The sequence below is a fragment of the Ureibacillus sp. FSL K6-0165 genome (assembly GCF_038004285.1).
GTDB classification, from domain to species: domain Bacteria; phylum Bacillota; class Bacilli; order Bacillales_A; family Planococcaceae; genus Ureibacillus; species Ureibacillus thermosphaericus.
Genome location: NZ_JBBOQS010000001.1, coordinates 1 through 461,373, shown reverse-complemented (window position 1 = coordinate 461,373; position 461,373 = coordinate 1). Strand labels below are relative to the sequence as shown.

Annotated in this window: 456 protein-coding genes, 1 tRNA gene, 1 other RNA gene, 2 pseudogenes, 1 CRISPR repeat array, 6 riboswitches and 1 other annotated feature (1 of these 468 only partly in view); of the genes and pseudogenes, 335 read left to right on the top strand and 125 right to left on the bottom strand. The window is 36.4% G+C overall.

Annotated features, from left to right (window positions below):
• From NST00_RS02285 to NST00_RS02245, 9 genes are all read left to right on the top strand, one after another.
• Positions 1-198 carry the final stretch of a Na(+)/H(+) antiporter subunit B gene (locus NST00_RS02285; protein WP_016837585.1) on the top strand. Its footprint begins 225 nt before the window's first position, so the window shows 198 of its 423 coding nt (coding positions 226-423); its start codon lies off the left edge, out of view; its stop codon occupies positions 196-198.
• A gap of 3 nt (positions 199-201) precedes the next feature.
• Positions 202-540 (top strand): Na(+)/H(+) antiporter subunit C, encoded by a 339-nt coding sequence (locus NST00_RS02280; RefSeq protein WP_016837586.1) that lies wholly within the window; start codon positions 202-204, stop codon positions 538-540.
• Positions 533-2,014: a Na+/H+ antiporter subunit D gene (locus tag NST00_RS02275; RefSeq protein ID WP_339289465.1), complete on the top strand. Its 1,482-nt coding sequence runs from the start codon at positions 533-535 to the stop codon at positions 2,012-2,014. The genes NST00_RS02280 and NST00_RS02275 overlap by 8 nt, the downstream gene beginning before the upstream one ends.
• 11 nt (positions 2,015-2,025) lie before the next feature.
• Positions 2,026-2,508 carry a Na+/H+ antiporter subunit E gene (locus NST00_RS02270; RefSeq protein WP_016837588.1) on the top strand — a complete coding sequence of 161 codons (483 nt, stop codon included), beginning with the start codon at positions 2,026-2,028 and terminating at the stop codon, positions 2,506-2,508.
• Positions 2,508-2,792 carry a Na(+)/H(+) antiporter subunit F1 gene (locus tag NST00_RS02265; RefSeq protein ID WP_016837589.1) on the top strand — a complete coding sequence of 95 codons (285 nt, stop codon included), beginning with the start codon at positions 2,508-2,510 and terminating at the stop codon, positions 2,790-2,792. The genes NST00_RS02270 and NST00_RS02265 overlap by 1 nt, the downstream gene beginning before the upstream one ends.
• Positions 2,770-3,153 (top strand): Na+/H+ antiporter subunit G, encoded by a 384-nt coding sequence (locus NST00_RS02260; RefSeq protein ID WP_016837590.1) that lies wholly within the window; start codon positions 2,770-2,772, stop codon positions 3,151-3,153. Before NST00_RS02265 ends, NST00_RS02260 begins: the two co-directional genes overlap by 23 nt.
• 84 nt (positions 3,154-3,237) lie before the next feature.
• Positions 3,238-4,053 carry a metallophosphoesterase gene (locus NST00_RS02255; protein ID WP_026019012.1) on the top strand — a complete coding sequence of 272 codons (816 nt, stop codon included), beginning with the start codon at positions 3,238-3,240 and terminating at the stop codon, positions 4,051-4,053.
• A 150-nt stretch (positions 4,054-4,203) separates the two neighbouring features.
• A complete protein-coding gene (locus tag NST00_RS02250; RefSeq protein ID WP_016837592.1) occupies positions 4,204-4,497 on the top strand; it encodes a DUF6509 family protein in 294 nt (97 codons plus the stop codon).
• 407 nt (positions 4,498-4,904) lie between these two features.
• Positions 4,905-6,089, top strand: a complete 1,185-nt coding sequence (locus NST00_RS02245; protein WP_168412480.1) for a CaiB/BaiF CoA transferase family protein — start codon at positions 4,905-4,907, stop codon at positions 6,087-6,089.
• 39 nt (positions 6,090-6,128) lie between these two features.
• Here NST00_RS02245 and NST00_RS02240 read toward each other — a convergent pair whose 3' ends face one another.
• Entirely contained in the window at positions 6,129-7,580 is a 1,452-nt protein-coding gene (locus NST00_RS02240) for a hypothetical protein (protein ID WP_340709605.1), read from the bottom strand.
• Between the two features lie 254 nt (positions 7,581-7,834).
• Between NST00_RS02240 and NST00_RS02235 the strand changes: the two genes are divergently transcribed.
• Entirely contained in the window at positions 7,835-8,764 is a 930-nt protein-coding gene (locus NST00_RS02235) for an AEC family transporter (RefSeq protein WP_096549898.1), read from the top strand.
• 190 nt (positions 8,765-8,954) lie between these two features.
• Here NST00_RS02235 and NST00_RS02230 read toward each other — a convergent pair whose 3' ends face one another.
• Complete coding sequence (locus NST00_RS02230) at positions 8,955-10,457, bottom strand: catalase (protein ID WP_016837596.1); 1,503 nt, start codon at positions 10,455-10,457, stop codon at positions 8,955-8,957.
• A gap of 362 nt (positions 10,458-10,819) precedes the next feature.
• Between NST00_RS02230 and NST00_RS02225 the strand changes: the two genes are divergently transcribed.
• Positions 10,820-12,664, top strand: a complete 1,845-nt coding sequence (locus NST00_RS02225) for an SLC13 family permease (protein ID WP_016837597.1) — start codon at positions 10,820-10,822, stop codon at positions 12,662-12,664.
• A gap of 38 nt (positions 12,665-12,702) precedes the next feature.
• Here the strand turns inward: NST00_RS02225 and NST00_RS02220 are convergent, their stop codons facing one another.
• Together NST00_RS02220 and NST00_RS02215 are read right to left on the bottom strand one after the other, a co-directional pair.
• Entirely contained in the window at positions 12,703-13,257 is a 555-nt protein-coding gene (locus NST00_RS02220; protein WP_016837598.1) for a restriction endonuclease, read from the bottom strand.
• A gap of 71 nt (positions 13,258-13,328) precedes the next feature.
• Positions 13,329-14,528, bottom strand: coding sequence for a CynX/NimT family MFS transporter (locus tag NST00_RS02215; RefSeq protein WP_016837599.1), 1,200 nt, complete (start codon positions 14,526-14,528; stop codon positions 13,329-13,331).
• A gap of 198 nt (positions 14,529-14,726) precedes the next feature.
• Here NST00_RS02215 and NST00_RS02210 point away from each other — a divergent pair, with 198 nt between their 5' ends.
• The 5 genes from NST00_RS02210 (at position 14,727) to ltrA (NST00_RS02190) (ending at position 21,126) form a co-directional block, all read left to right on the top strand.
• Positions 14,727-16,172, top strand: a complete 1,446-nt coding sequence (locus tag NST00_RS02210) for an amino acid permease (protein ID WP_016837600.1) — start codon at positions 14,727-14,729, stop codon at positions 16,170-16,172.
• 124 nt (positions 16,173-16,296) lie between these two features.
• Complete coding sequence (locus NST00_RS02205; RefSeq protein WP_016837601.1) at positions 16,297-16,989, top strand: hypothetical protein; 693 nt, start codon at positions 16,297-16,299, stop codon at positions 16,987-16,989.
• Between the two features lie 145 nt (positions 16,990-17,134).
• A riboswitch (purine riboswitch) is annotated at positions 17,135-17,236 on the top strand.
• A gap of 121 nt (positions 17,237-17,357) precedes the next feature.
• The gene (locus NST00_RS02200; protein ID WP_016837602.1) at positions 17,358-17,930 is read left to right on the top strand and encodes a xanthine phosphoribosyltransferase; all 573 of its coding nucleotides are present in this window, start codon (positions 17,358-17,360) and stop codon (positions 17,928-17,930) included.
• Between the two features lie 37 nt (positions 17,931-17,967).
• Positions 17,968-19,266, top strand: a complete 1,299-nt coding sequence (locus NST00_RS02195; protein WP_016837603.1) for a nucleobase:cation symporter-2 family protein — start codon at positions 17,968-17,970, stop codon at positions 19,264-19,266.
• 597 nt (positions 19,267-19,863) lie between these two features.
• Positions 19,864-21,126 (top strand): group II intron reverse transcriptase/maturase, encoded by a 1,263-nt coding sequence (ltrA, locus tag NST00_RS02190; RefSeq protein WP_340710146.1) that lies wholly within the window; start codon positions 19,864-19,866, stop codon positions 21,124-21,126.
• A 113-nt stretch (positions 21,127-21,239) separates the two neighbouring features.
• Here ltrA (NST00_RS02190) and fumC read toward each other — a convergent pair whose 3' ends face one another.
• The 4 genes from fumC to NST00_RS02170 all read right to left on the bottom strand — a co-directional run bounded on the left by fumC (position 21,240) and on the right by NST00_RS02170 (position 26,239).
• The gene (gene fumC, locus NST00_RS02185) at positions 21,240-22,628 is read right to left on the bottom strand and encodes a class II fumarate hydratase (RefSeq protein ID WP_016837604.1); all 1,389 of its coding nucleotides are present in this window, start codon (positions 22,626-22,628) and stop codon (positions 21,240-21,242) included.
• Between the two features lie 260 nt (positions 22,629-22,888).
• On the bottom strand, positions 22,889-23,443 hold the full coding sequence (locus tag NST00_RS02180; protein ID WP_168412474.1) for a DUF1273 domain-containing protein: 555 nt from the start codon (positions 23,441-23,443) through the stop codon (positions 22,889-22,891).
• Between the two features lie 168 nt (positions 23,444-23,611).
• Positions 23,612-24,823 carry an ornithine--oxo-acid transaminase gene (locus NST00_RS02175; protein WP_016837606.1) on the bottom strand — a complete coding sequence of 404 codons (1,212 nt, stop codon included), beginning with the start codon at positions 24,821-24,823 and terminating at the stop codon, positions 23,612-23,614.
• A 246-nt stretch (positions 24,824-25,069) separates the two neighbouring features.
• Complete coding sequence (locus NST00_RS02170; protein ID WP_016837607.1) at positions 25,070-26,239, bottom strand: MFS transporter; 1,170 nt, start codon at positions 26,237-26,239, stop codon at positions 25,070-25,072.
• A 991-nt stretch (positions 26,240-27,230) separates the two neighbouring features.
• Here NST00_RS02170 and menC point away from each other — a divergent pair.
• The 3 genes from menC to NST00_RS02155 all read left to right on the top strand — a co-directional run bounded on the left by menC (position 27,231) and on the right by NST00_RS02155 (position 30,292).
• Complete coding sequence (menC, locus tag NST00_RS02165; RefSeq protein ID WP_168412473.1) at positions 27,231-28,337, top strand: o-succinylbenzoate synthase; 1,107 nt, start codon at positions 27,231-27,233, stop codon at positions 28,335-28,337.
• A gap of 47 nt (positions 28,338-28,384) precedes the next feature.
• Positions 28,385-29,431 carry a YkvI family membrane protein gene (locus NST00_RS02160; protein WP_168412472.1) on the top strand — a complete coding sequence of 349 codons (1,047 nt, stop codon included), beginning with the start codon at positions 28,385-28,387 and terminating at the stop codon, positions 29,429-29,431.
• A gap of 96 nt (positions 29,432-29,527) precedes the next feature.
• Entirely contained in the window at positions 29,528-30,292 is a 765-nt protein-coding gene (locus NST00_RS02155; protein WP_340709604.1) for a VCBS repeat-containing protein, read from the top strand.
• A 158-nt stretch (positions 30,293-30,450) separates the two neighbouring features.
• Here the strand turns inward: NST00_RS02155 and NST00_RS02150 are convergent, their stop codons facing one another.
• A complete protein-coding gene (locus tag NST00_RS02150; RefSeq protein WP_016837611.1) occupies positions 30,451-31,221 on the bottom strand; it encodes a serine/threonine protein kinase in 771 nt (256 codons plus the stop codon).
• A gap of 465 nt (positions 31,222-31,686) precedes the next feature.
• On the opposite strand from NST00_RS02150, the gene NST00_RS02145 reads away from it, so the two are divergent.
• From NST00_RS02145 to NST00_RS02125, 5 genes are all read left to right on the top strand, one after another.
• Entirely contained in the window at positions 31,687-33,279 is a 1,593-nt protein-coding gene (locus NST00_RS02145) for an S-layer homology domain-containing protein (protein WP_340709603.1), read from the top strand.
• Between the two features lie 369 nt (positions 33,280-33,648).
• A complete protein-coding gene (locus tag NST00_RS02140) occupies positions 33,649-34,281 on the top strand; it encodes a hypothetical protein (protein ID WP_340709602.1) in 633 nt (210 codons plus the stop codon).
• A gap of 191 nt (positions 34,282-34,472) precedes the next feature.
• On the top strand, positions 34,473-34,970 hold the full coding sequence (locus tag NST00_RS02135) for a DinB family protein (protein WP_016837614.1): 498 nt from the start codon (positions 34,473-34,475) through the stop codon (positions 34,968-34,970).
• 344 nt (positions 34,971-35,314) lie between these two features.
• On the top strand, positions 35,315-36,064 hold the full coding sequence (locus NST00_RS02130; protein ID WP_016837615.1) for a hypothetical protein: 750 nt from the start codon (positions 35,315-35,317) through the stop codon (positions 36,062-36,064).
• A gap of 142 nt (positions 36,065-36,206) precedes the next feature.
• Positions 36,207-37,562 carry an IS1096 element passenger TnpR family protein gene (locus tag NST00_RS02125; RefSeq protein ID WP_168412467.1) on the top strand — a complete coding sequence of 452 codons (1,356 nt, stop codon included), beginning with the start codon at positions 36,207-36,209 and terminating at the stop codon, positions 37,560-37,562.
• A 62-nt stretch (positions 37,563-37,624) separates the two neighbouring features.
• Here the strand turns inward: NST00_RS02125 and NST00_RS02120 are convergent, their stop codons facing one another.
• The 4 genes from NST00_RS02120 to NST00_RS02105 all read right to left on the bottom strand — a co-directional run bounded on the left by NST00_RS02120 (position 37,625) and on the right by NST00_RS02105 (position 42,316).
• Positions 37,625-38,404 (bottom strand): DUF4097 family beta strand repeat-containing protein, encoded by a 780-nt coding sequence (locus NST00_RS02120; RefSeq protein ID WP_168412466.1) that lies wholly within the window; start codon positions 38,402-38,404, stop codon positions 37,625-37,627.
• A 282-nt stretch (positions 38,405-38,686) separates the two neighbouring features.
• Positions 38,687-40,282 carry a multicopper oxidase family protein gene (locus NST00_RS02115; protein WP_016837618.1) on the bottom strand — a complete coding sequence of 532 codons (1,596 nt, stop codon included), beginning with the start codon at positions 40,280-40,282 and terminating at the stop codon, positions 38,687-38,689.
• 460 nt (positions 40,283-40,742) lie between these two features.
• Positions 40,743-41,060 (bottom strand): thioredoxin family protein, encoded by a 318-nt coding sequence (locus tag NST00_RS02110; RefSeq protein WP_016837619.1) that lies wholly within the window; start codon positions 41,058-41,060, stop codon positions 40,743-40,745.
• A gap of 77 nt (positions 41,061-41,137) precedes the next feature.
• Positions 41,138-42,316 carry a PucR family transcriptional regulator gene (locus tag NST00_RS02105; RefSeq protein ID WP_016837620.1) on the bottom strand — a complete coding sequence of 393 codons (1,179 nt, stop codon included), beginning with the start codon at positions 42,314-42,316 and terminating at the stop codon, positions 41,138-41,140.
• Between the two features lie 184 nt (positions 42,317-42,500).
• Here NST00_RS02105 and NST00_RS02100 point away from each other — a divergent pair, with 184 nt between their 5' ends.
• From NST00_RS02100 to NST00_RS02045, 12 genes are all read left to right on the top strand, one after another.
• The gene (locus NST00_RS02100) at positions 42,501-43,748 is read left to right on the top strand and encodes a Zn-dependent hydrolase (RefSeq protein ID WP_016837621.1); all 1,248 of its coding nucleotides are present in this window, start codon (positions 42,501-42,503) and stop codon (positions 43,746-43,748) included.
• Between the two features lie 18 nt (positions 43,749-43,766).
• Positions 43,767-45,179: a dihydropyrimidinase gene (gene hydA / locus NST00_RS02095; RefSeq protein WP_340709601.1), complete on the top strand. Its 1,413-nt coding sequence runs from the start codon at positions 43,767-43,769 to the stop codon at positions 45,177-45,179.
• A 19-nt stretch (positions 45,180-45,198) separates the two neighbouring features.
• Positions 45,199-46,560 (top strand): NAD(P)-dependent oxidoreductase, encoded by a 1,362-nt coding sequence (locus NST00_RS02090; protein WP_340709600.1) that lies wholly within the window; start codon positions 45,199-45,201, stop codon positions 46,558-46,560.
• A gap of 17 nt (positions 46,561-46,577) precedes the next feature.
• Positions 46,578-47,861, top strand: a complete 1,284-nt coding sequence (preA, locus tag NST00_RS02085) for an NAD-dependent dihydropyrimidine dehydrogenase subunit PreA (protein WP_016837624.1) — start codon at positions 46,578-46,580, stop codon at positions 47,859-47,861.
• Between the two features lie 28 nt (positions 47,862-47,889).
• Positions 47,890-49,398 (top strand): NCS1 family transporter, encoded by a 1,509-nt coding sequence (locus tag NST00_RS02080; RefSeq protein WP_340709599.1) that lies wholly within the window; start codon positions 47,890-47,892, stop codon positions 49,396-49,398.
• A 9-nt stretch (positions 49,399-49,407) separates the two neighbouring features.
• Positions 49,408-49,602: a hypothetical protein gene (locus NST00_RS02075; protein WP_016837626.1), complete on the top strand. Its 195-nt coding sequence runs from the start codon at positions 49,408-49,410 to the stop codon at positions 49,600-49,602.
• Positions 49,603-49,764: 162 nt separating this feature from the next.
• Entirely contained in the window at positions 49,765-50,757 is a 993-nt protein-coding gene (locus tag NST00_RS02070; RefSeq protein ID WP_096549874.1) for a M23 family metallopeptidase, read from the top strand.
• Between the two features lie 243 nt (positions 50,758-51,000).
• Positions 51,001-51,106: riboswitch (TPP riboswitch) on the top strand.
• A 102-nt stretch (positions 51,107-51,208) separates the two neighbouring features.
• On the top strand, positions 51,209-51,895 hold the full coding sequence (tenA, locus tag NST00_RS02065; RefSeq protein WP_096549872.1) for a thiaminase II: 687 nt from the start codon (positions 51,209-51,211) through the stop codon (positions 51,893-51,895).
• Positions 51,896-51,910: 15 nt separating this feature from the next.
• Positions 51,911-52,513: a thiazole tautomerase TenI gene (gene tenI / locus NST00_RS02060; RefSeq protein WP_096549871.1), complete on the top strand. Its 603-nt coding sequence runs from the start codon at positions 51,911-51,913 to the stop codon at positions 52,511-52,513.
• Entirely contained in the window at positions 52,510-52,719 is a 210-nt protein-coding gene (thiS, locus tag NST00_RS02055) for a sulfur carrier protein ThiS (RefSeq protein WP_238536181.1), read from the top strand. The genes tenI and thiS overlap by 4 nt, the downstream gene beginning before the upstream one ends.
• A gap of 2 nt (positions 52,720-52,721) precedes the next feature.
• Complete coding sequence (locus NST00_RS02050) at positions 52,722-53,486, top strand: thiazole synthase (protein WP_016837637.1); 765 nt, start codon at positions 52,722-52,724, stop codon at positions 53,484-53,486.
• Positions 53,483-54,496, top strand: a complete 1,014-nt coding sequence (locus tag NST00_RS02045) for a ThiF family adenylyltransferase (protein ID WP_026019016.1) — start codon at positions 53,483-53,485, stop codon at positions 54,494-54,496. Before NST00_RS02050 ends, NST00_RS02045 begins: the two co-directional genes overlap by 4 nt.
• 371 nt (positions 54,497-54,867) lie before the next feature.
• Here the strand turns inward: NST00_RS02045 and NST00_RS02040 are convergent, their stop codons facing one another.
• Together NST00_RS02040 and NST00_RS02035 are read right to left on the bottom strand one after the other, a co-directional pair.
• Entirely contained in the window at positions 54,868-56,058 is a 1,191-nt protein-coding gene (locus NST00_RS02040; protein ID WP_340709598.1) for a tyrosine-type recombinase/integrase, read from the bottom strand.
• 91 nt (positions 56,059-56,149) lie between these two features.
• Positions 56,150-56,800, bottom strand: a complete 651-nt coding sequence (locus tag NST00_RS02035) for a LexA family protein (protein ID WP_340709597.1) — start codon at positions 56,798-56,800, stop codon at positions 56,150-56,152.
• A gap of 217 nt (positions 56,801-57,017) precedes the next feature.
• Here NST00_RS02035 and NST00_RS02030 point away from each other — a divergent pair, with 217 nt between their 5' ends.
• The 43 genes from NST00_RS02030 to NST00_RS01820 all read left to right on the top strand — a co-directional run bounded on the left by NST00_RS02030 (position 57,018) and on the right by NST00_RS01820 (position 87,596).
• Positions 57,018-57,239 carry a helix-turn-helix domain-containing protein gene (locus NST00_RS02030; protein ID WP_340709596.1) on the top strand — a complete coding sequence of 74 codons (222 nt, stop codon included), beginning with the start codon at positions 57,018-57,020 and terminating at the stop codon, positions 57,237-57,239.
• 82 nt (positions 57,240-57,321) lie between these two features.
• On the top strand, positions 57,322-57,510 hold the full coding sequence (locus NST00_RS02025) for a helix-turn-helix domain-containing protein (RefSeq protein ID WP_340709595.1): 189 nt from the start codon (positions 57,322-57,324) through the stop codon (positions 57,508-57,510).
• Positions 57,511-57,619: 109 nt separating this feature from the next.
• Positions 57,620-57,775, top strand: coding sequence for a hypothetical protein (locus tag NST00_RS02020; RefSeq protein WP_340709594.1), 156 nt, complete (start codon positions 57,620-57,622; stop codon positions 57,773-57,775).
• A 14-nt stretch (positions 57,776-57,789) separates the two neighbouring features.
• Positions 57,790-58,068 (top strand): AbrB/MazE/SpoVT family DNA-binding domain-containing protein, encoded by a 279-nt coding sequence (locus NST00_RS02015; protein WP_340709593.1) that lies wholly within the window; start codon positions 57,790-57,792, stop codon positions 58,066-58,068.
• On the top strand, positions 58,065-58,466 hold the full coding sequence (locus NST00_RS02010; RefSeq protein WP_340709592.1) for a YopX family protein: 402 nt from the start codon (positions 58,065-58,067) through the stop codon (positions 58,464-58,466). The genes NST00_RS02015 and NST00_RS02010 overlap by 4 nt, the downstream gene beginning before the upstream one ends.
• A gap of 193 nt (positions 58,467-58,659) precedes the next feature.
• The gene (locus NST00_RS02005; RefSeq protein WP_340709591.1) at positions 58,660-58,833 is read left to right on the top strand and encodes a hypothetical protein; all 174 of its coding nucleotides are present in this window, start codon (positions 58,660-58,662) and stop codon (positions 58,831-58,833) included.
• The gene (locus NST00_RS02000) at positions 58,826-59,248 is read left to right on the top strand and encodes a replication terminator protein (RefSeq protein WP_340709590.1); all 423 of its coding nucleotides are present in this window, start codon (positions 58,826-58,828) and stop codon (positions 59,246-59,248) included. Before NST00_RS02005 ends, NST00_RS02000 begins: the two co-directional genes overlap by 8 nt.
• Positions 59,249-59,253: 5 nt before the next feature.
• A complete protein-coding gene (locus NST00_RS01995; RefSeq protein ID WP_340709589.1) occupies positions 59,254-60,564 on the top strand; it encodes an AAA family ATPase in 1,311 nt (436 codons plus the stop codon).
• A complete protein-coding gene (locus NST00_RS01990) occupies positions 60,564-61,724 on the top strand; it encodes an ATP-binding protein (protein ID WP_340709588.1) in 1,161 nt (386 codons plus the stop codon). The genes NST00_RS01995 and NST00_RS01990 overlap by 1 nt, the downstream gene beginning before the upstream one ends.
• Before the next feature lie 24 nt (positions 61,725-61,748).
• Positions 61,749-62,315 (top strand): DUF669 domain-containing protein, encoded by a 567-nt coding sequence (locus NST00_RS01985; protein ID WP_340709587.1) that lies wholly within the window; start codon positions 61,749-61,751, stop codon positions 62,313-62,315.
• A gap of 10 nt (positions 62,316-62,325) precedes the next feature.
• Complete coding sequence (locus NST00_RS01980) at positions 62,326-63,909, top strand: DEAD/DEAH box helicase (RefSeq protein ID WP_340709586.1); 1,584 nt, start codon at positions 62,326-62,328, stop codon at positions 63,907-63,909.
• 20 nt (positions 63,910-63,929) lie between these two features.
• Positions 63,930-64,484, top strand: coding sequence for a hypothetical protein (locus NST00_RS01975; protein ID WP_340709585.1), 555 nt, complete (start codon positions 63,930-63,932; stop codon positions 64,482-64,484).
• A gap of 50 nt (positions 64,485-64,534) precedes the next feature.
• A complete protein-coding gene (locus NST00_RS01970; RefSeq protein ID WP_340709584.1) occupies positions 64,535-64,765 on the top strand; it encodes a hypothetical protein in 231 nt (76 codons plus the stop codon).
• A gap of 80 nt (positions 64,766-64,845) precedes the next feature.
• Positions 64,846-65,337, top strand: coding sequence for a dUTP diphosphatase (locus NST00_RS01965; protein WP_340709583.1), 492 nt, complete (start codon positions 64,846-64,848; stop codon positions 65,335-65,337).
• A 27-nt stretch (positions 65,338-65,364) separates the two neighbouring features.
• Positions 65,365-67,599, top strand: a complete 2,235-nt coding sequence (locus tag NST00_RS01960; RefSeq protein WP_340709582.1) for an AAA family ATPase — start codon at positions 65,365-65,367, stop codon at positions 67,597-67,599.
• A 370-nt stretch (positions 67,600-67,969) separates the two neighbouring features.
• Complete coding sequence (locus NST00_RS01955; protein WP_340709581.1) at positions 67,970-68,365, top strand: RusA family crossover junction endodeoxyribonuclease; 396 nt, start codon at positions 67,970-67,972, stop codon at positions 68,363-68,365.
• Positions 68,365-68,595, top strand: a complete 231-nt coding sequence (locus NST00_RS01950; RefSeq protein ID WP_340709580.1) for a hypothetical protein — start codon at positions 68,365-68,367, stop codon at positions 68,593-68,595. The genes NST00_RS01955 and NST00_RS01950 overlap by 1 nt, the downstream gene beginning before the upstream one ends.
• Positions 68,596-68,600: 5 nt before the next feature.
• On the top strand, positions 68,601-69,119 hold the full coding sequence (locus NST00_RS01945) for a hypothetical protein (protein WP_340709579.1): 519 nt from the start codon (positions 68,601-68,603) through the stop codon (positions 69,117-69,119).
• A gap of 180 nt (positions 69,120-69,299) precedes the next feature.
• Positions 69,300-69,479: a hypothetical protein gene (locus NST00_RS01940; protein WP_340709578.1), complete on the top strand. Its 180-nt coding sequence runs from the start codon at positions 69,300-69,302 to the stop codon at positions 69,477-69,479.
• A 240-nt stretch (positions 69,480-69,719) separates the two neighbouring features.
• Positions 69,720-70,031, top strand: coding sequence for an HNH endonuclease (locus tag NST00_RS01935; protein WP_340709577.1), 312 nt, complete (start codon positions 69,720-69,722; stop codon positions 70,029-70,031).
• A gap of 74 nt (positions 70,032-70,105) precedes the next feature.
• Positions 70,106-70,462 carry a P27 family phage terminase small subunit gene (locus tag NST00_RS01930; protein WP_340709576.1) on the top strand — a complete coding sequence of 119 codons (357 nt, stop codon included), beginning with the start codon at positions 70,106-70,108 and terminating at the stop codon, positions 70,460-70,462.
• Between the two features lie 25 nt (positions 70,463-70,487).
• The gene (locus NST00_RS01925; RefSeq protein WP_340710144.1) at positions 70,488-72,188 is read left to right on the top strand and encodes a terminase large subunit; all 1,701 of its coding nucleotides are present in this window, start codon (positions 70,488-70,490) and stop codon (positions 72,186-72,188) included.
• A 16-nt stretch (positions 72,189-72,204) separates the two neighbouring features.
• Positions 72,205-73,425, top strand: coding sequence for a phage portal protein (locus NST00_RS01920; protein WP_340709575.1), 1,221 nt, complete (start codon positions 72,205-72,207; stop codon positions 73,423-73,425).
• Positions 73,418-73,993 carry an HK97 family phage prohead protease gene (locus NST00_RS01915; protein WP_340709574.1) on the top strand — a complete coding sequence of 192 codons (576 nt, stop codon included), beginning with the start codon at positions 73,418-73,420 and terminating at the stop codon, positions 73,991-73,993. Before NST00_RS01920 ends, NST00_RS01915 begins: the two co-directional genes overlap by 8 nt.
• On the top strand, positions 73,986-75,182 hold the full coding sequence (locus NST00_RS01910) for a phage major capsid protein (protein WP_340709573.1): 1,197 nt from the start codon (positions 73,986-73,988) through the stop codon (positions 75,180-75,182). The genes NST00_RS01915 and NST00_RS01910 overlap by 8 nt, the downstream gene beginning before the upstream one ends.
• Positions 75,183-75,195: 13 nt before the next feature.
• A complete protein-coding gene (locus NST00_RS01905) occupies positions 75,196-75,378 on the top strand; it encodes a hypothetical protein (protein WP_445329556.1) in 183 nt (60 codons plus the stop codon).
• Positions 75,378-75,686, top strand: coding sequence for a hypothetical protein (locus NST00_RS01900; RefSeq protein ID WP_340709571.1), 309 nt, complete (start codon positions 75,378-75,380; stop codon positions 75,684-75,686). The genes NST00_RS01905 and NST00_RS01900 overlap by 1 nt, the downstream gene beginning before the upstream one ends.
• On the top strand, positions 75,658-75,996 hold the full coding sequence (locus NST00_RS01895; RefSeq protein WP_340709570.1) for a hypothetical protein: 339 nt from the start codon (positions 75,658-75,660) through the stop codon (positions 75,994-75,996). The genes NST00_RS01900 and NST00_RS01895 overlap by 29 nt, the downstream gene beginning before the upstream one ends.
• Entirely contained in the window at positions 75,997-76,353 is a 357-nt protein-coding gene (locus tag NST00_RS01890; protein ID WP_340709569.1) for an HK97 gp10 family phage protein, read from the top strand.
• Positions 76,350-76,670, top strand: coding sequence for a hypothetical protein (locus NST00_RS01885; protein ID WP_340709568.1), 321 nt, complete (start codon positions 76,350-76,352; stop codon positions 76,668-76,670). Before NST00_RS01890 ends, NST00_RS01885 begins: the two co-directional genes overlap by 4 nt.
• A gap of 13 nt (positions 76,671-76,683) precedes the next feature.
• A complete protein-coding gene (locus NST00_RS01880) occupies positions 76,684-77,250 on the top strand; it encodes a major tail protein (RefSeq protein ID WP_340709567.1) in 567 nt (188 codons plus the stop codon).
• Positions 77,251-77,302: 52 nt separating this feature from the next.
• Positions 77,303-77,635, top strand: coding sequence for a hypothetical protein (locus NST00_RS01875; RefSeq protein ID WP_340709566.1), 333 nt, complete (start codon positions 77,303-77,305; stop codon positions 77,633-77,635).
• A 234-nt stretch (positions 77,636-77,869) separates the two neighbouring features.
• On the top strand, positions 77,870-80,764 hold the full coding sequence (locus NST00_RS01870; protein ID WP_340709565.1) for a phage tail tape measure protein: 2,895 nt from the start codon (positions 77,870-77,872) through the stop codon (positions 80,762-80,764).
• A 12-nt stretch (positions 80,765-80,776) separates the two neighbouring features.
• On the top strand, positions 80,777-81,670 hold the full coding sequence (locus NST00_RS01865; protein WP_340709564.1) for a phage distal tail protein: 894 nt from the start codon (positions 80,777-80,779) through the stop codon (positions 81,668-81,670).
• Between the two features lie 3 nt (positions 81,671-81,673).
• Positions 81,674-82,786 (top strand): siphovirus ReqiPepy6 Gp37-like family protein, encoded by a 1,113-nt coding sequence (locus NST00_RS01860; RefSeq protein WP_340709563.1) that lies wholly within the window; start codon positions 81,674-81,676, stop codon positions 82,784-82,786.
• Positions 82,783-84,531: a hypothetical protein gene (locus NST00_RS01855; protein WP_340709562.1), complete on the top strand. Its 1,749-nt coding sequence runs from the start codon at positions 82,783-82,785 to the stop codon at positions 84,529-84,531. Before NST00_RS01860 ends, NST00_RS01855 begins: the two co-directional genes overlap by 4 nt.
• Before the next feature lie 7 nt (positions 84,532-84,538).
• Positions 84,539-84,808 carry a hypothetical protein gene (locus NST00_RS01850; RefSeq protein ID WP_340709561.1) on the top strand — a complete coding sequence of 90 codons (270 nt, stop codon included), beginning with the start codon at positions 84,539-84,541 and terminating at the stop codon, positions 84,806-84,808.
• A complete protein-coding gene (locus NST00_RS01845; protein ID WP_340709560.1) occupies positions 84,808-84,951 on the top strand; it encodes a hypothetical protein in 144 nt (47 codons plus the stop codon). The genes NST00_RS01850 and NST00_RS01845 overlap by 1 nt, the downstream gene beginning before the upstream one ends.
• A 287-nt stretch (positions 84,952-85,238) precedes the next feature.
• Entirely contained in the window at positions 85,239-85,913 is a 675-nt protein-coding gene (locus NST00_RS01840) for a hypothetical protein (RefSeq protein WP_340709559.1), read from the top strand.
• Positions 85,910-86,251, top strand: coding sequence for a hypothetical protein (locus NST00_RS01835; RefSeq protein WP_340709558.1), 342 nt, complete (start codon positions 85,910-85,912; stop codon positions 86,249-86,251). Before NST00_RS01840 ends, NST00_RS01835 begins: the two co-directional genes overlap by 4 nt.
• 91 nt (positions 86,252-86,342) lie before the next feature.
• Positions 86,343-86,588 carry a hemolysin XhlA family protein gene (locus NST00_RS01830; protein WP_168412178.1) on the top strand — a complete coding sequence of 82 codons (246 nt, stop codon included), beginning with the start codon at positions 86,343-86,345 and terminating at the stop codon, positions 86,586-86,588.
• Between the two features lie 14 nt (positions 86,589-86,602).
• Entirely contained in the window at positions 86,603-86,854 is a 252-nt protein-coding gene (locus NST00_RS01825; RefSeq protein WP_168412179.1) for a phage holin, read from the top strand.
• A gap of 1 nt (position 86,855) precedes the next feature.
• On the top strand, positions 86,856-87,596 hold the full coding sequence (locus tag NST00_RS01820) for an N-acetylmuramoyl-L-alanine amidase (protein WP_340709557.1): 741 nt from the start codon (positions 86,856-86,858) through the stop codon (positions 87,594-87,596).
• Positions 87,597-87,692: 96 nt separating this feature from the next.
• Here the strand turns inward: NST00_RS01820 and NST00_RS01815 are convergent, their stop codons facing one another.
• The 4 genes from NST00_RS01815 to NST00_RS01800 form a co-directional block, all read right to left on the bottom strand.
• On the bottom strand, positions 87,693-87,950 hold the full coding sequence (locus NST00_RS01815; RefSeq protein ID WP_340709556.1) for a helix-turn-helix domain-containing protein: 258 nt from the start codon (positions 87,948-87,950) through the stop codon (positions 87,693-87,695).
• Positions 87,931-88,122 carry a hypothetical protein gene (locus NST00_RS01810; RefSeq protein WP_340709555.1) on the bottom strand — a complete coding sequence of 64 codons (192 nt, stop codon included), beginning with the start codon at positions 88,120-88,122 and terminating at the stop codon, positions 87,931-87,933. Before NST00_RS01810 ends, NST00_RS01815 begins: the two co-directional genes overlap by 20 nt.
• A 253-nt stretch (positions 88,123-88,375) precedes the next feature.
• Positions 88,376-89,359 carry a 3'-5' exonuclease gene (locus NST00_RS01805; protein WP_340709554.1) on the bottom strand — a complete coding sequence of 328 codons (984 nt, stop codon included), beginning with the start codon at positions 89,357-89,359 and terminating at the stop codon, positions 88,376-88,378.
• A gap of 98 nt (positions 89,360-89,457) precedes the next feature.
• A complete protein-coding gene (locus NST00_RS01800) occupies positions 89,458-89,685 on the bottom strand; it encodes a helix-turn-helix domain-containing protein (protein ID WP_340709553.1) in 228 nt (75 codons plus the stop codon).
• Between the two features lie 208 nt (positions 89,686-89,893).
• Between NST00_RS01800 and NST00_RS01795 the strand changes: the two genes are divergently transcribed.
• The 4 genes from NST00_RS01795 to NST00_RS14935 are packed head-to-tail and all read left to right on the top strand — an operon-like array spanning position 89,894 to position 91,633.
• On the top strand, positions 89,894-90,100 hold the full coding sequence (locus NST00_RS01795) for a hypothetical protein (protein WP_340709552.1): 207 nt from the start codon (positions 89,894-89,896) through the stop codon (positions 90,098-90,100).
• Between the two features lie 40 nt (positions 90,101-90,140).
• Positions 90,141-90,974 (top strand): helix-turn-helix domain-containing protein, encoded by an 834-nt coding sequence (locus NST00_RS01790; RefSeq protein WP_340709551.1) that lies wholly within the window; start codon positions 90,141-90,143, stop codon positions 90,972-90,974.
• Between the two features lie 12 nt (positions 90,975-90,986).
• Positions 90,987-91,469, top strand: a complete 483-nt coding sequence (locus tag NST00_RS01785; protein WP_340709550.1) for a hypothetical protein — start codon at positions 90,987-90,989, stop codon at positions 91,467-91,469.
• Between the two features lie 26 nt (positions 91,470-91,495).
• Positions 91,496-91,633, top strand: coding sequence for a hypothetical protein (locus NST00_RS14935; RefSeq protein ID WP_445329566.1), 138 nt, complete (start codon positions 91,496-91,498; stop codon positions 91,631-91,633).
• Between the two features lie 157 nt (positions 91,634-91,790).
• On the opposite strand, the gene ssrS is transcribed toward NST00_RS14935, so the two are convergent.
• Together ssrS and NST00_RS01775 are read right to left on the bottom strand one after the other, a co-directional pair.
• Positions 91,791-91,981, bottom strand: a non-coding RNA gene (ssrS, locus tag NST00_RS01780) — 6S RNA.
• A 136-nt stretch (positions 91,982-92,117) separates the two neighbouring features.
• Entirely contained in the window at positions 92,118-92,759 is a 642-nt protein-coding gene (locus tag NST00_RS01775) for a YfbR-like 5'-deoxynucleotidase (protein WP_096552362.1), read from the bottom strand.
• Positions 92,760-92,969: 210 nt separating this feature from the next.
• On the opposite strand from NST00_RS01775, the gene NST00_RS01770 reads away from it, so the two are divergent.
• Entirely contained in the window at positions 92,970-93,404 is a 435-nt protein-coding gene (locus NST00_RS01770) for a hypothetical protein (protein WP_339289434.1), read from the top strand.
• A gap of 285 nt (positions 93,405-93,689) precedes the next feature.
• Here the strand turns inward: NST00_RS01770 and NST00_RS01765 are convergent, their stop codons facing one another.
• Positions 93,690-93,875, bottom strand: coding sequence for a polyribonucleotide nucleotidyltransferase (locus tag NST00_RS01765; RefSeq protein ID WP_340709549.1), 186 nt, complete (start codon positions 93,873-93,875; stop codon positions 93,690-93,692).
• 106 nt (positions 93,876-93,981) lie between these two features.
• On the opposite strand from NST00_RS01765, the gene NST00_RS01760 reads away from it, so the two are divergent.
• The 8 genes from NST00_RS01760 (at position 93,982) to NST00_RS01725 (ending at position 102,453) form a co-directional block, all read left to right on the top strand.
• Positions 93,982-94,554, top strand: coding sequence for a superoxide dismutase family protein (locus NST00_RS01760; RefSeq protein WP_016837642.1), 573 nt, complete (start codon positions 93,982-93,984; stop codon positions 94,552-94,554).
• A gap of 297 nt (positions 94,555-94,851) precedes the next feature.
• Positions 94,852-95,847 (top strand): TAXI family TRAP transporter solute-binding subunit, encoded by a 996-nt coding sequence (locus tag NST00_RS01755; protein WP_340709548.1) that lies wholly within the window; start codon positions 94,852-94,854, stop codon positions 95,845-95,847.
• 72 nt (positions 95,848-95,919) lie between these two features.
• Positions 95,920-96,432 carry a DUF1850 domain-containing protein gene (locus NST00_RS01750; protein WP_096549864.1) on the top strand — a complete coding sequence of 171 codons (513 nt, stop codon included), beginning with the start codon at positions 95,920-95,922 and terminating at the stop codon, positions 96,430-96,432.
• Positions 96,422-98,422: a TRAP transporter permease gene (locus NST00_RS01745; RefSeq protein WP_168412691.1), complete on the top strand. Its 2,001-nt coding sequence runs from the start codon at positions 96,422-96,424 to the stop codon at positions 98,420-98,422. The genes NST00_RS01750 and NST00_RS01745 overlap by 11 nt, the downstream gene beginning before the upstream one ends.
• Positions 98,423-98,655: 233 nt before the next feature.
• Positions 98,656-99,771, top strand: coding sequence for an amidohydrolase (locus NST00_RS01740; protein ID WP_096549862.1), 1,116 nt, complete (start codon positions 98,656-98,658; stop codon positions 99,769-99,771).
• Between the two features lie 26 nt (positions 99,772-99,797).
• The gene (locus NST00_RS01735) at positions 99,798-100,913 is read left to right on the top strand and encodes a mandelate racemase/muconate lactonizing enzyme family protein (protein WP_096549861.1); all 1,116 of its coding nucleotides are present in this window, start codon (positions 99,798-99,800) and stop codon (positions 100,911-100,913) included.
• An 11-nt stretch (positions 100,914-100,924) separates the two neighbouring features.
• Entirely contained in the window at positions 100,925-101,632 is a 708-nt protein-coding gene (locus NST00_RS01730) for a GNAT family N-acetyltransferase (protein WP_184656249.1), read from the top strand.
• Between the two features lie 80 nt (positions 101,633-101,712).
• Positions 101,713-102,453, top strand: coding sequence for an alpha/beta fold hydrolase (locus NST00_RS01725; RefSeq protein ID WP_168412690.1), 741 nt, complete (start codon positions 101,713-101,715; stop codon positions 102,451-102,453).
• A 77-nt stretch (positions 102,454-102,530) separates the two neighbouring features.
• On the opposite strand, the gene NST00_RS01720 is transcribed toward NST00_RS01725, so the two are convergent.
• From NST00_RS01720 to pepT, 4 genes are all read right to left on the bottom strand, one after another.
• Complete coding sequence (locus NST00_RS01720; protein WP_340710143.1) at positions 102,531-103,400, bottom strand: YitT family protein; 870 nt, start codon at positions 103,398-103,400, stop codon at positions 102,531-102,533.
• Positions 103,401-103,585: 185 nt separating this feature from the next.
• Positions 103,586-104,293, bottom strand: a complete 708-nt coding sequence (locus NST00_RS01715) for a Fe-S oxidoreductase (RefSeq protein WP_096549858.1) — start codon at positions 104,291-104,293, stop codon at positions 103,586-103,588.
• 90 nt (positions 104,294-104,383) lie between these two features.
• Positions 104,384-105,352, bottom strand: coding sequence for a DMT family transporter (locus tag NST00_RS01710; protein WP_096549857.1), 969 nt, complete (start codon positions 105,350-105,352; stop codon positions 104,384-104,386).
• 116 nt (positions 105,353-105,468) lie between these two features.
• On the bottom strand, positions 105,469-106,698 hold the full coding sequence (gene pepT / locus NST00_RS01705) for a peptidase T (RefSeq protein ID WP_016837653.1): 1,230 nt from the start codon (positions 106,696-106,698) through the stop codon (positions 105,469-105,471).
• Between the two features lie 146 nt (positions 106,699-106,844).
• Between pepT and NST00_RS01700 the strand changes: the two genes are divergently transcribed.
• Positions 106,845-108,539 carry a hypothetical protein gene (locus NST00_RS01700; protein WP_339289419.1) on the top strand — a complete coding sequence of 565 codons (1,695 nt, stop codon included), beginning with the start codon at positions 106,845-106,847 and terminating at the stop codon, positions 108,537-108,539.
• 32 nt (positions 108,540-108,571) lie between these two features.
• Here the strand turns inward: NST00_RS01700 and NST00_RS01695 are convergent, their stop codons facing one another.
• Positions 108,572-109,027, bottom strand: a complete 456-nt coding sequence (locus NST00_RS01695) for a hypothetical protein (protein WP_016837655.1) — start codon at positions 109,025-109,027, stop codon at positions 108,572-108,574.
• Between the two features lie 103 nt (positions 109,028-109,130).
• A complete protein-coding gene (nfsA, locus tag NST00_RS01690) occupies positions 109,131-109,865 on the bottom strand; it encodes an oxygen-insensitive NADPH nitroreductase (RefSeq protein ID WP_016837656.1) in 735 nt (244 codons plus the stop codon).
• A gap of 405 nt (positions 109,866-110,270) precedes the next feature.
• Between nfsA and NST00_RS01685 the strand changes: the two genes are divergently transcribed.
• Positions 110,271-111,935 carry an amidohydrolase gene (locus tag NST00_RS01685; protein ID WP_340709547.1) on the top strand — a complete coding sequence of 555 codons (1,665 nt, stop codon included), beginning with the start codon at positions 110,271-110,273 and terminating at the stop codon, positions 111,933-111,935.
• A gap of 55 nt (positions 111,936-111,990) precedes the next feature.
• Here NST00_RS01685 and NST00_RS01680 read toward each other — a convergent pair whose 3' ends face one another.
• Positions 111,991-112,635: a glycerol-3-phosphate acyltransferase gene (locus NST00_RS01680; RefSeq protein ID WP_016837658.1), complete on the bottom strand. Its 645-nt coding sequence runs from the start codon at positions 112,633-112,635 to the stop codon at positions 111,991-111,993.
• Between the two features lie 145 nt (positions 112,636-112,780).
• Positions 112,781-112,888, top strand: a riboswitch (SAM riboswitch).
• A 112-nt stretch (positions 112,889-113,000) separates the two neighbouring features.
• Here NST00_RS01680 and NST00_RS01675 point away from each other — a divergent pair.
• The 3 genes from NST00_RS01675 to NST00_RS01665 all read left to right on the top strand — a co-directional run bounded on the left by NST00_RS01675 (position 113,001) and on the right by NST00_RS01665 (position 116,590).
• Positions 113,001-114,302, top strand: coding sequence for an O-acetylhomoserine aminocarboxypropyltransferase/cysteine synthase family protein (locus NST00_RS01675; RefSeq protein ID WP_340709546.1), 1,302 nt, complete (start codon positions 113,001-113,003; stop codon positions 114,300-114,302).
• A gap of 622 nt (positions 114,303-114,924) precedes the next feature.
• A complete protein-coding gene (locus NST00_RS01670) occupies positions 114,925-115,314 on the top strand; it encodes a hypothetical protein (protein WP_016837660.1) in 390 nt (129 codons plus the stop codon).
• Positions 115,315-115,603: 289 nt separating this feature from the next.
• Positions 115,604-116,590, top strand: a complete 987-nt coding sequence (locus NST00_RS01665; RefSeq protein WP_016837661.1) for a homoserine dehydrogenase — start codon at positions 115,604-115,606, stop codon at positions 116,588-116,590.
• Between the two features lie 283 nt (positions 116,591-116,873).
• On the opposite strand, the gene NST00_RS01660 is transcribed toward NST00_RS01665, so the two are convergent.
• On the bottom strand, positions 116,874-117,104 hold the full coding sequence (locus NST00_RS01660; RefSeq protein WP_016837662.1) for a hypothetical protein: 231 nt from the start codon (positions 117,102-117,104) through the stop codon (positions 116,874-116,876).
• Between the two features lie 177 nt (positions 117,105-117,281).
• Here NST00_RS01660 and NST00_RS01655 point away from each other — a divergent pair, with 177 nt between their 5' ends.
• The 8 genes from NST00_RS01655 to NST00_RS01620 all read left to right on the top strand — a co-directional run bounded on the left by NST00_RS01655 (position 117,282) and on the right by NST00_RS01620 (position 125,948).
• Complete coding sequence (locus NST00_RS01655; RefSeq protein ID WP_016837663.1) at positions 117,282-118,202, top strand: DMT family transporter; 921 nt, start codon at positions 117,282-117,284, stop codon at positions 118,200-118,202.
• Positions 118,203-118,329: 127 nt separating this feature from the next.
• Positions 118,330-119,022, top strand: coding sequence for a response regulator transcription factor (locus NST00_RS01650; protein ID WP_016837664.1), 693 nt, complete (start codon positions 118,330-118,332; stop codon positions 119,020-119,022).
• A complete protein-coding gene (locus NST00_RS01645) occupies positions 119,000-119,155 on the top strand; it encodes a hypothetical protein (RefSeq protein ID WP_016837665.1) in 156 nt (51 codons plus the stop codon). Before NST00_RS01650 ends, NST00_RS01645 begins: the two co-directional genes overlap by 23 nt.
• Before the next feature lie 12 nt (positions 119,156-119,167).
• Positions 119,168-121,363: a sensor histidine kinase gene (locus NST00_RS01640; RefSeq protein WP_340709545.1), complete on the top strand. Its 2,196-nt coding sequence runs from the start codon at positions 119,168-119,170 to the stop codon at positions 121,361-121,363.
• A 172-nt stretch (positions 121,364-121,535) separates the two neighbouring features.
• Positions 121,536-122,021 carry an IS200/IS605 family transposase gene (gene tnpA / locus NST00_RS01635; protein WP_168412743.1) on the top strand — a complete coding sequence of 162 codons (486 nt, stop codon included), beginning with the start codon at positions 121,536-121,538 and terminating at the stop codon, positions 122,019-122,021.
• Between the two features lie 681 nt (positions 122,022-122,702).
• Positions 122,703-123,959, top strand: a complete 1,257-nt coding sequence (gene ltrA, locus NST00_RS01630) for a group II intron reverse transcriptase/maturase (protein ID WP_340710142.1) — start codon at positions 122,703-122,705, stop codon at positions 123,957-123,959.
• 253 nt (positions 123,960-124,212) lie between these two features.
• The gene (locus tag NST00_RS01625; protein ID WP_016837667.1) at positions 124,213-125,043 is read left to right on the top strand and encodes an undecaprenyl-diphosphate phosphatase; all 831 of its coding nucleotides are present in this window, start codon (positions 124,213-124,215) and stop codon (positions 125,041-125,043) included.
• Between the two features lie 566 nt (positions 125,044-125,609).
• Positions 125,610-125,948, top strand: coding sequence for a hypothetical protein (locus tag NST00_RS01620; RefSeq protein ID WP_339289414.1), 339 nt, complete (start codon positions 125,610-125,612; stop codon positions 125,946-125,948).
• 650 nt (positions 125,949-126,598) lie between these two features.
• On the opposite strand, the gene NST00_RS01615 is transcribed toward NST00_RS01620, so the two are convergent.
• Complete coding sequence (locus NST00_RS01615; protein ID WP_016837669.1) at positions 126,599-127,396, bottom strand: TIGR00266 family protein; 798 nt, start codon at positions 127,394-127,396, stop codon at positions 126,599-126,601.
• 173 nt (positions 127,397-127,569) lie between these two features.
• Here NST00_RS01615 and NST00_RS01610 point away from each other — a divergent pair, with 173 nt between their 5' ends.
• The 3 genes from NST00_RS01610 (at position 127,570) to NST00_RS01600 (ending at position 132,673) form a co-directional block, all read left to right on the top strand.
• Complete coding sequence (locus NST00_RS01610; protein WP_016837670.1) at positions 127,570-129,048, top strand: aldehyde dehydrogenase family protein; 1,479 nt, start codon at positions 127,570-127,572, stop codon at positions 129,046-129,048.
• A 21-nt stretch (positions 129,049-129,069) separates the two neighbouring features.
• Positions 129,070-130,239, top strand: a complete 1,170-nt coding sequence (locus NST00_RS01605; RefSeq protein WP_340709544.1) for a saccharopine dehydrogenase family protein — start codon at positions 129,070-129,072, stop codon at positions 130,237-130,239.
• Between the two features lie 265 nt (positions 130,240-130,504).
• Complete coding sequence (locus NST00_RS01600) at positions 130,505-132,673, top strand: beta-propeller domain-containing protein (protein WP_340709543.1); 2,169 nt, start codon at positions 130,505-130,507, stop codon at positions 132,671-132,673.
• A gap of 388 nt (positions 132,674-133,061) precedes the next feature.
• Here NST00_RS01600 and NST00_RS01595 read toward each other — a convergent pair whose 3' ends face one another.
• Positions 133,062-134,462: a polysaccharide deacetylase family protein gene (locus tag NST00_RS01595; protein WP_210730730.1), complete on the bottom strand. Its 1,401-nt coding sequence runs from the start codon at positions 134,460-134,462 to the stop codon at positions 133,062-133,064.
• A 118-nt stretch (positions 134,463-134,580) separates the two neighbouring features.
• Here NST00_RS01595 and NST00_RS01590 point away from each other — a divergent pair, with 118 nt between their 5' ends.
• Both NST00_RS01590 and NST00_RS01585 read left to right on the top strand, forming a co-directional pair.
• Positions 134,581-135,330 (top strand): threonine/serine exporter family protein, encoded by a 750-nt coding sequence (locus tag NST00_RS01590; protein WP_016837674.1) that lies wholly within the window; start codon positions 134,581-134,583, stop codon positions 135,328-135,330.
• 12 nt (positions 135,331-135,342) lie between these two features.
• Entirely contained in the window at positions 135,343-135,822 is a 480-nt protein-coding gene (locus tag NST00_RS01585; protein ID WP_016837675.1) for a threonine/serine exporter family protein, read from the top strand.
• Positions 135,823-135,873: 51 nt separating this feature from the next.
• On the opposite strand, the gene NST00_RS01580 is transcribed toward NST00_RS01585, so the two are convergent.
• Complete coding sequence (locus tag NST00_RS01580; RefSeq protein ID WP_340709542.1) at positions 135,874-137,886, bottom strand: EAL domain-containing protein; 2,013 nt, start codon at positions 137,884-137,886, stop codon at positions 135,874-135,876.
• 184 nt (positions 137,887-138,070) lie between these two features.
• Between NST00_RS01580 and NST00_RS01575 the strand changes: the two genes are divergently transcribed.
• The 3 genes from NST00_RS01575 to NST00_RS01565 all read left to right on the top strand — a co-directional run bounded on the left by NST00_RS01575 (position 138,071) and on the right by NST00_RS01565 (position 142,649).
• Complete coding sequence (locus NST00_RS01575; protein ID WP_016837677.1) at positions 138,071-138,982, top strand: DMT family transporter; 912 nt, start codon at positions 138,071-138,073, stop codon at positions 138,980-138,982.
• A 110-nt stretch (positions 138,983-139,092) separates the two neighbouring features.
• Positions 139,093-140,817 carry an ABC transporter ATP-binding protein gene (locus NST00_RS01570; protein ID WP_016837678.1) on the top strand — a complete coding sequence of 575 codons (1,725 nt, stop codon included), beginning with the start codon at positions 139,093-139,095 and terminating at the stop codon, positions 140,815-140,817.
• Positions 140,817-142,649, top strand: a complete 1,833-nt coding sequence (locus tag NST00_RS01565; RefSeq protein WP_340710141.1) for an ABC transporter ATP-binding protein — start codon at positions 140,817-140,819, stop codon at positions 142,647-142,649. Before NST00_RS01570 ends, NST00_RS01565 begins: the two co-directional genes overlap by 1 nt.
• Positions 142,650-143,468: 819 nt before the next feature.
• Here NST00_RS01565 and NST00_RS01560 read toward each other — a convergent pair.
• The 3 genes from NST00_RS01560 to NST00_RS01550 are packed head-to-tail and all read right to left on the bottom strand — an operon-like array spanning position 143,469 to position 145,313.
• Positions 143,469-144,074 (bottom strand): ABC-2 transporter permease, encoded by a 606-nt coding sequence (locus tag NST00_RS01560; RefSeq protein ID WP_339289408.1) that lies wholly within the window; start codon positions 144,072-144,074, stop codon positions 143,469-143,471.
• Positions 144,055-144,936, bottom strand: a complete 882-nt coding sequence (locus NST00_RS01555) for an ABC transporter ATP-binding protein (RefSeq protein ID WP_016837681.1) — start codon at positions 144,934-144,936, stop codon at positions 144,055-144,057. The genes NST00_RS01560 and NST00_RS01555 overlap by 20 nt, the downstream gene beginning before the upstream one ends.
• Positions 144,936-145,313 carry a GntR family transcriptional regulator gene (locus NST00_RS01550; RefSeq protein ID WP_016837682.1) on the bottom strand — a complete coding sequence of 126 codons (378 nt, stop codon included), beginning with the start codon at positions 145,311-145,313 and terminating at the stop codon, positions 144,936-144,938. Before NST00_RS01550 ends, NST00_RS01555 begins: the two co-directional genes overlap by 1 nt.
• 391 nt (positions 145,314-145,704) lie before the next feature.
• Between NST00_RS01550 and NST00_RS01545 the strand changes: the two genes are divergently transcribed.
• Together NST00_RS01545 and NST00_RS01540 are read left to right on the top strand one after the other, a co-directional pair.
• The gene (locus tag NST00_RS01545; protein WP_016837683.1) at positions 145,705-146,583 is read left to right on the top strand and encodes a GNAT family N-acetyltransferase; all 879 of its coding nucleotides are present in this window, start codon (positions 145,705-145,707) and stop codon (positions 146,581-146,583) included.
• Positions 146,584-146,699: 116 nt separating this feature from the next.
• Positions 146,700-147,623, top strand: a complete 924-nt coding sequence (locus NST00_RS01540) for a 1,4-dihydroxy-2-naphthoate polyprenyltransferase (RefSeq protein ID WP_408056482.1) — start codon at positions 146,700-146,702, stop codon at positions 147,621-147,623.
• Between the two features lie 639 nt (positions 147,624-148,262).
• On the opposite strand, the gene NST00_RS01535 is transcribed toward NST00_RS01540, so the two are convergent.
• Together NST00_RS01535 and NST00_RS14930 are read right to left on the bottom strand one after the other, a co-directional pair.
• Positions 148,263-149,195, bottom strand: a complete 933-nt coding sequence (locus NST00_RS01535; protein WP_016837685.1) for an aldo/keto reductase — start codon at positions 149,193-149,195, stop codon at positions 148,263-148,265.
• A gap of 777 nt (positions 149,196-149,972) precedes the next feature.
• Complete coding sequence (locus NST00_RS14930) at positions 149,973-150,191, bottom strand: hypothetical protein (RefSeq protein ID WP_168411909.1); 219 nt, start codon at positions 150,189-150,191, stop codon at positions 149,973-149,975.
• Between the two features lie 380 nt (positions 150,192-150,571).
• Here NST00_RS14930 and NST00_RS01530 point away from each other — a divergent pair, with 380 nt between their 5' ends.
• The 17 genes from NST00_RS01530 to NST00_RS01450 all read left to right on the top strand — a co-directional run bounded on the left by NST00_RS01530 (position 150,572) and on the right by NST00_RS01450 (position 162,546).
• A complete protein-coding gene (locus NST00_RS01530) occupies positions 150,572-152,263 on the top strand; it encodes an FAD-dependent oxidoreductase (protein ID WP_340709541.1) in 1,692 nt (563 codons plus the stop codon).
• 59 nt (positions 152,264-152,322) lie between these two features.
• Positions 152,323-152,413, top strand: a riboswitch (guanidine-I (ykkC/yxkD leader).
• Between the two features lie 40 nt (positions 152,414-152,453).
• Positions 152,454-152,810, top strand: coding sequence for a DMT family transporter (locus NST00_RS01525; protein ID WP_016837688.1), 357 nt, complete (start codon positions 152,454-152,456; stop codon positions 152,808-152,810).
• Positions 152,792-153,109, top strand: a complete 318-nt coding sequence (locus tag NST00_RS01520) for a DMT family transporter (RefSeq protein WP_016837689.1) — start codon at positions 152,792-152,794, stop codon at positions 153,107-153,109. The genes NST00_RS01525 and NST00_RS01520 overlap by 19 nt, the downstream gene beginning before the upstream one ends.
• A gap of 39 nt (positions 153,110-153,148) precedes the next feature.
• Entirely contained in the window at positions 153,149-153,724 is a 576-nt protein-coding gene (gene thpR / locus NST00_RS01515; protein ID WP_016837690.1) for an RNA 2',3'-cyclic phosphodiesterase, read from the top strand.
• A 70-nt stretch (positions 153,725-153,794) separates the two neighbouring features.
• Positions 153,795-153,932 (top strand): hypothetical protein, encoded by a 138-nt coding sequence (locus NST00_RS01510; protein WP_016837691.1) that lies wholly within the window; start codon positions 153,795-153,797, stop codon positions 153,930-153,932.
• Positions 153,933-154,037: 105 nt separating this feature from the next.
• Positions 154,038-154,295: a metal-sensitive transcriptional regulator gene (locus tag NST00_RS01505; protein ID WP_016837692.1), complete on the top strand. Its 258-nt coding sequence runs from the start codon at positions 154,038-154,040 to the stop codon at positions 154,293-154,295.
• Between the two features lie 70 nt (positions 154,296-154,365).
• Positions 154,366-154,707, top strand: a complete 342-nt coding sequence (locus NST00_RS01500; RefSeq protein WP_016837693.1) for a rhodanese-like domain-containing protein — start codon at positions 154,366-154,368, stop codon at positions 154,705-154,707.
• A 15-nt stretch (positions 154,708-154,722) separates the two neighbouring features.
• Positions 154,723-155,019: a rhodanese-like domain-containing protein gene (locus NST00_RS01495; protein ID WP_340709540.1), complete on the top strand. Its 297-nt coding sequence runs from the start codon at positions 154,723-154,725 to the stop codon at positions 155,017-155,019.
• A gap of 106 nt (positions 155,020-155,125) precedes the next feature.
• Complete coding sequence (locus tag NST00_RS01490; RefSeq protein WP_016837695.1) at positions 155,126-155,254, top strand: hypothetical protein; 129 nt, start codon at positions 155,126-155,128, stop codon at positions 155,252-155,254.
• 93 nt (positions 155,255-155,347) lie between these two features.
• Entirely contained in the window at positions 155,348-155,545 is a 198-nt protein-coding gene (locus NST00_RS01485; RefSeq protein ID WP_339289397.1) for a hypothetical protein, read from the top strand.
• Positions 155,546-155,699: 154 nt separating this feature from the next.
• The gene (locus NST00_RS01480) at positions 155,700-156,077 is read left to right on the top strand and encodes an ArsR/SmtB family transcription factor (protein ID WP_096550173.1); all 378 of its coding nucleotides are present in this window, start codon (positions 155,700-155,702) and stop codon (positions 156,075-156,077) included.
• Complete coding sequence (locus NST00_RS01475; RefSeq protein ID WP_340709539.1) at positions 156,064-158,211, top strand: heavy metal translocating P-type ATPase; 2,148 nt, start codon at positions 156,064-156,066, stop codon at positions 158,209-158,211. Before NST00_RS01480 ends, NST00_RS01475 begins: the two co-directional genes overlap by 14 nt.
• Before the next feature lie 97 nt (positions 158,212-158,308).
• Positions 158,309-158,614 (top strand): hypothetical protein, encoded by a 306-nt coding sequence (locus tag NST00_RS01470; RefSeq protein ID WP_016838776.1) that lies wholly within the window; start codon positions 158,309-158,311, stop codon positions 158,612-158,614.
• A gap of 15 nt (positions 158,615-158,629) precedes the next feature.
• Positions 158,630-159,079 carry a hypothetical protein gene (locus NST00_RS01465; protein ID WP_016838777.1) on the top strand — a complete coding sequence of 150 codons (450 nt, stop codon included), beginning with the start codon at positions 158,630-158,632 and terminating at the stop codon, positions 159,077-159,079.
• A gap of 84 nt (positions 159,080-159,163) precedes the next feature.
• Entirely contained in the window at positions 159,164-160,516 is a 1,353-nt protein-coding gene (locus NST00_RS01460; protein WP_340709538.1) for an S-layer homology domain-containing protein, read from the top strand.
• Positions 160,517-160,548: 32 nt separating this feature from the next.
• The gene (locus tag NST00_RS01455) at positions 160,549-161,316 is read left to right on the top strand and encodes a hypothetical protein (protein ID WP_340709537.1); all 768 of its coding nucleotides are present in this window, start codon (positions 160,549-160,551) and stop codon (positions 161,314-161,316) included.
• 42 nt (positions 161,317-161,358) lie between these two features.
• A complete protein-coding gene (locus tag NST00_RS01450; RefSeq protein ID WP_340709536.1) occupies positions 161,359-162,546 on the top strand; it encodes a hypothetical protein in 1,188 nt (395 codons plus the stop codon).
• Between the two features lie 53 nt (positions 162,547-162,599).
• On the opposite strand, the gene NST00_RS01445 is transcribed toward NST00_RS01450, so the two are convergent.
• Positions 162,600-163,124, bottom strand: a complete 525-nt coding sequence (locus NST00_RS01445) for a hypothetical protein (RefSeq protein WP_340709535.1) — start codon at positions 163,122-163,124, stop codon at positions 162,600-162,602.
• A 99-nt stretch (positions 163,125-163,223) separates the two neighbouring features.
• On the opposite strand from NST00_RS01445, the gene NST00_RS01440 reads away from it, so the two are divergent.
• The 3 genes from NST00_RS01440 (at position 163,224) to NST00_RS01430 (ending at position 165,621) form a co-directional block, all read left to right on the top strand.
• Positions 163,224-163,799 (top strand): TetR/AcrR family transcriptional regulator, encoded by a 576-nt coding sequence (locus NST00_RS01440; protein WP_168411888.1) that lies wholly within the window; start codon positions 163,224-163,226, stop codon positions 163,797-163,799.
• Positions 163,800-163,867: 68 nt separating this feature from the next.
• A complete protein-coding gene (locus NST00_RS01435) occupies positions 163,868-164,587 on the top strand; it encodes a glycerophosphodiester phosphodiesterase (protein WP_340709534.1) in 720 nt (239 codons plus the stop codon).
• A gap of 143 nt (positions 164,588-164,730) precedes the next feature.
• Complete coding sequence (locus tag NST00_RS01430) at positions 164,731-165,621, top strand: DMT family transporter (protein ID WP_340709533.1); 891 nt, start codon at positions 164,731-164,733, stop codon at positions 165,619-165,621.
• A gap of 209 nt (positions 165,622-165,830) precedes the next feature.
• Here NST00_RS01430 and NST00_RS01425 read toward each other — a convergent pair whose 3' ends face one another.
• Positions 165,831-166,859: a DUF2804 domain-containing protein gene (locus NST00_RS01425; protein ID WP_340710140.1), complete on the bottom strand. Its 1,029-nt coding sequence runs from the start codon at positions 166,857-166,859 to the stop codon at positions 165,831-165,833.
• A gap of 214 nt (positions 166,860-167,073) precedes the next feature.
• Here NST00_RS01425 and NST00_RS01420 point away from each other — a divergent pair, with 214 nt between their 5' ends.
• Both NST00_RS01420 and NST00_RS01415 read left to right on the top strand, forming a co-directional pair.
• Positions 167,074-167,607 (top strand): amidase domain-containing protein, encoded by a 534-nt coding sequence (locus NST00_RS01420; RefSeq protein ID WP_096550180.1) that lies wholly within the window; start codon positions 167,074-167,076, stop codon positions 167,605-167,607.
• A 148-nt stretch (positions 167,608-167,755) separates the two neighbouring features.
• Positions 167,756-168,352, top strand: coding sequence for a nitroreductase family protein (locus tag NST00_RS01415; protein ID WP_016838786.1), 597 nt, complete (start codon positions 167,756-167,758; stop codon positions 168,350-168,352).
• Positions 168,353-168,462: 110 nt separating this feature from the next.
• Here NST00_RS01415 and NST00_RS01410 read toward each other — a convergent pair whose 3' ends face one another.
• Together NST00_RS01410 and NST00_RS01405 are read right to left on the bottom strand one after the other, a co-directional pair.
• Positions 168,463-169,236, bottom strand: coding sequence for a LytR/AlgR family response regulator transcription factor (locus tag NST00_RS01410; RefSeq protein WP_168411885.1), 774 nt, complete (start codon positions 169,234-169,236; stop codon positions 168,463-168,465).
• A gap of 15 nt (positions 169,237-169,251) precedes the next feature.
• The gene (locus tag NST00_RS01405) at positions 169,252-169,878 is read right to left on the bottom strand and encodes a GHKL domain-containing protein (protein ID WP_168411884.1); all 627 of its coding nucleotides are present in this window, start codon (positions 169,876-169,878) and stop codon (positions 169,252-169,254) included.
• Between the two features lie 1,101 nt (positions 169,879-170,979).
• Between NST00_RS01405 and NST00_RS01400 the strand changes: the two genes are divergently transcribed.
• Positions 170,980-171,834 carry a fructosamine kinase family protein gene (locus NST00_RS01400; RefSeq protein ID WP_083839537.1) on the top strand — a complete coding sequence of 285 codons (855 nt, stop codon included), beginning with the start codon at positions 170,980-170,982 and terminating at the stop codon, positions 171,832-171,834.
• A 134-nt stretch (positions 171,835-171,968) separates the two neighbouring features.
• Here the strand turns inward: NST00_RS01400 and NST00_RS01395 are convergent, their stop codons facing one another.
• Positions 171,969-172,496: a DUF2179 domain-containing protein gene (locus NST00_RS01395; RefSeq protein ID WP_016838790.1), complete on the bottom strand. Its 528-nt coding sequence runs from the start codon at positions 172,494-172,496 to the stop codon at positions 171,969-171,971.
• 233 nt (positions 172,497-172,729) lie between these two features.
• On the opposite strand from NST00_RS01395, the gene NST00_RS01390 reads away from it, so the two are divergent.
• Positions 172,730-173,359, top strand: a complete 630-nt coding sequence (locus NST00_RS01390; RefSeq protein ID WP_016838791.1) for a GyrI-like domain-containing protein — start codon at positions 172,730-172,732, stop codon at positions 173,357-173,359.
• A gap of 163 nt (positions 173,360-173,522) precedes the next feature.
• Here NST00_RS01390 and NST00_RS01385 read toward each other — a convergent pair whose 3' ends face one another.
• From NST00_RS01385 to NST00_RS01375, 3 genes are all read right to left on the bottom strand, one after another.
• Positions 173,523-174,419 (bottom strand): DMT family transporter, encoded by an 897-nt coding sequence (locus NST00_RS01385; protein WP_016838792.1) that lies wholly within the window; start codon positions 174,417-174,419, stop codon positions 173,523-173,525.
• 350 nt (positions 174,420-174,769) lie between these two features.
• Positions 174,770-175,666 (bottom strand): Rpn family recombination-promoting nuclease/putative transposase, encoded by an 897-nt coding sequence (locus tag NST00_RS01380; protein ID WP_016838793.1) that lies wholly within the window; start codon positions 175,664-175,666, stop codon positions 174,770-174,772.
• A gap of 343 nt (positions 175,667-176,009) precedes the next feature.
• The gene (locus tag NST00_RS01375) at positions 176,010-176,522 is read right to left on the bottom strand and encodes a DUF2269 family protein (protein ID WP_016838795.1); all 513 of its coding nucleotides are present in this window, start codon (positions 176,520-176,522) and stop codon (positions 176,010-176,012) included.
• A gap of 312 nt (positions 176,523-176,834) precedes the next feature.
• Here NST00_RS01375 and NST00_RS01370 point away from each other — a divergent pair, with 312 nt between their 5' ends.
• A complete protein-coding gene (locus tag NST00_RS01370) occupies positions 176,835-178,361 on the top strand; it encodes a CoA-acylating methylmalonate-semialdehyde dehydrogenase (RefSeq protein ID WP_016838796.1) in 1,527 nt (508 codons plus the stop codon).
• Positions 178,362-178,710: 349 nt separating this feature from the next.
• Positions 178,711-179,334 carry an ECF transporter S component gene (locus NST00_RS01365; protein WP_016838797.1) on the top strand — a complete coding sequence of 208 codons (624 nt, stop codon included), beginning with the start codon at positions 178,711-178,713 and terminating at the stop codon, positions 179,332-179,334.
• A gap of 245 nt (positions 179,335-179,579) precedes the next feature.
• Here the strand turns inward: NST00_RS01365 and NST00_RS01360 are convergent, their stop codons facing one another.
• The 5 genes from NST00_RS01360 to NST00_RS01340 all read right to left on the bottom strand — a co-directional run bounded on the left by NST00_RS01360 (position 179,580) and on the right by NST00_RS01340 (position 184,704).
• Positions 179,580-180,011: a hypothetical protein gene (locus tag NST00_RS01360; protein ID WP_340709532.1), complete on the bottom strand. Its 432-nt coding sequence runs from the start codon at positions 180,009-180,011 to the stop codon at positions 179,580-179,582.
• A gap of 83 nt (positions 180,012-180,094) precedes the next feature.
• A complete protein-coding gene (locus NST00_RS01355) occupies positions 180,095-181,345 on the bottom strand; it encodes a Zn-dependent hydrolase (RefSeq protein WP_016838799.1) in 1,251 nt (416 codons plus the stop codon).
• Positions 181,346-181,365: 20 nt separating this feature from the next.
• Positions 181,366-182,880 (bottom strand): sodium:solute symporter family protein, encoded by a 1,515-nt coding sequence (locus tag NST00_RS01350; protein WP_016838800.1) that lies wholly within the window; start codon positions 182,878-182,880, stop codon positions 181,366-181,368.
• On the bottom strand, positions 182,877-183,077 hold the full coding sequence (locus NST00_RS01345) for a DUF3311 domain-containing protein (RefSeq protein WP_016838801.1): 201 nt from the start codon (positions 183,075-183,077) through the stop codon (positions 182,877-182,879). The genes NST00_RS01350 and NST00_RS01345 overlap by 4 nt, the downstream gene beginning before the upstream one ends.
• Complete coding sequence (locus NST00_RS01340; RefSeq protein ID WP_016838802.1) at positions 183,064-184,704, bottom strand: amidohydrolase; 1,641 nt, start codon at positions 184,702-184,704, stop codon at positions 183,064-183,066. Before NST00_RS01340 ends, NST00_RS01345 begins: the two co-directional genes overlap by 14 nt.
• Before the next feature lie 241 nt (positions 184,705-184,945).
• Between NST00_RS01340 and NST00_RS01335 the strand changes: the two genes are divergently transcribed.
• Positions 184,946-186,532 (top strand): PucR family transcriptional regulator, encoded by a 1,587-nt coding sequence (locus tag NST00_RS01335; RefSeq protein ID WP_168411881.1) that lies wholly within the window; start codon positions 184,946-184,948, stop codon positions 186,530-186,532.
• Between the two features lie 378 nt (positions 186,533-186,910).
• Entirely contained in the window at positions 186,911-188,266 is a 1,356-nt protein-coding gene (locus NST00_RS01330) for an aspartate aminotransferase family protein (RefSeq protein ID WP_340709531.1), read from the top strand.
• A gap of 862 nt (positions 188,267-189,128) precedes the next feature.
• Here NST00_RS01330 and NST00_RS01325 read toward each other — a convergent pair.
• On the bottom strand, positions 189,129-189,482 hold the full coding sequence (locus NST00_RS01325; protein WP_016838805.1) for a hypothetical protein: 354 nt from the start codon (positions 189,480-189,482) through the stop codon (positions 189,129-189,131).
• Positions 189,483-189,739: 257 nt separating this feature from the next.
• On the opposite strand from NST00_RS01325, the gene ggt reads away from it, so the two are divergent.
• The 5 genes from ggt to NST00_RS01300 all read left to right on the top strand — a co-directional run bounded on the left by ggt (position 189,740) and on the right by NST00_RS01300 (position 194,861).
• Complete coding sequence (gene ggt / locus NST00_RS01320) at positions 189,740-191,374, top strand: gamma-glutamyltransferase (RefSeq protein ID WP_016838806.1); 1,635 nt, start codon at positions 189,740-189,742, stop codon at positions 191,372-191,374.
• Positions 191,375-191,531: 157 nt separating this feature from the next.
• Entirely contained in the window at positions 191,532-192,086 is a 555-nt protein-coding gene (locus tag NST00_RS01315; protein WP_016838807.1) for a chromate transporter, read from the top strand.
• Complete coding sequence (locus tag NST00_RS01310) at positions 192,083-192,610, top strand: chromate transporter (RefSeq protein ID WP_016838808.1); 528 nt, start codon at positions 192,083-192,085, stop codon at positions 192,608-192,610. Before NST00_RS01315 ends, NST00_RS01310 begins: the two co-directional genes overlap by 4 nt.
• 109 nt (positions 192,611-192,719) lie before the next feature.
• Entirely contained in the window at positions 192,720-194,186 is a 1,467-nt protein-coding gene (locus tag NST00_RS01305; protein WP_016838809.1) for a GGDEF domain-containing protein, read from the top strand.
• A gap of 108 nt (positions 194,187-194,294) precedes the next feature.
• Positions 194,295-194,861: an NUDIX hydrolase gene (locus tag NST00_RS01300; protein WP_016838810.1), complete on the top strand. Its 567-nt coding sequence runs from the start codon at positions 194,295-194,297 to the stop codon at positions 194,859-194,861.
• A 312-nt stretch (positions 194,862-195,173) separates the two neighbouring features.
• Here NST00_RS01300 and NST00_RS01295 read toward each other — a convergent pair.
• Positions 195,174-195,246 (bottom strand) — tRNA-Ala (locus tag NST00_RS01295).
• Positions 195,247-195,519: 273 nt separating this feature from the next.
• On the opposite strand from NST00_RS01295, the gene NST00_RS01290 reads away from it, so the two are divergent.
• Positions 195,520-197,037 carry a succinate CoA transferase gene (locus NST00_RS01290; protein ID WP_340709530.1) on the top strand — a complete coding sequence of 506 codons (1,518 nt, stop codon included), beginning with the start codon at positions 195,520-195,522 and terminating at the stop codon, positions 197,035-197,037.
• A 72-nt stretch (positions 197,038-197,109) separates the two neighbouring features.
• On the top strand, positions 197,110-197,619 hold the full coding sequence (locus NST00_RS01285; protein WP_016838812.1) for a YfiT family bacillithiol transferase: 510 nt from the start codon (positions 197,110-197,112) through the stop codon (positions 197,617-197,619).
• Positions 197,620-197,779: 160 nt separating this feature from the next.
• Here NST00_RS01285 and madM read toward each other — a convergent pair whose 3' ends face one another.
• The gene (madM, locus tag NST00_RS01280; RefSeq protein ID WP_016838813.1) at positions 197,780-198,541 is read right to left on the bottom strand and encodes a malonate transporter subunit MadM; all 762 of its coding nucleotides are present in this window, start codon (positions 198,539-198,541) and stop codon (positions 197,780-197,782) included.
• Positions 198,534-198,935, bottom strand: coding sequence for a malonate transporter subunit MadL (gene madL, locus NST00_RS01275; RefSeq protein ID WP_096552413.1), 402 nt, complete (start codon positions 198,933-198,935; stop codon positions 198,534-198,536). The genes madM and madL overlap by 8 nt, the downstream gene beginning before the upstream one ends.
• A 236-nt stretch (positions 198,936-199,171) precedes the next feature.
• Here madL and NST00_RS01270 point away from each other — a divergent pair, with 236 nt between their 5' ends.
• The 18 genes and pseudogenes from NST00_RS01270 (at position 199,172) to NST00_RS01180 (ending at position 217,268) form a co-directional block, all read left to right on the top strand.
• Positions 199,172-199,825 carry a GntR family transcriptional regulator gene (locus tag NST00_RS01270; protein WP_016838815.1) on the top strand — a complete coding sequence of 218 codons (654 nt, stop codon included), beginning with the start codon at positions 199,172-199,174 and terminating at the stop codon, positions 199,823-199,825.
• 14 nt (positions 199,826-199,839) lie between these two features.
• On the top strand, positions 199,840-200,760 hold the full coding sequence (gene mdcH / locus NST00_RS01265) for a malonate decarboxylase subunit epsilon (RefSeq protein ID WP_016838816.1): 921 nt from the start codon (positions 199,840-199,842) through the stop codon (positions 200,758-200,760).
• Positions 200,761-200,773: 13 nt separating this feature from the next.
• Positions 200,774-202,432 (top strand): malonate decarboxylase subunit alpha, encoded by a 1,659-nt coding sequence (gene mdcA, locus NST00_RS01260; RefSeq protein ID WP_096550209.1) that lies wholly within the window; start codon positions 200,774-200,776, stop codon positions 202,430-202,432.
• 16 nt (positions 202,433-202,448) lie between these two features.
• Complete coding sequence (locus tag NST00_RS01255) at positions 202,449-203,294, top strand: triphosphoribosyl-dephospho-CoA synthase (protein WP_340709529.1); 846 nt, start codon at positions 202,449-202,451, stop codon at positions 203,292-203,294.
• A 17-nt stretch (positions 203,295-203,311) separates the two neighbouring features.
• Positions 203,312-203,623 carry a malonate decarboxylase subunit delta gene (locus NST00_RS01250; RefSeq protein ID WP_016838819.1) on the top strand — a complete coding sequence of 104 codons (312 nt, stop codon included), beginning with the start codon at positions 203,312-203,314 and terminating at the stop codon, positions 203,621-203,623.
• On the top strand, positions 203,601-205,286 hold the full coding sequence (gene mdcD / locus NST00_RS01245) for a biotin-independent malonate decarboxylase subunit beta (protein WP_096550211.1): 1,686 nt from the start codon (positions 203,601-203,603) through the stop codon (positions 205,284-205,286). Before NST00_RS01250 ends, mdcD begins: the two co-directional genes overlap by 23 nt.
• Positions 205,277-205,909, top strand: coding sequence for a malonate decarboxylase holo-ACP synthase (locus NST00_RS01240; protein WP_340709528.1), 633 nt, complete (start codon positions 205,277-205,279; stop codon positions 205,907-205,909). The genes mdcD and NST00_RS01240 overlap by 10 nt, the downstream gene beginning before the upstream one ends.
• A 149-nt stretch (positions 205,910-206,058) precedes the next feature.
• A complete protein-coding gene (locus tag NST00_RS01235) occupies positions 206,059-206,499 on the top strand; it encodes an NUDIX hydrolase (protein ID WP_339289354.1) in 441 nt (146 codons plus the stop codon).
• 257 nt (positions 206,500-206,756) lie between these two features.
• Positions 206,757-207,173: a hypothetical protein gene (locus NST00_RS01230; RefSeq protein ID WP_340709527.1), complete on the top strand. Its 417-nt coding sequence runs from the start codon at positions 206,757-206,759 to the stop codon at positions 207,171-207,173.
• A gap of 73 nt (positions 207,174-207,246) precedes the next feature.
• A protein-coding gene (locus tag NST00_RS01225) for an IS3 family transposase (protein WP_445329555.1) occupies positions 207,247-208,382 on the top strand; the annotation gives its coding sequence in 2 pieces (ribosomal slippage) (positions 207,247-207,481 and positions 207,481-208,382; 1,137 coding nt in all).
• Between the two features lie 206 nt (positions 208,383-208,588).
• A complete protein-coding gene (locus NST00_RS01220) occupies positions 208,589-210,130 on the top strand; it encodes an McrB family protein (RefSeq protein WP_340710139.1) in 1,542 nt (513 codons plus the stop codon).
• Positions 210,102-212,499 (top strand): annotated as a pseudogene (locus NST00_RS14925) (DUF2357 domain-containing protein). The gene NST00_RS01220 and the pseudogene NST00_RS14925 overlap by 29 nt, the downstream one beginning before the upstream one ends.
• A 354-nt stretch (positions 212,500-212,853) precedes the next feature.
• Positions 212,854-213,297 carry an SgcJ/EcaC family oxidoreductase gene (locus NST00_RS01205; RefSeq protein ID WP_340709524.1) on the top strand — a complete coding sequence of 148 codons (444 nt, stop codon included), beginning with the start codon at positions 212,854-212,856 and terminating at the stop codon, positions 213,295-213,297.
• Between the two features lie 565 nt (positions 213,298-213,862).
• Positions 213,863-214,099 carry a hypothetical protein gene (locus tag NST00_RS01200; RefSeq protein WP_016837414.1) on the top strand — a complete coding sequence of 79 codons (237 nt, stop codon included), beginning with the start codon at positions 213,863-213,865 and terminating at the stop codon, positions 214,097-214,099.
• Between the two features lie 437 nt (positions 214,100-214,536).
• The gene (locus tag NST00_RS01195) at positions 214,537-215,151 is read left to right on the top strand and encodes a flavin reductase family protein (RefSeq protein WP_016837412.1); all 615 of its coding nucleotides are present in this window, start codon (positions 214,537-214,539) and stop codon (positions 215,149-215,151) included.
• A 102-nt stretch (positions 215,152-215,253) separates the two neighbouring features.
• Positions 215,254-216,498 (top strand): sensor domain-containing diguanylate cyclase, encoded by a 1,245-nt coding sequence (locus NST00_RS01190; RefSeq protein ID WP_340704569.1) that lies wholly within the window; start codon positions 215,254-215,256, stop codon positions 216,496-216,498.
• 107 nt (positions 216,499-216,605) lie between these two features.
• Complete coding sequence (locus NST00_RS01185) at positions 216,606-216,743, top strand: hypothetical protein (RefSeq protein ID WP_016837410.1); 138 nt, start codon at positions 216,606-216,608, stop codon at positions 216,741-216,743.
• A 249-nt stretch (positions 216,744-216,992) separates the two neighbouring features.
• Positions 216,993-217,268 carry a CC/Se motif family (seleno)protein gene (locus NST00_RS01180; RefSeq protein WP_016837409.1) on the top strand — a complete coding sequence of 92 codons (276 nt, stop codon included), beginning with the start codon at positions 216,993-216,995 and terminating at the stop codon, positions 217,266-217,268.
• A 131-nt stretch (positions 217,269-217,399) separates the two neighbouring features.
• Here the strand turns inward: NST00_RS01180 and NST00_RS01175 are convergent, their stop codons facing one another.
• Complete coding sequence (locus NST00_RS01175; protein WP_016837408.1) at positions 217,400-217,582, bottom strand: hypothetical protein; 183 nt, start codon at positions 217,580-217,582, stop codon at positions 217,400-217,402.
• A gap of 145 nt (positions 217,583-217,727) precedes the next feature.
• Between NST00_RS01175 and NST00_RS01170 the strand changes: the two genes are divergently transcribed.
• On the top strand, positions 217,728-218,306 hold the full coding sequence (locus tag NST00_RS01170) for a YdhK family protein (RefSeq protein ID WP_016837407.1): 579 nt from the start codon (positions 217,728-217,730) through the stop codon (positions 218,304-218,306).
• Between the two features lie 137 nt (positions 218,307-218,443).
• On the opposite strand, the gene NST00_RS01165 is transcribed toward NST00_RS01170, so the two are convergent.
• The 4 genes from NST00_RS01165 to NST00_RS01150 form a co-directional block, all read right to left on the bottom strand.
• Positions 218,444-218,641, bottom strand: a complete 198-nt coding sequence (locus NST00_RS01165) for a hypothetical protein (protein WP_247595793.1) — start codon at positions 218,639-218,641, stop codon at positions 218,444-218,446.
• 22 nt (positions 218,642-218,663) lie between these two features.
• Positions 218,664-219,263: a hypothetical protein gene (locus NST00_RS01160; RefSeq protein ID WP_340709523.1), complete on the bottom strand. Its 600-nt coding sequence runs from the start codon at positions 219,261-219,263 to the stop codon at positions 218,664-218,666.
• A gap of 226 nt (positions 219,264-219,489) precedes the next feature.
• A complete protein-coding gene (locus tag NST00_RS01155; RefSeq protein WP_340709522.1) occupies positions 219,490-220,656 on the bottom strand; it encodes an aminotransferase in 1,167 nt (388 codons plus the stop codon).
• Positions 220,657-221,154: an Lrp/AsnC family transcriptional regulator gene (locus tag NST00_RS01150; protein WP_016837404.1), complete on the bottom strand. Its 498-nt coding sequence runs from the start codon at positions 221,152-221,154 to the stop codon at positions 220,657-220,659.
• Positions 221,155-221,322: 168 nt separating this feature from the next.
• On the opposite strand from NST00_RS01150, the gene NST00_RS01145 reads away from it, so the two are divergent.
• Entirely contained in the window at positions 221,323-221,619 is a 297-nt protein-coding gene (locus NST00_RS01145) for a hypothetical protein (RefSeq protein ID WP_340709521.1), read from the top strand.
• Positions 221,620-221,717: 98 nt separating this feature from the next.
• Here NST00_RS01145 and NST00_RS01140 read toward each other — a convergent pair whose 3' ends face one another.
• Together NST00_RS01140 and NST00_RS01135 are read right to left on the bottom strand one after the other, a co-directional pair.
• Positions 221,718-222,929, bottom strand: coding sequence for a DUF5068 domain-containing protein (locus NST00_RS01140; protein WP_232019906.1), 1,212 nt, complete (start codon positions 222,927-222,929; stop codon positions 221,718-221,720).
• Between the two features lie 281 nt (positions 222,930-223,210).
• Positions 223,211-223,822 carry a LysE/ArgO family amino acid transporter gene (locus NST00_RS01135; RefSeq protein WP_016837400.1) on the bottom strand — a complete coding sequence of 204 codons (612 nt, stop codon included), beginning with the start codon at positions 223,820-223,822 and terminating at the stop codon, positions 223,211-223,213.
• 102 nt (positions 223,823-223,924) lie between these two features.
• Here NST00_RS01135 and NST00_RS01130 point away from each other — a divergent pair, with 102 nt between their 5' ends.
• Complete coding sequence (locus NST00_RS01130) at positions 223,925-225,376, top strand: aminotransferase-like domain-containing protein (RefSeq protein ID WP_016837399.1); 1,452 nt, start codon at positions 223,925-223,927, stop codon at positions 225,374-225,376.
• Between the two features lie 143 nt (positions 225,377-225,519).
• Here the strand turns inward: NST00_RS01130 and NST00_RS01125 are convergent, their stop codons facing one another.
• Positions 225,520-225,663, bottom strand: coding sequence for a hypothetical protein (locus tag NST00_RS01125; protein ID WP_016837398.1), 144 nt, complete (start codon positions 225,661-225,663; stop codon positions 225,520-225,522).
• A 128-nt stretch (positions 225,664-225,791) separates the two neighbouring features.
• Here NST00_RS01125 and NST00_RS01120 point away from each other — a divergent pair, with 128 nt between their 5' ends.
• Positions 225,792-226,175, top strand: coding sequence for a hypothetical protein (locus NST00_RS01120; RefSeq protein ID WP_340709520.1), 384 nt, complete (start codon positions 225,792-225,794; stop codon positions 226,173-226,175).
• Positions 226,176-226,253: 78 nt separating this feature from the next.
• Here the strand turns inward: NST00_RS01120 and NST00_RS01115 are convergent, their stop codons facing one another.
• Positions 226,254-226,406 (bottom strand): hypothetical protein, encoded by a 153-nt coding sequence (locus NST00_RS01115; protein ID WP_168411853.1) that lies wholly within the window; start codon positions 226,404-226,406, stop codon positions 226,254-226,256.
• A gap of 197 nt (positions 226,407-226,603) precedes the next feature.
• Between NST00_RS01115 and NST00_RS01110 the strand changes: the two genes are divergently transcribed.
• The 10 genes from NST00_RS01110 (at position 226,604) to NST00_RS01065 (ending at position 234,341) form a co-directional block, all read left to right on the top strand.
• The gene (locus NST00_RS01110; protein ID WP_016837395.1) at positions 226,604-227,023 is read left to right on the top strand and encodes a hypothetical protein; all 420 of its coding nucleotides are present in this window, start codon (positions 226,604-226,606) and stop codon (positions 227,021-227,023) included.
• A 124-nt stretch (positions 227,024-227,147) separates the two neighbouring features.
• The gene (locus NST00_RS01105) at positions 227,148-227,708 is read left to right on the top strand and encodes an NADPH-dependent FMN reductase (protein WP_016837394.1); all 561 of its coding nucleotides are present in this window, start codon (positions 227,148-227,150) and stop codon (positions 227,706-227,708) included.
• Positions 227,709-227,981: 273 nt separating this feature from the next.
• Positions 227,982-229,232 (top strand): threonine synthase, encoded by a 1,251-nt coding sequence (locus NST00_RS01100; RefSeq protein ID WP_340709519.1) that lies wholly within the window; start codon positions 227,982-227,984, stop codon positions 229,230-229,232.
• A gap of 2 nt (positions 229,233-229,234) precedes the next feature.
• Complete coding sequence (locus NST00_RS01095; protein ID WP_340709518.1) at positions 229,235-229,894, top strand: amino acid ABC transporter permease; 660 nt, start codon at positions 229,235-229,237, stop codon at positions 229,892-229,894.
• Positions 229,875-230,552, top strand: coding sequence for an amino acid ABC transporter permease (locus NST00_RS01090; RefSeq protein WP_096550228.1), 678 nt, complete (start codon positions 229,875-229,877; stop codon positions 230,550-230,552). Before NST00_RS01095 ends, NST00_RS01090 begins: the two co-directional genes overlap by 20 nt.
• 15 nt (positions 230,553-230,567) lie before the next feature.
• A complete protein-coding gene (locus NST00_RS01085; RefSeq protein ID WP_340709517.1) occupies positions 230,568-231,308 on the top strand; it encodes an amino acid ABC transporter ATP-binding protein in 741 nt (246 codons plus the stop codon).
• 11 nt (positions 231,309-231,319) lie between these two features.
• A complete protein-coding gene (locus NST00_RS01080) occupies positions 231,320-232,192 on the top strand; it encodes a cysteine ABC transporter substrate-binding protein (RefSeq protein ID WP_096550230.1) in 873 nt (290 codons plus the stop codon).
• A 212-nt stretch (positions 232,193-232,404) separates the two neighbouring features.
• A complete protein-coding gene (gene epsC / locus NST00_RS01075) occupies positions 232,405-233,298 on the top strand; it encodes a serine O-acetyltransferase EpsC (protein ID WP_016837392.1) in 894 nt (297 codons plus the stop codon).
• A 180-nt stretch (positions 233,299-233,478) separates the two neighbouring features.
• Positions 233,479-233,982, top strand: a complete 504-nt coding sequence (locus NST00_RS01070) for a DinB family protein (RefSeq protein WP_016837391.1) — start codon at positions 233,479-233,481, stop codon at positions 233,980-233,982.
• Between the two features lie 20 nt (positions 233,983-234,002).
• Positions 234,003-234,341: a rhodanese-like domain-containing protein gene (locus tag NST00_RS01065; protein ID WP_016837390.1), complete on the top strand. Its 339-nt coding sequence runs from the start codon at positions 234,003-234,005 to the stop codon at positions 234,339-234,341.
• Between the two features lie 621 nt (positions 234,342-234,962).
• On the opposite strand, the gene NST00_RS01060 is transcribed toward NST00_RS01065, so the two are convergent.
• Together NST00_RS01060 and NST00_RS01055 are read right to left on the bottom strand one after the other, a co-directional pair.
• Positions 234,963-236,324, bottom strand: a complete 1,362-nt coding sequence (locus NST00_RS01060) for a PFL family protein (protein ID WP_016837388.1) — start codon at positions 236,322-236,324, stop codon at positions 234,963-234,965.
• Between the two features lie 14 nt (positions 236,325-236,338).
• Entirely contained in the window at positions 236,339-236,617 is a 279-nt protein-coding gene (locus NST00_RS01055; RefSeq protein WP_026018995.1) for an ACT domain-containing protein, read from the bottom strand.
• 74 nt (positions 236,618-236,691) lie between these two features.
• A riboswitch (glycine riboswitch) is annotated at positions 236,692-236,768 on the bottom strand.
• 330 nt (positions 236,769-237,098) lie between these two features.
• Here NST00_RS01055 and NST00_RS01050 point away from each other — a divergent pair.
• Positions 237,099-237,629: a YceI family protein gene (locus NST00_RS01050; protein WP_016837386.1), complete on the top strand. Its 531-nt coding sequence runs from the start codon at positions 237,099-237,101 to the stop codon at positions 237,627-237,629.
• A 238-nt stretch (positions 237,630-237,867) separates the two neighbouring features.
• Here NST00_RS01050 and NST00_RS01045 read toward each other — a convergent pair whose 3' ends face one another.
• Entirely contained in the window at positions 237,868-239,262 is a 1,395-nt protein-coding gene (locus NST00_RS01045; protein WP_016837385.1) for an amino acid permease, read from the bottom strand.
• A 332-nt stretch (positions 239,263-239,594) separates the two neighbouring features.
• Between NST00_RS01045 and NST00_RS01040 the strand changes: the two genes are divergently transcribed.
• On the top strand, positions 239,595-239,756 hold the full coding sequence (locus NST00_RS01040) for a hypothetical protein (protein WP_157782643.1): 162 nt from the start codon (positions 239,595-239,597) through the stop codon (positions 239,754-239,756).
• 11 nt (positions 239,757-239,767) lie between these two features.
• Here NST00_RS01040 and NST00_RS01035 read toward each other — a convergent pair whose 3' ends face one another.
• Positions 239,768-240,373 (bottom strand): class I SAM-dependent methyltransferase, encoded by a 606-nt coding sequence (locus NST00_RS01035; RefSeq protein WP_340710137.1) that lies wholly within the window; start codon positions 240,371-240,373, stop codon positions 239,768-239,770.
• 159 nt (positions 240,374-240,532) lie between these two features.
• Here NST00_RS01035 and NST00_RS01030 point away from each other — a divergent pair, with 159 nt between their 5' ends.
• The 7 genes from NST00_RS01030 to NST00_RS01000 all read left to right on the top strand — a co-directional run bounded on the left by NST00_RS01030 (position 240,533) and on the right by NST00_RS01000 (position 247,057).
• Positions 240,533-240,805, top strand: a complete 273-nt coding sequence (locus tag NST00_RS01030; RefSeq protein WP_016837382.1) for a DUF1450 domain-containing protein — start codon at positions 240,533-240,535, stop codon at positions 240,803-240,805.
• A 135-nt stretch (positions 240,806-240,940) separates the two neighbouring features.
• The gene (locus tag NST00_RS01025; RefSeq protein WP_016837381.1) at positions 240,941-241,084 is read left to right on the top strand and encodes a hypothetical protein; all 144 of its coding nucleotides are present in this window, start codon (positions 240,941-240,943) and stop codon (positions 241,082-241,084) included.
• Between the two features lie 152 nt (positions 241,085-241,236).
• A complete protein-coding gene (locus NST00_RS01020) occupies positions 241,237-241,389 on the top strand; it encodes a hypothetical protein (RefSeq protein ID WP_016837380.1) in 153 nt (50 codons plus the stop codon).
• Between the two features lie 597 nt (positions 241,390-241,986).
• Positions 241,987-244,122, top strand: a complete 2,136-nt coding sequence (locus NST00_RS01015; RefSeq protein WP_016837379.1) for a bifunctional diguanylate cyclase/phosphodiesterase — start codon at positions 241,987-241,989, stop codon at positions 244,120-244,122.
• Positions 244,123-244,436: 314 nt separating this feature from the next.
• Positions 244,437-245,501 (top strand): branched-chain amino acid aminotransferase, encoded by a 1,065-nt coding sequence (locus NST00_RS01010; protein WP_168411850.1) that lies wholly within the window; start codon positions 244,437-244,439, stop codon positions 245,499-245,501.
• Between the two features lie 609 nt (positions 245,502-246,110).
• A complete protein-coding gene (locus NST00_RS01005) occupies positions 246,111-246,230 on the top strand; it encodes a PhzF family phenazine biosynthesis protein (protein ID WP_340709516.1) in 120 nt (39 codons plus the stop codon).
• A gap of 41 nt (positions 246,231-246,271) precedes the next feature.
• On the top strand, positions 246,272-247,057 hold the full coding sequence (locus NST00_RS01000; protein WP_339289322.1) for a PhzF family phenazine biosynthesis protein: 786 nt from the start codon (positions 246,272-246,274) through the stop codon (positions 247,055-247,057).
• A 101-nt stretch (positions 247,058-247,158) separates the two neighbouring features.
• On the opposite strand, the gene NST00_RS00995 is transcribed toward NST00_RS01000, so the two are convergent.
• Together NST00_RS00995 and NST00_RS00990 are read right to left on the bottom strand one after the other, a co-directional pair.
• Complete coding sequence (locus NST00_RS00995; protein WP_340710136.1) at positions 247,159-247,548, bottom strand: DUF5367 family protein; 390 nt, start codon at positions 247,546-247,548, stop codon at positions 247,159-247,161.
• A gap of 23 nt (positions 247,549-247,571) precedes the next feature.
• Positions 247,572-248,156, bottom strand: a complete 585-nt coding sequence (locus NST00_RS00990; RefSeq protein ID WP_016837375.1) for a TetR/AcrR family transcriptional regulator — start codon at positions 248,154-248,156, stop codon at positions 247,572-247,574.
• Between the two features lie 552 nt (positions 248,157-248,708).
• Between NST00_RS00990 and NST00_RS00985 the strand changes: the two genes are divergently transcribed.
• The 8 genes from NST00_RS00985 (at position 248,709) to cyoE (ending at position 255,655) form a co-directional block, all read left to right on the top strand.
• Positions 248,709-249,200 (top strand): hypothetical protein, encoded by a 492-nt coding sequence (locus tag NST00_RS00985; RefSeq protein ID WP_016837373.1) that lies wholly within the window; start codon positions 248,709-248,711, stop codon positions 249,198-249,200.
• 15 nt (positions 249,201-249,215) lie between these two features.
• Entirely contained in the window at positions 249,216-249,512 is a 297-nt protein-coding gene (locus NST00_RS00980; protein ID WP_340709515.1) for an RNA polymerase alpha subunit C-terminal domain-containing protein, read from the top strand.
• 195 nt (positions 249,513-249,707) lie between these two features.
• On the top strand, positions 249,708-250,718 hold the full coding sequence (locus tag NST00_RS00975; protein ID WP_340709514.1) for a DUF1835 domain-containing protein: 1,011 nt from the start codon (positions 249,708-249,710) through the stop codon (positions 250,716-250,718).
• Between the two features lie 203 nt (positions 250,719-250,921).
• Positions 250,922-251,452 carry a D-glycero-alpha-D-manno-heptose-1,7-bisphosphate 7-phosphatase gene (locus NST00_RS00970; protein ID WP_340709513.1) on the top strand — a complete coding sequence of 177 codons (531 nt, stop codon included), beginning with the start codon at positions 250,922-250,924 and terminating at the stop codon, positions 251,450-251,452.
• A gap of 182 nt (positions 251,453-251,634) precedes the next feature.
• A complete protein-coding gene (locus NST00_RS00965; RefSeq protein ID WP_340710135.1) occupies positions 251,635-253,086 on the top strand; it encodes a protein adenylyltransferase SelO in 1,452 nt (483 codons plus the stop codon).
• A 26-nt stretch (positions 253,087-253,112) separates the two neighbouring features.
• Positions 253,113-253,385, top strand: coding sequence for a DUF1292 domain-containing protein (locus NST00_RS00960; protein WP_016837368.1), 273 nt, complete (start codon positions 253,113-253,115; stop codon positions 253,383-253,385).
• A 163-nt stretch (positions 253,386-253,548) separates the two neighbouring features.
• Entirely contained in the window at positions 253,549-254,598 is a 1,050-nt protein-coding gene (locus NST00_RS00955; RefSeq protein WP_340709512.1) for an AbrB family transcriptional regulator, read from the top strand.
• A gap of 169 nt (positions 254,599-254,767) precedes the next feature.
• Positions 254,768-255,655 (top strand): heme o synthase, encoded by an 888-nt coding sequence (gene cyoE / locus NST00_RS00950; RefSeq protein ID WP_096550244.1) that lies wholly within the window; start codon positions 254,768-254,770, stop codon positions 255,653-255,655.
• 447 nt (positions 255,656-256,102) lie between these two features.
• Here the strand turns inward: cyoE and NST00_RS00945 are convergent, their stop codons facing one another.
• Both NST00_RS00945 and NST00_RS00940 read right to left on the bottom strand, forming a co-directional pair.
• Positions 256,103-257,542, bottom strand: coding sequence for a tetratricopeptide repeat-containing diguanylate cyclase (locus NST00_RS00945; protein WP_340709511.1), 1,440 nt, complete (start codon positions 257,540-257,542; stop codon positions 256,103-256,105).
• Positions 257,543-257,785: 243 nt separating this feature from the next.
• Positions 257,786-259,165, bottom strand: coding sequence for a dipeptidase (locus NST00_RS00940; protein WP_340709510.1), 1,380 nt, complete (start codon positions 259,163-259,165; stop codon positions 257,786-257,788).
• A gap of 222 nt (positions 259,166-259,387) precedes the next feature.
• On the opposite strand from NST00_RS00940, the gene NST00_RS00935 reads away from it, so the two are divergent.
• On the top strand, positions 259,388-259,933 hold the full coding sequence (locus NST00_RS00935; RefSeq protein ID WP_016837363.1) for an RNA polymerase sigma factor: 546 nt from the start codon (positions 259,388-259,390) through the stop codon (positions 259,931-259,933).
• 131 nt (positions 259,934-260,064) lie between these two features.
• On the opposite strand, the gene NST00_RS00930 is transcribed toward NST00_RS00935, so the two are convergent.
• The 6 genes from NST00_RS00930 to NST00_RS00905 all read right to left on the bottom strand — a co-directional run bounded on the left by NST00_RS00930 (position 260,065) and on the right by NST00_RS00905 (position 264,118).
• Positions 260,065-260,502: a MarR family winged helix-turn-helix transcriptional regulator gene (locus NST00_RS00930; protein WP_016837362.1), complete on the bottom strand. Its 438-nt coding sequence runs from the start codon at positions 260,500-260,502 to the stop codon at positions 260,065-260,067.
• Between the two features lie 49 nt (positions 260,503-260,551).
• Positions 260,552-260,962 carry a transcriptional regulator Spx gene (gene spx / locus NST00_RS00925; protein ID WP_016837361.1) on the bottom strand — a complete coding sequence of 137 codons (411 nt, stop codon included), beginning with the start codon at positions 260,960-260,962 and terminating at the stop codon, positions 260,552-260,554.
• A 347-nt stretch (positions 260,963-261,309) separates the two neighbouring features.
• Positions 261,310-261,495, bottom strand: a complete 186-nt coding sequence (locus NST00_RS00920; RefSeq protein WP_016837360.1) for an SE1832 family protein — start codon at positions 261,493-261,495, stop codon at positions 261,310-261,312.
• A 113-nt stretch (positions 261,496-261,608) separates the two neighbouring features.
• The gene (locus tag NST00_RS00915; protein WP_096550248.1) at positions 261,609-262,502 is read right to left on the bottom strand and encodes a hypothetical protein; all 894 of its coding nucleotides are present in this window, start codon (positions 262,500-262,502) and stop codon (positions 261,609-261,611) included.
• A 3-nt stretch (positions 262,503-262,505) separates the two neighbouring features.
• A complete protein-coding gene (locus NST00_RS00910; protein WP_026018993.1) occupies positions 262,506-262,883 on the bottom strand; it encodes a response regulator in 378 nt (125 codons plus the stop codon).
• 188 nt (positions 262,884-263,071) lie between these two features.
• Positions 263,072-264,118: a PseG/SpsG family protein gene (locus NST00_RS00905; protein ID WP_016837357.1), complete on the bottom strand. Its 1,047-nt coding sequence runs from the start codon at positions 264,116-264,118 to the stop codon at positions 263,072-263,074.
• A gap of 519 nt (positions 264,119-264,637) precedes the next feature.
• Here NST00_RS00905 and NST00_RS00900 point away from each other — a divergent pair.
• From NST00_RS00900 to NST00_RS00845, 12 genes are all read left to right on the top strand, one after another.
• Positions 264,638-265,192 carry an NADPH-dependent FMN reductase gene (locus tag NST00_RS00900; RefSeq protein WP_016837356.1) on the top strand — a complete coding sequence of 185 codons (555 nt, stop codon included), beginning with the start codon at positions 264,638-264,640 and terminating at the stop codon, positions 265,190-265,192.
• A 249-nt stretch (positions 265,193-265,441) separates the two neighbouring features.
• Positions 265,442-266,785 carry a spore germination protein gene (locus NST00_RS00895; protein ID WP_340709509.1) on the top strand — a complete coding sequence of 448 codons (1,344 nt, stop codon included), beginning with the start codon at positions 265,442-265,444 and terminating at the stop codon, positions 266,783-266,785.
• Entirely contained in the window at positions 266,782-267,900 is a 1,119-nt protein-coding gene (locus NST00_RS00890; RefSeq protein ID WP_340709508.1) for a GerAB/ArcD/ProY family transporter, read from the top strand. Before NST00_RS00895 ends, NST00_RS00890 begins: the two co-directional genes overlap by 4 nt.
• The gene (locus tag NST00_RS00885) at positions 267,872-268,999 is read left to right on the top strand and encodes a Ger(x)C family spore germination protein (protein ID WP_340709507.1); all 1,128 of its coding nucleotides are present in this window, start codon (positions 267,872-267,874) and stop codon (positions 268,997-268,999) included. The genes NST00_RS00890 and NST00_RS00885 overlap by 29 nt, the downstream gene beginning before the upstream one ends.
• Before the next feature lie 138 nt (positions 269,000-269,137).
• Positions 269,138-269,455: a metal-sensitive transcriptional regulator gene (locus tag NST00_RS00880; RefSeq protein ID WP_016837352.1), complete on the top strand. Its 318-nt coding sequence runs from the start codon at positions 269,138-269,140 to the stop codon at positions 269,453-269,455.
• 19 nt (positions 269,456-269,474) lie between these two features.
• Positions 269,475-269,681 carry a copper chaperone CopZ gene (gene copZ / locus NST00_RS00875; protein ID WP_016837351.1) on the top strand — a complete coding sequence of 69 codons (207 nt, stop codon included), beginning with the start codon at positions 269,475-269,477 and terminating at the stop codon, positions 269,679-269,681.
• A 95-nt stretch (positions 269,682-269,776) separates the two neighbouring features.
• On the top strand, positions 269,777-272,206 hold the full coding sequence (locus NST00_RS00870) for a heavy metal translocating P-type ATPase (protein WP_340709506.1): 2,430 nt from the start codon (positions 269,777-269,779) through the stop codon (positions 272,204-272,206).
• A gap of 342 nt (positions 272,207-272,548) precedes the next feature.
• On the top strand, positions 272,549-273,196 hold the full coding sequence (locus tag NST00_RS00865; protein WP_016837349.1) for a YdhK family protein: 648 nt from the start codon (positions 272,549-272,551) through the stop codon (positions 273,194-273,196).
• A 175-nt stretch (positions 273,197-273,371) separates the two neighbouring features.
• Positions 273,372-274,238, top strand: a complete 867-nt coding sequence (locus NST00_RS00860; protein ID WP_016837348.1) for a glycosyltransferase family 8 protein — start codon at positions 273,372-273,374, stop codon at positions 274,236-274,238.
• Positions 274,239-274,366: 128 nt separating this feature from the next.
• Positions 274,367-276,550: a DNA topoisomerase III gene (locus tag NST00_RS00855; protein WP_016837347.1), complete on the top strand. Its 2,184-nt coding sequence runs from the start codon at positions 274,367-274,369 to the stop codon at positions 276,548-276,550.
• A gap of 344 nt (positions 276,551-276,894) precedes the next feature.
• Positions 276,895-277,380 (top strand): Cys-tRNA(Pro) deacylase, encoded by a 486-nt coding sequence (gene ybaK, locus NST00_RS00850; protein WP_168411827.1) that lies wholly within the window; start codon positions 276,895-276,897, stop codon positions 277,378-277,380.
• 67 nt (positions 277,381-277,447) lie between these two features.
• Positions 277,448-278,095 carry a YczE/YyaS/YitT family protein gene (locus NST00_RS00845; RefSeq protein ID WP_016837345.1) on the top strand — a complete coding sequence of 216 codons (648 nt, stop codon included), beginning with the start codon at positions 277,448-277,450 and terminating at the stop codon, positions 278,093-278,095.
• A 105-nt stretch (positions 278,096-278,200) separates the two neighbouring features.
• Here the strand turns inward: NST00_RS00845 and NST00_RS00840 are convergent, their stop codons facing one another.
• Positions 278,201-278,698 carry a GNAT family N-acetyltransferase gene (locus NST00_RS00840; protein WP_016837344.1) on the bottom strand — a complete coding sequence of 166 codons (498 nt, stop codon included), beginning with the start codon at positions 278,696-278,698 and terminating at the stop codon, positions 278,201-278,203.
• Positions 278,699-278,946: 248 nt separating this feature from the next.
• Here NST00_RS00840 and NST00_RS00835 point away from each other — a divergent pair, with 248 nt between their 5' ends.
• Positions 278,947-280,134 carry a glycine C-acetyltransferase gene (locus NST00_RS00835; protein WP_340709505.1) on the top strand — a complete coding sequence of 396 codons (1,188 nt, stop codon included), beginning with the start codon at positions 278,947-278,949 and terminating at the stop codon, positions 280,132-280,134.
• Between the two features lie 68 nt (positions 280,135-280,202).
• Positions 280,203-281,264, top strand: coding sequence for a hypothetical protein (locus NST00_RS00830; protein ID WP_016837342.1), 1,062 nt, complete (start codon positions 280,203-280,205; stop codon positions 281,262-281,264).
• A gap of 133 nt (positions 281,265-281,397) precedes the next feature.
• On the opposite strand, the gene NST00_RS00825 is transcribed toward NST00_RS00830, so the two are convergent.
• The 6 genes from NST00_RS00825 to NST00_RS00800 all read right to left on the bottom strand — a co-directional run bounded on the left by NST00_RS00825 (position 281,398) and on the right by NST00_RS00800 (position 290,329).
• A complete protein-coding gene (locus NST00_RS00825) occupies positions 281,398-282,618 on the bottom strand; it encodes a dihydrolipoamide acetyltransferase family protein (RefSeq protein WP_340709504.1) in 1,221 nt (406 codons plus the stop codon).
• 16 nt (positions 282,619-282,634) lie between these two features.
• Positions 282,635-283,669 carry an alpha-ketoacid dehydrogenase subunit beta gene (locus tag NST00_RS00820; RefSeq protein ID WP_340709503.1) on the bottom strand — a complete coding sequence of 345 codons (1,035 nt, stop codon included), beginning with the start codon at positions 283,667-283,669 and terminating at the stop codon, positions 282,635-282,637.
• Between the two features lie 30 nt (positions 283,670-283,699).
• On the bottom strand, positions 283,700-284,635 hold the full coding sequence (locus tag NST00_RS00815) for a thiamine pyrophosphate-dependent dehydrogenase E1 component subunit alpha (RefSeq protein ID WP_197722759.1): 936 nt from the start codon (positions 284,633-284,635) through the stop codon (positions 283,700-283,702).
• Positions 284,636-284,760: 125 nt separating this feature from the next.
• On the bottom strand, positions 284,761-286,128 hold the full coding sequence (lpdA, locus tag NST00_RS00810; RefSeq protein WP_168411815.1) for a dihydrolipoyl dehydrogenase: 1,368 nt from the start codon (positions 286,126-286,128) through the stop codon (positions 284,761-284,763).
• Positions 286,129-286,351: 223 nt separating this feature from the next.
• On the bottom strand, positions 286,352-288,946 hold the full coding sequence (locus NST00_RS00805) for an ATP-dependent Clp protease ATP-binding subunit (protein WP_340709502.1): 2,595 nt from the start codon (positions 288,944-288,946) through the stop codon (positions 286,352-286,354).
• 192 nt (positions 288,947-289,138) lie between these two features.
• Positions 289,139-290,329 carry a pyridoxal phosphate-dependent aminotransferase gene (locus tag NST00_RS00800; protein ID WP_340709501.1) on the bottom strand — a complete coding sequence of 397 codons (1,191 nt, stop codon included), beginning with the start codon at positions 290,327-290,329 and terminating at the stop codon, positions 289,139-289,141.
• A 159-nt stretch (positions 290,330-290,488) separates the two neighbouring features.
• Between NST00_RS00800 and NST00_RS00795 the strand changes: the two genes are divergently transcribed.
• From NST00_RS00795 to NST00_RS00785, 3 genes are all read left to right on the top strand, one after another.
• On the top strand, positions 290,489-291,283 hold the full coding sequence (locus tag NST00_RS00795) for a carbon-nitrogen family hydrolase (protein ID WP_340709500.1): 795 nt from the start codon (positions 290,489-290,491) through the stop codon (positions 291,281-291,283).
• Between the two features lie 218 nt (positions 291,284-291,501).
• A complete protein-coding gene (locus tag NST00_RS00790) occupies positions 291,502-292,044 on the top strand; it encodes a sigma-70 family RNA polymerase sigma factor (RefSeq protein ID WP_339289288.1) in 543 nt (180 codons plus the stop codon).
• Positions 292,028-293,080 carry a DUF4179 domain-containing protein gene (locus NST00_RS00785; RefSeq protein ID WP_340709499.1) on the top strand — a complete coding sequence of 351 codons (1,053 nt, stop codon included), beginning with the start codon at positions 292,028-292,030 and terminating at the stop codon, positions 293,078-293,080. The genes NST00_RS00790 and NST00_RS00785 overlap by 17 nt, the downstream gene beginning before the upstream one ends.
• A 344-nt stretch (positions 293,081-293,424) precedes the next feature.
• Here NST00_RS00785 and NST00_RS00780 read toward each other — a convergent pair whose 3' ends face one another.
• The 4 genes from NST00_RS00780 to NST00_RS00765 form a co-directional block, all read right to left on the bottom strand.
• Positions 293,425-294,135, bottom strand: a complete 711-nt coding sequence (locus NST00_RS00780; RefSeq protein ID WP_340709498.1) for an alanyl-tRNA editing protein — start codon at positions 294,133-294,135, stop codon at positions 293,425-293,427.
• A 15-nt stretch (positions 294,136-294,150) separates the two neighbouring features.
• Entirely contained in the window at positions 294,151-294,777 is a 627-nt protein-coding gene (locus NST00_RS00775) for a LysE family transporter (RefSeq protein WP_340709497.1), read from the bottom strand.
• 182 nt (positions 294,778-294,959) lie between these two features.
• Complete coding sequence (locus NST00_RS00770) at positions 294,960-296,180, bottom strand: IS110 family transposase (RefSeq protein ID WP_340709496.1); 1,221 nt, start codon at positions 296,178-296,180, stop codon at positions 294,960-294,962.
• A gap of 237 nt (positions 296,181-296,417) precedes the next feature.
• Positions 296,418-297,242, bottom strand: a complete 825-nt coding sequence (locus tag NST00_RS00765) for a TrmB family transcriptional regulator (RefSeq protein WP_340709495.1) — start codon at positions 297,240-297,242, stop codon at positions 296,418-296,420.
• A gap of 310 nt (positions 297,243-297,552) precedes the next feature.
• Here NST00_RS00765 and NST00_RS00760 point away from each other — a divergent pair, with 310 nt between their 5' ends.
• From NST00_RS00760 to NST00_RS00735, 6 genes are all read left to right on the top strand, one after another.
• Positions 297,553-298,923 (top strand): RsmB/NOP family class I SAM-dependent RNA methyltransferase, encoded by a 1,371-nt coding sequence (locus NST00_RS00760; RefSeq protein ID WP_340709494.1) that lies wholly within the window; start codon positions 297,553-297,555, stop codon positions 298,921-298,923.
• 233 nt (positions 298,924-299,156) lie between these two features.
• Entirely contained in the window at positions 299,157-302,351 is a 3,195-nt protein-coding gene (gene cas9, locus NST00_RS00755; protein ID WP_340709493.1) for a type II CRISPR RNA-guided endonuclease Cas9, read from the top strand.
• A gap of 174 nt (positions 302,352-302,525) precedes the next feature.
• Positions 302,526-302,840 carry a CRISPR-associated endonuclease Cas1 gene (locus NST00_RS00750; RefSeq protein WP_168411802.1) on the top strand — a complete coding sequence of 105 codons (315 nt, stop codon included), beginning with the start codon at positions 302,526-302,528 and terminating at the stop codon, positions 302,838-302,840.
• Positions 302,806-303,396 carry a type II CRISPR-associated endonuclease Cas1 gene (gene cas1 / locus NST00_RS00745; protein WP_168411801.1) on the top strand — a complete coding sequence of 197 codons (591 nt, stop codon included), beginning with the start codon at positions 302,806-302,808 and terminating at the stop codon, positions 303,394-303,396. Before NST00_RS00750 ends, cas1 begins: the two co-directional genes overlap by 35 nt.
• Positions 303,397-303,412: 16 nt before the next feature.
• Entirely contained in the window at positions 303,413-303,709 is a 297-nt protein-coding gene (cas2, locus tag NST00_RS00740; protein ID WP_016837329.1) for a CRISPR-associated endonuclease Cas2, read from the top strand.
• The gene (locus NST00_RS00735) at positions 303,706-304,665 is read left to right on the top strand and encodes a hypothetical protein (protein WP_168411800.1); all 960 of its coding nucleotides are present in this window, start codon (positions 303,706-303,708) and stop codon (positions 304,663-304,665) included. Before cas2 ends, NST00_RS00735 begins: the two co-directional genes overlap by 4 nt.
• A 36-nt stretch (positions 304,666-304,701) precedes the next feature.
• Positions 304,702-306,916: direct repeats of the CRISPR family, unit length 36 nt; unit sequence GTTTCGGTACTCTCCAGTTTTTCGGTATAGTTGAAT.
• A gap of 55 nt (positions 306,917-306,971) precedes the next feature.
• Here NST00_RS00735 and NST00_RS14920 read toward each other — a convergent pair.
• Positions 306,972-307,889 carry a hypothetical protein gene (locus tag NST00_RS14920; RefSeq protein ID WP_445329554.1) on the bottom strand — a complete coding sequence of 306 codons (918 nt, stop codon included), beginning with the start codon at positions 307,887-307,889 and terminating at the stop codon, positions 306,972-306,974.
• 611 nt (positions 307,890-308,500) lie between these two features.
• Here NST00_RS14920 and NST00_RS00730 point away from each other — a divergent pair.
• The 3 genes from NST00_RS00730 to NST00_RS00720 all read left to right on the top strand — a co-directional run bounded on the left by NST00_RS00730 (position 308,501) and on the right by NST00_RS00720 (position 311,410).
• Entirely contained in the window at positions 308,501-309,799 is a 1,299-nt protein-coding gene (locus NST00_RS00730; protein WP_340709492.1) for a Y-family DNA polymerase, read from the top strand.
• A 196-nt stretch (positions 309,800-309,995) separates the two neighbouring features.
• Positions 309,996-310,313 (top strand): YolD-like family protein, encoded by a 318-nt coding sequence (locus tag NST00_RS00725; RefSeq protein ID WP_016837326.1) that lies wholly within the window; start codon positions 309,996-309,998, stop codon positions 310,311-310,313.
• Between the two features lie 143 nt (positions 310,314-310,456).
• Positions 310,457-311,410 (top strand): NAD-dependent epimerase/dehydratase family protein, encoded by a 954-nt coding sequence (locus tag NST00_RS00720; RefSeq protein WP_340709491.1) that lies wholly within the window; start codon positions 310,457-310,459, stop codon positions 311,408-311,410.
• A 128-nt stretch (positions 311,411-311,538) separates the two neighbouring features.
• Here the strand turns inward: NST00_RS00720 and trpB (NST00_RS00715) are convergent, their stop codons facing one another.
• The 7 genes from trpB (NST00_RS00715) to NST00_RS00685 form a co-directional block, all read right to left on the bottom strand.
• Positions 311,539-312,702 carry a tryptophan synthase subunit beta gene (gene trpB / locus NST00_RS00715; RefSeq protein ID WP_340709490.1) on the bottom strand — a complete coding sequence of 388 codons (1,164 nt, stop codon included), beginning with the start codon at positions 312,700-312,702 and terminating at the stop codon, positions 311,539-311,541.
• Between the two features lie 55 nt (positions 312,703-312,757).
• Positions 312,758-313,537: a tryptophan synthase subunit alpha gene (gene trpA, locus NST00_RS00710; protein WP_016837323.1), complete on the bottom strand. Its 780-nt coding sequence runs from the start codon at positions 313,535-313,537 to the stop codon at positions 312,758-312,760.
• Positions 313,534-314,721: a tryptophan synthase subunit beta gene (trpB, locus tag NST00_RS00705; RefSeq protein WP_340709489.1), complete on the bottom strand. Its 1,188-nt coding sequence runs from the start codon at positions 314,719-314,721 to the stop codon at positions 313,534-313,536. Before trpB (NST00_RS00705) ends, trpA begins: the two co-directional genes overlap by 4 nt.
• A gap of 22 nt (positions 314,722-314,743) precedes the next feature.
• Positions 314,744-315,355, bottom strand: a complete 612-nt coding sequence (locus NST00_RS00700) for a phosphoribosylanthranilate isomerase (RefSeq protein ID WP_016837321.1) — start codon at positions 315,353-315,355, stop codon at positions 314,744-314,746.
• A 4-nt stretch (positions 315,356-315,359) separates the two neighbouring features.
• Positions 315,360-316,148, bottom strand: a complete 789-nt coding sequence (trpC, locus tag NST00_RS00695) for an indole-3-glycerol phosphate synthase TrpC (RefSeq protein ID WP_340709488.1) — start codon at positions 316,146-316,148, stop codon at positions 315,360-315,362.
• The gene (gene trpD / locus NST00_RS00690) at positions 316,148-317,182 is read right to left on the bottom strand and encodes an anthranilate phosphoribosyltransferase (protein WP_340709487.1); all 1,035 of its coding nucleotides are present in this window, start codon (positions 317,180-317,182) and stop codon (positions 316,148-316,150) included. The genes trpC and trpD overlap by 1 nt, the downstream gene beginning before the upstream one ends.
• A gap of 94 nt (positions 317,183-317,276) precedes the next feature.
• Positions 317,277-317,507: a binding site (T-box leader), on the bottom strand.
• A 319-nt stretch (positions 317,508-317,826) separates the two neighbouring features.
• Positions 317,827-318,315: a QueT transporter family protein gene (locus tag NST00_RS00685; protein ID WP_016837317.1), complete on the bottom strand. Its 489-nt coding sequence runs from the start codon at positions 318,313-318,315 to the stop codon at positions 317,827-317,829.
• An 8-nt stretch (positions 318,316-318,323) separates the two neighbouring features.
• Positions 318,324-318,367, bottom strand: a riboswitch (PreQ1 riboswitch).
• A gap of 372 nt (positions 318,368-318,739) precedes the next feature.
• On the opposite strand from NST00_RS00685, the gene NST00_RS00680 reads away from it, so the two are divergent.
• From NST00_RS00680 to NST00_RS00670, 3 genes are read left to right on the top strand one after another with little or no spacing between them, the layout of a single operon-like run.
• The gene (locus NST00_RS00680; RefSeq protein WP_340709486.1) at positions 318,740-319,762 is read left to right on the top strand and encodes an ABC transporter substrate-binding protein; all 1,023 of its coding nucleotides are present in this window, start codon (positions 318,740-318,742) and stop codon (positions 319,760-319,762) included.
• Between the two features lie 34 nt (positions 319,763-319,796).
• Positions 319,797-320,828, top strand: a complete 1,032-nt coding sequence (locus NST00_RS00675; RefSeq protein ID WP_016837315.1) for an ABC transporter permease — start codon at positions 319,797-319,799, stop codon at positions 320,826-320,828.
• On the top strand, positions 320,821-321,615 hold the full coding sequence (locus tag NST00_RS00670; RefSeq protein ID WP_339289264.1) for an ABC transporter ATP-binding protein: 795 nt from the start codon (positions 320,821-320,823) through the stop codon (positions 321,613-321,615). The genes NST00_RS00675 and NST00_RS00670 overlap by 8 nt, the downstream gene beginning before the upstream one ends.
• A gap of 170 nt (positions 321,616-321,785) precedes the next feature.
• On the opposite strand, the gene ilvA is transcribed toward NST00_RS00670, so the two are convergent.
• From ilvA to thiD, 5 genes are all read right to left on the bottom strand, one after another.
• Positions 321,786-323,045, bottom strand: a complete 1,260-nt coding sequence (gene ilvA, locus NST00_RS00665; protein WP_339289263.1) for a threonine ammonia-lyase IlvA — start codon at positions 323,043-323,045, stop codon at positions 321,786-321,788.
• A 325-nt stretch (positions 323,046-323,370) separates the two neighbouring features.
• Positions 323,371-324,723: a YjiH family protein gene (locus NST00_RS00660; RefSeq protein WP_340709485.1), complete on the bottom strand. Its 1,353-nt coding sequence runs from the start codon at positions 324,721-324,723 to the stop codon at positions 323,371-323,373.
• Positions 324,724-324,953: 230 nt separating this feature from the next.
• Positions 324,954-325,631 carry a bacillithiol biosynthesis deacetylase BshB2 gene (gene bshB2 / locus NST00_RS00655; protein ID WP_339289255.1) on the bottom strand — a complete coding sequence of 226 codons (678 nt, stop codon included), beginning with the start codon at positions 325,629-325,631 and terminating at the stop codon, positions 324,954-324,956.
• Positions 325,632-325,644: 13 nt separating this feature from the next.
• Positions 325,645-325,992 carry a YojF family protein gene (locus NST00_RS00650; protein WP_016837310.1) on the bottom strand — a complete coding sequence of 116 codons (348 nt, stop codon included), beginning with the start codon at positions 325,990-325,992 and terminating at the stop codon, positions 325,645-325,647.
• A 214-nt stretch (positions 325,993-326,206) separates the two neighbouring features.
• Positions 326,207-327,040 (bottom strand): bifunctional hydroxymethylpyrimidine kinase/phosphomethylpyrimidine kinase, encoded by an 834-nt coding sequence (gene thiD, locus NST00_RS00645; protein WP_340709484.1) that lies wholly within the window; start codon positions 327,038-327,040, stop codon positions 326,207-326,209.
• Between the two features lie 218 nt (positions 327,041-327,258).
• Here thiD and NST00_RS00640 point away from each other — a divergent pair, with 218 nt between their 5' ends.
• The 6 genes from NST00_RS00640 (at position 327,259) to NST00_RS00615 (ending at position 332,049) form a co-directional block, all read left to right on the top strand.
• Positions 327,259-327,936: a uracil-DNA glycosylase gene (locus tag NST00_RS00640; protein ID WP_016837308.1), complete on the top strand. Its 678-nt coding sequence runs from the start codon at positions 327,259-327,261 to the stop codon at positions 327,934-327,936.
• Positions 327,937-328,033: 97 nt separating this feature from the next.
• Positions 328,034-328,213 (top strand): hypothetical protein, encoded by a 180-nt coding sequence (locus NST00_RS00635; RefSeq protein ID WP_016837307.1) that lies wholly within the window; start codon positions 328,034-328,036, stop codon positions 328,211-328,213.
• Positions 328,210-328,500 carry a YwdI family protein gene (locus NST00_RS00630; RefSeq protein WP_016837305.1) on the top strand — a complete coding sequence of 97 codons (291 nt, stop codon included), beginning with the start codon at positions 328,210-328,212 and terminating at the stop codon, positions 328,498-328,500. The genes NST00_RS00635 and NST00_RS00630 overlap by 4 nt, the downstream gene beginning before the upstream one ends.
• 29 nt (positions 328,501-328,529) lie before the next feature.
• Entirely contained in the window at positions 328,530-328,913 is a 384-nt protein-coding gene (locus NST00_RS00625) for a DUF423 domain-containing protein (protein ID WP_016837303.1), read from the top strand.
• Positions 328,914-329,100: 187 nt separating this feature from the next.
• The gene (locus NST00_RS00620) at positions 329,101-330,279 is read left to right on the top strand and encodes a M20 family metallopeptidase (RefSeq protein ID WP_016837302.1); all 1,179 of its coding nucleotides are present in this window, start codon (positions 329,101-329,103) and stop codon (positions 330,277-330,279) included.
• Between the two features lie 99 nt (positions 330,280-330,378).
• Complete coding sequence (locus tag NST00_RS00615; RefSeq protein WP_016837301.1) at positions 330,379-332,049, top strand: methyl-accepting chemotaxis protein; 1,671 nt, start codon at positions 330,379-330,381, stop codon at positions 332,047-332,049.
• A gap of 179 nt (positions 332,050-332,228) precedes the next feature.
• Here NST00_RS00615 and NST00_RS00610 read toward each other — a convergent pair whose 3' ends face one another.
• Both NST00_RS00610 and NST00_RS00605 read right to left on the bottom strand, forming a co-directional pair.
• On the bottom strand, positions 332,229-332,660 hold the full coding sequence (locus NST00_RS00610) for a spore coat protein GerQ (RefSeq protein ID WP_016837300.1): 432 nt from the start codon (positions 332,658-332,660) through the stop codon (positions 332,229-332,231).
• Between the two features lie 30 nt (positions 332,661-332,690).
• Positions 332,691-333,059, bottom strand: coding sequence for a cell wall hydrolase (locus tag NST00_RS00605; RefSeq protein WP_210730808.1), 369 nt, complete (start codon positions 333,057-333,059; stop codon positions 332,691-332,693).
• A gap of 335 nt (positions 333,060-333,394) precedes the next feature.
• On the opposite strand from NST00_RS00605, the gene NST00_RS00600 reads away from it, so the two are divergent.
• The gene (locus tag NST00_RS00600) at positions 333,395-333,565 is read left to right on the top strand and encodes a hypothetical protein (RefSeq protein WP_016837298.1); all 171 of its coding nucleotides are present in this window, start codon (positions 333,395-333,397) and stop codon (positions 333,563-333,565) included.
• A gap of 32 nt (positions 333,566-333,597) precedes the next feature.
• Here the strand turns inward: NST00_RS00600 and hemQ are convergent, their stop codons facing one another.
• Positions 333,598-334,350: a hydrogen peroxide-dependent heme synthase gene (hemQ, locus tag NST00_RS00595; RefSeq protein WP_096550296.1), complete on the bottom strand. Its 753-nt coding sequence runs from the start codon at positions 334,348-334,350 to the stop codon at positions 333,598-333,600.
• A 181-nt stretch (positions 334,351-334,531) separates the two neighbouring features.
• On the opposite strand from hemQ, the gene NST00_RS00590 reads away from it, so the two are divergent.
• Positions 334,532-335,365 carry a lipoate--protein ligase family protein gene (locus tag NST00_RS00590; RefSeq protein WP_016837296.1) on the top strand — a complete coding sequence of 278 codons (834 nt, stop codon included), beginning with the start codon at positions 334,532-334,534 and terminating at the stop codon, positions 335,363-335,365.
• Positions 335,366-335,372: 7 nt separating this feature from the next.
• On the opposite strand, the gene NST00_RS00585 is transcribed toward NST00_RS00590, so the two are convergent.
• Positions 335,373-336,032: an RsfA family transcriptional regulator gene (locus tag NST00_RS00585; protein WP_016837295.1), complete on the bottom strand. Its 660-nt coding sequence runs from the start codon at positions 336,030-336,032 to the stop codon at positions 335,373-335,375.
• A gap of 250 nt (positions 336,033-336,282) precedes the next feature.
• Between NST00_RS00585 and NST00_RS00580 the strand changes: the two genes are divergently transcribed.
• From NST00_RS00580 to NST00_RS00570, 3 genes are all read left to right on the top strand, one after another.
• Entirely contained in the window at positions 336,283-336,513 is a 231-nt protein-coding gene (locus NST00_RS00580) for a DUF1450 domain-containing protein (protein WP_016837294.1), read from the top strand.
• Between the two features lie 253 nt (positions 336,514-336,766).
• On the top strand, positions 336,767-338,071 hold the full coding sequence (locus NST00_RS00575) for an HD domain-containing protein (protein ID WP_026018988.1): 1,305 nt from the start codon (positions 336,767-336,769) through the stop codon (positions 338,069-338,071).
• Between the two features lie 146 nt (positions 338,072-338,217).
• Positions 338,218-339,417 carry a polysaccharide deacetylase family protein gene (locus tag NST00_RS00570; RefSeq protein ID WP_340709483.1) on the top strand — a complete coding sequence of 400 codons (1,200 nt, stop codon included), beginning with the start codon at positions 338,218-338,220 and terminating at the stop codon, positions 339,415-339,417.
• Between the two features lie 44 nt (positions 339,418-339,461).
• Here NST00_RS00570 and NST00_RS00565 read toward each other — a convergent pair whose 3' ends face one another.
• On the bottom strand, positions 339,462-339,647 hold the full coding sequence (locus NST00_RS00565; protein WP_016837291.1) for a 2-hydroxymuconate tautomerase: 186 nt from the start codon (positions 339,645-339,647) through the stop codon (positions 339,462-339,464).
• 70 nt (positions 339,648-339,717) lie between these two features.
• Between NST00_RS00565 and NST00_RS00560 the strand changes: the two genes are divergently transcribed.
• Positions 339,718-340,239 carry a YwhD family protein gene (locus NST00_RS00560; protein WP_016837290.1) on the top strand — a complete coding sequence of 174 codons (522 nt, stop codon included), beginning with the start codon at positions 339,718-339,720 and terminating at the stop codon, positions 340,237-340,239.
• Positions 340,240-340,542: 303 nt separating this feature from the next.
• Here NST00_RS00560 and NST00_RS00555 read toward each other — a convergent pair whose 3' ends face one another.
• Positions 340,543-342,600, bottom strand: a complete 2,058-nt coding sequence (locus NST00_RS00555; protein WP_016837289.1) for a transglycosylase domain-containing protein — start codon at positions 342,598-342,600, stop codon at positions 340,543-340,545.
• A gap of 285 nt (positions 342,601-342,885) precedes the next feature.
• Here NST00_RS00555 and speB point away from each other — a divergent pair, with 285 nt between their 5' ends.
• The 21 genes from speB (at position 342,886) to NST00_RS00450 (ending at position 368,866) form a co-directional block, all read left to right on the top strand.
• Entirely contained in the window at positions 342,886-343,758 is an 873-nt protein-coding gene (speB, locus tag NST00_RS00550) for an agmatinase (RefSeq protein WP_096550302.1), read from the top strand.
• A 184-nt stretch (positions 343,759-343,942) separates the two neighbouring features.
• A complete protein-coding gene (locus NST00_RS00545) occupies positions 343,943-344,380 on the top strand; it encodes a DUF1934 domain-containing protein (protein WP_016837287.1) in 438 nt (145 codons plus the stop codon).
• A complete protein-coding gene (gene argS, locus NST00_RS00540; protein ID WP_016837286.1) occupies positions 344,377-346,044 on the top strand; it encodes an arginine--tRNA ligase in 1,668 nt (555 codons plus the stop codon). Before NST00_RS00545 ends, argS begins: the two co-directional genes overlap by 4 nt.
• A gap of 318 nt (positions 346,045-346,362) precedes the next feature.
• Entirely contained in the window at positions 346,363-347,535 is a 1,173-nt protein-coding gene (locus NST00_RS00535; RefSeq protein ID WP_016837285.1) for an acyl-CoA dehydrogenase family protein, read from the top strand.
• Positions 347,536-347,553: 18 nt separating this feature from the next.
• Positions 347,554-348,435: a transporter substrate-binding domain-containing protein gene (locus NST00_RS00530; protein WP_168412648.1), complete on the top strand. Its 882-nt coding sequence runs from the start codon at positions 347,554-347,556 to the stop codon at positions 348,433-348,435.
• 73 nt (positions 348,436-348,508) lie between these two features.
• Complete coding sequence (locus NST00_RS00525) at positions 348,509-349,222, top strand: amino acid ABC transporter permease (RefSeq protein ID WP_339289242.1); 714 nt, start codon at positions 348,509-348,511, stop codon at positions 349,220-349,222.
• Positions 349,223-349,237: 15 nt separating this feature from the next.
• Positions 349,238-349,942 (top strand): amino acid ABC transporter permease, encoded by a 705-nt coding sequence (locus NST00_RS00520; RefSeq protein WP_168412646.1) that lies wholly within the window; start codon positions 349,238-349,240, stop codon positions 349,940-349,942.
• A gap of 15 nt (positions 349,943-349,957) precedes the next feature.
• Complete coding sequence (locus NST00_RS00515; RefSeq protein ID WP_016837281.1) at positions 349,958-350,713, top strand: amino acid ABC transporter ATP-binding protein; 756 nt, start codon at positions 349,958-349,960, stop codon at positions 350,711-350,713.
• Positions 350,714-351,005: 292 nt separating this feature from the next.
• Entirely contained in the window at positions 351,006-351,998 is a 993-nt protein-coding gene (locus NST00_RS00510) for a FecCD family ABC transporter permease (RefSeq protein WP_016837280.1), read from the top strand.
• Between the two features lie 13 nt (positions 351,999-352,011).
• A complete protein-coding gene (locus NST00_RS00505; protein WP_168412644.1) occupies positions 352,012-353,478 on the top strand; it encodes an adenosylcobinamide amidohydrolase in 1,467 nt (488 codons plus the stop codon).
• On the top strand, positions 353,475-354,035 hold the full coding sequence (locus NST00_RS00500) for a cob(I)yrinic acid a,c-diamide adenosyltransferase (RefSeq protein ID WP_016837278.1): 561 nt from the start codon (positions 353,475-353,477) through the stop codon (positions 354,033-354,035). The genes NST00_RS00505 and NST00_RS00500 overlap by 4 nt, the downstream gene beginning before the upstream one ends.
• A 280-nt stretch (positions 354,036-354,315) precedes the next feature.
• On the top strand, positions 354,316-356,466 hold the full coding sequence (locus NST00_RS00495) for a (Fe-S)-binding protein (protein ID WP_340709482.1): 2,151 nt from the start codon (positions 354,316-354,318) through the stop codon (positions 356,464-356,466).
• A gap of 821 nt (positions 356,467-357,287) precedes the next feature.
• On the top strand, positions 357,288-358,475 hold the full coding sequence (locus NST00_RS00490; RefSeq protein WP_168412682.1) for an acetyl-CoA C-acetyltransferase: 1,188 nt from the start codon (positions 357,288-357,290) through the stop codon (positions 358,473-358,475).
• A gap of 23 nt (positions 358,476-358,498) precedes the next feature.
• On the top strand, positions 358,499-359,350 hold the full coding sequence (locus NST00_RS00485) for a 3-hydroxybutyryl-CoA dehydrogenase (RefSeq protein ID WP_096550313.1): 852 nt from the start codon (positions 358,499-358,501) through the stop codon (positions 359,348-359,350).
• A 15-nt stretch (positions 359,351-359,365) separates the two neighbouring features.
• Positions 359,366-360,496, top strand: a complete 1,131-nt coding sequence (locus NST00_RS00480; protein ID WP_340709481.1) for an acyl-CoA dehydrogenase — start codon at positions 359,366-359,368, stop codon at positions 360,494-360,496.
• 63 nt (positions 360,497-360,559) lie between these two features.
• Positions 360,560-361,699: an acyl-CoA dehydrogenase gene (locus NST00_RS00475; RefSeq protein WP_016837273.1), complete on the top strand. Its 1,140-nt coding sequence runs from the start codon at positions 360,560-360,562 to the stop codon at positions 361,697-361,699.
• Between the two features lie 5 nt (positions 361,700-361,704).
• Positions 361,705-362,340 carry a TetR/AcrR family transcriptional regulator gene (locus tag NST00_RS00470; RefSeq protein ID WP_096550314.1) on the top strand — a complete coding sequence of 212 codons (636 nt, stop codon included), beginning with the start codon at positions 361,705-361,707 and terminating at the stop codon, positions 362,338-362,340.
• Between the two features lie 158 nt (positions 362,341-362,498).
• Entirely contained in the window at positions 362,499-365,792 is a 3,294-nt protein-coding gene (gene icmF / locus NST00_RS00465) for a fused isobutyryl-CoA mutase/GTPase IcmF (protein WP_016837271.1), read from the top strand.
• A gap of 251 nt (positions 365,793-366,043) precedes the next feature.
• Positions 366,044-366,202, top strand: a complete 159-nt coding sequence (locus tag NST00_RS00460) for a hypothetical protein (protein WP_016837270.1) — start codon at positions 366,044-366,046, stop codon at positions 366,200-366,202.
• A 69-nt stretch (positions 366,203-366,271) separates the two neighbouring features.
• On the top strand, positions 366,272-366,856 hold the full coding sequence (rpoE, locus tag NST00_RS00455) for a DNA-directed RNA polymerase subunit delta (RefSeq protein WP_026018985.1): 585 nt from the start codon (positions 366,272-366,274) through the stop codon (positions 366,854-366,856).
• A gap of 402 nt (positions 366,857-367,258) precedes the next feature.
• Positions 367,259-368,866 (top strand): CTP synthase, encoded by a 1,608-nt coding sequence (locus NST00_RS00450; RefSeq protein ID WP_016837268.1) that lies wholly within the window; start codon positions 367,259-367,261, stop codon positions 368,864-368,866.
• A gap of 148 nt (positions 368,867-369,014) precedes the next feature.
• On the opposite strand, the gene NST00_RS00445 is transcribed toward NST00_RS00450, so the two are convergent.
• The gene (locus NST00_RS00445; RefSeq protein ID WP_340709480.1) at positions 369,015-369,545 is read right to left on the bottom strand and encodes a DUF2529 family protein; all 531 of its coding nucleotides are present in this window, start codon (positions 369,543-369,545) and stop codon (positions 369,015-369,017) included.
• A gap of 168 nt (positions 369,546-369,713) precedes the next feature.
• On the opposite strand from NST00_RS00445, the gene NST00_RS00440 reads away from it, so the two are divergent.
• The 16 genes from NST00_RS00440 to NST00_RS00365 all read left to right on the top strand — a co-directional run bounded on the left by NST00_RS00440 (position 369,714) and on the right by NST00_RS00365 (position 384,431).
• Positions 369,714-370,091: a response regulator gene (locus NST00_RS00440; RefSeq protein WP_168412684.1), complete on the top strand. Its 378-nt coding sequence runs from the start codon at positions 369,714-369,716 to the stop codon at positions 370,089-370,091.
• 589 nt (positions 370,092-370,680) lie between these two features.
• On the top strand, positions 370,681-371,538 hold the full coding sequence (locus NST00_RS00435) for a class II fructose-bisphosphate aldolase (protein ID WP_016837264.1): 858 nt from the start codon (positions 370,681-370,683) through the stop codon (positions 371,536-371,538).
• A gap of 146 nt (positions 371,539-371,684) precedes the next feature.
• Complete coding sequence (gene fsa / locus NST00_RS00430) at positions 371,685-372,335, top strand: fructose-6-phosphate aldolase (protein ID WP_339289225.1); 651 nt, start codon at positions 371,685-371,687, stop codon at positions 372,333-372,335.
• Positions 372,336-372,526: 191 nt separating this feature from the next.
• Positions 372,527-373,813 carry a UDP-N-acetylglucosamine 1-carboxyvinyltransferase gene (locus tag NST00_RS00425; RefSeq protein ID WP_016837262.1) on the top strand — a complete coding sequence of 429 codons (1,287 nt, stop codon included), beginning with the start codon at positions 372,527-372,529 and terminating at the stop codon, positions 373,811-373,813.
• Between the two features lie 190 nt (positions 373,814-374,003).
• Positions 374,004-374,966 carry a class II fructose-bisphosphatase gene (glpX, locus tag NST00_RS00420; RefSeq protein ID WP_016837261.1) on the top strand — a complete coding sequence of 321 codons (963 nt, stop codon included), beginning with the start codon at positions 374,004-374,006 and terminating at the stop codon, positions 374,964-374,966.
• Positions 374,967-375,092: 126 nt separating this feature from the next.
• Positions 375,093-376,370 carry a transcription termination factor Rho gene (gene rho, locus NST00_RS00415; RefSeq protein WP_016837260.1) on the top strand — a complete coding sequence of 426 codons (1,278 nt, stop codon included), beginning with the start codon at positions 375,093-375,095 and terminating at the stop codon, positions 376,368-376,370.
• A gap of 186 nt (positions 376,371-376,556) precedes the next feature.
• A complete protein-coding gene (gene rpmE, locus NST00_RS00410; RefSeq protein WP_016837259.1) occupies positions 376,557-376,757 on the top strand; it encodes a 50S ribosomal protein L31 in 201 nt (66 codons plus the stop codon).
• Positions 376,758-376,845: 88 nt separating this feature from the next.
• Positions 376,846-377,418 (top strand): thymidine kinase, encoded by a 573-nt coding sequence (locus tag NST00_RS00405; protein WP_168412685.1) that lies wholly within the window; start codon positions 376,846-376,848, stop codon positions 377,416-377,418.
• 473 nt (positions 377,419-377,891) lie between these two features.
• Complete coding sequence (prfA, locus tag NST00_RS00400) at positions 377,892-378,968, top strand: peptide chain release factor 1 (protein WP_016837257.1); 1,077 nt, start codon at positions 377,892-377,894, stop codon at positions 378,966-378,968.
• Entirely contained in the window at positions 378,955-379,818 is an 864-nt protein-coding gene (gene prmC / locus NST00_RS00395) for a peptide chain release factor N(5)-glutamine methyltransferase (protein WP_026018984.1), read from the top strand. Before prfA ends, prmC begins: the two co-directional genes overlap by 14 nt.
• A gap of 45 nt (positions 379,819-379,863) precedes the next feature.
• Positions 379,864-380,457: a stage II sporulation protein R gene (locus tag NST00_RS00390; RefSeq protein WP_016837255.1), complete on the top strand. Its 594-nt coding sequence runs from the start codon at positions 379,864-379,866 to the stop codon at positions 380,455-380,457.
• Between the two features lie 156 nt (positions 380,458-380,613).
• Complete coding sequence (locus tag NST00_RS00385; RefSeq protein WP_016837254.1) at positions 380,614-381,663, top strand: L-threonylcarbamoyladenylate synthase; 1,050 nt, start codon at positions 380,614-380,616, stop codon at positions 381,661-381,663.
• 119 nt (positions 381,664-381,782) lie between these two features.
• Positions 381,783-382,280: a manganese efflux pump MntP gene (locus tag NST00_RS00380; protein WP_016837253.1), complete on the top strand. Its 498-nt coding sequence runs from the start codon at positions 381,783-381,785 to the stop codon at positions 382,278-382,280.
• Positions 382,281-382,302: 22 nt separating this feature from the next.
• Positions 382,303-382,767 (top strand): low molecular weight protein arginine phosphatase, encoded by a 465-nt coding sequence (locus tag NST00_RS00375; RefSeq protein ID WP_016837252.1) that lies wholly within the window; start codon positions 382,303-382,305, stop codon positions 382,765-382,767.
• Positions 382,751-384,046 carry a methyl-accepting chemotaxis protein gene (locus tag NST00_RS00370; protein WP_340709479.1) on the top strand — a complete coding sequence of 432 codons (1,296 nt, stop codon included), beginning with the start codon at positions 382,751-382,753 and terminating at the stop codon, positions 384,044-384,046. Before NST00_RS00375 ends, NST00_RS00370 begins: the two co-directional genes overlap by 17 nt.
• Before the next feature lie 52 nt (positions 384,047-384,098).
• Positions 384,099-384,431 (top strand): c-type cytochrome, encoded by a 333-nt coding sequence (locus tag NST00_RS00365; RefSeq protein ID WP_016837250.1) that lies wholly within the window; start codon positions 384,099-384,101, stop codon positions 384,429-384,431.
• A gap of 263 nt (positions 384,432-384,694) precedes the next feature.
• On the opposite strand, the gene NST00_RS00360 is transcribed toward NST00_RS00365, so the two are convergent.
• Together NST00_RS00360 and NST00_RS00355 are read right to left on the bottom strand one after the other, a co-directional pair.
• Complete coding sequence (locus tag NST00_RS00360; RefSeq protein WP_340709478.1) at positions 384,695-386,191, bottom strand: IPT/TIG domain-containing protein; 1,497 nt, start codon at positions 386,189-386,191, stop codon at positions 384,695-384,697.
• The gene (locus NST00_RS00355) at positions 386,188-386,778 is read right to left on the bottom strand and encodes a hypothetical protein (RefSeq protein ID WP_340709477.1); all 591 of its coding nucleotides are present in this window, start codon (positions 386,776-386,778) and stop codon (positions 386,188-386,190) included. Before NST00_RS00355 ends, NST00_RS00360 begins: the two co-directional genes overlap by 4 nt.
• A 344-nt stretch (positions 386,779-387,122) precedes the next feature.
• Between NST00_RS00355 and rpiB the strand changes: the two genes are divergently transcribed.
• The 26 genes from rpiB (at position 387,123) to NST00_RS00225 (ending at position 410,132) form a co-directional block, all read left to right on the top strand.
• On the top strand, positions 387,123-387,560 hold the full coding sequence (gene rpiB / locus NST00_RS00350) for a ribose 5-phosphate isomerase B (protein WP_096550329.1): 438 nt from the start codon (positions 387,123-387,125) through the stop codon (positions 387,558-387,560).
• Positions 387,561-387,568: 8 nt separating this feature from the next.
• Positions 387,569-388,135 (top strand): TIGR01440 family protein, encoded by a 567-nt coding sequence (locus NST00_RS00345; RefSeq protein ID WP_168412687.1) that lies wholly within the window; start codon positions 387,569-387,571, stop codon positions 388,133-388,135.
• Positions 388,136-388,352: 217 nt separating this feature from the next.
• Positions 388,353-389,615, top strand: coding sequence for a serine hydroxymethyltransferase (gene glyA / locus NST00_RS00340; protein WP_016837245.1), 1,263 nt, complete (start codon positions 388,353-388,355; stop codon positions 389,613-389,615).
• A gap of 744 nt (positions 389,616-390,359) precedes the next feature.
• Positions 390,360-390,989: a uracil phosphoribosyltransferase gene (gene upp / locus NST00_RS00335; protein WP_016837243.1), complete on the top strand. Its 630-nt coding sequence runs from the start codon at positions 390,360-390,362 to the stop codon at positions 390,987-390,989.
• A gap of 76 nt (positions 390,990-391,065) precedes the next feature.
• Complete coding sequence (gene wecB, locus NST00_RS00330; protein WP_340709476.1) at positions 391,066-392,190, top strand: non-hydrolyzing UDP-N-acetylglucosamine 2-epimerase; 1,125 nt, start codon at positions 391,066-391,068, stop codon at positions 392,188-392,190.
• Positions 392,191-392,645: 455 nt separating this feature from the next.
• Entirely contained in the window at positions 392,646-393,020 is a 375-nt protein-coding gene (locus tag NST00_RS00325) for an ATP synthase subunit I (RefSeq protein WP_016837241.1), read from the top strand.
• A gap of 29 nt (positions 393,021-393,049) precedes the next feature.
• Complete coding sequence (atpB, locus tag NST00_RS00320) at positions 393,050-393,775, top strand: F0F1 ATP synthase subunit A (protein ID WP_016837240.1); 726 nt, start codon at positions 393,050-393,052, stop codon at positions 393,773-393,775.
• 84 nt (positions 393,776-393,859) lie between these two features.
• On the top strand, positions 393,860-394,072 hold the full coding sequence (gene atpE / locus NST00_RS00315; RefSeq protein ID WP_016837239.1) for a F0F1 ATP synthase subunit C: 213 nt from the start codon (positions 393,860-393,862) through the stop codon (positions 394,070-394,072).
• Positions 394,073-394,261: 189 nt separating this feature from the next.
• Entirely contained in the window at positions 394,262-394,822 is a 561-nt protein-coding gene (gene atpF, locus NST00_RS00310) for a F0F1 ATP synthase subunit B (protein ID WP_016837238.1), read from the top strand.
• On the top strand, positions 394,819-395,361 hold the full coding sequence (locus NST00_RS00305; RefSeq protein WP_016837237.1) for a F0F1 ATP synthase subunit delta: 543 nt from the start codon (positions 394,819-394,821) through the stop codon (positions 395,359-395,361). Before atpF ends, NST00_RS00305 begins: the two co-directional genes overlap by 4 nt.
• Positions 395,362-395,381: 20 nt before the next feature.
• The gene (gene atpA / locus NST00_RS00300; protein ID WP_016837236.1) at positions 395,382-396,893 is read left to right on the top strand and encodes a F0F1 ATP synthase subunit alpha; all 1,512 of its coding nucleotides are present in this window, start codon (positions 395,382-395,384) and stop codon (positions 396,891-396,893) included.
• A gap of 79 nt (positions 396,894-396,972) precedes the next feature.
• On the top strand, positions 396,973-397,839 hold the full coding sequence (gene atpG, locus NST00_RS00295; RefSeq protein ID WP_016837235.1) for an ATP synthase F1 subunit gamma: 867 nt from the start codon (positions 396,973-396,975) through the stop codon (positions 397,837-397,839).
• A 47-nt stretch (positions 397,840-397,886) separates the two neighbouring features.
• The gene (atpD, locus tag NST00_RS00290) at positions 397,887-399,302 is read left to right on the top strand and encodes a F0F1 ATP synthase subunit beta (RefSeq protein WP_096550335.1); all 1,416 of its coding nucleotides are present in this window, start codon (positions 397,887-397,889) and stop codon (positions 399,300-399,302) included.
• 25 nt (positions 399,303-399,327) lie between these two features.
• Positions 399,328-399,735: a F0F1 ATP synthase subunit epsilon gene (locus tag NST00_RS00285; RefSeq protein ID WP_016837233.1), complete on the top strand. Its 408-nt coding sequence runs from the start codon at positions 399,328-399,330 to the stop codon at positions 399,733-399,735.
• 100 nt (positions 399,736-399,835) lie between these two features.
• Positions 399,836-400,081, top strand: a complete 246-nt coding sequence (locus NST00_RS00280) for a DUF1146 family protein (RefSeq protein WP_016837232.1) — start codon at positions 399,836-399,838, stop codon at positions 400,079-400,081.
• A gap of 371 nt (positions 400,082-400,452) precedes the next feature.
• On the top strand, positions 400,453-401,769 hold the full coding sequence (murA, locus tag NST00_RS00275) for a UDP-N-acetylglucosamine 1-carboxyvinyltransferase (RefSeq protein ID WP_168412838.1): 1,317 nt from the start codon (positions 400,453-400,455) through the stop codon (positions 401,767-401,769).
• 699 nt (positions 401,770-402,468) lie between these two features.
• The gene (gene spoIID / locus NST00_RS00270) at positions 402,469-403,422 is read left to right on the top strand and encodes a stage II sporulation protein D (RefSeq protein WP_340709475.1); all 954 of its coding nucleotides are present in this window, start codon (positions 402,469-402,471) and stop codon (positions 403,420-403,422) included.
• Between the two features lie 192 nt (positions 403,423-403,614).
• Positions 403,615-404,274, top strand: coding sequence for a M23 family metallopeptidase (locus tag NST00_RS00265; RefSeq protein ID WP_016839305.1), 660 nt, complete (start codon positions 403,615-403,617; stop codon positions 404,272-404,274).
• 226 nt (positions 404,275-404,500) lie between these two features.
• Positions 404,501-404,758, top strand: a complete 258-nt coding sequence (locus tag NST00_RS00260) for a sporulation transcriptional regulator SpoIIID (RefSeq protein WP_340709474.1) — start codon at positions 404,501-404,503, stop codon at positions 404,756-404,758.
• Between the two features lie 257 nt (positions 404,759-405,015).
• Positions 405,016-406,014: a rod shape-determining protein gene (locus NST00_RS00255; RefSeq protein WP_016839307.1), complete on the top strand. Its 999-nt coding sequence runs from the start codon at positions 405,016-405,018 to the stop codon at positions 406,012-406,014.
• A 257-nt stretch (positions 406,015-406,271) separates the two neighbouring features.
• Positions 406,272-407,090: a flagellar hook-basal body protein gene (locus tag NST00_RS00250; RefSeq protein ID WP_016839308.1), complete on the top strand. Its 819-nt coding sequence runs from the start codon at positions 406,272-406,274 to the stop codon at positions 407,088-407,090.
• A 14-nt stretch (positions 407,091-407,104) separates the two neighbouring features.
• Entirely contained in the window at positions 407,105-407,944 is an 840-nt protein-coding gene (locus NST00_RS00245) for a flagellar hook-basal body protein (RefSeq protein ID WP_168412729.1), read from the top strand.
• A 37-nt stretch (positions 407,945-407,981) separates the two neighbouring features.
• Complete coding sequence (locus NST00_RS00240; RefSeq protein ID WP_339289198.1) at positions 407,982-408,266, top strand: DNA-directed RNA polymerase subunit beta; 285 nt, start codon at positions 407,982-407,984, stop codon at positions 408,264-408,266.
• A gap of 321 nt (positions 408,267-408,587) precedes the next feature.
• Complete coding sequence (gene fabZ / locus NST00_RS00235; RefSeq protein WP_016839311.1) at positions 408,588-409,031, top strand: 3-hydroxyacyl-ACP dehydratase FabZ; 444 nt, start codon at positions 408,588-408,590, stop codon at positions 409,029-409,031.
• A 202-nt stretch (positions 409,032-409,233) separates the two neighbouring features.
• Positions 409,234-409,623 carry a hypothetical protein gene (locus tag NST00_RS00230; protein ID WP_016839312.1) on the top strand — a complete coding sequence of 130 codons (390 nt, stop codon included), beginning with the start codon at positions 409,234-409,236 and terminating at the stop codon, positions 409,621-409,623.
• Between the two features lie 128 nt (positions 409,624-409,751).
• On the top strand, positions 409,752-410,132 hold the full coding sequence (locus tag NST00_RS00225; protein WP_016839313.1) for a hypothetical protein: 381 nt from the start codon (positions 409,752-409,754) through the stop codon (positions 410,130-410,132).
• Positions 410,133-410,297: 165 nt separating this feature from the next.
• Here NST00_RS00225 and NST00_RS00220 read toward each other — a convergent pair whose 3' ends face one another.
• On the bottom strand, positions 410,298-410,714 hold the full coding sequence (locus NST00_RS00220; RefSeq protein WP_096550345.1) for a YwpF family protein: 417 nt from the start codon (positions 410,712-410,714) through the stop codon (positions 410,298-410,300).
• Positions 410,715-410,976: 262 nt separating this feature from the next.
• Between NST00_RS00220 and NST00_RS00215 the strand changes: the two genes are divergently transcribed.
• Positions 410,977-411,369 (top strand): single-stranded DNA-binding protein, encoded by a 393-nt coding sequence (locus NST00_RS00215; RefSeq protein ID WP_168412732.1) that lies wholly within the window; start codon positions 410,977-410,979, stop codon positions 411,367-411,369.
• Positions 411,370-411,816: 447 nt separating this feature from the next.
• On the opposite strand, the gene NST00_RS00210 is transcribed toward NST00_RS00215, so the two are convergent.
• Positions 411,817-414,591, bottom strand: coding sequence for a DEAD/DEAH box helicase (locus NST00_RS00210; protein ID WP_340709473.1), 2,775 nt, complete (start codon positions 414,589-414,591; stop codon positions 411,817-411,819).
• Positions 414,588-416,147 (bottom strand): SWIM zinc finger family protein, encoded by a 1,560-nt coding sequence (locus NST00_RS00205; protein ID WP_340709472.1) that lies wholly within the window; start codon positions 416,145-416,147, stop codon positions 414,588-414,590. Before NST00_RS00205 ends, NST00_RS00210 begins: the two co-directional genes overlap by 4 nt.
• 595 nt (positions 416,148-416,742) lie before the next feature.
• Between NST00_RS00205 and NST00_RS00200 the strand changes: the two genes are divergently transcribed.
• The 11 genes from NST00_RS00200 (at position 416,743) to ltrA (NST00_RS00150) (ending at position 430,457) form a co-directional block, all read left to right on the top strand.
• Positions 416,743-417,210, top strand: coding sequence for an IDEAL domain-containing protein (locus NST00_RS00200; protein WP_016839320.1), 468 nt, complete (start codon positions 416,743-416,745; stop codon positions 417,208-417,210).
• Between the two features lie 1,331 nt (positions 417,211-418,541).
• The gene (locus tag NST00_RS00195) at positions 418,542-418,757 is read left to right on the top strand and encodes a hypothetical protein (RefSeq protein WP_340709471.1); all 216 of its coding nucleotides are present in this window, start codon (positions 418,542-418,544) and stop codon (positions 418,755-418,757) included.
• A 354-nt stretch (positions 418,758-419,111) separates the two neighbouring features.
• Positions 419,112-419,942 (top strand): flagellin N-terminal helical domain-containing protein, encoded by an 831-nt coding sequence (locus tag NST00_RS00190; RefSeq protein ID WP_340709470.1) that lies wholly within the window; start codon positions 419,112-419,114, stop codon positions 419,940-419,942.
• A gap of 168 nt (positions 419,943-420,110) precedes the next feature.
• Complete coding sequence (locus NST00_RS00185; RefSeq protein WP_340709469.1) at positions 420,111-421,055, top strand: nuclease-related domain-containing protein; 945 nt, start codon at positions 420,111-420,113, stop codon at positions 421,053-421,055.
• 275 nt (positions 421,056-421,330) lie between these two features.
• Positions 421,331-421,525 carry a hypothetical protein gene (locus NST00_RS00180; protein WP_340709467.1) on the top strand — a complete coding sequence of 65 codons (195 nt, stop codon included), beginning with the start codon at positions 421,331-421,333 and terminating at the stop codon, positions 421,523-421,525.
• Positions 421,522-421,755, top strand: coding sequence for a PspA/IM30 family protein (locus tag NST00_RS00175; protein WP_340709466.1), 234 nt, complete (start codon positions 421,522-421,524; stop codon positions 421,753-421,755). Before NST00_RS00180 ends, NST00_RS00175 begins: the two co-directional genes overlap by 4 nt.
• A gap of 139 nt (positions 421,756-421,894) precedes the next feature.
• Positions 421,895-422,170 (top strand): hypothetical protein, encoded by a 276-nt coding sequence (locus tag NST00_RS00170; RefSeq protein ID WP_340709465.1) that lies wholly within the window; start codon positions 421,895-421,897, stop codon positions 422,168-422,170.
• A gap of 275 nt (positions 422,171-422,445) precedes the next feature.
• Positions 422,446-423,717, top strand: a complete 1,272-nt coding sequence (locus tag NST00_RS00165) for a nucleotide sugar dehydrogenase (protein WP_340709464.1) — start codon at positions 422,446-422,448, stop codon at positions 423,715-423,717.
• 235 nt (positions 423,718-423,952) lie between these two features.
• Positions 423,953-424,672 carry a WecB/TagA/CpsF family glycosyltransferase gene (locus NST00_RS00160; protein ID WP_339289176.1) on the top strand — a complete coding sequence of 240 codons (720 nt, stop codon included), beginning with the start codon at positions 423,953-423,955 and terminating at the stop codon, positions 424,670-424,672.
• 713 nt (positions 424,673-425,385) lie between these two features.
• Positions 425,386-428,601, top strand: coding sequence for an S-layer homology domain-containing protein (locus NST00_RS00155; protein ID WP_340709463.1), 3,216 nt, complete (start codon positions 425,386-425,388; stop codon positions 428,599-428,601).
• A 593-nt stretch (positions 428,602-429,194) separates the two neighbouring features.
• Positions 429,195-430,457: a group II intron reverse transcriptase/maturase gene (ltrA, locus tag NST00_RS00150; protein WP_339289584.1), complete on the top strand. Its 1,263-nt coding sequence runs from the start codon at positions 429,195-429,197 to the stop codon at positions 430,455-430,457.
• 227 nt (positions 430,458-430,684) lie between these two features.
• Here the strand turns inward: ltrA (NST00_RS00150) and tnpC are convergent, their stop codons facing one another.
• The 3 genes from tnpC to NST00_RS00135 are packed head-to-tail and all read right to left on the bottom strand — an operon-like array spanning position 430,685 to position 432,848.
• Complete coding sequence (tnpC, locus tag NST00_RS00145) at positions 430,685-432,259, bottom strand: IS66 family transposase (protein WP_445329553.1); 1,575 nt, start codon at positions 432,257-432,259, stop codon at positions 430,685-430,687.
• A 48-nt stretch (positions 432,260-432,307) separates the two neighbouring features.
• Complete coding sequence (tnpB, locus tag NST00_RS00140) at positions 432,308-432,661, bottom strand: IS66 family insertion sequence element accessory protein TnpB (protein WP_339289170.1); 354 nt, start codon at positions 432,659-432,661, stop codon at positions 432,308-432,310.
• Complete coding sequence (locus NST00_RS00135; RefSeq protein WP_339289168.1) at positions 432,651-432,848, bottom strand: hypothetical protein; 198 nt, start codon at positions 432,846-432,848, stop codon at positions 432,651-432,653. The genes tnpB and NST00_RS00135 overlap by 11 nt, the downstream gene beginning before the upstream one ends.
• A gap of 948 nt (positions 432,849-433,796) precedes the next feature.
• Here NST00_RS00135 and NST00_RS00130 point away from each other — a divergent pair.
• The 10 genes from NST00_RS00130 (at position 433,797) to tagD (ending at position 443,886) form a co-directional block, all read left to right on the top strand.
• Positions 433,797-434,294 (top strand): tetratricopeptide repeat protein, encoded by a 498-nt coding sequence (locus tag NST00_RS00130; protein ID WP_339289166.1) that lies wholly within the window; start codon positions 433,797-433,799, stop codon positions 434,292-434,294.
• A 15-nt stretch (positions 434,295-434,309) separates the two neighbouring features.
• On the top strand, positions 434,310-435,872 hold the full coding sequence (locus tag NST00_RS00125; protein WP_339289164.1) for an O-antigen ligase family protein: 1,563 nt from the start codon (positions 434,310-434,312) through the stop codon (positions 435,870-435,872).
• A complete protein-coding gene (locus NST00_RS00120) occupies positions 435,872-436,783 on the top strand; it encodes a Wzz/FepE/Etk N-terminal domain-containing protein (RefSeq protein WP_339289162.1) in 912 nt (303 codons plus the stop codon). The genes NST00_RS00125 and NST00_RS00120 overlap by 1 nt, the downstream gene beginning before the upstream one ends.
• Positions 436,784-436,844: 61 nt before the next feature.
• A complete protein-coding gene (locus NST00_RS00115) occupies positions 436,845-437,975 on the top strand; it encodes a glycosyltransferase family 4 protein (protein WP_339289160.1) in 1,131 nt (376 codons plus the stop codon).
• A gap of 162 nt (positions 437,976-438,137) precedes the next feature.
• Entirely contained in the window at positions 438,138-439,196 is a 1,059-nt protein-coding gene (locus NST00_RS00110; protein WP_340709461.1) for an EpsG family protein, read from the top strand.
• Between the two features lie 80 nt (positions 439,197-439,276).
• Positions 439,277-440,194, top strand: coding sequence for a glycosyltransferase (locus NST00_RS00105; RefSeq protein WP_339289156.1), 918 nt, complete (start codon positions 439,277-439,279; stop codon positions 440,192-440,194).
• A gap of 55 nt (positions 440,195-440,249) precedes the next feature.
• Positions 440,250-441,191 (top strand): glycosyltransferase, encoded by a 942-nt coding sequence (locus NST00_RS00100; protein ID WP_339289154.1) that lies wholly within the window; start codon positions 440,250-440,252, stop codon positions 441,189-441,191.
• A gap of 93 nt (positions 441,192-441,284) precedes the next feature.
• Positions 441,285-442,109 carry a LicD family protein gene (locus NST00_RS00095; protein ID WP_340709460.1) on the top strand — a complete coding sequence of 275 codons (825 nt, stop codon included), beginning with the start codon at positions 441,285-441,287 and terminating at the stop codon, positions 442,107-442,109.
• 56 nt (positions 442,110-442,165) lie between these two features.
• Complete coding sequence (locus NST00_RS00090; RefSeq protein WP_340709459.1) at positions 442,166-443,410, top strand: flippase; 1,245 nt, start codon at positions 442,166-442,168, stop codon at positions 443,408-443,410.
• A 77-nt stretch (positions 443,411-443,487) separates the two neighbouring features.
• Complete coding sequence (gene tagD / locus NST00_RS00085) at positions 443,488-443,886, top strand: glycerol-3-phosphate cytidylyltransferase (RefSeq protein ID WP_339289148.1); 399 nt, start codon at positions 443,488-443,490, stop codon at positions 443,884-443,886.
• Between the two features lie 91 nt (positions 443,887-443,977).
• Here the strand turns inward: tagD and NST00_RS00080 are convergent, their stop codons facing one another.
• On the bottom strand, positions 443,978-445,258 hold the full coding sequence (locus tag NST00_RS00080; RefSeq protein ID WP_340709458.1) for a glucose-6-phosphate isomerase: 1,281 nt from the start codon (positions 445,256-445,258) through the stop codon (positions 443,978-443,980).
• A gap of 99 nt (positions 445,259-445,357) precedes the next feature.
• Positions 445,358-446,236, bottom strand: coding sequence for a UTP--glucose-1-phosphate uridylyltransferase GalU (gene galU, locus NST00_RS00075; protein ID WP_339289144.1), 879 nt, complete (start codon positions 446,234-446,236; stop codon positions 445,358-445,360).
• A 263-nt stretch (positions 446,237-446,499) separates the two neighbouring features.
• Between galU and galE the strand changes: the two genes are divergently transcribed.
• Positions 446,500-447,492 (top strand): UDP-glucose 4-epimerase GalE, encoded by a 993-nt coding sequence (gene galE / locus NST00_RS00070; protein WP_339289601.1) that lies wholly within the window; start codon positions 446,500-446,502, stop codon positions 447,490-447,492.
• Between the two features lie 115 nt (positions 447,493-447,607).
• A complete protein-coding gene (locus NST00_RS00065) occupies positions 447,608-448,975 on the top strand; it encodes a sugar transferase (RefSeq protein WP_340709457.1) in 1,368 nt (455 codons plus the stop codon).
• A 168-nt stretch (positions 448,976-449,143) separates the two neighbouring features.
• On the opposite strand, the gene NST00_RS00060 is transcribed toward NST00_RS00065, so the two are convergent.
• Entirely contained in the window at positions 449,144-449,635 is a 492-nt protein-coding gene (locus NST00_RS00060) for a sigma-70 family RNA polymerase sigma factor (protein WP_340709456.1), read from the bottom strand.
• A gap of 324 nt (positions 449,636-449,959) precedes the next feature.
• Between NST00_RS00060 and NST00_RS00055 the strand changes: the two genes are divergently transcribed.
• The 5 genes from NST00_RS00055 (at position 449,960) to NST00_RS00035 (ending at position 456,660) form a co-directional block, all read left to right on the top strand.
• Positions 449,960-450,448 (top strand): competence protein ComK, encoded by a 489-nt coding sequence (locus NST00_RS00055; protein ID WP_016839611.1) that lies wholly within the window; start codon positions 449,960-449,962, stop codon positions 450,446-450,448.
• Between the two features lie 248 nt (positions 450,449-450,696).
• Complete coding sequence (locus NST00_RS00050; protein ID WP_340709455.1) at positions 450,697-452,406, top strand: phospho-sugar mutase; 1,710 nt, start codon at positions 450,697-450,699, stop codon at positions 452,404-452,406.
• A gap of 212 nt (positions 452,407-452,618) precedes the next feature.
• On the top strand, positions 452,619-454,100 hold the full coding sequence (locus NST00_RS00045) for a serine/threonine-protein kinase (RefSeq protein ID WP_340709454.1): 1,482 nt from the start codon (positions 452,619-452,621) through the stop codon (positions 454,098-454,100).
• A gap of 265 nt (positions 454,101-454,365) precedes the next feature.
• On the top strand, positions 454,366-456,018 hold the full coding sequence (locus NST00_RS00040; protein WP_340709453.1) for an S-layer homology domain-containing protein: 1,653 nt from the start codon (positions 454,366-454,368) through the stop codon (positions 456,016-456,018).
• A 444-nt stretch (positions 456,019-456,462) separates the two neighbouring features.
• Positions 456,463-456,660, top strand: coding sequence for a hypothetical protein (locus NST00_RS00035; protein ID WP_016839607.1), 198 nt, complete (start codon positions 456,463-456,465; stop codon positions 456,658-456,660).
• 362 nt (positions 456,661-457,022) lie between these two features.
• On the opposite strand, the gene NST00_RS00030 is transcribed toward NST00_RS00035, so the two are convergent.
• From NST00_RS00030 to NST00_RS00020, 3 genes and pseudogenes are all read right to left on the bottom strand, one after another.
• The gene (locus tag NST00_RS00030; RefSeq protein ID WP_340709452.1) at positions 457,023-457,367 is read right to left on the bottom strand and encodes an S-layer homology domain-containing protein; all 345 of its coding nucleotides are present in this window, start codon (positions 457,365-457,367) and stop codon (positions 457,023-457,025) included.
• Positions 457,368-457,405: 38 nt separating this feature from the next.
• Positions 457,406-457,966: a hypothetical protein gene (locus NST00_RS00025; RefSeq protein WP_340709451.1), complete on the bottom strand. Its 561-nt coding sequence runs from the start codon at positions 457,964-457,966 to the stop codon at positions 457,406-457,408.
• A gap of 233 nt (positions 457,967-458,199) precedes the next feature.
• Positions 458,200-458,672, bottom strand: a pseudogene (locus tag NST00_RS00020) (hypothetical protein).
• 231 nt (positions 458,673-458,903) lie between these two features.
• On the opposite strand from NST00_RS00020, the gene NST00_RS14915 reads away from it, so the two are divergent.
• A complete protein-coding gene (locus NST00_RS14915) occupies positions 458,904-459,017 on the top strand; it encodes a hypothetical protein (protein WP_445329565.1) in 114 nt (37 codons plus the stop codon).
• A 350-nt stretch (positions 459,018-459,367) separates the two neighbouring features.
• On the opposite strand, the gene NST00_RS00015 is transcribed toward NST00_RS14915, so the two are convergent.
• Both NST00_RS00015 and NST00_RS00010 read right to left on the bottom strand, forming a co-directional pair.
• Complete coding sequence (locus NST00_RS00015) at positions 459,368-459,652, bottom strand: amphi-Trp domain-containing protein (protein WP_340709450.1); 285 nt, start codon at positions 459,650-459,652, stop codon at positions 459,368-459,370.
• Positions 459,653-459,769: 117 nt separating this feature from the next.
• Positions 459,770-460,243 carry a hypothetical protein gene (locus tag NST00_RS00010; protein WP_340709449.1) on the bottom strand — a complete coding sequence of 158 codons (474 nt, stop codon included), beginning with the start codon at positions 460,241-460,243 and terminating at the stop codon, positions 459,770-459,772.
• Positions 460,244-460,661: 418 nt separating this feature from the next.
• Here NST00_RS00010 and NST00_RS00005 point away from each other — a divergent pair, with 418 nt between their 5' ends.
• Positions 460,662-461,108 (top strand): Hsp20/alpha crystallin family protein, encoded by a 447-nt coding sequence (locus NST00_RS00005; protein WP_016839601.1) that lies wholly within the window; start codon positions 460,662-460,664, stop codon positions 461,106-461,108.
• The last annotated feature ends 265 nt before the right edge of the window (positions 461,109-461,373 follow it).

The window sequence follows — 461,373 nt, the reverse complement described above, 5'->3', positions numbered from 1 at the left end:
GTGTTGATTGCAACGGGAACAGGTCTTGGAGCAATTTATTTAGACGTACCTTTTTTATCTCAAACAGACGGGCATTTTCAATTTCCGTTTATAGGTGATAAACACTTAACAACCGTAACGTTGTTTGAGGCTGGGGTTGCATTAACCGTAATTGGTACGCTCGTTACGATGATTTTAAGTATAAGTGAGGATGAGTAGTGAATGGAGCAAGTAATGATTATACTTATTGGAATTCTCGTTTCTGTGGCAACCTATTTAATCCTCTCTCGAAATATGATTCGTATCATTATCGGCACTGCGGTGCTATCCCATGCAGTTAATTTGCTCATTATGACGTCAGGGGGATTAAAAACAGGCAACGTGCCACTGCTTGGACATGGAGATGGTCCATTTACTGATGCATTGCCTCAAGCGTTGATTTTAACTGCCATTGTTATTAGCTTTGCTACGACTGCATTTTTACTTGTTTTAGCTTATCGAACATATAAAACGAATGGCTCAGATGATTTTAACGAATTGAGAGGAATGTCAGATGAATAACATCATAGTATTGCCACTGATTATTCCAATATTTACTGCAGTTATTTTGGTATTTTTGAGAAATTATATAGTAGTACAAAGAATGATCACGATTGCCACGATGATTGCAGTTAGTATCATATCATTCTTTTTGTTAGAGCTTGTACAAAGAGAAGGAATTATAAAATTGGACTTTAGTGGCTGGAAACCACCTTTTGGAATTTTGTTTGTCGCCGATACTTTTTCAGTGTTAATGGTATTAACCTCAAGCATTGTCACGGTGTTCTGTTTACTTTACGCTTTTTCAACGATAGGCGAACGGCATGAAAATATGTTCATCTATTCGTTTGTTTTATTGTTAGTTGGCGGAGTAAATGGATCCTTCTTAACAGGGGATATCTTTAATCTATTCGTTTGTTTTGAAGTCATGTTAATGGCGTCGTACGTGCTGGTGGCATTGGGAGGGGAAAAGGTACAACTTCGAGAGTCATTAAAATATGTATTAATAAACGTTATTGGATCTTCTATTTTCCTAATTGCTCTCGCTTATTTATACAGTACAGTGAAAACGCTGAATATGGCGCATATAGCCGAGCGAGTTGCTGAAGCCGGCCAAGATCCAATGCTAACAACTGTGGCGCTTGTATTGTTTATTGTTTTCAGTTTAAAGGCTGGTTTAGTGCTATTTTTCTGGTTGCCAGGTTCTTATGTTGTGCCGCCTACTGCTGTACAAGCATTATTTGCAGCGCTGCTAACAAAAGTTGGCGTGTATGCATTGATTCGAACTTTTACATTAATGTTTCCGCATCAACCAGAAGTGACTCATACAATTATCGGAATTTTTGCAGGAGCAACTATTATTTTAGGATGTATGGGTGCGCTTGCTTCACGAAATGTATTAACAATTGCAGCCTACAATATTGTAATTGCTGTAGGTTTCATTTTAATTGGTTTAGCAGTTGGCACGGAATCAGCAATTGCAGGTTCTGTATATTACTTAATACATGACATGGTAGCAAAAGCGTTATTGTTTTTATTGGTAGGGATGATGGTTTACTTAACGGGTGAAAAGTTAATAGATCATATGAGTGGACTCATTCGAAATTATCCATTATTTGGCTGGATTTATTTTTTAACGATGTTAGCTTTAGTAGGAATCCCACCGCTTAGCGGGTTTGTAGGGAAAGTGTTGATTGGTAAAGGGTCGATTGAAGCTGGATCCTATGTATTATTATTTCTTGGATTTGCATCAAGTCTTGTCGTGTTATTTTCATTATTAAAAATCTTCTTAAGTTCGTTCTTTGGAGAAACGATTATAACAAATGAAGATAAAAAACCGCTTCCGATTGCTTCAATGGCTTCCTTTATTGCTTTAGCCCTTTGCATGATTGCAATTGGTCTAGGTGCAGAACAGCTATTAGTTTATGTACAAGATGCGACAAATATCCTTGTTAATCCATCTATCTATATTGATGCTATTTTAAGTGAAAGTTAGGGGGTGGGAAGGTGTTTTTTGCCCAATTTATTTTAAATTTGTTTATAGCGCTTCTTTGGCTATTGTTCAAAGACGAGCCTACACCGACACTTTCGACTTTTAATACCGGTTTTATCGTTGGGATAGGAATTCTTTATGTAATGCATCGATTTTTTGGCACACAATTTTATTTAGTTCGAGCAATGAAAATTATGAAACTTGTGGTGATTTTCTTTAGAGAACTTATTGTTTCAGGTTTTGTTGTAATGAAGCAAGTTTTAACCCCCAATTTAAAAATTACACCGGGTATATTTAAGTACAAGACAATATTGAAAAATGATTGGGAAGTAACGGCTCTTTCGTTGTTGTTAACATTAACTCCTGGTTCCGTAGTAATGGAGATATCAGAATCTGGTGATGAATTGTATATTCATGCGATGGATATTGGACAGAAGGAAGACTTAATTCGTTCATTAGGAAGATTTGAGACCGTAATATTGGAGGTGTCCCGTTAATGATCGATATGATATTGCTAATTTCTCTAGCCCTGTTTATGGTTGCTATTACACTGCATTTAATTCGAATTATTAAAGGCCCAACAATGCCCGACCGAGCAATTGCTCTTGATACAATTGGTGTTAATTTGATTTCATCAATGGCCATACTTTCAATCTTATTAAAAACGACAGCCTTTTTAGAAGCGATATTAATATTAGGGATTTTAGCATTTATTGGGACAATTGCTTTTTCTAAATATATAGAGAGAGGTGTCATTATTGATCGTAAGTCAGATCATTGAGTGGTTCAGTGTTATCATTATTTTTATTGGCTCAATCATTAGTGTGATTAGCGCATTTGGAATGCTTCGTTTTCCTGATGTATATACTCGTGCTCACGCTGTAGCAAAAAGCGCTACACTAGCTGTTCTATCGTGTTTAGTGGGTTCATTCTTTTACATTTGGGTTCAAGATGGATATATAAGTGTTCGATTGTTGTTAGGAATTCTATTTGTATTTATCACTTCCCCCGTATCCACTCATCTTGTGATACGAGCAGCCTATCGCTCTGGGGTGCCACTAGCTGAGGGTTCAGGTGAAGACGAATTAAAGCCAGTATTATTTGGAGAGAAAGAACCTTTACCAACTAAACAATCAGAGTAAGTTCATACTTGATTGTCTAATTGTATAGCAATATTATAATGAATGGACATTTGGAAAACTAAGAATAGAATTGAGCGAATGGTTTTGAAAAAGTTACTAACACTGATATTGTTAATTGTCGGTTTATATTTGTTTTTGTACGTAAATAATCATTGGATTGTCATAACGGAACAAATATATGAATCTGATGAAATTCCTGATTCATTTAACGGTTTTCGAATTACTCAAGTATCTGACTTGCATGATGCTTTATTTGGTGAAAATCAAGAAAAATTAGTTGAAAAAGTACGGGAAACAAATCCAGATGTCATTTTTATTACGGGAGATCTTATTGACAGCAATCGTTATAATTTACAACAGAGTTTATTAGCTGTCCGTGAATTTGTAAAAATCGCGGATGTGTACTATGTAATTGGTAATCATGAAGTAGCAATTAATCAAGTAACGGAAATTTATAATGCCCTTGAGGAAATAGGAGTACATATTTTACCGAACGCTGCGACATGGGTTGAACGGGGAGGAGAAAGAATTGCTATAGCGGGCATTGAAGATCCTCTCAATGGGACTGATACGCAAACTATGTTAAATACTGCATTATCAACTGTTCCGAAAGATATGTTTACAATGCTACTTGCCCATCGTCCGGAAAAGTTTGATATTTATGTAAAAAATGAATTAGACTTGATATTTACAGGACATGCCCATGGAGGTCAAATTAGAATTCCTTTTGTTGGAGGCTTAGTAGCGCCTGGACAAGGGTTTTTCCCTGTATACACTGCGGGATTTTATGAAGAGAATGGGACGACGATGAATGTGAATAGAGGATTAGGCAATAGTGGAGTACCTTATCGAATTTTTAATTTGCCTGAGATTGTCGTTGTAGAGTTAAAGACGAAATAAGCTGTTATGCTCAAAATATAACCGTCTCAAATTGAGGCGGTTTTTTGTTGTAAATTGTTTTATGAATATGAGAAGATATTTGACCATTATCCATTTTTGATTATGATTGTAATTAGAATTTTTAGGAATAATTTAAAGGAGAAAATGTATATGAATATCATTGATTTTACAATGGAAGAATTAATTGATCCGACTGGTATAATTGAGGGAAGACGCTACGAATTTTTGTTGGACATAGAAGTGGATGAGGAAGACGAACTATATTCTAGTGCAGGAACACAAATCCGCCTTCTTGTAGGCGATAATGGGGAAGGGCCATTTATTATCAATTATTTTATTATGGATAAGCAAGATGAAAAATATATTGAATTAGCATTAGAGGAAGACGAAGAGCAGTACCTATTAGATTTCTGTAAAGAGCGATTAGCACAACAAGGTGAATAGTATATCATAAGAGAAAAAGACCCTATCATTCATAGAGATGACGGGGTCTTTTATGTATAAATAGGAGTTCGCTTAATATAGATGGTTATGTTGACGAACAAACTAGCATACTAGGAAAATATTTTATAAAAATACATTTTTTTATAGAATCAAATTCCCTATCATTCAAGAGGAATCTAATAATTACTATTAATGGATTTTACTATTTCCATTCCGTTTTCATAGATTTAATAATATCTATGAATGAATTATCATATATTGAATAAGAGGTTCACAAAATTTTCAGATTATTTTAAAATATTACTATAATTATTGAGATATAACTGTTATAAAGCTCGTAATGATAGCAGTTTGTTTCTTCAAAAATTATATGAATAGTTGGCTTGTTCATAGAGGGGATGGGAAAAGTGACTATATTAAAAGATTTAAAAATTCTCGATTTTTCATCAATGCTTCCTGGGGTTTTTACGACGATGATGTTTGCAGATTTTGGGGCAGACGTCATTCACGTTGAGTCCACACGTAGAGTGGATTTAATGCGCATTATGCCGCCATATGATGATAATAAAGAGTCGTACATTCATCAGCATTTAAATCGCTCCAAAAAATCACTCAAACTAAATTTAAAAACACAAGAAGCAGTGGAAATCGTAAAAAAATTAATCCAAGAATATGACATTGTCATTGAAGGATTTCGGCCTGGTGTAATGGAACGTTTAGGCTTAGATTATGAGTCATTAAAACAAGTAAATCCAAAGCTGATTTATTGTTCTGTCACGGGTTATGGCCAAACAGGACCATATCGCAATCGTCCAGGTCATGATAATAATTATTTATCGATTGCAGGTATACTTGATTATTCACGACACAAAGGGAAAAAACCTGTTTCGATGGGGATACAAATTGCAGATATAGCTGGGGGAACATTACATGCAGCGATAGGTGTGCTTGCATGTGCACTACATCGTGAAAAAACGGGAGAAGGAAAATACATTGATATATCCATGACAGATGCTGTCTTCACAATGAATGCATTATATGGAACAGCCTTTTTAGGAAGCGGTGAGTTACCAAAGGCTGAAGAAGAAATATTAAACGGTGGAACGTTTTATGATTATTATGAAACAAAGGATGGCCGTTATTTTTCAGTAGGTAGCTTAGAGCCGCACTTCCGCAAGTTATTGTGTGAAGCATTAGATATTCCTGAATTAATTCAAAGCACGTTTAATGACTCTACTTATACACAAAAGAGATTTAAAGAGGCAGTAAAAGATGCTTTCTTAACGAAAACTTTTGATGAGTGGTTGGAAGTGTTCAATGAAGATTTTCACGGTTGTGTTGAACCAGTTCTAACCTTTGAAGAGGCTTGCAATCACCCGCAAATTCAAGCTCGAAATATGATTGTCGATGTTCCAAAAGAAGACGGTACAACACAAAAGCAGATTGGAACTGCAATAAAATTTGACGGTGTCGAACCAACCTATAAATTTGTTGGTGCAAAAGTCGGTGAACATACAGTAGAAATTTTAAAATCGCTTGGTTATTCGGATGAGGAGATTGAAACATTCCATCAAAAGGGCGTGCTGCAATAAAAATCGTCCCAAAGGTAATGGCTATTACTTTTGGGACGTTTATTTTTGTACAAAACCGGAAACGAAATTACGCAAATCCTCAAAATCTTCTTGTAGTATTAAGTATTTTATATAGATGTTGATTAATTGTTCAAACAGTTCAAATTGTTCTGTGGCGAAAAGAGCTTTCAACAAATTGCAAACATGTTGGGATGTCATTTTAGCAATAGGATAGAAAGGACTTTCAATCTCTTTATATTGTTTTAGCCATTTTTCGATAGATTGTAATACGTGCTGAGGCGAATGATCAACGATGTAAGCAATATCCCGTTGCACAGTTGCTTCAATTTTAAGCAATAAATCTTTATCGAAGACTTTTGCATTTAAAAAATCATAGATGCTTGTACATGAAGCGATTTCATACTCTTTCATCAATTGTAGCACATCGAAATATTGTTCGTTTTTTACAAGAGCATCAATGACAATAAAAAATACTTGTTCTAGGTAATTTTTATCGTATCGTTTTACTAACGATTGTGGCTCCGGTTTTAAGTTAGGTAATATTTCTCCATATTCTATTAATAATTCGATGGAATGATTAATTAAACGATCATTCATGATTAAATATTTTCCATGAGCAATGGTTTTTTCCGTATCAAAATGCTTTGCTCCATCAATTGCTAAAATATACGATAGTAAAGTTTGTTCTTTCTCGGTCAGTGCCCATTCTCCAGATTTCCACGTTCTAATTACATCCGATATCAATTTATTAATTTTTTTATAGTGTCGCTTTCCGCCCATAAAATGAAGGGAGATATTTAATAAATGAAACTCTTTTAACAAATAGGAACGTGGATTTTTATAATCAATATTTTGAATGAATTTATTCATTGTTGTGACCACTTGATTTTTCGTTTGAAAAGATTGAATTAATTGCTTAAATTGATTCATTAAATCAAGGGGATTTTGAATCGTATGTAATGGTGTTTGTAAGAAAATTGAATAAATTTTTTTGGCATACAAATAACGCCAAAAGTCAGGTTTCTGATTATATAGTATATATATGAAATATTTTCTCCCTATTTTATATAAATGAATTTCATTCAATTTAGTAATTGATTTTGAATAATTCGACTTTTTCCCAAAAACTAATTCAATAAAATGTGAAAAGTTAAAAACATTTTTCATGAGTGCATGCTCGAATATTAATTTTTTGCTAGTTGGAGATGAGAAAAATGCGTCGAGTTTCTTTTCAACGTTTTGCAGTTCTATATTCGATAAACGAAACATTTCTTGTGTAAATAAGTCCATTTTTCCCCAGCTGTTTTTAACGGTACTATAAATAACGTTTGTTGCTTCTGTTTTATTGAAAAGAATTTGTTCAAGAGGAATTACGTTGCCAAATATTTTTTCGTCTACTTTATAACTACTGAATTGTTCAATTATTTCTTCAAAAGGCTTGCCTATCTGACCTTTCGTTTTCTGAAAGAGCAGTTCGTCAAATTTGAGCATGCTGCCTCTCCTCCTAAATCACTTAAGATGAATATACCAAAGATTAGAAATAAAAAAAATGCAAAAAAGATTTACCTTTTAGCTAGTTTTGTTTGCTATTCATATTGAAATATCCATCAGATTGCGGGCATCACTGAAAACCAATTGGTGAAGAATCGATCTCTTAGTAAGACTAGCAACTCGAAGAATATGATACATTTAGTATAATGTAATATTGAATGAAGCTACCTATCTAAACTAAGCGAGGTCGCAAAATGTACTACTTATCAATGATTTTTTTCCAAATTGTTGCACCAATTCTTGTATTGCTTGTAGTAGGTGCATTGTTACAAAAGAAATTTCAATTTAACTTAAAAGCATTGTCTCAGCTCGTTACATACTGTTTTATGCCAGCTGCAGTCTTTGTCAATATATACGAAACGACAATTGACATGTCGGTACTTGCACAAGTAGCAATATTTATTGTTTTGTTTATTGGAAGTCAAATGCTGATTAGCCATTACATAGCCAAACTATTAGGTCTTAATCGTTTAGAATCGGCTGTCTTCAAAAATAGTGTTGTGCTCATCAACTCTGGGAACTATGGTATACCTGTTGCACAAATGGTTTTTGCTACTCAACCGATTGGGGTTGCCATTCAAGTAATTCTCGTTATTTTCCAAAATATGACCACGTATACTTACGGCTTGTACAATTTAATTTCTGCGACAAAATCAGGGTTGGAAATTTTAAAGGGCTTTTTGAAAATGCCGATTGTTCATGCATTAATCATTGGGATTATTTTAAATATCGCAGATTTTGAAATTCCCCAAACTTTTCGCATTCCATTGGATCATGTTGCAGAAGGATTTATTGCAGTTGCTTTAATTACGTTAGGGGCTCAATTATCCCAGATTGAAATACGTACAATTATTAACAAAACGATTATTACAAGCTGCTTTACGCGACTAATACTAGGCCCAGCAATTGCACTACTAATCATTTATCTACTTGGAATCGATGGGGTCGTTGCAAAATCTCTATTTATTGCAAGCGCATTTCCTACATCCCGCAACAGCTCAAGTCTAGCTTTAGAATATGATGTGGAATCCAATACTGCCGCACAAACGGTTTTATTCTCTACGATTGTAAGTTGCTTTACGGTAACAATCGTGATATATCTATCCAACATTCTTTTTGGATAAAAAGAAAGCTTAATAAAAGGTCTTAACTACCCCAAAGTGTTAAATCAATTTCAGGATTTCAGGATAGTGATGACAAAAATAAATCCTACCTTGCCGATGATGGTAAGGTAGGATTTTTTATCAATGATTAGTAGATTGATAGATTCATTTGTAAGCGATTTGAAATAGGTTATTTGAACAGTATAATTAATTATTTTTTGACAGAATCTTTATATGGATTTGTTAAATCCATTCCATCTAATGATAAACCAAGTGCTTTTGCAACGCCTTCACCATAGGCAGGGTCTGCTAAGTAGCAGTGTAAAATATGGCGGCGTTTAATATGTTCTTCTACTCCTTCCATAGCGCGAGCCGTATTTTCAAAGAGTCGTTGTTGTTCTTCTGCAGTCATGATGCGGAACAGTTTTCCAGGTTGTTCGAAATAGTTATTGTCATCTTCGCGGAAATCATAAATATCCGCATCTCCCTCAAGAGCTAAAGGTGGCTCTTTCAATTCAGGATGATGTTGCCATTCGCCGTAGCTGTTTGGTTCGTAGCTCAGCGTGCTTCCTAAGTTGCCATCAAAGCGCATTGCACCATCGCGGTGGAATGTGCGGAATGGACATTTTGGAGCGTTAATAGGAAGTAAATAATGGTTTACTCCTAAACGGTAACGTTGTGCATCCGCGTATGCAAAAATACGAGCTTGTAACATGCGGTCTGGTGAATAACCGATACCAGGTACGATGTTTGATGGTGAGAATGCAGCTTGTTCTACATCTGCAAAGTAGTTATCTGGATTTCGATTTAATTCGATTTCACCAACTGGAATGAGAGGGAAATCTTTTTTGTACCATACTTTTGTTAAGTCGAATGGATTGTAAGGCATTTCTTTTGCTTGTTCTTCAGTCATTACTTGGATGTACATTTTCCATTTTGGATAGTCACCATTTTCAATTGCATTGTAAAGGTCGCGTTGATGAGATTCACGGTCTTTACCGATTAATTCAGCTGCTTCTTGATCTGTTAAGTTTTTAATCCCTTGTTGTGTTATGAAGTGGAATTTAACCCAAACACGTTCGTTATCTTCATTAATAAAGCTGTAAGTATGAGAACCGAATCCATGCATGTTGCGGTAGCTTGCAGGGATTCCGCGGTCGGACATTGTAATTGTCACTTGGTGTAATGATTCAGGAAGAAGTGTCCAGAAATCCCAATTGCTATTAGCATTGTGCATATTTGTACGAGGATCGCGTTTTACTACGTGGTTTAAATCGATGAAGTGCAATGGATCGCGGAAGAAGAATACAGGTGTGTTATTACCAACTAAGTCCCAGTTTCCTTCTTCAGTATAGAATTTGATTGCGAAACCGCGGATATCGCGCTCTGCATCAGCTGCACCACGTTCACCAGCAACTGTAGAGAAGCGAATGAATAATGGGGTTTTTTTCCCAACTTGAGAGAACATTTTTGCTTTCGTGTATTTTGTAATGTCATGCGTTACTGTAAATGTACCATGTGCCCCTGAACCTTTTGCGTGCATACGGCGTTCTGGAATTACTTCACGGTTGAAGTTCGCAAGTTTTTCAATTAACCAAACATCTTGTAATAAGACAGGTCCACGTTTGCCTGCTGTCATAGAATCGTGGTTGTTCACAACGGGTGCACCATTTGCTTTTGTAAAGAGTTGGCGTTTATCGTTAATATTAGTCATATCATTGTACCTCCTAAATTGTTCTTCGCTTATGTATTAACTATAACAAATCTAAATAAAAATTTCTACTAAATTAGAATAATTATTTTTAGAAATAATTTATAAAGAGGTAAATATTCTAATCTGAATTGAATTCCTTCAATTACTTGAATGTAATAAAACATAGTAAAAAAGTGAAAGAGAAAAAATGAAGCTAAAAATGGTTGTATTGATTCTATACATGACAAAATAATTGATAATGAATAAATCTAAATGAAAAATTATTGTATTCCAGTGAAAAAAGATATTTATTGCAGTACAATGAACTATTGTGTGGTTGATTCAATATAAAAATGTACGGTATGTGATTAAGGAGTATTCTTATGCAATTGATAATTACCTTTACCCTTTTAGTAGTAACAATATTCCTGTTTATATTAAATCGTTTTCGGGGAGATTTAATTGCTATCATGGCGCTACTTGCGTTTGTCACTTTGGGAATCCTTACACCACAAGAGGCGTTGGAAGGGTTTTCTAATTCAGTTGTCATCATGATTGCGGGGTTATTTATAATCGGAACAGGATTAATGCGAACTGGATTAAGTGGTATGGCAGGAAGATTGTTATTGAAGTGGTCTGGAAATAGTGAATTAAAATTGTTTGTATTACTTCTTCTCATTGTTGCGGTTGTCGGTGCTTTTATGAGTAATACAGGTACGGTGGCATTAATGATGCCGATTGTAGTAAGTATTGCATTAAGTATTCAAGTAAGTCCATCTAAGTATTTATTGCCACTATCTTATATGGCCAGCATGTCCGGCCTAATGACGCTCATTGCATCACCTCCAAACTTGATTGTTAGCCAGACTCTTGTGGATTATGGATTTGACAAGTTGGGTTTTTTCGCCATTACACCAATTGGGATGATTGCAGCGGTAGTGGTGATCCTTTATTTAGTATTCGTGCGAAATAAGCTGCTACCAAATAAAAACAAAGGAATTAGTTCAAATAACGCTTATCAGTTGTCTCCGGAGAAGATTGTAGAAGAGTATCATCTAAACGATAAATTATTTAAAGTTTACGTTCCAATGAATTCAAAAATTGTAGGGAAGAGCCTTGCTGAATTGAAATTGCCTTCGACATTCAATGTATATGTGATGAAAATACTGAAACATACAGAAGGACCAAAAGTATTTTCCTATCCTCATCAAATGGTAGCAGGGCCTAGATCTATTATCCATGCTCGAGATGTATTATATGTTCAAGGGGAGCAAGAAGATGTATATCACTTTGTAAAAGATTGTGGTTTGGTAGTTCGTGAATTTGATCGAGAGGAATCGAATGAATTAGTTTCAAAAGATATTGGTGTAGGGGAAGTATTATTAACTCCTCATTCAAGACTGATTGGAAAAAAAGTTGGTGAAATTGGATTTAGGGAAAAATACGATGTAAATATAATTGGAATTAATCGAAAAGGAGAATATTTCACAGAGAACATTGCTTCTCAAAGGCTTCGTTTTGGTGATGCAATTTTAGTTCAAGGAACTTGGGATGCGATTGAATTTTTATCCAAGGAAACGCAAGATGTAGTAGTAGTTGGACAACCAAAAGAAATGGCTGGACACATTGCAGCAACAGGAAAAGCCAAAATAGCAGCTGCCATTTTACTCTTTATGGTTGCATTAATGGTTTTTGAAGTGTTCGATGCGGTAATTTGTGTATTAATTGGAGCAGTGTTAATGATTATTACTGGTTGTTTACGGAATGTAGATGATGCTTATGATCAAATGAATTTTGAGAGTATCGTATTAGTAGCGGCAATGTTACCGATGGCGACAGCGTTAGAAAAAACCGGTGGAATGACGCTGTTAGCAGATGGCATTATACATGTATTAGGTGGTTTTGGCTCTTTTGGTGTATTAGTAGGGGTTTATCTACTGACCATTGTATTCGGACAATTTATTAGTAATACTGCTACTGCTGTTTTGTTTGCTCCAATTGCAATGAATGCCGCTTTGACGATGGATGCAAACCCATATACATTTATGATTGCAGTTGCCGCTGCAAGTGGAATGGCTTTTGCGACACCAATTGCTTCACCAACGAATTCATTAGTGTTAACTGTGGGAGGCTATACATTTACGGATTTTTTAAAAATCGGAATACCGTTACAATTGATTATGCTTATTGTGATGATGTTTGTTATTCCTTTTATATTTCCATTATAAGAAAAGGAGTGCGTCATCAAGAAGATGATGCACTCTCTTTATTTTGAATCTAAAATGATTTCAATCAATTCATCGCGATCGATTAAATATACATCGTTTGATTCTGCTAATTTTTGTGCTTGTTTTGTATAATAACTGTTTGTAATAACCCAAGCTTCTGTTGCATCGTACATTTTTAAAGCACCGATTACTTCTTGGACTGCTTTTACACCTACACTTCCGGAATATCTTTTTGCCTGAACGGCAATCGTATTTTCTCGGTCCTGTAAAATGAGGTCAGCGCCATAATCACCAGAGGTCTTTGTATACGTTACCTTAAAGCCACGTTTTTTAAAAAGCATGCCTAAAAACTCTTCAAATTCTTCGCCTGTCATTTCATCTATTTGCTTAATACCGGCTTTTCGAAGGCGAAAAAAGCCTCTTGTTTTCCACCATAATTTTATAAGGAAAGCAGTGAATAAAAAAATTCCTAATGAAATCAGTGTACCTTTCCAAGTTCTTGTAAAGTACCACCCGATGCAACCTACGAATATAAGCAGAAGCCTAAACAATACACGAGTAAATCGATTTTTCTTTTTAGTTCTCTTTGCCAACAGTCTTAACCCCTTACTGCAATTCTCAACCTATATAGTATCATAAAAAAGGGTACGTATGTTTGTGTTTGTTAAATATAACGTTTTTTTGAACTGATGAAGGAAAATATAAATAAAATTATAGAAGTTGCAATAAACAGAATATTCGGCACTGTCCAGCTACCTGTTATTTCTTGAATGAATCCGAACAAAACGGGGCCAACTGCAGCAATTAAATAACCAAAAGACTGAGCAAATCCAGAAATTTCAGATGCTTCATAAGCGTTTCTGGTACGCAATGTAAAAAGCATTAAAACAAGCCCAAAGGAAGCACCTGCCGCAAGTCCTAAAAGCATCATCCAGATGAGTATGGCATCTGTCCATTGGAATAATAGACCACTAAAACCGATGAGATAGCATAGAGTAAAGAAATAGACAATTGGCTGCTGAGATGATAATTTTTCAGCTAGTATTGGAACAAAAAATGTCATGGGCATTTGTGAGAGCTGAAAAACAGATGCCATTAAACCAGCTTTATCTAAACTGAAACCTTGTGATACTAAGATTTCTGGTATCCAAGCAGTGGAGCAGTAAAACAATAAAGACTGCATTCCCATCGCAATTGCAATTGCCCATGCGAGAGGGGATTTCCAAATTCTGTTCCCCAATTTGGCCTCTTTTTCTGTTTTGCCTTGTTCAACGTGCTCACTGCGCAGAATGGGAATCCAAGCAATCATTGTAAGCAAACCGAAAATAACAGTACATCCAAGAGCACCTTGCCACCCAGCATGTTCCGCAATAGGTTGGCTAAAAGCGAGAGATGCTGCGGCTGAGATGTTCATCGATACAGTATATATTCCCATTAACAATCCGACATGATATGGATATTTTGCTTTAAAAAAACTCGGGAACAATACATTTGCAAAAGAAATAGCAACACCTATTAATATCGTACCGATAATAAGTAAGGGGATATTTCCGGCTGATCTCAAAATAATTCCGATTGTTAAAAGAATCAATGAGTAGAACAAGGTATATTCCATGCTTAATTTACGTGAAATCTTTGGTGCGAAGGGAGAAACAATAGCAAAAGCAAGAAGCGGAATCGTCGTTAAAAATCCTGCTAAAGTATTGGAAATGCGTAAATCCTCTCGAATATAGGAGATGATAGACCCAACTCCCGTTATCGGAGTTCTTACGGTCGTAGCAAAAAAGATGATGGCTATGAAAAAAATAAAGGTTGCAAAAGTAAAATGGAGTTTATTAACAGAACTTTCTTGTTCTATCTTCATAAAAAAGACCTCCAATAATTCAAAATAACCAAAATAGTGTTATATTAATAAAGTGCCTTCTTGAACGGATACAAGAATAATAATACCTTTCAATTGTAAATTTTGGTAGGAGAATGCTTTTTCAATAATAACTAAAAAATTTTTTTCAAAAGGAAATAATGTAAGAATAGAGGAAATGGAGTTAAAAGGAGATATATCATGGGAAAAGAGATTGAAAATGATAGACAACTGAGACGAGGATTGAAAAGTAGGCATATTACAATGATTAGTTTAGGAGGAACCATTGGAACAGGGTTGTTTCTAGCCAGTGGAGCATCCGTTGCCCAAGCAGGGCCAGGGGGAGCTTTAGTAGCGTATGCCTTAATCGGGTTCATGGTTTATTTTTTAATGACAAGTTTAGGGGAAATGGCTGCCTACATGCCTTCTTCAGGTTCATTTAGTACATATGCAACAAAATTTGTGGATCCTGCCTTTGGATTTGCAATGGGGTGGAACTACTGGTACAACTGGGCAATTACAATTGCTGCAGAAATTTCAGCTGTAAATTTAATTATGAAATTCTGGTTCCCTAATAGTTCATCAGCTTTGTGGACAATCCTTTTCATTGTAGTCGTATTAACTTTTAACATATTATCAGTCAATATGTATGGCGAAAGTGAATATTGGTTTGCCATGATTAAAGTAGCCACAGTGATCATCTTTATTATTACTTCCTTCTTAATGATTTTTGGCATTATTGGTGGAGAGCCAGTCGGTTTAACAAATTTCTTTATAGATGAGGCTCCGTTTAATGGTGGTTTTCTAGCGATATTCGGAATCTTTTTAGCTGCGGGATTTTCTTTCCAAGGAACAGAATTGTTAGGAATTACAGCTGGAGAGACTGAAGATCCTGGGAAAAATATACCGAAAGCTGTACGTTCGGTATTTTGGCGTATATTACTATTCTATATATTAGCCATTCTTGCAATTGGATTATTAATTCCTTATACAGACCCACGACTATTATCAGAAGATGTAGCGGTATCACCATTTACTTTAGTATTCGATAAATTAGGGATTGCCTTTGCTGCTTCTGTGATGAATGCCATCATTTTAACTGCTATGCTTTCAGCTGGGAATTCAGGTTTATATGCTTCTTCACGTATGTTATGGCAATTGGCTGTAGACGGAAAAGCTCCGAAGATTTTTGCCAAACTAAATCGTCGAGGTGTACCAATTTATGCCTTACTTGCAACTCTTGCAGTAGGTTGTTTAGCCTTTCTATCTTCCTTCTTTGGGGATGGAATAGTTTATATGTGGCTATTAAATGCATCTGGGTTATCAGGTTTTATTGCTTGGGTTGGTATTGCCATTAGCCATTATCGATTCCGAAAAGCATATATTAAACAAGGAAGAGACTTAAATGATTTACCTTACAAATCACCTTTATATCCATTTGGGTCACTGTTTGCATTAACTTTATGTTTAATCGTCATCATTGGGCAAAATTATACGGCTTTTATCGGAACAATCGATTGGTATGGAATTGCGGTTTCGTACATCGGAATTCCTTTGTTTATCATCTTTTGGTTAGGGTATAAGATTAAACACAAAACAAAATTGATTCCGCTTGAGGAATGTAATTTAGATGTAGAGAAAAAGTAAGCCAACAACAAAAGGATATATAAGAGGCTAAATCTGTTGTTATAATGGGAAAAATGGAAAGTTTTAAGGGTTTTTCTGTCTAATCAAGTGAAAAAGATCAAAAGACTGGTAAAGGATGAGTAAAATGACGGTCTCCGTGGGTTTTTTCAGAAAAATATACGAATGGATTGTGGATGGGCATTCTGACGATATTCAATATCGGCCATTTCAAGTGGATGGGAACCCTTATAAATCGAGAGTATTTTTAGTCGGTTTATATCCGGAATCACTAGCTTATTTTGATTTAAATGATATAAAAATGTATGCTGATTCACTCGTTGATGGAGAATTGTTTGAACAATTAAACGGACTTGAAATCATTGCAGCTTCTCGGGAATATAAAGGTAGCTTGAATTTTGCACAATGGATGAAAAAAGAATTTAATGAAAACGTTGTTTTGACGAATGTAAATTGTCTTCTTGCAAAGGATTATAAACAGTTTAAGCAAATGAAAAAAGAAAATCATTTACTATATCTCTCGGGAAAACAGTTGTTTGAAAAAGTGCTGAATGAATTTTCACCAGAAATTATCATCATTCAAGGTTCTAAAGCGTTTGATGAATTTCGAGAAATTTATCAAGAACGTTTGATTCATAAAGTAGAAACGTTTGAGACAGGTACTGTACAAGAACTTGAAAAATTAGGAGTTATTGCAGAATATCCCCTCGAAAACGGTGAGAATGTCAAAGTTATTGCATGCCGTAATATGTCTTACTTTGGCAAAGAAGGAGCAGCGTTTGGAACTGTAAAAGAAGTAATTGGCCGCCTATTGAAATAGTTTTTTGTGATAGTTTAGAAAAAACAGAAAATGCGAACAATTCATCTGCTCATTAGTTGAAATTTCACCGATTTCCGAATAATACATGTGTTTTTTTAAAGAAATATCTTGCATTCGACATATGACGTGTTTATAATAATAAACATTCAAAAATAAATACCACACTCATATAATCGCGGGAATATGGCTCGCAAGTTTCTACCGACTTACCGTAAATAAGTCGACTATGAGGGGATTGTCTAGATTTGTCGGATGTTAGTACATATGCACAAGTCTATGTGCTTTCGATATACTCGAAAGGCTTATTCCTCATAGGAAAGGTCTTTCGAGTTTTTTTATTAAAGGAATGATGAAAGGGCGAATTTTTAATGGATCTGTTAAAAGAAAAAATAGCTCAAGAAGGGAAAGTGCTTTCGGACACTGTGCTAAAAGTGGATTCTTTTTTGAATCATCAAATTGATCCGCTTTTAATGAGAGAAATTGGCGAAGAATTTGCGAATCGATTTAAGGATGAAGTGATTACAAAAATTTTAACAATTGAATCTTCCGGTATCGCACCTGCGACGATGTTAGGTTTGACTATTGGTGCAGAGGTAGTATTTGCACGCAAGAAAAAATCATTAACTTTATCTGGAAATTTATATACTTCGCAAGTTTACTCATTTACAAAACAAGAAACAAACGAAATATCCGTTTCAAAAGACTTTTTATCCCCAGACGATAATGTGTTAATCATCGATGATTTTTTAGCAAATGGTGAGGCGGTAAAAGGATTATTGGATATAGCTAAACAAGCAGGGTGTAAGATCGTTGGAGTTGGCATTGTGATTGAAAAAGGATTCCAAAATGGTGGGAAAGTGTTGCGAGAACAAGGTATTCGTGTAGAGTCTTTAGCCATTATCAAATCTTTAAAAAATAACACAATCGAGTTTGCTGAATAATTGATTGTTTAATTATTTCGAGGAGGAACATGATTTCATGACGAATGGAAAAGCAATTACCCTAGGTATACAGCATTTATTAGCGATGTATGCTGGAGCTATTTTAGTACCGTTAATTATTGGGAGTTCATTAGGGTTTGATGAGCAGCAGCTAACGTATTTAGTGGCAATTGATATTATGATGTGTGGCGTCGCTACCTTGTTACAGGTAATGAGGGGGAAAGCTTTCGGAATTGGTTTGCCTGTCGTATTAGGATGTACATTTACTGCGGTATTTCCGATTATTTCAATTGGCCAGAGTAAAGGTATCGGTGCGATTTATGGAGCTATTATTGCTTCTGGATTTATTATTATTCTCATATCAGGAGTATTCGGAAAGTTAGTAAAATTTTTCCCTCCTGTTGTGACAGGTTCTGTTGTTACAATTATCGCAATTTCATTAGTTCCAGTTGCCATGAATAACATGGGCGGAGGACAGGGAGCACCAGATTTTGCTTCGGCTTCCAACCTCACATTAGCGTTAGTTACTCTCATAATGATCTTATTGATTTATAGATTTACAACAGGCTTTATTCGTTCCATCTCCATATTATTAGGCTTAGTGTTCGGAACAATTATAGGTATTTTTATGGGGAAAGTTGATTTTTCGCCTGTATTAGAAGCAGGATGGTTCCATATGGTACAACCATTTTATTTTGGAACGCCAACCTTCGACTTGGCTTCAATCCTTACAATGACGCTTGTTGCGATGGTTTCGTTAGTAGAATCGAGTGGTGTCTATTTTGCATTAGGTGATATTGAGAAAAAGTCAATTTCAGCAAGTGATTTGGCACGCGGCTATCGATCAGAAGGATTGGCTTCAATCATTGGTGGAATCTTTAATGCATTTCCATATACAACGTTTTCACAAAATGTTGGATTAATTAAAATGACAGGGGTAAAAGATCGAAAAGTCATCATTATTACTGGGGTAATGCTCGTTGCTTTAGGCTTTTTACCAAAAATCGCAGCACTAACAACAATTATTCCAACAGCTGTACTAGGTGGAGCTATGCTTGCAATGTTTGGAATGGTATTGACGCAAGGTATTACAATGCTTGCACCTGAAATTTTGAAATCACCAGAAAACACGATGATTGTCGCAATTTCTGTAGCCCTTGGTGCAGGTGTTGCATTTGTACCAAATATTTTTGAAGTATTGCCAGGTAGTCTATCCATTTTAACGTCTAATGGAATTGTTTGCGGTTCATTATCAGCGATTATGTTAAACATCATATTTAATATGATTGGTCCAAAAAAAGTAGATTCCATGTATGCAACAACAGCAGAAGAGTAATATAAAAGAAATAACCGACGAGCCAATTGCTCGTCGGTTATTTCTTTTTGTGCGCCCGGCATGTACATGAACTATAGGGTGTAAGTCCCGAACCCCGAAGACAGAAGTAGAGGTTAGCCAAGAGCAAGGGTGTCCGTGGTGACGCGGAATCTGAAGGAAGCTGGAGGCAAAACACCGGTCCGAGGAACACGAACCTCATATAAGGCTAGGTATGATTGAGTGAGTTTGCAAAACAAAACAAAGCTCTTTCTGTCGAAGGTCATATCGAGTAGATGAGGCGGATAGATGGTGTGAAAGTGCATGTACTTACCCGGGGAGGTCTGGCGGATAGGTGAAGTACGCTTCATAACCTACTTAGTGATAAGTAGCTGAACCGTCAGAAGTCAGCAGAGGTCATAGTATTAGTTGGTCTAGAACAACTAAGAAGGACCGAACAATTAAGAGAGAATAGCCCTTGGCATTCAGTGAGTCATGATGAAAACAGAAAACGTAGTACCTCACTTGAGGAAGGAAGCGGTGAATCCCGTGGGGGACCTCTTGGAGGGTGGAGTGACCACTGGCATAAAGAGAACAGCTATTCACGGAAGGAGAATAACGATGCTTTTGAATCAAATCCTGTCACGGGAGAACATGCTTCAAGCACTAAAACGTGTAGAACAGAATAAAGGAAGCCACGGAGTAGATATGATGCCCGTACAAAACCTACGACAGCACATAGTCGAAAACTGGCTATCTATTAAGGAGGCAATTCTCAAGGGAACTTATGAACCAATGCCAGTCCGCAGAGTCGAAATCCCGAAACCTGACGGCGGTGTTCGTTTACTAGGAATCCCTACCGTAACAGACCGTTTGATTCAACAAGCAATCGCCCAAGTACTTTCAAAAGTGTATGACCCTACATTCTCTGAAAACAGCTACGGATTTAGACCAAACCGAAGTGCCCATGATGCGGTGAGGAAAGCGAAAGAATATATAAGAGATGGACATCGATGGGTTGTAGATATGGACTTGGAGAAATTCTTTGATAAGGTCAACCATGACAGATTAATGGGTACACTCGCGAAGAGAATCCAAGATAAACCATTACTGAAATTGATTCGTAAGTATTTACAATCGGGAGTCATGATTAATGGTGTGGTGTCAAGCACATTAGAAGGAACTCCACAAGGAGGACCATTAAGTCCGCTACTATCTAACATTGTACTAGATGAACTAGATAAAGAATTGGAAAGAAGAGGACACAAATTCGTTCGATATGCGGATGACTGTAACATTTACGTGAAAAGTAAACGAGCAGGACTTCGCACAATGGCAAGCATTCAACGATTCATTGAAGGAAAACTACGACTGAAAGTAAATGAAAAGAAATCAGCGGTCGACCGTCCATGGAAACGTAAGTTTCTAGGATTTAGCTTTACCTATCATAAAGAGCCAAAGGTTCGTATCGCAAAAGAAAGCCTTAAACGAATGAAGAATAAAGTTCGTGAAATCACATCACGCAAGATGCCCTACCCGATGGAATACCGCATTCAGAAACTGAATCAATATCTAGTGGGATGGAGTGGATATTTTGCGTTAGCAGACACCAAATCTATATTCCTTGAATTAGATAAATGGATTCGTAGAAGACTTCGAATGTGTCTATGGAAGAACTGGAAGAAACCGAAAACAAAGATACGCAACCTTATTCAGCTTGGCGTACCACAATGGCAAGCGTATGAATGGGGAAATACTCGGAAGAGTTATTGGCGTATTTCAAATAGTCCAATATTACACAGAACCCTTGGTAACTCCTATTGGAGAAACCAAGGGTTGGAAAGTCTTGAAGCTCGTTATGAAAACTTGCGTCAATTATCTTAATTGAACCGCCGTATACGGAACCGTACGTACGGTGGTGTGAGAGGACGGGAGTTAATCGCTCCCTCCTACTCGATTAGGGGTATGTTAAGGGATGAAAACACAAATTTAGAAATTTAAGCATTTGGATAAATCATCTTTTTCGGATCTACATATTCATCGAATTGTTCTTCTGTTAGTAAGCCAAGAGAAAGTGCAGCTTCTTTTAAAGTAGTGCCTTCCGCATGAGCTTTTTTCGCTATTTTTGCTGCATTTTCATAACCGATGTAAGGATTTAATGCAGTAACAAGCATTAAAGAATTTTCTAAGTTGCGCTCAAGTACTTCATGGTTCGGTTCAATGCCTATAGCACATTTGTCGTTGAAGGATTTCATTGCATCAGCTAAAAGTCGGGCTGATTGAAGGAAGTTATAAATAATGACAGGTTTAAATACGTTCAATTCAAAGTTTCCTTGACTAGCAGCAAAAGCAATTGTTGCATCGTTACCGATTACCTGAGTAACAACCATCGTCATAGCTTCAGATTGAGTAGGATTTACTTTACCAGGCATAATCGAACTTCCTGGCTCATTTGCTGGAATAATAATTTCACCAATACCGCTACGAGGACCACTAGCAAGCCATCTAACATCGTTCGCAATTTTCATTAAGTCTACAGCTAAGGCTTTTAAAGCACCATGTGCAGCAACAATTTCATCGTGGCTTGTTAATGCATGGAATTTATTTTCAGATGAAACAAATTGTTTGCCGGTAATATTACTAATTTCTTCTGCCACCATGTCTCCGAATTTTGGATGAGCATTGATGCCAGTACCAACTGCAGTACCTCCGATGGCTAAGCTCTTTAAATACTCGGTATTATGTTTAATCATTTGTTCTGAGCGTTCTAGCATATAATACCAGCCGCTAATTTCTTGTCCAAGTGTTAAAGGTGTTGCATCTTGTAAGTGGGTACGACCGATTTTAATGATATCTTTGAAAGCTTCTGATTTTTCTTTTAATGTATTTTTCAAAAGTTGTAATCGAGGCAACAAATAGTCTTCTACCATTTCAACAGCAGCGATATGTAATGCTGTTGGGAATGTATCGTTCGAACTTTGACTCATGTTGACATCATCATTTGGATGAACTTTCTCCGATGATCCTTGTTCTATTAATAATTGATTTGCACGGTAAGCAATAACTTCATTCACGTTCATGTTAGATTGAGTACCGCTACCTGTTTGCCAAACAACTAGTGGGAATTGGTCATCCCATTTACCTTCTAGAATTTCATCTGCTGCTGAAATTATGGCATCTGCTTTTGCTGGTGATAATTTATTTAATTTTTTATTGGCGATCGCTGCAGATTTTTTTAGTATTGCAAATGCTCGAATGACTTCTATTGGCATTTTTTCATCGCCAATTTGGAAGTTTTCTTTACTACGTTGTGTTTGGGCGCCCCAAATTTTATCAGCAGGTACACGTACTTCACCTAACGTATCTTTTTCTATACGATATTCCATTTTGTACAACTCCTTCGTATTAGTATATGTATTTCAAATAAAAAATAGTATTGATTATAGAATTTTGGCTGCAACATAATAGTTGCAGCCTAGAAATGTCTATATATAGGGGGATATAGACATAATTTGGAGAAAATAAAATGGAAAATATTGTTCCCGAGATATATTTTGGGGGGTTCAGCTCGGAAATTTCTATTTACGATAATGATAATCATTATCAATTAAATTGTCAACAGGAAATTCATCATAATTTGAAAAAATCACCATTCAGCTCTTTCTAATTCTTCTGCAATGATTTGCAAATCGTAAGACGTAATCACAAATAGCTCATATGGATTGCGTTCCATGTATTTCTCAACCAGTCGCTTTAAATATTTTGGAGATCCTTCATGTTCTTCATCATAGACAAGTAATAGGGCATCGGTATTTTGAATAATAAATTTATCTTTTTCAACAAATTGCCAAGGTGCTTCATATGGTCTTTTTGTTATACTTGTCACAAAATCTGCTTGACTAATAATGTAAGCGTATTGTTGTTGTCTTTGTTCATTCCAATTTTTCTCGATATCTAAAAAAGGTGTAATAACGGAATATTTCAATTGAGGAAATTCATTTTTTAGTTCAATGACAACTTCTGCAGTCCATATTTCAACACCGAGTTGTCCACTGACGATGACCCATTCTAATCCATCCTCAATCAAACTTCTCAATTCATTCTCAATGGCTTTTTTTATGATTTGGATGCCAGGATGTTTTTCGTTAAATATACCTAATTCATGGGGTCTGTATCCTGACACATAAAGCGATTGAATCATTCTAATCCCTCTCTTAATATAAGGAATAGTTTTGCTATATATTAATTGAATATCATAATGTAATGAGAATAAAAAAATCAATAAATAAGGCTGTTTAGAAATTTTAACTTTCTAAACAGCCATAAATGAATTGCATTTAGTGCATGTTAGTGAATATTATATATTCTCTTAATTTGCACTTTCTGCATTCTCAAGAACTTCTTTAATTCGTTCAAGTGCCCAATCAATTTGTTCTTTCGTAATGATTAATGGTGGGGCAAAGCGAATTACATATTCATGAGTTTCTTTACATAATAGACCTTTTTCCTTTAATTGTTCGCAATATTTGCGAGCAGGTTCATGAAGTTCAACCCCTATGAATAAACCTCTTCCTCGCACTTCCTTAATAATAGGTGATGAAATTTTTAAAAGTTCTTCTTTAAAGTATTGTCCTAGCTCAAGTGAACGTTCCACTAATTTTTCTTCTTCGATGACTTCAAGGGAAGCGATTGAAACAGCACAAGCTAGTGGGTTACCACCAAAAGTAGAACCATGAGAACCAGGATTTAATACCCCTAAAATATCATCGTTTGCCACCACAGCAGAAATTGGCATTACGCCTCCGCCGAGTGCTTTTCCAAGAATATAAACATCCGGCTCAATATTCTCCCACTCGCAAGCGAACATTTTTCCTGTACGGCCAAGTCCAGTTTGTATTTCGTCCGCAATAAACAATACATTATGTTCTTTACAAAGTTTTGCTGCTTCTTTTAAGAATCCTTCAGGAGGTACAATGATCCCTGCTTCTCCTTGAATAGGTTCAAAAATAAAAGCTGCAGTGTTTGGTGTAATAGCGTTTTTTAATGCCTCAATATCACCGTATGGAATTAATTTAATTCCTGGAATTAACGGTCCAAAACCGCGTTGATATTCTTTCTCAGATGAAAGAGAGACAGGAATCATAGTGCGGCCATGGAAGTTTCCATTGCAACCGATGATTTCAGCTTTATTTTCTTCAACGCCTTTCACATCATAAGCCCAACGGCGAGCAACTTTAATCGCTGATTCCACAGCTTCTGCACCAGTATTCATTGGTAAAACCATGTTTTTTCCGGTGATTTTACATACTTTTTCATACCATGGACCAAGTTGGTCGTTATGGAATGCACGAGAAGTTAAAGTTACTCGATCTGCTTGATTCTTTAATGCTTGAATGATTTTTGGATGTCGGTGACCTTGGTTTAGAGCAGAATAAGCAGATAGCATATCCATATATTCTTTACCTTCTGGATCTTTTACCCATACTCCTTCTGCTTCACTAATCACAATTGGTAGTGGGTGGTAGTTATGAGCACCAAGCTTTTCTGTAATTTCTATAATTTCTTTTGTTGTTTTAACCATTGAAAAATCCCCCTTAATGTACTGAAGCATAAAAAAATTGTGTTTTTTAGCAAAATTGCTTATAAATTCATTATATATGATAGATGTGATTTTTTAATCGAAAGAATTTAAATTATCAATAATATTATAATAATTTGCTCTTTTTATTAGGCATTAGAGTTCAATTGAAACTTTTTTCCAAAGACTTATGAAGGATAAAAATAGAAGGTTATCCAGAAACTGTGTTAAACTGGATAACCATTTTGATTAATGATAAGAATTCAGTTGGTTTTTCCAAAACATTGCAATGATAATACTTAAAATTAATATGATTGTTGCAAAGTAGTATGGATAATTATAATTCATATCAAATAAGATACCACCAATGATAGGGCCAAAGATATTTCCGATGCTTGTAAACATGGAATTCATGCCCCCTACAAAACCTTGTTCATTTCCTGCAATTTTTGAAAGATAGGATGTAATTCCTGGACGAATTAAATCAAAGCCAACAAAGACAATCCAACAAGTTAACATGATTGTCCAGTAAGAATTTACAATTGTCATAACGAACACTAATAGGCCTGACATAATTAAACTAATTCGAACAACGTTAATTTCTCCGAACCGCTTTGTTAATGCATCAAATAATAAAATTTGCACAACTGCTCCAACAATACCACCGCCTGTAACGATTATGGCGATATCTTTTGGTGTAAATCCAAATTTATGATCAATAAATAGGCTAAATAATGACTCGAAGGAAGCTAAACTGAATGTCGATAGGAAAATAATAATAAACGAAATAAGATACATTGGAATAAAAATTCGTTTCCAACCAATTTTTTCATCTTTGAACACTTTCGGATGCTCTCTACGTTCAGGCTCCTTCAAAATAAAAATGGAGGCAATGGCTACTAATGCTCCCAAAACACTGGCAGCAAAGAATGGCACACGAATTCCAAATTCCGCTAAAAATCCGCCTATACCAGGCCCTACAATAAATCCGGTATTAATCGCGGCAGACATAAATCCAAGGGCTTTCGGACGTTCGCTTTCAGATGTGATATCCGCAATATATGCAGTAATCGCAGGCATGATGCATGCGCCACTAATTCCACCTAAAATTCTTGATAGGAAAAGAATCTCAAGGCTCTTAGCAATACCAAATAACAACTCTGAAAAACTAAATAAAAAAAGACCGATGATAATCATTATTTTCCGGCCGTATTGATCCGTCCATTTTCCTGTAATGGGAGAAGCGATTAGTTGAGCTAATGCAAAAGCAGCTACCATGTTTCCTACTACGGTGCCGCTTAAGGATAATTCATTCATTAATGAAGGCAAGACAGGGATAACTAGGCTAATACCAACAAAGGTAATAAAAATATTTCCAAGTAATAGAGCTAAGGCAACTTTTTGAGATTTTGATTGCATAAATATCCCCTTTGAATTTTTTATCTATAAAATTATTTTTAAATAGCAGTAGTGATATTGTAACGGTACATTTACAGAAATTGAAAGTGCAAAAAGGTCTATTCCTATTTAAACCTTTACGAAAGACTGAGTCAAGGAAACACAAATGTTTCAGAATACTTACATAAAATAGTAAAAGGGGAAAAGACATAACAAAAAAAGGATGGCTACTTGCCATCCATGAATGATAATGGGATTTGTGGAAGAAATGTGTGCTCACTCACCACTCGCCGTCGAATAAGGGGTGTACAATGGTTACTGGGAATGCAAATTCGGAGAGACGTTCCCAACTAAATAAATGGAGGTAACAATGATCAAACTATAAACTCCACCCTCATGCCAACCTAAGAAGTTAGAAGTCAAGGATACAATATGCGCCCAAACCATTCCTGTTGTGAAGGGATCTATTCACCGTGGACTTAACTTTACAGATCCTTTTCAATGAAACAAATACAGGCTCTTATTTTTACATCGTTATATAGGGAGTTCAAATTGATTTAATGTAGAAGGCTGTATTTGTTCATTATCACAATACAGGAAATGGGTATCCTCGATTTATGCCAATTAAAAGTTTGTTACATCAAATTGAAAGGAATAATTGTTTCCGTTCATATATATCCCTAGGATAACGTAATTCCCGTTACAATAATTAAATTTCTCACCTCCTTTTGTTTTCATCATATTCATTTAATAGTTTATATGAAGGGACAATTAGCCAACATTTTGATAATAATAAACAATCATAACGAGAAAAATTAGAGATAAAAGTCTATTATTGAACTAAACTGTTTTCTTTACTTCACTCTTAAGAAAAACTACAACTATTTTCGGTTTTTCAAGTAATAAAGAATTAATTATTACTAATTCAGAGATCATTTGATGAGAAAATACTTTTCAATGAAAATGATTTTGTATAAACGAAATACATATGTATAAAAAGGGAGAATTATTGATGAGAATTCATAAAGTCATTGTTCGTCATGTAAAAATGCCAATGAAAAATCCATTTACAACAAGCTTTGGCACGTTACATGATAAATCTTTTTTATTGTTGGAAGTTCACACGGATGAAGGAATTGTTGGATTTGGTGAATGCGTTGCTTTCGAAGCGCCGTGGTATAGTGAAGAAACCGTAAAAACTTGTTGGCATATGCTAGAAGATTTTTTGATTCCAATGATTTTACAGAAGAACATTCATCATCCAGATGATGTAAGTAAAATGTTTGCAGGTATACGGAAAAACAAAATGGCCATTGCATCGATTGAAGGGGCAATTTGGGATCTTTACGCACAACAGTCTAATCAACCTTTAGCAAAAGTCCTTGGAGGAAATAAAGAAAAAATAGATGTAGGAGTGAGTCTCGGTATTCAATCGACAATCGAAAAGCAGATTGAAGTGGTCGGGAAGTACATTGCAGAAGGATATAAAAGAATTAAAGTCAAAATAAAGCCTGGATGGGATGTGGAAGTCATCAAAAAGCTGAGGGAAGCATTCCCAAATGTTCCAATGATGGCAGATGCGAATTCAGCATATACTTTAAGAGATATCGACTTATTAAAACAGTTGGATGAGTATAATTTGATGATGATTGAACAACCGTTAGCTTATGACGATATTGTGGATCATGCGACACTTCAAAAGCATTTGAAGACCCCTATTTGTTTAGATGAAAGTATTATATCTCTTGAAGATGCGCGAAAGGCGATTGAATTGGGTAGTTGTGGTGTTATAAATATCAAAATTGGACGAGTTGGAGGTTTGTCTGAAGCAATCAAAATTCATGATTATTGCCAATCAAAGGGCATACCGGTTTGGTGTGGTGGAATGCTCGAGGCAGGAATTGGCCGAGCGCATAATATCGCTTTAACATCACTATCAAATTTCGTTTTACCTGGAGATACTGCAGGGTCAAGCCATTATTTTGAGGAAGATATCATAAATCCCGAAGTTGTTGTGAAAGATGGAACCATTCAAGTGCCACAAACTGTAGGAATAGGGTACGAGCCTAATAGAAAGATAATTGAAAAATATACAGTTTCCTCGAAAGTTTACAATTGAATAAGAGCATTCCAAACGATTATTGAATTAGAGAAATGGGGGAAATGGTGAGGAATAGTTTAAAAATTGGGGGAGCATTTGTCGGGTTAATGATCGGGGGAGGCTTTGCATCTGGACAAGAGATATTACAATTTTTTATTTCCCATGGCTGGTATGGACTGTTTGGGGTTATCGCTGCTAGTGTACTATTTTCTTTTTTAGGAATGAATATAGCAACATTAGGATATTCTTTGAAAACAACATCCCATAAAGAAGTCGTACTTTATATTGCAGGTTCAACATTCGGCTCGATCATCGATTGTCTCATAACGGTGTTTTCTTTTTGTATTACGGTTGCTATGTTTGCAGGGGCAGCGAGTGCTTTTGAAGTGCTATTTGGAATAAATGGTTTTATTGGTAGTTTCTTTATGATGATATTCACAATTTTCACACTGATGCTCAATGTAGAAAAAATTATAAGTGTACTTGCCCTAGCAATCCCCTATTTAATCATCGTGATTTTCATACTAGTGATAGCTTCAATTTTAACGATGGATGGTAGTTTCAATGAACATATAGAAATGGCGAATCAATTATCAACAGGGCATTGGCTATTAGCAGCACTTTTATATGTTTCGTATAATTTAGCGGTAGGGTTGCCAATGCTTGCGGTAATGGGGAGTACTGTGAACAGTAGAAGAGAGGCAGGAATGGGTGGAATTATTGGTGGATTATTAATGGGCATGTTGATCCTATTAGTTTATGTGGCGCTAATGGCAAAAATGGATGTGATTTTTGGGAAGCCGATGCCTACATTAGTAATTGCCTTACATATACATCCCATTATTGGTGTGCTGATGGCTATTACTTTAATTATAATGATTTATAGTACAGCAGTCGGTGTACTTTATTCTTTTGTCATTCGATTTGTATCACCAAAGTCCAAAACGTATAAATATTTTCTCATTGTTTCTGCCCTCATTGCATTTTTTGCAAGCTTTATCGGGTTTACTACCATTGTGAAAACTGTGTATTCCATTATGGGATATTTTGGGTTTGTCGTAATAATCATCACTTGTTGGATGTGGCTAAAAAGAAAAGGGAGCTTAACCTGAGGCAATTCTCAGGTTTTTTTATTTATGAAAGAACCAATCAGTCATGATTCACATATACAATGGGGTAACGGTATTTTACTCGTTAGGAGGAACAACATGTATCCATATTGGCAACCACATCAGTTTGACATCTTGCCTAGCTTAATGCCCCCCTTTGACCAATCAAAAGGCCCCTCTGTAGTAGCTTATCAATTGAGTGACGTTACCGGTGATGGAGTGCTTGATGGAATTTTTCTGATAGCCTCAAAACTCGACGATAGTCCTTATTTAAGCAATATGAGTCTAGTTGTTCAAAATGGTTTCACCCATGAAATATCCGTATATCATTTAAGAGATGTAGCAGGATATAATCCAACGATTTGGACGGGAGATTTAACTGGTGATCAGGTAAATGATATTCTAGTAACTGTTCAATCCGGTGGAAGCGGAGCGATAGTCTTTGCTTATGTATTTTCGTTTTTACATGGCAAGTTAGGGAAAATTTTTGATTCTATTAAGTTTAATGAAGAACGGCAGTATGAAGTAAACTATAAAGACAATGCAGAAGTAATGGTAACGAGCAGGAATCCTAACATACGTTATCTATTAAATATTCGTTATAAAGGAAAAGAGTATTTAAATGAAATATATGATTCCAATGGAAAGCTAAAGGAACCTATTCAAGGTTGGGTAGATCCTGCTAGTGGGATATATCCAATTGATCTAACGGGAGATGGGAAGTATTCATTATTAACGATGGAAAAAATCGCCGGGAGATATCATGCAGATGGTTTAGGATACGTTGAGAACGTTTTAAATTGGAATGGACGAGAATTTGAAGCGGTGAGTCAACATGTTGCAATTAATGGAGCAAGTTTCTAATATATTTTCTGCAAATAAGTTAAAATGGTTTTGAATATAGTCAACGATTAATAAGTCGCTTCTTCAATGAAGCGACTTGATTTTTTTTGATTTCTCTTAAAAAAATAATAGTCTACTGTTGAAATAAATACTTGTCAAAATTGGCTATTATTATATGGTTAGACTTTAGGGATGCAATGTAATGCTTCCTCTGTGCTTGAGAAAGGTGGCCGGATTAATAGTAAACGTTCAATATAGTTTTTTACTTCTTCAGGTAATTGTAATTCTTCTTGCCAACTTCTCTCTTTACTTTCTGTAGGAGTATAGGATGAGTAAAGTAAAAAGAGTAGAAAATGACCGAGAAAATAAAGATCACTACAATGATTTGCAGCCTTTTTTGGATTTTTAACTTCCTCAATCTTTTGCTTCGGGTTTAAATAAGTAGCTAATCCAAAATCAATAATAGAGAGCTTTCCTTGATGGACTAATACGTTAGGGATTCTTAAGTCGCGGTGCACAATACCTTTATGATGAATTTGGACGACCATTTCTAGAAGTATTTTTAAAATATGAAGGGATTCAGGTAAAGAATAAACATGACCTTCTTCAAAGATTGTTTGCTCAAAAGTGCGGCCTTCCATATAATCCATCACGAAAAAAGGGATATTTTCAACTTCATTTTCAACAATGACGGAAGGGACAAAGGGAAAATTTAATTCTTTAAGAATTTGGATTTCCTTTTGAAATCTTTGACGTAATTTCTTAGAATGTCGATATTTCGTTTTTAGACGTTTCAGGACATATTTTTTTCCGGTCTGCTTGTCTGTTAGTAAATAAACAATACCATAAGCACCAATACCAAGTACCTTTGAAAAAGAATAGTTTGTATTTTCATTTATATATGTTTCAAATAGGCGGTGGTACTTGTTTTCAAGAAAATACCGAATCATCGTTTAACTGCTGAAGAAACTTCTTGAACTGAAGAAGCTACCGGAACGAAAAATACCACTGCTTTTATGTCCACGTTTGTAATAATGATGTCCGTAAAAGTTATGCCTTTTTGTGAATCTTCTATAGTTGGAAGAAGAATGACGTTTTCCCCCCATGATGGACTTGAAAAATTTATCGATCATGCTAAACTTCCTCCTTTTCAAAAAGCCATTTTTGAATATGTACGAATTATCAATAAAGAAGTTTCATAAAAAACGATTCGACGACAGGAGTCAACATATTATTTATCACCCATTAGGTAGAATTAAAAAAAACTTAAAAAATTTTGAAACCATTTTGATAGAATCTTCGTATCTATAAACGGGTCACATAAATTGGTAACAAAGTATAAGAGTTTCCAGTAAAGGGATATGTTACAATTATTGTAAATGTGGCTAACTATTATGTGTCGGAGGAGGAGAAAAATGAAGAAAACAAGATTCTTTTCTATTTTACTAGCAATTGTTTTATTGTTAGCGGTCCCGTTTGGGAGTGCAGGTGCAGCTGGCTTTACAGATGTAAGTGGTAAACATTGGGCTTCATACGAAATCAACCGCTTAGTAAGCAAAGGGGTTATTAAAGGGTATGAAGACAATTCGTTCAAGCCAAATCAAACTATAACACGTGCTCAAGCTGCAGTTATATTATCAAGAGTATTAAAACTTGATACAAGCAAAGATCCAAAGATTGTATATAAGGATGTTTCAAAAGATTATTATGCATATGACGCTATTGCTGCTGTAACAAACGCTGATATTATGAAAGGGTCTAATGGTGAATTCAGACCGAATGATGATGTTACTCGTGCACAGATGGCGATTATTTTAACAAATGCCTTCAAATTAAAAGGTAATGGAACAACATCTTTTAAAGATGTAGCGAAAGATTTCTATGCATATGAAGCAATTGATGCTCTGTATGCAAATGAAATTACAACGGGTAATGAACAAAATGCCTTCAATCCAAATCAACCTACGACACGTGCTCACTTTGCAGTATTCTTATCAAGAGTATTGGATAAACAATATGCAAATGATCCAATTGTACAAGAACTAAAAGAAATTTATCAAAAAGAATTTGAATTGAATTCTTATGAATTTGAAGGAACAATGAATTACGGTTTTGAATTCCCTACAATTGAGGGAGCAACTGAAGAAGCAACTGCAATCTTTGATATGTTTAAAGATATTCATGTCGATTTCAAAGGGGTTTATCAAAAAGACCCATTACAACTTGAAATGGATATGACATTTAAACTAAACGGACCGTTCCCAATTGGTGATATTAAACTGCCAGTTGTGATGACTGCTGATAAAATGTGGATTCAAATTCCTGAACTGCCATTTGCCCCAACTCCAGAAGAGTTTAAAGGTAAATTTATTGAAATGGATTTTGCTGAGCTTTCAGAAGTAACTGGACAGCCTGCTCCTGTATTGGATATAGAATTACAGCAAAAATTTAATGAAGAATTGTTCGATCTCTTCTTTGATCACTTCGGTGGGGAGTATTATGAAGAAGTATCTAAAGATGCAATTCAAGTACCAGAAGGTATTGAAGTAGACAAAGTAATTAAATTTGAAATGACGAATGATGAATTAACGCCTTTCATTCAAAAACTATTTAATAAAATTTTACCTGAATTCGTTGCATTATTGGAAAACCCAGAATACGCCAAAGCACTTGGTGTTACTTCCGAAGATATCGAGATGTTAAAACAATCGCTGGAAGCTGCAGAATTAGATATTAAAGATTTTGTTGGTGAAATTAATAATTATGTGACATTAAATGAATTGAAAGAATATATTGCTGTACATCCAGAAAAATATATTGGCTATGATGTGTTAAATTTTGATATAGACTTTACAATGGAAGGCGAAACATTCGGATTAAAAATAAACTATAAAATGGGTAAATCGAATGTAAATGAAAAACCAAACTTTGTGATTGGTATACCAGATGCGACAAAGATTATTAAGTTTGAAGATTTAATTAACTTCGAAGGGGTCATTGAAGATTAATTTCTAATAATTTAGTACGAGTCTTTTAGTGTCCATTTTGCCGCACAGTGCATGTTAAGTGTCCTGTGCGGTTTTTATTCAGAATGAGAAGTGATGAAATAGAAACATTTAAGTTAATTCGAAACAGAAAAATAAAATAAATGTGAAAAGTAGCTAAGTAATACTTTAATAAAAATGATTTTTTTGTTATTATACCAATAAAACATATAAAACAACTTGGTATACTTTGGTTGTTAATATTCAACAAAAGGTGTTTTTAGGATACAAACACATCTTTTTCTCCTCTTTCAATGAAGATGAATATATGCCTATGTAGCGTTGAAATAGCTACATACATTGAAATTAGCTTGAAGAAAAGGGGGAAAAAGCGTGTATCCTTTTTTTAACGACAATGATAATAATAATCAATTTGATTTTGATGATGATGTAACGCGTAGAGGGTTTCAAGGCCAGCCATCAAGGTTCCCAGGTATGCCAGGAGGATTCCCTGGTGCACCAGGGGGAGGCCAAGGCGCACCGGGAGGATTCCCAGGTACACCAGGAGGATTCCCAGGTACACCAGGAGGATTCCCAGGTACACCAGGAGGATTCCCAGGTACACCAGGAGGATTCCCAGGTACACCAGGTGGATTCCCAGGCGCACCGGGAGGATTCCCAGGTACACCAGGAGGATTCCCGGGTGCACCAGGGGGATTCCCAGGTACACCAGGAAGACCACCTGGAGGACAAATGACTCCACCTGCAGCTCCGCCTCCAAGTTTCACACCTCAACTTAGCTCATTCCAAGGAACAGCTGAATTTGGTCGTCGCAGTGGAGGACGAGGAATTGGGAGATGTTTGTTCCGCAATACTTTTATTTGGTTAACGAATGGTAATAGCTTCTGGTTCTATCCGATGTTTGCTTTCGGTAACTCAATTATTGGTTTCCGTTGGAGAGGAAATCGAGGTTGGGTTTACGATGTATTAAATCGTCAACGTATTGCATTCTTCCAATGCTATTAATTTAATGATATACAATATTGAATTTCAATGGATATGCCTATGTTTGAAGTGAGCGATTTTCCGCGTCACTTTTAAACATAGGCCGTTAACTCTAAAAATAGTTCTACTCCGTTCATTATAAAAAGAATAAGTAGTTCTTTTTTTTATTTTGAAAGAATAATAATTAGAAAGAATGAAGGAGGGTAGCAAGAGTGGAAAAAATACAGAAAACCCGTGAAAAGCTTTTGCAAAGTGTTCGTTCCTTGTCTAATGAACAATTAAATGCAGTACCTGAAGAAGGGAAATGGTCAATCGCTCAAGTGTTAGAGCATTTATATTTAATGGAAATGAATACGGTAGATGGAATATTGGAAACGCTATCAAAAGATGAATACAATCCAACTGAAGAAAAACCCCTTTACCATATATTAGATCGTACGGTGAAACGAGTAGCGCCAGATGATTTAACACCTTCAGAGAAATTTCAAACATTAGAAGAGCTTATACAAAAATTAGAAAAATCTAGAGAAGCATTGTTGCAAAGTATTGAAGGTGTTAGTGAAGAAGATTTAGAGCAAAAATCTTTTATTCATAGAAGGTACGGGCTATTATCAATACGACAGTGGGTATCATTAATTGGCTATCATGAAGAGCGTCATTTGCAACAGATTGAAGAAATAAAAGGGACGTTATTAAAGAAGGTTAATTAATGAAACACCTTCGATTATCGTAGGTATAATCGAAGGTGTTTTTAGATTTTAGGAAGAAGTAATATGCTTGTTGTCGAAACTGAAATGTTAACTTGAAAAAACTGTTTCTCCTCTACTGCTTATGTTTCTTCCACTATTTCTCGTTTTATCCTCGTTTAAATTTGCATGATTACCACAACAATAAACTAGTAACATCTTATTAATGTGATTCTCAATTCTAGAGTAAATATCCCAAACATAGAATAATTTTTTTCTAAATGAATATATATACTATAAAGTTGTGTCCATTTTATTACGAAAAAGGAAATTTTTATAACAACATATAAAAGGGGGGAGGGCTTGAGTTGCCTATGGTGGAAATGGGATTTTCCATACTTATTTTGTTCATCCTTTCACAAGCTTTTATATATATACAAACAAAACGTAGAGAAAAATCAAGAGAATATAAAGAAATTGCTCAACATTTCGTCCTGCCATATTTAAATGAAGTGTTATTATTTATCGAGTTAAAAACTGATCATCGCAAAGAAACAGGGGTACCGATGATTGAAATTAGTTCAGATGAAGTCGTAGGTAAAATACAGGAAAAGATTAGTTATGGAAATGCGAAGTTAATGAATGCGCTTTATCGTTACTTTAATTCGGCAGCGTATTTTGAAGGTCGAGGAGAGGCAAAAAATCTAGCGACTTATGAGGTGTTCTATCATTATTTAGATCATGCTTATAATTCGATTGAAAAAAGCGAATTCAAAGACGAGCAATTATTAAATAACATATTAAAATGCCAAAAAATTTATGGAATTGCTTTCGTTTTGACTTCCATTTTAGGCAATGATGAATCGTTAAAAATTCTTTCGTATAAATGGCTTTGGAGTCATCACTTTTTAAATAAAATTCCACTGCATTTATTAGAAGATTTAATTCATAACTATAATAATTCAAAAACAGAAGAGCATAAGTTGTTAAAGTTTTTAAGCATTATAAAGCAAGATTTCCATGAGTCACCAGAGATCGATCGATTCCATGAATTAAAAAATTATTTGGAAGAAGCTTTCATAATTGTAGAAAAGCGCTGGTTAAATTATAGTAGCTAGTATTGGCTACTTTTTTTATTCATATTTTACTTTTAGTTTCATATAAAAAATGATAACTTCTATTTTTGTGAAGTTATTTATATATAATTATAAAGGGTTTAAGCGAGTCAGCACTAATTTATTTAGAAAGTAAGGTGAAACAATGAGAGCTTATATTTTAAAATTGACATTCGAAGGAATTAAACCAGAAGTTTGGCGAAAGGTGATTATACCGGTTGGAGCAACCTTTAATCGACTGCACGAAACGATACAGTACGTAACAAATTTTAAAAGCTATATGGAACCCTATCATCATTTTTGCTTCCCTTTGGAAGATGTTATGATTACAAATAATGAAGAATTAATTGAACAGAAAGAATTGAACGGAAAAAAGGTAAAGCAACCTAGCCGCATTAAAATTGATCAATATATTGAGAAGAACGGTAAAATTCTTTATCAATATGATTTCGGGGATAATTGGGAAATCACCATAACGTTAGAAGATACCGTAGATGATTATTATTTTGGCTATCCGACTTTGCTAGACGGCGGAGGTATGGCACCGCCAGAAGATGTTGGGGGACCAGTTGGATATATGAATTTTTTAGAAATTATTCATGACCCAACTCATCCACAATATACTTCAACTCGAGAATGGGCTGAATCGGTCGGATATAAACCGTTAAATATAGACCATATTAATTCTCTTTTAAAACATGTAAAATTCAAAAAGACAGAATGGGAACATATTCATCATGAAAATTATTTAATTATATCTGACAAATATAGGGGTTCTGAAGTTATCGATCCAGAAAAAGTAGCGAATAAAGAATTAATATATGACTATATTGTAAGTTGTACGAACTTATATGGAATTGTTCCAAATTATAAAGTAATACACATTTACAATTTGCAAAACAAGCCAAAAATTACGAGTAAAGAATTACAAGCAATTACAACGGATTCAAAATATAAAAAACTACTTGAAGAAGCTAATGTCGTTGTAAAATTAGATCGTTTTATTCATAAAACTCTTGAAGAGAACAATATTACGGAAAAATTGGAACAACTTGTGGTTGGGAAGCCATTTTACATTCCTGAAAAAGAAGAATTACTGCGTTATAAAGATGAGTTCTATTATGAAGAAACGAAGTATCATCGAGAACTTATTAAAATACTAGAAAGAGTTGAAGGGCTAGAAAGTAGATTGATTCAAGAGTTAGTGGATGATTTTGTATGGAAAATCAAGGTGATGAATTATAAATTTAATATCATCATGAGGGAATTTTTAAATCAATTTGTGTTTGAAAATGTCAATCAGGTTAACGAAATAACAAGGGTGATTTTTTCCATTGCAAATACTACAAGACTTTGGGACAATCGTGGGTATACTCCAAAGGAATTAACAGATCTTTCAAAACCAAAACAAACGAAAGTAGTAGTTGGTGCTAAAATTGGCCGCAACGATCCATGCCATTGCGGAAGCGGGAAAAAATATAAAAAATGTTGTGGTAGGTAATTAAAAAAACCAAGGTGATCAGCCAAGATCTCTTAGAGATTTATTTCACCTTGGTTTTTATTTTATTTAATTTCAATGCTACCGCTAGATACTTCTAAATCGATATTGTATTGTCCAGTTCCATGAGTGCCTCGTAAACGATTTTTTTCTCTCACTTCATTATTTAAAGGAAAACGATTATGAATGTTTCCGCTTGAAATTTCGCCAGATAATGTAAAGTCACTATCATCTGGTAAATCGAGTGCAATATGGCCAGAACTTACTTCTGCATCTATATCACCTATTAAATCATCTACTTGAATGGAAATATTTCCGGATGAAACATCAATCTCCAATTGGCCTGTCACATGTTTAATATTCACATTTCCAGAATTAACATCCAATTCAGCTTTATTTGCTTGTAACGAATCGATGCGAATGTTTCCTGATCTTACATCCATTTTGAATTCATGGAGTTCCATGTCTTTTGATAATTCAAAGTTAATGTTTCCAGAACGAACATCAAATTCTAAATCACGATTATAGTTTTCAGGGATTGTAATAATAAGCTCTGTTCGATCCCCGAAATTGAAAAATTCATACCATCTGCGATCATATTCTATTTCAATCGTATCGTCTTTTTTAGAAAGGGATACTTTGCCTTTACCTTTTAATTTCGCTTCAACATAATCTTGATTTTTAGTAAGTATTGTTGCATTTGCTCCTGCAAGATCTAACTCGATTGTATCAATTTCATTTGTAACTTCCGCTCTATAATCTTTTGAAAAGAATGAAAAGTGACCAATACTAATTAAACTAAAAAGCAATAACATAACGACGATGGCTAAAAGTATTTTCTTCACAGAAAACCTCCTAAATATTTTTGTTTATATCAACATATTAGATAAAAAGGGGATGGCCAACAACAAACCGGGGGTTTATTTCTTTATAGGTCTCGAGGTGTAGAAGAAATAGAAGCATTGAGTAAGTATTAAAGGGGAAAAATGTAAAAAGTCGAATGGATAAAAAATGGATATATACATATTGCAAAAAAAAAAACGCCTGTTAAAAGGCGGGATAATAGTGAAATTTATTGAACTATTTCAAGTGATAGGAAATTGGCGATATTTGTAAAATAATTATCTTTAATCATGTTGTACGACAGGATGGGCGTCATCAATGACTCTGATAGGGCGCATCATATCGTGATCTTCATGTTCGAGCAAGTGACAATGCCAAATATAGTTCCCCGTATGTTCTTTCCAATGCATGATGACTCTTGTGACCATTCCGCTAGGAGCGCTCACCGTATCTTTCCATCCTCTTTCGTAGTCGAGAGGCGGTTCTGGATCACCTATAAACTCAAGAATTTCCCCGTTGGAATTTTGGTATAATTCAAGATCAAACGGTCTTCGATCAAGAATTTTGAATTGTACTAAATGAATATGCATAGGATGGGCAATTGGTGTGGCATTGATAAATTCCCAAATTTCAACACTATCTAAAGAAGGTTTTTCTGAGCATGGATCGTGATACATTTTATTATCTAGCATCATCATAATTCTACCGTATTGATCTTCTCCGACAGATAAAGGTAGCTTACGAATGACATGAGCGTGGTGTTCATGTAAATCCATTGATTCAGCAAGTTTAGTTGGAATCTCACTTGTATCTTTTCCTTTTAACGGGCGAGTTACACGAAACTCCATAATGTCCCTTTTGGGCTCATCTTCATCAAATAAAGTATTAATTAATTTGATTTTTTGCCCTTTGAACGAGGAGAAGTCAACGATTACATCTACTCGTTCCGCTGGCATAAGCTGTATAGAAGTAACTTTAACAGGTGCAGTTAAAAAACCGCCATCCGTACCAATGAGATAAAATGGTTCCCCATTTTCAAGTTGGATATTGTAAGTAGAGCTGTTCGCACCATTTAAAATGCGGAATCGATATTTTCTTGGTTCTACCTCTAAATACGGCCAAGCTTTTCCGTTAACAACCATCACATCTCCGTTGAAAAATGGAACAATGGTAGGAATAAATGGTGCTGGAATTGGGAATGGTGCATCTTCCGGTGGACGATCTGGATAAAATAATGATCCATCTTCGTTAAATGACTTATCTTGGAGGAGAAGAGGATATTCATAATCTCCTTTTGGCAAATTTAATCGATCTTCTAATGCATCTCGGATGATATAAAAACCTGTCAGACCTGCATAAACATTTAATCTTGTCATCGCCATTGTGTGATCATGATACCAAAGGGTCGCTGCTGGCTGATGATTTGTGTATTCATGAACCTTTCGTTTAAATTTTGGTCCCGTATATTCATAGTTTTGTGTATACCAAGCTTCTGGATGACCATCGCTTTCCCAAAATACATTAGCACCGTGTACATGAACAACTGAACGAACTTCTGGTGAGTCACCTACACTGTGCAATGTGCGATCAATAGGTAAGAAATGCTTTTTTGGAAGTTTGTTTAAATATTTCACATAAATTTTTTTGTCTTTTCTTGCCTCAATTGTTGGCCCCGGATAAATTCCATCATATCCCCACACTTTTGTTAATGGAAAGTCTCGGTGAAATCGATGAAACGCTTCTTTCATCGTAATTTCAAAATATGAATTGGTTGGATAGTTAGGGTTGGGTTTCGGTTTCACTACAGGGGGTTTTTGTAAAGGCGTTACAAACTTTGGTATTGAAGCAGGATCTTTCGGGTTTACTTTCGTTTTAGGCAATTTTTCACTTCCTTTGTCATACTTTCATATCTATCCTATTCATCAGCATCATCTTATGTTTCTAATAGTGGGACAGATAGAACGTATGATGACAGACCATTAAAGTCAAATTTGAAGCTGATTGATGGTAATGATGTCTAACTATGCTGTAAAAACACATGGCGAAATGTAAATTAGTGGGTTTGCCTAATTGGAAGATTGTTGGTGGAAAAATTTATGAGAGTTTTGCATATTCGTTAGTGAATATTAGGCTATTGGAGTCGCATCTGATTCTTTCGGTACCTTATTCGCAACAGTAATTAACTCGAATAGAAGCATATGTTTAATTTATTCCTTAGTTCACAAGTTGGAAAATAGAATAAAAGACCCCTATCTAATGCGGGGTCCTTTATGTTAAAAAAGTTTTTATATTACCTTAAAGGGCACAATGAGAAGATTATCCAAGCTATTTAATATTATGTTAAATGTTTAAGCTATCAATAAAGTTTTCAATTTCTTCTTGTGTTTTGCGGTCGCGGCTAACGAAACGTCCAATCTCTTTTCCATTGTTGTAAGCGATAAAACTTGGAATTCCAAAAACATCAAGTTCGCCGCACAAATCTAGAAAGTCGTCACGATCTACTAATACAAACGTATATTGAGCATATTTTTCTTCGATTGCCGGAAGGAATGGTTTAATGAATATGCAGTCTTTGCACCAATCTGCTGAAAACACAAAGATTACACGTTCGTCGTTTTTTAGTTCATGAAACTGTTCAATGGATTGTAGTGATTGCATTGTTTCTCCTCCAAGTGAATGTATTGTAAGTTAAAAGGTATCATACCATATTATTTAAACCAAAACAAACTAAACCACTATGTTTTATTTAATACATCTTCTATCATCAGAGCGATGCTTAAATTGGTTTTTGTAAAATTATCGTTTAAATCAACATCTAACAAAGATTCGAGTTTTCGAATTTTATAATTGACGGTATTTCGATGAAGGAAAAGTTTTTTGCTAATCCGATTTACACTTCCGTTTTCTTCTAAAAAAATTTTCAAAAATTGCACATAGTCCGATCCATTCATTTGGTCGTATACATATAGGGGGCCTAGCATTTCTTGATGAAAGGATTTGATGACAGGATCGTCGTATAATGCCAAAAGAATACGATATGCACCGATATCTTTATATTTAAAAAAAGAAGATTTTTGTTGCAATTGGGTTAAATGGATCACAGTGAGCGATTCGTTATAACTTTTTTTCACTTGTTGGATTGAGTGATATTTATTTCCCATACCAATGGTTAATTGTCTTGTCCCCAGTTCTTCGTATTCCTTTTTATAAATGTTTTGAAAGATGGATTCTATTGGAATTTTCTTAGCGTGTTCATCATAGGAAAAGATGACATATATCAATTGATTATTATGTTCCAAACAAAAGAAGTGTTTGAAATATTGTTGAAACTCATAATCAATCAATTTTCGGTATTGAAAATATTTATTATTTGGTTGATCCAATAAACAAGTAATCACGCAAAAAGATTCTTCTTTTGAAATACCACGTTGCTTCAATAATTCTTTTAATTCTTCGAGAGGGGAATCGATATCAAACAGTAATTGCTGCAAAATTCTTTTTTCATTGTTTTGTTGATAGTGCATATTTTGTTTTTTCGAAATAAACTCAAAAGTCATTTTTAATAAATCCGCGATTCGATATTTCCATTCAAACTGGAAAAGAGGTAATTGCTTTTCATTCGCAAATTGAATGATTGCATTGGGGACACGAGGAATGTAGGGTCCGATATTGATAATAAAACCTGCTATTTTTTTTGCATGTGAGGACTTAATTAATCTTTCCAGTTGCCTTTCATCATTATTCATTTGAATACCAGTCGTTACAATTAATTCATTTGGTCGACAAAATGGAACTAAGTCAGCCGATTCGATTACATTAATTCCAGAAAAACTTTTATGGATTCCAGCCTGTCCACCAATTAACTGCAGATGTTGGAAATTTGGATCAGATAATAGCTCCGAAATTTTTACCATAGAATCCCCCCAAAATAAATTGATACGCGTAAATCCCCTATTGGCTTATATGAAAAAAAATTATCAAATAGAACTGTGCAACTGCACAATAATTTTCGTCAGAATGACCATTAATTGAGGATTAAGTTTCTAATAAAATTATCGTAATAAGTCACAGTTTAGTTGGTATAAAGGGGGGGAGTTAATGTATAAGTGCAATGAGGCGAGGCTGAAAGAATCCATCATTCAGTTTAGTCAATTCGGTGCTACAAGTAACGGCGGTGTTACAAGGCTCGCCTTATCAAAAGAAGATCTTCAAGCAAGGGACTATTTCGTTCAATGTTGTGAACAACTAGGGATGGAAATAAAAACAGATGATATGGCCAATATTTATGCGACTTTGCCGGGAAAAAGGAATTTACCACCAATCGTGATGGGGTCGCATCTTGATTCCGTCGTGCGAGGCGGTCGGTTTGATGGAGTGCTTGGCGTATTAACTGCGCTAGAGGCGGTAAGAACAATCAAAGAAAATGGACTAGAATTAGAGATTCCGTTAACGATTGTGAATTTTACCAATGAAGAAGGTGCTCGTTTTGAACCGTCAATGATGAGTTCCGGGGTACTTTCTGGAAAATTCGATAAAGAACGAGTGTTAAAATCAACAGACGTAAGTGGCATCACGTTTGAACAAGCATTGAAAGAAAGCAATTATCAAGGAAGCGAAGAAAATCGGCTAAAAGAAGCCAGTGCTTTTATTGAATTGCACATTGAACAAGGTCCTGTACTAGAAGCGGAAAATGTTGAAATAGGTATTGTTGAAGGTGTAGTGGGAATGGTTTGCTATGAAATTCGCATTACAGGTGAATCAAACCATGCCGGCACAACACCGATGAAAATGCGTAAAGATCCTTTATTTTTAGCTAACAAATATATATCACTCCTCATAGAAAAACTAGGTCAAATCGATGAAGAATTAGTTTATACAATCGGTCGAATGAATGTCTCTCCAAATATTCACACAGTCATTCCTAACAAAGTTGTCTTCACGTTAGAGTCACGTCATAAAGATCCAGCAAAAATTAAACAAGTAGAAGAAGTAATCCATTCCTTACCAGAAGAAGAAGCAGGATGCAAAGTGGAAATTGAAAGGCTTTGGAATCGTGATACAGTCGTTTTTGACGAAACAATTTGCAATCAAATCGAAGAGGCTTGTAAAAGCTTTGGTTATTCATCAAAAAGGCTATATAGCGGTGCAGGCCACGATGCACAATTTATTGCAAGCTACATTCCTACAGCGATGATATTTGTGCCAAGCATCAATGGAAAAAGTCATTGCGAAGAAGAAGAAACCCCTTACGAAGATTGTGCAAAAGGTGCAGATGTATTGCTGGAAACAGTGCTGAATCTTCAAACAAAATTTTCACTAAAAGTGCAAGAAAAGCAAACTAATTAAAGGAGGAAAGGTGCTTATATGTCAAAAAAAATCATTAAAGGCGGCTGGATTGCAACTGCCTCAGATTTTTTCCAAGGTGACATTTTAATTGAAGGAGAGAAAATTGTTCAAATCGGTGGAAACATTGTTGATCCGGATGCTGAAATCATCGACGCAAGTGGAAAGTACGTGTTTCCAGGGGGAATCGATCCGCATACGCATCTAGATATGCCTTTCAATAATACTGTGACTGATGATGATTGGGAAACAGGGACAATTGCTGCAGCCTTTGGTGGAACAACAACAATAATCGACTTTGCATTAACTGCGGGGGAATCGAAGCTAGCAAATGCTGTGGAGAAATGGCACAAAAAGGCGGAAGGAAAAGCAGTTGTTGATTATGGGTTCCACTTAATGATTCATGACTTAAATGAAGAAACGGAAAAAGAATTGCCTATTTTATTAGAAAAAGAAGGAATTTCATCCATTAAGGTATTTATGGCTTATGCGAAAGAATTCCAAGCATCTGATCGAACATTGTTTAAAGCTTTCAAGATAGGAAAAGAAACTGATGCTGTTGTGATGGTTCACTGTGAAAACGGTTCCGTAATCGATGAACTGGTGGAAGAAGCACGAAGAAAAGGCCATACAGCACCAATTTATCACGCTTTGACGAGACCGCCAGAAGTGGAAGGAGAAGCGACGAAGCGAGCAATTGAACTCGCTCATATTGCGGGAGCAAAGCTTTATGTTGTTCACGTGACATGTAAAGAAGCAGTTGAAGAAATTATTAGAGCCCGAGAAAAAGGATACGAAGTTTACGGAGAGACTTGTCCACCATATTTGGTGCTAGACCAAACAGCCCTAGAGAAACCAGGATTCGAAGGAGCAAAATATGTCTGGTCGCCTCCTTTAAGACCGAAATCTCATCAGGAGCCATTGTGGAACGCATTAAAGGCAAAACAATTACAAACGATTGGTTCGGACATGTGCTCATTTAACTACAACGGTAAGAAGCGTTTAGGGTTAAATGATTTCTCTAAAATTCCAAATGGCGGACCATTTATTGAAGACCGCTTCAGTGTATTATTCTCAGAAGGTGTTGCAAAAGGGCGCATTTCCATTACAGACTTTGTTGACATGATTGCAACGAGCGCGGCAAAAATCTTTAATTTATATCCGCAAAAAGGAACAATTGCGGTTGGCAGCGATGCAGATATTGTCATCTTTGACCCGACTGTAAAACGGACTATTTCCGCTGAAACACATCACATGAATGTCGATTATAATCCGTTCGAAGGAATGGAAGTGACTGGTGAACCGGTAAGTGTGTTGTTGCGCGGAGAGTTCATTATTAAAGACAAAGAATTCGTAGGTAAAATCGGAGGCGGTAAATATATTCATCGCAGCTTAGCTAAGGAACCAAAAAAAGAAACTCAAATCATCAATTGATAGTTTAGGAGGGGGATGTATGACAAGCCTTTTGGGGGGTCGCATTTCATCTAATTTGACTGAAAATTTTGAAGAAATTTATAAAGGAATGACACCAAGCGAAGCTATCGAAGAAGCGAATCGTTGTTTGTATTGTTATGATGCACCTTGTATTAAAGCTTGTCCAACGGCGATTCCAATTCCTAATTTTATTAAGAAAATTGCATCCGGTAATTTAAAAGGGTCAGCAAAATTGATACTTGAGGCAAATCCTATTGGAGCCAGCTGTGCAAGAGTTTGCCCAACTGAGGAGTTATGTGAAGGCGCTTGCGTTTTAGGTTCTGTTTCAAAACCGATACAAATAGGCAACTTGCAGCGATATGCAACAGATTGGGCAAGAGAACAAGAAAAACCTTTATTTGAAGCAAAACTATCTAACGGCAAAACGGTAGCCATTATCGGAAGCGGTCCGGCAGGGTTATCTGCAGCAAGAGATTTAGCTCGTTTAGGCTACGAAGTAACGATTTTCGAAGCGGAAAAGGAAGCAGGGGGGTTAAATTATTTCGGAATTGTTCCTTTCCGCTTACCGAAAGATGTTGTGGAATGGGAAGTACAACAAGTTGAGCAATTAGGTGTTGAAATAAAAACGAATACTCGTGTTGGTGTAGATGTTTCCGTTGATGAAATAAAAAACAATTATGATCGAGTTGTGTTGGCAATCGGAATGGGTGATGTTCCGAATTTAGGAATTGAAGGGGAAGAATTAGAAGGCGTTTATGATGCAATTCAATTTGTAAAAAATACAAAATTAGGATCTATTACAGAATCTTTCAGAGGGAAAAAAGTTGTTGTCATTGGGGCAGGAAATACAGCGATTGATGCTGCAACATGCGCAATTCGTTTAGGTGCAGAAAACGTTCAAATTTTATATAGAAGAACTAAAAATGAAATGACAGCTTATGAGTTTGAATATGATTTTGCAAAAATGGACGGCGTTGAATTTAGATGGTTAACAACGCCTGTGAAGATTATTGGAAAAGACAATAAAGTCGTAGGCATTGAGTGCATCAAAATGGAACTTGGCGAACCGGGTGAAGACGGTAGACAAAAGCCGGTACCAGTAGAAGGTTCTAATTTTGTATTAAATGTAGATGCAGTAATTAAAGCCATTGGGCAAACGCGTCACATAGATTTATTAGAAGCCTTTGGTGTGAAACATTCAGGCGGAGTTGTTCAAGTCAATGAGTGTTTAGAAACGTCTGTGAAGAATGTCTATGCATGTGGAGATGTTATCTTTGGGAAAGGTCAAGGAGAGGCAATGGTTGTAACGGCTGCACAACAAGGGAAAGAAGTAGCAAAAGCTATACACGAATCGTTTGAATTACAAAAGGAAAAAGCCTAAATAGGGGGGATTGAAACATGGCGGATTTAAGCATAAATTTAGCGGGAATTAAATCACCCAATCCATTTTGGCTTGCTTCAGCACCACCGACAAACTCTGGCTATCAAGTTCAAAGAGCTTTTGAAGCAGGTTGGGGTGGAGCGGTATGGAAAACCCTTGGTGAGCCTATTTTAAATGTCTCTTCACGATTCTCTGCATTATCATATAACGGTCAAAGAGTGGCAGGATTTAATAATATTGAGCTCATTACAGATCGGCCTATCGAAGTGAATTTGAAAGAAATCTATGAAACGAAAAAGAAGTTTCCTAATCATGCTGTTATTGCATCCTTAATGATGGAACCAAAACGAGAGAAATGGCATGAGATTGTGAAACGGGTTGAAGATGTGGGCGTAGACGGGCTAGAGTTGAATTTCGGATGTCCACACGGTATGGCAGAGCGAGGAATGGGAAGCGCCTCTGGTCAAGTTCCAGAGCTTGTTGAAAAACAAACTTATTGGGTTAAAGAAGTTGCAAAAACACCTGTTATTGTAAAGCTGACGCCAAACATTACAGATATTACAGCAACAGCAGAAGCTGCGACTAGAGGCGGTGCAGATGCAATTAGTATGATCAACACAATTAATAGTTTAATGGGTGTTGATTTAGATACATGGAACACGATACCTCATGTTGCAGGAAAAGGAACGCATGGAGGATATTGTGGTCCAGCTGTCAAACCAATAGCGCTCAATATGGTGGCAGAATGTGCAAGAAGTCCTTATATCAATGTTCCGATTTCTGGAATTGGAGGCATTTCCAATTGGCGTGATGCAGTGGAGTTTATGCTGATGGGGGCTACAGGTGTTCAAGTATGTACAGCGGCGATGCATCATGGATTTAGTATCGTAGAAGATATGATTGATGGTCTTAATAACTATCTCGATGAAAAAGGAATTTCTTCTGTGATGGATATTGTCGGAAAAGCAGTTCCGAAATATTCCAATTGGGGAGATTTGGATCTTAACTATAAAGTAGTTGCAAAAATTAACAACGATGTGTGCATTAACTGTAACAAGTGTTACATCGCTTGTGAAGACACTTCTCATCAATGTATTGAAAGATTGAATGATGAGAATGGTAATCCGATTTTAAAAGTACGAGAAGAAGATTGTGTAGGATGTAATTTATGTTCGATTGTTTGTCCGGTGGATGGCGCAATTGAAATGGTTGAAGTGAAAGACCGATTACCGAAGATGACTTGGAACGAGCGTCAAGCGGCAATTGCAAAATACTCTATGGCCAATGTATCTAGTGAATAATTCATTCTGAAAACAGGGAGAGGAAATTTTGCATAAAAAGAGTAATTACTTAAAGTCTCCTGATTTGCTTCCGATAACGCATGCAAAGAGGAACATTAGTCCGTTCGGATTCGCTGTTATTTGGGTAGGTATGGCCATTGTACTTGCGGCATTTGCCATTGGAGCGGCAGGGATTGTTAATTTGCCGCTTCCAATGGTCATTCTCGCAACGATTATTGGTTCTGTTGCGATCGGAATTTTAATGACGATTATTGGGGATATTGGCGTTGAACATGGGCTTTCTTTCCCCGTTTATATGCGGGCTCCATTTGGAACAATTGGTACTCATATCCCTTCAGCAGTTCGTGGGATTACCGCTTCATGTTGGTTTGGAATTAACACATACTTTGGTGCTTCGGCAATAAACGGGATTTTAAACATATTATTTGGATTTGATCAATGGTTTATTTGCTTTATTCTATTTGCTACATTCCAATTAATCAATGTGTCTTTAGGAATTAAATCCATTGAACGATTTGCGGATTTTGCTGCACCAATCATCATACTCATTTCCATTTGGATGTATATTTCCTTAGCAGATAAAGCAAGCGTGCAAGGAAAAGATATTTGGACTTGGGTTGAATCACCTGCAACAGGTGTTGCTGCTTTTACTGCCTTCATGGTTATTGTAATGGCCAATATGGGATTCTGGGCAACGCTCGCAGCAGATATGCCTTCATTATCCAGATTCTTTAAAGCTCCAAAAAATGAGCGAAATTGGTTTAAGCGCAATAAAACGCAATTAGTAGGTTCCATCATTGTGATGCCGATTTTTAACACATTAATGATTATGATAGGTGCAGTTTGTTATGCCGCGGTTGGTACGGGTGATCCAATTGTGGCTTTACAAGAAGCAGCAAGTGGATTCATCTTAGTTATCTTGCTACTGATGATTATTCTCGCCCAATGGTCAACGAATACGTCAGCAAATGTTATTCCGGCAGCAACGATATTTTCAAATATTGGTGGACCAAAAGTGCCTTTCTGGGTTGGAGTAATCATTGCCGGCATCATCGGTATATTAGCCCAACCATGGAATCTGTTTGATATTCTTACTCAGGTATTGCTTATCATTGGCGGTATTTTAACATCGATTGTTGGTGTATTGTTTGCAGATTATTATATCCTTCGTAAAAGAAGAGTGAATGTTAAAGATTTATATGAAGTAGATGGTCAATATCGTTATGCTAACGGAATTAACTGGGCAGGAATGCTTGCATGGATTATTGGGGGAATTATTGCCAATTTATTACCGACCTATTCTTCAATTGTAGGATTGGTAGCAGGTGCGGTTATTTATTATATTCTTGCAAAATATTGGTGGTTTAAAAAATATCCTCAAGCTGAAATAGTAGATCCAGATGATTCCAAATATTTAGGAATTACAGCTGGTAGGGACTGGATGATTGATGGTACAGAGACGGATGTAGAAGTGATCTTTGGAGAGCTAGAGGTGGAGGCAACCGAGCAAGTCATCCCATCGAAAAACATAGAATGAGGTGATTTGATGTCTGAAGAATATAAGGAGTTTCTTAAAGAAAAAGAAATTATTGAAAAGTATTTAGAAAAGGGATTAAAAATAGAAAAAATTTACGAAAACTTAGATGGTACAGTTGTAAAATTTTCAAATAGTGATGAAGAAATAATACTTACAACTCCAAATGCTAGAAAATTAATAGTTACAAAGTTGATACATGCTTGATTCTTTCGTGCTTAACATGTGTTGTTAAGCACTTTTTTATTTGCATAAAACTCTCCTACATAAAGGAAATTGGTATGTAAAATAATGGACTTTATTGTCATAGGAAAATCACTCATGGTTTAAAAAATTCGGGATATTCTAATGAAGAAAGGAGGATTCGTTTTGGTTCGAAAAATATTTCTCCCCTTATGTTTGGCGATTGTATGCTTTTATATATTTCCGACTTACGTAAATGCAAAAGAAACGAAGGAAAATGTTTATCAGGAAAGAATGAATTTGTACAAAAGCTACGAAACGCCATTTGTCCCATGGTATCGTTTGGCGGCGGTCGATCAATATGAAAGAAATATCCAAGAAGTACGGAAGGATATTCCGAAGCGTGAGAGTATCATCGCGATTCAGTTTTCTCCTGAATTTTGGGTTGGAGAATTGAATCCAAATGAGGAAGATACTTCACCTTTTTCAATTGGATATTTTGGGGGGAAAGGTCTTGATGGAAACGGAGATGGCAAGGCAGATCGAAATCATGACCAAGATATTCTTTATACAATGGCAACGTATTTAAGCGAATTTGGCCCGTCAGAAGAGGATTTTAAAACTGCCTTATGGGAGTATTACAAAGATGAAAAAATTATCAATCAAATTATAACCATTCAAATACTTTATAAACATTTCAATTCTATTGAGTTAGACAAGCATATTTTTCCCCTCCCAGTTCGAGGCTATAATTACAGCTATAAAGGAACTTGGGGTGCTAGCAGGGGATGGGGCGGAAGACGTATACATGAAGGAACGGATATTTTTGCAGGCTATGGCACGCCTGTTCTGTCAACTTCTTATGGTGTTGTAGAAGTGATGGGATGGAATCAATTTGGCGGTTGGCGAGTTGGCATTCGGGATAATCATAATACGTATCATTATTACGCACATTTAGCATATTTCAATAAAGATTTGAAAGTTGGAGATATTGTAGAACCGGGAACAATTCTTGGCGCCGTAGGAAGTTCTGGATATGGTAAAGAAGGAACGAGTGGAAAATTCCCTCCACATTTACATTACGGAATGTATAAATTTAATGGCCGTACAGAATGGGCATTTGACCCATATCCACACCTTTTGCAATGGGAAAAACAAACAAAGAAGGGACAAAAATAACAAGAGTTGCTTTAGCGAAAAATCGCTAGAGCAACTTTATTTTATGGTAGAAGCCGCAAACATTTTTAGCTAAAAGTATTTGAAGAATATCCAGTCTGCTAAAAAAGATTATGCTTTTCAATGAGACACTGGGAAGTAGAAAGTTATATATAGTTGGAATAAAATACCAAAATTTATATTCATTTTAACTTATTGAAAATTTTATGAGTTCATGTAACAATGATTGTAATTTAATAAAGCATTATAAATCACTAGGGGTGCTAATTCATTTTAGCTGAGAGAGGCATTGCCTCAACCCTTTGAACCTGCACTAGGTAATGCTAGCGAAGGGAAGTGGTTGTTGGGACTCGTATTATCTATTTTTATATCTTTTTGCATTCATTTCGAGTTTTAAGCCACTTCAATTTGAAGTGGCTTTTTTTAATGGTGAATTGAAAGGGAGGGAGAAATGATGAAATTTACTGACCGACTCTTTGAAAAGTATTGGTCAACTTGGAGAAAAAACCATGAACATCCGTTTGTGAAAGAGTTAGGTGCAGGCACATTGGACCCTGACAAATTCCGTTTTTATATGATTCAAGACTATTTATACTTAATCGATTATTCCAAATTGTTTGCTTTAGGTGCGGTGAAAGCGCCAAATCTTGAAGTGATGACGGTGTTTGCCAACCTGCTTTATTACACAATGAATGGAGAAATGGCGTTGCACAGAAAATATGCGAGTCGTTTTGGCATAACGGAAAAAGAGCTGGAAGAGGCAAAACCGTCTCCGGTAACGCTTGCATATACGCACTATATGTTAGCTGTTGCACAAAATGGTTCTATCGCTGAACTTGCAGCTGCTCATTTAGCTTGTGCATGGAGCTACTGGGAAATTGGATGTGAACTTGCTGAAATCGAGGGTGCTAAAGAACACGGATTATATGGAGACTGGGTAAAAATGTACAGTTCCGAAGAGTTTGGCCAATCAGCGCAATGGAATCTCGATTTGCTTAATCAATTGGCAGAAGGAAAACCGGAATCTGAACTTTTACGACTAGAAGAAATCTTCTTAAATACAACACGATTTGAATACATGTTTTGGGACATGGCATACAACAGGCAAATGTGGCCGACTGATGAAAAAGTCAATGCATGAAAGGAAGTCAATGTATTGGAACTGCATGCCATAACTGATGGAAAAAAATCAATTAAAGAGCTGAAAGAGATTATTACATCCATTGCCGATGTTGTTGATTACATTCATATACGCGAGAAAAGTAAAGTGCCCGCAGAAATCGTTGCGCTAGTAGAAGAACTTATTTATGCAGGGGTGGAGAAAGAAAGGCTTGTTATTAACGACAGGCTTGATATAGCCCTACTTACGGGTATACGGAACGTACATCTTCCAGCAAACAGTCTTCCGGCAGCAAAAGTAAAAACGGCGTACCCATATATGAGAGTTGGGGTTAGTGTGCATTCCGTTGAGGAAGCAAAAACTGCTGAAGAAGCGAGGGCAGATTATTGTCTTTTCGGTCATGTATTTGAAACGGACAGCAAAAAAGGATTGGCAGGTAGAGGAACGAATGCCCTAGGTAAAATCGTTGAACAATTGCAGATTCCCGTGATAGCGATTGGTGGAATTACGCCAGACAACGTTGAACAAGTGCTGGAGAAAAAAGTGCATGGCATTGCGGTGATGTCTACCATTTTCTCATCGAGTCAACCAAAGGAAGCCGCAATCCATTTAAAAAATATTGTTCAAAAAGGGGGATGAAGTTGCATCTTTACATTAATGGCCGAAAAACAGAAGTGCAAAGTAGTATTCAAAGTGTTGAAGATTTGTTGAAGTTTTATAAATTACAAGATCGCATAGTCGTGGTTGAACAGAATGGCGAAATTGTATTGAAAGAACAGTACAGCAAGCAGCTAGTGAATGATGGCGACAAAATTGAAATTGTTCATTTTGTTGGAGGGGGATAAACATGTTAAAAATTGCAGATAAAGTTTTTCAATCAAGATTGTTGTTAGGTACAGGGAAATTTCCGAATTTTGAGATTCAAAAGGAAGCGGTAGAAGCATCTGGAGCAGAGATTTTAACTTTTGCGGTCAGAAGAATGAATATTTATGAACCATCCCAACCGAACTTTTTAGAAATGTTGGATCTTTCCAAATACACGCTTTTACCGAATACGGCAGGAGCCAAAACAGCGGAAGAAGCAGTGAGAATTGCGAAACTCGCAAAAGCTTCAGGGTTATGTGACATGGTGAAAGTCGAAGTCATTGGGGATGATAAAACTCTTCTCCCTGATCCTATTGAAACATTAAGAGCATCAGAAATGTTATTAGAAGAAGGATTTATTGTCCTTCCTTACACTTCTGATGATGTAGTGTTAGCGAAGAAGCTGGAGGAATTGGGAGTTCATGCTATCATGCCAGGAGCTTCTCCTATTGGTTCTGGACAGGGTATTATCAATCCATTAAATCTTTCATTAATCATTGAACAGGCAAATATTCCTGTCATTGTCGATGCAGGAATTGGTTCCCCAGCAGATTGTGCGATTGCAATGGAGTTAGGTGCAGATGGCATTTTATTAAATTCAGCGGTGTCAGGTGCAAAAGATCCAGTTAAAATGGCAAAAGCAATGAAACTCGCTATTGAAGCTGGAAGACTTGGATATGAAGCAGGAAGAATTCCGAAAAAGCGCTATGCTGTTGCCTCCAGTCCAACAGAAGGGATTCTTTCATAATGGAGCGATATTCGCGACAAATTTTGTTTTCTCCGATTGGTGAGGAGGGACAGAAAAAATTACTGAAAGGCCATGTACTCATTGTTGGTGCAGGGGCACTAGGTTGCGCGAATGCTGAGATGTTAGCTCGAGCTGGCATCGGTAAAATCACTATCATTGACCGGGATTACGTCGACTTGACGAATCTCGGTCGTCAACAACTTTATACGGAAGAAGATGCAAAAAATAAAATTCCGAAAGCTGTTGCTGCACAAAAACATCTACAAACAATCAATTCAACCATTCAAATTGAAGGGATTGTTGGGGATTTTTCAATTGAATTAGAAGAGATGGTAAAAGATGTGGACCTCATCATTGATGGAACAGATAATTTTGAAACGAGATTTTTCATCAATGATGTTGCCATGAAACACGGCATACCATGGATTCACGGTGCGGTTGTAAGAAGTTATGGTATGAGCGTTTCGATCGTGCCAAAACAAACACCGTGTTATAATTGTTTGCTTCAAGTGATTCCATCCGATGGTATGACTTGTGATACCGTTGGAGTCATTAGTCCAGCGGTGCAAATCGTTGCATCTTATCAAACAGCGGAAAGCCTGAAATACTTAGTGAGTGGAGAGGTGTCTAAACAACTGGTTTCCTTTGATGTTTGGAAAAGGGAGCATTCAATTATTGACGTTTCTTCTTTAAAAAGAGAGGATTGTCCTTCATGTGGGAATAATCCCACACATCCTTACTTAACATTAGAAACAGGTTTGAAAACAGCAGTGTTGTGTGGCAGAAATACGGTGCAAATCAGACCGCACCAAAAACAACAAATTTCATTGGATCATATCTCAAAAAGACTCCAACCGCTTGTTCAAAATTTAAAAGCGAATCCTTACTTAATTTCGTTCCAAGCAGAAGATGTTCAAATCGTTCTCTTTCAAGATGGCCGGGCATTAATTCATGGAACGAGAGAAGAAGAAAAGGCTAAAAGAATTTATCATCGATATGTGGGAGCATAAAAGTGCTGAAAGTTGCTTGTCATTGGGAAAAACACGGACACCTGTTAACTATGAGCGAAGTAGAAGTGGTATCAAAATATATTATTATAGAAGAAAGCGGGGAAGGTTCTCCGCTTATTTTTTTCAATAAATTAAAAAGCCCTCCTGATCGGAGAGCTCTTTTACAAACATTGTTAAGGTAATGTTTGTAGTGCAAGCCGCCTTGCCGTAATATTATAGAAAGTTTTAAAACCACGACTCCACCAATGTGGTAGTATAGAGGGGAATGTGCACGAAATCAACGTTTCTTCTTAACGTTAATCACTATATTTACGTTATTTTATGTTTGTTATCACGAATTTTACCCCCAATTTACCCCCAATACCCTAAACTTATTTTGTTTGGGATTTGGGCTGAAATAAATTTTCAAAAGTATTTGCTGCAGCTTGATCAGCTGCTCTAATAACATGACCGTAAATGTCCATTGTTGTTTTTATAGTAGAATGACCAAGTCTTTCTGATATAATTTTTTCATGAATGCCTTGCGCGATTAATAAAGAAGCTGACGTATGTCGTAAATCATGAAGTCTTATATGTCTTATTCCATTATTAGCTGTGAATTTTCTCCACCAAGATGAAGGGGAAGTAGGATACATGAATGTACCATCAAATTTATGAAATAGCCATTGACGTTCATGTTCTATCCATTTTTCTCCACGTTTTAATTTGGTTTCAATCCAATATTTTCGATACTCTTTTAACTCTTCCATTACTGATGGGGGCAATGATATTATTCGTTTCGACTTTTTTGTTTTTGGACTTTTAACAACAGGTCCGCTATCTTCGATAACTATGGATTTGTTAATTGAGATTGTATTATTTTCAAAATCTATATCTGACCATTCTAAACCTAAATTTTCCCCACGTCGTGTTCCAGCTGTGATGGCAAGCGTCATGAAAGCTCTCCAATGAATTGGTTCATTTTGTAATAATTGAAGGATATCGTATACTTCATATTCATCATAAACTTGTGGATTATGTTTTTCATCATCTTTTAATTTAGGCTTTTTAATACCTTCGGTTGGATCGTCTGTAATAACCTTCCACTCTTTTGCCCACTTAAAAATACTTCTAAGTGTTCGATATACATCTATTACACGATAAGTCGATAATTTACCATCTTTTCTATCATGTCTTTTTAAATTATCTAATAAATCAAGTAACATCATTGTATTAATATCACTTATATACATATGGCCTATAACAGGTAGAATGTGACGTTCCAGTACGAACCTATGATTTCTTACTGTTGTTCCTGATAACTCTTTTTCTGCATATTTTTTCTTCCATTCTTGGACAAAGTCTGTAAACTTCATCTTTTTAATTTCAACGTAATTTCCTGAAAGAACTTCATTTTTAAATTTTAAATATTCTCCTTCTAAATATTCTTTCAATTGTTTAGGTGTATATTTACCTTCAACTTTAATGGTTTTATATTTTTTAGGATACTTACCATTTGCATCTCTTGGTAAATATACGGTGAAACGATATGAATTTTCTCCACGCTTTTCAATCGTTGCCACGAATATTACTCCTTTCTTGTTTATTGTTTATATAAGAAAAGACTAAGCGAATGAGCCTAGTCTTTTTTATTAATTTCAAAACGTTTTGGAATTAATCTAAATTAACAATGTAAGCTATAACTTTTCCGTGTAATCTTAATTCTTCACTATCAACTTTCTCTATAATGTAGTCTGTAAACACTGGGTCGTACGATTCTGGACGAAAAATGAATTTATCTTCTGTTTGATAAAACCTCTTAACAGCATAATCATGACCGTTTGAATATACAACTATATCTCCGTTTTTAAGATTTTCCACTTCAATTTGTTTAACTGCAATTAAAGATCCATGTGGAATAACCTTGTTCATTGACTCGCCATTTACACGAGTGAAATAAATATCTTTATTTCCAGCCCATTTCCCGAGCAGTTCATCTGGTATTGTAATTGTTTCTGCTGTTCCTATTGGTTCAACATTTATTGGTAAACCTGCTGAAACACCAATTGGGAAGTAATGATAATCCCTACTTGGAATTGATACATAATTAACCTGTTTTGAAAAATTTTCATCTTCTAGTAAATCTTCAACTTTAATTTCCAAAGCACTACATAACTTTATCACGTTATCTATGGAAGAATTTTTTAAATTATTCTCCAGCATAGAACGAATTGTAGTATATGCTACTCCAGATTCTCTTGATAAAGACCTCGGAGTAAGTCCTTTTTTATTCATATAAAATTCCAACTTTTCTCCTCTTTCCATCTCTCTCACCCCCATTTTCTGATATAAAATTACGATAAATCGTAATTTATGATTAAATAATAACACTATAGCCTATTAATTGCAATAATAAAGTTACGATGTATAGTAATTTTTTTATAATTTATTGTTGACTCATTACGACATGTCGTAATATACTTACGTTACAAGTTACGACACGTCGTAACATCTCTATTAATAAAAAAAGGAGGCGAATATTATGTGTTGTCAATATCCAAACTTAAAAGCTGAAATGGCTAGGTACGGTGTTAGACAAGTGGACATAGCTAACTTGTTAGGAGTTCGTGAAGGGACAGTTTCAGACAAGATGAACGGCAAATCTGTATTTGATATAGATGAAGCATTCAAAATTAAGATGAAATTTTTCCCTCATTTGTTATTAGATTATTTATTTTCTAAAAGTAAATCTGATGTAGCTTAAACGACGGTGGCTACGTCGAGTTGGTCCTGATAGCCGAAATATCCGGTGGCAACGGAAATAAATGAAAGCGAGGTGATGTAATATGGAAAAACTTACTTACTCTGTTAATGAATTGGCACAGTTGTTTGGAGTAGGAACAACAACTATTTATACGATGGTGCGGTCGAATGAGATTCCATATAAAAAAATTCGTGGGAGAATCGTTTTTCATCGGGAAACGATTGAAAAATGGTTGATGGAAGGTGAAAAGTGTGAGAAACATGATCATTAAAGCAGGTGAATGGAAACGTCTAACTGCTGATGAAAAGTACACTCGGTTGGTACAAGCTAGAGCTTTGAATTTTTATAAGTTTGGTCGTTAATTTTAAGGAGGTGAGAGAATGAAAGATTTCGATAAAGACTTCAACAAGTCATTCAAACGTATTGGTGTCGCTTTTTGGCTAGTGTTTATTTTTAATACATTACTTACTATCGGAATTGTTGGTGCAATTTTGTTTGGCGCATATAAAATGCTTCAACATTTCGGGATTTTGTAAGGAGGTGAAATGAGATGAAATCTACAGGTATCGTTCGTAAAGTTGATGAGTTAGGCCGTGTGGTAATTCCAAAAGAGTTGCGTCGCACAATGGGGATTGAAGAAAAAGATCCGTTAGAAATTTTTGTTGATGGTGACAAAATCATCTTACGGAAATATGAGCCAAATAACACTTGCATGGTAACCGGCATGGTAATGGACAAGCCGTTTTATTCGAAAGATGGGATTGTTTTAAGTGAAGAAGGTGCTAACACTTTATACAGACTGTTAGAAATGGAGTTGAGAAGTAAATGATGCCACCAAAAGCATGGGATAAAACTTTAAAGCAAATCATCCCGGTTCATAACATCGACTTCCAAAAGCGAATGATTAATACGGACAGTGCTTGGAGAACATTCGATGAAGTTGAACTTTTGTGGCCAACAGGATTAAAGGACAAGCATGGTCAGATGATTTATGAAAGACATATTGTTCAGATTAAAGGTCATGCTTTTCAACGTGATAAAAGCGGGATTGGAATTGATATTGACGGAAATTACGTTGTGAAACGGACGAAAAAGATGGAGTTAATTTTAGTACCAGTTTTCGATTTAGATGTAGGGTGGATATTATCTGAAAATATACACTATGTAGAAATCATCGGCAACATCTATGAACATCCTCACTTGTTAGGTGGTGAAATAAATGAATGACGAACTACTGGACAAGCTAGGAACTTACTTTGTTTACCACAATATCCAAGAACGTCACGACATTACATTTGAGCAATTTGTTAAGCAGTATATGCGTGGTGAATGGAATTAAAAAAGCCCTTTATCAGCGGCAACTGATAAAAGGCCATAAAGAAAGTTGATCAAATTAAGTATAGCACAGGAGGTTGATCCATTGGAAAAAGAAACTGTAACCATACCTAAACAACGTCTTGTGGACATGCTCGATGCGCTGAAAGAAATTCATAAAATCACAAAAGGTTTAACTACATTTAACCCAACTTACAACACGATCCATCAACTTACACGTAAAGGGTTAAACATTCAGGAGGATGATGCTGATGAGTAAACAAATTGATTTACCACTTTCTGAATTGTCTAATGGTGCTATTCAAGAAAAGTTAGATTATGAGCTTAAGAAAGTATTCGACAACATCCATGATAAAAACACCAACGCAACAGCTAAACGTACAATCACAATTAAACTCACATTTACACCAGACGAAAATCGTCAAACAGTAACTGTGACTAGTGATTTTACTACAAAATTAGCTGATGTTACATCGGTTTCTACAACGGTGCTTACTGGACGAGATATAACAAGCGGAATTGTGGAAGCAAAAGAACTGAAATCTAAAGTACCAGGACAAACATACTTTGATGACAACATGGTCCAAAGAACCGATGTTGGTGAACCAGTCGATGTAATCGAACAAGAATTAAATCGTAAAAAAGTCATTAATCTTCAAACTGAAAGGAGTTAACTGAAATGGCAATTAAGATTAATAAACTCGAAATTGAAAATGTCAAACGTGTCAAAGCTGTCAAAATAGAGCCATCTCCAACTGGATTAACAATTGTTGGCGGTAATAACGGACAAGGAAAGACAAGTGTACTAGATGCAATCGCGTGGGCGTTGGGCGGTAATTCTTATCGTCCTTCCCAACCAAATCGTGAAGGTAGTATGTCTAATCCGTACTTAAAAGTTCAATTATCAAACGGCTTAATTGTTGAACGAAAAGGAAAAAATTCAGATTTAAAAGTCATTGATCCAAACGGTCAAAAAGCTGGCCAACAATTACTAAATAGCTTTGTAGAAGAATTGGCTATTAATTTACCAAAGTTTATGAATTCCACAAGTAAAGAAAAAGCGAATATTTTACTTCAAATAATCGGAGTTGGTGATAAATTATATGAACTTGAAAAAAAAGAAAAAGAAATTTATAACCAACGTCATGCGATTGGTCAAATTGCAGACCAAAAAATGAAATTCGCGAAAGAAATGCCTGAATATCCAAATGTCCCAAAAGAGCCAATATCAATTTCAGATTTAATTCAGCAACAACAAGCGATTTTAGCACGTAATGGTGAAAATCAACGGAAACGTGAACAACTATCATATTTAGAACGACAATATCAATTGCAAGCACAAGAAGTTGAACGTTTAAAACAATTATTAACAGAAGCAGAGATGAAACTTGGACAACTAGCAAACGATGTAGAAATAGCTAAAAAATCCGCAATTGATTTACATGATGAATCAACAGAAGAACTTGAACGCAATATTCAAGAAATTGAAGAAATCAATCGGAAAGTACGTGCTAACTTAGACAAAGAAAAAGCAGAAGAAGATGCGCGAAATTATCAAGCTCAATATGATGAGCTTACGAAACAAATTGAAGAAGTACGTAAGCAGAAAACAGACTTACTGCAAAATGCAAACTTACCACTTTCTGGACTATCTGTGCAAGATGGTGAGCTTGTCTACAACGGTCAAAAATGGGATAACATGTCGGGCGCTGAACAATTAAAAGTAGCAACAGCGATTGTACGTAAATTGAAACCAGATTGTGGTTTTGTTTTAATCGACAAATTAGAGCAAATGGATCTAGCAACACTAAAAGAATTTGGCGAATGGTTAGAACGTGAAAACTTACAAGCTATTGCCACTCGAGTGAGTACTGGTGATGAATGTAGCATCATCATTGAAGATGGCTACGTCGTTGGTCAATCGTTAATACAAGAAGCACCACAACAAGAAGTAGCTCCGCAAAAACAATGGAAGCCAGGTGAATTCTAATGTTTGAAGTGATTACTGGGAAAATGAATAAAGCGAAAAAAGCAGTATTTTATGGTCCAGAGGGAATAGGAAAATCTTCTTTAGCTGCTCAACTTCCTAATCCAATTTTTATTGATACGGAAGGATCTACGACAGAATTAGATGTTAATCGTTTAAAACGTCCTTCGAGTTGGATGGAATTGTATCAACAAATTGATTGGGTAAAAACACAAAATTATAAAACGCTTGTCATTGATACAGTTGACTGGGCAGAACGATTAGCAATTGAATTTATCACAAATCGAGCAAATAAAAAAAGTATTACTAATTTTGGTTATGGTGAAGGTTTTATTCAATTAGAAGAGGAATTTGGGAAATTCCTAAACAAGTTATCGGATTTAATCGAAATTGGTATACATGTTGTTTTAACAGCTCATGCAAAAATCGTGAAATTTGAGCAACCAGACGAAATGGGTGCTTATGATAGATGGGAACTGAAGTTAGGAAATAAGACAACTGCAAAAACAGCTGCATTAGTAAAAGAATGGGCCGACATGGTGTTATTCCTAAACTATAAAACTTTTAGTATTGCAGCAGATGAAAAAGGTAAAAAATTCAAAGGTCAAGGTGGAGCAAGGGTAATTTACACGACGCATAATCCAGCATGGGACGCAAAAAACCGACAAGGTTTACCTGATGAGATTCCTTTAGATTACTCATATATAGCTCATATATTTGCAGGTACAACACAAATACAACAACCAATACAACAACAAAACTATGGACAACCTATGCCACAAGTACCTCAACAATCAATGCAAGATCCAACACAAGTAAATACTAGGTCAACGATGCCACCTGAACAAGCACAGCAACCAATACAAGAACCAGTACAACCACCAATTCAACAAGAACCGGTACAACCTATTCAAAACGAACCAGTTGCACAAAATACAACAATTCAATTAGATCCATCCATTCCACCAGCATTAAGAGATTTAATGCTACAAAACGGTGTAACTGAAGAAGATATTCAAATGGTGGTTAGTGCTAAAGGTTATTACCCAGTTGGTACACCAATTTCGAATTATGACCCAGGATTCATCGATGGTGTATTAGTAGCTGCATGGCCACAAGTATTAAGTCAAATCCAAGAAATGAAGAACAGTTTACCATTTTAATAATATTATCCAGGAGTGATGAAAGTGAATCAAAACATCGAAAGAGAATTAGGTTGGGATGACACAATTGAAAAAGATGATGGTGGTTTTATCCTGCTACCAGAAGGAGATTACGATTTTACGGTAACTAAATTTGAACGTGCTAGATTTCAAGGTTCGGCGAAAATGCCGCCTTGTAATCAAGCTAAGCTAGAACTAACAGTTCATTCACAAGAGTACGGCGATGTAAAGGTGTTTCATAATCTATTTTTACACACAAAAACAGAATGGCAATTGTCTCAATTCTTTATGGCTATTGGTCAAAAGAAAAAAGGTGAACCATTACGTATGAACTGGGGAACAGTACCAGGTTCAAAAGGAAGATTAAAATTAAAAATTGATGAATACGAAAAAGACGGCAAAAAATATCAAAATAACAAAGTCGAAAAATTTTATCCTTACGAAGAAGTGTTTGGTGCTGCACCACAACAACAAACTTATCAAGCACCGCCACAACAAACTTATCAACAACCAGTACAGCAACCTCAACAGCCATTCCCTACAACACCATTTCCAACTAACTCAGGTGGATTCACACCAGGGCAATTCTAGGGGTGATTGAATGAAATTAAGACCATATCAACAAGAAGCAAGAGAAGCAATTCAAAGAGAGTGGAAAAACGGGAATAAACGAACATTATTAGTCCTTCCTACTGGTTGTGGTAAAACGGTAGTTTTCTCGAAAGTAACTGAAGATCGTGTAAGAATGGGCGAGCGAGTACTAATACTCGCTCACCGTTCAGAATTATTGGAACAAGCTTCCGATAAGTTAGAAAAAGCGACTGGGCTAAAAACAGCAATGGAAAAAGCTGAACACACTTCGCTGGGTAGTTGGTATCGAGTAGTCGTTGGAAGTGTCCAGACATTAATGCGAGAAAAACGATTGAAACAATTTGATAAAAATTTCTTTGACACCATTATCGTTGATGAAGCACATCATACAATCGCTGATAGTTATCTAAGAATTTTAAATCATTTTGAAAATGCTAACGTGTTAGGAGTTACAGCTACTCCTGACCGTGGCGATATGAAAAATCTTGGTCAATTTTATCAATCACTAGCTTATGAATATACGTTACCAAGAGCTATCAAAGAAGGTTATTTATCACCAATCAAAGCATTAACCATTCCACTGGAATTGGATATTTCAAAAGTTTCTCAACAAGCAGGAGATTTTAAAGCGAGTGAAATTAGTACCGCATTAGATCCGTACCTGGAACAAATTGCGGATGAAATGTGGAAAGTAGCTAAAGAAAGAAAAATCGTAGTATTTTTACCACTTGTGAAAACAAGCCAGAAATTCACAGAAATCTTAAATCGAAAAGGATTTCATGCTGCAGAGGTCAATGGAGAATCAAAAGACCGTGAACAAATTTTAAAAGATTTTGAGAATGACAAATACAACGTGCTTTGCAACTCAATGCTCTTAACGGAAGGTTGGGACTGCCCGTCAGTCGATTGCGTCGTTGTCTTAAGACCGACAAAAGTACGAGCGTTATATTCACAGATGGTTGGGCGTGGTACTCGGCTACATCCTGGGAAAACGGAATTACTGTTATTAGATTTTCTTTGGCATACAGAGCGACATGAATTATGTCGCCCAGCACATTTAATCGCACAAAGTGACGAAGTAGCTAAAGCTATGACAAAACAAATTGAAGAAGCTGCAGTTCCACTTGATTTAGAAGAAGTTGAACAGAAAGCCCAGGAAGATGTTATCGCAGAACGTGAAGAAGCATTAGCCAAACAATTAGCCGAAATGCGTAAACGGAAACGGAAATTAGTAGATCCGTTGCAATTTGAAATGAGTATCCAAGCCGAAGATTTGGCAAATTATGTGCCGGCATTTGGTTGGGAAATGGGTCCACCAAGCGAAAAACAGATTAAAACTCTTGAAAAACTAGGTATATTTCCAGATGAAATTGAGAATGCAGGAAAGGCTGCAAAACTACTAGACAGATTAGAAAAACGACGCGAACAAGGATTAACAACACCGAAACAAATTCGATTTTTAGAAAGTCGAGGATTCCAGCACGTTGGTACATGGTCATTTGAAGCAGCTAAAAAAATGATTGATCGAATTGCTGCTAATGGATGGCGAATTCCACAAGGAATAGTACCAGCTGAATATATACCAGAAAATTAAAACAAAGGGGAGTTGTTAAAATGAAAATCAATGTGGATATACAAAATGGTCAATTAATTGCTGAGAACGTTCAAGCAGAACAAGTGAATAAAGTGATTGATGGATTCTTCAATGTATTAGGGTTCGATACAAAAAGAGAGCCAGTAGCAAAAAAAATAACTCCTGTAGTAACGAAAAATGAAGAAAAAAATACGGAATCAGAACCAAAAACTACACCGAAAGCGCAAACAGTACAAAATCCACCGAAGATTCTTCCTAAAGTGAATGGGGATTGGACATTAAATGTACCAATTAGCGAGATTCTCGAATCAAAACAGCAAATACCTGAACATTGGAAAACGGGCGTTATAAATCGAGACGACAAATTACATTATCGAACTAAATATTGGTGTGATTGCGGTAATGAAGGGAAACGATATATTCCGAAAGATACTAAATTCGTTTATTGCCATGAATGTAACCAGAAACTATTAGTTGAACCAGCAACACTAGAATTTAATGATAACGGGCTTCCTGAACGTGATCAATGGGGCAATTTCTACATTGCACGCGAGGCATATGAAGAGGGAGAGTAATCTCCCTTGAGTCTTATTAGAAACATTTTGTAATGAAAGGGTGGAGAATAATGAATGTAAAAGTTAAAAAAGTATCTTTCGATGAATCTGTTTTAGAAATTTATACGAAAAGCGGTATTAAAACACTGAAGATTACTAAAACACAATATGGGCATTCTTATGAGGATTTTGCTAAATGGGATATTACTGACGAGCAATATTACGCTCTTGAAGAATTAGTGAACAATATAATCGAACGAATGAAAAATAATAGTGTGCTGAACGTATCTTGGGAATGTTAATGTCACACTTCGAAGAAATTATGACGTATTTGAAACATATTGCGAAATGAAGTACTGGACGAAAGAACGGAGGAATCTGAATGAATTATCCAAAATTGTTCGAAGCTCAACGAAAATTAGATGACCACATCATTACTGAAAAGAATTTACAAGGACAAGATTTATTCCACAACAAAATTGAAGCATTACTATGCGAAATTCAAGAATGCGCGAATGAAACACGTTGCTTTAAACACTGGAGTAATAAAGAAGCGAATATGGAAAATGCACTTGAAGAAGCTGCAGATAGTTTTCACTTTATATTATCGATTGGGAACGATTTAAATATAAAACCAGAAGATGTTGAAAAACAAAAAGCCCGAATTTATGAAGATTTAACATTACAGTTCATTATTTTAACTTATACAGTCACTTGCATGGCAATATTCAATGATAAGATACGTTATTACTTTGAAGCTATCAGCATATTTAAAGGTTTGATGTGTTCGCTTAAATTCACGGAAAACCAATTGGAAGAAGCTTATTATAAGAAAAATAAAGTGAATTACGAACGACAAGCATCAAATTATTAACGTCGAAGTGGGTTGGAAAGTAGGTGTGTGACCTTGGAAAATAAATTAGACTTACGTGAATTACTACAATACATTGATCCAGCAGTATTAACTTATCAGGAATGGCTAAACGTCGGTATGGCTTTGAAATACGAAGGCTATACAGCAAGCGATTGGGATTCTTGGAGTGCTAGCGATACAGCACGATATAAGCCTGGCGAATGCTTTAAAAAGTGGACAACATTCGAAGGAACTGGAATTACAGGAGCTACAATTACTCAAATGGCCAAGGATTATGGCGGGTGGCAGCCAAAATCACAAATCGAAAGCCGTGAATTGGATTGGAATGATGAGATTAATGCAGATGATGATTATAAAATAATCGATAAAAACTGGATTGAAGGAAAAGAAATTCATGAACCTATCAATTGGAATCCAGTAAGAGAGATTACAAGATATTTAGAAACGCTTTTCCAATCAACGGAGTATGTTGGATATGTTACATCAACTTATGAAATCACAGATGAAAAAACAGGAGAAAAAATCTATAAACCGACAGCTGGGAACTATGACAGAACTGCTGGACAATTAATTGAAGCTTTAAATAAATGTAATGGCGACATTGGAAGTGTTTTAGGTGATTATAACGAGCTAGCAGGAGCATGGATCCGTTTCAATCCATTAGATGGGAAAGGCGTTAAAAATGATAACGTAACCGATTATCGATATGCATTAGTCGAATCAGATAACACAGATATTGAAAAGCAAAATGCCATTATACGCGAACTAGAATTACCAATAGCCGTGTTAGTCCATAGCGGTAAGAAAAGTCTTCATGCTATCGTGAAAATCGACGCACCGAATTATGACGAATATCGAAAACGTGTTGATTATCTGTATAACGTTTGTAAAAAGAACGGATTAAAAGTTGATAACCAGAATCGAAATCCATCACGATTAAGTCGCCTTCCTGGTGTCACACGAAATGGTAAAAAGCAATTCATTGTTGATACAAACATTGGAAAGGCAGATTGGAATGAATGGTACGAATGGATTGAGGATTTAAACGACGATTTACCAGATATGGAGAACCTGGAAGATTTTTTTTATAATCCACCGGATCTTGCTCCACCATTAATTGAAGGGGTACTAAGACAAGGGCATAAAATGCTAATTGCCGGTCCATCAAAGGCTGGTAAATCATTTGCATTAATTGAATTATCAATTGCTATAGCAGAAGGCATTAAATGGTTAGGTTGGCAATGTGCACAAGGACATGTATTATACGTCAACCTAGAACTAGATAGACCTAGTGCGTTACATCGATTTAAAGATGCATACAAGGCATTAGGGCTGCAACCAAAGAACATTCGAAATATCGATATTTGGAACTTACGTGGTAAGTCGGTTCCAATGGACAAATTAGCACCAAAATTAATCCGTAGGGCGCAGAAAAAAGGCTATATAGCCGTTATTATTGACCCGATTTATAAAGTTTTAACAGGTGACGAGAATAGCGCAGACCAAATGGCACACTTCACGAATCAATTTGATAAAGTAGCGACGGAATTAGGTTGTAGCGTGATTTATTGTCATCACCATTCAAAAGGAACGCAAGGTAATAAAAAATCAATGGACCGTGCTAGTGGTTCTGGTGTATTTGCACGTGACCCAGATGCTTTGCTCGATTTAATCGAATTAGAGTTAACAGATGATTTAATTAAGCAACAAGAAAATGCAGCGATTTGTAAGATTTACGATGATATTATCAAACGTGTGAACTTTGATTATTATGACCAACATGTCGGATTAGATGATCAATTGAGTGCTTACCAGATGGAAGAGCATGCTAAACGAGTGTTAAATCAAGAACAGTTGCAGCAAGCCAAAAACGAAATATCCAAAGCTGTGAATGTTATTCACTTACGCACGGCATGGCGAATTGAAGGAACGTTACGCGAGTTCCCGAAATTCAAACCGTTTAATATATGGTTCCAGTATCCTGTACACACAGTCGATGAAAGCGGAATTTTAAATGATGTTGAACCAGAAGGAAATTCACCTACTTGGAAAAAGAATTTTACTAAAAAGAAAAGTGCTAAAGAGCGTAAAGAAGAACAGAAACAATCGTTAGAAATAGCTTATGAAGCATGCAGTATTGATGAAAAAGTAACTGTAAAAGCGCTAGCAGAATACATGGGGATTTCAGAAAAAACTGTAAGAAGACGTATTAATGAACATGGCGGATTTGCAGTCATTGAAGGTGAAGTTACTCGAAAGTGACATCAAATGGACAAAGGACAAACTCGAATTTTGTCCTTTGTCCATAACGAAGGATAACAAGGACATTTTCGAGATTTGTCCTTGTCCCTTTAAGGGACAATATCAAAGTTGTCCCTGTCCCTTAAACGGACAAACTCGAATTTTGTCCCTGTCCCTACCAGAGGGACAAATTCGGGAAATTTTCGACTTTGTCCTTAGGACAGACAAACCTATATTACTACGTAATATAGGGTGTTGTCCCTGACCTTAAGGTCAAGGGGGAAAAGAAGGTGTGGGCGTTAAGACTGCGCCCACAACCTTCCTTCCCCTTACCTTGACTAAAAGATTTTGTCCCTAAAAATAATGAAAGTAAGAAAATGGAAGTGGTAAAATGACAGTTGAATTTTTTATCCCGATTGTTCCACCAACAACAACTCACCAACAGAAAAAAACTACCTTTCGAAATGGTAAGCCTATATTTTATGAACCTGCAGAATTAAAATCTGCTCGAGCAAAATTAATGGCACATCTTGGTCAACATGTACCAGAGAAAAAATATACCGGTCCAATTCGTTTGATGACAAAATGGTGCTTTCCCGTAACAGGAAAACATAAAAACGGTGAATATAAATACACAAAACCAGATACCGATAATCTTCAAAAATTATTAAAAGATTGCATGACTGATTGTGGCTATTGGAAAGACGATGCGTTAGTAGCTTCAGAGATTGTTGAAAAGTTTTGGGCAGATGTTCCAGGGATCTATATTCGAATCGAGGCGATTTGATGGATTATAAAAAATTTTATGCTGAAATTGCAGATTGGATTTTGCATGTAAATTATATGGCAATGCAACACGGCATGGAAAGTTATTTGTTCTGGAACTGGGTATCGCATTCAATTGGTGAACTTGCAAACAAATATCAAAATAATCAATTAGTCATTCGACAATTAGCCATGTTGTACATGTGGCTAGAAGATGTGTACTTAGAACAACAAAGTAAAGAAGGTGCATAATGATTATGGCTAAACTGAACAAAGAACAACTAGAAATCATTTCAAGAACAGCAGCGGCTGTTGCGATTGAAAAATATATAGCAGAACAAGAAACAAGAGAGCGAAAACTTTATGATCGTCGATTACATAATGTGAAATTACTTCTCAGAAATTATCGTTCTCTAGCAAATCATGTTGCAGAAATTAAGCTTGATATAGTTGAACTGGATGAAAAACTAGAATTATCGTATTTAGAATCCGATGAATTTGCTATCAATGCAATTAAACGTTCTAAAAACAGAACATTAGCAATGATTAAGTTTATCAATAAGACATTAGAAATATATAAAATCATTTGTGAGCAATCTAACGAGATTCGCAAGTATGAAACAATATACTACTTGTATATTGCAAAAGAGAAAATGACTATCAAAGAGTTAAGTGAAGTTCAATTTCTGTCAGAACGGATGATTTATAAAAATCGAAATAAAGCTTTCGAAGACTTGACAGTACTGTTTTTTGGTATTGACGGGTTACGTTTTTAAAGAGTGCAAAAAGAGTTCATTTTCAGCACAATATGAAAATTGTAAAATGATAGTGTGGTAAAATAGCAAACTACTAGATATCGGTATTGTTTAAGTGTTACTTCAAAACAAAAGGCTTCGCGGTAAAGTCACAATCGTTATTGATTGTGGCTTTTTATTTTATGAAAGAAGGTGAGGCGTATGAGAATTGAACAAATGGTACCAGCAGAAATCAAACGGAAGTTAGGTTATAACAATGATTCAAATCGCAAGCGTAAGAAAAAACATCATGAACAATTAACAAGTTGGGATATCGAAGAATTGATGGGTGTACGTAAACCAACGTACAAACGGGTGAGGGGAGCTTGGAGAAGTATGTAAATTCATTTGATTGAATTATGTATTATTTACTATTCATCCCGACCGGCAACCTTGTTAGGATTGCCTTTCTCCTTTCTTAAAACTTAGATTTTAGTATTGGTTATTTAATTAAATAAACAGTAGGCAGAGAAGTTTCAATACCGAAATATCGATTGATATCGATATCTTTATCTTCACATTAATCACCTACCTTTCAGTATTAATTTATGTAATCAGAACATTTATATTCATCAACATAATATGAAAGTAGTGAATAAAATGGAATTCTACAAAACACAATCCTGGAAACGTAAACGAGCAAAGATTTTACGACGAGATGGCTATGAATGTTTGAACTGCAAGCGGTACGGTAAGAATCGAACTGCAACAACAGTACATCATTGCCATCCGTTAAAAGAAAGACCAGACTTGCGGTTAGCATCATGGAATCTTATTTCTTTATGTGCCGAATGCCACGGGAAGATGCATGACCGAGAAACAGATAAGCTAACCAAGCTTGGTGAGTTTTGGCGAGAGAAAGTAACCCCCCACCCTTCTTCAACTGTGGAATGACCAACAGGGACCGGCGGGGGGAACTTTTTCCAATAGAGCGACTTTCAGAAAAATTTTTTTGGGAGGTGAAGACGGTGTCAAAAATTCCAACGAAGGAAACAATTAAACGGCGAACAATAGCAGACATGAAAGAGTTGGGAGTTTATAAAAAGCAGTACGGACGCATGATTGACATATATGCAGGGCTAGTTCATCAATTTATGGTGCTGAACAAAAAATTTGAAGAAGGTGAATATGAGGTTCAAGTTCACTCGGCTAAAGGAGGACCAAAAAAAGCGCCGATTGTTGCAACCCTGGAAAGTTTAAGAAAAGATATTTTGGCATACTCCGACCGTCTTTGCTTAAACCCGAAAGCGCGGGAAACGGTGACGGTTGAATCAAATCAAAAATCAGCACTTGCAAGTGTGTTGAGTAGTCTTGAAAAAGGCTAAGAAGTTTAAAAATTATGACATAGTAATGGAGTATGCTAAAAACATTGTGGAAGGCAGGAAAGTCGCTTGTAAAGAAACCGTACAAATGTGCGAGCGATTCTTAAAAGATTTAGAGAATCCAGCTTATGATTTCAATCCAACAGATGCCGAATTTGTTATTCAAATTATTGAAAAGACATTTGTTCATCAGAAAGGCGAAGATATGGAAGGGCGGCCGTTAAGAGGTACGCCTTTTTTATTACAGCCGTGGCAAAAGTTTGTAGTTTACAACTTGCTAGGGTTCTTTCATAAAGGAACGAAACTAAGAAGGTTTAAAGAAGCTTTTATTATGCTTGCCAGAAAAAACGGGAAAACACCTTTTATGAGTGCTTTGGCGTGGGGGATTGGATTGTTGGAAAGAAAATCGGGCGCGGAAATCGTAATCGTTGGCGAGAAACTTAAGCAAGCGTTGCAATCTTTTAATTTTTTACTTTTTAATCTTCGACATATGGGCGAAGAGAAAAATTTCCGCATACTCGACAACAACCAGGAACATTCCATCAGCGGAGAACTAGGAGATGGATATATTCGGATTGAAACCATAGCTGGAAACAGTGACCGGATGGACTCTTTGAACACGCTTATCCAAATTCTCGACGAACTGCATTTGTATAAATCTGCCAGTCACTATAACACAATCAAAGAATCTGGTAAGGCTTATCGAAACAGCATGTGCATTGGAATCACAACTGCTGGGGATAATCCCAACAGCTTCTGCTACAACCGCATGAAGTACTGTCAAAAAATCCTGGACGGCACGGTTAAAGATGAACAGTATTTTGTGTTTATCGCCAAAGCAGATGAGGACCCAGAAACCGGAGAAGTGGATTATACGAATCCAATCGAACATGAAAAAGCGAATCCAAATTACAATATTTCTGTATCTGCACATGAATTAATGAATGATGCTTTGCAGGCCCAAAACGATCCACAACAAAGAAAATCATTTTTAGCAAAATCTTTGAACATCTATACTTCTGCTTTAAAAGCATATTTCAATATCGATGAATTCCGTTCAAGCGACAGAAAATACAACTGGACAATCGAGGAATTAGTTAAACTTCCAATCAAGTGGTATGGAGGGGCCGATTTATCAAGGATGCACGATTTAACTGCGGCCGCATTGTACGGAACATATCGAGATATTGATATTGCAATAACACATGCATTCTTCCCAATTGTTGCAGCACACCAAAAAGCAGAAGAGGATAATATACCACTTTTTGGTTGGAAAGATGATGGTTGGCTGACAATGACGAATACACCGACAACGAACCATACAGACATTATTAATTGGTTCATTAATATGCGAAAAATTGGTTTTAAAATCAAAATTGTTGGTTTTGACAGGAGATTTGGTCGCGAATTTTTCTTAGGAATGAAAAAAGCTGGATTTAAAATTGTGGACCAACCGCAATATTACTATAAGAAAAGCGAAGGATTTAGACGAATTGAGAAAAAAGCAAAAGATGGGAAATTTTATTATTTGCATTCAGAAGCATACGAATATTGCGTTCAAAATGTACACGCCGTTGAAAAAACAGATGACATGGTTATGTATGAGAAAATAGATGGCGATGACGGGGTAATGCGTATTGACTTATTTGATGCATCTGTTTTTGCTTCGGTTCAAATGTTAGAAGATATGACGCGGAAACAAGGTGCATCAGAATGGTTAAACAATTAAGAAAGGTGGTGGAAACTTGGCTTTTTGGAATAGAAGAAAACGACAACGATCTTCAATAGCAATTCCTATTGCATTAGGTAGCGCCGATGCAGTCGGTTATGTAAAATTGTCTGAACATCCAGATGTACTAACGGCAGTAGATAAAATTGCTGATTTAGTTTCGAATATGACTATTCATTTGGTTGAAAAAACCGAAAAAGGCGACAAGCGAATAGTAAACGAACTATCCCGAAAAGTTGATATAGAGCCATGCAAGAATATGACACGCAAAACATGGCTTTATAAAATCGTTCGGGATTTATTATTGGATGGCGACGGGAATTCGATTGTTCATATTTCGGTGGATAAGGAAACTGGATTAATTGATAATCTGGTTCCTTTACAAATGCCTTTGGTCAGTTATAACGATGGGAGCAATTTGATTGATTACACGATTGATTACAGCGGAGTTACTTATTCGCCAGATGAAGTAATTCATTTTGTGTTGAATCCACATCCGTTATATCCGTATCGAGGTATTGGTTATCGAGTAGCATTGAAGGACTTAGTAAGAAATCTTGCACAAGCGAATAAAACAAAGAGCAATTTTATGTCTGGTAAATATATGCCATCAATTATCATTGCAGTCGATGCATTAACTGAAGAATTATCGAGTAAAGAGGGCCGAGAAGAAATACTTAACAAATATATTGATGATACTGAAGGTGGGAAACCGTGGGTAATTCCTGCTGATTTAGTAAAAGTGGAGCAAGTTAGACCTCTTTCTTTAAAAGATATTGCTATCATCGAGGGCATGGAAATTGATAAAAAATCATTAGCAGGACTTTTAGGAGTGCCTGCTTTTTTCTTGGGTGTTGGTGAATTTGATAAAGATGAATATAACAACTTTGTAAACACTCGCATCATGTCAATTGGTCAGCGAATTGCGCAAACATTAACAAGGGACATATTATTCAGCCCGAATTGGTACTTTCGCTTAAATCCTCGAAGCTTGTATGCTTATGATTTATCAGAACTTGTGAATGCCGGAAAAGAATTAGTGGACCGAACAGCCATGCGGCGTAATGAATGGCGTGATTGGGTTGGTTTAGATCCAGATGAGGAAATGAATGAACTAATCATATTAGAAAACTATATTCCAGCGGACAAAATTGGAAATCAGAGCAAATTATTATCAGATGAAGAAAGGATGGCGTTGGCACTGAAAATATTGAAAGGTGGTGAGAAGGGTGAATAAACGGCACATTCAATTCACTTCTGCGCTTCAAACGCGTTCAACAGAAAATGAAAATGAGGGAATTATTGAGGGGTATTTTGCGGTTTATAACTCTGAAACTGAATTATGGCCAGGCGCTTTTGAAGAAATTGCTCCTGGAGCTTTTGAAAATAGTTTAAGAACAAAAGACATATTTTGCTTGGACAACCATGACAGCCGGGTAGTACTTGCTTCGACAGGTAGTAAAACACTCGAACTGAAATCGGATGAAAAAGGTTTATGGGGCCGAGTGGTTCTTGATTTAGAAGATCCATTTGCAAAATCTGCATTCCGTAAAGTACAGACCGGAAAAGTGCGCGGCTGTTCATTCGGTTTCTATCCGGTCCGGGAAGAAACCATTAACAAAGAAGATGGCTCCATCAAATGGCGCATTTTAGAAGCAGAATTGTTGGAAGTGTCAATTACTGCTTTTCCTGCTTATCCGCAAACGGATATTTCTGCACGGCAAAAAGATGCAGAGAGAATCAAAAAAGAAAAATTAGAAGAGAGAAAAAAACAAATTTTAGAAAGGATGAAGAAAAATGCCTAATCCAATTTTAATTGGTGCGAAATTGAATTTAAAACGCAGCGCATTAAAAGCTGTGGAAGGTGAACTTCAAACTTTATTAAATAAACGCAACGAATTAGAAGCTGCAGTTAATGAAGCACAAACAGAAGAAGAATTGGCTACTTTAGAAAATGAAGTCAATGAAAACGAAAGTGCTATCGAAGCAAAAGAAAATGAAAAATCACAACTTGAAGAAGAAATTCAACAACTTGAAAACGAATTGGAACGTTCAAACGCGAAAGTTCCGACGAATCGTTCAAAAGAAAATGGAGGTAAAGGAAATATGGATAAAGAACAATTAAAAGAATTACGTTCAGCGATTAACGCTTACATTCGCACAAAAGGCGCGGAAGTACGTGCAGTAGAAGGTTTTAAATTAGTGGACGGCGGCGCTTTGGTGCCGGAAGAATTATTGACACCAGAAAAGGCTCCCGAAGATGTAGTTGACTTGTTGCAATATGTGAAACGTGTGCCTGTTAACAGCGCAAGTGGTAAATATCCGGTCATTTCAAAATCTGGTTCTAAAATGAGTACAGTTGCAGAATTAGAAGCTAACCCAGAATTAGCAAAACCAACTATTTCAGAGATTCCATATTCTATCAATACTTACCGCGGTTACATTCCAGTATCACAAGAAGTTATCGATGATGCGGATTATGATATTGTTGGTTTAATTGATGAAGAAATTCGCGATCAAGAGTTAAATACTCGTAACGCTGCTATTGCCGCTGTATTGAAAACAGCGAAGCCGAAAACAGTTTCTTCTCTTGATGAATTAATTACATTGCTAAATACTGGATTTAAAACAGCATACCAAGTAAAACTTTATGTATCTCAATCTTTATTTAACGTACTTGATTTGATGAAAGACAATAATGGCCGTTATTTATTGCAAGATGATGTGACTGTTGCATCTGGCAAACGTTTGAAAGGCAAGGAAATTGTTGTGTTAGATGATGAAATTATTGGTGATGCAGCAGGTGATTTAAAAGCGTTTATTGGTGACGCAAAAGCTTTCTGCAAATTCTTTGACCGTAAGCAAGTATCTGTGAAATGGGTAGATAATAACATTTATGGTCAATTACTTGCCGGATTCGTTCGTTTTGATGCGCAAAAGGCAGATGAAAATGCTGGTTATTATGTAACATATGAAGATGCTCCTGGTGCATAAGGAGTGATTGCGAGTGAAATATAAAGTGATTCGCAAATTTAAAGATTTGCAGGATAGCAATTACATTTATAATGTCGGCGACACATATCCACGAAAAGGAAAGCGTCCAAAAAAAGAACGCATTGAAGAATTACTTTCTAGTAACAACAAAGCAGGGAAGTCATTGATTGTGGAAGTCGAAGAAGGTGATAAGTAATGTCTGAACAATTTTTACAGACATGCTTATCACTTTTTAAATTGGATTTGGGTATCACTCACAATTTACGCGATGTCCTTTTTTTAAATCTATTAAATTCTTCTTCTATCGAATTAACTAAAATAGGCGTGGATTTATCCAAAGAAACCGCAGAAGACATACAGCTTGTCGTAGATTATTCTTTGTGGATGTACCGCAAGCGCCAGGAAGATGTTGGACTTCCACGGAATTTACAATTTAAAATTCATAATCGTGTAATCCAGAAAGTTGGTGAAACAAATGCCAAGCCTGAAACCGAGAGTGAATAAAAAAGATAGCATATCCAAAGACGATGTTTGCTATCTCATTTCAAAGACTATTGCAAAAGACGAGTTGGAACAAGAAATCGAGGTAGAAGAAGAGCGACAAGTGTTTTGTGCGCCGATTAGCATTGGGCAGCGTGAATTTAGCGCGGCATTTGTAAATGGGTTGAAACCGGAAATGGTTCTTGTTATTGATCACGATGAGTACGATGGCGAAGAAAAAGTGGTGTATCACGATAAGCAATACACAATTTATCGCACTTTCACTCATGATGGAGATATTGAATTGTATTGTACTTTAAAGGTTGGTGGTTAAATGGCCATCGATATTAATGATTTAGCAAAAGAAATCACGAAAACAGTTAAGCAATACACAGGTGAAGTGGTAGAAAAAGTGGAAATGTCTGCTGACGAATTATCACAAAAAGGTGTAAAACTGCTGAAAGAGAGAAGTCCTAAGAAAAGCGGAGAATATGCAAGAGGTTGGGGCCGAGTTAAAACAAAAGGCGGTTATATCATCAAAAATAAAAAATATCAGTTAACCCATCTGCTTGAAAAAGGTCATGCCAAAGTCGGTGGTGGGCGTGTCCCAGCTAAAATCCATATTACACCTGTTGAAGAACAACTGATTAAAGAATTTGTTGAAGCGGTTGAAAAGGCGGTGAAAGGATGATTCATTCACTCGCAGAATTAGCACAAGGTTTAAAATCACTAGGTTATCCAGTCGCTTACTCGCACTTTTCAAGTGCACAAACACCGCCGTTTATTTGTTATCGTGTCATTGATTCTGAAACATTGACTGGTGATAATACCGTTGTGGATGAAGCGATAAATGTGGACATTGAATTATATACCGAAACGAAAAATTTAACTGCTGAAAATAAAATTAAACAGTTTTTGAAAGATAACGAACTCATTTGGGATTACAATGAGATTTTTATTGAATCCGAGGGAGTTTTTCAGTGTGTTTTTTCAATTCAATTAATCTAAGGAGGAAATAAGAATGGCAAAAGTCGGTTTAAAAAACATTTATGTAGCAAAAGTTTTGTCAGATGATGAGAACGGAACAACGTATGATACTCCACGTAAATTGAAACCAGCGATGACAGTTAACGTTACCCCAAACTTTGAACAAGCTGAACTTTACGGAGACGACCAATTGCAAGAAGTAGAAGAAGCACTTTCTGGTGTTGATGTTGAATTTGGCGTAAATGAATTAGATAACGAAGATTATGCTTATATTTTCGGTAAAACATTAGATGCTAACGGTGGTATTGTTGATAAAGCTACTGATTCAGCACCATATGTAGCGTTTGGATATGAACTTCCATTTTCGGGAGGTCGCGGCAGTAAATTTGTTTGGCTATACAAGGGAAAATTTACACTGCCATCAGAAGAAAATCAAACAAAACAAGGCTCAACTAACTTCCAAACGCCAACGATTAGCGGTAAATTCATGCCACGTGCTTCTGATGGCGTATGGCGTTATTTTGTTGAATCAAAATCAACAAATAGTGAAGTAACATCCACATGGTTTGATGAAGTGAAAGAACCACCAACTACAAATTAAAGGAGCGGCGTAATGCCGTTCTTTTTCATTTTTAACTGTGGAGGGAAAATAAATGGAAAAGGTTGTTATTATTGAAGGTCGTGAAATTCGTTTAAAAGTACACGGAAATATCCCGAACATGTACCATGCGCAATTTAACGAAGATTTATTTATGCAAATTGAAAAAATGCACAAAACAAAAAACATTAATCTTACTTTATTCAATAATTTTTTATGGACATGTGCCAAAGCGGCAGACAAAGATATTCTGCCGCCAGATGAATGGTTTGCGTCCTTTGAATCCATGCCTATTTTGCACTGCTTAGAAGAAGTAAAAGAATTATTTGAAAAACTGTTCCCAAAGGGAAAGTTGACGACGAAAGTACAAAAAGCGGCAAAACGCTGACAACAGCCCGTTATTATGCAATGTGCAAAATATGCGAATTAACTAAAGAAGATTTAGAAAATATGACTGTCGATATGGTTTTCAATTACATTGATGAATATGCGGAGTATAAAAATCCAGAAGCAGCTAAACAAAATAAAGTTATTCAATATGCTGATGAAGCGCCAAGTTATGTATAGCCTTCCACAGTTGATTGTGGAGGGCTTTTATTTTGGTTAAAAGGCAGGTGAAAGTATGGTGAACGGGAAAATTAAAGGGATTACAATAGAACTTTCCGGGGACGCTGCTCCACTTGAGAAGGCACTTAAAGAAGTAGACAAAGCATCTCGGAATACCAGTAAAGAACTAAATCAAATTAATCGCGCTTTGAAGTTTGACCCGGAAAATACAACACTGCTCAAACAAAAATTTGATGTACTCCAGGATGCAATCAAGAATACAGAAACAAAATTAAATGCACTCAAACAAGCACAAGCGGAAGTAGATCGTCAGTTTCAATCCGGAGAAATCGATGCACAAACATATCGTCAATTCCAGCGCGAAATCGAAATAACGGAAGGTAAATTAAAGGCTTTTCGGCAACAAGCAGAAGATATAAAAGTCAAAATCGATTCCCAAGCTGATACAAGTGCATTAGATAAAGTTAAACAAAAACTTGATGAAGTCGCTATAAAATCAAAAGAAGTCGGCGACAAAATGTCATCGATTGGAACGGAAATGTCAACAAAAATCTCTGCTCCGTTGGCTGCAGCAGGAGCAGGGGCAGCGATGGCGGCAACTCAATTTGATAATGCTGCAGGACAAATACAAGCGGCTTTAGGATTAACGGCAGAAGAAGCTGCAAAACTCGAAGAAAAAGCTAAAAACGTGTGGAAGGCTGGATTCGGTGAATCACTCGATGAAGTTACAAATGCGCTTGTTCGAGTGAAGCAGAATATGCACAATTTGGACGATGGCGAAGTCGAAAAAGTAACACAAAATGCATTGTTATTGGCTAAAACGTTTGATTCAGACGTAAATGAAGTGACTCGCGCAGCAAACAATCTGATGGAAGGTTTCGGACTTTCTGCAGATGAAGCGTTTGACTTGATGACTGCCGGCGCACAGCGTGGATTAAACTTTTCGAACGAATTGTTTGATAACTTATCAGAATATGTTCCACTTTGGAGCCAAATGGGATTTAGCGCGGAAGAAATGTTTGGTGTTTTGGAACGTGGTGTTAAGTCCGGTGTTTATAATCTCGATTACATGAATGACGTTATGAAAGAATTCCAAATTCGAGTGAAAGACGGCTCCAAAACGACTAGCGATGCATTTGCAGAATTGAGTTCCCAAACACAAAAAGTATGGAAAGATTTTCTTGATGGAAAAGCGACAGTGGCCGATGTTGCTTATGCAGTAGTCGGAGAACTCAAAAGCATGGATGACCAAGTTTTAGCCAACCAAATAGGCGTTGGTTTGTTTGGTACAAAGTGGGAAGATCTCGAATCCAAAGCCATGTACGCCATGCTTGGTAGCAAAGAAGCAATGGAAGGCTTTGAGGGAGCAACACAAAAAGCCAGTGACGCGGTCGAACAAACATTTGGACAACGTTGGGAATCATTCACTCGAACTGCTGCTTCTTCATTAGAACCGCTCGGTAACACTTTGCTTGATTTAGCTGAACAATGGCTGCCAAAAATAGCAGGTGCGCTTGAATCAGTTTCTAATTGGTTTGCGGAATTAAGTCCATTTGTCCAACAAATGATACTTATTTTTGGCGCACTAGTTGTTGCAATAGGTCCGGCACTTGTTATTTTCGGACAAATCGTATCGGCGCTCGGAGCACTGATACAACTGTTTACAAGTGGTGGCGCCGCGGCCCCGGTATTTGGAGCAGTTATATCAGCATTGAGCGGGCCGATTGGAATTGTAGTGGCCGCCATTGCTGGACTTATTGCAATCGGCGTAGCTCTGTATCAAAATTGGGACGAAGTATCGGCGTTTTTAAAAGGTATATGGGAAGGTATTAAGGAAGCTGCCACAATCGTTTTTAGCGCTATATCAGATTACCTAATAACTAAATGGGAAGAAGTTAAAACAATAACAGAAGTTGTATGGAACGGAATCAGTACATTCTTCTCCACAGTTTGGGAAGGTATCAAAAATATTTTTAATACAGTCGTAGAAATCATTAAACAAACTATGGAAATATATTGGAATTCGATGGGTGAAGGCATCAGGCTAGTTTGGGAAGGTATTAAACAATACTTTGAAGGCGTTTGGGAATTAATTAAAAATGTGTTCTTGGGTGCTTTATTAATTATCATAGATTTATTAACTGGGAATTGGGAAGATGCTAAAAAACATACAGAACAGATCTGGGAAAACATCAAGAATGCTCTTTTAAGTATTTGGGAAGCAATTCAAAATATTTTTTCAGGAGTTTTGGAAGCTATTTCAGGATATATCACGACTACTTGGGATAATATCAAAAATACAACTTCAACAGTATTTACTACAGTAAAAAATTCGATTAGTACGATTTGGAATAACATAAAAACTTTTGTAAGAGATACTGTAGCGAATATTGTCACTACGGTTACAAATAAATTCGCTGAACTTAAAAATGCAGTAACCGAAAAGATGCAATTAGTAAAAACTACTATTGAGGATTTATGGAATGAAGCACAAAGGTTTTTTGAAAACATCGATTTATTCCAGATTGGTAAGGACATTATCCAAGGACTAATTGATGGTATTGGATCGATGGCTGAGGCGGTTTGGAGAAAAGTGAAAGAAATTGCGGAAGGCATAAAAGAAACAATTATGAAGGCATTGGATATTCACAGTCCATCTCGTGTCACAATGAGTTACGGTGTGAATATTGGTGAAGGTCTCGTTATCGGTATGGAAAAAATGATTGAAAAAGTATATTCTATGTCTGCAAAGCTTGCAGATTCAGTTATTAACGCTCAAGAAATGTTAAATTATAACGCTAATCGCTTAGCGCAAGGGAATGTATCGTATGTTAATAATTCTGTGAATAACAGTCGTACATTTGCTCCAGTTATCAACAATTATGGAGTATCGAATAATGATATTGCTATCGAAAGAACTTTAAGACGTTTAGCGCTTAAATACAACTAAGGAGGTGGCGACTTGATAACTGATAAAAACAAAGTAAAAATTACAAATGCAAACGGCGAGTTTATCGAGTTTGGTCGCTACTTTAAGCTGTTAAGTGGCATTAATTTATCTGGGTTAAAAGCAAATGTAAGTTATAGTGGCAGTAATAATGACGGTTCGACATATCAACGCACAATCTTAAATAATCGTGATGTTGATATGTCTTTTTATATAGATAAAAAAGGTCGAGATGATAATTGGACAGAACAAAAGCGAAAAGAAATTATTCGAGTACTTAATCCAAAGTATAATCCTATGAAAATGGAATTCAGTACAAAAGGCGGTTCGTCATACTACATCAATCTGAACTTAGAAGCCGTTCCTGACATGCCGGAAGGTTTCGAAAATTGTAACAAAAGTTGGCAAAAAGTTATTGCACTATTTAGTTGTAATGATCCGAACATTTATGAAGCGAATGGACAGAGTGTTGATATTGCTTTATGGATTGGTGCATTCGAATTTCCACTTGAAATTGTAGAAGGCGGTATTGAAATGGGTTATCGTTCACCTTCATTGATTGCTAATGTCTATAACAGTGGCGATAGTGACACAGGTATGATTGTTCGTTTTAAAGCGATTGCTAGTGTAAGTAAACCAAAGTTAATAAATATTAACACTTACGACGAAATGCAAATTAATTTTGAAATGCAAGGTGGAGATGTAATTGAAGTCAATACAAATCGTGGTAAAAAGTCGGTAACACTTATTCGGAACAATATACGAACAAATATTTTCAATGCGTTCGATTTATATTCCACATGGTTGCAGTTAGAGCCAGGAGATAATTTATTCCGTTATGATGCAGAGAGCGGATTGGACAACTTAGAAGTATCAATGAATTTCACTAACAAATTTGTGGGGGTATAACGTATGCAAAAGGAAATTGAATTATATGTGTACGACCTTCACTTCAATAAGCTTGGTGTTATTGATATTTATGAACAAATTCAATGCATAACTCAATACTATGACCATAGTCCACTAATCATTGATGTGGAAGGTAACGAAAAAATTGCTGGTTTATTATTAGCTGATGAAGATCGAATCATTGTAAAATCAAACGATATCCATCGTGGTTATTATGTAGAATTAGCTGAATATACAGATGAAACAAAAACATCAATTCACGTTGAAGCTCGTTCCTTATCGGTGATGACAAATTGGCGTATTGTGGACGGTCAAATGCGGTTCAAAGGAAATATTGAATATGTAATGCAGCAATTTGTTAAATATAATTGCATTACTCCTTCAAATCCAAATAGGATTATCCCAAATTTAGTGTTGGGTGTAGATACCGGCATTAACATAAATGCAGATGAAACATTTGTTAATTATCCTTTAGATCAAGCTTTATGGGAAATATGCAAAAAATATGAAGTTTCATTTGAAATACTATTAAATCATGAATTAAAGAAATATGTATTTAGCGTTTTTCAGGGTGAAGATAGAAGTGCCGAACAGACAATTCTTCCACAAGTGATTTTTGCGAAGTCATTTGACAACGTAGACAAACAGTCATATACAGATGAAAAAGCGGACTTTAAAAATACAGCAATTATCGAAGGTGCTGAAAAAACACTAACAGTAAACAATTCGAACAGCGGTTTTAATCGTCGAGAATTGTTTGTGGATGGTACAAGTTTAAGTAAGACTTATACAGATGAAAATGGAAATGAAATAACATTGACGGATGAAGAATACACTAACGTTTTGACATATACAGCTTTTACAAATTTATCTGAATATCCAAGGGTAAGAAGTTTTGAAAGTAAAATCAATGTCGACTCACAAAATGTGTACGGTGTTGATTTTTTTATTGGCGATAAAATCACGAATCGAAATGATGAGTTAGGAATTGTTACACATTCGAGAGTGGTTAAAGCAACAGAAATATGGAATAAAAGCGGCTATTCATTGGAATTAGAGTTTGGTACTGCTATTCCAAACTTTTTACAAAAAATAAAGAGAGGAGCGAAACGATGACCATAAGAAGCGGTTTTTTCAACTCGGTCAATGGAGATAGGAGACACAACGCTGCATTTTTCGCAGAATACTTTGCTAGTTTCATTGCAAACGGCGTATTTCCTAATCCAGCCACGGGATTACAAGTTATTGAAGGTATCAATATGACAACCATAGTAAAACCAGGAAAAGGCTGGATTAACGGTTACTACATTAATAATGACAGTGATTATGTGTTGCAACACGACATAGCAGATGGTGTATTAAAGCGAATTGACCGTGTGGTAATGCGATTAAACCATCAATCTCGACAAATTGAGATAGCCATAAAAAAAGGCACATTTTCAAGCAATCCGGCTCCACCAGCACTACAACGTGATGCAGATGCATACGAATTAGCATTGGCAGACGTATTCATTAATAACGGTGCCACTCAAATAACTCAAGCGAACATAACTGATTTAAGACTAAACAATGAGCTATGTGGTATCGTACACGGTACTGTTGACCAAGTAGATACGACAACATTATTTAACCAATACCAATCATGGATATCTCAACAAAAAGAACATTATGAAAATGATTTTGAAACATGGTCGGATGCCAAGCGAGCAGAATTTGACCAATGGATGAACTTAGAACAAAGTGATTTTGAAGCATGGCTCGAATCTATTAAAGATTTACTAGATACGAATATTGCGGCAAATCTACAAAATCAAATCGATAGACACACAGCTGACTATGTAGCACACCCTGGATATGCAGAAACGACTAATAACGGCAATGTATATTCAGTAACATTAAACCCTGCACCAAACGAATACAAAGAAGGTATGGGTTTAGTCGTTAAAATCAACGCAGACAGCCTACCTGAACCGACTTATATTAACGTGAATGGTTTAGGTGCTATCCCAATCAAAAAAGCTAACGGAGGAGAGGTAAAAATATTAAACGCTGGCGTTATTTATTCATTAAGGTACAGCGATGGAAATTTTATCTTACAGGGTGAGGGAGGGGGTGGAACAGCAACCGAAGCAGACTTGTTGGAAGGGAAAACAGCAGTATCAGATGCAGGGGATTTAATTGGTACCATGAAAAATAATGGTGCGGTGACGATTAATCCTGGACAATCAGATATCATAATCCCTCAAGGCTACCATAACGGGCAAGGTGTTGTGAAAAAGGTTGAGTTTGATGCTTCAAAGGTGTTATCGGGTTACTCAATAGCGGGTAAATCCGGTACAATGACAAATCAAGGAACTAAAATTATAACTCCAACAACTAGCAATCAAGCAATCCCTGCAGGTTATCACAACGGTAGCGGGTATGTAAAAGGAGATAGTAACTTAATTTCCGCTAATATCGTTAGTGGAAAATCAATTTTCGGGGTGGCAGGAGCAGCTACTCCTGAAAGTATGGGTGGAGTAAAGTATGCAACTGGTACGGTAACTTCTAGCAGTCAACAATACTATTTTAATGGGTACTACTCATCAGAGGATAACTGGTATCCTATTGTTGAAGTTAATGGATTAACTTTTGCTCCAAAAATGTTATTAATAAAATCATTGGACAGATATACACTATATTCAACTTTGCTTAATACTAACTATTGCCTTGTATTTTATTTCCCAAGCTTTAATAATAGACCTGCTCTATCATTACGAAAGAGTGGAGCTAATGGTATAGATTGTTACGTCAATTCAACTGGATTTAGATTACCAGTATTAATAACAAACTTATCTTATACTTGGGAAGCGTGGGGGTAGTTATTATATGAAAACTCTAGTTATTTACGATAGTGAAGGTTCTATTATTCAACAAATCACAGGCTCATATCGAGTTCCTGTTGGAATACCGTATTTAGAAATAGAGGTTCCGCCAGGAAAAATCGTTGTAGCTGTAAATGTAGAAACAAAAGAACCAATTTTTGAAGATATACCAAAAAGCGATATTGAAATTTTAAGAAATAAAATTGCAGAACAAGAACAAGCAATTTTAGAATTAACAACAACACTAGCAATTCTTCAAGGAGGGTATAATTAATGCTTTATAGTAAAGAATCAGCACTTGCGAGAATATGGGCTAGAAACGTAAGAGAAGGCAAATATACTCGTAATCAAGTTCCGAATTTGTTTAATTTAAGAGAAGTAGTAAATCAAATATTAGATGAAGAAAACGCACAGTAATGTGGCGTTTATTTTTATGTCAAAATTGTCTCAAAGTGTGACGTAGTGAAGAGTATAACTGAATATCATAATTTTATTCAATGCACCTTAATGGTGCATTTTTTAATCCTCCAAAAAATAACATGTATAAAAAAAGTAAGGTGATTTTTTGATTAAAAAATATCTACTGGGGACTTTTATTCCTCCAATACTAGTAATATCTATCTACTTTTTTTTAAAAGCAATTTTCAAAGTATCTTAAACAATGTATGATAGGTATTAGTATGTATTTTTGGAGGATTTTGTATATGGAAAAACTAAAACTGTTGCAATTACAATTTGCGCTATTCTTTGAAAAAGTAGAAGACAGACCTGATAGGTTAGGTCACAAATTAGAAAGTTTTCTTGGTAATATTTTTGATAAAATGCCGACGGTGCTTCCAATTCCACCGAATGCCCCTCCCGATATACCGAATGTTATAATGGAAAGTTCGAATGGGGTTTATGTTTGTAACATTTCTAAGACAAGAATAGATTTTATTGTAAATTGCCTAAGCATAAACAAAGATAGCGATGACATACTTCTTGATTTTATAATGAAAGTTCGCGAGTTTACAAAGGTAGTAACATCTAGCAATAAAGTTATACGATTTGGTTTGGTCGGAAAGTACTTTAAAAAAGAAGCTAATGCTGTAAAGATTGTTCAAAGCAATTACTTCATTAAAAATTTGGGTGATCTGGAAGAACTCAGTATACGATACAATAAGAGAACTGATTGGAAAGAAAGAACTTTAAATGACATTATTGAAATAAATGTTGGTGTTTTCGATATCAACGGCAGTCAAGAAAAAGGTATTATTTTGATGAGGGATATAAATAATGTACCGGATGGTAGTGAGTTAGATTATTTTAATGTAAATCAGTTGCTTGAATTTATAAGTCCAAGATTCAAAGAACTTGGTATTACGGAGTTGATTAAATGACTAATAATACAACTAGTAGCTCTACTACCACTACTAACAATTATAATCAGTCATCAACTAACACGCCGGAATACAATCAATTACTAAAAATGTATTTAGATACTCAAAAACCAATGACACCAACACAAATTAAAGCACACGGGGAAGTAAAAACCAGAATAGGTATACTTTGGTTTGTTGGTATTGTATGTGCTTTGTTAATAATAATTGGCGGAATATCGATATTTAAAGATCCAAATTCAGCAAAGGATGTATGGGTAATTATCGGACCTATACTAAGCAGTGCTGTCACTGGAACAGTAGCTTACTTCACGATTGATAAAGGGAAAAATAGTTAATTAATCCAGCACTCTCATTAGAGGGTGCTTTTTTATTGCATCACAATGTACCGTGCCAAGCGGTGTTATTTTTGTTTTGCGAGGTGTAGTTATGGGTGAGGAATTAGTAAGAGACGTTTATGAACGTCTTGGAAGAATAGAAGCGAAAGTCGATGATGTGAAAGGGATTCGAATGACGGCAGAAAATGCCGAGGATCTCGCAACAAAGGCTTATGAAAGTTCAAAGAGCGCTCACCATCGAATTGATAAAATAGACAAAATTATTTACTGGGCATCCACGACAATTATTGGTGCAATAATTTTAGCTTTATTAGGATTAGTGCTAAAAACGAATTAGGAGGAATGATAAAAATGTCAGCAGACAAATTAAAACAATATATAGCTTTATTCGGAGGGTTGCTATCTGCAATCCTTTTATTTTTGCAAGCATTAGGAATTGAATTGTCTTGGTTTAACGATGCTACGATTGACGCTTTTGTGAATGTGTTAATGGCAGCAGTGCCTTTTATTTTAGTACTTTATGGTGTATGGAAAAACACTTATGTAGTAACGAAAAAAGCACGAGTACAAGAAGCTGAATTAAAGAAGAAAGGGTTGAAATAAAATGATTACAATCAGTCCCGGACATTGGGCGGTTGGCACTGGTGCACGAGATTTAATCGACGAAGTTACAGAAGCTCGAAAGGTTGTAAAAAGAGTAATAGAAATATTAAGAAGCAGTGGAATCACAGTGAATCATGTTGAGGATAACACTAGCAAAAATCAACAGCAAAATCTGAATTATTTAGTGACACAGCATAATAAAACAAACCGAAAACTTGATGTATCAGTGCACTTTAACTCAGCGACCAGAACAGATAAGGGGCTTGGGGTTGAAGTGCTTTATTATGACCAAAAAGAACTTGCAGCAAAAGTGAGTAAAGCAATATCGGATGTGAGTGGTTTAATTAATCGCGGGGCGAAAGAGAGAAAAGAATTGGCTTTTCTTCGAAATACGAATAAACCGTCAATTTTAATCGAAGTCTGCTTTGTGAATAGCACTGTTGACGTAGCAATCTACAAGAGAGATTTCGAAAAAATCTGCCAAGCGATTGCTAAGTGTTTAGCAGAATATGTGGGGAAATCTTTGAATTTACATTCCAAAACTTCAACTGCGGAAGAGAAAAAGGGGGAAAAAATCGTGTTAACAGACACAGCTCGTAATGAAGCAAGGGAGCTTATCCGAAAAGCGTGCAAGCAAGGAGTATTCAACGCTCAATACCATACTGAAGAAAAAATCAAAAATTATACCGATTCCGAATTGGTGAGCTATGCGATTGTTTATTTAAATCGGACAGCAAAATGATTATAATTAACTTAGCTGAATTATTTATTGAGTATCATTAAAACCGCCTTCCGTGTGGAGGCGGTGTTTTTTATAGAGGGGACAATGCCCCCTTTTTTATTCATCATAAGGCCGATATTTTTTTCTTAATTCTTCTAGTTCCTCTTTTTTCTCCATAATTACACTTTTTAAAAACATTTTCGGCTGTTGTTTGGCTACTGGTAATTTTCCATCTTTGACTAGTTGCCCAATTCTTGCTTTGGAGATACCTAATATTTCGATAGCTTCAGCAGCTGATAATAATTCTTTATTTAAAAATGCGAGTAGTTCTTCAGTTGATTGAAAGTGATATTCTTTATTTCTTTGCATGTTCATCACGTTCCTTCGTAAGTATTTGACGTAATATAAATAATACTAGCCACAACATACATGCAATAAATGTTACCCATTCAGTAGCACGCATATTTTGGAAATCCAAATCCACTAAAAACATTGCAACAACTATAAACATTAGCCAATCTAAAGAAGAAATTCTTTTCTTTTTCATAAATTTCATGGAGGATGTTATAATTAGGGTGAAGGAGCCGAAGCCCCTTCGGTTTGTGTTAGTTCTTGTCATCGCCTTTTTTGAATCTATCGATAATATCAATCGTGCCTTTGATACTAGCGATTACACCGGCGATGATGAGAACTATATTTCTTAAATCCTCCACTTGTTCACCTCCTTTCTGATTTTATTATATCAAATCTATTCAAAAAAGTAAATAGGTTTTGAATATTTTTATAAAAAACCCCACTCTTTATACATGAGTGGGGTTACTTTTTATTAAACTTTTTTCATAACAATATTTATATAATTCAGCAGTTACATAACAATCATGTAATGCATCATGAGAAGAGAGATGATTTAATCTTAAAAAACTTTTCAAAGTTTCAAGTTTATGATTTTTTGTACAATCAATATATTTTCGTGCTAACGAAAGTGTATCTATTACTTTGTATTTTTTATATTCCACCCCATTAAGCATCATGTTTGTTAATAAGAATTTCATATCAAATGGAGCGTTGTGTGCTACAATGACATCATCTTTTAAGAAATTTATTAAATCATGAATGACAATGTCAATTGTTGGAGCTCCTTTTACCATATCATTTGTTATACCATTTATTTGAGTAATATGTTTTGGTATTTCAATTAATGGATCAACATAAGTTAAAAATTCTTCAACTTTTTCAAAATTGCGGTAGCGTACTGCTCCGATTTGAATAATTTTGCTATCATCCGGGGAAAGACCAGTGGTTTCAAAATCAAGAACAATAAAGTCAGGAGTCAATTTTCTTATTTTTGAGTAAGATAAATAGTCAATTTTTGATTGACTTTCTTTTGGAGTAGATTTACCATAATTAATTTCGATTTTTATATTTTTAAGAATTTCAGATGCTATTTTTTCTTTTTCCTCTTTGACAATTTTCTCTTTTAATTCTTCTTCTGTAATATTTGGATTAGCTATAATTTCAGCTTGAATACGCTTTTCTAAATCAGTCTGTTCTTTATTTTTTTGATTAACATTAATGAAAGTTTTAGTATTTGCAGTTGCATATTTATATTTTGATTTTTGATTTGCTTTTTTATAAGACTTATGTGCCGATATCGTTAATATTGCAATGATTAAGAGAAAAATAAAAGTGAAAGTACTAGGTACAACTAAAAAGAAGAGGATAGAAAATAAAAATAAAAAATACCAAGCAATTACAACCCATCTTCGATTTTTCCATTTCTCCATTGTCATCATCTCCTTTTTTATGATTATAATGGAAAAATGGTCGATAAACATAAAAAATACAAAAAAATAAGCCGAGTAGATTCGTTCTACTTGGCTTTTTATTTTTCTTCATTATTGTCATCTTCAAACTGGATAATCAAATTGATATCTTTTATATCCAAAGCTTCTGCAATTTTCTCTAATGCATTTTTATTAATTCGTATAGTTTTATTATTTACCAATTCACTGATTGTACGAGGATTTAGACCCGTTTCTTCCACAAGTCTTTTTTGGTCCCATCCTCTTTGTTTTAATAAATTTCCTAAATTTGAAACTAATTTAACCATACGTCACCTACTTTCTAAAAAACACTGTGGAAAAAGTAAATAATGAATAAATTTCTAATTAAATAATAATACATATTTTACTTAAAAGAAATATTTGTTGACAATTTACTTAAAAGAAATTATGATTTACTTAAAAGAAAATTTACTTAAAAGAAATTTTTTTGAAAGCTCATTTCGATTAAGTAAATCAAAAAAGGAGGAAATCATTATGAAAATGAAAGTCTGGGGAGCGGTATTGCATATTGGTGATGAATGTCTTGGTGCTTATGACAAAGTAAGAAAAGACCTTCCAACACTATTAAATGAGTTGGAGAAAGAAGGATACAAAGAAAATCGTCTTGGTTTTTACGAAAAAGTGAATGAGGAAAATGAAACAGTTATTGCTTCATTCGTTGAATTGGATTTAGAACTTTAAATTTTAAATTTTAATTTCATGTGAAAGCGAGGTGAGAACGATGGCATTTGAATATTTAAAAGAATACACAACGTTTAATTCGGTCGAAGAAATGGATCAGCACGTAGAAAAACATATCCAAGCACATTACTACAATCTAACAAAATCAGAACGTGCCATCGTTTTCAAAATCGCTGCACATGCTTTACAACATCCTGGTGCGTGCCATTTGAAAGTACAAACAATTGCAGATAGTTTGGAGATAAGCGAAAGAACAGTTTATCGTGCCATTAAGAAATTAGAAAAGCTTGGAATCATCCGAAAAGAAAATACTATTCGTTCCCAAAATGGTGGCCAAGGCGCGAATATTTATGTAATTTTACCTTTCGAATTAAATGTCAGTCCGGAAATGTCAGTCCGTGAAAATGCTGATAAAGCTAACGATGACAACGTTTCAGAGCAAAAATCCGAAAACCAACCATTAAACTCTTTTAATCTATTAAATAATTCTAAAGATACGTATGCTGCGCAGTCGTTAACTGATGTGGATAACTTGTTGACAACTAAAGAGCAAACACCATACCAAAGATTAAAGCAATTTGTAAGCTATTTTGTTAAAGACAATAAGCTAGCTTCAAAGTGCTACGGTATCTTCTTGGCTCAAACTGCTAAGCAGATTAATAAACCGTCAATTGAGATTGCAATAGAAGCATTAAAATATACGTTTAGAGCGGTTAAACGTAAAAAGGTATATTCGATTACTGGATACTTTAACAACACATTGCGTAATCTACTGGACAAATATTACGAGGATCTTGCAAGCAAGTATTTAGGTGGAGAAGTGGAGTTTGTTAACGGTAAAAATATGCGTGGTCCTGAGTGGTTGTATTGGTAAAGGAGGATAAAAGTGGAGCAATTGTCTTTTGATGAATTGTTAAAAACGGAAATGCAAGAATCAGAAAAAAATAAACCATGGTTTTTACAAATTAGTTCGGCTTCTTTGGTTAGATTTAATGGTGATAAAGCAGAAGGCGGAAGTCTATCAAAAGGTACTCTAGGTAAAGTAGTCGGTACTTTATCAGGAGAATTTGATACGGCTTTTTCATCTGGCCATGCGTCAAGAAATGTAAAATACATCGATTTAGAACCAATGAAGGTAACAGAATTTACTGATATGGAAAAACAAATGAAATGGCCAAAACTTTTTGAATATGTGCAAATTGTTTCCAATGCAACTATGCAAATTATCGATGAAGGGTATTTAATTTCACTTTATCCAGATAAGTGCTGCCTAACTGATAAATCAGATAATGGGGATTTTTCTAAAGAGAAAAGATGGCACGACCTGATTGTGCATCATTTTAAAAATTATGAACCGAAACGAATGTAAGTTTGGAAGGATGAAGTAACAGGAAAATCCGTCTGCACGGAACCAAAGACGAAATCGAAAAAGCTATAGAACGTATCGAAAAAATGTTTAATGTCGTATCAATATCTAACTTTTATGCGGATCGGGGCAAAAGTAAATTGTTCCTGGTGTATTGTGGAAGTTAGGATGTAATTTGTTGTTAATTACTTTATGTCATAATATTAAACAACAATTATCGTCAATTTTACCCCCAATTTACCCCCATGAGTTGTTTTTAGAAATAAAAAAGGTTCCCTTTAGAGGGAACCAATTGCTACAAATACCGTCATTACAGCATTTGTAGTGCAAGCCGCCTTGCCGTAATATTATAGAAAGTTTTAAAACCACGACTCCACCAAGTGGGTGTTCGCAGAAGATTTCCTGTATATCGTCATTCACCGTAGTGTGACGCTCGCCATTCCACCTTCGATCTAAAACTCCCTTTTTCAGTTCAAAGGTTAAAACTTAATATTCAACGTACAACGCAGCTTTAATGTAATAGTAATTGAATATGTAGCCTCGTGCAAGTAAGTATCTTTTAATAAAAAAGTCAAATATTTAATATAAAAAAGTAACGGATATTAGAGATAGAATTGGATACAAAATAAAAGCCTCACTATAGCAGAATCCTTACTCTTGAGGCTTTATTTTGTTCAATATTTCATTTGTTAAATCGGCGATATTAATTTGCGTATCTTCTTTCATGACATCCTTTAAAATTTCATTTCGGAAATAATTGACACTTACTTTTAAAGGCATTTGAAGAAGATTTGTTAATGCTTGTTGATACATAATAATAAATTCTTTATCCGTATTACCTCGCTTCAGTTCAGCGAATGATTCATAAAATTGATCAAGCTTATCCGCAAATTCAAGAAGTCTGCCTTCTAACGTACCATCTTTTCCCTCTTTCATTCGCTCGAAGAAAACTTCTTGAAATTCAGGTGGAATCTCTTCTTTGATGAATTTTTCCATCATTTTTTCTTCCACGTGAGCAAGCATTTGTTTTAACTCTTCGCTTGCATGTTTTACCGGTGTTTTAATGTCACCAATAAATACTTCTGCAAAGTCGTGGTTGATTGTTTTTTCGTAAAGGGATTTCCAATTGACTTTTGCCCCATTCATTTCTTCAAGCGTTCCGAAAAACAATGCGTATTGAGCTACTTTCCAAGAATGGGCAGCAACATTATGTTCTTCAAATTTAAAGCGCCCTGGAGCTCGAAAAATACGTTCTAGATCATTTAAACTAGTAAAAAATTTATGGATACCGATTGTAAACACTCCTAACAACCATGATTATGAAAATCCTGTGTGTTAATCATACATCAAAGTTTATCCAATGAGAGGCGATAATTAAACATTTAACATAAAAGTAAAATAGTTTAATAAAATGCTAAAATGATTTGTCATTGAATTTATAAATTAAGTATTTGAAATACATGTTATAGTAGAAGTAGGTATTATAGATTGGATGTGAAAGAAATGATGCATACTATTTTTTTATTCATTCATATTTTAAGTGCAGTCGTTTCAATAGGTCCGTTAGTTACATTGATTCCTTTAACAAAGAAAATGGAAGCTGCGGATGAGATAGAAATGATAGGATTTGTACAGTCTTTTCGACTAGCTATTACCGTTGTCAAGCATGCCGGTCATGTTCTTGTACTTTCTGGTGCGATCCTTATTATTGTTAGCGGATGGAAATGGACTGATTCGTGGATTGTTTTAACGGTTGCCATTATGTTAATATCCATTGTTTTCCTAGCAAGTGCTTTCAAGCCCACATTAAAAACCTTTGGGACGAGTCGTTATAAGAAAGAAGAATTTATCAAGAAATTACGAAAAGCAACATGGAAATATATCATATTATTGCTGATTATGTTGTGGTTGATGGTTGATAAACCAATGCTATGGTGAATCTTATGTTGTTAGAAAGGTTGTAATATTATTCATATGATAAATGGTTCGAAATGCTACTTTTTGTTTTTTTAAAGATTCCAAGGAGTTTGTAAATAAAATACGAAGGGCCTGACCAAAGTGCAAACTTTTTGGTCAGGCTCAAATACTTATGATAAATAATTTTATTTGCTCCTAAATAGTCACATCAAACACGCCTCTTCGCCGCAATTTATTTGAGATGAAAGTGTCATCGTTAATAGAAAATTGTCGCCTTAAATGACTTATCAGGCGCCTGCTTTTCCATTATATTGACACGTCAATAACATTTCCTTTATACGGATGGTTTATTTGATGCTGTTCTTGATTTGATTTTTCCAACATCTCAATGACACCGGATGATCCTAAATTTAAGGATTTGTCTAGAATGCTTAATTGTAGAGTATGTTGGAGTGAGGCTAGTTGACTAGATATAATTGAATTGATATCCACGGAAATCCCTCCTTTCCATTAATATCGGAAAGTTTTTCGCCATTCCCATCTTTTTTGAATATTTATCCACTCCTTTGTCGAAACTTTTTTCGAGGGAGGGATGAGCATGAAAAACATCTTATTAAACAGTTTACCACTTAGCATATTACTTTTAGGCGGTTGCAGTTTTTTTGGAGCTGCGAATGAAGAGAATAACGAAACAATCCCCACGAATGCAAGAGAAGCTTTAGCTGCAACAGCAACCATGATTGATACAGAGGGTAATGAAATGGGGGTTGTTGAATTGACCGAATCATCAGAAGGTGTGAGAATCCATGTAAAATTGGAAAATGTACCGGAAGGAGAGCATGGTTTCCACATTCATGAAGTAGGAAAGTGTGAAAAACCGACTTTTGAATCTGCAGGAGCGCATTTCAATCCTAAAGGAAAAGAACATGGTTTTGACAATCCGAAGGGCTTCCATGCAGGAGATTTACCGAACATATCACCAGATGAAAATGGCTCTGTTGATATAGAATTTATTGCAAAAAATATTACCTTAGAAAAAGGAAAGGAAAATTCCTTATTTGATGAAGACGGAAGCTCTGTTATTTTACATGAAGCTCCTGACGATTATAAAACGGATCCATCCGGAAATTCTGGTTCGCGAATTGCTTGTGGTGTAGTAGAGTCAAATTAACCAAAAAATCAGGATGTTTGCTCATTTTTAAGCGACATCCTAAATTTTTTTATTATTATATTTATTTTGTTAAATATAATAAATCAGATATTAGAAAATTTGAAAAAAGCTTTGTAATATAACACTTTTGTAATGTAAAACCCTATTTTTTGATATAAAAAATTCTATTATAATAAAATTATTATCTACTTAATGCGCTATTATTCTATAAAAATATTTGACATAAGTAATTTGCAATAGTTACAATTGTACTGTGTTAAAACACCTATTATGCACTACAAAGAGGAGGGAATTGATTTGAAAAACAAAAAGTTTCTATTTCTAACAGTAATTAGCATCATGTTACTCATGTTGCTAGCTGCATGTGGTGGCAAAGAAGACACTTCTAACACAAATGAAGGTTCATCTGAAGGGGATAACAAAGAAACAACATCTGATATTAAATTCTTAAGCATGGTAACTGGTGGTACACAAGGTACTTACTATGCTTTAGGTGGTACATTTGCTGAATTAATCTCAAATGAAACGGGTATTAAAACAACTGCTGAAGTTTCACAAGCATCTGCTGCAAACGTAAATGCTTTAAAAGCAGGCGATGCTGAAATCGCTTTCGTACAAACAGATATTGCATATTATGCTAAAAATGGTCTATTAATGTTTGAAGGCGAGCCAATGGAAGATTTAGTAGCTATCGGTGCTCTATATCCTGAAACTGTTCACCTAGTAACAACAGCGAAATCAGGTATTAAATCTTTTGAAGATTTAAAAGGTAAAAAAGTTTCTGTCGGTGCTCCAGGTTCTGGTACTTACGCAAACGCTGAACAATTATTAGAAATTCATGGTTTAACAATGAAAGACATCCAAGCGCAAAACTTAGACTTTGGTGAATCAACTGATGGTTTACAAACAGGCCAAATTGATGCAGCGTTCATTACTGCTGGATATCCAACAGCTGCTGTAGAAGCTTTAAGTGCACAAGCTGACGTAGTGGTTGTTCCAGTAGATTCTGAAAAAGCAAAAGCATTAATTGAAAAATATCCATATTACACAGAAGATGTAATCCCAGCAGGAAATTATGGTTTAGCTGAAGATGTTCCTACTGTATCTGTACTTGCAATGCTTGCTGTGAAGAAAGATTTACCAGAAAATGTAGCGTACGGAATTGCAAAAGCAATCTATGGCAATACTGATAAAATTGGACATGCTAAAGGTGCATTCATTAAGAAAGAAACTGCTCTAAATGGTATTGGAATTGAAGTGCACCCAGGTGCTCAAAAATACTTTGACGAATAATTATTGATCGTTGCAAAGTGAAGGGCTTGAAGGCTAGTGCTTCTTCAGGCCCTTTGTATATGGAGAGATAATATGAAAAAATTTGCAATTATCATAATCGTCATCATCGCAATTTTCGCAGTTCTTTTTTTCCTTCCTTTTTTTTCTGTTATTTCCTTCACGGAAACAAAAACGAATGAACCGCAAATGTATTACATAGATGTAGGTAAAGATACATTATTTCAAATTCGTTTTACCCATTCCATTCACCTTACGGATGTACTAGAAACATATGAAATAATAGACAATAAAATCAAAATGATACTGATGGAGTATGAAGATGTGGCAATTGGTATGCCAGCTTCTGCAGAAGAAGGGCAAACATTAATATATGAAGATGGGAAGTATAAACTTTATTCAAATAATTTTATAGAAAACTTTGTCCTTTATGTCGGAGATGTCAATAGGGATTTATTTTTTTATTACGAGGATAAGGAATATGATTTAAAAAAATTTCTTCAGCGGGGAAGTTCCTATATCGTTGAAGTGAAAAAAATCTCTCTTTATGACAAGATGAAAGGAGTGCGAATAGCTCATGGCTACTGATAAACAACTAGAAGTTCTAACAGAAGAACAGCAACAAGAAATTTTAGAGAAGTATGACACCGAATCTAATGTTCGACGTTTAGGTGGAGTAATGAAATGGATTGTGTTTGGTCTACTACTTGCCTTTTCATTATTCCAATTGTATACGGCTATATTTGGTCAATTTACAGCTTATATACAACGTAGCATTCACTTAGGATTCGGGTTAACAGTTATTTTTCTTTTATTCCCTGCACGAAAAAAGGCATCTAAAACGAAAATTCCATTTTACGACTATTTATTAGCGATCATTGCAGCAATTTCAGGGATGTATTGGACGCTTAACTATCAACGACTTGTAACAAGCTTAGGGAAAATCGACCAAATGGATTTTATCGTTGGTACGATAGTTATTCTATTAGTGCTAGAGGCTGCGAGAAGAGCGGTTGGTTTACCGATTACAATTATAGCGTCACTATTCTTGGTATATGCGTTCTTTGGCCCTTACATGCCAGACTTCTTGGCTCACCGTGGTCAATCGCTTGAACAAATCGTAAACTTAATGTATTTCTCAACAGACGGTATTTTAGGTACTCCTATTAGTGTATCTGCCACTTATATTTTTGCCTTTCTATTATTTGGTGCTTTTTTAGTAAAAACAGGAGTTGGATCTTACTTCAACGATTTAGCTATTACAATTGCAGGGAAATTGATTGGTGGACCTGCAAAAGTAGCTGTCTTCTCCTCTGCATTACAAGGAACAATTTCAGGAAGTTCCGTTGCCAATGTTGTAACATCAGGTTCATATACAATACCATTGATGAAAAAATTGGGATATAAAAAGGAATTTGCAGGTGCGGTAGAGGCAGCAGCCTCAACAGGTGGTCAATTAATGCCGCCGATTATGGGGGCAGCAGCATTCTTAATGGTTGAATTTATTGGACGCGGTATCACTTACTGGGAAATTGCGAAAGCGGCCATTATTCCAGCCATTTTATACTTCTCAGGAATTTGGATTATGACTCACTTTGAGGCGAAAAAAATGGGGCTTCGTGGGTTGACGGATGAAGAAATTCCTAATCGAAAAGAAATTTTCAAAAAACTATATTTATTAATTCCGATTCTATTAATTATCGTATTAATGATGACTGGAATTCCTGTAATTCATGCAGCGTTATACGGTATTCTATCTTGTATTATTATTGGGTTTATTAACAAAGAAGTTGAATTTGGTGTGAAAGATATTATTGAAGCGCTTGTTGATGGAGCTAGAACAGCATTAGCCGTAGTTGCGGCAACTGCTTGTGCGGGTATTATTGTAGGAGTCGTTGTAAAAACGGGTCTTGGTTTAAGTTTAGCAAACAGCTTAGTAAAACTAGCTGGTGGAAGCATTTTATTAACATTGTTCTTTGTTATGATTGCTTCATTAATTTTAGGTATGGGTGCCCCTACAACAGCCAACTACGTTATTACTTCAACGATTGCGGCACCAGCGATTGTAGCATTACTTGCACCAGACGTTCCACAAGCTGCAGTACCTCTTGTTGTGATGTTATCTGCACACTTCTTCGTATTCTACTTCGGTATTATTGCGGATATTACGCCTCCGGTTGCTCTAGCAGCATTTGCGGCATCGGGTATATCGGGTGGAGACCCAATTAAAACGGGTGTGAATTCGGCAAAACTAGCTATTGCAGCCTTTATTATTCCGTATATGATTGTTTTCTCTCCAGCATTATTAATGATTGATGTAACATTTTTAGAGGTTATTTGGGTTGTATTCACAGCTATGATGGGTATGATAGCAATTGGTGCAGGAGTAATTGGATATTGGTATCGTAAGATTAATTGGATAGAACGAATCATTGTGATTTTAGCGGGTCTTGCGATGATTTATCCAGAATCTATGTCAGATTTAATTGGATTAATCGTATTCGGCATCATGTTTGCGATTCAACTATTCACAAAAAATAAAGGTAATAACACTAAATTAGATGCATCGATCAACTAATGATTTTAATCCGTCTCGATAAGAGACGGATATTTTTTTGTAAAAAATCTAATCTATTAATAGAAAATGATAGATTGAACCGAATTCATGGGATACATGGAATAATTTTCGCACGAAAAACTCTAATGATTATTTTATGATGGAAGTAATTGTTTTTGTGTAGGCAAAAGCAATTAATAAATATTACTACATTATGTATAATAGAGTAAGCAATAAAATAGAGGTGCGAAAATATGGGTCAAGTGAAAACATATGAAGAAGTCGTCTTTAGTTGGTTTGAGCTTTTTCATAACTGTCCAGAAGTCAGTTGGAAAGAGTATCAAACTACTAATAAAATCGCATCAATTTTGGATGAATTAAAGGTACCATATAAACGGTTTAACGATATGACTGGACTTGTTGCTGAAATTGGTCAAGGGGATGAAGTAATCGCAGTAAGAGCTGATATTGACGCCCTTTGGCAAGAAGTAGATGGTGTCATGAAAGCCAATCATTCTTGTGGACATGATGCGAATATATCAATGGTATTAGGTGCATTGCTAAGAATTAAAGACCTTCCTTTAAAGAAGCGAGTGCGGTTTATTTTCCAACCAGCTGAAGAAGTAGGCGGTGGAGCGATTGAAATGGTGAAGAGGGGAATAATCGATGATGTATCCTATCTATTTGGTATTCATTTAAGACCTATCGATGAGTTGCCTTTTGGTAAAGTATCTCCTGCGATTCACCATGGTGCCGCACTATTTTTACAAGGTGAGATCAGAGGTGTGGATGCACACGGTGCAAGGCCATATCAAGGGAAAAATGCTATCGATATCATTGTAGCGATTCAACAAATGTTGAAAAATATTTATTTAAACCCTTTTGAAGTGCATAGTGTGAAGTTAACGAAAGTGGTGGCTGATGGTGGAAGCGTTAATATCATTCCAGGGAACGCTACCTTCTCTATCGATATTCGAGCTCAAAAAAATAGAGTGTTAGATGCATTGCAATTACATGTAGAAAACGGACTTCGAAATATTAGCAAAATGTTTGATACAGAAATTGTTTGGGATTGGTATGATAAAACGCCTGGTGCTGAAGTATCCGAAGAAGCGAAGAAAATTGCGGAAAAAGCGATTATGGATACTGTTGGAGAGGGCTTCTTAGCAGAGCCGGTGCACACGCCAGGTAGTGACGATTTTCATTTTTACACTGTGTCGAAACCGGAGTTGAAAGCGACAATGATTGGTATCGGTGCAGATTTACAGCCAGGCCTTCATCATCCGCACATGACTTTCAATAAAGATGCGTTAATTATCGGAGCAAAAGTGTTGGCTAAAACTTTGTTTAATGCAACACAATATAAATAAATGTTGTTAGAAGGAAGTTGACTTTGATGAATATTAAGAGCATAGAAATTTTTGCAGTGGAATTCCCACTGATAAAACCCTTTATTGTTAGTTACGGTACGTATCCAACGATGCCATCGATTATCGTAAAACTTACAACGGATGAGGGATTCGTTGGATGGGGAGAAAGTGTACCGGATGAACACGTAACAGGTGAGACGTTTGAATCCACGTTTCATGTGTTAAAACATTCGTTAGCACCTGCGATGATTAATGAAACGCCTTTTCATTTTGAAAAAATTCATGACAAAATGAATCGCATATTAAAAGGCGCACCGAGTGCAAAGGCGGCAATCGATATTGCATGTTTTGACGTTGTGGGAAGAAAACTTGGAGTACCTATCTATCAACTCATTGGAGGAAGATTTCATAAAAAATTTCCAATTACTCACGTATTAAGCATTGATGAGCCTGATAAAATGGCAGATGAGGCAGAAGAGAAAGTAAAAGAAGGCTATCGATCTTTTAAGATGAAAGTTGGCAGAGATGTAGAAAGTGATGTAGAAAGAATTAAAGCTGTAAGACAACGGGTTGGAGAACAAATTGCCATTCGCATTGATGTAAACCAAGGATGGGTGAATAGCGCAAATACTTTAAAAGCATTGCGATATTTGGAATCCATGGGCATCGATTGGATTGAACAGCCAGTGGTTGCAGATGATATTGAGGCAATGGTTGAAATTAAATCAAAATCCAACATACCTCTTATGATTGATGAAGGCCTTTGCAATGTTCGTGATATGAGGGAAATTATTGCAAAAAAAGCTGCAGATAAAGTGAACATTAAGCTAATGAAATGCGGAGGAATTTATCCTGCGGTGAAACTAGCGACAATGGCGGAAATGGCCGGAATTGAATGTCAAATTGGTTCGATGGTGGAGTCATCCATTGGATCGGCTGCTGGTTTTCATGTAGCCTTTTCGAAAAAAATTATTACGAGTGTGGAATTAACGGGGCCACTTAAATTTAAAACGGATATTGGGGATTTAAAGGAAAGTTATAAAATTCCATTTATTGAGTTGAATGAAAAAGCAGGTTTAGGTGTAAAAATTGATGAAGAGGTTTTATCTCAATTAACAACAGATTCTTGCATTATTGAATAAAGGTGGAAGACATGTCTGAAGTGTTAGAACAAGGTGTTTTAGGGGATATTCCCTATTATGTCAGAAGATTAACGGTAGAGGATTTACAACGGATTTTAGATCTCCAACAAGAAGTTGTTAAAGCACTGCCAAATCAAGAAACGTTAGAGCCTCTTTCTGCGGAGGAATTTTTATTTATTCTAAAGGGCAATGGATTGATGATTGGAATTTTTAATCATGATCGTCTCATTGCTTTTCGTGCGCTCTTAATCCCAATTGTAGATGATCAGAGTCTGGGAAGAGATATTGGATTGACGGATGAAGCAGATTTGAAAAGAATATTATATCAAGAAATTTCAAATGTGCATCCTGATTTCCGTGGATATGGATTACAAAAAAAGATGGCAACGATTATCATGAACCAAATTGATACATCGAAATTCGATTATGTGCTAGCGACAGTCATGCCTTATAATATCCCAAGCATAAAAGATAAATTTCATCAAGGAATGCATATTGCTGCATTGAAGGAAAAGTACGGCCGGAAATTGCGATACATTTTCGTGAAATATTTGCACAAACACTTGCAATTGAGAGATGAATCGGTGTTTATTTCAATGGGAGATATTGAAGGTCAACAGAACCTATTACATAATGGATATGTTGGAGTTGCATACAAAAAACAAGACGATGATTGGTTTATTGAATATAAGAAAGTTTCAAACGAGGGCTTGGAATAGACCAAGCCTTTTTAATTTTCATCATTTCTAGTATAAGGGTGAAAAGGATATCCAAACTAAGTGAAAAAAGGAAGATGGATATGGAATTTCACGAGTTTGGGAATCTCCGAAACCCGAAGTTACTATTAATCCACGGAATGGCCGTTACTTGGGAAAGTTTTCATCCACTCATTGATGAATTATCAAAGCATTATTATTTAATTATTCCTTCTCTGGATGGACATAATGGAGATTCGTCATCTCATTTTGAATGTATTGATCAAGAAACAGAACAAATTGAAAATTATATATTAAGTCGATATACGGATTATGTACATGGGGCATACGGTTTTTCGATGGGTGGAACCATTTTATTAAAGTTGTTAGCGAATCAAAAAATACAAATATCAAAAGTAATTTTAGATGCAGCCTACTATCTTCCTTTAGGGATTTATTCGAAAACGGCAGCGATGATTTTATCAAAAATCCTTTTAGACTTACGAAATAATCAATTACATCCTAAAATGCGCTCGTTATTAAGTTATTACGATGTGGATGTTGAAAGCTTAAAGAAGGCTTTATATCCTCAAATTTCTCTCAAAAGTATTGAAAATTGCTTTCTAGAGTTATTCAAATTTTCATTACAACAATCCCTTCGGAACTCAACAGAAATGTATTATTGGTACGGCAGTAATGAAATCATCCCTGCAAAATCCATTAAATACTTAAAACAAGTTATACCTAACATAAAAGAAAAGGTTTTGAAGGATTTAGGGCATGGGGAATTTATTACAAAGTATTCAACTGAAGCGGTGAAAGAGATGAGAACAATATATGGGTGAGTATTTATAAAAAGGAAAAAACAACAAAGTGTTGAAACTTGTTGTTTTTTCTTTGGAATCTATTTTTTTGGTGTAGATTAATGGATATTTTTTTTCTTGAAATTGCCGCCACGAACTTCTGCAATATCATTGAAAGTAATAAATGCATTTGGATCTTTCTGTCTGACGATGGTTCTTAATTTACTTTCTTCCATTCGGTTGATGACGCAATAAACAATTTCAACTGGCTCGTTGGCATATCCACCAATCCCATTTAAATAAGTAACGCTACGACCTAATCGATTGATAATCGCTTCTCCGATTTCTCGGGAATTTTTGCTTATAATTGTAACGGATTTCGCATCTTCAAGACCATTTTCGATGATGCTAATAACTTTTGAAGCGATATAATAGGCGATTGCTGAAGAAAGAGCTCCTTCAACGCCAAATACAAAACCGACGAAAATGAAAATAAATACATTGATAACTAAAATGATTTCACCAGTTGAAAAAGGTACTTTTCTACTAATTAATACAGCAAGCATATCCGTACCGTCTAAGGCACCGCCGTTACGTAATGCTAGACCCATACCAATCCCGAGTAATATACCACCTGAAATCGTGACTAATAAAGAATCCTGATTAATAATAGTTGGGATATGATGCATAATCGAAGTAGCAAATGATAATGTACCGATACCAATAACGGAATTAATCGCAAATGTTTTTCCGATTAATTTATAACCTAAATAAATAAATGGGATGTTTAAAATTGCTAAGAAAAGACCTAACGGAAGTGGGGTAAGCGTCGAGAGAATAATGGATATTCCGGTAATTCCACCATCAGATACGCTGTTTGGAATTAATACAGCTTCAAGACCATAGGCAGCAATAAATGCACCGATAACAATAAAGGCAATACTTACAATTCTATTCAATAAGGTAGGTTCATGACTTTCTTCATGCATATGTATAGGTTCCAATCCTTTCTCCTAAGAGTGCTTTTTAATTTTATCAAAATTTTGAAAGTCTTGCATCTACTAGCTCTAATAAATTTTTGATTAATTGAGAAGAAAATGTTATAAAAAAGAAAAAGATTTCCTATTTACTCTATCAAAGTAACTACCTTTGATAAGCAGGAAATCTCTTAACATTATTTTATTGGACAATAAGTGCAAGCGTTTAATCCAGGAATATCCTTTGTAAAGCAGCAACTTTTTCGCACTGGCGAATTGACGAGTTCCATCGGATTTTTTCCTTTTGTATATTCATAAAACCAAGATTTATTTGAAAAACGTTGCCATACTTTTGTATCCTCAAGTATTTCGATATCTTCAAAAGCTCGGTCTGCCAGCAGAGGATTTTGTAGCAATACATTATAATTCCACAACATATACCCGAAGATGTTCTCCCAAAGAGTAAGAGGAGAGATGGTTGTTGTTTGGCGAAGTTGTACAATAATTTGATGGGCTTGATACAGGATTTTTGAAATGACATATTCCCTTTCATTTTCTTCTACATAGCGGAAGTCTGTAGGAGTAATGTATGTTCCGAGCGTATCCATACCATATTCATGTACATGGAAGTAACGAACATCTTCTAATTTTCCGTCCCAAATTTCATCATAAGCAGTGAGAAAATAAAATTGGGTAGCAACGAATAATCCATAGCGACAGCTGAAATGGGATATAGCTGCAGCCTCTGTACTTGCTTGAGTAATTTCCATCATGAGCTTCAGAAAATCTTTTAGAAAAAATTCTTTATGTATATTTTCCAATGTAAATAAAGGATTTTTCGGCTCTTCTGTAACAATACTATAGGAATTTAGGAAAGTAAGTTGTTCATATGTTAAAACGGGCATCGTATCACCTCTATGTTATTTCACTGTGTTTAACATAACATGTTTTTGCTGATTTTGTTTGGAGATGATATAGAAGGGGAAAGCCAAACGTCATTGGAGAAGTTTGGCTTTTTCTGATAGGTCTGATTTTTTTCCTATAATCGCTGTGTGATAGCTATGAAGTAGCATGCCTACGATAATAACCGCAAGACCGAAAAGTGCAATTGGATCTGGTAGAGGAACTCCAAGTATTATCATTTCTCCGATAATGACAAATACGACTTCCATCGATTGAGTGGCTTCAACTGCAGCAAGTTTTCCTTGATGATTTCGCACACGGTCTGTGGCAATAAAGAACAACGTCGTGGCGATTACACCGGAACTAACAGCGACAATTAAGGATTGTATGACTTGGTTCATGGAAGGGAGCCCCACTGTACAAATCGCAATAACAGCTAAAATAAACCAAGCTGGCAGCGATGCAATGGTCATACCAAGCACACGTTCAAACGTATCGATTCGACTGCCGCATAACTCCATCATTTTTCGATTACCAAGCGGATAACTAAAGGCAGCGATGACTACCGGAATCATTCCAAGCAGTAAGTGATTGAAAGTTACCTCTTTTCCTTGTGGTATTTGAATAAGCATAATACCGACTAGAATAATGCATGAAATGAATAAGGAAGTGAGCGGTATTTTTTGACGTATGATTTTGTTATCTACGACGGTTACAAATAACGGTGCAAGAATTACACCGGCAACAATCGTAAACTGCCACGTTCCCGACACAAGCCAACCAGGTCCATAAGCTGCTGCAAAGGTGAGTGGTGCGTAAAAAAGAACAAAGCCCACGAAACTCCAGAGCAACCATTTTGAAGTATTTTCTCTCATTTCTCTACGTAAATTTTCAAAACCAGTTCGGTAAGAAACAATGGCAATAAGGAAGGGAAGCATAAAGAAAAATCTTAGTGAAGAACTCCACAGCCAACTTCCTCCACTTAACTCCATGGACCGATTTAAAATAAAAGTAACCGCAAAAAATAAGGCTGCAAATATGCCAAGAGTGATTTCTTTCATTTTATTAATACCTACTTTCTTAGAGAAAATATCGAAAAATTCTATACTACAAATATATTAACAGAATATTCAAACATGAAAATAAAAAACTTACGAAGCAAAATGCTTCGTAAGTTTTATTTTGTTTCTTCTTCAAAGAGTTTGACGATTTCGATGATGACTTTTGCAGCGAGTTCCATAGTTTCGGCAGATACAAATTCGTATTTACCGTGCATGTATTCTCCGCCAGCAAAAATATTTGGAGTAGGCAGACCCATATAGGACAACTGAGAGCCGTCAGTTCCTCCGCGGATCGGTTCGACGATTGGTTGAATATTTAAATTTTCCATTGCTCGTTTTGCAATGTCTACGATTTCTTTTACAGGCTCGATTTTTTCTTTCATGTTGTAATACTGGTCTTCTAATTCGACAGTGATGGCATTGTCACCGTATTCTTCTTTTATTCGCTGTTCAACCATTCGGAAGTATTCTTTTTTCGCTTCAAATTTGTTGCGGTCGTGGTCGCGAATAATATAAGAAAGAGTTGCTTCCTCAATAGTTCCATTAAAATTCATCAAGTGAATAAATCCTTCATAGCCTTCTGTTTTTTCAGGAACTGCTTCTTGAGGCATGAAATTATGGAATTTTATCGCCATCGTGATAGCATTGACCATTTTTCCTTTTGCAGTACCAGGATGTACGCTGATTCCGCGAGTTGTTACTTTTGCAGCTGCTGCATTAAAGCTTTCGTACTGTAATTCTCCTAGTGGGCCGCCATCCATCGTGTAAGCAAAATCCGCACCGAAAGCTTTGACATCAAATTTATGTGGCCCACGACCAATTTCTTCATCAGGAGTAAAGGCAACTCGAATTTTTCCGTGTTTAATTTCAGGGTGATTTACTAAATATTCCATTGCCGTCATAATCTCTGCTATTCCAGCTTTATCATCTGCTCCGAGTAACGTCGTGCCATCTGTTGTAATCAATGTTTGTCCAACATAATTTTTTAAATTTGGGAATTGGTTAGGGGATAGAGTGCATTCATCGTTTAATTGAATATCTCCGCCGTCATAATTGTCAATTCGTTTCGGTTGGACATTTGTTCCAGAAAAATCTGGTGATGTATCAACATGAGCTAAAAAACCAATAGTTGGTACAGGCTTGTCTGTATTGGATGGTAATGTGGCAAATAAGTAGCCATTCTCGTCCAATGTGATGTCTGTAAGTCCAATTTCGGCTAGTTCATCTTTTAGTACATTTAATAAGTCCCATTGTTTTTTCGTAGAAGGGGTTGTAGAGCTTTCCGGATCAGATTGTGTGTCGATTTTAGCGTATCGAATCAATCGTTCAATAACCTTTTCTTTCATGACGCTGCCTCCTTATTAATACTGCCACTATTGTATCATTTTTCCTTTTTTATGATGAGAAAAATGCTGTGTCAAAAATTACTATTGAAATTATTGAAACTATTTATAGCTACCCACCGTAGAATAGAAGAAGGATGGTGAATAGGATGACACAATTACTCATCACGACTCTAATATTTTCTATTATTACAACGATTCTTATCGTTCCAATTACTAGAAGATTGCCGAAAGAAGCTACATTATCATTTAAACAATTCTTGCAATCATTATTATTTGTATTCATCGGTAGTTGGATTATTTATTTTCTATTCGTATATTTGACGAAAATTGATGTGCATTGGACAATTTTCATTTATGCATTACCTGTTATATTGTTAATGGGTATATTGGCATCTGGTGGAGCAGAACGAAATATCAAAGGGATTCTGTTTTTAGCTAGTTTAATTGGATTAATATATATGCTTACAGCACCCATTTTTAATGCGGATGAAAAGTATGAGTCTGCAAAAATGGAGCAAAAAGTCGAAATTGAACCTTTTGATGAAACAAAAACACCTGCCAGCGTACCGCCGCATTTTGCGGAAAATAAAATGAAAAAAGCATTCGGACAGGTGCCTAATACAAGTTACTATGAGCTTGGGAACTTGCAAATTCAAAAAGTAAACGGTGAATTTGTTTATATTGCTCCCGTTGAGTTTTCAGGATTTTTCAAATGGTTAAATGGGGATACAACGCCCGGCTATTTTAAAATGAGTGCAACGGATTCCAATGATAATCCAGTATTTGTTGCGAAAGAAATGGTCTATGTACCGTCTGCCTTTTTCAATAAAAATTTAGAGCGCCATATACGTTTACAATATCCAACACTTATTTTCTACGGTGAGCCTCAGCTTGAGGTGGATGATGATGGTACACCTTATTATATCCGTTCCTATGGTGAATTCATTTCTGCCCGAAATGGATTTGATGTAAAAGGGATCGTCATGGTTGATGCTTATTCAGGAGAGACGAAAAAAATTCCTTTAGAAGAAGTGCCGAAATTTATTGATGGTGCTGTATCGCCTGAAGCAGTGAGCCTTCAAAATAGTTATTTCGGAAAATATGTGCATGGATTTTGGAATAGTCTCTTTGGAAAAAAAGATGTGAAATTGCCTTCTGATGAAGGAACAGAAGCGAATGTGAGTCCAGTCTTTAATCAAGATGGAGAAATGTATTATTTTACTGATTTTACAAGTCCGAAAGAAGGCGTTGATTCGATGCTCGGTTATTCATTGACTCACGCGCGAACAGGTGAAGCGGTGTATTATACAGGGAATTTAGAAGAATCATACATGGATTCTCAAGGGGCATTAGCTATTATAGAGAAGAAGTTTATTGAAAAAGAGTGGCAAGGAGTAATGCCTATTCTTTATAACTTCTACGGTGAAGCGAGTTGGCTAGCTCCTGTGCTTGATTCAAACGGCTTCTTACAAAATTACTTTATTGTATCTGCAGCGAATCCGGAAATATCCGTTTATGGGTCAACACCAAGTGAAGCACTAAGACAATACAAAACTGCTTTAACAAGAGGAGCAAGTACGGTGGAAGGATCAAGTGATGCAGAACAAAAAACGATTAAAGGGAATGTTCTCCGCGTCTATAAAGAGCGGGTAGGGGATTACACAATTGTGTCCTTCTTACTGCATAATGGCCAAAACTTTATTGTTAGTTCTCAAAATGAACCGCTTGCCATTTACTTGCAAGAAGGGGATGAAGTGGTCATTCGATATTTTGAAACTGGAGAAATGTTTTTACCGGTGAAAGAGTTGAAAATTGAAGGTGTAGTCAATATTGGCCAATAATAAAAATCCCGAGGCATATGCTTCGGGATTTTTTATTTTTGTTCAAGTTTTTCGCTTTTAGTTGATTTTTTTGAACGCTCCTTTATAAAATGGAGCATTTGTTGTTTTCTTAATTGTATTTGTTCTTCTTTAAATGGGTTCACTGTTGAAAAGAGCTTTCTTTGTTCTTCGAGCTGAAGGCGTTCTGATTTAAAACGATTTTTTGGTTCATGCTCAAAAATGTAGTCTAAATGAAAAAACTGCAGTAGTGCCACTTCTGGATTCTCTAAATTATATACGAATTTGATATTCCAGACGTTTGTGTAGGAAATATATTGATTTACATATTCCGTTGCATAGCGATATTTTTGCTTCTGGATTCTTCGTTCGATATTACGATGAATATTCCCTAAGCATAAGTTAATTTCTGCTAATGTACGATAGTAACTTTTAACATGTTTGAAATGCTGTTGTTCAAGGGATAAAGTGACTTGTTTATCTTGTTTCATGTTCATCTTTCCTTTGTAATTACCTTAATCCTTTATGGAAAGAATTTTTATAACTTATTAATTATACCGTTAAATTGTTTGGATAGCTCTACTATTCAATAGATTATTTCCAAGTAAAACCTTTAGAAGCTAAAAATTCTTTAATATGAGGACGTCGTTGTTCGATTAAGAAATCTGCCATTTGTTTCGTCCAGTTTGCCAATTTTTGATTCGAGCTTCTAGAAGCATAATATTTTTCCATGATTGCATCGTATTCATCTAACAGTTCATCATATTTTTCAACATTATATTCATTTTCGTGTAACACAGCTTCTACTGGTAATCTCGGTTTCGTTTCATTAACTTTCGTTGGTTTACCAATCGTCATCGCAAAGAGAGGGAAGACGTAATCAGGCAAGTTAAATAATTCGCTGATTTCTTTCGGATTGTTTCGTGCTCCTCCGATATAACAAATTCCATAACCTTCTGCTTCTGCGGCGATGACAAAGTTTTGAGCAAAAATTGATACATCGGCCACTCCAACTAATACATTTTCCGCTGTGTCCACAGTGATATCAACACCATGTTTTTTTCCAGCCGCTTCTAAACGTTTAAAATCTACGCAGAATAGAAAAGCGGCGCCTGCTGTTTGAAATTGAAATTCATTGTTTGATAGTTTCGCAAGCTTTTGCTTCTTTTCTTCATCTGTTACCCAAATTACGCTGTAAGCCTGTACAAAATGAGAAGATGCAGCCATTTGAGCAGTTTGAATTAAGTCAATAACCGTCTCTCTTGGAATTTCTTCTCCTGTATATTTACGAACAGAAGTATGGCTGCGTAATAACTCTTTTACACTCATGTTTTACACCCCTTATGTATTCATCAATAATAGCGTGAATTTCATCCTTTAAGGCTATATTAGTACACTTTCTTCTAGATGACAAAAATTTGAATTATAGAAGCCCCAATCGATTTACAGTACGTTGTTGAAAAAGAGTACTAGAAGATAAGCTCATTCATTAAGGTATTCCCAATTTTAAAGAAAAAGCACCTGTACCGTAAGCCGACGTGTTTTGTGGGGCACTTAATGATAGTAAGAAATAGATCGATTATTCATTCCTTTATTTTACCAGTTAATATATGGTTAAAACTTTACAGTAATTGAACAATTATTGAACTTGTATCAATACATAAAATGTATTCATTATTGAAAAATGAATATCCTATATTGAAATAACGTTCCTAAAGAAGCGAGGTGGTATACATGAAAAGACGTATTTTCATCGTACTTCTCGTGTTATTTTTGGTAGCTTTCCATTTCAAACCAATTGTTGCAGAAGAAGAAATTGTTCAAGCGGATTTAGTAATTGAAAATGTTGAAGTATTTACTGTCGACAAAGTAAACGAGAAAGCAGAAGCCATTGCGGTGAAAAATGGAAAGTTTGTTTATGTAGGAGATCGGGAGGGCGTACAAGCCTATAAAGGTCCAAAAACGAAAGTAATGCATTTAGATAATCAGCTGTTATTGCCAGGATTTGTTGACGGTCATAATTATGCATATTTAAAAGCCGAGAAACTGTATTTATTGGACTTAACCCCTTACTCAAATTTTGAACAATATAAAAGAGCGATTTTAACGTATCGTTCACAAAATCCACAATTAAGGCAGCTTCGTGCTGTTGGATGGAATCAAAATGTGACGGAAGAAGCGAGTCAAAAGAGTGGACAAACTCCGAGAGAATTAATTGATCAACTTGTTTCAGATATCCCGTTTGTAGCTTTTTCAAATCATCGAGACGAGCTTTGGGTTAACTCAAAAGCAATCGAAATTTCAGGATTGGATGTAGAAACAGAAAAACAGGAACAAGGACAAATTGACCTTTTAGAAAAAGGCGAGTTGGGAGTAGTTCAAGGACAGTTCATTAAAGTAGTTATCCAATCTTTGCCTCAACCGGATTTTACAGTAGAACAATATAAGATAGCATTGTTGGAATTTCAAAAAGAAGCGGCAACATATGGAATTACGGCAGTATTTATTCCGTTCCGATACCATTCGGAAAATTTATTAAAAGCTATTGATGAACTTGATCAACAAGGTAAGCTGACGCTTTCCTATGAGTTAGGGTTATACGTAGATCCTTTTAAAGGATTAGAACAAATTGATTCGTTAAAGGAATGGAGAGATAAGTATCAGGGAGAGAATTATAGTTACCAAACGGTGAAATTGTATGGTGCAGAAGTTTTATCAAAAGATGGTTCATGGAATAGGGACAAGTTTTATCAACTGTTGGAATTGTTAGATCGGGAAGGTTTTCGAATACATGTGCAAGCAGATGGGGAATTAGATGAAATTGTAAAGGTGTTTGAATATGTTCGAGAGCATAATGGAAAACAGAATTTCAAGCATACTATTTCCAATATCCCTTTTATGACGAGGGAAAATTTAACCCAATTTCGAAAGTTTGGTCTGATTCCATCTGTTCAGCCATCTCTCTTTTATCACACAATGGGAGTTAAAGAAAAGGTGGAAGAATTAAAAGATTTGCATCGAATGAAAAGCTATTTTGAGCGGGGATTACCAGTTGCATCTTCGAGTAATTATCCTTTTGGCGAGTTGAATCCACTATACGGAATTGAAACGGGAATGACTAGACTTCATGCAAAAGAAGAAAAAAATCTTAAACCATTATGGCCAAAAGAAAGTGCTACGTTGAAACAAATGCTTCGTAGTTACACCATCTATGCGGCAAGACAAATAGGAAAAGAAGAATGGATTGGGAAGATTCGTGTGGGGAAACAAGCAGACTTTATCATATTAGATAAAAATATCTTTAAAATACCTCCTAGTGAGATAAGTGAAGCGAAAGTCGTGTTAACTTATTTTAAGGGAAAAGAAATATATCGTGATAATTCTCATATCGATGAATGAAATAAAAAGAACCTCCCGTAGTTGTTAGGTGTATTACCTTTACGGGAGATTTTTTTTATGCGGTTTCATCTTTCTCTCTTTTAAAAGCTGCGTTGATGGTTGGTTCTGTCCCGAGTTTAATGCGTTTAATGTTTTCTAAATGTAAAATCGTTGCAACCAATAACAGCAATATTACGATGATAAATGGCCAAATAGTTGGTTCAAACAGCAAAGAGTTTATAGCAAAAACGATATACAAAAAGAATACACCGATAATTAAATAGTTGGATAATAAGGAAACTATGACAAGAGCTATCATAGAAAGTAGACCAAATTTCCAATTGATTGCAAGGAAAATTCCGATGAGGGAAGCAGTTCCTTTACCGCCTCTGAAATGCATATGAATGGGAAAATTATGACCTAGAATTACTGCGGCACCTGTCAAATAGAGCAATATTGAGATTTGTTCAGTTTCAAATAGTGTATAGTGATCTAAAAAATATCTTGTTAAGATAATCGCAAAAACTCCTTTTCCGATATCAATGAATCCAACAAGTATGCCGTATTTCCAGCCCAGCGTAAGAGTAGCGTTGGAAGCTCCTGCATTGCCGAGTCCAGCTTCTTTTAAATTCACACCGGAAAGTAATTGTGCTGCATTTGACCCATGAATACATCCAATAAAATAGCCGACAATAAGAAATGTAATCACTGCAGTTATCATTCTATTGGACTCCTTTATAGAAAAGTGCATTTTAATATATTATACTCAATAAAATAAAAAATAGTTTCAAATTTTTTAAAAAATTAGTTGACAGAGTGGCATACTATGTTTTATAGTTAATCCAACGATGGAAATCAAATCAATACTCTTATCAAGAGAGGCGGAGGGACTAGGCCCTATGATGCCCGGCAACCGGCAAGAAAATTGCAAAGGTGCTAAATCCTACAGATCATATTGATCTGAAAGATAAGAGGAGGAAATGTACGTGCATACAACACCCTCTTCTTATATAAGAAGAGGGTTTTTGTTTTACTTCAATGCCTCCTCAAGAAATCCATCAATTATTTATTTAGGAGGAGAAAACGATGTCCGAATTCAAGCCAGAAACGTTATTACTTCACGGTGGCCAACAACCTGACCCTACTACAGGTGCTATTGCTGTTCCTATTTATCGCACAACAGCATATGCATTCAAAGACACAGAACATGCGCGCAAATTATTCGCTCTTGAAGAAGTTGGTAATATTTATTCTCGCATTATGAATCCAACTGTAGATGTATTTGAAAAGCGTGTTGCTTTACTAGAAGGTGGTACTGCAGCTGTTGCTTTATCTTCCGGTCAGGCGGCGATTGCATTCTCCATTTTAAACATCGCTAATGCAGGAGATGAAATTGTTTCAGCTGGTTCCTTATATGGTGGAACATACAACTTATTTGCAAACACATTGCCGCGCTGGGGAATTACTACAAAATTTGTAGATGAAAGAGATCCAGAAAACTTCCGCAAAGCGATTACGGACAAAACAAAAGCGATTTATGCTGAAACGGTAGGAAACCCTAGTTTAAATATTTTAGATATTGAAGCGGTGGCAAAAATTGCTCACGAAAATGGCATACCATTAATTATCGACAATACGTTCCCATCTCCATATGGATGCAACCCAATTGAATTTGGAGCAGACGTCGTAATACACTCTGCGACAAAATGGATTGGGGGACACGGTACAACAATCGGAGGAATTGTTGTAGATGGGGGTAAATTTGACTGGACACAAGGTCGATTCCCAGGATTCACTGAGCCCGATCACACATATCACGGAATTCGTTATGGTATTGATACAGCCGAAGCTGCTTTTGCAACAAAATTACGTGTACAATTATTACGTGACTTTGGTCCAACTTTAGGGCCAGATGCAGCGTTTAGCTTCTTACAAGGTTTAGAAACCCTTCATCTTCGTTATGTAAGACATGGTGAAAACGCAGAAAGAATTGTGGAATTCTTGAAAAACCACCCATACGTAGAATATGTGAATTATCCAGGGGATGAAAACTTCCCATCTCACCACCTTGCGAAGAAATATTTAAAAAACGGTTACGGATCAATGGTAACATTCGGAATTAAAGGTGGTCGTGAAGCAGGTCGAGTGGTAATTGACAACGTGAAATTATTCTCTCACGTAGCGAATGTTGGAGATGCAAGATCGCTCATTATTCATCCTGCATCAACAACTCACCAACAATTATCTGCTGAGGAATTAAAAATTGCTGGAGTAGGGGAAGAACTCATTCGCTTATCCATCGGCTTAGAAAATGTAGATGACATTATTGCAGATTTAGATCAAGCTTTAGCAAAAGCTGAGGCAGAATTTAGTGTAAATAAGGCTTAATCATTCGTTCAAGCCCTCTAAGAACCGCTATTGAATCGCTAATAATAGCTGCTCATTTGCCGCTGTTAAAAAATAAAGCATTAAATGCTCCCCATAATAGTCGTTAAGAGAAGAGGTTGCTCATGTGCAACATTAAAATCCTCTATGGTCCAAAAGATAAAATGCTCATTTGCAGTGAAAATTTAATAGGAAAGTGCTGCTCATTCGCAGCTGATCCAATTATCCAAAGTTTCTTAAAATGATTGATTGAGTAAGGCTGCTCATTTGCAGTAGATAATTCAAATTTTCCTCAAAGGCGCTTAATCGAAAGGCTACTCATTTGTAGCAAAAATAATTTAATACGATGTGAGTTGTATTCCCATTCGAATACAATTCACATTAATAAATAGGCTGATCTGTCATTTTGGTAGAACCAATCGTTCTCAATTCTAGACACCCCATTTTCGATATATAAAATTAATTCCTAGTAAAATAATTAGGTTACTTGAATTTTATCGTTTAATCATTTATAGTGTATATAAGAGTTGATTGAATGCTATTGTATTTGGTATTTTCAATAATCCCCCCTAAATGTTTAAGGAAAGCCTTTAATGGCTTTCCCCTTTAAAAGGAGTTGAATCCTATGAAAAAGATTTATAGTGCCCAAAATTTTGCGGCTTATATCATATACGAATTAAATGACATGAATACTTTTGTAAATGCAAAATCATTGCAACATTTGCTTGAAATAGTAAAAAAACAGTGGGAAAGTGTTTTTGGATACAGCCCGTATAAAGAGCAAACCTATACGCTTTTAACACACGGGTATATAGTAAAAGAAGTATACGATGCATATAAAGAATTGGGTGAACAACCAATTTTAGAACCTGCAAAAGAATGGTTTTTAACATATGGGGATTTCCAATTGATAAGAAGACCTTTTGCTGTTCCTGCCTTTTCAGCGGAAGAAGAACGATTGATGAGAAAGATTTTACGTAACTATCAAACTGCATTATTAGTGCATGCATCATGATAAGATGAATGACTGGTCAGTACAATAATATAGTACTGGCTTTTTTATTTTAACGAAAAATGAATCAGTTATGCATTTATCTGCCCTTCTGAAGAAAACAATTGTCCTTCTTGGGTAGAATTCCCTTGAGTTCCTTTGAAATATACGTTAAAATTTCTGTATGTTTCAAAAAATATTGAATTTTTTATTATTTTCATCCGCTGAAGAAAGTGTTTGTGTAGTACGAATTCGCTGCACTCACTATTCAACAATGTAATTTCATGGAAAGAAAGATGGAGGCGAAAAGGAAATGGCAACAATCAAGGCGGCCATCTTAGGATTTGGCACAGTAGGTCAAGGCATTTATCATATATTGAATGAAAAGCGAGAAGATTTACGTAATAAATTAGGTGTCGAACTAGAAGTGGCAAAAATTTTAGTGCGTGACACTACAAAGGAGCGAGTTCCAGGAACGCGACATCTATTGACGGATAGTATTGATGATTGCTTATCTGTTAAAGGGTTGCAAGTTGTTTTTGAAGCCATTGTAGGAGAAGAACCCGCATACACATATTTGAAAAAAGCGGTTATGAATAAATGTCATGTTATAACAGCGAATAAAGTCATGTTTGCAAAATACGGACTTGAATTGCAGGAGCTTGCGAAACAAAATGGCGTTTTTGTTGGATTTGAAGCAACAGTGGCAGGCGGAGTACCTGTGATTAAAACTATGAAAAATATTTTGCTTGTGAATGATGTTTCAAAAATACAGGGCATTTTAAACGGTACTTCCAATTACATTTTAACAAAAATGCGTGCGGAAGGATGGTCTTTCGAAGAAGCGTTGAAAGAAGCACAAGCACTTGGATATGCAGAGGCGGATCCATTTATGGATATTTCGGGTCAAGATGCTTTTAAAAAGCTCATGGTTTTATCTGCCCTAGCTTTTGGTGAGCAGCCGAACTGGAATGATGTAAAAGTAATAGGAATCGATGACATTACGCCGGAACAAGTGAAAGAGGCAACTGAAAAAGGACTAAGGTATCGTCACGTCGCAGAAGTGGAAAAGTTAGCAGACGGTACAATTTTTGCCCAAGTTGGACCAATGCTAGTTGATAAAGAACACCCACTTTATCCAATTGACGATGTATTTAATGCGGTTACGATGGAAACAAACTATATCGGAACGCTGACTCTTGTTGGCCCAGGTGCTGGAATGTATCCAACTGCAAGTGTGATGGTAGAAGATTACGCTGAAATTATCGGAAAACGTGCTGGTTTTGTGGTAACAATATAAAATAGTTGCTTCTGGAAATGCTTCTGAAAAACTTTCGGTTTAAGAGGCATTTTATTTTCTATAAATCTTAAAGATTATATTCAAACATTCATATGATGAACTTCATCGTAAGAATCAACATTTATATTTTATTTTAAGCATTGAGAATTGTGCTATCTGAAATGATGTCTTAATTTTATGGTAGGGGGATGAAGCCATTGAAAGGAAATATAATTGGAGAAAAAATGATCATCCATGTGGGGTTGGATGATCATTTTTTAATATGCTGCATTGACAACCCTTGTTAATCTTCATCTTTGACGTCAATATCTTCTGGTATCGGCGTGTTCCGCCAAAGTTCAATCTCTTCCTTTATTTGCTTTAATTGTTCGTGGTATGTTTCAAATTGAGCGCTATTGATGAGAAATTGTTCTCCATCATGAACTGCTTTAATACGCCCTTCATAAATGTAACGCAGGACCATTTCTTCAGGCATTGAAATATCTTTTGCCGTCTCGCTCACTGTTTTGTACACAACATGACCCGCCTTTCATTTATGATTTCCCTTAAAGAAAATTTCTGACTAATGGTAAGTTTATTTTACAATATTATTATGGGAATCGGAGAGTTTTTTAAATCAAAATTCCGATGTTGCCAATTAAAAATTATGATAGCATTACAGTAAATTGTATTTTGAGTGGGAGGATATGCAATGAACATATTGCCATATATCTTTGTATTGCTTGCAGCGATGTTTTGGGGAACCGTTGGGACAACCCAAACTTTTTTACAGGAAGGCATTTCACCGATTGCTGTTGCTGGAGTACGATCAGCGATTGGAGGAGGGGTATTACTCATTGCAGTCCTCGGGATGCGAAAAATCAACTTAAAAAAATGGTCTTGGAAATGGACGATTTTAGCTGCACTGACAATTGCTTTATTCCAAAGTTTATTTTTTACGTCTGTTCGTTACACAGGAGTTGCTGTTGGGACGGTCGTTACGATTGGAAGTTCGCCGGTGTTTGCAGGAATTATTGAATGGTTGATTTTTAAACGTCGCCCAAGTCGAGTTTGGGGAATTGCCACGTTGCTGGCGATTATCGGTTGCATCTTGTTATTTGTTAATCGTGGAGAAACGACGATTCATCCTCTAGGAATCTTACTTGCCCTATGTGCTGGTTCGATGTTTGCTCTTTACACGAATAGCAGCAAGCAATTAACTGAAAGGGAAGAGACGTTACCAAGTGTTGCGATAACCTTTACGTTATCCGCTATATTTTTACTGCCTTTTTCTCAAAATGGTGTTTCGTGGGTGTTAAATACGCAAAATCTTTGGCCTATGCTCTTTATGGGGCTCTTTGCCACGAGTTTAGCTTACATATTGTATTTAGCGGGTCTTGAGAAAATCAGTTCTTCTTCTGCGGTGACGTTATCGTTAGCGGAGCCTTTAACGGCAGCGTTACTCGGCGTGTTTCTAGTTGGAGAATATTTAAGCCCTACTAGTTGGATTGGCGTAATGTTACTGCTTGGAGGCATATTGGTGCTGACTCTTGGTAGTAGAAAATCGGTTAAACAGACGAAAGAAGTAAATTTACAACAGCAAAATGATGTTGTATCTAAAGAGACTACTTAAGGGGAACCTTGAGTAGTTTTTCTTTTCTTTTTGTTGTTCTTCAGAAATTCTTAAGATTTTCCCTAGCAATTTTGTAAGAAACATACTTTATGATAAAACTATAAGAAAAAGAGATGAGGAGATGCGAATGCAACTTACTGTACTTGTAACAGACGATGATCAGGACATTCGTGACGGCATCGAAATTTATTTAAAAAACGAAGGATACAATGTGTTGAAGGCAAAAGACGGAAAAGAGGCTCTCGAAATTCTTTCCAAAAATGAAGTGCATCTGATTATCCTTGATATCATGATGCCGAATTTAGATGGCATTCAAGCAACGTTTAGGATTCGGGAGGAACGAAATATCCCAATTATTATGCTCAGTGCGAAAGCGGAAGATACAGATAAAATACACGGACTTTCAATTGGTGCAGATGACTACATTACAAAACCTTTTCATCCGTTAGAGCTGATAGCTAGAGTAAAATCCCAATTAAGACGATATACCCAACTTGGTACGTACAATGGAACAACCAATTCGAAAATCGAAGTAAATGGTTTATCAATCGATCGTGAAGCAAAAGAAGTTCGACTCAATGGAGAAATTGTCAAGCTCACCCCGATTGAATATAAAATTACCGAGCTATTGCTCACGAATGCTGGTCGCGTCTTTTCGATACAAGAAATATATGAACGGGTTTGGAACGAAGAGGCGTACAATGCAGAAAATGTCGTTGCTGTACACATTCGAAAAATACGGGAAAAAATTGAGGCAGATCCAAAAAATCCGAGATATTTAAAGGTTGTGTGGGGCATTGGTTACAAAATTGAAAAATAAGTTAGAAGCCGGTTTGATGGGAGCAAGTCTCATTGCATCGATTATCGGCATTATATTGATTATTAGCTTTACGATTCGTTTTTTAACAAAAGAATGGAACAACATTATCACGTTCTTTGTCAAGATCTTTTGAGGAGGAAATGATATGAAAGAAAAAAGTAAAATACTCCTCTCTCTTTTTCTTATATCTTGGACTCTTTTTTCAGTTTTCTTATTAATTACTTATGGCTCACAATATATCGGAAAATCTTACTTTGATTCGAATTCCTTTAAAGGAAATTTAGAAAATTTTAAAAGTGAAATAGGGCGATATGTATTAGAACCGTTTGATGTGGAAGAGGCAAAAAAGCAAATTACTGTAACAAAAGAGGAAATTGAATATCACCGAAATTATTATGGGTCGCTAACCGATCAAGTGGAAAATATTAAATATCAATATCAAGAACGAATTGAACAAGCTGCTGACGATCCGGAATTGAAAGAATTGCTTCTACAAGAACGGGATCAAAAAATTGAAGATATTAAGAAAAACTTTCAGGATGATAGTCACGTAGAAGAAAAAATTCGAAAGCAAAAAGAGGCAATTATTCACCGGTACGCTGTTTTAGAGAATGAAAATAAAAAGGCGTTTTTAGATGAGTATAATTACTTTGCTTACAGTTTACGAAATATTGAAACGGGAGAAACCTTTCAATCTGGCGATGTGAATGCGGAAGCGGTGTTTAAAGAGAATTTTGGAGATAAAAATTCGTATTTAGTCGTAAACAGTTCAAGAACGATTTCCCCAAATGAATATGACTACACAATTATGAAACCAGAGATGACGATTGAAGGAAAAGTATCTCGTTATGAAGGTACTATCATCATTCCAAAATCGATGATGCAGAATACTCAATTTAAAGAAGATTATCAAGTGTTTATGACTGTAAAAATAATACTTTATAGCATTTGGGCTACTTCTTTATTGGCGATTGTTGGGTTGATGACGGTAGCGAAGCCGTCCTTTAGAGACTTTTTATTTGAAAACCGCTTAAAAGAATACTTTTTAAAAATGCCGATTGACTTACGTATTGCAGCAACGTTATTTGCAATACTGATTACGTCTTTAATATTTGACATTACAGGTAATTTCATCCGATTCAATTATTATTACATGAATCATGAATGGATTCAAATCGGCATTCATTTAGCAATCGACATAGTATTAATTTATATTTTTACAAGCATTAGTATTTTGGGAGCACTATGGACTTGGGAATCCGTGAACAATGAAGAAAATATTAAATATGAGTGGAAAAGATCATTAGCTTATCGTTTATCTGACGGCATCCAAGATTTATTTTTATCTCGGTCAATCGGAATACAAGCTTTGGCAATTTTAACGGTTGCATTTTTGGCAGGATTCGGGCTTGCGATTGTTTTCATAGAGCCAATTTTTCTATTAGTTTATGCAATACTGTTTATCTTCATTGCATTACCAGCCTTGATTCTCTTTTTACGAAATGCAGGGTATTTGAATCGAATTATGAAGCAAACGAAAGATATGGCAGAAGGACGTTTGACGAGAGAAGTACAGGTAAAAGGGAAATCACCTCTTGCACAACATGCACAGAATTTAAACGAGTTGCAAGAAGGGGTTCGGAAATCTTTAAGCGAACAGGCGAAAAGTGAACGATTAAAAACGGAATTAATTACAAATGTGAGCCATGATTTGAGAACACCACTCACATCAATTATTACTTATACAGATTTATTAAAAAATCCCAATATTACAGAGGATGAGCGGAAAAGATATATCGAAATATTAGAGAATAAATCCCACCGTTTAAAAACGCTTATTGAAGATTTGTTTGAAGTGTCAAAAATGTCTAGCGGGAACGTGGAATTAAAAAAGGAACGAATTGATTTAACACAGTTATTGCAGCAGGCGATTGGCGAACATAAAGAAGCTTTTGAAAAAGCGAATTTAGATCTTCGCGTTATGTTACCAAATGAGCCCCTTTATGCCTATGTAGACGGACAAAAATGGTGGCGAGTGATTGATAATTTAATTGTAAATGCATTGAAATATTCATTAGAAGGTACTAGGGTATATATTACATTGAAAAAGGTAGATTCAGTTGCTGAATTAGCTGTGAAAAATATCGCAAATTATGAATTAGGTGATAACGTAGAGGAATTAACAGAACGTTTTAAACGAGCTGATGAGTCGCGGCATACGGAAGGTTCAGGCCTAGGACTTGCCATCGCTCAATCGATTGTGGATATGCATAATGGAAAATTGAGAATTAGCGTCGATGGTGATTTATTTAAAGTTGTTGTGACGGTGACTGCGGAATGATGGAGAGGTTGCGATATGAAATTCGCAACCTTTTTCTTGTGTAAAAAAGAAAACCCCCTGCTAGGCAGGGGGTTCCGTATAGCTTACAGCGAGGTATTAAAAAAGATCCCACTTGATGCTAAAATAAATTTCGGTTCGCCAACCAAATTTTAGTACCAAGGAGGGACCTATTATGTCTTCTGACACAAATAGTTTAGCACATACCAAGTGGAATTGTAAGTATCACATTGTATTTGCACCAAAATATAGAAGACAGATAATTTATGGAAAGATAAAGAAAGATATTGGACAAATATTAAGACAACTATGTGAAAGAAAAGGCGTAGAAATAATTGAAGCTACCGCATGCAAAGACCACATACATATGTTGGTCAGTATCCCACCAAAATTAAGTGTTTCATCATTCGTGGGATATTTAAAAGGAAAAAGTAGTTTGATGATATTCGATCGACATGCCCATTTAAAGTATCGATATGGAAACAGAAAATTTTGGTGTAGAGGATTTTATGTGGATACGGTAGGTAGAAATAAAAAGGTAATTGAAGAATATATTCGAAATCAAATACAAGATGATATCATTGCAGATCAACTCAGTATGGAAGAATTCATCGATCCATTTACAGGTGAAGAGATAAAGCGAAAACCTAGGAAAAAATAAAAGAGACCCTTTAAGGGTCAGCTGGAAAAGTAGTGCAGTTGGCGAACCATTCGATGCCCCTTTAGGGGTTGGCCAGTAATAAAGGCTTCTAGCCGCAGAACAAACCACCCGTTCACACGGGTGGTTTTGATTTGTGCGCCCGGCATGTACATGAACTATAGGGTGTAAGTCCCGAACCCCGAAGACAGAAGTAGAGGTTAGCCAAGAGCAAGGGTGTCCGTGGTGACGCGGAATCTGAAGGAAGCTGGAGGCAAAACACCGGTCCGAGGAACACGAACCTCATATAAGGCTAGGTATGATTGAGTGAGTTTGCAAAACAAAACAAAGCTCTTTCTGTCGAAGGTCATATCGAGTAAATGAGGCGGATAGATGGTGTGAAAGTGCATGTACTTACCCGGGGAGGTCTGGCGGATATGTGAAGTACTCTTCATAACCTACTTAGTGATAAGTAGCTGAACCGTCAGAAGTCAGCAGAGGTCATAGTATTAGTTGGTCTAGAACAACTAAGAAGGACCGAACAATTAAGAGAGAATAGCCCTTGGCATTCAGTGAGTCATGATGAAAACAGAAAACGTAGTACCTCACTTGAGGAAGGAAGCGGTGAATCCCGTGGGGGACCTCTTGGAGGGTGGAGTGACCACTGGCATAAAGAGAACAGCTATTCACGGAAGGAGAATAACGATGCTTTTGAATCAAATCCTGTCACGGGAGAACATGCTTCAAGCACTAAAACGTGTAGAACAGAATAAAGGAAGCCACGGAGTAGATATGATGCCCGTACAAAACCTACGACAGCACATAGTCGAAAACTGGCTATCTATTAAGGAGGCAATTCTCAAGGGAACTTATGAACCAATGCCAGTCCGCAGAGTCGAAATCCCGAAACCTGACGGCGGTGTTCGTTTACTAGGAATCCCTACCGTAACAGACCGTTTGATTCAACAAGCAATCGCCCAAGTACTTTCAAAAGTGTATGACCCTACATTCTCTGAAAACAGCTACGGATTTAGACCAAACCGAAGTGCCCATGATGCGGTGAGGAAAGCGAAAGAATATATAAGAGATGGACATCGATGGGTTGTAGATATGGACTTGGAGAAATTCTTTGATAAGGTCAACCATGACAGATTAATGGGTACACTCGCGAAGAGAATCCAAGATAAACCATTACTGAAATTGATTCGTAAGTATTTACAATCGGGAGTCATGATTAATGGTGTGGTGTCAAGCACATTAGAAGGAACTCCACAAGGAGGACCATTAAGTCCGCTACTATCTAACATTGTACTAGATGAACTAGATAAAGAATTGGAAAGAAGAGGACACAAATTCGTTCGATATGCGGATGACTGTAACATTTACGTGAAAAGTAAACGAGCAGGACTTCGCACAATGGCAAGCATTCAACGATTCATTGAAGGAAAACTACGACTGAAAGTAAATGAAAAGAAATCAGCGGTCGACCGTCCATGGAAACGTAAGTTTCTAGGATTTAGCTTTACCTATCATAAAGAGCCAAAGGTTCGTATCGCAAAAGAAAGCCTTAAACGAATGAAGAATAAAGTTCGTGAAATCACATCACGCAAGATGCCCTACCCGATGGAATACCGCATTCAGAAACTGAATCAATATCTAATGGGATGGTGTGGATATTTTGCGTTAGCAGACACCAAATCTATATTCCTTGAATTAGATAAATGGATTCGTAGAAGACTTCGAATGTGTCTATGGAAGAACTGGAAGAAACCGAAAACAAAGATACGCAACCTTATTCAACTTGGCGTACCACAATGGCAAGCGTATGAATGGGGAAATACTCGGAAGAGTTATTGGCGTATTTCAAATAGTCCAATATTACACAGAACCCTTGGTAACTCCTATTGGAGAAACCAAGGGCTGAAAAGTCTTGAAGCTCGTTATGAAAACTTGCGTCAATGATCTTAATTGAACCGCCGTATACGGAACCGTACGTACGGTGGTGTGAGAGGACGGGAGTTAATCGCTCCCTCCTACTCGATTATTTCGTTCGTCAATTCAGTTGGAATACTTTAGCGGAAGAATAAATAATGTAGTAAGGGTTATTAAAGATGGAAACCAAAATGGAATTATTACGTTTTTTAAGTGATGGACATTTTAGAAAGTATCGTGTATTGTAAATTGAGTGAAAAGAGAGTAAGGGGAATTACGTCTTATGGAATTCATTGAATTATTAAAAGCACTCATCCTCGGGTTTGTAGAAGGGATGACGGAATTTGCTCCTGTCTCATCTACAGGTCATATGATTATTGTGGATGACCTATGGTTAAAGACGACGGAATTTTTAGGACAGGGGTCCGCAAATACATTTAAAATTGTTGTTCAGCTTGGTTCCATTTTGGCGGTCGTTGTCGTCATGTGGAAACGTATGTTAAGTCTTGTTGGTTTATACAAAATCGATGGACAAGAATATTCGAAACGTTTTAATTTAATGCACGTAATTGTGGGAATTATTCCAGCTGGCGTGTTTGGCGTATTGTTTGAAGATTTTATCGACGAACATTTATTCACAACCGAAACGGTCATTGTCGGGTTAGTTTTAGGTGCTTTCTGGATGATTATTGCTGATAAATTTGGACCAAAACGACCAGCAGTTACTTCATTAGACAAATTATCTTATGGTAAAGCATTTAAAATTGGATTAATTCAATGTCTTTCTTTATGGCCAGGCTTTTCCCGCTCTGGTGCGACGATTGCCGGTGGGGTGATGATGGGGCTTGACCATAAAACGGCATCGGACTTTACGTTTATTATGGCTGTTCCAATTATGGCAGGAGCTAGTGGATTATCTTTAGTAAAAAACTGGGATCAAATTAATCCTGATCATTTTTGGTTTTATGCTGTCGGATTTATTAGTGCATTTATCTTTGCGTTAATTGCTATTAAATTTTTCTTAAAATTAATTTCTCGTATTCGATTAGTACCTTTTGCTATTTACCGTTTAGTGTTGGCAGCGGTATTGATTGCGGTATTATTCGTAATGTAATGAAAAAAATCCTTTCTCAAAACGGGAAAGGATTTTTTTCATTACATTTATAAATAAAGGGAGGATGTACATTTTTGTCGTGTATCGACATATCCACACAAGATTAGTTTATATCCACAGAAATAGGGAAACCAACTGCGCAAGTGAGAGCAATATCTACACGGGTAGGGGAACTATCCGCACAAGATTAGGATAAATCTACACGAGTAGGGTTGCCATCTGCATAAGGTTATGTCATATCCACCTAAGTTGAGGAACGAATAAATGTTTAGTATTTACATATTTATTAAAATAATGAAATAATGTTTTATGGATGTTAAATTTTAGATTTTAAATATATCTTTCATTCGTTTGGCTTCGTAATAGTAACCAACATTTTTTATTTGTAGTTTTATTTTGAAACTATTTCAATCATTTTAGAATCTACTTTTGATTTATAAAAAACAATGTCGTTTTATATATAATCTTGGTCTTTATTTGATTCAACATTAACACTAGCTATTTTTGTGAGTTCCTTCATATGCACGTCTCCTTTCTTAAGAATCATATAAGGAGTTGGTTTACAAATGAAATACGTTAAGTATTTTACTTTTATTGTCTTCCTTATTGTTGTTTATCAAACCGGATTACCGGAAAATAACAGTTTGCTTTACTGGGGATTAATCAGCTTTTTTATATACGAAATAATTCATTTCATTTTTGTTGATTTTGTAAAAATAAGTGATAAGTCAGATAACATTTGGCGTCTATTCAGTCTCTTTTTTATAGTTACACTTTTAGTTTTATCAATTTACTTAAAGGAAATATTTTTAATTTTCTTTACTTCTATTTTTGGATTAGCGTTGATAATAAGAATTTATTTAGGATTTAAGAAAACAAAGCCAAAGCATCATCAAAACATCTAGGCATCCCACATTTGGTATAGAAAGCGAAAGAATACTGTGTACAGTTTTCATTGTTTGCCGCAATCTCTTCTATTAATCTGCTCTACGATAATACATTTCAAAATATGTAGAAGATGATATCTGGTAAAAACCTGTTAATTGAAAAAACGACTTTCAGCTATCTAGAGTTTTCCTTGATTAAGGGGGGCCTTTTTGCATTTAAGGGTATTTTGTGGGACTCAAAGAAATAGGAGAAAAGATAAGGCTGGGCTTTTTCTTTATTCGAATATAGGGCACTTTCCTTAAATAAGGAGAGGCCCTTTTATTATTAGGTCATATCCACACGAGTAGAGATATCATCCGTACAAGATACGAGTGTATCCACACGAGTAGGGGAGTCATCCACACAAGATTAGCTCCTATCCACACAAGTAAAGAACGATCCGCACAAGATGAAGATGTATCCACACAAGTAGGGGAGCAATCCACACAAGAGTGAGCATTATTCACACGAGATGAGTAACCATCTACACAAGTAGAAATATCATCCGCACAAGTGTAAGTCATATCCACACGAGTTGAGTAACCATTCACACGAGTAGTGGAGTCATCCACACAAGAGTGAGCAATATCCACACAACCAACATTAAAAATATTGGAAATTGCATCTTTTAATCATTAAATAAGTTAAATAAACCGCCGATACCGCCTTCACCTTTATCTTTTCCTCCTCCGCCTTGGGAAACAGGAGCTGCTGCGAATACGCGGCTTGCAAGTCTCGAGAATGGTAATGATTGAATCCAAACAGTACCAGGGCCTCGTAAAGTTGCGAAGAAGATACCTTCCCCACCGAACAGAGCGGTTTTAATGCCACCAACAGCTTCAATGCTATAATCCACTTCTGAAGTCATTGCGACAAAGCAGCCTGTATCGATTCGAAGAACTTCACCTGGCTGTAATTCTTTTTGATGAATGGCACCGCCTGCATGAATAAACGCCATGCCATCCCCTTCAAGTTTTTGCATGATGAATCCTTCTCCACCGAAGAACCCAGCAGAGATTTTCCGTTGAAATTCGATGCCGACGGAAACCCCTTTTGCCGCAGCTAAAAAAGCATCCTTTTGACAAATTACTTTACCATTTAATTTACTTAAATCCATTGGGATGATTTTACCTGGATAAGGAGCTGCAAAATATACCTTTTTTTTCCCCATGCCAACGTTTGTGAAGGTCGTCATAAATAAACTTTCACCCGTTAGAAGCCTTTTCCCAGCTCCCATTAATTTCCCCATGAATCCTCCACCGCTTTTAGAAGATCCATCACCGAAAATTGTTTCCATTTTTATGCCATCATCCATCATCATTAAGTTCCCGGCTTCAGCAATAACTGTTTCATTCGGATCTAGTTCCACTTCAACGTATTGCATATCATCGCCATATAATTTGTAATCAATTTCATGATTATTCATGTCCTTGCCTCCTTTAGCATTTACTTAATATATACGATATTTTCATACGTTTCCCTTTGGATAAAGTTTCAACTAGTTCAAGACATTTTATGAATTGTTGAGAAAAAAAAGGGATTATCGAGAAAATGTTGAATAATAGTACAATAAGTAATTAAAAATATAAGGAGGGTGTTATGGACTTAAAAAACTATATAAATGGCCGTTGGATTGAACAAGATTTAGAAAAAGTTGCAGTCATTAACCCAGCAACAGGTGAGGAATTAGCGAAAGTCCCTCTTTCAACGAAGAATGAAGTGGAAGAAGCTGTTCGTTCAGCAAAACAAGCTCAAAAAGAATGGGCTCTCATTCCAGCTCCTAAACGAGCTGAATATTTATATGAAATTGGTTATAAATTAAAGGAAAAGAAAGAGTATCTAGCTCAAATCCTCACAAAAGAAATGGGGAAAGTGATTGAAGAAGCCCGTGGCGAAGTGCAAGAGGGCATTGATATGGCTTTTTATATGGCGGGTGAAGGCAGACGATTATTTGGTGAGACGACTCCCTCCGAATTACCAAATAAATTTGCAATGAGTGTAAGAAGTCCCGTCGGCGTTGTTGGCATTATAACACCTTGGAATTTCCCCATTGCCATTGCTACGTGGAAGTCATTTCCTGCGATTGTTGCTGGTAATACAGTTGTTTGGAAACCTTCTACCGAAACCCCTCTCATGGCGTATGAATTAGGAAAAATTTTTGAAGAAGTTGGCCTGCCTGAAGGAGTTGTGAATATTGTATTTGGGTCAGGTTCTACGGTTGGTACGGCACTTATAGAACATCCAGATGTAAAAGTGATTTCTTTTACAGGTTCAAACGAAACAGGACGCAAAGTCGCAGAATTAGGTGGCCGACATTTGAAGAAAGTCTCCCTTGAGATGGGTGGTAAAAATGCCATTATCGTAATGGATGATGCAGATTTAAATTTAGCTGTGGAAGGAATTCTATGGAGCGCCTTCGGTACAACAGGACAAAGATGTACCGCTTGCAGCCGAGTCATTGTTCACAAAAATGTGAAAAATGAATTAGAAGAAAGGTTAGTCGCAGCACTTAGTAATTTAACGATTGGCAATGGTCTTGATCCGGATGTGAAAGTCGGACCAGTTATAAATCGGGCAGCTTTAGAAAAAATTTATCATTATGTGCAAATCGGCAAAAATGAAGGCGCAAGATTATTAACTGGTGGAGAAATTATTACAACACCACCATATAACCAAGGATTTTTCTTTGAACCAACCATATTTACAGATGTGAAACCTGATATGACCATTGCTCAAGAAGAAATTTTTGGACCGGTATTAAGCATTATTGAGGTAAATAGCTTGGATGAGGCTATTGAAGTCAATAATAGTGTGAAGTTTGGTTTATCCAGTTCCATTTACTCTCAAGATGTAAATCGAATTTTTAAAGCGCAACGAGATTTAGATACGGGGATTGTGTATGTGAATGCAGGTACAATAGGAGCTGAAATTCATTTACCATTTGGGGGAACAAAAGGAACGGGGAATGGCCATCGAGATTCCGGTCAAGCCGCTTTAGACGTATTTACAGAATGGAAAAGTATCTATGTAGACTATAGTGGCAAGCTTCAGCGTGCACAAATTGATACAGATAAATAAAAAGAAAAGGGGATGTTTGGAATGAAAGTAGTAGTGTTAGGTGCAGGACTTATGGGGAGAGAAGTTGCGCGAGATTTAAGTGCAAGCGACAAAGTAGAAAAAGTTTATTTAGCAGATTTAGATATTGAAATGGTAAATGATTTTATCAATGAAGCAAATTTACAAAAAATCGAAGCAGTGTATTGTAATGCAGAAGACGAACAACAATTGCGTGATATTATTTCAAAAGGAGACGTGTGTGTTAACGCATTGTTCTATGAGTTTAATGAACGTGTAGCAAATGCTGCAATTGATGTTGGCGTACATTCTGTTGATTTAGGGGGACATATAGGGGAAGTAACAGAAAATGTACTGAAATTAGATGAACAAGCAAAAGAAAAAAATGTAACGATTATTCCAGATTTAGGTTTAGCACCGGGAATGATTAATATTTTAGTTGGATACGGGGCATCGAAATTGGATAGGGTAGAGTCCATTCAACTATATGTTGGGGGAATTCCAGTAAAACCTGAACCTCCATTAAACTATACTCGTGTCTTCTCCCTTGAAGGTGTCATCGACCACTATACGGAGCCAGCCAAGATTATCCGTGATGGACAATTGGTGAAAGTGGAGTCACTCTCAGGAGTAGAACCTATTTACTTCGATCAATTTGGAACATTAGAGGCATTCTATACTTCTGGAGGAACTTCAACATTATATAAAACATTCCCGAATGTGAAAACTCTTGAGTATAAAACAGTTCGCTATAAAGGGCATGCTGAAAAGTTCCAGTTATTGAGAGAATTAGGATTCTTCGATCGAGATAATATTGTCAATGTAGATGGTGTCGAAGTGAAAGTACGCAGCGTTGTTCGAGAAGCGCTAAAGAAAAAATTGTACTTAGGTAAAAAACAAGATGCGGTAGTGCTACGAGCAATTATCGTTGGTGAAAAATCTGGTGAGCAAGTCACATACGAATATGAAACGATTTTAAAACGCGACGAAAATTCAGAAGTGACGGCAATGGCACAGGCAACAGCTGGTACGATTGCTTCCGTAGCGATTATGATTGGTGAAGGAACAATTTCACAACGTGGTGTGTTCCCACCAGAAACGATTGTACCAGGTAAAGAGTTTATTGAAAAAATGAATAAACGCGGCGTTATAATTAAAGAAACGTCTCATCGTTCATCGATTGTAAAATGGTAAAAACGTGTTCTAAAATTATTTGTCTGAATGTTCTGTATAAAGAGCGAATGGAGAAAAGAACGAGTTTTCCCATTCGTTCTTTTGCTTTTTTAACAAGACTTGGATGTCCACTAGAACGTGAAGTATAATGCTTCACGTTTTTTCTTTTTCTTCTTTAATAGCATAAAAATAAAAGTGTCAAAATCGGAAATTCATTTTAAATGATGTAACTATATAGAATTTTGGCAGTCTAATTGATAAAAGGAAGAAAAAGGAGTGAAATGGGATGAATAATAAAACCAAGATCTTGGCAAGTGGATTCATTCTACTCGTTTTTGGGGTGTTTCTGAGCTTCATATTGCTCGGAAAAAAGGTTGAAGTAAATGCAGCTTCCGTCGTTTTTTATGGGCAGCCTTATGATGTTCATCTTTCCCATGCATTAGATGAACAGGCAATTCAACGCGGCAAAGTGTACGTTACTGATGAAGATGGAAACAAAGTGGACGCAACGGTTACATTAAGCAAAAACCAACGCACATTAACGGTTGAAAATTTAAAAATAGGCAAATACATTCTTCATATTGAAGATAAATCCTTCCGAAAATCTTCGGTAAATTTAAAGAATCAAAAAATTGAATTTGAAGTGATTGAAAAGTTGGAATCCATAAAGTCCGTTAAAGAATTAGAGGAATATTTCCAAGCATTGCTTAATAAGCATAATCAAAACGGAGTTAAATGGAAATTTTTTGAAGAAGAGCGTGTTGAGATGAAACAATCAACTGAAGCAGATACTGCTTCAAGTGGAGGAAACCATTCGACAACGAATAATCAAGTCGAAGGAATTGATGAGGGCGATGTCGTTATTACTGATGGCAAATATATTTATGCAACTGTAGAACAGCAAATTAAAATTGTTGATGCACAAAATCCGAAAAACTTAAAACAGGTTGCAACGATTCAACTAAAAGGCAACGGCTATCCTCATCAGTTAATGAAAGAAGGAAATTATTTAATCATCTTATTGGATGAGTTTGTAGAAGATCCACGAAATAGCCATAAAGAGTATTATGGCGGAAAAACGTTTACAAAAGCAGCGATTTATGATGTCAGTGACGCTTCCAAGCCAAAACTGGTAAAGGAATTTGGTCAAGAAGGTTACATGAATGGTGTTCGTAAATATAGCGGTGTACTTTACATTGTTTCAAACTATACACCAAATTATTGGATAATGAAAGATGCAGAGGTCGAGCTAAGACCATACATTGTTGAAGATGATGAATCCAATCCTTTGGAAATTGAGAAAATCTCGATTATTCCAAGCTCTACAGAACCATCTTATACTATAATTTCAGCGATTGATTTGAACAATTTAACATCTAAAGAAGTAAATACTAAAGGATATTTAGGTAGTAGTTCTACTCTATACATGTCTAAAAATGCATTATATTTAACAGCTTTTGATTATGGAATGGCAGTGCCTTTGCCAATCGATTTAAGAGTGACGACTTCTGATTCTGAAGCAGAAAAGTCAATAGCTCCTATACAATCAGGTGAGCCAAAAACGAACATTTATAAATTTGCAATTGATGGAACAAATATTGAATTTACTGGGACAGGTACAGTGAAAGGGAATGTATTAAATCAATTCTCTATGGATGAACATAACGGATATTTCCGCATTGCAACAACGGAAGGAGTTGCTTGGGGTAGTCAAGCGAATTCCAAAAACCATCTATTCATTTTAGATGAGAACTTGAAGAAAGTAGGAGAAGTTACAGGGTTAGCGAAAGGCGAACGCATTTATTCCGTTCGTTTTATGGGCGATAAGGCGTATATTGTGACATTTAAAGAGACAGATCCACTCTTTGTAATTGATACGGCAGAACCGAGCAATCCAAAAGTATTAGGTGAATTAAAAATTCCGGGCTTCAGCAACTATTTACATCCGCTTGATGAAAACCATTTAGTCGGAATCGGCTATGATACAGAACAACGGATGGATTCATGGTCGAAGGAACCGTTTACTGTAACAAAGGGAATGAAAATTTCTTTATTTGATGTATCTGATTTCGCGAATCCAAAAGAACAAGATATGGTTATTATTGGAGGACGCGGAACTTATTCGGAAGTGCAATATAATCACAAAGCACTTTTTAGAAATGAAGCTTTAAATTATTATGGATTCCCAGTGATATTGTATGAAGAAGGAAAGAATGAGGATGTGAAATATAAAGGATTGGGTGCGTTAGTGTATGAAATTACAACAGAGAAGGGGATTCAGTTAAAAGGAAACTTAATTACACCTGCGAAAGCCAATGAATTGTATGAAGATTGGGAATCAAGCATATCTCGTTTAGTGTATATTGATGATGCCTTGTATACAATATCACCGAAAGAAATTAAAAGCTATGATTTGAAAACTTTTGAATCAATTGGACAAATGAAAATCAAATAAGTTCAAAAAATCTGCTCTGGTTGAAGAGCAGATTTTTTATTAAGAAGGGAATATTACAAGTAAATCAACTTGAGTAGATAAGTGATCAGAACAAGCAGAGGAAATATCCACATGATAGAATAGACAATCTGCACGAGAGGGGAAAGTATCCACACAAGTAGAGGGATATCCACACAAGCGAAGTATAAATCCATAAATCCGTACCAGTGCGAGTCCTATCCACACGAGGGAGGTAAACATCCGCACCAGTGCAGTTCTATCTACATGTGTGGGAGATGCATCTGCACAAGTAGATAGTACATCACACATGGACACAATCTACCAAGTTGTTTCTACATAAATACAAAAAATCCCCAAGCTTCATCATTGCTAAGGGGATTTTTCATATTCAATGAATGTTTAATATTTCGCTTACCGTCACACATTCATAGCCTTCTTGTTGCAAATATGCTAATACGCTTTCAAGCCCGTCTGCTGTTGACTGATGAATATCGTGCATTAATATGATTGCTCCATCGTGCAAGTTTGCTTTTATGATTGGCAATAATTTATTTGAATCGCGGTATTTCCAGTCGTAAGTATCAATTGTCCATAAAATAACAGGTACATCAATTAAACTTTCAACGTATGAATTAGTAGCACCATAAGGAGGTCTAAATAGAGTAGGATATTCTCCAATCACATCATATATCACTTGACTTGTATAATCGACTTGCCAAGAAACTTGAGAGGTGCTTTGTTTCGTTAATACTGGATGGTTATATGTATGGTTACCAATTTCATGACCGCGATTTAACACTTCATGTACGATATCTTTATGGTTTTCCACTTGTTTTCCAAGCATGAAAAACGTTGCCTTTGCACCGTACTTTTCAAGGGTGTTTAAGATTTGCATCGTCACTTGTGGATGTGGTCCGTCATCAAAAGTTAAAGCTACTTTTTTGCGGTCTGTTTTAGGAGTCACAATAGTTACATTGCTTTTCACTTCGCTTTGGAATGCGGATGCTAAAATAGGATTCAAGTAATAGATTGGGATATTAATCGTTGCAGGACCTGCATGTTCTTCAGCAAGTTCTCCTTGGTTAAAGTAAAATATAACCGATTCGCTCGTTATGGCAAAGCGATTGAAATTATTCCAATTAGGTACTGTTGTTTGCACTAGTTTTTCATCGATTATTTCTTTACCATAATATTCCTTTAGTTCAGCTTGAATGAATTCAGCTAACAAACCTAAATGCCCGATATCTTTGTTTAATAATGTACTAGAATCGATTAACTCTCCGGTTTCTTTATTAAATACAATGGTTTTATAGGTTTCTTTATAAGAAACTCGGTTCAGCGATAGCCGTTTCTTTAATACGATTGAGTAAAACTGATTGTTAAATAGGTGAATTTCTGTGGAGATGTCTAAGTCACCAATCGTTTTTACTTTATTTACATGATTTTTCTCGTTTAGTGAAGTGATATAATCTCGCTTCGAATCTTTTATGTATTTAGTAATCTGTTCATTCACCAGATCAAAAGGTGTTTTTGGGTAATCTATCGAATATGGTATTAAGCTATTCATTGACGATTCGGAAACGATTCGGATTTCCGGAAATTTTGAATCTGTTTCATCAATTAGAGAGGGAATCTCCGGATATTTTGTTGTAGCAGAAACGGTTGGTTTTTGGAATTTAAACTGTCCCGTTATGGAAATTGTAATAACAATAATCGTAGTTAACGCAATGATGGAACCAATCAATATTAAGTCAATCCATGCGCGGCGTTTTGACTTCCGCTGTCTCATCTATGGCTCTCCTCTCTATAGTTATCAAAAGGTGGTTTTATTTAAGTTGAAAAAGATATGTACTTGAGATTTGCCTTTCCGTTCGGTATGATGCAAAGAAGAAAGGGAGAATAAAGCAATGGTAAATGAAAAGAATGATGAATTGGCGTTAGATTGCTTATTGTTAGCGGGACAAATTATGATGGAAAGCGGTGCTGAGACTTATCGAGTAGAGGATACGATGCTCAGAATGGCTCGCTCCCAAAATTTAGACGCCCAAAGTTATGTAACACCTACGGGGATTATTCTTTCCCTTGGTAAACAACAAAAAACAAAAATTATATCCATTTCAAGCCGTATTACAGACTTGCATAAAATTGCGAAAGTAAATAATGTTTCTAGGAAGCTTACACTTAAAATAATAACATTAGATGAAGCGTATGACGAGCTAAGAATGATACAAAAAACAAATTATTTTTTGCCAATTTGGTTGCAAATTTTAATGGCTGCCGTATCAAGTGCTTGCTTTTTAATTTTATTTAAAGGGACTTGGTTTGATATGCCAGCAGCTTTTATAGCAGGGGGCACAGGTTACCTTGCATTATTGGCCATTCAACATTTAACGAAAGTGAAATTTTTCTCTGAATTCTTCGCTTCTTTTGTCATTGCGCTCGTGGCATTTTCTACTGTTAAACTCGGTTATGGAAATGAAATCGATAAAATTATCATTAGTGGCGTAATGCCACTCGTTCCTGGGGTATTAATTACAAATGCTGTTCGAGATATGATGGCGGGTCATTTAACCGCTGGCATTGCGAAAGGGACAGAAGCGTTTTTAACGGCTTTTGCTATCGGTTCGGGTGTTGCAGTGGTTGTGGCATTTTATTAAGGAGTAATGGATATGGAATATGTAATTCAGTTGATTTTTAGTTTCCTTGCAACAGCGAGTCTTTGTGTGATTTTTAACGCTCCGATTAAAGCGATTCCTTATTGCGGATTAGTCGGGGCTGTTGGATGGATGATTTTTTATAGTGCCTTGCAATTACAATTAACAGAAGTATTCGCTTCTTTTTTAGGGGCTTTCGTTGTCGCAATCTGTGCACAAGGATTTGCAAGAAGATTAAAATCTCCGATGATTGTTTTTATTGTCTCAGGGATTATTCCTTTAGTACCTGGTGGGCTTGCATATAATACATTGCGTTATTTTGTGGAGCAAAATTATACTTTAGGATTGGAAACCGGAATTCGTGCGTTTTTAATTTCAGGGGCAATTGCTATGGGGATTGTTTTTTCTGAAGTTATATTTCAATTGTTCGTTCAATTTATGAGGAATAGTCTGACTTCTATGCAATCTTTTAGTCGAAATAAAAGACGACAATAAATGCATTATTTAAAAAGGCTACTCAAAACACTAAGGAGTAGCCTTTTTTATTTAAGAAGATAAAAGCTGAGGTATATTGTCTGCTGTAACAGGTTTACTGATTAAAAATCCTTGTATAGCATCGCATTCATATTGTTCTAACAGTTCTTTTTGTTCATTTGTTTCTACACCTTCAGCTAACACTGTCAAGTTCATGGATTTTCCGAAATGAACAATGCCCTTAATTAAGCGTTGCGTTTTTTCGGATTGCGTAAGTGAATGAACAAAAGTTTGGTCGATTTTTAATGTATTAATCGGTAAAAGTTGCATGTATCGGAATGAAGCATAACCTGTTCCAAAGTCGTCCAATACAAAGGTAATGCCTTCCTCTTCTAATTTACGCATTTGTTGAATGATGGATGTTTCCGCTTCAGCTTCTAATGCAAACTTTTCTGTAATTTCGATTTGTATGAGATGAGCAGGACAACCTGTTTTCGTCAATGTATCTAATATGAATTTTGCCATGTTTTTATCCCTAAATTCTCGAACAGATAAGTTAATCCCTACTTTTAATTCGAGGCCTTGTTTTTTCCATTTAGCTGCTTGTTGACATGCTTCTTCAATCACAAAAGAACCGATATCGTTAATTAAACCAGTTTCTTCAGCAATTGGGATTAATTCGTCGGGACTAACTACGCCAATTTCTTCGTCATCCCATCTCACAAGAGCTTCGACCGCATAAATTTGTCCTGTTTTTAAATCTACTTGCGGCTGATACAATACCTTTAAATTATGCTGATCGAGCGCCATTAACAAACGTTTTTCAATGATGGATTTCCGATTTAATTTTTTATGGGCAGCTTCAGAAAGAGATAATATATTATCTCCACCAGCTTCGCGAACATTAGCAATCGTTGCAAGAGAAGCGTTCATTAATTGAGTAAAGTTCGATTGATCTTGCGGAGAACGAGTAATTCCACCGCTGATTGTAATCGGCATTGCACGATTGCCAAGGTAAATTGGATTTTGTTTTAAATAGGATAAAAATCCTTGGATAAACCATTCGCCAAGGGGAGTAATCACAACAAAATCACTTTCGTTTATGCGAGCGAGTAAACTATCCTGGAAGTAAATTTTTAAGCGTTTCGTGAACTCTAAAATAAAGTTGTTGTCCAGCTCAACATGATGAAGTTCCTTCAACGTGTAGAATTTATCGATACTCAAATAAACGAAGTAAAATTGTTGTTGCTCTGCAATCATTTCTTTTACAACGTTTTCTAAGCGATGGACATTCATTAAACCAGTTTCTGCATCAACGTAAGCAATTTTTTCGAGTTTATGTTGCAATTCTTTTTCATTTGTAATATCTTGCTCTATTAATATGTAGCGATATTTTTGTTCACTATGAGAATAAGTGGGAATGGCAGTTAAATGTACCCAATAAGTTTCACCGGTTTTTTTCATTTTTTGTACATCGCCTTGCCAAATTTTCCCTTGAGATATAGTATTCCATATAGTATCAGCTATTTCATGGCTTTCTTCTGTATCAGGGAATAGTTGCCAAAAGGTTTTTCTTAACACTCGTTTTGGCGTCCATTTACTTGTTTTTAAGAATAAAGGATTACAGCTAACAATAAATCCTTCATGATCTAACGTAACCATCATAAAGGATGAGAGAAGCCCACTCTTTAAATCAGATAGTTCTTGGTCAGATTCTCCTAACTGAGAAAATTGGTGTTCTGGTAAGCAATAAAAAACAATGCAACGATTGTTGTTAATCGTGCATGGGAAAACGATTACGTCTGCTTTGATAAGCGTTTCATTTTTATGAATCAGTTGTATATGATTTAATCGAATGTATTCTTGAGCATTCAGTATGCGCTGCCAAGTATTTTCAGATAAAGTAGAAAATAATTGTTCTTTTAATGAATCAACACTCTGAAAGTCCTGTTTTGTGTAACCAAAATATTGTTCACATATGGTGTTCCAAGTGATTGTATCTGCATTTACATTTAATGCAAAAGATGGGAAGGGAGCTTTCAGTAGCAAGTTTTCATCATAGCTTTGCGTTATATTAAGGTTCATCCTAATTCCGTCTCCTTGCATACCGTAATTTTATACCATATTTATTATAAATTATTTTGAAGTCAATAGTCACTATTGTAGGACTATCAATTTTTTGACATTAAACAATGATACTAAAATGGGCCTATAAAAATAGTAAATTGTTACAATAATAATTCTATATTATAAAAAGGAAGTTCATGCTATGCAACATTTAAAAGGAATTATATTAATCATCATAGGAGCAATGCTGTGGGGGGCAACAGGGCCACTAACAGAGTGGATTTTAAAAGATTCAGGTATGACGGTGAATTTTTTTCTTACTGTTCGATTGCTTGTTGCTGGAGTAGCGATTTTATCATTTTTACAATTTACCAATAATTCAGTTATGGCTGTTTGGAAAACAATATATTGGAGTCGCCAACTTGTTATATATAGCGTAGCCGGTATGCTTGGGCTACAATTTTCTTTCACAATGACCATTCAAAGTAGCAATGCGGTTTTTGCAACACTATTGCAGTTTCTAGGGCCACTTTTTATTCTTGCTTATACATCTATTAAAGTTCGAACATGGCCCCCTAAATACCAAATATTAGGTGTCCTTGGTACGCTGCTTGGGTTATTTTTATTACTAACAAACGCGAAAATTGATCAGTTATTGGTTAGTCGTGAAGCGCTTTTTTGGGGTCTTGTACTAGGAATTACTTTCGCTATTTATACGTTATATCCTGCACGTTTAATGGCAGAGTGGGGGGTTTTACTTGTAGTTGGTTGGGGAATGTTGATTGGTGGAGTCGTGTTAGGAATGGGATCGTTTATTTGGCAAAGCGATGAATGGGGGTTGCTCTTCGATATTAAATTATTGATTTCTATGTTTAGTATCATTTTCTTTAGTACCGCAGCTTTTGTTATGTTTTTAAGCAGCATGAATTATATTAGCCCGGTATTAACGAGTATATTATCCACAATGGAGCCGCTCACTACAATGGTTATTTCGATGATTGTATTTTCAACAAGATTTGGTCTATGGCAAGCAATTGGAATACTTCTTATGTTAGCATGCGTAACGTGGATTTCAGTAGCGAGTGAAAAAGCGGAAAAATACAATAAAAATTAGCGCTGAATAAATGGTACGATTTAGCGAGATAAATGTTCCCAAATGTTTGGGAGCAATGCACTTTGATTTAAAAATGAATTTGGCGTTGTTTTATAGATTGGGGTGGGTTTGTGAAAGTTGTTTTGAGTTATTTAAAGCCATATAAATGGTTTGCGCTAATTGCCTTAGGATTAATGTTGTTAGAACTTGTAGCTGAATTGGCACAACCGATCATCATCGCCAAAATTATTGATGAAGGTATTGTCTTAAAGGATTTTCATGTGATTTTCTTATGGGGATGCATGTTGATAGGAATTGCATCTTTAGCCTTTTTATGCGGAATTGTAAATACATATTTCGCTGCACATGCGGCACAAAGTTTTGCTTTGGATTTACGAAATGCTTTATTTAGAAAAATTCAATCATTCTCCATGACAACTTTTTTGAAATATCCAACATCCAGTTTGATTACAAGGCTCACCAACGATGTTCAACAAGTACAAAGCATTTTATTTATGAGTCTGCGCATTATGATTCGTGCTCCTTTAGCGGTTGTACTGAGCCTTGTAATGGTGTTTTTCGTTAATGCCAAGATGGCGATGATATTAATGATTGGTACACCGATTCTCACTATTTTTTTATATATAATTGTAAAAAACGGGAGTCTTTTATTTGGACAAGTACAACGTCGAATGGATCGAGTGAATCGTGCGCTTCAAGAAAGTTTACAAGCGATTTATTTAGTGAAAGCTTATATGCGAAATGCCTACGAAACGGAAAAATTTAACCGGATAGCCGAAGATTTAAAACTGGATACGATGAAAGCTCTCCGAATGATGGAGTTAATGATGCCCATCATGAGTTTTGTGCTGAATGTGAGTTTACTGCTTGCTATTTGGTATGGTGCACGTGAAGTAAGCATGAACGAGGCGCAAGTGGGGGAATTAGTGGCAGTTGTCAACTACGCTTTACGTATTACAGGATACTTCGGAATGTTTGCCTTTATTTTAAACGGGTTTACTCGAGCTAAAGCTTCCAGTGAACGAATGGCGGAAATATTAGTCATGGAAGAGGGGCTGGAAGAAGAAAAAAGCGGGACGGAAACACCGAAAGAGGAATTCGGAACGGTTCGTTTTAAAGGCGTTTCCTTTAAGTATCCAAATACAAAAAAATTAGTCCTTCAAGATATTTCTTTCGAAGTAAAGCAAGGAGAAAAATTGGCGATAATGGGGACGACTGGCTCTGGCAAAACCACGTTACTTAGTTTAATTCCCCGTTTTTATGAACCCAGTAAAGGAGAAATTGTAGTTAACGGAAGAAATATTTCCGATTGGTCATTGAAGGATTTACGTAACATGATTGGTTATGTTCCCCAAAAGGCATTGTTATTTACAGGTTCGATTGAAAACAATGTAAAGTGGGGGAAAAGAATGGCAGAACATCGTGAAGTTGTGGCTGCTACGACAAAGGCACAAATCCACGATACGATACTCAATTTTCCTGAACAGTATAAAACAAGGGTTGGCCAAAAGGGCGTCAATTTATCCGGTGGCCAGAAACAGAGATTATCGATTGCAAGGGCGATTATTCGAAAGCCTCAAATTTTAATACTAGATGATAGTACAAGCGCTCTCGATGTAAAGACGGAAGCTGCTTTATGGGATGCCTTAAAAGATACAGAGGCGACGATGCTCGTTGTGACTCAAAAAATCCATACAGCAAAAGGGGCAGATCGCATTGTATTGTTAGATGAAGGAAAGATTGTTGCTATCGGTACACATGACGAATTGATGAAAAGTAGCAAGCTTTATCAACAAATCGCCAGCACCCAAGAGGAACAGGTAGGTGATGAATGATGGAAATGTTCAAAAAACCTTTTGGGTACGAACCGATTTTGACGAAAGAAGATTTACGCAACGCGGAGAAAAAACACAAAGGTCCTAGAGCAAGCGATTGGAAAAGAACGCTCCTTCGTATTTGGAAATTAGTGGATGAACAAAGAGGGTTGTTGATTGCAGTTTTCATCATGGTCATCATCAGTTCGATTGCCGGGTTATTAGGACCTTTTTTGATGGGATATATCATTGACCATTTTGTTATTCCGAAAGAATTTCAACGTATGGTTCCGATGATTGGTGTGCTAATTGGTGTGTACATTGTTTATGCAGTGACATTGTTTATGCAAAACTATTGGATGGTAGGCATTGCACAAACAACGGTATACAGAATGAGGACTGGTGCTTTTAAACATTTGTTAAAGCTCCCAATCTCTTATTTTGATAAAAGGCAGCATGGAGAAATTATGAGCCGTTTGACAAATGATATTGAAACGGTGAGTGCTACGCTAAATACGTCTTTTATTCAAGTGTTTTCGAGCCTTTTAACCCTTGCCGGCACAATCATCGTGATGCTCTATTTAAGCCCGTCTTTAACACTCATTACAATGATCGTCATCCCGCTTATGTTTATAGCAATGAGATGGATTACGAAAAGAACGAGCAAGTTGTTTAAAGCGCAGCAAGAAGCTCTTGGAGATTTAAACGGGATGATTGAAGAAACGATTTCTGGTCAAAGTATTGTGAAGGCTTTTTCTCAAGAGGACCACGTGAAACAGGATTTTTATATGAAAAGTAAACGTCTAAAGAACGTTGGATTTTGGGCGCTTGTATATTCAGGTTATATTCCAAAAGTCTTTAATTTTCTAAACAATATGAGTTTTGCTATTATCGCCGGAATCGGAGGAATTTTTGCGTATTACGGGTGGGTAACAATCGGAACTATTGTGATTTTTACAGAATACGCTCGGCAATTTACCCGACCATTAAATGATTTAGCGAACCAAATCAATACCGTATTATCAGCAATTGCAGGGGCAGAGCGAGTTTTTTCAATTATGGATGAGGAGATGGAAGAGGACCGAGGAAACCTACCTGATGATTACCTAATTCGAGGTGAAGTAGAGTTTCGAAATGTGTCTTTTAAATACGAGTCAAAAAACAAATCTGATACATTGCATAATTTGAATTTCCGTGTTCAACCAGGTCAAACGGTGGCGCTTGTTGGGCCTACTGGAGCCGGGAAGACGACAACGATGTTATTGATTGCCCGCTTTTACGACGCAAATAGCGGTGAAATTCTCATTGATGGAAAGAATATTCGCGATTATAAGCGGCAAACGTTGCGACGACAAATGGCTTTTGTGTTGCAAGATCCCTTTTTATTCGAAGCGTCTGTTCGAGAAAATATCCGTTATGGAAGGCTTGATGCAACCGATGAAGAAGTGGTGGATGCAGCAAAAAAAGCCAATGCTCATGATTTCATTATGAAGTTGCCAAAAGGCTATGACACGGTGTTAAAAGCGGATGGTAGTGAAATTTCGCAAGGTCAAAAACAATTGTTATCGATTGCAAGAGCATTTTTAGCGAATCCTGCAATTTTGTTATTGGATGAAGCGACAAGTAGCATCGATACTGTAACGGAAAAGAAAATTCAAGAGGCATTAGAGGAGTTAATGAAAGGACGAACTAGCTTTGTCATCGCCCATCGATTAAATACCGTTCGTCATGCAGATATCGTGTTTGTGATGAAAGACGGAAGAATTGCAGAATCGGGGTCTCAGCAAGAATTAATCGAAAAAGATGGAATTTATGCAAATATGTTAAAACAATCAAAAGGAGGGGGTGTTTAGAAAGGTGTAACTTTCTAAACACCCTCACATCATTATCATAATCTTTTATCAATTTTTGATTCTGCGGTGTGTGAAATCAGTTTCCACCATGCTTGTCAGAATTTGTATAACCAGTTTTGGGTTAATTACAATTTAAAATCACACCCTAAACATGCTATATATGAACTTTTACTCAATTAAAATATTTCTCCCAAATCAATCGTAATTTGGTTAAGATAGATTACTTAAAGCTATATACAAATCCTACCTCACTCTTAGAATCTAAGGATAGTAAATTAATATGAAAGGGGATTATTGACATCAACTCTGCTCTAGCCTATGTTGATGAAAAAACGGCAATTGAAAATATGAAAGTGGCTATTAATACTATTCGTGAGGCTTATGATAACAGAGTTTCAACAATTGACAAAGCTTATTTAGAAAAATAGAAAGAGGTGAACGATATGGATAAGGAAATATATCCAAGATATGAACTGGGTAAATTACTAAATATTACGTACCAAACTAAAATCCCCCAAAATTCCATCAATCTTTCTATAATTTGGTATCCACCTTGTTGTTTCAGATATAATACAAAATATCTATGACAATAAAAATACTCCAATAGCAGATACTCAATATTTTTAAAAAACGGAACCGATTTTTGATTATCAGCCTATCAATATCCCTCTCTGTATTAAATAACATTTAGGTTAATAAAACATAACTAACAATATCCTTATATAAGGATGTAACCTGATTTCAAACATTTCCATAATTTTATTTTCAGGACTTTTTAGATGTTACGTCAAATTTTAAAAATCCTTTTAACAATCGTCTTTAAAAAACTTTTCTACTATATATTCGAATCGAGAGTATCCACGAAAGAACATAAAGAAGTGCAGCCGATAATATTATGGCAAGATAAAACAGGGAATTATCCAAAGATAGTACCGTTTGGACTACCTCTCTTACTCTATCATTCAAATTAGGTATAAAACTTAGGGTAACCATATAAATAACAAACACACCACCAAATCCAATCAATAAATATTTACTGTTAAATAGATAAGAAAATGGGAAAGCAAATGAAATTAAACCCATTACAATGCTCGTAATGAACAATAATACTTCCCATTGCATGATTTCTCTATGAATCATCCAATTTCCTATAAAAATAGTCAGCAGAGTAAGAAAAATAAAAATTAGCGCACCAATATACTTTGAACTGACAATTTCCTTTCGTGTATATGGTAAAGAATTTAAAAGCAGATTGGCTGACGATGTTTCATCCGTTTGAAAAGCATTCATGATGATTACAATACAAAAAACGATAGCCACCCAAGAAGTAGAAACATTTACAAATAAATAGATAAACAAAAATAACAACATGAATGGCAATGTTTTCTTCTGTAATATCATATCTTTACGAATAAGATTTAGCATCTATCTCTTCCCCTTTCTTTGTATATAGCATAATATCCTCAAGTGTCGGTTTCTCTATAATGACCGTATCACCAAAAATATTTTTTGTACGTTGTTTATTCGCTGTCAATGCTCGGAATCCGTGATTAGTTTTATGAATTCCGATAAATTCTTGTTCTGTATCACGATCTAATAGATTCGTTCCTCCTTTTACTATTGCGAATTCCTCTTCGATTTTATAATACTCTTTTGTAAAGATATGTTGCCCATTATGAATAAAGGTTATATAATCTGCTATTCGATCTAAATCTGTCGTAATGTGCGTTGAAAAAAGGATTGTTCTTTCTCCATTCTGCATAAGGTTGTGTAGGATATTTAATAATTCACTGCGAATGATTGGATCTAATCCCGATGTAGGTTCATCCATGATAATTAACTCAGCATGGTGGGATAATGCGATGGTTAATGAGGCTTTCATCTTCATCCCTTTTGAAAAGGTTTTTAAATTTTTCTTTAAAGGCAGTTCAAACATATCTACATATTGATTAAATAAGGTATCATCCCATTTACGATAGGCAGGTTTAATAATTTTCTTCATTTCAGCCAATGTAATATTTTCATAAAAAATGTTACTATCGAACACAAAGCCGATTCGTTGTTTTATTTCTTTTTCATTTTTTTTATAATCCATACCAAAAATAGAAATTGTTCCACTATCCGGTTTTAACAAATTCATTATCAGCTTGATGGTTGTGGATTTTCCTGCCCCATTACCACCAATAAACCCTGTAACAAAGCCTTTCTTAACTGAGATAGATAAGTCTTTCAATTCAAATCCTTTAAAAGCCTTATATACATGCTGTAATTCAATTACATTTTCCATCATGTATCCTCCTTATATAACAATGTAAGAAGTTCTTTTAATTCTTCTAATTCTATCCCTACTTCTTTACTATTTTGAATTGCAGACAAAAGTTGTTCTTCAATGACTTTCATTTTCCTTTCCAGAATCATTTCATTATTTTGTTCACATACAAACGATCCTTTTCCAACTATTGAGTAAATAAAGCCATCATTTTCAAGTTCTTCATATGCTCGCTTTGTTGTAATGACACTTATATTTAAATCCTTCGCTAATTGACGCATGGAAGGCAGGGACTCGCCAGGTTTTAGTTCATTCGTTAAAATTTGTTTCTTTATTTGAGCATAAATTTGCCTATAAATCGGTTCTTTAGATTGGTTCGAAATTATAACTTGCATGCAAAAACCTCTCTCGAAAAAAAAATGTATATATTATATATATACATTTTACACATTATTGAATTGGCAAACAATACCTTTTTAGGGTATTTCCTTATGATAAAAATGGGTGAAATTCGTCCAAGCTATATATCTCAAGGGGAGTTGAAAAAAGCCCGAAACTTTAACGGATACAACTGCACTCGGCTGTCTCAACATGACTTTTCAAACGGTTACTTTTAGAAATATTTGACGTTTTATTAACGAAGAATGGATGAAGCGATGAAACTTGAGAGAAAAGGTGAAAAAGAGCGAATGACGTAATTTATGGGAATGTGATGCAGCTTGTTGCAGTGGGCGAATGCTTTGTCTAAAATGTTAAAAGTAAAAGAAATAGATCGGAGTATTAAAGATGAACATTGCCTTTATGACCACATCGTTACCTATAGATGAAGAAACATATCAAGAAATTCAAAATTTATCTCGATTTGCAACAGAAGTGGACCAATGCCCTTATTCCTATGCTTTAAATCTACCTTTATTAAATAAAACATATAGCAGGGGATTTTGCATCCTTGCTTACGATGAAGAAACAAATGAGTTAGTTGGTCTTATTACGGCGGTAGATCGAATTGGTTTGGATACATATGAATGGACCATGCTAGTTGATCCTATGTACAGACAAACAGGCATAGATGATGCATTACTTAGTTTATTATCAAAAGCTTTTAAAGATCGACACGCTGTTGGAGAATTAGTAGTTGTCCTAGAAAATGACCTATACGGAAGAAAAATCATTGAAAAATACGGATATACATATAGCTTTTCGGAAGCGACTTTTGAAGCGGAAGCGGAAATGGTTGAAATGAATGATTCTATATATATAAGACCGTATAACGAATCTACGGATTTGGAACCCCTTGTTGAAATATTTAGAGAAACATTTGGCGACCTCAGGGAAGAAACAATCGAACTCATTGAATTGAATACAAAAGTTCCAGGAAGAGTGATTTGGGTTGCAGAAAAGGATGGAGAAGTTGTCGGAACTGTAACTACTTCAAAGGAAGAAATGAACCAGTGGATTACTTCCTTAGCAGTACATCCCCTCCATCAACGAAAAGGGATTGCGACAGCTTTATTGAACTGGGTGAAAGACTTTGCTTATCGAAGCGGAGCAAAACAAATTTTCCTTGAAGTAGAGATGGAAAATGAACAAGCTTTATCAGTTTATCAAAAGGCTGGATTCCAGAAGACAATTCAAATAGATTTTTATGCGTATGGGGAATCTTGATTGCCTAATGAATATAAGTCCACAACAAAATTGTGGGCTTCTTTTCATGTCATTTCATAAGTACCTGTGAATCATTGGAATTTGTTATAATTGTTTTCATGAATGATAGAAAGAGGATGAAACCAGTTATGGAAAAGAATCACGAAATTTCATCATTAAAGCTTATGTGGCAGATGACTCGTCCACATACGTTAACGGCAACTTTTGCGCCGGTCATTTTAGGGACGGTAATGGCACTGTATGATACAAAGATCGATTGGTTGCTATTTCTGACGATGATGATTGCGTGTTTGGCACTTCAAATTGCGACAAATTTATTTAATGAATATTACGATTTCAAGCGAGGGCTGGATACGGAAGAATCGGTTGGCATTGGCGGAGGAATCGTTCGCCACGGCTTGAAGCCAAAAAATGTATTGGCGGTAGCGATTCTTTTATATGTTTTTGCTGGGATTGTTGGTGTTTATATTTGCTCGAATTCTAGTTGGTGGTTAGTAGTCATCGGATTGTTTGGAATGGCGGTAGGTTATTTATATACTGGTGGTCCGCTGCCGATTGCCTATACCCCTTTTGGTGAGTTATTTGCAGGAGCTTTAATGGGAACTGCTTTCGTGTTAATTGCCTATTTTATTCAAACAGGTGATGTCACGCTGCTTTCAGTACTCCTCTCCATTCCATCAGGGATATTAGTAGGCGGAATCAACATGGCTAACAATATTCGAGATATTGAGGAAGATAAAAGAGGCGGAAGAAAGACGCTTGCCATATTAATCGGTAGAACCAATGCAGTGAGATTACTAGCAATCGGTTTTATTATCTCCTATTTTTGGATTGTCGGATTAGTGGTGACGGGAAGCATCAGTCCTTGGGCGCTAGTAGTGCTGTTAAGCGTAAAAAAACCTATAGACGCTATTCGAGGCTTCCAAAAGGGCGAAAGCGAAATGCAGTTTATGCCTATTGCCATGAAATCAACAGCCATGACGAACACAATTTTCTGCTTTTTATTATCAGCTGGGTTGTTACTAGGATATATATTTTAGTAGGATAAATGAAGGTTTATGTTAAAATCTTGCCCATTCGAACGAATCGCTTCCTTTTGGAGGCGATATTTTATTTTAGTAAAACAATACTGTTAAGTTAATTTACAAAAATTATAACTGTTTGTTGGATAAAAAGATGATTAAATAGAAGTGAATAGGAGATGTAGGAAAGTAGTATTTTTTATTGCAATAAAGAAATGCTGAAATTTATTTGGTGTCGCTTGAATTAGATGGATTGTTCTTTAGTTTGAGGAAATACTGAATGTGAATGATGTGAAATGCTCGTTATTCTCGTGGGGGAATAATAGCCAAATCCATGACAATAATAGTCATTCTATAAAGCATAATAGTCAAATTTGTGAACATAATAGTCAATCAAACAAAAATTGCTCTTGAAATTTATGATAATAGTCAAAATCGAGTCAGTTATAGCCAAACTACAGAAGATAATAGTCACACTCTTCAACTTATTAGTCAATCATCTAAAATCGCCTCTTGGAGAATACGATAATAGTCAAAATTTAACCAATAATAGTCAAGCTACTAAGGATAATAGTCAAATCTAACAAAATAATAGCCAACAAAGAGTGAGTTAGAAAATTAACTTATCCGCTCTTTGTTGGCGTGCATATCCTCATATTATTTAAATAATTCATCAATTTCTTCAATTTCTTCTTTACTTAATGATACTTTGGCTGTTTTTAAATTGTTCAATACTTGCGCAGCACATTTTGCTCCTGGAATGATGGCAGTTACGGCTTCTCGTGTCAAATACCAAGCAAGAACAACATTTGCAACCTCTACATCCTTCGATTGGGCGATTGTGCGTAATCGTTCCACTTTTTCTACGATTTTCTCATACGTTTCTTTTTGGAAGAACTGAGATTTTTGACGATATTCAGGTATTTCGGTATCCTTTGTATATTTTCCTGTAAGCAAACCAGAAGCCAAAGGAAAATATGGGATAAAAGCAATCTGGTTTTTTAGTGTGTATGGAAACATCTCTTTTTCAGCATCTCTATAAATTAAGTTATAGTGTTCTTGAACCACATCCACATAGCCATCTTTATTTGCTTCCTGTAATTGTTCTAATGAGAAGTTAGAAACACCGATTGCTCGAATTTTTCCTTCATCCTTCAATTCTTTCAATGCTCCAATCGCTTCATCCTTTGGTGTTTGCTCATCGGGAAAATGAATGTAAAGTAAATCAATATAGTCTGTTTTTAAGCGTTGCAAACTTTTTTCCACTTCTTCTTTTAAAAATAAAGGTGAGTTGTCCATTACTCTTTGGCCATCAACTATTTTAGCTCCGACTTTTGTTGCAATGATCAGTTCATCTCGGTTGCCCATTTCTTTTAAGACTTCTCCAATGAGTTCTTCTGAACGCCCTAATCCATACAAATATGCAGTATCAATGAAGTTGATTCCGTTTTTGATGGCAACACGAACAAGCTCTTTTCCTTCTGTTTCACTTAGATGAGGGTGAATATTGTGTCCACCGACTGCATTCGCTCCTAATCCAATAGGGTTCACATAAAAATCTGATTTTCCTAATCGCACATATTTCTCCACAAAAATCATGCCCCCTTATTACTTATTAATTTACTGGGAGCTGATATTAATTACAAGAAATTTACAAAACTAAGAGAAAATGAGTTGTAACACAAGGGACATTGGCTGCTGAACTAATGTGGATTTTGTCGATATAAGAATATACAATTTTTGGTTGTCGAATTACTGAGCGTCAGTAGATATTTAAATTAGTAGAAATAGGTATATTGAGAATTCGATTTAAATTTATTGTAAACAAGGTTGTCAAAAGAGGTGGCAAGTTTGACGTTTCTTGTGAAAATTTGCGCATAATTTCTTATTGTGTAATAGATAAAGTCAAAATCGTGATAAAAAAACGAATTAGGCATACTATCAACTGATTTTTTGTGAACTAATGTTTACAAAAAGGAATAGTGCTGTCGAAAACGATAGAATGGGTATGTTTCAATACAAAAATAATAATCTTACAATCGTGATATTTAAATAAAATAGAAGGTAACATTAACAATAACCAAAATGAAATGAATATTGATGTCAACTAAGTTAACGATATATCTTTATTGAGATAAGGGGATGTCGAAATTTAAATGTTATTTCAAGAAAACATCTAAAATGAAAAGATATGTAAAAATCAATTAATTTTTATATATTAATAAAATAATGTGTCGTATTATTTCGAGTAATCATTAGTACAAAATGTATGTGAATTAAATTGTCGAATATTAATTAATAAAATTATCAGCAAGGCTGTCAAAATTTAGAAGATAAGAAGGGAATGCGTGCTCTTTAATTGGCATTTCAAGAAGTTCGCCCTTCAACAACATGAAGAGTAGCCCAGTGAGGAGGGAGCCAATTGTCTATTCTTTCTTGTAAGTATTCGATCGGGACAAACAGCCAACTCTCATGTCTTACTGCTGCGTAGATAATTCCAATTACATTTCCATCTTCATTCATGATAGGGCTTCCACTGTTACCCGATATACAGGTGCATTTATCATGTATACATCCTCTTCCCATTCAGAAAGTAAAATGGGTTTCATTGACAATACCAGTGAAAAAAAGCGGATTTCCAATAAAGCACAAAGTCCGTTAATTAACGCTTTATTGATTTCCGTATATATATGTTTCTAAAGCTTCCTTTTGTGCTTCTAATACGAGGTCCACTAATAGCACTCATCCTTTTCCTCTTTTTACATTTTGCCGCTCCTTTAAGGAATTCTGTTTATGTTAATAATGCTGCGTCTTACATTCATTCTTTAAGAAAAGCTTCGTTGACAAAATACCTATGGGGGTATATATTGTAATTAAATTAGTTCTTCTTTGAAAAATTACTGTTGATGCACAGAGGTTTTGGGGATGAAACAAAATACCATTCAGGGTATAAAGGAGTGCTTGATATGAAGAAAGTATTGGTAGTGGGAGGCGTAGCTGGTGGTGCAACAGCTGCTGTGAGAGTGCGCCGTTTGGATGAGAAAGCAGAAATTATTATGTTTGAGAAGGGGCCGCACGTGTCCTTTTCCAATTGTTCATTGCCGTATTATTTAGGGAGAGTTGTTGAGTCAAAAGAAAAATTAGTGTTGATGACGCCTGAGAGCTTTAAAACGAAATACAATATTGAAGCCCGTGTAAATCAAGAAGTAATTCGAATTCATCGGGAAGAAAAGACAGTAGAAATAAAAAATTTAGAAACAAATGAAGTGTATAAGGAAAGCTATGATGTTCTCATTCTTTCACCGGGGGCAAATCCTGTTGTGCCTCCTTTTGAAGGGGTGAACCTGCCTCATGTATTTACTGTAAGAAATGTAGCCGATATTGATCGATTACATCAATATGTGAATCAGTCGAATGTAGAAAGAATTGCTGTCATTGGCGGTGGATTCATCGGAGTAGAAGTGGCAGAAAACTTGAGAGAAGCTGGAAAAGTAGTCACATTGGTTGAGTACTCCCCGCAAATTATGGCACCGTTTGATGAAGATATGGTGCAGATTCTGCATAAAGAAATGCTTGACCATGGTATTCAATTAATTGTGGGAGATGGGCTGAAGAAAATAACAGAAAATGCAATTGAACTTAATTCAGGAAAACAAGTGGAAGCCCAAGCGGTTGTGCTGGCAATTGGGGTAAAGCCTGAAATCACTCTTGCGAAAGAAGCAGGACTTGAAATTGGCGAGTTGGGCGGCATTAAAGTCAATGCCAACTATCAAACGTCTGATCCATCCATTTATGCGGTAGGAGATGCCATCGAAGTGTACCACCGCTTAACGCACAAACCAACAAGACTTGCTTTAGCAGGACCAGCTGTGCGACAGGCAAGAGCGGCAGCAGACCATATATATGGTCAAAAAACAAATAATAAAGGAGTTATTGGTTCATCAAGCGTCAAAATTTTCGACTTAAATTGTGCCGTGACGGGATTAAATGAAAGAGCAGCAAAAGAGGCTAACATCAGATATGATAGTGTTTATGTGATTGCACCGGATAAAGTGGGACTCATGCCAAACAGCAATCCGCTTCATTTTAAACTCATTTTTGAAGTACCCACAGGTAGAATCCTTGGTGCTCAAGCCATTGGAAAAGGAAATGCAGATAAACGAATTGATGTGATTGCCGCTTTAATTACGATGGGGGGTACCCTTGAAGATTTAAAAGAGCTCGAATTAACCTATTCTCCAATGTATAGCACCGCTAGGGATGTTGTGAATATCGCTGCTCTTGTCGGATTAAATATTTTACATGCAGATTATAAGCAAGTTCACGTTTCCAAAGTGCGAAACTTAGTTGAACAAGGAGCAACATTTATTGATGTTCGGGAAAACCATGAATTTGAAAGTGGCCATTTAGTAAATGCTATTAACATTCCGTTGAGCGAATTGCGCGAGCGGGTAGATGAAATTCCTCGTGATAAACCGGTTTATATCCATTGCCGCTCAGGACAACGGAGCTACAATGCAGTAAAAATCTTACAACACTTAGGCTTTAAAAATGTTTATAACGTTTCCGGTTCATTTTTAGGGATTTGTTTATATGAATACTTTACAGATGTGACAACGAGCAGAGAAAAAATCGTAACAGATTACAATTTCAAATAAACAGTTCGAATTTGCAACTTTCTTGCCAATATGGCACAATAATTATCAAATTAAACAAGAAAACAGTTTTCTAGGGTTCCGCTATTTGTAGGTCTGGTCCGAGAGAAAACGACGCATTTGCGTACACGGAAGGATAAAAGCCTGGGAGATAAATCTATCTCTTTAGGCTTTTTTTGTTGGAGGAGTGAATATGAACAAACAGTGGATGAAAGTCTATATCGCAGCTTTATTTGAAGTGCTTTGGGTTATTGGTCTTGCTCATGCAGGTACTTTCCTTGAATGGTTAGGAACGATCATCGCCATCATCTTAAGCAATTATTTATTAATCAATGCATCTCAATATTTGCCTGCAGGTACAGTATATTCGGTATTTGTTGGATTAGGGAGTATAGGGGCTGTCATCAGTGAAATTGTATTTTTTGGCGAGCCTTTTCATCTTTTAAAAATTTTATTCATATTGCTCATTTTAGCAGGTGTGATTGGATTGAAACTTGTGACTGATGAAGAGAAAAAGGATGTGAATAAGGAATGGCATGGGGAGCGTTAATTATAGCTGGATTATTGGAAACGTTAGTTGTTGCGGCGATGAATCAATATGCAGCTCGTAGCAGTTGGAGACCGATTGTGATATTTAGTGCAAGTTTTGTTGGAAGTTTGTTTCTATTGCAATTTGCGATGCAAACAATTCCAATGGGAACAGCTTATGCAGTTTGGACAGGAATAGGTGTTGTCGGTGGTACCCTAGTTGGTATGCTCTTTTACAAAGAATCACGTAATTGGAAAAGAATCGTGTGTATTTTTACCATTCTATTAGCGGTGATTGGTTTAAAATTATTAGAGGGGTAAATACTATAATGAATTGTTAATTAGGAACGGGGGATTTTATTGGCAAAGCATCATTATTTTTTTGCAGTAAAATTACCGAAAGAAGCAAAAGATTTCTTATATGAATGGATTCAAGCGAGAAAAGGAGATTTCCCTTTTGCCCGGTGGGTCCATCCGGAAGATTACCACATCACCTTAGCTTTTTTAGGGTTTGCTGAAAAATCGATGCTAAATGAAGTCGTGGAAAAGGTAAAACCAATCTTAGAAAAAGAATCTTCTTTCACCTTGACGTTGAATTCCTTAGGGATTTTCGGTCCGAAAAAGGCTCCCAGAATTTTTTGGGCAGATGTGGAATCATCAGAACAGCTCGATTCCATCCAAAAAAAGGTATATAGGGAATGTGAAAAAACGGGTTTTCAATTGGATAAAAAACCTTTCCGTCCGCATATCACGTTAGCGAGAAAATGGAAGAGTGAGGATGCTTTTGAAGAAGGAACGTTATTACAAATTCGAGAGAAAGATGGAAAAACCTTTTCTTTCAATGTAACGGAAATTGTTCTTTACGAAACACATTTAGATCGAACGCCGAAATATCATGAGTATGTAAGCTTTCCTTTAGCAATTCCAGGCGGTTAAATTAAAATCCGTATCATAAGCTTACCCCTTCCTTAATAGGATAGTAGTAAGACAGATGAAGGGGTTGCTTATGAAATTAAGACAAGCTTTCGTATACTTAATACTTTTATTTGCTATTGCTTACTTTTTTATTTATGACCGTGAACCGCTGCAATCCGTTCAGTTTTCCATTATAATGTCTGGATTATTAATCATGATTCGTAGATGAAATAAAGCGATTCGTTCCTTGAATCGCTTTTATTATAGTTGACTTTATACCTATGAGGGTATAAACTGAAATTAGAATAAGCGTCAAGAAAGAAGGGATACATAATTGAAAAAATATGATGCGAAAACAAAAAATCGCATTAAACGTATTGAGGGGCAAATACGCGGAATACTGCGCATGATGGAAGAAGGAAAAGATTGTAAAGATGTTGTAACTCAACTTAGCGCTGTGCGTTCTGCAGTCGATCGAACAATTGGCGTTATTGTAAGCGAAAATTTAATTGAATGTATGAATAATAGTAAATCAGAAGATGTAGATGAATTAGTACAAGAAGCCATTAATTTAATCGTAAAGAGCCGATAAAAGATAGCTGTATAAACAGCTATTTATTTAGCATAAAAATTATACCTATAAGGGTATAGGGGGTGAAAATATGGAATGGATAGTGTTAGCAGTCATCACTGTGTTCATTGCATGGCGCTTAAAGCCGGTAAATGTGAATACTATTTCAACAAACGAATTGAAGAATATGTTAAATGACAAGGACAAAGTATTGATTGATGTACGAACTCCTGCAGAATATAAAGCCAATCATATTCGACAATTTCAAAACTTGCCATTAGGTTCAGATTTTACAAAGCTTCCAAAAGATAAAGAAATCATTGTCATTTGTCAAAGCGGGATGAGAAGTAGCCAAGCTTGCAAACAATTAAAAAAGCTAGGTTATGAACGTGTCACAAATGTTCGTGGAGGCATGAATGCTTGGAAAAATTAAAAGGAGGATTTATGCATGAAAGAAATTAGTGCGAAAGAAGTGCAACAACGTTTAGAAGGTGGAGAGCGTCTAAATATACTGGATGTTCGTGAAATAGAGGAATACCACGGAGGGCATATTCAGGGAGCAATCAATATTCCTTTAGGGTTACTTCCTATTCGCATGAATGAATTATCAAAAGATAAACCGTATATTGTCGTTTGTTTAGCAGGTGGTCGCAGTGCCCTAGCAACAACGATTTTAGAAAATAATGGGTTTAATGCTACAAATATGATTGGTGGCATGAGTGCTTGGGAAGGGGAAGTTGAGTAGTCGTTTTGTTTAATAAATTATAGGGATTTCACGTTTAAAACAAGTTTTCTTGTGAAGAATACTTTTGTTCATCTCTAAATAAGATATACAAAAGGAGTTGTTTATTGTGAGAATCCCTGGATTACCAAAGCCTAGTGCACCAAAGAGAGAACGAGGACTATTTAAAGCATTTACGGAAGCTGCCTTGAAAAGAGTGAAGAAGAGAGGGTATGTTCGAGTACCTCCGAGAAAATAAAGCTGTTCTACTATTTAGGAACAGCTTTATTTTATAGTAAAATTTAACTAATTGTTTTGTGCATTTAGCTTTGTTTGAATGGGGGATGGAGAAATGTTGATAGAAGTCTTAAATGGCATAGCTATATTATTTTATTGGACCTGGTTTGTTTGGCCGTTTGTTTTTGTGTTTTCCCTCGTTTATTCGATTGCTTCATTTATAAAGTATGAACGAGCATCTACAAAGCCTATTTTTATTGCAGGTTTTGCATTACTAATCATGATTTCACCTATGGTCGCTGTATGGAATTAAGCAAGTGTTGTCAGGAAATACGATTCAAACCGTGCATCTTCTACTAGATGTACGGATTTTTTTATTTATTACATTCAAATAAATATTTGAATATTAACCTTTTACATCATATACTAATATTCAAATAAGTATTTGAATGATAGTGGGGAACGATATGCCAAAAGAACACGATGTTTGTGAAGTTACCTGTATCGATGAGGTAAAAGTAAAGAGAGTTCAGGAGCAACTTGCTCAACAAAAAACGCTGGAAGTGGCCAAGATTTTTAAAGCCCTTGCTGATGAAACACGCATAAAAATTGCATATGCATTAGCCGTGGAAGAAGAGTTATGCGTGTGTGATGTAGCTAATATTATCAATGCTTCAACTGCAACTGCTTCCCATCATTTAAGGCTGTTACGCAATTTGGGGCTAGCAAAATATAGGAAAGAGGGAAAACTTGTTTATTATTCTCTCGATGATGATTGCGTGAAGCAGCTCATAGAGATTGCTTTCAAGCACCAACAAGAGGTGACGAAAGTTGAAAGAAGTTGAGAAACAAATTTATCGTGTAGAAGGCTTTTCATGCGCAAATTGTGCGGGGAAATTTGAACGGAATGTGAAGGCATTGCCGGGAGTGGAGGATGCAAAAGTCAATTTTGGCGCATCTAAAATCACCGTATTTGGGCATGCGACAGTAGAAGAATTGGAACGAGCAGGAGCCTTTGAAAATTTAAAAGTATATCCGGATAAAGTGATTCGAAAATCCTCGACAAAAAAAGAGAATCAGCAAGAATCGACAGTTCCCTTTTATGAAAAATATCAAACGTTATTATTCTCTGGGTTACTGATTGTTCTCGGGTATATTTCAACCTTTGTAAATGGGGAAGATAATCTCATTACTGTGTTGCTCTTTATTTCTTCTATCATCATAGGAGGATATTCGCTGTTTAAAGTAGGGTTAAATAATTTAATCCATCTCGACTTTGATATGCGAACGCTCATGACAGTTGCAATTATTGGTGCGGCTATTATCGGTGAATGGGCGGAAGGTGCCATCGTCGTCATTTTGTTTGCCATTAGTGAAGCTTTAGAGCGATATTCAATGGATCAAGCGAGAAAATCCATTCGTTCGTTAATGGAACTTGCTCCGAATGAAGCATTGATTCGACGAGGCGGTGAAGAATTAATCCTTCCAGTTGAAGAGATAAAGATTGGGGATATGATGATTGTAAAACCTGGCCAGAAGATTGCAATGGATGGCGTTGTGGTGAAGGGGACATCAACTGTAAACGAAGCAGCAATTACCGGTGAATCGATTCCTGTTGAGAAAAAGGAGAAAGATGAAGTCTACGCTGGGACGCTCAATGAAGAAGGAATATTGGAAATTCGAATTACAAAATATGTAGAAGATACAACCTTATCGAAAATCATTGAATTAGTTGAAGAAGCGCAAGCAGAAAGGGCTCCTGCACAAGCCTTCATCGACCGATTTGCAAAATACTATACGCCTATTATTATGATCATTGCTTTGCATGTAGCGATTGTTCCACCATTATTTTTCGGTGGAGTTTGGCTAGAGTGGATTTATCAGGGGTTAGCAGTATTAGTTGTTGGTTGTCCGTGCGCTCTTGTAATTTCAACGCCAATTTCGATAGTTTCGGCTATTGGTTCTGCTGCGAAAAAGGGCGTGCTCATCAAAGGCGGTATTTATCTTGAAGAAATGGGTTCATTGAAAGCTGTCGCCTTTGATAAAACTGGTACGTTGACGAAAGGATTACCTGTGGTGACAGATGTGAAGGTAATGGATGATGCGTCAAATGAAAAAGAAGTACTGGAGATCGCTTATACATTAGAAAAAAGCTCCAATCATCCGCTGGCATCGGCCATTGTGAGAAAGGCGGAAGAGGCAGGAGTGAATCATTCTGAATTGGTGGTGGAGCAACTCAAATCCATCACAGGCAAGGGAATTCAAGCGACCATTGAAGGAGAGTCGTATTATATTGGAAGTCCAAATTTATTTTTAGAGATTTTCCAAAGTGGCTTGACGGAAGTTATCCAGAAGGAAACGGCGATACTCCAGAACGAGGGCAAAACGGTGATGTATTTAGGGACAAAAGAAAAAATTCTCGCAATCTTTGCCGTTAGAGATGAACTTCGCGAATCTAGCAAAGAAATGTTGGAAAAATTGCATGAGTTCGGCATTGAAAAAACGGTGTTATTGACAGGCGATAATGAAGCAACCGCAAAAGCCATAGGGAGTGAAGCAGGAATTTTAGAAGTAAAAGCGGATTTAATGCCTGAAGACAAGTTAGAGTTTGTGAAAACGTTGCGAAAACAATATGGTAAAGTAGCGATGGTAGGGGATGGTGTAAACGATGCTCCCGCTTTAGCGGCCGCCACAGTTGGCATTGCTATGGGTGGTGCAGGAACAGATACAGCCCTTGAAACTGCTGATGTTGCGTTTATGTCCGATGACTTAAACAAACTACCCTTTACGATCAAATTAAGTCGCAAAGCATTAGCCGTTATTAAAACAAACATCGCCTTTGCTTTAGGGGTAAAACTTCTTGCGTTGCTACTTGTCGTTCCAGGATGGTTAACTCTCTGGATTGCCATTTTCTCAGATATGGGCGCAACATTATTAGTTACCTTAAATAGTATGAGGTTATTGAGAGTTAGAGAATGAAGTCATTCCATCAGCAATAATTTGATTTTTGCTGATGGAATTTTTTATTGGGGATAGGTAAATATTTGGGAAGAGGTTTTCAAAGTTACGACTAGACGTGACTTATAAGTTTGTTATGCCGCTCATACCAAAAGAAGATTGGTATAACACCGTCGATGATATTTCGATACTTGCCTTTTTCCAAGGCTATCCTTCCCAACTGGATACAGTGTTTTATCATAAGTATGCCTTTGTTGGTTCTCGCTTGAATTTTAAAGACCGTATTTTAGCAGGAGAAGTTGATGGATATAAGCGATTTTGGTATGAGTCATGCGAATTCCCTTATCAAGCAGATGAAATCTATTCATCTAAAAGGGATGCTGCCAAAAATGGATATAGCGAAATGGATTGTCTAAATAATTAGAAGGGGTGTTGCTTTATGGTGTCCTTATTAAAGGAAGAAACTCATTCACAACCGATTGGAAGTATCACTTGTACATTAGTCACTCCTTTATATCGAAAAGAGGGTGATAGATTAATTGAAAGCAAAGAATACTTAGATAAAGGAACCACGAAGTATTTATACCATGTTGAAGGTAATATCGGCGAAATTGAAGGTGGTTTATACATTAAAGATATAGATAGGAAGCAATTCATTATTAGTCTCGGAGAACTTGAAGTATTAGGCGATCATGTTCGGACATGTTCAAGAAATGGCATCATCCTACGCAAGCTCAAAAAAGGAATGAAATACAGAGTTGTATCCATTCATCAAAAAGAAAACGGCGTTATGATATACGGAATAAATGACAAAGAATTTATTAGTAGCGACGAAGAAATTACTTTTCAGAAGTTTATTCCACAACTCCCTTTGACGAAGCATGTTTAAAAGCGTAACAACCGAGCGAAATTTGCGACTATCGGCATATAAGGTAAAATAAAGGTATAGAAAGAAGTTTCTAGGGAGGGAGTCATGTATATGAAACTATGTAAGAAAAAGTCATTTATCGCAGCATCCACATTAGCATTGGCTTTAACAGTACCAACTGTTTTCAATCCAATGGTGAATGAAGTAAATGCTGAAACATTACAACAAGAATTACGCACACCGGTTTATACGGTTGCGGCGGTAAAAACATTCAAAGACGTACCGACAACACATACGTATTTTGAAATTATTAACGAGATGGTAAACAAAGGCATTATTACAGGCTATGAAGATGGCACATTCAAGCCGAATCAAATGATTAGCCGTCAACATGCAGCGGTCTTAGTTAGCCGCGCAACAGACCTAAAACCAACTGTACCATATCAACAATATCGTGATATTCCACCAACACATGTTTACCATGACCAAATTAAAGAACTTCAAATGGCGGGTATTTTTGAAGTGGATAGTAGAAGATTCTTTAATCCAACTCAAAATATGACGCGCGGAGAAATGGCGAAAGCGTTAGCCATTGCTTTCAATTTGGATATTCCAGAAAAGGTAACGGAACAAACATTTAAAGATATTCCAAAATTACATCAGTATGCTCCGTATATTGAAGCGATTTACAAAGCTGGAATCACAACAGGATTCGAAGATGGCACGTTCCGCTCAGCAGAACCGTTATCTCGTATGCATTATGCGGTATTCATGTATAGAGCCATGAATAATATTGGACTGCCGACTGAGGAAGATAAAAAAATTGAAGACGATTCAGATCTTATTATGTTAAATACTTCTGATGAAATCGCAAAACAATTAATCACTATCTATAAAGAAAATGAAGATGTTTTCCTAGAAAGAAAACCATTTAATGTAAACTCATTCAAAAATCACCCAATTAGTTTAAAAATCTATGAAGAAGGTTTGAATGAATTACGTCCTTTGGGCCTTAAAATTCAGCCGATGGGTGGGCTTGCATATACTTCACAACTTCAAGTGACACGAGAAGGATATAAAAATCCATCACCAAGATTAATGAATGTAATGTTATTTTTCATCGGTGATGGAGAGGACATGGGGAAAATTAATTTCGACTATCGAGAAAAAGATGCGGAACAACTAGCTCAAGCATGGTTAAGAATTGCTTATCCAGAAAAATTTGTACAGATTTTAAGTCCGATGATTTCGGAGAAAGCAGAAGAAGCGAGAAGAAATGTAAATAACGTAGGATTCAGTAATATTGAATTAATTTATATTGATGGATATGAAATACAAATTGGAGTAAATGCTGCAAGAGAGGAATTTATCCTTCATGTGAGAAAACCACAATATCAGTGTCTACAATTTAACGGTATTCGATGTGAAAAGTATGATTTTGCAAATCCATTATATTAAACTACTGCCCTTTGGAAAGGAGGTGAGTATGGTTGAAAAAGGGCCGAAATCATAAAATCAAAACTTTATTCATGATAAGTATCATTTTCTTATCAACATTTTTACCTTATTTACCAACATTACCGACTATTATTGCGAATGCAGCGATGATTATCCCTCCCGATTCAACGGTTGATGAAGATATAGTGCTTACCATTACTCCATCTTTAGATGGAAAAACATATTGGCACTATGATGGATTGACGACCGTTGTAAATCAAGATACAGGGAAAACATTAGGGCAAGTGAGACGTTATCGTTCGTCAGATGGCTCTTTGACTAGATTGATGGTAAGTGGAGAACTTGCGGCGGATGAATGGGTTGATGTACTTACTGAAAATCCGAATAAGGTCTACAGAGAGCTGGAGGATCATTACATATATTATTGGTTTCAACCTCCAGCTCCAAAACAAGGCTTTGGCCAATTTAAATTTTCCGATTTGCTGGATGTAGCAGGTTATGAATATTCAACATCCGGTAATACGCTCTATATATTGAATACTTCTTCACCGCAAGTCACAAAGTTTGAAATTGTAGAACAACCATCTATTAATGGTTGCTACAAAACTGAATCAACCATTACGATTCAGTTTGAAATTGAAGAATATATGCCAAAATCGAATAAGTTATACAATATCGAGATTTATGGATGGTTGGAAGGAGAATCAAATCCTTTCCTGATTTACGAAAAAGAAGAAGTAAATTCAAGTGGCGGTAAATTCAGTAGTTCTGCGACACTGAAATTACGTGAAAATGCTTGAACACTTCAATTTTTTATGAGAGCTTATGACGGGGCTTATCGAGTGGATCAGTCGAGTAAAGAACAAAACATTACGCTTCCGGTCGCAAAACCCATTGCTCAATATGACTCAATCTGTACTCAGTATCAAATGAGAGAAGATGATGAAAGTATACCAATGTTTGATTATAGTCAAGAAACTTGGTTGTTTACAAATGGTCTAACAAATGGATATGCGGGTCGTCAAAATAAAATGATGGGGAACACCCCTGATGGCAAAATTTCATGGTTTGGACCATTACGTTATCCAACCATTTATCATGGTCACGTTGATGATGGTGGACAATTGGCTCCGGGAGTAAACGAAGAATTTATGACTGAAGGACGATATAGAGAAGAATTGATTACGGCGTATAAAATGCCTTTCATGTATATTTTAAGCCCTGTAGATATTAATTATGCGAAGCCTTACGGACAAGTACATCCTAGCGAACCGACTCAAACCTTCAACGTGCAACAAGTGTCATTCTTTGATGAGTCGGATATTGAGCAAATGTATAATGGAAATCCGACTTATGTATTAAATCAAACTCCTAAACATACAATCGAAACTTACACAAAGAAAGTATTAGGAGAGTATTATTATATTCGAGATTTAGCGGATTATTCAGGGGCTGATGTATCAAACAGTTGTGAATTAAACGAAACATGTTTGCACATTTATCGGACAGATTACCCTGATATTACGACTTTTACTTTACGTAATACAAACGATTATTCCGCACCGAATAAACCGATCTTCATGGATTTTTCCGGATTTGAGTATGTCGCAGATAATCGATTTGGAGAAGTCCGAAATTTTGTAGATTACACGTTAGAGGTTGTAGAAGGACCTTCAATTGTTGGACAAAAGGTTGAAGGGCGACTCATAACGAATAAAGCGATTGACAATGCAGAAAAACCGCACATGAATCGCTATGATGGAAGTTACATCAGTCCAAGTGCCTTAACGAAAGTAACACCAACTGCGGAAGGAACATATAAGGTACAATTAACGATTACTGATGCGGTTATGCGTACAACAACTGCGACAATTACCTTCACGATTGGTCCGAATGGCGGTCCTGGCGCCCCAGATGGTGGTGGAGAATATGGTTCGTGTGCAGTCAACATTACGACAAATGCAACTCAAACTATACAAAGCTCCCCAGCGGATATATCACCAGTATTTGAAATCTCTAGTATTATCTAGTAACAATCAATAAAAATACGCACCTTGTCTAACAAAGTACGCAAAAATTATCCTCATTTCTTCTCTTTTTTTGGAAAGATCACGTATGATAGACAGATGATGAAGTCTATAACCAATACAATAGTCCACAAATTTAAAACGCGCATAAGTGGATCAATTTCTTCCCCAATATACCATATCATAAGTCCAAGGAGGCTTCCTCCAATGATAAATGCTATAAGATGGCGGCCCCACATTTTCATTTCATAAATAGCTTTAGCCTTGCCATACAAGATTTGTTTCTGAGAAGACTTCTTTAATATCCAACTTTGGAATTTGCTGTCCGCCCAGGCAATCATAGATTTTCCGTAAGCAATAGAAACTCCAATGTAAATAGCAGCAAGACCATGGGCAAAGCTTGCTGTGGCTCCGTTTTTCAAATCGATTGCAGTAAGTACTAGCAAAGCAAAATCTATAACGGGTGTAAGTAAGAAAAAGAAGATGCTGAGTCTATTTCGTTTCCATATATATCGTGTGAAAAGCCCTGCAATAATCACAATCCAGAAAGCAATTTCAGCGGCAATGATCCAAAAAAGCATTCAATAGCTCACCTCACATTTTTTTAATACATCTGTATTAAAATATTACTACGTTTTATTGTTTAATACAACTGTATTAAAAAATGTTATAATAAAATCATGCCAAAAATTGTTGACCATGAAGAAAGAAGAAAAATCATCGCGAAAGCAACTTGGAATGTAATTGCACGGGAGGGGTTAGGAGGTGCTTCAGTTCGTTCTATTGCAAAGGAGGCGAATCTTTCATTAGGAGCTGTTCGTCATTATTTTCAAACGCAAGAAGAACTGTTGGAGTTTGCGATGCAGCTCGTTCAAGAACAAGTAACAGAACGAATAATGGAGCACATCCAAAGCCATCTTCCTCCTAAAGACCAAGTGCTCAATATATTAATGGAGTTGATTCCTCCTGAAGAAAAGAAAATAGAAATGCAAGTATGGCTAGAGTATATCTCCTATAAAATTCGCAAAAAGGAGTTACAAAAAGAATCAGTGCATGAAGTTATTGTGGAGATTTTACACCGCTTGCAAAAAGCGGGTTTATTAAAAGAGGATATCCTTTTGGAAGAAGAGATTGTTTTGTTGCATGCGTTAATTGACGGAATTGCTTTACATATTTTAATGGGGCTGGTTCCAATTGAAAGAGGCCGCATACGCTATTTATTGGAGAAAGAGTTGAATCGAATTTTTGTGGAATAGTTGAACGAAGAGTGCAAGACAGCCTACATGAACAGAGTGAATCACATCTATGTGAAGGGAGTTACTTCATGCACATTTTTGCCCATAGAGGCTATTCATCAAAGTATCCTGAGAATACACTCGCAGCTTTTAAAGCGGCGGCAAAGCTAAATATTACCGGTGTCGAGTTGGATGTTCATCTTACAAAGGACAGGAAGATTGTTGTCATTCACGATGAAAAAATTAATCGAACGTCCAATGGAAAAGGTTATGTCAAAGATATGACGTTGAAAGAATTACGTAAGTTTGATTTTGGATCTTGGTTTCATCCAAAATTTCAGGGCGAAAAAATCCCTACATTAGCGGAAGTGCTTGATTTACTCAAAGATACTCATCATAAGATAAATATTGAATTGAAATCAGATAAATTTGTCTATCCAGGGCTGGAAGAACTTGTCTTACAAGAAGTAGACCAATTTCAATTAAGAGATCGGGTCATTATTTCTTCCTTCGATCACGAAGCTGTTAAGCGAATGGGAGAGCTAGCACCAGATGTCGAAACTGCTCCGTTGTTTTCTTATAGCATTTTAAACATGAAGTGGTACCGAACTTTATTTCCAGCAAATGCGCTACATGTAGCATACAGGGCAGTGAGGCGACGTCCTGTATTGGAGGCTTTGAAAGTTGGGATACCTATTAGGGTATATACAATCAATGATAAAGAACAAGCGAAAATGTTACTGCATTTAGGAGTGGCAGGAATCATTACGGATTGTCCTGAAGAACTGTACGAAGTGCTAAATAAATAATAAAGCAAACCTCTTTGAACGAACGAGATTCAAAGAGGTTTTTTCTATTTTCAAGATTAAAAAAGTAACTGTTTCTAGTTATATGACTTTTATTTATAATTACATATAAAACTCTTTTTGTTGATTAAAATAGGGGGAAAAACATGAAATCGGCCTCATACATTAAATATATTTTTGCTTTGCTGCTCTTTGGGTCGAATGGAATTGTCGCAAGTTACATTTTATTGAGCAGTGTTGAAATCGTTTATTTGCGAACGCTCATCGGAAGTTTATTGCTTATATTGATTTTTGTGCTGACGAAACAGAAAGTACAGTTTTGGAAAAATAAATTGCACTTTTTGTATTTAGTGATTTCCGGTGTGGCGATGGGGGCAAGTTGGTTGTTTTTATTTGAAGCATATAAACAAATAGGTGTAAGCATTGCGACCCTTGCTTACTATTGCGGTCCAATTATGGTCATGATTCTATCGCCACTACTTTTTAAAGAAAAAATGACGATGGCGAAAATGCTTGGATTTATAGCTGTGATTTTAGGGATGCTTTTTGTAAACAAGGAAGCTTTTTTGCAAGGTGAAATCTCTAGGGGGCTGATTTTCGGGCTGCTTTCAGCCATCATGTATGCAATGATAGTGATTTTTAATAAAAAGGCTGTAACGATAAAAGGTTTGGAAAACGCTACTTGCCAATTAGTCGTTAGCTTTATAACGGTTGCTATTTTTATGATGTTTAAACAAGGATTAGTTGTAAATGTAGTTGAAGGAAATTGGCTGCCAATCCTTATATTAGGTATTGTTAACACGGGAATTGGTTGTTATTTCTACTTTTCTTCCATCGGTCATTTGCCCGTTCAATCCGTGTCAATTCTCGGTTATTTAGATCCACTTTCAGCATTAGTTTTTTCAGCTTTGTTTTTAGCTGAGCAGTTAAGCTTCCACCAAATGATTGGCGCAGCGTTAATTTTAGGTGGAGCTGCGTTGGGGGAATTGTTTCAACCGAAAAAAGTTACTAGTAGGGGAAAATTGGTGAAATTGTAAGAGAGCATTAAAGAGGGAATGGGGGTAAACGAAAAGTTTTCCTATTCCTTTAACGGAAGAAGAGCTTAACAATCTCGAAGTAAATACCATTCATGTTTATAAGAATTATGAATTAATTATTCAAAAGAAACTATTCATCATTTATGATAAATGTCCTGTAACTACGCAAAAAAGCTCTGTAATTACAGAGCTTTTTCTACTAACAGGAGTTACCATTTAGCAACATGTTCCTCAATACAGCCTAACATTTGTTGAATAATGAGAGTGCTTCCATCTTCCAATTTAACTTTGCCGTTATAATAGCCAACTAGCTGATGTACTTCCGATTGCACAAGCTTTAAATCCGTTTTTGCTACTCTTTCAAAAAATGGATGGAATGTGAGCATAATGGAGTCGGTAAACTTTGTCGTAATGTACCAAGGTTTTTTGAAGTTAGAGCGATCATATTCAAAAATGACGTCTTCGTGGATTTTTGTCATTTTTCCATCCACGAATACGGCGTTTTCCGTCATGCCAGTACCGTCCGTCCACTTGCCTCCAAAATTTAACCCCACTCGCTTATTGCGTAGACGCTGGGAAGCATTTGCCCAATTCCATATCACTTCCCGTGGCCATACACCCCTTCCGAAGTCCAATACGCTAAAGCTCTCTTCCTCATAAAATTCATATCGCTTATTTCCAAGTTTGATAAATCCTTTCGTAGGCAGTATGTGATGCTTGGCGGTAAATTGAAAAGTGTGGCGGTTCCATGGCACGACGACATTCAACGATTCGTCGCCAACAGGATGCAATATCTTCAAATTAACATTTAGGGGCTCGTTATCAAAGTTATCGCAACTGACCGCTAGCAATGTTTGATTTTGAAAATAAGAGATATTGACATTGATTTCGCTGTTTGTAAATCGAATTGGTTCAAGTACACGAGTTGGCATTTTTAATTTTTTTACAACGCCTAATGGAATAGTAACGGTTTTTTCAAAGAAACGTTGAGTTTCATATTCTAGAAAGTAAATAAAGCAAGAAACAGCGTAATCAAAATGACAGATCGTAACAGAAAATAATACATCTTCTCCGTAACAACACCAATAATTCCATTTCTTCTTTCGCATAAAATGTCCAGATAAATTACATTCGATAATTGGTTTTCTAGCATAACCAATAGCAGCAGGATTTAAATTTCCCTTTTTATCGCATAAACTAGTCCACTCAAAAATTTCTCTTTCAGCATGCTGCACCAATGTCAACATCCTCTCAATCCATAATTCAAAAGAATTCCCTAATAAATATATGATGAAATTTCAAAAATTTACCATGAAAATAATGTGGATACATAGATATTCATAAATAATATTGTATCAGAATTTTACAATTTTTTCTTGATTAGAACAATATGTAGGAAGTTCAGAAAACAGCGATTTATTCATAAGATGATGGAAAAAAGGAGGTAAGCAAATAGCAATTTATTACAATCGGCAAGCAGCTGTCGATTATGCAAGAACTTGGTGGGATTCGTTTAATCCAAATTATCCTATTTTTACAGTGGATTGTACAAATTTTGTATCACAAGCGCTGCGTGCAGGAGGAGCTCCGATGTCAGGTTATCCGAATCGAAACAAGGGTTGGTGGATTACGGATGGCTGGAAAGTTGGAGCGAGAGAATACTATTATCCAAATGAAACATGGAGTTATAGTTGGGCGGTTGCTCATAGTTTAAGATGGTATTTGGAGAGTTCTAAAGCAGGGTTAACGGCTAAGCGTGTTTATACTCCTTCCGAATTAGAACCTGGAGATGTAATTTTTTATGACTTTCAAGGGAATGGAGTCATCGATCATAGCACTATTGTGACAAGCGTGATTGATGGTGTTCCTTACGTTCATGCCCATACAGGACCTAGTGCGGACCGACACTATGATTATTCCAATTCATATGCCTATACGCCAAATATACAATATTATTTCTTTAAAATAGATGATATATTCTATTAACGTTTTCGACCGAATAGGAAGTGTGTTATATAATAAAGAATAGAGGCTCTAATAATGGATATTTAAATTCAACAAGTTTTGTGATAAGGTTGTTTGGTGATAAACGTAATAAAGTTCAACCTATATTTTTAAGGAGAGTAATGAACGAATGAATGAACAAGCGTTAACGGTAAGAGAAGCCATTATCGGAAGACGATCGATTAAAAAATTCAACGGACAGCCTGTAGATCGAGCGGATTTATTGCAAATTATAGATGATGCCGTTTGGGCGCCAAATCATCAAAACCGTGAACCTTGGCGACTTGTCGTGGCATGTGGTAAAGAACTGTTCCAACTTCATGATTTACTGCGCAATACAACGATTCCGGATTGGAGAACGCTTTCGGAGGAAGAAGTAGAAAAACGCATGCAAAAATTCACAACACCAGGTGGTTATGTGTTTGTGATTGTTCCAGAAGACCCTCGCCAAAAGGAACGATTAGAAGACTTTGCAGCAGCATGTGCACTCATTCAAAATATGATGCTTCTAGCATGGGATTACGGCATTGGATCTTGTTGGAAAACTCCGGAATTTTTAGATAAACCAGATTTTCGTAAAGCACTAGGAGTAAAGCCTGGAGAACGAATTGTAGGCATGGTGCAATTTGGTTATTTTGATGAACTGCCAAAAGGAAAAGATCGTAAAAAATCTGACGAGATTGTGACAATTTTTGGTGAGAACGAAGAAGAGCATAAAGAAGAATAGATGCAATGATTAAAATACGAAAAAAATGCGCCTCCGATTTGGTTAATGCAAGCAAAACAATTCGGAGGCGCTGATTTTTTAATCAACCTGACGACTTAAGGTTAAGTGGGTCAAGCTTCGATTTTCTGTTTTTCTAAACAATTGCATAAAAATTCATCTAACCGTCTTTGCATAAGACGCAAATTGCGATGAGAAACTTGGCATATACCGCCATTTGTCATAATGACAATGCGATCTTTTTTATTTATTTCTTTTACATGCTGTAAATTGATGACGTAACTTTTGTGGCATCGGAAAAAGCGGTCATCAATTTTCTCAATTTCTTTTAGTTTCCCATAATACTCATAACAGCCATTTTTTTCATAGAGCATGATTTTATGAATGATATGGGATGTTTCAAAATAGTAAATATCGTCCAATAAAATATTTTTAATTTTTTCTCCTATTTTAATTTGGAAAATGGGTTCTTCCTTCGATTCACCCAGTTGTTTATAACGCTCGAAGGCCACTTTTAAAGCATCGATAATTTGTTTTGATAGTAGAGTGGGGCTATCTTTTACGATAAAGTCCAATGCAGCGATTTTATACGAAAAAGTAAGTTGAAGTTGATCTGCGTGTTGTGTAATAAAAATAATGTTGGTCAATGGATCTTTTTTGCGTATTGCAGCAGCTAACTCCAAACCCCTCATCTTTTCATTATTTAGCTCAATGTCGAGAAAATAACAATCCCCTCGTTGCTCTTCAATAAAACTTAACACATCCTCGGCATGCCCTGTAGATAATACAATTTCTATACTAGGTTCATGAAAAGTTGAATATTTTAAAATTTGAGATTGAATAAATTGTCGATGTTCATAGTTATCTTCACAAATTACAATATTCACACTCGGCACCTCCGTCTAGCGAAATTCTAATTCTTGGATAAACCATCCATTTTCGATGCGAGTATTCATAGTTGCATTCGGGTATTTATGCAATAGTTTTCTTACATTGACAAGTCCGATTCCGCGTCCTTCCCCTTTTGTAGAATAATATCCTTTAAATAATAGATTCATATCCGGCATTTCATCAAAAGTATTTTTTATGACAATTAACATTGATGAAGGAGTTTGAATGAATCCAATTTGAATTTGTTTAGTAGATGCTTTTTCACTTGCTTCAATTGCGTTATCAATTAAGATTCCAATGATTCGTGATAAGTCAATCATATCAGCGGGAGCTGTATGGACCTCTTCCGGAATTTCTAGATGAACATTTATCCCTAATTGTTCAGCAATGAGCAGTTTTGAAGCGATTAACCCCTTTAACTCCATGAGTTTTAAGTTTTTAATTTGGCAAAATGCTTTGTTGGTTAGGAGTGTTTGCTGTTCTACTTTTAAGATTCGAGATTGGAAATAATGTTTTAATCCTTGTATGTCTTCTGTTTCGATAAATGTTTGCAGTGTAAAGAGGATATTAGCATAATCATGGCGAAAATGCTTCATATCTTCATTAATTGTTTCAAGCGCAACAATATAATTTGACAACTGATTCTGTTTCACCATTTCCATCTTTAAATGCTGATTTTTGTGGAATTGACGTTGCAACAAATACAGCACTGTCAATAGAATAACGAGATACAGAAATTGTGTAAAAAAATAAACATATATCCAAAAACTATCTACCATTAATGTGCTAAAAAAAATGTTTATCAGAAACACCATGAATGAGGAACATAAAATAAAAAAAATAAATAATTGCATATTCATAGTGAAATTAGTAAATTCAATTCCTTTATTTAATCGCTTGAAGAAAATATATACAAAGATTACATTTAATAGAATCATAAAAACATGCTCTAGCCAAGCGAAAGCGTTTAACTCAATTGGCAACATGAAAATTTTCGTTAGAGAGTATGAAATCATTTGTCCAATAATTAGTAATAACACATGATAGAGAGCTTTAGTTGTTCTCGTAATATAGAAAAATACAACACAAATCGTAATGAATGATATAAAAATCCCAACCCAAACAGGAAAAAAATAATATGAGATGAGGGAGGGAAGCACAATCAAAAGCATGATATAAAATACATTTTTTAATGAAAAACTAATGTTTAACGTGTAATGAAGGGCAATAATCGTGTATAGAGTCCCAATCAGCCCTAAACTATATTGGATAATATGAATCTTCCTCTCTAAAGGAAAAAGTAAATTTCCTAGAGTATCTATCAAAATATCTATTTTTCGGAATTTTATAATTTCATAATTTTGCAATTTTTATGGGATAAATATACTATCAAAATAATGATAACAAATATAAAAAGATATTCATAAGAAAACTCATAATCGTTCTATTTAACCTCATTAACGTTATTGATAATCAGTTGAAAATCAACGAGATTAGAGAGTTTATCTATATTGGAATAATAATGAAGGAAAATATAAACGATCCAAAAAAGTAGTGAAAAAGAACTATGATTATTATTTCGGAAAAGATAATTTTATATGGATGAAAGACTTGACTATATTGTTTGTATCTTAAAAAAGAACATTAGAAAAGAAACCATAGTAATTTTGATTTATTATTTTTATTTGAGGATAGTATTAATCGATAGAACAATGATAAGGGTGGTCAAATTGATTACGATGATAAAAAAAGGATTACAAACGATTTCACCCCACGAAAAAATTCAAGAAATTCATCCAGTATCCGGCGGCGATATTAATAAAGCATATTATGTGCTAACAAATCAACATGAATATTTTGTAAAGCTGAATCAACAAATGAATATCGGCTTTTTCCAATTTGAAGAGCGCGGGCTGAAAATGATTCAGGGGACCGGTACAATCAATGTACCAAATGTATTAAGTTGCTTAGAAATAGAAGGCATTCCCATGCTTTGGCTAGAGTGGATTGAAGGGAAAAAGACTTATGAAACGGATGCGCTATTAGGAGAACGTCTAGCAGCACTTCACCTTGCCGATGCAAAAGGATATGGTTTAGAAGGGGAAAGTTATATTGGAAAGTTGCCGCAACAAAATCGATTGATGGATGATTGGGTAGAATATTATCGGGACGTGCGTTTAGTTGGCCAATGGAAGCGGGGAAAAGCTTCAGGTACAATGGGACAGACACGCGAAAAAAGGCTTGTAAAACTGATGGAGAGATTAGATGAGTGGATTCCGAGAACACCAAAGTCTTGCTTATTGCATGGGGATTTGTGGGGAGGTAATTGGATGACGGGTCCGGAAGGGGTTCCGTATTTAATTGACCCTGCAATCCTATTCGGAGATCATGAAATGGAACTTGCTTTTACGGAATTATTCGGTGGTTTTTCTCGACGATTTTACGAGGCATATCAATCGGTATTCCCGCTTTCACCAGAATATGAAGAGCGCAAAGAATTGTATCAACTCTATTATTTATTAGTACATTTAAATATATTTGGGGAATCATATGGTCCATCGGTGGATCGCATATTACGCCGATATGTAGGATAAAAGCATATTATAGGGGTGTCTAGAAAGTCGTATAACTTTCCAGACACCCCCACTTGTCCAATAATCTTTTACTCTTTGCTTCTGCGGTTGTCGAGACAAGATTCCGCAATCTTCGCTGTCTCAAAATGAATTTGTTATGAATGATTTTTATGTTTTTTCATTCGATCAACAAGGAAACCGCCTTTAAAGGATTTCGGTTCATAGGAAATAATGAATGCTTTTGGCTCGATGGAGTTAACGAGTTCAAAGAGCTCTTTCTCACGATTTCGTTTTGCTAAAATCTCATATTTGTAACGTTCGCTGTCTCGTCCTTCACCAACGTAGGTTGTAACAGCAAAACCGTTGGAGCGGAGTGTATTAATTAATTCATGGTTTTTCGTTTGAGTATTGATGGTTACATACACGTAACCAATCGCTAATTTATTTTCAATTTTCGTTCCTAAAAAGATACCTAATCCAAAGCCGACTGCATATACAATCATTGCAAGAAAACTTTGATCCCCGCTGAATACGAGGGAAAGCCCAAAGACGTAAATGAGCATTTCTAACGTTCCAATCATTGCTGCTAGGAACGTTAAGTTTTTGACTAAAAAGATTGTGCGCAATGTAAGCAATGGAACATAAATCAACTGTAAAACTAAGATGAGGAGAATATTTGTCATCCTTAATCCCTTTCTTTAGCGATTGTCGCTTTTAGTATTGTACTCATAACTAGGCATTGTCTAAGATACTTATATCCATTGTAGCTAAAATGCAAAGAATTTCCTGATTGTGTCAATAATTTGAGTGAAAGTGTTTCTTCAGTGAATGATTTTAATCCGTTTCCGGTAATGCTATGCAATAATATTGATATTAACAGAAGATAAAATGTTTTGTAAGAAAAGAGTGATAATAAATGAGTAAATTTGAATGGAGAAAACATTTAAAAGAACTTTACTTGCCCGGTACACAACCAACCACTATTCATGTGCCATCGATGAAATTTTTTACGATTGATGGCAAGGGAAATCCGAACGAGAAACCATTTCAAGAGCATATCGAAATTCTTTATGCTTTATCCTATGCGATTCGAATGATGCCGAAAAAGGGGATTACGCCGGAAGGGTATTATGAATATACCGTGTTTCCATTGGAAGGGCATTGGGATTTGGATGAAGAGGGGAGAACGAAAGATTATTTGGATAAAAATCATCTCGTGTATAAATTAATGATTCGGCAACCGGATTTTGTAACGGAAGAATTGTTTCAATATGCACGGGATACGGTGAAGAAGAAAAAGCCGGATTTGGATGTCAACCAAGTTCAATTTGAAACGATTTCGGAAGGGTTATGTGTACAAGCGATGCATATCGGCAGTTTCGATGATGAATGGGAAACTTTCGAACGGATGGAACAGTATTGTGCAGAAAATAACTTAAAGCGGGCAGAAAAAACCCATAAAGAAATCTATATTTCAGATCCGAGAAAAACGGCACCGGAAAAATTAAAAACAGTGTTAAGGTTTAAAGTGGAAGAAATGAAATAGGGGTTTATCAGTTATTGTAGCTTAGGATAAAATGGTGGGTCTCCGTACAAGGATATTTTGATTACTTTCACTGGCTGATTAGCAGAATGTTAGAGGGGCATAGCAGAAAGTAAATGAAATTGCTATGCCCATTGATTTTATTTGGCATGAAAAAGAAATATTTTTATTTATTTAATGAAGTTTCCAAGGAGCCAGCCTCCATCTTCCTGCTGCTAGTCCAGTTTACTAAGAAGATTCCAGTAAATATGCAAAGACCTCCGATGGTCACATACCAATTAATCGTTTCATCTAATATTAACCATCCAGAAAGAACCCCGAAAAATGGTGCCAAGAACAAAAAGGCGCTTGTTTTGCCGGGATCGCCTTTTTGAAGCAAATAAAACCAGCCTGCAAATTGGACGATGGATGCCATAATGGCGAGCCACAATACGATAGAAATGGATGTGCCGGTTATTCGGAAGTAGGGATTTTCTAAAATCAGACTTCCAATTAACAATATGATGCCGCCAAATAACATTTGGTAGGCCGTCAATACCCATGTATTAAATTCATTTCCCCATTTTTTTATGAGCAATGTGCCAATTGCCCATGAAACTGCAGATAGAAATGCGAGGATCGACCCGATTTCAAAACTTAACTTCGCCCCAAGGGTTATGAATACTCCAATAAAACCTAATATCACACCTGTCCATTGGCGTAGGTTATACGATAATTTCATAAAAATCGTTCCAAAGATAACGACTAAAAGTGGGTTCATAAATGTTAATATGGAAGATTGCCCCGCTGAAATTGTCCTTAAGCTGAGAAAGATACATGACATAACGCCAGCTGTTTGAAAGGAACCGATGACAGCGATTTTGATCCATTGGAAAAAGGCTTTAGGATGAGGGATTCTTAATAATCGAACAGCGATGGCCATAATCACTCCTGCTAAAGAAAAACGTATGCCGACTAATAAAAGCGGTGTTGTATATGAAAGGCCAATCTTACCGATAGCAAAAGATGAACCCATTAAAAAGGTTGTTAAGATGACTAACATGCTAAAAAGCCATTTGTTCATTTTAAATCCCTCCCCATAGAGATTGATTCATCATTAAGCGATAACAGGATATAAATTTAGAAGATTATTAATATTCGATAAATTAAAATCAAGAGATAGACTATCATTACATATTCGTATTAGTCAACTAGTAGACATTGAGAAATATGAACAGAGGGGGATAAAATAGTATGGTTTCTACGTTTCTATAGATATTTGGTGAATTGTAGAGGGCAGATTAGCGAACGAAAGCAAAAATAAAAAGCGTTGCAAAAAAGAACGCCTTTAGAACACATCAGTCCAAATAAATAACCCCATCATCGACAATAGTTTATTTCAACAGAACAACACGCATGCTTTGAAGAATATAACTACCTTAATTCTTGAATCTCCTTCAGAGATAGCCCAGTGATTTTTGAAATGGATTGGATATCCATTTGTTCAGCAAGCATTTTTTTTGCAATTTCCATTTGCAGCTTTTTTGCTCCTTTTTCAAAGGCTTCATCTTCACGACGTTTTGCTTCCCGCACTTCCACCTCCTCTTCAAGTGTTTGCTTCAAGCGTTCCTCATAGACTTCCATTTCATCTTTTGACTGGCTTAACTCTTTCCAACGATTCAACGCTGCTCGAATGTGGTCATCCCTTAAAGAGATTAGATCTAACTCTTTATAAATGTCGTTATATACATTTCCATTGCGATGGTCAACGATTGCGAGCAGTAAAAGCCATCTTGCCTTTGCGTCGTTCCAAGGATCGATTTTTTTCGCTTCAAAATCCCGTATTATTTTTGGATATTCGATGAAATGCAATTCGAATACATCGGGGAGGGGAGTGCCAGTATGTTGCTCTTGCAAAAGATAAACCGCATGAAAGTTTTCGGTTTGATTGAATAATTCATAGCTTAAAAGGTTGATGAAAATAACAGGTTGCAAGTCGTTTTCACTTTGTTCTGCATAGGCTTTCGTTGCGTAATAAAGAGAGCGTTTTACAATATCGAAACGATTAAAAAAGTTAATTAATATATGCAGTTTTTTGCTGTCTTTTGTAATACCGATAAAATGGACGGGTGCTAGTATATTTTCTTCATAAAAGTAATTGGATGGAACGGTGATGCGTTGAATCTTTTGTCTCGGCTCTCGGTTCAGGATCTCATTTAAAAAAGTGAGCGTCACGTTATGATGCTGTTCCCAGCCAATCACCTTTTGGAAGGCAACATCAATTTTCAAATCCATCAATTTTTGAAGAGCTGCTTTTTTATAGTTGCTCAAACTCATCACCTCGTAGGAATCAGGAATTCTCTTACACTACTTTATCGTTTAATGATTGGTGCTATGACAGCGGTCGGCGGCAGATATAAATAAATCCAGATGTCCTTTGGTAGTTGTGTTTATCAAGGTTTACAGGATGAAACCGTAATTGGATATAAGTCGAAATGGGAATGTGAATTTCAAGCTTTCTTTGAGAGGTTTGATGTACTTTGGTGCAGTCGTTACGAAAGAACAAGTGAGGGGGTTACTTTTATTTTAATGCTACATCCATTGTAATGATATGGATGTTTCCACAGTATAAAATAAAAAAGCGTGGTTTCAACGGCCACGCTTTTTTGTAGTATTAACTTTGTTTCGCTTGAACTTTTTTCTTCCGCCAAGGTTTTAAGTACGAAATAACGAAGATGAAAATGGTTACGGTGATTTGGAAGAACACTGCAGATTGCATGACCTTATGGTTTTGAACGAAAGTTGGATTGCTGATTGCCATTTCTCTTTGCGCTTCCAACATTTCCATATTTCTCACCATTAATTCGTCAACAATAAAAATACCGACGATTGTTTGGAGGATATATAGAACAAATTTAACGCCAACCCATCGATGCTTAAAAAATCCCCAATTGGTGAAAAAACCGTAAACAAATCCGATTAATAAAGTCCCTACAGCACCCAATCGAACGATATAATCGCTAAGGATAATCATATTTTTATAGCCGAGATAGGATTCATCATATTTTGTGAAATCAATATGTAAATTTAATACAATCGAACTTAAAATGCCTCCGAAAAAGACTACTACTAGAAACACATGGATGATTTTTAACCACTTCATGCCTTTTGGGCCGATTTTTTTCATATTATTAAACCTCCGAGTTGCTTAATGGATGGATGATTATTAACACAAGAATGATTATAGTAGGAACATAATAAGCTTTTAATGAGCGGCAGGTGTATTTTTCTCTACATCTATGGTCTTACGCAAGAGTGGAGTCATGACTATATCAATCAATGAACTTATACATTCTGTTAAATAAATTCATTTTGTTGTTTACTATCTGTCCATTACATTTTCATTCCGTTTCCATTACAGTTATGGATAACAGGACAACAGCTGGACATATTTGGAGGAAGAGAATATTTAAATTAAACAATACAAGGGGTGTATAATATGGCAGTTGAACAAAAAATTCGTGAGTTACAACATTTTATAAATGGTTCGTTAGTGCCTGGAACAAGTGGTCGTTTTTCGAATGTGTACAATCCGTGCACAGGAGAAGTTATTGCACGCGTACCACTTGCGACTCGAGAAGAAGTTCGACATGCGATTGAAGTGGCGAAAAATGCTTTTCCAAAATGGAAGGCGATGTCTGGCGGAAAAAGATCTGAGATTGTGCAAAGATTCCGCCAACTGATTGCAGAAAACCAAGAAGAATTAATCGAAATTATTTGTGAGGAAAGCGGTAAGACGAAAGAAGACGCTCGTGGAGAAATTCAGCGCGGTTTAGAATCAGTAGATTTAGCGATTAATGCTCCACACATGGTAAAAGGGGAGTATTCCGTAAATGTAGGTGGCGATATTAATGCATTCTCCCGCAAAGATCCTCTTGGAGTTGTGGCAGCTATTTCACCGTTTAACTTCCCAGTTATGGTGCCGCTTGCTCAAACAAGTATGGCGGTTGCCGTAGGAAATGCCGTTATTTTAAAACCATCAGAAAAAGTGCCGATTTCTGCGCTATATATTTCAAACCTTTGGAAAGAAGCAGGATTACCAGATGGTGTATGGACGGTTATTAATGGAGATAAAGAGGCGGTAAATGAATTGCTAGAAAACGATACAGTACAAGCGATTCACTTTGTAGGTTCAACACCAATTGCAGAGTATATTTATCACACTGGAACGAAATATAATAAGCGGGTAGCGGCGCTTGGTGGCGGTAAAAACTTTATGATTGTCATGCCAGATGCGGATTTAGAAAAGGCGGCAAATGCATTTATTGGAGCGGCTTATGGTGCAGCTTCCCAGCGTTGTATGGCATTATCAGGAGTAATTCCGGTAGGGAAAGAAACGGCAGATAAACTCGTTGCCATCTTAAAAGAAAAAATCGAGAAATTAAAAGTAGGTCCATATACAGACGATAATGTAGACTTCGGTCCGGTTATTTCGAAAGAATCAAAAGAAACGATTCTTGGCTATCTTGAGCGAAGCCTAAAAGAAGGAGCAAAACTTGTAACAGATGGCAGAAATCCTGAAATCTTGAAAACTTTAAATGGTTTCTATTTAGGTCCAACTTTACTAGATGAAGTGACGCCAGATATGGAAATCTTTAAATATGAGGTATTCGGCCCTGTACGAATTGTGGTGAGAGCAGATTCTTTACAAGAAGCAATTGATATCATTAATTCCCATGAACTTGGTAATGGTGTAACAATCTTTACGAACAATGGTGCAGCTGCTCGCAAGTTCCAAGACGAAATCGAAGTAGGAATGGTTGGTGTCAACGTGCCAATCCCAATTCCAGTAGGATATCACAACTTCGCTGGTTGGAAACGTTCAAATTTCGGTACAGGTGTAATGTTCGGTCCAGATCAAGCGAACTTCTACACGAAGAGAAAAACAATTTCTGAAAAATGGCTTGATGTGGATACAGAATCAAAAGTTACATTTGCATTCCCTAGCAATGACAATACAAAATAATTCTTCATTTGGGGTAATAGGTTCTTTGCTTTCCTAAGTAAAAATATAAAAATCCCCCTTATGAGGCTGTCTAGAGAGGGTATTTCCTTTCTAGGCGGCTTTTTTTATGAGATGATGTAGGTTTTCATTGCAGAGAACAATGCGGCCTAGTTTTAAAGAATGCCGCGTCCATTAATATCGATAAATTATCTTAATATAGAGTAGATAGGTAGAAAATCCATTGTTCAATGCAGATTCATAAAAAATGAATACAATAGTGAAATATTTTATGAATGACAATTTCGAGCATTCATGGGAAAATCTTAGAGTAACCGTTTCATACTAGATCGTTATAAAAAGGGGATTAGTTATGAAAATAAGAGATTTTACGCTAACAACCGTATTTTTAGCAATCATTTTATTATTTGCGCTTACACCCATTGGATTTATTCATTTAGGTGTGATTAAAGCTACAATTATTCATATTCCAATCATTATTGCTTCTATTATTTTAGGACCAAGAATTGGGGCTTTTCTCGGACTTGCCTTTGGAATTTCAAGTGTTATTACGAATACAATTGCACCAACCTTATTATCTTTCGCTTTTTCACCAGCAATCCCTGTGTTAGGGACAAGCCAAGGCAGTTTATGGGCGCTATTTATTGCCATTGTGCCAAGGGTGATAGTCGGTATTCTTCCATATTTTCTTTATAAGTTCCTTCAAAAAGTTTTGGCAAAGATGAAATCCAATCTGAAAGTGTCTTTATTTTTAACGGGACTATTGACTACGGTTTTACATACGTTTTTGATTATGGGGTCTATTGCTTTAGTGTTCCATGACGCTTATGCGCAAGCAATGAAAGTGGATAGCGTGCTTGGCGTTATAGCTGCCGTGTTAACGGTGTTTTTCACCAATGGCATTGCCGAAGCCACGCTGGCAGCAGTAGCTACAGCAGTGGTGGTGCCGCCGTTGCTAAAAATCGCGAAGAAATAAGAACGAAAATATTCGGTATTACATGCTACTAAAATTCCGCCGGTTTAATAAATTTGCAGCTAACAAAAGACAGTAGAAAGAGAGCCATCTAGAAAGTTGGGGTTTTTCTAGATGGCCAATTCTTGATTGATTGTTTTCTTTATGGAATTTTTCATTGGCGGTAAAGTTGCTGGATTTGGCAATTCTCAGCTACTTAGACGATGCTTTAAAAAGAAAAAGAGCAAATCAGAAACCCTTTGCTCTCTTCATTTTCTCTTTTTCATATAATAGACACCAGCCCCAATCATCCCAATGACAATCAATGCGATAAACAGCTTATTCGTCAAAATGTTCATGGGATGAAAAGGGGCTTTCTCCATATAAACGGCCTTTACCCAATGTCCGTCATGTTCTACTGCAATGGCTGTTGAAGTGGGAATGCCTTTTATTTCAAAATATTTCGTTCCCTTTTTAAAAAAGTTTGAAGCATCTCCATAATATTCACCTGTCATATCATCCGCTTCAACTTTTACTTTTCCTATAAATTTTCCAATATCCCATTCCTCCACTTTTTCCTCAAGCATTACTTCGTAAATTTTTCCATCCCAAACAACAAAAGGGTATGCCCAATTTAAAGCATGAACAGAAGAAGCGATAAAAAATATAAAGAATAATGTTAAAACCGCAGCTTTTCTCATAACTCATCTCCAATTATGAAATGAAATTACTGGAAGACTGATAGAAAAATAGCATTCCCCAATGGAGAATGCTAATGGTATCTTTATTGATTTTTCGAAGCTGATGAATATTTTGATAAATAGTGATCGTGAAGGGAAAGTAAAGTTTGCAACAATACGTTGGCACCTTTATAACAATCTTCGTAGTAAGTTAACTCTTCTTCACAGTGGCTGCGTCCACCTACACTCGGTACAAAAATCATCGCTGTTGGAACAATGCTTGCAATAAACTGCGCATCGTGGCCAGCCCCGCTGTACATTCTTCTAGTAGAATATCCTAATGATTTGCTTACGGATTCAATTGTATTTACAATCGTTTCATCAAATGGAACTGTATCACGGCCCCAAAGCTTCTCAAAGCTAACGGTACATCCATTCGACTCGGTAGGGAGTGAGTGAATGATTGTTTCCACTTGTTTAATGACGTTCGGATCTTTATGGCGAGATTCCAGCGTAAATTTCACTAGATTTGGCACCACTGTATGAATGTTTGGATGCACATTGACTCGCCCCATTGTATACACGAGTTCTTCATCAAGTTTTCCGAGTTCTTGTTTTAAATGCGTAATTAAATCAGCCGCTAAGAAGAGGGCATCCTTTCGATGTTTCATTGGGAAAGTACCGGCATGGTTGGATTCACCTTTCACTGTAATTTCGTAGCACACCATTCCAACGACGCCTTCAACCACTCCAATTTCTTTCTGTTCGGACTCAAGGACAGGACCTTGTTCAATATGAAGTTCGATAAAGGCTGTTCCTTCTTTCAAACGGTTTTGCTCATCACCTTTAAATCCGCTATTTTCGAGAGCTTCTCCAAAAGTGATGCCGTTTTTATCTGTGGATTTTAGCATTTTTTCTTTATCAAATTTCCCTGTCAGTACGCCAGAACTCATCATCGCTGGGTCAAAGCGGGCGCCCTCTTCATTCGTGAAGTTCACAAGTGTAATTGGAAATTCTAGTTCTATGTTTAAATCTTTCAAAGTGCGAACGACTTCTAACGGTGTCACCACTCCTAAAACTCCATCGAAACGACCGCCTTTTTCAACAGAATCTAGATGCGAACCCATAAGGATAGGAGGAAGATCCTTTTTACCTGGCAGTGTGGCATAAATGTTGGCCATGTCATCAATTTTTATGGACATTCCTAACTCTTCACAGCATTTAATAAAATATTTTCGTGCTTCAATATCTTCTTTAGAGAGGGATAGGCGCGTTACACCATTATTTTTCGTTTTCCCAATCTCTGCAAAAGCTTCAATCGTTTCACGAAGTCGATTTGCATTACAAACTTTCATATTCCATTCCTCCAATCATATTATTTTGTGATAGATGTTTCCTCTAGTTGTGCAGGGCTTTGTTGCAATACCGCTTCTTCCTCTTTTTCCTTCACCAAACTTTTCGTTAGCAAACTCACGCAAATGGCAACAATGAAGTTCAGGATTAGAGCAAGCATGCCTGTACTAATGTCGTTAATAAATGTTGGAACGTTAGGGAAGAAGGTTGCAATCTTAGCTCCTGTTAAACTCATGTAGAAAATCACTGCAACCGCAGCTAAGATCCCTGCAATAACCCCGTACTTATTCAACAATGGTTTCTTTGAGAAGCTAAACAACAGTCCAGGTGCTAATTGCGTAATAATCGCATACGATAAAATGTTTAACATCGCTAGAGCATCACTACCATTTACAGCGAAGTAAAGGGCGATGATGACGATAACAACGATAAGTATTTTGGATAGGAGCAATTGCTTTCGTTCGCTAGCATTTGGATTAATGACACGGTAAATTCCTGTTGTAAGACCAATGGAAGCGGAATTTAACATAACGGAAGCAGGGACTAACGCTGTTAATAATCCAGCTGCACCAACGACTCCAATTACCCAAGGGTCAAAAGTTTGAATGGATAAACGCAATAACGACAAATCTCCTTCAGAACCTTGCAATCCAGGTATTTGCACAATTGCCGCAAAGCCGATGAAAAAGGCGAACAATAATAACAATGTATAGAGTGGCAATGTAATCGCATTCTTCCGTAATGCTTTTTCACTGTTAGCCGTTAACGCGACAGAGAACGAGTTTGGAAGCAAATAAAAGCCGAGTGCGTTTAATAATACAGTTGAAATAAACCAAGAAATACTAAAACCGGAATCTGCAAGTGTTAATTTTTCTGGCTGTGTAGCTTGTACAGCTTCAAACAATGGTCGGATTCCACCGAAGTAATGATAAGGGATATATAGCCCTAAGAAGATAATCACGGCTAGAATCATTATATCTTTCACAACGGCTGTCCAAGCAGAACCGTGCATACCTGAAATAATGACGTACGTTGTTACAATAACCGCTCCAATTGTACTTGCGATAGCAGGGGAGATTGCGCCATAAGATGCCTCTGATACAATAATCCCTAAACCTTTTAATTGAATCATAATATAAGGAACGAGAGCGGCTGTTCCGAGAATCGCAACGATAATCCCTAAAGCTGTACTTTTATAAAAGGATGCAAAATAGCTTGGCTGAGAAATAATGTGATGATCTTTTGAATATCGCCAAACTTTTGGAATGAGCCAATAGGATAACACGTACGCCAAGCAAATATAAGCAGGGACATAAAAGGCTGCTGCACCATTAGAATATGCCCAACCACTACCTCCTAAGAACGTAAATGTTGTATAAACTTCCCCAGCAATTAACAAGAACACAAATAGCGTTCCGAAACCTTTATTACCGACAGCAAATTCATCTAAATTAATATCTTTCCCGCGAGATGAACGAATCCCTAAATACAAAGCGAATAGGGCAAAGGCAAAAATAATGATTAATGAAGTATTCATTCAGCTTCACCTTCCTTATTATCTGGATCAAATCGATAAATAATGGCCATGATGACTGATGAAAGAATCATCCAAAACACAATCCAAAATAATAAAAAAGGCAAGCCAAATACATAAGGTTCAATGCGATTCACCATTGGGAGACAGACAATCATCCCAATAAAAGGAATAATCAGCAACAATTTAATGTACTTCATAGAATCCTACCTCCTTTGAATCCTTTCTCTGATAAAGAATGTTTCCATCAATCATTGTTAAATCCACTTGTAAATCTTTAATGTGATGAGGATGAATATTCAAAATGCTATCATTTAGCACAACGAGATCAGCAAGTTTTCCTGGTTCGATGCTACCTTTTATGTGCTCTTCAAAGGAGGCATAAGCACCGTTGTAAGTATACATTCTGATTGCTTCTAAAACGTTGATGGATTGATTTTCTCCAATCGGCGTCCCTTCGCTCGTTTTACGATTCACTGCTGTATGAATTCCAATTAAAGGATTGTAGTCTGTAACAGGGGAGTCTGAACCAGCTGCTGCCAGAATGCCTTGATCAATGAAATCTCGAGCGGGGTACATGTAACGAACTCGCTCTCCGTAATTGTGGATATACGATTCACCAAACTCATAATGGAATGGCGGATTTGGAACAGGAATCAAGCCTAGTTCCTTTATTCGCTTTTGCAAATCTGGAGTCGAAATGCCAGCATGTTCAATACGATGGCGATGATCTTTTCGCGGGTGTTCTTTCAATGCTCGCTCAACAACATTCAAATACATTTCAATTGCCTTATCTCCTTGAGCATGTACGGTAATTTGATACCCCAGTTTATGAGCATGTCCTAAAATGTTATAAATCTCTTCTTCAGAGTAATAGAGAATGCCATGATTTGCTGGATCACTTGTATATCCTTCACGCGTTGCAATGGTTGGGCCAGTGCTGCTACCATCCAAAAATAATTTAACGGGTCCTAATTTGAACCATTCATTGCCTGTCCCAGTGAGCGTTCCAGAGGCTATGATTTTCTTTAGAAAGTCTTTTGAATCAACTAATGAACCTAATAATGCATATATTCGTAATTGCAACAAGCCTTGTTGACTCGCAATTTGGAGTGCTCGAAAACTATCCGCATTAAACGCTCCAGCTTCACCAACACTTGTTATGCCAGCTGCTAAAAAATCCCGATTGGCAATTTCAATCGCTTTTAACAACTCTTCTTCCGTATAGCTGGCAACTTGATTCATTTCCATATTTGCTGCTTCAATAAGTCGACCAGTAAAATGGCCGTTTTGATCTTTTTCAATGATACCTCCTTGAGGATTAGGTGTGTGTTGATCAATATTTGCAAGTTTCAATGCTTTGCTATTGACAACGGAAATGTGGCCACATGTTCTAGTAATGATAATAGGGTGTTCTGTTGAGATGGCATCTAATTCCTCCAGTGTAGGGTAGCGCTGTTCTGTTACTTTTCTTTCATTAAATCCCCATGCTCGAATCCATCTTCCGGGGGGAGTGCTTTTCGCCTTTTCTGATAAGGCATGAAGAATGGCTTCTAAGGAGTCCATTCCAGATTCTTTGCAATTGATGGCTAGTTGATTTACTCCATATAAAACAAGATGTAAATGGGCATCATTAAACCCTGGAAGAAGAGATCTTCCATTTAAACGAATCCGTTTTGTATTTGGACCTATCAAGTGTTGGAGAGAATTGTATTCACCTGTTGCAAGAATTTTTCTTCCTTTTACACAAACACAATCAACGACTGAATCAAACCGATCTACTGTGATTACTTCTCCATCATAAAATACATAATCTGCAAAAAACATACATTCACCCCTTATACAAAAAATACCTATACACCTAGAAAGGGATTAGTGTATAGGTATAATAAATTTAACATTTATAAAATTCAGAAAAATATAGACACTTTGTTAAATACTTTCAAGTATGATTATACATATCGTAACTACAAAAAGTTATATTATTTCTCTATTATACTGAAAATTTGTTAGTTTTGTTCTATCAGACAATGTATTAACAATATAAATAAATAAGGAGGGATAGCGATTGAATCATTACTCCATGCAAGTTCAAGATATTTTGCACAACAAACATTTTCAAAAGGCGGAAGTGATCGCAGGAAGATTAGGTTTACACAATGTCATAAAGTGGGTACATATTATAGAAATTGTCAATGTTGAAAACTTTGTAAAAGGCAATGAGCTTGTATTAACAACTGGACTGGGCATCCAAAATGATGTAGATAAATTTTTACATTTTGTAAAAGGGCTAATTGAATCCAATTGCGCGGCTCTTTGTATTGAATATGGGCAATATATTCAACAAGTGCCTTATGAAGTGGTTCAACTTGCAGATAAGCATGCCTTTCCTATCATTGTTTTTAAAGAAGAAGTGGCCTTTATAGAAATTACTCAAGAACTGCATTCCCTCATTATTAATAGGCAATATGCGATGGTTTCAAAGCTAGAGAGCTATTCCGAAATGTTGAATAAAGAAACATTGTACGCACAGCAACCGGAAGAAATCTTAAAAATTACTTATAAATATTTAGAAAAACCACTTGTCTTGAAAATCGATGGACAAGAACCCATTTTATATCCAAACACTTCAAAAAAACAAAAAGCTTGTTTGTTACAAAAGCTAGAAGAAGAATCATATGTTCAAAAACTACTCGTGCAACCTATCCATCTATTTGAACATAAATATGCAGAAGTGATGTTAGTAGAAGAGAAAGCTTCTATAACTGAATTTGAAACACTCATTTTGGACAGAACAGCGACTGCCCTTGGCCAACTTTTTATTCGAAAATTATATGTGGAAGAGAAAAAGGGAATGGAAGACGCTCACTGGATAGAGGGATGGATTGAAGGGAAGCATTCAAAGGATGAAATTCATCACTACCTATTTTCGCAATGGCCAAGCCTTTCTTTACAAGGCGGAGCGGTATTTATCACCCAATTTAATGAATCTTTCTCACAGCAGAAACTTGATATTACTTACTACAAATTGTTAGGGCGGTCTATTTTCGAACAGTACGGATTTTTAACATTAATTATAGAAAAGAAAAAGTATATTATTTTTATCTTGTTAAATAAAAGAGAAGTTTCAATGAAAGATCGAATGAAAGAAGCCCTGAGCAAACTGGGAAATTCTGAAGTGTTAGCGAAAATTCATCCATCTTCTTTCCAATTTGCTGTAGGAAAAATCACCAATGATCTACATTGCATGCATGATAGCTTTCAGACGGCGTTGGATACGTTATATATTAAAAGAAAAGTAGGGACACCTGCTCAATTTTATGATGATTTGCATTTATTCCGATTGATTTATAATTTGCAAAAACATGTAGATTTAGAGCAAATGGTAGAAGATTATTTGCAACCGTTAATTGAGTTTGATGAAAAGAACAATGGCCAATTGCTTGAAACGTTAGAAGTGTATTTGCAAACGAATGGTTCGAAACAGGAAACCGCAAGAAGGTTATATATAGTACGGCAAACGTTGTATCACCGCATTCGAAAGATAGAAAGTTTACTAGGGGAAGATTTTATGAATGGTGAAAAAAGGCTTGCATTAGAATTTATGCTGCTTGCAAGAAAGTTTTTAGTGCCGATGAAGAAAGGGAGCGCATGAAAAGTCATTTTGATGGGTCTCTTTTATGGCTCGCTCTGCTTTCGTCGCAGATATATTGCGACGAGTGTGACCATTGGTGGGAGAGATTAAAAAAGATATTTATTGATAAGATTTGAGCCTGACCAAAAAGTTTTACATTTTTTGGTCGGCTTTTTACATTTTTTGAAAAGCCTTTTACGACAAGAGCGGAGGGGAGTTATTTTTACGTTTTGTACAATATTTTGAATTTTATTTAACGTTTTGTTCAATGAAAAACACCTACTTCCCATTCATAATATACATACAACAAGTGCCTTTCTAGCTAGCATTCTATTGATTTTTGAAAAGGGTTTCTTTTGTAAGCGGAATGATGAAAGTAATGAATAGGAGCGTGATGAAATGTTAAGTACAAATGCTGGGAAAGAGTTGTTGGAAAAAGATGGGAAATATGTGTGGCACTCCATGAAACCATACAACCCTAATGCAACCTTTGTCATTGAAAAATCAACGGGCGCAAGAGTTGTAGATGTGGACGGAAAAGAGTATATCGATGCGATGGCAGGGCTTTGGTGTGTGAATGTTGGATATGGTCGGGAAGAGTTAGCGAAAGCAGCATATGATCAAATGATAAAAAATGCATACACGCCACTATCCTTTTCCCATGCACCAGCTATTGAGTTAGCAGAAAAAATTAATGAGCTGTTAGGCGATGACTATGTCATTTTCTTCTCCAATAGTGGTTCTGAGGCAAATGAAACAGCCTTTAAAATCGCAAGACAATATCACCATCAAAAAGGCGAGTCATCCCGCTGGAAAATCATCTCCCGCTACCGTGCCTATCATGGAAACTCTATGGGCTCACTGGCAGCAACTGGCCAAGCAGAACGAAAATACCGTTACGAGCCTTTAGCACCAGGATTCATTCATGTAACACCGCCTGATTCTTATCGCAACAATGAAGATCATTATACAGACCCACTTGAAATTCCAAGTGTAAAAGAAGTCGACAAAGTCATGACTTGGGAGTTCAGCGAAACAATTGCGGCAATGATTTTAGAGCCAATTATTACAGGGGGCGGCATCCTCATTCCTCCAGAAAACTATTTAAAAGGAATCGAAGCGGTATGTAAAAAGCACGGAGCATTAATGATTGTTGATGAAGTGATTTGCGGGTTCGGCCGCACTGGAAAACCATTTGGCTTTATGAACTACGGCGTTAAACCAGATATCATTACGATGGCAAAAGGTATTACGAGTGCTTATCTACCTTTATCAGCAACTGCGGTGAAACGGGAAATTTATGAAGCCTTTAAAGATAGTGGAGAATATGATTTCTTCCGTCATGTGAATACGTTCGGCGGAAATCCAGCAGCATGTGCAGTAGCGATTAAAAATATTGATATTATGCTAGAAGAAAATCTATTCGAACGTTCAGCGGTAAAAGGTGCTGAAATGTTGAAAGCATTCCAAGATGAGTTGAAAAATGCACCGTATGTTGGCAATGTGCGAGGAAAAGGATTGCTGATTGGAATTGAACTTGTGAAAGATCAAGCTACAAAAGAGCCGCTTGATGTGAAACTAGTGAATGAAGTCATTGCGAAAAGTAAAGAGAACGGAGTCATTATTAATAAGAACGGCGTAACAGTGGCAGGCTATAATAACGTTTTAACAATCGCACCACCATTAAATATTTCAGATGAAGATATTGAAACAGTTGTGAAAGTCGTTTCTAAAGCAATTAAAGAGTTGAAATAAAGTTACGTACACACATACCTTTAAAATAATGTTGTAATAAAGTGAACGACATTGTACGAATTCAAAGTGGACACTTGATGGTTCTATCAAATGAATCCCTAAAAATTGAAGGTTGCATATGTTGCGTTTTGGTGATAATTGCATAAAGTGCATGATGTAAGAAACTCAATTGAATCTCTTTCGAATGTGAAAGTTGAAGCACATCCCTATGAAGAAACCGGCGAAACTACTTTCGTCCGTCCCCCTTGTTTTAAATAGAACGTGTTAATTCGAATAAATTTTTATGAATTTGTGATAATTACTTTGAAAGTTGAAGCGAATCTATTAAAATATTTAATTGCGTGTGGTTATGAATGAAGGAATAGATTGCATGGACCAGTCGAATTTTAGTTTCGACTGGTCTATCTTTTTGTAGATATAAATGTAGAAAACGGAAGATAATTAATCGTTAGAAAAGATGAAATGTTGCATTATTTCCCGAGAAATGTCTTATTTTGGGAGGGGAATTTCCTTGAATGTCGAAGATTTGATACATGAAACAGAAGGGGTTGAATTCTATCTGAGAGACAACTAAATATGATCTTCTATTGGAATAAAAACTTTTTTGGAGGGAAGGAACTTTTTCGTAGCGACAAATCGTTATCCCCGTTAAGTGGCTATTCCTTTATTATCTGACGAGGGGAAGTAGGTGTTGGACGAAAGTTTATTATTCGAAAATCTCGACTTCATTTCGCCTTCGTGAAGAAAAAGCCGCTTACTTTTGCTATTGTAAATAAGGCATTAAATGACCCTTTAATATTGAGAAAAACGAGGAGAAGTCCCCTCGTTGTTGATAAGTTGAGATTATACCTGTATCTATTCATCAATTTAACTCTAGTGCAATGGTTTCTGTTTTGCCATTCCATTCTATTATAGCTTCAATTTCCGATTCTTTACTCACATTAGAACATCCAAAAGGTAAACTGAATACTCCTTCAGGTTCTAGTGAAACATCTCCTTCTAAATTATCAATGGAGAACTTTATACTTTCGGGAACTGGCTCATTGCCTATATATTTAATAGCTCCACTTGATTTTCCGCAAACTTCACTTTTATTCACTTCATAACGTACACTCCAATAATCGCTTTCCCCAGTAAATAAAAGAATTTCTTGTATACATGCTGTCAAGGGAAGAATACAAATAAGCAAAATCATTAACATACGGACTTTTTTCAAAATTTAACACCTCCCGCTTAGTAACTAAATAACTTTACTAGAATTGCAATTCGACATTATTAATATATTACTCATGAATTTCAAAAAATCCTTGCAGTTTGTCGATAAATTAACTAAAGGTTTAAACAGTTTTGGCAAATCTCCTTCCTTTTGAAGAAATCAAAAATAAAAAACTGTAAACTCTTTACATTTTCAATTTACAGAATAAAATGAAGATTATGTAGATTGATTGATGGATTATACAGGGGGGAAGGAGAATGGTTCAATATAGAGCAACGACAATGGCAATGAAAGGGATGGTGACGTCGCCACACTACTTAGCATCACAGGCAGGCCTTTCTGTGTTAAAAGAGGGAGGGAATGCAATTGAAGCTGCTATTGCAATGGCTTCAACCATTGCCGTTGTTTATCCTCACATGAATGGCATTGGTGGAGATAACTTTTGGCTCATTTATAACGCAAACAACGGGGTAATCACAGCGATTAATGGAAGTGGTCGTTCCGGCGAAAGGGCAAGCATTGAATTTTATCGCTCCAAAGGATACGAAACAATTCCTGCGCGCGGTCCACTTGCGGCTATTACGGTACCCGGTGCAGTTCGGGGATGGAATGTAGCATATCAATACGGACAAGATGAAATGGGAAGTACCATGCCATGGCATAAGCTCCTTGAACAAGCGATTGCCTATGCAAAGGAAGGCTTTCCTGTGACTCCAAGCCAACACACATGGACGAAAGTAAATTTGGATGAAAAAGATCAAACGTTTCGTGCATTAAATCGTTTTGAAGAGTTTTCTCGCATCTTTCTAAAGGATGGTAAGCCTTACAAAGTGGGAGATATCTTCATTCAAGAAGATTTGGCACACACATTGGAACTCATTGCACAAAACGGCGCGGACTATTTTTATGATAGTGAATTGACGGAACGTATGGTGGAAGACTTGCAGAAACACGGAGGCATTTTGACAAAAGAGGATTTCCAAAAACATACGAGCGATTTAGTGGAGCCCATTTCAGTGCCTTATCGTAACTTTGTGGCTTATAATCTTCCTCCAAATACACAAGGATTGGCGTCTTTATCCATATTGAATATTTTAAATCAATTGAATTTAGCGGAGATTGAAGAAGGCTCTGCACAGTATTATCACCTATTAGCAGAAGCCATCAAACATGCCTTCCGAGATCGTGACAAGTATTTAACTGATCCAACATACAACCATATTCCGCTGAACGAATTGCTCAGTAAAGAGCGAGGAGTTGGCTTTGCTGAAAAGATAAAAGAAAGTTGCCATGCGACGGCATTACCTGCCATGGATCCAAAGGGGGATACGGTTTGGTTTGCGGTGGTGGATGAAAAAGGAAATGCTGTTTCCTGCATTCAAAGCATTTATCATGAATTTGGTTCCGCTTTTATTCCAAAAGGAACAGGGGTATTATTGCAAAATCGAGGCAGCTTCTTCTCTTTAGATGACAAACACGTGAATTCCTTGCAACCGAGAAAACGCTCCTTCCATACGCTCAATTCTGCCATGCTGATGAAGGATAATCGCCCCGTCTTGATTTACGGAACTATGGGGGGAGAAGGTCAGCCACAAACGCAAACGCTCCTTGCAACACGCATTATCGATTACGGTATGAATGTACAGGAAGCTATCGAAGCTCCGCGATTTTTATATGGCAGGACTTGGGGAGCAACCACTAATACATTAAAAGTGGAAAGCCGTATTCCAAAAAATGTGCAAAAGGAGTTGGAACGATTTGGGCATGAGGTGGAAGTGGTAGAAGAGTTTTCGGATTTGATGGGACACGCAGGAGCGATATATATCGATGAAAAGGGAGTGAAGTATGGAGGAGCAGATCCTCGTGGTGATGGTATAGCCATTGGATATTAAAAAATTTTCCAATTCCTCTCGTTCGTAATATAACAATTGATTCACAAAATGTGAAAATTTTGTAAAAATATATAGAGAAAGATATAAAGTATATAAAAATAATATAAATACTATTCTATAAGAATTTTACCTACATTACGATAAAGGGGGATAAAGTATGGCAAGGCAGAGAGATATATTTATTGCCTTTTTCCGTTCTGGTATGTTGGGATTTGGTGGAGGGCCATCAACTATCCCTCTTGTTCAAAAAGAAGTAGTGGATACCTTTCAAATGATGACCGATGAAGAATTTGCGGATGTGTTAGCAATAGGTAATACTTTACCTGGCCCCATTATTACAAAAATGGCTGGATATATTGGCTATCGAGTAGGTGGATGGCTAGGTTTAATCAATGCTTTAATCGCTGCTATTCTCCCATCGGTTATATTAATGATTCTTTTCCTTGCCACACTCAAACAATTTAAAGATTTTGATTTTGTAAAAGGAATGTCGAATGGAGTTATTCCAATTGTAGCCGTAATGCTTGGAGTACTCACTTGGGATTTTCTTAAAAAATCTCATAAGTCTCTTGGGTGGAAAGTCGGAGGCATTATTTTGTGCGTTTCAATCGTTGGAATGCTGATTCTGAAGCTTCATCCAGGCATCATCATTGCAGGATTGCTTTTGATTGCATTACTTCTCCCAATCAAAAAAGAGGAGAGAATAGAATGATTTATATACAATTATTTCTGGCCTTCTTCTACCCAGGGATTTTAGGATATGGAGGGGGGCCTGCTTCCATTCCGTTAATTGAATATGAAGTTGTTGATAAGTATGGTTGGATGAATACATCAGAGTTCAGCGAAGTATTGGCGTTAGGAAATTCATTGCCTGGACCGATTGCGATTAAAATGGCAGGATACATTGGCTATGAGGTCGGGGGCGTTTTGGGGGCGATTGTAGCATTGTTTGCAACAGTAGGGCCTTCATTAGTTGCCATGTTGATTTTACTTAACATTTTATATCGTTATCGGCAATCCCCGAAAGTCAAAAGATTGTCTAGTTTCGTTTTACCGGCAGTTGTTGTATTGCTTGCAGAATTGACCTTTGATTTTTTGAGAACGTCTTATGATACAATTGGAATAATTTATACGATTATACTCATCGTAGGTGCATACATTGCTCTTGAAAAATTAAAAATTCATCCTGCTTTTGTTGTGATGATGGGACTTATAATTGGTGGGATATTTCTTTAATACAAGTTGTTATGATAGGCAATATGGGGCATTCTTTAGGGTGTCACCATTTTGCCTTCTATCTTTGTGTCATGAAAATACTTTTCAACTATGAAATATAGGTGGTTAGATGAAATATAATTTAAGGGTCAAATTAATAGTAAGTATCGTAATATTAGCGATTATGAGTTGCACTTTTCTAGCAATCGTTTCTTTTTTTCAGTTGAAGAAACAAACGGAGACGGAAAATGAATTCGTATTTAAAAGGATAGAAGACACAATCAAAGATTCTTTAAAATCCTATGAAAAGGCGATTCTACTACTAGATGATAACAGCGCTGAAAAAATGAAAGAATATACGAAGATGTTAATAGAGAAGTATAATGAAAATCCAAACTTTGATGAATGGGATTTCCAAGGCTTGAATCAAGCATTAGGGATGCATATATACATAATCAACACAGAAAATGTGATTACTCATAGTAGTTTTGAACAAGATATTGGTCTAGATTTTACAAAATGTTGTAAAAAACTAACCACCCTATTAAATGAAAGAAGAGCGACTGGAGAGTTTTATCATGATGCGTTAGATATAGAGCAACAAACAGGGGAATTAAAGAAGTATAGTTACATGGCGACACCAGATAAAAAGTATATGATTGAATTGAGCTACTCTTTAAATGAAAATAATATTTTCAAGGCGTTTAACTTTTTTAATCACATCCAAGAATTAAAAGGATTATATCCATTTATTTATGACATTCATATTTTAAACATTGGAGGATTAACGCTTGGCAAATCTGCAAATGAAAGGCGCTTAACGGAAAAAGAAAAGGAAGCCTTTGACAGAACGTTATCATCGAAACAACCGACAGAAATAGATTATTATTGGAATGGTACACCTGCTACTTTCCGTTACATGTTTTATGAATCAGAATTTGATCGAGACTTTGCTCAAAACAAAGTAATTGAAATCATCTATGATGAAAAACTATGGAATGCCAATCTGCATCAAATAAAAAAAATGTTTGTCATTCAATTAATCATTATTTTTAGCTTCGTACTAGTACTATCTTTTGTGATTGCAAGACCAATGTATTTAGCTTACCATGACCGCTTAACGGGACTTGCGAACCGCTCTGCATTTGATGAATTTATAACGGCAATCAAAACAAAAAAAGGGAAGAAAACAGCCTTTTTCATGATTGATTTAGATCATTTTAAGGAAGTTAATGATGTGTTAGGACATCAATCAGGAGATGTGCTGTTAAAAAAGGTGGCTCAAATTATTCGCACCCTCATCCCGAAAAATGGGGAGGCTTATCGTTATGGTGGAGATGAATTTATTGTTGTTCTGAATTCAACAACGACCGAAGAAGCGAAAGAATTGGCACAGAAAATCATTACGGAAATTAATCAACTTGTTAAACAAAATACAGACATTGATAATCTTGGGGTTTCTGCAAGTATTGGCATTTCTTTTTATCCTGACGATGGGGATAATAAGTATTTGCTTTATAAAAAAGCGGATGTGGCTTTATATACAGCAAAAGAAAAGGGAAAAGGCCAATATTCTATTTTCGAAACAGAGTATTAAAATCTAGATAAAATCATGGCGTCTTGATATGAAAAAGACGCCTATTTTGTTAACATGTTGCACTAATCAAACCATTAATGAAAATAAAGAAGAATCGAGGTAGCAATCATGGATTTACGACAACAAATAAAAAACTATACGCCATATAACGCACAAGAGGCAAAGGATCAAGAACTTATCTTACGTTATATGGATACTTTTGATAACTTATTGACACGTGGCAATGAATTTGCCCATTTTACTGCATCTGCTTGGCTTGTGAATAAAGACCGTACAAAAGTGTTAATGGTCTACCATAATATTTATCAATCATGGTCATGGGTAGGGGGGCATGCCGATGGAGATGCCGACTTATTAGGAGTAGCTATTAAAGAGGCGAAGGAAGAAACGGGTTTAAAACAAGTAACCCCTGTATTGAAAGATATATTTTCAATCGAAATTTTAGGGGTAGCAGCCCATGAAAAAAAAGGTAAACATGTGGCGACTCATTTGCATCTCAATGCTACTTTCTTACTGGAAGCAAATGAACACGAATTATTGCATATTAAACCAGATGAAAACAGCGATATCAAATGGTTTTTATTAGATGAAGCGGTGGAAGCAAGCACGGAAAGGGAATTACAAGTAGTGTATAAAAAATTAAATGAAAAGTTGCGTTTATTACAAGGAAAATGAACCATTTAGGGGTGATTCTTCCATATCTTAATGGTTAATAATATGAATATTTATGCATACGAAGAATTTTTCTATTTTAAACTAGCATGGAAGCCGGCAATACCGGCTTTTTTGCATGTTTGAGGGAATGTGGAATGAGAATATTGTCATAAAGAACAATTGAATATGGAAATATATAATTCTATCATCTATAAATATAAAAAGGAATATGTTAATTTGCAATAAGAAGAAAAAATTGCATCGAACAGTTAAAAAATTGTTTTTTAATATAAAATAAAAAGAACCGCGGAATGATTAGCGGTTCTTTTAAAATGGAGCATACCGGGCTCGAACCGGTGACCTCTACGCTGCCAGCGTAGCGCACTCCCAACTGTGCTAATGCCCCGATTAATCAATATTATACCTATTTTTATAAAGTTATCAATCCTTTAAGAAAAGTTTGAAAAAGCAATTATTTCTATATAATGATAGTTTTTTTCTATTATAATCATAGAAATCTTTTATTAGACGAATATATGGTTCATATTTACAATAAAATTTAAAGGTAAGTGAAAAAATATACACTTTTTTTAGGCTTCGTATTGGAAAAATTGTGCTTTATTTAAAAATTTTTCATATATTTAATACTAAATTATCATTAATACGAGGTGACATGTTAATGGAAAAGGATTTAAGCCAAGTTATTCGACACAAAGCTTTCTTAGACAAAATTGTTTCTGCTGAGGAAGCGGCTTCTTGGATTGAAGATGGAATGAACCTTGGTATGAGTGGTTTCACACTTTTCGGTGAGCCAAAAGAGTTCCCAAGAGCGCTTTCAGAACGTGGCAAAAAGGAAAACTTTAAAGTGAATGTTTATACTGGTGCTTCACTTGGACCAGCTGCTGACCAAGCTATGGCTGAAGCAGGAATCATTAATTTACGTGTTCCTTATCAAGGAAATGCGGTAATGCGTAAAAAAATCAATAGTGGCGAAATGTACTATATCGATCAACATTTGTCTCATACGGCTGAAGAAGTAAGAAAAAGTACTTTAGGAAAAATTGATTATGCGATTATTGAAGCGGCAGCAATCACTGAAGATGGCTTAATTATCCCAACTGGTTCTGTAGGAAACTCCCCAATTTTTGTTGAGAAAGCTGAAAACGTTATCATCGAAGTAAACTTAACTGCACCTAGAGCATATGAAGGTCTTCACGATATTTATGTACAAAAAGAACAAGGTGAACGTCGAGAAATCCCAATTTACAACGTTTCTGACCGCATTGGTGAAATTGGAATCAAAGTTGATCCTGCAAAAGTAAAAGGTGTTATTTTATCTGAACAACCTGATATTCCTTCTCCTTTATTTGAACCAAATGAAGAAACACAAGCAATTGCAGACCACTTAATCGACTTCTTAAATAAAGAAGTAGAAGAGGGAAGATTACCAATTTCTTTAGCTCCACTACAATCTGGAGTAGGTTCTGTTGCTAACGCAGTTCTTAAAAATATGAAAGATGCTCAATTCAGAGATGTAGTAGTTCACTCTGAAGTATTACAAGATGGAATCTTTGACTTAATTGATGCAGGGATTGTTAAATTCGCATCTGGTACTGCGTTCTCGCTTTCTAAGAAACGCGTTGATTCATTAGCGGAAGACTTGGAAAAATACAAAGGCAAAATCATGTTCAGACCTCAAGAAATTTCAAATAACCCAGAAGTTATTCGCCGATTAGGAGTTATTTCATTTAACACAGCTTTAGAAGTTGACATTTACGGTAACGTAAACTCAACACACGTAAGCGGTACTAATATCATGAACGGTATTGGTGGATCTGGTGACTTTGCACGTAATGCTCGCATTACTATCTTCGTAACGCCTTCATTAGCAAAAGGTGGAGCAATTTCAGCAATCGTACCATTCGTATCGCATGTTGACCATACAGAGCACGATGTAGACGTAATTATTACTGAACAAGGATATGCAGATCTTCGCGGACTTCCACCAGTGAAGAGAGCAGAAAAAATTATCGAAATTGCACATCCTATGTACAGATCACAATTACGTGCATACTTTGAAGAAGCAAAAGCAAAAGTGGGTGGACAAACACCACACATCCTTGAAAAAGCCTTCTCCTTCCATACAAACTTAAAAGAAAAAGGTACTATGCTTTTTGAAGGAGCAGAAGTAAAATAATGTAATATAAAAAGGGTTACGTTCTCCAACACGTAACCCTTTTTTAATAACCTAATAAGGAGCGTGTAGAAAATGGATGTACGTTACCCGATTGGAGAATTGAAAGTTCCCGAAAAAGTGACTTTGGAACAAGTTCAGAAATGGTTAAAGGACATCGAAACATTTCCGGTTCGCTTGAGAGAAACGGTAGGCGTATTGAATGATGAGGGGTTGAATAAAACATATCGTGAAGGTGCGTGGACTGTTCGCCAGCTGGTTCATCATATTGCAGATGCCCAAGTGAACATGTATATTCGATTAAAGTTAGCGCTAACAGATGACAATGCGAAAGTATCTGTATTTGATGAAAACTTATGGGCAGTGTTACCGGATACAAATCTTCCAGTTGAAAGTTCTGTGAAAATGATAGAAGGCATCAACGAGCGGATCGTTTCTTTAGGACAAACTTTAACGGAAGAACAATTATATCGAACATATAACCATCAAATCAACGGTAAAACGACGGTAGCATCAGAACTTACAAAACTCCATTGGCATGCAGAACATCATTTAGCTCAAATTCAAATCGCTCTATCCAAATAACATATAATCGGTTTTCTGAAAGTTGGTAGGCTGGTAAAAATATCTTTCCTTAGTAGCAAAAAAAATTTAGAATGTTTGCCTTATCAGAAGAGAAATGTATAAGAAAAAGTCGATTTGAATCCGCTTACAGATTCAAATCGACTTTTTGTCTACAAATAGATTATAAGAAAATATCGGTAATTAAGAATAGAATGGTAGGACACAACAAACAGCCTAAACCTGTATAGAATGTGGCAGTTACAGCGCCATATGGTACTAATTTTGGATCAGTCGCTGCTAAACCACCCGTTACGCCGGAAGTTGTCCCCATTAATCCGCCATAAACCATGGCAGACGTTGGATTATTTAAGCCTATGAATCTAGCAATAAATGGAGTACCAACCATCACTAATACGGCTTTTACTAAACCTGCTGCAATACTGATGGCAATCACTTCTGAACTTGCATTTAATGCGGCACCTGTCACCGGACCAACAATATACGTAACGGTTCCAGCACCAATGGTTGTAATGCTCACCGCATCTCGGTAGCCGAATACAAATGCGAAGATTACCCCTACAATAAAGGACAACACGACGCCGATAAATAGGGAGATGACACCTTTAAAACCGGCTTTTTTAATTTCATCAAAGTTTGCACCAAAAGAAGTAGCGACGATGGCGAAGTCTCTTAACATACTGCCGCCTAAAAAGCCCATTCCTGCTAAAAAACTCACATCTGCTATTCCTTTCGTGCCACCAGTTGCTACTCCACCAAAGTAAGCTAATACTAAACCAATCACAATGGCAATAGCAGAGCCATGAATCCTACCTTTTGTGAATTTATCAGATATGAAATAAGCTAACCACATCGTTAATCCGACTACAACAAATGCAGTAATCAATCCATTATTTACGAAAACATTTTTGATTAAATCAAGCATCCGTTTCCCCCCTCACGATGGCTTCATGAAATGTTGATTCAGAATGTTTTTTTCCGCTGAGCAGGGGAACACATGCCCAACTAATTACAACAACGCCGATTCCAGCAAGAATGGCTAATGGACCGCCTGTTAACGCTCCCAATACGTTTTGACTGGCTGCCATAGCAATGACAACAGGAATATACATCTGATTCCAAAAACTTAAACCATCTAAAGAAGGTTTAGAAATTTTCCCTGCTTTTATCAACTTATCAACAATAATGATTAAAAGCAGCATGGCAATTCCTACGCCACCAACATTTGAATCTACTCCCATCAAAGCCCCAATGAATTCACCGACAATTGAACCAACCAAAAAACACCCAGCTAAAATTGCAACCCCGTAGATGACCAACATTTAACACCCCTTTTCACAAATTGAAAGAATATTCAGTCGACTGTATATTTGTAAGATATCATATTTCACAGAATGAAATAAATCAAGAACAAAATTGAAATAAATAGAAAAAAATTGAATTTTCGATTGAAAATATGCATTTCCTATATTATGATTTATGTACACAGTCGACTGTATATTCTAAAAAGAGAAAAAATACAGAATATAGAATATAGAATAGAGAAGTGATGAACATGGAATTTTTTATTAATTATCCATCAGATAACGCATTATCAAGAATGGTTGCAGAAAAAATCATCGAGCAAATATTAAAAGGGGAACTAAAACCGGGGGATAAAATTGTTGAAAGCACTTATGCCGAATTGTTTAACATCAGCCGCTCTCCAGTTAGAGAAGCGATTTATTTGCTCACAACAGAAGGATTAATTGAAAGAATTCCAAGAAAAGGTGCTTTTGTCAAAGGGTATACACTATCTGAAATACAAGATTTATTAGATATTCGAAATAATATCGAGCTATTATCAGCGAAAAAAATTCGAGATCCACATAAAAAACAAGATTTATTAAAAGAATTGAAGCTTATTTTGGATGAAATGGATGACTGTTGCAACCGACTGCAATACGTATATCTTAACTACGCATATCACTATACGCTCATCAAATTTAGCGAAAGTTCCGTATTAGAAGAAGTGTATAGTAAAATCAGCCTTCCTCTTATTCGAATTCAAAGCATTCACTTTTCATTAACGGAAGCAGTAGAAAACTCGAAAAATGAGCATCGAAAAATGTATGAATTTTTGAAAGAAAATAGAGTAGAAGAATTTATTTCACTGCTTCGCAAACATACGGAAGATGTAATTACAAATGTTAGTAAAATTTTATTCTAGAGAGGAGGCTTATATTGAAAAGTGCTTTTCTCTTTCCAGGGCAAGGTTCTCAATACGAAGGAATGCTCTATGATTTACCTGAAGATCCAGCCGTAAAAGAAATCTTAAAAGAAAGCGAAGAAATATTAAATATTTCAATTGATTCATTGCATACAAAAGAAGCTCTCTCATCAACTAAGGCGGTGCAACAATGTTTATTAATTGCTTCTGTCAGTGCATTGAAAGTGTTTGAAAAAAATGGGTTAATCCCTGATTTTGTTGCGGGCCATTCTGTTGGCGCATTTGGAGCTGCTGTAGCTTCCGGTGTTATTTCATTTGAAACAGCATTAAAGTTAGTCACAAAAAGAGGCGAACTCATGGAAAAAGCCTATGATTTGGGATACGGAATGGCTGTTGTATTAGGATTAGATGAATATAAACTATCCGAAATCGTTAACGAGCTATTCGATGAAAAAGAACCGGTATATGTCTCTAACCGAAATGCGCCAACCCAAATCACCCTGTCTGGTTCTATCAAGGGTTTAGAACGAGTCATCGAATATGTGAAAGCCAATGGTGCCACATCAGCACATCTGCTAAATGTATCGACTCCTTCACACTGTCCGTTGTTTCAACAGGTAAGTGAAGAGCTAAAAAAGGAACTGGATAATTGTGAGCTAAAAAATCCGAAAATTCCGATTTCTAGCAATATCAATTCAAGATTATTAACGACGGCTGATGCGGTAAAAGAAGACTTAGCAAAAAGCATTTGTTATCCGGTTCGATGGCATGATGCTGTCAACTTGCTATATGAGATGGGAGCAAAATGTATGATTGAAATGCCACCAGGAAATGTTTTATCGAAGTTAGCCCAACAAGCATTTCCTCTCGTTCAAACGATGTCTGTCACAATGAATGGAATAGACGATTGTTTATACGTCATGTCAAATCAATAAAGGGGTGTTCATAATGGTGATTTCAAAGGTGGAAATGGAAAGGAAATCTTGGACTACAAGAGTCGAAGCGAAAAAGAAAACCATCGAAAGCGTCCAAGGTCTGGTTGACGGAGTGATTATTCCGACCAAGCGTATTGTGGAAGTATTGGAGCGGTTAATAAAACCTGGCGATCGAGTTGTACTGGAAGGAAATAACCAAAAACAAGCTTCGTTTTTATCGAAATCTTTAGTGCAAGTAGATCCGAAAAAAGTTCACGATTTGCACATGATTATTTCCAGCATTTCAAGACCAGAACATTTAGATTTATTTGAATATGGAATTGCTAGAAAAATAGATTTTTCCTATGCGGGTCCACAAAGCCTTCGCATCGCTCAAATGATAGAAGATGGAAAAATTGAATTAGGCGACTTGCATACGTATATCGAGCTTTATGGGCGATTGTTTGTAGACTTAATTCCGCAAGTGGCTCTCGTTGCGGCAGATAAGGCAGATCCATACGGGAATCTTTATACTGGCCCAAATACAGAAGAAACGCCCACATTAGTAGAAGCTACTGCGTTCCATGACGGCATTGTCATTGTGCAAGTAAACGAAATAGTCGATGAGTTGCCTCGAGTTGATATTCCAAGTTCATGGGTGGATTTTGTTGTAGTGGCAGATGAGCCTTATGAGTTGGAACCGTTATTTACGAGAGATCCAAGACACATCACAGATATTCAAATTTTACAAGCGATGATGATTATTCGCGGCATTTACGAAAAACATGGGGTTAAATCGTTAAACCATGGCATCGGTTTTAATACAGCCGCTGTAGAATTGCTGTTGCCAACGTACGGTGAATCATTAGGGTTAAAAGGAAAGATTTGTACGAACTGGGTTCTAAATCCGCACCCGACATTAATTCCAGCGATTGAGTCTGGATGGGTAGAGAGCGTCTATTGTTTCGGCGGCGAGTTAGGAATGGAAAAATATATTGAAGCAAGAAGAGATATTTTCTTCACTGGAAAAGATGGCAGTCTTCGCTCAAACCGAACTTTAGCCCAACTAGCTGGCCAATATGCAGTGGATTTATTTATTGGCTCCACTTTGCAAATGGATGCTTTAGGAAATTCATCCACTGTAACGAGAGGGCGAGTGGCCGGCTATGGTGGAGCACCGAATATGGGGCATAACCCTGGTGGACGAAGACACGCAACAGATGCTTGGTATAATCTCAAAACTTCTGATGATCCGCTGGCAAGAGGCAAAAAGTTAGTCGTGCAAGTGGCTGAAACATTCCAAGAAGCAAACAAGCCAGTATTTGTTGAATCTCTTGATGCTATTCATGTTAAAGATCAGGCAAAGCTACGAGTGGCGCCAGTGATGATTTATGGAGAAGACGTAACACATATTGTGACGGAGGAAGGAATTGCTTACCTTTACAAATCAGATAGTATGGCTGAAAGACGAGAAATGATTGCGGCGATTGCAGGGGTAACACCGATTGGTATGGAGCATAATCCGAAATCAACTGAAAAATTGCGAGAGAAAGGGCTTATTGCAATGCCTGAAGACTTAGGAATTCGCCGTTCTGATGCCAAACGTTCATTGCTTGCCGCTAAAAATATTGATGAACTCGTGCAATGGTCAGGAGGATTGTACAACCCACCAGCTAGATTCCGCAGTTGGTAAGGAGAGGGGGAGACAAGTGATCGATGCATACCAATTATCATCCACATTAGCAGAATTAGCAGTTGCCTCACTCATTGAGGAAGTCTCGCTAACTCCTAAACCTGGGCTTGTGGACCGAAATGACCAAGGTTCACATGATGATTTAACGTATCACATGATGATTGAGTCAGCGCAAAGTTTACGAGAAACCTTCTATCAAATGGCCTTTGAGTCATATGGTGAAAAGCCTTCTCAATATTTGCGGGAAAGAATCGGTGAGATTGGTAGACAAGGCGAAATGAGGATGTTTCAAGTGACAAAGGGCGTCAACACCCATAAAGGAGCCATTTGGTCGCTTGGATTAATTACAGCCGCAGCAGCCATCCATTGCGGAGCGTGCGATGAAGAAACCCTTTGTTTTACTGCGGGAGAAATTGCGCGATACGAAGATCGTTTTATTCCCTTTCAACGAACTAATGGCATGAAGGCGATTCAAAAATATGGAGTTTTGGGTGCGAAGGCAGAGGCACAACTGGCTTTTCCCCACATTCGCCATTACAGTTTGCCGGAATTTAAGTCATCGTTACAACGTTATAATTATGAAATTGCAAAGTTCAGAGCGTTACTAGCGCTAATGGCAAATTTAGATGATACGTGCCTATTGCACCGTGGCGGAATGGAAGGTTTAACATTTGCCAAACGGTACGCAAAGAAAGTTCTGAATAATGGGAATTTAGAAGAACTGGAAGATATGAATGAGCAATTTGTGAAGCGGCACTTATCGCCAGGAGGGAGCGCTGACTTACTAGCCGCTACCATTTATATCTATAAAATTTGTCAAACGCAATATGCACATCAAATGGAAGTTGTCACAACCACTTAAAAAAGGGGAGAGGTAGAGTGGAGAAGTTCACATATTCATTTCCAGCGACAAAGAAAATTACAAATCGAGCCCATGTTGGCGTTGTCGGTTCAGGTGATTTAGAAGTGCTTGTGGAACCGACTGATGATAATCAAGCAGTATTTGAAATTCGTACTGGGATTACGGGCTTCCAAGATACGTGGAAAAAAGTCATCGAGCGTTTTGTCAGCCTAAATGATGTTTCAGCCCGCATTACGATTAACGATTTCGGGGCAACACCGGGAATCGTTTCCCTTCGTTTGGCACAAGCAGTGGAGGTGAGTGGAAATGGTAAAGGTTATGACGAATAGTTTAGTAGAAAGTTTAGCGCGGGAAAGAGCATTCCAGCTACTGGACCAAGGAAGCGCTTATGAAATATTAGGCCCTTTTGATCGATTTGGGTCTCCGCACTTGGAAAAACAAAACATCGTACCACAATTTGATGATGGCATGATTATTGTAAAAGGAAAACTGAATGGCAATGATGCCGTCGTGATTTCCATTGAAGGAAAATTCCAAGGCGGCGGAATTGGAGAAGTGTCGGGAGCCAAATTCGCAGGTACATTGGAAAAAATCTTAAAAGAATGCAAGAAGGGCAATAGAATATATCCTATTATCATTTACGATACAGGTGGAGTGCGTTTGCAAGAAGCAAATTACGGCTTGCTCTCTATTGCGGAAATTAGTGCGGCCATCGTGGAATTGCGCGAGTATGTGCCTGTTGTTGGCATCATTCCAGGAAAAATCGGATCTTTTGGTGGCATGTCCTTAACAGCAGGATTATGCAGTGCATTGATTATGACGCGGGAAGGCCGTTTAGGAATGAATGGACCGGAAGTCATCCAGCAAGAAGCGGGAATTCGAGAACTGGATTCCAGAAACAATCCATTAATATGGAAAATGATTGGTGGAGCAGCTCGTAAAGAAGCTGGATTGATTGATATTTTAGTAGAAGATGATGTACAAAACTTTAAAGAAGCGATTTTGAGCGTTTGGAACGGAGAAATTGAATTCAAAAATAGAACAAAACAAATTGATCATTATTTATCCTTATATAAATCTTGTACATTAGAAGAAAGAATATTGCCAGAAGTCGCAAGGGAATTGTTAGCGACAGACACAGAAATTCAAGATACAGAATTGCCAGTTCCAACAGAAGTTGTAGAAAGCACAGGAAGAAAGTGGTTCAACTTATTGACGAATGGCAAACCATCCATTAGTGAAGTTCCATCGGTATTAGTAGCAGATACAACGATAAATGGCATCAAAGCGCGAGTCATTGCGGTTGTGCCAAATCCAGAAAACATTTATTACCGTGCTCGTAAAGGGGAAGTTGGTTTATTGGAAGGATGGACCATCGCAAAATATGTGCAGCAGGCGATTGATGAGGACTGCGATGCGGCCGAAAAACGACTAATTATTCCAATTGTCGATGTACCAAGCCAAGCCTTTGGTTATCATGAAGAATTGCTCGGCCTTTATTTGGCTTGTTCCGCGGCAATCGATGCTTATGCAACAGCGAGACTTGCGGGGCATCCAATTGTGACGGCGATTGTTGGAAATGCGATTTCCGGGGCGTTCTTATCCCACGGCATGCAAGGGAATCGCTTAATTGCTTTAAATGATGATGGCGTCAACGTCCATGTGATGTCGAAAAAATCAGCGGCAATCATCACGATGCGTTCCATTGAAGAACTGGATGAAGCAGCGAAGGAAGTTCCGGCGATGGCTTATGATATCCAATCATTCCAAAAGCTTGGAGCACTCTATCAATTGCTGGATGGGGTAAATGGGAAAAATCCAAATGATGATGACAAAAAGGTGTTAATGGATGCTATTATCGACGCATATCACGACATTCAAAAGCACAATGATCGAGATTTATCTTGCCGATTAACATCTGAAATTGCTAAAAACGGCGGCAGAGCAGCTTCTATTAAAGTAAGAGAGATGATTGAGGCACAATGGAAATAAAGGTACATGATATTGTGAAATTTGAAAGCATTGCTGTTCTCGAAAAAACGACTCCAATTCCAGATTGGGTGTTTAATGCACCTGCAGCGAAAAACTATGGGGTAGTCAGAAGAATGCCCATTATGGACGATATGGTTCCAATCGGTTTACGCGGTAATACAAGAGAACAGCGCTTCGGAACGTTTATTCATAAAAGCCGTATTGTAGAAGTGATGACACCTATTGAATTAGTGGATCGAATTGAAGGATATACCAATGAAATACATCTTCCCACTTTGAAAAAAATAAAACAGGCTTTTGAACAATTCAACTTGCGATGGGGGCCGACTGGGAGCGTCGGATTCGAGCTCGCCACAGATATTTCGGTGACGACAGAAAGAAGCGATATTGACGTATGCATTTATATGGATGTAATAGATAGGGAATTGCTAGTAGAAGTAGGGAAGTTTTTAAAAACGTTGGAGCGAAGAGTCGACGTACAGGTTGAACTGGCTTCTGTCGGTGCGTTTTTATTACATGACTTTTTAAAACACGAAAAATTAGGGTTTGTGATAAGAACGCCATTTGGTCCTCAATTATGCACGACAGTAGAAAACCAAATTCGATTACTTGTAAATCAATAAAAGAGATGCGAAAGCGTCTCTTTTTTTATTGCAACTCAATCACTTCACAAAACGGGATAATAGGGTCACAATAAGAGAAAAGGCATGTTGGTATAAGCGTAAATGCAAGAAAAAAATAGGAATGGAAATAATCGAACAGGAGACATGTGATGGAATACTATAAATTTTTAAGACAGTATGTTGGGACAAAACCGTTAATTTTACCGGGATCGGTAGTGATCATCTGCAACGAAAAAGGAGAAGTGCTGTTGCAAAAACGGCCAGAAGGTAGATGGGGACTTCCAGGCGGCTTGATGGAGCTGGGGGAAAGCTTTGAAGAAGTGGCGGAGCGGGAAGTGCGAGAAGAAATCGGTTTGGAAATCCGAAACTTAAAACTCCTTCACGTTTTCTCAGGGAAGGAATTTTACACCAAAACCCCAAACGGCGATGAGTTTTATAGCGTTACAGCGGTATTTTATACGAATGAATTCGAAGGAACCCTGCAATGCCAACCCTCCGAAACCCTCGAAGTCCGTTTCTTCCACCCAAACAACCTCCCCGACAACATGGTAGGGAGTCATAGGGTATTTGTTAAAGAATTACTAAATTAATCACATTTGATTTAATTAAAGTAATAATGTTCCAAATATAATTTATCCATTAAAATAACAATATTCTGACAAAATGATAGGATCCGAATCTCTAGAAATAGTGAATATTTTCTTTCTGATCATTTGAATTATCTAGTAGAAATATGTAAAAAAACTCTAATTACTAGTTATAATAAAGATAAATTGGAATTTTTATCTAACATTATCAAGACATATCAATTTAAGTAATTTTAGTTTTTTGAAAAAAGGTGTTTCAAATGAAAACAAAAAGTATATGGGTAAATGAAATTATTGAATCATTGAAAGTATTGGGGGGGAAGGGTACATTAAATGAAATTTATGATCAAATAATTAAACGTAGAAAAATAAATTTAGAAAAATATATTGATTGGAAAGCTCAAGTGAGAAGAAATATTTATGAACATTCAAGTGATGCTAAAGATGGAGTATTTAAAGGAAAACCCGGAGATAGTAACGACCTATTCTATACCGTAGAAGGTAAAGGGAGTGGGATATGGGGGTTAAGAAATTATATGGTAGAAAAAGAATTACCTCTAAGAGATGATATTATCAAAATAATGGATGATTATTTAATAGAAAGAACAAAACCGTTTAAAGCAAATCCTTTGGTTAATTTTATAAAGCACAAAATTACTAATGAATATAAAAAATAGATGTAGTATAGATTTATGGACACAACTTGGTTAAGTCATTAATATTAAACTAACGAAAGGTTGTGTCCGAATCATGAGTCAAAAGCGCTATAATCAAGAATTTAAACAAACAGTAGTTGAGCTTTATCGCTCAGGCACTCCAGTCAGTCAACTCTCTAGCGAATATGGTGTTTCAGAAGTAACGATTTATAAATGGATTAAGCAACTCTCTCCAATTGAATGTGAACAGGAATTAACTTTGGCTGATATAGAAGCCATTCAAAAGGAAAATCTTCGATTAAAACAGGAGATCGAAATCTTAAAAAAGGCTATGACCATATTCGCGAGAAAATAGATGAGCAAGAACTGATTGACTTGATTACAAAAGAAAGCGAACATCATCCAATCCAAATGATGTGTCGTGTTTTAAAGATGCCTAAAAGTACGTATTATCAATCGTTTCACAAGAAGCCGAATAGCTATCATGTCGCCAACGAACAACTGCTTGAACGAATTCGAGCAATCCATAAAGAAAGTAAGGGTCGTTATGGGGCCCCTAAAATCTTTGAAATACTAAAAAAAGAAGGCTATACAGGCAGTATCAATCGAGTTCAACGTTTGATGAAACAAGCAGGCATCCAATCATGTATTGTAAAAAAATTCCGCCCAACACCAACACAAAAGCCCGTAGAAGAACGAGAAAATGTATTAAATCAAGATTTCACTACAACAACAATCAACGAAAAATGGGTAGCTGATATTACATATGTCCATACGCTTCGTGATGGTTGGTGTTATCTAGCGTCCGTTCTTGATTTACATACAAAAAAAGTGCTCGGATATAAATTCTCTCGTACCATGACAACAGAAATTGTGCTGGAAGCACTTCAGAATGCGATTCAAGATCAAAAGCCCGATCCTGGTCTTATCGTGCATACAGATTTAGGCACACAATATACAAGTGAAGCCTTTCAAAAACTACTAAAAAAACATGAAATAGTTCCGTCATTTAGTCGAAAAGGATGTCCATATGATAACGCTTGTATTGAATCTTTTCATGCCATATTGAAAAAAGAAGAAGTGTATCTAACCAAATACGAAAGCTTTGAGACAGCGAGAATTGCGTTATTTCAATTCATCGAAGGTTGGTATAATCGCAAACGAATTCATGGAAGCATTGGTTATTTGACACCGGATGAATACGAAAAAATATGCCGAATAGCAGTGTAAAACATGGGGTACAGAACACTTCCCCCTTCACATTTTTTGGCACAACAGCCATGGGTTTATTTCTCCACGTCCCAAGTAGATTGTCAAAGGATCTCTTCACTTTGACAATCTACTTGGGACGTGGAACAATCCATGAATGGTTGTTGTGCAAAAAAACTTAATCTTTTTGTGTCCAAAAACTTGACGTAGATCCAAAACTTTCATTTATAAATAAAAAGTATAAAGTAATAGGTTCGGCAGGAGTCGGGAATTGGGCTGCTGTACCATGGATAGCAATTATGAATACAGAAATTACAACTTCTACCCAAAGAGGATTTTATCTTGTTTATCTTTTTAGCGAAGATATGAAAAAGGTATATTTGACTTTGGCTCAAGGAGTAACAGAGACTTCTAAATCTGAAATGGAAGAAATAAATAATGAGATTAGAAGTATATTGCCTCTTAATACTCGTTTTAAATATGAACCTAAAATTAAGCTTGGTAAAGGTAATTTAGCAAAACAATATGAAGATTCGGTGGCTGTTTATATCGAATATTCAAAAGATAATATTCCATCTAATGAGGTACTTATTAAGGATCTATATGAAATGCTGGACCTATACGAAAAATACATTGCTTATAGAAAAGACAAAGGCCCAGTTATTAATGAGGATACAAATCAAGTTACAACTAATATTGTAGAGAATATATCTAAAAAGGAAGTCATAGAGCATATATATAATTTTATTAAAAATCGAGGATTCTATTATAGTTCTGCAAATATTGTTAACCTGTTTTTATCATTAAAAACTAAACCTTTCGTTATAATCTCAGGAATATCGGGTACAGGTAAAACAAAAATTGTCCAGCTTTTTGCTGAATCAATTGGTGCAACAGAGGAAAATGGTCAATTCAAATTAATTCCCGTTCGGCCAGACTGGAGTGATAGTTCGGATTTATTGGGCTACAAAGATATAAAAGGCGATTTTATTAAGGGGCCATTTACCAAGATGGTGGAAAATGCTCTTCAAAATCCTGATTTGCCGCATTTTGTTCTTCTAGATGAAATGAACTTAGCTCGGGTCGAGTATTACTTTAGTGATGTGTTGAGTGTGATGGAGAGCCGGAAAATGGATGAGGATGGGAACTATACTTCAACTCCTTTAATTACTTATGAAGATGAAAATGGACTAGAAAAAACGTTGACATTGCCAGGAAACCTTTATGTGATAGGAACTGTGAATATGGATGAAACGACTCATACATTCAGTAAAAAAGTGTTGGACCGAGCAAATACCATTGAATTTAATGAAATCGATATAATGAATTTTAATACTTTTGAAAATATCGAACAAGAAGTGGAACTGATTCGGGTTTCTAATGAGGTGCTTCAATCACGTTATATTTTCTTAAAAGATGTTTTTAAAGACCATGAGTCACTTATAAAAGAAGTTTCAAGCAAAATTAATAAAATTAATGAATACTTAGAGCCCATTTATGCTCAAGTAGGTTACCGAGTACGTGATGAAATTTGCTTCTATATGATACATAATGCAGAAGCAGGAATGTTATTGACGGAAAACGAAGCGATGGATTTTTGTATTATGCAAAAAATTCTTCCCCGAATTAGTGGGACAGAAAATGTGATTCGACCTGTTCTTGTAAATCTAGAAGAAGAGCTAGAACAATTTCCTAAATGTAAAGCAAAAATTGTGGAAATGAAAAAGAGGTTAGATAACAATGGTTTCACTTCCTTCTGGATTGCTTAAAAATGAACCTCTAATAAAAATAAAGACAGAAGATTTATATTTAGTTATATCAGGAGATGTTGATTTAAATAGATATGAACAAGAGAACTATAAATCTTTTATTGAAGAAAATGAATCCATGTTTTTTAGTACATCTAGAGATGCCTATGTAGAGATATTTGATGTAACTCAAAGGAAATTAGTTGAAAATTATAAACAACCCTTCCTACCTGTATTTTTTGAAAATGGAAGATACGAGATTCAAGTAAAACCATTAAAAAAAGATTTGAAAATTCAGTTCTATCATGAATATGAAAGTTTTAGAAAAGCGATTCGCCCAATTCTAAATACAAATATACTCAGTGGTACTCTTCATTTTCTAAATGAAGTGGGTTTTAGTAATTTTGAAATTCATGATAATCAAGGAAACTCACTTTTATCGGTTGTTATTGAGGTATATCCAGCAAAGTTAGATTATAAAAAAGATTATCGTGCATTACTAGATGAAGTAAGTGAAGAAGTATATAACCTTGCTTATGACTTTTTAAAAAGAACCTTCTTAACTGGTGCTACAAAGCAAGTAAATACTGAGCCAACCGGTGCAGAATTTTATCGATTGATTAGGAAGCATTTTGAATCCTACATTAAAGCTGTGGACTTTGTTGAACAAAAACCACATATGCAGTTAAATACTGTCTATGAAATCGCACGTGGAGATCGTTTACGTAAACAAGATGCTACTGGGAGAACGTATTTAAGAAAACATGCAGATCTTTTTATTGAGGTTGGGAAAGGAATTGCTTTGAATGGTAAGCAAATGATGCCGCAAAAAGGATTACTTATTAAAAAAAATCACACATTTGATACACATGAAAATCGATACGTTAAATGGACATTAGAACGACTATATCAAAGAATTGATCAACTGCATATAACAATCCAAAAAGCAAAAGAAAAATATCATTTAGAACCAGATCAAGAAGTATTAAATATATTAAATTCATTGAGAAAAAAACTCTCTAACAAATTAAAAAAGCCATTTTGGAGAAGGATCGGGCAATTAGACCGTTCTGTTATGAGTGTTGTATTGCAGATGGCAACTGGATATAGAGAAATCTATCAAATCTATTCAACCCTATCGAAAGGTATAGTTTTGAGCGGTGAAATATATAAGATGTCAGTAAAAGATATTGCAATACTTTATGAATATTGGACATTCTTAAGACTAGGTAAAATTTTGCGTGAGAAATGCGAAGTAGTTTCTCATGATATTATTAAAGTTACTAATAATGGATTAGTAGTAAATTTAGAAAAAGGAAGCAAAGTGGGTATTTAAAAATAAAAAGACTGGGGAATTTATTAAATTACAATATCAGTATTCAACTGGAAAAAACGCAACTGTTACTCAAATTCCAGACACAATGCTTATCATTGAAAAACTCGGTAGGGACTATGACTATCTATATATTTTTGATGCGAAATATCGAATCAATTTTGGAAGTGAAGAAGGGATAAATGGACCAGGGCCAATGGAAGATGATATAAACACCATGCATAGATATCGAGATGCGATAGTAGCTGAAAGTGAAGGTCGCTATGAACGAGAAGCGTTTGGAGCTTATGTATTATTTCCATGGAATGACCAAGTTCGTTACAAAGAACACCATCTTTATAAAAGTATTGAAAAAGTTAATATCGGAGGACTTCCTTTTTTACCAAAAGCTACGGACTTAGTTGAAACAATTATCGATAATTTATTGAACAAGACAGCAGAGGAATTACAAGCAGAAGGCATTTTACCTATCGGAACTAAAGAGTTTTTATATAGGAATGATTCGGATTATGTATTAATTGTTCCCGCATTAAATTCTAACGATTTAATGGTTCGAATAAGAGAAAATGAATTGCCAAAACATTGGCACAAAGCCAAGAAAATTGCTTTAAGTACTTCAAAGGGTATTCATCATGAAAGTTTTATTAAGAACATTACCCGCGAAGGTAAGTATATCGTTTTTCAAGTTGAGGGTTGGCCATCACCATTGAATGATATTCAATCGGGGGGATATTCATTAATAGAGCCTCTATTAGTTGAAGAACATCTTTATAATGGAGCTTACTTATTACCAGAACTGCTAATGGAAAATAATGTTCAACGACAGTTTTTGAAAATGTTAAAAGAAATAGTAGGCCATGTAGAAATTGAATTGGGAACAAAAGTGATAACGCAAAATACAAAAATTTCGTCATTTAGATCAGGTGAACACATTTTCCATTGGAAAAGCAATTCCTTGTTTCATGAGCGAGATGGAGAAATAATAAGAGAGATACCAAAGAAGGACTTGGAAGACAATCTTTTTGAAATATTTAAAGAGCTAGTAGCTGAGATTTAGCTACTTAGTACTTAGATAAAAGGCTGCGAAAAGTATTTGGAATAAAGGAACATGTGACAGTTTCATCTAAGTAATTATAAAAGAGGTATTCAAAAGCTCTACTTTTGAGTACCTCTTTTTGATTAATTAGTTAATTGTGCTAAAGGTTGGTTATCTATATGTTATGTCTAAATAGAAACCCCTCTTTCCATACTAAAGTTTAGATTGAAATCCTCGATTTTTATCGAAAAATTATTGATTTTCGAGTATTATCAAACCATAGCAGTATTTTGTACGTGGTAGAAGTGCTGTTATATCAAAGTATGGGAAATGCGTACACTGAGTAGTGTTTGCTGCTTTAGGGGAGGGAAAGAAATGTCTAGTAAACTAGAAATCCAAAAACTATATGAACAATGGATTGATGCATGGAATCGACGGGACGCAGAAGGCATGGCTGCTTTGTTTGGAGAAGAAGGGGTGCAGATTGGATTTGATGGAAGTATGGCGATTGGACAGGAAGAAATCCTCTCGCATTTAGCGCCTATTTTTGAAAGTCATCCAACGGCTCCTTATGTAACGAAGGTGAAGGATATACGTTTTTTAGGAAGCGATATTGCCTTTTTACGTGCGATTGCTGGGATGGTCCCGCCTGGAGAATCGGATATTGAAACTTCCGTCAATGCTCATCATACAGTTGTAGCGGTGAGAAAAGACGATCACTGGTTTATTGAATTGTTTCAAAATACACCTGCTCAGTTCCATGGAAGACCTGAACTTGTCGAAGCCATGACAATAGAGTTGCGGGAACTACTTTCGTAATTTGTTTGCTATGGGTATTTAGGCAACCAACGTTTTGTTGATTGCCTTATTTTTATTTACTTTTGAAACAATGTTCCGTACATATCCTGTAATTCTTTTACGCTATTTTGCCATTGAACAGGTTCGCCATTCCCCATTTGGACTAGTATATTTAGCATCGATAGCTGTTTATGGGTAATGTCATGATGCCTCCTTGTTCCACATCATCTAATGAATTAAATCCACTATTTCACGTGAAGAAAATTGTTTTGGCTATTCTAACGCTAGCGATATAGGTCGTTCTTCCCCATCATCAAAGTGTATCATCCCACCAACTTTACATTCCATTTCTCCTGTTGCAAAAAGAGTGTAGCATTCAAGGGTGGTTAAAATATCAAATCAATTCTTTTTGGAAAAAGCGTTATACCGACCGTTTACTTCATCCGTATTCAATTATCTTCTCAATACTCCACACAGCTTCTAGAAGGTACGCACGAAAAAAATTACTAATGATTGGAATTCCTGTAAACAGAGTTCTATTTCCTGTGGAAAATAATACATTGGGGGTAAGAGGGGAGGGATTGTTTTGTCAACGCATCAAAAAGAAGAACTCATCTTATTATTAAAAGCATTTAGTGCTGCATTTGTTGCGACATTTGTGCACATGTTTACGGTCAATGTGCTGAATGTTCATCCGTGGGTTTTATTATTGTGTATTGGTGCAGTGCTGTTTGTGGTGTTTGTAAAGTTTGTCCCGAAACTAACTCCCTTTGCGATTACCTACTTTATAACATCCGTCGTCTGGACGGTCGTGTATTTCTAAAGTGTTAGTAGTGGGGGAAATGGAACGTTGAAAATTGTTGTCTGCTTAGTGATTACAAACGTTGCCATTTTCCTCACAATTTCCATGACAAAGTGCCTTTCTCTCCTTTAAACGACTTTTGCATAAGTCCATTCCCATAAATCCTCATTTAACCTCAATTCTTTATTTTGAATGTAACCTTTATTGAAGAAGCCCTCGTATTCATTGTTTGCACAAGTGCCCAATTTAAGTCCCCAAGACTCTTATTAATTAAGGGGATGGATCTTAAACCAATCCTCAACAAACTCTTTCCATCGTCAGTCCCGCGACATTTCTGAAAAAATAATATTTTCCCCATTCGAAAGTTATATTGAGGAAAATATTTAATTATCATGTAATAAAATAAATCAAGAAGGCTGTAGTGGGCCGGACAATCTTTTAGAAAAGGTGACTTATGCATGCTTTCCATTAATCCAAAAGAAATAAGTGAAAGAGAGAATTATACTTTACTTACTGGTATGATTATTCCTCGACCGATTGCCTTTGTTACGACGATGTCCACTGAAGGCGTTGTCAATGGAGCACCTTTTAGCTATTTTAATATCGTTTCAGCCAACCCACCGATGCTTTCGATTTCTGTACAACGAAAAGATGGAAAAATGAAAGACACTGCTCGAAATATTTACAATACGCAGGAATTTGTTGTGCATGTTGCGGATCATGAAAATATAGAAAAATTTAATTTGGCATCGGCAAACTTACCAAGTGATAAAAGTGAACTGGAATATGCAAAATTAACTCCAGTAGAAAGTGAAATGGTAAGTGTTCCGGGAGTAGAAGAAGCGAAAGTGCGATTGGAATGTAAACTGGTAAAAGGGATTCCTTTAGGGGGCATCAATGGTGAAGGGCCGAGCTGCGATTTATTTATAGGTGAAATTGTGCTCGTGCATTTAGATGAAAAAATCTATGACCATTCATATATTAAAACAAGAGAACTCAATCCTATCAGCCGATTAGCAGGTCCGAAATATGCTACGATAGGCAATATATTTTTAATCGAAAGGCCGAAGTAATACAATATGAAAATGTATAGTTTCATCTTGGTTTTCTGACAATAACAGAAGTGAGCGTCTCATGTTGAGACCCTTTTTTTATCCTTCAAAGGAGAGAATGGAATGGATTTTAAACAATCTGTAGATCCTGATGTATTGGAACTCGTATGGAATAACTCCAATGATGCCTTATTTACTGTTGATTATGATGGGAAAGTGTTAATGGCAAACCCTGCTTTCGCAAAGATTCTTGGGTGTGCGGAGGAAGATTGGCAAGTTCCTAATCATTTACTTGTTTTTCAGGAGCAAGACCAAGAAGAATTTCAACAACTATTGAATACTTTAAAAAGCGGAAAAAATGTTCCCTATTATATGACGAAAAGAAAACGAAAAGATGGAAAAGTATTAGATATTTTAGCTTCCTATGGTGCAGTAAATGAAGGCAATGTCCTTGCGGTTGGTACGTATAAAGATTTTACAGAGCAAATGGAAATTCGACGGAAACTCGAATCGAATCAAGAAAGTTACCGCAATTTATTGGAGTTTTTTCCATATGCGGTTTTTATGATAAAAGATGATGCTGTCATCTACATCAATCAAACTGGCATGGACCTGATTGGCGCTCGTTCCAAAAAAGACGTATTAGGTATGTCTGTATGGCAATTGATTCATACGGAGCAACAGTTTTCGATTAGAAAGTTATTAATAGAAGGAATTCAAACAACAGTACTCGAGAAAATGAAGCGGGTCGATGGGGAAGTTTTGTGGGCGGAAATTACAATGATGCGTGTGTTTTTTGAAGGGCAATATGTGAATCAGCTTGTAGTGAGAGACGTAACCGAGAAGAAACACTATGAGGAACAGTTAAAATATTTTGCGTACCACGATCCGTTAACAGGACTGACGAACCGGCGTTATTTTACAAAAGAAATGAAAAAAGTCGTAGAAGAAGCAAGAAGAAATAATGGCATGTTCGGTGTTATGTTTATCGATATGGATGATTTCAAAAAGGTGAATGATACTCTCGGCCATGAAGTAGGGGACCAATTATTAATAAAATTTGCCGATCGGTTGAAAAAGAATGTGCGTGAAGGAGATGTCCTTTGCCGCATTGGTGGCGACGAATTTCTGATTTTAATTAAAAATATCCGTGGAAAACAAACCCTTGTTGAAATTGCAACGAGGTTACAAAAAGCCTTTCAAGTTCCTTATCAAATAGAGGATCAATCGATAGTCGTCACTTCGAGCATCGGTATTGCCATCTTCCCTCAAGACGGCATTGATGTAAAGACGCTTATATCCAATTCTGATCAAGCTTTATATGAAGCAAAAAAATATCGAAAAGGATTTGTATTCTATAAAGAGTAGAAGAAATGGTATGAGTATAAGATGATGTGCCCGGTATAAGGTCAAAATAAAAAGGAAGAAGCGTATTTTTTTCTTTTTTTGACCATACTCTTTGTGAGGTGAAAAATATGGAGGATTGGCAATACGCACACTTATCGGAAGAACAGTTGGCAGAAATTAAGGCGCTGGAGCATAAACTTGGTGTCGCATTAATAGCCTACGAAAATGAAAACAAACAGGACCATCAAGAACATTTGGAAAACTGATAGGAATTTTTCTTATCAGTTTTTTATTTGGAAAAGAAATCGTTAATAAAAAAGCGACATGATAGGTTTCCCTGAATTCATGAATTTCAATTGCACTTGAATCGAGTAAGTGGAGGGAAGTCGTTTTCGTGCGACTTGCGGTTTATGTGTGATTCTCAATGTAAAGTGCTGTTCCTAAACAAAAGTATTTTCTTCATCTTTTGCATCATATATGATAAAGAAAAAATTTGACCGAAACGGGGGAGGAACATGCACGTAGAAATCCATGAGGGTGTAAAAGACTGGATTCGTTCAAAGGGGAATCAATTAACGGTGCAATTGTTAGAAGTGAAAGGGTGTTGTGCTCCAGATATCCAAGAGCTCGTTGTGTTGCCAAGAAAACCGAAGAATGTGCAAAACTATCGAGAGTTTACCATAGATGACTTGTCTGTTTATGTACAAACTCCTATTGCTATGAAAGAAAAGCTCGTTCTTCAATTAAAGGGATTTGGCATTTTTAAAACGGTTATAGCAAGAGTGCAATAAGTAGTTATCATGGGGCCGTCTGAAAAGTCATATTGAGATGGCCCCTTTGCGACGAGGATTGTGCAAACTTGTTTCGACTACTGTAGGAGAAAGTTTGTTAAAAGCTTAAGAAAGCGAGGGGGGGAAAGCCCCTATTTCTTTTTGAAAATCGTTGTGTTTTCGATTCGTATGGAATCTACTTCTCCACAATGTAAACAAAATGTGTAAATTTTATTTGCACCACTCATCGACATGAGGCTTGGTTTAATTGGCATGTAGTCTGTGCCTTCTGCAAATTCCGTTCCTCCGCATTTAAAACATTTTTTTGTTTCCATATCCATCCTCCCCTTTTTATTCATAATTACGATTCTTTTTCCAATTGGTTTCAAAAGCGTTTGAATTAGGGTTCAATCAGGCAGATTTATGTATATAAAGATTAAAATTGACAAACCTAATAATAAAAAGCAGGGGAGGGTTTTCATGAAAAAAAATTGGACTTTTACATTATTTTTACTATCTTTTTTATTCACTGTTGTAGCATGTGGGGATACATCTGAACAAATAGACAAGAATAAAGTGGAAAATCAACAAACTTCTGAAGAACAAGTAGAAACGAAACAAGCAGATGCCATTGAAGATCGTTCTGGAAAAGTACCGTTAGACTTAAAAGTGGCAGACAATCCAGCCTTCCCAGTTGGCAGTAAAGTAAAAATTTATGCAAACCATATGGATGGCATGGAAGGAGCAGAAGGAGTAGTTGTCGGAGCTTATGATACAACGGCTTACTCTGTATCTTTTAGACCAACAGATGGCGGTGAGGAAGTAAAACATTATAAATGGGTGATTCATGAGGAGTTAGAAGGAGCAAGTGGAGATCCAATGGAACCTGGTAGGGAATTGGTAATTAATACAGAACATATACCAGGCATGAGAGGTGCATCGGCAACGATTGAAACGGCAGAAGAAGGACCTGTCTACATGGTGGACTTTACAACAACAACAGGAGAAGAAGTAAAAAACTACAAATGGCTAGTTGAAGGGGAACTTGTTGCTCCGTAAACGCACACTTTTTGACTGATACTTCCGCTTGACAAGGCGGTATGCTAGATGTGATTACTATAAGGAGAGAAATATTCATCATAAGGAGTCGGTCCTGATCCAAAAGTTTTGGACTTTTAGATCAGGCTTTTTCACGTCTAAGTAAATACAAAAATAAGCAGGCTAGCCGCAAATAACAAATAGCCAACTTGAATTAGGATATACATCGTCCGTTCAAAAGCAGTCAACGCTCGGTGTTTTCGTGCTTTTTCTAATTGGCGTAAATAAACAATAGAAGTAATAATCATGATGATGACATAGATGGAAAATAAAACTTCTGATACAATATTATCCAAAATTTTCAACTCCTTCTCAATTTTAACCTTCATTTTCTTCAATTTTCATTTTCACTAGTAGGACATACTTAGAGTCTTGAATCATTTGTTCGACTTCTTTTTCATCTTGTAAATCGTAAACTGCCATTTCATTTTCTGATGCTCGATATACTCCTAATAGATAGGACTGATTTAATTCTAATGTTTCTTCATTTAAAGCATATTTCCATTCGCTAATGATGTTTTCGGAATTGGGGATATCAATTTTTGTTGGCTTCAATGAGATGTTGTTGGAATAAATAAATAGATATGATCCATCGACGGTTTCAAACATACCGATTCCTAAAGGACCCTGCTCTGTTTTGTTAGGGCTTAATCCATAAGCCAATTGAGCGGCCGATTGTTCTTTTTGTTTTCCATCCTGATAACTTTCCACCCAAATCGTTACCCACGTTTGATCCGCATTATTTAATTTGAAATCAAAGTTTAATAGGTTGCCAATTCTGAGTTCTTGAAAGGTTTTACCATATCCGGTGTCAGGTTTGGCTTCTATCGTTGCAGGAACGTCGTCATTGGTGGTAGAACAAGCGGCGAGAAGGATGATTGAAAACAACAATAAGTTACTAAATAACTTGTATTTCAAATGAATCACCTCAGTAAAAAATTTCAAAAAATAGATTTTGTTATAAAGGAGTGTAGCAAGGAAATGAAAAAAGAGAAAGTTGCAAATGTCCTGTTTTTTTGGAGGGAGAAGGAAGGGAAGAAATGAATGTAAAATAAAGTTGCAAGTATTTCGCCAAAGTTATCATGTTCAATAAAAAAACAGACTGCTAAGCAACCTTAACAGCCTGTACAAATCAAGTCTAATATTACAACGAATCAATAAAGTGTTTAATTCGTTTAATTGCTTCTTTTAATTCTTCCATTGATGTTGCGTAAGAGCAGCGGATATGGCCTTCGCCGCTTTCGCCAAAGACATCACCTGGTACAACGGCAACGCTTTGTTCTAACAATAATCGTTCTGCAAATTCTTGAGAACTGAGTCCAGTTAATTCAATGGAAGGGAAGGCATAGAAAGCACCTCCTGGCATGTGGCAAGTAAGCCCCATTTCATTAAAGGAATTCACAATGAAATTACGGCGGAGACGATAACTTTTCACCATTTTCTCCACTTCGCCTTGTCCATTGCGCAACGCTTCCAAACCGGCATATTGTGAATTTGTTGATGCACACATCAATGCATATTGATGAACTTTCAACATCGCACTTGCAATTTCTTCCGGTGCACATACATAACCTAGTCGCCAACCTGTCATGGCAAAGGCTTTTGAGAATCCATTCACTAAAATGGTTCTTTCCCTCATACCAGGGAGAGTGGCCATACTTGTAAAGGAATCATCATATGTAAGTTCGGCATAAATTTCATCAGAGATTACGAGTAGATCATATTTTTTGGCAATCTCAGCTAGAGCTTCTAATTCAGTTCTATTTAATAGCGTACCTGTAGGATTGTTAGGGAAGCAAATAATCATCGCTTTCGTTTTGTGAGTGATTGCTGCTTCAATTTGGCTTGGTAAAATTTTAAAGTCATTTTCTTTTAACGCCTGCACTGGGACTGGGATGCCGCCTGCAAGAGTGACGGTAGGGCTGTATGATACGAAGCAGGGTTCTACAACAATAACTTCATCGCCTGGATCGATAATCGTGCGCATCGCTGTATCGATTGCTGAACTTGCCCCCACTGTGACAATGACTTCGGAAGGGGAATACTCCACATGATAACGGTTTTTTACATAATTTGTGATTTCTTCGCGTAGTTCTAGAAGACCCGCATTGGGTGTATAGGAAGTATATCCTTCTTCAATGGAACGGATCGCCGCTTCTCGAACATGCCAAGGAGTGACGAAATCAGGTTCACCAACACCGAGGGAGATGACGCCTTCCATTCCTGCAGCTAAATCAAAAAAACGACGAATACCTGAGGGTTTTAATTCTCTAACTGTTCTGGAAATATATGTACTTTTTGTTGCCTTCATTTATGACACCACAATTCTTTTATCTTTTTTCTCTTGTTCTAAAATAATTCCATCATGTTTGTATTTTTTCAAGATGAAATGAGTTGTTGTTGATACGACAGATTCCAATGTAGACAATTTTTGTGATACAAAATTTGCCACTTCATTTAAAGTGTTGCCTTCAACAATAACGGATAAGTCATAAGTACCGGACATTAAATAAACAGATTGTACTTCATCATAACGATAAATTTTTTCAGCAATCTCATCGAAGCCAACGCCTTGTTTAGGGGTTACTTTCACATCAATCATTGCTCGAACGCCTTGATGTTCATCGATTTTTGTCCAGTCAATCATTGTTAAATATTTAACAATGACTTGATCACTCTCAAGTTTTTTTAGAATGGATTCTGTTTCTTCTATACTTAAGCCCACCATTTTTGCAAGGTCTGCTGTTTCGATTCGAGCGTCTTTCTCTAACACTCCAAGTATTTCTAATTCTTTTTCATTTAGCTTCATTGAAAAAAGACCCCCAACTATGTGTAGTTTATTTATAGATTTTAGCACTATGAATAGAGAGTTCAAGTACAAATCTGACGAAGTTATTGCGTTTTTCTAAGCATTTAAGTCATCTAAGAGGTGATGGAAAATTTTTGTAGAATCAATGAAATAGGGGGAGAGAAATAGATGAAGAAATATGTATTTATTTTTATGCTGATGTTTTTAGCAGCGTGTCAGACATCTCAATTCAGCATAAGTGAATTAGAGGTTGTTCCGAAAAAAGTGCAAGAGAGAATAGATGAATACGCTAAGCTCCAAATATTGAATACGAAAGGGAATGTTTTTTATATTGTTTATTCATCTACTGCAAATGTAGAAGCAGATTTAGAATTGAACGGGACTACACTAATTGTAAAGCTTGATGAACAAGAAGAGCAAAATACAGAAAGAAAACATGTGTTTAAGGTAACAAAGAATATTTAGAAGCATATATAAATGGTGAGTTTGTACCTTTCGATGTCTCTACAGGTGTATAACCTCTTTAAAAAAACACCACGCATCGATACGTGGTGTTTTTTTGTTTATCTTGGTAATGTAAAAGTAACTGTCTTTCCTTTAAATTGATCTTTTCCTTCATCATTTGTGAATGGACCAAATTCTAAATCAAATCTCTTGAAAATTTCAAATTCATCTTTTCTAAAAAGAAATACATGATGTTTAACGCCTTGTTCTCCTGGTTGCACTTCTCTTTCATCAGAAGGTTCCACCATGCCGCTAGCAATAGCTGTACCGCGGTTATCATCGATTCTTAATTTTGAACCAATTTGATCAATATTAACTTTTTCACTGGATTGGTTATCGATCAAAAGTCTCACCGTAATTGCCACGACACCGCTATCGCCAAAGTTACGGAAACGTTCTTCATTGCCAGCGGTTGGAATGACTTCTGTATATTGAACACCATCTAACGTAATGATTACATTGTCAATTTGTTTTGTTTCATTGATATTTGATTTTTCAAAAATCATTACTTTATCAGCCCAGTTTGCCGTTGTTAAACGATCTGGGTAAAATTGTGGTGCGTTTCCAACTTCTTTTGCATATTCTTCACTATATACGAAGTCAAACACAGCATCATCAAGGAAGCTTTCTTTGAATGACTCATTTTCAGATACGCCACCTTCAATGACAAACTTCGGTTTTACAGAAGATATAGCTTCAAATTGTTCATTTGTTAAAGTGAATGTGACATAGCCTTCCGCTATTTCACCTGGAGCCCAAGCACGTGTTTGTTCGTTTTGTGGGCGAGGGAAAAGTTCTTTTCTTAAAAATGTAAGGTCAAATGGGATGTAATCTGTTTCGTGTGTTAAACGAATATTAAAATTGAGGTTGTAGTACATATCTTTCTCTGTTGTATTGTTTATGATTGTTTTAGCAATGATGATATAACCTTCTTGTTGGTCATCAAATTGAATAAGAAAATCTCGATTCATATCAGTGACTTTCACAATTTGATAGGCAGGAACGTCGACAATAAAACCTTTCATATCATGGGAATAATTTGCGCTCTCGTTTGTGTATACAACTTCTATATTTCCTTCTGTTGCTTCTTGAATGAGTTTATTTACTTCATCAAAAGATGTAGTTGCTCCGTTTACTTTTTCATTTTTTTCTTCGTTTATGTCTACTTCTACATCTGCATTTTCTTCAAGGTTTTTTGATTCTTCATTTCCACCACAGGCTGCTAATAGCATTGCCAAGAGCGTGACAACGAACCAATGAAATTTACCCACTTTTTCACAACCTTTCAAATTTTTTGTCACGTGAACCATTATATAGAAAATTTTCTCTATTATAAGAGCATCCATCAAAAATGAGAGAAAGGTATAGCATTTTCGAGTTTGGATTATGAAAAAGGTTTGTAAGTAAAGTGGGATAATGTTCATAACATTGAAAAGTTTAAATAGCTAATTGGTATAATTTGTTTTTTGTACAAGCTTGTCAGAAGTAAATGCAATGGCTCTTTATTTAATTAAAAAGGAAAACCTATTCTTAAGCATTTCATTGGAAAAGACTAGAGCTGGCCAAATACATCAGTCATTAAATAAATAGCAGTGCCCCAAATAAAAATGGCTGAACATTTGTTAAAAATCATTAAAATCCTTCCGGAGCGATCTAACTTTTTCAAGACTCCCCCTGCTATGGTTAGGCCAACAAACCAAATCCAAGATACGCTGATGCAGGCTAAGGTAAATAATAATTGTTCGATATCTTCATATTTCAGCGCGCTCGTTCCAATCACACCTATAATGTCTAAAATAGCATGAGGATTCAAGACGGAAACGGAAATCGCAAAGATAATTTGCTTTTTGGCTGGCAACGCGTTGTTTGTTTCAGTGATTGCTGGTTTGCTTTTCCAAATGGCATACCCCATATATAACAAAAATACGACTCCCACCATTAAAAGCCCTATTCGCAACCATTCAAATTGCAACACAATTGCGGATAATCCAAAAACAGCAAGTAAAATTAACAATGTATCGCACATCGCTGCAGTAATTGTCGCAGGAAAGGCGCGGAAAAGATTCGGCTGCATAGCACCTTGTGTAAAAACAAATACATTTTGAACCCCTAAAGGTAAAATCAATCCAAATGCTAAAATGATTCCGTGTAATAGTGGTTCCATTTCTTCACCCCGCTTTCTAAATCAATCATACTTTGTTATAACTAAAAGAAAACGACCAATTGGATGGATTTTGCACCATCCAATTTTAAAGAGGTGATTTTTTTGGACTGGAAACCAGAACGGAATTCCCATTTAACCCTACAAGAACAAATTGTCAATTGGATGCGGTCTCGCATTGAAAGAGGAGATTGGACGGTTGGCACAAAAATTCCACCCCAACGAAAACTTGCGAGCCAATTGAAAGTAAATCGTAGCACGGTGCAACAGGCGATAGAAGAATTAAAAGCGGATGGCTTATTGGAATCGAAAGTGGGTTCTGGAGTCTATGTGGCGAATCATTCTTGGAATGCCCTGTTAAACAAATCCCAACCGAATTGGAAACAACATATTGAATCGAGTATTCATAAACCAAACATTCATACCATTCAATTGATTAATGAATACGAGCAATACGATGACGTCATTCGCCTTGGAACAGGGGAGTTGTCACCGGAATTACTTCCGACAAAAGAGTTGAAGCAGTCTCTTCAATCAATTTCTCTTGATGCGAAAGTAATCGGCTATTCATCACCTCTAGGGAATGAACGATTGCGAAAGATTTTGTGCGAATATTTACAAAAGCGGGGGATTTATACTTTTCCTGAAAATATCTTAATTGTTTCAGGGGCACTTCAAGCATTGCAATTAATTGCTCTTGGCTTGTTAGAGGAAGGCTCAATCGTATTTCATGAAGATCCATCTTATTTAACTTCAGTGCATCCATTTCAATCTGCGGGGATGCAAATGATCTCGGTTCAGCGAAATCAGCATTTACAAGAAACCCTACAATCTTTAAAAAAGAAAAGGCAGTCTATTTTTTATTGCATTCCCTCATTGCATAATCCAACAGGAATAAATTTTTCAGTGGAAGAAAAGAAACAGTTGTATGAAGTGTGCAATGCTTTGCAAATTCCGATTGTGGAAGATGATGTGTACCATGAATTATTATTTGATTCTCCGACACCGCCGATTAAATCCTTCGATTCTTCAGGACAAGTGCTATACATCGGGAGCGTTTCGAAAACGTTAAGTCCAGGATTACGCATTGGTTGGGTAGTAGGGCCAACGCAAGTAATCCAGAGATTAGCCGATATTAAAATGCAAACAGATTATGGGTCTAGCTCCTTCTCACAAGAAATTGTGGCTCACTGGTTATCAACGGAATTATATGAAAATCATGTTTCATGGCTCCGACATCAACTAAAAGAGAGGGTTGCCTTTGTAGAAAAGATATTGGAAGAAGAGTTTAAAGATATTGCCTCATGGAATAAGTCAGCAGGGGGCTTTTATATTTGGCTTAGGTTCCATCAGCCGATTGTCAATAAAGCTTTCTTTTTAAAACTGTTGAATGAAAAGGTTTTGATTAATCCCGGATATATTTATGCTGCAAACGACTTGCATCATATACGACTTTCATACGCATATGCATCTTTTGATGAATTGGCTAAGGGGTTAGAAATTTTGCGGAAAATCTCTAAAGTTTCGATGAATAGAGGAATAGAAGGAAGCGAATAGGAATTTTAAAATTGGAGCTTTGTTTTTTAGCAAAATTCTCTAAAGAGAATGTTAAATTTTTCAATTATCAATATCCATCCTTTACAAAAAAGAGCGAATCGTTCTCTACATTCGCTCTTTTTATGGGCTAGTACCCATTGAAATTAAGTATTTCGGGGTTTTCTTACTTCAGCAGGAGGATTGTTGTGGATTACTTGATTAAACTCTTTTGAATATTCTTCCCGTTGATTAGATCTTTTATTCTCCTTTTTATCTTTCTTAAAACTCGTCTTATTTTTCTTCGCCATCCTTATCACCTCCCAAAAATCTTGAATTTAGCGTGCGTCAATTCAATGAAACTATTCCTTCAAAATTTTTCTCTTTAATGCATAGATCCAAAATGATTTCATAGGAATACGAATGAAGAGGTGACAAAGTGATAAAAAGAGCAATTTTTGTCTTCATTGTTCTCATTGTGCTTACAGCATGCCAAAATACGAAAGAATGGACTTTTGTAGGTGAAACGAAAAATTGGCGAGTTGTCTATGAAGTGGTAATGGAGAAAAAACAGGAATCATCCATACTTCAAATCGAATACATCGGGAAGAAACCAATTCCAAAACAAATCGGCTATCGTATAGAAACACCATCCGGTTCTTCCACTGAAATCGGTTTATTAAATAATCAGGGGATCTTAATGATTACAGATGTTTGTGGGGAATGTACAAATGTAAATGAAGAGACGGGAATCAACATGGCTGTTGAATGGGGCAGACAAATTGAATTGTTTACATTACAATTTGAAAAGATTGAAGAGTGATATGTTTGGATGAAATAAAATGAGTCGTTTCTTCCCATGAGAAACGACTCTTATATGTTTACCCCTTTGTTCATGCCATTAAATATCCGTTTCCATTTCAAATCGAGAATACGCAAAATCATACGTAGCTTCTAACATGCGATCAGAAATGTTTACAAGCTGAATTGGTTCAAGTCCAAAATACTTCACCAAAAACTGAACCATATTTTTACGCTCTTTATTGCTCAACAAGGCCATCCCCTCCTATGTGATATATAACAATTATATTATATATAAAACTGATATACAACAGATAAACGCCTAATATTTCGTAAAAATTGTGAAAAGTTTATTTTTAAAAGGATGAAGAATAATAAAAGTAGTCCAAATAGGAGGAGTGCAAACAATATGGTGAACCCACTAAATTTCACGCTGTGGGGTGAGAAGTGATGAACATTTTTCGTGGAGACGCTCACAAAATTTATAAGCGGCTTAAAGAAAATCAAGATGCCATTCATGAATCAAAATATTTAAAAGATCTTTATGAAGTTCGAAAATTTTATGAGTCAATTGAAAGCGATGTGTTGCAATTAATTTACTATCGATTAGTAAAAGAGGAAAATGGGTCAGGCATGATTCCGATTTTTGTTTCGTCCATCCCTTTTTTATTTTTAATTTTTTCCGAGCATCTTCAGAAAATCCTGTTTCAAGAAGGAACGCGAAATTGGATGATTTTCATTGTTTGTTATATCACAGGTATTACATTTGCTTTGTTTCTTCATTTTAGGGAAAAGGCATGGGCGTCTTCCCATATTGAAATGATTAAAGATATTTTGGAAGAACGAAAGAACAAACAGCATGACATATAGATGTGAATATCAAGACAAAATCTATCCATAAAAATTACATTTTCCGACATCATAACTTTTCGACAAATTGGCAACATTGTTATCATAAAGAGTTTTTTAGAAAAATAATTAGGAGGAACTTACAATGTCAGAGAAATTAAAAATTGGGATCATTTTAGGAAGTACACGTGAAGGTCGAGTAAGTCCTCAAGTTGGCAAATGGGTAAAAGAAATAGCTGATAATCGTGAAGAAGCGGAATTTGAAATCGTTGATATCGCTGATTACGACTTGCCTTTTTTTGGTACGACAACATCTGATACAGTAGATCCTCGAGTAGCTAAATGGAATGAAAAATTAGCAAGTTTAGACGGATTTATTTTTATTGTGCAAGAATATAACCACAGTATTACAGGGGCTTTAAAGAATGCGCTCGATTTAGCTAGAGAAGTTTGGAATAATAAAGCGGCTGGCATTGTCAGCTACGGTTCTGTTGGAGGAGCACGTGCTGCTGAACATCTACGCGGGATTTTGGGAGAATTAGCGGTGGCAGATGTTCGGACACACCCTGCGTTATCTCTTTTCACTGATTTTGAAAACATGACAAAGTTCAAACCAGCAGAAATGCATACAAAAACTGTAAATGATATGCTCGACCAACTGCTTAAATGGTCCAAAGCTTTAAAAACAATTCGCAATAACTATTAACTTTATAAAATCTGCTCCAGTTCATACAATGGAGCAGATTTTTTAGCAAAGACAATTGTAAAGAAGGGGAGCTTTATTAGATAAATAGATACTAATTATGATTTTAAATATATCACCTTTAAAATAAAGTTGACTAATAGGAATAGTTTGAATAAAATGATTATTATAAATGATGTAGTTGATTGGACAGACCAAAGACTACAAAATTCTCAATTCTTTTATTTATTGAGGATTTTGTAGTCTTTTTTCATTTTATCAGGAGGAGAGATTTTCATGACGAAGTTTAGCTATATTTCACATCTAGAATGTCCTAAATGTAATGAACGTTATGACGAAAGTAAAGTTCAACAGTTATGTAAATGCGGATCGCCTCTACTGGTTCGATATAACTTGAAAAAAGTAAAGGAAAACGTTTCGAAAGAAGAGCTTGTAAATCGCCCAAAAAGTTTATGGCGATACCACGAAGTTCTTCCAGTCAAAAATGAAGAACATATCATTTCACTAGGTGAAGGTGGAACTCCTTTAGAACATCTCCCAACGTTAGGGACGAAATATGGTTTAAAAAATCTTTACATAAAAGATGAAGGGATTATACCAACTGGTTCTTTTAAAACAAGAGGAGCGAGTGTCGGTGTATCGAAGGCGAAAGAACTTGGTGTGACACAACTAGCGATGCCGACTAATGGAAATGCGGGGGCTGCGTGGGCGCTATATGCATCAAAAGCAGGTATTAAAGCGACGATTGTCATGCCTTTAGATGCACCGCTCATTACTAGAAAAGAAGTGTATATAGCAGGTGGTGATTTACATTTAATAAATGGTTTAATCAGCGATGCAGGAAAAGTGGTTGCACATTTAATTCAACATGAAGGAATTTATGATGCTTCTACTTTAAAAGAGCCATATCGAATTGAAGGAAAGAAAACAATGGGCTATGAAATTGTGGAGCAACTTGGTTGGAAAGTACCAGATGTCATTTTATATCCAACGGGCGGCGGAGTAGGAATCATTGGAATTTATAAAGCTATGCTTGAAATGCAAGAAATCGGTTGGATTGAGAAAGGGAAATTGCCTCGTTTAGTTGCTGTTCAAGCAGAAAGATGTGCGCCAATTGTGGAAGCTTGGAAAAAGGGAGAAAAGGAATCCGTATTTTTCGAAAACTCTACAACTTGTGCATTCGGCATCAATGTACCGAAAGCACTCGGAGATTTCTTAGTACTTGAAGCTATTTACAATACGGATGGTTGTGCAGTCGCAGTCTCTGAAGATGAATTATTGGAAGCGCAAAAACATGTAGCTTCTCTTGAGGGCAATTTCATTTGTCCAGAAGGCGCTACTACATTTGCTGCTGCAAGAAAGTTACGAGAGCAAGGATGGATTCAAGAAGAGGAGCTTGTTGTATGCCTGAATACAGGAGCGGGAATTAAATATCCTGAAACGGTAGATATTCAAGGAGTACAAGTCTTACAACCGGGAGATACGCTCTATGCACAATCTCCACAAGACAGTAACTGGAGAGATTAATCATGGACTGGCAATACATTGTTGAAGTATTACCGTTTTATAAGACTGCGTTATGGCTAACGATTAAGCTTGCAGCAATCGGCATTGTTTTTGCTACGATTACAGGCTTCATTTGCAGTGTAATCCAATATTTTAAGGTCAAAGTGTTGAATCACATCGTCCAAGTTTATTTAGAGATTGCTAGAAACACACCATTGTTAATTCAATTATTTTTCTTATATTTTGGGTTACCGAAAATAGGATTAACGTTAAGCGGGGAAATGTGTGCAATTATCGGTTTGACTTTCCTAGGCGGAAGTTATATGGCTGAAGCATTCCGCGCCGGCATGGAAGTTGTCACAAAATCACAAGTGGAAAGTGGGAAAGCATTGGGACTAAGCAATTTTCAACTAGTACGTTACGTTATTTTTCCGCAAGCCTTTTCTTATAGCGTGCCAGCCTTTGGAGCAAATTGCATTTTCTTAATAAAAGAAACATCCGTATTTAGTGGAATTGCCATATTAGAACTTACCAATACAACGAAAAACTTAATGGGAATTTATTATAAGACGAATGAAGCATTGTTTATGCTTGTCATCGGCTATTTGATTATATTACTTCCTTTCACATTATTTTTAATGTGGCTTGAGAGGAGAGTTCGTTATGCTGAATTCGGGCATTAGTGTTTTATTTGAGGGAATCAATTTCCTTAGGCTGCTTGAAGGGCTTTTCCATACGTTAAAAATTGCGGTGATTGCAATCATTATTTCGATTGTTTTGGGCACGATTATCGGCATAATACGAACGACGAAAAATAAGTTTTTGCAATTCCTGTTCAAAATTTATTTAGAGTTATTTCGTATTATTCCCATTTTAGTATGGTTGTTTGTCATCTACTATATTGTTCCGGTGAACTTTAATGTGGAGTTAAGTGCAGAAGTGGTTGCACTGATTGTTTTCAGTTTATGGGGTACAGCGGAATTGAGTGATATTGTGCGAGGAGCCATTGTTTCTCTGCCAAAACATCAAGTGGAATCGAGCCTTGCACTTGGGCTAAGTAAAGTTCAAATGTATCGTTATGTGCTAGTTCCACAAGCGGCAAAGCGTTCAATTCCTCCAACAATTAATCTTATTACACGAATTATTAAAACAACAGCACTACTTACAATGATTGGTGTTGTAGAAGTAATCAAAGTAGGTCAACAAATTATTCAGTTTTACAATGCTGAATACCCTACTGTTTCATTTTGGATATACGGGATTATCTTTTTCTTATATTTCTGTATTTGTTTTCCGTTGTCTCGAATCTCACGCAAGCTAGAACAAAAATGGGCAACTTAAGGAGGTGGAGTAACTTTGGTTGAAAATCGTCCAATATTGCAAATAAACGGTCTCGTAAAGAAATATGGCGATAAGGTTGTATTAGACGGCATAGATTTACATGTTGAACAAGGGAAAGTCATTGCAATTTTAGGGCCATCTGGCTGCGGAAAGAGTACGTTTTTACGATGTATTAATGGCCTCGAAGAAGTACAAGATGGCGAAATTATTTTCGAGGGAGAGGATTTGACGAAAACTTCAAAATGGCGGGAAGTTCGCCAAAAAATTGGCATGGTATTTCAAAGCTATGACCTCTTTCCGAATATGACAGTAATAGAGAACATTCTCCTTTCACCTATTAAAGTACAAAAAAGAAAGCGGGAAGAAGTAGAATTACAGGCGAGAGAACTACTAGATCGAGTGGGGCTTTTAGATCGTGCTAATGATTATCCGCGGCAATTATCAGGTGGACAGAAGCAGCGAATTGCCATTGTTCGTGCGCTCTGTACTAATCCAAAGATTATGCTATTCGACGAAGTTACGGCTTCCCTTGATCCAGAAATGGTAAGAGAAGTGTTGGAGGTCATTGCACAATTAGCAAAACAAGGAATGACGATGTTAATTGTTACTCATGAAATGAAATTTGCTGAATTAGTAGCAGATGAAGTGATTTTTATGGATAAAGGGAAGATTCATGAACGAGCACAAGCTAAAGACTTTTTCTCAAATCCCCAAACACAACGTGCGCAACAATTTATTAATATATTACAATTTTAGGAGGAAGAAAGATGAAGAAAATTTATTCGTACTTATTGATTGCATTATTAATACTAGTATTAGCTGCATGCAACAATAGTAATAACAACGAATCAGCTAATGAAGAAGAAACTGCTCAAACTGAAACAAAATCCGTTATTGATGAAATTAAAGAGCGCGGGGTACTACGTGTTGCAGTATTCAGCGATAAACCGCCATTTGGATATGTTGATGAAAAAGGCGAAAATCAAGGATATGATATTGTTTTAGCTAAACGCATTGCAAAAGATTTACTTGGTGATGAGTCAAAAATCGAATATGTGATTACTGAACCACAAGCTCGTGTTGACTTATTAAAATCGGATAAAGTAGATATCGTATTGGCAAACTTTACAGTTACACCAGAAAGAGCTGAGCAAGTAGATTTTGCACATCCTTATATGAAAGTAGCAATCGGTGTTGTATCATCTGAAAAATCGCCAATTTCTTCTGTGGAAGAATTAAAAGGAAAAACATTAATTGTGCCTAAAGGGACAACTGCAGAAACATTCTTCATGAAAAATTATCCGGAAGTAGAATTGGTGAAGTATGATCAAATTAATGAAGCATTTGAAGCGCTAAAAGATGGACGCGGTGATGCTTTAGCTCAAGATAACGCTTTACTATTTAGTTGGGCAAATAATAATCCAGGATTTACAGTAGCATTACCTACTTTAGGTGAATTGGATTATATCGCTCCAGCTGTTAAAAAAGGAAATACAGAATTATTAGAATGGTTAAATGAAGAAATTGAAAGTTTATATGAAGAAAAATTCTTTACAAAAGCATATGAAGAAACATTAAAACCTGCTTTCGGTGAAACAATCAAGGCTGATGCTGTAGTAGTTGAAAGTAAAGTTGAATAATGTTAAAAAATGCTTGCTGGAGTGTTTTATCCAGCAAGTTTTTAGTTCTATCAATAGTTTTCTAATTGTCAAATTTTATGAAAAAATCAAGATAGTTGATAAACCTAGTGCAAGTTTTATATGATAGCAATAAATAAAATCTAAGGAAAAAGAATTTACTAGCAAAGGGGTTCCTTTCCTTTCCTTCGAAAAAAAATAGGGTGGTGGATTCATTGAAATTAGATGAATGGTTAAACAATGGTGTACCAAACATCGCCAATTCATTGCTCGATGTTCATAAACAACACTTTCCAATTGAACAATCTATCGGCTTTGAAGGGCAAGAAAAGATTATTAAAATTTTGAAGAACTTCCGTAAAGTGTTATACCCTTGTTTTTGCGACACCTTTAAAGACGAATTGCGCATTGAGACAAACATTGGGAATCTATTAAGATCAACTGCACTAGATTTAAAAGATATCATTTCGAAAGTGCTCAAAAATAATGGAGAAAGCCAACCGGAAGTAAGAGCAGAAGAAATCGTTGTGGATTTACTCAACAAATTACCTGAAATTCGTGAAATTCTACAAACGGATATTCAAGCGGCTTACAATGGAGACCCTGCAGCTTTATCATTAGAAGAAATTTTATTCAGCTATCCATCCATTACAGCCATTACGATACATAGGATAGCTCACGAATTATACCAAGCAGGCGTTCCAATTATCCCAAGAATTATGTCAGAGCATGCTCATAGTTTAACAGGTATTGATATTCATCCAGGAGCAAAAATTGGCGAGTACTTCTTCATTGACCACGGAACAGGTGTGGTGATTGGAGAAACAAGCACAATTGGTAAAAATGTTAAAATCTATCAAGGTGTAACGATTGGGGCAAAAAGCTTCCCGTTAGATGAAAATGGAAACCCGATTAAAGGAATTAAACGTCACCCAGACATTGGGGATAATGTAGTGATTTACGCGGGAGCAACAATTCTAGGTGGAGATACGAAAATCGGACATGATTCCGTCATTGGCGGTAACATTTGGTTAACTCAATCCGTTCCACCATATTCAAGAATTTACAACTCCCAACCGCTTCCAAATATTAAGCAGAAAAAAGAATAGGATTGTCTATCCCTTAAGCAAACATGATTGCTTAAGGGTTTTTTATATCTTCATGTAGTCTTATGGTCTCAATATTCCAAAAACAAATGGTGGAAAAAATTGATATTTTATTTGGATACGGGTACAATATTAGAACGGATGTTCTTATCTATCTTTTCAAAAGAATGGAGGCAATTTTTTATGTATGTAACAATTAAAGATTTTATAAGAGAATGGAATTGGGAGGCGAACTTAACGCAAAAGGTTTTGGAAGGGCTAACCGATGAGTCTCTAAAACAAAAAGTTTATCCGGAAGGGCGTACGCTCGGAAGAATTGTTTGGCATTTTACAACTAATATTCCGGAATATTTAGTGCATTTTGGTTTGAGAATGGAATTAGTCGAAAATGCAGATAAAGTTCCTGATTCGGCGAAGGAAATTGCGGATACTTTTAAAGAAGTGAGCGCTCGTGCAGCGAAAGTCATTCAAGAACAATGGACAGATGAATCACTGAAAGAAGTGCAAATTGCTTTTGGAAGAGAAGAAACAAATGCCCAAATATTAATGGGGCTTATTAAACACATTATTCATCATCGTGGACAAGCAACAGTACTAATGAGACAAGCAGGGCTAAAACCGTTTGGCGTTTATGGGCCGCCGAAAGAAGATTGGATTAATCTAGGAGTAGAGGAACCACCACTATAATTTCATAGGAGGATTTTAAGATGGTATTGAAAAAAATTTCACCAGAAGAATTGTTCCAAAGAATGCAGCAAGGTGAGCAACTCACGATTTTAGATGTTCGAGATCAAGAGAAATATAATACCTTCCATATTGAAGGGGAAAACATCCAATCACTTAATATCCATAAAACAGAGATTTTCGAGTTAGAAAATAATCAAGATAAAAACATATCAGCTTTACCTGAGAAAGGCGAAATCATTGTCACTTGCACAACAGGCAATTCTGCAACAAAATGTGCAAACATTCTATCCAAACATGATTATGATGTAGTTGTATTAGATGGGGGACTCACAGCTTGGAAGGATTATATAAAGAAGTAAGTCGTAAGACGTTTTAATGTTGTATAGTAGCTGTGGGTATTGGATTGGCTTTCTGAAAAGTTTGCTTTTTTGGTGGATTTACATTGAGGATAGAAGTTAATGTATCTGAAAGGAGGATATGCTATCCTGTCTTGGAAGCACTTTGGCAGGATAGTTTATTATTTTGGCGCGCCCATTTCATCTTTAGTATTACAAGATATCCACTAAGAGTGAAATTGGCAATCAACCAAAAAAGTATATCGGGTCATGTGATAATAGTCAAAGTCATGACAATAATAGTCAATCATCAAGAGATAATGGCCAAATTTGTGAACATAATAGTCAATCGAAAAAAATCTACACTTGAAAAGAGAGATAATAGTCAGAATCGAGCTGATAATAGTCAAGCTCCAAAAGATAATAGTCAAACTTGCGTATATAATGGCCAATCGACAAAAAATGGCTTTCGGGGCATGTGATAATAGCCAAAGTCATGACAATAATAGTCAATCATCAAGGGATAATAGCCAAACCTGTAAACATAATAGTCAATCGATTAATTTCATAATAGCCAAGTAAAAGGGCGAATGAGAAAGCTGATCTCTTCATCACTTTCTACATTCGCTCTATCACTTATATCAATTAATTCCCCAACGCTTGTAGTGGAGCTGGAATGCGTCCACCTCGGCGAATGATTTTTTCAGAGCTAAATGGATTTACTCCCATCACAGGTGCTCGTCCAAGCAGGCCGCCAAATTCCACCATTTCGCCTTCTTTTGCACCAGGGACAGGGATGACGCGAACGGCTGTTGTCTTTTTATTAATCATACCAATAGCCGCTTCATCTGCAATCATTGCAGAAATGGTACTAGCAGGTGCGTCTCCCGTAATGGCAATCATATCAAGCCCTACTGAACATACGCATGTCATCGCTTCTAACTTTGATAAGCTTAGAGCACCTTCTTCAATACCACGAATCATACCGTTATCTTCACTAACTGGGATGAAGGCACCGCTTAATCCACCCACATAGGAAGAAGCCATCGCTCCGCCTTTTTTCACTGCATCGTTCATTAATGCAAGGGCGGCGATTGTGCCGTGTGTACCAACACGTTCCAAACCAATTTCTTCTAAGATTTCAGCAACACTGTCGTTCATCGCATTTGTTGGTGCCAGTGACAAATCCATAATGCCGAATGGGACCCCTAAGCGTTTTGCTACTTCTCGGCCAATTAATTCACCAGCGCGGGTAATTTTAAATGCGGTTTTCTTAATAATATCTGCCACTTCACCTAAGTCCGCATCTGGATAACGCTTTAGTGCATTCAACACAACTCCTGGTCCGGAAACTCCGACATTCAACACAACTTCTCCTTCACCGGATCCGAGGAAAGCTCCTGCCATAAACGGATTATCTTCTACAGGGTTGCAGAACACAACAAGCTTTGCACAGCCGAGACCCGATTTATCTTTTGTAAGCTCTGCTGTTTCTTTAATGATTTCACCTAATTGACGAACTGCATCCATATTGATGCCGGCTTTTGTTGTTCCAACAGAAACGGATGCACAAACTCGCTCCGTGACTGCTAGAGCTTCTGGTAGGGCATCAAATAATACTTGGTCTCCCTTCGCAATTCCTTTATGCACGAGGGCCGAAAATCCACCGATAAAGTCAATACCGAGGGTTACAGCAGCACGGTCTAATGTTTTGGCAAGTTCCACTGCTTGATCTTTTGTTGCATTGCCTAGAAGATCTGCAATTGGGGTCACGGCAATACGTTTATTAATAATAGGGATGCCGTATTCTTTCTCCACTTTTTCAGCTGTTGTCTTTAAATCTTTTGCGTAGTGAGTGATTTTATCATAAATTTTTTGATTCATTTTATCGAAATCGGAATTTGCACAGTCTCTGAGATTAATCCCCATCGTAACTGTACGGATATCCAAGTTTTCAGTTCGAACCATTCGGATGGTTTCCATCATTTCTTGAATTTCAAAATTCATATTTGCACGTCCTTTCACACACGATGCATTGCTTGGAAAATTTCTTCAAGTTGTACAGTAATGACAACGCCAATTGATTGACCAAGTTCATTAAGTTCTTGTTGTAGAGTTTCAAGATTAGGTAAATCGGTCACATCAATCACCATCATCATTGTGAAGAAATCTTGTAAAATCGTTTGGCTGATATCTAAAATGTTGATGTTTCGATCTGCAATCACAGTCGTTACTTTTGCGATAATGCCAACTTGATCTTTTCCAATGACACTTACAATTGCTTTTCTACGTTCACTCATTTGTTTCACCTCAATTGATGTAATAAAAAAAGAGATTGGCTTCCCAATCTCAAACACAAAAGAATAATAAGGTTTATCATTCTTCTGTCCTTTTGCCTGAGATTGTGAATCCTTCGGCGCCACAAAACGTGGTCTCTCCAGAAGCTGCTCCTGCGTGTAGTTTTACCCACAGCATTCATCGCTACACCTATTCAGTTCCAATACTAAAAGATACTAACACCTTTGGAACAATTGGTCAACAAAAAATATATTGAAATTTTTCATAAAAAGGAAAATTCAATCTATGATTCAAAATGTAGATTAAATGTTTTTTTCGTAAAGAAGAGGGAATATATGAAATAAAACATGAGATTCATAAATGGAAGGATTGACAAAAAAATAAGTGCATGATATATTTATCTCGAATTCAAAATAAATTAATTCGAAATAAATATTCATATATATCTTGAATTCAAAATAGGATAATATGGGAGGTATGAAAATGGCGAAGTGGGTTGTTGATAAATCACACTCAGAAATTAGTTTTGAAGTAAAGCATATGATGGTGTCAAAGGTGAGAGGGCATTTTGATTCTTATACGGCTGAAATTGAAGCGGAAGATTTAACGGATCTGACAACTGCTACAATTGCATTTACCTTTGATGTTGCGAGCATTAATACAAAATCAGAAGATCGCGATAATCATTTAAAATCTGCAGACTTTTTTGATGCGGAAAAATATCCAACAATTACGTTCCAATCCAAAGTGATTACGAAAACAGATGATAACGAATTTGAAGTGACAGGGGATTTAACAATTAAAGATGTAACAAAACCAGTCACATTCGAAGTGGAGTACAATGGTAAAGGGAAAAACCCTTGGGGCGTGGAAGTTTACGGATTCGAAGCGGAAGCAAAAATCAACCGTGAAGAATTCGGGCTTACATGGAACGCTGCCCTTGAAACAGGTGGCGTATTGGTAGGAAAAGACATTAAAATAAAAGCAGAATTAGAAGTGAACCCTGCAAGCTAATTAGTGGGGGAAGAAGAGGGTGTCTAGAAAGCGAAAACTTTCCAGACACCCTTACTTTTTGATAATAATTTTTCTTTTACCGAACATTACTCCGGCGGGAAACATATCTTCGTCGCAAAGGTGTTGACTCAAATAGAGAACTTTTATTAATTATGAAGGAAAGAAAAAGCTTATTGTTTTAAAATGATGCTCAAGCGAAAAAAAGCTTGTTGCACTCATGGCAACAAGCTTTTTGATTCTATTTTTTATTCAATACACTATGCGTCCTTCCATACACAAAATACACTAATAAACCAATAATCATCCAGATAAGACAAGTAAACATTGTGAATGTAGATAATTGGACGATCATGAAAATACAAAGGAGGCAAGAAAGAATTGGCACAATTGGGAACAATGGTACTTTAAATCCTTCTTTTAATCCATCAATTTTCATTTTTCTAATAAAGATAACGCCAATCGATACAGCAGCAAAAGCAATCAATGTACCGATATTCACAAGTTCTGCCAACTTATCAATCGGAATAAAACCAGCGAATAAAGATACAAATATTGCATAAATCCATGTATTTTTTAACGGGATTTTACGGCGAGGGTGAATTTCTGATAACACTTTTGGAAGCATTCCGTCACGAGCAAAGGAGTACACTAAGCGAGTACCTCCGTAAAGCATAACGAAAATCACCGTCATCATACTAATGACTGCTCCGAGCGAAATAACACCAAATACCCAATCAAGATTTTTCATTTCCATCGCATAAGCAACAGGATTTCCTACATTCAATTCTGTATATGGAACCATCCCTGTTAACACAAGGGAAACGGCTACATATAAAATTGTACAAATCACGAGCGTTCCGATAATTCCAATTGGCATGTTTCGCTGTGGATTTTTTACCTCTTCAGCAGCGGAAGATACCGCATCAAAACCTAAATAAGCAAAGATTACTAGTGCTGCTCCTGATAAAATCCCACCAAAACCAAATGGCATAAATGGTTGCCAGTTGTCAGGCTTCACATAAAACATTCCAACAAGAATAAAGAGTAAAATAATCCCTAGTTTAATGAAAACCATGATTTTATTTAATCGGTTAGACTCTTTCATTCCTAATGATAGGAAGGAAGCTAAAAGTAAAATAATTATAATGGCTGGTAAATTGATATATGTTCCGTTTGCTGGACTGAATGGACCTGATAATGCTTGCGGTACGTGAATGCCAAATCCTTCAACAAGAGATTGAAAGTAAGCAGACCAACCAGTTGCCACTGCTGCAACAGCTAAACCATACTCAAGCAAAAGACTCCATCCGATTATCCAAGCGATTAGCTCGCCAAAGATCACATAGGAATATGTATAGGCACTACCAGCTACTGGAATCGATGAAGACAATTCCGAATAACATAAGGCTGAAAAAGCGCATACAATTGCTGCCAAAATAAATGAGAAAACGATGGCAGGACCTGCATGAACAGCAGCTACAGTACCTGGTAAAATGAAAATCCCTGTTCCGACAACTGCTCCAACACCAAGAGCGATTAAATCAAATGAATTCATTGTTTTATTAAACTGTGATGTGCCTTTTTGATTCAATAATTCGCTTAAAGATAATTTTCGAAATAATTGATTTTTCATAGCTCATTCCATCCTATTTTGATATAATAATTTATTTATTGGTGATTTTTATTACTTAAAAATAAAATCGAATAAAGTATAGCACTTTTTCGCGTTGAAGTGTTGAAGAATCAAAAAGTTATAATTTTTAATTAATTAACAAATTTCTGATTATTATATCAATTTTTATTATTGTAATATAACAATATAAATTATTCCCATCCTTATTAAGTTGTCCTACATTTTAAAAACATATTCAAAGCATGTGAAGCATATCTAGTAAGGCTCTCTCATACAATGGGGAAAGTGTAATTAACTTGATAGAACATTATTAGAAAAGGGAGAATCAAAATATGAACATATTTATATGGATGGGGATATTTTTATTGCTATTTGGCGTTTATTTTTCAAAATGGACAGCCTTCGCACTAATTATTTCCATTGTCGGATGCACGGTCATTTTTGGGGGATTTATCTTAAAAGAACGGCAAAAAATAATGAAAAAAAGCCATTAAAACAATGGCTCCTATTTTAATCGATAAATAATAAAACGTTCTTGCCAATTTTTTTCGTGCAATGTAGGAATGGGAATTTCCATTACTTTTTCAAAAGGAGTGTAATGATTTATATAATCGATGTAGTCATTTGATGGATAGTATAAAATTACGTCCACAGGTCGCTTTTTCTCTTCGATTGAGAGCATGATATGATGTAGCACTTTCATAAATATCTGCAAGGAAAAAGGGTTGAAAAAATAAAATTTATTTTCTGTCGGTTGAATTGGGTAATCTTGAGCGAAACAGCGGAGAAACTGGATTTTATCTTCCTTTTTTTTAAACTTCTTGCAATATCGTTCTCGGTTTTTCATTGCTTCTTTTATGAATTGCTCGTTCATGTCGATACCCAAGACAGACGCATTTGTTTTGTAGTGGAGGAAAATGCTTAATCTCCCTAATCCACAGCCAAAATCGACAATGGAGTCGTTCTCGTTGATTTGATAATTTTTTAGCAATTCTTCTAAGGCAGAATAAGGAGTGGGTTCATAGCGATTATAATGAATGGATTGATAGATACCGTTATTCGATCCACAAGTTTCAATATGGAGGAAGCGATCATATTCTGTTTCGTTCATCATTATTCTCCCATCTTTATAAGGTGTTTTTTAGTATATCGAAGAGGTGAAAAGGTGTACATCCTTTTAGTTGGTTTGTCAAAGTTTATTCACGATGAAAAGAGTAGAACATAGTATAATATAATTAATTAACGGTTTACATAGTGAAGGAGTGCGCACATGTTCAAAAAATTATTCGGTCGAAAAAGTGAACCTTTCAAACATAGAGTTGAATTTTGTGTATCGAACAAGGCTTATTGCCATCCAGATGTATACGATGAGTTGGAACAGAGAGAAGATGTAATAGTGGAAGATACAGGGTGTAATTCCTATTGTGAAATTTGCGACGGTCATTATTATGCCCTTGTTAATGGCGAGCCAATTTCAGCAGACAACGCAAAAGAGTTATTAGAAAAAATCGATGAAGAAATCAAGTTGAATCCGATTGAGTGAAGAGCCGCAATTTGAAGAAGCAAACAGGTGGTTTACAGTTTTCTTCGATGAATACAGAATTCCTCTAGAAGTAACAGTTCAACCGTTTTTGCATATATCAAAAGTGAACGAATCTTCTGCAACGGAGGGAAGGAAATGGGTTATTATCCCATGGGTTATGGATTTGAGCAGATCTTAATCAATATTTTATATTATTTAGGTGTCTTCATTATTATTGCAACAATTGTTTGTGTCATTTACGGCTTCATATACAGTTTGATATTCGGGGCGGGCGTTTAAGGAATTTCCTTAAGCGTTTTTTTATTTGATCGAAAAATGACAATCACATGACGATTTTCGTAAAATCCTATTTTTATAGAAAAGATGTTATACAATAAAGATGTAAACGGAATACATCTTTAAGTTCAGCAAACTGTTTGGAGGAATAGTTTATGGAACAAAATGAAAAAGCAGAACGTCTAAAAAATATGTTAGATGGAGAATTACAACCATTGCATGAAAAAATTGATCGGCTTGAAGATGAAGTGAAATCCTTGCAAGAAGACATAAAAAGCCTAATGAAGTTGCTTTCATCAAAGGAATAATTTTTCCGACTTTACACAAATTATAGCTACAACTTTAACCTCATAACCTCTCTTTTCTAAAAGGCTGTCCGTAAAGACCGTTAGCGGTTTGCGGTTCAGCTTTTTTTAAGCCATTTTCTCTCTTGTAATGAAATACAAGCTATTCTTCCCCCAAGTCAATTTCATTCTCATATGCAAGATGTGTTTTCTCCCAGAAACGAAAATTCCTATCAATTTATTGAATTTTTTCTCCTCACAAACAATAGTATATATCTAAGCATTTTCGTTTTATCTCGCACAGAAAAGCTAGTTCATCTTCTTTCAATAAATTTATTCAACATTCACCTTTTGTTAATTTTTACGTTACTATAAGGTGGAAATCCAATAAAATATGCTCTGCAAATAAAATTAGAGAAATTATGACATAATTTCAACAAATTTATAAAAATTATTCATTTTAATTATTACTTTTTAACCTTAATTATTGCTTTTTGTTAATATGATATTATAAAAATAGTAAAAAATTAGTGTTATTTCCAAGAGCGCTTAAGTATGGATAATAGGAAAATGGTATTTTTTGGATATTTTTCGTTTTCTGTAAAGGAGCATTAATGATTTATGGATGATAAAACAAATGTTTCGTTCAATGTTGAACAGCAAATTGACATACAAAGTTTGGCTGAAGAATTGAAAGAATTAAAAGAACTGAAATATGCATTAGATAAATCCTCTATTGTCGCTATTACGGATGCACAAGGAAGAATTACATATGTCAATGAATTATTTTGTGAAATTGCCCAATATTCTCGAGAAGAATTAATAGGGAAGACTCACCGTGTCATCAATTCTGGTTTTCATTCAAAAGAATTTTTTAAACAAATGTGGAGTGAAATAGGGAAGGGGAACATATGGAGAGGCGAAATAAAAAATAAAAAGAAAGATGGCTCTTATTATTGGGTCCATGCGACTATTGTTCCTTTTTTAAATGAGAAAGGAAAACCATATAAATATCTCTCCATTCGAACAGATATTACGAAAGAAAAAGAATTGGAAGAAGAACTAGAACGAAGCTACAAAAAATATGAGTTAATCGCCGAACATTCCGACAACTTTGTAGCGTTAGTTGATGCAGATGGTGCTTTTCATTACGTCTCTCTAACATTCCAAATACTACTACATTATGATTTAAAATCATTAGAAAAACAAAATTTATTTAATTTAATTCACTTGGAAGATTCAGAACTGTTAAAAAAGGAAATCCAAAAATTATTGAATATGTCCAGAGGGAAATCTTCGCGTAAGTTGGAGTTTCGATTGCTCCATGGTGATGGAAGATACATTGATGTGGAAGCGACGATTAAAATCATTCATGATGATGAAAATCCGTTAAACAATTTAGTATTAATTGTCATGAGCGACATAAGTGTTCGTAAAGAAGTAGAGCAGAATCTTTATCGCTTAGCCTATCACGATAGTTTAACAAATTTCCCTAATCGTCCAACTTTTATGAATGAGCTTCGATCGTATGTTATGGATGTTCGATTAACGAATAAAAAATTTTCTATCTTATTCATTGACTTAGATAATTTTAAATTAATCAATGAACAACTTGGGCATGATAATGGGGATTTAGTCATTGTGAAAGCTGCTGAAAACATTCGAGAATCGATTCGAGAGATCGATTTAGTGGCTCGAATGGGCGGTGATGAGTTTATTGTACTGTTGCGTGATATTAAAGACGAACAAGATACTATTAACATAGTGAATAACATAATTGAGAAGTTTCAAAAACCCATTGTTGTAAACGGAAAGGACCATGTATTGACTTGCAGTATTGGAGTGGCTTCATATCCTGAACATGGCACAACACCGGAAGAGCTTATTAAAAACGCAGATTCTGCTTTAACTCAAGTAAAACAAAACAGTAAAAACAATTATGCTGTTTACAATAAAAAATTGGAGAATATGTCCTTAGAGCGACGCATAATTGAGAATGCTATGCGAAAAGGATTAAACGAACATCAATTCTTTTTAGAATATCAACCAAAATTCAATATTCATAGTGATGAGATTGTCGGTATGGAAGCGTTGGTTCGATGGAATCATCCAGATTTAGGAACAATTCCTCCAGGGAAATTTATTTCTCTTGCTGAAGAAACAGGCTTAATTATTCCATTAGGGGAATGGATTTTAAATGAAAGCTGCAAACAAGCAAAAGAGTGGCAAGAAAAAGGTTTCGGGCAGTTAATTGTATCTGTCAACGTTTCGGTTCGTCAATTGCAAGATCCAAAATTCGTTCAACAGGTAGAGCGAGTGTTGAAGGAGACCGGATTTAATCCGAAATTGCTTGAGTTGGAAGTGACGGAAAGTATTTTTGCAGATTTAAATTGCATAACTCCGATATTGAAACGCCTTCGCAGTCTTGGAATTCATATCTCGGTGGATGATTTTGGCACGGGATATAGCTCATTAAGCTATATTAAGCATCTTCCAATTGACACGTTAAAGGTAGATGCTTCATTCGTTAAGGATATTCATAAAAATGAGGAGAGTAAGGCCATTGTAAGAGCAATTATTAATTTGGCAGAAACAATTGGGTTAAAAGTAATTGCGGAAGGGATAGAAATTGAAGAGCAAGTGAGAGCGCTTCGCAATGATGGTTGTATCTTTGGACAAGGCTATTTTTATAGCCGTCCATTGAGAAAAGAAGCATTTGAAGAATATATCCGTAGTAAAGGTTTTATTACATCTTAATCAAGTAATATAGTTTGATTGTACAAAATTTGTCCTGCGATATCTTTAATCGCAGGATTTTTTTTGCGTTTTCATCTTTGTTTTATATGAAAATAATTTTGTCTTACTTTATAAGAATAAAGAAACTGAAATATTAATAGAAATTCTCTGTTAAAATACTATTTTATAAAAATAGTTCATCAAATAGCATTTCTATATAAAATTTAGTTAGTTTTTTCTAAATATTCTTTTAACAATTGTTAAAAAAAGTATTATACTATTTTAATAACAGAAAAATTTTTCTGAATATTCAACAAAATATTGGAGGCTTTACTATGACAGAAATAACAGTAGAATTAACAGACAAACCGAAAGAAAAGCCAGCTCCGGACGAACTTGGCTTTGGACATTATTTTACTGATCACATGTTTATAATGGATTATACAGAAGGGAAAGGATGGCACGACCCCCGCATTGTACCTTATCAAAAAATTTGTCTAGAGCCATCCAGTATGGTATTCCATTATGGCCAAACAGTGTTTGAAGGTTTAAAAGCGTATCGTACACCAGATGGAGAAGTTCAGTTATTCCGCCCGGATGCAAACTTTAGACGATTAAATCATTCCAATGAACGATTAGTCATCCCACCAGTGGATGAAGATCTTGCATTAGAAGCGCTAAAAAAATTAGTGGATATTGACCGGGATTGGGTACCGGATGCACCAGGAACTTCTTTATACATCCGTCCATTCATCATTGCAACTGAGCCGTTTTTAGGTGTACATCCTGCTAAAAACTATTTGTTTATGATTATCTTGTCTCCAAGCGGTTCTTATTATAAAGAAGGCATTAATCCATTAAAAATTATGGTAGAAGAGCGATATGTTCGTGCAGTAGTGGGTGGAACAGGTGAAGTAAAAACAGGTGGTAACTATGCAAGCTCCTTAATTGGACAAATTAACGCTGAAAAAGAAGGTTACTCTCAAACATTATGGTTGGACGGTGTTGAAAAACGCTATATTGAAGAAGTAGGGAGTATGAACATCTTCTTCAAAATTGATGGTAAAGTCATTACGCCAGCGCTTACAGGAAGCATCTTACCTGGTATTACGCGTGATTCGATGATTAAAGTATTACAATCTAAAAATATTCCAGTAGAAGAACGACGCATTTCAATTGATGAAGTAGTGGAGGCTGCTCAAAACGGAACGCTCGAAGAAGTATTTGGGACAGGCACTGCCGCGGTGATTTCACCAGTAGGGGAATTAAAATATTTAGACCATCGCATCATCATAAATGATGGAAAAATCGGCGAAGTATCTCAAATGCTCTATGATACGTTAACGGGCATCCAATACGGAAGAATTGAAGATCCATTCGGATGGACTGTACGCGTATAATTTAATTTAATTTAATTTTACTCGCACCTTTCGCTAAGGTGCGAGTTTTTCAGTTTTCATCTTGTGCATTTTCAACGGTAAATATATTGAGGAGTTTGACTATTATCTTTTAGGATTTGACTATAAAGTTCTAGCATTTGACTATTATCGTTTCTTACGGAAGCCAATTTTTTTGGTTGGCAAATATATTGAGGAGTTTGACTAATATCCTTTGAGATTTGACTATAAAGTTCTAGCATTTGACTATTATCGTTCCTTGGGGGAACCGATTTTATTCGGTTGGCAAATATATTGAAGTGTTTGACTAATATCTTTTGGGATTTGACTATAAAGTTCCAGACTTTGACTATTATCGTTTCTTACGAGAGCCGATTTTATTCGGATGGCAAATATATTGAGGAGTTTGACTATTATCCATTGAGATTTGACTATAAAGTTCTAGACTTTGACTATTATCGTTCCTTGGGGGAGTAGATTTTTTTCGGTTGGCAATTATATTGCAGACTTTGACTAATATCGGATGAAGAATGGCTATTATTGTCGCTGCTTTGACTATTATCTCTTATAACAAGTAAGGCAAATTTTATAAAAGAAAGGGGATTGTCTAAAATGCCAACGATACCTATTTATCAAATAGATGCATTTACAAGTGAACCATTTAAAGGGAATCCAGCAGCGGTCGTTCCTCTTGAGAATTGGCTTTCAGATGAAATAATGCAACAAATATAACAAGTAAGGCAAATTTTATAAAAGAAAGGGGATTGTCTAAAATGCCAACGATACCTATTTATCAAATAGATGCATTTACAAGTGAACCATTTAAAGGGAATCCAGCAGCGGTCGTTCCTCTTGAGAATTGGCTTTCAGATGAAATAATGCAACAAATTGCGGCGGAAAATAATTTATCAGAAACAGCTTTTGTCGTTCATCAACAAAATGAAGAATACGAGTTACGTTGGTTCACACCGAAAACTGAAATCGATTTGTGTGGACATGCTACATTAGCAACAGCATTTGTCGTTTTTCAATATCTTAACCGGTCCATGACACAAGTAAAATTCCATACAAAAAGCGGTATCTTAACCGTGACAAAGAATGGTTCCTTGTTAACGATGTCGTTTCCATCTCGGGAAGGGCAGCCTTGTGAAATTCCAGAAGCTCTTGTGAAAGGTTTAGGCAAAAGACCGAAAGAGGTGTATGTAGCTAGGGACTATTTAGCGGTGTTTGATACAGAAGAAGAGATTCGAAATATAAATATCAATGTGGAAGAATTAAAGAAATTAGATGCTTTCGGCGTAATTGTGACTGCGAAGGGGAAAGAGGTTGATTTCGTTTCTCGATTTTTTGCACCAAAGGCTGGAATAGATGAAGATCCGGTGACAGGTTCCGCCCATTGCACATTGGTTCCTTATTGGAAAAGAGTTTTAAAGAAAGGGGAGTTCACAGCGTTGCAATTGTCCTCCCGTGGAGGAAAACTTTTGTGTAAAGATGTAGGAGATGAAATTCAAATATCCGGCGAAGCGGTTGTTTATTTAGAGGGGAAAATATTTATTTGATGGAAGAAGGTTATTAGGATGCAAAGGGGGAAAAAACCCCCTTTTCCAGTTAGATATTTTGAAAACGGCCATTCATATGGAATACTAGAACGGCACTTGCCTTATACTTGAATTCTTTCTTTTCCACTTACCTTATGATTTATCATGAGAGGAATCAATAAATATAACGCATACGCAAAAGACATCCATGCAGTAAATGCAATAACTTGCGAATCATCTAATTTCGGAAAAACGATATGATGAAAGGATAACGAAAATGTATCTAATACTAAACCAATCATAGTACCGATTAATCCAAACTTTAATGGTGCATTATTGGTCTTATCAAAGATATGATAAACATAAGTTACACCCCACAATAAAGCTGCAGTTCCAACTAATAATAGGATAGTGCTAATCAAAAACTTACTCGTACTTGGGCTAAAGAGAACATATTCACCGAAAAATCTGAAAAATAATGTGGCAAATAACCAAACTGCCAACCCCCACATAGCTGTGAAGAAGTAATTTTTCATTATTTCCCCTCCATACCTTTCAAATGACTAAGCCCATTAATGAAATGCTCGAGTTCTTTGTATATTTGATCAATAGGCAAGTCTTTTTGTAATAATGCTTGCAATGCCAATCCATCCACTACAGCATTTAATAAAATCCCCCATGTTTCAAAAGAAACGCCTTTTATTGGTGATTCCATCCACAAGTTTGATAATTTCTCGGACAGAGTTTTATTTTCTAACTGGATGATTTCGCCAAGTTTACTTCTTATCTCATCGTTGTTAAAACTGGAAGCAACCAATGAAATAAATAATTTATGGAAAAACGATTCATATGAACAACGACTTTTTGCTGATGCAATCGCTTGCTCCATCATATTTTCTTTATTCTCCGCTATTTCCCGCCAGCTGTTGTCACAAATGTCCTGAACAATATCAATTAACAATTGTTCCTTCGTTCTAAAATGGTAGTAAATTGTGCCTTGTGTTACACCTGCCGTCTCAGCCACTGCTCTTAAGGTGAAATTTTCAATCCCTTTATTCACTAAACATTCCTTCGCATATTTAATCAGTTCACTTTTACTGATACCATTAGGTTTTGCCATTTCATCACCCCATCTTAGTTATTCAACTAACTAACTTAACATTATAATAACAACGAATATAAAACATGACAATCAACTTGTTAAATATTTTGCTTATCAATTTATATACGTATATCTTTAAGAGGGATAATTCTTTATGTATATCATTCCTGAAAATTACAACTAAACACCCAAAAATAAATACTAAAGTTGGAATTAGGATTCCTATATCGAAAGCAATTAATAGAACGGATAAACCCATTAAAACTCCTCCAATATAAGAAATCCAATTCCACATTGATTTATCCCCCTTATTATTAATTTTACAATAAATCCCTAAAAATCCAGAACCCATACAATTTCATCCAAGGAGTAGTTTATTGCTTTTTCGATTGAAATAGTAGGCAGTAAAAATCTATAATTACTAAAAGTTTACATGAAGGTGATAAAGTGAAATTTCGTTTGTTCATTATAGTATTAGCAACTATAATATTAGCTGCTTGTAACAATCAAGTGACAAAGAGTAATACGATTAAGCAAAAAAATTAATCCGATGAAGAACGTAACAGGTTAATGGCAGCAGTTGGGGGAAAGATTTTTCATTATGAATACAAAGCGGAAAAGGAAAAATTATTGCGGGTATGGGTGGAACGTTATGAATACGGAAATTTAGTTGAGCAGGTTGGAGACATCGGGGGAATCATTGAAAATGAAGAGGGAGAAATTCTCGTTTATTTTCTAGAAAATCTTGAGTGGGAACACTATTATTTGCGTAGTGCAATTATCAATGAAACAGGTCATTCTATGTCGAGTAGCCATATTTCCAAACCGGGTGAAACATTAGAAGCGGGATCTTGGAGTTCGATTGTCAGTGATAAGGTTCCTCTGACAGAGGATGTAGTATTAGGGTATATGGGACTTTTTGAAGCACATGACGGGAGCTCGATAAGTGTCCGTACTAGTCAATCACCTCCTCAAGAATTGGTTGAGGAGAATACACATATTCCTGTACTTTACCTCATTCGAGCTTCATTAACGGATGATACCGACTTGGACGTCGAGTAGGAAGGTGGAATGATGATGAAGCGTTCGGAAAAAACATTAAGAGTTTGTGAGAAGGGTCATCGATATTATAAAAGCAGTGATTGCAACACTTGTCCAACTTGTGAAGTAGAACGAAAACCAACAGAGGGTTTCTTAGCTGGATTTTCCGCCCCGGCAAGAAGAGCACTTGAAAGCCAGGGGATTACAACTGTTGAGGAACTTTCGAAATATACGGAGAAAGAAATCATGTCCCTTCATGGCATTGGTAAAACTGCGCTTCAGAAAATGAAAGAGGCGTTAGATGAAGCGGGATTAAGTTTTAGTAAGGAATAATTTTAATCTTGAAACTTTTTCCATTTGTCATCGTAAATAAATGAACACTCTCTAATATCGGGCTTTATTTTAAAATTTTTTCTCATCGTCGACTTCACAAACAATTGCATTCGATGAAATTTCCGCATGGTCGTTACTTTTCATTATTATTGCTGCTTCAATTGCCTTCTAAAAATTCAGAAAGGGGAGTAAAAAATGGATATCAATCAATTAAAAAAAGCAATTTCAAATCTCAGCGAGCAGGAAGTCAAAAGTTTATTACATTTGATTATGATCCGTTCTGAACATATTGATGAAGACTTCCCAGAATTTATGCAATCCTTGAAAAACGCCCTTATTAAAAGAGAAAAAACACCGAACATGAAAAATCCTGAAACCATCCATATAGTATTCGGTGCTTCTGCAGCTGGTGGTTTGAAACACGCTTTTAAAGATCAACAAACAGAGGAAATTATCGAATTACCGGATTATTTTGCAGAAGGTCCATTGAAACATTATCATACCCCAGAAGGTTTCGAACAACGTTATCAATGGTTTAAAGAAAACTATCAGTGGGATTCAGAGCATGCAGAGTGGTACAAATTTAAAATGAAAGAAGCGTTTGAAAAAATTCAATCGATTAACCCTGAGCAGCGAGTGGTGATTTGGACTTCTTCAAATGCAAGTGAACAAACAGGATTACGTCTAGTGCTTTATTTATTGAAAGAAAAAACAAATGCGGTATGTAAAATCAATACGTATGAAGCTTATCACAAACTTTACAAAGGAAAAGAAGAAGATTTTCCTCGCCATACGGGAGAATTAAATATTGAACAGTTACGTGCATGTTACGAACTTGTAGAAATGAAAGAATTGACGGTAGAAATGCGCCATTCTTTAGCAAAAGAAGGGGAACAATTATTCACTTCCGAGTCGATTTTACGAACGTATAAAAATGGGCAAATTTTGAGCGCTGAAAGTAATCGGGATGACGATTTCATCATTGAAAAATTGAAGGAGATTCATGAAACGCAAGGGAAAAAGGATTTCCTTAAAGCTGCTAGATTAATTGGAGAAGTGCTTGGTCATATGCAGCAGCATACGAGCTATGAATGGCTTGAGTACCGCTTGCGCCAATTAATTGCCGAAGGGAAAGTAGAATATCAAGGCGAACTCCGAGGCATGAGATATTATGAGGTCAAATTGAAGGAAGCGCTTGCTGGTTAAAGCATGTTTATATATGCTTTTATTATTATAGGGTGACGTTATTTAATTGCTCTTCATTGTATGAATTTGTGATGATGCAAGTATTTAGCGGTAAACCGCAAGTAATTATCAAGTGTTTGAATAAAGTTCAGTTCATTTTATCGCTCAGATTCATTTAATGAATTTAAGTCTCTCCGCAAACAATAACAAGAGGAGGAGGCAAAATGAAAACAGCGGTCTTTTTAGATCGAGATGGCGTTATTAATGAAGTGCTTACAGAGAGAGTAAAATTCGTAAATAAACCAAAAGATCTTTACTTTTTACCGGGCGTACCGGAAGCTATTCGAAAACTAAATGAACATTTTGATTATATTTTCGTGGTGACGAACCAAGGAGGCGTTGGGCTTGGATTTATGAGAGAAATCCAGCTTCAAAAGGTTCATGAGCATATGGTGAATGAATTGAAAAAACAAGGGGCAATTATACATGATGTTGTCTATTGTCCACATAAACCGAAAGCTGGATGTGCCTGTCGCAAACCAGGTTCTAAAATGATTGAAGATTTGGCTGAAAAATATAACGTGGACCTGCCCAAATCTTATATGGTGGGGGATATGGATACAGATATCCTAGCTGGGAAAAATGCAGGTACAAAGACGGTTTTTATTGGAGAAGAGGAACCTTTAGCCGATGTAACTTTTCCGAATTTATTGACTGCAGCCGATTGGATAATCAAGGATTCAAAATTGCATTAATATGAGAGATGTGAATATTTTATTGAAAACTGCAAGTAAATGGTCGCATGTCGGAAGTATTTGAATAATTGCCAAACTACCTTCGATACCGCACGAATTTGTTCATCACATATCCTAAATGCGAAGAAAGTATAAACCGCCACTTACTTGCAAAAATAAAAAGAAAAAAAGGAACGATTCAAATGCAATTAAAACCTGGATGGAATTTCCATAACAGTTATGCAACATTACCACCTATTTTCTATACACAACTAAACCCTACACCAGTAGCATCTCCCAAGCTAGTTGTTTTCAATGAATCTCTTGCTGAAGAATTGAATTTGAATAGTGATGCACTGCAGACAGAAGAAGGGGTTGCTACATTTGCGGGTAACAAAATACCGGAAGGAGCGGAACCGCTCGCTCAAGCTTATGCAGGGCATCAATTCGGTTATTTCACTATGTTGGGCGATGGACGAGCCATTCTTTTGGGAGAGCATGTGAATACTCAGAATCAGCGCTTTGATATACAGCTAAAAGGTTCGGGAAGAACGCCATATTCCCGCGGCGGTGATGGACGAGCAGCTCTTGGACCAATGCTTCGAGAGTACATTATTAGTGAAGCGATGCATGCCCTTGGGATTCCTACAACGAGAAGTTTAGCCGTTGTCACAACAGGGGAAACGGTCATTCGAGAACAACTGCTTCCAGGTGCTATTTTAACAAGAGTTGCCTCAAGCCATATCCGCGTTGGAACTTTTGAATATGCACGAAAATTCGGTTCAAAAGAAGACTTACAAGCCCTTTGCGACTATACTATTGACAGACATTATCCTCATCTTGCAAAAGAAAAGAATCCATATCTACAATTATTAAAAGAAGTCATCGAAAAGCAAGCAGCACTTATTGCAAAGTGGCAACTCGTCGGCTTTGTCCATGGTGTGATGAATACTGATAACATGACCGTTAGCGGGGAGACCATTGATTACGGGCCATGCGCTTTTATGGACCTTTATCATCCGGAAACAGTCTTCAGCTCAATAGATACTTACGGCCGCTATGCTTATGGAAATCAACCTAAAATTGGAGGATGGAACTTAGCAAGGTTTGCCGAGGCACTTATTCCGCTGCTTGATGAAAATAAAGAGAAGGCGGTCAGACTGGCAAAAGAAGCCATAGAAACTTACCCAGACCTTTACGTATTTTATTATCTCGACGGTATGCGTAAAAAATTAGGGCTCCTTAATGAAGAAGCGGATGATGAAGCACTCATACAAGATTTACTTCAATTAATGGAAACATATAAACAAGATTATACAAATACGTTTAGAGCGTTAACTTTGCAAAAATTCGAAGAACCATTTTTCCAAACTCCAGAATTTCAAGATTGGTACCAACGTTATCAAGCTCGCTTAAAACGCCAAAATTCTATAGATATTATGCAAATGATGAAGCAACATAACCCTTCTGTGATTCCTCGAAACCACCGGGTAGAAGAAGCAATCGAAGCAGCGGTGGAGCGAGGAGACTTCACCGTTATGAAAAAATTGCTATCGATTATCACGAATCCTTATGCATATTCAGCGGAACAAGAGGAATACTGTACATTGCCTGAATATCCAGATGAACCGTATATTACCTATTGCGGTACGTAAAACTCGCAAAGAATGGAGGAACTCAAATGGAAAAAATCGAAGTTGGCGAAGTGTTTACCATCGGGGATGACGAACAAGAAGAGGAAGTTGAAGTTGTTGCAACTCTGACAGTAGATGGACAAGATTATGTCGCAGTTGCCTTTACAGATGATTTACATGAAGAGAATGAAGAGGATATCGAAGTCTTTTTCTTGAAAGTGGATGATGAGGGAGACTTCGACGTGATTGAATCCGATGAAGAATTCGATAAAGTGTCAGAAGCCTTTGATCAAATGATGGATGAAATGGATGAAGAGTAATATGTTTACGGGAGCAAGATTTACAGGCTCCCGTTTTTTTCATCTATAGAAATAATAATCAAATATTTATGATTATTGCAGCCCTCCATATTGGCAAGCAGATTTTAAGCATTGCTAAATTATGTTAGATTTATAGAAAGAAAATGAAAAAGGGGACTTCTATGTGCACAAAATTCAATCGATGGGCATTGTATTAGTTATCAGTTTATTGGGCGTATACCTTTTTAACATTTTGCATTTACCCGTTCCTTGGTTACTCGGTCCGATTTTTACAGTGTTAATCAGTCAATTTTTTATCAAAACACACCTCTATTGGCCATCAACATTACGCAACTTCGGATTAATCATCGTAGGAATTACCATTGGCCAAAGCTTTCAATTAACTGTTTTTTCCGGCATGGGCTGGCTTATTGGAATCATGTTGTTATTGAACATTATGATTATAATATTTAGTGTTCTATTAGCATTTGGACTTGTGAGAGTGGGGGAGCTTTCATTAAAAACCGCATTGACATGTACGGTTCCCGGAGGACTTTCTCAAATTGTGGCCTTTGCAGAAGAGGAAGAAGGTATTGATATTGCCATTGTCACGTACTTTCATGTTGTTCGTGTAATCACTATTGTGATTGGTATTCCCTTAATATTACATGCCCACGCAGTAGCTGATAAGAAAGAAGCGATGTTATCCTTCTCTTCAATGATGGCATTATTGCTACTGATTCTCGGATCTATAGTAGCTGCAAGGATAGGGAAGAAGATAAAAATTCCGGTTTCTTCTTTTTTATCTCCCGTATTATTCGTGATTGGTCTCCAATTGTTTTCAATTGAAATGCCAGAAGTCCCAAACCTCTTTCTCAATATGGCACAGTTAATGATTGGTGCTTATATAGGACAGCTGCTAAAGCCTAACATGCTAAAATTGGGGAAGCGGGTTCTATTATTAGGTGTTGGAACTGCCATATTCCTGTTGCTCTTTACTTTTGTACAAGGGTGGATGTTAACACAAATGATGAAATATTCCTTGTCAACAAGTATATTAAGTACAGCGGCAGGAGGGCTGGATCAAATGAGTCTACTTGCCAGTGCCATTGGAGCGGATGTATCGATCGTGACGGTCTTTCAAATGTTTCGAATTTTATTTGTTTTTATCGTTGTTTTACCATTATTAAAAGTATCTTGCCGATATATTGATGAAAGGAATACTAATACTTAAAAGAATCAGAAAGGTTGTTTCTAGTAACATTTATAGATACTATTAATGGTAGGGTCGCCATAAAAACCAGACGAATATAGTAAAAAACTGTCGATTGTTGATTCACAAGAAAAAATGGTATGATATATATTAGTTTGTCTATGAAATGATAAGGGGAATATGACATAAAATGCAAAACAAAAAAATAGAATTGTGGAAAAAAGCTGTGAAAACAGGAATCATCAAGTCGAATTTAATTCCGATGTTCGCCGCTTTAATGCTTGCCCTTTATACTTATCATTTAAGTTTTATTGAAAATATACCGAATATGATTTTTGCTCTTATCGGTTCGGCGGCAGTCATCGGAGCAGCTGGAATATTCAACAATATATATGATCATGATATTGATGCGAAGATGTCCCGTACAAAATTGAGACCATCTGTTACTGGTGAAATTAATCTTCGCACGTTGTTGATTGTCGGAATACTATTACTGATTATCGGACTTGGATTTTTAGCCTTAACAACACTAACAGCTGCAATTCTTGGATTCCTTGGTGTATTTTTCTACGTTGTTCCATATACGATGTGGACGAAGAGAAGAACTATTTGGAACACTGAAGTGGGGAGTATTTCTGGTGCGGTTCCACCGTTAATTGGATGGGCGGCTGTTGCACCTACGATCTGGCACCCAGCATGTTGGGCGCTCTTTATCATTATGATCATTTGGCAAATGCCGCATTTCTATGCACTGGCCATCCGTAAGAAGGATGATTATGCAGCAGCAAAAATCCCAATGCTTCCAGTTGTAAAGGGCGTTAAACGCACATATATCCAAACGAATGTGTACTTAATTTTGCTCATGCTAACGAGCTTCCTGTTTGTTCCGTTAAGCTGGGGGTTAACGCTTTCTTCACTAATGCTTGGCGGCATTTGGCTATGGATTAGTTTAGTAGGATATAGACAAATGGACGGGAATAAATGGGCAAATAAAATGTTTGGTTATTCATTAATTTACATGACAGCAGTGTTTGCCACAGTCATTATTTATGCCGGAGTAGGAATGATATTACGTTAAAGTATGATGAGACCGAAAGTTCATTATTGTTAACTTTCGGTCTGATTTTGTTTACATATATCAATAAATTAACATAGTTATTCATATAAACTCTGCCATAACTATGTCAATAAAGTTTAGTTGCAAGGAAATTCCTGTATATGTAACAAAAAATGCAATGATGAAAAAATAAAAATATTAAATTTGTGAACAAAAATATGATAAAAATGTGACATATTTCGGGAGTTGATGTACAAAGAGATGATGGGGTGCTATAGTAATATTACAATACAGCGAAAAATGTAGTTGCTGTATAAAAAAATTGCTCTTTTAGTAAAAGTACCATGTAAGCTCATAAGAACCTAAAATTTGTTCGACTGATCAATAAAACCTCCCCTATATTTTTTATAACTAGCTTATAAGGTTTGGAAAAGGCTGGACGCATTGGCGAACCAGCCTTTTTGTATTTTAACAGTTTTCATTTGAGAGGTAGACAATTTGATTTTTTCCTTGTCTTTTTGCCATATAGAGAGCTTGATCGGCAACTTTAAAGATTTGAGTGAACTTTTTAGCATATGGAATGCTATTGGTACATACTACTCCGATGCTAACAGTCACTTTAATTTCATTTGTTAAATAGTTTATCTGAAAGGAAGTAATTTCATTATAAAGTTGTTTTGCTCTTTCCATAATGGAATGTGAAGGATATCCTTTTAAGAGGACAATAAATTCATCCCCACCGTAACGACCGACGATGATATTTTCTTTATCTTCATTAGCCACCTTTAAACAAGCCTGTGCGACCCCTTTAATCACTTCATCACCTATTAAATGGCCAAAGGTATCATTAATATTTTTAAACGAGTCAATGTCGATGACGACACAACAAATATGTTCATCTGTTTTTTTTTTTTCTTTGAGCCACTTGTCACATGTTGTTTCAATATAATAACGATTATATACTCCTGTTAAACTGTCCACATTTGCCCGTTTTTCTATCGCTTTAATGCTTTGATTGACATCCAATTCTCGTATTTTAGATGAAAGGCGAGTGGAAAACAGTTTTTCAACAATTGTTAAATATTCTTTCATCGCTTCGTAAGATTTCTTATAATTGCCAAGGGATTCATAAATTTCTGCAATTACTTTCAATATAGACTTTAATTTCATTTGATTATTATATTCAGAATATATGTTGAAAGATTTATGTAATAATTGCAATGCTATATCATGCTCACCTTTGGAACGATGAAATGTGGCTTTCACATGGAGAAAGTGCGCTTTTTCATGAGGTAGGTTGTTGATATACTGGTTGAGCTCTAGATGATTGATAATTTTTTCTGCCTTCGATAATTCATTCAAACCGATATAACTTGATGCAATACTTAAATAGATATGACATTGCAATAATATTTCACTAGGGCAATGTTCTTTTGCAATGGCTAATGCTTTTAACGCATAGTGAAGTGCTTTTTCATAGTTTCCTTCATGCAATAAGTAGTTGCTGTAGGAGTTGAAACTGCTGCTTACTGAATAAAACATTTCTAATTCTTGTGCAATCCGTATACATTGCTTCATCGCTTCTTTTGCTTCTTCGAAATTTTCTTCATAAGCATATATCAAAGCACTCAAATAATATAAGTAATACTTATCCCGATCGTCTCCGAATTCATCACACAAAACTTTATAATCAAGAATATGTTGGAAAGCGATTTCAATTTCACCTAAATAATAATAACAACAAGCAAGATTCAAATGGGCATTCATCGTGGCCTTAATATCTTCGGTTTTTTTAGCGGTTTCTAAAAGTTCTTTACCCAACTCAATAGCTTCTGTATACTTGCCATCGATAAAAAGGTTTCCTGTGAGCGATTCCAACCTTGTTAAATGGTACAATTGAGCGTTCATTTTTCTACCCCTCTCTTTGAAGGAAGGAAGAAATACCTTGGAAATACAATGGTCTTCTGGGTATTTCTTCCCTATTTATATTATAAACTTCAAAGGGATACTAAAATGTATACAATATTTGACAATATAAAAGTAATTTCATGACTTTTCATAAGGGGTCTAAACAGTACAAAATTCTTAAACGTTTTTTATGGAAAATTTAGGTTAGTGAGAAAAAGTTTTAACGAAAATTTTGCTACTCAATTACAAAGAGAGGTTGGCAACTTCACATAAATAATCGCAGAGAACACGCAATCCTTTATCAAAGTTTTCTAAGTGGAAGTGTTCATTTGGTGCATGGAAGTTTTCTGTACTTAAACCAAATCCCATTAACACGACAGGGATATTTAAGATTTGATCAAAGGTTGCAACAATTGGAATAGATCCTCCGCCGCGAGTGAATGCAGTAGGGGATTCATACACTTTTTCATACGATTTGCTTGCTGTTTGAATTAATGGGTGGTCAAAAGGTGTAAGATATGGTGCCCCGCTGTCAAATTTCGTTACAGTGACGGTTACCCCTTTAGGTGTATGTTTTTCAATATGATTTTGTATTAACGCAATGATTTTGTCGGGATCTTGGTCTGGAACAAGTCGGCAAGTTATTTTTGCTCCTGCTTCATTTGGTAAAACGGTTTTAATTCCCTCTCCGGAAAATCCACCGAAAATTCCATTGATTTCTAAAGTAGGGCGAGCCCAAGTTCTTTCAAGATAGGAGTAGCCTTCCTCGCCAAACAATTCATTAACTTCCAGTTCCTCTTTTAATGCTTCTTCATTAAATTGTAGGTCAGCAAAGGCTTTACGTTCCTCATTTGATAGTGGTCGAACGTCATCATAAAATCCTTCGACTAAAATTTTACCTGTATGATCTCGGAATGAATCAAGAATTGCTACTAACGCATGGATTGCATTTTGCACTCCACCACCGTAAAGACCAGAGTGCAGGTCGCTTTTCGCTCCACGCACATCGATTTGGAGGCCTGTAAGTCCTCGTAATCCATAGCAGATTGCCGGTTTACCTGGACCATACATATTTGTGTCAGAGATTAAAATGAAATCTGCTGCTAATTTATCTTTATTTTCCTCTATATAAGAAGGAAGGTTAGCGCTTCCAATTTCTTCTTCACCTTCATAAATGAATTTTACATTGACAGGCAATGTACCGAGAATCGCGAAAAGTGCTTCAATTGCTTTTAGGTGCATGAATATTTGTCCCTTATCATCGGACGCTCCTCGAGCATACAATTTATTTTCAATGATTTCAGGTTTGAAAGGTTCTGTTTTCCATAAGTGCAATGGATCAACTGGTTGAACGTCATAATGTCCGTAAATTAATACTGTTGGTTTTCCTTCAGCATGAAGCCATTCACCATAAACGACAGGATGCCCAGCTGTTTGGTCAATGGATACATTTTCAAGGTTCAATTGTTCCATCTGATTTTTTAGCCATTGAGCTGCACGCTCTATATCTTGCTTATGGTCGGATAGTGCGCTGATACTAGGAATAGATAAAAATTCAAACAGCTCCTGTAAATGCTTTTCGCGATTTTTTTCAAAATACTCATGAAAACGTTGCAAGTCCATATAAATCCCCCGATTCAAAAAAATTTTCTAAAAATTAGTATATCATAGAATTGGAAATTTCAAGCGAATGTCAGAACATTTTGAGAAAGGTAATAAAAAGGGGAAATCAATAATAGAAATCTTACAGGAATGTAATGTAATTGAAAGCTAATCATATAGAGTGTAATACAAATTTTTGGGAAAATGTATACAGAAAGCTCTTAAATACGGAGGAATTGAACGATGAGTAAAATTTGTGATGTTTACGAAGAGTTTAATCGTTATATATATCATTTATGTTTAAAATTAACGCGCAATCCTTTAGAAGCTGAGGATTTAATGCAAGAGGTGTGGGTAAAAGTTGTCCGCAACCAAAAGCAAGTGGAACAAGTTGATCATGTAAAAGCATGGCTTACGACCATTACGATGAATACGTTTCGAGATCGTTATCGGAAAAATGTGCGCCGCAGTAAGTATGTAATGAATCAACCTGAAACTTTAGACGTTCCAATACTAGAATTGGTTCCAAATAATGAAGTTTCCACAGAAGAACAAATTGAAAAAGTGGTCATTACTAAAATTGTGCAGGAAAAAATGAAACAATTAGATAGTATTTATCAAAAGACGCTTTGGTATTTTTACGTTGAGCAATATTCTTTAGCTGAAATATCCAATTTAATGAAAGTATCAATCGGCACTGTAAAATCCCGCTTATTCCGTGCGAAGCAAAGACTGAAAGAAATTTTAATGTCAGATAACAACTTGGTAGATGTGGTTGTGCCTGTATAACAATGAAAAGTAGCTTGTGGTCATCCTATGGCCACAAGTTTTTTCTATGGAAACAGTAAATGCAAGCTGCTATTATAGGCAACTTGCATTTTCCTTATCATTCGACGAACGTACATACTTCCAACCCCTTTTTATTTATAAGGATAATTTTCTAAACATTTTTCAAAAATGTTATGCAATGTTTGGATTTCTTCGTTTGATAACATACCAAACATGGAATGAACTAATGCCATCACCTGAGTTTTGGATTGTTCTAATACTTTTCTTCCTTCAGGAGTAATTGCGATTTGAGATACGCGGCGATCGTTTGCACTTTGTGTTTTTTGAATATATCCGCTTTTTAACAGTTTCGATGTTAAAACGGTTACTCCGCCTGTTGTAATTTTTAGTCGTTCCGCAATGAGAGAAGGGCGTTTTGGACCTTCTTTTGCAAGTAAATCTAACAAAAGAATATGGGTTTTTGAAAAACCTAAATCATTAATTTGATTCCATTCATTAGACCATTTTCGCTCTAGCGTTGAAACCACTTCAAATAGGCTGGAAATGGTTTCATATCGTTGGTTATCCATTATTTTCAGCTCCACTTTCATTTTCAGTACAAGGGTAGGGGAAGATAATTTAACTTACAATTTCGTCAGCATGCTTTCTCAATTCATTTAATTCATATACACGAACTTTGCGTGGAATAAATCGACGGATGTCCATTTCGTTATAACCGACTTGGATGCGTTTTTCATCAATTAAAATTGGACTACGCAGCATTCGAGGATGTTCTTTAATTAATTCATAAAGCTCTTGGATGGAAAGTTGATCAATGTCAACATCTAAGTTTTTGAAGTCGTTTGAGTTTGTTGCAATAATTTCATCTGTTCCATCTTCCGTCATGCGCAATATGTTTTTAAACTCTGATAATGTTAGTGGTTGAGATGTAATCCGTTTTTCTGTAAAAGGGATATTGTGTTCTTTTAGCCATTTAATTGCTTTGCGTGAAGAAGAACAACTAGATTGGGTGTAGATGGTAACTGTCATATATACCGCCTCCAATAATGGTTTAGAGTTGTATTTTGTTATTGTAAGAGAAAACAGCATTAGATATCTTATCAGTAAGATAAATCAAAGTCAATTTTGAAAAAAGTGGACGACTAAATAATGTATAACCATTTTTCTAATAATAATTACGTTTTTATTGGGCGAAAGTTTCAATTTTAGGGAAATTATTTTAGTTGAATATTACAGAAGGGGAAATTTTGATTTTCACAGTAAAAATAAATTTTCTGGAAGAGTAAGAGAATTTAATGGATTTCTTAATTATAATAATGCAAAGTACAATTTCTGTTAGAAAGGGAAATGAATTGAAAAAAAGAAAAACTCGCGATTTACATTTCCGCGAGTAGCTTATTGAGCTCTGCTAATTTCTTTTCCATACGAGCTAGTCGTTCTTCTGCTTGCATTACCGAATCAATATGGCCAGTATTTTCAAGTTTCTCTATATCGCCTTGCAAATTGATATAATCCATTTTAATTTCAGCAATTTGCTGTTCAATTTCTCGTTTTGTCAACATAATTAACTCCCATCTTTCATGTTCAGTCACATTAATATGGTTATTGTATCATAAAGGATTGGAGTTTTCATTCATCTAAAAAAACAATGGCCGTATTCGACCATTGATGCAAATTAATGGATGTTCACTTTTTCGGGATTTGTAGAAAGGATTAATTGGAAGGATCCTTTTTGAGTTTTCACTGTTACCGTTACAAATTCGCCTGAGACCTTGACATTTTCTTGGAATTTTTGAGGATTCATAGAAAGTTCTGTGCCCCAGTTCGACATGTTGACTAAATAGATTCCGTTATGTAAATTTAGGAATTCACTAAAGGCATCTTTGGCAAGTTCGTCAATTTCAGTTAAATTCTCTTCTGCATAGTTCGATGCAATGTGCAGCAACGATTGATCATCAGCTGCAATTGCTGTAAATAGTGGAGCACTTCCAGTAATTTCTTGACTTACGAACCATTTTGAATGATGAACTTCTTCGTTTGAAATTTTAAGGAATGTTTGGCGATCAATGAAGCGAATCATATTTTTCGCAAAAAGGGAAATGTAGTCTCCGTATTGTTCACGAATTTCTTTGTGATCTTTAGTTAAAATGTTTTCCACTAATGCATCGATATTTCCGCTTTGAATTTCCTCAAACATTTCGGTGGATAGACTATATTCTTTCTTATAGTCATTTAAAGCTGAACTGAATTCGTCCATTGTCATATAACCGCGGTCTATTAACGCTTGTGCTAAATATAGATGGCCTTGTTTTTGATGGGAAATAAGCTCTTCAACTTGTTCTTCTGTTAGATATCCAAGTTCAATAGCAATTTCACCGAAACGCTTGTCCATTTGTTTTTGTTTTTCATGGACTTCATTTACTTGATTAGAAGTCATCAAACCTTTGTCGACAGCAATAACACCAAACTTTACGTGCACCGCTTCTTGATACTCTAGCACATCTTGAAGTTGTTCATTTGTAATCAATCCACGATTTAATAAGTAGTGACCGAAATATTGGCTAAACATGGATTATCCCTCCTTTAAGGCTTTCTCAACAATGTTCGTAAGAGTTTCAAATTGAATAGGTTTTTGAATAAAATCATATGCACCAAGTTGAAGGGCTTCTTTTAATTTGCTGCTTGTACCAACGGAAGAGGCCATTATAACCTTCGTCTCAGGACTGATTTCTTTGATTTCTTTTAGTGTTTCAATTCCATCTTTTTCAGGCATAACGATATCTAAAAATACTAGATTTGGCTTATATTTTTCTACTTGTTCTACTGCTGAAATGCCATTTTGTGCTTCATAGATTGCTTGAAAATTTAATTCTTCGAGGGCTTCTTTTAATTTCTTTCTAATGAGGAGAGAATCGTCACAAATTAGAACTGTAAATTTTTCCAATGCCATCAGCTCCTTTTATTAATACCTGCTTATTTATATAGTACTACATACCTATGAAGATTTTCTAGATGACTATCCAAAAATTTTAACAATTAACAAAATTTATGGATATTTAATATAAAAAGACAGCCGATTCTAAAATCGAACCGGCTAAAAAGTTTAGATATATAGGAAAATAGTATTGAAAAGCTAGGTTATAATGATACAATATTATGCCGTTCATAGGCGAAATCTAGTAGAAGCGATTTTAATACTTCATTATTATCTTGGATTTCTAATTGAATTTGTTTTCGAACTGCTCGTTCACGTCTTGCTTCATGGAGTAATAATTCCATAACAGCATTTTGAATGTTAGACTGCTTCATTTTGCGGCCCAATCCTAAGTTTATAAAACCGTTATTTTCTCTTGGGAAGATATTATTTAATTCCCGTTCATTTTGTGCTGATACGATGCAAGGGATACCGACGGCAGCCACTTTATATGGCGTATAGTTGGCGTTACAAATGACGATATCTGCAACTGGCAATAATTTATCGAGTGGTTTATCATCTTTGAAAATTTTTGTATTTCTTCGGCTCAACGCCATCATTTGTAAATCGCTGATTGAATGCTTATATTCTCGATCGATTGCTATTGTCACTTTTAGTGGGATTTGTAGGTGGGTTAAGTGGCGCAAAGTGCGGTATGTTAAGTTGTTGTCGTCTCCATCTTCATAAGCAACGATGATATGTGGCGGGTTTGATAATTCGTTAGAAACTCTAGATTCAGCAATTGATTTTAGTGTATCCGTAACCGCGAAGGCGAAGCTTCCTGCTAGAATATTTTGAGCAGTCGTTTCTCTCGTTTCTTCTAATATAGACATAATATTACAATCAGCAAGCTCTGCTCCCTCACCAAAATCATCGAAATGCACTAACGTTTTGCACAGCGGTCTAATCGTTTCTACATATTCAACATACGTATCTTTTCCATCTTGTACAATTAAATCTGGCTGCAATTCTTTCAGGTGTTTTACTAGTTCGTCGATATGGTCATAGAGTATCGGTGAAAGTTGTGCATCTGTAAATATTTCTAACGCTTCATCTGATACATTTTTAAGAAAAACCGTAACGTCCTCTTCAGTTTTTAATAGTTTTGCAAGGATGCTCGTTCTTTCAAATGGGTAGTAGCCTTTAATAGCACTATACTCAACGATAAAAGCAATTTTCTTTTTTGGTTTTCTACTCAAATCATTCTGCATACCAATCCCATCCTTTCCCAATCATTATTTAAAATATGGTTAAATATTTGAAAGTATGTGTGAAATTATAAATAAGTAAAAGATTTTCAACTTTCTAGCTTTGAAATATTGATTATTTTATGATGGGGAAAGGAAGAAAATGAAAGGTTGTTTACTATGAACAGACGTTCAGCTATGGTTTTTGGCGGAACAGTGGGAATGCTTTCTGTTATCATATCAGACCTGGCGAATAGTTTGAGAGAAACCGCAAGTCCGAAAACTGGCAAGTGTTTGTAAATAATTTGATTTTGTTGATGAATTAAAAAACAAAAATAAATTTTCGTTTAGTATAAATTAAATGAATGCTCCATAATAAAATGAGAATGCGCGTTAAAATACCCGTCAGTAAACTAACAATGGAATAATATTTTCAGCCTAAAGACTGAACTTTTTCTTTTTTAATACGGTTCCCTATCGAAAGATTTGTGCATTTGCTACAATTAACAGATGGATGATAACAATAGATGGAGGATTTACAACATGAAAATTCTACTCGTAGATGGTACAGTTTTTGGTACAAAGACGGGTGCGCTCTTAAGACAGGTGGAGCAATATATAAAAGAATTTGATTCCAGTTTGGAATTGGAAATATTATATTTTTCTAAATTAAAACATCAAATTTTAGATGGAAGTCCGCTAAATGACGATATGAAAATGATGATTCAAAAATTCGAAGAAGCGGATGGCTATATATTTGCAACGCCTATTTACCAAGCGTCCATTCCTGGCGTATTAAAAAATGCTTTAGATATGTTGCCACCAAAAGCGTTGCGCTATAAACCAGCAGCAATTGTGGCTAACGGTGGCACATTCCAACACCATTTAGTTGTGGAAAATCAATTCAGACCGATTTTAGATTATTTCCGCTGTTTAGTCACTCCAAACTATGTATATACTCATACATCCCATTTTGGTGAAAATGATCAAATAATCGATCAGGATATTCATGAGCGTTTACGTGAATTAGCTCGCGTCTTCGTTCAATATTGCAAAATGAGCGAATCGCTAACAAAAGAACCGATTGATAAACACTAATTTTGAATAAATCGCGACTAATTAATTTTTCTAAATTTGAAAATAGAAAGACTTTAATTGAAAACACCTGTAATTCTTTGTGAATAAGATTTACAGGTGTTTTTATTTTTTCAATTCATCACTAATTTTTATCCTTTTTGTGTGTAAAGAGCATAAATCGTTTTCATAAATTTACGGTTAGCAAGTATGTGAATTGGATATTCTAAAATATATACTGCTTCATACTATAGAAGATTGGAGATTATACCAATGTCTTCAAAAGTAAATCTTTCATGGATTGCCAGTCAATTTGAAGATAAGAATGATTTGATACAAAAGAAGTTAGAGTTAGATCATAAACAAATTACAGTATTATTTATTAAATCGCTAATTGACCAAGAATTATATCAAAAATACATTATTAATCCATTTTTTGAATTGCCGACACAAGAACAATTTAACCTTTACTTATTTGCATTACCTCAATTTCAAGAAGTCCCTTCAAAAGAAAAAGCACTTTATTTTGTGATGGAAGGGAATGTACTTATTGAAATTCAAGACAATTTATATTCCCTTGATTTCAAGTTATCAAAAAATAGTGATGTCAATTCTACTTCTGTTGAAACAACCATCCATGGATCTGAATTGGCATTAAGTGATAACTTGATGACCAATATTAATGTGATACGTTCTTCGTATCATCAACCGTCTTTAATGATTGAATATTTCGAAAAAGGTGAAGTAAATAAGCCAAAAATGGCGCTAATTTATGATGATAAAAAAGTAAAACGAAAGGCATTGGAAAGTATCAGGGAAAAATTAGAGAAAATTGATATGCAAGTCATTACAGAGGCACCTCAATTCAATACTTTATTAAATGATCAACGGTATTCCTTATTTCCTAAAATGTTACTAACAGAACGTCCAGACCGAATTGTTTACAACCTTGCTGGTGGGAAAGTGATATTGTTGGTAGACGGCAGCCCTCAATCAATGATTGCGCCTGTCGTATTTTTCGATTTTATGACAACCATGGAAGATAATTACCACACATTAGCGATTTCATATTATTTAAAATTGCTGCGTTATATTGGTATATTCGTATGTATTTTACTTCCAGGAATTTATATAGGCGCTGTGTCCTTTTCACCAGAGGTATTTCGAACAGAATTAATGTTGACCATCGCAGGAAGCAGAATGGGAGTTCCATTTACTTCCTTTGTAGAAGTATTATTTATGCTTTTTTTTATGGAACTGTTACTCGAGGCGAGTATTCGACTTCCGAAGGCGATTAGTGCAACGGCAGCAACGGTTGGAGGTCTTATTTTAGGAACAGCTGTAACGGAAGCGGCCCTTGCTTCTAATATCATGGTCATTATCGTATCGGCAGTTGCAATCTCGACCTTCGTCATTCCTGTTAATGAAATGGCGTTTGCAATACGCATCGTACGATTAATTTTAATTATGATTGCGAGTATTTTTGGATTAGCTGGCCTCACATTAGGTTTTTTATGTTTCATTATGTATCTAGTGAATTTGACAAGCTTTGGGGAACCGTATTTAAGGTTTTATAACTACCGAAAAGGTAATCAGGATTCGGAGGGACAGGCTTGAGTCGATTTTATTATTATTTAGTCATGATTAATATGATTGCAAATATTATTTCAGCTGTTCCTACCATTCTTTTGCGGTATCGAAACGATGGAGCTGTATTGTCTTTAATTGTCGGTATCATATTAGGGCTAGTAATTGTGATTGTTTATACGAAATTTTTTAATGCCTTCCCAGGGAAGACATTTCCGGAACTGTTGGTACAAACGACATCTAAATGGTTTTACTATCCATTATTATTTTTTATGGCAGTTATGTGGTTTATTGCAGGGATAAGCACATTAATTACTTACTCTTTTTTGCTTATACGGTATTTAACTCCTGATATACCAATTATGCTTATTGGGTTAACCTTAATTTTATCTATTATATTTGGATGTTTTATGAAAACCGATCGAGTGTTATACACCATCGAAATCGTTTTTGTAATTAATTTTCCTATCATTATTTTTATTATTATCAAAGCATATACAAGCAAAAATTTAAATTGGGATTTTATTAGGGAAGCAATGTTACATGTTGTGCAAGCACCCAATATACATGCAGTTTCTTCAAGTATATTTTTATTTCTTGGCGTAGTGAATCTCGTGATTTTTAACCGTTTCTTTACCCAAAAACAAAACTTTGGTTTAAAACAAATCATTATACTTGTTTTTATCGCCATTGCAACCACTTTTACGACTTATTTTATACCAATCGGTTTTCATGGTTCGGAGACAGTTGGTGAGCTTATTTATCCATGGATTGCTACGAGCGACTCCATGAGAATGAGATATTTTGTAATAGAACGTCTAGTATATGTTTTTTTACTTCTTTATTTATCAATGGCTTTTTTAAGTATCTTGATTCACTGGCATGTAGCGGTCGAGTTATTCAAGTATATTTTCAAATTAGAAAAAATGAAATTTAAAGGAATAAATATCGGTTATATCATTTTGATTGTCTTTTTCACCGTTAGTTCTCTCTATATAATCGTATCATTAACAGAGTATCAGTTGTTTCAATACTCCAAATACTTCTTCAACATAGCTGTTGTCAATTTCTTTGCTATGATTTTTTTATTTATCTATATCATTAGGAGGATGAAAGGTGCTAATAAAAAAGCGAATGAAAGTTAAATTATTCATCCTAATAACGATTCCATTCCTAGTCGTCCTCACAGGTTGCGGAGAATTCAAAGATATAGATAAAATGGTGTTTGTTTCGATGATTGGGATTGATGAGACCGATGATCCTGAAAAACCATACAAAATCATCTTAAAGCTTTATGTTCCAACGAGTTCGTTTAGACAAAATCCAACGCCTGAGTACACATATCTTTCAAAAAACGGTAAGACGTTGGCAGAAACGATTTCGATATTGGAATCTCATTTAGATAAAGAATTGGATTTTGGCCACTCGAAGCTAATTGTGGTTGGGGAGAAAATACTTCAAAATGATAATTATAAGGAAATATTGGATTTTCTCATACGAAGACCTGATATTCAAATGATTTCTTATTTTGCAGTGGGTAGACCTAATGCTGAAGAGATTATTAAATTTTTACCTGCAGGGGAAACAGCATTACAACCAACCATCTTCAATTATTTTGACAATAACGGAGCAGAAAGTTCATACATTATCTCCACTTTTTTATTTGATTTTCGAAGAAGGTTAAAAGAAGAAGGAATTGATCCAATTTTACCGATTGTTGAAATGAACGAACCGAAAACACATTTTATTATTAATAAATCAATAGTACTGGCAGATAATCGGCCTCCATACGAATTAGATACCGACAAAACTTTACTTTTTAAAACACTTTCTATGAATGCAAAGACGATATTCTTTGCTGTAAAAAGAGAAGGTGAATATTTTGTTTCTAGAATTGACTCCATCAAGTCAAAATACAATGTAAATGTAGAAAATAATAAAGCTTCCATAAAGATCGAAATGAAATTAGCAGGGATGATCACAGAATCAAAGAATACATTAAGCAGTAAAGAATTATCAAGATATAGCAAAATGTTAGATGAGGAAATGAAGGAAAAAGTATCAGAATTTATTCATGAGATGAAAAGGGAAGGATATGACCCGTTCGGTTTCGGTTTAAAATATTATGCTCATACTTTGCCTAAAAATCGAATGACTCACGAGGAATGGCTAGAAGCATATAAAAACGCAGATGTAGAAGTCGTTGTGAAGTCAAATTTGAAAAGTACAGGTAGCATTCAATAAATTGAACCAGTATAGGGGAAAGTCGTGGAAAAAGATCGAGTTGGAAAAAACAATTCCATATTAGATCTTTTTTCTTTCTTCTAATTAATTGCATACCATACCACCGTATAGTATAATGAGTTTAAGGATTGGAGGTAGATGAAACTGGAAAATCTAAATGAAGAGCATTGTTCTCACCGAAAGAGCCACCATCCAGAACATGTAAAAAAGGATTTAATCACCCGTTTGAATCGAATTGAAGGACAAATTCGTGGCATTAAAGGTATGATTGAACGGGATGTATATTGTGATGATGTGATTACGCAAATTGCTGCTACTCAATCGGCTTTAAATAGCGTCGCCAAAATCTTATTAGAAGGACACATTAAAGGATGTGTTGTCGATCGATTAGCAGAAGGAGATTCGGAAATCATCGATGAATTGGTGATAACGATTCAAAAGTTGATGCGCAAATAAATTTGAGGGAGGAAACGTGATGGAAAACGTTACATTACAGGTAAAAGGAATGTCTTGCAATCACTGTGTAAAAGCCGTTGAAGGAAGCGTTGGTGCTTTAGATGGTGTACAAGAGGTAAAAGTGAATTTAGCAGCTGGCGAAGTAAATGTAACTTTTGATCAATCAAAAGTTACAATCGATCAAATTAAAGAAACAATCGATGAACAAGGTTACGATGTGGAATAATAAACGTAATTAGGGAAAGTGCTTTTCAAATGAAGCACTTTTCTTCTTCCATTTAATATACCCTATAAAGGTATACGCAAGAGGTGAACCTCATTATGAATCAAGAACAAAACCTTAATGTAAAAGAAACATCGCTGCAAATAACAGGAATGACTTGTGCAGCTTGTGCTAATCGCATTGAAAGAGGATTAAAGAAAATGCCCGGGGTTGAGAATGCCCATGTCAACTTGGCATTAGAAAAATCAACGATTGATTTTGATCCAAACAAGATTAGTGTAAAAGAATTGGAAAAGAAAATTGAAGATTTAGGTTATGGCGTTGCAAAAGAGAAAAAGGAACTCGTCATTACAGGAATGACTTGTGCGGCTTGTGCCAATCGCATTGAAAAAGGGCTTAATAAAATGTCTGGCATTTCAAATGCTACGGTCAATCTTGCTTTAGAAAATGCGACGGTCGAATTTCATCCTTCTGAAGTCAGCCTTTCAGATATTATTCAGCGGATTGAAAAATTAGGTTATGGCGCCCACGTAAAAGAAAATGATCAAGAAGAGCTGGATTATCGCGCTCAAGAAATCCGCAAGCAAAAGAGTAAATTCATCATTGCTGCTATCTTTTCTTTACCATTATTATGGACAATGGTAGGGCATTTTCCGTTTACTTCATTCATCTATATGCCTAAGTTTTTAATGAATCCGTGGGTACAATTGGCGTTTGCTACCCCAGTGCAATTTATCATTGGATGGCAGTTTTATGTTGGTGCATATAAAGCATTAAAGAACGGCAGTGCCAATATGGACGTTCTTGTTGTGCTCGGTACGTCCGCCGCATATTTTTACAGTTTATATCAAACACTGAAAACATTTGGTACTCATATGCACCCTGAACTTTATTTTGAAACAAGCGCAGTATTAATTACATTAATTCTTTTAGGGAAATTATTTGAAGCGAAAGCGAAAGGACGTTCATCAGAAGCGATTAAGAAACTGATGGGGTTACAAGCAAAAACTGCCCTTGTTTTAAGGGATGGTGTGGAAAAGGAAATTCCTCTAGCAGAAGTAGTTGTTGGTGATATTATTTTCGTAAAACCAGGAGAGAAAATTCCTGTAGACGGCGAAGTGATTGAAGGAATAACGGCTGTAGACGAATCGATGTTAACAGGCGAAAGCATTCCAGTAGATAAAACAGTTGGTTCCATTGTATACGGTTCAACTATTAATAAAAATGGTTTCATGAAAATAAAAGCCACAAAAGTTGGGCGCGACACAGCACTTGCTCAAATTATAAAAATTGTAGAAGCTGCTCAAGGATCAAAAGCTCCAATTCAACGACTTGCCGATCGAATATCTGGCATTTTTGTCCCGATTGTAGTAGGTATTGCGATTATAACTTTTATAGCTTGGATTTTCATTATTACACCGGGGGAAGTGACACCGGCATTAGAAGCAATGATTTCCGTTTTAGTCATTGCTTGTCCTTGTGCACTAGGTCTTGCAACACCGACATCTATTATGGCTGGTACGGGAAGAGCTGCAGAGTTCGGGATTTTATTTAAAGGTGGAGAGTATCTTGAACAGGCTCACCATATTGATACGGTCGTAGTGGATAAAACAGGGACTGTTACAAAAGGTGAACCAGAATTAACGGATTTTTCCTTGGCAGAAGGTGAAGATGAAGAAACTTTTCTTTCCTTAATTGGTTCTATTGAAAAGCAATCAGAACATCCTTTAGCCCAAGCTATTGTGAAGGGGATTGAAAAGAAGGGAATTGCCTTTCGAGAAGTTCAAGCATTTGAAGCAATTCCTGGCATGGGTGTTAAAGGAAGCGTCGATGGAAAAGAAGTGCTCATCGGAACTAGAAGGTTAATGCAAAACAATCATGTGGAGATAGCGGACGTTTTACCTCTTATGGAACAGTTTGAGCAAAAAGGAAAAACCGCTATGTTAGTGAGCATTGACGGCAAGTATACAGGGTTGGTTGCTGTCAGCGATACGGTGAAAGATACGTCAAAACGAGCAATTCAACGACTAAAAGAAATGGACATTGAAGTGATTATGCTGACAGGAGATAATGAACGAACGGCGAAAGCAATTGGAGAGGAAGTTGGCATTAATCAAGTAATCGCTGAAGTGCTTCCAGAACAGAAAGCAGAAGAAATTAAAAAATTGCAGAATGAAGGAAAAAAGGTCGCAATGGTCGGAGATGGCATTAACGATGCTCCTGCTTTAGCTGTAGCAGATATCGGAATGGCGATTGGTACCGGAACAGACGTAGCAATAGCGGCAGCGGATATTACGTTAATGCGCGGTGATTTAAATAGCATTGCGGATGCGATTTTGATGAGTCATAAAACAATGCGAAACATTAAGCAAAATTTGTTCTGGGCCTTTGCCTATAATACGATAGGTATTCCGATTGCGGCTGCAGGATTCCTTGCACCATGGGTTGCCGGTGCAGCGATGGCCTTCAGCTCGGTATCGGTTGTATTGAATGCATTAAGATTGCAACGAGTAAAACTAAATTCATAGCGTTATGAGGGGTGTTTAGAAAGTCGACAATTTCCTAGACACCCTTATCTCTTGATAATCTTGATTTTTTAAAAATCTTTGCTCCTGTGGTAGTCGAAACTAGTTCCCATTATCCTCGTCTCAAAGCGTTCGTCTCAAATGACTTTTCCGGCGTCCCCTTTTTCAAAAATTATCGTTACCTCGCAAGTTTCGGGAAAATTTGAAATACTTGCGACTTTGAATAAAATACTTGCAACTTCCTATTTAACTTCAACGCATAAATCCCTATGAAATGCAAATGCTGTAAATATAACAAATGTGGAGTCTGCCAGAGAAACTTCATCACTAACAGGAGGAATTCCAATGAAAAAGCAGCTTCTAATACTCACAGCAGCACTTTGCGTTTTTTCTTTAACTGCATGTGGAAAAAAAGATGAAAACATCTCTATGGAAAATTCAGAAAATCCAGCTCAATACACGGATAACGATTCAGCTGACAATATCGTAACAAACAATCAAGCAGACGGAGATAAAGTAGTTGGGCCAAACATGGATGGTGTAGAGAGTCATGCCGATGTATCGCATGCTACTTGGGGAAAAATACCGGAAGGATTAAAAGAAGCTAAAAACCCGAAATATAAAATAGGAGACAAAGTCATCATCAATGCAGCTCATGATGATGATATGCAAGGATCAGAAGGAACCATTGTCGGAGCCTATGAAACAACAGTATATTCCATTTCTTATGTATCGACATACGATGAAGAACTGGAAGAAAACGAAAAATGGTTTGTTCGGGAAGAAATCCAGCCACTTGGTGAAAAAAAATTAGATGTTGGATCTAAAGTCATTATTGAAGCTGACAGAGAAGAGGGGATGAAAGGAGCGGAAGGAGTCATTGATACCGTTGAAGAAACGGTAGTTTATATGGTAGATTATATCGATAAAGAAGGAGATCCTGTAAAAAATTATCAATGGCTCAAAGAAAGCGAATTATCTCCAGCAAAATAAATATTGAAACTGTGCATCCGAAAATGAAACAATCAAAACACACCATTTTGCATTAGAGCTCAAAATGGTGTGTTTTTTATTGTTTATGAACGTTGCTTTGTTTCTATTATTTGTTAATAAGCAGATTTTTTTATTAAGATATTCTTATTAGCACTCATATAAAGGAATGAAAGCCATGAAGAAGAATATTCTTGTCACGGTTGATTCCAATTATCTTTATCCTTTAAAAATAATGTTAAAATCACTGTTTATGAACAATCCAAAAGAGCATTTCTCCATTTATCTTGTCCATTCTTCAATATCTGCTCAACAACTAGAATCATTAGAAACTTTTATTGCTAGCGAAGGTCATGAATTTCATCCTATTCAAATTGATGAAGAGTTGTTTAGCGAAGCCCCAACTCTTTTGCACTATACGAAAACGATGTATTATCGATTACTTGCCCATAAATTTTTGCCGCAAACAATTGACCGTATACTTTATTTAGATCCAGATATATTAGTGATTAATCCAATCAGAGAACTGTATGAGCTTGATTTGGAAGGGTATCTTTATGCAGCAGCAGATCATCGAACAATGCCAATAGTAGAAATTAATAAAATACGATTCAATCCATTTGATTTGGAAGCGTATTATAACTCTGGCGTTTTATTAATGAACTTAGCATTGCAACGGGAAGTTATTGATGAAAAGGATATATTTAATTTTGTAAAAAAATATCATTCTAAGCTTATTATGCCTGACCAAGATATTATGAACGCCCTTTATTCCAAGAAAATTAAAGGGATTGACGAAGTAAAGTACAATTATGATGCTAGATTTTATAACATTTATAAGCTAAAAAGTAATGGTAAAGTAGATATGGATTATGTCATGAATCATACAGTTATCCTACATTTTTGTGGGAAAAAGAAACCATGGAGGAAAAATTACAGCGGGAAATTTTATTCATTATATAAACATTACGAGAAAATAACGAAAGACACAATTTTAGCATTGGAAGATTGGAAAGCTGAATCTACTAGTGGAAAAGTATATTAAGTGGCAATAGTATTGTAACAGTTATCCATGAAGCATAGTGAAAATGGAAATACAATAGTTGGCTCGAAAATGAATGGAGAGACGAGATATGCTATAGTTATCCTATGACTGACGAAAGGATGTAACCTATGGCAAAAAGTGTAGTATTAGCCGAAAAACCATCAGTAGCTCGTGATATTGCTCGAGTGCTCAATTGCAAAAAAAGCGGAAATGGATTTTTAGAGGGGAATCAATATATTGTTACTTGGGCTCTTGGTCATTTAGTAACCCTTGCAGACCCTGAGAGTTACGATGTGAAATATAAAACATGGAAACTTGAAGATTTACCGATGCTGCCAGAACAAATGAAACTTTCGGTTATTAAGCAAACCGCGAAACAATTTCAAGTGGTAAAAAATCAACTGCTTCGAAAAGATGTAAAGGAAATCATTATTGCAACCGATGCCGGACGAGAAGGGGAGTTAGTTGCTCGCTGGATTATTGAAAAAGCGAAAGTTCGTAAACCCATCAAGCGTCTTTGGATTTCATCGGTGACAGATAAAGCCATTAAGGAAGGTTTTAATAATTTAAAGCCTGGTAAGCAATATGAGAACTTATATGCCTCAGCGGTTGCCCGTTCAGAAGCAGACTGGTATATCGGATTAAACGCTACCCGTGCTCTTACGACAAAATACAACGCCCAACTTAACTGCGGACGGGTGCAGACACCGACGCTTGCCATTATTGCTGCTCGTGAAGAAGAAATCAAAAACTTCGTACCGAAAAATTATTATGGAATACAAGCGACTAGCGACAAAGTGAAGCTAACATGGAAAGATGCAAAAGGAAACACTCAAAGTTTCCACAAAGAAAAAATCGAATCGATCATCCAAAAATTAAGCAACAAACATGCTGTCGTTACAAACATCGAGAAAAAGACGAAAAAATCTTACGCTCCTGGCCTCTATGATTTAACAGAATTGCAGCGGGATGCTAATAAAATTTTCGGCTTTTCCGCAAAAGAAACGTTGAATATTATGCAAAAGCTATATGAGTATCATAAAGTATTAACGTATCCAAGAACGGATTCGCGATATCTTTCATCCGATATCGTAGCTACCATTCCTGAGAGGCTTAAAGCATGTGGTGTAGGGGAATATCGACAACTTGCCAATGAAATATTAAAAAAGCCAATCAAAGTTAATAAATCTTTTGTGGATAACAGTAAAGTGAGCGATCATCATGCCATTATCCCGACAGAACAGAACGTCAATCTTTCTTCTTTTTCCGATAAAGAGCGAAAAATTTACGATTTAGTTGTAAAACGATTTTTGGCAGTACTCCTTCCTCCAACCGAATACGTACAGCTTACAATTAACGCAAAAATTGGGGACGAAACATTTATTGCAAAAGGAAAAAATATACTAACACCTGGATGGAAAAAAGTATATGCAAATGATTTTGTTGAAGAAGATGAAGTGGATGTACATGAGCAAATTTTACCGCAAATGGAAAAAGGGGATACACTAACGATTACGAGTATTCAAATGACTCAAGGACAAACAAAACCACCTGCAAGATTTACCGAAGCCACATTGCTTTCAGCAATGGAAAATCCGACAAAGTATTTAGAGTCGAGCAATCGAAAGCTTGCAGATACTTTAAAATCTACCGGAGGACTTGGGACGGTAGCGACCCGCGCGGATATTATTGAAAAATTATTCAATAGTTTCTTAATTGAAAAACGGGACGGAAAAGAAATTTATATAACTTCAAAAGGGCGTCAACTCTTAGATTTAGTGCCAGAAGATTTAAAATCTCCAGCTCTAACTGCTGAGTGGGAGATGAAGTTGGAACAAATTTCGAAAGGCAAAATGAAAAAAGAAACGTTCATCAACGAAATGAAGCAGTATACAAAAGAAATTGTTGGAGAAATCAAATCGAGCGATAAAAAATACAAACATGACAATCTTTCAACAAAAAACTGTCCTGAATGTGGAAAGCCAATGCTAGAAGTGAACGGAAAAAAAGGGAAAATGCTTGTTTGCCAAGATCGACAATGCGGTTATCGAAAAAGCATTTCTCGCTTCACGAATGTTCGTTGTCCGAATTGCCATAAGAAGCTGGAATTGCGAGGAGAAGGAGAGGGCCAAATTCTTGTATGTCAATGCGGATTCCGAGAAAAATGGTCCACGTTCCAAGAAAAACGAAAACAACAAACGAATGGTAAAGTGGATAAGCGCACTCTGCAAAAATATTTGAAGAAAGAAGACGAAAAAGAACCGATTAATAACGCTCTTGCGGAAGCATTAAAGAAATTAAAATTAGATTAAATAGAAGAACTAGGCAGATAAGATGCTGCCTAGTTTCTTTTTATAGCATCTTTAAATATGAAGAAACTCAAAAAGAGACTGAAACTTGCTCCATTAATAAACATCGTACTTGGGCAAATGATTAGTCCAAGAAGCTCCGCTGCTGTTGTCGTCGCTGTACTAAATAGTATATGATAACCCAATTTTTTATTTTGGTGATTATCATAGCGACTTGAGCCGTAGCAGATCGTTTCGATGATGGAACAACTTTTTTATATTAAGAATTTCAGAATCATACTTTCAGAAATTTGAAATTTTTTGTTATGATATAAATTACATTCATTGGAAGTGAAGGTGATGAAGGGTTGGCTAAAAAGAAAATCGCAAAAACGAACGCAATTCGGTTATTAGATTTACAAAAGGTGCCTTATCAGACGATTACTTATGAGACAGCAGGAGCTATTGATGGAGTATCCGTTGCACAGAAAATCGGTCATCCTGCAAATCACGTTTACAAAACGCTTGTGACAACAGCAGGTACTCAGAAATTTTATGTGTTTGTCATTCCTGTTGAGGCAGAGTTAGATTTAAAAGCAGCAGCTCGGGTGGCGGGGGAAAAGAAAGTAGAGATGCTTCCACTAAAAGATTTACTTGCTACAACTGGTTATATACGAGGTGGTTGTTCACCAATTGGAATGAAAAAATTGTTTCCAACTTTCATAGAACATTCGGCAAAAGAACTCGATTATATCATCGTGAGCGGCGGAAAAATTGGACTGCAAATACAATTGGCGCCTAACGATTTAGCGAATGTAGTAAATGCTACTTTTGTTCCGGTTACGAAACCATGATTTTTTGCATTAAAATAATGAACATAGAAATTTACGATTTAATAGATAGAAAGAAGGCGCATTTTCAATGAGAAGAGAATATTCATGGCGATGGGGATTTTACATTGTCGGTTTAATCATCATGGGATTAGGAATTGCGATGGTAATTAAAGGAGAGGATATAGGGGTTAATGCATGGGACGTGTTGCATATTGCCTTGTATAAAACAATCGGCTTATCGATTGGTTCTTGGGTAATCATTACGGGACTCGTCATTTTGGCATTTACTTCGTTGATGTATAGAAGTTTTCCGAAGATCGGCACATGGTTAAACATGCTGTTGATTGGTGCATTTATTGATTTCTTCTATTGGCTTTTGCCCGATGCGGAGTCATTTGCCTTCCAACTGATCTATTTTATTGTAGGAATTTTTGTTCTAAGTTTTGGTACGGGTATGTACATATCACCGAATTTAGGTTCTGGTCCTAGAGATGGTTTAATGATGTGGATTGTAGAAAAATTAGGAGGAAGCATTAAAGTAGCTCGCATCTCTATTGAATTAGTTGTTGCCGTGATTGGATGGATGTTAGGTGGTCCACTTGGCGTTGGTACAATCATTATTGCCATTGTTTCTGGCTATATCGTGCAATTTTCATTACCTTACTGCCAAAAACTATTGACAAAATGCATCGGGGAAGAAGAGATAAAAGAGGAAAAGCCGCTTATTCATCAGTAATCATGAGAGTTTGCGAGAATTGAATAGTTGAATTTTTCAATTGAAGACCCAAGAAATATTTTATCGGTATTTCTTGGGTTTTTGTGCTTTATTCATGTCGTAAATTTAGTTTACCTTTTTCCCAAGAATGACTAAATCTCTTTTCACACCATCTAAATTAGCAACTTCTGGTAAATGCCCCCACTTTTCAAAACCCAAACTTGAAAATAAGCGAATGCTAGGTTCATTATGTCCGAAGATAAAAGCGATTAGTGTATCGATTTCTAACTTAAGACTTTCCTCAATCGCTTTGCTTAGAATCTTTTTTCCGAGTCCTTTCCCTCTATAGTTTTCGTGAATGTAGATACTAATTTCAGCAGTGGCATCATAAGCGGGTCTTCCGTAGAACGATTGAAGACTTACCCAACCACAAATATCTCCTTCATATTCTACAACCCATAAAGGTCTTTTTTCAGGCTGATGTTCATGAAACCAATTTAGTCGATCTTCAACTGATACCGGGGCGATATCGGCAGTAACCATTCTACTTGGAATTGTAGAATTATAGATATCCACAATAATTGGCAAATCATTAAGGGTAGCAATTCGAAATATCATTGTCATAATCGTCATCCCTTTATTTTTAATCTTTATTTCTAGTATAAATGAAATGACTTTCACATGCGTTTTTTTTGTTTGAGAAAAGCATTACATTTTGATTTATCTCAGATTTTGTTCGAGCTAGATGTAGTCATAAAATTCTTCATATTATTTTTAAGTACGTTTCAAACGGAAAAGTTAATGAAGACTAGAAAAGAATCTATAGTTTGAATCATATATTGTTTCAAGAAACTTGGTCTGGAGGTGCGAAATTGGCAAAAGCTTTAGATTCTTTTCTTGAAGAAAACTTACAGCAATTGAAAAGCCAAGGGTTATACAACGAAATTGATGTGGTGGAAGGGGCAAATGGTCCTGAAATCCAAATCAATGGTAAGCGGTTAATTAATTTATCTTCCAATAATTATTTAGGATTAGCGACGAATCAAGAATTAAAGGAAGTGGCGAAACGCGCTATCGATCAATATGGAGTTGGAGCAGGAGCGGTTCGCACAATTAATGGAACGCTAGATTTACATGATCAATTGGAAGCAAAGATAGCAGAATTTAAAGGAACAGAAGCGGCAATTAGCTATCAATCTGGGTTCAATTGCAATATGGCCGCCATTTCAGCTGTCATGGGAAAAGATGATTGCATTTTATCGGATCAATTGAATCACGCTTCCATCATAGATGGGTGCCGATTATCAAAAGCACATATTGTCGCATATACTCATTCTGATATGGATGATTTGCGAAAAAAAGCAAGGGAAGCTGTAGAGTGCGGACGTTATAAAAAAATCATGGTGATTACAGATGGCGTGTTTTCAATGGATGGGGACTTGGCGAAGCTTCCGGATATTGTGGAAATCGCAAAGGAATTTGATCTCATCACTTATGTCGATGATGCTCACGGTTCAGGGGTTACTGGAAAAGGAAGAGGTACGGTAAAACATTTTGGGTTAGAGAAAGACATTGATTTCCAAATTGGTACATTATCAAAAGCGATTGGCGTTGTCGGAGGATATGTGGCAGGAAAAAGGAAGTTAATCGATTGGCTGAAAGTGCGCTCCCGTCCGTTTCTATTTTCAACGGCAGTGCCTCCAGGTGATGTAGCGGCTATCATTGCGGCGATAAATATGTTAATGGATTCAAATGAACTAACAGAGAAATTATGGGAAAATGGAAATTATTTCAAAGAAGGATTAAAACAGCTTGGATTTGATATTGGAAATTCGGAAACGCCGATTACTCCGTGCATCATTGGAGAAGAAAAACTGACGCAACGGTTTTCCAAGCGTCTACTGGAAGAAGGTGTTTATGCGAAAGCGATTGTGTATCCTACAGTGCCTAGGGGAACAGGGCGTATTCGCAATATGCCTACAGCAGGACATTCGAAAGCAATGTTAGATAAAGCACTTTCAATCTACGAAAAAGTGGGACGTGAACTAGGCGTAATCTAGGTGTAAAGGATTGAATTTGCAAAATCTAATTAGAGGTGCCTGGCATTCCAATAAGAAAGGATGATCATTTGAAAGGTTCCATCACGAAGTTTTTCGGGCAGGCGATGACCGGGCAAGGAATGAAAAATCTGTATCAAGAGATTATCAAGGAAGCCGATAAAGTCTACTTTTTAAAAGGAATTTTTGGTTTTAATGTATCCAATTTATTGAAAGAAATTGGCTATCATTATGTAAACAAAGGACATGATATTGAATTTTTCTATGATCCTCTTTTTGAAAATACAATTCAAGCAGTATTCATAAAAGACATCCATACGTTATTCCTCAAAAGTTCCACTCCTTCTATTGAACCGACTCACCTTGGTACTCGCGATCAAATTATTTCCTTTTATGAATGTTTAGATGAGGCATCACTTAAAAAGCATGGTCAACGAATAAAGGAGCTTTCTGAAGAAATAAATAAATGGCATAATAAATGTTTTGCTTCCCTCCAATCCGCCATTGAAATACATGATGAGTGGGAAGAACAGACGCAGTCTCATATGGATTGGAAGGGGCTTGAACAACATCGGGATGAACTGTTTGATCAAATTTTTGATGGCATGCTTCTTAATAAAAAAGGGGTGTTAACTCATCGATTATTCGGAACGCTTACGCCAAATGGGGCAAGAGATTATTTGCAAAATATTACGCGAAATTTAGAAAGAAGATACTTTATTAAAGGGCTACCGGGAACAGGCAAATCCAGCATGTTAAAAAAACTAACTCAAGATGCGCTAAAACGGGGATTTGATGTACAAAAAGTATGGTGTGGACTAGATTCAAAATCAATTGACATGGTTATTTTACCAGAATTAAAGCTTTGTATTTTTGATAGTACCGCTCCCCATGAATACTTCCCTGAAGATGGAAGAGCCGGTGATCAGATTGTTGATATTGTAAAACATTGTAAACTAACAGAAGAAGCAGAAGAGAAGATTCAAGAGATTTCAAAAGAATATCGGAATGCAATTCAACATGCAACAAACTACGCAAAACTGTATGCAGAGGCCGAAAAAGAAATGCGTGAAATTATTGACTTATCAACGAATCTATCAAAATGGAAAACGCAATCTGCGCATTTGTTTTAACGATCTACTTAAAACCCTTGGATTTCTCTTGTGAGAAACCAAGGGTTAAAGAATTGGGTGAAGAGTGTAAATCTCTTTAGGAACCCTTATATATAAGGAGGCAGGGGAGTGAATGACTCACTCCTTTTATTTTTTATAAAAGCAAACGATAAGGGTCGTGCAAATAATCAGCAATTTTACTTAAAAACTCAGAAGCAGGTGCACCATCTATAATTTGATGATCGTATGTTAAACTGAGAGGCAATTTTAATTTTTCTACAACTTGGCCATCTTCTAGTGCCAGTTCTTTTTGGATGGCCCCCACACCTAAAATACCTACTTCCGGTGTATTCAAGATTGGTGTGAAGTATTCGATTTCATAGCCGCCTAAGTTGGTAATCGTAAAGGTTGACCCGCTATAGAGGCTTCCATCAAGCGAACCTTGTCGTGCTTCTGTTGTTACTTTTTGAATAGCTGCACCGAGTTGGGATAAGGACATGAGATGCGCATTTTTAATAACAGGAACGACTAAACCTTCTTCGATTGCCGTTGCCATTCCAATATGCACTTCATCTACGCGGATATATTCGCCGTTATGATACCAAGCATTCATATCCGGCGTATCTTTTAAGGCTAAAACTACCGCTTTTGTTAATAGGGTATTGATGCTTAACTCGCCATTTGTGAGCGGTTCTTTTACTTTTGTTTTTATTTCTTCACGGAATTTCATTAATTCCGTAATATCCACTTTTCTATGGTTTGTTACTTGAGCGGTTGTCTGAACACTGCGCATCATCCGTTGAGCAATGGTTTTGCGCATTCCGGATAGTCCAGCACCATAGGAAACTGATTGTGTGGATGGTGCATTTTCTATTGAAGGAGCTGCTTGTTCCATGGAAGCTTGATATCTTAATATATCTAATCGAGTAATGCGTCCATTACCGCCAGTACCTATTACGTTATGAATATCAATGCCAAGTTCATTTGCCATTTTACGGGCAACCGGCGTAATAAAGATTCGTTCTCCAGCTTCTTTTTCTATCATCTCCGTTTTTGCGGTTGAAACTGCTTTTACTGTTTCTACTTTTTTCGGTTCTTCTACACTTAATGATGGAGAAGGGGAGCCGATCTGTTCACCAGGTTTTCCGATATACGCGATGGGCGCCTTACTTGGTACGACATCTCCTGCTTGAGCGACAATTTTAATGATTGTACCGGACTCTGGTGCAACGACTTCACCGGTCAATTTCTCTGAACTGATTTCCGCCACTGCATCACCTGCATGAACTTCATCCCCTTCATTTACAAACCAATGTTCCACTGTACCCTCTGTCATCGTCAAGCCTAGCTTAGGCATCAATATTTCCGTAGCCATAATGAATCACCCCTCTCTATTTAACTCTCAAGTCATCGATAATTTCTGTCGCTACTGTCAATACTTTATTAGCATCTGGGATATATAATTTTTCAAGATTAGCAGCAAACGGAACAGGTGTGTTTGGCGCGCATACGCATTTGATCGGTCCATCTAAATAATCAAAGGCTTTGTCTGCTACAACTGAAGCTATATCAGTTGCCGTGTTGTTGTGCGGATTGGATTCATCGATGATAATTAAGCGGCCTGTTTTCTTCACAGACTCCAGTACTGTTTCTTCATCCCATGGTGCAACAGTGCGCAAGTCAATGACTTCGACTGAGATATTGTCCTTTTCTAAAATGTCTGCAACTTCTAAGCCGACGTACAACATTTTTCCAATGGTAACAATTGTCAAGTCTTTACCTTCACGTTTGATGGCAGCTTTGCCAATTGGGATTGTGTAATATTCTTCCGGTACTTCGCCTTTCATTCCGTACAATGTTTTATCTTCCGAAAAGATGACAAGGTTATCATCTTCAATAGCGGAGAGGAGAAGACCTTTTGCATCATATGGTGTTGCAGGGACAACGACTTTGACGCCAGGAATTGAACCGAATAAACCGTAGTAGGAGCCGGAGTGTTGAGCTGCTGCGTTCACCCCTGCACCGTGCATTGTGCGCACTGTCATTGGGACTTTCGCTTTTCCCCCGAACATGTAGCGCATTTTTGAACCTTGTCCGATGATGGAGTCAAAGCAAAAGCCGATAAAGTCGTTAAACATCAGCTCAGCTACAGGACGCAAACCAGTAACAGCCATACCTACAGCCGCAGCCATATAACCCATTTCGGAAAGTGGCGTATCGATGACTCGTTCACGGCCGTATTTTGGCGCAAGGCCGCGGGTTACGCCCATTACACCGCCCCAAGCATCTTCGTTGGCCTCTTCCAAATGTTGGACTTCCGCTCCGCCTGCAATATCTTCACCTAATAAAATGATGTTTTCATCTTTTGCCATTGCTTGATCAAGCGCTTCATTGATTGCATTCATGAACAAAATTTCTCTAGCCATTCTCTATAACTCCTTTCCAAGTTTTTTAGATTAGTCCGCAAAAACATCTTGATAGAGTGATTCAGGTGATGGTTCTGGACTTTCTTTCGTGAATTCAATCGCCTCTTCAATATCGCGAACGGATTTTTCTCTCAATTGATCCAATTCTTCTTCCGTCAACAAGCCGTTTTCAATAGCGAATTGACGGAATACTTCAAGCGGATCCACTTCTGCCCATTCTCTTTCTTCTCCACTAGGCGCTTTGTAACTTTGTTCGTCACCTTCAAAGTGTCCGTGGTTCCGGTAAGTGACACATTCAATTAACGTTGGTCCTTCACCTCTGCGTGCGCGTTCAATGGCTTCGCCAGCTACTTCATATACGGCGACAACATCTTTTCCGTTCACCCGAACACCAGGCATATTGTAGGCGGCAGCTCTTTCCGCTATTGTGCGGGAAGCGGAAGAATACCATTGTGGAGTGGATTCTGCGAAAAGGTTATTCTCACATACAAAAATCACAGGCAACTTCCAAATGGATGCCATGTTCAAACATTCATGGAATACACCTTCATTAGCTGCACCATCACCGAAGAAGCAAACGGCAACCCGGTCAGTTTTCTTATATTTGTTGCGCATGGCCGCACCTGTTGCCAGTCCGAAACCGCCTCCAACCATTCCGTTGGCGCCTAAAATTCCTTTATCCATGTCGGCAATGTGCATGGAACCGCCTTTACCTTTGCAAAGTCCTGTGGCTTTCCCAAAGATTTCAGCCATCATTCCTTTTAAATCGCCGCCTTTCGCGATACAGTGGCCATGTCCCCGGTGGGTACTTGTAATGTAATCTTCATCGGATAGGTGAGCACAAACACCTACAGCAATTGCTTCCTCACCAGCATATAAGTGTACAAACCCTGGAATTTCTCCGGCAGCAAAGAAACGTTTTACATTTTCTTCAAAATTGCGGATATCCTCCATTGATTTATACATGGATTTTGCCTTATCTTTCGTTAATTCTGCTGTATCCGTAGCTGTACGAATCTCTAAATCTACCAATTCTTTTACCGACGTATCAACACTCGCAAACAATTTAGGCATGCCTTTTGCTTTTTGCGTCATTCTTGATTCCTCCTTAAATTTATTGATGTTTTATAAATTCTTTTTGCTGTTTCTTGGATTAACTCGGATACAGTAGGGTGAGCGAAGACTGTGTTTGCCAATTCATCAACAGTACCTTCGGATTCATAAACTGCTAGAATTTGGTGAATTAAGTCTGCTGCGTTGGGGCCGACAATAACGGCACCTAATATTTCCCGATATTTGGATTCGGATATGATTTTGACAAAGCCTTCTGTTTCATTGGCAGCAATGGCTCGTCCATTAAATGAAAAAGGCATTTTTTCAACGATTACGTCATAGCCTTTTTGTCTTGCTTCTTCTTCGCTCATCCCAAACTCAGCAACTTCCGGTTCGATGAAAAGCGGGCGAGGAATACTGTATGGAGATACAGGCCTTTCTTTTTTTCCATTTATGGCACGAACAGCTTTTATGCCTTCCGCACTGGCTGCATGTGCCAATGTATAACCGCCAATTAAATCGCCAATGGCATAAACATTTTTCATGCTTGTTTCATAATATTCATTTACTTTGACAAAATGTTTTCTTTCATCCAATTCAAGTCCCATTGCTAACGGGATTTCCAAGTTTTGTTTTCTGCCTGTTGCCACCAGCAGTTGATCAAAAGGAATTTCTTCACTGGAAAGAAGGACGCATCCTTTTTTCACTTTTTGGACGGAAGCCTTCGTAATGATTTTTATACCCATCCTCTGAAGCTTTTCTTTCACAATGGAACGGGCTTCCGAATCAACCGTCAACAATATGTCCGGTGCGGCTTCGATAATCGTGACATCGGCGCCGAATCTTTTCATGGCATAGGCCAATTCAACACCGATTACCCCGCCGCCGATGATGGTCAATTGATTAGGCAATGTTTCCATGTCAAAAAAGGAGTTCGTCGTTAAATAATCTACATCGCTTAATCCTGGGATGTTTGGGACGAAGGGGGCACCGCCCATGGCAAGTAACACATTTTTTCCGTAGTATCGCTCTCCGTTCACTTCGAAAATTTTTCCTTCTACGTATTTTGCTTCACCTGTAATATATTGGATACCATTCTTTTTAAACGTCAAGTGAATACCGGATTGCAAGGTGGAGATAATCTTGTTTTTTCTTTTCACAACGGAGGGGAAATCAATTTGATTCACTGTAACTGATAAACCGTTTGCATTAAGAGCATGAACAGCGGACAACCAGTGGCTATATTGCAGGTAAGCTTTGGAAGGAATGCAACCGACGTTGAGACAGCAGCCACCAATGGCATTTTTTTCAATCACGCAGACTGAATTACCGAGCTGTGCAGCTTCTTCTGCGGCAACATATCCACCGGGTCCGGCTCCGATAATGAGTACATCATAAGTTTTCAAGGAATCACCTTCTTTTCTTTCGAATGAATTGCAAAAGTTAGAATTTTCGGAATAATAAAATGATTGTAAATTAATTTTAACGGATTTTAAAATATCCGTCTATAGATTTTTTGAGAATTATTGTAATCTCGTTGCTGAAAATAACTATTTTTGAGATTTATGGGATGGAATTTTAGGAAAGGAGAGGGAATAGGGGTATTCCTCTCCTACTTGAAAGTTGAAATTAAATCGGTTCGTAAAGAAAAACTGGTTCATTATTTTTGATGGAAATAGTAATACGGACATTTTCTTCAATTTGATTGGCGATAATATCCCGAGCCAGTGGTGTTTCAATATGTTGGACGATAAACCGCTGAATTGGCCGTGCGCCATTAATTTGGTCGTAGCCATTCTCCGCAATCCATTGGATGACTTCCGAAGTCGTGTGAAGAATTAATTTGTTTTCTTTTAATCGTTCATTGAGTTCTTTCATCATGATTTCGGCAATTGCCACCATTTGTTCTTTCACCAATGGGTTGAAAATGATGGTTTCATCAATCCGGTTTAAAAATTCCGGCTTGAAATGGGAGCGCAATTCGTTAATGACCGCTTGTCTTGCTTCAGATGTAATAACATTATATTTTTCTATCGAATCCAATAGTAGTTTCGATCCGATATTGCTTGTCATAATTAAAATTGTATTTTTAAAGTCCACCGTCCTACCTTGGGAGTCCGTAAGTCTTCCTTCATCGAGCACTTGTAATAGAATGTTGAAAACATCCGGATGTGCTTTTTCGATTTCATCGAGGACGATGATGGAATGGAGACGATGCCGGACCGCTTCCGTCAAGTGGCCCCCTTCGTCATAGCCAGCGTATCCCGGCGGAGGACCAATGAGTTTTGCGACTGCATGTTTTTCCATATACTCTGACATGTCTAATCGCACCATATCCAGCTCGGTACCAAACAACACTTTTGCCAGCACTTTCGCCAGTTTCGTCTTGCCGACACCTGTAGGTCCAAGGAAAAGGAAGGAGCCGGTTGGTTTATTTGGGTTTTTAATTCCAGCCCTTGAACGCAAGACGGCATGAGTTACTTTTTTCACCGCTTCATCTTGTCCCACGATGTATTTGTGTATTTCGTTCTCCAAATTCAATAGTCGTTCCCGTTCATTTTTCATGACACCTGTAATTTTAATTCCAGTTAGTCTCTCCACGACGCGCTCGATATCTTCAGCGGTCACTACATTATCGATGAAGGTTTTGCTTTCCTTTAATAGACCCCATTGTTGTTCGAGCTCTTTTAGTCTCTTTTCAGATGCAGGAATATCGTAGGTTTCCAATTGAACGATTTGGCCGACTTCATTATTCTTTACCGCTTTTTCATATAACTTATGCAATCTTGCCAAATTTCTTTTTTCCCGCTGCGTAAAATGGAGTATTTCCAGCTCTTTTGCCCATTGTCTTTCCATTTTTTCTTTTTCGTTTTCAATAATTTTTAGCTTCTGTTCAATGGCATACCGGTCAAATGCCGGGTTGGGTTCCAATTCTTGCTTATAAAGGGCGATTTTTGATTGCAAAATTTGTTCGTTGATTTTCTTGATGGAGTGGGGGATTTCATTTAGGGAAATCCGCTTTACTGCACTTGCTTCATCCATTAAATCAATGGCTTTATCTGGCAAAAAGCGGTCGGTGATGTATCGTTTTGAAAGTTTAACGGCAGCTTCGATGGCTTCATCAGTGATAAAGGTTTCGTGATATAATTCATAGTCTTCTTTAATGCCTTGCAAAATTTCAATGGTTGCTTCAATCGACGGTTCATTGACGATCACACGTTGGAAACGGCGCTCCAACGCTTTATCTTTTTCGATATATTCCCGATATTCATCTTGTGTGGTTGCTCCAATACAGCGAAGTTCACCTCGGGCAAGCATCGGTTTTAATATATTTCCTGCATCCATGGAGCCTTCTGTTCGTCCCGCACCGACGATCGTATGAATTTCATCAATGAAGAGGATGACTTGATTATTTGATTGTTTCACTTCATTTAATACGGCTTTTAATTTTTCTTCAAATTCCCCGCGATATTTAGCCCCAGCAAGAAGGGAGCCCATATCTAGACTATAGACGACTTTATCGAGCAAATTATTTGGAACATCTTTGTTCACAATTTTTTGAACCAACCCTTCAACGATGGCGGTTTTTCCAACCCCAGGGCTGCCTATTAAAATCGCATTATTTTTATTTTTTCTTGTTAAAATGCGGATAATATCATTGATTTCCTTTTCCCTTCCAACGATTCGGTCAACTTTTCCATCTACATATCTTTGATTCAAATTGACTGCATATTTGTTCAATGCGTCGTATAGCGTCTCCTGATTGTCGGATGTGACCATTTGTCCGTTTCGAGTTTGATGTAATTTTTCATATATGGATTCTTTCGTTACATGATGTTCGGCTAAATATTTTGTAATAGGATTAAAATCTTGTTCGAACAAAGCAATCATTAAATGCTCAACAGAAATAAAGCGATCTCGTAGCCGTTCCGCTTCAATCTCCGCTTGTTTAAACAGCCTTTTTAGTCGTTGGCTTTCTTTTTCTCCATAAGCGATATTCGTACCTGCTAAAGAGGGGATTTTATCTACTTCTTTATTTACTAGTTGAATAAGCTCGTTCATATTAATATTAAATTCTTGATAAAAGTTATAGGCAAAGTTGTTGGGCTGTAATAAAGCGGTCCATAGATGAGGAATATCCAGTTGATAGTTTTGTTTGCTTCGAGCAAGTTTCTTTGCATGGAGGATTCCTTCTTTAACTGCGATTGTATATTTGGCAGTCATGTTATCACCCTTTGCTGTGGAATAGGCAATCTTTGTAAATATATCGTAAGCGAAAAATCATATGAAAATCAATCTTATTTCTGAAATTTTTGTCAATTGAAGATTCAGTCGGGGGAATCTTTGGAGATGCAGGACTGGCAGAGAGGGTAAAAAATTTAACCCCTTCGCTTAAAAAAGGGAAGGGGAGTGATATCATTTTTGAACTTTTGCTATTTCTTTTTGGAAAATCCCTAATGCTTCAATGCGGCGGATGGCTTCTCGGAGCCTCTCTTCTTCCACAAGCAGCCCCACCCGAATATAGCCTTCGCCATGTTCGCCAAATCCGTTGCCGCTTGCGACTGCCACATCCGCTTTATCCAATAGGTAATCGGAAAATTCTTGGCTCGTAAACCCTTCCGGAACCGGCAACCATGCAAAGAAGGAGCCTTTTGGCGCTCTTACGTTCCATCCGATCCGACGGGCTTCTTCCACCAGCACATTGCGACGGGATTCGTAAATGCTTCTCAGTTCTTCCACACAAGATTGATCGCTGTTCAATGCATAAGCGGCTGCCTGCTGTACGGCAGGGAAGAGGCTGCAAAACAGATGGTCTTGCAACAAGTTGATGGCTTCAATGATGTCGCGGTTACCCACCGCAAAAGCGACACGCCAGCCGGCCATATTATAAGTTTTGGATAATGTATAGAACTCTACTCCAACTTCTTTTGCCCCTTCCGCTTGCAGGAAGCTCACCGGTTTCTCCCCGTCAAATCCAAGGGCACCGTATGCGAAATCGTGAACAACGGTAATATCGTGTTCTTTTGCAAATTGCACCGTTTTATTGAAGAACTCTATAGTGGCAGTGGCGCCCGTTGGATTGTTTGGATAGTTCAAATACATCAATTTTGCCCGTTTCTTCACTTCATCAGGTAAAGTGTTATAATCCGGGAGAAAATCATTTTCCTCAAGCAATGGCATTGTATCAAAATGAACATCCGCCAACACCGGACCGGATAAATAGTCCGGATAGCCTGGATCCGGTAGCAGCATATAGTCGCCAGGGTTTAACACGCACAACGGAAGCTCGACCAATCCGACTTTTGTACCACCTAAAATGGCCACTTCTTCATTTGGATCGATGTCTACGTTGTATTCCCTTTTGTAAAAGCTGCTTACGGCTTGTTTTAATTCTGGGATGCCACGGAAAAGGGAATATTTATGAGTAGCAGGGTCGGCTGCTGCTTCTTGAAGCGTCTTGACGATGTGAGGAGGCGTTGGTCGATCTGGATTTCCCTGTCCGAGATTGATCACATCCCGTCCTTCAGCAATCGCTTTATTCACTTTTTGCACAAGGGAAGCAAAAAATTGAGTAGGAAGTTTTTGGAGTTTATCGGATAATTCCATGTGCATCCTCTTTTCTTATTGATTTAGTTGGTGAATGTACAACTTATTGAATTCTCAAAATCTGTCATCCTGTATTTTAAGAAAATTCCAGTTTATAATTATAAGTAGATATGTAGGAATATTATTATTTTCTTGAATAATTGTCTAGGGGGATTCAAGATGAAAATTGGTTGCATTCAAATGAATGTCGGGTTTGGGAAAGTGGAGGAAAACTACGAGCGGGCGGAACAGTTGATTCGGGAAGCGGCAAGTAAGGGTGCTGACATTGTGGTATTACCTGAAATGTGGAATACAGGATATGCTCTTGAAAAATTGGAGGAGTTGGCGGATGAAAATGGCAACCGCACAAAAGCTTTTCTTCAACACCTTGCCAGTGAGCTAGGAATACATATTATCGGTGGTTCTGTAGCGACAAAAGAAAATGGCAAATTTTATAACACAATGTATGTGGTGAACCGCGATGGGGAATTGGTGAGTGAATATGGCAAAGTTCATTTATTCAGATTAATGGATGAGGAAAAGTATTTGGAAGCGGGGAATTCCATGAACCGCTTTGATTTGGGGGATCTTCCGGCAGCGGCTGTGATTTGCTATGATATCCGTTTCCCTGAATGGCTTCGCGCTCATGCATTAGCGGGAGCAAAAGTGTTGTTCGTTGCTGCTCAATGGCCGACACCAAGAATTGATCATTGGAAAACACTTTTGCAAGCCCGTGCCATTGAAAATCAATGTTTTGTTGTGGCAGTAAATCGAATTTCCCGCAAACCGGAAAACTTTAATGGACAGTCAATGGTGATTGAACCTTGGGGTGAAGTGTTATGGACTGGTGCAGAAGATGAGGAGTTGGCGGTAATTGACGTAGATTTCTCAAAAGTGGATGAAGTCCGCACACGAATTCCGGTATATGACGACCGCCGTCCAGAATTATATGGGAAAGTAGTAGAGCAAAAGTAAAGGAAAGTGAGCCGAGCAATGTAGGAAATTGCTCGGTTTTTTATTGGTTATCGAATCTTGAGTGGACGTAATTTTTTCGAATGGCGATGATTTTTCAGGAGTTGGCAATTATTAGATCTCTGAAATAGGGATTTTTTAACTGTTGATAAAAAACTTTAATCCTTTGAAACTTTTCCATTATCCCTGAAGCTCTAATTAATGAAAGGAGGATTAAGAGAGTGAAACATGATATCGAACTAGTAGAAAAAGCAATCAAAGGAGATGCGACAGCCTTTGAACAATTGCTAATTAAGGAAGAACAAATGCTTTATTACAAAGCGCTTTCCTATGTAGGAAGGAAAGAAGACGCACTGGACGTCATACAAGAAACAGCTTGCAAAGCATTTCTAGCGATTAAAGATTTGCGAAATCCCGAATATTTCTCAACATGGCTCTTCAGAATTCTCATTCGTGAATGCTACCAATTATTGAAGAAACGCAATCGAATGATTCCGTACGATGAAATGGAGTTATTAAAGAAAATGGATCACAAACAGGAGCTACCAGCTGATTCTTTTCACTTAGGTGAAGCGTTATCAAAATTAAATGAATCGTATCAAACTTCGATTATTTTATTTTACTATCACGACCTGTCCATTCGGGATATTGCCGAAGTGATGGGAAAACCGGTTGGAACAATCAAAACCTATTTGCGAAGAGCAAAAAAACATTTAAAAAATGAATTAGAAAGGAGTTATAAGTTCAATGAAAGAACAATATGATCGTTTCGAAGTGTTTCCGCAAGACGAAGTTCGATTGGCGATTCGAACTGGAATTGCTCAAGCACAAGAGCAAATAGATGGAAAGGTGAAAACTCCTTTATATAAAAGAAAAATAACTTATCTTTTAAGCAGTGTCGCTGCAGCATTTGGATTATTCATTTCAGCTCAATATTCTCCTGCGATTGCAACGAGTTTATCGAAAATACCGTTAATTGGTTCTGTTTTTGGTGATTCCGACTTTATTGGTTTACAACATGCCTACCAAGAAGGGTTAATCGACGAAATTGGCGAAACACAAACGGTTAATGGAATATCCGTTACTTTAAATGAAGTTCTGTATGATCAGAGCAATATTACAATCGGCCTCATTATTGAGTCTGAAAGGGAATTAGGTGAACATTATTTCGGTGCTGGCATGGATATTACGATTAATGGAAAATTGCCTAAAGCAGTTACAGGTTCTTATGGAGAAGAAATAGTATCATCAACAACTCGTACAGCCATTCAAACGATCAACATTACAGAAGACATGCCTGACCAATTTGAACTGGGGCTAACGCTTCAAGGAGAAAAGGGTGAAAAATGGCATTTCTCAACACCAATCCAAAAAATAAAAGACATAAAAACAATTCCTGTTCAACATAAACAAACAGTAGATGGCATACAACTTACGGTAACAGAAGTGTCCATAAGTAAAACAGGTGTCAGTGTATCTTTTGTGAGTTCTGAAAAAGAGAGCGATTTTGATAAAACGAGAGGGCATTATATCGATTTCCGAGTAGTAGACCAAGATGGTAACAAACTGACAAACCTTTCAGGCGGAGTGACAGGGGAAAGAATGAAAGATACCATCGTGTATAAAAGTACAAAGCAATTTGATCCAATTGACTTAAATGTAACGGAATTAACCATTACCCCATATTTAGTGATTCCATCTAGTGGTGGAGGGGTAGATGAAAACGGAAAATATATCGAAAAGGATTATAGTGCAGTAAAAGATGTTAAATTTGAATCATTTACAGTGAAAATACCTTAATGATTGAAAAGGGGGTGTCTGAAAAGTTATTTTGAGACGCCCCCTTTGCGACGAGGATGGTGACATTTTGATGTGACCACCACAGGAGCAAAGGATTTAAAGAAAATATTACTTTAAGGAATTAAGGCTGTTCAGAAAATTATCGACTTCTAGACAGCCCCTTTTTTACGTTATAGCTCAGTTTGGACAAATCTCTTAATTTAATAATAGGATTTAATAATAGGGGTTGTTAATATAAAATTGGTACATCCAATTATGGAGATTGGTAATGAAAAGTGTTTCATACGCTTAATTTCTTTTCATTACAATGTTATAAGATACATTTAATTCAGAGAAAGCGTTGTTTAATTAAGTTGAAGTTTGATTCTTCTTTTTGTGGCGCCTTTATTTTGAATTTTAATGATAGAAAAGTCGCCGATTTCTGATGTGTTATGGACATGTGTTCCGCCGCATGCTTGCTCGTCAATTCCTTGAATTTGAACAATTCGAATTTTTTTAAGAGAAGGAGGAAGTAAACTCACTGTTGTTTTAATAATTCCTTCTTTTTGTTCAGCTTCCTCTTTAGTGATGATTTTAGTACTAACAGTATAAGATTGTTTTAATAACTCCTTAATTGATTGTTCTAATTGCTCAAATGGAATTTTATCAATTATCTCAGCTGAAAATGTAATCTCGAGTCTTGAATGATCCTTTTCAATTTGACTACTTGTAGCTAAGCCATTGTAATGCTGATATAAATAGCCTGAAATCACATGCAACAATGTATGATAACGCATGTTTTGATAACGCCATGACCAATCAATTTGCAAGGTAACTGGACTTGTTTCTTTTAACGGACGGTCTAGAACATGGATAATTTTGCCATCTTTTTTTGTGACTTTAACTACTTCATATATTGTATTTCCTTGTTTGATAAAACCTTTATCACAAGGTTGTCCACCGCCCCCTGGATAAAAAATGGTTTGTTCTAATATCACTAAATTACCATCTACTGATTCAATTTGTGATTCACACTCTTTTAAATAACTATTCTCTAAATATAATTCGGTTGTCATTTATTATTTCTCCTTCTATCTTGTAAAAGTAGTAATTCCAATTGCAGTTGCAAAAACGATTAAAATAGCACCAAGACATCGATCAAACCAATGTCTATACTGTTGATAGAAGTTTCTGAAATAATTATTAGAAATTAGTGTTGCCAACAGAATAAACCAAAGACCTACAGCCAGAATTATTTCTCCGCCATATATCCAGCGCACCCAATCTGGAGTATTTGTTCCTATAAATTGAGAAAAAATACTTAAAAAGAACAATGCAGATTTAGGGTTCAGCACATTACATAAAAATCCCTCACGAAAAGCCTTCAAAAAAGAGGAAGTTGTTTGTGTATTTTTTATATCGATTTTATCTACATTTTCCGATTGAGCTTTTGACCGAATTCCTTGCCAACCTAACATCAATAAATAAGCCGCACCAATAAGTTTTATGATATTAAAGATGAGGGGGGATTTTTCTAAGATAATAGTAAATCCTAAGACGGTGTAGGTTATATGTACAATCAATGCACTAGCAATCCCCAAAGCAGTAGCAATCCCAAACTTTCTGCCTATTCCTAAACTGTTTTTCGTTACAACTACAAAATCAGGCCCTGGTGATAACGCTGCTAAAATTCCAACTATAAAAACTTCCAAATACATTTGTATACAGCTCCTATTCTTACCTCTAGTCAAGTGTTTTTTATTAAATAATTTGGTTAACATAGATTTTATTTTGGAAGGAAGGGGTACCCCTTCCTTCCAAAATAAATTTTCGCATGACAAATAGACCTCACGATTTCCATTTTTTTAGCCAGGTCTTTGTGATATAATCTTACTTACGATTACTGATGCATTGTTGCCTTTTCGTAATCGTATTTCAGATTATGTGTGATAAGGTGATAAGCCGATTTCAAGAACTTATTCACGCATGCTATGGACGCAACTTTATGAGGTTTCCTCTGGGGTTGCGTTTTTAATTTATCATAATAATCTACAATATGATTTTGTGTATTTTTCCGTAGTTGGATCATGGTCTGGATCATGTAAAATAGAATCTTTCTAAGTTTGTTATTTCCTCTTTTATTAATCTTGTCTTTATAAAAGGTATTCCCAGATTGATATCTCATGATATCAATACCGACGTAAGCATTCAGTTGTTTATGGTTTTTGAATCGTCGAATATCTCCTAGTTCTCCAATTAAACGAACTGCAGTCGTTTCTCCGATTCCTGGAAATGAAATTAAAATCTGATACTCTTGTTTATCTTTCGATAATTTAACCATCTTTTGGACAAGTTGATCTCTTTTCTCCTTCAAGTCTGCAATCCGTTTGGCATAATCCCGCACTTGTTCACAGCGAATATCATCTTTTGAAATTGCTGGATACGCTTCTTTTTTTGCTTCGATTAAAGCGATCCCTTTTTCTTCAGCACGTGCCAATGATAAGTTTTTTCTTGTGTTGGCTTTTAAACGATTACGAATCACTGTTTTTGAACAAACTAACACATGATCCGGATGAGGGTATAATTGAACGACATTCAAAAATAAAGCAGAACGTTTACTGAATAGCTTTTCTAACTCGGGAAAACTCAATTGTAGAATCGCATGTAAACGACTATATAAATGCGTCATTTCACTACTTAATTCATCATAATATCTCGTCATTGCACGCATTTGTTTATAATAATCCTCTTCTTGATAAGTTTGTTCACGTTCAACTCTAAAGTGAGTTTTCGCAAGTTCATGAGCGTCGCTTTTATCTGTTTTTTGTCTCCTCATTGAAGCCATTTGAATATTCGCTTCGAGTGGGTTAACTCGATAATACATATAACCTTGATCACCTAAGAATCGTTCTAGTGGTTTTGAATATACGCCTGTTGCTTCAAAGACAATATCAGGTGCCTGTCCATCTTTTTGTGTTAAAGTTATAAGGGTTTTGTTTAATTTCTCGAAAGAGTAACGGTTATGGGTTATTTCACCCTCATATTCGCATTGACGATAACGGTCGTAAATGACCATTGTACTTTTCCCCATACTGACATCAAATGCCACTACGTGTTTCATATTTTCTGCCTCTCCTTTTTAGCCAAACATAGAAGTTCTTCACATTGCCTTATCGATTCCATTTTCTTATACACGGTCTCTTCGGACCCAACATACTAAACTGATTCAAATAAGGGTGTGAAGTTGGTCTGTTTTTAATACGGACTCTATTTGGTCCCAGGAGCTGTTCGACCTTCCTTCACTTCTACTATAAAAAAATAGTAGCACAAACCTTGGCCTAGGTCTGTACTACTAATGTTAGTATGTTTTTTTTGCATTCAGAACGATATAAGTTAATAAATCATCATCTTTCCATAAAGAATTAATCGTTTCATTTCCTAATTTTTCGCTTACGACTTTCATCATCATGTCGTGTCGAATATATTCTTTAGCTAAAAGTACTAACATTGGTTCAGTAGTTTGAATAGCTTGCGGGATTTGATGGTCAACAAATCCTGCAATTAATACTTCATGATTGTCGCGGATAACAATCGTTAACCTTTTATTCATCCTGCTTTCTTCAATGAACGCTGTATCAAGATGATGATAGAAAGTTTTTCCAAAATCATCTGTCTTTTCATTTGTAAACAACATGGAATAAATTTGAACCCTATTAGCACACCGATCTTTTGCAACTTCCTTTAATTCCTTCAGTTCTTGTTCCCAAGCAGATAGCCATATTTCCTCATTTGATTCCATCATTAACTTTTGCATGGCTTTGATGATTTTTGTCCTACCTTCAATATGTTTAATCACATTTACTTCGACAGGTTTTTCAATAGCTTGTAACTCTTTTTCTAAAATGTTAAATGTCTCATCTGTTTTTTTCTTTCTGTTCATAAGCAGTTCCTTAACCGGTACTGGTATATAAGTTGGCGTCTCAGTTCGAAGTTCTATAATTGCTTCTTTTTCTATTAATTTTCTAATGATTGAGTATACCATTGATCGTGGTACGCCACTTTTTTTGCTGATTTCATAACCAGTGATTGCTGGTTCCCTTAATAATGTGATATATGCCTTTGCCTCATTTTGTGAAAAGCCAATCTCTTCAAATTGATGTAATAAATCTTCTATAAAAATCACCCGCTTTAGTAGTAATGTATATTACTACTATATTTAGGCGGATTATCTTTGTCAAATAAAAAAGTGAGAGTATTCTCACTACTTAAATGTTTCCTGCTTTTTTATTCCAATAAGAATTAAAAAAAATAATTAATATACCCACAAATCCGTTAAAAACATGGACTGTCAATATATTTATAAAACGTGGCAATATTGTCACAATATCAGTAAACATAGCCATAAATACTGTAAATAAAAACATGTTCTCCACCCCAAAATTTAAAATGAATGATAATATATTCAATGGCACTAAACTTTTGAGGTGAACAAATTGAATCTACCACAAACCTTTAAAGACAAAATGCAAACATTATTACAAGATGAATATGATGCGTTTATTCGAAGTTACGAAGAAGAAAAAAATCAAGGCTTGCGCATTAACACACTAAAGATTTCAATAGATGAATTTTTACAAATTAACCCTTTTACGACTGAGAAAATCCCTTGGGTCAAGGAAGGATATTTTTATCCTAACAATGAACGTCCAGGAAAACACCCATACCATGAAGCGGGATTATATTATATCCAAGAACCAAGTGCGATGGCGGTAGGGGAATTGGTAGATCCCAAACCAGGGGAATACATTCTCGATTTATGTGCAGCACCGGGCGGGAAAACTACACATCTTGCATCGAAAATGAATGGAGAAGGGCTGCTTGTTTCGAACGAGATCCATCCGCAACGGGCAAAAATTTTATCGCAAAACGTCGAGCGAATGGGCATCAAAAATGCCATCGTGACCAATGAAACACCGGAACGTTTAGCAGCGCGTTTCCCAAGTTTTTTTGATCGAATCTTAGTGGATGCCCCTTGTTCTGGAGAAGGAATGTTTCGAAAAGATGAAGAGGCTCGCTTGCATTGGAGTCCTGACAATGTAACTCTTTGTGCCAATAGACAAGACGATATTCTTGAGTATGCGCAAAGCATGTTAAAACCAGGTGGTCGTCTTGTGTATTCTACGTGCACCTTTTCTCCAGAAGAAAATGAAGGAACGATCAGCCGCTTTCTTGAAAAGTATCCACACTTCGAGATTGAACAAGTGGAAGTGTATGAAGGCTTTAGCCAAGGAAGAGCGGATTGGGTGGAAAATGCAGCCTCAAATATTGAACAAACGATTCGCATATGGCCTCATCTTGTGAAAGGGGAAGGGCATTATATTGCGGTGCTAAAAAAGAAGGACGGGGACGAGGCGCTTCGCATGAAGTATCCGAAACAAAAACTGGACCCGAAAATGATGAAGGCGTACCAGGATTTTGCCGGCGAAACATTAAATATCATGCCTTTTGGATATTTCCTTGCCTTCAACGACCAATTGTATGGATTGCCTGAAGAAGTACCAACATTAGAAAAATTAAAGGTGCTCCGTCCAGGATTGCATTTAGGAACGTTCAAAAAGAACCGCTTCGAGCCTTCCCATGCCCTTGCCTTGGCTTTACGAAAGGATGAAGCAAAAAGCGTATCGAATCTTTCCGCGGATTCGGATGAAATCATTTCCTATTTGAAAGGAGAAGTTTTACAAGCTAGCGGTCCAAAAGGATGGCACTTAATCACCGTTGATGGTTATTCGATTGGTTGGGGAAAACTCGCGGGGAATATGATGAAAAACCATTACCCAAAAGGACTGCGGTGGATGGGGAATTAGCTTTTATCTTACGAAAAGAGTTGGGGGAATAACGCTAAACTTTCACCGCGAAGAATGAAATTCCTGTTACATGTAGCAACAAATTCAAAATTCTACATACATTAGAATTAACCTCTCGAGGCTGCTCTGGCTTTGGGAGGTGTTTTTATTTATAAAATTGTAAATTTCCTTCCAATGGATGTAAATTATAGGATAATATATAAGTATAAATAATTAGTGGAGGAAGGGAAGTTATGAGTAAAGTACTAGGTCTGGATATCGGGGTATCATCAGTTGGTTGGGGGATTATTGACACTGAAAAAATGGAGATAATTGATGCGGGTGTCAGACTATTTGAGGAAGCAACGAGAAATGCCAATGAAGAGCGACGTGGATTTCGGGGGGCAAGAAGATTAAAAAGAAGAAGAAACCATCGATTAGAGCGAGCTAAAAAATTATTTGAAGAGTTTGGTATACCGACAAATTGCATCGGCACAGGAAATCCATATGAAATTAGATGCAAAGCGTTAAAAGAAAAAGTATCGTTGGAAGAATTAGCAATTGGTCTTTATCACATTGTAAAAAGAAGGGGTACCGTACTAGATGCTCCTTTAGAAGAAGAAAAAACGGGTGGAGAATTATCAACAAAAGAACAATTAAAAAGAAATAGTAAGGAACTAGAAACAAAATATGTTTGTGAAATACAGTTTGAAAGATTGAAAAAAGGATTAGTTCGTTCCCATGAGAACCGTTTCCGCACGGAAGATTATATAAAGGAAGCAAGAGCTATTTTAAATAGACAAGCCCAATTCCATCAAGAAATCAATGATGAATTTATTGAAAAGTATATTGAGTTAGTTCAAAAAAGAAGAGCTTATTATGATGGCCCTGGATCTAAAAAATCTCCTACCATTTACGGTAGATATTTTATAAAAAATGGGAAATTCCATGAACTGTCGATGATTGAGAAAATGAGAGGGAAATGTACTTATTTCTCGGATCAACCTCGCATTGCAAAAATGTCATTTACAGCGGAATTGTATGATTTATTAAACGGTGACTTAAATAAATTGCAAGTAAATGGGGAGTATTTAACTGAGGAAGATAAAAAATATATAGTTGAAGAAATTGTTAAGAAGGGCCAGAAGGTTACAATAGATCGAATTTTAAAATATAAAGGGCTGCCAAAAGATACGGATGTGAGAGGATATAGAGTAGATTTGAAGAATGAAAAACCCATTTTCACGGAATTTAAAGGATACAAGAATATATTAAAATTAGTAAAAGAACATGATTTACCAAAAGAAATTTTAGATAACGTTGAATTACTAGATGAAATTAGTGAAATTCTCACAGCAGAAAAATCTTATGAAAGAAGAGAAAAGGATTTAAAGAAAGCTTTGACAAATTTGGCTGGCTTTGATGAGGATACAAACGAAAAAATTATAGCTGCTTTGAAGGAAAATACTGATTTTAAAGGCTACCATGCGCTTTCAAAAAAGGCTATCCAATTAATTTTACCAGATTTATGGAAAACGAATAAAAACCAAATGGAACTATTTAGCGAACTAGGACTTGAAAGCAAACGATATCAAAATATATCCAATGGAAAGAAGATTAAATTTGATGATACTGCGATATTAAGTACAGTTGCAAAAAGAGCGCAACGAGAAGCAATTAAAATTGTAAATAAAGTACGAGAAGTATATGGTGAGATGGATTCGATAGTCATCGAAACTGCAAGAGAGAAAAATAGTGAAGAAGCGCAACAAAGATATAAAGATTTCCAGAAAAAACAGGGGAAATTCGAAAAGAAAATGGCCGAAATTTTAGGCGTTTCCTCGTTAAAAGAATTAAAGTTAAATTCCAAACAACATATAGCTTTAAAACTCTGGGATGCACAAGACGGTCAATGTTTATATTCTGGTGAGAGAATAAATCCTTATGATATTGTGCAAGACTTTTATAAGTTTGAAATTGACCATATCATACCGATTTCTATTTCCTTTGACGATAGTCAAGAAAATAAAGTGCTCTGTTATCGCGAGGAAAACCAGGAAAAAGGGCAGCGAACGCCATTCCATTACCTTACAAGTTCTCCAAAGGCAAAAAGAACTTTCGAAGAATTCAGAGCAGATGTGATGAAACTTTATAATAGCGGAAAAATTTCTAATAAGAAGAGAGAATATTTACTAGAACAGCGGGACATAATGAATAACGAAGAACTGCAAAAACAATTTATTAATCGAAATTTAGTAGATACAAGATACGCAGTACGTAGCTTTTCCATGAATCTACGTTCATACTTTAAACATCATAACATACCAACAACAGTTTTATCGATTAGGGGGGGATTCACTAACGCAATTCGACGCCGAGCAAGAATGAATAAAGATAGAAATAGCAGTTATGCACACCACGCGATTGATGCATTAATTGTAGCAGCGATAGGGAAACTACCAGTCTTTAAATTTTTCCAAAACTTTGGTGTAAATGAAACTGGCGTATTTTATGATCGTAGGACTGGTGAGGTTCTAACTGAAAAAGAGTTCTTTAGCGAGGATATCTATAAGTTTATAAGAAGCCTCATGAATTATGAATCTAAAATCAAGTATTCTCACAAAGTTGATAGAAAAGGGAATCGTGCTATTTCTGACCAAACAATTTATAGTACAAGAAAAGTTGATGATGAGGAAATCATTGTAAGGAAATCAAAAAATATTTATACTTTGAACAAAAGTGATGCAGCAAGTTTAATAAAAAGGATTAATACAAAACCTGATACTTTCCTCATTGCAAAACATAATCCAGAATTATTTGAACTGATTTTAAAAATTATCAAAGAATATGATAAGGCGGATAATCCTTTTAAAGCGTATTATGATGAACACGGTTATATCTTAAAAGATGGAAAAGTCCCAGTAAAGTTTTTGAGATATTATGATGGAAGTGTAGGAATACATTTAGATATTTCAAATAAATATCCAGGTTCAAAAAATAAAGTTGTTTTAAAATCTATTAAAGGTGTAAGGATTGATATTTATAAAAATACAGAAGGGAAATATAAATATTTAGGTGTACCTCATCACTGGTTTAGAGATGATGGAAATAATTTGATACTGGATATGGAAAAATATAATCAAGCAAAATTATTACCATATAAAGAAATAGATGATTCATATGAATTTATTTTCAGTCTATATCGAAACGATTTATTTACTATAGAGAAAAAAGATGAAACTTTGGAATATATTTTTATCGGTGATAATAACCCTCGTAATAACGTAATAGAAGTGGATTATGTTCATAAAAAACGTAATTCGAAAGAGGAAAGGGTAAGATTCTCAGTAGGTAAAACAATTAGTAGAATTACGAAATTTAACGTAGATGTGCTTGGTAATCGTTACAAAGTTGAAAAAGAAGAATTTAGAAGTACTTTACAAAAATGAGCTTTGATGTTATAGTATAGTTACGATAAATATTTATCGTAACTATACCGAAAAACTGGGAGAACCTACCGAAACAAGGGTTTATCCCGAACTCAGAGCCTTCATTTTTGAAGGCTCTTTTATTTTACAATTTACTGTTAAAAATTTCGATTTTTGTAAGAAGGAGGAAAATTTTTGAGCTGGCGAATTGTCTATATTTCAGAAGCCGAAGAGATGAGGTTATATTTAGACAATTTGAAAGTAATAAAAGACGATCAAGAAATTTTAATACCACTTTCTGATATTCACTCAATTGTAGTAGATAATCAACATACGACTGTGACTGGTAGATTAATAAATAAATTATCGGAATACCATATTTTATTAATTTTTTGTGATGAAACCCATAACCCAAATATGTTTTGTCTTGGTTTATACAGTCACTATAGAATCTATGGAATGCTATACAAACAATATGTGGAAAAAAATCGTACAAATAAAAATTTATAATCAAACATCGATTTTAAAGCTTTTAAAGAAAAACCCGGAAGTTATTCAACGAATGATTCAATTTGCAAATTCTGTGGAGCCTGGGGATGCAACTAATAGAGAAGGAATAGCAGCATCATTGTATTTTAAAGAATTGTTAGGAGATTCATTTAGAAGAGAAAGAGGAGCTGTCGATGCATTTAATTCAGCATTAAATTATGGTTACATTGTATTGCGCTCTTGTGTTGCCAGGGCAGTAACTGCTCATGGATTACACCCAGCGTTAGGAATTGGTCACCGCAATCAATACAATGCATTCAATTTGGTAGATGATTGTATGGAAGTATTCAGGCCGGTTATCGATTTATGGGTAGTATTAAGTGTAAAAGAAGAGGATTACTTAACTAGAGAAATGAAGCAACAGCTTATTGCACGACTAAGCGCAAAAATAAACATTGGGGGTCAAAAACAAACAGTATTAAATGCAATCGATCTGTTTATTCAATCGTTTATAAAAGCGATGAATAACAGAGATGTCGATTTATTACAATATCCTGCTGATGGGATCGCCATATAACTTTATGAGATTGCTTTTGTTTTTTGATCTCCCAATGAATACAAAAGCTGAAAGGAGAATTTACTCAAAATTCAGAAAAACGCTAATTTCAGACGGATTTATTATGTTGCAATTTTCAGTGTATGTAAAAATTTTTCCAAATCGTGATTCCTTAATGCAATATACAGAACGGTTAAAAAGAAATTTGCCTTCAAAAGGTTCCATTCGAATTATGGCTGTAACGGAAAAACAATATGGAAATATGCAGGTCCTAGTTGGAGGGAAAAGTTTACAAGAATCAACCATAAGTAATGAATCGATGGTGATTTTATGAGGTTATGGCAAATTGATACGTGGGATAATTGTGTAACGTTGGATATGGGGCCTATCACAATTATGAAAGGATCTCATAAAACATGGTTTAAAATTGCTCGTGAAATCAACGACTTTTTTACTAACCGAGTTTCTGAAGTGAAGATTTATGAAGATGGAGAATTAATAAACAAAAAAGATTGGGAATGTTTAATGATACCATTTAATGAATCGTTGCAGTTAGATAAGGTAAATACGAAATCCCCGCTACAAATAATTCATGAAAAGATTGTTGAATTTCTAGCTGCAACTCCTCAATACGAATCTATATTAGAAGAATGGGAAGTATTTAAAGAGGAAGAGGAAATAATAAATAGAACAATATTGGAAAAGTTTGGTTTACAGTTTAGATTAAAGGAGTTTGATGAATCGAATTTAAAGGATTTCTTCATTTTATCAAGTTATAAAGGCATACTAACTCCTATTGATTCCAAACTTCTTACTTTAAAGTTACTATTAGAAAAGGAAATTACAAAGCGACTTCTAATTATTATTGAGCTACCTGAATTGTATGCGGATGAACAAGAAATTGAGGAATTATTATTGATACTAAAACAATTAATGAATAGAGGTTGTTATGCGATTATCATCACAACTCTTGATGATGTGGAAGGAAGAAGCAATTTTATTTTAAAAGGTCAAGTGATTAATGAAGCAAGGGTGGAAATGCTAAGATCAAAAGTATTTAATACTATTCCTATTCCAATCGAAAATGAGGATTTTTTGAAAACGAAAGAGTTATTGTTAAGTTCTGTGGATAAGGTGGGCATAAAGGGGGAGTTTTTATTAGATTTGAATAATATCCACAGAACACACATTGTAGTACTGTATGTAATTTTAAAATTATTGGAGATTGAATGGGATGTTGATTTCACTAAGTTTCCGCCTAATCTTAAAAAATTTTTTGCAGAGTACTGAACGTTTTTTTTATGCTTCTGCTATAATAAAATTGAGGTTTCGGTACTCTCCAGTTTTTCGGTATAGTTGAATAGCAATGATTAAACACATCTCAAACCTTAAGTTTCGGTACTCTCCAGTTTTTCGGTATAGTTGAATACCACACAGGGAAAATTGATGTATGGACATGTTTCGGTACTCTCCAGTTTTTCGGTATAGTTGAATCCTCAATTGGGCCATTGAAGGATGCTTAAAGTTTCGGTACTCTCCAGTTTTTCGGTATAGTTGAATCGACAAGTTGAAATATCACAACCGCCATTAGTTTCGGTACTCTCCAGTTTTTCGGTATAGTTGAATCCATTCTAATTTCTTTATTTTTTCTCGGCAGTTTCGGTACTCTCCAGTTTTTCGGTATAGTTGAATATAATCCCAAAACACGATTTTTTTTGCACAGTTTCGGTACTCTCCAGTTTTTCGGTATAGTTGAATACACGATACACAACAGTTAACACATAAAAAGTTTCGGTACTCTCCAGTTTTTCGGTATAGTTGAATTGAGACTTTGCATTTTCTTCTCTCGCCTCCGTTTCGGTACTCTCCAGTTTTTCGGTATAGTTGAATTGAGACTTTGCATTTTCTTCTCTCGCCTCCGTTTCGGTACTCTCCAGTTTTTCGGTATAGTTGAATTGAATTAAAAGCACTTCCACAATGGGTACTGTTTCGGTACTCTCCAGTTTTTCGGTATAGTTGAATTTTTTGGTGGTTCAGGTTCGGGTTCTGTTGGTTTCGGTACTCTCCAGTTTTTCGGTATAGTTGAATGACATGCGCTATAAGCACCAAAAACCAGTTGTTTTGGTACTCTCCAGTTTTTCGGTATAGTTGAATCCACCATTCTGTCTACATTTGCGATAATGAGTTTCGGTACTCTCCAGTTTTTCGGTATAGTTGAATTTTACGATTTTCTCTACCGCTTGGTACTTGGTTTCGGTACTCTCCAGTTTTTCGGTATAGTTGAATTGGCAAAGCCCACAATACAAATACATGTATGTTTCGGTACTCTCCAGTTTTTCGGTATAGTTGAATAATCTATGTAGGAGCGCATTATGCTATATATGTTTCGGTACTCTCCAGTTTTTCGGTATAGTTGAATTGATATGAATGAATACAGCGAATCGGCCAAGTTTCGGTACTCTCCAGTTTTTCGGTATAGTTGAATGCGTGAATCGTCCGACGTACAAGCGCGTGAGTTTCGGTACTCTCCAGTTTTTCGGTATAGTTGAATTGTACTGATTGCTGTAATTGACTTGCTAAAGTTTCGGTACTCTCCAGTTTTTCGGTATAGTTGAATGACAAGCGTCTAACTATTAAATTCTATTCAGTTTCGGTACTCTCCAGTTTTTCGGTATAGTTGAATATACTCCAGAAGTAGCCAATGCCGTAATAAGTTTCGGTACTCTCCAGTTTTTCGGTATAGTTGAATTGCGTCGGATTAAACATATGGTATTTTGATGTTTCGGTACTCTCCAGTTTTTCGGTATAGTTGAATTATATGCACCCGATGAATGACGCTAATACCGTTTCGGTACTCTCCAGTTTTTCGGTATAGTTGAATTCTCTATCAAGGGGACATGTCATTTGATAAGTTTCGGTACTCTCCAGTTTTTCGGTATAGTTGAATTGCTGCAGCTCGTAAAAATCATGCATCTGCGTTTCGGTACTCTCCAGTTTTTCGGTATAGTTGAATAAAACTGGAAGGCAAAATGTGCTTCATCTTGTTTCGGTACTCTCCAGTTTTTCGGTATAGTTGAATATCGCGCATATATTTCAGCTGATTTATATAGTTTCGGTACTCTCCAGTTTTTCGGTATAGTTGAATAAGCTGCATTATTCGGTGTCGACTCACCATGTTTCGGTACTCTCCAGTTTTTCGGTATAGTTGAATAAATGGCGTTGGATGAGACGACATCCAACAGTTTCGGTACTCTCCAGTTTTTCGGTATAGTTGAATTACTCAAAATAAAAAAACACCGCCCTCCACGTTTCGGTACTCTCCAGTTTTTCGGTATAGTTGAATATATGTTCGCGTTACGTGTCACTCAACAAGGTTTCGGTACTCTCCAGTTTTTCGGTATAGTTGAATCCAAGCCAGAATTCTAAAAGGAGAAGGTATGTTTCGGTACTCTCCAGTTTTTCGGTATAGTTGAATGATGTCTTGTATATCGCTGAATTTAATGAAGTTTCGGTACTCTCCAGTTTTTCGGTATAGTTGAATATTGCTTCCAAAACAAAAGAAGGTACAACCGTTTCGGTACTCTTCAGTCATGATTTCACTTAGTATGATTGTCTGCCTTTAGGAATAGGGTGTCCTCTTGTTCAGATAGCGTGGCAACTTGTGCGAATAGGGTGTCCGCTTGTTCAGATAGCGTGGCAACTTGTGCGAATAGGGTGTCCTCTTGTTCAGATAGCGTGGCAACTTGTGCGAATAGGGTGTCCGCTTGTTCAGATAGCGTGGCAACTTGTGCGAATAGGGTGTCCGCTTGTTCAGATAGCGTGGCAACTTGTGCGAATAGGGTGTCCTCTTGTTCAGATAGCGTGGCAACTTGTGCGAATAGGGTGTCCGCTTGTTCAGATAGCGCGGCAACTTGTTCGGATAACACGTCCACTTGTTCAGATAGCGTGGCAACTTGTGCGAATAGGGTGTCCGCTTGTTCAGATAGCGTGGCAACTTGTGCGAATAGGGTGTCCGCTTGTTCGAATAGCGCGGCAACTTGTTCGGATAACACGTCCGCTTGTTCAGATAGCGTGGCAACTTGTGCGAATAGGGTGTCCGCTTGTTCGAATAGCGCGGCAACTTGTTCGGATAACACGTCCGCTTGTTCGGATAGCGCGGCAACTTGTTCGGATAACACGTCCGCTTGTTCAGATAGCGTGGCAACTTGTTCGGATAACACGTCCTCTTGTTCAGATAGCGCGTCAACTTGTGCGAATAGGGTGTCCGCTTGTTCGAATAGCGTGGCAACTTGTTCGGATAACACGTCCGCTTGTTCGGATAGCGCGGCAACTTGTTCGGATAACACGTCCGCTTGTTCAGATAGCGCGTCAACTTGTGCGAATAGGGTGTCCGCTTGTTCAGATAGCGCGTCAACTTGTGCGAATAGGGTGTCCGCTTGTTCAAATAGCGTGTCAACTTGTGCGAATAGGGTGTCCGCTTGTTCAGATAGCGCGGCAACTTGTTCGGATAACACGTCCGCTTGTTCAGATAGCGCGTCAACTTGTGCGAATAGGGTGTCCGCTTGTTCAGATAGCGCGTCAACTTGTGCGAATAGGGTGTCCGCTTGTTCAGATAGCGCGTCAACTTGTGCGAATAGGGTGTCCTTTTGTTCGGATAGCGTGTCACTTGTTCGAATAGCGTGTCAACTTGTTCGGATAACACGTCCGCTTGTTCGGATAACACGTCCGCTTGTTCGGATAGCGCGGCAACTTGTTCGGATAACACGTCCGCTTGTTCGGATAGCGTGTCACTTGTTCGAATAGCGCGGCAACTTGTTCGGATAACACGTCCGCTTGTTCAGATAGCGCGGCAACTTGTGCGAATAGGGTGTCCACTTGTTCAGATAGCGTGGCAACTTGTTCAGATAGCGCGGCAACTTGTTCAGATAAAATGTTCCCTTGTGCAGATAACCCCTCAACTTATCTAAATAGCATGTCCGCTTGTGAAGGTAACATCCTCAATCCAATCCCCAACCTTATCCTCCTATTTCCATATAATCCCACTTGCCGTCTCAATGGTCTCGTTTTAAAATGAGTTATAGAACAAATGTTCCCTTTGTATAATAAAATAGGGAGGTGGTTAAGTATGCGCATAAATACATTCAACTACACGAACTTTAGCCCAGAAGAATTATATCAACATCTCCCAAACCGTTCGATCATTTGCATTGATATGCGTTGCTTTTATGCTAGCTGCATGGCGATGCTTCACAATTTAAATCCAATGGAAGTGCCGATAGCGGTGGTGGGCAATTTTGAGCAAAAGGGCAGTATCGTGCTTGCTGCATCACCACCGATGAAGAAACGATTTGGCATCAAAACAGGCTCCAGGCTTTATGAAATACCCAAACATCCAGACATTAAATTGTTCGAACCGAAAATGGAATTTTTCGTGCAAATGTCGATGGAGATTACGAATTTAATCAATCAATTCGTACCGAAAGAAGCGATTCATGTATATAGCATTGATGAAAGTTTTGTTGATTTAACAGGCACGGAAAAACTTTGGGGGCCGCCTGAAAAAACTGCCAAATACATTCAAGAAAGAATATATAGCCAGTTCCAAATTCCGAGTGCGGTAGGGATGGGGCCGAATATGCTCATGGCAAAACTAGCTCTTGATTTAGAGGCGAAGAAAACAGAATTTGCTCAATGGACGTATGAAGATGTTCCGAAAAAATTATGGCCTGTGGCGCCCCTTTCTGAAATGTGGGGAATTGGTCGCCGCACGGAACGCACGTTAAATAATATGGGCATTTTCAAAGTAGGAGATTTAGCGCAAACCGATTTACAACTGCTGGAAAAACGCTTCGGTATTTTAGGAAATCAATTGTACTATCACGCTTGGGGAATTGACTTATCCCCTCTTGGTGCGCCACTTGCAGAAGGGCAAATTAGCTTCGGCAAAGGGCAAGTGCTTATGCGGGATTATCGCACACGCAGCGAAATTCTTACCGTTATTTTAGAAATGTGTGAAGATGTGGCGCGGCGAGCAAGGGAAGCGTATCAAATAGGAAGAACGATTTCCCTTGGCGTGAGCTACAGCAAAGATGCTTTTGGAGGAGGGTTTCATCGTTCACGAACAATCGATGAACCGACGAATGATACGATGAAAATTTATGAAGTATGCAAAGAATTGCTTGATGAGTTTTATGCCGAACGCCCTGTAAGACAACTTGCTATCAGTCTCTCTAAACTCGAAACGGAACGCTCCATGCAATTAAGTTTTTTTGACCAGCAAAAATGGAAAAGGCGAAAACTTGGCGCGGTAATGGATGCTTTGCGCTCTAAAATAGGGGCGACTGCTGTGCTTCGTGCGGTTTCTTATACAGAAGCAGGAACGGCCCTTGAGAGAGCCCAACTTCTTGGCGGACATAAGAAATAGAGGAGGACACGGCTTGTTGTGTGTATGTCTGAGAAGACGGCGCATTAACTCCTCGGCGAATATAAGAAATAGTAGAGGTATGTGCCCTAGCAAGAGGCGGATTATCTCTTCGAACGAAGACAAAAGGAAGAAACTTGCTATGCCCAAACACACCTCCAACGATCTGCAACAAATGGAGTGTAAAAGGGGTGAGAAAGTGATTCGAGATCGTGGAAATATTAAATGGAATGCCATGATGCTTCCGGAACATGTGAAAGTACTCCGGGAATGGAGAGAAAAAGATAAATATGAAGAAAAACCAACTCTTGATGAAGGGGCATTGCAAGATTTAAACGAACAGCTGCTCATTGCCTTCACCAATCGCTATGAAGTCGAATTAAAAATTTGGCACAAGGGGCGCATCTTCAAAGCGACAGGGAAGATTGCCAAGCTCCATGCTGAACATGGCTGTACATTCGAAGATGGCCGCACCTTCTCCTTTGAATCGATCTATGGCATTACGATTATGGAATAAAAATAGAAAAATCCCTTCCTCTAGTCAAAAGAATAGCCCAACAAAAAGCACTGGCATATAAATAGTTTACAACATAATTTATACTGTTCGCGAATCGTGAGAATGTCGCTTTTAAGCCTGTAATTCACCAGAGGAGGGGCAAGATGAAAAGAATTCTTGTAACAGGTGCGCTTGGACAGATTGGTTCGGAATTGGTGAGAAAACTCAGATTTGAATACGGAAAAGATAATGTACTAGCAACGGATATTCGAGAAGACAAAAATCATGACGGTCCCTTTGAAGTGTTGGATGTGCTCGATGCATTAAAAATGTACGAAGTGGCGAAAAGATTTAATGCAGATACGATGATTCATTTGGCAGCATTGCTTTCCGCAACGGCAGAAATTAAACCAATCCTTGCATGGGAATTAAATATGGGCGGTTTATTAAATGCGTTAGAGGTTTCAAAAGAATTAAACATGCAATTGTTTAATCCGAGTTCTATTGCAGTCTTTGGACCAACTACTCCGAAAATCGATACACCGCAAGAAACATTGCAACGGCCGACGACCATGTATGGTGTGAATAAAGTAGCAGGAGAATTGCTATGCGATTATTATCACTTACGCTACGGTGTTGATGTAAGAGGTCTTCGATTCCCAGGTTTAATTTCACCAGGAACACCACCTGGAGGAGGAACGACGGATTATGCGGTGGAAATTTATCATAAAGCGGTAAATGAGGGAAGTTATACTTCTTATATTGCAGAAGGAACATATATGGATATGATGTATATGCCTGATGCATTGAACGCGATTGTGGATTTAATGGAAGCAGATCCTACCAAACTAACTGTTCGCAATGCCTATAATATCTCCGCAATGAGCTTCGATCCATCAGAGATTGCAGCGGAAATCAAAAAACATATTCCTCATTTTGAAATTAAATATGACGTCGATCCGGTGCGGCAAAGTATTGCGGAAAGTTGGCCAAATTCCATCGATTCTTCCAGAGCGATAGCTGACTGGGGATTCAAGGCAGCTTATGATTTAACGACAATGACAATCGATATGCTTGATAAAATCGGTGGGGGCATTAAAAGCAAAACGACACTATAACACGTAAAAGGGATTTTATTTATATATGATACGTAAAGAAAAAGGACAGTTAGAAGTTCCGAAACTTTGCGACTTTTCTTAACGAAAAAATTGCATAAGAAAAGGGGAGTTCGAATTCGAACATCCCCTTATTTTTTCAGCAATTCAAATACTTGTTGTACATCTTTATCACCACGGCCAGAAATATTAACGATAATGCTATCTTCAGGTGATAAAGTAGGTGCCAATTTCAGAGCATAGGCAACGGCGTGAGAGCTTTCAAGAGCTGGAATAATACCTTCTGTTTTGGATAACGTTTGGAATGCTTCTAATACTTCTTCGTTTGTGACCGCAACATACTCGCCGCGGCCTGTTTCATGCAAGTAGGCGTGTAGTGGGCCAACCCCTTGATAATCTAAACCGGCAGCGATGGAATTTGTATCGAGCAAGTTGCCTTCTTCATCTTGAAGGACATAGCTTTTAAAGCCGTGAAGGATGCCGGGAGAACCTTTCGTAAGGGTTGCAGCGCCTGCAGGTTCCACACCGATTAAGCGCACATTTTCATCATTAATATAATGGGAGAAAGCACCAGCTGCATTGCTGCCCCCACCGACAGCAGCGATAATAGCTGTTGGAAGTTTGCCTTCTCTTTCTAAATGTTGAGCGCGGCTTTCACGGCTAATCACTGATTGGAAATGTTCCACAATTTCAGGATATGGAGTAGGGCCTACAGCAGAGCCTAGCAAATAGAAAGTATTTTCATAGTTATTAACTAAATCAAGGAAGGCTTCATCTACCGCTTCTTTTAATAAGCCGTTTCCTTTATCCACCGCTACTACTTGAGCACCGAGAAGCTCCATGCGGAACACATTTAAAGCTTGGCGTTTCGTGTCCTTTGCGCCCATGTAAATCGTGCATTCCATTCCGAACATCGCAGCAGCTGTCGCAGTGGCAACTCCGTGTTGTCCAGCTCCCGTTTCTGCAATAATTCTTTTTGCCCCCATGCGTTTAGCAAGCAATATTTGACCTAACACGTTGTTCAATTTATGGGATCCTGTATGGTTCAAATCTTCCCGCTTTAAATAAATTTTCGCTCCGCCCAATTTTTCCGTTAAATTTTTAGCAAAGTAAAGGGGAGTTTCACGGCCAGCATATTCTTTTAAGTAATAGTTTAGTTCTTCATTGAAAGTTAGTTCGTCTTTAACTTTCGCAAATTCTTCTGCAATTCGGTCGAGCACTTTTTGTACCTCATCTGGAACAAAGCTGCCACCAAAATCTCCATAGTAACCATTTTTAATTAAAGTTTTGCTCAAGATTTACAACTCCTTTTTCAAAGTGTTGATTTTGTCACAAAAACAGTCAATATGTTCACAAAATCTGTACCTTCGAAGCTTTCACAAGACTTTCAATTGTATCCCAATCATCTTTTGCTAAACTGTCAACGATTTTACTGCCGACAATAACACCGCTTGTAAAGGTGCCGAATTGTTTAACCTGTTCAGGGGTGGAAATGCCGAACCCTGCTAAAACAGGCGTATCTGTATAGCTTTGAATTTTTTTAAAGTGGCTTTCTAAGTCGCCTTCGAAAGTGGAGCGAGCACCAGTGATTCCATTAACTGTCACCGCATAAATAAATCCTTCGCTTGCTTTTGTAAGCTTTTCAATTCGCTCTGGCGTACTTGTCAATGAAACAAGCTGAACTAAGTCAACGCCATATGCCTTAAGTGAAGGGTGAACGATAGTACTTTCTTCTAGTGGCATATCTGGAATAATGACGCCGCGAATGCCTGCCTCATAAGCATCTTTTGCAAATGCATCGATTCCGTAGGCTAAAATCGGGTTTAAATAGGTCATTGCCACTAATGGAACGGTAATTTCATCTGCGAAAGAGGCAAGAGTTTCAAGTACTTTTCGTAATGTTGTGCCCTTTGCTAATGCTCTTACAGCAGCCTCTTCAATCGTCGGTCCATCCGCTACAGGGTCGGTGAAGGGGATGCCCACTTCAATCGCAGTGACTCCTAGTTGTTGCAATTTCAAAATCGTCGGTTTCAACGTATCAAGCCCGCCATCGCCAGCCATTATGTAAGGAATAAAAGCTTTATGGCCTAGGCGAGTTGCTTCTACAATTGCTTCAGTTAATTGGCTCATGATAAGTCACCTCCAAGGGCATCAAAAATTGTATGAACGTCTTTATCTCCACGGCCGGATAAACAAACGACAATAATCTGATCTTGGTTCATTGTTTTTGCAAGTTCAGTAGCATAATAAACGGCATGGGCGCTCTCTAAAGCAGGGAGAATCCCTTCTGTTTGGCAAAGAAGTTTAACCGCCGCAAGCGCTTCTTCATCAGTTGCCATGACATATTGGGCGCGGCCAGTTTCATACAAATAGCAATGTTCTGGGCCGACTCCCGGATAGTCAAGCCCTGCGGAAATGGAGTGAGCTTCTTGTACAAATCCGTCATCATCTTGCAATAAGTACATATAAGCGCCATGCAATACACCCGTTTTTCCACCGTTAATAGCAGCTGCATGTTTTCCGGTTTCAAAGCCTTTTCCGGCAGCTTCCACACCGTATAGAGCAACCTCTTGATTTTCAACGAAAGGATAGAACATACCAATGGAGTTGCTGCCACCTCCGATGCAAGCAACAACAGCATCAGGCAGTCGGTTTTCCTTTCCGATAATTTGTTTTTTCGTTTCATCGCCAATGACCCGTTGGAAGTCGCGGACAATTGTAGGGAAGGGGTGTGGCCCCATGGCAGAGCCTAAAATGTAATGGGTTGTTTCTACATTTGTCGCCCAGTAACGCAACGCTTCGTTGACCGCATCTTTTAATGTTCTTGAGCCTTTATCGACAGCCACCACTTTTGTACCTAAAAGTTCCATGCGGAATACGTTCAATGCTTGACGCTTTACATCTTCTGCTCCCATGAAGACGATGCATTCCATGTTGAGTAGGGCGCAGGCAGTTGCAGTTGCGACACCATGTTGACCAGCTCCTGTTTCGGCAACAATTTTTATTTTGCCCATCCGTTTTGCAAGCAATGCCTGGCCAAGAGCGTTGTTAATTTTGTGGGCTCCTGTGTGATTTAAATCTTCTCGTTTTAAATAAATTTTTGCGCCGCCACAATGCTCAGTAAGTCGTTCTGCAAAGTAAAGGGGCGTTTCTCTGCCAACGTAATTTTTTAAATAGTAGTGAAGTTCCTGTTGGAAAGACTCATCATGTTTATATTGTTCATAAGCTTCTTCAAGTTCCAGTAAGGCTGTCATTAATGTTTCCGGAACAAATTGACCGCCAAAACGACCGAACTTGCCTTTTACTTTCGTCATGTCATTTAGCTCCTTTAACCGTTTATTGTAAAGTTGTTGCTGCTTGGATGAATGATTGAATCAGTTCACAATTTTTCTTTCCATCTTGCTCAACGCCGCTTGAAACATCTACAGCGAAAGGGTGTACCGCTGCAATCGCCTGCTGCACGTTCAAAGCATTCAGTCCTCCTGCAAGTATTACTTTCTCTTTAGGGATGGAAAGTTGATCAAGTAAAGACCAATCAAATGCTTTACCACTCCCGCCAGCGAAATCTGTTCCGGGAGCATCGAATAAATAGTAATCTACGTTGTACTTGCTAGCTTTTTCAACATCGCTAAGCTCGCGGATGGAAAAAGCTTTGATAGAAGGGAGTCCTAGTTTTTCGATAAAAGTTGGTTCTTCATTGCCATGATATTGAATGAAATCGAGTGGTACTTTTTCAAAAGCTTCTTTCACTTCATCTTCTGTCGGATTGACAAATACACCAACTTTTTTCACATGTTTCGGTACTATTTGTGAAAGTTCACAGGCCTTTCTGATGGAAATTTGTCTTTTGCTTGGCGCAAACACAAAGCCTAAAAAATTCGCTCCTGCAGCAACTGCACAATGCACGTGAACTTTTTCTTTTAATCCGCAAATTTTCACTTTTGTCATCGCTCTACATCCTTAAGGGAGGAAGTTTTATTTGGAAAGATTTTAATGTCTCTTCCACATTGCCGCTTCTCATCAACGATTCGCCGACAAGAATTCCACGAGCTCCCGCTTTAGCAACACGTTCGGCATCCACTGTTTCAAAAATGCCGCTTTCACTAATAAAGGCAATGTTATCAATTCGATTGATTGTTTCTGCCAACTTTTCAGTTTGAGCCAAGTCTACTTGGAATGTTTTTAAATCTCTGTTATTGACGCCAATCAATTTTGGATGAAGGCAAAGGGCTCGTTTCAGTTCTTCCTCGCTGTGTACTTCAACAAGTACCTCCAATCCTAAACTGATTGCGTACTCATACAATTCTGATAATGTTTCATCATCTAATGCAGCGACGATCAGAAGAATGACCGATGCACCAGCATGAAGTGCATAATCGATTTGAGCTTTATCGATGATGAAATCTTTATTTAAAATTGGAGTATCCACATGATTTGCAATGCTGGCCAAGTCTTCAAAAGATCCTTTGAAAAACTTTTCTTCCGTTAAAACAGAGATGCATGCTGCACCAGCTTGTGCATATCGTTTTGCTTGTTTTACTGGGTCGGCGTTCTCATTTATGATGCCTTTAGAAGGGGAGGCTCGCTTCATTTCTGCAATAATTTGAAGAGTGTTAGATTTTCGTAATGCATCGTACAATGATGGCCGTTTTTTTAAAGGAATGTCCCATTGGGGCTTTGATTCTTTCAATTTTGAAAGAATCGCTTTTTTATGTTCAATTATCATATCTAAAATCGTCATTAAATTGCTTGCTCCTTTATTGTGTTTTGGCTAAATTCAATCACTGCTTCTAGTTTCTTATAAGCACGACCGGATTCGATGGCATCACGAGCCATGGAAACACCTTCCTTCAATGTTTCGGCAATGCCGTATGCGAAGAAACCGAGAGCTGAATTTAAAACGACTGCATCATAGTATGGCGAGCGTTTTCCTTTCAATAATTCTTTTAATATTTCAGCATTTTCTTCCGGTGTACCACCACGGAGGTGTGATATCGATGCAGGTTGTAAACCCAGTTCTTCAATGTTGATGGTGAAAGGTTTAATTTCGCCATTTTCCAACAGGGCAGAACGGTTTCGGTGGTCGAGAGAAGCTTCATCCATGCCTTGTGATCCTGAAATAACGATAGCTCGCTTTCTCCCTAAAATACTTAATACTTTTGCATATTCCTCCACGAAATCTGGACGATTAATGCCGACTAGTTGAACCTCTAAGTCAACAGGATTTGTTAAGGGGCCAACTAAGTTGAAAATGGTTGGCTTACCAATTGCTCGACGAACTTCACCGATGCGTTTCAGTTTTGGATGAACGGCCGGGGCATATAGAAAAGTGATTCCTTCTTGTTCCAATAACTGTACGGACTCATGGACAGTAAAATCTGTATGAATGCCTAGTGCTTGTAGGACATCGGCACTTCCAGAAGAACTAGAAATTTTCCGATTGCCATGTTTTGCGACTTTCACAAAGCTGCTTGCTAATACAAAGGCAGAAGTTGTACTGATGTTGAAAGTTTTCAGACCGTCGCCCCCAGTACCGCAAATATCGATATAAGTACCTTTTGTGACAGGGAAATGAATGGCATTGGATTTCATCACGATGGAAAGTGCGGCAATTTCCTCCGCTGTTTCACCTTTTTCATGAAGTGCTACTAAAAATTCAGCAATTGCTTCTTTTGGTGTTTCCTCGTTAAAGATGATTTCTGCCGCTTGAATCATATCGTCATAAGATAAGTTTTCTTTTTCTTGAACACGTTTTGTAAAAACATGAATGTTCATTCTATCATCCTCCAAATTTAAAATTTGAAGTTTAGATAGAATAGCCGGTGGGAGAAATAAAAAAACCTCTGCAAAAGGGCATGAAAACCCATTTGCAGAGGACGACCTTGCTGCCGCGTTGCCACCTCTATTGAAGCAGTTATGACTTCCACCTCGGTGTGCTCACTGTCGTGAACACTTCCCAATAACGCGGGAAAGACGTCAACCACTTGCGCAGTTGCTCTCGTAAGGCCCATTCACGAAAAGGAATGCACTAGTTTCCACCAACCACTAGCTCTCTATCGCATTACACATTTCGCTACTTTTCCTTACTCATCAATTTTGCTCGGCTATTCTCAACTAAACTCAGACTCTGCTCAACTAAGCTACCGGTGCGGTGATTGTGCTTCCACAACCTTTCTCCGCCACGTTTGATTGCAGTATATTTTATTCCGAAATTGTATGAATGTCAATAATTTTCGGTAAATTCGGGAAGGAAAATGTTATTCGAATAAATAAGTATTTTCGAATTGATAAATTGCTAAATTCAAAAAAATAATTACTGATTGTAAAAATCCATCAAATCCAAAAGAGTTCGTTCGTTTTTAATCCTAGTATAAAAAAATAGCACAGACTGTACATTAGTCTGTGCTACTAGTTTTATATTATTGATCGATTAAATTTTTGAAATTTAATCGTTTATCTAGCAATTGCATAATTGGAATACCGATTAGTAAAACAACCGCTTCACCAATGGCTGTAGTTAACCACGAAAGCCAGAAGGGAAGCTCTAACGCTAACTTTAATTCTAAAGCGATAATCCACATCATGAATGTGAAGACAAATGAGTTAATCAACATACGATAGGCGATGTTTTTCACATATTTGCTAACGATGATAAGAATCGTTAAGCAAATAACGGAGTGGGCTACTCCGAAGACTAAATCAAACCAGCCTAGAGGTGAAAATAAGTTTGATATAAATACGCCTAATACAACACCTAGCATATAGCGAGGGTTAAAGGCAATTAGGTGGTTAAAGATTTCAGCGATGCGAAATTGAATATCGCCAAAGCTTAAAAATGATAGCGTATACGTTACCGCAATATAAAGTGCAGCTATGATTGCGGACATTGCCATAAATTTTGTTTTCATTAAATTTTCACTCCTTAGTTTTTTATCGTGGGATTTCGCGAACCACGGTGTGATAAGCACACAAAATATAATTCTATCATAAACAAAAAGAAAATCAAATTTAGCTTTGGAAAAAATTAACGATGATAAAGGGAAGATTTCGTACAACAAAATAAAGTTCACAACTTTGTCACAAAATATTCATTATTTCAAAAAAACAATTTATTCTAGAAAATCCTCGTAATTTAGCGATTTAAAGCGATAAATTAATATTACTAAAGTAATAAAAAGAATTTTCTTAAATTCAGAACATTCCTAATGTTATTGACTCTTGAACTATGAGAATGTAATATATCGTTAAACTCTAGCTTTATTTGAATAAAGCGAAAATATTTTTTATTCGAAATTGTTAGTAATTTTTCGAAGGATAGTGGGGGAAATTTGTATGAAAAGTAGCATGAAAAAACTATCATTTTTGCTCTTTGGTTTAGTGTTGCTTCTAGCTGCTTGTGGCGGCGGCGGTAATGATACATCTGAATCGAGCGAAAACAACACAGAAAACGAAACAACAGAAGAAGTAAAAAATTATAAGATTGGTGTAACACAAATTGTTGAACATCCATCTTTAAACGCTGCATATCAAGGATTCCAAGATGCATTGAAAGATGCTGGTTTAAATGTTAAATATGATTATCAAATTGCACAAAACGATAATAGTTTGAATACGCAAATTGCACAAAACTTAGCAAGTGCAGGAGTAGATTTGATTTTCGCCAACTCCACTCCATCTGCACAAGCTGCTAAAAATGTAACAACTGAAATTCCAATTGTTTTTACATCTGTAACAGATCCGGTTGCAGCTCAATTAATTGATTCGATTGAATCACCTGGTGCAAACGTTACTGGTACGATTGACTTGCACCCAGAAGCAATTAAAACAACGGTAGAATTCATGAAAGACGCTTTAGACGTTAAATCAATCGGAATGGTTTACAACGCAGGTGAACAAAACTCAGTAGCTCAAGTAAACCAAGTGAAAGAGATTGCTGATTCATTAGGTTTAAAAGTAGAAGGTGCTACTGTATCTCAAAGTTCAGAGATCAAACAAGCTGCAGAATCTTTAATCGGAAAAGTTGATGCATTTTATATCATTACAGATAACACAGTCGTATCCGCTCTAGAATCTATTATTCAAGTAGCAGATAGCAATAAACTACCGCTTGTTGTTGGTGAATTTGACTCTGTAAGACGCGGCGGATTGTTGGCATTTGGTTTCGAGTATTACGATATCGGATATCAAGCTGGTGAAATGGCTGCAAAAATCTTAAAAGGTGAAGCGACACCTGCAGATATTCCAGCAGAATATCCAAATACATTGAAATTAGTAATGAATAAAGATGCAATTGAGAAACTTGGTCTTGAAGTGAAAGACGAGTGGGAAGCTGAGCTTGTCGAAACACAACAATAAAATATTTTCAACATGTTAGGAGAGATGATTCAATATGTTTACAGCAATGTTCGGTGCAGTTGAGCAAGGAATCATCTACGCAATAATGGCACTCGGAGTGTATCTAACATTCCGAGTGTTAGATTTTCCAGACTTGACGGTAGATGGTAGCTTTGTTTCGGGTGCGGCTACAGCTGCAACAATGATTGTTTTAGGTTATCACCCAATATTAGCTACGTTAGCAGCGATTGTCGTAGGATTTATTGCAGGATGTATCACTGGTTTGCTCCATACAAAAGGAAACATTAATCCGCTCCTTGCCGGGATCATTATGATGATTGGCCTCTATTCCGTAAACCTGCGAATTATGGGCTTCTCAAGTGAAAATGCAACGAGCCTTCCGAACGTTCCTCTACTAAATAGTGAAACAATCTTCACTAAAATTTATTCTTTCTGGGAACATTTAGGGATTGATGCATTTTTCAATAACATTTTGACGAGTTTAGGAGTAAAAAATCTTCCACAAACTTGGGAAATACTTTTTGTCATGATAATTCTTACAACAGCAATTAAGTTCATAGTGGATTGGTTCCTCAAAACAGAGATTGGTCTAGCGATTCGTGCTACGGGGGATAACAAACGAATGATTCGCAGTTTTTCTGCGAATACGGACACTTTAATTATTTTAGGTGTTGGATTATCGAATGGGTTAGTAGCGTTAGCGGGGGCTTTAATCGCCCAATATAATAAATATTCCGATGCGACAATGGGGATCGGGATGATTACAGTTGGTCTAGCATCTGTCATTATCGGTGAAGCGATTTTTGGAACGAAATCAATCATGCGCACTACTTTTGCGGTAATAGTTGGAGCAATTGTTTATCGGATTGTACTTGCGATTGCATTGCGAGTGCCATTCCTCGATGCAAGTGATATGAAATTGATTACAGCCATCATTGTAATCTTAGCGTTAATCGTTCCGCAAATGATTGATAAGCAAAAAGATAAGAAGCGGAAGGCGAAGCGACTGCAAGAAAAGCTAGCCGCTGCTCAACTAGAAAAGCAAGGAGGCGATCACCTTGCTTAAGCTAGAAGGCATTAACAAAATTTTTAATGAAGGTACACCAGATGAAAAGGTGGCTTTGAATAACATCAATCTTCATTTAAAACCTGGAGATTTCGTAACGGTTATCGGAAGTAATGGTGCGGGAAAGTCAACAATGATGAACATGATTTCTGGAGTATTAAAACCAGATGTTGGGAAAGTATGGATTGATGGAAAAGACGTAACCCATTTACCTGAATACAAGCGCTCTCATTATATCGGGCGCGTTTTCCAAGATCCGATGGCGGGTACGGCACCATCTATGACGATTGAGGAAAATCTTGCAATTGCCTATGCCCGAAATTCCAATCGTTCATTGAGGTTAGGTGTGAATCGACAACGCCGCGACTTCTTCCGTACCTCCCTTGAAAAATTGCATTTAAATTTAGAAAATCGCTTAAATGCAAAAGTAGGATTGCTATCCGGTGGGGAAAGACAGGCATTGTCATTATTAATGGCAACATTTACGCAACCTGCGATTCTATTACTAGATGAGCATACGGCAGCTCTTGACCCATCACGAGCAGAATTGATTACGAACTTAACAAAGCAATTGGTAGAAGAAAATCATTTAACAACGTTAATGGTAACGCACAACATGCAACAAGCCATCGATTTAGGCAATCGTTTAATTATGATGGATAAAGGGCAAATCATTTTAGAAGTAGATGAAGATCAAAAACCAAACTTAACAATTCCTGACTTAATGGCTGAATTCGAACGCATCCGCGGTGAAAAAATGAATTCTGACCGAGCGTTGTTGGGGTAATTAATGTTGATATAGCCAACTCTTTATTATAAGGGTTGGTTTTTATTTTTTTTTAAATGCCAAAATAAAAATGAATACTATCCTTCCAACTTGAAAAAAATAATACAAAATCTGTTAATAAAATCTAAAACCCGAGCGCTTATCACATTAAACGCTCGGGTTTCTTTTTGTTAAATCAACAATCCAAATAAAGTGCTGTCTTTATTCACTTCTTTAAACTCAAAACCATTCACTCGCATGCGATCGATTAAGCCTTCATAATCTCCCGGTTTGCTTACTTCAATTCCGACTAGTGCAGGACCTTCTTCTTTATTGTTTTTCTTCGTATATTCAAATCGGATAATATCATCATTAGGGCCGAGAACAACCGTTAAGAATTGGCGTAATGCTCCTGCGCGTTGAGGGAAGTTGACGATAAAGTAGTAAAGCAAACCTTCATATAATAATGATTTTTCTTTAATCTCTTGCATACGGCTGATATCATTATTGCCACCTGTAATAATCGCAACGGCCGTTTTTCCTTTTAGCTGATCCGCATAAAAATCAAGGGCGGATACTGGTAATGCGCCGGATGGTTCTGCAATGATAGCGTGTTTATTATATAAGTCAAGAATAGTTGTACTTACTTTTCCTTCCGGTATTGTAATAATATCATCTAAATATTTGCGGCAAATTTCATAAGTTTTTTGCCCAACAGATTGAACTGCTGTACCGTCGCAAAACTTATCAATTTTTTCTAAAGTGACAGGTCCGCCATTTTCAAAGGCTGCTTTCATGCTTGGAGCGCCTTCTGGTTCAACACCAATCACTTTTGTATTTGGTGAAATGTTTTTAATATAGGCAGCAACTCCGCTCATTAATCCTCCGCCACCGATACCTCCAAATACAAAATCAAGAGGTTCTTCAATGTCATTTAAAATTTCTACGCCCAATGTGCCTTGTCCAGCGATGATATCATAATCATCAAAAGGATGAATAAAGATCATTTCATGTTCCAAACAATAATCCATCGCTGCATTTGCTGAATCATCAAATGTATCGCCAGTTAACACAATCTCCACATAATCGCGACCGAACATGCGCACTTGGTCGACTTTTTGTTTTGGAGTTGTCAACGGCATGAAAATGGTTCCTTTAATCTTTAAATGAGCACAAGAATAAGCTACCCCTTGGGCATGATTGCCGGCGCTGGCGCAAACAACACCTCTTGCACGTGCTTCATCTTCAACTTTTTTAATTTTATAATAAGCACCCCGTAACTTAAAGGAGCGCACTGATTGTAAATCTTCACGTTTTAAATAAATATTCGCACCATACTTTTCTGACAGATATTCATTTTTTTGTAATGGCGTATGAAGTACTACATCTTTTAATTGGTGCTGTGCTTTTAAGATGTTTTCAACAGTAAAGCTTTTATCCGCAACTTCCATTTTAAATTTAACCTCCGTTAGTTCCAGCATTTATTTATTTTAACATAAGATTCAGTATTTTATGAAATTTATAAATGCCATACTGTAAAGTCCCTTTATATGTATATGATTTCATACATAAAACTTTTGAAATATAAATAATATACAGAATAGTCTAAAGACAGCTTTTAAAAAAATCAAGGTATAAATCGATAAAAAAAGAAAAAAATTTGTTTATTTAAAACGTTAAAGTGTTAAAGTTATTTGAATAATCGACATGCTTCCATTAGTAGGAGCCGTATTTAAAAAAACACCATTTTCTCAAAGGAAAATGGTGTCACATAAGTTAAAAGATTAAGTGAGCGATGAAAGCAACTATCGGTATTGAAATGATTGTGCGAATTAAGAAGATAATAAACAAATCCCAAATTTTTAATGGAAGTTTTGTACCTAAAATCAAGCCACCAACTTCAGACATATAAATTAATTGCGTAACAGAAATTGTTGCGATAAAGAAACGAGTTAATTCAGACTCGATTCCAGCTCCTAATATAGAAGGAAGCAACATATCCGCGAATCCAATAATCATTGTTTGGGCAGCTTCGTCTGCGTAAGGAATTTGGAACAATTGCAAAATCGGTTCGAATGGCATTCCTAAAATTTTAAAGAAACTAGTATATTCTGCAAGAATTAATGCTATTGTACCGAATGCCATGATGACCGGTGTAATGGCAAACCACATTTCCAAAACATTTTTAAAGCCTGAGCGAACCACGTTTAATAAATTTCGATTGCTATGGGCTTTATCTAACGCATTTTGTAGGCCAAAAGTAAATGAATTAAATCCTTCCGGAACATCTTCACGGCGACTTTCTGGAGTAGATCCGTCAAAATTCGTATCCGGTTTATTTCGTAAAGGATAGATTCTTGGCATAATGACAGCCAAGATTAAACCAACTAAAATGACCGTACCGTAAAATTGCAAGAAATAATGGCCAAGATCTACCGTTTCAACAATCACAAAACAGAAAGTAATCGAAACGACGGAAAAGGTAGTGGCGATTGTAGCAGCCTCTCTCGCTGTATAGTTTCCTTGCTCATATTGTCTACTTGTGAGAAGCACACCAATTGTGCCGTCTCCAACCCAAGAAGCTAAACAGTCAATAGCAGCTCGTCCAGGAATTTTAAAAATGGGACGCATAATTTTTACCATCATGGAACCAAAAAATTCTAATAGCCCGAAATCTGTCAAAAGTGGCAACAGTAACCCGGCAAATAAGAACAATGAAAACATCATTGTTACTAAGCCGCCATCAGGATTTAATAACAAGCCAGATGTATTTTCACTAGTGAAGGCTTCCGGCCCGATTTGGAACAAATATAACGTTGCAAATACGACCGCTAAAATTCGCATTACTGTCCAGAATGCATGAGTACGGAATAAAGCATCGAAAATCGTCACTTTTCCTGATTGCGGTACAAAGTGCATCACAATAGATCCAACAGCAGCAATAATAAAGACAACATACGCAAACCAATGGATAAAGGTTACGATATTAGCAGAAAGACCGTTCGCCAAAAGTGCGATTGGAACCTTAAGTCCATCTGGCGTACTTACAGGAATAATGAATAAAAAGATACCTAAAATCGAAAGACATAAAAATAAAAACCATGTATATGGATGAAATTTTTTTACCATAATAAACCCCTCATTAATTTTTATTGCATATTTATACACTATAAATGGTATTTATACTGATGTCTATATAAATAGAAAAAATAATAGTATTTCGAAAATTTTATACTTTTCGTCTTTTATACTACACTAAAATAGCAAAAAACTGCATAAAAGAGAAGAGGGAAAATAAAAAAACACCATTTGTGAAAAAAATGGTGTTTTTGGGTTGCATAAAAAAGCATGCTTTTCAATTAATCAACAAACGAAATTGTATAAAACTTCTCATAATGAAACCAACTATCACTCATCGGTTGACCTTCATCAATCCGTTTTTGATTTTCTTCAACCATCCATGCTGTTTGAGAATTATGAGCTAGTAATGCTTTTAATTTATCTTCCTTGACGGTTGTAATATCAATAATGACGTCTGGTTCTCCTTTTTCAGCGATTGTATTATTGGCAAATCCGACACCGTAAACTGTCGGGCGATCATCTTTCGGCATTCGACGAACTGCCTCAACAACTGCTCGGCCAGTGGCTTCATGATCTGGGTGAACGCTGTAATTTGGCAAGAATGTGATGATGAGAGAAGGGTTCAATTCGGAAATTAAATCTTGAACGAGCTTCACCATTTTTTCATCGTCTTCAAATTCAATCGTTTTGTCTCGGAAGCCCATCATTCGTAAATCTTCTATCCCCATTGCTTTACATGCTTCTTGCAATTCTTTTCGACGAATTTCAGGCAATGATTCACGAGTAGCGAAAGGAGGATTCCCAAGATTGCGTCCCATTTCTCCTAAAGTTAAACAAGCGTATGTAACGGGAACTCCCATATTGCGATAAAGTCGAATGACGCCGGCAGATGAAAAAGCTTCATCATCTGGATGTGGAAAAACAACTAAAACGTGGCGCTGTGGTTTTAAAGTCATATTAATCCCCTCCTTAAGAAAATGGCGTTTCACTAATTTCTAGTGCAATCGCTAATTTTCCTTCGTGGTTTAACCCAGCCATTAATAGTCTACCTTGTTCATCTAATTCATAATGGGTAATCCCTTGCGCATAAACCCATCCGTTTTCCAATTTAAGCCCGACGCGGTGGGGATTATCATTGATGACTTTTCCATGTTCATATCGAATTTTCGCGTTGCGGATAAATGCGCTGGCATTAAAAAATTGTTCGTTATAGTGAGTGGCATAAGAGCCATTTGTCGTTTCGAGGTGTATATAAACATCTTTATTTGCAAATGAGTCAATTAACTTTTGAAGCTCTAGCACATCAACTTCCTTCATTCTCATTCCCCTTTCCAGAGACTTATGTTATTAGTATAGTAAAAAATTTCACTCGATGAAAAGAAAAAGCAATGCGAATGAAAAATATTGAAATGAATGAAAAACACCCGTACATTTTCATTGTACGGGTGTTTTCTTAATAAAATGCTATTTTTTTGAAATTTCATTGCTTTTGGGGAATGGATGAATGTCATTGGGAAAGTGTATTTGGAAATTAAATTTCTTTTATTGTAACTTTTGGAGCTCCAAATACGTTTTTTGCTCCATGCATCACTGGACCAACATATTGATTCAATCGCCAGCCATGCTGGATTGCTGCTGCAACGAATTCTTTTGAAGCAACAACTGCTTCTTGTACGGATAAGCCATTTGCTAAATTTGCAGTAATGCTTGCTGCAAAAGTACAGCCTGCGCCGTGATTATAATTTGTTTCAATAGGGTCCGTCTCTAATGCATAAAACTTGTCCCCATCGAAAAATAAATCAATGGCTTTTTCTGTTCCGAGAGAACGGCCACCTTTAATAACCACGTTTTTTGCGCCTAATGCATGAATTTTTTCTGCCGCCTCTTTCATTTCTTCAATGTTTTTTGGTGTTTTCATTCCAGCTAATTGTCCCGCTTCAAACAAGTTTGGAGTTGTGACAAGGGCAAGAGGTAGAAGATATTGAATCATGGCATCCACATTACCTGGGTTTAATACTTCATCTTCCCCTTTACATACCATCACTGGATCAATTACAACATTATTAGTTCCTGATTGTTGAATGCCTTCTGCCGCAACCTGAATCACTTCTTCATTAGGAAGCATTCCAGTTTTCACTGCATCAATGCCGGTAGAAATGGCCGTTTTTAGTTGTGCTTTCAATACATCAATAGGCAATGTATATACACTATGTCTCCAACCATGATCTGGATCCATTGTTGCAATGCAAGTTAAAGCTTGTATTCCATAAGTGCCGTATTCTTGGAAAGTTTTTAAATCTGCGTGAGTTCCGGCGCCGCCTGATGCATCAGACCCAGCAATTGTTAATGTTTTCTTCAATGTCAATTTGCTCAACTCCTACTTAATGATTGTGTTTTTAGTATATACCTAATCTGACTTTATAAAAATGGTCAGAATGATAAAAAATGATGTAGCCAGAACGCAACTAGCTAGGTATAAAATATAAATAAAGAGAAAGTTTCCCAAAGCGTGTCCGAACAGATTATATAAAACTATTGATAATCTTCACGTAATCAAGTAGGTTGAAAGAGAGGTGTTCTGATTTGAAAAAAGTATTCAATAATGACTGGCAAGAAATTTTGCAAGATGAATTCGAAAAAACTTACTACAAAAATTTAAGAAAATTTGTAGCTGAAGAATATAGTACAAAAATTGTTTATCCGCCAATTGATGAAGTTATGAGTGCTTTTTACTCTGTTCCATACAAAGATGTAAAAGTTGTCATTTTAGGTCAAGATCCATATCACGGACCTGGACAAGCTCACGGCATGTGTTTTTCTGTTAAACCAGGTGTGCCTCATCCACCAAGTCTACGAAATATATTCCTTGAATTACATAATGATTTAGGCTGTCCTATTCCCAAGGACGGCTATTTAATGAAATGGGCGAAACAAGGAGTATTCTTATTAAACACGGTGTTGACAGTGAGACAAGGGGAGGCCAACTCCCATAAAGGTATGGGCTGGGAGCAATTTACCGATACAGTTATTGAAAAATTAGCAGAGCGGCAAGACCCAATCGTTTTTGTATTATGGGGAAGACCTGCACAAATGAAAAGGGCAATCATTCAACGAAAGGGGTCTCATCACTGCATTTTACAAGCGCCCCATCCAAGCCCATTAAGCGCTCATCGCGGATTTTTCGGGAGTAGACCTTTCTCTAAAATCAACGCACAGTTAATTGAATGGGGAAAAGAACCAATTGATTGGTGTTTAACATAAAATGAGCACCAACTTTTTAGAAAGTTTTTGAACAACTTTGATTGAACTTTTCACAACATTGGAAATTTGGTAGAGTGAAATAAAAGGTGGGTTTCCCATGGAAGTCAACTGTTTTAAGTGTAAATATTTTAAAGTAACGTGGGATCCAAACAATCCACGAGGTTGTACAGCTTATCAATTCAAAACAAGACAATTACCGTCTGTTGTTGTAAAACAATCTTCCGGGATGGATTGTTTAAAGTTTGAACGAAAGGAATTACAGGGGGAAAGAAAATGATTTCCTACGAAAGATTGTTTAACGAAATTGAACGTTATGTGGTACAAGCAAAACAAACGACTAGTGAACAAGAGTTACGTGAATTGTTGAGCGCCATTCGAGCGTTATGTGATGTAGCATTAAACTCAGAAAAACGACCAACGTCCTTTGCCCAAAAAGACCAAGTGCAAAGTTATGTGCAAAGGCAAATGCCAAGCTATGTGCAAGTATCTCACGGAAATCAACTTCCCCCTTCAACCAAACTAGATGAAGAGGATGCAAACGGGGAATCAATTTTTGATTTTTAAAAATAAAAATAAAAAAGAGGTTTTGTAAAATGAAAGGTTCTATTATAACAGGTGCAGTATTTGGCTTTTTAGCGGTTGCATTAGGAGCATTCGGTGCACATGCATTAAAAGAAGTATTGGATGACTATGGTGCAGGAATTTGGGATACTGCTGTTCAATATCAAATGTTTCATGCAGCGGGCATCGTTCTAGTGGGTATTTTAATGCATCCAAGATTAATAGGAGATACGTCTCCTTTAAAATGGTCGTTTCTCACTATGTCCATTGGTATTTTATTCTTCTCTGGCAGTTTATACATACTCGCTGTTTCGGGTATCGGAATTTTAGGTGCTATTACCCCAATCGGTGGAGTATTATTTTTAACAGGATGGGTTTTGCTCATCATTGGTATAGCAAAAAGCAGAATTTACTAATCAAAACTTTAGCAGTTTGAAGTCCATGTGAACGGCTTTAAGCTGCTTTTTTTATGGTTTTAGGAATATATTAAAGAAAGTATAAAAAGTATAATTTGATATTCCGCAATATTTCGACACATTCTATGGTGCTTATTCATGGTACGATAATATGTAAAAGGACGCAACTTGGAAAGGGGTTTTTACATTGGAAAAATTATTGCTATTGTTAGATCGATACTATGAGGAAATGGTTTCCATTCGAAGATATTTACATGCAAATCCAGAGCTATCTTTTCAAGAAGTGCACACACCTCAATATATTGCGAATTTCCATCGTGAAATAGGCCTTGAAGTTCGAGAAGGAGTCGGTGGAAGAGGAGTTGTAGCCACTTTACGTGGAGCAAAACCTGGAAAAACAGTGGCGCTCAGGGCTGACTTTGATGCATTGCCAATCCAAGAAGAAAACGATATCCCTTATAAATCAAAGGTAGATGGAGTTATGCATGCTTGTGGGCATGACGGTCATACGGCAACGCTCTTAATATTAGCTAAAGCACTTTACGAAATGAGGGAAGAAATCAGCGGGAATATTGTGTTCATTCATCAATTTGCGGAAGAAGTGCTTCCGGGCGGTGCAAAACCGATGATTGAAGATGGTTGTTTAGATGGGGTAGATGTGATTTTCGGAACGCATCTTTGGGCTCCTACGCCATTAGGAGAAATCCATGTAAAAAGTGGTGCGATTATGGCAGCTCCAGATATGTTCGAAGTGACAATTCATGGTAAAGGTGGACATGGAGCAGAGCCTCATAATGCTATAGATTCCATCGTCCTTGGTGCTCAATATGTAAGCCAGTTGCAAACCATCATTTCGCGAAGAATTAGTCCACTCAAACAAGCGGTCATTACGGTAGGACAATTTGAAGCTGGGAAAGCGTACAATATTATTTCGGAAAAAGCTACATTAAAAGGAACTGTCCGTACACTCGATGAAGAGGTGCGCAATCAAATTGAAAAAGAGTTGGAATCTCTGCTTAAAGCGATATGTGATGGAGCAAATGCGACTTATGAATTTAAATATACGAGAGGTTATCCTGCCGTTGTGAATCATCCAGATGAAACAGCCTTTTTAGCTGATATTGCAAAAGCCATTTCTGAAGTAAATCAAGTAAAAGAATGTGAACCATTGATGGTTGGAGAAGACTTTGCTTATTATTTGCAAAAAGTGCCCGGTACATTTTTTATAACTGGTGCAAAACACCCGGATTGGGAAACAGCATATCCACATCATCATCCAAAATTTAATTTTGATGAACGGGCGATGTTAATTGCTGCAAAAACGATGGGACTTGCTACACTATCTTATTTGGAAAATAGAAAATAATATTAATTTTTATAAAATCTTCCTTATATCTAATAAAAAATGAAAAAGAAAATAGTATAATAGACTTATAGTATATTTCCATATGATGAGGTGACCAGGATGAGCATCGGGGGAAAAATGAATGTAGCTTTTTATTCCTTAATCGGGCTACTGTGTATATCGATGATTGTTAGTTTTATAAATTTTAATAGAATCGATAATCAAGTAGATGAGGCATTAAATGAACGAGTGGTAGCGCTTCAAGAAGTCTCTTCAGTTCGTTATCAAGTAGCCAAACTTGATAATTCAATCACAAAATTTCTTCTTACGAAAGATTATTCCAATTATGAAATGGTCAGTGTATACACACAATTAATCGATCAGCAAATAGCAAAGTTAGAAGAATTAGCTGCTACCGATACGATGAAAGGTTATATTGATGAATTAAAGCAATATAAACAAGCATTTGATGCAGAGTTTGCCATAGTAAACGAAACTATTAATTATGAAGAATTAAATAACGAAAATATTCAATCCATTCGCCAAGGTCTTATTGATACGATTGATAAAATAACTCAATACCAGACGGAACAATTGGAAGAGATAAAAAAAGAAACCAATGATGCCATCTACTCATCCAACTTTACTGCCGTGATTGTCTTAATTGCCAGCTTAATTGTCAGCGGAATTTTAGTATATTTTGTACGAAAAACAATTACGTTACCTTTAAGAAAAGTAATGGAAGCAGTAAAAGTGGTTTCATCCGGTAATTTAACGGAAAAGGATTTAAAAGTGAATTCAAAAGATGAAATTGGCCAGCTTTCAAAAGCATTTAATACGATGAAAAATAATTTAAAAACACTCATTCAAAGCGTACAGCAAAACTCGGAACAATTAAGTGTTGCAGCACAACAGCTTTCTGTGAGTACTGAGGAAATTACTTCCACAAGTGAGGATATGTCTCGTCGCGTTAATTCGACAGCGGAAGTGGCTCAGACGAACTCTCAAGCGGCAAATGATTCCGCTCGAGCGATGGATGAAACAGCTATCGGCGTACAAAAAATTGCTGAATCCACTCAGCTTTTACATTCCAATTCTATAGATACGAGCAATATGGCCGTACACGGTGGAGAAATTATTCTACATGCAGAAAAACAAATGGATACCATTAGTCTTTCTACGAGCCTTGTTAATGATTTAGTTCAAAAATTGAGCAAACAAACAGAAGAAATTGAAAATATATCAAGGGTTATTGCTGAAATTACAGATCAAACGAATTTACTAGCGTTAAATGCTGCTATTGAAGCGGCTCGGGCAGGGGAACATGGAAAAGGATTTGCTGTAGTTGCTGAGGAAGTTCGTAAACTTGCAGAAGAATCAAAAGAATCGGCAAGTCAAATTACTGAACTGACGGTGGAAATTAAACGAGATACCGAAAATGTCGAAAAAGCTGTATCCAATTCATTACGTTCAGTGGAAGACGGCGTAAAAGTCATTTCAGAAGCAGGACAAAACTTCGCTAACATTGTGAAAGCAATTGAACAGATGAAAATCCAGATTGAGGAAATATCCGCAACAAGCGAACAAATTTCTGCAAGTGCTGAGGAGGTTTCTGCTGCGATCAATGAAATTTCCATTGCATCCACTGAATCTGCGAGCGAAATTCAAATGGTTGCTGCAAATATAGAAGAGCAGGCTGCAACAATCGAACAAGTGAATAAAGTGGCTGCCGAATTAAATGATAATGCTCAAAACTTACAAAAGGAAATCAGAAAATTCCGCATCGAATAAAAGGATTAACGACTTGTCCGAATAATCCATAAAAAAGAGCGAATAAGGAAATGTAAAGTTTCCATTCGCTCTTTTTAATTTTGTGTAGTCTATTAGTCTAATAGTCGATGTTTGACGAAAATGTGTAGCGTTAGAAATTAAGTAATTGCATTTTAGTTGAAAATGTAGATTTTGTTTCACTAACGCTGAGGTCTAGTCGGTGTATTAATATATCTAAATCCTTCTTCAAATCGCGCATAGTCAAAGTAAATCATTGGTAATAAGTATACGTGATTTGTATTCGCTTCTCGAATCACCGCATGATCTCGACCGGCTTGCATGACTACTCCGCGAATGCGCAATGTATTTCCTTTGTTTTCGCTTGGATTTTCTGCACTTGGGAATGTGAAAGAAAATGTACCTGTTACACCGATATTTTCACGTAAAATGTTTTCAATGTAAGATTCCTCTGTTTGTCTACCCCCAGTACCAGGCAACACAGTTCCGGAAGGTGTCATCCAATTTCCGCTTTGTACAGAAGGTGGCGTTTGCTGCATTTGGCCTTGGCCAATAAATGGTTGTTGATAGTATTGATTTCCCGATGCACCAGGACCCCAATAATAGTAAGTCACTCAAAACACCCTTTCATAATAATTTAATGCTTAAATACCAGGACAAACGCCTTCAGCAGGTGCAAAAAAACAGTGGGACTTATAACGACCGGTATTCCATTGTCCATACCATTGAGCAGGGCAGCTTCCTGTAGGCATGAAAAACCAAAGAGCTCTGTCGCCAGGAACGAAGCGTTCTCCATTAATCACTCTGCGTGCTAATGCAATATCTTGCGGACGTGCTCGTTGGTAAAAATAACTTTTTTGTACTGCCTCAAAACCACCAGGGCTTTGATAAACCATATCTTCAATGGACCGTATGTTTTTAAAATCTAGACAGTCTGCCCGTACCCGATTCACCCCTACATTCCCAACTAACAACATGCCAAGGTCTCCATCTCCTTCTGCTTCGGCTCTCATCAATCGAGCAAGTAAGGCAACTTGCGCTTCATTAGTTGCAATGACGGCGATTTTTCATACCTCCTCAAAATAATGTATGCAAGCCATCACGAATCAGAATAAAATTTGCAAAAAATGTTTCATTTACTTGAATAAAGATATTTTACGGCATGGAGTTGTATAAAGTGAGACTCATATCAATAAACTAGAATTGAAAAGTTTGACGTGTTTCGACATGCAACACTATTGAATAGAATATGAGTAGAGGTGTTAGTTTGTGACGAATTGGGGAATAGATAATACTAAATAGAGGGGAGAAGAGAGCAACTAGATTATTTTAGTGGGAGTTGGTGAAATTGCAATTAGGTGTATGGATTGGGATTGTCGTCAGTGCTATTTTGGCGTTTATTATTGCAAGTTTCTTCAATCAACCGCTCCATTGGTATCTGTTTATTTTAATTCTTTTCATCGGCTTTTTACTTCAAACAATCATTATGATTTTAAAAACGCCTGATGAAAATGAATGAGCGAGACGCAACAACACGTCTCGCTTTTTTAATTACCGAATTTCAAGTAATTTTGCGAATTTTTCTTGATCTAATAAGTTGCCAACGAGGAACTCGCCAAATTCTCCGAAGCGGGCAGAAGCTTCATCAAAGCGCATTTCATAAACAATTTTCTTAAATTGAAGCATATCATCTGAGAATAATGTTACGCCCCATTCGTGGTCATCTAAACCAGTAGAACCAGAAATAATTTGTTTTACTTTTCCAGCATATTTGCGTCCAATTTCACCATGAGAGCGCATTAAATTACGGCGTTCAGACATTGGCAACATGTACCAGTTGTCATTACCTTGACGGCGCTTGTCCATTGGATAGAAACAAACATATTTAGTTCGAGGTAGTTCCGGATATAAACGTGAACGAACATATGGATTTTGATATGGATCTTCGTTCGAATCGCTTGCTAAATAGTTTGAGAGCTCCACAACAGAGAAATAAGTATATGTTGGAATTGTAAAATCAGCTATTTTTAATTTATTAAATTCAGTTTCTAATTCGTGAATTTCTTCTGGCGTTTCACGAAGAATCATTAACATAAAGTCCGCTTTTTGGCCAATTGTAGAATAAAAGGCATGAGAACCAGTTTTAGCTTCGTGAACTTGATTTAATTTATCTAGATATTGATTAAATTCTTCAATCGCTGCTTGGCGTTCCTCTTCAGAGATTAATTTCCAAGAAGCCCAATCCATTGCACGAAAATCGTGCAGACAGTACCAGCCATCTAAAGTTAATGCTGCTTCGCTCATTGCTTTAACACTCCTTCGAATTGATAATCATTCACAATAATCTTAGCATAAATTATAAAATATTCCTTGCAAATAAACTTAAAATTAATGAACCTTTCATGAAATCGTTTACTTTCATTCAAAAATACTTTTGTGTATCCTTGAAATAGAGACGCTTATTAATATACAAGGAGTATATACAATGCAAACATTATTACAGCAAAAAACGTGGCGTTTTATCGATCAGTCAATGTCTTTTAACCGTACCCCACTCGAGTCTTTTGCGATGGATGATACCCTTTGCCATTTAGTGGGCCAAGGCTTGTCTTTTCCAGTTGTTCGCACATGGGTGCATCATCCTTACGTTGTACTTGGTATTCAGGATCATCGTATGCCATACATTCAAGAGGGAATTGAAGGATTAAAAAAAGCACATTATGAAGCGATTGTCCGAAATTCCGGTGGTCTTGCAGTTGTACTCGATCGAGGCGTATTAAATATTTCCATTGTCCTTTCAGAAGCACCAGGTTCCATTAGTATAAATACTGGCTATGAATTAATGTTTCAATTTATTAAGTTGTTATTTTCAGAAGCTGCACATCAAATCGAAGCCTATGAAATTGTCGGCTCATATTGCCCAGGTTCATATGATTTAAGCATCGGAGGAAAAAAGTTTGCAGGGATTTCTCAACGTCGAATACGAAATGGGGTTGCTGTACAGATTTATTTATGTATTGAAGGAAGTGGAAGCGAGCGAGCAGAACTTATTCGGGCATTGTATGAAACGAGTTTAAAAGATGTACAAACTAAATTCCAATATCCGAACGTTCAGCCGGAAGTGATGGCTAGTTTAAGCGAGTTGTTAAATCGCTCCATTACTGTTCAAGAAACAGTCTTCCAAGTTCAACAATTGCTCGCTTCACTTTCTGGAAACGTTTTGTTTCAGCCGCTGGTGGAGGAGGAATTAGATTTATATTCTTTTTATTTAAAGAGAGTATTGGAGCGTAATGACAAATTGATTGGAAAAAATAAGTAGATGTGCATTAGTTCGGCACATCTACGTTTTCTTTACTAGAATTCATGTGAGTATAATCAGCGACTAAGTTTCCGTTCTTCTCCATTTTGAAAACAGGTGCAATGCGCGGTTCTTCATCTTCCAACGTAACAAGTCTGCGAGCGCGATTCATAATTTGAACGAATTGTTCGTAATCTTCCCGGATTTGTTTGTTTTCCTTGCGCAATCTTTCGATTTCTTTTTCTAATTCTTTTATTTTTTCAGTAGCAGAGTTTGCGATTTGACGCCATTTAGTAGCTTCATTGTCATGTCCACTTTGAGACTGTAAACGCAACAAATAAGCAATAACAATATCTAAATTCATATCAGATAAGGAGATTGGCTTGGATTGTTCTCCATCACCGCTAGGAAGTAAATAAACACCTGGTGAACGTCGTCTACCGTTCATCCCTAATAATTTCATTCGCTCTTTACGAATTCTTTTTGCTTCTTCTAGTTCTTTTTCATAGCGTTTGCGAACAACGGCATTCCATCGGAAACCACATGCTGCTGCAGTTCTATTTAATTTGTCTCCTGCTTCCTCAAAAGCATTTAGTTGAGTACTACCTTCTTTCACATGTCTTAATACTGCTTCAGCAAGTAGTTCATCGTTTTCTTTCAGCCAAGCATCTTGTCGAACTTTAACCATCGTTTAACCTCCTGTTAATATAGTAGTTTTTTATTATCAAAACTTATCGTGTCCAACAAGTTCCAAATTTATTCATTTTTCTTTTAAAATTTTTATATGAATTTACTAAAATGCTCCTTTCGTAAATGCATTTCAGTCCTTTGATGGATATTTGTCTTTTTTACTTGAATCGTTGTAACGTAATGGTCTAAAATATCACTTAGGCTAAAAGTAGAATTGAATTTGTATTATAGAAAGGGTTGTTGATCTTATGGCGGCAAACGAATTTAAAGTTTGCGATGAATGTCAAGCCGTCAATTTAAAAACGTTGATTCCTAAATTAAAAAAGCTTGATCCTGATGCAACGATTGTCATAGGCTGCCAATCATATTGCGGACCTGGTCGCAAGAAAACGTTTACTTTTGTCAACGGGAGACCAGTTAATGCATTAACAGAAGAAGAATTAATGGAAAAAGTCAAAGCGAAATTAAAAATGGATTAAACAAAAGCTACTTTCTATTGTGGTAGAAGGTAGCTTGTTTTTTTATTAGTTTTTGAAAAATGCGTTGTTTTTAAACGAAGGATTTGGGGAAATCTACAAAATACTTGAAAGTTCTTGTATTTACTTGCGGTTTCTTACAATTTGAAACGATACTAAAAAAACTTCTCTGAATGATACCATTTACGTGTAAATAAATAGAAACTTTCTTATAATAGATAGTAAGAATTGGAAGGAACGAGGTGCAGTCATTTTGGTGGAATATGCAAAAAGAAAACTTGCAGAAGAAAAAGTATTTAAAGATCCCGTGCACCGATATGTTCATGTTCGTGACCAAGTGATTTGGGATTTAATTGGAACAAAAGAATTTCAACGGTTGCGTCGAATTCGCCAATTAGGTACAACTTACCTTGTATTTCATGGTGCAGAGCATAGTCGCTTTAACCATTCTTTAGGTGTATATGAAGTTGTTCGTCGCATTGTGGATGATGTATTTCATGGAAGATCTGATTGGAATGATGATGAGCGACTTCTTGTGCTATGTGCAGCACTACTCCACGATTTAGGCCACGGACCATTTTCTCATGCCTTTGAAAATGTATTTAAAACCGATCATGAATATTTTACGAGGCAAATATTATTGGGAGAAACAGAAGTCAATACGGTATTAAAAAGAGTATCGGAAGATTTTCCTGAAAAAGTGGCACAAGTCATTGAAAAAACCTATGAAAATCAACTGGTCGTAAGCTTGATTTCCAGCCAAATAGATGCGGATCGAATGGATTACTTACAAAGAGATGCATATTATACTGGCGTTAGTTATGGACATTTCGATATGGAAAGAATTCTTAGAGTAATGCGGCCGAGAAAAGGAAAAGTTGTTATTAAATCAAGTGGAATGCATGCGGTGGAAGACTATATCATGTCCCGCTATCAAATGTATTTGCAAGTCTATTTCCACCCGGTTTCTCGAAGTGCGGAAGTATTATTAAATAACATCTTGAAAAGAACGAAGCATTTATATGAGCAAGGTTATCAATTTACTGTCGAACCCGTTCATTTTAAATCCTTTTTTGAAAATAATATAACGGTAGAAGATTACCTTGAATTAGACGAATATTTATTGATCACTTATTTTAAATTGTGGATGAAAGAAAAGGATCCTATTTTACAAGATTTGAGTACGAGATTCGTGACCCGCAAACTGTTTGAGTATATTAATCTCAATCCAGAAGAAGAGATGGAGCGCTTTGAGAAATTAAAAAATTTATTCCAACAAGCTGGTATTGAAACAGAATACTATATTTATCATGATTGCACTTCTGACTTACCTTACGATTACTATGAACCGGATGAAGAAACGAACCGAATGCCGATTTTTTTAGAAATGCCTAACGGTGAAATTAGAGAGCTATCAAAGGAATCTTATATTGTTGATGCTATCGCAGGCCGCATGAAAAAAGATCATAAAGTCTATTATCCAAAAGAAGTATTAATGGATTCAACTTTAGATCAATACTTGAAAGTAGAAATCGAGAAATTATTGAACGAAACAAAATAGCACCTTTTTGGAAGGTGTTATTCTTTTTGCTTAATTCACGAATTAATCATGGGGATATGGAAGATTTAAAGTTTTCTGTAATGATTTAGAAATTATATTATAATAGGATAATAATATATTTAATATTTTTAGAAAGGATTAACGACATGAAAATCGCTCATAAAATTATCGCTTTATTGCTTCCGCTTGTTTTTATGGCTATAAATATGGGGGAAGCAAGTACGGTTCGTTATGCCGTCCCATTGCAGGATAACGTCAAAATTTTTGATAATCGTACTGGTGAATTTATTCCTGTTGCCACCATGAAAAAAGATCAGCCGCTTGTTATTAATAAAGAATATGAACAAGATTGGTGGGAAATAAAATTTGGAAACGGCTATGCCTATATAAGTAAAAGCGATGTTTATCAATCAGAAACATGGACAACCCGTAACGTCAATACAAATGCAAAAAATTCAAATCAAACGGTATTAATCAATTACGATTTAGAAGTATATGATAATACTTCCGGAAAATTAGTTCCAATGGTATCCATTAAGGCAGGATTACGATATCCGGTGATTAGTGAGTTCGGAAACTTCTGGAAGGTAGATGTTGGCGGTCGAATTGGCTATATGCCAAAAGCAAGAACAAGTGTTGATAACGGTATACCGATATTGATGTACCACCATATTTTAACACCGGAAGAAAAAGCAAATTCTGTATATGCGAATGCTTCAACAACGATCACAACAACAGAATTTAACAGCCAGATGGAGTGGTTGAAGAAAAATCAGTTTGAGACGATTTCGCTATATGACTTAGAACGATATTTACATAAACAAGTAAATCTCCCTGCGAAAGCAGTTGTGCTGACCTTTGATGATGGGATTACAAGTATTAGGGAATATGCATATCCAGTGTTAAAGCAATATGGCTTCATTGCGGAACAATTTATTATTACGAGTAGAATTCCGAAATCAAAACAGCCTTTTCAATGGGACACGCTGCGTTTTTTCAGTCAACAAGATATGGATGAGATGAGCGATGTCTTTCACTACGGTAGCCATACCCACAACTTACATAGTTTAATCGGTAATAAAGCGAAGGGGCTTACAGTTTCAAGCGAAGAATTATATGAAGACTTATTAACAAGTCAAAATATTTTAGGTACATATTATTTTGCCTATCCTTTTGGTCAGTATGATCAACGCTTTATTGATACAGTGAAAAAAGCAGGTTATCGAATGGCTGTTTCTACGAGAAGAGGAAAAGTGAATTTAGGGGAAGATTTATACACACTCGAGCGTTTAGGAATTGAGCCGGGGCTTTCCATTAATGAATTTGCAAAAAAAGTGTGCAATTAAAAAATTTGAGGGTGCCGAATTGGTCACCCTCATCCTTTTGTACATTACTTATCTGAAGCGCGAACGCCGCCTGTAGCATAATGATTTTTAGACATTTCTTCAATAATAATTGTTACCGCTTCAGGTTTTGCATTAATTGTTTCAACTAGAGCTTCTGTAACTTTTTCAACCATCGCCTTTTTCTGTTCATCTGTGCGACCTTCTAACATTTTGATTGTAACTACTGGCATGACGCAACCTCCTAGTGGATAAATTTGAAGTATAATCATTATAATAGGTTTAAATGGAGGGGATGACAATATGACAAACGAAGAAAAACCAAAACAAAAAATGTCTTTTACCATTATAAAAAACGATCCAACAGATGGTCATAAAGGATTTGGAATAGGTACAATATCATTGGAGAATGTAACGCCAGTATTTATTGATATAGAAGAAAAACATGCATTTATCGATATGGGAGCAATGCATGCCAAGAGTGAAGTGGAAAAACGCATTAAATTTACGACAAACCGTGAAGATTCAGCTGGCGGTAAACCATATTGGCTTGTATGGGTCACTGTCGATATAAAAGAAGATGGACCATATTACGCAGGGGTTGCAGCATGCGAAATGGTTGTCAATAAAGAAAAGCGCAGAGGTTATAAGATACTTGCCGACCATGTAAATAAAATGGACAAATCATTAAAACGCAAAATTGTTGTCGATCATATGGATGATGATTCGAAAAAAATATTGGCGGATTTTCTACAAAATCACGATCTCGGCATGTGGGAACGAAGCAGTCAACAATTAAAAGATGAATTAGCTATAAAAAAATAAAAAATATATATACAGCAGATTTTATTGTCAATAGGATTTGTGAAAAAAGTATCTAAAAGTGTCAGATTTGTGACGAAACGTTGTAATATTCATTCCTTTGTTGAAACCATTCTAAAAAATAAGTACACTGAATTTATAGTTAAAATAATAGTATAGCTAGGACAAGGACATTTAGTAGATAGAGTAGAATCAATGTGGCATTTTATTTTCCCAAGCAAAATGTCTCATTTATCTCTGTTTACGAAAAAAGCTTTCTCTTTCGTGAAAATTCCAAGAAAGAGAAAGCTTATTTTTTTATCTTTTTTAATTAAACAAACCTTTTAATGACTCGAATGGAAATAATTCAAAAAGACCATTCCAACCATCTTCATTAAAGAAATCAAAGTCTGTACATTTTTTCGTTGGAATATCTTCTTCCTTTAAATACATAAGACGTTGTTTTGGGCATGCGTCTGTCGCAAGTTTACCCGTTTCAATATCAATCATAACCCCTCTGACGCCTTTTGGTACTTCAAAAGATTCATTCGGTTTATCACGATGAACGGCCTCCATAAAATCAATCCATACTTGTTTATGGGCGGACATATCGGAAGAAGAAGATAACGTTTTTCCTTGATCATAGCCGTTCCAAACTCCAGTCGTAATGGATGGACTATAACCAATCAACCATTGATCTGAAACCGTTGTTCCCGATTTTGCCGCATACGTATGCGTCATTCTTGAACGAAGGGAAACCCCAGTTGCAGGGGAATAATCACTGAATACCGGGTCAAAAATGCCTGTCATCATTTGAGTTAATAGGAAAGCATCTTGTTCAGAAATGACTTGTTCTTCAGAAGGTTCTTCATATTCATACACAAGTTCGCCTTCCGCATTATGAATTGATAGAATTGTAGTCGGTTTTCGATATTGCCCTTTTGCAGCAATGATATTGTAAGCATTTGTTAAGTCATATAACGAGTTTTCAATCGTTCCGAGCGCCATGGATGGATTGTCTTTGTTGGAATATCTTAAATTAAATCTTTCAGAGATTTCTCGGAATTTATCGTAGCCGATTTGTTCTAATGTTTTAACTGCGTAAATGTTATCTGAAATCGCAATCGCCTGAGCCATCGACATGTCGCCATCTGCAAATTTTCCATTGACGTTTTGTGGCTTGTAGGTAGCCCGTCCATCATCGTAAGTAAAAATCGTTTCACCTACGTCTAAATAGGTGAGCGGTGTAAAGCCATTTTCCAGTGCTGCTGCATACAGGATTGGTTTTATCGCAGAACCGGGTTGACGAAGTGCTTGTGTTACGCGATTATAGGAACTTTCTCGATAATTACGTCCACCGACAAGGGCGGTTACTTGGCCAGTTTCTACATCCATGCTGACAAGTCCCACTTGTAATTCATTATCAGGCATATTTTTATTAATTGCCTCTTCAGCAGCCTTTTGGTGAGCTTGGTTTAACGTCGTTTTAATAATCCAGCCACCTTCTCGAATATTGAGTTTTTTCTCTTCCAAAATTTTCGTCGCTTCTTGCCACACAACATCCAAGAAATAAGGCGCAATCGTTTTAGAAGCAGTCCATTGATCATTTTTTAACACGATGTTTTCAGATAATGCTCGTTCCTTTTCTGCACTTGAAATTTTATTTTGATCTTCCATTAACGATAAGATTAACTTTTGACGATTAAAGGCTTTGTCATAATTATTAAGAGGAGAATAGATACTTGGCCCTTTAGGGATGCCCGCAAGCAAAGCAGATTCAGCTAACGTTAAATCGCTTGCGGATTTACCAAAGTAATATCTACTTGCTGCTTCAGCTCCATACATGCCGTGACCATAGTTCACTGTATTCAAATAGGCTTCTAGTATTTCATCTTTAGAATAAAAGAGTTCCAAACGATATGCGTAAAGTGCTTCCATTATTTTACGAGACCATGTTTTTTCTAAAGTTAAATATAGATTCCGTGCTAATTGCTGGGTGATTGTACTTGCACCTTCCGCTTTACTGCGCGTTTTTAAGTCATTTAAAACGGCACTCGCAATTCTTGAATAATCAAAACCATTATGTTGATAGAAATCTTTATCTTCCACTGCAATCGTTGCCTCTATTAAATAAGGTGAAATTTCATCTAGTTCTTTCCAATATCGACGTTCAGCAGTAAAATAATCGCCAATTTGATTGCCGTTCCGGTCTAAGAATACGGATGCTTTCGTTATGATGAGTGGTGGAGCTCCAGCAACTTGCGCATAGATTCTTAAACCTACAAACGATACGACAATTGCACATAGAAAGGCAATCAAGTAAAAAGCAATATTTCGAATCTTTTTTTTCCGTCGAATATGTCGCTGATAACTACGTCTATCCATCCATTTCACCTCTTTTCAATCAACTAATTATAGTATGGACTTGAAATTTACTGTTTAATCGAAAATATACATAAAAAAACTGTTGCCTTTTGTCTAAAAACGTCTATACTTTTTCTGTATGAAAATTGTTTCATCTTGAAATGAAGTTTTTGTTTTCGTAATCAATAGTGAATACGAAAAATGTCGAATAAAGTTCCGGATTCTTTTGGATTCGAAATTTTCAGCTTTCAAGTAATAGGTACTAGAATTAGTGTAAGTAAAAGATGAATAGAGTAGGTGATTCATATGAGATTTGACGAAACATATTCTGGCAATGTTTTTATAAAAAGCCATCCTAATTACGAAGAATCAAAGGCAGTCCTATATGGTATGCCGATGGATTGGACAGTAAGTTTCCGCCCAGGTTCTCGCTTCGGTCCCGCAAGAATTCGTGAAGTTTCTGTTGGATTGGAAGAATATAGCCCATATCTAGACCGTGAATTAGAAGAAGTAAAATTTTTCGATGCAGGGGATATTCCACTTCCATTTGGGAATGCTCAAAAATCATTAGATGAAATTGAAAAGTTTGTAAAGAAAGTGTTAGCAGATGGGAAAATTCCTATCGGCATGGGTGGAGAGCATTTAGTGTCTTGGCCTGTAATGAAAGCTGTTTATGAAAAATACCCAGATTTAGCCATCCTTCATTTTGATGCTCATACGGATTTGCGCACAGATTATGAAGGAGAGCCATTAAGCCATGCTACGCCAATCCGAAAAATTGCGGAATTGATTGGTCCTCATAATGTATATTCTTTCGGTATTCGTTCTGGACTTAAAGAAGAATTTGAATGGGCGAAAGAAAACGGCATGTATATTGCGAAATTTGAAGTGTTAGAGCCTTTAAAAGAAGTACTTCCAACGCTTAAAGGTCGCAACGTTTATATCACGACGGATATCGATGTGCTAGATCCTGCATTTGCTCCTGGTACTGGTACAGTAGATTGCGGCGGCATTACATCAAAAGAACTGCTTGCATCAATCCATGAAATTGCAAGAAGTGAAGTAAATGTCGTTGGTTTTGACTTAGTAGAAGTAGCTCCTGTATACGACCACTCTGAAATGACAGCCAATACTGCTTCCAAACTATTAAGAGAAATGATTCTAGGTTGGATTAAATAAAAATCTTGATGCGATTAAAGTTCATTGGAAAACTTTAATCGCTTTTTTATTTGATATGGAAAACAGTTTAAAATGAAGCCAAAGCCTTGATATTTTTGAATTTTCATTCGTTCCCTTGAAATTTCTTGCAAGGCAATAATATAATGTATAAGTTATAGTAATACATAAGGAGTGCCCACAGGAAATGAGTGTTGAAAAAAACGTAAAAATAAAAGTCATTTCGACGATTTGCCCAATTGAAGGGGACGAGGAAACATATGAACTGTGGCTTCAAGGTGTTTGGCTAAAAAAGAACGGTAAAATGTATTTACGCTATGAAGAAATAATAGAAGACCAAACAATTCGTACAACAGTAAAAATGAATAACGACGATGCACTCATTTTGCGAAGTGGAGCTGTCAACATGCGGCTGCCTTTTAGCACAGAATGTAAACAAAATGGTCACTACGACACAATGTATGGCACGTTGCCATTGCAAACAAAAACTTATCACCTAGGGTTCGAACATGTAGATGAAGATAATATAAGTGGCAGATTTAATGTGCAATATGATTTAATTATTAGTGGACAATCAGTCGGTCATTATACATTGGAAATACAATACACGGAGGGACAAGCATGAATGCAGTAGGACAATTGCAAGAATCATTGAAAAACGCTTTAAAAGCTGCTGTTTTAAAAGCGCAAATTTTAGAAGAAGGAACGGATTTTCAAGTTCATATTGAAGTGCCAAAAGATCAAACAAAAGGTGACTTCGCAACAAACTTGGCGATGCAACTAACGAAGCTAGCAAAAAAACCCCCACGCCAAATAGCAGAAGCAATTGTTGAAAATTTAGAAACAGAAGGAACTGATATTGAAAAAGTTGAGATTGCAGGACCGGGCTTCATCAACATCTTTGTTCGCAAAGATTTCCTTGCAGATATTGTAAAAGCGGTGTTCGAACAAGGTGAAAATTATGGTCGCTCAAATAGCGGAGGCGGAGAAAAAATTCAAGTGGAGTTTGTATCGGCGAATCCAACAGGTGACCTTCACTTAGGACATGCTCGCGGTGCTGCATTCGGCGACTCCCTTTGCAATGTTTTAGATTTTGCAGGATATGACGTTACTCGTGAATATTACATTAACGATGCGGGAAATCAAATTAACAACTTGGCTTATTCCCTAGAAGCGCGTTACAAACAAGCGTTGGGACTTGATGCGGAAATGCCGGAAGATGGCTACTATGGCCAAGACATTATTGAGATTGCAAACAAACTTGTTGAACGATACGGCGATTCTATTTTAGAAAAATCCGATGAAGAACGTTTTAACTTCTTCCGTGAAAATGGATTAGCTCTTGAATTAGAAAAATTGAAAAAGGACTTAGAAAACTTCAGAGTTCGATTTGATGTATGGTATTCCGAAACTTCATTATATAAAAATGGAAAAATTGACCACGCTTTAAATAAATTAAGAGAAAACGGCCACGTTTATGAACAGGATGGAGCGACTTGGTTCCGCTCAACAACATTTGGCGACGATAAAGACCGCGTTCTCATTAAATCAGACGGTTCATACACATACTTAACACCAGATATTGCATACCATGAAGATAAAATTCAACGCGGTTTCGATAAACTGATTAACGTTTGGGGAGCAGACCATCATGGTTATATTCCGCGTATGAAAGCGGCAATTCAAGCTCTTGGCTATGATCGTGATAAATTAGAAGTCGAAGTCATCCAAATGGTGCAGCTTTATAAAAACGGCGAAAAATATAAAATGAGTAAACGTACAGGTAATGCTGTAACAATGCGTGAGCTGGTGGAAGAAGTAGGGCTTGATGCAGTACGATACTACTTTGTGAAAACCGCTTGCGATTCCCATATGGACTTTGACCTTGATCTTGCAGTTGCAGAATCAAACGAAAACCCTGTATACTACGCACAATACGCTCATGCACGTATTTGTTCTATTTTGCGCAGTGCAGAAGAACAAGGATTCCAAGCATCATTAGAAAACTTACATTTATTAACGGATGAAAAATCAGAGGAAGTGTTGAAAAAGGTAGGTACTTTCCCACAAATCGTAGCAGAAGCAGCAAAACATCGCACTCCTCACCGCATTGCGAACTATACTCAAGAATTAGCAGCGGCATTCCACAGCTTCTACAACGCGGAAAAAGTGTTAAATCCGGATAATAAAGAATTAACAGAAGCGCGTCTCTCATTAATTCAAGCTGTTCGAGTAACTCTTGCCAACGCATTAAGACTAATCGGCGTTTCAGCACCAGAAAAAATGTAATTTGTTTTAAACCAGCTTCATAATAGGGGCTGGTTTTTTTCTTTTGTATTCTTATAAAATTTATAGGAATTATATTGACATTGAATGTACGATTGAGTAAAATTTGATTAATATAAATCCAACTAAACAAGTTGGTATTAAGTGATTGATAAAGATGTAGTTTCTATAAAATAACAATTCCGACTAATGAACTAAGAATATATTGACTAATAATGTCGAAAAAAGTAAAATCATGACGTAGTAAATATCATTAAGTTGGGTTTTTTTGTTGGAAAAATAAGAGATCCCTTTTTATTGTGAAAGGCAGGTAAATCTTACTTGAAAGAACTATTTATTAAAACCGAAAAACAACGGGAATGGCTTGAAAAGTTAGCTGTTTTGGAAAAATCTATGAAAGAAAATGCCCAACGAAACGATGAAGAATCGATTTTCCCTCATGAAAATATAAAAAGGTTACGTGAGATTGGATATCCAAAAGTTACTTTGCCTACCGAATATGGTGGCGAGGGGATGAATGTTTATGATGCAATATTACTGCAAGAAACGTTAGGTAGTTATGATGGCAGTACAGCTCTTTCCATTGGATGGACTCTGCTCACGGTAGGGGATGTATATGAAACGAAAAGCTGGGCAGAAGAAAAGCTTAAAGAATTTGCAAACGATGTAAAAAACGGAGCAATCATCAATAAAATTTTCAGTGAAGTCATTACAGGAAGTCCAGTCCGTGGTGGCCGTCCTGGAACAAGCGCTGTTAAGAAAGGAAACAAGTGGGTGATCAATGGTCGTAAAGCTTATGCAACATGTTCACCTGAGTTAGATTATTTCTTAGTAACCGCTTGGATTCCAGAAATTGAAAATATCGGAAACTTCCTAATTCATAAAGATACAGAAGGCCTTTCAATCGATGAAACTTGGGACGTAATAGCCATGAAATCGACTGGCAGTCACGATCTAGTTTTAGAAAATGTAGAAGTAGATGAATCAAATTTAGTAGAAATTCCGAAATACCAAACAGGCTTTAAATTGAATGGATGGCTATTAATCATTCCAGCTACATATCTAGGAATTGCGCAAGCAGCTCGCGATTATGCAGTGGAATTTGCCAATACACACTCACCAAATAGCATTAAAGGAACGATTGCAACATTGCCGAACGTTCAAGCATTAATTGGAGAAATTGATTTGCTACTGATGCAAGCTCGCTATACCCTTTATGGTGCAGCCCAAAGTTGTATCGATTTAATGCAAAAAGGTGAAATTTCAACAGAAGACGCTGCCAACATTGCAAATGCAGTCAATGTAGCAAAATATACCGTTACAAATAATGCAATTCAAGTCGTGGATAAAGCAATGCGCGTGGTAGGAGCAAGAAGTTTACAACGCAACAATCCGCTTCAACGATATTATCGCGATGTTCGCGCAGGACTTCATAATCCACCAATGGATGATTTAACAATAAAAAAATTAGCAGAATCAGCATTAAAATTATAATTTTAGGAGGAAACAACAATGAATTTTAAAAAATTTTTTAAATTAGGAGCGATTGGTTTACTAGCAGCATCCCTTGCTGCATGTGGTGGAGGAAATGAAACATCTACTACTGAAAACGAAAATTCTCAAGATTCATCCGATGTGAAAAAAATTAAAGTAGCTTATGCAATTTCTTGGAAGCCGATTACGTATCAAGATGAAAACGGTGAACCAGCAGGATACGAATTAGATATGCTAAGACTTGTTGATGAAAAATTGGAAGACTATGAATTTGAATATATCGGAACTACAGACGATGATTTATTAATCGGTGTAGAACAAGGGAAATACGATTTAGGGGTTAAAAACATTTTCTATACAGATGAACGTGCAGAAAAATATGTTTTCCCTAAAGAATTCACAGGATTAAGCAGTGTTGGATTACTATTGAAAAAAGAAAATGAACATATTAAAGATTTATCAGATTTCGCAGCTGCTGGTTTAGAATTAGCTCCAATTGCAGCTAATAACGCTCAATACACAGTAGTAGCGAAATACAACGAAGAAAATCCGGATAACCAAGTGAAATTAGTTGCTGGCGATACATTTGCTGTGGACGCTGTACAATGGGTAAACGAAGGACGTGCAGATGGTGCAATTGCACTTGAACCAGTTATCGATAAACAAATTAACGATCCAGAAGGTCCATACCATAATCTAAAAGACGAAGTAGTGTATAACGAGTTCACTGTGATCAAAACTTGGACATTATTTAACAAAAACAATCAAGAATTGGCAGATGCTTTCGACGAAGTAATTAAAGAAATTAAACAAACAAATGCATTAAACGAATTAATGGTTAAACACTATGGACGTGACCTATTTGAAGTATTAGAAAGAGTAGAAGGTCAGTCTAAATAATCATCTTGATATATGGGCTGTTGGGTACCAATCACCTTACAGCCTTCATTTTTTCATGAAAAGTGGTGAGAGAATGTTTGAAAAGTATTTTGATATTGGCTATTTATGGGGAGCATTTCCGCAATTATTGCCATACTTAAAAATCACTTTTGCAGTGGCGGGTCTTGCCGTATTCTTTGGTACATTGCTTGGCTTAGTCCTTGCTTTTATGAAAATGGGCAAAAGTAGGGTACTACAAGTAATCGCCCATGGATATACAACGATTATGCGTTGTACGCCATCCATCGTTCTATTGTTTTTAGTCTATTATGGTGTTCCATTTTTAGCAGATTCATTGTTTAATGTGAATTTACAAAATATTTATACAGGTGTTTTTGTCGTTATTACGTTCTCATTACAATTTGCAGCCATGATGTCTGAAGTGATTCGTTCCGCAATTCAATCTATTGATAAAGGACAATTTGAGGCGGCGGTAAGTGTTGGGCTGACGCCATGGCAAGCATACAGACGCATCATTTTCCCGCAAGCTTTTGTTGTAGCTCTTCCTAACTTCGGAAACGGTCTAATTGCCATTTTACAAGAAGGGGCATTAGCTTACACAATTGGTTTTATCGACATTGTTGGAAAAGCAAACCTGATTATTGCAAGTAACTTTAATTCCCATGCGTTAGAAATTTACATTGCATTAGCCGTGATTTATTGGGTTATTTCCATTGTCATTGAAAAAATATTCGAACTCCTTGAAAAAACTTTCAGCAAAGGTTCCCGCTCGATAAAGGCATCGTAGGAGGTGGAGTAACAAATGTTAAATACAGAATTTTTAATAGATACGTTTTTCGTTGCATTATCAGGCGTGCCGATCGCATTGCTTGTGACTGTTGTTGCTCTTGCGATTGCTTTGCCGATTGGGTTTTTCTTCGCTTTAACAAGAATTAATAAAATTCCGGTGCTGAATCAACTAGCGAAAATTTATGTATCATTCGTTCGCGGTACGCCAATCATTATCCAAATTTTCGTTTTATATAGTTTTATACCGATTCTATTAAATATGACGTTTGAAAAATATAACATCGATTATGAAGTGTATAAAATTCATCCGATATGGTATGCATTCGTTATTTTCGCTTTCAACAAGTCAGCCGTTTTAATTGAAGTATTCCGCTCGGCCTTATCGACTGTTGAAAAAGGACAATTGGAAGCTGCCTATTCTGTCGGTTTAACGACAGCTCAAGCATATCGAAGAATTATTATTCCGCAAGCTCTTGTCTCTGCCTTGCCAAACATTGCGAATACAACTGTAAACTTAATTAAAGCAACCTCATTAGGTTATGCCATCTCCTTACAAGAGATTACATTAAAGGCAAAAGTAGCAGCAAACTTTGGTTATAACTATTTGGAAGCATATATTGATATTTTCATTGTCTATTTAATTATTTGTATTGCGGTCGAACAATTATTTAAGTATTTAGAGAAACGGTTAAGCCGTTACAAAGTTGCCAATGCTTAAGGAAGGAGGCAAATAATGTTAGAGATTAAAGATATTCATAAATCCTTTGGTAAAAATGAGATTTTAAAAGGTGTAGATTTAAAGATAAATAAAGGGGACGTTGTAGTCATTCTAGGTCCAAGTGGTTCCGGGAAAACGACACTGCTTAGATGCATTAACTTTTTAGAAAGAGCAGATAAAGGAACTGCAAGATTCGGGGACTTAGAAGTAGATTTAAAAAATGCGACGAAAAAAGAAGTGCAACAAGTACGTAAAAAAACTGCCTTCGTATTCCAAAACTATAATTTATTTAACAATAAAACGGCCATTGAAAACGTAATGGAAGGGTTAGTTATTGCTCGCAAAGTGCCGAAAGCCGAAGCGAGAGAAATTGCGAAAAAAGCATTAGATAAAGTCGGTTTATCCGAAAAATACGACTATTATCCAAGCCAGCTATCAGGAGGGCAGCAACAGCGTGTTGGAATTGCTCGTGCTGTCGCTTTAAACCCGGATATTATTTTATTTGACGAGCCAACATCCGCTCTTGACCCAGAACTAGTAGGGGAAGTATTAAATACGATGAAAGAGATTGCCAATGAAGGTACGACGATGCTTGTTGTTACCCATGAGATGGGCTTTGCAAAAGACGTCGCAAATAAAGTGATTTTCATGGACGGCGGTGTGATTGTTGAAGAAGGTACACCACATGATATTTTTGTTTCGCCTAAAGAGATTCGAACAAAACAATTTTTACGTCGTGTATTGCCAGGTTCTTTTGATTACGAAATTTAATCTTCATTTAATGAAACGCTCTCATGTTAAAGATTTGAGAGTGTTTTTTTGTACCTTTTTCTGTTTTTTAGAATTCGTACGATAATTCTTATAGAATAAGCTATAATTAAGAATAATTATGATGAAATTTTCTGGGTGAAGAGTGCACAATCTTCGAGGGAGAAAGGTACGCATGTAGGCTATCTGTTTCTCGTTTTATGGCGGGAGTTTTTTTATTTTTCAAAAGTTGATACGAATCAATTGGAGGACGTATGGAAACTTACTATACATATTTTAGAGGGGTAGAGGATAGATGATGAAGAAAAAATTATTACTCGCTTACAGCTCCTCTATTTTTCTATTACTTATAAGCTTTTGGTTTGGGGTATCAATCGGTTCTGTTGATATTCCATTATCATCTTTATGGAATGAAGAAATCAATCCGAGAGCATTTAGTATTTTATGGAATATTCGCATGCCTCGCGTTATATTAGCTGGGTTTGTTGGAGCATCTCTTGCCATCGCAGGTGCAGCCTTTCAAGGATTGCTGCGAAATCCGTTGGCTGATCCATACACGATTGGCGTTTCATCAGGGGCTTCTGTCGGGGCTATATCCACCATTTTTTTTGGTATTTCAATTCCTTTTATTGGCTCCTATACTATTGCAATTTTCGGGATGTTAGGAGCCTTTATTACATTAATTACTGTACTTATTTTTGCCCGCCTCATCGACCGATCATTGAAAATGGAGACGCTTATTTTAACAGGAGTGATTTTTAGCTCCTTTTTAGCATCTTGCATTTCTTTATTAACTGCATTATCCCATGAAGAATTAAAGCCCATTGTAGGCTGGCTTCTTGGAAGTGTGGCGATGCGAGGGTGGTCTTACGTTAATATATTATTTCCGTTCTTGCTGATTGGCTCTTTTATTTTGTGGCTGAATCGAAGAGAATTAAATGTGATGATGTACGGAGATGACCGGGCTACTGCTTTAGGAGTCAATGTAAAGCGAAGCAAGTACGCCATTTTAATTGGTGGATCTGTATTAACGGGAGCTGCGGTCAGCGTTTCAGGAACAATTGGTTTTGTTGGTTTAGTTGTCCCTCACATGACAAGAATGGTTTGGGGAACAGATCATCGTCATTTACTGCCATTATCTTTTATGAACGGAGCGAGTTTATTAATCATTTGTGATTTAATATCCCGTACCATTGTTGCACCAGAAGAATTGCCGATTGGGGTCATTACGGCATTTATCGGCGCACCTGTATTTGCTTATATTTTCTATAAACAACGCCGCAAGTAAGGGGGGGATATTGGTGCTAAAGGTAGAACAGATTTCTGGTGGCTATCATCAAACCCCAATCGTTCGGGATATCTCTTTTTTGGTAAATAAAGGAGAGTTCCTCGGCATATTAGGTCCGAACGGATGTGGGAAGTCCACCTTGATTAAAATGATTAGCGGCATATTAAAACCAACTTCAGGAAAAGTTTTAATTGACGGGATACCTATTGAAAAGCTGAATCCTCGTCAATTAGCAAAAAAAATGACCGTTTTGCCGCAAATGCAAAGCAATACATTTTCTACAACCGTTCGGGAAACCGTTGAAATAGGCCGTTATCCACACCAATCTGGATTTTTCTCAAGTTGGTCGGAAGAAGATGAAGAAGCGGTTATAAAAGCTATGGAACTGACGGACGTACTAAAATATCAGGATACCAATTTAGAATTTTTATCCGGTGGAGAGAGGCAACGGGTGTTTATTGCCCAGGCTTTAGCCCAATCCTCTGAGCTTCTATTGTTAGATGAACCGACAAACTATTTAGATATTGCACACCAAAAACAAATTTTAGATATGATACGTAAAGAAGTGACGGAACATGGTTTAACCGTTGTATCGGTATTTCATGATATCAATTTAGCCTCCCTATATTGCGATCATTTATTGCTCATGGAGGCTGGGAGCGTAAAAGCATACGGTGAGCCTCATGAAGTGATTATTGAGCAGCAAATCATGGATGTATATGAAGCACGTATTTCAACGCAAGCCCATCCTGAGCAACCGAAACCGCAAATGGCAATTCTCCCAGATTTTGAAGAGCAGAGAAAGGAAAAATCCGTTTCCTTATCCAATATACAAAAGGGAGAGGATTACATTGCCTTTATTGCTGAATTTCCTTTAAAAGTGTTGTCATCAGCGGTTCATAATGCAGGTTTAGGATGGTATGCAACATTCATCAATCGAACAGTTCCACAAGAATATGATATAGAAAATGTGAAAACTGAATTTTTGCAATATATAATTGAAAAGGGCTTTTCACCAACGAATACAGTAGGAATGATGACGGCGGTCGATACGAAAAAAGCGGTGATGAAAGAATATCTTGCACCTTTTGGCAGCCTTATTGTCATTGTCACAGCTGGAATTGGCGGAGCTATCGATGTATCTCATGCCTATGAACGAACAGCATATCAAACCATTGGGACAATCAATACATGGGTAATTATCAATGGAAAGCTGTCCGAAGAGGCTTTCGTGCAAGGGATGATGACTGCAACAGAAGCCAAATCGAAGGCACTACAAACAGAAAAGGTTATGGATAAATTATCAAATACCATTGCCACTGGTACACCGACTGATAGCCTGCTAGTTGCTGCGACGCAACAAGGAGAATTTATGCAATATGCCGGTCCTCTTACAGAAGTAGGGAAAATGATTGGCAAAGGGGTTTATGAAGCAACGGTGGAAGCCATTCAAATTTATAAAAGGGAGATGGAACGATGAAAATTTATACAAAAACAGGGGATCAAGGGAAAACGAGTTTAATTGGTGGTCGAGTTAGTAAAGATCACGTTCGTGTGGAAGCGTATGGAACAATCGATGAATTGAATTCATTTATTGGTAAAGCTGTAACGGAATTAGATCCAAATAAATTTCAAGATATTCTGAAGGATCTTGAAACAATCCAACACGAACTTTTTGATTGCGGTGGGGATTTAGCAAATGTCATGAAAGAAAGAAAATACAAATTGCAGGAAGCTTCCGTAGAGGCGTTAGAAAAACGTATTGATGTACTTTCTGAGGAAGTGCCACCAATTAAACGATTTATTTTGCCAGGCGGATCACCAGCAGCAGCAACACTCCATATTGCTCGAACGGTGACAAGACGCGCAGAGCGACAGGTTGTTACGCTGATGAATGAAGTAGAAGATGTCCCAGGAGTAATTCAAAAATATTTAAATCGTCTTTCAGATTATTTCTTTGTTGCTGCTCGTGCCGTGAATTATCGCTTGAATGTAAAAGATGTGGAATATATTCGAGGCGGCGATGTATTTAGATAATACTGTATATTAAAATATTGAATTTGCTATAGTAAAAAAAATCCAAGTGTGAAATTTTTTATGTTGCGCTTGGATTTTTGTATTTTAGGCAATATTTTTGTAAAAATTTCTACTTTTTTAATTGTGTAAAATTATATATCATATTTAGTAAATATAGTATTCTAGTTCAACCAGCTAAAAATTTAGAAATTTTCGAATAGTTGTTGACTGAATGCTCATTCATAATTAAAATGAATGATATAAATTGTTGTGTTCACATGACAAACAAGGGGGATTAGATATGAATGGTTTTTTGCTAGTGAACGGGTTATTATTTATAGCCGTTGTTCTGTATGCAGTTTATCTGTTTGTTTATTCAGTGAAAACAAGATTAGAATATATTAAACTTGGTAAAAAAGAAGAGTTGGAAATCAGTTTCAAAGAGCGATTTGAGAATTTTTGGATTAACGTTCTTGGACAAAACAAATTGTTCAAAGATCGTAAAAGTGGTGTAATGCACCTTATTTTGTTTTATGCATTTTTTATTATTCAATTAGGATTAATTGAATTAATCATCAAAGGATTTATTCCAGGATATACATTTCCGTTAGGAGCTCTTCATCCATTCTTCACTTTTATGCAAGAGTGGACGATGTTTTTAATGTTATGTGCTCTTGTTTATGCAGCTTATCGCCGTTATGGTGAAAAGCTAACACGTTTACAATGGAAAAGAGATAAGAAAGCGGCTTTTGTATATATTGCGTTAATTACACTATGTCTTTCTATTTTCCTTGCTTTAGGTTTTGAAACGGTTGCACATGAAAATGAGCCGAATTTTGTCATTGCTCCATTTTCAGGTATATTTGCATTCCTTTTTGGCGGCTTAAGCCCGGTAGTTGCAAATGTGCTATTTAATGTATTTTGGTGGGTACATATGTTAGCGGTGTTCACATTCCTCGTATTTGTACCCCAATCTAAACAATTCCACGAAGTATTTGTTACGATTGGTCTTTTCTTCAAAAGAGCAGGAAAAGCTGGTCGCTTGCGCAAAATCGACTTCGAGGATGAAGAAGCAGAATCATTTGGTGTTGGAAAAATTGAAGATTTTACAAGAATCCAATTGTTAGACTTATATTCTTGTGTAGAATGCGGACGTTGTACAAATATGTGTCCAGCATCCGGCACGGGAAAAATGTTATCGCCAATGGATTTAATTGTTAAACTACGTGACCATTTAACGTATACTGGTGCCGTTGTGACAAAGAAAAAACCTTGGGTGCCAACGTTAGTTTGGAATAAAACGAAAGGTAATCAACTGGCAATGGCGGCAGGTGCTGAAGGTGCGGTCATTGAAGATATTTATTCTCCATCATTAATTGGTGATATTATTACAGAAGAAGAGATTTGGGCTTGTACAACTTGCCGAAATTGTGAAGATCAATGTCCGGTAATGAATGAGCATGTTGATAAAATTATCGATTTACGCCGTTATTTAACGATGACAGAAGGAAAAATTAATCCTGATGCACAACGAGCGTTAAATAATATTGAGCGCCAAGGAAATCCATGGGGGCTTAACCGTAAAGAAAGAGAGAACTGGCGTGACTCAGATTCAACTGTTCACATTCCAACAGTAAAAGAAGCAATGAAATCTGAAGAAGGCTTCGAATATTTATTCTGGGTTGGTTCCATGGGTTCATTCGATAACCGTTCACAAAAAATCGCGATGTCTTTCGCTAGATTATTAAATGCAGCGGATGTTAAATTTGCGATTTTAGGAAATAAGGAGAAAAACTCTGGTGATACACCGAGACGTCTTGGAAATGAGTTTTTATTCCAAGAACTAGCTCAAGGAAACATTCAAGAGTTCGAGAAATATGGCGTGAAAAAGATTGTAACAATCGATCCACACGCATACAACATCTTCAAAAATGAATATAAAGATTTCGGATGGGAAGGGGAAGTTTATCACCATACGGAATTGTTATACAAGCTCATTGAGGAAGGCAAGCTTGTATTGAACCACCGTGTGGATGAAACAATCGTATTCCATGATTCCTGCTATTTAGGACGCTATAACAACGTATATGATGCGCCACGTGAAATTTTAAAAGCGATTCCTGGCGTGAAATTAGTAGAGATGGAACGCAACCGTGAAACAGCAATGTGCTGCGGTGCAGGCGGTGGATTAATGTGGATGGAAGACCGTGTTGGAAATCGCATTAACGTTGCTCGTACAGAACAAGCATTAGCGACAAATGCATCTGTGATTTCTGCAGGCTGTCCATACTGCTTAACGATGCTTACAGACGGTACGAAAGCAAAAGAAGTGGAAGACAAAATCGGAACATATGATGTGTGTGAATTGTTAGAACGATCTGTCTTCGGAGAAAGAGCAAAAGAAATAGAATCGGATGAATCATCACAAGAAGAAACTGTAGAAGTACAGTAAAAAAGTTTGAAGTAGTGCAAATCGTGTATTTGCACTACTTTTCTATTTGGGAGTTTGGATGCAATACCGTTTTTTAGAAATCGTGTGTATTAGGTGTTGGCTATTAAATGCGCAAGTTTGACTATTATCTTTTGAAGAATGGCTATTATTGTTAGGAAGTTGACTATTATCATAAATGTCGGAAACAATATTTGTTCCCTTGGCAATTATGTTTGCGACATTGACTATTATCTTTTGATGATTGACTATAATGTGATGAATTTTGACTATTATCTCGTCCGTCAGCGATTGTTTTTATAGGATTGGCTATTAAGTACACAGCTTTGACTATTATCTTTTGAAGAATGGCTATTATTATCAGGAAGTTGACTATTATCGTAAATGTCGGAATCAATATTTGTTCCCTTGGCAATTATGTATTCGACATTGACTATTATCCCTTGAAGATTGACTATAATTCTTTTGAATTAGACAATTAGCGAATTCTTTGGGAATAAAAATATTGATTCACGAAGAGGTTAAAGTATTGGCGAGGCGAGTACATCCAATAAGGATAAAGAGAGGTATTTGGGGTAAAAATATTATACTGAAATATTAAATTGTTAGAAAAATAAGAAAAAATCATTGCTAATCTACTTAATTTTCAGTAAAATAAATAGGGAGAATAGAAAAAGGGAGTTCTAAACAACTCCGCTTTTTCTTATGATTAATACTGAGCGAGCGTTCAATCGATTATCAACACTCAGTACTACTATTATTGTATTCAACAAAATAATGAAACATTCAAGATTTACGCACGTTTCGATAAAGGGGTGGAATGTTTGAAAACAGTTATATTAGAGGGTGCAAGAACACCTTTTGGCAAATTCGGTGGCGCATTATCAACTCTTACTGCTTCTGATCTTGGAGGTATTGCCATTAAAGAAGCATTGAAAAGGGCAGATGTCAAGGCGGATCAAGTGGATGAAGTAATTATGGGTACGGTTCTTCAAGCAGGGCAGGGACAAATTCCTTCTCGCCAGGCAGCAGCAAAAGCGGGAATTCCTTGGTCAGTAAAAACAGAAACAATCAACAAAGTTTGTGCATCAGGTATGAGAAGTGTGACACTTGCTGATCAATTAATTCGCCTAGGGGAAGAAGAAGTCATTGTTGCTGGGGGAATGGAATCGATGTCCAATGCTCCGTATTACTTGCAAAAGGGTCGTTGGGGATTACGTATGGGAGATTCAACAGTTGTTGATGGCATGATTTATGATGGCCTATCTTGTTCCTTCCATCCAGATAAGGTTCATATGGGGACTTATGGAAACGGAACAGCGAAGGAATTCAACATCTCAAGAGAAGAACAAGATGCATGGGCATTGCGTAGCCATCAATTAGCAATCCGAGCGATTGATGAAGGAAAATTTGCTGAAGAAATCGTTCCGGTAGAAGTAAAAACTCGCAAAGATACATTAGTTGTAAAAGAAGATGAGGCGCCTCGCAGAGAAACATCATTGGAAGCGCTAGCAAATTTAAAACCTGCTTTCGACCGAGACGGCACAATTACTGCTGGAAATGCTCCGGGAGTAAATGATGGCGCTTGTGCACTTGTATTAATGAGTGAGAAAAAAGCGAAGGAAGAAGGACGCACACCGCTCGCGTATGTATTAGCTCATGCGGAAGTTGCTGTTGAGCCAGAAAACTTCCCACAAACTCCAGGACTTGTGATTCGTGAAATTTTAAATAAAACAAACAAAACGATTGATGAAATTGACTTAATTGAAATTAATGAAGCCTTTGCAGCAGTTGCTCTTGTAAGCAACCAAATTGCTGGACTCGATCCAAACAAAGTGAATGTAAACGGAGGAGCGGTTGCATTAGGTCATCCAATTGGTGCTTCAGGTGCAAGAATCATTTTAACTCTTTGCTACGAATTAAAACGTCGTGGTGGTGGAATTGGCATCGCAGCTATTTGCTCTGGCGGTGGTCAAGGGGATGCCATCATGGTAGAAGTACCGAAAAATTAATTCAAACAAATGGGGGAAAAGAAATGGCAATTAAAAAAGTAATGGTTGTTGGTGCTGGACAAATGGGTTCAGGCATTGCTCAAGTATGTGCTACAGCAGGATTTGAAGTAAAATTAAACGACATTAAAGAAGAATACTTTGAACGAGGTCTTACAACAATTACGAAAAATTTGTCTCGCGATGTGGAAAAGGGACGTAAAACTGCTGAAGAAAAAGAAGCGATTTTAAATCGAATTACGAAATCCTTGAGCTTAGAAGATGCTCGTGATGTGGATATTGTAATCGAAGCAGCAACAGAAAATATGGAAATCAAGCAATCTATTTTTAAGCAACTAGATGAAATTGCACCGGAACATGCAATTCTTGCGACAAATACATCTTCACTTCCAATTACGGAAATTGCAGCAGTAACGAAACGACCTGAAAAAGTAATCGGTATGCACTTCATGAATCCAGTGCCAGTTATGAAACTGGTGGAAGTAATTCGCGGTCTTGCAACGGCTGATGAAGTATACAAAACGGTAGAACAAATGGCGATTGAGTTAGGCAAAAAACCGGTAGAAGTGAATGACTTCCCGGGATTTGTATCCAACCGCATTCTCCTACCGATGATTAACGAAGCGATTTATGCACTATATGAAGGCGTTGCGACAAAAGAAGCAATCGACGATGTTATGAAATTAGGCATGAATCATCCAATGGGACCACTTCAACTAGCAGATTTCATCGGTTTAGATACATGTCTATACATTATGGAAATCTTACATGAAGGATTAGGAGATAGCAAATATCGTCCGTGTCCTCTACTTCGCAAATACGTGGCAGCTGGTTGGTTAGGGAAGAAATCAGGCCGCGGTTTCTACATCTACGAATAGCAGGGAGTGAAACCGATGAATTTGAACTTCACAGAAGAGCAACTCATGATGCGTGATATGGTTCGAGATTTTGCACAAAACGAAATTGCTCCGTTTGTCGAAAAAATGGAAGCAGGTGAATTTCCTAGGCCGATTTTAAACAAAATGGCTGAGCTCGGTTTAATGGGGATTACTGTTCCAGAAGAGTATGGCGGTTCTGGAATGGATTTTATTTCGTATATCATCGCCATTAATGAACTCTCCAAAGTAAGCGCGGTAATTGGTGTTATTCTATCTGTGCACACTTCTGTTGGTACAAATCCAATTCTATATTTTGGAAATGAAGAACAAAAACAAAAATATGTGCCAAAACTCGCAAAAGGAGAATATTTAGGAGCCTTTTGTTTAACAGAACCATCTGCAGGAAGCGATGCTGCTTCCTTAAAAACAAGAGCGGTGAAAAAAGGCGATAAATACATCATCAACGGCTCAAAAATCTTCATCACAAATGGTGGAGAGGCAGATGTTTATATCGTCTTTGCTAAAACAGATCCTGAAAAAGGTTCCCGCGGGGTAACGGCGTTCATTGTTGAAAAAGATACTCCAGGCCTCATCATAGGAAAAGATGAGAAAAAAATGGGCTTACACGGTTCTAGAACAGTTGAACTGAGTTTTGAAAACATGGAAGTGCCGGAAGCAAATCGCCTCGGAGAAGAAGGAGAAGGCTTTAAAATCGCAATGGCAAACTTAGATGTCGGCCGTATCGGGATTGCAGCACAAGCTCTTGGTATTGCAGAAGCGGCTTTAGATGCTGCAGTGAAATATGCAGGAGAGCGTCAACAGTTTGGTAAGCCAATTATTGCGAATCAAGGAATTGGGTTTAAGCTTGCAGATATGGCAACAGCGGTAGAAGCTGCAAGACTACTCGTTTATCGTGCGGCAGACCTACGTTCAAAAGGCTTGCCTTGCGGTAAAGAAGCGTCGATGGCGAAATTGTTTGCATCACAAACAGCGAGAGAAGTGGCAATCGAAGCAGTTCAAGTATTTGGCGGTTACGGTTATACAAAAGAGTATCCGGTAGAGCGCTACTTCCGTGATGCAAAAATCACTGAAATTTACGAAGGCACAAGTGAAATTCAACGCATTGTAATTAGCAAACATTTGTAAGATTCTGGTACTGTCTCAATATCCAAGTAGAAGTGCCAAACACTCAAAAAAAGGGGGATATCCATGAATTTCCAATTGTCGGAAGAACATTTACAACTGCGAGAAATGGTACGAGATTTCGCGCTAAATGAAGTAGCACCTACAGCTCAAGAACGTGATGAGCAAGCACGCTTTGATAGAGAAATTTGGGATAAACTAGCAGAACTTGGACTGACAGGAATCCCTTGGCCAGAGGAATACGGTGGAGCTGGCTTTGATTATTTAGCTTATGTAATCGCTGTAGAAGAACTTTCTCGCGTATGTGCGTCAACAGGTGTAACTCTCTCAGCTCATACTTCATTAGCGGGTTGGCCAGTTTATAAATTCGGTACTGAAGAACAAAAGCAAAAATACCTTCGACCTATGGCAGAAGGGAAGAAAATCGGTGCATATTGCTTAACTGAGCCTGGTTCAGGTAGTGACGCGGGCGCGATGAAAACAACAGCTGTTCTGGATGGAGATGAATACGTGCTAAACGGTTCAAAAATCTTCATCACAAATGGTGGTATCGCAGACATCTACATTGTCTTCGCATTAACAAATCCGGAAGCAAAAACAAGAGGAGTTAGCGCCTTTATCGTTGAATCAAGTTTCCCAGGTTTCCAAGTTGGGAAAAAAGAAGACAAAATGGGAATCCGTTCATCACCTACAGCAGAAATTATCTTTGACAACTGCCGAGTTCCAAAAGAAAACTTACTTGGTGCAGAAGGAGAAGGCTTTAAAATTGCAATGCAAACATTAGACGGTGGACGAAACGGAATTGCAGCCCAAGCGGTAGGAATTGCCCAAGGAGCGTTGGATGCAGCTGTTGAATATGCAAAAGAACGCGAACAATTCGGAAAACCAATCGCAGCAAATCAAGGGATCTCTTTCAAACTGGCAGATATGGCTACAGCAGTAGAAGCATCAAGACTATTAACTTATCAAGCAGCTTGGCTAGAATCCGAAGGCTTGCCTTACGGAAAAGCAAGCGCGATGGCAAAATTGATGGCGGGAGATACAGCAATGAAAGTGACGACAGAAGCTGTGCAAGTCTTTGGAGGATACGGTTATACGAAAGAATATCCTGTTGAGCGTTACATGCGTGATGCAAAAATTACGCAAATCTATGAAGGAACGCAAGAGATTCAAAGACTTGTAATCTCGCGCATGTTGACAAAGTAACAGGTATGAGCAAGGAAAAAATTATCGTACAAACTTCCGTCAAAGATGAAAGCCTTATCGAATTAAGACGCCAACAAATCGTTGAAGCAAGCGTTAAATTATTTAAAGAAAAGGGCTTTCATCGTGCAACAACAAGGGAAATAGCCAAAGCTGCTGGATTTAGTATTGGAACATTGTACGAATACATTCGAACGAAAGAAGATGTACTCTATTTAGTTTGTGACCACATCTACAATAAAGTAACGATGTGTTTATCAGACATTTCAACGCAAAAGGGAACAATTGAAGAACTAGAAGAAGCAATTCGACAATACTTCTTGTTAATTGATCGCATGATTGATGAATTTACAGTCATGTATCAAGAGACAAAATCATTGCCAAAAGAAGCAATGCAATACGTATTAAGCAAAGAGCTAGAGATGGTTTCGTTATTTGAGAAAATATTGAAATCTTGCGTGAAATCGGGAGAAATAGAGCTGACAGATCAAGAAATCTATTTAGCAGCAAACCACTTAGTAATCCAAGGACAAAGCTGGGCATTCCGCAAATGGGCGTATCACAAAAAATATACAACTGAAGAATTTATTGCATTGCAAACGAGATTATTCTTATCGGGGATTCTACATTTTCGTGAAAAATAGGGGTAAACACCGCTAAATTGCATACGATACCTTCGTTTGCAAAGCGGTGTTTTATCGCCTCAACCTTATTTTTCTTCGATGTGCATCTTTCATGAAAAGAAGTACACTTTAACAACCGGGAGATTTCGTTCACTTTTAAATGAAAGGGGTTTTATTATATGGTTCAAATGCAAACAGAGAATAAGACATCAAAGACTGAAATAAACCGTCCAACAACGGAAGTATATCGTCCGAAGAATCACGTTCGATTCGTTACAGCATCTAGCCTTTTCGACGGTCATGATGTATCGGTAAACATCATCAGAAGAATCCTTCAAGCAAGCGGGGCAGAAGTAATTCACCTTGGCCATAACCGATCTGTAGAAGAAGTGGTGAACGCAGCGATTCAAGAAGATGCACAAGCTGTTGCTGTTTCTTCTTATCAAGGCGGTCACATGGAGTACTTCAAATACATGTACGACCTGCTTAAAGAAAAAGGGGCACCTCACATCAAAATTTATGGAGGTGGAGGTGGAGTTATATTACCTAGAGAAATAAAAGAACTCCACGACTATGGTATTGCAGGTATTTTCTCACCAGAAGACGGCATGCGCCTTGGGTTGCAAGGAATGGTAAACGAAAAACTCAAAGGAGCAGACTTCTCAACACTGAGAGGGAACTATTTAGAGCTTCTAGATAAATTATCGACAGATCGACCAGAAATATTAGCGAACTTAATTACGGCAGCGGAAGTTGGCGGCGACCCTGAAATTACCGAAATGTTGAAACAAGCTCGCCAAAGAAGCAAAGGAACGCCGGTTGTCGGCATCACCGGAACAGGGGGAGCTGGAAAATCTTCACTTACGGATGAACTTGTACGAAGATTTTTACGAGAGTTCCCAGATAAGCGAATCGCGATTCTCTCTGTTGACCCGACAAAACAAAAAACAGGTGGGGCATTACTTGGTGACCGTATTCGCATGAATGCTATTTTCGATAAACGAGTATATATGAGAAGCCTTGCAACGCGCGGATCTCGTTCAGAACTTTCTGCATCTATCGGCGATATTCTTGATGTGGTGAAAGCAGCGGGCTTTGATTTAATCTTTGTAGAAACAAGTGGAATTGGTCAAGGGGATGCGGAAATTACGAAATATACAGACCTATCCATGTATGTGATGACGAGCGAGTTCGGTGCACCAACGCAATTAGAAAAAATCGACATGATTGATTTTGCTGATTTAATCGCTATCAACAAATTTGAGCGAAAAGGTTCTGAAGACGCTCTTCGTCAAGTGCAAAAACAATATCAACGTTCTCATGAATTATGGAACCAACAATTAGACGAAATGCCGGTTTACGGCACAATCGCTAGTCAATTTAACGACAAAGGAACAAACGCTTTATTTGCAGCGCTTGTGAAGAAAATCAACGAAAAATTCGGCTACAATTGGGAAACTTCCTATGAAATCGTCTCTAAAACAGAAAAACAAGATGTGATCATTCCAAATGACCGCCGATTCTATTTGCGCGAAATTGTAGATACAGTTCGCAACTATCATAAAAAAGTAGAGCAACAATCAGAACTTGCAACAAGACTTTACCAAATCGAAGGAACAATCAAAGAATTAAAAGCAAAAAATCCGGATGAGGTTCTTATCAAGTCTCTCGAAACACTAGCGGAAGGAATAAAAAATGAATTAACACCAGAATCTAAACGAATTTTAGAAAACTGGGAGAAAGTAAAAGAAGCATATGCAGGCGAAGAATTTGTAACAAAAATCCGCGATAAAGAAATTCGAACATTACTTACAACAACATCTTTATCCGGAACAAAAATCCCAAAAGTGGCATTACCAAAATTCAAAGACTACGGCGAAATTTTACGCTGGGTATATAAAGAAAATGTTCCTGGTTCCTTCCCGTATACAGCAGGAGTATTTCCATTCAAGCGACAAGGAGAAGATCCTAAACGCCAATTTGCTGGAGAAGGAACACCAGAACGTACAAATAAGCGATTCCACTACTTATCAAAAGATGATCCGGCAAAACGTTTATCAACAGCTTTTGATTCTGTAACGCTTTACGGAGAAGATCCAGATGAACGTCCAGACATTTTCGGAAAAATTGGTGAATCGGGTGTAAGTGTCTGCACGCTTGATGACATGAAAAAATTATTTGAAGGCTTTGATTTGTGCCACCCATCAACATCTGTATCGATGACAATTAATGGTCCAGCGCCAATCATTTTAGCGATGTTCATGAACACAGCGATTGACCAGCAAGTGAAAAAGAAAGAAAAAGAATTAGGTCGCATTTTAACAGTGGAAGAGTTTACAGAAATTAAAGAACAAACGCTACAAGTTGTTCGTGGTACGGTACAAGCGGATATTTTAAAAGAAGACCAAGGCCAAAACACTTGCATCTTCTCAACGGAATTCGCCCTTCGTATGATGGGAGATATTCAAGAATACTTCATTAAACATAAAGTTCGCAACTACTATTCTGTATCAATTTCCGGCTATCACATTGCGGAAGCTGGGGCAAACCCAATTACTCAATTAGCCTTTACGCTAGCAAATGGCTTTACGTACGTGGAATATTATTTAAGCCGTGGCATGCACATTGACGATTTTGCACCGAATTTATCATTCTTCTTCTCAAATGGCCTTGACCCAGAATACACAGTGATTGGTCGAGTGGCTCGTCGCATTTGGGCAATTGTAATGCGCGACAAATACGGTGCAAATGAACGCAGCCAAAAGCTGAAATACCATATTCAAACATCTGGCCGCAGCTTGCATGCGCAAGAAATTGACTTTAACGATATTCGTACAACGCTTCAAGCATTGATGGCGTTACAAGATAACTGTAACTCACTTCATACAAATGCATACGATGAAGCGATTACAACGCCAACGGAAGAATCAGTAAGAAGAGCGATGGCTATTCAAATGATCATTACGAAAGAGCATGGTTTATCGAAAAATGAAAACCCATTACAAGGCTCATTCATCGTAGAAGAATTAACGGATTTAGTAGAAGAAAAAGTGCTTGAAGAATTTGAGCGAATTAATGACCGTGGTGGCGTTCTTGGAGCGATGGAAACGCAATATCAACGCGGAAAAATTCAAGAAGAATCCATGTATTATGAACAATTGAAACATTCCGGAGAACTACCAATTATCGGTGTGAATACGTACATTAATCCGAATGCTTCCATTGAAGAAATTGATAAATTAGAAGTGGCTCGTGCATCGAAGGAAGAAAAGGAACAACAAATTCGAAACTTACGAGTATTCCAAGACCGCAATAAAGATGAGTGTGCCCAAGCATTAAAACGATTGCAAGAAGTTGCACTTTCTGGCGGCAATATTTTTGAAGAATTAATGGAAACAGTAAAAGTAGCAAGTCTCGGTCAAATTACGAAAGCACTGTACGAAGTTGGCGGCCAATATCGAAGAAACATGTAATGTTTATGGATAGAATTTTTTACAAATATAAAGTGCACATAATAAAATATTAGGTGTTGTAATTTTCACCTAGTTGTTAATATTCAGGGGGAACGTTCGAAGTTTTTAGCTTCTGAGCGCTTCCTCTTCTTATACATATACATAGAAAAAGTTGAAAATTTTTCTCTTCTTCATAAAAAATTGTTGCAAATTTTATCATCTTTGGAGGAAAATTGGCTATAATGTTTGTTACAAGAAGAGGAGGGTTGCAAGTGAAACAATACGGACACTATTTTATGATTTTATCATGCCTAATTGCAACCTTCTTTTTGTATAATAAACAATTAGGAGCAATACCGCTTCTCATCTTGTCAGGTTATTTATTTTATATGGCAATCAGAGATTTTTATAAAATAAAAAACAATAAATGAATCTAGCATAGTATACAATTATTTGTATATAATGGTTAACATGTGTAATGTATGTATTAAAGAAAGGGCGTGCACGAGTTGAAGATTCGTGAAATGACAAAAGAGCAAATAGCAGAAGAATCGTTAGTAGACTTAGCGTTTGCAATTCTAGAAGAGAAAAAAACAGCTACTCCATTTTTCGATTTATTAGATGAAATTAAAGAATTAAAAGGGCTTTCTGAAGAAGAAGTTAAACAAGTATTGGTACAATTTTTTACGGATTTAAATGTAGATGGTCGTTTCTTATTAAACCACGATAACACGTGGGGACTTCGTGAATGGTATAAAATCGAAACAATCGAAGAAGAAACAGCACCTACTATTAAAACTCGTAAACGTAGAGCGAGAATGGCTGTCTTTGATGATGACGAAGAAATCATTGATGAAGATGATTTAGTATTTGAAGAAGAATTTGAAGAGTTCTTGGATGAAGATGAAGAAGATATCGACTTCGATGATGAACTTGTGGACGACTTCGATGATGCTCTTGATGATTTAGATGTAGATCTTCCAGATGATATTGATGAAGTCGATGATGATTTAATCGATGGTGATGAAGAGTTATTAATCGACGATGAAGAATTAGATGTAGAAATCGATGAAGAGGAAGAATAATAAATTTTTGTAAATATGTAAATTTAATGGTTTTTATATAAACTACTTGACTTATTAATTTGTTCCGTTTAATCTTTTATTTGGGCTCCTTAAGAAGGAGAATGAACGTGATATATTCACGCTCCCCCTGCAAAATGCAGGAGGAGCGTTTTTTATTTTTTGTTCTTGAGGAAGCCTATTTCCTATAAACATGTTCCACAGAGAAGTGTATAATACAAGCCATGAGGAAATTTCGGTAATTGTGTTTAGTGCTTTCTCTTTTGGAACGTTGCTTGTAAGCATGGAAATGTAGGAAAAGGAAAAAATGAATAAAGGATTATTGATGAGTTAACATTCAGCAATGATTTAGTATAAGTTATTTAATTTTATAAAAGTGGAAATATTTGAGGAGGAATTTTACAAATGACGAAGTATATTTTTGTAACTGGTGGAGTAGTATCGTCCTTAGGTAAAGGGATTGTTGCTTCATCATTAGGTAGACTATTAAAAAATCGAGGCTTGCAAGTGACGATTCAAAAATTCGATCCATATTTAAATATAGATCCTGGTACGATGAGCCCTTATCAACATGGTGAGGTATTCGTTACTGATGACGGTGCTGAAGCAGACTTAGACTTAGGGCACTATGAACGTTTTATTGACATTAATTTAGGTAAACATTCTACGGTAACTTCCGGTAAAATATATCAAACAGTTTTAGCGAAAGAGCGTCGCGGTGACTATAATGGAAAAACAGTTCAAGTTATTCCTCACGTGACAAATGAAATTAAAGAGCGCATTCAACGTGCTGGAAGAGAAACAAGTGCGGATATCGTAATTACGGAAGTAGGGGGAACAGTTGGAGATTTCGAAGGGCTTCCATTCTTAGAAGCAATCCGTCAAATGAAATCTGATTTAGGTGCAGAAAATGTGATGTATGTTCACTGTACACTAATCCCTTACATCAGAGCTGCAGGTGAATTAAAAACAAAACCAACTCAACATTCAGTAAAAGAATTGCGTTCTTTAGGTATCCAACCAAATATTTTAGTTGTGCGTACAGAACAACCAGTTTCTGAGGACATGAAAGAAAAATTAGCATTATTCTGTGATGTATCCCCTCGCAACATTATTGAGTCTCGAGATGTGGAACATTTATATGAAGTGCCATTAAATCTACATGCTCAAGATTTAGATGATATTGTATTAGAGTATTTCGGAATCGAAGCACCAGAAGCTGATATGTCTGATTGGAAAGAGCTAGTGCATAAGGTGAAAAACTTAAAACATAAAACACGCATTGCGCTTGTTGGAAAATATGTTGAGTTACAAGACGCATATATTTCAGTTGTTGAAGCTTTAAAACATGCTGGTTACGTTTACGATTCCGATATTTGCATCGATTGGATTAACGCTGAAGATATTACAGAAGTAAATGTGCATGAATTATTGAAAGATGCAGACGGAATTATTGTACCTGGCGGATTTGGAAATCGCGGTACAGAAGGAAAAATCACAGCAATTAAATATGCTCGTGAAAACGATGTGCCATTCCTTGGTATTTGTTTAGGAATGCAAATGATGGCAATTGAATTTGCTCGAAATGTTCTAGGATTAAAAGGAGCGCATACAACAGAAATTGTGAAAGATACTCCATATCCAATCATAGATTTACTACCAGACCAAAAAGAAAATATGGATTTAGGCGGAACATTACGCTTAGGTTTATATCCATGTAAATTAAAAGAAGGTTCTCGTGCTGAACAAGCTTATCAAGATGAGTTAGTATATGAACGTCATCGCCACCGTTATGAATTCAATAATGAATTCCGTGAAGCAATGGAAGCTGAGGGACTCGTATTCTCAGGTACAAGCCCTGACAATCGTTTAGTGGAAATTATCGAATTACCAGAGAAAAAATTCTTCCTTGGATGCCAATTCCATCCTGAATTTGTTTCTCGTCCACAACGCCCGCAACCTTTATTCCGTGAGTTTATCGGAGCAGCTTTCAAATACCGCAAAAATCAATAAATGCTAATGAAAAAAGACTACCATTTAAGGTAGTCTTTTTATTATGATGAAATATCAGATAAAAAAGGAAAAACTGTATTTTTTTACTATTTTCATTATATTAATAAACAATTGACTATATTTGAAAATAATAAAAGGTAAACAAAGATTATATTTCATCTTCTAACATTTCATCATAAGCAAGTTTAATTGCTTCATAAATAAAGAGACCAGCATGTAGGTGAGGAATAACAACCCGTTCGCCTAAATTCGTAGGATGGGGAATTAATCCACCTCGAACATGCATCGATATATAAGTATAAGCAAGATCGCTTAACTCATTATCATTGCTTGGAACTTCGCTTGCTACTGCTGCAAAAGGGATAAATTGTTCATATAATTTCTTCGCAAGTTGAAGGGCTTCTTTATCTTGACAACTTTTTGCAAATATTAAAACTCGATCAGTTTCACGAATTTCAACATCAGGTGACCATTTTACGAGATTTAAAAATGGTTGTTCTTTGTTAGATAAAGCGTAGGATTCAATTGCTTGCAGTTCATCAAAACAAGCAAAGTAAACACTCCCTTCACCGACACTGGCTTGTGCGAGAAGGCGGGCAGTTTGTTCAATTGCATCCTCTTCGTTTTGAACAATTTTTTGATATAAACCATTTAATTGTGTAGCGAGTATTTTTGACATATTTCCACCTCAAACCAATTATAATTTTCTATTCTTTGAAATGCAAAATTACATAATTGTGATGGAAGTATGTAAATTTTTTATATATCAAAGTAAAATTCATGTTTATTATAATAAAATTAAGGGAAAAGGAAGGTTAGGGAAAAAATGTTTTAAGGGGAAAAGACTGTGAAAAAAATATTGATTGTGGACGATCAAAGAGGAATCAGAATGTTGCTCGACGAGATTTTCAAAAGGGAAGGAGTGAAAACGTATTTAGCATCAAATGGGCCTGAAGCACTTCAATTAATAGAAAATTCGAGAATGGACGGTGTCCTTCTTGATATGAAATTACCAGGAATTGACGGAAAAGAGATACTAAGGAAAATAAAAACTTTGTACCCTGAAATGCCAGTATTTATCATGTCCGCATATGAAGAAGCTGAAATGGTGAAACAAGCTAATTGTTATGGAGCTGACTATTATTTTACGAAACCCTTTAATATTTTTGAATTAAAAGATGCTGTGATTAAGATGATAAATAGAAAGAAAGTTTTATCCGAATAAATGGCCGTTCCAAGTTTTGGGACGGTTATTTTTTTCAGGTAATCGTAGAAGAAAAGATTCATCATAATTGGGATGAAGAATAAGTGTAGACACACATGCTAGGATTCTATCTGCACAAGAATAGGGTGCATCTACACGAGTTAAGGTTGTATCTGCACGAGAGTAGGGCGCATTCGCACGAGTCAGGGGATTATCTCTCAAGACAGGGTATATCCACACGAGTTAAGGTTATATATGCATAAGTAAGGAGACATTTGCACGAGTCAGAGGTAAATCCACACGAATCAAAGTCGTATCCACACGAGCAAGGAAAATATCCGCACAAGAAGGGCGCATTCGCAAGAGCAAAAGTTGCATCTGCACAAGCCAAAGAAGCACCCCCTGAATATGGATTCATCCGAACAAGCCAAAGAAGTACCCTCTCCAGTAAGAATCCATCCACATAAGAAGTACCCGCCCGAGTAAGGATCCAACACACAAACTCAAGCGTTCCACAACATTTGCTCACTACTTGTGGGGGAAAGTTGATTTTGGTACTATTAAAACGGAAAACATTATTAAATTAACCATCCTGAGGAGGATTTGTATAATGCCATTAGTATCGATGAAAGAAATGTTGATTAAAGCGAAAGAAGGAAAATATGCGGTTGGTCAATTTAATATTAACAACTTAGAATTTACACAAGCCATTTTACAAGCTGCTGAAGAAGAAAAATCACCGGTAATTCTTGGCGTTTCTGAAGGTGCCGGAAAATATATGGGCGGATTCGTTGCTGTTGTACACATGGTGAAAGGCTTAATGGAAAGCTACAACATTACAGTTCCTGTTGCCATCCACTTAGACCACGGCTCCAGCTTTGAAAAATGTAAAGAGGCAGTAGATGCTGGCTTCACTTCTGTTATGATTGATGCATCCCACAAACCATTTGAAGAAAACGTAGAAATTACAAAAAAAGTTGTTGAATATGCACACTCAAAAGGTGTTTCTGTAGAAGCGGAACTTGGTATCGTAGGCGGACAAGAAGATGATGTCGTTGGAGAAGGTATTATTTATGCTGATCCGCAAGAATGTAAACAATTAGCGGAGTTGACTGACATTGATTGCTTAGCTCCAGCACTTGGTTCTGTTCATGGTCCGTATAAAGGCGAACCAAAACTTGGCTTCAAAGAGATGGAGGAAATTTCTCAATTAACAGGCCTTCCACTCGTACTTCACGGCGGAACTGGAATCCCAACAAAAGATATTCAACGTGCAATTTCATTAGGTACAGCAAAAATTAACGTAAATACTGAAAACCAAATTGCAGCAACAAGAGTTGTTCGTGAAATTCTAGAAAAAGATGCGAACCTTTATGACCCAAGAAAATACTTAGGTCCAGCTCGTGAAGCAATTAAAGAAACAGTAATCGGAAAAATTCGTGAATTTGGAAGCTCAAACAAAGCATAAAAATAGTTCAAAATAATCGTTTATTTTTTAACAATAAGTGTCTAGTATAGTTTTTAATAACAAAAATATCACTTCGAAAACAATACAAGGGAAGTGTCGAGCGTACGACCTTCTCTTCATTTTTAATGAAATTGGGGAGGGCTATCATGAAATTTTTTATTGATACAGCGAACTTCGATGAAATAAAAGAAGCGCACTCTTGGGGGATTCTGTCAGGAGTAACGACAAATCCATCATTAGTTGCAAAAGAAGAAGGAATCTCTTTCCATGACAGACTACGTGAAATAGCGGAACTCGTTGACGGATCTGTTAGTGGAGAAGTGATTTCGCTAGATGCAGAAGGAATGATTAAAGAAGGACTAGAATTATCAAAAATTGCTCCAAATATTACAGTAAAATTACCGATGACACCAGAAGGATTAAAAGCATGTAAATATTTTTCCGAAAAAGGCATTAAAACAAATGTCACTTTAATATTTAGTGCCAACCAAGCCCTTCTAGCTGCTCGTGCTGGTGCCACATACGTATCTCCCTTCTTAGGTCGATTAGATGATATCGGACAAAATGGTGTACAACTAGTGGCGCAAATTGCAGAAATCTTTGATATTCATCACATTGAAACGGAAATCATTGCTGCATCCATTCGCCATCCGCAACATGTAGTAGAGGCTGCTTTAGCTGGTGCGGATATTGCCACAGTGCCATTTAAAGTGCTAAAACAACTGTTTCATCATCCATTAACGGATAAAGGAATTGAAGCATTTTTAGCTGACTGGGAAAAACGTAGTAATAAATAATATAATTCCCAGGATGTAGTTTAGTTTGTTCCATTATCAGAAAAGAATAAAGAAAAGACAAAATTGTTATCTCAATTTTTGTGATGTAGAAATAAACTAAATATTACAAATGAATTTATTTTATAAATGCGTAGTTAAGCGGAAAAAAGACCATAATAAAGGAAACTTTCCAATCACGAGGGAGAACGCTTATGGATGTATATAAAATTATTGGCGGAAATCGTCTCAAAGGAACAGTCAAAGTCAGTGGAGCCAAAAATAGTGCCGTTGCGTTAATACCCGCGTCAATCCTAGCTAATTCTCCGGTGACAATCGGTGGGATTCCCGAAATTTCAGATGCTTTCACGTTGAAAGCTCTACTTGAGGAAATAGGTGGAGAAGTTATTTTCGAAAATGGACAAATGACGATTGATCCTACAAATATGACGCCGATTCCATTACCTAATGGCAATGTGAAAAAACTTCGTGCTTCCTATTACCTCATGGGAGCGATGCTAGGTCGGTTTAAAAAAGCTGTCATCGGTCTTCCTGGAGGATGCTTTTTAGGACCGCGCCCAATCGATCAACATATAAAAGGGTTTGAAGCATTAGGGGCGAAAGTGACAAATGAACACGGCGCAATTTATTTAAGAGCAGAAGAATTAATTGGAACGAAAATTTATTTGGACGTTGCGAGCGTCGGTGCGACGATTAACATAATGCTTGCAGCTGTTCGAGCGAAAGGCAGAACGATTATTGAGAATGCTGCGAAAGAACCAGAAATTATTGATGTTGCCACACTTTTGACAAACATGGGTGCGAACATTAAAGGAGCTGGAACAAGTGTCATCCGTATTGAAGGTGTCGATGAACTTCATGGTACGAAGCATGTGATTATTCCAGACCGTATTGAAGCAGCCACTTATATGATTATGGCGGCTGCGTTGGGAGATGGAGTCACGATTGATAACATCATTCCACTCCATTTAGAAGCGGTAACAGCAAAATTACGTGAAATGGGAGTAAGAGTGGAAGAAGGAGAAGAGAGCATCTTTATTCCAAAATCGGATGAATTGCAAGCGGTAGACGTAAAAACCCTTGTATATCCAGGATTCCCCACTGATGTTCAGCAACCACTCTCTGTATTGATGACACAAGCAATCGGTGCCTCAAAAATAACGGAAACCATTTATACTTCTCGTTTTAAACATATTGATGAATTAAGACGAATGAACGCAAATGTTCGAGTAGAAGGAAATACGGCAATCATTCAAGGACCAACAAAATTGCACGGTTCAAAGGTGACTGCAACAGATCTTCGAGCAGGTGCAGCTTTAGTGCTGGCTGGTTTATTAGCAGAAGGAGAAACAGAAATCCGAGATATTTATCATATTGAAAGAGGATACAGTAATTTTATTGAGAAATTGCGCAGTCTCGGAGCAAATATACGCAAAGAATCAATAACGGTAAGCACTGTTGAAAGAGTTGAGAAAATTTAAACATGACCGTAAGAAGTCTCTCACCTGAAAAAATTTAATTGTTAGCCTAGGGGAGAGACGAATTTTCTCGTAAATGTTGATACAAGTAAAGGTTAAATGCCCACACTCCAACTAGGTGGTGGGCAGTTTACAATTATGGTACAATGGTATATGGAAGTTTTCGTACTTGTAGCAGGAGGAAAATAAAATAATGGAACGTAGTTTAACGATGGAAATAGTTCGCGTCACTGAAGCAGCAGCAATTGCATCTGCCAAATGGATGGGGCGCGGTCTGAAAAATGAAGCAGATCAAGCAGCTACTTCAGCAATGCGTGCTTTGTTTGATACAATCCCTATGCACGGTAGAGTTGTGATTGGTGAAGGTGAAATGGATGAAGCACCAATGCTGTATATTGGTGAAGAACTAGGCCTTCGCAATGGCGGTCCTGAAGTGGATATTGCCGTAGACCCTTTAGAAGGAACAAACATTGTTGCTAAAGGTGGAAATGGGGCAATGACGGTCGTTGCCATTGCGGACCGAGGAAATTTATTAAATGCACCAGATATGTATATGGAAAAAATTGCGGTCGGTCCTGAAAGTAAAGGGAAAGTTGACATAAACGCTTCTGTCACAGAAAATTTAAGGGCCGTAGCAGAAGCAAAAAATAAATCAATTTCTGACGTCGTTGCAATTTTACTTGATAGACCTCGCCACCAACATATCGTAGATGAAATTCGTGCTGCTGGAGCCCGCATTAAATTCATTCAAGATGGTGACGTGAGTGCTGCAATTAGCACAGCATTCGATGAAACGGGTATCGACATCATGTTCGGTACTGGAGGAGCACCAGAAGGCGTGATATCCGCTGTAGCATTAAAATGTTTAGGCGGAGATTTCCAAGGGCGATTAGTCCCACAAAACGATGATGAATTGAAACGTTGTATTAGCATGGGATTAGATGTTTCCAAAGTGTTATACTTAGATGACCTTGTAAAAGGTGATGACGCTATTTTTGCTGCGACAGCAGTGACAGATAGTGAACTATTAAGAGGCGTTCAATATAAAGGGGAATATTGCTTAACAAACTCACTTGTTATGCGTGCAAAAACAGGTACAGTTCGTTTCATTGAAGGTCGCCACAATATGATTAAAAAACCAAATTACGAAAAATAAATAAATTCTTCCCATATTAAGATGTCTGATAGTATATTAAAAATATGCATCAGACATCTTCTACCTTCCAAATCCACTAGTAATTTTCCATAGACATTAAAAATTTATAAAGACTGGAGTAATGCTATGACTCTTACGATTGCTCAATTAGAAAACATGACATTGAAAGAATTATATAATCTCGCAAGGGAATATAAGATTTCTTATTATAGCAAATTAACAAAAAAAGAATTGATTTTTGCCATATTAAAATCTCGTTCAGAACAAGAAGGGTACTTCTTTATGGAAGGGATATTAGAAATTGTCAATTCTGAAGGGTTTGGCTTCCTGCGACCGATTAACTATTCACCTTCCAAAGAAGACATTTATATTTCTGCATCTCAAATTCGCCGTTTTGACCTTCGAAATGGTGATAAAGTTTCTGGTAAAGTACGCCCACCAAAAGAAAACGAACGATATTACGGATTACTTCAAGTAGACGCGGTTAACGGAGAAGACCCGGAAATTGCGAAAGAACGCGTTCACTTCCCAGCTCTAACTCCACTCTACCCTAATCGACAAATCAAACTCGAAACAACACCTGATAAATTATCGACAAGAATAATGGATTTAGTTGCTCCCGTTGGATTTGGACAACGAGGATTAATTGTGGCGCCACCAAAAGCTGGTAAAACTACATTGTTAAAAGAAATTGCTAATGCTATCACTACAAACTATCCGCAAGCTGAACTAATTGTATTATTAATTGATGAACGTCCAGAAGAAGTAACTGATATTGAACGCTCTGTTAAAGCAGATGTCGTTAGTTCGACATTTGATGAATTACCAGAAAACCATGTGAAAGTTGCAGAATTAGTATTGGAACGTGCACGTCGCCTCGTTGAACATAAGCGAGATGTAATTATTTTAATGGATTCTATCACAAGACTTGCACGCGCTTACAACTTAGTAATTCCGCCAAGTGGAAGAACATTATCCGGTGGTATTGACCCTGCGGCATTCCATCGACCAAAACGCTTCTTTGGGTCAGCGCGAAATATTGAAGAGGGCGGCAGTTTAACAATATTAGCGACTGCTTTAATCGATACGGGGTCGCGTATGGACGAAGTAATTTACGAGGAGTTTAAAGGGACAGGTAACTTGGAGTTGCATTTAGATCGTAATCTTGCAGAACGCCGAATTTTCCCGGCACTCGATATTCGTCGATCCGGCACAAGGAAAGAAGAATTGTTAATTCCGCAAGAGCAATTAGATAAACTATGGGCAATTCGAAAAACCTTTACCGATGCTCCAGACTTTACAGAACGTTTCTTGAAAAAACTTCGTTCAACAGAATCTAACGAAGAGTTTTTTGAAATTTTAAACGAAGAAATGAAAAAAGCAAAAGGTAGAGGTCTTTTATAAAGGATTAATCCTTTGATTTCTATTTTAAATTCATTTATACTTTACCTTGAATATTCAAAAGTAGTATGATAATATAGTCGAGTATGTAACGTGTGCATATGTAACTGGCATATTCGGGTTACGTAAGGCACAGTACGATAAATAACTCTGTTCCAGAATGGTTCAGGGCGGGAGGAGTAAACGAATATGAAACAAGGAATTCATCCAGAGTACTACACTGCAACAGTTACTTGCTCATGTGGTAACACATTCCAAACAGGTTCAGTGAAAGCTGACATTCGCGTTGAGGTTTGCAACGAATGTCACCCATTCTACACTGGACGTCAAAAATTCGCGGCTGCTGATGGTCGTGTGGATCGTTTCAACAAAAAATACGGTCTCAAATAGGAAGCATAAAATGCCTGCCAACAAAATGGCAGGCATTTTTTTGATAGTATTTCTACATACCACCAAGTAGTAAAAAAGAGGGAGAACGATGGCTCAACTATTTTTTAAATATGGTGCAATGAACAGCGGAAAATCAATTGAAATTTTAAAAGTTGCACATAATTATGAAGAGCAGAATAAACCGGTATTAATGTTTACGTCTGGAATTGATAATCGGGATGAAGTCGGATACGTTTCAAGTCGCATTGGATTACGCAGAAAAGCTATTCCTATTTTTGACGATACAAACATTTTTGAAATCGTGAAAAACCATCCGGAAAAATTGTTTTGCATTCTTGTTGATGAAGTGCAATTTTTAAAGAAGGAACATGTATTACAATTAACGAAAATTGTGGATGTATTAGATATTCCGGTGATGGGCTTCGGTTTAAAAAACGACTTTCAAAATGAGTTGTTTGAAGGTAGCAAATATATGTTAATTTACGCGGATAAAATTGAAGAAATGAAAACAATTTGTTGGTTCTGCCATAAAAAAGCAACAATGAATTTGCGGATTGATGAAAATGGAAAACCGATTTACGTTGGTGAACAAATACAAATTGGTGGTAATGATACATATTATCCTGTCTGCCGTAAATGCCATGCCAATCCGCCATTGTGATTAATTGAAGCAATGATGTTAGGGTGTTAACAGGGATAAGGTAGTACCTACACAAGCAGTTGTACTATCCGCACGAGCGAGGGTGTTATCCACACAAGTGGAGTGCTATCCGCGCAAGCCAAGGGTCTATCTGCACAAGCTGGAGTATTATCCACACAAGCCGAGGATTCTTCCGCACGAGCGCGGATGTTATCCACACAAGTGGGAATGTATCCGCACGAGCAAGGGAGTTATCCACACAAGTGGTAGTGCTATCCTCACGAGCAGAGGATTAATCAGTGGGAATTTCCTATTCTCATGAGCAAGCACCAATTACCCAGGCATTGCATCCATTTGCACAAGAAAGTATCACTTTCCAAAAATTGATGAACTAGTAGCACATCACTTGCATTTTCTTTATACTAATAAAGTCTAAGAAATTACAAAGCACAACACTTTTTCATATAAACCGAACAAAAATAGAGGTGAACTACATGTTTGATAAACTGCAAGCAGTGGAAGATCGCTACGAAAAATTAAACGAATTACTCAGCGATCCTGACATCGTAAACGATGCCAAAAAACTTCGCCAATACTCAAAAGAACAATCAGACATACAAGAAACGGTTGAAGTATACAGAGAATATAAAAAAACAAAAGCTGAATTAGAAGAAGCAAGAGAAATGCTTGAAGAAAAACTCGATCCAGAGATGCATGAACTGGTGAAAGAAGAGTTCAACACTTTAAAAGGGAAAATCGAAGACCTTGAACAGCAATTAAAAATTCTGCTAATTCCTAAAGACCCGAATGATGACAAAAACGTTATTATGGAAATTCGCGGAGCAGCTGGTGGGGATGAAGCAAACATTTTCGCTGGGGACTTATTCCGCATGTATACTCGTTACGCTGAATCTCAAGGATGGAAAGTAGAAGTGATGGAAGCTTCTCCAAGCCCAAGTGGTGGATATAAAGAAATTATCTTTATGATTAATGGTCATGGCGCTTATTCGAAATTTAAATTCGAAAACGGTGCTCACCGCGTACAACGGGTACCACAAACAGAATCCCAAGGACGTATTCATACATCTACTGCAACAGTTGCCGTCCTACCAGAAGTGGAAGAAGTGGAAGTAGAAATTCATGAAAAAGATATCCGAGTTGATACTTTCGCATCATCCGGAGCAGGTGGACAATCCGTTAACACAACAATGTCTGCTGTTCGTATGACGCATATTCCAACTGGGATTGTCGTTTCTATGCAAGATGAACGCTCCCAAATTAAAAACCGTGAAAAAGCGTTAAGAATTCTTCGTGCGCGTGTAGCAGATTTATACAACCGAGAAAAGCAACAAGAATTAGATGCAGCGAGAAAATCTGCTGTTGGTACAGGAGACCGTTCAGAGCGCATTCGCACGTACAACTATCCGCAAAACCGCGTCACTGACCATCGTATCGGTTTAACCATTCAAAAACTAGATCAAGTAATGGAAGGGAAGCTTGATGAAATCATTGATGCACTCATCATGGACGAACAAGCTTCCAAACTAGCTCAGCTAAATGAAGAAGCATAATACTGTGTTTGAGGCCCTCCATTGGGCTTCTTCTTTTTTAACGGAACATGGTCGTGACGAAAATGCTGCAAGAATTTTATTGCAATATTTATACGAAACAAATTACTCAGGGCTCATGATGCGCATGCACGAAGAAATGCCACAACAAAAGCTGGAACAATACCAACAAATGGTGGAGCAACATGCGAATGGGAGACCGGTTCAATATATTACGGGGATAGAAGAATTTTATGGAAGAACCTTTCATGTAGATGAATCTGTATTAATTCCACGTCCTGAAACGGAAGAATTGATTGTCGGAGCCATTGACCGCATGAAACAACTTTTCGGTGAAAATAAGGAACTAAACATTGCAGACATCGGTACAGGCAGCGGCATCATTGCGATTACGATGAAGCTTGAATGGCCAAACGCAAAAGTGTCAGCTACGGATATTTCAGAGGCAGCCCTTAATACTGCTAAAAGCAATGCAGAAAATTTGCAGGCAGCTATTGATTTTCGCTTAGGCGATTTAACAGAACCAATCGCAAATGAAAAATGGGATGTGATTTTATCGAATCCACCATACATCGCCTATCAAGAAGCAGAAGAAATGTCTGATGTTGTATTGGATCACGAACCGCATCTTGCGCTCTTTGCAAAGGATAATGGGCTCGAGTTTTACAAGCGATTAGCTCAATCACTACCAAACTTATTAAATAAACGAGCTTTGGTGGGAGTAGAAATCGGATACAGACAAGGAGAAGCGGTGGCAAATCTTTTAAAATCAAGTTTTCCACAAGCTAAAGTAGAAATAGTAAAAGATATTAACAAAAAAAATAGATTTGTTTTTTGTATAATCGATGTATAAAAATCTTCCTTCCTGTCCATTATGATGGCAGGGAGGGATTGAATTATGTTAAATGATTACGAGATTATAAGAAATGAAAAAGACCCAATTCAGCCGATAATCAGTATTTTAAAATTAATTGCTTCTAGTTTAGCTGTATATTGTTTTCTATTAATGGTTCCAGATATGGTAGAAAAATTCTATGAAGCTCGAGAAAACATGCTAGATGATTCATTAAAAATCCGCGTCATTGCAAACAGCAACACAAAGGCCGATCAACAATTAAAAAATGAGATGGTTGCAAATCTACAGCCGATCTTTGCAGAAATTTTACACAATGAATATAACAATGTGGATAATGATGAAGCTTTCGCAAAATTAGCCACATATGTTCAGCAAAATTATTCACAATACGATGTAAAAATTAATATCGGTGAACATTTAACGCCACCAAAAATCGAAGGGAATACTTTTTATCCACAAGCGTATTACGATACATTAGTATTAACGATTGGTGCAGGACGCGGGGACAACTTCTGGTGCAGTATTTTTTCTAATTTGTGCGAACGTCCAAGCGAAAAAGAAGAAGTGAAACAAGAAGAAGAGCAAAAAGAAGTTCGTTTCATTGTGTGGGAATGGCTAAAAAAGTTGTTTGCTTAAAGTTATACACATACGAGTTTGATTTTGGGTACCCAATAGAAAAATTTCGACATGGTTTTCCACTATTTTCAGAAAAGTTATACACATTTTGCACAAAACTATCCACAAAATGTGGATAATATTTCAGAAATTCAGTTTTTTCAGGAGATGACATACATGGAAACAATCCAACTAACTGTGGATAAAAACGTGGACAAAGAAAAAATTTATTCACAAGCTGTGGATTTATTAAATCAAGGGGAAGTTGTTGCTTTTCCAACTGAAACCGTATACGGTCTTGGAGCAGTGGCAACAAACGATGAAGCTGTGAAAAAAATTTATGAAGCAAAAGGGCGCCCATCCGATAATCCCCTCATTGTACATATTGGAACGGTTGAAGAAGTGACGGATTTTGTGGAAGAGATTCCAGAAAAGGCAAAAACTTTAATGGAACGTTTTTGGCCTGGTCCACTCACTTTAATTATGAAAGCAAAAAAAGACGTACTTGCTAAAAGCGTGACAGCAGGCTTATCAACGGTTGGACTTCGCATGCCAGATCATGAAGTGGCATTGACTTTGCTTAGAATGTTGAAAAAACCGGTAGCAGCTCCTAGTGCAAACCGCAGCGGAAAGCCGAGTCCTACAAAAGCAGAGCACGTTTATGAAGATTTACAAGGACGAATCCCATTAATTTTGGACGGTGGCACTACTGGAATCGGTATTGAATCAACGGTAATAGATGTAACGGTAAATCCACCAGTTATTTTACGTCCAGGTGGTGTAACGAAGGAGATGATAGAGAAGGAAATCGGTGAAGTTATTGAACCGACGCCAAAAGAACAGCAACTTGAATCCACTCCGAAAGCTCCTGGCATGAAGTATACCCATTATGCCCCAGATGCACCTGTTTATTTAATTGAAAATAATCGAGAGCGAATCGAACGAGCCATTGACGAATTGAAACGAGAAGGACATAAAGTGGCTCTCCTTGCTCCATCTAACTTTTCATCAACAACAGCGGACTATTTTTTCCCGTATGGTGAAGAGGAAGATAAAGAGCAAATGGCGGCGAAATTATACGACGATCTCCGTGCGTGTGATAAAACGGATGCTTCAATCATATTAGCAACAACCACTACAACTGAAGGAGTTGGCGCAGCAATTATGAATCGCCTCCACAAAGCTGCTGGAGGAAAATGGTATGGAACACCTAGCACCACTACTTGAAAATTGAGACAATCATAGAAGAGCCAGGCACCTCCTGAAAAGTGCCTGGCTCCCTTAATATTTGTGTCTTCTAATTCATAAGATGGTATAAATCTTTCTGGGAGAAAAGAGGACGCTGATTGCAAGAAATTTTTTCGGGTCTTATTGTTTCACTTGATGTGGTAGCACTCTATTTATTAATTACAGATGTAAAAAGCCGTTTTTTACTTTCTATGTGGACAGCCATTCTTCATATGATTTTTCCAGTCATCGGATTTACTTTAGGAAATTGGATGCTTCAGATTTTTATGCAATGGTCCAATATTGTATCTAGCATTCTTTTATTTTTTATCGGATTACAAATTATTTTATCCTCAAAAAATGGACATCGCACTCTTCCGATTGGATTATTAGCCATTACAGCAAGTTTAGACACCTTTTCAGTGAGCATTTCTTTTGGTATGCTTAACTTACAAAAGTATTACTTTATACTAAGTGCAGGAATATGGACTTTTATCCTATCATATATAGCATTACATATAGCAAAAGCTGGCATTTTATTTAAAGGTACGCCATTTAAATGGATTGCGGGCTTATCTTTGATTACAATAAGTGTATATACATTATGGGATCAGTAATAAGGAAGAGTGAGAGGGTACCATGAATATTTATTTTGTTTGTACAGGAAATACATGTAGAAGTCCGATGGCAGAAGCCATCTTAAAGCACAAAAATATCGATGGCATCCAAGTGAAGTCAGCAGGGATATACGCACTAGAAGGAGGGAAGATATCAGAACATTCTAAAAGCGTTTTAGAGCAAGAAAATATTCAATTTCATCACACAACAAGACAAGTAAATGAAGAAGATATTGCATGGGCAGATTTAATTTTAACGATGACAGCCGCTCACCGCGATATGATTCTACAATTTTATGAACAAGCAAGAGGAAAAACTTATACTCTTAAAGAATATGTAACACCATATAGTTCTTTGGATGTATCCGATCCTTATGGTGGTGATTTGAACACATATAAAAACACATATGAAGAATTAAATCGACTCATTGAGGAATTAGTGAACAAAATAACTGGAGGTGGTAAAGAAGATGAAGAAAACATTTAGTATTCGCTGGAAGCTTGTTCTATTTGTTGGAGTTTTAGCCATTGTCACTTATTCAACAAGCTTTGTATTCATCCGCTTTTTACATCCTTACTTTTTCTCGCAATTTAGCATATTTTCAAACAAACTTATCTTTGAGATTATTACATACTTACTAGGTATTACTTGGTCATGTATTTTAGCTGCCGTATGTAGCGTTGTATTGACGAAACCGCTTGAAAAACTTGAGAAAACAGCAACGAGAGTAGCGGAAGGTAAAATTGGGCAAGATGTGGAAATGCCAAAAACTCATGACGAAATTCGTTCAGTGGCAGAAGCTTTCCAACTGATGTTGCAAAATTTACGTCAAATGGTTGAAAGCATTGATGTAAACTTCCAAAAAACGAATGAAACCATTATTGAACTATCCGAGCAAACAACGAGAGCTACAAGAAAAGCAGAGGGTATTGCTGAAACCGTTGGACAAATTTCAGCGGGGGCAGAAGCTTCTGCAATTGCGGTTCAAGAAACAGTTGAAGCCATTGAAGATGTGAGACAATTGGCTTCGGAAGTAAATCGAAAAGCATTGAACTCAAGAGAAGAATCTTTGCAAATTATCGAAAACTTAAAAATTACTTCGAGTGCTTTTAACAACTTGATTGAAAGCATTCAAAAAATTACGTTAGGAAATGAAAAAGCACTTGAGAGCATTCATCAATTGGAAAAAAATGCTGAGCAAATTGGGAATATCATTAGTCTTGTTGGTGATATTGCCGCACAAACAAACTTGCTTGCATTGAATGCATCAATTGAGGCAGCAAGAGCTGGTGAGCATGGAAAAGGTTTTGCTGTTGTAGCTGAAGAAGTGCGCAATCTTGCAGATGAAAGTGCGAAGGCAGTACAAGGAATTGCAGATTTAATTAAAACGATGCAAGAAAACGTGCATGTCGTTGTAAGACAAATGAATGAACAAGTAACATTCGCGAAAAAAGAATCAACGAAAATTACAGAAGCAACAGCGATTGTTGAGCAAATGTCAACTAGCGTACGCGAAATGGCAGATGCTGTTATTCAAATTTCACAATTAATTGAGAAACAAATGGAAAATATTGAAACGACTGCTCGTCAATCCCAAGAAGTTGCAGCGATTGCAGAAGAAACATCTGCTGGTGCTACAGAAGTGAAAGGTTCAACAGATGAACAAGCTGTAAGTTTAGAGCAAGTAGAAAAACTTTCCCAAGAATTAAAACAACAGTCTGAGCAATTATACAGATTCATTCAACAATTCGATCGTTCAAACTAATTTCTATGAAACTGGGGATATGTTTAAAGGAACTTTCTAGGGGGATATAGTTTTGAAACGATGCAAAGGGGTTTTCATCATAAGTATTGGATTAATCTTGGGACTCAGCGCATGCAGTGGCGTTCATGATGAATCAACTGAAGCAGCATCAGAAGAAACAATTAATGAAGCACTTGCTGCTGAGGGAGAAAAGATTGTAAATTCAAGTTGTACCGGTTGCCACGGAATTGATTTATCAGGTGATCTTGGTCCGAGTTTACATAATCTATCATTATCAAAAGATCAGATTATTGAAATTTTGATAAAAGGCCGAAAATCAATGCCACCTGGTACTGCAAACGGCAAGGAAGAGGAAGTAGCCGAATATTTATTGACATTAAAGTAGGACAAGCATTTGACACAAAGCTCGAACGGAAAATGATGACGTTCGGGTTTTTTATTTTGGGAGTGAATTTGCCGAAATTAATTCATGAGTTCAAAATGTGGGCTTATGTAGCGTGGGATATACGCCATAGTGAAATAAAATGGAAGCGTACCTGAGAAATTAAAGAACTAATCCACCGCCAATCAAAAATTAAAGGCTGTTTAGAAAGGGTTTTTACTTCCTAAACAGCTCTTTTCATCATAGCTATGCGTGCCATACAAAGATCATTCTGTGATCTCAAACATCGCTCGAATTGCTGGAATACCCGTGCCTGGATGATCATCTCGATAGGTTAACATCGGTCTTAAATAATATGTCGGTTGCGTTTGTTGTCCTTTATAAATGGATGGATAGATATCGATGAATTGATACCCTGGATCACCAGTTGCAACTAATTTTACTTTCACTGTACCTTGCGTATTAAATCCACAAATATATCCAACATAACTGTTGTTATATAAAACCGCTAATGCATTATCGAATTCAGTCCAACCAGAACCTTTGATTGTTATCACAAACTCAGTGCCAACGGGTCCGGATGAAGGAGAAACTGACACAAGGGAAGGTAAAATTCTTAAATATGTTTGACCGTAGACTTCATCTCCCACTTTGACATCTATTAAATGCGGAAGCCCACCTAAATCATCAGGAATTGCAAATTCATAAGTTACAGTTCCTTTGTCATCAGTCGTTGCTTCTCCCAAGTCAAAAATTTCTGGGCCATATCCCTCTGCCGTAACACGAGTACCGACCATTGTATGCCAATCAAACTTCACTTTTTCATTTTTTGGTAATCCAGAAGCAGTTAATACAACAGGTTCGCCTACTGTACCTTCAGAATGATTCAGTGTTACTGTCACGCCATCTTTATTTTTCGGTGTAGGCATCTTGATTCCGCCATCTGCTGCTTTTGGAGCCTCTTCCACATAAGACTCAGTTGTAATTGGTTTATCGTCTGTAATTTCAAAAGTGAAATAATGGGTATCGATATAGTTAATGGCGGAACTGCTTCGGCTCAAATAAGGGAATCCACTTGCTCCGCTTTCAACTGTGATGCTGTGAAGCCCCTTTTTCCCTGTAGCTCGGAATACGGCTTCCGCTTTACCGTTAGTTGTAATCGCTGTAATCATACCTGTATACTTATTATCCCAGTTTACGTGCCATAAACTACCGAACATTTTCCAACTTAAGCCTTCTCCTTTTATAATCACTTCCGTTCCAGGAGGGCCAGAAGTTGGGCTCATCGTAAACACTGTTTCAACAAAGAAATTGGCTTTTGCGACAACTTCATCTTCTTGATAGATGAGAATATCGTGGTCATCGCCAAATCCATCTGGAATAGAAAAAGTTCCTTTCCATTGACCAGAAGTATCGGTTGTTCCTTCTGATACAATTTTTTCCACCGGTTCATAAGCGGCTCCGATAAAAGAATAATTATCTTCTATCTGATATGAACCAATCATATCTACCCATACGACTTTTAATGGTGTATCAGGCTTTAATGATTCAACGGTAAGAGTAACTTCATCTCCAATAAGGCCGCTATTTTGACTTAATGACACTTTTCCTATTAAATTCATATCTTTTTGTTCGGAAGCATTTTGTTCAGACTCATTTCTAGCTTCATCATTTGTTTTTTCAGATTCTTGACTAGTAACAGTACAGCCTGCCATGATTGCGATCAATAATAGTAGTGTGATGAACCGATTTCTATTCATCATGAAGCAGATTCCTCACCTTCAGAAGGTGCCGTTTCTTCAGATGAATCTTCTTCTGGTGTTTGTGTCTCCAATAACATTCTCGCTTCCTCACCCTTTTCAAGAATCGTTAATTTAGATAATGAAACATTGAATGGTTCATAGAAAAATTCTTTTCCGTCCACTTCCGCAACAATCTTGTAATCTAAAGTTCCAGTAGGGAAGTCATCTGGTACTGTCCAACTTACTGTATAAAGGAGAGTTCCTTCTTGTCCGTGCGGTCCAAGCTTCATTTCGTACTCATCCCCAGTTGCTAAAACCACTTTGACTTTCGCATTTTCTACTGTTTCATTGGTAGTTTGGTCAACAACATTTGCACGGAATACAATCGTATGTCCTCGTTCAAATCGGCTATCTACTACACAAACTGCATCAGCCTGTAGGTGAGAATTAATTGTGTCACCAAGTACAACAATAGAATTTTCTTCGGTTGTTTCACTTAATTTGTTGCTATTTTCCTCTGATTTTGAATTTCCTCCGCTACAGCCTGTAACGAGAAGTGCAGCAAATAAAACCCCTACAAACCACTTTCCCCCAGCTATCATTAACAACAAATCCCCCTTTAAGTTTTATATTTTCTTCCAATAAAATGGAAGATATGAACGTCATATTACAGTAAAAGTGGAAAAATAAAGAATTATCGATCCTGTATATGGAAATAGTACGATAGGTGAAAGGATTTAAGAACTATTTGGTATAAAGAAAAATTCCGAATAATTTAAAGAAAAAGGGGAAATTTGATAAGATTTTGTATGAAAAATGAACGATTTTTTATGTTTGGTGAAAAAATATTCGTATTTTCATAAAAAATAGGCTGAAAAGGATGTGAAAATCCGTGTTAATCTTTTATAATTAGTGGTACACTGTTGGTAAATAAGCTTTAGGAGGTAAACAGGTGAAAGTAGCAATTTCATCAGACCATGGTGGCATGAATTTACGCAAAGAAATCATGGATCTGTTAGACGAGATGAATATTGAATATGAAGATTTTGGTCCAAAAACATCTGAATCGGTTGATTATCCAGACTATGCTCTTCCAGTGGCGGAAGGAGTAGCAAGCGGAAAATACGACCGAGGCATTTTAATTTGTGGAACGGGAATTGGTATGTCCATCGTTGCCAATAAAGTAAAAGGTGTTCGATGCGCACTAGTTCACGATGTATTTAGTGCCAAAGCTACGAGATGTCACAATGACTCAAATGTACTTGCAATGGGAGAAAGAGTCATTGGTCCAGGTCTTGCGCGAGAAATCGTAAAAACATGGTTGAATACTGATTTTGAAGGCGGTCGTCATGAACGTCGTGTAAATAAAATTACTGAACTTGAAGGGTGAGTCGTCCAATGGCTCTAGAAACCATTCGGAATCAAATAATACAGCTATTGAAAGAGTTTGAAGAGCAAGTTGAAATGATGCCTGGACAGTTATTTGTCGTAGGCTGCTCTACATCAGAAGTAAAAGGTTCTAAAATAGGAACTGCTGGCTCTATGGAAATTGCTCAAGTGCTATATGAAGCATTGGATGAATTTGCGAAGAAACATCATATTTATCTTGTTTTTCAAGGATGTGAGCACATTAACCGCGCATTAACATTAGAACACGAAGCGGCGGTGAAGTATGGCCTAGAGCCAGTATCTGTAATTCCTGTTGCAACTGCTGGAGGATCGATGAGTGCATACGCTTATACGAAAATGAACAATCCAGTCGTCGTAGAACATGTTCGCGCGCATGCAGGAATAGACATAGGACAAACTTTCATTGGCATGCATTTAAAAGAAGTAGTCGTTCCTGTTCGCACATCGGTACGTCAAATCGGAGAAGCGATTGTTACTACGGCAAAAACTCGGCCAAAGCTCATCGGTGGTAGCCGTGCAGTTTATGAACGGCAAGAAGGAAAAACATGCCATTAATCATTTTAATTGATAGATTTTTTAATAATTTTCGATAACTCAATGTACCTATATAATAGTGAAAATAACTGTGATTTGTTTTATATTTAAATCAGAAAGAATAGTTAAAATAATTTAAAGTTTCGAGCAGTTGGAAAACTTCTATTTAAACTAGTTGTATAATAAGTGGAACCTTTTCCCACTTAACTTTAAAAACTTAACAATAGGGGGATCTTTGATGGCTTATGAAAAACTAGCAGCACAGGACAAGGCAGTTTTAGAAGCAATTTTAAATGAAAAGAAACGTCAACAAGAAAACATTGAATTAATTGCATCTGAAAATATCGTGACTGAAGCCGTAATGGAAGCACAAGGTTCAGTGTTAACAAACAAATATGCAGAAGGTTATCCAGGTAAACGTTATTACGGTGGATGCGAACATGTGGATGTAGTAGAAGAGATTGCTCGCGAGCGTGCCAAAGAACTATTCGGTGCGAAATTTGCCAATGTTCAACCACACTCTGGCGCTCAAGCAAACATGGCGGTGTATTATACAATTTTACAACCTGGCGATACAGTATTAGGGATGAATTTATCTCATGGTGGTCACTTAACACACGGTTCACCAGTAAACTTCTCTGGTGTTCAATACAATTTCGTTGAATACGGCGTAACAAAAGATACAAATGTGATTGATTATGATGATGTTCGTGCAAAAGCATTAGAACATAAACCAAAATTGATTGTTGCGGGAGCTTCAGCATATCCAAGAGAAATTGATTTCAAAAAATTCCGCGAGATTGCGGATGAAGTTGGCGCTTATTTCATGGTGGATATGGCTCACATCGCTGGCCTTGTTGCTGCTGGTGAACATCCGTCTCCTGTACCATATGCTCACTTCACAACTACAACAACGCATAAAACGTTACGTGGTCCTCGCGGCGGGTTAATACTTACAAACGATGAAGAATTAGCAAAGAAAATCGATAAAGCAGTATTCCCTGGAATTCAAGGTGGACCATTAATGCATGTTATTGCTGCAAAAGCGGTTGCATTTGGAGAAGCGTTAAAACCGGAATTCAAAGAATATGCAAAACAAATTAAGAAAAATGCTCAAGTTCTTGCGGAAACTTTAATTTCTGAAGGATTACAAATTGTTTCAGGCGGAACAGACAACCACTTATTGCTTGTAAATGTTAAATCCGTAGGTCTAACTGGTAAAGTAGCTGAAAAATTATTAGATGAAGTAAAAATTACAGTAAATAAAAACTCTATTCCATTCGATGAAGAAAAACCATTCGTTACTTCTGGTATTCGCATCGGTACGCCTGCAATTACAACACGTGGCTTTAAAGAAGAAGACACAAAAGAAGTTGGTTTAATCATTGCGAAAGTATTGAAAAACCCTGAAGATGAAGCTGTAAAAGAGGAAGCACTTGCACGTGTTAAAGCTTTAACAGATAAATATCCTATTTATGAAGACTTAGTAGTAGGGGAATAATTCCTCTTATGCCCGCTCAAGCTGTTTGAGCGGGATTTTTTTATGAGGGAGTGGAGAATAGCTAATCCAGAAACGGCTTTTTACAAAATAAGAGCTAAAGGGAAAAATGACTTTTCGAATGAAGAGATAATAGTCAAAATTTAAAGCATAATAGCCAACCAGAGGAAGATAATAGTCAACCCTGTGCACATAATAGCCAAAGGGGAAAAATAACTACATGAATAAATGGATAATAGTCAAAATCAAAAGCATAATAGCCAAACAAAGGAAGATAATAGTCAACCCTGTGCACATAATAGCCAAAGGGGAAAAATAACTACATGAATAAATGGATAATAGTCAAAATCAAAAGCATAATAGCCAAACAAAGGAAGATAATAGTCAACCCTGTGCACATAATAGCCAAAGGGAAAAAATCGCTCCAAAAAGAAGGGATAATAGTCACCACCCTAGCAGCCATCAATAAAATCCACGTCCCAATTCCTTGTAGGAACAGACTTCATCGCACAGAATACTGTAATAATTCACTTGAAAACCTGCGAAAATTACATAGGACATAAATAAACTTCCAAAACATTTTCGACTTTTAAAAGAAATTGACAACTATGTAAATGCATCGATTATTTGTTTTCTAATGAAATGTTTTTTGTTATACTGATTTGGATAATGTGGAACAATAAAATCCACCTTTAGTCCGTATAGACGATAAAAATTTAATATTTTCAGAAGTTAGGAGCGAACTACATGAGTAGAGTATATGTATTTGATCATCCACTAATCCAACATAAGTTAACGTATATTCGCGATAAAAATACTGGTACGAAAGAATTTCGTGAACTTGTTGATGAAGTAGCAACATTAATGGCATTCGAAATCACTCGCGATTTGCCATTAGAAGAAATTGAAATCGATACACCGATTACAAGAGCAAAAACAAAAGTACTTGCAGGTAAGAAAATCGCTCTTGTTCCAATTTTGCGTGCGGGAATCGGAATGGTTGACGGAGTATTAAAATTAATTCCTGCAGCCAAAGTTGGTCATATCGGATTATACCGTGATCCTGAAACGTTAAAACCAGTTGAGTACTATGTAAAACTTCCTCAAGATGTAAAAGAACGTGAATTTATCGTAGTAGACCCAATGCTTGCAACTGGTGGTTCTGCTGTAGAAGCGATTAACGCGTTGAAAAAGCGAGGAGCAGTAAACATTAAGTTTATGTGTTTAATTGCAGCACCGGAAGGAGTACAAGTATTACAAGAAGCTCATCCGGATGTAGACATCTTCATTGCAGCTTTAGATGAAAAATTGAATGAACATGGCTACATTGTTCCTGGTTTAGGTGACGCGGGTGACCGTCTATTCGGTACGAAATAAATAAAAAATAGATGCGTCCTTCAAAATGAAGGGCGTTTTCTGCAAATTTTGCACAATCAGAAGGGAGTATCATCCGTTGACAAATAAAATTAAAGTAATGACCATCTTCGGTACTAGGCCTGAAGCAATCAAAATGGCACCGGTCGTGTTGGAGCTAAAAAAATATCAAGATGAAATCGAATCAATTGTCACAGTAACGGCACAGCATCGACAAATGCTTGATCAAGTGCTTGAAACTTTCGATATTAGACCTGACTACGATTTGAATATCATGAAAGATCGACAAACGTTAATCGATGTGACGGTGAATGCTCTTCAAGGTTTAGATCAAGTCATGAAGGAAGCAAAACCAGACATCGTTTTAGTTCATGGTGATACAACAACAACTTTCGTAGGTAGCCTTGCTGCCTTTTATAACCAAATTGCAATTGGACATGTTGAAGCAGGATTAAGAACTCACAATAAATATTCACCGTATCCAGAAGAAATGAACAGACAACTTACTGGCATCATGGCCGACTTGCATTTTGCACCGACTGAACAATCTAGACAAAACTTGCTAAAAGAAAACAAAAATCCCGACACGATTTTTGTCACAGGCAACACAGCTATTGATGCATTAAAAACAACGGTGAAAGAACACTATACACATCCGATTTTAGATAAAATCGGAAACGATCGCATGATTCTCTTAACAGCACATCGACGTGAAAATTTAGGAGAACCTATGCGTCACATGTTCCGAGCAATCAAACGCTTGCTTCAAGAACATGAAGATGTGCAAGTAGTATATCCAGTTCATTTAAATCCAGCTGTAAGAGAAGTAGCAAATGAAATTTTAGGTGATGATTCGAGAATTCATTTAATCGAACCGCTTGAAGTATTTGACTTCCATAATTTTGCTGCCCGCTCGTATATGATTTTAACGGATTCAGGAGGCGTGCAAGAAGAAGCACCATCATTAGGAAAACCTGTACTAGTATTGCGTGATACAACAGAGCGTCCAGAAGGCATTGAAGCGGGGACATTAAAACTTGCTGGAACAAATGAAGAAACTATCTATCATTTAGCGAAGGAATTGTTAGAAGATCAAAATGCATATGAGAAAATGGCGAAAGCATCCAATCCATATGGTGACGGCTTCGCATCTCGTCGAATTGTTGATGCGCTATTAACATATTTCCTTGAGAAGAAACAATAATTTTACATGAAATTCGATTCTATTAAATAAGTAGAAAATATTGTGAAAATTAAATTTTGTAACAATAAAAATCGTCTAAAATAGATTCTCTGTTGGAAATTTGTCAATATTTTGACAAAGTAAGTTCGCTGTGAAGATTTTCACTAAAACTAATTGACATCAAAAAGCCCCTATTGTATGCTTACAAAGTGTATGAATATTAAGGGGATTCTATTACAAAATGATTTTCAAACCCTTGTAATATCAAGTTTCTACTATGCAAACAGTGGAAACAAAGAATGAAATTTTGCAACGTTGGAAGAGTCTGAATACAAGAGTAATAAAAAGGGAAAAATACATAGCGGTAAAAAATTTTGCCCTCAGAGAAAATATGTAAAATTTGTTTCCACTTGACACTAAACTCTTGTATAACTCAATAGGCACGGCGAATAAAAAGGATTCAGGAGATTGAACCAATGTTGGATTTGCACCAAATTTTTATTAAGCAGAAAAAAGCTTTATTTTTTTTGCTTGCCCTATGTATAATAGGATGGTTTTTTACGCCATATCCGACAATTTTCTCGGGAATAGGGATTGGTGCGCTCTTTGGTACTTACAACTTTTGGATTCTTGTTCGAAGAATGGACAAGTTTGACCGTTCCTATCAAGAGGGAAAACGAACAGTGTCTCTTGGTTCAGGTTTACGCTTTGCCTCTGCAGTAGCTGCAGTAGCAATTCCGATCGCGTTGCCAAAATACTTCAATGTTGTTAGCTCAGTCATCGGGCTAATGATTCCTTATATTTTCCTCTTTATCGAGGCCTTCATCAGTTTACTCAAAACTAGAAAATAGGTCATTTGAAAGTGAGGTGAGTGCAAGAAATGGAACATGGAGCACCGGAGGTTACTCTGTTTTTAGGAAGCCTTCCTATCAAATTTAATTTAGCGACTGTCTTAACGTTATTAGTAACAGCAGCAATAGTATTTTTAATCGCGTTCATCTCAACGAGAAACTTAAAGTTGAAGCCGACGGGAATGCAAAACTTCATGGAATGGGTAATGGACTTTGTAAAAGGGATTATCAAAAGCAACATGGACTGGAAAACAGGTGGTCGATTCCACGTTCTAGGAATCACGCTTATTATGTTTATTGCAGTTGCGAACCTTTTAGGTCTACCATTCTCAGGTATTTATATACATGGAGATTTATGGTGGAAATCACCAACTGCAGATCCTGTAGTAACATTAACGTTAGCATCAATGGTAACAGTACTTGCAACATTCTATGGTATTAAGTTGCATGGTTTAGGACACTATGCTAAAACTTTTGTTCAGCCAAAAGCATTCTTATTACCATTAAAAATAATCGAAGAGTTTGCAAACACGTTAACACTTGGTTTGCGTCTTTACGGTAACATCTATGCAGGTGAGATTCTATTAGGTCTACTTGCTGGACTAGCTAGCTCAACAATATTCGGCTTTATCGGTGCCATTATCCCAACAATGGCATGGTTAGGATTCTCAATCTTTATCGGCTTTATCCAAGCCTTCGTATTTACAATGTTAACAATGGTTTATATTTCACACAAAGTGAGTGAAGACCATTAATTTTATAAAGTCATAGTGTAATATTCACATTATGCATTTCATCTCAAAAAAATAAAAAAATAATTCCAAGGAGGAAATATTAAGATGGGTTTATTAGCAGCAGCAATTGCAATTGGTTTAGCAGCACTAGGTGCAGGTATTGGTAACGGTTTAATCGTATCTCGTACAGTAGAAGGAATTGCACGTCAACCAGAAGCACGTGGCGTTCTTCAAACTACAATGTTCATCGGGGTAGCGTTAGTAGAAGCCTTACCGATCATCGCTGTAGTAGTTGCGTTCATCGTAATGAACCGATAATTGGTTCCGTGTGGCGAAGGATGATTTGTATAAGAAACTTCGCCATTCCTTTTATTTAAAGGTTTAACTGCAACCATTTTTTATAAAAATGACTGTTAGAAACAATTTTAAATCACAAACAATAGATTTGAAAATAAAAGGCTCTCTTCAAATTTTCGATTGGAAATGAACTGAAGTAGGGCAGACTAAATGGAATTTGAAGCTCTTGAAGGGAGTGAAACAATCGTGAATTTTGAATATCTAGTATTAGGTTCAGATGTTGCTGAAGTAGTTAACCTTGGAGATATTCTTGCAACATTAGTAATCTTCCTCGTATTAATGGCATTATTAAAGAAATTTGCATGGGGTCCATTAATGGGCATCATGAAACAACGTGAGGAATTAGTTGCAAGTGAAATCGACGCGGCTGAAAATGCTCGCAAAGAAGCTGCAAAAGCTTTAGAAGAGCAAAAAGCATTATTAAAAGAAGCTCGCACAGAAGCACAAAAAATTATTGAAAGCGCGAAAAAGCAAGCTGAAGCACAGCGTGATGAAATCGTTGAAACAGCTCGTCAAGAAGCAAATCGCTTAAAAGAATCTGCTGTTCGTGAAATCGAAACAGAAAAAGAAAAAGCGATCGCTTCATTGCGTGAAGAAGTGGTTTCACTTTCAGTTCTTGCAGCATCTAAAGTGCTTGAAAAAGAAATTTCTGAAGAAGATAACAGTGCATTAATTAAAGAAACGATTGCTAAGGCAGGCGAAGCGAAATGAGTAAATCTACTGTAGCTAATCGCTATGCCGAAGCACTTTTTTCTGTAGCACAAAAACAAAATATCGTCGATGAAGTGAATCAAGAACTTCAAGAAATGACAAAAGTCGTAAGTGCAAATCGTGATTTCATTTCATTATTGACGAATCCAAAGTTTTCTTCTGAACGAAAAAAGGAAATCGTTTCCGAACTTTTCAAGGAAGCGAATTCAATCTTACTAAATACAATCAAATTATTAATTGATAAAAAACGTATCAATGAATTAGTGAATATTGCAGAAGCATTTAAAACATTAGCAGCTGACGCTCAAGGCACTGCGGAAGCTACAGTATACTCAACACGCGAACTAACAGAAGAAGAGAAAAAAGACATTTCTACTTCTTTCGCAAAATTAGTTGGCAAAGAGTCATTGAACATTACGAATGTGATTGAACCATCAGTGATTGGTGGAGTTCGAGTTCAAATTGGAAACATGATTTTCGATAACACTGTAGCGAATAAATTAGATAGTCTCAGACGCACGTTAGTCGTTAATAAATAGAAAAGTGAGAGGTGACATTCATGAGCATCAAGGCTGAAGAAATCAGCGCTCTGTTAAGAAAGCAGATTGAAAACTACCAATCTGAATTAGAAGTAAATGAAGTTGGTACTGTAATCACTGTTGGTGACGGTATCGCACGCGCTCATGGCCTCGACAACTGTATGGCAGGAGAACTTCTTGAGTTCGAAAATGGTGTAATGGGTATGGCACAAAACCTAGAAGAAGGCAACGTCGGTATCGTTATTCTAGGTAACTACCTTGGCATCAAAGAAGGCGATACAGTTCGTCGCACAGGTCGTATCATGGAAGTTCCAGTTGGTGAAGAATTAATCGGTCGTGTAGTAAACCCACTTGGTATGCCAGTGGATGGAAAAGGACCTATCAATACAACAAAAACTCGTCCAATCGAAAGCCCAGCTTTCGGGGTTATGGCTCGTAAATCTGTACACGAACCATTGCAAACAGGTATTAAAGCGATTGACGCATTAGTACCAATCGGCCGTGGTCAACGTGAGTTAATCATTGGTGACCGTCAAACAGGTAAAACATCTATCGCAATCGATACAATCTTAAACCAAGCTGACCAAAACATGATTTGTATTTACGTTGCAATCGGTCAGAAAGAATCTACAGTTCGTACGGTTGTTGAAACGCTTCGTAAAAACGGTGCGTTAGATTATTCAATCGTTATCACAGCATCAGCTTCTCAACCAGCACCATTATTATACTTAGCACCATATGCTGGGGTTTCAATGGCTGAGCACTTCATGTTACAAGGTAAACACGTTTTAATTGTGTACGATGATCTTTCTAAACAAGCAGCAGCTTACCGTGAGCTTTCATTGTTATTACGTCGTCCACCAGGTCGTGAAGCTTACCCAGGTGACGTATTCTACTTACACAGCCGTTTACTCGAACGTGCTGCGAAATTAAGTGACGCAATGGGTGCAGGTTCTATTACAGCTCTTCCATTCGTTGAAACACAAGCTGGGGATATTTCTGCTTACATCCCAACAAACGTAATCTCAATCACAGACGGACAAATTTTCTTACAATCTGACCTATTCCACTCAGGTGTACGTCCAGCGATCAACGCCGGTTTATCCGTATCCCGTGTAGGTGGTGCTGCGCAAATCAAAGCGATGAAAAAAGTTGCTGGTACATTGCGTCTTGACTTAGCTGCGTACCGTGAACTTGAAGCATTCGCTCAATTCGGTTCAGATTTAGATAAAGCGACACTTGCAAAACTTGAACGTGGTAAGCGTACAGTTGAAGTGTTAAAACAAGACTTAAACAAACCAATTAAAGTAGAATATCAAGTTGTAATCATTTACGCTCTAACTCGCGGTTACTTAGATGATATTCCAGTAAAAGATATCCGTCGTTTCGAAAATGAGTTGTACAGCTGGTTAGATGTAAACCACACTCACATTTTAGAACATATTCGTACTACAAAAGATTTACCATCAGACGAAGACTTCAAAGCAGCTCTTACAGAATTCAAAAACCAATTTGCTAAATCAGAAGAATGATTCTTTCAGCTTTGCTGAAAGATCTTCTGCTGATTCGTAGCACGAATGATGACTAAAATGAAAAGGTGGTGAAATACCAGTGGCAAGAAGTTTGCGCGATATTAAAAACCGAATCAACTCAACGCGTAAAACAGGGCATATTACAAAAGCGATGCAAATGGTGTCCGCTTCTAAAAGATCAAAAGCGGAAGAAAATGCAAAAGCTTACGTTCCTTATATGGAAAAAGTGCAAGACGTTGTTGCATCGATTGCTAGCGGCGCATCAGATGTCTCACACCCAATGTTGACAGCTCGCCCTGTTAAGAAGACGGGTTATATCATTATTGGTTCCGACCGTGGATTGGCTGGAGCTTATAATGCGAACGTAATTCGTGAATTATCACGTACGATAGAAGAACGTCATAAATCAAAAGACGAGTATGTCATTTTATCAATAGGGCGTGTACCTACAGATTATTTTAAAAAGCGTGGCTTAAATGTTGTTGATAGCGTTGTCGGCCTTCCTGACCAACCATCATTCTCCCAAATTAAACAAATCGCACGAAAAGCTGTTGGTATGTTCGCTGATGGTACATATGATGAACTTTATATGTACTATAACCACTACGTGAGCGTTATTTCACAAGTAGTGACAGAGAAAAAAGTATTACCAATTACGGATTTAGCGCCTGCAACAGAAGGGCTTCAAGCATCGTATGAATTCGAACCAAATGCGGAAGCAATTCTAGAAGTATTGCTCCCTCAATATGCTGAAAGCTTAATTTATGGTGCTCTACTTGATGCGAAAGCAAGTGAACATGCTGCACGTATGACTGCCATGAAAACAGCGACAGATAATGCGAATGAACTTATTAAAACACTTACACTTGAATACAACCGTGCTCGTCAAGCATCGATTACACAAGAAATTACTGAAATTGTTAGTGGAGCAGAAGCCATCCAATAGGCTAGCTTCTTGTTGCGTATAAATGTACGATAGGAGGGTACACAGGAATGAACAAAGGACATGTTCTTCAGGTAATGGGTCCAGTCGTTGACGTAAAATTCCCGAACGGACAATTACCAAATATCTACGATGCTTTAACAGTTAACATCAATCGTCCTGGTGAAGATACTGTTACTTTGACATTAGAAGTAGCATTACATCTTGGTGACGACTCTGTCCGCACAATTGCCATGGCCTCTACAGACGGTCTTCAACGTGGCGCGGAAGTAACAAATACGAATGCACCAATCTCTGTTCCAGTTGGTGAAGTAACACTAGGACGCGTATTCAACGTTCTTGGTGAACCAATTGACGAAAAAGAAGATATTCCAGGAGAAGCTCGTCGTGATCCAATTCACCGCGAAGCTCCAACATTTGAAGAATTATCTACAAAAGTAGAAATTCTTGAAACAGGTATTAAAGTAGTTGACTTATTAGCTCCTTATATTAAAGGTGGTAAAGTAGGTCTATTCGGTGGTGCCGGAGTAGGTAAAACGGTACTTATCCAAGAATTAATTCACAACATCGCACAAGAACACGGTGGTATCTCTGTATTCGCTGGTGTAGGTGAACGTACTCGTGAAGGTAACGACTTATATCATGAAATGAGCGATTCCGGAGTTATTAGTAAAACTGCCATGGTATTCGGACAAATGAACGAACCACCTGGTGCACGTATGCGCGTTGCCCTAACAGGTTTAACAATGGCAGAATACTTCCGTGATGAACAAGGTCAAGACGTACTTTTATTCATCGACAACATCTTCCGCTTCACGCAAGCAGGTTCGGAAGTATCAGCCCTACTTGGTCGTATGCCATCAGCCGTTGGTTACCAACCAACACTTGCTACAGAAATGGGTAACTTACAAGAACGTATCACATCTACAAATAAAGGTTCTATTACATCTATTCAAGCGATTTATGTACCAGCCGACGACTATACTGACCCGGCTCCAGCTACAACATTCGCTCACTTAGACTCTACAACAAACCTTGAACGTAAATTATCTGAGATGGGTATTTACCCTGCGGTGGACCCACTAGCATCTACTTCTCGTGCGTTATCACCAGAAATCGTTGGTGAAGAACACTATCAAGTAGCTCGTGGTGTACAACAAACATTACAACGTTATCGTGAATTACAAGACATCATCGCAATCTTAGGTATGGATGAATTATCTGAAGAAGATAAGAAAACAGTTGAACGTGCACGTCGCATTCAATTCTTCTTATCACAAAACTTCCACGTTGCTGAGCAATTCACTGGTCAACCAGGTTCATACGTTCCTGTAAAAGACACAGTGCGCAGCTTCAAAGAAATCTTAGAAGGTAAATATGACCATTTACCAGAAGATGCATTCCGTTTAGTAGGAAGCATTGAAGACGTAATCGAAAGAGCTAAAGCAATGGGCGTAGAGGTATAATGTTACGGACGGAGGAGGAAAAAAAATGAAGACAGTTCAAGTCAATATTGTCACTCCGGACGGCCCAGTATACGATTCAGAAATCGCAATGGTAATTGCTAAAACAGTTTCTGGGGATATCGGTATTCTTCCAGGTCATATTCCTTTAGTGGCACCGCTTGAAATCAGTGCGGTAAAACTAAAGTTAGCAGACGGTTCACAAAAAGCAGTAGCCGTTAGCGGTGGCTTTATTGAAGTTCGTCCAGATAAAATCTCGATTCTGGCACCTTCAGCTGAAGTTGCTGAGAACATTGATCTTGCTCGCGCTCAAGCAGCAAAGAAAAGAGCAGAAGAACGTTTACAAAGTAAGTCCGATGACATTGATTTTAAACGGGCAGAATTAGCTTTGAAACGTGCGATCAATCGTATCAACGTTTATGAGGGTAGAATTTAATGAATAAGCGGGCAGTTTAACTGTCCGCTTTTAATATGTTATATCCTTCTTTGAAGATACATCATTTTAATTAGACTATCCTGTTTGAGGAGACGTGCATATGAATAATATTTATCAAACTATTGGAATTCAAGCCGCAATTGGATTATTTTCCCATATTCTATTTATTTGTATTGCATTCTATGCATTGCAATCTATTCGATTAGATGTCGTGTTTAAAAAGGGAAAGACTTTTCAAATTCAACTCATGTATATATTGTTAAGCATTGTTTTAGGATACAGTGTATCAAAGTTTGTCCTTGATTTTACAGGTTTATCAAAACAATTACCGTTTATTTTTTCGTAATGTACTTTTATTTTGCACAACAGTTCCCTTCTATTATTTATATGGTTTGTAAGGGCAAATGACAATTTATGACTCCTTTGTCGTTACAATACATATACGTGTTATTTCCTGGGCAATCATGTAGATAATTTTGAGACAAAAATGACATAAAAAGTTGGAAAAGTAAGCAAAATTTAATATTTCGTAAAAATTCACCATCAATCCTTGTTGTGCGTAATATATAATTGTAGATATATGATGAAAAATATCTGAAATTAGTATTTTTAGTCACTTGTAAATATTTGATTTAAGCATTACTATGAATATGGTTTGTTTTTTTATTGATTGATTGTGATAAACATCATTGGAGAATGGATTCGGAGGGACGATTTGTGGATAAAATGATTGTTACAGGAGGCCGAAGATTACAAGGAAAAGTTAAAATAGAAGGGGCAAAAAATGCCGTATTGCCAATTTTAACTGCTTCGTTGCTAGCTTCTAAGAATACTAGTGTTATAAAAGACGTCCCGAACTTAGCGGATGTTCATACCATAAATGAAGTATTAAAAAGCTTAAATGCTGAAGTAAAATATGATGTTGAAAATAATGAATTTCATATAAATGCTGAAAAGAAATTGTTAAGCGAAGCTCCCTTTGACTATGTTAGCAAAATGCGCGCCTCAATTTTAGTGATGGGATCTCTTTTAGCTCGAAATGGATATGCTCGTGTTGCAATGCCTGGTGGTTGTGCAATTGGTTCCCGGCCAATTGAATTGCATTTAAAAGGTTTTGAAGCCATGGGAGCAAAAATTTCCTTCGGTCATGGGTATGTGGAAGCAAAAGTGGAAAATCGTTTAAAAGGTGCGAATATTTATTTAGATTTTCCAAGTGTGGGAGCAACAGAAAATATCATGACGGCTGCTGCTTTAGCTAAAGGAACAACAATTATTGAAAATGCAGCAAAAGAACCGGAAATTGTCGATTTAGCAAATTTCATCAACAAAATGGGTGGTCGTGTCACAGGAGCAGGAACTGACACAATCCGCATTGAAGGTGTGGATGAACTGCACGGAACAATTCATCATGTAATTCCAGACCGAATTGAGGCAGGGACTTTTATGGTAGCTGCAGCAATTACTCGTGGTGATATTTTAATAGAAAATGTGATTCCTGAACATTTGACAGCTTTAATTGCAAAAATGAGTGAAATGGGCGTGAAGATTACGGAAGAAGGAAATGGACTTCGAGTATGTGCATCTGAACCGTTAAAAGCAGTTGATGTGAAAACGATGCCATATCCAGGATTCCCTACAGATATGCAAGCCCAAATGATGGCGTTAATGTTAACAGCTCAAGGAACGAGTATCATTACGGAAACGGTTTTTGAAAATCGCTTTATGCATGTTGAAGAGTTTCGTCGCATGAATGCGTCGTTGAAAATTGAAGGCCGTTCAACGTTTGTCGAAGGACCAGTGAAATTGCAAGGTGCAGAGGTTGCAGCAACGGACCTGCGTGCAGCTGCAGCATTGATTTTAGCTGGGTTAGCTTCAGAAGGAGTCACTCGCGTAACAAAACTGCATCATTTGGATCGGGGATATGTCGACTTCGAAAAGAAATTGCGTGCGCTTGGGGCAAATATTGAACGCGTTTCTAGCAATACAATTGAAGAGAAACCAATTGTTACGACGGAAACTACGTTAAATGTGTAAGTGATTTTAAGGGCAATCTATTTTTCTACTGTACAATATGTTATGTGTGTTTAATTTATTCCCATCAATCGTGGAAAGAACGACAAAATCTTGTGGGTGAGGTTTTGTCGTTTTATTTTTGTCTTTCATTTAATAAGCAGAAAGGGTTATTTGCTTCTTGAAAGACAAGATAGTGAATGGAGGGAGTTATTCGTTAAATTTATGAAAATAATCCTTATATATTGGATAATAGTCAAACAGGGACAGATAATAGCCAAACCCGATAAGATAATAGTCAAGTCCTCGAAAATAATAGTCGCACGAAAAAAGTCGCTTCCAGAGACATTAGATAATAGTCAAATTCGGGAAGATAATAGTCAAACCTGACAAGATAATAGCCAACTCATAGAAAATAATAGCCATTCGAAAAAAATCGCTTCCTGAGACATCGGATAATAGTCAAATTTGGGAAGATAATAGCCAACCCCGACAGGATAATAGTCAAGTCAGCAAAAATAATAGCCACACGAAAAATTCTCTTCCAAAGTAATTAGATACTAGCCAAATAAACCTAATGTGCTTTCTAAATACAACAAAATTGGTTAAGAAATACGCCAACTTTAAAGCAATACCACTTCTTCCAACCAAATGAAAATTCCTATCCCCAAAATCTTCTATAAAAAAGATATATTTCCTCATTTCAAATCATAAGTAATATGTATGAAACCATTAAAAATTCACAAAAATCTAATCCCCATTTTCTCGATTGCACTATTTATTTTAGCTTTATTTTTCTTGCCGTTTTTATTCAAAAACTCAAACAAAACTTTAAAAGAAGCGTCAGGGCCATTAGTAGTTGCAGAAGAAGAATGCAATATTTATATTCGCATCACAGGACAAAAGGATCCTATTCCTCTAGAAGAATATGTCGTTGGTGTGGTTGCAGCGGAAATGCCGGCAAACTTTCATCCTGAAGCATTAAAAGCTCAAGCGATTGCCGCAAGAACCTACGTGCTAAAATCAACAAACAATGGCCAAACGGAAATCGAACCGACTGTTTTAAGACAAGTATTTTATGATGAAGATACGAGAAAAGCAAACTGGCAATCAACTTTTGATGAATACGAGCAAAAAATTAGACAAGCAGTAGAAAGCACTAGAGGAGAAGTACTGAAATATGACGGTGAACTTATTACTGCGATGTTTCATTCAATGAGTAACGGCAGAACAGAAAGCTCCCTAAATTACAGTGGGGTCGACTTACCATATCTTCAATCAGTGGCTAGTGCGGACTTTCATGCAGAAAACTATGTTTCGAAAAAAACGCTCACTTTAGCAGAATGGAATAAACTATTAAAGGTCAACATGACGCTCGATGATATTAAAAAAATCCGTACGAAACAAAACAATACTGGGAGGGTAGAAAAAGTAATTGCTGGCAATAAAGAATGGACAGGTCGTGATTTTCGAACATTGCTTGATTTACGCTCAACAGATTTCACCATACAAGTTGTGAATGACAAAATTGAAATCACAGCAGAAGGCTACGGACATGGTGTTGGTATGAGCCAATATGGAGCTGATGCGATGGCTAAACAAGGAAGATCAGCTCATGAAATTCTTTCACATTATTACAAAGGCACAACCATTGAAAAAATGATGTGTAAAAAATAAAAGCATTTAACATCAACAACTAACGGGCAGTTCAACAATCATCAAACTCTGGAACAAATTGACCTAAACTCATACGCTAATAAACAAATATTACGAGCGAAAAAATAATATGCAAAAAATAGTGAAATTTTCCAAAAATATTGTTTAGAAATTCCAAAACTTGTTCATCCTTCATTTAGAGGTGATGAACAAATGAGAGAAGATAACAACAAACAAAATAAAACTTCTCAAAAAACAAACTGGCAGCAAAAACCATGGTTTTGGCCAACAATATACGGGGGCATTGCAGTAGTACTCATTGGTCTAATTTTCACTTATTCAGCACTCACTCGTGAAGATGAAAATGAAACGGTGAACGAACCAACTGTACAAGATGAATCACCAGTCATCGAAACAAATGCACGAACAGAAACACTAAAATATCCTTTTGATGAAAGTCAACTAGAAAACGTAAAAGTATTACAAGACTTCTATGACATGAATGCGGATGCAAAAACACGTGAAAATGCACTATTAGTATTTGATCAAACATTCTCAACATCATCAGGATTGTCAATTTCTATTAACAACGAGCCATTTGAAGTACTAGCTGCAATGAGCGGTGAAGTGAAAGAAGTGAAGCTCGATTCTTTCACTGGAAATAAAATTATCATCGCACACCCTAACGGAATGGAAACCCACTATAGTTCCGTATCTGACATCCTTGTAAAAGAAGGGGACTTAGTGGAACAAGGCCAACCAATCGCAACTACGATTGAAAACGAATGGAATCCAACTGCCGGCATCCATCTTCATTTTGAGGTGTTAGAAGATGGAAAACATGTAAACCCAAGAAATTATTTAAACTTCTAATGGATAAAAGCGCAGCCTGAAAGACAAATTCCGTCTTATTGGGCTGCGCTTTTGTACTTTCCTGGGAAAAAAAGTTCTGAAAAATGCGAAACATACATATTGTGAATAAACGTTAAATCGCTAATTGCAAACGTCAATGAAATACATGTATCAGAAAAACGTCGAAATAGATTGTTTATTGTTAGTAAAACTGCACTTTCTTATATCCGATAGAAAGGAAGAGAACGTGCACGAGCATATTCGGCACCGTTGCGTTCGACTGGGAAAGCTGCTTGTGGAAACGGGTGAGACGGTTCGAGTCCTTGCGAAAATGACAGGATATTCAAAAAGTACGGTGCACAAAGACTTAACGGAACGATTACAACTAGTAAATGAAGAATTGGCAAAAGAAGTGAGAGAAATATTAGCCTATCACAAATCCGTTCGTCATTTGCGAGGGGGCGAGGCAACACGTAGAAAGTGGCAGTCCCAAAAAAATCAATGAAAAGGCATTTAGTTTGGCTTTGCATAAAGTCAGGCTGAATGCTTTTTCATTTTCACATACTGAATGTACACATCGCAAAATCCAAAAAAAATAAAAAGGATTCTTACATGAACAAAAAAATGAAAAAGGTTGAAAAAAGTCAAAAATACCCATAATTTAGATGTAATTAGAATTTTTATATGATAAAATATTCTAGATAATGTGTAATATATTGAACGTTAGAGTCGCAATAATTTGGAAGGAGAAATTAGATTATCATGTTTTCTAAAGATATAGGGATCGACTTAGGAACGGCTAACGTACTGATTTATGTGAAGGGTAAAGGAATTGTCTTAAATGAACCTTCTGTCGTAGCAATCGACAAAAAAACAAATAAAGTGCTTGCAGTTGGTGAAGAAGCAAGAAAAATGGTAGGTCGTACTCCAGGAAATATCGTTGCAATTCGTCCGCTTAAAGATGGAGTCATCGCAGATTTCGACTTGACAGAAGCAATGTTAAGACACTTCCTCAACAAACTTGACGTAAAAGGCTTCTTCTCAAAACCACGCATTTTAATTTGCTGTCCTACAAATATCACAAGCGTTGAACAAAAAGCAATTCGTGAAGCTGCTGAAAAATCAGGTGGAAAAAAAGTTTATTTAGAAGAAGAACCAAAAGTGGCTGCAATTGGTGCAGGCATGGACATTTTCCAACCAAGTGGTAACATGGTAGTCGATATAGGCGGCGGTACAACAGATATAGCTGTACTCTCAATGGGAGATATTGTGACAAGCGAATCTATTAAAGTAGCAGGAGATACATTTGATAACGATATACTACAATACATAAAGAAAGAATATAAACTATTAATCGGTGAACGTACAGCAGAAGCAATTAAAATCAACATTGGAACTGTATTTCCTGGCAGTCGCGATGAAACAATGGAAATTCGCGGCCGTGACATGGTAACAGGTTTACCCCGAACGATTACCATTCATTCATCTGAAATTGAAAAAGCGTTGCACGAATCCGTTGCATTGATTGTTCAATCAGCAAAAAACGTATTGGAAAAGACTCCGCCAGAACTATCTGCGGACATTATTGACAGAGGCGTCATTTTAACTGGTGGCGGTGCATTACTTCACGGCATTGATCAATTGCTTATGCAAGAATTAAAAGTACCAGTCTTCATTGCGGAAAATCCAATGGACTGCGTTGCAATTGGTACAGGCATCATGCTAGACAACATTGATCGTTCACCTGGTTCAAAACTATAATTTATGATGAAAAACCGCCTACAATCTAAAAAATAAATTCGCATTTCAAATTGTAAAGCAAGTATTTTTATTGGAAATGTAAATCAAAACGATAACCTAATCACACGTCCGAAACAAATAGTTAATCAATACATGAATTGAACATCATCTACCAAAACTAGAGAAAAGCGAAAAACGGACTATAGTTATTTGCGACTTTTTGCCGATATATAAAGAAGAGAAAAAAATGAACCAGCTGCTAAAAAGAGGTGAATGAGATGTTTAAAGGATTATACACTGCAGCATCCGGCATGCTTGCACAGCAGAGAAAAACGGAAATTTTAACAAACAATATGGCAAATGTGAATACACCGGGATTCAAAGCTGAACAAACGTCGATTCGTTCATTTCCTGAAATGCTTTTATCTGCCATTGATGATACAAACGTTCCTACGAAAAAAGGGTTAAATTTAAACCAAATCCAACAAATTGGAACAATTTCAACTGGTATCTACTTACAAGAGACAATGCCTAATTTTACACAAGGCGATGTGTACGAAACGAATTTTAATACGGATTTCGCTTTAGTAAACGGAAACATCCCAGCAGGAGGCAATATCTTTTTCCGTTTAGCTCATCCGGATGGTGGCGAAGCGTATACGAGAAACGGAAACTTTACATTAGATGGACAAGGATATTTAGTCACTGGAGACGGATACTATGTTCTATCCGAAACAGGCGCTCGCATCCAACTACCGAATGAAGATTTCCAAGTCGCTGACAACGGTGCCGTGTACGTTAACAATCAACAAATCGCGACTATTGGTATAGCCTATGTAGAAAATGCGAACGAACTTGTAAAACAAAATAACGGGATATTCCGTACTCAAAATGGACAAGCGTTGCCATCTGCTTTCGCACAAGGAAATATCACTTTCGCTATTAAACAAAAATTCTTGGAAGGTTCCAATGTAGATCCTGCACAAGCAATGACCGAATTACTTACAGCTTACCGTGCCTTTGAAGCAAATCAAAAAGTACTTCAAGCATATGACAGAAGTATGGAAAAAGCAGTAAACGAAATTGGTAAAGTATAAGGAGGAAGTTAAGGATGCTCCGAACAATGCTCACTGCAACAAACTCATTACATCAAGTCCAACATCAAATCGATACGATTAGCAATAATATTGCGAATGTCAACACTGCTGGCTACAAAGCGAAAGAAGCTCGTTTTTCAGAAATGCTTTACCAAGAATACTTTAACACTCGCAAGGATGAACAAGCCCCAAGATTGACGCCACCAGGCATTCGCTACGGTGTTGGTGCTAAAATTTCGCAAATTCAAACAAACAATGCACAAGGATCATTGCAAAACACAGACAGGGATTTAGACTTTGCATTTACAAAAGAACGCCAATATTTTAATATCTTAATGCCAAATGAAAACAATGAAATCAATATGGTTTATTCTCGTCAAGGTAACTTTTATGTTACGCCTGTCGAAGATGGACAAGTTATGCTCGTAAATGCTGACGGTTATGCAGTAGCAGACAGCTATGGCAATCCTATCATCTTTAGAGACGATGTAGAAAAATTCATTCTCAATGAAAATGGCACATTGCAAGTCAAATTTATAAATGGTGATGAACAATCATTTTTACTAGGTGTTACAGAAATTCATTTACCGCAAGTAATGGAGCAAACAGGCTCATACATAATGGTACCTGCAAATTTAGACGAATTAGGGTATGATGAGAATGATATATTAACAAACTTAGTAGGATTTGGGCGAGAAAATATCGGTCTTGAAAATCAAAAATTAGAAATGTCTAACGTTAATTTAACTAAAGAAATGACAAATTTACTTCAAGCGCAACGTTCATATCAGTTTAATTCCCGAGCGATTACCATTGCAGATCAAATGTTAGGATTAATCAATGGAATACGTTAATATTGAAATACTTCTAAGAAAATAGGGGAAATAGAAAATGGCAAACGAAATGAAAAGTGGCTCTACTTTGTCGAATCAGGACATCCCTCAAAAAAGAGCGAGACGCCAAGATCGCAATGAGAAACATCCAAAATTTAAAATTTATCGCACAAGATTGATTCCTATATGGCTTAGAATCGTGATTGTGCTAGTTCTTCTATTGCTTGCAAGCGTATTTGGACTAATGATTGGATTCGGCGTAATTGGTGACGGCAACCCATTAGATGCGTTAAAATGGGAAACGTATCAACACATCCTTGACATTATAAACGGAATTGAATAGGTATTTTCTATTAGTGGAAAGATGAGTTCAAATAGGAGGAGACTTCCATCCTTTCTTTCCACATTGTCCTATTATGCGATGTGAATAGAAACATATGGTTGTCTTGTCATTTCATTGTTTATATGATTTGAAAGAGCCCAATTGTATCCAAATTCCATTAACGACATGTTTTTGGGTGTTTCTACAAATGTTTTCGATGAAAAACTCTTCAATAATATTGTGCGTCTTGCCTAATGTGCCAATCGACATAATAGGACATCTTGCGTCCAAAATCAGCCACTACTTTCGTTTGTTTTATTTTGAATAACTGGGGGGATTCATATGTTAAGTGTTGAACAAATTCAAGGAATTTTGCCACATAGATATCCTTTTTTATTAGTAGACCGTATTCTTGAAGTTGAAGAGGGCAAACGAGCTGTTGGAATTAAAAACGTTTCCATTAACGAACCTTTCTTTAATGGGCACTTTCCAGGCTATCCCGTTATGCCTGGTGTATTAATTGTAGAAGCAATGGCACAGGTCGGGGGCGTTGCATTATTAAACTCCGAGCAATTCAAAGGAAGATTGGCATTTTTAACAGGAATCGACAATGCCCGATTTAAACGTCAAGTAGTTCCAGGTGATCAATTAAAATTGGAAGTAGAATTTGTCAAATTGCGCGGTACAATGGGAAAAGGACATGGTGTTGCTACAGTTGATGGTGAACTTGTAGCGGAAGCAGATATTTTATTTGCAATCGGTCCAGAAGCTCCAAAGGCAAAATAAACTTTCGTAAAAGAAGTGCAAAAATCAAAGGAATAAAAACATCGGAACTGTGACAACCTTTAGTACAAAGGTAAAATTTGTTGAAATGGCTCCTAATTTGAAAAATTTTAACAATAGAGATAAAATATAAAAGTTGGATTTTTATTTAGATACAAGTATACGCACCCTTGGCTTTTTTAAACGTAGGAGGTTTAATTTTAGAATGTATAAACAGCTATCATCGGGCGTAAAAATCAGTATTACTCGCTCCATTTCGACGGCATTTGAGCAATATTTAGCTAGCATCGGCTGGGATGAAGATCAATTTTCCATGGAAGATTTTATTGCAAATTGGCAACAATATTTTTTAGAGAACGCAGCATGGTTTGATAAAGTGCCACAAGAAGTATTACTAAGCCCTGAATTCCATGAAGAAATTGCACAAAAAATTGATGAAGTAATCGCCAAAATTTTAAGCGAAAAGCCAACGAAAAAACAAATCGAATCCATTGAAAAAATGCAGAACGAACTAGGTACAAATTATACTTACGGTTGCAAGGCTGAAGCGAATTATGTAGAACAGTTGCTAAAAGAACAATTGAAGCAAAAATAACGCCCTGGAACTTTTCCTAAAATTTGGCATAAGTTCTAAAATAGATAATGGATAGTTCCCTCTTTTTTCGCACAAATTAAAATCAGTCACTCGTAGTGACGATTAGCGAAGAAAGGAGGGAATTTTTTATGTGGAAACCGTCCATCTATGCCTTATTGTTAGGGTCTGCTTTATTAGTGGGCTGTAATAATAACGGCGATGAAGACGCCATCAACGATGTAGGGGAAGGCGTAGAAAGAGGCGTACAAGATGTGGGTGAAGGAGTTCGCGAAGGTGTCAATGATATTCAAGAGGGAATTGATGAGACTCTTGATAATGACGTGAACAATAATAATGTTGATATGAATAACGATAGAGTAAATGATGGTTTCCCAGATAACAATGGCGTAATGAACAATAACGATGTCATCCCTGATGATAAAGGAGTTCGTGGGGATGAACGTGGCAACCAAGAAGATGCCATCGAAGACGCTAGAGATATCAGAGACCGCGACACAAAAGATGAATAATCCTCGCATAATCCCCCTTACTATGATGCAGGAGCTATCCACAAAGCGATAGCTCCTTTGTTTTTAGCAAAATCTGTAAATATAAACGCAGGGCTTCAACATGTGTTTATAAAAAAGGATTTGTCAACTGCAAAAGACCCTCTCCTATAAATCGCGGTGCTAATTTTACCCCTTCAACCGCGGACGCTCGCGCATTCCTTTTTTAAATTCACTTAATAATTCCTCATTGGACAAGTTTTTCTCCAGCAAAGATTGTAACAATTGCTCCGCATATTTTAATCGCACAACTCGTAAATGGCCTTTCAATAAGATTGAAATTCGGTCTTCAAACTCTTCAATGGATTCCACTTTCACCGTAAAAGGTGCTGGTTCATTATCCGGAGAAGTAATCGTCACTTGCACATCAAAGAATTCTTTGGAATCTAAATATTTTTCTAACAACTCTCGATATTGTTTTTCAATAAACAGTTCCAAAATCCACGTTTTTTCTTTATTTTCTTGATTTATAGTAATTCCATCAATCAGTGGAACCTCAATCCCCTCCAGATCCAATTGAAAGGAAATCATTTTGAAAGTCTTCATTGAATTTACCTCCCAACTATTAATTAAGTATAACATAGGGTGATGTGTAAAAATAAAATGAGAAAACTGCTAAATTTTTATTTTGACCATTTTTGGAAAATGCGGATAATCATTGTAATAATCTAGTGTATTGGCATTTTTGCAAACATTTATTCTATATCGAAAAGGAAATTTTGGATTAGAAAAAGGGCTCATTCTTTTATTTTGCGATTTTGTCAAAAATAGGCGCAATCGATATGATGGAGAAAAAGGAGGTGAAATTATGAATCATGTCGGACTAGTCGGGCGATTAACGAAAGATCCAGTTCTTCGGGAATTTGCAGAAAACCGTGTAGCCACGAGCTTTGTCGTAGCTGTTAATCGCAATTATCGCAATCATCAGGGTGATGTGGATGCGGATTTTGTTTTATGCACTGCATGGGGGAAATTAGCAGAACGCATCGTCCAATATTGCGGAAAGGGATCATTAATCGGAGTCAACGGGCGATTGCAATCACGCTCCTATATTAATAAGGAGAATTTCAAAGTGTTTAGTACGGAAGTCGTTGCCGATGAGGTCCGATTTTACTTACTAAAGTCTCCAACCAATAAGCAATCGGAAGTTGAAAAAGATTTTGTACTTCCTGAAACTGAAGAAGGATTACCAGTTACGTGAGAGTCTCTAAAATGAGGAATGGGTTGAAGAAAGTAAGATGGTTTATTAAGTAGGCAACATGTCATTTAAAAATGGGAAAAGGTTATAAGGATGAAAAAGTAAAAGGATTCCGGGTAAACATAGTGGAAGGGTGCAATTTATTAACGGAAGGCAATGGATTGATAATAATAGGGAAATGATAGCAATAAAAGTTTTTGGAGGTGATAAAAAACACTGCTGGATTGTGACCGCCCAGCAGTGCATGGAATAAGAATCTATCAAAATCTATTAATCCACAATTGAATAAAGTGAGGCTATAAACGGATAAACGAGGAAATCAGAATTCGACCAATCTTCTTCCTCCCAAACTTTGTCCGAGGCAATTTGCTTCGGATTTTTTTTAATGCCGGGCACCTCTATTTGGATACTAGGAGTGTTAGGCACTCTTTCCAATCACAATTTTATTGCTTACCCTAACCTAAGCAATTCCATCAATTTATCTTCCTCTAGCTCCGTCAGCCATTGACTTGACTGAATTAATTCTGCAGATAATGCGGATTTCATCTCCAGCATTTGATCGACTTTCTCCTCAATCGTCCCAATTGTAATAAACTTATGCACTTGAACAAATTGCGTCTGGCCAATGCGATAAGCACGGTCCGTCGCCTGATTTTCCACGGCAGGATTCCACCAACGATCCGCATGCAAAACGTGATTAGCGGCCGTCAAATTTAAACCAGTTCCCCCCGCTTTTAATGACAGTAGGAAAATAGGAAAATCTCCAGCTTGAAAGGCTTCAACTAAAGCATCCCGCTGTTCTTTACGCATACTTCCCGTCAAAAACGGCACATCCCAATCAAACAGCTCGAAAAAACAATGTTGCAACAAGTGTCCCATGCCAATATATTGAGTGAAAATCAAGCACTGCTCGCCTCGCTCAACAATTTCCTGTGTCAATTCCACGATGCGCTTTAACTTCATAGAACGCTCTAGCATGATTCGTGCATCACTAAATGGTTCCTTCAAATAAAGAGCAGGGTGGTTGCACAATTGCTTCAACTTGCTCAACATCTGCAAAATGCGCCCCTTGCGTTCGAAAGGAGACATTTGCTCCAAGCCTGCCAATGAATCTTGAATGTAGCCTTCATAAAGGGCGGCTTGCTCTTCTGTTAGCGGGCAAAACTCTTTCGTCTCTTGCTTATCTGGTAAATTCAACTGCAATTCTGGATCATTTTTTGTTCTTCTTAACAAGAATGGACGAATTTTTGTACGCAACCTCGTTTTATGCTGGTCAGAATCTTCACGCTCGATTGGCACAATAAACTCGTCTTGGAACTTCTTGAAACTTCCTAAATATCCTCGATGGATAAAATCAAAAATCGCCCACAATTCAGATAAACGATTCTCAATAGGCGTTCCTGTCAACGCAATATGATGGTCGCCATGTAAACGGCGAATTGCTTTCGACTGCATTGTTTGCATATTTTTAATATTTTGTGCTTCATCCAACGTCACCACTGCCCAATGAATAGAATCTAAAAATTCCACATCTTGTGAAATTGTTCCGTATGTGGATAAAACCACTTGAGGCGATTCCTTTAGCAAGAAATGATGAAATTCTTCATCTTTCAAACGGCTAGAAGAATAATGAGTATGAACTTTTAACGTCGGAGCAAAGCGCGCCAATTCCTTCTGCCAGTTTCCTAAAACGGAAGTTGGGCAAACAATGAGCGTCGGTTTCATTTCCCGCAACACTTCATATAAATGCAGAACATAACTAATGAGCTGTACCGTTTTTCCAAGCCCCATATCATCAGCTAATATAGCACCAAATTGTTGATTTCGCATAAATACGAGCCATTCAAACCCTTGTTGTTGATATGGCCGCAACGTTGCATTCAAAGATTTAGGCAATTTCACAGAAGGCAATCCTTGTTTTTCTTGCAACTGATTCACATAGGCCAGCAATGAACGCTGCATTTCAAAAGCAAAGAGCGGATCGTCCTGTTCTGCATCTTCCTCTTCTTCCAACGATGGATTTAAAAGCTCCTCTGGTATCTCGCGGAAAACTAATTCCTTTACGGTCCAATTTTCTTTTTCAGCTTTGTCCATTAATTCTCGCACTTTCGCCATCCAATCGGCATCCATGCGGAACCATTCATTTCCGATTCGAATAAATTCCCGCTTTTCATCAACAATTTTGCGAAACTCTTCCGGGCTGATTTTTTCTCCTCCAATTGATAATTCCCATCGGAAAGATAAAATATCATCAAGCCCAGCCATCGATTTTTGCGAACCACTTTGCGCATTCACACGAACTCGCATTTTCGTTTTTCTTAATTCTTTCAACCAGCCTGGAAGAATCACTTCGAATCCTAAGGCTGTTAACTTTACAAATTTATCGCGGAGAAGGGTTCTCACCTCGGCATCGCTTAATGGCATATGCAAAAATGATTCATCGGATACATTATCCAACATCAACAATTCCAACATTTGCTTTTGCGTTTGCCTAATCTCTTCCGAATAGTTCTTCCACTTATCAGGAAGGGCCTCATTCATAGGCAGATGCCGCTTCCGTACAGCTGGCGTCCAATGTTTCGACGAACTGGATGAAAGAATTACGGTTTCCAATAACCATTCCTCAGAATCTTCTTCCGGCTCATTCAAGCGAAGTGCTACTTTCAAATGACCAACAGTTCGATCCTGTTGCAGCGGCCAGCCACCTTCTTTAAAGAACGGAATAAGTGATGGTACATCAGAAAGTTGCAAGCCACGCTTTGCCAATTTCTGATAGATCGCAGTCGTTAAAAACTCCTTCTGCAGATCACTTTCACCATTGGGTAAATGAACGACTAATTCATCCTCAAACATTTCTATATAATTCCATAGGGAAGGGGAGTTCCACAACATTTGCACTTGCTCGATACTTTCAAGCAATAAAGCATCTTCCTCTGTTACTCCTACAAAATGCACAAAAGGATGCTTGAACTGTGGGGAAAGGCATTCCAACAATTCAACAGCAGTAATTAAAAGCGCTTCTTCCTCTAATTCGGCATGCAAACCGTAAAAGTTTGGTTCGTAACGGAAAAAGAAAGCCGATGTTAATTTTTCTCCTGAAACAACAGAGCCGTTTTCGAAAGCCCTAACAGAGTACAATCCCTGCTTCAGTTGTTCGAATGATAATTGATACACGGTTGCGAAAGGAGTATGATTGGATACTTTCCTTAGTTGCAAATCTTTCATATAAATAAATTTCCTTTCTCCAATTCTTCCTGCAATGCGCGGAGTCTTTTATACTGGTTTCGAATGGAAGCAATATACTCTTCCCAAAAATTCATTTTGCCCGCTTTTTTCGCAGCAGTTTTCATCTTTTTCCAAATTCGAACGGCTTGTTTGTAATGAAGTCGCGACTTTTGCTTAATTTCCTCCATCGCATAAAAATGATATAAAGGAAGAACCACTGCTGGAGCTTCTTCCACGACTTCCTTTAACCCGTAAAATTCTAAATACTCAATTGAAGAAGGGTACAATTGTTGCAACGCCACCCATTCTTCATATCGTTTCTGTTTCAATAAATAATCCGAATACGGCTGAACCCCGTCTTTTCCAAAAGAAGAGTATAATAAAAGCTCCTCATCTTCTGTTAAATCCATTTTTTCATATAACGAATAAATGGATGAAACAACATAGGGACGAAAGGCAGGTTGAACTTTTTGAATATTTGCCTCTAAAAACGGAAGAATGCCTCTCAAGAGGATTTCCCCTGCTCGTTCATTTTGCTTGGAATAAGCAAACTTCACCAATCCTATATACAGTCCTAAATGGTCTGGACGAATATGACGCATATTTTCTTCTAATGCCGAATGATTTTTTAAAATAATATAGAATACAATCAAAAGTTCTGGTATTTTAGTATGCTTTTGCTCTTGAAGAAAAATTAATTCTTCTAACACCCGTCTCTTCTCATAAAACACTTCATCCCAAAACAGTAAGTACAGATTCATTCTTCTACTTACAAAACCTTCCCGTTCAAGCATTACTTCTCGAAGCATGCTTTGCATTTTATCAAAGAACGGATCTGTTGCGAAAAGACGGGATTTTCCAGAGATTTCGTGGACGATTTTTTGGATAGATTGAAATCGTTTATCAAAAAAGTGTTGGTAATGGTCGACATGAAATTCTGACTCTAAATCAGTGAAATGGCGAGATAATTGATAAACAACAGCAAGTTCCATAAATAAGCGGTAAACTGGTTGCCATTCCCGTTCAAAAGGAATCTGCTTATTTAATTTTTCCAAAGCGTTTTCTGCAATATTTAAATAGAGGAAGCTTGGAATTTCAACCGCCCCCTCCAAATAATGGCTAAGCACTTCATCGACCATTTTCAACCAATTATCAGGGGTGCGAACATTGGCAAGAGCCTGCAAATTGACCGATTTTTTCGAACGCCAATTGCTAATCCATTCTTGAACGGAATCAATATGTTGATATAACGACAATAGAACGCTTACCTTATGTCGGCACCAGCCATTATTCGGGCATGTACAAGTGATGGAGTTGCTGAGAAAATCAATCGTCACTTCTGTTGGGTGCACATCTTTTACAGTTGTAGTAAGGACGGAAAAAACAGAAACGTATCGATGGAAAACAACTGATTGATTTCGAACAGCAAAAAGAGCCCGCCTTATTATCTCTTCATCCTCTGTGACAGAAGGATGCAACTCTCTCTCAATAGTTCGTAATGTTTGGCGAATAAATTTTTCTTGCTCTTCTGCAATATGTGCAACTGATAATACCATTACATTCGCTCCTAAAAAAAGTCTTTCCCTTCATTTTAACACGGCATTTAGTGTTTGATAAGACTTGTCCTTTGAAACTTTCGCAATTGCGGTCGTCACATAAAATTAGCAGACTTAAATTGAATAAAATAGTTTTTTATAAAACGGTATAAATTATTATGAATTTTCAGAAAAATAGTATAAAATAATGATAAATTATCTGAAAATGAGATTAAAATAAATAGAAATGATATTAATTCCTTATAATCGCCATTTATTTACTGATTTTGTAAATTTTATACAAAAAATTGATGATTCCTTGGATGAAGAAGGGGAATTTGGGAAAAAATATGAATATCATCCAAATAAAAAGCGGGGAATATGTGGAAAGCAAAATTCGTATGATACATTAAGCAATATTTAATGGAAGCTTTATTTTCTTTTGAATAAGTGATTGGAATTATTTAGAAATTGCGATTTGTATCATTCGAGTTTAAACATAAGCTTTTTTGGAAAACCCTAATAAAGTTCCAAGTTGCGGATTACGAATAAAAAGTTTCGTTTCATCAACTTCGGGCTAATAAAAAGAGAGAGATTCAATATAGGAGGGATAGGTATGATCCATGTCCAATATATGAAACCTTTTTATACGAAAGCCTCGGGGGAAACATTGCGTCTCGTCTTTGCTTATCAATATTTTTCCATTATGAAAGACAACGAACTGTTTCACTTTGTACCCATCGAAGGAAAAGAAATCATTGTTAACATAAAAACGATGCAAATCGAAAATTTATCGGAAATTTTTGTTTTCCAGCGTGGAAATCGCTTTCTTCGATTGCCGCTATACCAGCTTCTATTGATATCCAACATCCATGAACATTTGGCGCCAATACTTGAAGAAGCAGCCAACAAATCAGAAACAATCAATATCGTCCCGCATGGAGAAAACGCAGAAGTGAATCACCTCATCCGCTCATTGGAGTCTGAAAATATTGATCGATTGATCGATGAAGCGTTATCCAATCGTGACGAACAAAGATTTTATGAATTAGTTGCGAAAAAGAAAAATATGGAGAACAGATGAGTAGGAAATTGCAAGAAGTTAACGGAGGAAGTAAAGTGAATAAGAGTCAATGATGAAGCACCTCGATTTGAAAAATTGAAGGTGCTTATATTTTTAATTAGATGATGAGGCATTTTTAGGCTTTGGTGAAATCAATCCTTACAATATGCTATGTATTAAGCCCCACTATAAGAATTATCTGCACAAGTAGGGGAAATATCCGCACAAGAAGCAATGTTATTCACACAAGAGAAGGAGTTATCTACACGAGTTGGGTAACTATCTGCACGAGTGGAAGTGGTAAATGCACGAGCAGGGGAATTATCCACACGAGCAGGGGCTATCTGCACAAGCGGAAGCAGTAAACGCACGAGTAGGGTTATTATATGCACAAGAGGAAGTGGTAAACGCACAAGCAGGGGAATTATCCACACGAGCAGGGGCTATCTGCACAAGCGGAAGTAGTAAACGCACGAGCAGGGTTATTATATGCACAAGCGAAAGAGTTATCTGCACATGTAAGATTGCCATCCACACAAGTGAAACATCCAAATGCACAAGAGGAAGTAGTAAACGCACGAGCAGGGGAATTATCCACACGAGCAGGGGCTATCTGCACAAGAGGAAGTAGTAAACGCACGAGTAGGGTTATTATATGCACAAGCGAAAGAGTTATCTGCACGTGTAAGATTGCCATCCACACAAGTGAAACATCCAAATGCACAAGAGGAAGTAGTAAACGCACAAGCAGGGGAATTATCCACACGAGCAGGGGCTATCTGCACAAGCGGAAGTAGTAAACGCACGAGCAGGGTTATTATATGCACAAGCGAAAGAGTTATCTGCACGTGTAAGATTGCCATCCACACAAGTGAAACATCCAAATGCACAAGAGAAAGTAGTAAACGAACAAGCAGGGGAATTATCCACACGAGCAGGGGCTATCTGCACAAGCGGAAGTAGTAAACGCACGAGCAGGGTTATTATATGCACAAGCGAAAGAGTTATCTGCACGTGTAAGATTGCCATCCACACAAGTGAAACATCCAAATGCACAAGAGAAAGTAGTAAACGCACGAGCAGGGGAATTATCCACACGAGCAGGGGCTATCTGCACAAGAGGAAGTAGTAAACGCACGAGTAGGGTTATTATATGCACAAGCGAAAGAGTTATCTGCACGTGTAAGATTGCCATCCACACAAGTGAAACATCCAAATGCACAAGAGGAAGTAGTAAACGAACAAGCAGGGGAATTATCCACACGAGCAGGGGCTATCTGCACAAGCGGAAGCAGTAAACGCACGAGCAGGGAAATTATCCACACGAGCAGGGGCTATCTGCACAAGCGGAAGTGGTAAACGCACGGGTAGGGTTATTATATGCACAAGCGAAAGAGTTATCTGCACGTGTAAGATTGCCATCCACACAAGTGAATCATCCAAATGCACAAAAAGAAGTGGTAAATGCACAAGCAGGGGAATTATCCGCACGAGTAGTAGCCATCCACCACACAAGCAGCAAAGTTATCAACACAATCAGACATCCCCCTGCACGAAACTGTACATAAATGCAAAAGATATCCACATAGCTAGAATCCCATCTACTTTGGAAGAAATCAGTTGACCACTATACTCCTCATCCATTAAAACGCGATAAATATTAAGAAATAAAGAAATAAAGTACACTCACTGCAATCCCTGAACCAATAATTCCAAACAAGCAATCTTCGAAAGTAAGTTTCATATCTTTCATGACAAATCCCTCCTTGGGAGCCAGTATGTCCCAAAAAAACGATTATTAAACCTAATTTCAACCAATCTATTCAATGAATAATAAAATTATTAATTCTCTCATAAAAATTCGTTGAAAAAAACCGATATGAATATCAATAGAACCTTCTCCATAAGAAAGGAGGAATACGATGCTGGGGCAATGGTCGGCTACGGGATTGATGATTTTAAATAATCTTCATCAAAACTGGATGAATGCCAATAAAGCGTTATTACGAATCTCTTCAGGTTATCGCATTAACAGCGCGGCAGATGATCCGGCGGGACTAGCCATTTCAGAAAAAATGCGTGCTCAAATTCGCGGCCTCAACATGGCGAGTAAAAATATACAGGATGGCATCTCCCTCGTTCAAACGGCAGAAGGCGCTCTCAATGAAACTCATGCCATCATACAGCGCATGCGTGAACTAGCAATCGAAGCTGCAAACGACACACTTACTGATGATGATCGAAAGCACTTAGATCTTGAATTCCAACAACTGAAAGAAGAAATTACTAGAATTGCGAAACAAACAGAATTCAACACGCGCCCTCTCTTAAACGGTGACTACGAATCAAATCCATTAAAAATTCAAATAGGTGCGAATACTGGACAATATATAGAGATCTATATTGGCAATGTAGATAGCACCAGCCTTGGTCTAGATAATCACGACATCACAACTAGAGACGGTGCAGACAAAGCGATTGGTGCATTAGATAAAGCTTTACAACAAGTATCCAGTGAACGCTCTCGGCTTGGCGCTTATCAAAATCGAATGGAACATGCTTATAATAATGTAATGAACACGGCAGAAAACTTAACTGCAGCAGAATCTCGAATACGAGATGCAGATATCGCGAAAGAAATGATGAACTATACTAAAGCAAGCATTCTTGCCATGGCAGCACAACAAGTTCTTGCGCTCCATCTACAACAAGCCCAATCCATTTTAATGCTACTAAACTCCGGAAAAAAATAACTCACAGGCGGGAAAGAAATGGACGTCTGTGAGTTTTTTTATGGAGTACCAGAGACATTGAAATTTTCATTTTCCCACCAAAAATTCCGCGAAAATAAAAGTTTACAGCAAACTATTCCCCTCTCAATTTCCATTTGCTAATTTAATAGGAAAAAAGGAGGGAAATATTTGCTGCTCAAACCATACAAAACAAGTGATTACAAAATCGCATTAGAGTCTCTTCACAAACGTTTAAATCCGGGTCACGAAAAAGCTTTCAAAATCGAAGAAGAATTATCGTTGCAAGAAGCTGGAGAAAACGGAGAAAAACATTTGCTAAACATCCTGACAGAAAATCAATTGCCTAAAAACACCTACATTCTTCATAACATCAGTATTAAATCCATCATCACGATTCAAATCGACATTATACTCATTTCACCAAGCTGGTGCCTTATTTTAGAAGTGAAAAATCTCAATGGAGAACTAACGTTTACAAACAATCCACCTCAACTAATTTGCGTGAAAGAAGATAAAAAGCTATCCTATCGCAGCCCAGAAGCCCAAATCGACCAATATATTTTGGCGTTAACAACATTTTTGGAACAACATCAAATCAAAGTCCCCATTTATGGTGCAATCGTATTACCGTATAACAATGCAATTATCGATAAACCGCCTTCCAAATACCCGTTATTTATGGGAAGAGGTATTATTCAATACATTTGGTCATTGCCAAAAAAAGAAGTCATTCCTTCAAAACAAGTAGGAGAATTATTAATTCAATATTCAAAAGAACGAATTTGGGACCATTTCCCCCTAACCCAGTATTACAGCATCAACCCACAAGAAATCCGAACTGGAGTAGAATGTCCGAATTGTGGCACTATTCCGATGAAACGACTCAAACGTACATGGCATTGTGAAAAATGTAATACGCGGAGCATGTACGCCCATGAAAAAGCCTTGAGGGATTATTATATGTTGATCAATAAAACGATATCTCCTAGTGAAGCGATGAACTACTTAAGATTAAGAAATCGCTTCGAAGCAACTAGAATATTAAAAGCTAACAGTAAATCCCGAACAGGCAACACAACAGCATGTAAATATGAATTAAGTATAAATGGATAAAATTTGTAAGAGTGTGCAGAGTAATGAATGCACGCTCTTTTTTTGAGAGAGGATTGTGTTTACACGAACTGGTATTCTAACTGCACAAGAAAGGGAGCTATTCACACAAGTTGGATGATATCTGCACAAGAGGAAATACTATCCACACAAGTTAAGGAGTTATGTACACGAGTGGAGGTGCTATCCGCACGAGTCGTGGAGTTATCTACACAAGTAGGTGAACTATCCGCACGAGCAGAGAAGTTATCTGCACAAGTGGGGAATCATCCACACAAGTGGGTGTATTATCCGCACGAGCCAACGTACTATCTACACAAGCAAGTAATCTATCCGCACGAGCCAACGTACTATCTACACAAGCAAGTAATCTATCCGCACGAGCCAACGTACTATCTACACAAGCAAGTAATCTATCCGCACGAGCTAAGGTACCATCCACACAAGTTGGAGTTGCAAATGCACGAGTGTGAACCGTATCCACACGAGCTGGGGTATTATCTACACAATAGGTGAATTATCCGCACGAGTGGAGGAGTTATCTACAAAAGTAGATGAACTATCTGCACGAGCAGAGAAGTTATCTGCACAAGTAGATGAACTATCCGCACGAGTGGAGGAGTTATCTACAAAAGTAGATGAACTATCCGCACGAGCTAAGGTACCATCCACACAAGTTGGAGTTGCAAATGCACGAGTGTGAACCGTATCCGCACGAGCTGGGGTATTATCTACACAATAGGTGAATTATCCGCACGAGTGGAGGAGTTATCTACAAAAGTAGATGAACTATCTGCACGAGCAGAGAAGTTATCTGCACAAGCGGGGAATCATCCACACAAGTGGGTGTATTATCCGCACAAGCCAACGTACTATCTACACAAGTAGGTGAACTATCCGCACGAGCAGAGAAGTTATCTGCACAAGCGGGAAATCATCCACACAAGCGGGGAATCATCCACACAAGCGAGGAATCATCCACACAAGCTAAGGTACCATCCACACAAGCAAGTAATCTATCCACACAAGCTAAGGTACCATCCACACAAGCAAGTAATCTATCCACACAAGCCAAGGTACCATCCACACAAGCTGAATTTGCAAATGCACGAGTTTAAACCGTACCCACACCAAAAAGAGTAGATAATGTGAAAATAATTCACAGTTTCCTTCGAAAGTTGTATACTAGGACTCGCAGGATAAAATTTATAGTTACAATCAATAAACCAATGAATAAATCATTTATATTAAGACATTCTAAACAAAACGAGTCTCGGAGCATCACTAGTTATTTAAAACGCGCTTAATAATCAAAATTCCCCAAAACAAAAGCGCATCCTTAAAAGAACAGCTCCCTCTCGTTCTTGAAACTCGAAAGGAAGTAACGATTCATATGAACAAAACAATGTGTGTAATCGGACTAGGATACATCGGATTACCAACTGCGGTTACTTTTGCAAATTACGGAGTAAAAGTGCATGGGGTTGACGTAAACCCTGCTGCTGTTCGAAGCATTCAAGAGAAAAAATTACATATCGAAGAACCAGGATTACAAGAACGTCTGAATAAAGCGGTAGATGAAGGGTACTTAACAGCTTCCACAACACCGCAAGAAGCAGATGTTTTCATTGTGGCGGTTCCTTCACCTATTAATGCAGATAAAACAGCAAACCTTGAATATGTACGTGAAGCAACAAAATCAATCGTTCCTTATTTAAGAAAAGGAAATCTTGTTATCTTGGAATCTACTGTTCCACCAAAAACTGTGGAACGTGTGATGATACCTGAACTCGTTAAATCTGGATTAGATATTGGAACAGAACTATACGTCGCTCACTCTCCAGAACGAGTAATTCCAGGACGCATCTTTGAAGAATTAATCAACAACGGCCGCATCATCGGAGGAATCAATAAAAAATCTGCAGAAATGACAAAAGAACTTTACGAACTATTCGTAAAAGGCCCAATCCATTTAACGGACGCCACAACTGCCGAACTGGTCAAAGTCATGGAAAATACATACCGTGATGTAAACATTGCATTCGCTAATGAATTAGCAAAACTAGCGGAAGAACTTGATGTAAACATTTGGGAAGCCATTCACTATGCGAACTTCCACCCACGTGTAAACATCCACTTCCCAGGACCAGGTGTTGGTGGACATTGCATTGCTGTTGACCCATGGTTTTTAGTTGAACTCGGCGGAGATAAAGCCCAAATGATTCATCTAGCTCGCAACATCAATGACGGCATGCCACTATTCACAGCACAGAAAACACAAAAAATCTTGAATGAAAACAAAATTGCGGGCGGCAAAGTAGCTGTTCTGGGTCTTGCATTCAAAGGAAACGTCGATGATATGCGCGAAAGCCCATCATTAGAAGTGATCCACGAACTTCAACAACTAGGCTTAGAAGTCGTTTCATTCGACCCGCATATTAAAGAAAATAACCATCCAACTCAGACACAAAACTTTGAAGAAGCAGTAAATGACGCAGACATTTTATTAGTATTAACAGACCATAAAGAATTTAAAGAATACAACCCATTAACGATCACGCCAAAACACAAAATCGTGCTTGATACGAAAAACTGCTTAGAACGCGAAAAATGGAAAGAAGCAGGATTCCAATTCCACTTGCTTGGCGATTCAAAAAATATATAAGTAGTTTAACTACAATAAAATTGTAAGCGACAGGGTGGTTAATGCTCTGTCGCTTCATCGATTCATTTCGTATAGAACCCCAACAAACAAGGAAGAATACAATTACCCAATTTCTAGATGGTAAAAACTTTGTCATGTTTTTATCATCTTTTTTTAATCTGGGCTTTCTGTACATTCGCAAAATTTTTGGTATGATGATAAACGGAAAAAATACAATCGAAATGGATGAACGAAGATGAAAGAAACCGTATTAGGGATACAAGTTAACACAGAAAACTACGATGAACTAATCGAACAAATATTTCAACGCATTGAACGGAAAGAAAAATCACTCATTGTCGCAATCAACCCTGAAAAAATCATGAAAGCAAAAGAAGATCCGGCATTAAAAAAATTACTAAATGAAGCAGAGTTCCAAATCCCAGATGGAATTGGGGTTATTTTAGCTTCCAAAATTCAAAAAGGTCAAATCTCTGAAAGAGTTACAGGTGTCGATTTAATGATGCGACTTTGCGAAGAAGCGGCAAAAAAACAAAAACCAATCTTCTTGTATGGGGGGAAACCAGGTGTAGCTGCAGCAGCTGCTGAAAAACTGAAAGCACTATATCCTGGTATTCAAATTGCCGGTATTCAACACGGATATGAAACTGACAATGAAAAAGTGATTGCCAAAATAAATGAAGCAAAACCTGATATTTTGTTTGTCGCAATGGGTAGCCCAAAACAGGAAAATTGGATTAATGCAAATCGCGACCAATTATACCCAACAATCTATCAAGGAGTAGGAGGCTCCTTTGACGTACTTGCAGGGAATGTGAAACGAGCACCAAAAGCTTTCCAAAAAGTTGGACTCGAATGGTTTTATCGTTTAATGATGGAACCGAAACGTATTAAAAGACAAATGGCATTGCCAAAATTTCTTCTTGAAGTTGTACGAAACACAAAACGAAATTAGCAAGATTTCCCTCGGTGCGCCAAAATCATGCAATTGAAAATTATTTTGTAATCTTTGTAATATTTTATTGTGTATTTACAGTGAAGGTGTTAAACTGTAAGAAGTAGTAAGATTTCCTCTACGATATAGAGCAATACATTTTCCCTGCAAGGAAAAAACGGTTGGTAGCCCAAAAAGAAGGCCTCAGCATAAAGATGCTGGGGTCTTCTTTTTATCTATGCGACATGGATGAGATCTTTGATTTAAGAAATTAATATATAGGAAAAATATACCAAATAAAAATAAACAATTACTGTGAAAAAATTAAAATTTAGTAGTCATAAATCTAATATCCAATCAATATATTGATTCGGGGTAAAAGGAATTAACACAATGTAATTAAAAGTAAACAAAATAGTTAACTAACATCCAAAATAATCTAATCATTGTAAAAAATTGGCAATTTCAGTAGTAGTATTGAAAAAATGTAGAAAAATTAAAACATATTTGCTTAATAAGGTTGTTTTTTACAAACGATTTATGTCATAATATAAGAGATTCTTAGTTATCCTTTTTACGAATGTAACAGTCATGTGAAACTAATGGAAATGTTACTAAAAAATGATTGACAAGCCATTCGTATACTACTAAACTTTTATGTGTAATAGTTTATTTTCTCATATTTTGTGAGGATAACTAAAAATATTAATTGAATTAGAGGAGGAAATCTTTCTATGGCTAACCAACCAAAGAAATACAAAAAGTTTGTAGCAACAGCTGCAACAGCTACACTTGTAGCATCTGCTATCGTACCGGTTGCTTCAGCTGCATCATTCACTGATGTTCCTGGCGACCACGAATTCAACCAATATATCAATGAATTAGTAGAAGCTGGTATCATCAAAGGTTATCCAGATGGTACATTCGGTCTTTACAAACAATTAAAACGTAGCGACGTAGTTAAAATGTTAGGTCGTTACTTAGAAGCTAACGGTGTTGAAGTTCCAGCTGACTGGGCAACAGTTCAACGCTTCAGCGATGTTCCTGTAACAGCTCAAGACCAAGAATTAGTTAAATACGCTGCTCTTGTAAAAGACGCTGGTGTATTCACTGGTTCAAACGGTAAACTTAACTATACACAAAACATCCAACGCCAACAAATGGCTAAAGTTTTAAACAACGCTTACGAAAAAATCAACGGCAAATCTTTAATCGATCTTGCTGCTGAAATCGAAGACGTAAAAGTTGCTGACTTAGATAAAGCATTCGACGAATTCCGTCCATACATCCAAGCTTTAGCTGATCTTAGAATCACTACAGTTGAAAACTTCCGTCCAGCTGATGCTGTAACTCGCGGTCAATTCGCTAAATTCTTAAGCATCTCTATCAAAGGCGGAGACGTAACAACTCCAACACCTGCTGAAGTTGAAATCGAATCTTTAACAGCTACTGGTGTTAGCCAATTAACAGTTAAATTCAACAAAGCTGTTGACACAGAAGCTGCTAAATTTGCTGTAGCTCGTGGAACAACTGCAATTACAGTTAAAGACGTTGACTGGAACGATGCTAAAACTGAAGCTGTTATCACTGTAGACCACAAATTCGCTGATGCAACATACACTTTAACAGTTAGCGGTCTTGGTGAAAAAGAATTAACTAAATCTGTAACAACTACTAAAGAAGAAGTTACAAAAATTGAATTCTTATCTAACAAATTAGTTCTTACAGGTCGTGAAGCAAAAGACGGAGATCGTGTATATAAACAAGCTGTTATTGCATTTGCTGCATATAACCAATACGGAGAAGACATTACGAAAAACGTAATTGAATCTCGTTATGAAGATCCTAAAGTAAGAGGAATTCGTACTGCTAGCAAAGGTAGCGGCTTAGATACTGAAGTTAAAAATGGTAGAGTTGTAACTTGGGTTGAAGAGCGCGAAAAAGAAGGCGAAGAAGGTAGCGTTGAATTCACTTACGAAAACGGTGACTACGAGTTACACGCTTATCAAGATGTTGTTCTTTCTGATATCGCAGAGCCAGGTTCAGTTGAATTATTAGACATTTATAATGCAAGCGGCAAAGCACTTACTACGAAAAATCTAGAAGATGTTGCAAAAGGTAATGAAGATTTCTACTTATTATTCAAAGTAAAAGATCAATATGGTGTGGAAATCGATCCTGAATTTGCAAAATCTACTAAATCTCAAGCTTCAACAAATGATACTACAATCCTAGATGAAGTTAAAAGAGGTCTTCGAGTAAGAGTATCTGACAGAGACATCTTCGAATTAGAAGACGAAGAAAATATTGAAGTATTAAACGTAGATGGTAAATACTACTTCGCATTAAAAGTAGCACACCGCGATGCAAAACGTATTGAAGCTGGTGAAAACACTGTTGAAGTTAGAGCAAGAGCAACAGGAGAAGTTACAACAAAAGTTTACAAAGTAGAAGCAAGCTCAGAAGTACACAAAATTGAACTATTAGCTCCATCTGAAGTAGTTGCTGGAGATGAAATCGTAAAACTTCCTGTAATTGCAACTGACATCAATGGTGAAGTTATTAAAAATGCAGCAGAATTAAACAAAAAAATCGGTGACCGTGATAACGGAATTACATTCAAAGCATCTTCTTCACGTATTGTTGGTGGAGATTCTGGTTTCCAATTTGTTGAGGAAAACGGTCAATTATATCTAGAGTTTAAAACTGTATCTAATAAATATAACACTTCTAAACCAAGAGTAGAAGAAGTAGATATTGAAGTAACAGTAGAAAAATACGATCAAGATTCAGAAATCACATTAAAAATCCAACCAGATGCATATGCTGCAAAAATTATTGGTGTAAAAGATAAAGCTGACACATACTTCCACCAAGATGGAAAAGCTGAAATTAAATTAAAAGACTTAATCATTGAAGACCAATATGGACGTATCTTCGATGATAATGCTAAACTTGCAAATGATCCTAACTTCAAAATTGAACTTCTAAATACTGAAAATGGTATTATTCAAGCAAGTGGTACAATTACAAATACATCTGACAAATTAACATTTGAAGTTAAAGCTGCTGACCGTGGTAAGAAAGGTAGCGGTACTTTCGAATTACAATTAACTGCTAAAGATTTAACTGAAAGCAATAAAAATGTGACAGATAGAGTTTCTATTACATTCCGTGCAGTAGAAGATGATGACTTCACTTCATACAAAGTTAAGAGCGATGGCTATGTATATGGCAAAACATCTACTGATAATGCAGGAATTGAAGTTTACGGTGTGTTATCAAACGGAGTTGAAGTAGAAATTACAGATATCCCTGGAGCTTTCCAAGTATTACCTGGTGACTACTTAAAACCAGATTCTTCCTTATCAACTTCAGATGTAGTTGATGTAGTAGCTGATGCAACTTCTCAAGCATTAATAGATGCATTTAGTGCTGCTGGATATCAAAGTATTGAAACAGGAGTACGTGTTGTAATCAATGCTACAGGTGAAGAGATTCTTCATAAATTAGTAGTTTCTGAAGCACCTGGTAAAGCTGCTAGCATCAAATTAAAAGACAGCAACTCTATCAGTGAAAAAGATTTAGAAATCTTAGAAATTAAATTAACTAACTCAAATGCTATCACTGGTCAAGAAATTTTTGATGAACTAGATAAACATATCTTTGAAATTAAAGACCAGTATGGTACAAAAGTAACTGTAGATGATATTACAAATGGTAAAGTTAAATTTACTCATGATTCTAGCGATGCAACTTACACTGGAAGTGGCGTAACTTTAACAATTTCTGATGTATTTACTCAAAATGATAATGTTAAAGTTCAAAATAACGGTCGCCATGATGTAGTAATTGGTGGAACTCCAGCTCTAAAAGTAGGTGACTACTTCACTGTAACTATTAAAGTAGATGGTGTAAGCAAATCTCTACGTGTTAAACTTGTTGACTAATAAACTACAAAAAACCGATCTAGAATACTAGATCGGTTTTTTTGTGTGCGCCCGGCATGTACATGAACTATAGGGTGTAAGTCCCGAACCCCGAAGACAGAAGTAGAGGTTAGCCAAGAGCAAGGGTGTCCGTGGTGACGCGGAATCTGAAGGAAGCTGGAGGCAAAACACCGGTCCGAGGAACACGAACCTCATATAAGGCTAGGTATGATTGAGTGAGTTTGCAAAACAAAACAAAGCTCTTTCTGTCGAAGGTCATATCGAGTAAATGAGGCGGATAGATGGTGTGAAAGTGCATGTACTTACCCGGGGAGGTCTGGCGGATATGTGAAGTACTCTTCATAACCTACTTAGTGATAAGTAGCTGAACCGTCAGAAGTCAGCAGAGGTCATAGTATTAGTTGGTTTAGAACTACTAAGAAGGACCGAACAATTAAGAGAGAATAGCCCTTGGCATTCAGTGAGTCATGATGAACACAGAAAACGTAGTACCTCACTTGAGGAAGGAAGCGGTGAATCCCGTGGGGGACCTCTTGGAGGGTGGAGTGACCACTGGCATAAAGAGAACAGCTATTCACGGAAGGAGAATAACGATGCTTTTGAATCAAATCCTGTCACGGGAGAACATGCTTCAAGCACTAAAACGTGTAGAACAGAATAAAGGAAGCCACGGAGTAGATATGATGCCCGTACAAAACCTACGACAGCACATAGTCGAAAACTGGCTATCTATTAAGGAGGCAATTCTCAAGGGAACTTATGAACCAATGCCAGTCCGCAGAGTCGAAATCCCGAAACCTGACGGCGGTGTTCGTTTACTAGGAATCCCTACCGTAACAGACCGTTTGATTCAACAAGCAATCGCCCAAGTACTTTCAAAAGTGTATGACCCTACATTCTCTGAAAACAGCTACGGATTTAGACCAAACCGAAGTGCCCATGATGCGGTGAGGAAAGCGAAAGAATATATAAGAGATGGACATCGATGGGTTGTAGATATGGACTTGGAGAAATTCTTTGATAAGGTCAACCATGACAGATTAATGGGTACACTCGCGAAGAGAATCCAAGATAAACCATTACTGAAATTGATTCGTAAGTATTTACAATCGGGAGTCATGATTAATGGTGTGGTGTCAAGCACATTAGAAGGAACTCCACAAGGAGGACCATTAAGTCCGCTACTATCTAACATTGTACTAGATGAACTAGATAAAGAATTGGAAAGAAGAGGACACAAATTCGTTCGATATGCGGATGACTGTAACATTTACGTGAAAAGTAAACGAGCAGGACTTCGCACAATGGCAAGCATTCAACGATTCATTGAAGGAAAACTACGACTGAAAGTAAATGAAAAGAAATCAGCGGTCGACCGTCCATGGAAACGTAAGTTTCTAGGATTTAGCTATACCTATCATAAAGAGCCAAAGGTTCGTATCGCAAAAGAAAGCCTTAAACGAATGAAGAATAAAGTTCGTGAAATCACATCACGCAAGATGCCCTACCCGATGGAATACCGCATTCAGAAACTGAATCAATATCTAATGGGATGGTGTGGATATTTTGCGTTAGCAGACACCAAATCTATATTCCTTGAATTAGATAAATGGATTCGTAGAAGACTTCGAATGTGTCTATGGAAGAACTGGAAGAAACCGAAAACAAAGATACGCAACCTTATTCAACTTGGCGTACCACAATGGCAAGCGTATGAATGGGGAAATACTCGGAAGAGTTATTGGCGTATTTCAAATAGTCCAATATTACACAGAACCCTTGGTAACTCCTATTGGAGAAACCAAGGGCTGAAAAGTCTTGAAGCTCGTTATGAAAACTTGCGTCAATTATCTTAATTGAACCGCCGTATACGGAACCGTACGTACGGTGGTGTGAGAGGACGGGAGTTAATCGCTCCCTCCTACTCGATCTATAATTTTTGATGTGGGTGGAATAGGTTCTTCTATTTTAAAAATGGACTTTGACAGTAAGCCCGAAATATGTGAGATAAATAAAAAAATGCGCACCCTTCTGGTACGCACGACGAATAGCCCTTCAATCCCAAGTTTTTTCGGATTGAGGGCTATTTTGCCATTGCACATGATTGACAAATTGTTTTCGACCATGGCAAATAGCGATCTAATATTTCTGGCTGTTGATGGATTGGTAAACTTGGGAGTTCCGACAATACTTTCACTAAGTATCGATAAAAATCAATTCCATTAGCTTTTGCCGTTTCAGCCAAGCTTAAACAGATGGCATTTGCATCGGCTCCCGATTCACTCACGGAAAACAGCCAGTTTTTTCGTCCAATGACATTCGGCCGAATCGCATTTTCAGCTGGGTTGTTGTCCATTGCAATGCGTCCATCATACAGAAAAGCTTTTAAGCCTTCGGCGTGCTTCAATGTATACTCCGCAGCTTTTGCAAGGGCATTCTTCCCATAGAAAGGAGATTCATCAATCCATTTGAAAAATGCCTCGACGATTGGTTTGGACTCCTTTTGTCTTGCTTTTCTACGTTCACTCGGTCGAAGTTTTTTAAATTTACGTTCTAACCGATAAAGTTGATTGCAATAATCCACACCAATCCGTCCATTTTTACTATCAGCTTTTAACCAGTATCGACGAACATGAGCCCAGCAGTTGGCAAAATGAATATTCGATACATCATGATATGCAGAATATCCATCGCAGATCATCGTTCCTTTAAAGCCTTTTATAAAGTCAGTCAAAATTTCCCGACTTCGAGATAAAGCACTATGGAACAGAACAATTGCTGGACCTTGAGATCCTACGCTACGGAATACCCAGTTGTAAGCCTTAGACTGGGCTGGCTTCCCATCAGAGCGGTTCAAAACTTGGGCATAGGTTTCATCGACATGAAGGATAGATTTTTTCAAGAGCGTTTCTTTCATCCGATTATATAATGGAAGAAGCCAATCTTCTGCAGTGCGAATCACCCAGTTGGATAGGTTCTTATCATTGGTTAGTAAACCATAACGATGCCATTCCTTTACCTGCCTATATAAGGGTAAATAAAGAATAAATTTATCATAGATGAGTTTTGCTAAGACCGTTGGTCCTGCGATACTTCGCAGAATGGCAGGTTGCGGTGCTTTTCCACGTTTGATTTGTGAGTCTTTATTCGAATCTTTTTTACAAGACCTACACTCATAAGCGTGTTCAATATGCTGAACACGCTTCATAGTAGCTGGTATGAATTTTGCTTCTTCTCGTACAATCGTACTGCCAATCTCTGTCATAGGTGATTGACAACACTCGCATTGTAAGTTTTCTGGATGATGATGAATTTCTTCAATTTCTAAACCATCCATAAAAGAATCATTTCGTTTTTTCTTGTTATGTCGTTTACGAACAACTGTGTATGTCACAGTGTCCGTGCTTTTTTCTCCTGTGTGCTCAGGTTCATTAAAAAAAGAGTCGTCATCAAGCAAAGAATACTGTCCGTCTGGAGCTTGATACTTTGATTTTTCAGATTTTGAGCCATAAAGCCGTTTAGTTAAATAACGAACTTGTTGTGACAATAATTCAATTTGTTTCAACAGTTCATCATTTTTTTGATTGGCATGAGCTAGTTGCTCTTCTAATGACTGAATTAACTTTTCGTATGAATCATTGTTCACAACATCCACCACTTTTCCGTACTGATTCTATATAGAGTTGATTATATCATGAATCGGTATTTAGAAGACACCTTTTTTCGATTTTTGGATGGCTTTAGGTTGTTGAATCGAGAGCCCTTCGAGTAACCATCGAAGCTCCTGTTGAGTCATATTTCGAACCTCATTTTCATTTCTGGGCCATTGGAGTTTGCCGTTATCGATTCGTTTGTATAACATGGCGAAGCCATCTCCATCAAAATACAAACATTTATAGCGGTCTTTCTTCCGTCCACAAAATAAGAAAATGGCGTTGCTATATGGATCCAGTTCGAAAGAATCCTGAATTAAGGTGGCAAGACCATCAATTCCTTTTCTCATATCCGCACTACCACAAATGATATAGATATTTTTACACTTAGTAAAATCATGAATCACTGCTATTCAACTCCTTGATGACCGTTTGAATGATGTGAGGTTTTACACCGGGGTAAAAGGAGATTTTAAAATTTGTTGCTTGAATAACGCATACAGGTTTGAGTGGACCACGACTCGTTGAGGGTGGAGTTGAATCAGAATCGGATTCCAAATTGACAGGGACGATATTTAATTTTTCAATTGCCAAACAAAAACACCTCCTCTGTACAGGGAGGTACGATCGATTGATATGCGTCGTTTGAATTCGGGCTTACCTTTGACATGATAAAATCATCACTTAGTAGCTTAAATGATGAAAGATTTTCCTCTAAGCTTTTCCATTGTTATTAAGTTATGAATAATTAAAAAGTTATTTTAAAGTATTAAAATTAAAGATTACCAAAAGAAAACCGTTTAATGAAATAACCATATGATTAATTCCTTCAATATCGCTATTGATACAATCGTATTGCAGAGTATATTCCACTTAATACTTGTACGAGTTTGTTTTAAAGCATTGCTAATTACTTGGATGATAGAGAAATCAATAATAATTTATGTATTAGGGAAAATTTATTGGATTTATAGACAATAAGCATCAATCACAATAGTTTTATTATTGAAAATCGCAAGAAATATTTTGCATCGCTCCAGTTCCAGAATTCATCGATTTAAACTCGTGAAAACATAAGTGCTTAGGTAGATAGTTATAATTTGGTTGATAGTAGCTATAAAAACTGTCAATGATGAGACAAATTATTATGAGAAATTGATATTACTCCTTTGGGAATGTGGCTAGCGATAAACATTTTACCAAAGTATCGCCGTATCACATTTTTTTGTATAAAAAATGGGTGTAGGATTAGGTCACTAACACCAAAAGTTATAGAGCCGAAGTTTTCAGTAGAATACTGTCAAAATTTAATGTATAATTTCCTTAGAGAAACATTTTTGTGAATTCTAATATTCGCAATAAGAAATGGTTCTCTTTTTTTATTGCTATAACTGAAATCTAGATTTTACAATACTCTGGTTATTCTTTGGTAGGATTTTAATGACAAATGAGTGGACATGATACTAAAGCAATATTGAAGTAAATAGTGTATGATTGTAAAGTGTACATTATGATGAGAAATTTAATCAAAGGATTGAGAATATGAAATTAAAAGAATTACATAGAAAATACATATTATTAGGAATGATTGGTTTTATAATTATTGGGTTAATGGTTGCCAAAGTCATGGCAAAAAATCAAGATGAATATTTTCTTAAAAATGAGTTATTATACGATCAAGTTCAAAGACTTTACAATGAAGAAAATTTTGAAGAAGCTGCAATTTATATTGAGGAATTATTAAAAAATCAACCTAATTCAGAAGTTGTGAATTACATGGGGGGATTAATATCTGCTATTAATCAAGACTATAATAAGGCTGCAATCTTGATGCAAAAAGCACTTGATACTAATCCATATAGAGTAGAGGATCCTATATTTATGCTTCAATTAGGTGAAATATTCTTCAAAGCAGAACGTTATGAAGATGCAAAAACTGTTTTAATCCGCTGTCAAGAGTGGTGGTGGCAACCAGAGGAATATCCTAATTACCAAGAAAGAGTCCAAGAATTGCTCACTGCAATCAAAAATCAACAGTAAGGCAGGTATATATAAATGACTTCATTTTATGGAGAAGAAAGACAAGTCAATGTGTTAGTTGATGAGGAAGAAAATCGAATATCACGTGAATATATTGATAAGTGGATTTTTAGATTATTATTATTATTAATTGGTTTTATGCCTTTAATTGTACTAGCTGAAGTAAGAGAAGTAATCAGTCCAGTCGTAACAAATATTGGCTCACTTACATCTGGTGCAAAAGGTGATATTTTTACATATTATAAATCTTTAATTGTGTTAATTATTACAATAATAACTGGGCTTTTATTACTTATTAAAATTTTTTTTATGAATGGCATAATTCGAAAAACAAAATTAAATTACCTTTTAGCAATATTCGCAATTGCCATTGTAATTTCAACCATTGCTTCTCCTAATATATCAATTACATTAGCAGGACAATATAACCGCTCTGATGGTGCCATTAGCTGGTTATGTTATATTGCATTAATGTTTATTGCAATGAATATTAATTATCCAAAAAATGCGGTGAATAAAGTTTTATATTCGCTTTATCCATTTATATTTATCAACTTCTTTATCATTACAATGAACTTTACAGGCAATGATTTAATGCAAAAAGAATGGATACAAAAAATTGTTACTGTATTATTGCCAGAAGGTGCTAGTATTGCTGAAGACTCACAGCTTGTTGGTACATTGAACCAGTGGAACTATATGAGTGGAATGTTTGCCATAATGACTGTGATGTTTTTAGCAGCTGCAATTGTAGGGAAAAATCTATTGATTAGTATAATCAATATAATTTGTGCAACTTTCTCAATTGCAGTTATGCTTATGTCAATTTCAACAAGTGGTTTTCTAACTGTGCTTATTATGGTCGTTCCAATTCTAGTACTTATTATGAAAGCAGAAAATAAAATACAAGGTATTATAATTCTCGGGATATTTTTAGTGCTTTCAAGTATAACTCTTCACATACTTTCGAAAGAGAATCCTGTAGTATGGAGAGAATCTATTGGATTCTTTGTGGACAAAAACCCTTATGAACAAGAAGAAAAGATTTCTAAAGCAACTAATGGTTTTGAGATTGATTTACTCAATAAAGCATACGCATCAGACAATACTTTTGAATTGCCTAAACTACCTGGGCGCTCTTGGGCTCCAGGGACAGGGCGATTATACATATGGGAAAAGACATTGAATCTTTTTAAAGAACGTCCAATCTTTGGTTATGGGTTAGATTCGTTAATGTATAATTTCCCACACTACAATATTGATGCACGTGCTGGATTGTTCACCGAACATACAATTACCGATAAACCACATAGCGTATATGTAGGAATCTTATATGGAACTGGCATTATTGGATTTATAGCATTCCTGTTAATAGTTGGTATCATTATTATTAGTAGCATAAAAATTCTATTTAATAGAAAGATAATTTATTTATCAATTCTTAGCATCGGTTCTATAGCATTCTTTATCCAGGCAATCTTTAATGATTCATTACCGGGAACATCAGGGGTAATGTGGGCATTGACTGGTATCCTATTCGGGTTAATATTGTCAGAAAAAGAGGGAGTAAAAAGTTAATGAGAGAAAACAAAGAACTGAAAGAAGTAATAGATATTATTATTAAAGGAAAATGGATTATATCAATTATTACAATTATTTGCGTTATCTTTTCTGGGATACTTTCTTGGGTAATATTGCCAGAAAAATATGAATCAAAAGCGATTGTACAAGTTGCAAGTAGTGTACAAGATACAGGTATAATGGAAAGTTTTGTAGCAACAGAGTTTACTCCTCAAATATTTTCTTATCGTGCAAAAGATGAATTGATTATTAATGAGGCTTTTCTAACAGAAAATATACAAAAAGATTATAGTCAACGAAAATTAGACATAAAAACTGATAATAATACTTTAACGATGGCCTATACTAGTGATTCACCAAAAAATGCACAAAAGGAATTACAAATTATAATAGAAACTACAAAAGTTCGAATGAATGAATCTGTTCATAATACTTTGAAAAACTTAGAAAATACTTATAACAAAGACGCTGAATCTCTTTCTATTGAAATTGAATCCCTTATTAACGAATACAACTCAATTGTTAGAAGCAATCATTTGCCAGAAGTATTAATTTTACAAACGATTTTAAATCCGGACATGGTAATTAATATATCAGACGAACATATAAAAGCATTAGCGAACGTAAGTGGTTCAATACAAAATCAATTGCTTCAATTACAAGCTCAGATTCAGACGAAATCTAAAGAATATCGCAATATATTAGCAGATTATCAATCTATTAAAACTGGTTTAGAGAATTTTAAACCCGATCCCTTTATTCGTATAATTTCTGAACCTACTTTACCAAAGGGGCCATCTTCTCCTAATCATCTATTATTGCTGGTAATTGGATTTGTTTCAGGAATTATGATTGGTTTAGGTGTTGTTTTTCTTCAGAAAATATTGAAAGAATACAACACAAATTAATTTAATAGAATAATAATTTATCACGTTTATAATAAAAGAATAATAAACGGAGCCAACTATAATGAAAAAAGTATTATTTGTAGCGACTGTAGTAAAAAAACATATAAATGCATTTCATATCCCTTATTTAAAAATATTTAAAGAAATGGGATATGAAACACATGTATGTGCGAGAAATGACTTTGACAATAAAGAAGACCTTGAAATCCCATATTGTGATAAATATTATGATCTTCCTTTTGAACGCTCACCATATAAATTTGAAAATATTAATGTATACAAAAAATTAAAAAAGATTATTGACAATAATAATTATGAAATCATTCATTGCCACACACCTATGGGCAGTGTTCTTGCAAGATTCGCTGCAAGAGACGCGCGAAAAAAAGGAACAAAAGTACTTTATACAGCTCATGGTTTCCACTTTTTTAAAGGTGCTCCCAAAATCAATTGGTTGATTTATTATCCTATTGAAAAATGGTTATCCAGATATACTGATTGTTTAATCACAATAAACAATGAGGATTTCAATACAGCAAAAAAAAATTTTAATGCAAAGCAAATAGAGTTAGTTAATGGAGTAGGTATTGATACTAATCGTTTTACCCCCCAGTCTTTAGAAAAAAAATTAAAGCTGAGAAAAGACTATGGATATTCGGAAAAAGATTTTATATTAATTTCCGTTGCAGAACTTAATTATAACAAGCAACAAGATTTACTCATTAACGCAGTTCATCTTCTCAAAAATAAAATTCCTAATTTAAAACTTTTACTTGTGGGGGACGGAGAACTGAAAGAGCATTATTCTCTACAAGTAAGTGAATTGGGATTAGGAGAAAATGTCCAATTTTTAGGTTACCGAAATGATGTCGCTAATCTATTGGCTCTTTCTGATATAGCCGTTTCTTCTTCCAGAAGAGAAGGACTTCCATTAAATGTTATGGAGGCTATGGCAACCGGATTACCGTTGGTAGTGACAAATTGCAGAGGTAATCGTGATCTGGTGAAAGACGGAATAAATGGGTATGTTGTGGGTATTCATGATGTTGTTGCATTTTCCGATAAAATTGAAGAATTATATAATTCTACCCACTTAAGATCCCGTTTTTCCAGTGCAAGTTTAGATATGATCAGGAGTTACTCACTGGATCAAGTCATTACTGATATGAAAAATATCTATTTAAATGTTTAAATAGGCTTATCTCAAAAAAAACATAATGAAGAACTGGTAAATGAATAAGTCTTGGAGAAGTAATCTTAACATTAAAGGGGAGAGTTTAAAGAAGTAACCAACTAATAAAATTCTCCCTTTTTTTTGTTGGTTCTATCTCTATTAATAATAAAGGAGAAACATATGTATTATTTACTATTCATTATTATGATAGCTACACTCGTAATAATGTTTATTGTAAAAAATCAATCTTATAATTACATAGTTTTAAATTTCCTTGCATTGTTTTGGATTTCTTTCTGTGTTTTTATGATTGGATTTCGTTATAATGTGGGAACAGATTACCCAAACTACGAAACATGGTTCCATTACTGGTATAAAGATATTACTTTTGAATGGATTTATACTGGTGTGAATTATATTTTGAAAGTTTCTGGTGGAGAGTTCCATTACTTAACTTTACTAATTTCACTATTTTCCTCATTGTTACTGATATTTGGAATATATAAGTGGAATATACGAGGAATAAATGTTATTTTAGTCCTCTTTTTATATACAGTTTCGTATTTATTTTTATTTGCAAATACGATGAGACAAGGTGTGGCAATTATTATCTTTTTTATTGCAGCCCGGTATATAGTGGAGCGGAAGTTTTTTAAGTTTCTATTTTGGATCTTTTTGGGCGCGGGTTTTCATTTGTCCATCATATTTATGATTCCGTTTTACTTTATTTATAAAATCCAATTGAGATATACAATTTTTGTTTTATTGGTCATCGCTTCTTATTTAATAGTAGGATTAAATTTAAGCCAAAAGATTCTCGAATTTTTATTATCATTTTCTCCATACGCTCAAAAGTATTTGAACAGTGATTTGTTATCTAATACTGAAAATAGTATATTATCGCCTGGAGTATTAATTAAAACCCTTATTGCTATTTTATTACTTGTAAAACTTAAGAATATTCCAAATGAATATAAAATTGCAATGAATTTTTATATGATCGGTACAATATTTAGGATCTTTGCAATTTCCAGCTATCTATTTAATAGATTGGGTATGTATTTCCAATTCTTTGAAATTATTTGTATCGTAATTCTTTTAAATCAAATTAAAAATAAATATTTTAAAATATTACTATACGGTTTTGTAATAATCATTCACTTACTATTATTATATAAACTAATTATTATTGATGCCGAAGCAAATGATTTTATCTATAATAGTATATTTGAAAAATAATGAAGTGGATTATACTCGTTATATAGTTTCTAATTGGAGCGGTTGCTTTAAACTATTTTATGGGATGGTGTAATACTAGATTGGTTAAAATATTATTTATAAGAAACGAAAAGTCGTTTTTGCCTGAGATAGATGCTTATATTCAATATTTTCATAAATTTGATGGATTTCAGGCGTATGATTCTTCAAAGTTATTAGGTGAGTATAACTTTAATGATTTCGATGTTATTTGGGAGTTCAAAGGTTTTGGAGGAGTTAAAGTTAAGAACCAATTACTTATTCATGAATATGCTTCATTATCTACTGGGAAATTTCCGCTAATCAGAAACAAATTGAAGGTTTTGCTTAATCATAAGCCAAACTTAAGAATCTTTTTAAATGAGAATGTGAAGTCTGGTTTTAATTTTCATGATAATGTTGATTTCTGTTATAGAGATATGGGAATCGACAAGAGTTTTCTATATGTAGATAAAGATAAAAAAGAATATGAATTTGTTTATGTTGGACTAATCTCAAAAAGCAGAAATATAGATCAGTTATTAAAGGCTTTTACAGAAAAAAATAATGGTAAGATTTGTTTAATTGGAAATGTAGATAATGATATATATAACGAATACAAAAACAATCAAAATTTAATTTTCACAGGCAAAGTCGCATATTCAGAAGTTCCTAAAATTGCTTCGAAAGCTATTTACGGTATCAATTTTATTCCGGATCAATATCCGTACAATATTCAAACCTCTACGAAGTTGCTTGAATATTTGGCTTTGGATTTAAAAGTAATAACAACGGATTATCAATGGATTAGGCAATTTGAAAAAAAACACAATTGTTCTTTTTATAAGTTGAATCCAACAAATTTAGAATTTGATATTACCAAAATTAGCCAACATGAATTTAAATCGAACTTTAACGCAAACGACTTTTTATGGAACACTGTAATAGAAAAATCACAAATTTTGAATAAAATCAATTCTTTACTCAGTGATAGAAAATGAAAAAATCTATTTATTCGAACTCAATTGAAGATTAAAAAAGCGAGGATTGTAATTCATGAGTGACTTAATCTCAGTAATAATGAGTACATATAATGAAGAATTGGAATGGATTGAGGAAAGTATTAATTCCATACTGAATCAAACTTATAAAAATATAGAGTTTATCATTGTATTGGATAATCCCAACAATAAAGAACTGAAAGATTTATTATTAAGATATTCTGAAAAAGATCGACGGATTAAATTAATATTTAATCGTGAAAATATGGGGTTGGTAAAAAGCTTAAATGCTGCTCTTGAACATTGTAAAGGTAAATATATTGCAAGGATGGATGCTGATGATATTTCGGAATTGGACAGGTTAGCCCTTCAAAAAAAATATCTTGAAGAAAATAATCTGGATTTTGTTTTTTCCGGAATTAAAATAATTGACGAGCATGGAAATCAAATATACGAAACAAATAATCATATTCTAACGCCATCAAAGATAAAAAAATTACTTAAAATTACAAATGTTAGTAACCATCCAACATGGTTCCTAAAAGCAGAGCTTTATAAAAAGCTTAATGGTTATCGAGATGTACCTTATTGTGAAGATTATGATTTTTCTTTAAGATGTTTAGAAATGGATGCAAAAATAGGGAAAATGGATCAAACTATATTGAAATATAGAGTGAGAGGCAATAGTATTTCAAAAAGTTATAGTCTTGAACAATTTTTGAATACAAAATCTTTAACAAAACTTTATAAGAACAATCAGATCAATAATACGGATGAATTAATCAAATTAATTAATAATAACAAAAAACTGGCAACTGATGTCGAAAAAGAAAAATTTAATAATGCAGGTGTGCTTTATTATGAAGCTGTAAAAGATATTAAGGATAAAAAATTGCTATTAGGCTTACTGAAATTTATTAAAAGCATGTCAATTAGTAAATATTATTTTGCCAAGAACTTTGATTTAGTTAGATATAAGATTGCGAAATATAATTAATTTTAACCTCTGATGGTTTATTTTTATTAAAAATATGAATAGTATTGATGGAATTTAATTTATTTTCAAAATTTATAAGGAGCAAGTTGCAAAATGAATGAACAAATAAAACCAGAGGGGCTAAAAGAAGTACAATTATATTTGTTGGATCAATTCGTAAAAGTGTGTGAAAAACATAATATCCACTATTGGCTTGAAGGTGGAAGTGCTTTGGGTGCATATAGACATAGTGGATTTATACCTTGGGACGACGATATTGATATAGGAATTTTTTATGATGATTACCATTTTTTGATCAAAAAATTAAAAGAAGAACTTCCGAATGATATTTTTGTACAGGATGGGACTACAGATAATTTCCCAAAAATTGGATACGCCACGAAATTAAGATATAAAAATAGCAGAATTGTAGAAAAAGGATTTACTGACAATAAATATGTGCAGACTCACAACATTAATCAAGGGATATTTATAGATATTTTTCCATTTTCGCAAGTACCATTTAAATTAAGCCCTTTTTTTAGCAACTTAGTATTTCGAGTATTAGCAGTATATAACGATATTCAATTCGAAACTTTTACAGGGAAAAAGAGAAGAATTGCCAAAATCATGAGGAGATTCCTCCCACTACCTATAGTATTATTATGTTTAAAAGGTTATAGAAAATTGGGCAAATTGTTGAATAAGAATTTATATGCCATTGATGTACAGTATTTTATTCAGAAGGATTTTTATAAGAAAGAGTGGCTAATTCCTACTCAAAAATTATTATTTGAAAATAAACCTTATAATGTTCCAGCCAATATTACTGAATATTTAACGGAACATTACGGAAGCAATTATATGACAGTACCGCCAATCGAAGAGCAAAACAGAGCAAAACATATTATAAGTTATGAGATTTTTTCGAAAAACTGAACTTAGCTTTATAATATGCGGGTCCTATAAATTAAACTGAAGTGATGATGGATAATATGACAGATAAAAGAAGATTAATTGAAAATTTCTCAGCATTAACGATAATGCAACTTTTGAATTATATACTTCCATTTGTTACACTCCCATATCTTGCACGTGTATTATCTCTTGAAGGATATGGAGTATATATTTTTTCACAAGCCCTTATTGCGTATTTTATTGTCATTGTTGATTTTGGATTTGATTTATCTGGTACTAGAGAAGTATCAATCAATAGACATAATTCAAAAAAATTATCAGAAATTTTTAGTTCCATATTAGTAATTAAATTTATTTTAATGATCATCTCTTTACTTATTTTAATTGCACTAATTATGTTTGTACCATCTATAAGTGAGTATTGGCATGTACATTTAATCATGTTTATTATGGTATTTGGGAACATGCTGCTTTCAACATTTGTATATCAGGGATTAGAAAAAATGAAATTTATCACAATTTTGAATGCCAGCATTAAAATCTTTTTTACACTAACAATTTTTATATTTATAAAGGATCAAAATGACTTGCCGTTAGTTGCACTATTAAATTCTATAGGATACTTAATAGTAGGATTAATATCACTATGCATCATTTTAAAAATCATTAACATAAAGTTTACAATTCCTTCAAAAGAAAACCTGATAAATCAGTTTAAAAATAGTTTACAATTTTTTTGGTCCCGAATTGCAGTTTCATTATATACTACCAGCAATACCTTCGTTGTGGGTTTATTTTTGGGACCAGCTGCGGCCGGGATTTTTGGTTCAGCGGATAAATTGTTCAGAGCTGCAGTCAGTCTTTATCAGCCTTTAAATAATGTGCTTTATCCATATATAGCTCATAGTAAAAACATTCACCTTTATAAAAAATTATTTAAACTCTCAACTATTTCAAATATGATTGTTGTATTGATTGTGTATATATTTTCAGATTTAGTAATAAGATTAATATTTGGCAGCGGTTATGAAGAAAGTGCAGTTTTATTAAAAATATTCATGATAGCTGCTATATATATGATGCCGAGTATATTAATGGGGTATCCTTTATTAGGAGCATTAGGATATACAAGAGAAGTTAATAAAAGTGTAATATATGCATCTATTATACATGTCGTTCTCCTCGTTATTTTAATACCAGTATTGTCAGTAAAACTAGTTGCTTTATTAGTATTATTTACTGAACTTCTTGTATTTATATATCGATACTATTACGTAAAAAAATATGGTTTGTTAAATAGCAATTTTATGAATAAGCAATAAACGGGTGTTGGGTATTATTAAAATCAGATAAAATTGAATTAGTGTTGGTAGTGAAATTAAAATATGGAGGAAAAAAATTGAAACGAGTAATTACATACGGTACATTCGACTTGTTGCACTATGGCCATATTAATTTATTAAAAAGAGCAAAGGAACTCGGAGATTATCTAATAGTTGGTTTATCAACGAATGAATTTAATGAACAAAAAGGGAAAAAATGCTACTTTTCATATGAAGAAAGAAAAAAGTTGGTTGAAGCAATTCGTTATGTCGATTTGGTCATTCCAGAAGAATGTTGGGAACAAAAGATCGATGACATTCTAAATTATAAGGTGGATACCTTTGTCATTGGGGATGATTGGAAAGGGAAGTTTGATTACTTAAAAGAATATTGCGAAGTGGTTTATTTAAGCAGAACACCCGAAATATCAACTACCAAAATAAAAGAAGAACTGGGATTGAATTCAGCTAAATAGAAGCTTTAGATTCAAATAACACAAAAAACACCTCCTTGTATACATATGTTTACAAGGAGGTGGATTTTTTGTGATTTTGAATTGTGCTTTTTTAAGACTTCAACAATTCAAGCATTTTTTTCTTATACGCTTCCACACCGGGCTGGTCGAAAGGATTTACATCAATTAATTTTGCACTCATGGCACATGCTTTCATAAAGAAGTAGATAAGATAGCCTAAATGATAAGCATCCAGCTTTGCCATTTCTAGTTGAATTACTGGAACTCCCCCTTCTGCATGGGCGAGAGCAGTACCTTGTTTGGAGGTTGCATTGATTTCGTTAAAGGAGCGGCCTGCTAAATAATTTAATCCATCTTCATTCCGTTCGTCATAAGGCACGATGTAATCGCCTTCAATATCATGGAAATGAAGTAGAGTTTCAAACAAGATTGGGCTACCCTCTTGAATGAATTGTCCAATTGCATGTAAGTCCGTTGAGTAAGTAACACAAGTTGGAAACAGTCCCTTTCTCTCTTTCCCTTCACTTTCACCAAACAGCTGCATCCACCATTCATGGAATTTCTTTAACGATGGTTCAAAGGAGGCGAGCAATTCAACACTGTACCCTTCGTTGTAAAGGATGTTTCGCATAACAGCATATTGGTAAGCATGGTTATTTGTTAAATCAGGATCTTTTAATTCACATGCTGCTTTTTTAGCCCCTTCCATAAATTGTCCAATTTCAATACCTGCAATGGCAAGAGGAAACAGTCCTACAGGAGTTAACACCGAATAGCGACCACCAATATTAGGAGGAATCTCGAAACGGCGATATCCAGCTAAATCGGCTGTTTTCTTTAACAGTCCTTTTTCAGGATCCGTTGTGATAATAATTCGATGAACTGCCTCTTCACCGTAACGTTCTTCCATATACTGGCGTAATACTCGGAAGGCAAGTGCAGGTTCCATTGTTCCTCCAGATTTAGAAATGATATTAATATATACTTCTTTATCTGCAAGATATGTAAGAATTTGTTTCATATAGGCACCGCTCATATGATGCCCAACATATATTATCTCAATTCCATTTTTATGTATGCCAAAATAAGGAGTTAACGCATCTTGCACCGCTCGGGCACCTAAAAATGATCCGCCAATCCCTATAACAACTAAAACATCTGCTTTTGCACAGATTTCGTTTTTCAAATTTTGTATTTGTTTGAAAAGTTCATCATGATTTTGTAAAGGATAGTCAATCCACCCCGTCATATTACTGGAATTTTCCAATTGATAGTGGATTTCTTTAACCTGGTCTTTATATTGATCTATGTCATGCTCTTCTAGATTACAGTTTAAAAGTGTAGTTTGTACTAAATGAGTGACCAATTTCATGCCTCATTTCTATATTTATTCGTCCTTTTATTATGACATAGAAAAGATTTAAACAAAATGGCTATTGGAGGAAACCATTGAAAATTCCTCACTAATGAATCATTGTTCAGATAATTGTTTTGCTTTTTCTAAAATGAATTTTTTTACATCTTCCCGTAAGTCATCACGATTTAAAGCAAAATCAATCGTCGTTTCAATGAATCCCATTTGATTACCGACATCATAGCGTTTCCCTTCAAATCTATAGGCAAATACTCGTTGGATTGTATTCAATTCTTCAATGGCATCTGTTAATTGAATTTCTCCACCTTTTCCCATTTTCTTTTGTTCTAAGAAACGGAAAATTTCAGGAGTTAAGATATATCTTCCAATAATCGCAAAATTGGAAGGTGCTTCTTCTCTAGATGGCTTTTCAATAAACTTTGATACTTGCATTAAAGGGGTGTCCGTTGAAATTGGATCGATGACACCATAGCGGTGAACTTCGCTGTCCGGCACTTCCATTACACCAATGACGCTAGAAAAAGTGCGATTGTATTGATTAATTAATTGTTTTAAACATGGTGTTTCACTTTGAACTACATCATCTCCAAGTAAGACAGCAAACGGTTCATTACCAATAAAATTACGTGCACACCAAATGGCATGTCCAAGTCCAAGAGGCTGTTTTTGACGGATATAGTGAATATCAATATCCGATGATACACGGACTTTCTCCAATAGATCGAATTTCTCTTTTTCGATTAAATTTGCCTCCAGTTCAAAGGCGTGGTCAAAATGGTCTTCAATCGCCCGTTTTCCTTTACCGGTAACGATGATAATATCTTCAATTCCAGAAGCAATCGCTTCTTCGACAATATATTGAATGGTTGGTTTATCTACTATCGGTAACATTTCTTTTGGCATGGCTTTCGTTACAGGTAAAAACCGTGTTCCTAAACCTGCCGCTGGGATGATGGCTTTTCGAATTTTTTTCAAACAAACTCTCTCCTTCTTAATAAATACACTCATAATCATAACACAAAGCATGAAAGACTTGACATTAAACTCACTATTCCATTTAGCAATAAAGAGTTAAAAAATATAGAATATGTAAGTAAAAATATATTAATAAATCTTTTCAATGAATTCAAATTAGTGGAGTTATTGTATATAATTAAAATTTAGTTTATTCTGTTTACTATGCTATTATTTTACTAGCTTGATGGGCAATTTTGATAAATAGATGGGGTTGAAAAATGATGAAAATTTTAGTAACAGGTGGCGCCGGATATATCGGATCGCATACATGTGTGGCTTTAATGGAACAAGGCTATTCATTGATTATAGTAGATAATTTTTCAAACAGTAAGCCTCCAGTGTTAGAAAATCTTCGAAAATTAAATGACAATTTTATTTTTTACAATGTTGATGTGACTGATGAAGAAGCCTTGGAACAAATTTTTTTAAAACATGATATAGAAGGGGCTATTCATTTTGCAGGATATAAGGCGGTTGGAGAATCTGTTGCAGAACCGTTAAAATACTATTTAAATAACGTAGTAAGTACAATGATTTTAGCGAAAGTATGTAAAAAATATAATGTGAATAAATTTGTATTCAGCTCTTCTGCAACCGTTTATGGTGAAAATAAAGTGCCTTTTAAAGAGGAAATGGAGCTATTGCCGACAACGAACCCTTATGGCGAAACAAAAGCTATGAGTGAAAGGATTTTAATGGATGTGGCAAAGGCGAATCCAATCTTTTCTGTTTCGATTTTAAGATATTTTAACCCAGTTGGTGCCCACGAGAGTGGATTAATCGGGGAAGATCCAAATGGCATTCCAAATAACTTGATGCCATATATTACAAAAGTGGCAAAAGGAGATTTAGAAAAGTTAAGAGTATTCGGCAATGACTATCCTACACCGGACGGTACAGGTGTGAGAGATTATATCCATGTCATGGATCTGGCAGAAGGGCATGTAGCAGCGTATAAGCATCTTTCAAAAGGTGTACATATTTACAATTTGGGCACTGGGAAAGGAACTAGTGTGTTAGAGTTAGTTCATGCTTTTGAAGAGGCAAATGGAATAAAAGTGCCATATGAAATAGTGGAACGTAGACCAGGAGATATTGCGGTTTGTTACGCAGACGCTTCGAAGGCAGAAAAAGAATTAGGTTGGAAAGCTAAACGAAGTATTGTTGATATGTGTAGAGATGCTTGGAGATTTGAAAGTCGTCAAAGTCGTTAAGTTTTTAGTACATCCCAAACATTTAACAAAATATTACCAATATTACTCTAGTGAATTTAATTATATTTATGTTACAATGACCCTAGTATATTTTTAAATACTAGGGGGTTTTTTTTTGTCAGATGTAGTAAGTCATAAGAGTCGCAAATATTTAATGATTTTTATAGATATAGTATTTATATTTGCGGCTTATATTCTTGCATTTCATATAAGATTTGATAATATTAATCCACAAAACTGGAATGCTTTTATTTCTCTATTACCATGGATACTATTAATAGGTTTAGTTTTTATTGTAATGTACGAATTATATATATTTGATACAAAAAGTAATTGGGATATTATACGAAGCATTGTCATTGCAAGTACATTAATGCTATTTTTTACGATGGCAGCTTCCTTCTTGTTCCGTGAATTTGCACTTCCACGTTCTGTCATATTAATTGCATACATACTGATGAATATTTTGTTAATCTCTTGGAAGATTTTATACAATATAATTTTTTCAAAAAGCATCGGAACCATTCTTTTTATTGGCGGTGAAGAAGAAGAAGATAAAATTACTGACCAAATTTTAAATCAATATGGCAAAAAAGTACATGTGAAATTTATCTGCAGCAGTGAACCAATAAATCAAATTTTGAAACATTTACAATTTGTAGATTCTATAATGATTGGTTCGGGTATTGAAAATGAGAAAAAGCTAAAAGTGATTTACCATTCTGTCGAAAAGGGTAAACCTGTTTATGTAATTCCAAATCTTTATGATTTATTATTGGCCCACTCAGTTAATACAACTATAGATGATACAATGGTCATGGCAATGAAACCACTTGGCTTGTCGATGGGACAACAAGCTGTAAAACGGTTATATGATATCGTTGCATCGTTTATTGCTTTAGTTCTGCTTTCACCGTTGTTTATAATTTTTGCCCTCCTTATTAAGTTGGAGGATCCAAAAGGCAGTATTTTTTATAAGCAAGAACGTTTAGGTAAAGACAATAAGGAGTTTATTATATATAAGTTCCGTTCAATGGTTGAAGGTGCAGAAAAGATGACAGGTCCTGTATTAGCAGGAGAAAATGATCCCCGTATTACAAAAGTTGGTCGATTTATGCGTAAAACAAGAGTGGATGAATTGCCACAATTGCTAAATGTGCTTAAAGGTGATATGTCCATTGTCGGTCCAAGACCTGAGAGAGAATATTTTGCAAAACAGTTTGAAAAGGAATTAAACCATTATTTTTATCGAAATATTGTTAAACCAGGTATTACTGGTTATGCACAAATAATGGGTAAATATACAACTAGTGTTGATGATAAATTACGGTTTGATTTATTCTACATTAGAAATTATTCATTCATTCTAGATATTATTATTCAATTTAAAACAATTATTGTATTATTTGACAAAACAAAGGCTGAAGGAAAGAAAGCGAGAAAAGAAAGAATCGAGACGAAGAATCTTACTTTAAAATCGTGAATACTTAAGTGTTGGCAAGATTATTAAATATGGAGATAGCTTTTTTGGTATATAACTTCAGTATATCGATACCAAGACATTAGACTAAATAATCGGGCAGTACAAAAAATAATGATTATTCAGTACTGCCCGTATTCGATTTTGCATCAAGTACCCAGCATTACACTCTCACCCCAACTCCTCCCGCAACCGTTTGATCAATCGATTTCTCCGTTTCTTCAAAGCTGAAACAGAAACATGATATTTCTCCGCTAGTTCATCGTATTTATATCGGTAATAATAAAGATCCAACAGCAGTTCCATTTCTTCCTTAGAGACGATTGTCTCCAGCTTCAAAAAAATATCCGAACAGCTTGACTGTCCACCGTTTTTGATTTCCATCTGTTGTGCTAAAAATGTAAGAGTTTCTTTGTCGAAGCTTGTACAATGTTTCTCATAATGATTTTCCTTGCTCATTTCTCGGTAAATCGTCGTGAGCATTGTGCGATAAGCATATGGTGCAAATGGGCCGTAAGAAGGTTCATAGTTTCTCCATGCATTCCATAATGCGATTGTTGCACAATGACGATAATCGTCGTGGTTTTTGTACACCTTTGCTCGTTTTACTACGCTATAAATCATCGGTGTATATTGTTCGAGTACTTGATCAAATGTTTCCATCCTTCTTCTCCTACGATCAGTACTGATCAATATTCCCGGGTGCTACTATCGTAAGAGAAGTTTTATATTTTTTCGAATCGACTATTATCATGATTTTCTACTAATAATTACTAGATTTTTCTATACTATTATCTATAAATTAAAGAAAATTTTAAAAATTCCATAATTTGTATTGTATTTTTTTGTTTATTCTGTATAATTTTAGTTGTAAGTAGTAAAAACGGTTCAATTCTATTATCCTTTATAAATAAAATTGGAAAAGTTCATTAAATATTTACTATTTCAAAATAGATGAAGCAAATTAGCATAGGAGGAAGTTATTGTATGAATGAATTCAATGAATTGGACATGATGAAAAATTTTAATGTTTTTGCAATTACTCCTTTCTATACTGAAGTGCATTCATCTCAGGTTTTGACTTATGATTATGGGAAAATAGCTTCAACCAAAAACACGTATCAACTTCTGGATGACATCTGTATTTATTTCGGTTCGGATTTAAATGGGCGACTAAAATCAGCGAGAAGAATTTTAAGAAAACGGAAAAATCCGCCCATCATTATTTCTGAAGAAAGAGGAATTGTAGCCTGTCAATTTCCATATAAAGATTACCGAGAACCATTATGGGTTATCGATTTAACTTTCAAAGTTCAGCCTGTTGATAAAAATCATTGCTATATTATATTCCATAATAACGAACGCTTTCTTATTCGATTATCAGCGGAAAAAGTGTGGGAAAGAAGAAGACTTGCCCTTGCATTGTTATGTGAAACAAAATATATTTCAGGCAGAAGAAGATTTATCAATTTGTAATGGAATATTTTTTAAAATCTGTTAAACTATTGTTGCCATTCTCCTCTTCATCATAAAGGGACAATCTAATGGTCTCGAAAAAGGAGCGAATTGTGAAAACGAAGCGTTTTCCAATTTGCTCTTTTCATTTTTATTTAAAATTACTCTAATTCCTAATTATAGTAACAACATTGGTTTTTTAGTTTATCTATGCCATAATTAAAAGCATGAAAATGAAGGTACAATTACGTTATTGAGTAGGTGTCAAAATGAGTGTGATAGAACTTTATCAACAATGGAAAAATGAAGACTTGCCGAATTATTTAAAAGAAGAACTGGAGCAAATTGCAGAAAATTTTGCTGCGATTGAGGACCGGTTTTATCAATATTTATCCTTTGGGACAGCAGGGATGCGCGGTATCCTAGGTGCTGGTACGAATCGCATGAATATCTATACAATTCGTCGAGTTGCTGAAGGGCTAGCTTGTTATATCGATTCTCAAGGGGAATCAGCAAAACGCCGGGGAGTCGTCATCGCTTATGATACTCGGCATTATTCTTATGAATTTGCGTTGGAGACGGCTCGTGTTTTAGGGGCTCATGGAATTTCTTCTTATCTATATAAGGAACCGCGGCCAACACCACAATTGTCCTTTACTGTTCGAGAGTTACATGCCTTCGCAGGTGTTGTGATTACGGCGAGCCACAATCCAAAACAGTATAATGGTTTTAAAGTGTATGGCGAAGATGGGGCGCAGTTAGTTCCATCAGCGGCGAAAACAATTGTGGATCATATGGAAAAAATTGAGGATATATTTGCGATTGAAGTGGCGTCTGAAGATAAATTAGAGAAGCAAGGTTTATTGCATTGGATTTTAGAAGAGTATGATGAAAAGTATTTGGCAAATTTATTGACGTTAAAGAATCGACAAGACTTAGCTCTTGGGTTAAGCATAGTGTATACTCCGTTGCACGGGACAGGTTTTGTACCAGTAACAAAAGGATTAGAGGCATTTGGATTTACAAATGTTCATGTAGTAGAATCCCAGGCAACTCAAGATGGTTCGTTTCCAACAGTTGCTTACCCGAATCCTGAAGAGCCAGCTGCTTTTAAGATTGCGATGGAGTTGGGAGAAAGAGTTGGGGCAGATTTGTTATTGGCGACCGATCCAGATGCCGATCGCCTCGGTGTTGCTGTTTGGAACGGGGAGAAGTATGAGCTTTTGACAGGAAATCAGCTTGGTGCTCTATTATTACAATATTTATTAGAGACGAAGAGAGAGCAAGGTACTTTGCCGGAAAAAGGCGCGATGGTGAAGACGATTGTAACTTCAGAAATGGGTACTGCGATTGCGAAGAAATACAATGTAAAGACTTTTGACACATTAACTGGATTTAAGTACATTGCTGAAAAAATTGCGGAGTTTGAGAAAACGGAAGAATATACATTTATATTTGGTTATGAAGAAAGTTATGGTTATTTGATTAAGCCATTTGCTCGCGATAAAGATGCCGTGCAAGTAGCGATTCAAGTCGCTGAAATGGCAGCTCATTATGCTACGAAAGGAAAAAAATTGTCGCAAGTGTTGGAAGAGTTATATGGGGAGTTTGGTTATTATCGTGAGGCTCTAGTGTCAAAAGTGTTTGAAGGAAAAGATGGACAAGAGAAAATGAAAGCCATTTTAGATGGGTTGCGTAAGGATTTACCAAAGGAAGTTGATGGCGTACCGATAGTAAGGGTGGAAGATTACTGGAAGAGTTTGGCATATTTGGTGGACGGCACAACTGAGCCATTAACTTTGCCTAAGGAAAATGTATTGAAGTTTGTGTTGGCAGATGACTCCTGGGTAACGATCCGTCCATCCGGAACTGAACCAAAATGTAAATTCTACTTTGGTGTGGTGAAAGAAAGCAGAGAAGCAGCGGAAGAGTCGCTGGAATCCTTAGTAAGTGCTTGGCATCACTACTTGGCGAGATGAGACAGAAAGGTGTCTGAGTAAGACCCTATCACTAAACATTTTTATAAGGATAAAAACGGCATAAATTCTTATCACACAAGAATTTGTGCCGTTTTTTCTTATAATTGATCTACCTTCTTTTACACTTATGAATAGAATATCCCTAATTATGATTAAAAGAATAAATGTAGTATGAACTTGATATACAATTATTAAAAAACGATGAAATGGTAATGTCCCTGATTCTATTAAATTTTCATGTTGATCAAGTGACAGTACAGGATAACAATATATTAATAATGCATAAGTGGAGTTTTCTATTTAGCAATACATTCTTAATACTTTCAGAATTGTTTAAATTGAACCATGAAAATAAAATCCCATTAAAGGAAGAAGAAGCTATGTTATGCGAACTACAATATGAAGATATTATTGGTGAAAGCGCAATTACAATTGTATCAAGATATGTTGATGAGAATGGTCACAAATACGCTGTTAAAAAATTGAAGAGGGAATTTAAAAACGATGAAGCAACTGTAAAAAGATTTAAAAGAGAAATTGACATATTGCATGTTCTAAAAGGGGAACCACATATCGTTCCATTAATAGCCTATAATGAAGATGAACTGTGGTATATCATGCCTTATGCAGAACAAAATTTGCAACAATATATAACAAGTAATCATCAACTCTTAAATATTGAAACACGTACCAATATTTTTGAACGTATTCTTGATGGAATATCAATTGCGCATTCTAGAAGTATCTTACATCGAAATCTAACTCCACAAAATATTTTATTAATAGATGGGGAATGGTACATCAGCGGCTTTGGGGTAGAAAAGGATTATTCTAGATTTTCTCAAGGTGGATATTGTACTGGAACTTATTACTATGCAGCACCAGAACAAGTAGATAAATTAAAGGATGCAACTATTCAGAGCGATATATATTCCTTAGGGAAAATATTATACTTTGTTCTTACAGGAAGAGAACCAAGCAATTTGCGTGATGCTCCATCAGCATTTAAATTCATTATTAAAGGTGCAATTTCTGAAAAAATAGAGGATCGATTTGAAAATGTTTCGGTTTTAAAAAAGGAATTGCTCAAAAATAAGATGCTGCAATCAAAGTTGAGTTTTTTAAATTGGGAGCATATGACTGTGAGGGAATATTTAAATCAAAAAAACGGTGTTGAGTCGAAAGAACTTTACGAAGTTATTATGAAATCAAATATATATGATCATGTTTATTACGATTTTATCGAGCCTATAATAAACTACTTTGATAATATAAGCGAAATATCAAAGTTTGTATCAGATATAGGAGAAGATAAAGCGCTAAAATTTATAAAATTGTTTATTCAAAATCTTAACCATTGTTATGCACGAGTAGGATGGCCATTCAGTGCAATGAACTCATTTGGTTATTTCCTCAACAGATTTTTTAAGGCTGTACCACAAAGTTCTGCTATCCAATTGGAATGCTTAAAAGAAATGTGGGAGTTAGCTTCCTATCATGATCAATGGGCTATACAAGATTTAATCATAGATATCATTACAAAAAATCAGGTGCCTGCAGAAATAGAAGAAGAACTTGCTTACTATATTTCAAAGAGAGGCATGTATTTTGTTAAATTGAAAAAGTTAAACGCAAGTAATATACATTCGCGTAACATTGCAAAAGCAATTCAGTCAGTAAAAGTAAGTATATGAAGTTGCTAAAAGTTCAAAACATTCTAGGTACCATCTAAATGAGTACCTTGCACTATACAAAAAGTAACTGGCACCAGGAATGAAGCGCCAAACATAGAGATGCTGGAAACTGTGTTTCTCACAAGAAATGTTGGGCACCATCATAAAAATGCCTAGTAGCTTTTCAAGGCATATAGGACCATATTTGAAAATGGGTCTACCAAACAATTCCTCTATTGTTAACATTATACCTAGAAAACACAATTAGGTAGGAGGAGGAATTGCGTTGAAAAAGTTATTGCAAGTTTTTACGATGGTAGCTGCACTTATATTTACGATAAGTACAGCTTTTGCGGCAGAAAACGAGCCAAATGACTCTATATCCCAAGCAAAAGAACTTAAGTTTGAAAATGGCCGAGCAGTTGTGAATGCAAACATCGCAAATTTAAATGATAAAGACTTCTATAAAATTACCCTAAATCGAGCAGGGAAAATCGAAGTAGGGATGACAAATATTGAAAAAACCCAATTTCGCGTAACGCTTATCAATTCATTTAATAAAGAATTGGAAGTATATGAAACAAAAAGTGCTCCAAATCAAGGAGTAGAAACGCTATTCTTCCAAGGATTAGATAAAGGAACGTATTATATAAAAGTTGAACACTTTAAAGGCGATAGCACAAATGCGCCATATACATTAAAAGTTAACTATACAGCAACAGATCTTGTGGAAAAAGAAGATAACAATGATCGAAATAAAGCAAATCCTATTTTACTCAATACAACGTATGCAGGTTGGGCAGATCCAACGAGTGACTTCTATTCTTTCAAGCTAGCAGCAAATAGTGAGGTAAAGGTGAACATCACTCAATCGCCTAAAACGAAATTTGAAGTGTCTTTGTTAAATGCCAATGGAAATCCAATAGAAACTTGGGAAACTTCTTATGCTTCCGGTACAACAACAATTATCCATACTGGGCTACCAGAAGGAACTTATTATTTAAAAATCCTTACTAAAGAGGGAGATTTAAATAATATCCCTTATAACTTCACTGTGAATTTCAGAGCGGATGCGAATTTTGAAACAGAACTGAACAATACTCCATCCACTGCTAATGAAATGTACTTAGGGCAGTTTGCAAAAGGGGTATTAAGCACAAATCATGATGTAGATTACTATCGCCTCTATATTAACGGGCAAACAAATGTTGATGTGTATATGACTCAATTGAGCGGGACTACTTTTAAAGTAGAAATTGCCGATTCATTAGGAAAAGTGCGGAAAGATTATTATACTGCTAATGGGAATGGATCGGTTGAAAAAATAGGGAATCTAGATTTAGTACAAGGTTTCTACACAATTAAAGTATCCCATGATCAAGGGAACAATAATAAAGTTCCATATACTTTAAGATTAGCTGATAGTTACATTTCGATAGAGAAATTTAAAGATTATGAAGCAGGAGCATATTGGGTGCCAGCTTTTGAATGGGGCATTCAAAACAAAGTCATCAAAGGGGATCCAGTAACAAATCGTTTAAATCCAAATCAAAATATTACGGAAGCTCAATGGCTAGCGATGTTATTAAGATATGCGTTGCCACATGAGGCAAAGGATTCGCCGAATGGGAACTGGTATGACACATATTATCAAATTGCGGTAAGAGAAAAAATTGAAGTGAGCAAAAAGCCGAACGAGCCATTGCGTCGTGGTCTTGTAGCGAAAATGTTAGCAAAAGTTTACACAGGTCAAAATATGTCAGAGGAAGAAGCAGTAGATTGGATGTATAAAAATAAAATTACGACAGGTACAAATGTTTCTAAACCACAAGATTATTTGAACTTTAACCCTGCAGGCAACTTGACGCGAGCACAAGCGATTACCTTTATGCACCGCCTCAAAAGAGAAGGTATTGAACCAAGATTAGGAAAGTATTAATGCTAAAAATCAGAGCGGATTGAGGAAAATGATGTTTCCCAATCCGCTTTTTTTAGTTTGAAAAACTTTTGCAACAGCTTGTAAGTTTCTGTAGTGCAACAGGCAGAAGCAGCATCGCTAAAAGGTAAGAAAGCATCTAATGATTTTTATGAAGCTATCAAAAGTTTATTAGTTGTAAAATGGATTATTAGCTGTGCAGACATTCAAATTAACCGAATGTCTAGCACAGTTTTTTATTTTTGAATGAATCCAATATTTATAAGAAATGTAAACCTGAACACATATCAATAAATCGCACCTCCAGTAAGAGATAGAGTTATCCTTCAAATGAGAAATATTTTCAATTAACTATTGAAAATTAAAAAAGCTTTGATATAATGTTTTATATTGATAACGATTATCAATATCAAAATAATAGTAGGAGGATGGTTATAAACTTTACAAATGCAAGAAAAAATTGTTGTGTCAGATATTGATCCAACCATAGGCAGTGGTATTGTTTCCGCCAATGGTACGCCAGAATTATCCATCGCAATAGGTAAAAACGGTCTTCAAGTTGGAGACTCCTTTACAATTAAATTAACCATTGACGGCAATACAAAAGAATTGAAAGTGTATTTGGTAGAAGTGCCAAGCATCTGAACTTTGAATTTGAGAAAAGCTATCATGCTTAGAAACGAACGAATTCCTTAAACTTAAATTCTTTTTAATAAAAATAGCTGATAAGCTGTTCGATACAAACTGAAATACCCCTCTAATTAATATAGATTCCCTCCTTAATTGATAAAAGAAAGCAGTACATGCTTGTGCGTGTACTTGCTTCAACCAACAGAAAAAGTGGTGAAAACTTCAGATATCGGTGGCAAGATAACAACAGCAGATTTGGTGTTGAAGTTTCAGGCACTATATCTTTTGACTGAGACAGTGGTACCTAGTACGGTAGTTTTTACCGAAATATAGAAAGGTTACTATGTTATAATCGTACATAGTAACCTATTATATTTTTATTTTTGTGGAATTATATCTTTTTCATATAACCTATACATAAATGTAATTGCTTGTGCACGTGTCATATGACCATTTGGATTGAAGTTATCATAATTTTTAGGTTTTGAGGGGTCAACACCAGTCGTAATTTCATTATCATATAACCATTGAATCGCATCTCTTTCAGAAACTGTTTGTCCTGTATACACTTTTACTAACATCATTGCTACTGTCCCGCGTCTCAAGGGTTGATTTGGTTTGTTCGCAACAGGAATACCTTGTTGTTTTGCTAGCGTGTAGTAGGAATTGTACCAAATACCAGATGTAGAATCTTTTGCATCATAAGCATATCGCAATAGCATTGCTAACCACTGTGCTTCAGTAATATTCTTATTAGGGTTCAATAAATTTGATTTTTGTCTCCATTGATAATATTATTTTTTGCACCCCAAACAAAAGAATTTGCCCAATAGGCTGGTTGATAGTCTTTGATAGTTGTTATCCCATGACCAGTTACGTATAATTCATAGTTTCCAAATGCATAATCAAAAGAGTTATTATCAAAAATTTCAACATAATATTTTCCAGGTTTAAGGTTTAAAATTTCTTTAATTTTTGCGGGATTACTAGTTGTACTCTTATAAGAATCGATGAATATTACATTATCTTCATTATCTCTTACTTTTAAGGAAACCCAAGCTGTTAATGCAGCTTTAACATTGATAGTTATATCTGATTTATTAGGAACATCGATCATAAATACATCAGTAGAGTCGCTATATGATAAAAAGCCATTTAGAACTTCACCAAATTCAAGTGGTTGTGCCTGTGCAGTACCGTTATTAGGTTCCGCTTCATTATTGTTGGCTGGTGTAAAATTAGCTGTTATATTGTATTTTCCTGTGTAATGATTGATAAAATAATTATCATAAATAACAATATAATAAGTTCCTGGTTCCAAATATAAATTTTCATATTTTTTTGCAGGATTGGCTTTAGAACTTGTAGAACTTCTACTTATTATTGTGTTATTGCTTTCTTAAGCTTTTCCAAAAGTAATTTCCGAACTTGCAAAAGCAGAATTTGAGAAGATAAACAAGAACAATCCTACTAAAAATGAAAATGTATATTTATTCATAGAAAAAGTTCTCCTTTGTTACTTATATAAAAAGAGTTTTACTACATAAATGGTATTTAGGTGTTTGGCTTTCTATCAAAAAATAAATTTAAATCTGTTTTATCGGTATCATCGGCTAAAGCCTTATGTATTTGTTCGCTTAACAGTTGCAATTTTTGTTTTTCATAGAATGGAACACTAATATAATATGGATTTCCTGATTTTTCAATTATTAATAATGTTTGGATTCCACTACCTAAAATTCCTATACCAATAACTAGGAAAATTACCCCCCAATAAAACTATTAACCATAGTGTCTAATGCAAAAAATATTATAAGTAGTCCTAAAATAATAGGTTTAATAAGATATTTTGAAGTTAACATAGAACCAGAGATGTTTTTTAAAGGAATGCTTTGTTGGTCTTTACCAGCTGGAATAAATCCTAAAATTGTATTAGTCAAGTTAGTTTTAACAAAGCGACTATCAACCTCCACTTTACCTTTAATCCAGAAGAAAAGTAAACTTGTTGAGAATACAAACTGTTTCATTTTTTCCCTCCTAATAAAAGCAATATTTATTAATGATTTACCATATAGTTGGTAAAAAAGGTATATTTTTATGAGTTTGTTTTTATTTGGTAGATTATACTATTTGATTTTTACTATTATGATTGATATTAGGAGCTAACCTATCATGAGGGGAGAGTAAGGAAAGCTTAAATGAAATAATGGTTACTACTTTAATAAAGTTCTAAGAAGAATAATGTAGAATAATAGTACATTATCAATATAGTAGTTTTTGTTTTGCAGGGGGGTCATCACAATGAGAAGGAACTACTTGCATCTTGCTATACGGAGTCATTGAAACTGACAAAGGAATATGGATGCGTATAGAATGCCTTTTCGGTTATTTCATCAGGAATTTTTGATTATCCAAAATGGGAAGCGTTAGAAATAGCCATAACTAAAATCCAATAATTTTTACAGGAATAAAATGTAGATTTTGTTTACATCACAATTTTTGATGAGGAAATGGTGCGAACTAGTAAAGAACTGCTCAGGGATATATGACTTCTCGTCAATCCTTACTTTTTTAAAGAAATAAAAGGGGAATCCCCTTAAGCATCAGGAATTCCCCTCATTAGCTAATATGATTATCCAAATATAATATGAAACATTTATTTTAAACCTCGGCCAAGCATTGCGAAAATTGAAACCGCTTTCGAAAAAGTTTACCAATACAATCATTCAATGGTCATTTTATTCTCAACCATGAAATTTGGAGACCATTCGAATTCAATTTCAAATTCGTGTTTGTCGCCTTTTACCGTGTACTTATAATCGACTTTCAATTGATTTCTTGGATACACTTCGATTTGTTCTGTTCCTTGTACGAAAGTGAATTTTCCTTCTTTTTTCAACTTTTGTGCAATTTTCTCAAGCATTGTTGCAAAATCTTGGACATTTTGCACTTCCTTATGTTTAATAAGCACTTGTGTGAAAGGTTTTTCTTGATTTGTACGTTCCATTGTAATCGCCTCCTTTATCTCTTACTTCCATTGTAACACGACCTTAGATGTAAAAATAATTTTCCGCATGCAAAAAAGCTAGAAAGTACTCATCGTGAATACTTTCTAGCCTATTTTTTATTCAGCAACAAATTCTTGTTTCATTTTGATTAAACCATATACGTAGAAGAAAATACTAAATGTCACGATAGTAAGAATCACAAATAATACGGCTTTCCCTGATTCTCCCGTCCAACGATAAAATAAACGGTAACTGTAATAAATAAAGATTACCATCATCGCTAATGAAGCTAACCAACCGATAAATGGAATAAATGACACTACAAATAACACAGCATATATAATCATCCAAGTTAATGCATCTTTTTTCACTTCTTCCGGAGTCGTTTTCTTTGATCCAAAAGCGAAGAGTAAATATGCATTTACTAAAGGAATCCATGCTAAAAACGCAAGATCTTCAGGACCATTTGTTTTTGCTGTAAAAAAGTAAATAAGTGCAGTAATTACATAGCAAATCACAGCGAGAATTAATAGTACAAAGAATCCCCCAATAAGACCAACAATATAGCTCTCATCAAAATTCGGAGACATCCTACACCTCCTTTCCAAAGATAGGAATCTTTCTTAGGAAAATCAATGTATTATATGTATCCATTTGAATGAAATAACCCAACTTCTCAAGAAAATGAATCAATCTGCTTAAAGAGCTTACTTCACAAATTACTTTTTTCTTAAATATTATTTCTTTAAAAAGTAAAAAGTCTAAACTTTACAACGTAGAAATAAAATTCCTCATAAAAAATAAAGCACATTCTGTTTCTTTGAGAATAAAATATTACAGAAATGCGGAGAATTTTTGATGAAACCGTAATAAATGTATGTCAAAAGTATGATAAAAATATGATAAATTCTCTTCAATTTACAAAATGCTCAAATGAAAATGCAAAAAAAGGATAAAATAAAGATGTAACAAGTACTTGTACAAAATTATAAATAGGGAGGAATTGAGATGTTCGATTTAAGACCGTTCAGAAGAAGAAATGATGATTTATTTGAACGTTTCAAAAGTGCCTTTGATGATATGTTTAATCAAGATTTCCTACCTGCATTCGGCAATGACTTCAAATCACTCCGCACAGATATTACAGAAACGAAAGATGCCTACATTGTACAAGCTGACTTACCTGGTTTTTCAAAAGATGACATTCAAATTGATATAGAAAATAACTATTTAACAATTCGTGCAAAACGAGATGATCGCTTAGAAGAACGAGATGAAAAAGATCGTATTATCCGTAAAGAACGTCATTTCGGTGAATTTTACCGTTCATTCTATGTAAACGATATTGATCAAGACAGAATCGAAGCAGAATTAGAAAATGGGGTATTAAAAATTACACTGCCAAAAATTTCACCGGATGATGAGAGTCCTTCAAGACGTATACAAATTAAATAAAAATGAATGGGGCTATGACGTATTGTCATAGCTCTTTTTCTTACTTTTTGTCTTAAATGAAATTACAATTTCTTGTTATTTTCGATAAATATTTTTCATGAAATTCAACTTATTCATTGTTCTTTTTTTCTATAAGTGATAGACTAAAATTGTATATAGGATTATTTCCTCTATAGCAATAAATTACTTTTCCCGCTAGGAAATACCAGGTTGGTAGCCCAAAAGAAAAAGCACAAACTAAGAAAGTTTGTGCTTTTTCTTTTTG

Excerpts from the sequence above, each read along its gene's own strand:
- atpF (WP_016837238.1), top strand. The coding sequence starts at position 394,262 with ATGGAATTTGAAGCTCTTGAAGGGAGTGAAACAATCGTGAATTTTGAA.
- NST00_RS00250 (WP_016839308.1), top strand. The coding sequence starts at position 406,272 with ATGTTTAAAGGATTATACACTGCAGCATCCGGCATGCTTGCACAGCAG.
- rpmE (WP_016837259.1), top strand. The coding sequence starts at position 376,557 with ATGAAACAAGGAATTCATCCAGAGTACTACACTGCAACAGTTACTTGC.
- ltrA (WP_340710142.1), top strand. The coding sequence starts at position 122,703 with ATGCTTTTGAATCAAATCCTGTCACGGGAGAACATGCTTCAAGCACTA.
- NST00_RS02105 (WP_016837620.1), bottom strand. The coding sequence starts at position 42,316 with ATGGTAAAAATTTCGGAGCTATTATCTGATCCAAATTTCCAACATCTG.
- NST00_RS00480 (WP_340709481.1), top strand. The coding sequence starts at position 359,366 with ATGAATTTGAACTTCACAGAAGAGCAACTCATGATGCGTGATATGGTT.
- NST00_RS00205 (WP_340709472.1), bottom strand. The coding sequence starts at position 416,147 with ATGGTATTATCAGTTGCACATATTGCAGAAGAGCAAGAAAAATTTATT.
- NST00_RS00940 (WP_340709510.1), bottom strand. The coding sequence starts at position 259,165 with ATGGACTTGCAACGTTTTCATGAGTATTTTGAAAAAAATCGCGAAAAG.
- NST00_RS01005 (WP_340709516.1), top strand. The coding sequence starts at position 246,111 with ATGCCAACGATACCTATTTATCAAATAGATGCATTTACAAGTGAACCA.
- NST00_RS00255 (WP_016839307.1), top strand. The coding sequence starts at position 405,016 with ATGTTTTCTAAAGATATAGGGATCGACTTAGGAACGGCTAACGTACTG.
- NST00_RS01100 (WP_340709519.1), top strand. The coding sequence starts at position 227,982 with ATGACGAAGTTTAGCTATATTTCACATCTAGAATGTCCTAAATGTAAT.
- NST00_RS01870 (WP_340709565.1), top strand. The coding sequence starts at position 77,870 with ATGGTGAACGGGAAAATTAAAGGGATTACAATAGAACTTTCCGGGGAC.
- NST00_RS00010 (WP_340709449.1), bottom strand. The coding sequence starts at position 460,243 with ATGTCTCCGAATTTTGATGAGAGCTATATTGTTGGTCTTATTGGGGGA.
- atpB (WP_016837240.1), top strand. The coding sequence starts at position 393,050 with ATGGAACATGGAGCACCGGAGGTTACTCTGTTTTTAGGAAGCCTTCCT.
- NST00_RS01345 (WP_016838801.1), bottom strand. The coding sequence starts at position 183,077 with ATGAAGTACATTAAATTGTTGCTGATTATTCCTTTTATTGGGATGATT.
- NST00_RS00060 (WP_340709456.1), bottom strand. The coding sequence starts at position 449,635 with ATGGAAACATTTGATCAAGTACTCGAACAATATACACCGATGATTTAT.
- NST00_RS01750 (WP_096549864.1), top strand. The coding sequence starts at position 95,920 with ATGAAAAAATTTGCAATTATCATAATCGTCATCATCGCAATTTTCGCA.
- NST00_RS01620 (WP_339289414.1), top strand. The coding sequence starts at position 125,610 with ATGAAATACGTTAAGTATTTTACTTTTATTGTCTTCCTTATTGTTGTT.
- NST00_RS01845 (WP_340709560.1), top strand. The coding sequence starts at position 84,808 with ATGCTTTATAGTAAAGAATCAGCACTTGCGAGAATATGGGCTAGAAAC.
- NST00_RS00390 (WP_016837255.1), top strand. The coding sequence starts at position 379,864 with ATGTTAAATGATTACGAGATTATAAGAAATGAAAAAGACCCAATTCAG.
- tenA (WP_096549872.1), top strand. The coding sequence starts at position 51,209 with ATGAAATTTACTGACCGACTCTTTGAAAAGTATTGGTCAACTTGGAGA.
- NST00_RS01310 (WP_016838808.1), top strand. The coding sequence starts at position 192,083 with ATGATTTATATACAATTATTTCTGGCCTTCTTCTACCCAGGGATTTTA.
- NST00_RS01370 (WP_016838796.1), top strand. The coding sequence starts at position 176,835 with ATGGCAGTTGAACAAAAAATTCGTGAGTTACAACATTTTATAAATGGT.
- NST00_RS00470 (WP_096550314.1), top strand. The coding sequence starts at position 361,705 with ATGAGCAAGGAAAAAATTATCGTACAAACTTCCGTCAAAGATGAAAGC.
- NST00_RS01300 (WP_016838810.1), top strand. The coding sequence starts at position 194,295 with ATGGATTTACGACAACAAATAAAAAACTATACGCCATATAACGCACAA.
- NST00_RS01495 (WP_340709540.1), top strand. The coding sequence starts at position 154,723 with ATGAAAGAAATTAGTGCGAAAGAAGTGCAACAACGTTTAGAAGGTGGA.
- NST00_RS01760 (WP_016837642.1), top strand. The coding sequence starts at position 93,982 with ATGAAAAACATCTTATTAAACAGTTTACCACTTAGCATATTACTTTTA.
- galE (WP_339289601.1), top strand. The coding sequence starts at position 446,500 with ATGAAAATTTTAGTAACAGGTGGCGCCGGATATATCGGATCGCATACA.
- NST00_RS01950 (WP_340709580.1), top strand. The coding sequence starts at position 68,365 with ATGGATTATAAAAAATTTTATGCTGAAATTGCAGATTGGATTTTGCAT.
- NST00_RS00560 (WP_016837290.1), top strand. The coding sequence starts at position 339,718 with ATGACAAACGAAGAAAAACCAAAACAAAAAATGTCTTTTACCATTATA.
- NST00_RS02110 (WP_016837619.1), bottom strand. The coding sequence starts at position 41,060 with ATGCAATCACTACAATCCATTGAACAGTTTCATGAACTAAAAAACGAC.
- NST00_RS01485 (WP_339289397.1), top strand. The coding sequence starts at position 155,348 with ATGTTGATAGAAGTCTTAAATGGCATAGCTATATTATTTTATTGGACC.
- NST00_RS01040 (WP_157782643.1), top strand. The coding sequence starts at position 239,595 with ATGAACATATTTATATGGATGGGGATATTTTTATTGCTATTTGGCGTT.
- NST00_RS00190 (WP_340709470.1), top strand. The coding sequence starts at position 419,112 with ATGCTGGGGCAATGGTCGGCTACGGGATTGATGATTTTAAATAATCTT.
- NST00_RS01810 (WP_340709555.1), bottom strand. The coding sequence starts at position 88,122 with ATGAAAAAGAAAAGAATTTCTTCTTTAGATTGGCTAATGTTTATAGTT.
- NST00_RS00565 (WP_016837291.1), bottom strand. The coding sequence starts at position 339,647 with ATGCCAGTAGTTACAATCAAAATGTTAGAAGGTCGCACAGATGAACAG.
- NST00_RS00045 (WP_340709454.1), top strand. The coding sequence starts at position 452,619 with ATGTCCCTGATTCTATTAAATTTTCATGTTGATCAAGTGACAGTACAG.
- NST00_RS01995 (WP_340709589.1), top strand. The coding sequence starts at position 59,254 with ATGGCAATTAAGATTAATAAACTCGAAATTGAAAATGTCAAACGTGTC.
- trpD (WP_340709487.1), bottom strand. The coding sequence starts at position 317,182 with ATGAACATTCATGTTTTTACAAAACGTGTTCAAGAAAAAGAAAACTTA.
- NST00_RS00675 (WP_016837315.1), top strand. The coding sequence starts at position 319,797 with ATGTTTACAGCAATGTTCGGTGCAGTTGAGCAAGGAATCATCTACGCA.
- prfA (WP_016837257.1), top strand. The coding sequence starts at position 377,892 with ATGTTTGATAAACTGCAAGCAGTGGAAGATCGCTACGAAAAATTAAAC.
- NST00_RS00160 (WP_339289176.1), top strand. The coding sequence starts at position 423,953 with ATGAAAGAAACCGTATTAGGGATACAAGTTAACACAGAAAACTACGAT.
- NST00_RS00650 (WP_016837310.1), bottom strand. The coding sequence starts at position 325,992 with ATGAAGGAAGTTGATGTGCTAGAGCTTCAAAAGTTAATTGACTCATTT.
- NST00_RS00905 (WP_016837357.1), bottom strand. The coding sequence starts at position 264,118 with ATGCAGAATGATTTGAGTAGAAAACCAAAAAAGAAAATTGCTTTTATC.
- NST00_RS00795 (WP_340709500.1), top strand. The coding sequence starts at position 290,489 with ATGAAAATTGGTTGCATTCAAATGAATGTCGGGTTTGGGAAAGTGGAG.
- NST00_RS02175 (WP_016837606.1), bottom strand. The coding sequence starts at position 24,823 with ATGGTTAAAACAACAAAAGAAATTATAGAAATTACAGAAAAGCTTGGT.
- NST00_RS01110 (WP_016837395.1), top strand. The coding sequence starts at position 226,604 with ATGAACATTTTTCGTGGAGACGCTCACAAAATTTATAAGCGGCTTAAA.
- NST00_RS00225 (WP_016839313.1), top strand. The coding sequence starts at position 409,752 with ATGTGGAAACCGTCCATCTATGCCTTATTGTTAGGGTCTGCTTTATTA.
- NST00_RS01565 (WP_340710141.1), top strand. The coding sequence starts at position 140,817 with ATGGAAATGTTCAAAAAACCTTTTGGGTACGAACCGATTTTGACGAAA.
- NST00_RS02025 (WP_340709595.1), top strand. The coding sequence starts at position 57,322 with ATGGAAAAACTTACTTACTCTGTTAATGAATTGGCACAGTTGTTTGGA.
- NST00_RS01460 (WP_340709538.1), top strand. The coding sequence starts at position 159,164 with ATGTATATGAAACTATGTAAGAAAAAGTCATTTATCGCAGCATCCACA.
- NST00_RS01585 (WP_016837675.1), top strand. The coding sequence starts at position 135,343 with ATGGAATATGTAATTCAGTTGATTTTTAGTTTCCTTGCAACAGCGAGT.
- fabZ (WP_016839311.1), top strand. The coding sequence starts at position 408,588 with ATGTTAAGTGTTGAACAAATTCAAGGAATTTTGCCACATAGATATCCT.
- NST00_RS01440 (WP_168411888.1), top strand. The coding sequence starts at position 163,224 with ATGCCAAAAATTGTTGACCATGAAGAAAGAAGAAAAATCATCGCGAAA.
- NST00_RS00425 (WP_016837262.1), top strand. The coding sequence starts at position 372,527 with ATGGATGTATATAAAATTATTGGCGGAAATCGTCTCAAAGGAACAGTC.
- NST00_RS01550 (WP_016837682.1), bottom strand. The coding sequence starts at position 145,313 with ATGCAAGTTATAATTTCGAACCAATCTAAAGAACCGATTTATAGGCAA.
- NST00_RS00800 (WP_340709501.1), bottom strand. The coding sequence starts at position 290,329 with ATGGAATTATCCGATAAACTCCAAAAACTTCCTACTCAATTTTTTGCT.
- NST00_RS00095 (WP_340709460.1), top strand. The coding sequence starts at position 441,285 with ATGAATGAACAAATAAAACCAGAGGGGCTAAAAGAAGTACAATTATAT.
- NST00_RS02205 (WP_016837601.1), top strand. The coding sequence starts at position 16,297 with ATGACGGTCTCCGTGGGTTTTTTCAGAAAAATATACGAATGGATTGTG.
- NST00_RS00305 (WP_016837237.1), top strand. The coding sequence starts at position 394,819 with ATGAGTAAATCTACTGTAGCTAATCGCTATGCCGAAGCACTTTTTTCT.
- NST00_RS01500 (WP_016837693.1), top strand. The coding sequence starts at position 154,366 with ATGGAATGGATAGTGTTAGCAGTCATCACTGTGTTCATTGCATGGCGC.
- NST00_RS01910 (WP_340709573.1), top strand. The coding sequence starts at position 73,986 with ATGCCTAATCCAATTTTAATTGGTGCGAAATTGAATTTAAAACGCAGC.
- NST00_RS02250 (WP_016837592.1), top strand. The coding sequence starts at position 4,204 with ATGAATATCATTGATTTTACAATGGAAGAATTAATTGATCCGACTGGT.
- NST00_RS02230 (WP_016837596.1), bottom strand. The coding sequence starts at position 10,457 with ATGACTAATATTAACGATAAACGCCAACTCTTTACAAAAGCAAATGGT.
- NST00_RS00555 (WP_016837289.1), bottom strand. The coding sequence starts at position 342,600 with ATGGATAGACGTAGTTATCAGCGACATATTCGACGGAAAAAAAAGATT.
- NST00_RS00545 (WP_016837287.1), top strand. The coding sequence starts at position 343,943 with ATGAGTGTTGAAAAAAACGTAAAAATAAAAGTCATTTCGACGATTTGC.
- NST00_RS01285 (WP_016838812.1), top strand. The coding sequence starts at position 197,110 with ATGGATGTACGTTACCCGATTGGAGAATTGAAAGTTCCCGAAAAAGTG.
- NST00_RS01885 (WP_340709568.1), top strand. The coding sequence starts at position 76,350 with ATGATTCATTCACTCGCAGAATTAGCACAAGGTTTAAAATCACTAGGT.
- NST00_RS02215 (WP_016837599.1), bottom strand. The coding sequence starts at position 14,528 with ATGAAGATAGAACAAGAAAGTTCTGTTAATAAACTCCATTTTACTTTT.
- NST00_RS01840 (WP_340709559.1), top strand. The coding sequence starts at position 85,239 with ATGGAAAAACTAAAACTGTTGCAATTACAATTTGCGCTATTCTTTGAA.
- fsa (WP_339289225.1), top strand. The coding sequence starts at position 371,685 with ATGAAATTTTTTATTGATACAGCGAACTTCGATGAAATAAAAGAAGCG.
- NST00_RS00405 (WP_168412685.1), top strand. The coding sequence starts at position 376,846 with ATGGCTCAACTATTTTTTAAATATGGTGCAATGAACAGCGGAAAATCA.
- NST00_RS01670 (WP_016837660.1), top strand. The coding sequence starts at position 114,925 with ATGAAAAAGATTTATAGTGCCCAAAATTTTGCGGCTTATATCATATAC.
- NST00_RS01355 (WP_016838799.1), bottom strand. The coding sequence starts at position 181,345 with ATGAAAGTTTGTAATGCAAATCGACTTCGTGAAACGATTGAAGCTTTT.
- NST00_RS01935 (WP_340709577.1), top strand. The coding sequence starts at position 69,720 with ATGAAAGTAGTGAATAAAATGGAATTCTACAAAACACAATCCTGGAAA.
- NST00_RS01060 (WP_016837388.1), bottom strand. The coding sequence starts at position 236,324 with ATGAATTTTGAAATTCAAGAAATGATGGAAACCATCCGAATGGTTCGA.
- NST00_RS00590 (WP_016837296.1), top strand. The coding sequence starts at position 334,532 with ATGCAAACATTATTACAGCAAAAAACGTGGCGTTTTATCGATCAGTCA.
- NST00_RS01520 (WP_016837689.1), top strand. The coding sequence starts at position 152,792 with ATGGCATGGGGAGCGTTAATTATAGCTGGATTATTGGAAACGTTAGTT.
- NST00_RS01205 (WP_340709524.1), top strand. The coding sequence starts at position 212,854 with ATGTCTAGTAAACTAGAAATCCAAAAACTATATGAACAATGGATTGAT.
- NST00_RS00700 (WP_016837321.1), bottom strand. The coding sequence starts at position 315,355 with ATGACAAAAGTGAAAATTTGCGGATTAAAAGAAAAAGTTCACGTGCAT.
- NST00_RS00635 (WP_016837307.1), top strand. The coding sequence starts at position 328,034 with ATGGAAGTCAACTGTTTTAAGTGTAAATATTTTAAAGTAACGTGGGAT.
- NST00_RS01010 (WP_168411850.1), top strand. The coding sequence starts at position 244,437 with ATGACAGAAATAACAGTAGAATTAACAGACAAACCGAAAGAAAAGCCA.
- mdcD (WP_096550211.1), top strand. The coding sequence starts at position 203,601 with ATGGTAAAGGTTATGACGAATAGTTTAGTAGAAAGTTTAGCGCGGGAA.
- NST00_RS00375 (WP_016837252.1), top strand. The coding sequence starts at position 382,303 with ATGAATATTTATTTTGTTTGTACAGGAAATACATGTAGAAGTCCGATG.
- NST00_RS00960 (WP_016837368.1), top strand. The coding sequence starts at position 253,113 with ATGGAAAAAATCGAAGTTGGCGAAGTGTTTACCATCGGGGATGACGAA.
- NST00_RS01680 (WP_016837658.1), bottom strand. The coding sequence starts at position 112,635 with ATGATAACTGCAGTGATTACATTTCTTATTGTCGGCTATTTTATTGGA.
- NST00_RS01235 (WP_339289354.1), top strand. The coding sequence starts at position 206,059 with ATGGAATACTATAAATTTTTAAGACAGTATGTTGGGACAAAACCGTTA.
- NST00_RS00825 (WP_340709504.1), bottom strand. The coding sequence starts at position 282,618 with ATGGCTACGGAAATATTGATGCCTAAGCTAGGCTTGACGATGACAGAG.
- ltrA (WP_340710146.1), top strand. The coding sequence starts at position 19,864 with ATGCTTTTGAATCAAATCCTGTCACGGGAGAACATGCTTCAAGCACTA.
- NST00_RS00720 (WP_340709491.1), top strand. The coding sequence starts at position 310,457 with ATGAAAAGAATTCTTGTAACAGGTGCGCTTGGACAGATTGGTTCGGAA.
- NST00_RS01350 (WP_016838800.1), bottom strand. The coding sequence starts at position 182,880 with ATGAATACTTCATTAATCATTATTTTTGCCTTTGCCCTATTCGCTTTG.
- NST00_RS00785 (WP_340709499.1), top strand. The coding sequence starts at position 292,028 with ATGAAAGAACAATATGATCGTTTCGAAGTGTTTCCGCAAGACGAAGTT.
- thiS (WP_238536181.1), top strand. The coding sequence starts at position 52,510 with ATGAAGTTGCATCTTTACATTAATGGCCGAAAAACAGAAGTGCAAAGT.
- NST00_RS00630 (WP_016837305.1), top strand. The coding sequence starts at position 328,210 with ATGATTTCCTACGAAAGATTGTTTAACGAAATTGAACGTTATGTGGTA.
- NST00_RS00805 (WP_340709502.1), bottom strand. The coding sequence starts at position 288,946 with ATGACTGCCAAATATACAATCGCAGTTAAAGAAGGAATCCTCCATGCA.
- NST00_RS02195 (WP_016837603.1), top strand. The coding sequence starts at position 17,968 with ATGACGAATGGAAAAGCAATTACCCTAGGTATACAGCATTTATTAGCG.
- NST00_RS02225 (WP_016837597.1), top strand. The coding sequence starts at position 10,820 with ATGCAATTGATAATTACCTTTACCCTTTTAGTAGTAACAATATTCCTG.
- ltrA (WP_339289584.1), top strand. The coding sequence starts at position 429,195 with ATGCTTTTGAATCAAATCCTGTCACGGGAGAACATGCTTCAAGCACTA.
- NST00_RS00510 (WP_016837280.1), top strand. The coding sequence starts at position 351,006 with ATGATGAAGAAAAAATTATTACTCGCTTACAGCTCCTCTATTTTTCTA.
- NST00_RS01390 (WP_016838791.1), top strand. The coding sequence starts at position 172,730 with ATGAGTAAATTTGAATGGAGAAAACATTTAAAAGAACTTTACTTGCCC.
- NST00_RS02280 (WP_016837586.1), top strand. The coding sequence starts at position 202 with ATGGAGCAAGTAATGATTATACTTATTGGAATTCTCGTTTCTGTGGCA.
- NST00_RS00165 (WP_340709464.1), top strand. The coding sequence starts at position 422,446 with ATGAACAAAACAATGTGTGTAATCGGACTAGGATACATCGGATTACCA.
- atpE (WP_016837239.1), top strand. The coding sequence starts at position 393,860 with ATGGGTTTATTAGCAGCAGCAATTGCAATTGGTTTAGCAGCACTAGGT.
- NST00_RS01530 (WP_340709541.1), top strand. The coding sequence starts at position 150,572 with ATGAAGAAAGTATTGGTAGTGGGAGGCGTAGCTGGTGGTGCAACAGCT.
- NST00_RS00990 (WP_016837375.1), bottom strand. The coding sequence starts at position 248,156 with ATGGCAAAACCTAATGGTATCAGTAAAAGTGAACTGATTAAATATGCG.
- NST00_RS00860 (WP_016837348.1), top strand. The coding sequence starts at position 273,372 with ATGAAGAAGAATATTCTTGTCACGGTTGATTCCAATTATCTTTATCCT.
- NST00_RS00475 (WP_016837273.1), top strand. The coding sequence starts at position 360,560 with ATGAATTTCCAATTGTCGGAAGAACATTTACAACTGCGAGAAATGGTA.
- NST00_RS00385 (WP_016837254.1), top strand. The coding sequence starts at position 380,614 with ATGGAAACAATCCAACTAACTGTGGATAAAAACGTGGACAAAGAAAAA.
- NST00_RS00080 (WP_340709458.1), bottom strand. The coding sequence starts at position 445,258 with ATGAAATTGGTCACTCATTTAGTACAAACTACACTTTTAAACTGTAAT.
- NST00_RS01855 (WP_340709562.1), top strand. The coding sequence starts at position 82,783 with ATGACCATAAGAAGCGGTTTTTTCAACTCGGTCAATGGAGATAGGAGA.
- tnpA (WP_168412743.1), top strand. The coding sequence starts at position 121,536 with ATGTCTTCTGACACAAATAGTTTAGCACATACCAAGTGGAATTGTAAG.
- NST00_RS01650 (WP_016837664.1), top strand. The coding sequence starts at position 118,330 with ATGCAACTTACTGTACTTGTAACAGACGATGATCAGGACATTCGTGAC.
- NST00_RS02100 (WP_016837621.1), top strand. The coding sequence starts at position 42,501 with ATGTATAAGTGCAATGAGGCGAGGCTGAAAGAATCCATCATTCAGTTT.
- NST00_RS01940 (WP_340709578.1), top strand. The coding sequence starts at position 69,300 with ATGAGAATTGAACAAATGGTACCAGCAGAAATCAAACGGAAGTTAGGT.
- NST00_RS01880 (WP_340709567.1), top strand. The coding sequence starts at position 76,684 with ATGGCAAAAGTCGGTTTAAAAAACATTTATGTAGCAAAAGTTTTGTCA.
- NST00_RS00155 (WP_340709463.1), top strand. The coding sequence starts at position 425,386 with ATGGCTAACCAACCAAAGAAATACAAAAAGTTTGTAGCAACAGCTGCA.
- NST00_RS01745 (WP_168412691.1), top strand. The coding sequence starts at position 96,422 with ATGGCTACTGATAAACAACTAGAAGTTCTAACAGAAGAACAGCAACAA.
- cas1 (WP_168411801.1), top strand. The coding sequence starts at position 302,806 with ATGTGGAAAAAAATCGTACAAATAAAAATTTATAATCAAACATCGATT.
- NST00_RS01740 (WP_096549862.1), top strand. The coding sequence starts at position 98,656 with ATGGGTCAAGTGAAAACATATGAAGAAGTCGTCTTTAGTTGGTTTGAG.
- NST00_RS00110 (WP_340709461.1), top strand. The coding sequence starts at position 438,138 with ATGTATTATTTACTATTCATTATTATGATAGCTACACTCGTAATAATG.
- NST00_RS00125 (WP_339289164.1), top strand. The coding sequence starts at position 434,310 with ATGACTTCATTTTATGGAGAAGAAAGACAAGTCAATGTGTTAGTTGAT.
- NST00_RS02090 (WP_340709600.1), top strand. The coding sequence starts at position 45,199 with ATGACAAGCCTTTTGGGGGGTCGCATTTCATCTAATTTGACTGAAAAT.
- NST00_RS01800 (WP_340709553.1), bottom strand. The coding sequence starts at position 89,685 with ATGGTTAAATTAGTTTCAAATTTAGGAAATTTATTAAAACAAAGAGGA.
- NST00_RS01770 (WP_339289434.1), top strand. The coding sequence starts at position 92,970 with ATGATGCATACTATTTTTTTATTCATTCATATTTTAAGTGCAGTCGTT.
- NST00_RS01820 (WP_340709557.1), top strand. The coding sequence starts at position 86,856 with ATGATTACAATCAGTCCCGGACATTGGGCGGTTGGCACTGGTGCACGA.
- NST00_RS01330 (WP_340709531.1), top strand. The coding sequence starts at position 186,911 with ATGTTAAGTACAAATGCTGGGAAAGAGTTGTTGGAAAAAGATGGGAAA.
- NST00_RS01830 (WP_168412178.1), top strand. The coding sequence starts at position 86,343 with ATGGGTGAGGAATTAGTAAGAGACGTTTATGAACGTCTTGGAAGAATA.
- nfsA (WP_016837656.1), bottom strand. The coding sequence starts at position 109,865 with ATGAGTGTAAAAGAGTTATTACGCAGCCATACTTCTGTTCGTAAATAT.
- bshB2 (WP_339289255.1), bottom strand. The coding sequence starts at position 325,631 with ATGACTTTAAAACCACAGCGCCACGTTTTAGTTGTTTTTCCACATCCA.
- upp (WP_016837243.1), top strand. The coding sequence starts at position 390,360 with ATGAGTAGAGTATATGTATTTGATCATCCACTAATCCAACATAAGTTA.
- NST00_RS00970 (WP_340709513.1), top strand. The coding sequence starts at position 250,922 with ATGAAAACAGCGGTCTTTTTAGATCGAGATGGCGTTATTAATGAAGTG.
- NST00_RS00625 (WP_016837303.1), top strand. The coding sequence starts at position 328,530 with ATGAAAGGTTCTATTATAACAGGTGCAGTATTTGGCTTTTTAGCGGTT.
- fumC (WP_016837604.1), bottom strand. The coding sequence starts at position 22,628 with ATGGAATATCGTATAGAAAAAGATACGTTAGGTGAAGTACGTGTACCT.
- hydA (WP_340709601.1), top strand. The coding sequence starts at position 43,767 with ATGTCAAAAAAAATCATTAAAGGCGGCTGGATTGCAACTGCCTCAGAT.
- NST00_RS01025 (WP_016837381.1), top strand. The coding sequence starts at position 240,941 with ATGGGTTATTATCCCATGGGTTATGGATTTGAGCAGATCTTAATCAAT.
- NST00_RS01735 (WP_096549861.1), top strand. The coding sequence starts at position 99,798 with ATGAATATTAAGAGCATAGAAATTTTTGCAGTGGAATTCCCACTGATA.
- NST00_RS01375 (WP_016838795.1), bottom strand. The coding sequence starts at position 176,522 with ATGAAAAAAATCGGCCCAAAAGGCATGAAGTGGTTAAAAATCATCCAT.
- NST00_RS01990 (WP_340709588.1), top strand. The coding sequence starts at position 60,564 with ATGTTTGAAGTGATTACTGGGAAAATGAATAAAGCGAAAAAAGCAGTA.
- NST00_RS01695 (WP_016837655.1), bottom strand. The coding sequence starts at position 109,027 with ATGAAACAAGATAAACAAGTCACTTTATCCCTTGAACAACAGCATTTC.
- argS (WP_016837286.1), top strand. The coding sequence starts at position 344,377 with ATGAATGCAGTAGGACAATTGCAAGAATCATTGAAAAACGCTTTAAAA.
- NST00_RS00230 (WP_016839312.1), top strand. The coding sequence starts at position 409,234 with ATGTATAAACAGCTATCATCGGGCGTAAAAATCAGTATTACTCGCTCC.
- NST00_RS01395 (WP_016838790.1), bottom strand. The coding sequence starts at position 172,496 with ATGACAAATATTCTCCTCATCTTAGTTTTACAGTTGATTTATGTTCCA.
- NST00_RS01895 (WP_340709570.1), top strand. The coding sequence starts at position 75,658 with ATGCCAAGCCTGAAACCGAGAGTGAATAAAAAAGATAGCATATCCAAA.
- NST00_RS00495 (WP_340709482.1), top strand. The coding sequence starts at position 354,316 with ATGAATGGTTTTTTGCTAGTGAACGGGTTATTATTTATAGCCGTTGTT.
- NST00_RS01560 (WP_339289408.1), bottom strand. The coding sequence starts at position 144,074 with ATGCTAAATCTTATTCGTAAAGATATGATATTACAGAAGAAAACATTG.
- NST00_RS00605 (WP_210730808.1), bottom strand. The coding sequence starts at position 333,059 with ATGAGAGCCGAAGCAGAAGGAGATGGAGACCTTGGCATGTTGTTAGTT.
- NST00_RS01700 (WP_339289419.1), top strand. The coding sequence starts at position 106,845 with ATGACACAATTACTCATCACGACTCTAATATTTTCTATTATTACAACG.
- NST00_RS02200 (WP_016837602.1), top strand. The coding sequence starts at position 17,358 with ATGGATCTGTTAAAAGAAAAAATAGCTCAAGAAGGGAAAGTGCTTTCG.
- NST00_RS01090 (WP_096550228.1), top strand. The coding sequence starts at position 229,875 with ATGCTGAATTCGGGCATTAGTGTTTTATTTGAGGGAATCAATTTCCTT.
- NST00_RS00360 (WP_340709478.1), bottom strand. The coding sequence starts at position 386,191 with ATGATGAATAGAAATCGGTTCATCACACTACTATTATTGATCGCAATC.
- NST00_RS01605 (WP_340709544.1), top strand. The coding sequence starts at position 129,070 with ATGAAAGTAGTAGTGTTAGGTGCAGGACTTATGGGGAGAGAAGTTGCG.
- NST00_RS01725 (WP_168412690.1), top strand. The coding sequence starts at position 101,713 with ATGGAATTTCACGAGTTTGGGAATCTCCGAAACCCGAAGTTACTATTA.
- NST00_RS01525 (WP_016837688.1), top strand. The coding sequence starts at position 152,454 with ATGAACAAACAGTGGATGAAAGTCTATATCGCAGCTTTATTTGAAGTG.
- NST00_RS01305 (WP_016838809.1), top strand. The coding sequence starts at position 192,720 with ATGAAATATAATTTAAGGGTCAAATTAATAGTAAGTATCGTAATATTA.
- NST00_RS00975 (WP_340709514.1), top strand. The coding sequence starts at position 249,708 with ATGGATATCAATCAATTAAAAAAAGCAATTTCAAATCTCAGCGAGCAG.
- NST00_RS01965 (WP_340709583.1), top strand. The coding sequence starts at position 64,846 with ATGAATTATCCAAAATTGTTCGAAGCTCAACGAAAATTAGATGACCAC.
- NST00_RS01955 (WP_340709581.1), top strand. The coding sequence starts at position 67,970 with ATGACAGTTGAATTTTTTATCCCGATTGTTCCACCAACAACAACTCAC.
- NST00_RS00815 (WP_197722759.1), bottom strand. The coding sequence starts at position 284,635 with ATGTATAAATCAATGGAGGATATCCGCAATTTTGAAGAAAATGTAAAA.
- NST00_RS00245 (WP_168412729.1), top strand. The coding sequence starts at position 407,105 with ATGCTCCGAACAATGCTCACTGCAACAAACTCATTACATCAAGTCCAA.
- NST00_RS00370 (WP_340709479.1), top strand. The coding sequence starts at position 382,751 with ATGAAGAAAACATTTAGTATTCGCTGGAAGCTTGTTCTATTTGTTGGA.
- menC (WP_168412473.1), top strand. The coding sequence starts at position 27,231 with ATGAGAATTCATAAAGTCATTGTTCGTCATGTAAAAATGCCAATGAAA.
- trpC (WP_340709488.1), bottom strand. The coding sequence starts at position 316,148 with ATGACGATTTTAGATATGATAATTGAACATAAAAAAGCGATTCTTTCA.
- NST00_RS02240 (WP_340709605.1), bottom strand. The coding sequence starts at position 7,580 with ATGCTCAAATTTGACGAACTGCTCTTTCAGAAAACGAAAGGTCAGATA.
- NST00_RS01445 (WP_340709535.1), bottom strand. The coding sequence starts at position 163,124 with ATGCTTTTTTGGATCATTGCCGCTGAAATTGCTTTCTGGATTGTGATT.
- NST00_RS01510 (WP_016837691.1), top strand. The coding sequence starts at position 153,795 with ATGAAATTAAGACAAGCTTTCGTATACTTAATACTTTTATTTGCTATT.
- NST00_RS01580 (WP_340709542.1), bottom strand. The coding sequence starts at position 137,886 with ATGAACCTTAATATAACGCAAAGCTATGATGAAAACTTGCTACTGAAA.
- NST00_RS00855 (WP_016837347.1), top strand. The coding sequence starts at position 274,367 with ATGGCAAAAAGTGTAGTATTAGCCGAAAAACCATCAGTAGCTCGTGAT.
- NST00_RS00845 (WP_016837345.1), top strand. The coding sequence starts at position 277,448 with ATGAGAAGAGAATATTCATGGCGATGGGGATTTTACATTGTCGGTTTA.
- NST00_RS02020 (WP_340709594.1), top strand. The coding sequence starts at position 57,620 with ATGAAAGATTTCGATAAAGACTTCAACAAGTCATTCAAACGTATTGGT.
- trpB (WP_340709489.1), bottom strand. The coding sequence starts at position 314,721 with ATGACGAAAGTAAAAGGCAAGTTCGGTCGTTTTGGCGGTCAATTTGTT.
- NST00_RS01050 (WP_016837386.1), top strand. The coding sequence starts at position 237,099 with ATGGCGAAGTGGGTTGTTGATAAATCACACTCAGAAATTAGTTTTGAA.
- NST00_RS00930 (WP_016837362.1), bottom strand. The coding sequence starts at position 260,502 with ATGGATAACCAACGATATGAAACCATTTCCAGCCTATTTGAAGTGGTT.
- NST00_RS00050 (WP_340709455.1), top strand. The coding sequence starts at position 450,697 with ATGAGTGTGATAGAACTTTATCAACAATGGAAAAATGAAGACTTGCCG.
- NST00_RS01545 (WP_016837683.1), top strand. The coding sequence starts at position 145,705 with ATGAACATTGCCTTTATGACCACATCGTTACCTATAGATGAAGAAACA.
- NST00_RS01825 (WP_168412179.1), top strand. The coding sequence starts at position 86,603 with ATGTCAGCAGACAAATTAAAACAATATATAGCTTTATTCGGAGGGTTG.
- spoIID (WP_340709475.1), top strand. The coding sequence starts at position 402,469 with ATGAAACCATTAAAAATTCACAAAAATCTAATCCCCATTTTCTCGATT.
- NST00_RS01180 (WP_016837409.1), top strand. The coding sequence starts at position 216,993 with ATGCACGTAGAAATCCATGAGGGTGTAAAAGACTGGATTCGTTCAAAG.
- NST00_RS00345 (WP_168412687.1), top strand. The coding sequence starts at position 387,569 with ATGGCTCTAGAAACCATTCGGAATCAAATAATACAGCTATTGAAAGAG.
- NST00_RS01185 (WP_016837410.1), top strand. The coding sequence starts at position 216,606 with ATGGAGGATTGGCAATACGCACACTTATCGGAAGAACAGTTGGCAGAA.
- NST00_RS01795 (WP_340709552.1), top strand. The coding sequence starts at position 89,894 with ATGAAAATGAAAGTCTGGGGAGCGGTATTGCATATTGGTGATGAATGT.
- NST00_RS00435 (WP_016837264.1), top strand. The coding sequence starts at position 370,681 with ATGCCATTAGTATCGATGAAAGAAATGTTGATTAAAGCGAAAGAAGGA.
- NST00_RS02035 (WP_340709597.1), bottom strand. The coding sequence starts at position 56,800 with ATGGAAAGAGGAGAAAAGTTGGAATTTTATATGAATAAAAAAGGACTT.
- NST00_RS01640 (WP_340709545.1), top strand. The coding sequence starts at position 119,168 with ATGAAAGAAAAAAGTAAAATACTCCTCTCTCTTTTTCTTATATCTTGG.
- NST00_RS00895 (WP_340709509.1), top strand. The coding sequence starts at position 265,442 with ATGTCTTCAAAAGTAAATCTTTCATGGATTGCCAGTCAATTTGAAGAT.
- cas9 (WP_340709493.1), top strand. The coding sequence starts at position 299,157 with ATGAGTAAAGTACTAGGTCTGGATATCGGGGTATCATCAGTTGGTTGG.
- NST00_RS01125 (WP_016837398.1), bottom strand. The coding sequence starts at position 225,663 with ATGGCGAAGAAAAATAAGACGAGTTTTAAGAAAGATAAAAAGGAGAAT.
- NST00_RS00780 (WP_340709498.1), bottom strand. The coding sequence starts at position 294,135 with ATGACAACCGAATTATATTTAGAGAATAGTTATTTAAAAGAGTGTGAA.
- NST00_RS02000 (WP_340709590.1), top strand. The coding sequence starts at position 58,826 with ATGAGTAAACAAATTGATTTACCACTTTCTGAATTGTCTAATGGTGCT.
- NST00_RS02235 (WP_096549898.1), top strand. The coding sequence starts at position 7,835 with ATGTACTACTTATCAATGATTTTTTTCCAAATTGTTGCACCAATTCTT.
- NST00_RS01615 (WP_016837669.1), bottom strand. The coding sequence starts at position 127,396 with ATGAATAATCATGAAATTGATTACAAATTATATGGCGATGATATGCAA.
- NST00_RS02075 (WP_016837626.1), top strand. The coding sequence starts at position 49,408 with ATGTCTGAAGAATATAAGGAGTTTCTTAAAGAAAAAGAAATTATTGAA.
- NST00_RS00240 (WP_339289198.1), top strand. The coding sequence starts at position 407,982 with ATGGCAAACGAAATGAAAAGTGGCTCTACTTTGTCGAATCAGGACATC.
- trpA (WP_016837323.1), bottom strand. The coding sequence starts at position 313,537 with ATGAGCCAATTAACTGAAGCAATTGTAGAAGCAACTCGCCTAGGCCAT.
- ilvA (WP_339289263.1), bottom strand. The coding sequence starts at position 323,045 with ATGGAAGTTGCGGATAAAAGCTTTACTGTTGAAAACATCTTAAAAGCA.
- hemQ (WP_096550296.1), bottom strand. The coding sequence starts at position 334,350 with ATGAGCGAAGCAGCATTAACTTTAGATGGCTGGTACTGTCTGCACGAT.
- NST00_RS00915 (WP_096550248.1), bottom strand. The coding sequence starts at position 262,502 with ATGTTTAGCCAATATTTCGGTCACTACTTATTAAATCGTGGATTGATT.
- NST00_RS01665 (WP_016837661.1), top strand. The coding sequence starts at position 115,604 with ATGGCAACAATCAAGGCGGCCATCTTAGGATTTGGCACAGTAGGTCAA.
- NST00_RS01975 (WP_340709585.1), top strand. The coding sequence starts at position 63,930 with ATGAAAATCAATGTGGATATACAAAATGGTCAATTAATTGCTGAGAAC.
- NST00_RS01290 (WP_340709530.1), top strand. The coding sequence starts at position 195,520 with ATGGAAAAGGATTTAAGCCAAGTTATTCGACACAAAGCTTTCTTAGAC.
- cyoE (WP_096550244.1), top strand. The coding sequence starts at position 254,768 with ATGCAAAACAAAAAAATAGAATTGTGGAAAAAAGCTGTGAAAACAGGA.
- NST00_RS01230 (WP_340709527.1), top strand. The coding sequence starts at position 206,757 with ATGAAAACAAAAAGTATATGGGTAAATGAAATTATTGAATCATTGAAA.
- NST00_RS00015 (WP_340709450.1), bottom strand. The coding sequence starts at position 459,652 with ATGGAACGTACAAATCAAGAAAAACCTTTCACACAAGTGCTTATTAAA.
- NST00_RS01430 (WP_340709533.1), top strand. The coding sequence starts at position 164,731 with ATGAAATCGGCCTCATACATTAAATATATTTTTGCTTTGCTGCTCTTT.
- NST00_RS01435 (WP_340709534.1), top strand. The coding sequence starts at position 163,868 with ATGCACATTTTTGCCCATAGAGGCTATTCATCAAAGTATCCTGAGAAT.
- madM (WP_016838813.1), bottom strand. The coding sequence starts at position 198,541 with ATGCTTGATTTAATCAAAAATGTTTTCGTAAATAATGGATTGATTACT.
- NST00_RS00615 (WP_016837301.1), top strand. The coding sequence starts at position 330,379 with ATGAGCATCGGGGGAAAAATGAATGTAGCTTTTTATTCCTTAATCGGG.
- NST00_RS01195 (WP_016837412.1), top strand. The coding sequence starts at position 214,537 with ATGCTTTCCATTAATCCAAAAGAAATAAGTGAAAGAGAGAATTATACT.
- NST00_RS00965 (WP_340710135.1), top strand. The coding sequence starts at position 251,635 with ATGCAATTAAAACCTGGATGGAATTTCCATAACAGTTATGCAACATTA.
- NST00_RS02155 (WP_340709604.1), top strand. The coding sequence starts at position 29,528 with ATGTATCCATATTGGCAACCACATCAGTTTGACATCTTGCCTAGCTTA.
- NST00_RS00735 (WP_168411800.1), top strand. The coding sequence starts at position 303,706 with ATGAGGTTATGGCAAATTGATACGTGGGATAATTGTGTAACGTTGGAT.
- NST00_RS00035 (WP_016839607.1), top strand. The coding sequence starts at position 456,463 with ATGCAAGAAAAAATTGTTGTGTCAGATATTGATCCAACCATAGGCAGT.
- NST00_RS02180 (WP_168412474.1), bottom strand. The coding sequence starts at position 23,443 with ATGATTCAATCGCTTTATGTGTCAGGATACAGACCCCATGAATTAGGT.
- NST00_RS01365 (WP_016838797.1), top strand. The coding sequence starts at position 178,711 with ATGAAAATAAGAGATTTTACGCTAACAACCGTATTTTTAGCAATCATT.
- NST00_RS00520 (WP_168412646.1), top strand. The coding sequence starts at position 349,238 with ATGTTAAATACAGAATTTTTAATAGATACGTTTTTCGTTGCATTATCA.
- NST00_RS00880 (WP_016837352.1), top strand. The coding sequence starts at position 269,138 with ATGAAACTGGAAAATCTAAATGAAGAGCATTGTTCTCACCGAAAGAGC.
- NST00_RS01065 (WP_016837390.1), top strand. The coding sequence starts at position 234,003 with ATGGTATTGAAAAAAATTTCACCAGAAGAATTGTTCCAAAGAATGCAG.
- NST00_RS00900 (WP_016837356.1), top strand. The coding sequence starts at position 264,638 with ATGAAAATTCTACTCGTAGATGGTACAGTTTTTGGTACAAAGACGGGT.
- NST00_RS00660 (WP_340709485.1), bottom strand. The coding sequence starts at position 324,723 with ATGGTAAAAAAATTTCATCCATATACATGGTTTTTATTTTTATGTCTT.
- atpA (WP_016837236.1), top strand. The coding sequence starts at position 395,382 with ATGAGCATCAAGGCTGAAGAAATCAGCGCTCTGTTAAGAAAGCAGATT.
- NST00_RS00570 (WP_340709483.1), top strand. The coding sequence starts at position 338,218 with ATGAAAATCGCTCATAAAATTATCGCTTTATTGCTTCCGCTTGTTTTT.
- icmF (WP_016837271.1), top strand. The coding sequence starts at position 362,499 with ATGGTTCAAATGCAAACAGAGAATAAGACATCAAAGACTGAAATAAAC.
- NST00_RS00685 (WP_016837317.1), bottom strand. The coding sequence starts at position 318,315 with ATGAAAACAAAATTTATGGCAATGTCCGCAATCATAGCTGCACTTTAT.
- NST00_RS01080 (WP_096550230.1), top strand. The coding sequence starts at position 231,320 with ATGAAGAAAATTTATTCGTACTTATTGATTGCATTATTAATACTAGTA.
- NST00_RS01190 (WP_340704569.1), top strand. The coding sequence starts at position 215,254 with ATGGATTTTAAACAATCTGTAGATCCTGATGTATTGGAACTCGTATGG.
- NST00_RS01875 (WP_340709566.1), top strand. The coding sequence starts at position 77,303 with ATGGAAAAGGTTGTTATTATTGAAGGTCGTGAAATTCGTTTAAAAGTA.
- pepT (WP_016837653.1), bottom strand. The coding sequence starts at position 106,698 with ATGAAAGAAAAGGTTATTGAACGATTGATTCGATACGCTAAAATCGAC.
- rho (WP_016837260.1), top strand. The coding sequence starts at position 375,093 with ATGACTCTTACGATTGCTCAATTAGAAAACATGACATTGAAAGAATTA.
- NST00_RS00030 (WP_340709452.1), bottom strand. The coding sequence starts at position 457,367 with ATGCTATTGCGATATGCTTATGATGCAAAAGATTCTACATCTGGTATT.
- NST00_RS01240 (WP_340709528.1), top strand. The coding sequence starts at position 205,277 with ATGGAAATAAAGGTACATGATATTGTGAAATTTGAAAGCATTGCTGTT.
- NST00_RS01685 (WP_340709547.1), top strand. The coding sequence starts at position 110,271 with ATGAAAAGACGTATTTTCATCGTACTTCTCGTGTTATTTTTGGTAGCT.
- NST00_RS02275 (WP_339289465.1), top strand. The coding sequence starts at position 533 with ATGAATAACATCATAGTATTGCCACTGATTATTCCAATATTTACTGCA.
- atpD (WP_096550335.1), top strand. The coding sequence starts at position 397,887 with ATGAACAAAGGACATGTTCTTCAGGTAATGGGTCCAGTCGTTGACGTA.
- NST00_RS01900 (WP_340709571.1), top strand. The coding sequence starts at position 75,378 with ATGTCTGAACAATTTTTACAGACATGCTTATCACTTTTTAAATTGGAT.
- NST00_RS00285 (WP_016837233.1), top strand. The coding sequence starts at position 399,328 with ATGAAGACAGTTCAAGTCAATATTGTCACTCCGGACGGCCCAGTATAC.
- NST00_RS00525 (WP_339289242.1), top strand. The coding sequence starts at position 348,509 with ATGTTTGAAAAGTATTTTGATATTGGCTATTTATGGGGAGCATTTCCG.
- NST00_RS00215 (WP_168412732.1), top strand. The coding sequence starts at position 410,977 with ATGAATCATGTCGGACTAGTCGGGCGATTAACGAAAGATCCAGTTCTT.
- NST00_RS00450 (WP_016837268.1), top strand. The coding sequence starts at position 367,259 with ATGACGAAGTATATTTTTGTAACTGGTGGAGTAGTATCGTCCTTAGGT.
- NST00_RS01590 (WP_016837674.1), top strand. The coding sequence starts at position 134,581 with ATGGTAAATGAAAAGAATGATGAATTGGCGTTAGATTGCTTATTGTTA.
- NST00_RS00985 (WP_016837373.1), top strand. The coding sequence starts at position 248,709 with ATGGCAGCAGTTGGGGGAAAGATTTTTCATTATGAATACAAAGCGGAA.
- prmC (WP_026018984.1), top strand. The coding sequence starts at position 378,955 with ATGAAGAAGCATAATACTGTGTTTGAGGCCCTCCATTGGGCTTCTTCT.
- NST00_RS02170 (WP_016837607.1), bottom strand. The coding sequence starts at position 26,239 with ATGCAATCAAAATCTCAAAAAGTTGCCTTAGCTCTATTACTTGGAAAT.
- NST00_RS01625 (WP_016837667.1), top strand. The coding sequence starts at position 124,213 with ATGGAATTCATTGAATTATTAAAAGCACTCATCCTCGGGTTTGTAGAA.
- NST00_RS00120 (WP_339289162.1), top strand. The coding sequence starts at position 435,872 with ATGAGAGAAAACAAAGAACTGAAAGAAGTAATAGATATTATTATTAAA.
- NST00_RS01790 (WP_340709551.1), top strand. The coding sequence starts at position 90,141 with ATGGCATTTGAATATTTAAAAGAATACACAACGTTTAATTCGGTCGAA.
- NST00_RS01610 (WP_016837670.1), top strand. The coding sequence starts at position 127,570 with ATGGACTTAAAAAACTATATAAATGGCCGTTGGATTGAACAAGATTTA.
- NST00_RS00865 (WP_016837349.1), top strand. The coding sequence starts at position 272,549 with ATGAAAAAGCAGCTTCTAATACTCACAGCAGCACTTTGCGTTTTTTCT.
- NST00_RS02145 (WP_340709603.1), top strand. The coding sequence starts at position 31,687 with ATGAAGAAAACAAGATTCTTTTCTATTTTACTAGCAATTGTTTTATTG.
- NST00_RS01055 (WP_026018995.1), bottom strand. The coding sequence starts at position 236,617 with ATGAGTGAACGTAGAAAAGCAATTGTAAGTGTCATTGGAAAAGATCAA.
- NST00_RS01860 (WP_340709563.1), top strand. The coding sequence starts at position 81,674 with ATGCAAAAGGAAATTGAATTATATGTGTACGACCTTCACTTCAATAAG.
- NST00_RS01945 (WP_340709579.1), top strand. The coding sequence starts at position 68,601 with ATGGCTAAACTGAACAAAGAACAACTAGAAATCATTTCAAGAACAGCA.
- NST00_RS01015 (WP_016837379.1), top strand. The coding sequence starts at position 241,987 with ATGGATGATAAAACAAATGTTTCGTTCAATGTTGAACAGCAAATTGAC.
- copZ (WP_016837351.1), top strand. The coding sequence starts at position 269,475 with ATGGAAAACGTTACATTACAGGTAAAAGGAATGTCTTGCAATCACTGT.
- NST00_RS01970 (WP_340709584.1), top strand. The coding sequence starts at position 64,535 with ATGAATGTAAAAGTTAAAAAAGTATCTTTCGATGAATCTGTTTTAGAA.
- NST00_RS00980 (WP_340709515.1), top strand. The coding sequence starts at position 249,216 with ATGAAGCGTTCGGAAAAAACATTAAGAGTTTGTGAGAAGGGTCATCGA.
- NST00_RS00530 (WP_168412648.1), top strand. The coding sequence starts at position 347,554 with ATGAATTTTAAAAAATTTTTTAAATTAGGAGCGATTGGTTTACTAGCA.
- NST00_RS00055 (WP_016839611.1), top strand. The coding sequence starts at position 449,960 with ATGAATGAATTCAATGAATTGGACATGATGAAAAATTTTAATGTTTTT.
- NST00_RS01095 (WP_340709518.1), top strand. The coding sequence starts at position 229,235 with ATGGACTGGCAATACATTGTTGAAGTATTACCGTTTTATAAGACTGCG.
- NST00_RS01000 (WP_339289322.1), top strand. The coding sequence starts at position 246,272 with ATGCCAACGATACCTATTTATCAAATAGATGCATTTACAAGTGAACCA.
- NST00_RS00920 (WP_016837360.1), bottom strand. The coding sequence starts at position 261,495 with ATGTTGACAAAACGAGAAATTGAACAGCAAATTGCTGAAATTAAAATG.
- NST00_RS00130 (WP_339289166.1), top strand. The coding sequence starts at position 433,797 with ATGAAATTAAAAGAATTACATAGAAAATACATATTATTAGGAATGATT.
- NST00_RS00585 (WP_016837295.1), bottom strand. The coding sequence starts at position 336,032 with ATGGTTAAAGTTCGACAAGATGCTTGGCTGAAAGAAAACGATGAACTA.
- NST00_RS01480 (WP_096550173.1), top strand. The coding sequence starts at position 155,700 with ATGCCAAAAGAACACGATGTTTGTGAAGTTACCTGTATCGATGAGGTA.
- NST00_RS02125 (WP_168412467.1), top strand. The coding sequence starts at position 36,207 with ATGAGAGCTTATATTTTAAAATTGACATTCGAAGGAATTAAACCAGAA.
- NST00_RS01315 (WP_016838807.1), top strand. The coding sequence starts at position 191,532 with ATGGCAAGGCAGAGAGATATATTTATTGCCTTTTTCCGTTCTGGTATG.
- ggt (WP_016838806.1), top strand. The coding sequence starts at position 189,740 with ATGGTTCAATATAGAGCAACGACAATGGCAATGAAAGGGATGGTGACG.
- NST00_RS01595 (WP_210730730.1), bottom strand. The coding sequence starts at position 134,462 with ATGAGACAGCGGAAGTCAAAACGCCGCGCATGGATTGACTTAATATTG.
- speB (WP_096550302.1), top strand. The coding sequence starts at position 342,886 with ATGAGATTTGACGAAACATATTCTGGCAATGTTTTTATAAAAAGCCAT.
- NST00_RS01020 (WP_016837380.1), top strand. The coding sequence starts at position 241,237 with ATGGAACAAAATGAAAAAGCAGAACGTCTAAAAAATATGTTAGATGGA.
- NST00_RS01710 (WP_096549857.1), bottom strand. The coding sequence starts at position 105,352 with ATGAAAGAAATCACTCTTGGCATATTTGCAGCCTTATTTTTTGCGGTT.
- NST00_RS02210 (WP_016837600.1), top strand. The coding sequence starts at position 14,727 with ATGGGAAAAGAGATTGAAAATGATAGACAACTGAGACGAGGATTGAAA.
- NST00_RS00515 (WP_016837281.1), top strand. The coding sequence starts at position 349,958 with ATGTTAGAGATTAAAGATATTCATAAATCCTTTGGTAAAAATGAGATT.
- NST00_RS02265 (WP_016837589.1), top strand. The coding sequence starts at position 2,508 with ATGATCGATATGATATTGCTAATTTCTCTAGCCCTGTTTATGGTTGCT.
- NST00_RS01555 (WP_016837681.1), bottom strand. The coding sequence starts at position 144,936 with ATGGAAAATGTAATTGAATTACAGCATGTATATAAGGCTTTTAAAGGA.
- NST00_RS01170 (WP_016837407.1), top strand. The coding sequence starts at position 217,728 with ATGAAAAAAAATTGGACTTTTACATTATTTTTACTATCTTTTTTATTC.
- NST00_RS00200 (WP_016839320.1), top strand. The coding sequence starts at position 416,743 with ATGATCCATGTCCAATATATGAAACCTTTTTATACGAAAGCCTCGGGG.
- NST00_RS00840 (WP_016837344.1), bottom strand. The coding sequence starts at position 278,698 with ATGACAATGATATTTCGAATTGCTACCCTTAATGATTTGCCAATTATT.
- NST00_RS01415 (WP_016838786.1), top strand. The coding sequence starts at position 167,756 with ATGAATGAACAAGCGTTAACGGTAAGAGAAGCCATTATCGGAAGACGA.
- NST00_RS01145 (WP_340709521.1), top strand. The coding sequence starts at position 221,323 with ATGAAGAAATATGTATTTATTTTTATGCTGATGTTTTTAGCAGCGTGT.
- NST00_RS01675 (WP_340709546.1), top strand. The coding sequence starts at position 113,001 with ATGTCCGAATTCAAGCCAGAAACGTTATTACTTCACGGTGGCCAACAA.
- NST00_RS01815 (WP_340709556.1), bottom strand. The coding sequence starts at position 87,950 with ATGAACATGCAAAGAAATAAAGAATATCACTTTCAATCAACTGAAGAA.
- NST00_RS01980 (WP_340709586.1), top strand. The coding sequence starts at position 62,326 with ATGAAATTAAGACCATATCAACAAGAAGCAAGAGAAGCAATTCAAAGA.
- spx (WP_016837361.1), bottom strand. The coding sequence starts at position 260,962 with ATGACAGTTACCATCTACACCCAATCTAGTTGTTCTTCTTCACGCAAA.
- NST00_RS00500 (WP_016837278.1), top strand. The coding sequence starts at position 353,475 with ATGAAAATTTATACAAAAACAGGGGATCAAGGGAAAACGAGTTTAATT.
- NST00_RS00995 (WP_340710136.1), bottom strand. The coding sequence starts at position 247,548 with ATGTGGGGGTTGGCAGTTTGGTTATTTGCCACATTATTTTTCAGATTT.
- NST00_RS00730 (WP_340709492.1), top strand. The coding sequence starts at position 308,501 with ATGCGCATAAATACATTCAACTACACGAACTTTAGCCCAGAAGAATTA.
- NST00_RS01720 (WP_340710143.1), bottom strand. The coding sequence starts at position 103,400 with ATGCATGAAGAAAGTCATGAACCTACCTTATTGAATAGAATTGTAAGT.
- NST00_RS00210 (WP_340709473.1), bottom strand. The coding sequence starts at position 414,591 with ATGAAAGATTTGCAACTAAGGAAAGTATCCAATCATACTCCTTTCGCA.
- NST00_RS00935 (WP_016837363.1), top strand. The coding sequence starts at position 259,388 with ATGAGTAAAATTTGTGATGTTTACGAAGAGTTTAATCGTTATATATAT.
- glpX (WP_016837261.1), top strand. The coding sequence starts at position 374,004 with ATGGAACGTAGTTTAACGATGGAAATAGTTCGCGTCACTGAAGCAGCA.
- glyA (WP_016837245.1), top strand. The coding sequence starts at position 388,353 with ATGGCTTATGAAAAACTAGCAGCACAGGACAAGGCAGTTTTAGAAGCA.
- NST00_RS01575 (WP_016837677.1), top strand. The coding sequence starts at position 138,071 with ATGCAACATTTAAAAGGAATTATATTAATCATCATAGGAGCAATGCTG.
- NST00_RS00945 (WP_340709511.1), bottom strand. The coding sequence starts at position 257,542 with ATGAACGCTCAATTGTACCATTTAACAAGGTTGGAATCGCTCACAGGA.
- NST00_RS00820 (WP_340709503.1), bottom strand. The coding sequence starts at position 283,669 with ATGGCTAGAGAAATTTTGTTCATGAATGCAATCAATGAAGCGCTTGAT.
- NST00_RS02010 (WP_340709592.1), top strand. The coding sequence starts at position 58,065 with ATGATGCCACCAAAAGCATGGGATAAAACTTTAAAGCAAATCATCCCG.
- NST00_RS00220 (WP_096550345.1), bottom strand. The coding sequence starts at position 410,714 with ATGAAGACTTTCAAAATGATTTCCTTTCAATTGGATCTGGAGGGGATT.
- preA (WP_016837624.1), top strand. The coding sequence starts at position 46,578 with ATGGCGGATTTAAGCATAAATTTAGCGGGAATTAAATCACCCAATCCA.
- NST00_RS01600 (WP_340709543.1), top strand. The coding sequence starts at position 130,505 with ATGAATAATAAAACCAAGATCTTGGCAAGTGGATTCATTCTACTCGTT.
- NST00_RS00770 (WP_340709496.1), bottom strand. The coding sequence starts at position 296,180 with ATGAAACACGTAGTGGCATTTGATGTCAGTATGGGGAAAAGTACAATG.
- NST00_RS01465 (WP_016838777.1), top strand. The coding sequence starts at position 158,630 with ATGGTGTCCTTATTAAAGGAAGAAACTCATTCACAACCGATTGGAAGT.
- NST00_RS00485 (WP_096550313.1), top strand. The coding sequence starts at position 358,499 with ATGGCAATTAAAAAAGTAATGGTTGTTGGTGCTGGACAAATGGGTTCA.
- NST00_RS00280 (WP_016837232.1), top strand. The coding sequence starts at position 399,836 with ATGAATAATATTTATCAAACTATTGGAATTCAAGCCGCAATTGGATTA.
- NST00_RS00265 (WP_016839305.1), top strand. The coding sequence starts at position 403,615 with ATGAGAGAAGATAACAACAAACAAAATAAAACTTCTCAAAAAACAAAC.
- NST00_RS01805 (WP_340709554.1), bottom strand. The coding sequence starts at position 89,359 with ATGGAGAAATGGAAAAATCGAAGATGGGTTGTAATTGCTTGGTATTTT.
- NST00_RS01715 (WP_096549858.1), bottom strand. The coding sequence starts at position 104,293 with ATGCCCGTTTTAACATATGAACAACTTACTTTCCTAAATTCCTATAGT.
- NST00_RS01030 (WP_016837382.1), top strand. The coding sequence starts at position 240,533 with ATGTTCAAAAAATTATTCGGTCGAAAAAGTGAACCTTTCAAACATAGA.
- NST00_RS00005 (WP_016839601.1), top strand. The coding sequence starts at position 460,662 with ATGTTCGATTTAAGACCGTTCAGAAGAAGAAATGATGATTTATTTGAA.
- NST00_RS01070 (WP_016837391.1), top strand. The coding sequence starts at position 233,479 with ATGTATGTAACAATTAAAGATTTTATAAGAGAATGGAATTGGGAGGCG.
- NST00_RS01835 (WP_340709558.1), top strand. The coding sequence starts at position 85,910 with ATGACTAATAATACAACTAGTAGCTCTACTACCACTACTAACAATTAT.
- NST00_RS01925 (WP_340710144.1), top strand. The coding sequence starts at position 70,488 with ATGGAGTATGCTAAAAACATTGTGGAAGGCAGGAAAGTCGCTTGTAAA.
- NST00_RS00680 (WP_340709486.1), top strand. The coding sequence starts at position 318,740 with ATGAAAAGTAGCATGAAAAAACTATCATTTTTGCTCTTTGGTTTAGTG.
- NST00_RS01730 (WP_184656249.1), top strand. The coding sequence starts at position 100,925 with ATGTCTGAAGTGTTAGAACAAGGTGTTTTAGGGGATATTCCCTATTAT.
- NST00_RS00445 (WP_340709480.1), bottom strand. The coding sequence starts at position 369,545 with ATGTCAAAAATACTCGCTACACAATTAAATGGTTTATATCAAAAAATT.
- NST00_RS00115 (WP_339289160.1), top strand. The coding sequence starts at position 436,845 with ATGAAAAAAGTATTATTTGTAGCGACTGTAGTAAAAAAACATATAAAT.
- NST00_RS01360 (WP_340709532.1), bottom strand. The coding sequence starts at position 180,011 with ATGAGAAAAGCTGCGGTTTTAACATTATTCTTTATATTTTTTATCGCT.
- NST00_RS02030 (WP_340709596.1), top strand. The coding sequence starts at position 57,018 with ATGTGTTGTCAATATCCAAACTTAAAAGCTGAAATGGCTAGGTACGGT.
- NST00_RS00100 (WP_339289154.1), top strand. The coding sequence starts at position 440,250 with ATGAGTGACTTAATCTCAGTAATAATGAGTACATATAATGAAGAATTG.
- NST00_RS01135 (WP_016837400.1), bottom strand. The coding sequence starts at position 223,822 with ATGGAACCACTATTACACGGAATCATTTTAGCATTTGGATTGATTTTA.
- NST00_RS00325 (WP_016837241.1), top strand. The coding sequence starts at position 392,646 with ATGTTGGATTTGCACCAAATTTTTATTAAGCAGAAAAAAGCTTTATTT.
- NST00_RS00775 (WP_340709497.1), bottom strand. The coding sequence starts at position 294,777 with ATGTATTTGGAAGTTTTTATAGTTGGAATTTTAGCAGCGTTATCACCA.
- NST00_RS00580 (WP_016837294.1), top strand. The coding sequence starts at position 336,283 with ATGGCGGCAAACGAATTTAAAGTTTGCGATGAATGTCAAGCCGTCAAT.
- NST00_RS01655 (WP_016837663.1), top strand. The coding sequence starts at position 117,282 with ATGAACATATTGCCATATATCTTTGTATTGCTTGCAGCGATGTTTTGG.
- mdcA (WP_096550209.1), top strand. The coding sequence starts at position 200,774 with ATGGTGATTTCAAAGGTGGAAATGGAAAGGAAATCTTGGACTACAAGA.
- NST00_RS00870 (WP_340709506.1), top strand. The coding sequence starts at position 269,777 with ATGAATCAAGAACAAAACCTTAATGTAAAAGAAACATCGCTGCAAATA.
- NST00_RS02050 (WP_016837637.1), top strand. The coding sequence starts at position 52,722 with ATGTTAAAAATTGCAGATAAAGTTTTTCAATCAAGATTGTTGTTAGGT.
- NST00_RS01270 (WP_016838815.1), top strand. The coding sequence starts at position 199,172 with ATGGAATTTTTTATTAATTATCCATCAGATAACGCATTATCAAGAATG.
- NST00_RS01105 (WP_016837394.1), top strand. The coding sequence starts at position 227,148 with ATGTCAGAGAAATTAAAAATTGGGATCATTTTAGGAAGTACACGTGAA.
- NST00_RS01155 (WP_340709522.1), bottom strand. The coding sequence starts at position 220,656 with ATGAAGGCAACAAAAAGTACATATATTTCCAGAACAGTTAGAGAATTA.
- NST00_RS01890 (WP_340709569.1), top strand. The coding sequence starts at position 75,997 with ATGGCCATCGATATTAATGATTTAGCAAAAGAAATCACGAAAACAGTT.
- NST00_RS14930 (WP_168411909.1), bottom strand. The coding sequence starts at position 150,191 with ATGGGAAGAGGATGTATACATGATAAATGCACCTGTATATCGGGTAAC.
- NST00_RS00910 (WP_026018993.1), bottom strand. The coding sequence starts at position 262,883 with ATGGCATTGGAAAAATTTACAGTTCTAATTTGTGACGATTCTCTCCTC.
- NST00_RS01175 (WP_016837408.1), bottom strand. The coding sequence starts at position 217,582 with ATGGAAACAAAAAAATGTTTTAAATGCGGAGGAACGGAATTTGCAGAA.
- NST00_RS01045 (WP_016837385.1), bottom strand. The coding sequence starts at position 239,262 with ATGAAAAATCAATTATTTCGAAAATTATCTTTAAGCGAATTATTGAAT.
- NST00_RS01150 (WP_016837404.1), bottom strand. The coding sequence starts at position 221,154 with ATGAAGCTAAATGAAAAAGAATTAGAAATACTTGGAGTGTTAGAGAAA.
- NST00_RS02150 (WP_016837611.1), bottom strand. The coding sequence starts at position 31,221 with ATGATTCGGTATTTTCTTGAAAACAAGTACCACCGCCTATTTGAAACA.
- NST00_RS01035 (WP_340710137.1), bottom strand. The coding sequence starts at position 240,373 with ATGAACGAAACAGAATATGATCGCTTCCTCCATATTGAAACTTGTGGA.
- NST00_RS01400 (WP_083839537.1), top strand. The coding sequence starts at position 170,980 with ATGATAAAAAAAGGATTACAAACGATTTCACCCCACGAAAAAATTCAA.
- NST00_RS01540 (WP_408056482.1), top strand. The coding sequence starts at position 146,700 with ATGAAACCAGTTATGGAAAAGAATCACGAAATTTCATCATTAAAGCTT.
- NST00_RS00090 (WP_340709459.1), top strand. The coding sequence starts at position 442,166 with ATGACAGATAAAAGAAGATTAATTGAAAATTTCTCAGCATTAACGATA.
- NST00_RS01850 (WP_340709561.1), top strand. The coding sequence starts at position 84,539 with ATGAAAACTCTAGTTATTTACGATAGTGAAGGTTCTATTATTCAACAA.
- NST00_RS01385 (WP_016838792.1), bottom strand. The coding sequence starts at position 174,419 with ATGAACAAATGGCTTTTTAGCATGTTAGTCATCTTAACAACCTTTTTA.
- NST00_RS01340 (WP_016838802.1), bottom strand. The coding sequence starts at position 184,704 with ATGTTTTTTGCAGATTATGTATTTTATGATGGAGAAGTAATCACAGTA.
- NST00_RS02015 (WP_340709593.1), top strand. The coding sequence starts at position 57,790 with ATGAAATCTACAGGTATCGTTCGTAAAGTTGATGAGTTAGGCCGTGTG.